We start from the raw sequence: 461,373 nt of genomic DNA, 5'->3' as shown, positions 1-461,373 counted from the left end.
CGTAAAGCCATCCATAATTGGGTAGATAAGCGCTACTGAGTAGCGCATATATACAAGTTAACCAATATTTATAGAAACATCATCTTAATAAAAAAATGAAAATAACATTACTAGACAAATATAAATCCCTACACCCTTTTGAAAGTGATGAATTAGATTCACTAACAGTTATAACTGGTAAAAACGGAAGTGGAAAATCTCAACTTTTAAATTTAATATTTAATAAATTCAAAAAAGTACCTGAAGTCGCTAGTACTAGGTTAACTATTTCACCTGAAGTACAAAATATTCAATTCGAAGGAATAATAAAAGATAATCTTAGAAATATTTCATATGATGAATGGAAATCAGTAGTCAAGAAGCTTTTCGATGAATTTAAAAAGTTAACCGAAAATAACATTAAATTACTAAAATACATTATTGATGAAAATTTGCAAGGCAAAAATATAGGTTCAATTGTTGGTCAAATTATATCAAAAGAACCTGAATATTTGGCACTTTTGAAAATAAACATTTCAGAAGTGCTGAATCAAAATATAGAAACCGTAAAAGAGTTAAGAAAGATAGACGAGACCAACGTTTTACGAAAGATATATAAAAAAGGAACTACTGATAAACTTTTCCATTTCATAACACATCTTAGTGAAAAAACTGGAAAGACTATCGAAACACTAACAGAATTAGATTTTTACAATTCTCCAATCGATGAAAATTTAATAGATGAAAACGAACTATTCAGTTCTCAAGTAGAATACATATTCTATAATTATGCAAAAAGAAGAGATATAAATCGTAAAAATTGGTTTTTTAAAAAAGAAGATGGAGAAGAAAATGACTCAGTAGCTGATGCCGATTTTGTTCAGAAATTTATACCTCCTTGGGAAATTATTAATAGTATTTTAGAATCTAATAACTTAGATTTTTGTTTCAAAGGAGTAGAAAAAAAAGAGTTTAGCACAGATATTACGATAGATTTCAAACTTTTAAAAAAAACAACTTCTGAAGAAATTCCATTTAATGATTTATCTTCAGGAGAAAAAGTAATTATTGGCTTAATACTGAAACTCTTTACTTCTGAATATTATGGAGAAAATTTAAATTTTCCAGACCTGATTTTGTTAGATGAACCTGATGCTCATTTACATCCAGAAATGTCAAATCTTTTGATTAATGTATTAGAAAATACATTTGTTTCAAATTTTGGTATAAAAGTAATCTTTACAACACATAGCCCGTCAACTATAGCCTTGTTAAATGAAAACAATATCTATCAAATTTCAAATGGTAAACATACATCATTAACAAAAATATCTAAAGATGATGCTTTAAAAATCCTTACAAGTTTCATCCCAACATTGAATATTGATTATAAAAATCACAAACAGATTTTTGTAGAAAGTCCAACCGATAGGTTTTATTATCAAATACTTTTTGACAAAAGATATCAACATAATCAATATCCTTTCAAACTGTATTTTATTTCTAACGGGTACGGAAAAGGCAGTAGTTCTCAAGTTATCGAAACTGTTGAAGCAATTAGAAAATCTGAAAATAAATCATTTTTTGGCATAATTGATTGGGACAAAACAAATAGGGATAATGATTATATAAAAGTTCATGGCGAGAATATTCGATATAGTATTGAAAACTATGTTTATGATCCAATTTATTTAGTTGTGCAATTAATGGAATTGAAAGCTCATAATATTCACAGTGAAATTGGTTTAGATGAATCTTACAATCAATATCAGTTGGGGAATGAAAAAAACTTAGCTGAAATTGCAATTGAATGGTTTTTTGAAAAGTTCTATAGCAAATTTCCAATGTCTGAAGAATTAAAAAGTACTAAAAGAACTGTAAAATTCCTCAATGGTATTGATTTTTCGATTCCAATCTGGTATCTCGAATTTCAAGGACACGATTTGGAGTCCAAATTAAAGACAGTATTTCCGGCATTAGAAAAATATAGGAATGAAGGTGAATTACAAAAGAATTTAAGTGTTATTTCGGCAAAGTGCTATCCGTTTGTACATCTCGATACTATTGAAGTTTTTGAAAAAATCATAAACATCGGCTAACAGGCGTTTGGCAAGATTGCGAATTTTGTGGTAAATTCATGTTTACGTTTCGCAAGAAATTTTATCTTTAACAGAAAATAATCGGTTCCGTAGCTCGCAACCTCGCCAAGCGCGGGAACGTTAGCCTACATATTATGAAAAAACTGCTAAAAACAACATTTTTATTATCATTTTTAATTCTTTTTACAAGTTGTGAAAAGAAATATGAAAAGAACGTAGATGAAGCTTCTTTTGAAAAAAATGTATTAACAGAAATCTTTCCCATAATAGTAGATTCAATTTGTGTTGACAGAAGAAAAATGGTTCCTCCACCGAAATTTGGAATAGAAACTTGGAGTAATGGAAACATAATAAAAGTTGACACTTTAAAAGCCACAGACAAAGAAAGAATCAATTATCATAATTGGAAAAATGAGCAAAATAGAGTTGATAAAGACACTTCAAGAATAATAATTGGCTTTGATCCATACTTATTAAATTATGGAGAAAGAAGAATTAATAGAAATATAAAATTATTAGATTCTAATTACACTTTAAGTTATGGAGAAGGAACTCTTAATAGCGATAGAAAATTATTAAATTCTAATTACACTGATTTTAAATTTGAATATTCAAATATTGATTTAAATAGAAAATTTAAAATAAAAAATATAGCTGAATTTCCAAAAGCGGAAATTCTACTATTACAAGACAGAGTTTTATTATATGACCAAAAATATAATTTTATATTTTCGGGTATTCTTGAAATTTCAAGAATAAAATTTGATAACAGTAAAAAAAGTGGTGTTGTAGAAGCCAGTTTTAGTTATTGTGGAACATGCGGAAGAGGATACCGAATTTACATTATGGAAAGCAACGAAAAGTGGATAATCGAAAAAATGGAAGATACTTGGATATCGTGAAAAATACGTAGGCTAACAGCCATTTTGAGCTAGCTGGAATTTAGTGGAATTATCGTTTCGCATCAAGTTTTCGTTAAGCCGAAAATTGAGCGGTTACGAACTTCCAGCCACCTCAAAGCTGCGAAACGTCAAACTGTCTAATAACCTCTTTCTCTTAAGTTAATTTATTTGTATTAAAACCCGCTGCGCAAAGTGTTCTTTTAAAAATAAATTTCTCGTTAACTGCGCAAATGTCTCTGACTTTGCGCAATTTTAAGAACTTGATTGAGAAACTAAAACACCATAAAGTCTCTGACTTTGTTGAAGGCAACGCTACGGAATCGTTGTCCTAAAATAAGTTTACTAAAATTAAACTAAAATGAACAATACCTTTTTTTCTAACTTATTTTTTTGGTTATCAATACTACTTTTACCAAAAATGGTCTTTTCTCAATCAAATGACTTTACTATTCAAAATGTAACGTTTGACAGTCAAGGCATAACTCTTGCAGGTTCAATTGTAAAACCTAAAAATCCAGTTGCAGCAGTTGTAATTGTTCACGGTTCTGACCCCGTAAAAAGAGAAATGGAATTCGCAAAACGTCTTGCGAAAGAAGGTATTGCTGTATTAACCTATGACAAACGTGGCGTTGGGGAATCTGGTGGTATTTATGTTGGACCTTCTGTTGGTACTAACAATATTGATACTACTAATCTTAATTTATTAGCTAGCGACACCAATGAGGCAGTACAAACATTTCGAACCTTTTTGAAAAACAAAAAAATACCAATTGGGTTAGTTGGCTTTAGTCAAGCGGGATGGATAATTCCAATTACAGCAAACAAAAACCCACTAATAGAATTTATGGTTTTATTTAGTTGTCCTACGATAACAACTTTAGAACAACTTCGATTTCAGTTTTACACAAACGGAAATACTAATTTTTGGGAAAATCATACCGATGCAGATGCCTTTGAACACACAAAAAATGACCCAGACAAGTACCAATTCGTGGCGACTGATCCAAAAATTTCTTTGAATACAATTTCCATTCCTGGACTTTGGCTTTTTGGAGAGAAGGATATTCAGATTCCAGTGAAGTTATGTATCGAGCAATTAAATACATTAAAAGGACAAGGCAAACCTTTTGAATATAGTTTATTTTCAACATTAGGACACAATACAGTATCCGACAGTGACACAACACCTTTTGACATTTCAATTCAATGGATAAAACAGAAAGCGTTGAGCATTAAGAAATCTAAAAAATCAAAATAAAGCACTGCCCGCTTCGCAACCTATTCTTCTAAAAAACAAATGCATGCTACAATTCAGATCATACAAAGTATAAAGTTGTTTTGTACTTTTAGCACAGCATCATTTACTAAAAACACAAATTACAATAATGAATTATCACTTTAGAAAAGCGGAACTATCTGAAATAGCTCCGATTTGGGAAATTTTACAACAAGCGATTCAACGCCGAAAAGAAGATGGCAGTAATCAATGGCAAGATGGTTATCCTAATCCGGAAGTTATTCAGAAAGATATTGAAAAAGGAGCAGGATTTGTTTTGGCAGACGGAGAAACTATCATCGGTTATAGTGCGGTACTTATCAATGACGAACCTGCTTATGCTACAATTGAAGGAAACTGGTTAACGAATGGTAATTTCGTAGTACTGCACCGCGTTGCTATTGCTGAAAACTATTTGGGTAAAGGCTTGGCTAAACTGATTCTCAAATATATAGAAGAATTTGCGGTAAGCAACAACATCTACAGCATAAAAGCAGATACCAATTTTGACAACTTACCTATGATGAAAATTTTTGAAACTTTAGGTTATACCTATTGTGGGGAAGTTTATTTTAGAGGAAGTCCTAGAAAAGCTTACGAGAAAGTATTAGCTAAACAAGACTGATTAAAATTACAAAAACTCTGTATTACCATTAAAAAACCGCAAATTCGCAAATAAAAACAGCCAACAATTGTTTCGATACTTTGCGAATTTGCGGTGATTTTTTTTAAACAATCTTAAACAATAGCTTCTTCTTCAGGAACCGTTTCAAATTCCATGTGGTCTACCATTTCTACTGTTGCTTCCGATTTAGAACCTTTGAGCGCATTGAACCGTTCTAATTGTTCCAGTTCACCTTCTTCCCCACTGAAATAAGGAAAAACATCCATAATAGGAGATTCTGAAATGGCAGGAATAGTATAGTCGCCCATCGTACCTTTCATTACACTAGTGGTGTTATCATAAGCTTCTTTTACATCATTAGCCTGCACTAATAAATACATATTGGTCTTGCGTTCTTTACCGCTTTCTTCATCATACGCCAATAAGGAAACTTTGGATCTAAACCAACGGTCTGCATTTTCAAAAGGATGAATCTCAGCATAATTTGCCATTTTTATATTCGTGATTTTAAATTCTTCACTAATATACGCCGACATCTCTTCGGTAATTCTGCTTTCTGCCTCAGTATACGATAACGCGTCTACCAAGTACGGTTCTGTCGTAATCTTTTGTGCGCCAGTTTCATCCGTTTTTCTATATTTTACTTTGCATTCGTACCAAATTGTGCTCATTTCTTTTTTTTTAAGGATTTCAAAGATAGATTTTCGGATTAAAAAAAAGCAGTATTCCAAAAATAGATATTCACAATTTCAGAAGAAGATTTGTGTTGTTATAAACTTTATTTTGGTTTAATTTAAAATGTTAAAATTATGTTAAACAAAAACTAAACGGTTGTTTAAATTAAACACTTGTTTAGTTTTGTTTTTGAAAAAAATTAAATTCCATTGAAGAGTAATTTTAACGACAAACAAATTCAAATTCTCGAAGTAGCAGAAACACTTTTTGCTGAGAAAGGATTTGATGGTACTTCTATTAGAAACATTGCAAAAGTAGCAAAAATAAATATTGCCATGGTTTCGTATTACTTTGGCTCCAAAGAACGTTTACTGGAATCGCTTATTGTTTACAGAACTTCGGATCTTAAAAATCAATTGGAAAATTTATTGCAAGAAGATTTAGAACCTATTGACAAAATCAATAAACTGATTGAACTCTACATCAATAGAATCAATAGCAACAGAGGAATTTATAGAATTTTACACTTCGAATTTACTTCTAAAAAAAGAGAACAAAATCTTCAGGCTTTTTCCGAATTAAAAAAAGGAAATTTAAAATCCCTTGAATCCATTATTGAGGAAGGACAGAAAAAAGGCATTTTTAGAAAAGATGTTATTATTCCGCTGATCACTCCTACGATTTTGGGAACTTTTTTTCATTTTCATATGAACAAGCCTTTCTTCGAAAATTTATTAAATCTTAAAACCGAGGATTTATATAACAATTACATCAAAACCAATTTGACAAAGCACATTCAACAAACTATAAAAGCACTTCTAATATATGAAAGTTAGTCCATTTATGCTCTTTGGAATTTTCCTTATTGGAATTTCATCCGTAACGGCACAAGAAAAAACAAGTTTAACATTGAATGAAGCCATTAATTTGGCTTGGACCAAAAGTAATGAAGTTACCTTGGCCAACACCAAAGTGAAAACTAAAAAGTACGAGCTACAATCTACAAAGAACAATCAATATCCTGATTTGAAACTTTCAGGTCAGTACCAAAGATTGGCAAATGCCTCCGTAGATTTCAAAATAAATCAAAGCAATTCTGGCACACAAGAACCACTTCCTATAGTCAATCAATTGATGATTGGACAGCTGAATGCTAGCGTTCCTGTATTCTCTGGTTTCAAAATCCAAAACAGCATCAAAGCTTACGAAAATCTTTATGAAGCTGAAATGGCAACAGCATCACAAACCAAAGAAGAAATTGCGTTACGCGTCATTGAATATTATGCGGGTTTATACAAAGCTCAAAAAACTATTGAACTGCTTAAGGAAAATCAAAAAAGTGCACAACAACGAGTAAATGATTTTATTGAGCTCGAAAAAAACGGAATTATTCCTAAAAACGACCTTTTAAAATCACAATTACAAGTCTCAAAAATTCAACTTTCATTAGACGAAACAAATAATAACTTGAAAATTATCAACTTTTATTTGGTTACGCTTTTAAAATTAAATCCAGATACCAAGTTGGAGATTCGTGAAAGTGATTTTGCTGATTTTCAAATGACAAATATCCCAACAAGTGAATTACCGGCATTAGAGAATCGTAAAGATCTACAAGCCATTAGATTCCAAGAAAAAGCAAGCGAAGCTAATATCAAAATAGCAAGAGGTTCATACTATCCAGCAATTGCAATCATTGGCGGATATACAACATTAGACTTAAGCAATGTGATTGCTGTGCAAAATGCAATGAATATTGGAGTTGGAATATCTTATGACTTAAGCGCTATTCTTAAAAATGGAACTTTAGTAAAGCTGGCTGAAAATAAATTTCAGGAAACACAAAATGCTGAAGCAATACTAACGGATTATATCAAAGTCCAGGTTCAAAAAGCAATTGAAGATTATGACTTAGCATTGAAACAAAACGTCGTTTATGGTCAAGCGGTAGAACAATCTTCGGAGAATTATCGCATTATAAAGGATAAATATGACAATGGACTTTCAGACACCAATGATCTTCTGGAAGCTGATGTTGAGCAACTCAGTTCAAAAATCAATAATGCATTGGCCAGAGCCAATACCATTCAAAAATATTACGAGTTACTATCGGTAACGGGGCAATTATCACAAACCTTCACTATTTCAAAAAACTAATCATACCTACCATGGAAAAGAAAAAAACAAATAAAAAATTTATCATTATCCTAGTAGCTTTGGTAGTTTTAGGTGGAACGTACGGAACTTATAAATACATGCATTCCTTAGCTCACGAAGAAACAGACGATGCACAAATTGAGAAAAACATGAATCCTATTATCCCAAGAGTTTCTGGATATGTGGATAAAGTGTATATCAAAGACAATGATTTTGTAAAGAAAGGCGACACGCTTTTTACCATTGACAAAAGAGATTACCAACTAAAAATTGAAGAAGCAAATGCGGCAATGATTGGCGCTGAAGGTAGTTTTGAAGTTTCTAAAGCTGATATTGGAAGTGCTTTAGCAAATATTTCCGTATCTGATGCTAATGTGCAATCAGCAGGTGGAAATATCGAATCAGCAAAAATTAGATTGGGCCGTGTAACAAGTGATTACAACAGGTATAACAATTTGTACAAAAGCCATTCGATTACAAAACAACAATATGAGCAAGCCTTGGCTGCCAAACTGGAAGCAGAAAGCCAAGTACGCGTTTTGCAACAGCAACAAAGAGCAACTGCTTTTCAAAAATCAGTTATCATAGCAAAATCTAAAGTTTCAGACAAACAAACCGAAGTTGCGGCTGCTAATATCAAAAGAGCCAAAGCATTACTTGATGCGGCAAAATTGAATTTAACCTACACTGCCATCACTGCTGCAATTGACGGTCAGGTTTCAAAAATTGACATCCAACCAGGACAACTAGTGCAACCGGGACAATCATTATTTTACATTATCAATAACAAAGAAGCTTGGGTAATTGCCAATTTCAAAGAGACACAGTTGAACAAAATGGTTATTGGTCAAAAAGTTACCGTAAAAGTAGATGCCTATCCTGGATATAATTTTGAAGGCGCTATCACTTCGTTTTCACCTGCTACTGGATCTCGTTTTTCATTACTTCCTCCTGATAATGCTACAGGAAACTTTGTGAAAACAATCCAAAGATTGCCCGTTAAAATAAGTTTGAACACCTCTAATGATCCTGAAAAAATAAAATTACTCCGCCCGGGAATGAATGTGGATGTAGATGTACATTTAAAATAAATTCACCCTTTTGGTGATTTCCAAAATGGCAAAAACGGCAATACTTTTAAGAAAATGATAGTTTACACTTTAGTATAAAATGGTACAAACAGGAGAAGATGATTTAGTAGAATATGGCTTTAGGAGAGTCATAATTACCATTACAGCCGTTCTTTGTGCTATGCTTGAAATTGTAGATACTACAATTGTAAATGTAGCTTTAAACAATATGCGAGGCAGCCTAGGTGCTTCTCTTACTGATGTGGCATGGGTAATTACGGCTTATGCTATTGCAAATGTGATTGTGATTCCTATGACGAGCTGGTTGTCACAACAATTTGGACGTCGGAATTATTTTGCGGTTTCTATTATTATTTTTACCGTCGCTTCCTTTTTGTGTGGCAATGCCAATAATATTTGGGAATTAGTTGCTTTTAGGTTTATTCAAGGATTAGGCGGTGGCGCTTTATTAGTAACTGCACAAACCATAATTACCGAAAGTTATCCAGTTGCCAAAAGGGGAATGGCGCAAGCTATTTACGGAATGGGAGTTATTGTAGGACCAACACTTGGACCGCCTTTGGGAGGTTATATTGTAGATCATTTTTCATGGCCTTATATCTTCTACATCAACATTCCTATTGGGATTATCGCTACTTTACTAACACTCTCTTTTGTAAAAAGTCCTAAATATGGAGACAAACTAAAGGCCAGCCAAGTCGATTGGTGGGGAATCTTTCTTTTAACCGCATTTATTGGATCTCTACAATATATTTTAGAACATGGTCAACAAGACGATTGGTTCAACAATAGCACAATTGTAATCTTAAGTGTCATTTCAGTTTTTGGATTACTGTTATTCATTTGGAGAGAACTTACCTATAAACATCCTATCGTAAATTTAAGAGTTTTAAAAGATACTAACTTAAGAATAGGAACCATCATGTGTTTTATACTAGGTTTCGGATTGTATGGTTCTACATTTATTATACCTATTTACACACAATCAGTGTTAGGTTGGAGTGCTTTGGATGCGGGTTTGCTGTTGATTCCAAGTTCTATTACTACCGGACTTATGATGCCCTTCATTGGTAAAATGATTCAACGTGGTGTACCGCAAGCGTATATGGTGGCTGCCGGATTTTTATTGTTTTTCTTTTTTACGTATTGGATGCAACAAGTAATTACCCCTGATTCTGGCGAAGAACATTTATACTGGCCATTGATATTAAGAGGAATTGGATTGGGATTATTATTTGTTCCTATTTCTACTCTTTCTCTATCCACTTTAAAAGGAAAAAGTATTGGCGAAGGAGCTGCTTTTACGGGAATGATGCGCCAATTAGGAGGTTCTTTTGGTATTGCTATTATTACCACTTTTATTGCACGATTCAATCAAGAACACCGTGTCAATCTTATTTCGCATCTTAACACCACTTCTTTTGAAGTACAAAAAACGGTGCAACAACTCAAAATGGGATTCATGTCCAAAGGCTATACTGAAAATGAAGCTTTGGCAAAAGCCTATAAAGCGATTGAATATAAAGTAATGGTACAAAGCTCCGTATTATCGTATATCGACATTTTTTTATACTTAGGCGCTTTGTTTTTATTTTGTATTCCTTTCATTCTTTTAATCAAAAAAGGAAAAAACAAAATAAATCCTGCAGATGCGATGCATTAAAATACAAACATAAAAAACGCCGTTGTCACAATGAAAACGGCGTTTTTTATGTTCTTTTAAAAAATTTTAACGGGTAAAAACCAAATGATTGCCCTTTGATAGAGTCGCATCAAATTGATAGCCATCGTAATTGAACCCTTTTAAATCTTCAATGGTTTCCGCATTCGTATCTATAATATAACGCACCATCATTCCTCTTGCTTTTTTGGCAAAAAAACTGATGATCTTTAATTTCCCATTTTTATAATCTTTAAATTCCGGTGTGATTACAGGAACTTTTAAAGATTTGACATCAATTGCCGAAAAATATTCAGTACTAGCCAAATTCACAAACAACTCGCCTTTTTTAAGTTCTTTATTGAGTTCTTTTGTAACGGTTGGTTTCCAAAATTCATATAAGTTTTTGCTTTCGCCAATTGGTAATTTAGTTCCCATTTCCAGTCGGTACGCTTGGATTAAATCCAATGGTTTCAATAATCCGTACAAGCCAGAAAGAATCCTTAAACGATCTTGTAAAACGGGGATTTTTTCTTCTGGAATAGAATAAGCATCTAACCCAATGTACACATCACCATCAAAAGTATAAATTGCTGGACGTGCATTTGAAATTGTAAAAGGTGTTTTCCAATCTTGGTTTCGTTTCCAGTTCAAATCAGCCAGTTTATCCGAAATACTCATTAAATCCGATAAATCAGCAGGCTTTTTTTCTTTTAAAACTTTATGAACTTGTCGGGATTCTTTCAAAAATAAAGGTTCCGTATGCAATTGAGTGGGTAACTCTTTGTCAAAATTCAACGACTTGGCTGGCGATATTACAATTTTCATAGACGATACGCTGGTTAGCGGTTTTTATTAATTCTTTCAAAAGTAGTAATTGAAATCAAGAAATCAAGAATCTTTAAATTGATTTGTTTAATAGTGCCATAGAAAATGAAAATTGTACCCCAATTTAATTATTTTTGAGTCTAGACAGTTTAAAAGAGAATAAAAAAAATTAGCACAGATTCGCAAATTAAACACATCCAAGTTTAATAAATAATTTGCGAATCTGCGGTAAAAGAATATAGTGGGTACAGTGAAATGTACTAAAAATGTATAGTTTTAAACTATATTTGATACCAATAAACAAAACAATCTAACTGTAATTATGAACCCAATTGAAATTAAAAAAGTCACGATATCCCATTTAGAAGAAATACAAAAAATTAGTATTCAAACTTTCAAAGAGACTTTTGCTTCAGTAAATACGCCCGAAAACATTGCGAATTATCTAGAAGAAAGTTTCAATACTGAACAATTAACGGGTGAATTGAACAATGCGAACTCTGAATTTTACATAGCCTATTTAGAAGCAGAAGTTGTTGGGTATTTAAAAATAAACTTTAGTGATGCTCAAACCGAGACCATAAGTGAGAATGCTTTGGAACTGCAACGGATTTATGTTTTGCAAAATTTTCATGGAAAAAATATAGGTCAATTATTACTTGATCAAGTAAAAAAAATTGCAAAGGACACAGGTGTTGATTTCATTTGGCTTGGAGTCTGGGAAGAAAATCACCGAGCGCTTCATTTTTACACTAAAAATGGATTTGTGGTTTTTGATAAACATGATTTTATAATGGGGAATGACAAACAAACCGATTTATTGATGCAACTTATCTTGTAGAAAATATCGATTCCTTTGCTCAAAATCATATCGATAGGAGATGTCTGATTAAGCAAATTAATAATCTGTAAAGTTAGAACGCTTTCTTTACCACAAATTAGCAAATTATTCTATTTATATTATTTTAAAATTTGCGAATCTGCGGTATATTTTTTTAAGTTAAAGCCAAATATACTGAAAGTGTATATTTTCAAACACTAAAGTTTTACTTCAAATTGTTCTTTATTTAAACCTCATAAAAACTCAATTTGGTTTATTTTTGTAGCAAATAGTATTAAAATCATGAAACAAGATGTAATTATTGTTGGAGCTGGTTTAGCTGGATTGTCTGCTGCCATTCACTTACAAAGTCAGGGACGAAAAGTGCTACTTTTAGAAGCAAGTGACCGCGCTGGTGGAAGAATCAAAACTGATTCCTATGAAGGGTTTCTTCTTGACAGAGGGTTTCAAGTGCTTTTGACAGCTTATCCCGAAACTCAAAAATTGTTAAATTACAGCGCTTTAAACTTAAAAAAAATGCTTCCCGGAGCAACTGTTTTGTATGACGGAGGAAGTTTTGAGATAGCAGATCCATTCCGAAGACCTTCAGCTGCCTTTGCCACGCTTTTTGCTCCCGTCGGTTCATTAAAAGATAAAATGAATACGCTTTGGTTAAAAAACAGATTACAAAAATTAACCATTGATGAAATTTTTGAACAACCCGAACAAACCACTCAAAAGCAATTAGCCGATTATGGTTTTAGTCCAAAAATGATTGCGCGATTTTACCGTCCGTTTCTGTCGGGGATATTTTTAGAAAATGGTTTGCAAACTTCTCGAAGAATGTTCGATTTTGTGATGAAAATGTTTTCGGATGGTGACGTTGCCGTTCCAGCGCTAGGAATGGAAGAAATTCCCAAACAATTAGTGGCCATGCTACCCGAAGATAGTATTCAATGCAATATAAAAGTAACTGCAATCGATGGCAATACCGTAATCACTGAAGATGGAACTCTTATGGAAGCCAACCAAATCCTGTTGGCTACGACCGCAAATGCCTTAACCCAAAAATACTTCCCAAAACAAAAAATGACTTCGCATCAAGTTACGAATATCTATTTTGAAGCCAATGAAGCGCCTACTGAAAAAGCGGTGGTCATTTTAAATGCTTCAACCCAAAAGAAATGGGTGAATAATTTGACTGTGCTGTCTAATGTTTCCAAAGCGTATGCGCCAAAAGGAAAAGTACTTATATCCGTTTCTTTCAATGGAATCTCAACTGTTGATGACACAGTTTTGGCTGAAAACATGAAGCAAGAATTGAAACAATGGTATGGCGAAAAAGTAAATTCATGGAAAATGCTGAAAGCCTATCGCATTGATTATGCGCTACCTACTCAGGAAAGTGTGCGAAATAAAATTCCTAAATCTGAAATAAAAATTTCTGAAACCCTATTTATTTGTGGAGACAACTTGTTGAATGGTTCTATCAATGCAGCACTAAAATCAGGGCGATTAGCTGCAGAGGCGATGAAAATATAGTTTACATTATAAATCAATTATTGCCACAACTTCAATCTTTTAATTTGTCAAAAAATTAAAATCGGTGAATCTGTGGCAATTTCTTTTACTTATCTTAAAATTGTAACACTAATCTATTACCACTTTATAGGTAGGATCTTCCAGAATATTTACGTCAATTACCGTATCGGCATTTTTCAATAAGGTCCTGCAATCTGGGCTTAAATGTTTCAAATGCACCGTTTTATTGAGTTTGGCATAACGCTCAGTAATCTTATTAACCGCATCAATAGCACTCATATCGGTAATTTTACTTTCTTTAAAATCAATAATAACTTCGTTGGGATCATTGGAAACATCAAATTTCTCTGCAAAAGCTGTTGTTGATCCAAAAAACAAAGGACCATATAATTCATAATGCTTCACCCCTTTTTCGTCAATATATTTTTTAGCACGAATTCTTTTGGCGCTTTCCCATGAAAAAACTAAAGCAGAAATAATCACTCCAATTAAAACGGCTAAAGCCAAATTATGCAATACAATAGTAATCAACGCAACTAATACTCCAACAAAAATATCGTGTTTAGGCATTTTATTGATGATTCTAAAACTAGCCCATTCAAAAGTCCCAATTGACACCATAATCATGACACCAACTAAAGCTGCCATTGGCAATTGTTCGATTATTGGAGCACCAAATAAAATAATCACAAGTATCGTTACTGCAGCAACAATTCCAGACAATCGCGCTCTTGAACCTGCCGAAAGATTTACTAATGTTTGTGCAATCATAGGACAACCACCCATCCCGAAGAAAAAACCATTCAAAATATTTGAACTCCCTTGTGCAATACATTCACGATTTCCATTTCCTTTTGTTTCGGTGATTTCGTCTACTAAATTCAAGGTCAATAATCCTTCTGTTAAACCAACAGAAGCCATAATTAACGCATACGGAAATATAATTTGTAAGGTTTCCAGATTTATTGGAATATTCGGAATATGAAATGAAGGAAAACCACCGCTCACAGAAGCAATATCACGCACGGTCTTAGTGTCAATTCCAAAGAAAAAAACTAGTGCAAATACGACAATTATAGCCACTAATGAAGCCGGAATTGCTTTTGTTACTTTTGGAAGCAACACTACAATTCCTATTGTCAATGCCACTAAACCCGCCATAATATACATAGGAGTTCCTGAAAGCCATTCAATTTGTCCATTGACAATCGCTTTGAATTGATCCAATTGTGACATAAAAATAATAACTGCTAAACCATTTACAAATCCAAACATTACGGGCTGTGGTACCAATCGAATGAATTTACCCCATTTAAAGACACCAATTGCAATTTGGATAATTCCCGCCAGTGCAACTGCAGCAAATACATATTCTAAACCATTAGATTTCATTAAAGCAATTAAAGTAATAACTGTAGCTCCTGCTCCACCAGAAATCATTCCAGGTCTTCCACCGAAAACTGCCGTGATCAAACCTGCGATAAACGAAGCATACAAACCCATTAATGGTGGAAAACCAGCTACGATTGCAAAAGATAAGGATTCTGGAATCATGGTCATAGCAACCGTTACTCCCGCTAAAATTTCTGTTCGATAATTGACTTTTTGTGAAAAATCAAATAAGTTAAATACTCTTTTCATAAGATAATTATAATAATAAGACCCGATACAAATTCACATACAGGATTTGCATCGAAAAAAAAATTCGATAAACTTTTTTTGAGAGAATCCCTCGATTTAAAGACTATAAATCAAGGCGGAGTAACTTGAGAGGTAAATATTGTATTTTTTTTCATAAGATTTGCAAATTTAAAACTTTTATCTCGTTTCCCAAAACAGATATTGAAATTATGTAAATTTGTAAAAAATAATCATTTTTTAAAAGAAAGTTTAGCCACAAGACATTGGATTCAATTTAAAATTGCTCTGAATCATACTTTGAAATAAAATGCTCTTTAAAGATAAATACTTCTAACAATATTATCGACGCAATCAATATACCTATGAAATTATTACAAACTTTATTCTTCGCTTTTCTTATCAATTTCAGTTATTCTCAATCAACGAATGACTATTTTGAAAAGATTAGAAATAATGAAGCTGAATTAACTGCTTTCTTTTCCCAAATGCCAAAAGGTGGGGATTTACACCATCATTTCTCCGGTTCTATTTATGCCGAACCCTTATTACAGCATGCTATAACTGAAAATTTTTATCTGAATACAGAAACCATGGATGTGTCAAAAGAGAGGCCATCCACAGGAAACTGGGAACAATTTTCAACATTAAAAAACAACGGAACTTTAGATGCTTACAAACAAAAAATCATGCAGAAATGGTCTGTAAAAGATTATAATCATGTAGATTACCCTTCGGACAAGTTGTTTTTTGAATCATTTATGAAGTTTGAACCGGCGATTAAAGGAAATTTTGGTCCAGGATTATTGGAATTGAAAAATAGAGCGATTTCAGAAAATGTCAGTTACATTGAGACACAATTGTCTACAATTCCAACGACCATGAATACGGATGATTTGACGCCATTTAACGTTAGATTGCGAAAATTAGCTTTGGCGAAAGACGAAAAAGCAATCACTAAAGCATTAGATTCCCTTTACAGCTCGTTAATTAAGAAAAATGCTGCATCTTACGCCAATGATTTCAATACTAACTTTGTTGCTAAGTTACACAATGATTTAAAAATTGACGACAAGCAATTTACAATGCGCTATCAAAATTTTGTATTGCGTTTTATGGAGCCAGTCGATTTATTTAAGAATCTGGTAATCGCATTCATTTCGGCAGATCAAAGTCCTTTAATGGCTGGTGTTAATATTGTTTCTCCCGAAGATGGCGAAACTTCAATGAAAGATTATTGGTTGCACATGCTCCTTTTTAAATACTGTCATTCGCGTTATCCAAATGTAAAATATACGATGCATGCTGGTGAACTAACTCTTGGTTTAGTGCAACCTGAAGAATTGACTTGGCATATTGGAGCCGCTGTTTATAATGCAGGAGCCAATCGTATTGGTCATGGAGTCGATATAGCTTATGAGAAAGATTCGTATGATTTATTGCGCTACATGGCGAAGAAAAGTATTCCTATCGAAATCAATTTAGTGAGTAACGAATTCATTTTAAAAGTAAAAGAAAGCCGTCATCCTTTGACATTGTATAAAAATTTTGATGTACCCATAGTAATCAGCACCGATGATGCTGGTATCTTACGCACGAACGTGACCGAACAATATGTATTATTAGCTAAAAGATACAAAGACGTTTCGTACACAGATATCAAGCAATATGTATACAACAGCATCAATTACAGCTTTATAAAAGAGGCTTCTGTAAAAAAACAATTGCTTAAAGATTTAGATAATCGATTTAAAGCTTTCGAAGCAAATTTTCCAATGAAATAAGTTATTTACAAAGATAAAAAGAGCTTCTACTCATTTTTTTACTTAAAAAAATAAAAAATAAAGTTCCTAATTGGGGCTTTTTTTGTGTTTTGGTACCTTTATTTAAATCTCACTTTTTATTTTTGAATTATTATTTTTAGTATATTTGACAATACCTACTTGATTTGTAAATAGTTACGTATAAATTATTTGCAAATAAGATTTCTTTATTTTAATTGTTTACTAACATGATAATTATTGAAAAATGAGTAGATCATTAATCTGGTATTTCCGCAGACATCCGCTATTATACAAAATACGGTTTAACTTACTGTCTAAAAAGACCTCTTTTGACAAGATTAACCGTTTTTGTTACAACAGCTTAAATAAAACTACAGATATACCCAATATTTATTTTGACCTGAATCCGCTCATTTTCACGCACAATAAAGCCACATTAACTGATCTAGATAAAGCCATGCAGATAGCTATTTGGTTAAGAAACTACATAAAAGGAGGCCCCGGATTAGGTAAAGCCTCAGATTTAGCATTAAGAAAAATGATAAATGGCGAAGGCGGTGTTTGCAGTGATTTTTCTCAAGTGTTTAATAATTTCTGTGTGATAAACGACTTAAAAGTGAAAGAATGGGGATTGAGGATATTTACAAACGACCCTTGTATCAAAGGCGGACACTCTTTCAATGAAATCTATTCCAAGGAATTACATAAATGGGTTTTAATTGATGTTACTAAATCAATACTTTTTTATTCCATAGATAAAACAGTTCCGTTATCCGTTTTTGATCTTATCCGTTTAAAAAAGGAAAATCAAGAAATTTACTTTTCTAGTTTTAATAAAAAAGCGATAATAGACTATAAAAGGATAACCGATTTGTATCTCTCATCTAATTCTTTCCCTTTTGTAATTACAAATTATCGCAATAAAACGTATGACTATTATTTAAATACACTACAATTTCTTCCAGGGCCATTCACCCATGGATTACTATTTCTAATTGGAAAAAGTTATTTTTTTGAATTTCCTGTTTATGAATCCATTTACCAGATTTCTTCGTCTAAATTATACTCATAAAAAAATCCGCTCAACAGCGGATTTTTTTATGACAAAACAATACTAAAATTTTATTGTTTTGGATTCAATATCAAATCAATTCTTTTCATTGCATCTTCATAATGGTATTTGGTTTCTGCATTTACAGCTCTAGTTTTAGCTACTGATAAAGTAGTTTTTAAAGCGTTCAACTCTCCTCTAACTAATCCTCTTAAATCAGATTGAGCCACATTATAATAATCAGAAGGGCGACCTGATTTAATTTCTTCTTTCATCAAATACGCCATTCTTTCAATGTAAGCTCTTTGTAAATTTCTTCTATAAATGGTCACATTTGATGGCAAATTAGCCTCTTTCCAAATTCCTTTGCGCATATCACTCAATAAATCCAAGGCTTTATAATTTGTCGTTCCCATGATTTCAGCATCCATCAATCTACCAATTCGCTCAAAACTCAGTACATTATTTAAATGTCTAGCTTGTAAATTACGGAAACGTTCTGTGTATCCTGCATAATTTATGTTTTTCAAAGTACTGACATTCACCAACCAAGTTGGAGAAGCAAAAGCATTGTCTTGCAACCACTGCATCGCTTCTTGTTGTTTTGCTTTTGGTACAATATCATAAATACTACCTTTTTGATTTGGTTTTTTAGTCGCTTCATAAACGCCTCCAACATTAGTAACCACATGACCTACATACCTACTCCAAACTCCCAACATTTCTTCGTACAACTCCTCTAAATCATCATAATTATTTGTTACATCACTAGTCCATTCTGATAAATGTGACGCTACATATTGTAAATTTTTAAGACCATACGAACCCGCTTTCATAGAATTATTACCAATATCTTCTGTTTGCGAAGTTGGGTCAAAACTACTACTTTGTGATCCAAATTTATATATAGGATTCCCCGCCTTTTCCATAATCCATTTGTCTAATGTGGGTACTTCTGCCTCTGGTGAAGTCATATTTGGAATGAATCTGTATCCCCAATTTGTAGCATAATGATCGTAAGGTCCCATTTGGCGAATGAAACGCACGTTTTTATCTCCAGGTTGCGCAATGTAATTAAAACGGGCATAATCCATCAAACTGGCTGCGATTCCGTTTTTCTGCGTAAAAGCACCATCTCTGTAATTTTCGGTGTCATAAGCGCAACTAGCACCCATATTGTGGGGAAAACCTAGAGCATGACCTACTTCATGTGCGATAACCATACGCATCATTTCGCCCATTTCTTCGTCACTAGTATTCAACGTTCTTGCCGAAGGATTTGCAGCACCGGTTTCTAACAAATACCGATTTCTATACGAACGCAAGTGGTTGTGGTACCAAATCACATCACTCTCAATAATTTCGCCCGTTCTTGGATCAGAAACACTTGGTCCAACTGCATTACGCGTTGTACTCGCCACATAACGAATTACGGAATACCGAATATCTTCTGGGCTAAAATCAGGATCTTGTTCCTTTGTAGGCGGATCTTTAGCTATAATTGCATTTTTAAAACCAGCTGTTTCAAAAGGTTTTTGCCAATCTTCAATTCCTTGTTTAATGTACTTGCGCAATTTTTCAGGCGTTGCAGGATCTAAATAATAAACAATAGGCTTGATGGGCTCTACCAGTTCCCCTTTTGCGTAAGCGACAGGATCTTTAGGCTCTAATTTCCAACGACGGATATACGTTTTACTGTCCGATTTCAATTCATTACTTCCATAATCAATTTGATCCATCGTAAACCAGCCCACACGAGGATCTGCTAATCGGGGTTGCATTGGTTTTTCAGGTAATAAAATCATAGACTGATTCATTTGAATACTTATCGTTTCTGAATCTGCCTGAACAGGAGGTTTGGAAGCGTTATAGGTAAAATCCTGAATCACTTCAATATTCATAGGAAAACTTTTCATCGTATTGATAAAGCTACGTGAATCATCCATTCCTTTTACTTTGTAGGTTTCTCTCATTTCAGCTGATAAACCACTGATTGCTTTGACATCAGTCCCATAAAACTTAGTCACATCAATCACCGTATTTGCTGAATCTTTGCTGAATGCAACGATATCAAATGCAAATAATGTAGGCTCATAATTATTGGATTTAACCGATATGCTGATTGGCAAACTGTCATTGGCAACCGCGCTGAATGATTTTAACTTAATCAGGATTTTATCTTGAAAACGCTGCCAAACAATCAATTGCTCGTTAGTTTCAGAACCCGCGTTTACATATCCACCACCTAAATTAGAAGGCAGTTTAGACAAACGACTCACTAGAAGCATGTCTTTATCTAAGTATTTATTTGGGATTTCAAAGAAATACTTTTTATCTACTTTGTGTACCGTAAATAATCCTTGATCAGTAACAGCTTCTTTGGTAATAACTTTGCTGTATTCCTTAATGGTCGTTTCCGGTTTTTTTTCAGGTGGTGGAACTACGGCGGCATTTTTATCTTTTTTCTTTTTGGACTGAGCAAATTGGGTTGTAGGCACAAGCATCACAGCAGCAATTGCGGTTAAAATGAAAAGTTTCTTCATTTAGTGGTTTTTTAATGGTTAATCAATATCAAAAATAAATTTTAGTGGCTGCAAATTGAATAGTATTCACTGGTTTAACTTTTAATTAACAACCGTTTTACTCTTTATTACACATTCCGTACTAAATTGAGTATTACTATTTTTGCAACTATTGTTGTTTGTGATTTCGCACATCAATGCACTCCCTTAGTAGAAGTTCTAACCTAGAATAAATATAATAATTAGGATATAAGAATTCTATTTTCGTTGTTGCTTGTTTACCCCATTTCTAATTAACCTTATTCATTTTTTAAAGCATAAAAGGTATAATTTCTAGCCAGTAGAAAAAGACCTAAGGCTACAAATTTATATTTCATTTTTGTGGCAGTAAGAAACAATCTTTTTTCTGAAACAAAAGACATCCCACATATTTTTGGGTTCTAAATAATCCAAAAATACTGTATTTTTTTTGCGCGTTTATCATAAAAATGCCTTAAAAAATGGGTTTTACAGTAATTGTATTCCGATTTTATTTGTATTTTCGATATTTTAAATCCCAAATGCATTACTCAAAATGTAATGCGGAAATAGCCCTAAAATAATTTAAATAATACAATAACAATGACTTCATTTAGTAAAGAATTATCCTTCCGTTGGTCTGATCTTGATCCTAATTTTCATGTCCGACACAGTGCTTATTATGACTTTGGCGCACAGCATCGTATTGAAATATTAGAAAGTCTTGGTTTAACGATGAAAGTAATGCAAGCGCAAGGCTTTGGCCCTATTCTGTTTAGAGAAGAATGCGTTTTTAGAAAAGAAATAAAGTTAGGAGATACCATTTTCATGCAAACCAAAACCTCAAAAATGAAACCCGATGCTTCTCGTTGGTCGATTGTGCATGAATTTTTAAATAAAGACAACCAAATTTGTGCAACGATAACGGTAGACGGAGCTTGGATGGATGTCAAATTAAGAAAACTAGCTTCCCCTACTCCCCAAATTGCCATTGATGCCCTAAGTATCTTTCCAAAAAGTGAAACTTTCGAATCACTTTAATACTTATTTTTGAAATTGTATCACAATAAATCATATGTATTATGAACGATGTAAAAAAGTATTATGCGGTCGATTCAATTATTTTTGGTTGATTTTCATTTTTAACTAAATCTTAAATTCGATTATAATTTAAAAAAGTAGTGCTTTTTTTTATACTTTTATAAACAGAATAGCAATCCATTTGTAATCAAAAAGACTAAAAATGAAATTAATCAAAATACTTTTCCTTGCCGTTATTATCCTAACCATGAGTAGCTTTAACAAAAGAACTTCTGATGGTAAAACCGAAGAGAACTATAGAACTACATCAAGAGAATTTTATCAAATTAAAACCTATGTTTTCAAAACGGAACAACAACTTGAAGCTACTGAAAAATACTTAAAAGACGCATTCCTTCCGGGCTTGAAAAAAATTGGAATTAAAAATATTGGTGTGTTCAAACCAAAACCAAATGCGACTGATACCGTAAAAAAAGTCATACTCGTAATTCCGTTTTCATCGATGACTCAATTTCTGGAATTAGACAGTAAACTCGCCAAAGACAAAAACTATTTGGCCTCAGGATCAGATTATTTAAATGCATCATACCAACAAGCGCCTTACTTGCGTATCGAATCTATTTTATTAAAAGCATTTTCAGATCATCCTATTTTGTCCACTCCAAATTTGAATAGCCCAAGAGCAAATCGCGTATATGAATTAAGAAGCTATGAATCAGCTACCGAAGCGATTTATAAAAACAAAGTCGATATGTTTAATGCCGGCGGAGAAATAAAGCTTTTTGATCGCCTTGCTTTTAATGCTGTTTTTTATGGCGAAGTTATCTCGGGGACAAAAATGCCAAACTTAATGTACATGACCACATTTGCAGATCAGGAAAGTAGAGATTCGCACTGGAAAGCCTTTGTAGATTCGCCAGAATGGAAAGGATTGATTGCTATGGAGAAATACAAAAATAATATTTCCCATATAGACATCACTTTCTTATATCCAACTGATTATTCTGATTATTAGTTATACAAATCATCATTATAATTCCAAACTACAACCCTCAATAAGTTGTAGTTTTTTTTTATTTAAAACCTTAAAAATCAGTATCTAAAAAAGTATAAATAGGCATCGAGAAAAGATTAAATCATTAATTTTAAGTATCTTTAATCCTATTTATATCTATGGAAACCCTCAATACAATATTAAAACTTTCCGCTGGTGTGGGACTGTTTCTATTTGCCATGTACCTTGTGGAGGAATCCTTAAAGAATCTTTCTGGAAGAAATTTTAAACTGTTTCTGCAACGAATCACAAAAAACAACATTGGTGCTGTGGCAGGCGGAACAATAGTAACAGGTATTCTTCAGAGCAGCTCTATGGTTTCGTTGATGGTCTTGGCATTTGTAGGTGCTGGAGTGTTTACCATGAAAAATGCTATGGCTATTATTCTGGGAGCAAATCTGGGTACAACACTCGCTAGTTGGCTGGTGGCCACACTTGGTTTTAAAACCAATATAGAAGTGATTGCTTATCCAGCTGTATGTTTAGGAGGTTTTTTCCTAATTCTTCTTGGCAGCCGAAAAAAAATCAAATACGTTTCCTATTTTCTTCTAGGATTCGGATTACTATTTATAGGCCTTTCTTTTATGAAAACGGCAATGGAATCTCAAGTACAACATTTTGATTTTTCACAATATGCATCTAAACCACTAGTAATTTTTCTGCTAATTGGTTTTTTGATTACGCTGGTTGTTCAATCGAGTTCCGTCACTATGGCGCTTACATTGAGTGCTCTAAATGCTGGAGCAATAGGTTTTCCTATGGCAGCTGCAATTGTTCTGGGAAGCGAAACGGGAACCATAATCAAAATAGTTTTGAGTGCTATTGGCGGAAATGCTTCCAAAAAAAGGGTAGCACTTGGTAATTTATTATTCAATATTTTCATAACTGCAATTGCTTTTGTGTTGCTTAAACCCATTATTGTACTGATAAGCGATATCCTAAAAATCAACGATCCACTTATTGGACTAGTCACTTTTTCGAGTTTAATAAATCTATTAGCTATTGTATTGTTTCTGCCTGTTTTAAATCTTTTTACAACATTTTTGGAACGTTTTTTCAAAAACACCGATGGTTCGACAGCAGTATTTATAAGCCATGCCTCTATCGAAGAACCTGAAACAGCTTTGGATTTATTCCGAAGAGAGACTCGATATTTCATTCATAACTCGATGATTTTTAATTTGGAATTATTCAAAATCGAAATCAAAGAACTTAACCAACACATTGAATATCAAGAAATAAATGCCAAAAGAAATTTTGAAGCAAAAAGCACTGATGAAAAATATGAATTCCTAAAACAGCTACAAGGGGAATTACAAGCCTTCTATTTGAAATTAAGAGCGAAATTAAATAGCGAAGAAAATTCAGAATTAAACCAATTGATATCTGCTGTGCGAAGTTCAATGCATGCAGTAAAAAGTATAAAAGATATTGGAAGCAATATTACGAACCTGAGCAGTTCCTCAAAAGAAATAAAATACCAATTTTTCCTGCATCATAAAAACGAAACTCAAGAACTCTACCTGAGATTAAATACTTTTTTGAACGCAGACAATACGTTAGGTTTTGAAGAACTGAAAGCGCTATTTGAAATCATTCAAAAAAACTACACCTCAGCACTCAATTCATTTTATTCTGAGGCGCAACTCGCACCCATTGAAGATATTGATATTACGACCGTAATAAACTTTAATAGGGAACTTTTCACGTCAAACAAGGCAATGTTAATGGCTGTAAAAGATATTTTGTTAGAGGAGAAACAAGCACAAAATTTTAATGAAATTCCCATCTACAAAACATAAAATTCTTAATTAGCTTGTAATGTATTGTAGTAATTTTGCAACATTCTTTTTGAATTTTATAATGTAGTTCGTTTTCAGTTTTTAATCTTTGTACCTGGTTCCATTTGCAAGCAAGATTGCAATTGATATTTAAATTGGTTAATTTTAACCAAAAAATTCACCTCATTTGAAAACATATTTAAAGAAAAGTTTAAAAATTTTCCTTTGGATAATAGGATTTATAATTCTGTTGTTCTTAATTCTATTTGTAGTTATTCAAATCCCTTCCGTGCAAAATTACGCCAAAGAAAAGGCGGTCACTTACCTAGAAGGTAAAATAAAAACCAAAGTGAGCGTTGATAGTCTGGCAATTGAGTTTCCCAAAAAAGTAATTCTCCAAGGCGTTTATTTTGAAGATCAAAAAAAAGACACTCTTTTTGCGGGTGAAAAACTAGCAGCTGACATCAGTTTGTTTCAATTAATAAACAATAAAGTGGAAATTAATTCCTTAGAATTAGTTGGGATTTCGGCAAACTTAAATAGAGATTCCAAAGCTATTTTTAATTTTGATTACATCATAAAAGCATTTGCTTCGCCAGAAAAACAAAAGAGTGATTCGGCACCCATGCAGTTTTCTGTTGAAGAGATTAAACTCGATCGCATCCAGTTTAACTACACTGATGCCGTCACAAAAAATGATATTTATGCCAATTTAAAGCATTTTGAAACGAAAATTAAAACGTTCGATTTAAACGAAATGAACTTTGAAATTCCAAAAGCAAAAATCAATGGATTAAAGTTCAAATTAAAGCAAGGTTTGGTTCAAATATCCAATGCAACTAAAGTGGCAGCAATAAAAAATGAATCGGAATCCATCTTAAAATTAAAATTAGGCGAAATTGATTTGGCAAAAATTGATTTCGATTATGAAAGTGAGGAAACCAAGTTATCTACTAATTTTTATTTAAAAAAACTACTCGTAAAAATTGATAAAATTGATCTCAACAACCAATTTGCCATTATCCAAAGTCTTGATTTAACCGGTGTAGAAGGCGCATTGGTTTTTGATAAATTAACGACAATAAGCCCCAAAAAAGAAGCTTCAAATACCGATTCAAACAACTGGGAAGTAAAAATTAAGAAAACGGAATTCAAACGAGTAAATTTCAATTACGACAATAATAATATCGCTGCAGTTGATAAAGGAATGGATTACAACCATTTAAATATTACCAATTTAAATTTACAAGTAGATATGCTGAATTACAATTCCGAAAATATTTCTGGAATTGCTAATTCATTAACCGTCAAAGACAAAAGCGGTTTGAACATTCAGTCCTTTAATGCTGAATTTTTCTATGGTAAAAAGAATGCTTTTCTTAAAAAATTATATTTAAAAACACCACAAACGGAACTCAAAGACGAAATTAGAATTGGTTATCCTTCTATTGCATCTTTAGCTAAAAATCCGGGGGAATTAGGACTTATTGCTAATTTGAAAAAAAGCAAATTGGGGATTAAAGATATTTTGCTTTTTGCTCCCACTTTGAATAGTACGAATCCGTTTATGAGTAATCCGAATGCGATATTGCTAATTAATGGAACCGTTAAAGGAAAATTAAAAAATATTGAATTTCCAAGCATCGAAATTAGTGGCATTGGAACTACAAAAGTAGCGGCAAGTGGCAGAATCATCGGTTTACCAGATGTCAACAAAGCTTATTTTGATTTGACTATTAAAGACTTACAGTCTGGATCAAAAGATTTTGTTGGCTTTTTGCCAAAAGGTACCATTCCAAATTCCATTCAGTTGCCGTCAAAATTCAGCGCCACAGGAATTTTTAAAGGAACCATAGTTAATTTCAATACCAATATGAACATCATAAGCAGTTTTGGAAATGCAAAAATCAAAGCTACGTTTGACCAAAGCAAGAAAAACTTCGAGAAATACGATGCTCAAACGGAGCTTAACAATTTTGATTTAGGGAAATTTATCAAAAACGATTCCATTGGAAAAGTAACTTTAAAAGCCAATATCAAAGGAACTGGATTTGATCCAAAAACAGCAACTGCATCTTTAAACGGAAGTATTTTAAAAGCCTATTACAATAAATATACGTATCAAAATGTATCTGTGAAAGGAACTATTCGCAACGGAAGTTTCAATGCAACTGCTGTTGCCAAAGATCCTAATCTAACATTTGATTTAGTGAGCAACGGTAGTTTTAAAGACAAATATCCTACTGGAAAAATAAAACTGAATGTCGATATCGCTGATTTAGAAAAACTGAATTTACATGCTGGCCCATTGAAAATAAGAGGTGTTGTAGATGCTGATATTCAATCAGCAAATCTTGATTACCTCAACGGAACGGTTTATGCACACAACATTACCATCGTAAATGCTAAAGAAGAATTTGTAATTGATTCTATTAGTGTAGCGGCAACCTCCACTTCTGAAAAAAACACATTGGTGTTGCAATCACCGTTTTTGGATATGGAAGCAAGTGGTAAATACAAGTTGTCAAAAATAGCGACTGCTTTGTCAAATTCTATTGCAAAGTATTATGACAGCAAACCAAATTCCAGAAAAATAGCAGTGGAGAAACAAGAATTTGTTTTTAAAATTGGCATAAAAGACAGTCCAATTCTATTAAAACTGATTCCTGAATTGAAAAGTCTAGAACCAATTAACATACAAGGAAGATACAACACTGTCAACGACTCTATTGTTTTGAATGGTTCGATTCCAAAATTAATTTATGGAGAAAACATCATTACAAATGCAGTACTAAAAGTAGATATCAAAGACAATTCACTTGTTTACAGCTTTATAGTTGATGACATTCAAAACAAACAAATTCAATTGCCCCACACTAGCATTTCTGGGAAAGTGCAAAATAATATTGTGGATTATACGGTGCAATTAAAAGATTCAAAAGACAAAGAAAGATATTTAATTGCAGGAACATTAAAAGCTACCAACGGAAACAACGATATCAATCTTGATCCAAATAATTTGTTGCTGAACTATGAATCTTGGAAAATAACACAAGACAACTTAATTCGCTTTGGCAAAAAAGGAATCTATGCTGATAATTTTGAATTGAGTAAAGACGGAAGCAAAATCGGTATACAATCACAATCTCAGCAAGCAAATGCACCAATCGCAATTGATTTCAAAGATTTTGATATAAAAACCATTACCAGTATCGTTGAAAAAGATGATTTGCAAATGAGTGGTAAAATCAATGGAAATGCATTGGTCAAAAATATAAGCAGCAAACCTCTTTTTACTTCAGACATAAATATTGAAAATTTTACTTTCAAAAAAGATACTATCGGAAACGTGAGCATCAAAGTCAATAATGCGATTGCTAATCAATATGACGCGATAATTGCAATTACGGGTCAGGGAAATCAAGTCCGTTTAGAAGGGAATTATAAGACTACAGATAGCCGTTTTGATATGAATCTTGACATTGACAAATTGAATTTGAAAAGTATTCAAGGCTTCACACTAGACAACTTAACAGAAAGCACGGGATTCTTGACTGGGAATTTTAAAATAACGGGGAATACTTCGCAACCCAATGTAATTGGAGAATTACAGTTCAATGAAATTGGTTTCAAAGTGAAGCAACTCAATGCAAAATTCAAATCTTTAAATGACAAAATTGTATTTACACCCAATGCGATTCTTTTCGATAATTTTATTATAAAGGATGAGAAAGACAATGATTTAGCCATCAATGGAAAGATTGACAGTACTAATTTTAGCAATTTTGGTTTTGACTTAGCCATCGATGCAGATAATTTCAAAGCCGTCAATTCTACAGCAAAAGACAATGATTTGTATTATGGCGAATTGTATTTGGACAATCATTTAAAACTATCTGGAAATTTAGACAATCCTATTGTTGAAGGAAACATTAAAATCAACAAAGACACAAAATTCACTGTTGTTTTACCACAATCAGACCCATCAATTGCCGATAGAGAAGGAATTGTAGAATTCATTGACCAAGACAATCCAAAATTAGTCGAGACCATTGTTATCGAAGAATTGAATAGTGAAATGGACATCAAAGGAATCAATGCGTCAGTAAATATTGAAGTGGATAAGGACGCCGAATTATCGTTGGTTATTGACAAAGCCAATGGGGATTTTCTAAAATTAAAAGGAGAAGCACAATTAAATGGCGGTATTGATCCATCTGGAAAAACAACGCTAACAGGAAGATATGAATTATCCGAAGGTAGCTACGAAATGAGCTTTAATGCCATAAAAAGAAAATTTGATATCAAGCAAGGTAGTTATATTTTGTGGACTGGAGAACCAACAACAGCTGACATCAACATCACCGCAGTTTACAAAACGGAAGCCGCACCAATTGATTTGATTAATGATCAATTAGGAGATGTGACTGCCGAAGTGAGAAACACATACAAACAAAAAATTCCTTTTGAAACCGAATTGAAAATGAATGGCGAATTGATGAAACCAACCATTTCTTTTGATATCCTTTTGCCGGATGGTAATAACAGTGTTTCAACAGAAATCATCAATGCGACACAAGCTAAATTGACGCAACTACGTCAGCAACCAGATGAATTAAACAAACAGGTGTTTGCCCTACTGTTACTGAATCGTTTTATTGGAGAAAATCCATTTGCTAGTGAAACAGGTGGTACAAGCGTTTCCTCACTAGCTAGAGAAAGTGCCAGTAAAATTCTGTCACAACAACTTAATAACCTAGCAGGAGATTTAATTGAAGGCGTAGAACTCAATTTTGACTTAAATACTTCAGATGACTATACAACAGGTCAACGCGAAAACAAAACCGATTTAAGCGTAGGAATTTCAAAAAAATTATTGAATGACCGATTGAAAGTTACTGTAGGAAGTAGTTTTGGTATCGAAGGACCGCAACAAGTGAATCAGAATGCCAATAATATTGCTGGTGACGTTTCAATAGACTATCAGCTATCAAAAGATGGAAGATATAAAATACGAGCTTACCGCGTCAATAAATACCAAGTAGCATTACAAGGTGAGGTTGTAGAGACCGGAGTAGCTTTTATTATCACTATGGATTACAACAAATTCAGTGAGTTGTTTCGTAAAAGTGAAGCGAAAAAAGCAAAACAAAAAAATAAATAAAAGTTTTTGAGCCATTAAGAAATTAAAAAAATAGAAAAATTTATTTTTCCTTAATGGTTTAATTTTTTTAATAAATACTAAAATTGATGAACAAGAGCCATTTATTATATTTTCTTTTTTTAGGATTGTTAGTTTCCTCCTGTAGCAATACTAGATTTCTTCCCGAAGGAGAACTACTTTATACTGGTGCAAAAGTCACTGTAGAAGGAAAAGATGTTTCTAAAAAAGAAAAAAAAGCATTAAAAACGGCATTAAAAGAAGTGGTTAATCCCAAACCTAATTCGTCGATTTTAGGGTTACGACCTAAACTCTACATCTATAATCTGGCTGGGACGCCAAAGAAAGAAAAGGGATGGCGCTATTGGTTGCGCACCAAGGTAGGTGAAGCGCCAGTTCTATACAGTCAAGTAGATTTGGAATACAACAAAAGTGTTTTGCAAAATTTCTCTGAAAACAGTGGTTATTTCAATACTAAAACTGCAGCCGATTCAACCCGAAATGGTAAAAAAACAACCGCAGAATACCTTGTAAAACCAGGAAAACAATATAAAATTAAAGAAGTAAAATTCCCTACGGATTCCTCTATAATTTCGACAGCGGTTCGCAACACGATGCGTAGAAGTCTATTAAAAAAAGAAGAAGGTTACAGTCTAGATGCCATCAAAGAAGAACGAATTCGTATTGATGCACGACTAAAAGAAAAAGGATTCTTTTATTTTAATCCTGATTATCTCAAAGTACAAGTCGATACAACTGTGGCTGATCATCAGGTGGATCTTATTATAAAAGTAAAAGATGAAGCTCCAAAACTAGCTGAGACACCATACAAAATCAATAAAATTATTGTTTATCCAAACTATTCCATAGGTTCTGATAGTGTAAAAACTAATATGGATTCTATCAAGAAATACAATGATTTAACCATTATTGACCGAGAGAATTTATTCAAACCCCGCATTTTTGACAGAGCATTGTATTTCAAAAAAAATGATTTATACAACCGTACCGATCATAATTTATCTTTGAATAGATTGGTAAATCTGGGAACCTTCAAATTCGTAAAAAATCAATTCCGGGTTTCTGATACAACTGGAAATTATCTGGATGCCTATTATTATCTCACACCATTACCCCGAAAATCAATTCGATTGGAGTTATTAGGTAAAACGAATTCCGCTAATTATACCGGAACAGAACTTAATTTGAATTGGAGCAACCGAAATACCTTTCGCGGTGCCGAATTACTAACTATTTCTGCGTTTGGCGGTGTTGAAGTTCAAGTTTCTGGACAGAATAACGGATTTAATGTCTACCGCATTGGAACCGAAGCTAATTTAGTTTGGCCACGATTAGTTGCTCCTTTTAAACTAAATTCTCCGAGTGGTTTTGTACCCAAAACAAAAGCAACATTAGGTTATGAATTCCAAAATAGAACTAAATTATACGCGCTACAAACTTTTAAAGGTTCGTTTGGATATTTATGGAAAGAGAATGAACGAAAAGAACATCTATTGAACGTTACTGAGATTACGTACGCCAGTCCAAAAAACGTAACGGCTTTGTATCAAGAACAAATTGCAGCCAATGAATCCTTAGGGAAAGTAATTGAGAAGCAATTGATTTTTGGACCAACCTATTCCTATACGTACACCAATACGTTACAAAAAAGAAAGAAAAACACCTTCTATTATAAAGGAACAATTGACTTAGCAGGAAATGTGGCAGGTTTAGCTTCGGGTGCAAATCTTCGAAAAGGCGATACCATTAAATTATTTGATGTTCCGTTTAGTCAATTTGTCAAAATAGAAAATGATTTTAGACACTATTATAAATTAGGCTCCGATTCTCAACTAGCAAGCAGAATTATTGCAGGTGCTGGATTTGCTTATGGAAACTCCCGTGAAATGCCCTTTATTAAACAGTTCTTCATTGGTGGAACCAATAGTTTACGAGCCTTTAGAGCACGTTCTATAGGTCCGGGAAGTTTTGATGGCGCATCAACAAATACCAATACTTTTTTGCCTGATCAATCTGGTGATTTAAAATTGGAATTTAATACTGAATACCGAGCTAAAATTTACGGATTGGTAAAAGGTGCTTTGTTCCTAGATGCTGGAAACATTTGGCTATTGAATGAGAATCCTGATAAACCAGGAGCCAAATTTTCTAAAAAATTCCTGAATGAAATAGCCGTGGGAGCTGGAGCTGGATTGCGTTTTGATTTCTCATTTCTGATTCTGAGAACAGATCTCGCCTTCCCTATTCGGAAACCCTATTTACCAGATGGCGACCGTTGGGTTATAGACCAAATCAATTTTGGAAATGGAGCCTGGCGCAAAGAAAATTTAATTTTCAATTTGGCTATTGGCTATCCATTTTAAAACAATATGATCTGGATAAAAAAAGAGCACGATGAATCCGTGCTCTTTTTGTATACTAAATATTCAACTTTTAGTCCACCAAGAACAATGCGTTGCTGAACAATAGATTTCCGTTTTCCCAGAAACCTCTAAACAATGGATTGTCAACCATGTAAATTATTTCTCCATTTTCTTTTTTGTCAACAGCAAAACTTACCGTATTATTCAATTTCTTTTTAATTTCATTACCAATAAAACCATAACTCTTATAATCTTTAGGAACGTAAACAACATTGGTTGCTTTTTTCAATAATGAGTAATGTCTGTCATCCGTTTTTAAGCTGAAATATTTATCTCCTAAACCAAACGACATTGGGTGTGTTTTATTTAAAAGATTCTCAATAATAGCGCCAGGAATCGATTTAGAAATATACCTGCGTTCTGTCTCCTGAAAATCTAAAAATCGCTCTTTTAACTCCTCTTCTTCAGCTTCTTTTTCGGAACTCAATTTATCCTCATCCGTAGCAAAAGGACTCAAAGCATATCCTTCTTTTCCTTCAAATAAACTAAGGGCACTATTCATGGCAATTACTTTTCCACCATTTTTGACCCAGTCGTCAATTTGTTTTTGTTGATCCTCAGAGAAATTATAATATCCATCAGGCAATATCAAAGTGTTGTAATTGTATAGTTTTATTCTTTTAAAATTATCTGCATCCACAACACTTACCGGATATCCCACCGTTTCTTCCAGATAATACCAAACCGAACCAAATTCTGTAGAACCAACTCCTTTGCCTGAGAGTAATACTATTTTAGGTGCTTTTAATAAATTAAAATTTTCGCCACCAACATCTTTCGCATTCGAAGAAAAACCGGTTAGAATATAATTAAAATCTGTTTTTATTTTTACCAATTCAGAAATCGTTTTTTCAAAGTCGGCTACTTTTGGATTATCTGTTTTAGTAACCAGCAAACCACCGGGTTCAACAATTGTTTCTCCAAAAACAGCTTTTTTCAATGCAGATCGAACTTTGATATTATTTTGGTGTAACAATGACAAAACTTGAGCTGAGATCCTATTATTCCAAGGAATATGAAATGCATATACATTTTGTGGAATTCCTTTTTCTTGCACTTCAATAGACGCTTTAGTTTTGATAGCCAAACTATTTTTCAACGCATAGCCTTCAACTCCATACGCCAAGGGCAAAGCCCAAGAAGTAATATCATAGGATAAACTATCATTCAACTTTTGATTTGGTTCAAAAAGTACCTGCGCAAAAACGGCTTTTTGTTGGTCTACTTTTACAATTAAATCATTAGGTTCAATCGTAAAACCTTTCTCTGTTTTGGTACTGTAATTAAATCCAGATGCTTTTTGACTGGCATCGGCATAACTGAATTCCACATTATTCTTTTTCAACAAATCCGCCATTTGAACCAACTTTGGATTGTTTTTCATCACGTACATTTTATAATTTCCCTTCACTGTTTTTCGGGAATTATTCATAAAACCTCTGAATCCTTTCAGCAAAACATCCGCTTGTGCCGCCGCTGATTCTACCACGGTCAAGACTGCCGTGGCGTGATGTGTCAATCTATCTTGTATCGTAAGCGTAATTCCGTTACTCATTGTAACAGCTCTCCCCGCGCCTATTCCTCCTTGTTCCATCGTCATTCCTACTGCACCATTGTATGTAGGATAGGTATCGCCATAACTTGGATAAAACAAATCAAAACGTTCGCCGGTATTGTACATCCAGTTTTGAGCATCAAATTTTTTGGAAATATTTTTACCTAAAGTGTAATGAAAATCTTTCTGGTATTTCTCAATGTATTCATGCAAAGGCTCCGCTGACGGTGGGAAAAAATACGGAGAATCGTATCCCATTTCGTGTACATCCGTATGAACTTGAGGCATCCATTGGTTGTACAACGCTATACGCTGCTGCGTTTCTGGCTGCGTTTGCCAAGCCCAATCTCTATTTAAATCAAAAATATAATGGTTGTATCTTCCGCCTGGCCAAACTTCCATGTGCTCTCTGTCTGATAAATCCGGATGCGTTTTTTTTCCTGAAATTTCTCGTAACCAATTCCCGTATCTGGAATATCCATCCGGATTGATGCACGGATCAAGAATTACAATCGTGTTCTCTAACCACTTTTTGGTTTCAGCATTCGACGGATTTACTAATTCATAAGCTACGGTCATCGCACTTTCGGTTCCTGCAAATTCATTTCCATGAACATTGAAACTCAACCATACAATTAACTTATCACCAATCATTTGCGATTTATTTTGAGATAAACCTATGGCTGCTAAATTGTTATTTCGTATTTGTTCCAAATTAGCTAAATTCTCCGGACTAGAAATAAAATACACATTCAAATCCCTTTGTTCCGGAGTCACTCCATATTTCTGGTGTTTGATCAAATTCGACTTTTCCGTAAGATGCTTAAAATAATTTTCGGCCTGATGATAATAGGTAATTTGTTTCCCGTAATTGGGTAAAAACTGGGATGGACTTTGCACTTGTGCCTGGACACTGAGCACCAAAGTTAGCATTAGATAAAAAGAAAAAACAGTCTTTTTCATATTGTTTTGGGTTAGTTATGCTTCAAAAATAGCCATTTACGAAGTATTGCACAAGCTTAATTTCGGATTAGTGAAATATTGATTTTACCAAACCTCAAGTTTTTATTAATTCATTTTTTATTAAAGAATACTAACAATACAGCAACTTTAGTTATTAAAAAAACAATATTATTCCGTTTTGGATTAGTATCATTGCTACATTCTATTATATTTGCAAACAACAAAATTCATACAACAAATGGAAGAATGTATCTCAGTTTTTGATATGCTAAAAATTGGTGTCGGACCTTCAAGTTCGCACACACTTGGACCTTGGAGAGCAGCAGAACGCTTTCTTAGTGAATTGAGAAATGAAAATTTACTTCCTGTTGTAAATCGGGTAAAAATAGATTTATACGGTTCCCTTTCCCTGACCGGAAAAGGTCACGCCACAGATTTAGCTGTAATGCTAGGTTTAAGCGGGCAAGATCCGGAATACATTCCCGTTGAAAATATTGATGCTATTATCAAATCTATTGAATCTAAAAACGAAATCAATTTAGGAAACGAAAAACCAATTCCTTTTTATTTCCTCCAAGACATCGTTTTCAATAAAAACTTCCTTCCTTTTCATGCCAATGGAATGACTTTTACGGCGTATATGACGGATGACAGCGAATACGTTTCTACCTTTTATTCAATTGGTGGCGGATTTGTAGTCAAAGAAGAACGCATCAACGCCAAGAAGAAAACACAAATAAAATGTGCTTTTCCTTATCCAATTGAGAAAGCAGCTGAACTATTGGATTATTGTAAAAAAGAAAACAAATCGATATCCGAAATCGTTTATGAAAACGAAAAATCGATGCGTACCGAAGAAGTTATCGATCATGAATTGATGCGCATTTGGAAAACGATGCTCGAATGCATGTACATTGGTTGCCATTCAGAAGGGATTCTTCCTGGTGGATTAAACGTTCGTCGTCGTGCTTTTGATATGCACCAAAACCTCATCGGATTAGCTAATTATGATTCCCCGCAAAGTTGGCTGGAGGAAATTAGAAAAACCGAAGTGAAATTTCGTCAAATTCTGCAATGGGTAAGTTGTTTTGCCTTGTCAGTAAATGAGGTAAACGCTGCTTTAGGACGTGTGGTTACTGCTCCTACAAACGGAAGTGCAGGTGTTATTCCAGCAGTTTTAATGTATTATTTAGTAATTGAAAACCACAATGCCGGAGAAAAAGAAATCAAACAATTCCTGATGGTTGCCGGAGAAATAGGCAGTATTTTCAAAAAAGGTTCTACAATCTCTGCAGCAATGGGCGGTTGTCAGGCAGAAATAGGTGTATCATCAGCGATGGCTGCTGCTGCTTTATGCGAATTGATGGGCGGAACTCCTGAGCAGGTTTTAATGGCTGCTGAAATAGCCATGGAGCATCACTTGGGATTGACTTGCGACCCAATTGGTGGTTTGGTCCAAATCCCTTGTATCGAAAGAAATACAATGGGCGCTATAAAAGCAATTAATGCTGCCGAACTTGCTCTTCAAACTGACCCAAAAAATGCTAAAGTACCTTTAGACAAAGTCGTAGACACAATGTGGCAAACGGCTAAAGACATGAATAATAAATACAAAGAGACCTCTGAAGGCGGGTTAGCCATTGCCGTAAATTTGGCGGATTGTTAAATTTCATAACCTAAATTTAAAACACAAACCAACTAAAATCCAACTATTTATAGTAGATTTAAACCACATTTTTAAATCAAAAATAATGGAAATCAATTGGATAATAGTTGGCATTGTAGCCATTTGTGTGGTAATTTTGATCGTATTTCTTATTAGAAAAAATCAAAAAGATAAAAAGAAGTACACTCATTTCTTGAACAATGATTATAAAAAAGCAAAAGAAGAAGAATCAGACTTGAATGACGACACGTATTAATCAGTCTTGTTAAACTCTTTTGAAAACCTGTAGAAATCATTTCACTTTTCATGATAAAAATTCATTGTTTCATGAAAATTGAAACCAAAACTACTTTCTTCGAGTATCGATAAGATGAACGATTTTCCAAATGTTATCTTTTTTGAAAAGCGTAAAAGCATTCACGCCTTTGTGACTTAATTTTCCATTTACATAAAACTCATAAGGCGTCCAAGCATGCGCCATACTTCCATCAACTTGAATAGCGTAACTCAGAATTTTTTCCTGAAACTTTAATTCGGCGGGAATAGAGGCAATCGATTTAAAGAAAGCTTTCGGGTTTTCATTGGATAATTTAGTCCCTTTTTCATTCTCCAAAATAGATTGTAAAATCATTGTTTCGTCACAAAGTGCCTTTAATTTCAATGAATCTTTAGCATGAAAAGCTTCGAAAAAATTTTCAACTACTTTTTGGATTTCTTGATTTTGAGCCTGTGAACCAATGGATGTAAATACGGCTAATAGTACTAGAATTTTACGCATAACTACTTATTTTAAAATTAATTGGTACCAAAAAAACATTACTGTTACATTTTTGAGTTAAAAATATACATTTTATTACCTTTACAACCTTAAAAAAATAAATATGTCTGTCGCTAAAAAAGATTATAAAAGGATTACTACAAAATCGTTGATTGAGATGAAAGCCAATGGAGAAAAAATTTCCATGCTTACCGCATACGATTACACGATGGCTAAAATCGTTGATACAGCTGGAATTGATGTAATCTTAGTAGGTGACTCTGCTTCGAATGTAATGGCTGGTCATGAAACGACTTTGCCTATTACTTTGGATCAAATGATTTATCATGCTTCATCTGTAGTGAGAGCCATAGAAAGAGCATTGGTTGTGGTAGATTTACCTTTTGGAAGCTACCAATCCGATCCTAAAGAAGCGTTGCGATCTGCTATTAGAATCATGAAAGAAAGCGGTGGTCATGCCGTAAAACTGGAAGGTGGTAAAGAAATTAAAGATTCTATCAAGAAAATATTAAACGCAGGAATTCCAGTTATGGGACATTTGGGTTTAACCCCGCAATCTATTTATAAATTTGGTACCTATACCGTTCGTGCCAAAGAAGAAGAAGAGGCCGATAAACTTATTGAAGACGCTAAATTATTGGAACGATTGGGTTGTTTTGCATTAGTATTAGAAAAAATCCCTGCACATTTAGCCGAAAAAGTAGCCCAAAGTATTTCGATTCCTGTAATTGGGATTGGAGCTGGTGGTGGTGTAGACGGACAAGTTTTAGTCATACACGATATGTTAGGAATGAACAATGAATTTAGTCCACGATTTTTACGCCGTTATATGAACTTGTATGAAGGAATGACAACTGCCATTGGACAATACGTTTCAGATGTGAAATCGAGTGATTTTCCTAATGCAAATGAACAATATTAAGCCCCTAATTCCCAAAGGTGGAAATCCAAATGAAAATAATATCCAATAAAAATAACCTACAAATTCTTCACGAAGACAACCATCTTATTGTGGTCAACAAACGTGTAGGTGACATTGTTCAAGGTGATAAAACTGGCGACAAACCATTATCCGATGTAGTGAAAGAATACATCAAAGACAAATACAACAAACCCGGCGAAGTATTTCTAGGTGTGGTGCATCGTTTGGATCGTCCCACAACTGGAATCGTCGTTTTTGCAAGAACGAGTAAAGCATTGACAAGAATGAATGAGTTGTTCAGCAACCGCGAGACTCAAAAAACGTATTGGTGCGTTGTCAAAAACAAACCTGGAAAGCCAGAGGACAGACTCGTTCATTACTTAAAAAGGAATGAAAAAAATAATACCTCAAAAGCGCATATCAAAGAAGTTCCTGAGAGCAAACTAGCTAGTTTAGACTATAAAATCATTAAGGAACTCAATAATTATTTTGCACTTGAAATAAATCTTCATACTGGCAGACACCATCAAATTCGTGCACAACTAGCTGCTATAGGTTCCCCAATAAAAGGCGATTTAAAATATGGCTTTGATCGTAGTAATCCGGATGGAGGAATACATTTACATGCCAGAAAGTTAGTTTTTGTACATCCTGTAACCAAAGAAAACATTGAAATCATAGCACCAACACCAGATGAAGTGATTTGGAATGCAATCTAATGAACCCAACCCGTTCGATGTCTTTTACTATTTTTCAATGAGAAAAGATTAACTAGAATGATCAACTATAATTTTCCAACCTTCTTTAAATTTTTTAATCAATAAAGTAAAAAATCCTTTTTGTTCCTCTTTTTCCATTTGCAAATTCCAAGCTCCTAAAACAAAAGCATTTTTTTTATCAATCATATTAATTTGTTTGATATCAAAAGTTAGATAGCCCATAGCGGCTTTGTCAGGATATGCTTTTTGATAAATCTCAAAGTTTTTTTGCCAGCCGTAAAATGGTCCTTTTTTTTCAACAAAAATTAAAGAATCAGACTTCCAATAACCTTGCATGTATCCATTCATATCGCCTTTATTCCAATTTAAACGTTGTTTTTCAAGTACTTCTTTAATTTCTTTTTCTTGGGCTATTGATAAATAACTACAAAATATAAGCAATATTGATACAGTGATATTTTTCATTTTTTTTTACGATTTATAATTAAATAAAACATTGTTAGAGATAGCCATTATCTCATTTTAGGAATGAAAGATATTGAAAATACTGTATTTATTGACACGTAACTTCATTAAATATTTTGTTCTCAAAATACTTAAACAGTTTTTCAACGATCGAATTTCTAGTACTACTACTTTCACAAGCTAAAAAATTGTCTAAACTAAAATATTACAAAAAAATATTGAAATCATAGCACCAACACCAAATGCTGTGATATGGAAAACCATTTAATTACGCTATACTGTTGCTATTAAAAAATATACTTTAGAGATTTATAAAAAAGTAGGGAAATCTTCCCGTTTTTTATTTATTTATTTCAGCTCTAGAGTTGGTTTAAAATAATAATTATGTAATTTTAAATTAAAATCATCTCATGAATTATAAAACCGATATAAAATACCGAAAAGAATCTCTTAAAAAATTATTGCATGTTATTTCAAAACATGAAGAGGAAATCATAAAGGCATTGTATGATGATTTTAAGAAACCAGCTTTTGAAGCCGTTTTAACCGAAACGAACTACGTGATAAGTGATTTAAAAGAAACTATAAAGAATATCGATTCTTGGACAAAGCCAAAAAAAGTTTTTGCTTCACTTTTAAATTTTCCATCCTCGGATTATATTTATAGTGAACCTTACGGAAATGTATTGATTCTTTCTCCTTGGAATTATCCGTTTCAATTGGCTTTATGTCCGCTTGTTGCCGCTGTTGCCGCAGGAAATAAAGTAACCTTAAAACCATCTGAGCTTACTCCTAATACTTCTAATATTATAGCAAAAATAATCACGGAAACTTTTGCGGTAAAAGATGTTGAAGTTATTACAGGAGATGCTACAATAGCTCAGGAATTATTACAAAAACGGTGGGATTATATCTTTTTTACAGGAAGTGTTCCTGTTGGAAAAATAGTAGCGAAAGCCGCTGCCGAAAACCTAACACCCGTAACGCTAGAATTAGGTGGGAAAAGCCCTTGTATTATTGATGAAACTGCAAATTTAGAATTAAGCGCCCGACGTATTGTATGGGGGAAAATTATCAATGCCGGCCAAACTTGTGTAGCACCAGATTACATTTTGGTGCACCATAAAATTAAAGCTCCATTTGTAAAATTAGTAATTCAAGAAATTGAAAAAGCATTGGGAACAAATCCAGAAGAATCCCCAGATTTTGCTAGAATTATCAACTTGAAAAACTGGCAGCGCCAATTGAGTTTATTGGAAAATCAAACCATACTTTTTGGAGGACAATCTAACCAAGAGACCTTGTACCTCGCTCCTACTTTACTGGATGAGCCTAAAATGGACAGTTTAGTGATGACAGAAGAAATTTTTGGGCCAGTACTTCCTATACTATCTTATGAATCAAAATCCGATATTGAAAAAATAATTTCAAGCTTTGAAAAGCCATTATCGCTGTACTTATTTTCTCAAAACAACTCTTTTATCAATGAAGTGCTTGAAAAATATTCTTTTGGTGGCGGCTGTGTAAACGACACGGTAATTCATTTGGTGAATAACAAACTTCCTTTTGGCGGTGTTGGAAATTCGGGAATGGGAGCGTATCATGGAAAATTAAGTTTTGATATTTTTTCCCATAAAAAATCGATTGTAAAAAGAGGTACTTGGCTCGATTTACCATTACGTTATGCTCCATATAAAGACAAATTAAAAACCATCCAAAAACTCTTAAAATGGTTGTAACCGATGAAAAATCAGTAAGCGAAGCCATAAAATACCGCAGATCTGTTCGGGTTTTTAAAACCGAAGCTATTGATGAAGTAAAAGTAAAAAATTGTATTCAACTTGCGACTCTCGCGCCCACAAGCAGTAATATGCAACTTTGGGAGTTTTATCATGTTGTTTCGCCAGCAATAATCAAAGAAATAGCTAAAGCTAGTTTCAATCAGAATGCTGCAAAAACAGCACAACAAATTGTAATAATTGTGGCGAGAAAAGATTTGTGGCGCAAAAGAGTGGAATCGAATATTGAGTATCTAAAAACTCAATATGGCAATAAATCAAAAGCAGATTATTCGACGAGAGAAAAATTTGCATTGAAGTATTATCAAAAAATAATTCCTGCCCTATATTTTGATTTTTTAGGAATTATCGGAATGATAAAATTTTTTACTTTTCAAGCTATTGGAATATTCAAACCTATCTACAGACAGGCTCGCCAAAGCGACATGCGCATTGTAGCTCATAAAAGTGCCGCACTTGCAGCACAGAATTTTATGATAAGCATGTCCGCCATAAATTATGATACATGTCCTATGGAAGGATTTGATTCGCTGAGAATTAAAAAAATATTACATTTACCAGCGCATTCAGAAATAAACATGATTTTGGGCTGTGGAATACGCGACGAACAAGGTGTATATGGCGAACGATTCCGAATCCCTTTTGAAGAAACTTATTTTAAAATATAATTAACCAATTGATAAACTAAATGAATAAAACTGTACAAAACCGAATTGAAGAAATTAAAAAGAATGGTTATACCTTAGATTTTGGAAACGTTTTCAACCTTGCTTTCGAAAATTATAAAAAAATTGCATTGTATGGTGGGCTACTACTATTTGTGTTTTTTTGCCTGCTTGCTATTGCAGTATTTGGTTTAATCGTCACGGTATTTGACCCCCAAGCTGCTTTAAAATTTTTAAAACCTGAAAATATAACTCCAGAAGCTTTAGGATTAAATACCTTATTAATTATCACTGGAATTTCTGTTTTAATCACCAGTTTGTTGAGTCCATTTACTGCAGGACTAATAAAAATGCCGTATTGTGCTGAAAGAGATGAAGAATTTCATGTTTCTACCATGTTTGAATTTTTTAAAGCGCCCTATTTCAAGGAACTTTTCCTAGCTACATTTCTAGTTTCTATGTTGGGTTCCGTACTTTCTACATTAATTAATTATATTCAAATACCTATTCTAGGTTTTGTTGCTACCGTAACACTATCTTTATTTACCATTTTAATGATTCCGCTTATTATTTTTGGTAATTTAAAAGCGATAGAAGCGATAGAAGCAAGTATTTTAATCGTTTCTAAACAACCATTAGTATTATTAGGACTTTTAGTTGTTGGTTCAATTGCTGCAATGGTGGGTTTTATAGGATGTTGTATTGGGATATTTTTTACTTTGCCTTTTATTTATTCATTATACTACGCCATTTATAACGAAATTATAGGATTTGATTCTGAGAATGAAAACACAATTTAAAAGTATTTTTGATAGCTAAAACCAAAATTTAATTTTTGTGAATTTTGGTTTTTATTTAAAATAAATCCTTATATTGATTTAAATATCAAGGTAGATACCCAAATCTGGTCTTTAAAATCTAATTAACATACTTCTATGGTGTCATACTGTAGCCTATTGACTATTTTCAACTCAAAATTAATTTTATTTTGGGTTACTAATTTTTTTACTACAAATACTCTTTTATGGGTTATCATTGTTAGTCTATTTATTTTTCTAACCTATAAAATTCATACTATAAAATCTACTTTAAGAAGTAAACTATTAGAAAAAGGAGTAGAAACTATTTCTAAAAATAAAGAATATCAACTTTATTTACTCTTTTTAGGAATAATACTACCTTCCATAGAAGTTATTTTTGAAATCTTTAAAATCAGACCTGTGAGCCTATTAGTACCTAATTGTACGATTGGGTTTTCTTTAATAGTATTGTATTTTATAAGTACCAGATCAATTATTGTGTTTAGATATATTAAAGAGATTTTCATTACTCTTTTCTTAATCTATTTTTGTTTCATAGTGCGCAATCTAATTTTTTCTCCAACTGATGTTATTCCTATTACCGCTTTTGTGGTTTCGTTTTTCTTTGCTTACAACGTGATACGGCCTATAAATGTATATTGGTTTTTTGTAACATCCGTATACATATTCATAGGTATTGCTTATTTTTTTGAATTAATACCGTTAAAAACAAATATTTCACTATTTATTTACTCCTCTATAATCTTGATTATAAATTACATTCATCATGTATCATTATTGAATACTGATGTTGAATTTCGTTTTAACAATCAAATTATCAACAAAGGAAATTCACTGATTCTGGCAACAAATAAAAAAGGTGAGATTGTTTTTTGCAGCGAAAATGTGGAAACTATTTTAGGATATACCGTTGATCAAGTTATGGGATTGGGGTACTGGAAAGAAACCGAAGATACTGAATTCTACGGAGAAGATTATCATACTAAGTTTAAGGTAGACAGAATATTTATTCGTAGAGTTAAGTGTAAAAATGGTGAATACAAACACATACAATGGGATGACAAAAAGTTTTCAGACGATTTAATCATCGGTATTGGTCAGGATGTGACCAATGAAATCCATTTACAGAACCAGTATAAAAATTTAATTCAAAATGCTATTGATCTTATTTTTGAGGTAGATCAATTTGGTAATTTTACATTTGTCAATGAATTTACGATAAAAACTTTAGGCTTTAAAGAAACCGAAATACTAACGAGACATTATTTAGATTTTATACGAGAGGATTACTGCAGCAGCATCATGGATTTTTACCAAAACCTGTTAGAAAATGAGCAAAACTTCCCAACGATTGAATTTCCATTATTAAAGAAAAACGGAGAAGAAATATGGGTTTCCCAAAAAGTAATCATTAATCGAAATGAAATTGGAAAAATAATAGGATACTCTGGTATTGCAAGGGATATTACCAAACTCAAAGACATTGAATTTGAAAATAAAATTCGTCAGAAAAAAGTAGAAGAATACAACAAAACAATTAAGAAGCTATCGACTACAAACTTTAGCAATTACAAAAATCTGGACATTAGCATAATGCAAATCATTGAATCTGCTGCAAAAGTCACTAAATGCAGTCGCGTTAGTTATTGGAATTATACAGAAGATGTCATTACTTGTGAAAATTTATATGAATTAGAAACTGATACCTATACCAAAGGATATATATTAGAAAAAGAAAATTACCCTATTTACTTTGAATCTATAAAAAGTAAAAAGCAAATTTGTGCTCCAGATGTTTTAAACAAACGAGAATTATGCGAATTTATAGAAAATTATTTTCTAAAATACGATATCAAATCACAACTCGATATTCCCATTTTTATCAATGGAGAATTGATGGGAACCATCAGTTTTGAAACTTCAAAAAACAAAAGAAATTGGGATAATGAAGATATCATTTTTGCTAGAACAATTTCAGATATCATATCATTGACCATAATTTCACATAGTAGGTATGAAGCTGAAAAAAAATTAGAATACAAGAGCGACCTTTTATCAGCAATGGCTCTTTGTACAGAGAAATTTTTAAACAGTAAAGATATAAATGACATTTTCTCTGACGTACTCATAATCATGGGAAAAGCAACAAAATCACATCGAGCGTATTACTATGAGAATGATCAAAATACTGGATTTATAAGTCAGAAATACCGATGGATAATACACAATATAAAACTAACCGAAAATAATGTAAAACTTCAAAATTTACCCTACGAGTACTTTGAAGAGCTAATAACACCACTTTTAAACAATAAAATATACAGAGCCATAATTCCTAAAATTGAAAACATTTCTCTGAGGAATAAATTAATAAATGTAGATGTAGTATCCTTGATTCTTTTTCCAATATTTGTCAGAAACAAATTTCATGGTTTTTTAGGTTTTGATGATACTCAAAATGAACGATTGTGGTCAGAGGATGAAGTTAATATTTTACAAACATTAGCTAGTAACATTGCTTCTTCTATTGAAAGAATTGCTAACGAAACAGCTATTAATGAAAGTGAAGAAAAATTCCGTTTATTAGCTAATAATATTCCCGGAACTGTTTATTTATCTAATTATGATGACAATAACACCAAAATTTACATTAATGATGAAATTGAAAAACTAACTGGATACCCAAAATCAAGTTTCCTTAATAATCAATTATCTTTCATTGACTTAATTCATCCAGAGGATAAAACAAGTACAATTGCAGCACAAAAAAATGCGATAGAAAACAAAAAAGCCATTCACTTAACCTACCGAATTATACATAAAGATGGCCATATTGTTTGGGTAGAAGAGTTTGGAGATACGATCTATAAAGATGGAAAAATTGTATTTATTGAAGGTATTTTTATTGATATTACAGAGAGAAAAAAGACAGAAACTGTTGTTCAACAAAAGGAATTAGCGGAAGCTGCAAATAAAGCAAAATCGGATTTTTTGGCTAATATGAGCCACGAAATAAGAACGCCTTTGAACGGAATTATTGGTTTCACCGATTTATTAATGAATACTAATCTAGGTGCGACTCAAGAGAAATATATCACTACGGTAAATCAATCAGCGCATTCATTATTAGATATCATAAATGATATTCTTGATTTCTCAAAAATTGAAGCGGGAAAATTAGATTTATTTATAGAGAAATACGATATCAAAGAAATGTTAAGCCAAATTATTGATTTAATATTGTACGAATCCAATCAAAAAAAATTAAGCTTAAAACTCAATATAGCTTCAGATATTCCAAAATATTTTTGGGTAGACAGCGTACGTTTAAAACAAATATTGATTAACCTGCTCGCCAATGCTGTAAAATTCACTGAAAAAGGTTCTATAAAATTAGATGTAAATGTTCTGGATAAAATAGATGATTCAAATGCTACAATTCGTTTTGCAGTAATTGATACAGGAATTGGAATTTTAGACCAAAATAAAAAGAAAATATTTAAAGCATTTTCTCAAGAAGACAGTTCTACTACCAGAAAATTTGGTGGTACCGGATTAGGACTCACTATTTCGAATCAATTATTAGGCTTAATGAATAGTCATTTACAATTAGAAAGTAAAATTGATGTGGGCAGTACTTTTTATTTTGACTTAGATTTGAAAATAAGTGATGAACCTGCCGAAAAACTTAGCTTATTTGAAACTGATTTCGATACTATCAAAGATATAGTCGTTAAAAAAACCATCAGCATTAAAAAAATAAAAATATTGATTGTTGAAGATAACAAAGTAAATATGTTATTGCTAAAAACAATAATTAAAAACTTAAAACTCAATCCAGTTATTTATGAAGTTATAAATGGTAAAGATGCTGTAGATCAATTTGAAGCGATAAATCCTGATATTATTTTTATGGATATCCAAATGCCCATTATGAATGGATATGAAGCGACCCAAATAATTAGAACTTTAAAATCAGGTCAAAATGTACCTATAATAGCAATAACTGCAGGAACCGAAAAAGAAGAAAAAGAAAAATGCCTTAAAGCAGGAATGAATGATTATATCCCAAAACCAATTATAAAAGGAATCATTGAAGAAACTATTTCCAAATGGACAAGTTAACATCTTCTAAAAAAAGAATGTTTATCCTTTAAAATTTTATACTTTTATGTCTATTGATTTTTTTAATAACAACTAAAAATAATACAATATGAAATGGAGTGGTAGACGTTCAAGTGAAAATTTTGAAGACCGAAGAGGAATATCTTCTGGAGGAAAAACAATTGTAGGAGGTGGAATTATTGGTATAATTATCTTGTTATTGAATGTTTTTGGTGGAGAAAACGCTCAAATGCTTACGCCAATATTAGAACAAATGAATGGAGGAAATGCAGCTCCTACTGAGCAAAGAGCCTTAACAGCCGCCGAAATTGAAGAAGGAAAATTTATAGAAGCCATATTAGTAGATACGGAGGATGTTTGGGGAAAAATATTTCAGGAAAATAACATGCAATACAAAAGACCAAATTTAGTGTTATTTACTGGCGGTGTGGAAACCGCTTGTGGTAATGCAACATCAGCTTCCGGGCCTTTTTATTGTCCTGGTGACCAAAAAGTATATATGGATTTAGCCTTTTTTGAAGAGCTAAAAACTAGATTTGGTGCGCAAGGTGGGGATTTTGCAACAGCCTATGTAATCGCCCACGAGATTGGCCATCATGTACAAACCTTGCTAGGAACTTCTGCTAAAATGAGACAAATGCAAGAAGGAAAAAGTGAAGCTGAAGCCAACAAATTATCCGTAGCTTTAGAATTACAAGCTGATTTTTATGCCGGCGTTTGGACGCATTACAATCAAAAAATGAACAATTTCTTAGAGGAAGGTGATATTGATGAAGCATTAAGTGCGGCTCACGCGGTTGGTGATGATGCCATTCAATCTAAAATTCAAGGACATATTGTTCCGGAATCTTTTACGCATGGAACTTCGGCGCAACGTAAAGCTTGGTTTATGAAAGGGTATAAATCCGGTGACATCAATCAAGGCGATACTTTTGCCGAAATAAGATAAATCAAAAAGCAATTATAATTTAAAAATCGGGATATATTCCCGATTTTTTTGTGCTTACATTTAAACAAATCGAGGCAATCAAAAGCACATCGGAAAATTAACTGTACCTTTGCGCCCAATTAAAAAAGTAACCTAAATAATAGTGTTTACTTTATAAACACCATTTATGTCATTTAACTCATTAGGTTTATCTGATGCTTTACTTAAAGCCATCAGCAAAAAAGGGTACACAACTCCCTCTCCAATACAACAAAAAGCAATTCCCCCAATATTAGAAGGCAAAGATGTTTTAGCATCTGCACAAACAGGAACAGGAAAAACAGCCGGTTTTACATTACCTATTTTACAACTATTATCACAGGGCCAGCACTTAAGACAAAGACCTATTCGTGCCTTAATATTGACGCCAACCAGAGAATTAGCCGCACAAATATTAGCCAACATCAAGGAATACAGTGTATTTTTAGACTTAAAAAGCACCGTTATTTTTGGTGGTGTAAATCAGAATCCCCAGGTAACGCAATTGCGTCAGGGTGTCGATATTTTAGTCGCCACTCCAGGTCGATTAATCGATTTGCAAAACCAAGGTTTAATATCACTTGCAAAAGTAGAAATCTTAGTTTTAGACGAGGCTGATCGAATGTTAGACATGGGTTTTTTACGAGATATAGAACGAATCTTAAAAGTATTGCCTACTAAAAGACAAAACTTACTTTTTTCGGCAACCTTTTCAAAAGACATAAAGAAATTGGCGATGGGTATTTTGCACCATCCCGTTCACGTAGAAGCAACTCCGGAAAACACTACCGTAGATGCTATTACTCAAATAATATATCCTGTTGCCAAAGAGAAAAAAACAGAACTCATCATTAAATTGATTACAGAAGGAAACTGGAAGCAAATTTTGGTTTTTACCCGTACCAAACAAGGCGCTAATAAATTGACAGAAAGCATGATTAGTGCCGGAATCAAAGCAGCAGCCATTCACGGAAATAAAGGTCAGGGCGCACGTACCAAAGCCTTAGCGGGTTTCAAAGACGGAAGCCTGACCGCTTTAGTCGCTACCGATATTGCGGCTAGAGGACTGGATATTCCATTGTTACCGCATGTGGTCAATTTTGAATTGCCTAATATTCCTGAAGATTACGTTCACCGAATTGGTCGTACAGGAAGAGCTGGTGCCAATGGGGAAGCTATTTCGTTATTCAGTCCGGACGAAACGGTCTTTTTACGTGATATCGAAAAATTAGTAGGTTTGAATTTGCCCAAAGAAAACATCAAAGGTTTCGAACCCGATCCTAACGCTTCCAAAGAACCAATCAAGCAAGGGCAAGGAAGACAACAACGCGATTCAACTCCGCGAAAACCAAAAACTGACACTACAAACCGAAGCAGCAATAACAGTTTTGGTCCAAGACGCCCAAGTCAAAATAATGACCGACGCTCAAATAGATAATTAATTTTTATTATTTTTTAGGAGCAGAACGATTTCGTTTTTTTAGAACTTATTTCCCGCTATACATTACAAACCTAGTGAGAGCTGAACACCAGCTCTCACTAGGTTTTTCATTTCAAACGTAGTTCACTGAACTCCAATTAAAATAAAAGCTAAGTGAAGTAATCGGGGCTATTGAGAGCGTTTTTACTTTCATAATACCATTTTGCAAATTCATCCCTTGAATATATTATAGCTAGATGATTTGTAAGAAAAAAAACAATATATTTGGAATAAAATAATATGACCTTATCACACATATCTTCCCTAAATTGGGTGGCTTTGCATGATTTTGTCTTACATATAAGCAAGTTAGCAGCAAATCACAAAAATCACAATAACATGGGGCAAATAATAATACCTACTGACAGAAAAATTAACGGTCCTTGGATTCTTGATTTAAAGTCATTAGAAGAACTTAATGAAGTATTACTAACTATCGAAGAAAAACTTGAACAAGCCTCTGAAGTATTGCTTACAAAAACGGCTGAATCATACCTTGAAGAATACAAGGATAGGCATGAAAATATTGATTTAGAAAGTGCCAAATTAAAAGTTAAAAATATAAATTACAAATTTAATTCTTCAGAAAAGTTTGCATTAATAATTACAAAACAAGGAAACAAAATTAAAGACGATAACTTACTATCAATATTGAAGGGAAACGAGATTAATGAATATAATCCAACTGAACTAAAAATACACATTAGAAAAGGTCCTTGTGAATTCACTTTAGAAGTAACAACAAATTATCAAGGTGAATTAGAAACTAGAATAAAATCAGTCGACGATGATATATTTAACGACATTAACTATGAAATAAATAAGTGGATTGAGAATCATAAACCAACTCTAATTATGCAAAAATGGTCAGGTTGGTTTCCATTTGCAGCCTTCCCTATAATTATGATGCTTGTTTTTGCAACTCCACTTTTTATAAAGAATGATAAAGATGCTTACAAAACTCAATTAGAACAAAAGGCTAATTTTCTTTTAAAGGATGGACTAACGCCTGTTGAAACTACAAAAGCAATTGAAATAATTTTACAACATGAAAGTGACTATGTTCCTGAAACGTTTAAACAAGACAATAAAATAAATGAAATATTAGGCACGGTTTGGATTATAACCATATTAGGGTTAATAATTTTGATGATAAAACCTAACACTGTAATTGGACTTGGTAAAAGTAGGTGGAAAATAAAGTTTTATAAAAGATGGATTTACTTTGTCTTGGTTTTTATTCCTCTTTCGATAATATTACCCATTTTAAGAAGTAAACTGATTTAATCTGCTGCTAACTTTCTGTTATCCAACGCTATCACCAGCGTCCCGCTCGTGAACACTAACAAAAGTAAATCTCTATAAATTTCTAATAGGCACGAGCGGGACGCTCGCGCTCGCAATCGCATTATCGATTTTGCAGAAGTTAAATATCTGAAATCAAAAATCGTTAATCAAAAATCTGAAATCTGTTCCTCTTTATATTGAAAACTGTTGTTTCCAATTACAACAATATTGTAAAGCATTCTTTACAAATTAGTATGCTATTCATAGGTATTCAAATCTAGCTTAAGAATAGTACCTACTCTGCTAAACTCTTCATTAATCTTTGCATTCAGGATAAGTGGTTCATTAGTTATGGGATGATTAAAAATTAACTGGTGTGCATGAAGCATCATTCCTTTCAGTTCAAAATGCTCCAACCATAATTTATTTTGTTTGTTACAACCATGTGGACGACTTCCTAAAATGGGATGAAAAATATGTTTGAAATGTTTTCGTAATTGATGCATCCGTCCCGTTTCAGGAATCGCCTCTACCAAACAATAACGTGACGTAGGTTTATTGTTAAATTCTAACTCAATTTCGGTAGTTTGCAATCGATGAAAGTAGGTTATTGCATTTTGTATAATGCCATCATCATTGATTAAATCATAATCAATCGTTAGATCTTCGGGTGACCAACCACGTAAAATTGCTAAATATTTTTTTTCGACTTCGCGTGTGGCAAAACGATCATTCATAATTTTCAAAACCACTTTATCCAACGCAAATAACAAGACACCGGATGTTTTGCGATCTAACCGATGAATAGGATAAACGTGTTGCCCTCCTATTTGATTTCTCAATTCTTGAATCGCATAAACTTTTGCATCGCGCGCGTAAAACGATTTGTGGACTAACAATCCACTTGGTTTATTAATGGCAATAATATATTCGTCTTGGTACAGAATTTCTAACATTTGGCAAAAATAAAAGAGATTCCTCTCGAAATCTCTTTTTTGACGTATTTATTTCTATACTTTTCTTTTTTCTCCTTCTAGTGCAATCCTATTCTCAATTTTGCAGCCGTGAAACATCTGAAATCAAAAATCGTTAATCTAAAATCTATTTTAGCCCAACCAACCATCACGATCCAAACTTCTATATTGAATGGCTTCGGCAATATGGCTCGAAACCACTATTGGAGCTGCATCCAAATCAGCGATCGTGCGTGCTACTTTCAAAATCCTGTCATAGGCCCGCGCCGAGAGATTCAATCGTTCCATCGCCGTTTTCAATAATTGCTTAGAAACATCATCCAAAGCGCAGTACTCCCGAATGTGTTTGGTATTCATTTGGGCATTATAATGTATATTTTCCATTTGCTCAAAGCGTTCGGTTTGAATTTCTCGCGCCGCAGTCACTCTTTTCCGAATGTCAACACTGCTTTCCGCTTTTTGATCATCCGATAATTTTTCGAAAGGAACTGGCGTTACTTCAATATGAATATCAATTCTATCCAATAAAGGTCCTGAGATTTTACTCAAATACCGTTGCATTTCGTGTGGTGAAGACGTTTGTGGTGAATCGGGATCATTGAAGAAACCACTTGGACTCGGATTCATACTCGCCACCAGCATAAAAGACGACGGATAAGTAACCGTAAATTTGGCTCTTGAAATCGTTACTTCTCTATCTTCCAGCGGTTGACGCATCACTTCCAAAACGTCTCTTTTAAATTCAGGTAACTCATCCAAAAATAAAACGCCATTATGTGCCATAGAAATTTCGCCCGGTTGCGGATAACTTCCTCCGCCCACCAAAGCGACATTCGAAATTGTATGGTGTGGACTACGAAACGGCCGTTGATTCATCAAACCGACTTCCTTTAATTTTCCGGCAACGCTATGAATTTTAGTTGTTTCTAAGGCTTCACGCAACGTCATAGGCGGCAAAATACTGGGTAATCGTTTAGCAAGCATCGTTTTTCCGGCTCCCGGTGGACCAATCAAGATAATATTATGTCCTCCGGCAGCAGCTATTTCCATACAGCGTTTTATGGACTCCTGCCCTTTGACATCACTAAAATCGAATTCGGGAAAGTCTAATGTTTTATAAAATTCAGCTCTCGTATCTATTGTTGTTGGTTCCAGCGTTCCTTTTCCCTCCAGGAAATCAATCACTTCCTGAACATTTTCTACTCCATACACATCTAATCCAGCAACGATTGCGGCTTCTTTTACATTTTGCTTCGGAAGAAAAAAACCTTTAAAACCTTCTTCTTTGGCTTTAATGGCAATTGGCAACGCACCACGTATCGGTTGAAGGCTGCCATCAAGGGAAAGTTCCCCCATAATGATGTATTTATCTACATCATCCGCTTTGATTTGACCTGATGCGACCAAAATCCCTATTGTTAAAGTCAAATCATAGGCTGAACCTTCTTTGCGCAAATCAGCGGGAGCCATATTGATGGTGATTTTTTTGCCAGGCATAGCATAACCATTATTTTTAAGCGCTGCGGCAATACGATAACTACTTTCTTTAATTGCATTGTCTGGTAAGCCAACTAAATGATACCCAATCCCTTTATCAATATTTACTTCAACTGTAATAGTTGTAGCTTCAACTCCAAAAACGGCACTTCCGAAAACTTTAACTAGCATCTTTACTTATTTTGATTCTAAAATTAGACAAACATTTTCGATTATTATAATTATTCCTACAAAATTTAAAATGATAGAAAATAGTAGAAAAATAGGCCAAAATAATTAGAATAATTTGATGGAGACATACAATCTGCTCTTTTTCAGCAAAAAACAAATGTTAAAATCAAAAAAAAATAATGCTTAACATATTCCTTTTTTTACTTTTAGAGAATAATTAGAAACTATACTATGAAAAAAATCTTACTTCTACTGTATTTCAGTATTTTATTACCAAAAGCCTATGCGCAAGAATACTTTCCTAACAATGAAAGTGTTCAAAACAAAAACACAAATTTTACTGCTTTTACCAATGCAAAAATTTATGTTACACCTACACAAATTATTGAAAAAGGAACTTTATTAATTCAAAACGGTAAAGTGATTGGTGCTGGAAATAATATCGTTATTCCTAAAAATTGTACCACCATTAATTTAGAAGGAAAATCAATTTATCCTTCGTTTATTGATATGTACACTAATTTTGGTATCGAAAAACCAAAAGGAATTAGCAGTGCTGACAGAATTGCTTTATATGATACCAAAAAATCTGGGCATTACTGGAACGAAAATATCAAATCAGAAGTAAATGGTTATGAAAGTTTTAAATACGATCAAACTAAAGCCGATGAATTATTGAAAGCAGGATTTGGTATCGTTGGAACTCACGTTCAAGACGGAATTGCTCGCGGTTCAGGAACATTAATTGCGTTGAATAATTTTGATAAAAGCAACCAATTACTATCTGATAAAGTAACCAACCACTTTGCATTTACTAAAAGTGTGACAACGAATCAAGCTTATCCAAGTTCATTGATGGGAATGATGGCATTGCTTCGCCAAATGTATTTAGATTTAGATTGGTACAAAAAAGGAAATGCCACTACCAAAGATTTATCTTTAGAGGCCTTGTCAAATAATGAAAAATTAGTTCAAATATTTGCTACTGAGGACAAATTAAATAGCTTGAGAGCTTCAAAAATAGCCAAAGAATTTGGATTAAATTATGTGTTGAAAGGAAACGGAAATGAGTTTGAGCGTATTGAAGAAATCAAAAAAACAAATTCGAAATTTATTATTCCAATCAATTTCCCTGAAGCGTATGATGTTTCTGATCCAAACCAAGCCAATCAAATGGAGTTAAAAGACTTGCGTTTTTGGAATCAAGCACCAACCAATCTGAAAGTTTTATCCGATAACGGAATTATTTTTGCCTTAACAACTGACAAGTTAAAGAAGTTAGAAGATTTTAGACCTAATCTATTAAGAGCGATTAAATACGGATTTGATAAAACAAAAGCCTTAGAAGCTTTGACAACTATTCCTGCTTCTATTTTAGGAAAAAGTAATGAAATAGGAAGCTTGAGAACAGGAAGCTTGGCTAATTTTATTATTACATCTGGTGAGATTTTCAATGAAAAAACAATACTTTATGAAAACTGGGTACAGGGTAACAAATTTGTTATAACTGATATAGCCATTAGAGATATTCGTGGGAATTATGATTTAACCATTAATACTGAAAAATACAAATGGAAGATTGATGGCGAAATTACAGCACCAAAATCTGAGATAACCACAGTTGATAATAAAAAAATCAAATCAAAACTTACTTTTACCAATAACTGGATTTCAACGGTAATTAAACCTATAGACTCTACTAAAACTAGTTTCACCAGATTAATTGGCTATATCGAAGACAATCAAGCACTTTCAGGAAAAGCCGTTTTGTTCAATGGGAACGAAGTAAAATGGTCTGCAGTAAAAACAGCTCCTTATGTAAAAGTTATTGATTCCGCAAAAATTGAAAAGAACAATGCCATCATGCCAACAACATTTCCTAATGTTGCTTATGGTAATTTGAAAAAACCAACTGCACAAACACTATTATTTAAAAATGCTACCGTTTGGACCAATGAAAAAGATGGTATTTTAGAAGAAACGGACGTATTAGTAAAAAATGGAAAGATTGCATCTATTGGAAAAAATATTTCTGATGCATCAGCAACAATCGTTGATGCTAAAGGAAAGCATTTAACAAGCGGTATCATTGATGAACATTCCCATATCGCTATTTCTAATGGAGTTAATGAAGGTGGACACAATTCAAGTGCCGAAGTAACGATACAAGATGTAGTGAATTCAGAAGACATTAATATATACAGAGATTTAGCAGGTGGGGTAACTATTTCACAATTATTACACGGATCAGCGAATCCAATTGGTGGACGTTCAGCAATTGTAAAATGGAAATGGGGAGCACCAGCAGATGAAATGCTTTACAAAGACCAACCGGGTTTTATCAAGTTTGCTTTGGGAGAAAATGTAAAACAATCTAGCTCAAGAAGCAATAATCCTACTCGTTTTCCTCAAACCAGAATGGGTGTTGAGCAAGTATTTACAGATTACTTCCAACGAGCAAAAGAATATGATATGGCTTGGAAAGCGTACAATTCAAGTGGTAAAAAAGGAAAAGGCAAGGCTCCTAGAGTAGATTTAGAGCTACAAACATTAGCTGAAATATTAAATAAAGAACGTTTCATTACCTGTCACTCCTACGTACAATCTGAAATTTTGATGTTAATGAATGTTGCCGAAAAATTTAATTTTAAAGTAAATACATATACACACATTTTAGAAGGATATAAAGTAGCTGACAAAATGAAGGAACACGGTGTAGGTGCCTCAACTTTCTCTGATTGGTGGGCGTATAAATTTGAAGTAAATGATGCAATCCCTTTCAACGGACCAATTATGCACAATGCAGGACTTGTAGTAGCTTATAATTCTGATGACGCTGAAATGTCTAGAAGATTGAATCAAGAAGCGGCAAAAGCGGTGAAATACGGCAATATTTCAGAAGAAGAAGCTTGGAAATTTGTAACCTTAAATCCTGCAAAATTGTTACATATTGATGATAAAGTAGGAAGTATAAAAGTGGGTAAAGATGCTGATATGGTATTATGGAACGCTAATCCATTATCAATTTATGCAAAAGCTGAAAAAACAATGATTGAAGGGGTCGTTTATTATGATGTTCAAAAAGATCAGGAACAAAGAGTAGCTATTGCTAAAGAACGAAATGAATTAATTGGTCAACTATTACAGGAAAAAAATAAAGGTATGATTACTCAGGAACCTAAAAAAGCGGAAAAGAAAGAGTACCACTGTGATACCATGGAAGAATAACGGAATAATTTGAATTTCAAAAAACCGAGCTTTTACAAAAAAGAAAAGCAATTTTAAAAAACGTATAAATATGATTAGTAAAAAAATATATCTTTTAGTGTTGGTCTGTAGTATATCAATACTTACAAAAGCACAACAAACACCTGCCCTAAAACAATCAAAGTCCGTTCTTATTCTTAATGCTACGGCACATTTAGGAAATGGAGAAGTAATTGAAAATAGTGCTATAGGATTTGTTGACGGAAAAATTAATTTGGTAGCAGATGCCAGGGTGATACGTCTTGCTGATGGTGCCTATGACATCACGATTAACGCTAATGGAAAACACGTATATCCAGGATTTATAGCCCCAAATTCTACATTGGGTTTAGTAGAAATTGATGCGATAAAATCATCTGATGATGAAAATGAAATTGGAGTGATGAATCCTAATGTAAGAAGTATAATTGCTTATACTGCTGACTCTAAAGTGATAGAAACTGTTAGACCAAACGGAATTTTGATGGCTCAAATTACACCACGTGGCGGTACAATTTCTGGCACATCCTCAATCGTTCAGCTTGATGCATGGAACTGGAAAGACGCGGTTATAAAAGAAAATGATGGGATGCACATGAACTTCCCTACTACTTTCAGAAGAAGTGGCTCTTGGTTTGAACCTGGAAGTATTGAACCGAACAAAGACTATGCAAAACAAATTCTTGAGTTGACTGCTTTTTTATCTAATGCTAAAGCCTATTTAGGTGATAGTTCGAAAGAAAGGAATTTAGTTTTAGAATCTACTAAAGGTTTATTTGACGGAAGTCAAACCTTATTTATTAATGCTAATGAAGAAAAACAAATAATTGATGCAGTACAATTTGCTAAAGAAAATGGAATAAAAAAAATGGTGATTGTAGGAGGATATGAAGCATACAAAACAGCCGAATTATTGCAGAAAAATGGTATTGGTGTTTTGCTAAGACGCGTTCATGAAATGCCTCTAAGTGAGGATGATGACATTGATTTGCCTTTCAAATCAGCCAAATTATTAACAGATAAAGGTGTACTAGTAGCTTTAGAAAACAGTGGAGCTATGGAACGTATGAATACCCGAAACTTACCGTTTCTTGCTGGAACATGCGCTGCTTATGGACTTGACAAAGAGCAAGCTCTTCAATTAATCACCTCAAATACTGCTAAAATATTAGGAATTGATGCGCAATGCGGTACCTTAGAACAAGGAAAAGATGCTACGTTATTTATATCTGAAGGAGATGCATTGGATATGAGAACAAACAAATTGACTAATGCTTTTATACAAGGAAGAATGATTAGCCTAGAAACACATCAAACAAAGCTAAACGACAAATATAAAACAAAGTACAATCAAAAATAAATTATAGCAATGGGACTATTTAATGCCATCCTTGGCAATGCATCTGAAGTAAATATTGAAAATGTCTCGAAAGAATTTGAGCCAATCTTAATAGATGGAGAACGAATTGAGAAAGCGTACAAACTAATACGTGACATGTTTATTTTCACAAATAAAAGACTAATTTTAGTAGAAAAGCAAATGGTTGGAACTAAAGTTGATTATATGTCAATCCCTTATTCTAGCATCAAAAAATTCTCTAAAGAAAGCGCTGGAATATTGGATATGGATGCTGAATTAAAAATTTGGTTAAATAACGATAGTACACCAATTGTCAAACAATTTGGAAAAGGAGGTAATAACATTAATGAAGTTTATAAAATTTTGAGCCAACACCTATTAAAATAAAGATATATTGAACTTTAATAATTGCACTAATTGAATTTTCAATTGGTGCATTTTTTTTTAATGATATTTGAAATCTAGTATAAAAAAAGAACCGTTCCTATAAAGACCTATTAATTTTTAAAATAATTATAATATTCAATCATAAAAAGACAATTTATCTTAACCTTCCTTTAATAAATTATAAATATTAACTTTAAATTATAATATACCCATAATAAAATAGGGTGTAGATTGTAGAAAACACAAAAATAAAGCATTCAATAACATTTTTTAGGGGGCTTATTAATGATTTTTATACTTTTATCGAAATTTAAAACTAAAAAACAATGCGAAAAATTATTTTAAGTGTGATATTAATCACGATTTTGGTATTAACCCTTTTTTCAAATTATTTCATAATTGATAGCCCTGCTCCAACAGAAGCTGTAAAATTTGATACCGGCGACACTGCTTGGATGATTGTTGCAACAGCACTTGTATTAATAATGACACCAGGTCTTGGTTTTTTCTACGGGGGAATGGTAGGAAAAAAGAACGTAATTAGTACAATGCTTCAAAGTTTTATGGCTATGATAATTGTTACTGTTTTATGGGTTGTTGTAGCCTTTGGTTTATCATTTGGTCCTACAATAGGAGGTATAATTGGTAATCCGCTACCTAATTTGTTTTTTCAAGGTGTGAATACTACTACTGCATGGAGTCTTGCTCCAACAATACCCTTTATGTTGTTTGCTTTGTTTCAAGCAAAATTTGCAATCATTACACCTGCCTTAATAACAGGAGCTTTTGCAGAAAGAATTCGTTTCTGGGCTTACCTATTATTTATGGTATTATTCATATTACTTGTTTACGCTCCATTAGCACACATGACTTGGCATCCAGAAGGTATTTTCTTTAAAATGGGAGTATTAGATTTCGCTGGAGGAACAGTAGTGCATATGAGCGCTGGATGGGCTGCATTAGCCGGAGCAATTTTCTTAGGAAAAAGAAAAATACAAAAAGTTAACCCTGCACGTATTACTTACGTATTGTTAGGTACTGGTTTATTATGGTTTGGATGGTTTGGTTTCAATGCAGGTTCAGCATTAGGATCTAATGGTTTAGCTGTACAAGCATTAGGTACAACAACTGTAGCTGCTGCTGCTGCTGGAATGGCTTGGGTATTTCTTGATAAAATTCTTGGACACAAACTTTCTGCAATGGGAGCTTGTATTGGTGCTGTTGTAGGTTTAGTAGCTATTACGCCTGCTGCAGGTTTTGTAACTATTCCTCATGCAATGTTCATCGGTATATTTGCAAGTGTTGTTAGTAATTTAGTAGTTAGCAAATTTCCTAAAGGTAAAATTGATGATGCTCTAGATGTATTTGCTTGTCACGGTGTTGGTGGAATGGTTGGAATGCTATTGACTGGTGTTTTTGCTTCGAAAGCGGTAAACTCAGTAGTAGGAGATAATCAAGGCCTAATATTTGGTGATGCTACATTATTTTTAAATCAATTAACTGCTTTAGTTATAGTTTCAGTATTCGCATTTTCAGCATCTTATTTCCTTTTCTTTATTGTAAACAAAATAACTCCACTAAGAGTAAGTGAAGAAAAAGAAGAATTAGGTTTAGATATTTCTCAACATGGTGAGTTTCTATAAATCAATTTTTAAATAAAATCAAAAAAAACACTCTGAAATCAGAGTGTTTTTTTTTGATTAAGCCCAAGAAATAATATTCATTTATTTCATCTTAAAACTTTTTTAGTATATTTCAAATACCTCGAACTAGTCTTAATCATAAACAATAAGTTGACATTTCAATTTGTAGCACTAATCATAGAAATCATTTATTTTTTTGCCTATCGAAGTAATAAATACCCCAATTTAAATAATAGAAACCATTTTATTAAATTATCATTTACTGATAACCACTATAAATATCCTTTTTAAGAAAAGTGAAACATAAAAAAAGTAGCAAAAAAACTCCATCTCAATAAAAATTGAGATGGAGTTGATTTAAACCTTACAGGTAAAATATTTTTTACTGTTTTATCAATTTCACTGCTTTTTGTTGATCTCCTTGCTTGATAATTGCTAGATATAAACCTGTAGAAAACTCTTCACCAAACTTAATTTCTTGATTGGTATTATTTTGAATATGTTTTATCATTCTACCCAGCATATCATATACAAACACTTCTGTTTTTTCAGTAGTACCCCCTTTGATGTCAATCATAAAATATTGAGCTGATGGGTTTGGATATACTGTTATTGCAAATGGCAGAACTTCTACAGTTTCCTCAACACTGATCACTTTTGAAGCTCCATTTTTCTTTACCTCATGAATTACAATAGAGCCTCCTCCTAATTTTGTAGCATCTGTAGGCGTACTATTATCCGAGAGCCCGATGTTATTATCATAAACAACTCCTGAGCTATTCCAAATCTTAATTCGGAATTTATCATAACCACCACCTCCATTAATCTGTCCATCAACAGCAGACACCATAAAGTTAAAGCTACCAGAACCGTTAATAGTTCCTATTCCTTTATAGATAGCCTGAGACCCTGCAATTACAAGTGATCCAGATACGTATGTTGAACTAGCAAATTTTAAGTTTCCTGCTTGAAACTGAAACTCTGTATTACCCTCAGGTACATTCGAACCTTTTTTATATTTGGAAACAAATCCAAAATTTGCTTTACCTGTTACTGTTGGATCAACAATATATGCGCCAACTGGAGAATTAATCCATCCACCTCCCGTAACAAATCCACCATTTGGATCATATACAGGCAAGTAAGCAATAGAGAACGAACAGCCAGAACCTGCTACAACATTCACTTTATAAACTTCTACTGGTAAACTAGTTACAGATGTACTTGCAACACCAGCACTGTTAGTAGTTGCTTGATAACTCAATAATACTCCATTCCCATTGTCAAGGCTAAAGGTAACAGAAACTCCACCAATAGGAGGATTAATAGTTGCAGACAGCGTTGCAGGCAAACCAACGGCTATAGGATTACTACTAGCAGATGCATCAATAGATATTATGCCATTAATTATAAAGTTCGCCGTATTATATGTGATTTCATAATTACTTAATACCCCAGCAGGACTTAGCAAAGCACTGATTACATAAGGACTTGCTCCAACTGCTTCTCCTGAATTTCGACTGTAAGTAGCACTAACTACGTCTGTTGCCAAAAATCCAGTAAGAGTACCACTAAAAATAGGATCAATTTGACCACAATATTTACTATTAACCATTGGAGTAACTGAAGCTATTTTTCTTATTACAGTAAGTTCTCCGTCAGGATTACTAATTGTATAATTCGTTAATCTTCCATTAGGATCAACTAACTGTCCAATGATTGGATATGTAGAACCAAATACTGTTGCAGTTGCTACACTACCTATACTTGAACGGATTACTGTAATGACATCTCCGGCTTGAACACCTGTGATACTTCCTGCATAATCTCCATTTGTCAACACTTCACCATACACTTTCTGACGATTTGTATTTACTACAGTGATAGCTGCTTTGCCAATAGTAAAGTCTTCGCTGTCCGAAGAGGCCAAGTGATTGGCACTTTCCCCATACGAATAACTCGCAGTAGCTGTTCCTGCATTGGTATTGTTAACGTAAACCGCATCGGGTGTCAAACTCAATCCGCCTGCTCCTGTTACGGTTACGGTGGCTGGTGTTTGTGCCAATCCACTATAGGTAAATGGTGCTCCCGTAATGGTTACAACTGTCGTAGATGCTGCTTTGCCAATAGTAAAGTCTTCGCTGTCCGAAGAGGCCAAGTGATTGGCACTTTCCCCATACGAATAACTCGCATTAGCTGTTCCTGCATTGGTATTGTTAGCGTAAACCGCATCGGGTGTCAAACTCAATCCGCCTGCTCCTGTTACGGTTACGGTGGCTGGTGTTTGTGCCAATCCACTATAGGTAAATGGTGCTCCCGTAATGGTTACAACTGTCGTAGATGCTGCTTTGCCAATAGTAAAGTCTTCGCTGTCCGAAGAGGCCAAGTGATTGGCACTTTCCCCATACGAATAACTCGCAGTAGCTGTTCCTGCATTGGTATTGTTAACGTAAACCGCATCGGGTGTCAAACTCAATCCGCCTGCTCCTGTTACGGTTACGGTGGCTGGTGTTTGTGCCAATCCACTATAGGTAAATGGTGCTCCCGTAATGGTTACAACTGTCGTAGATGCTGCTTTGCCAATAGTAAAGTCTTCGCTGTCCGAAGAGGCCAAGTGATTGGCACTTTCCCCATACGAATAACTCGCAGTAGCTGTTCCTGCATTGGTATTGTTAGCGTAAACCGCATCGGGTGTCAAACTCAATCCACCTACTCCTGTTACGGTTACGGTGGCTGGTGTTTGTGCCAATCCACTATAGGTAAACGGTGCTCCCGTAATGGTTACAACTGTCGTAGATGCTGCTTTGCCAATAGTAAAGTCTTCGCTGTCCGAAGAGGCCAAGTGATTGGCACTTTCCCCATACGAATAACTCGCAGTAGCTGTTCCTGCATTGGTATTGTTAGCGTAAACCGCATCGGGTGTCAAACTCAATCCGCCTGCTCCTGTTACGGTTACGGTGGCTGGTGTTTGTGCCAATCCACTATAGGTAAACGGTGCTCCCGTAATGGTTACAACTGTCGTAGATGCTGCTTTGCCAATAGTAAAGTCTTCGCTGTCCGAAGAGGCCAAGTGATTGGCACTTTCCCCATACGAATAACTCGCAGTAGCTGTTCCTGCATTGGTATTGTTAGCGTAAACCGCATCGGGTGTCAAACTCAATCCGCCTGCTCCTGTTACGGTTACGGTGGCTGGTGTTTGTGCCAATCCACTATAGGTAAATGGTGCTCCCGTAATGGTTACAACTGTCGTAGATGCTGCTTTGCCAATAGTAAAGTCTTCGCTGTCCGAAGAGGCCAAGTGATTGGCACTTTCCCCATACGAATAACTCGCATTAGCTGTTCCTGCATTGGTATTGTTAGCGTAAACCGCATCGGGTGTCAAACTCAATCCGCCTGCTCCTGTTACGGTTACGGTGGCTGGTGTTTGTGCCAATCCACTATAGGTAAATGGTGCTCCCGTAATGGTTACAACTGTCGTAGATGCTGCTTTGCCAATAGTAAAGTCTTCGCTGTCCGAAGAGGCCAAGTGATTGGCACTTTCCCCATACGAATAACTCGCAGTAGCTGTTCCTGCATTGGTATTGTTAACGTAAACCGCATCGGGTGTCAAACTCAATCCGCCTGCTCCTGTTACGGTTATGGTGGCTGGTGTTTGTGCCAATCCACTATAGGTAAATGGTGCTCCCGTAATGGTTACAACTGTCGTAGATGCTGCTTTGCCAATAGTAAAGTCTTCGCTGTCCGAAGAGGCCAAGTGATTGGCACTTTCCCCATACGAATAACTCGCATTAGCTGTTCCTGCATTGGTATTGTTAGCGTAAACCGCATCGGGTGTCAAACTCAATCCGCCTGCTCCTGTTACGGTTACGGTGGCTGGTGTTTGTGCCAATCCACTATAGGTAAATGGTGCTCCCGTAATGGTTACAACTGTCGTAGATGCTGCTTTGCCAATAGTAAAGTCTTCGCTGTCCGAAGAGGCCAAGTGATTGGCACTTTCCCCATACGAATAACTCGCATTAGCTGTTCCTGCATTGGTATTGTTAGCGTAAACCGCATCGGGTGTCAAACTCAATCCGCCTGCTCCTATTACGGTTACGGTGGCTGGTGTTTGTGCCAATCCACTATAGGTAAATGGTGCTCCCGTAATGGTTACAACTGTCGTAGATGCTGCTTTGCCAATAGTAAAGTCTTCGCTGTCCGAAGAGGCCAAGTGATTGGCACTTTCCCCATACGAATAACTCGCAGTAGCTGTTCCTGCATTGGTATTGTTAACGTAAACCGCATCGGGTGTCAAACTCAATCCGCCTGCTCCTGTTACGGTTATGGTGGCTGGTGTTTGTGCCAATCCACTATAGGTAAATGGTGCTCCCGTAATGGTTACAACTGTCGTAGATGCTGCTTTGCCAATAGTAAAGTCTTCGCTGTCCGAAGAGGCCAAGTGATTGGCACTTTCCCCATACGAATAACTCGCATTAGCTGTTCCTGCATTGGTATTGTTAACGTAAACCGCATCGGGTGTCAAACTCAATCCGCCTGCTCCTGTTACGGTTACGGTGGCTGGTGTTTGTGCCAATCCACTATAGGTAAATGGTGCTCCCGTAATGGTTACAACTGTCGTAGATGCTGCTTTGCCAATAGTAAAGTCTTCGCTGTCCGAAGAGGCCAAGTGATTGGCACTTTCCCCATACGAATAACTCGCAGTAGCTGTTCCTGCATTGGTATTGTTAGCGTAAACCGCATCGGGTGTCAAACTCAATCCGCCTGCTCCTGTTACGGTTACGGTGGCTGGTGTTTGTGCCAATCCACTATAGGTAAATGGTGCTCCCGTAATGGTTACAACTGTCGTAGATGCTGCTTTGCCAATAGTAAAGTCTTCGCTGTCCGAAGAGGCCAAGTGATTGGCACTTTCCCCATACGAATAACTCGCAGTGGCTATTCCTGCATTGGTATTGTTAGCGTAAACCGCATCGGGTGTCAAACTCAATCCACCTGCTCCTGTTACGGTTACGGTGGCTGGTGTTTGTGCCAATCCACTATAGGTAAACGGTGCTCCCGTAATGGTTACAACTGTCGTAGATGCTGCTTTGCCAATAGTAAAGTCTTCGCTGTCCGAAGAGGCCAAGTGATTGGCACTTTCCCCATACGAATAACTCGCAGTGGCTGTTCCTGCATTGGTATTGTTAACGTAAACCGCATCGGGTGTCAAACTCAATCCGCCTGCTCCTGTTACGGTTACGGTGGCTGGTGTTTGTGCCAATCCACTATAGGTAAATGGTGCTCCCGTAATGGTTACAACTGTCGTAGATGCTGCTTTGGTGATATTTCCAGATGTAACAAAATTCGCCATGCTATAATTAGCGGCCAGCCCACCATTAGTTCCATCAGCAAGGCTATAAGAAATCGTTGTTGCTTTGCCCACACCAGCATTTGCATCAGCAAAGTTAGTCGCAGAAGGTGTAATTACTAAAGTCTCTGTACCAACAAGACCTAATACAGTACCTAACGAGACTGAACCAGCAACTGGAGAATTGTCATATTCTTTTGAGGCTACTGTTGAAGTAGCAGTTAATGCTTTTTTGTTAACAGTTAAAATAGCATCCGTAACCAAATTACTATTCACAGAACCACAAGATCCAGTTACAACAACTCGATATTTCCTACCTGACAAGCTAACTCCCGGTTTGGTTAAAGTAAGGGTATTGGTAGTAGCGCCAGAGTAAATTCCACCATTTGCGATAGGAGACCAAGAACTGTTAAATTCCTGCCATACAAAACCGGTAGCACCAGAAGCGGCAACACTAAAAGTTGCATTAGCACCATAAGTAATAGATTGATTGCCGGGTTGACCACCAATAGTTGGTAGAGTACAAGTTGCATATGTAGCATTTATTGAATAACTGCCAGTAGATGGAACATTTGTCGGTGAAACGGGATTAGTACTTATCAAAGCATATGTCGTTCCTGAAACAGTAATTGTAGAGGGGTATTGAAAACTTAAACTTCCAATCAACGCAATGTTTGAACTAGCACCATTACCACCTCCTCCAGTAGAGAAGGTAACAGAAGTATCTACTATAATTGGTCCAGGTGCCGTTCCTTCATATTGCACTGTAACACTAATATTATTAGGAAGGCCTGTAGTGGTAAATTTAACATTCGCATCTGTAAATTCTGCTGTTGCAACTCTACCTGAGGTTTGCCCTGTAGCAGTTAAAACAAAAGCAACACCCAGATGATTTTCTTTTATCAAAAATCCACCATAATAGATTTGCCCACTCGCATCTGCAATGGCAAAATTATCATGTGAGTTCGAACAGGTTACGGGCTTGGGAGTCTCCTCAAAGTGGAAATCAACCCGCTCTCCTTCCTGCCAGCCAGTACCGGTAATAATTACATACTCACCAGGAGCATAATCGTCTTTATCGGTGGTGACCGTAGCTTGACCAAAAGTAACATTTGCAAAAAATAAATTTGCAATAAAAAAAACAATCGTTAAAAAATGTGATTTGAGTAGAAATGTTTTCATATTTATTGAATTTAAATAATAAAATAACGAATACTATATGCCTAACTATAAAATACAGAATGTTTAGAATATTATCTCTATTGATTAAAGTAGCTCAATAAAAAAACAATCCTCACAATTATCTAATTTTCAAAAACTTATACACTAAATTATATAATTAAGAATACATTAATCTTATTTTTAATACATTTTCGATTAAAGGAATAAAAAAAACTACCAACTACATGTTTTACATTTTTTTAGAAGAAATAAAAAAAATAATTTAAAAAAAGTGGCTCTTTATACACTCTTTTTTATTTTGATTCTTAAAATTTCTTGCAGTTTCTTTATAGTTTGAAACAAAAAAAGCTGCCTTAATAGACAGCTTTTTTGAATCTTAAGATTCTACTAACTTTTACGTTTTATTTTAAAACTGTAAACTCAACATTTGAATCATTATAGATTCTATGAGTTTGTTTTTGAAAGTCCGCTGGTTTAGCATAAAATATATTATCTACAAACGTTTGCGGATTCAAATCAATAAATGGAAACCACGTGCTTTGAACCTGAATCTGGATTTTATGTCCTTTTTTAAAGGTATGAAAAACATCCTGTAACTTAATATTTACAGGCGTTTTCTCATTGGCAACAAAAGGTTCGGGTTTTGAAAAACTGTTTCTGAAACGCCCTCTCATAATCTCACTGCGCACCATCATGTGGTAATTACTCATTTTCAAATAAGGAGCAACATCTTTTGTTTCCGGCTCATCACTTGGGAAAACATCAATCACTTTTACAATCCAGTCCGCATCTGTTCCAGTAGTAGAAACTTGCAATTTAGCCAATATATCTCCTGCTAATGTGGTATCATCACTCAATACTTCTGTTTCAAAAACAATCACATCTGGACGTCTTGCAGCAAAACGCTGGTCATCCGTCATATATTTCCTTGGTGTAAGCCCTGCTTGTTTGATATCTTCAGAATAAGGAACCGGTTTCTTAGGATCACTGATAAATTCTTCAAAAGAAATATTTCGCTTCGCCATTTTTGTCAATTGATTTCCTTGCAAAAAGAAATCTTGTTTTTCGGTATTTTGAGGAGGCCAAGTTTCATAGGTCTTCCACTCTTTTCTTCCTGTGTCAAAAACATAGGCTTCAGGTAATTTATTTTCACCTTTACCGTTATTTTTTAAGAAATGACGAAAGAAATTAGCTTCTATGTTTTTTTGATAATAACCGGAAATACTATCTCCAAAATTAATATTACCAATTACTTGTTTTGCTGAATTTCTAGCCCAATCCCCGTGACTCCATGGCCCCATAACGATTGTGTTGTAATTTTTGCTGCTTTTTTCAATTGTGCTGTAGGTATTCAAAGGACCATATAAATCTTCGGCATCAAACCAACCTCCCACCGTCATCACCGCTGGTTTAATATTTTTTAAATGTTGTAAAATACCACGTTTTTGCCAAAAATCATCATAACTGGAATGGTCTTTCAGCTGTTGCCAAAACTCATTGTCTTTACCATAATATTTATCAAGATTCGATAATGGTCCTGCATCCAAGAAAAACTGATAATCGTCATTTGATCCTGTATTCGTGAATTTATACCAAGGTTCTGTAGTACGCTTTGTTTTTTGTGGGCCAAATAATGGCGTCACTTTCCAATAACTCAATAAATATGCTCCATTATGATGAAAATCATCAAAAAAGAAATCAGCAATACACGCTTGAGGTGAAACCGCTTTCAAAGCTGGATGATTGCTTAACAAAGAATAGGTTGCGTAAAAACCAGGATATGAAATTCCCCAAGTTCCAACATTTCCGTTGTTATTAGGTACATTTTTGACCAACCAATCTATCGTATCATAGGTATCAGAAGCTTCATCGGTATCTTTTTTTCCTTTTTTATTTGGAATAAAGCCGCGCATATTATCGTATAAACCATCACTCATGAACCTGCCACGAACATCTTGATAGACTACGATATATCCTTCTTTCATCATCGTCTCGCTTGGAGAAATACTTCTTTTGAGCTGACCTTCTCCATAAGGACCTGAATTATACGGTGTTCTTTGCATTATAATTGGATATTTTTTAGAAACATCTTTAGGAGTATAAATTGAAGTAAATAATTCTGCTCCATCGCGCATTTTGATATGCACTTCTTTTTTAGTATAATTATCCGCAACATAGTTTGGTTTGTTATCTTGGGCAAACAAAATTGCTCCAATAAAAAAAAGAGAAATACTAAGTAGTTTTTTCATAAATTTTTAAGTTAAAATAGTTTTTAAAGATAAAAAATCTCATTGAATATAATATCCTTATTTTATCTTTTTTAAAATTCAAATATCGTCTTTACTGAGATGAAAAAGTAGAAATATACACTGTTTATAATTGCTAATTATTTTCAACACTTACACACCAATAATTCATTTGAGCATTCAAATTAGTATTTTTTTTTTACTAGATAATCCTTTGTCTTTGCCTTGAATTATTTACATCATTAATTCATTAAAGCAGCGTTTTTACTTATAAAAAACACATTTTACCCAATTTAAGAGCTGTTTCCAGATAATTCGCCTTATATTTGTAAAACACAAAATTATATTTTGGGGTTATTTAAGTCTTTTTTTGTGACTTTAATGACTATGTCTAAGATCCCTTATTTCAGATATTATACTGAAAAAATCATCTTTTTTTTTGCAGACTACTGCATCTTTTGCCTTTTGGAAAAATTCCACTTACAGGCTTTTAAATAACCGAAAAAAAACAATACTATTTGATTTTCTATTTAGAAAAATCATTAGCATAACTATAGCTCATATTTAACACTAAATTACTTTAAAATGGAACTCAAACAAATTAATGATATCACTCTAGAAGACCCAATCTATACCAATCAAATTATAGCACTATTCCTATTTACCCATTTAGAACAATATGGCGATACGATTGAAGACATTCAAAAATGTATTGATTACGTCATGAACCCCAACAAAGGAGGAAATATTGTAGTGGGAATCGAGGACCAAAAAATTGTAGGTGTTGTAATCTTAAACAACACTGGAATGAAAGATTATATTCCAGAAAATATATTGGTTTACATCGCTGTAGACAATAGCCAACGTGGAAAGGGCTTTGGAAAACAATTGATGCTAAAAGCCATATCCATTGCCGAAGGAAATATTGCACTGCATGTAGAACCTAATAATCCTGCCAAAAAACTATACGAAAGTTTAGGTTTTACAAATAAATACCTAGAAATGAGATTAACTAAATAACTTCATCTTCAAATAACTTGTTTTTAAATTATCATAAATGGCCTTTATAAAATTATATCGCAAAAAACTCGAAGAAAACTACACCTTTCTGAACCAAATCTTTACATCCAGAAATATCCAATGGGGAGTAGTTTCCAAACTATTGTGTGGTAATAAAATCTATCTCAAAGAAATAATCGCTTTAGGAGTTCGGGAAATTCATGATTCTAGAGTAAGCAATCTTAAAAAAATCAAAGCACTAAATCCTGAAATCCAAACCGTTTATATCAAACCACCTGCAAAACGAAGTATTGAAAATATTGTCCAATATGCCGATATCAGTTTTAATACTGAAATATACACCATTCAATTACTTTCTAACGAAGCCGTAAAGCAAAACAAGGTTCATAAAGTAATCATTATGATTGAAATGGGTGATCTTCGAGAAGGTGTTATGGGTGAGGAATTAATAGCCTTTTACGGCACTATTATAAAAATGCCTAACATCAAGATTTCAGGAATAGGAACTAATCTCAATTGTCTTAGCGGTGTGATGCCTACGCAAGACAAGCTCATTCAATTGAGTTTATATAAGCAATTAATTGAAGCTAAATTCGATATAAGCATTCCGTTCGTCTCTGGTGGAACCTCAGTGGCAATTCCGCTTATACTTAAAAATGCGCGCCCAATGGCTGTCAATCATTTTCGTATAGGAGAAGCTCTCTTTTTCGGGAAAGATTTATTCACTGGCGATACCATTGAAGGAATGCATAATGATGTTTTTAAATTATACGCTGAAATTATAGAAATTACTGTGAAGCCAAATACGCCTACTGGCGAATTAGGCGAAAACGTTGCTGGAAATTCTTTTTCCATGAATGACGTTACCGATTTAGGAATTACGTCTTTAAGAGCCATCTTAGATATTGGTTTATTAGACATGCAACCGCAGTATTTAGAATCGGATGATACTGACATTACCATTGTGGACGCTAGTTCTGATATGCTTGTTATAGATATTTCAAAGTCAAAAAAGACGTATAAAGTTGGAGATTTAGTTGCTTTTAAAATTAGATATATGGGTGCTTTATACCTATTAAATTCAGATTACATCGAAAAAACAATCGAGTAGTAAAGTACTTAAGCGTGGCGTATTACTAGATCAAAAGCAAAAAATTGCACTAATTTCCAAAGATTACTTCTTAGAAATTAGTGCAATTTACGTTTACTATTTTGTCCAGATACTAGCTGCTATTTTACCTTTACAAAGCGATCAATTCCTTCTCTCAACCAGCCTTTGTAGGCATTTATATCTGAGTTATAACTTTCTGGTTTATCAGATAACATAGTACCTTCTGTGTCTAAAATAATATAATATGGTTGTGCGTTGGCTTTAAATTTTGTAATTTGAAAATCACTCCATTTGTTCCCTACACTTATAATTTCTTTACCTGTTTCTTTAGATACATATTGCTCGTTTTTTGGCAATTCTCTTTTGTCATCGACATATAAAGAGATTAATACTACTTCCTCTTGTAATATTTTTAGAACTACAGGATCAGACCAAACATAATCTTCCATTTTTCGGCAATTCACACATGCGTATCCTGTAAAATCAAGTAAAATGGGTTTGTTTACTGATTTGGCATAAGCCAATCCTTTTTCATAATCTTCAAAAGCGATAAGATCATGTGGTCCTAAATGTGCGCCTTCCGGCAAAATTTGAGCTGATGCATTCGAACCTCCTTTTGAATTTCCTACTCCGTATGGGCTTTCACTATAAGTCATTGGGGGTGGAAAGCCAGAAATTAATTTTAACGGCGCTCCCCAAATTCCGGGAATCAAATAGATGGTAAAGGCCAAAACTACTAATCCTAAAGACAATCTTCCTACTGATATATGACTCATCGGGCTATCATGTGGAAGCGTAATTTTTCCGAATAAATAAAAAGCTAATGTTCCAAAAATAGCAATCCAAATCGCCAAGAAAATTTCTCTTTCCAAGAAATGCAATTGCAATACCAAATCCGCATTCGACAAAAATTTGAATGCCAAAGCCAATTCTAAAAATCCTAAAACTACTTTAACGGTATTCAACCAACCTCCAGACTTTGGCAATGAATTCAACCAACCCGGGAACATGGCAAACAACATAAATGGTAAAGCTAAAGCTAATGAAAATCCGAACATTCCAACAATAGGTGCAATTCCGCCTTTAGAAGCAGCCTCGACTAAAAGGGTTCCAACGATTGGTCCGGTACAGGAAAAAGATACAATTGCTAATGCCAAAGCCATGAATAAAATTCCAATTATTCCGCCTCTATCCGCTTGATTATCTACTTTATTTGCCCAAGAATTTGGTAACATAATCTCAAAAGCTCCTAAAAATGAAGCCGCAAAAGTGACTAACAAAACAAAGAAAATAATATTAAACCAAACATTTGTAGATAACGCATTCAATGCATCCGCACCAAAAATCCACGTCACTAAGAATCCTAAAACTACATAAATGAATATGATAGCAATTCCATAAATAATGGCATTTCTAATTCCTTTTGCTTTTGTTTTGCTTTGTTTGGTAAAAAAACTGACCGTCATAGGAATCATCGGGAAGACGCAAGGCGTAAGTAATGCGGCAAATCCAGATAAAAAAGCAATAAAGAAAATAGACAACAATCCTCTTTGTTTAGAAGGCTTCGTATCCAGAACAGGAACTTTTTCAGAAGTAACAACCTGTTCCTTATTTACATCTGTATTTGTAACTGCAGTGTCAACTTTAGCTGAATCTATTATCGTTAAATCTGTTGCTATAGTAGCGATTTCTGCTGTTTTTGAAGCTGCAGGAATGGTAAACGTGAAACTCTTTTCTATATTAATACAAACCTCTTTGCACACCTGATAATTAAAATCGACTTTAATTTCAGTCAGCTTCGGGTTTGTTATTGTAATTTCTTGTTGGATTTGACCTTTCTTTTCGAAGAATGTTTCGTTAACTTCAAATATATCATTAAAAGCGGTTCTCGTTTTGCTTTCTTTGGCTTTGCCCACTAAAGTAAAATTTCCTTTTTGATTTTTGAAAATGATTTCCAGTGGTAATGGCCCACCGTCTGGAGTAAATTGAGAATATAAATGCCAATCATTTTCTATGATAGCATTAAAAGTAAGGATGTAATTTGTCTCTGATTTCTTTTCTATTTTCGTAGTCCATTTTGCAGGATCAAGAATTTGGGCATTCCCATTGGCAAAAGCCAAAAAAGCAACAAGTATAAATAGTAGTTTCTTCATTATTCTAATTGTATTTTAAGTATATTCTTTGTTGTATTGTCAATTCTAAAACGTTCGTCTTGACGAACATTAATAATCCAAACGATTTCATCATTCGAACATAAAAGCCAAATGTTTTCTTTTTCTAGCAAGGATAATTTTTCATCTTTAAAAAGCTTGCTCACTTTCTTCGATTTACCGTTCATCCCAAAAGGTTGAAAACGATCGCCCTCATTCCAATGACGCAAAACCAATGGATATTGTAATTTATCAGCGTCCACAAAGATAGCTGAGTTCGTCGTTAAACTAATGTCCGCTACTTTACAAAACGTAAGATTTAAGGGAATATTAACTTCTTTTTGATTTTCATCAATTGAATATTCCTCCTTTTCATTTACGAAATGTATCGGACTTAGGATTAAAGAATCTCTGTCTTTCAATAATCGATATTCTGGCGAAAAAACATATTTACCAGATTGGCTTTCGACCAAATCATAAATATCATCCCAAGCCGAAAATCCAAATTCTTTCAGCCATTGATGCAAATACGATTTATAATTGGGCAATTTTTTTAATTTTTTTAAATCAAAATAAATAGTATCCTCCTCTTGTTTAGCCACTTGTTGATAAATCATAATCGAAGCATCTTCAACCATCACTTGTGCTTCTTGCAAATAGGTTTGCGTTTTATGAAACGAAGAAAGAAAATTTGGATTCAAATCCTTTAACATAGGAACCAGATGATGGCGAATTTTATTTCGAAGGTATTTATCGGATGCATTGCTGCTGTCTTCACGCCATTGAATGTTATTTAATTTGGCATATTCTTCCATTTCTTCTTGGCTAAATGCCAAAAGCGGACGAATTATTCTATCGTTTTGCTCTGGAATTCCAGTTAAACCTTCTAATCCTGTTCCTCGACTCAGATTAATTAAAAAAGTTTCCAGATTATCATCGGCATGATGCGCCGTGAGTATATAATCGAATTTTTCAGTTTCTAATAATTCATAAAACCAATTGTAACGCAACTCACGCGCGGCAACTTGCGTAGAAACTTTATAATCTTCTGCGAAAGCTTTGGTATCAAATTGAGTTATAAATACCGGAATATCATTTGCGGCAGCATATTCCTGGACAAAATTTTGGTCTTCAAAACTTTCCATTCCACGCAATTGAAAATTACAATGTGCAATACCTATTTCATAATCCAATTGCTGAAATAAATGCACCATTACCATACTGTCTTTCCCGCCGCTTGTGGCCAGAAGTATTTTTTTTCCGCTCAAGAACTGGAAATTATGTAGAAGATGGTTTTGGAATTTTTGTAGCATGTTCAAATTTAATTAATTCGTTTGGATTTAACTTAAAACTTCTCGCATCGCTTTTGCTTTAAGCAAACATTCCTCATATTCCTTTTCAGGAAGGGATTGCGAAGTGATGGCACTTCCAACCGAGAAAGAAATATATTTCTTCTCTTGATTGTACAATATGCTTCGGATAACAACATTGAAATCAAAATCACCATCTGGTGTAAAATAACCCACCGAGCCGCTATACAATCCGCGTTTTGTTTCTTCCAACTGTTCAATGATTTTCATCACTGAAATTTTTGGTGCTCCAGTCATACTTCCCATCGGGAAAGTAGTTTTTAAAACATCTACAACAGAATATTGCGCATCCAACTTTGATGTCACCGTAGAAATCATTTGATGCACTTGCAAAAAAGAATAAATTTTGCAGAACTCTTGTACTTCAACGGATCCTTTTTGTGCGGTTCGAGACAAATCATTCCGCACTAAATCCGTTATCATAATGTTTTCGGCTCGTTCTTTTGGATCTAAATCCAATTGCATTTTTGATTGCTCATCTTCATTTGCATCCAAAAATCGTTTCGCGGTTCCTTTAATCGGTTGCGAAATAATACGTTCTCCTTCTTTCCTTAAATAACGTTCCGGTGTCGCCGAAAGTAAAAAGTGTTTATTATTTTTAAAAAAAACGGCGAACGGAGGTTGAGAAATTTCGTTGAGTTTTATAAATTTCTCTATTGGATCAATCGTTGCGTTTTCAGCAAAAAATTCCATACAAAAATTAGCTTCATAAATATCGCCTTGATGAATGTGTTCCAAAACTTTTGAAACCTTCTCAAGATAACTCTCTTTCGGAATCCGTTGTTGGATCGTTACTAATGCTTCTATTTCTACATTTGACTTTCGAATTTTGACAATTTCTTCAAAATTTTCCTCCACTTCATCGTCACACATATTGAGATATTGAATTTCAAGCTGATTTCCTTTCAATAAAAATAACTTTTTAGGTTGAAAGAAGTACAAATCCGGAAATTCTAATCCGTCAAAATTCTGAGATTGTAACTGCTCAATATCATTTTTCAAATCATACGATAAATAGCCAAAAAGCCAGTCTTTGATACTTTGCTGGTATTGTTTTAAATCTTCAAAAGCATTGTGATAGTCTGTCTTTATAGATGTAAATGCATCAACGGCAAGAACACAATCATAACTGGAATAATTCTGTAGATAATCATTACTGTCCAAATAAATGATTTCTCGAAACTGTTGAGACCATAATAAAAGCTGTTTTTTAAACAGTTTTGGATCAGAAATAGACTTGTAAATTGAAGTTCTCAAAAAGTATTGGTATTTAAAATTCAAAATTACAACAAAAAATAAACCTTCAATAACCGATTTTACTAAAATTAGCTTATTTTTTTGTAAATTTGATAGTACGTGATCCGTTTTAGATTTTTTAAATCATTAAATCATTCCCGTTATGGCTTCAAAAATTTTCCTCAATTTGGCTGTTAAAGACCTTAAAAAATCCATTGATTTTTTTACAAAACTTGGATTTTCTTTCAACCCACAATTTACTGATGAACATGCCACTTGCATGATTATAGCAGAAAATATTTTTGCGATGCTTGTTACTGAACAGCGATTTAAAGAATTCACCAAAAAAGAAATTTGTAACGCCCATAAAAATACCGAAGTATTAATTGCAATAGATGCTGATAGTAGAGAAAAAGTAGATGAAATGGTAAAAACCGCAGTAGATGCCGGTGGTTCAATTTATATGGAGTCGCAAGATCATGGATGGATGTATGGACATAGTTTTGCCGATTTAGACGGGCATCAATGGGAAATTATGTATCTGGATGAAAATGCAATTCCTAAATAAATATTCTCAAATATATAACCTCTAAAAAACTATATACTATGAAAATTGCAATTATTATTATCCGAACCTTAATTGGGCTAATATTACTTTACGCATCAATTAGCTTTTTTTTAAAACTAGCACCAGAACCGGAAGTTACCGGTAATTTCAAAGCATTTAATATAGGTTTAGTTGCATCGACATACATCTTGCCTTTAGCGAAATCAATAGAGTTTCTTTGTGGATTATCATTTCTTACTGGACGATACGTTACATTGGCCAATATCCTAATCCTACCAATCACCTTAAACATTTTATTTATTAATTTTTTCTTATCACCAGAGGGAATACCTATTGCTGTGTTCTTATTCTTAGGCAATCTTTTTTTAATTTATAGTCATTGGGAAAACTATAAAGGTTTATTTGTAGCCAAAGGTTAATTAAACGTAACCCATAACAAATAAGAAACCCGCTCAATTGAACGGGTTTCTTTATTTTATAGAAAAATGTAATTTACTAATTACACATGTAAAGCTCTATTATCAGTTGCTGCTAAAGCTGCTTCTTTTATCGCTTCTGCAAAAGTTGGATGCGCATGAGACATTCTAGAAATATCTTCAGCAGATGCTTTAAATTCCATTGCAGTAACGGCCTCGGCAATTAAATCTGCACAACGAGCTCCAATCATGTGAACGCCTAAAACTTCATCTGTTTTTGCATCAGCTAGAATTTTTACAAATCCGTCTAAATCTCCACCTGCTCGAGCACGACCTAAAGCTTTGAAAGGAAAACTTCCTGCTTTATACTCTACTCCAGCTGCTTTCAATTGCTCTTCTGTTTGTCCTACAGCTGCCACTTCTGGCCAAGTATAAACCACACCCGGAATCAAGTTATAATCAATATGCGGTTTTTGACCTGCTAATATTTCAGCAACCATTGCTCCTTCTTCTTCTGCTTTGTGTGCTAACATTGCTCCACGAACAACATCACCAATAGCATAAATATTTGGAACTGAAGTTTGTAAATGATCGTTTACTTCAACCATTCCTCTATCCGATATTTTTACTCCAGCTTTATCCGCATTCAAACCATCAGTATACGGACGACGTCCTACAGAAACTAATGAATAATCTCCTTCCAGCGTAATTGTTTCTCCTTTTGCATTTTCAGCTTGAACTACAACTCCTTCACCATTTCTTTCTACTGATTTCACTTTGTGTGAAACGTAGAATTTCATGCCTTGCTTTTTCAATACTTTAGTCAATTCTTTAGACAATGAAGCGTCCATTCCAGGAATGATTCTGTCTAAATATTCTACAACAGAAACTTGTGCTCCCAATCGTAAATATACTTGACCTAATTCAATCCCAATTACTCCACCACCAATAATCACCAAATGTTTTGGCACTTCTTTTAGTTTCAAAGCTTCGGTAGAAGTGATGATTCTTTCTTTATCAATTTTAATAAAAGGCAAAGATGATGGTTTAGATCCTGTAGCAATAATAATATTTTTAGCTTCAATAGTTTCTGAAGTTCCGTCTGCTTTTGCAACAGCAACATGTGTAGCATCAACAAATGAACCTAATCCTTCCAGAACTGTAATTTTATTTTTATCCATTAAAAATTTCACACCACCCGAAGTTTGATCGACAACAGCTTGTTTGCGCGCAATCATTTTTTTAAGGTTTACTTTTACTTCTCCGGAAACTTCAATTCCGTGATCTGCAAAATGAGCAATTTCACTGTAATGATGAGAAGAAGCAAGCAATGCTTTTGAAGGAATACAACCTACATTCAAGCAAGTTCCTCCAAGAGTGGAATATTTTTCTATAATTGCTGTTTTGAAACCCAACTGTGCACAACGAATTGCTGATACATATCCGCCTGGTCCAGAACCTATAATGACTACGTCAAATGAACTCATAGTATATTTTTTTATGGTGTTTTTATAAAATGTTGCACAAAATTAAGGAATTAAGTTTTGTTTAAAGTTTAATTCAGAAGGTTTTTTGTTACGAATTTTTAGTAATTAACATTTACTTACCATTGAATACCGCTTTAAATCCATGTTTATTCTATATATCAACAATGGTCGTGTTTTTTACTTCACTAATCATGAATGTGCTGTGCGTACTTCCAATATGCTCCAATGTTGTGAGTTTTGTAACCAAAAATTCTCGATAGGCTTCCATGTCTTTTACTACTATTTTCAATATATAATCATAATCGCCACTTACATGATGGCATTCAATTACTTCCTTCAACTGTATCACTTCACTTTCGAATTTGGCGATAAACTCTTTCGTATGCTGAATCAGTTTGAGGTGACAAAAAACAACAAAACCTCTTTCTACTTTTGAACGATTCACTAACACAACATATTTATCGATAATTCCTTCTCTCTCTAATTTTTTAATACGCTCATAAACGGCAGTTACGGAAAGATTGAGTTTTAAGGAAAGTTCTTTGGTTGTTTTTTTGCTGTCCGTTTGTAATAACAAAAGCATTTTTTTATCGATAGCGTCTAGTGTCATTTTTATTTAAATTTAAATTGAAATAAAATCTCTACAAATCCTATTTAAGAAGCTAAATTAGAAAATTAAATTACATTATTTATTTTTTATAGTTTTAAAATCTAATATTAAACGATACTATTGTTTATCAATCTAAAACGCAGTTATTTTGAGAAGCTTTTCTTCAGACCGAAATCCCTAGCCCTGATTGCAGCGACATCCTTTTACTTTTTTCTTTAAAAAGTAAAAGATAAAGCGAATAGCAGGAATGGCTTCAAATAACAAAAAAAAAACAACTATGAAAAATTTCAATCCCGCAGACAACATTCAGGATTTACAGTACTTTGGTGAATTTGGTGGTGTAAATCCATCGATTTCAGATTCATCAACGTATACTTTCCTTTCGGCAAAAACGATGTTCGATACTTTTGAAGGTAATATGGAAGGTTGCTATTTGTATTCGCGTCATTCTTCGCCAAGTAATCTATATTTAGACAAAGCATTGGCAGCAATGGAAGGAACGGAAACAGCAAACGTTTCAGCATCAGGAATGGGAGCGATAACACCTACGCTACTGCAATTGTGTGGCTCCGGAGATCATATTGTTTCGAGCAGAACAATCTATGGTGGAACATACGCATTCTTGAAGAATTTTACACCAAGATTAGGCATCAAAACAACTTTTGTTGATATCACGAAACTAGACGTTGTAGAAGCTGCAATTACTCCCGAAACTAAAGTTTTGTATTGTGAAACCGTGAGCAATCCTTTACTAGAAGTTGCTGATATTACTGGTTTAGCTAAAATAGCTAAGAGACATAATTTAAAGTTAGTAGTCGATAATACTTTTTCACCATTATCTGTCTCTCCTGCAAAATTAGGAGCTGATATTGTGATTCACAGTTTAACAAAATACATCAACGGAAGCAGTGATACTGTAGGTGGTGTAACATGTGCTTCACAAGAATTTATCAATAGTTTAAAAAATGTAAATAGTGGCGCCAGCATGTTATTGGGTCCAACAATGGATAGTTTACGTTCGGCTAGCGTGATGAAAAACTTACGCACATTACATATTCGTATGAAACAACACAGTCATAATGCGATGTATTTGGCAGAACGCTTTGAAAAAGATGGGCTAAAAACGGTTTATCCTGGTTTGAAAAGCCACCCAAGTCATGAATTGTACAAAAACATGATTAATCCCGAATATGGTTTTGGTGGGATGATGACCTTAGATGTTGGTACTTTGGCAAAAGCTAATGCATTGATGGAATTAATGCAAGCAAAAAATCTAGGTTACCTTGCTGTAAGTTTAGGATTTTATAAAACTTTATTTAGTGCTCCGGGAACTTCAACATCAAGCGAGATTCCTATGGAAGAACAAATAGAAATGGGATTAACTGATGGATTGATTCGATTTTCTATAGGTTTAGATAATGATATTGAAAGAACGTACCATATGATGAAAAAATGTATGATGGAATTGAATGTATTAACTTCAGAATAAACACTAACAGATTAATCTACTTATTTTAAATTACAAAAGCAGCAAAGTATTTTGCTGCTTTTTTTGTTGCTTTAAGTTTTGGTAATACAGTGCTCTAAGAAGATTGATCTGAATGGAAAATAATCAACATTGATTATTATAATTAATAAAATACACTCAATTATTAATTGATATTAAAACACCAAGCAATAACAACTATTTAATATACAAAACAATACACATTCTAACAAATAGAAGATGGAATTAATTTGAGTATTAAATGAATTATCGATTACTATACTAACTAGAAACAATATAAAACAAAAAACCCTGTTCGATAGAACAGGGTTTTCAAAGAAAGGCGACGACATACTCTCCCACATAACTGCAGTACCATCTGCGCAGGCGGGCTTAACTACTCTGTTCGGGATGGGAAGAGGTGAGCCCCGCCGCAATAACCACCTTAAGAGGTTATAATTGCTTTGGGCAATTATTGTAATGTTGTTTATATTGTATAATAAACATCAACTACATAATATCTTAACATACTGAGATAAAGAATATAAAAAATTTGATACTGAAACAAGTTCAGCATAAAGAAAGTTTCTTCTCTCCCGATTTGCATCGGGAGAGAAAAGCGTACATAAGCTTACGGGTTATTAGTACTACTCGACTATGACATTACTGCCTTTACATCTATAGCCTATCAACGTGGTCATCTCCCACGACCCTTAAAAGAAATCTCATCTTGTGGTGGGTTTCGCGCTTATATGCTTTCAGCGCTTATCCCTTCCAAACGTAGCTACTCTGCGATGCCACTGGCGTGACAACAGATACACTAGAGGTTTGTCCAATTCGGTCCTCTCGTACTAGAATCAGATCCACTCAAATTTCTTGCGCCCACAGTAGATAGAGACCGAACTGTCTCACGACGTTCTGAACCCAGCTCGCGTGCCACTTTAATGGGCGAACAGCCCAACCCTTGGGACCTTCTCCAGCCCCAGGATGTGACGAGCCGACATCGAGGTGCCAAACCCCCCCGTCGATATGAGCTCTTGGGGGAGATCAGCCTGTTATCCCCGGCGTACCTTTTATCCTTTGAGCGATGGCCCTTCCATGCGGAACCACCGGATCACTATGCTCTACTTTCGTACCTGATCGACCTGTATGTCTCTCAGTCAAGCTCCCTTATGCCATTGCACTCTACGCACGGTTACCAAGCGTACTGAGGGAACCTTTAGAAGCCTCCGTTACTCTTTTGGAGGCGACCACCCCAGTCAAACTACCCACCAAGCAATGTCCCCCCGATTGGGGGTTAGGCCTCAGACAAACAAAGGGTTGTATTTCAACAATGACTCCACAACGCCTAGCGACGCCACTTCACAGTCTCCAACCTATCCTACACATCATTTGTCCAAGGTCAATACTAAGCTATAGTAAAGGTGCACAGGGTCTTTTCGTCCCACTGCGGGTAAGCGGCATCTTCACCGCTACTACAATTTCACCGAGCTCATGGCTGAGACAGTGTCCAGATCGTTACACCATTCGTGCAGGTCGGAACTTACCCGACAAGGAATTTCGCTACCTTAGGACCGTTATAGTTACGGCCGCCGTTTACTGGGGCTTCAATTCAATGCTTCTCCGAAGATAACATCTCCTCTTAACCTTCCAGCACCGGGCAGGTGTCAGGCCCTATACTTCATCTTACGATTTTGCAGAGCCCTGTGTTTTTGATAAACAGTCGCCTGGACCTCTTCACTGCGGCCAGCATTGCTGCTGGCGACCCTTCTCCCGAAGTTACGGGTCTATTTTGCCTAATTCCTTAGCCATGAATCTCTCGAGCACCTTAGGATTCTCTCCTCGACTACCTGTGTCGGTTTGCGGTACGGGTACTTATTACCTGAAGTTTAGAGGTTTTTCTTGGAAGCCCTTAGGCGCACTATCTCTTTGTCCGAAGACTCCGAGTACTATCGTATTTCCCCAAGCCGCGTGGATTTGCCTGCGCAGCTTATAGGTAGGTACTTCAACGAACTATTCCGTCAGTTCGCGGCGCTTTCATCACTCCGTCACCCCATCACAGTAATAACTAGTACGGGAATATTAACCCGTTGTCCATCGACTGTCCCTTTCGGGTTCGCCTTAGGTCCCGACTAACCCACAGCTGATTAGCATAGCTGTGGAAACCTTAGTCTTTCGGTGTGCGGGTTTCTCGCCCGCATTATCGTTACTTATGCCTACATTTTCTTTTCTAACCAGTCCAGCATGCCTTACGACACACCTTCTACCCTGTTAGAATGCTCCCCTACCACTTGTAATAAATTACAAATCCATAGCTTCGGTAATATGTTTATGCCCGATTATTATCCATGCTCGTCCGCTCGACTAGTGAGCTGTTACGCACTCTTTAAATGAATGGCTGCTTCCAAGCCAACATCCTAGCTGTCTGGGCAGACAAACCTCGTTCTTTCAACTTAACATATATTTGGGGACCTTAGCTGATGGTCTGGGTTCTTTCCCTCTCGGACTTGGACCTTAGCACCCAAGCCCTCACTGTTATGAAACATTATATAGCATTCGGAGTTTGTCAGGAATTGGTAGGCGGTGAAGCCCCCGCATCCAATCAGTAGCTCTACCTCTATATAACTTTACGCATAACGCTGCACCTAAATGCATTTCGGGGAGTACGAGCTATTTCCGAGTTTGATTGGCCTTTCACCCCTACCCACAGGTCATCCGAAGACTTTTCAACGTCAACCGGTTCGGACCTCCACACTGTGTTACCAGCGCTTCATCCTGCCCATGGGTAGATCACACGGTTTCGCGTCTAACACTACTGACTAAAGCGCCCTATTCAGACTCGCTTTCGCTACGGATCCGTGGCTTAACCACTTATCCTTGCCAGCAACGTTAACTCGTAGGCTCATTATGCAAAAGGCACGCCGTCACCCCACGAAAGGGCTCCGACCGCTTGTAAGCGTATGGTTTCAGGATCTATTTCACTCCGTTATTCACGGTTCTTTTCACCTTTCCCTCACGGTACTGGTTCACTATCGGTCTCTCAGGAGTATTTAGCCTTAGCGGATGGTCCCGCCAAATTCAGACAGGGTTTCACGTGCCCCGCCCTACTCAGGATACCACTATCCTTTACACTTATTACTTATACGAGGCTATCACTCTCTATGGCTCTACTTTCCAGTAGATTCTAATTCTTTGTGCAAGAAATATCGTGGTCCTACAACCCCAACATTGCCGTAACAACATTGGTTTGGGCTAATCCGCGTTCGCTCGCCACTACTTACGGAATCACTTTTGTTTTCTTCTCCTCCGCCTACTTAGATGTTTCAGTTCAGCGGGTTTGCCCACCTATCGGTGTACTATGTCTTCAACATAGTGGGTTGCCCCATTCAGGTATTTACGGATCGTATCGTGTGTGCCAATCCCCGTAACTTTTCGCAGCTTATCACGCCTTTCATCGCCTCTGAGAGCCAAGGCATCCCCCATACGCCCTTATTTTGCTTATTGTACCAATCATTCAATTAAGAATGACCGTTTCTTTACTTGTCTAATGATAAACAAGTAAAAAATGCTTTCTACTTTTTATTATTTCTTATCTCAATATGTCAATGAACTTTAATATGTATTAAGTTTAATGTATTAAGTATTAAGACTAATCTTGATACTTGATACTATCCGCTTGATACTATCTTGTGGAGAATAACGGAGTCGAACCGTTGACCTCCTGCGTGCAAGGCAGGCGCTCTAGCCAGCTGAGCTAATCCCCCAATTTAATTATGAATTGTGAATTATGAATTATGAATTGTTGTAATTCGTAATCTTTCAACTCTAGAATTTCCTTTTTTAAGTCTAAATAGTTGTCTCGGACAGACTCGAACTGTCGACCCCTACATTATCAGTGTAGTACTCTAACCAGCTGAGCTACGAGACACTCTTATTCTTAAATTTTATTCTTTTTTTTTAAATTAACAGCAAGAGTAATAAAATGTCCACATTTGTTTCCAACTTGAACTTTCGTCTTCTTTCCCTAGCGTGTATTGCTACTAACACTAAGGCTCTAGAAAGGAGGTGTTCCAGCCGCACCTTCCGGTACGGCTACCTTGTTACGACTTAGCCCTAGTTACCAGTTTTACCCTAGGCAGCTCCTTGCGGTCACCGACTTCAGGCACCCCCAGCTTCCATGGCTTGACGGGCGGTGTGTACAAGGCCCGGGAACGTATTCACCGGATCATGGCTGATATCCGATTACTAGCGATTCCAGCTTCACGGAGTCGAGTTGCAGACTCCGATCCGAACTGTGACCGGTTTTATAGATTCGCTCCTGGTCACCCAGTGGCTGCTCTCTGTACCGGCCATTGTAGCACGTGTGTAGCCCAAGGCGTAAGGGCCGTGATGATTTGACGTCATCCCCACCTTCCTCTCAGTTTGCACTGGCAGTCTCGTTAGAGTTCCCGACATGACTCGCTGGCAACTAACAACAGGGGTTGCGCTCGTTATAGGACTTAACCTGACACCTCACGGCACGAGCTGACGACAACCATGCAGCACCTTGTAAATTGTCTTGCGAAAAGTCTGTTTCCAAACCGGTCAATCTACATTTAAGCCTTGGTAAGGTTCCTCGCGTATCATCGAATTAAACCACATGCTCCACCGCTTGTGCGGGCCCCCGTCAATTCCTTTGAGTTTCATTCTTGCGAACGTACTCCCCAGGTGGGATACTTATCACTTTCGCTTAGCCACTGAGATTGCTCCCAACAGCTAGTATCCATCGTTTACGGCGTGGACTACCAGGGTATCTAATCCTGTTCGCTACCCACGCTTTCGTCCATCAGCGTCAATCCATTAGTAGTAACCTGCCTTCGCAATTGGTATTCCATGTAATCTCTAAGCATTTCACCGCTACACTACATATTCTAGTTACTTCCTAATAATTCAAGTTTAGCAGTATCAATGGCCGTTCCACCGTTGAGCGATGGGCTTTCACCACTGACTTACTAAACCGCCTACGGACCCTTTAAACCCAATGATTCCGGATAACGCTTGGATCCTCCGTATTACCGCGGCTGCTGGCACGGAGTTAGCCGATCCTTATTCTCACAGTACCGTCAAGACTCTACACGTAGAGTTGTTTCTTCCTGTGCAAAAGCAGTTTACAATCCATAGGACCGTCATCCTGCACGCGGCATGGCTGGATCAGGCTTGCGCCCATTGTCCAATATTCCTCACTGCTGCCTCCCGTAGGAGTCTGGTCCGTGTCTCAGTACCAGTGTGGGGGATCTCCCTCTCAGGACCCCTACCCATCGTTGCCTTGGTAAGCCGTTACCTTACCAACTAGCTAATGGGACGCATGCTCATCTTTCACCGTTGTGACTTTAATAACTCGACCATGCGGTCATGTTATACTATGAGGTATTAATCCAAATTTCTCTGGGCTATCCCTCTGTGAAAGGTAGATTGCATACGCGTTACGCACCCGTGCGCCGGTCTCTAGGTCCGAAAACCTATACCCCTCGACTTGCATGTGTTAAGCCTGCCGCTAGCGTTCATCCTGAGCCAGGATCAAACTCTTCATCGTATATTGTTTGCTTGAATCTCTTCAAGCTATTGTTATTCGACTAAATTCTAGTGGTTTTTTCAAATCTTTCGATTCTATTACTCTTATTCTTTTGTTTTAACATCTCTGTTAAAACGGCTGTCAATTCAATATGTCTAGGAACGTATTCTTCTTTTATTTTAACCTCGTTTAACTCACATTGTGTGTCGCTCGAAGCGGGTGCAAAAGTAAAAATTCTTTTTTTAACTGGCAAGAAAATTATGAAGTTTTTTTTGGAAATTTTTATCTCCGTTTAATTTCTTTTCTTATCAGTATTTCAAGGAACTTCATTTGTTTTGCTTAACCTAAATTACCACTCTCGCAGTAACATCTCTAACTCGTTTCTTCTCTCGTTAGCGGGGTGCAAATGTAACATCCGTTTTCTAATCTCACAAGCTTTTTTTAATCTTTTTTGAAAATAAATTTTCAACCCGATTCGTTGTGCTTGCCAGTATTTAAATGAACGTTTGCCGTTGTTGCGGGTGCAAAACTACAACCTTTATACCGTTATTCAAGCTTTTTTAAACCCTTTTTTTTCCTTTTTATTCGTCTTTTTTTTAACTCGCTGTAAACATGGTTTTTGAATAACAAAGTTTTTTAACTCTACCCCTTGATTTTTGACCAAAAAGCCATTTAAACTACAAAAAAACCAATAACAAGGCACAATCGCTACTCCTAAAGACATTACGATACGTTATATAATAACCTAAAATAGCAGCTGTGTTCTCCTTATTGGCTCCCTATCCTGCCTGCCTGCTTGAAAATAAACACCACAAATCCTTTTGTAACCATAATTAAAGAACGGTTTACCCTAATATACTCCAACTAGACTTCCCGATTCTTTTATTTGATACCTTATATATAGATAGCAATAGTGTTAACCTCCTTCCTTATATATAAGGTACAATAAAAACACTTTCCAATTTATCAATACATTCTAAACTTATCCTTATAAGAAAACCGCGTTAGGGATAGTAGCAAAAAGCCCACTGTCACGGCTCTCTTTGACGGGACGAGGACTTGTAGCGAATAGCCCGGCCTAGTATAGCACAAAAGCAATTATCTTTTTTGATAATTGCGGCTCTTTCAGTATGGAAACGCAAAAATGAGGATCTAAAGGACTCTTCTACATTCTTTATACTGTTTTATTTGAAAGGACAGATTTGTATTGTTGTAAAATATCCTCTTCCGTTGCATATTGATCCTTTGACTTTATCAAAAGCCATGTATTTTCCTCTTTCGTTTTTAATTTCACTAATGTAAATTCGCCTTTCAATTTCTTTCCATTAAGAATAAAACTAAGATGCCCATTTTGTAAATCGGATTTCAATACATCTTCAAAATCGTCTGTATTTTTATAGTCAGCTAAAGTATAGGTTCCATTATCCCAAACGATAACATTCCCTGCGCCATAATTTCCTTCTGGAATGGTGCCTTCAAAATCTTTGTAACTGTACGGATGATCTTCTACCATTATAGCTAATCTTTTATTAGATGGGCTCATTGATGGTCCTTTAGGTATTGCCCAACTTTTTAACAAACCGCCCATTTCTAAGCGAAAATCATAATGCAAGTGAGAGGCTGCATGCTTTTGTACCACGAAAACAAGTTCCTTTTTAGATTTTCCAATTTCTGCTTTGGGTTCGCTGGTAGAATCGAAATTGCGTTTTAAGTTGTATTTATGCAAAGACATAATAAAATTGGATTATCATTAAACTGAATTTAAAAATCAAGTAAAATCAATATTCTAAAAAATTAGCATTTAATGAATTTTAGCTTTTTTTACCATCATTTTCATCCAAATTACTATGATTGTCTCCGCCAATTCCATAATGGTTATTTTCTTCATCTTCACTTCCAGAATTTTCCAATTCATCATCTAATTCTGAACCAGGAATATCTAAGTCAGCTCCAGAAACATCCTCCTCAAAATCTTTTTCATTCAATTCCCTGACATTATTTATTTCAACTGGAGCCTTTTTTTTAGAAATATCTTCAGGATCTATATCCGATTCTTTTTTAAACTGGCTATAAATATCTTCACTTGGAGGATACAAAAGAGAATCTGGTAATTTATTTTTATCTTTCTTTCCCGGTTTTCTTTTGTCAAAGTTCAATTTATCGTTTCTATTATTCATTTTACACTTATTTAATTGATTTTCAATACACTAATTTAAACATTTTAAATAGAAATGCTGTTTATATTTACATAAAAAATCAAATTAATCAAGGATTTCAAAGTGCCAAAAAGAGATTTTCTAACCATAAAGGTTTAAATAAACCATAGTACACCTTTTTAAGTACCCCAAATTCTATTTTTGAAGAGGTCAACTGTTTGTCTTAAATGTTGATTCAGCAATAGAAAAACAACAACTATTACCATTAAATAACCAATAGCAGTAAAGATTTCCATATTGGACAATAAAACCGATTGTTTTGAAACCGAACTAATAATCTGTTTTATCGCTAATGTATTGGAATCATCCATAGTATATCCTTTAGATATAAAGCTTCTAATGAGTTGCTCCACCCGCATTTGGGTTTCTGGGCTTTCAGGAATAATAAATTGTCTGAATTTTGTAAAATGGGTACTTTGCAAAAACAACCCTGCGTTTTGAATCATTGCAAAACCCATTATACTTCCCCAAAAACGCCCTGCAACGCCAACAATTCCTGCAAATGGAGCAAAATGCGTAGGAACAGCAGATACGGTGAACAAAACTAGCGGAACAAATATTATTCCGACTGCCACACCTTGCAACATATACGGAATCGCAATATCTGTTATAGAAACATCCGGTACAAAAAGGAACGTAAACCAGAAATGAAATAGTGCCAAAAGTGAAAATCCTGTTATAAAAATATAACGGGAAGAAACTGATTTGGCCAAAAATAACCCTGTAATAATCATTCCAATTATATTTCCCGTTAAATTCAAATACTGAACATGCGCCACTCTTGAAGGCTCCCAATTCCAGACAACAGCCATTGTACTGTGACAAATATTCAAAGTCGATCTGGCAATATAAAAAACCACGGATAATAATAATCCGGTTCGTAGATTTGCATACCGAAATACGCGCATATCAAAAGTTGGTCGTTTCACCAGCATTTGTCGGGCAATAAAAAAACCTCCTGTTATTAAAGCAACAATCAGTGCTGCAATAATTTGGGGAGATTCAAACCAGTATTTTTTTTGCCCATAAACCACAAAATAACTACCGCATAAAATAGCGGTAAGCACTAGAATAAAACTGGCCCAATCAATCTGATACAGCGGAATTTTTTTATGAAAGCGATTGTTATTGAAAGTAATCATAACCAAAGCCACGCACACAATTTGGAAAAAAGCGGAACCATACACCATGTATTTCCAATCGTAATTTTCCAACAGCCAAACCGCAATATTCATTATAAAAGGAGAAGCCAGCATCAAAGCGCCATAGTTAAGCGTAAAAGCAATAATCACTGCGTTTTTAGACTTAAACCGAGCAATCAAAAACTGTCGTAAAGGTAAAACCGGCAAGGCCATCAAGATACCTTCGGCCATTCGTAACATAATAAACAAAGAAAAATTTTGAGTATAAGCCGTCAGTATAAATGTTAAAGCAGCTAAGCCATAAATAACCAGAAAATATTTTTTGGTTGGAAAAAATTTAAAAAACCGACTTTCGATAAGAATGGTAGCTAAAAAAGTTCCATAAGTAACACACATCGAAAACTGCAAATCTTCGACTTCTACGTCCAAAAAACTCGCCGCATAGGTCACATTAGAAGTATATACTCCCAATAAAACCATGGAATGCAGCATGCAGAAAAATATAATACCAATAATCGCCCAATTGGGAACCCAAGATTTAAAAATACTTACTTCAGACATCTTATTATTTGTGTTCGGCTATAACGGTTACATTCATACCGGCTCTAAGAAAATCCGTTTGTGCATTTTCCTTTAATTTTATTCTAACTGGAATTCGTTGTTCTATTTTTATAAAATTACCCGTTGCATTATCAGGAGGCAATAATGAAAAACGCGCTCCACTTGCTGGTGATAATGATTCAATAGTTCCTGTAAATTCTCCTCCGCTAATCGCATCTGCTTTCAGGGTTACTTCCTGATCAATTGATAAATACTGCAACTGCGTTTCTTTAAAATTAGCCGTAATCCACTTTTCCTTGCTAACGATAGAGACTAAGGTTTGTCCTTCCTTTATCATTTGTCCCGGCTGGATCATTTTTTTTCCCACCCAACCATCATAAGGAGCTGTAATTACAGTATAAGAAAGAAACAAAGTAGCGTTGTCAGCAACGGCTTGTTTGGACTGAATTACTGTTTGAGCCGTTGGGATTTTAGCAGAAGCTTCTGATGTATTTAATGCCGCAGATTGAATCGTGTTGGCTATTTCCTGATAATGCGCCTGAGCCAATTCGTAATCGGCTTTTACTTTTTCAAGTTGTTGCTCCGTAGCTGCTTCCTGGCTTACTAATCCTTTATAGCGATTGTATTCCAGTTTCGTTTTCCAAACTTCTGTTTTGGCAGCTTGTAACTGAGCTTCTCTAACTAAAGTTGTATTGGAAGTTGTTGCGACATTTTTTTGGGTTACTATACTACTACTTTTCGCATTTTCAACATCGGCCAATGCCATATCTAAATGTGCTTTGTATTCTCGATTATCAATTATAATCAAGGTATCTCCTTTATGAACAAACTGATTTTCATTATAATGCACTTCGGTAACATAACCCGTAATTCGGGCCATAATTGGCGTTACATACTGATCCACCTGAGCATCATTGGTTTCTTCGTGATTTTTATTAAAAATATAAAACCAAATCCCTAAAACAATTCCGCCGAGAACCAGTAAACTTGCAATCACGGTGATTAATCTATGAAAGGATCGATGTGCTCTTGACGAATTATGAACTTTTACCATATAAATTTGAAACTAAATTATATTAAACCTAAATTATTATTTGTTGAGTAATCCTGCCGTATGAAGCAATTCATATTGTTTCATTACCGCATCTATTCTTGTGGAAAATTTGTTGAATTTTGCCTGAAGCAAAGCATTATCCGCATCGACCATTTCAGTAATTAAGACCAGTTGGTTCAAGTATTTTACTTTTACAATGCGATAATTTTCATTGGCTAAATCCAACGCTTTGTCCGTAACCGGAAGCTTGTCTAATATTTCCTGATATTGAGTATGATTCCTAAATACTTTATCCGTCATTTCATTTTTTACAAGCTCAGATTCATTTTCTTGCAAATCCACTTTTAAACTGGCAACCTGAACTTTGGCTTTATTTTTATACAAACCAGACAAATTATAGGTAGCCTCCACTCCTATTTGCCCTATCGTATAGAGATATGGACGATTCAACGTAAAAAGCATATAGTCCGGATATTTGAGATTATAATTCCCAAAGAAACTGACCTTAGGATAATAATTCCCTTGCACCATCTTCAACTCCGTTTTTTTAATGGCTAATTCTCTATTTGCGATTCGCATATCTTCGTTTTGAAGGGTTTCTCTGAAATAGAAATCATAGTCTTTAAGCGGAGCAACGTCGAGTAATCCAGTTGTATCTATCTCAATTTCTGCTTCTTCGGGTAACTGTAATACTGTTTTTAACTCTTGAAGCGCAATCCTGATATTTTTTTTATTGGTTAACGAATTGAGTTCTCGATCCGACAATTGCAGTTCAGAACGCAACACTTCATTTTTAGTAACGGTTCCAAATGTTTTAAAAGCTTTCACTTCCTTTAATCGTTCCTGTTCTTCTTTAATGCTTTCGCCAATGATTTTCTGGAGTTCCATCATTTTATAAATGCCCAAAAAAGTAGCCGTAACCTGTAATTGAATATCACTCTCGGTCTTTTCTATCTTGATTTTCGCAATTTCGTTTTCCTCTTTCGACTTTTTAATCGCATTATTGATTCTATTGCCGGCATAAAGTGGCACATCAAATTTTGTAACCGCCTCATATATTACAGTTCCAGGTTCTGGAGTATAGGTATGCTTATCCGAGAAAAAACCGCCTTCGTATTCCGTCAAATCTGACAATCTGGAATACATTGCATTAAAATTAACCTCCGGCAAACGAAGATTTTTTGTCACGGCAATCTCTTTTTCGGAAATGCGCTGTTCGATATGAGATTTCTGAATGGTCTTATTATTTTCTTTAGCGATTTTTAAAGCATCGTTTAAAGAAATAGTGTTCACTTGTTGTGCCTGTACCGAAGTAATTCCTTGAAAGAAAAGGAACAGTAACGTTGCATTTTTTGAAAAATTAATATTCGATTGGCTCCAAAGAACCCATTTTTTAAGAAACATAATATAGATAAAGGAATAGGATGCAAAGTTCCCTAATTTAATCTATGCCGTAAAATCAACTAAAGCCAACTATTTATCCATTTCAGACAAATAGAAAACTATAACGATTGCAGAAAATAAGTACTGTGAAAAATTTACTTTTTTAGTATTTCAATCCCTTTTAAATAATCAGAAGGACGTTGTCCTAAAATCTTAAAAAAGGTGTTACTAAATGTTGGAACACTATTATAACCCACCGCTAACGCCACTTCATTGACAGAAAGCTTTTTTTCCAATAATAATTCAATTGCTTTTAAAATTCTTCGAATGGTGAAATATTGAATGAACGACATCCCTAAATCTTTTTGGAACAAGCGATACAAAGAGCGTTCGCTAAATCCAAATCGATTGGCTAAATCAGAAAACAAAATAGTTTCTCCCAAATTTTTATCCAAATAGCCAATTATCTTATTCAGTCGGTTATCCTTTGGCAAAGGCAATGATAAGGGCAAATTAGTCCTGCAGATTTCCGGTAAAATAGCTTTTATGGCATTGGCAATAGTAAAATTTCTGGTTCCTTTTTTCAAGTTTCCATTCCATCGATTCGTGAAAAGCATCATTTGCAACAATAAATCGTTAATGGGATAAATACCTTCCATTTTGTAAAAAGGATCTTCATTTGAATCCGTCGGAAAATATAAATTCCGCATCATAACATCCTCTGAGTTGGGATGAATACTATGTTTTACGCCGCCTGGAATCCAAATAAAATGACGCGCAGGAAGAAAATAAGTTTTAGTTTCGGTAGTTACGTGAACAATACCACCTTCAGAATAGAGCATTTGCGCTTTTTCATGCCTGTGCGTTGGAATCATTAATTCGCCCATTAAATCATGATGGCAATAAATACTTTTTTTATCGGTATCAACCTCTTTTATATAATATTTCTCTTCTAAAGTTTCAGATGGACTCATTGTGACTGAAATGAATATTTTTATGACTTATTACGATATTTATCCAATTCTTAATTTCACTAAAATTGTATACGATTTAAATAAAATTACAATAATTAATTTAAATCATTATCAAAATATCAACTTTTGGTTATTTTTTTACTAAAAACACGCAATTATGCAGTTGGACAGAATTAGATTTCAAAGTTACAAAGACAAAGTTATTTCTGCGCAAGAAGCCGCTTTATTTTTCAAAGATAAAATGACAATCGGGACCAGTGGATTTACAAAAGCGGGCGATAGTAAAGCCGTTTTACCAGCTTTTGCCGAAAGAGCAAAATTTGAAACTATTGGAATCACATTAATTACCGGCGCTTCGTTAGGTCATACTACAGATGCGGATTTGGCTAACAATAACGCTTTATACAAAAGGATGCCTTTTCAAGTAGATGCTACTTTAAGGAAAAAAATAAACGAAGGAAAAGTACTTTTTATCGACCAACATTTAAGCGAAACCGCCGAATTATTAGAAAACAAACACCTTCCAAAAATTGATATTGCCGTAATTGAAGCTACCTATATTGATGAAAATGGAAATGTAATTCCAACAACCTCAGTTGGAAATTCAGCTACTTTTGCGCATGCTGCCGATAAAATCATCATCGAAATAAATACTTCTATACCGCTTGAATTCAAAGGAATTCATGACATTTATCTCTCCAAAAATTATCCAAATAGAGAAGTTTTAAACATAACTTCTGCTGACGAAAGAATTGGAACTAATTATATCACAATTGACCCTAAAAAAGTAATCGGAATTGTTTTTACAGAAATTCCAGATAGTCCGGCACAAGTAACTGCGATCGACCCAAAAACGGCGGCGATTGCCAATCATTTATTGGCTTTTTTTGAAAATGAAATTAAAGAAGGACATTTAACAAATTCATTGATGCCGCTGCAGGCAGGAATTGGGAAAGTGGCAAATGCAGTAATGTCTGGCTTTGCCAAAGGAAATTTTGAAAATTTAGTAATGTATTCCGAAGTCTTGCAGGACAGCACTTTTGAACTCTTTGACAGCGGAAAATTAGATTTTGCATCGGCTTCTTCAATAACTGTTTCTGAAAATTGCTACAAACACATTCTTGATAATTTCGAAAAGTATAAAGATAAAATTCTGCTTCGACCGCAAACCATCAGTAATTCAGCCGAAGTGATACGAAGATTGGGAGTTATAGCTATAAATACAGCCATTGAATTTGATATTTATGGCAATGTAAATTCAACCCATATTTCTGGAACTAATATGATGAACGGTATTGGCGGTTCAGGTGATTTTGCTCGAAATGCCTATTTAAGTATTTTTGTTACGCAATCATCTTCAAAAGAATTTAATGCTATTTCCCATGTTTTACCAATGGTTTCCCACGTTGATCATACGGAACATGACGTTGATATTTTAATCACTGAACAAGGCATTGCCGATTTGAGAGGTCTTGCTCCCAGAGAACGCGCCAAAGTTATCATTGAAACCTGCACCCATCCGGATTACAAAGAAGAATTATCAGATTATTTTAATCGGGCTTGTTTGCGCGGCGGTCATACACCTCACATTTTAGAAGAAGCCTTTAAACTGCATTCCAGATATGTTGAAACTGGTAGCATGAAACAAAACTGTTTAGTCTAAATACCCTTACTTTAGTAATTATATATTTTTTTTTAACATCCCTAAGCATCCTTTTTGTTTAGGGATGTTTTGTTGTTATGCAATCTTTTTATTTACTTAAAAATTTTATTGTTTTTTCAGTTTTATAACACATAAATAACTAACTTTAAAGTACTTAAGATTTAATCAAATCACATTTATAACTTTAAAAAACAGCGTCATGAGTATACTAACAGACAACGTAATTCCAGGTAATCATGGTAAAATTTTTGGAACAAATGCCATTAAAGATTTAGATCTATTAGAAATCAAAACAAGTCTCATGGAATTAGACGGGATAAAAGAAGTGATATTGAATACTGATGTTTTTCCAAGAGAATTTACTGTTCATACGTCAAAAATGATCACTATAGATGCTATTGAAAACAAAGTTAAATCTATTGGTTTTCATGCTATTCCGAAAGATTTATTTGAGCTTTGACATTTTGAAACTCTGCTCCAACTCTTTCTCCTTTTCAATTTTATTACAATACAAACAACACTTAACCAATTAATATCAAACTATTTAAAAGACAGAAAAATGGAAACTAAAAAAACAATTTATCAATTACACGAAGAACACAAAACATGGTTAAATAAACTTTTGTTTTATAAAGATGAAATTAAGATTATGAACAATCGGATTGAGGAGATTTCCCAAAAGAACACTTCCGGAGAATTACGAGCTTTAGTTGACCATTTTCATAATCAACTCCTCATTCAAAAGGAACAAATTGACATTTTAAATCACGATATTAAAAGTCATGAGTCATTTCTTGAGACATCGGTACTAAAAAATCCCAATGCTGTTGATCACGAAAAATTTTCAGATCACAAAAAACATCGAGAAAACATCACTGTCTTTGAAAAATTATTTAAAGATTTGAGAGAAGAATTGATTGATTTTTTATCAAAATGGATGTGAATTTGAAGACCTTTTAAAAATTCACCTTTCTAAATTTGCTTTCGAGACATATATATCGTAATATTGCAATATAAATATATAACGATGGGAATTACAAAATCAGAACATTTTACAAATGAGCAAAACGAATTGGCAACTTTGGCCAAAGCCATAGGTCATCCTGCCCGTATTGCCATTATTCAACACCTTATTAAAGTAAATAGTTGCATTTGTGGAGATATCGTAAACGAGTTGCCTCTAGCCCAACCTACCGTTTCACAGCATTTGAAAGAACTAAAAAATGCCGGACTCATACGAGGCAATTTTGAAGGAAATGCCATTTGCTATTGTCTCAACGAAGCAGGTTTCAATAAAATAAAAGGCTTTTTTCAGCACATCAATACCTATTTAGAAAACAAGAAAAATCAATGTTGTTAATTTTTAAAATATACTAAAATGACATCGCCATGACTCAAAAAATAATATAATACTAGGAATGGCGATACCATATTCCATTAAAAAAAATAAATATTATCTTCATATGAAACTATCAGAAATTAAAAAACAGTTGAGCACATTAGACAATGTTGCTTTTGTATTGCCAAACGGCACTTATGTTCCAGAACATTTTCACGTAACTGAAGTGGGTTTAATCACTAAAAACTTTATTGACTGTGGCGGAAAAGTTCGAAAAGAAACCGTTGTGAATTTCCAGTTATGGGATGCAAATGATTTTGAACACCGTTTAAAACCTAAAAAACTTCTAGATATAATTGCACTTTCAGAAAAAGTATTAGGAATCGAAGATTTCGAAATTGAAGTAGAATATCAAGCAGAAACAATTGGTAAATACGATTTAGGTTTCAACGGAACTGCATTTACTTTACTAAACAAACAAACCGCCTGTTTGGCTGAAGACCAATGTGGAATTCCTACCGAAAAACAAAAAGTAAAGTTATCTAAAATTGCAAGTCAAACTAATAGCTGTACTCCAGGTGGAGGTTGTTGTTAATTTTAAAACCTTAAAATGGAACTAACCAAAATCATCCTATTTCCAGAAATCGAAAAAATAATCAATACTTTTAATTTCGAGAGCATTTCTGCTGAACGTAAAATCGTTTTGCAACCGCTTATTGATTTTATTCAAAATAAAGTTACCAATCAACAAGAAATTCGGTTGAACTTAATCTGCACCCACAATTCAAGGAGAAGCCATTTATCTCAGGTTTGGGCGCAAACAGCGGCGGCACATTTCAATATAAAAAATGTGTTTTGTTATTCTGGCGGGACCGAAGCAACGGCTTTATTTCCTGTGGTAGCAAAAACATTGGAACAATCGGGATTTAAAATCAAAATCATTGCAGCAGGAAATAATCCTGTTTATACCATAAAATATGGAGAAAACGAACATCCTATTATTGGTTTTTCAAAAACGTATGATGATGATTTTAATCCGCAAAGTGAATTTGCAGCGATATTGACTTGTTCGCAAGCAGATGGAGGTTGCCCATTTATTGTCGGTGCTGAAATGCGTATTCCAATCACTTTTGAAGATCCAAAAGCATTTGACAATACATCTCAACAAGCCGAAAAGTATCAGGAACGCAGTTTGCAAATTGCAACCGAAATATTTTATGTATTCTCCCAAATAAAATCACAATAATGACCGCTAAAAAAAGATTAAATTTTCTCGATAGTTACCTTACACTTTGGATCTTTCTGGCAATGGCGATTGGCGTTTCCATTGGCTATTTTATCCCCTCCAGCAGCGGTTTCATCAACTCTTTTTCAAGCGGAACGACCAATGTACCTCTGGCAATTGGATTGATATTAATGATGTATCCACCATTGACAAAAATTGATTTTTCAAAAATTCCTTTAATGTTTGAAAAACCAAAATTACTGACCGCTTCTTTCTTTATCACCTGGATTGTTGGTCCATTTTTAATGTTTTCATTGGCAACATTCTTTTTGAAAGATTATCCGGAATACATGACGGGTCTAATCATTATTGGAATTGCGCCTTGCATTGCAATGGTAATTGTTTGGAATGAATTAGCCGAAGGAAACCGCGAATTAACGGCTGGACTAATCGGAATTAATAGTTTGCTTCAAGTGTTCTTTTTTGGTTTATATGCTTATTTCTATCTGGAAATCATGTTGCCATTATTTGGAATTAAAGGATTGGAATTAAATATTACAGTTGTTCAAATCGCTACAACGGTTGGAATATATTTAGGAATTCCATTTGCATTGGCAGTAATTAGCCGTTATACTATAAAGAAATTTATTGGAGACAAATGGTTCAATCAAAAGTTTATTCCGTTTGTTTCTCCCATTACTTTGATTGCTTTGCTTTTTACAATCGTAGTCATGTTTAGCTTAAAAGGTGAAATGATTGTTGATTTACCATTGGATGTCATTCGGATTGCCATTCCTCTTGTCATTTTCTTTGCCATTATGTTTTTCCTAATGTTTTTTGTTTCCAAAAAAATTGGAGCCAATTATAGAGATGCCGTTGCACTTTCATTTACCGCCTCCGGAAATAATTTTGAATTAGCAATTGCCGTTTCCATTGGTGTTTTCGGAATCAATAGCGGACAAGCATTTGCAGGAGTTATTGGACCACTAGTCGAAGTTCCTGCTTTGATAATTTTGGTAAATATTGCTTTTTGGTTAAGAAAAAAATATTATTCTAAAACAACTTAAAGTAAAATTCCAATGCACAAAATTCTGGATGTTATTGTTATCGGTGGCGGACAAAGCGGATTGGCATGCGGATATTATTTACGACGCTATAAACTCAACTTTCTAATCTTGGATAAAGAAGAAAAGTGTGGCGGCGCCTGGCTTCATGCTTGGGACAGTTTGACTCTTTTTTCTCCTGCCGAACACAGTTCTTTAGCGGGTTGGTTGATGCCAAAATCTGAAAATCTGTTTCCTTTAAAACAGGAAGTAATCGATTATTTGTGCCAATATGAAAAGCGTTACGAACTGCCGATAGAACGAGCGATTACTGTAGAAAACATAACATGTGAAAATCAAGTATTCAAAGTTTACACCAATAGAGGAATCTATTTTTCAAAAGCAATAATTGCTGCGGCAGGAACTTGGAACAATCCTTTTATTCCAAAGATTAAAGGAATAGAAACTTTCAAAGGGATTCAAATCCATTCTGCTAATTACAAAAATGCAGAACAGTTTAGAAATTTAAAAGTTCTTGTTGTTGGCGAAGGAAATTCAGGTGCGCAAATTGTAGCCGAAGTTTCTAAAGTCACCACTGTGAAATGGTCTACCAGAAAACCACCTCAATACTTGCCGAATGAAGTGGATGGATTTTATCTTTTCAACGTGGCAACTGCCAAATACAAAGCTGAAAAAGAAGGAAAACCATTTAATGCCGCCAATTATGATTTAGGAAATATTGTAATGGTGCCGCCTGTGAAAGAAGCTCGCTCTAGGGGAGTTTTGATTTCAAGTGGCGGTTTTGATAGCATGTATGAAAACGGTGTGATTTGGTCTGACGGAACCAAAGAAGATTTTGATGCGATAATCTGGTGTACCGGTTTTGGTTATGCTACGTCTTTTTTGAAAAATATTGTTTCAGCAGATGAACGCGGTATTGTAAAAACCGAAGAAAGCAAAGCAACTGAAATTCCCGGATTGTGGCTGGCAGGTTACGGCAGTTGGACTGGTTACGCATAAGCAACACTCATTGGAATAAACAGAAATGCCAAACAAACCTGTAACGAAATCAAAAAATATTTAAAGCAAATCTAAATCATATTAATTTAAAAAACAGTCAAACACAAGGTTTAAGCGAATTTATTGCCTTTTATAAATTTCTACCTCATCTGTTTTGAATTTGTTTTTTAGCCATGCTGCGAGTTTTTGTTTTTCGGTAGCATTTATATCTTTTTTACTTTCATAAAGCACTACAGTAATCACTTTTTTGGTAGCTTGATTTTCATTAAAAACATGATTTGCAATGGCAATATTCTCAATATCAGGAAACAGTATTCTTGTTTCATTTAGAATAGCATTGTTATCAAATTTCAAAGAAGTTATTTGATTTTGCAACTTGGCAATAATCAAATCTTTCTCACTCATGGTTTTATTGTTGAATGTAATTTCATTCAAAATATCCTGCTTCAGGTCGGTTGTATCTTGAATAATATTTAAAACCGTATTGTTCAATTCATACGTTTTCAATTTTTCATTAAGCCCTTTTATTTCTTCATTATCAAACCTTTTTCGCAAAAAAGCAATATCTATTTTTTTAGGGTTAGATGTAAACTGCGTTTTTTTATACAGCACAGTGTACCCTTTATCTATTAGCTCAACTTTCAAAAATTGTTCTACCTTTTGTTTGTATTTTTTTTCTTGATAAAGCTGATATGCAAAAAAGATACTAGGAACAATCAAAGCTAAAGTCAAAAAAGAAATCATATACTTCACTCTCTTTTCCGTCTTTAAATCAGTTTGTTTAACAATTGGATATTTTAAGTACTTGACTATAATAAAAGTTGCAATACAAATAAAAACACAATTAATCGTGTACAAATACATGGCGCCAAAAAAGAATTTAAAATTCCCCAAAGCTAGACCGTAACCCGCCGTACACAAAGGTGGCATTAAAGCCGTTGCGATGGCAACTCCTGGTATTGGATTTCCTTTTTCTACCCTTGTAATAGCGATTACGCCTACCAATCCTCCAAAAAAAGCAATAAAAATATCGTAAATATTAGGCGAGGTTCTGGCTAAAAGTTCGGACTGTGTGTCTTTAAAAGGACTCAAATAAAAGTAAATAGAAGAAACTACTAAACCCACTACAGTAGCAATAAGCAAATTTTTAAGTGATCGTTTGAGCAAATTAAAATCATAAATTCCCAAACCAAAACCAGCACCTACAATAGGCCCCATTAAAGGTGAAATAAGCATGGCACCAATAATAACCGCAGTTGAATTTACATTCAAGCCAACTGAAGCTACCACAATTGCACAAGCTAAAATCCATAAGTTGGATCCTCGAAAAGATATGTTTGACGTCACATTCTCTAATACTTTCTTTTTATTTTCTTCTCCGCTATGTAAGTCAATAAAATTCACTACTTTATTCATGCTTCTTTGCTTTATTTCTTTTCAGGATTATTTGTTTGATCAGAATTTAATGGTGTATATGATCAGTGAGTTCAGCAAGATAAACAATTTTGAAGAAATTTAAAACTTTCTCAATCTTCTAAAACCCCAATAAAGAGCTACAAACTCAATTTATAAGTATAGAATATTACAATATAAAAGAGATTACAAATAAAGAAAAAGATCAAATTTAAACAAAATGAGCCCGATACAATATCGAGCTCATTATTATCAAAATTAATTATAAATTTGTCTAAAATTTTGGGTGCGGTCTAATTAAGATTTCGGACTTTTTTATACTTTTTAAAGTAACAAATACAATTATTCAATAGGAAGAATAAGTGTTGTTGTTATCGCTTCCAAAACCTCAAAAGCGGTTTCAGCCATTTTATTTCCTTTAGTATCTAGTAAAGGATTTACCTCCACAAATTCGATACAAACTACTTTTTTCGTTTGGATAATCTGATTGATAATCGCTATGATTTCATACTGATCAAAACCTTTTGGAACAGGTGTACCAGTACCATAAGATATCATATCACAATCCATAGAATCCACATCAAAAGAAATATACAACACATCACAATGCGCAAGTTTTGACAAAGATTCAGCCACACAGGTTTCCAATCCTCTGTAACGCACTTCGTCAACCTTATAATTTTTAATGTTTAGTTTTTCAATTTGATGATCTTCCTCTTCTTCGGTATCACGAACACCAAAATAAATCAGATTTTCGGCTAAAACTTTCGGTCCTTGATAGCCTATATTTTTCATATCTTCCCAATGCTGTTGGGTTTCTGAAGGAACTACATTGTTTTGACAACTCAGATTATCATCACCGAGAGCTGCTGACAATGGCATTCCATGAATATTTCCTGATGGCGAAGTATAAGGCGAATGCAAATCTGCATGGGCATCAATCCAAAATACTCCAATATTTTGCTCTGGATACGCCGCTTTTATACCACTTAAAGTTCCTAATGCCGAGGAATGATCTCCTGATAATACTATTGGAAAATAATTACCTTCGATACTTTTCTTTACTGCATTACAAACTCGGGTACATTGCTCCACCACATGCTCAATTCTTTTAGCAGATGAACTCCGGTTTTTATCATATATCGATTCGTTATGCGTTTTGACATCTTCAAACTCAAATTGATTAAAATAGTCACTATTCTGATTAATTGCAGCAATTTCGATAGCATCAATACCTAAGTCGGAACCCCGAGTACCAGCTCCAATATCGGATCGATTCTTTATTAACTTTATCGTTTTTCCCATTATCTGAAATCATTTAAAGCTTTTTCAATAATTGCCAAACATTCGTGTATTTGAGATTCCGTGATTACTAATGGCGGGGCAAATCGAATTTTGTTACCATGTGTTGGTTTGGCCAATAATCCATAATCTCTAAATTTCATACAAATATCCCAAGCCAAGTCAGATTCTTCATCACTATTGACAACTATAGCATTCAATAATCCTTTTCCTCTAACCAGCGTTATTAATGGATTTCTGGCAGCAATCTCATTCAGTCCCGTTCTTAAAACTTCGCCTAAGTAAGCTGCATTTTGTGCTAAATTTTCCTCTTTCACAACTTCTAGTGCAGCAATAGCAACGGCAGCAGCAATTGGGTTTCCTCCAAAAGTTGAGCCGTGTTGCCCTGGCTTAATTACATTCATAATAGCATCATTCGCTAAAACTGCCGAAACAGGATAAACACCTCCAGAAATGGCTTTACCCAAGATTAAGATATCTGGTTTTACTTCTGGTTTGTTTTCACATCCTTTTTTACAGTCACAATTTCCACAAGTTGCCAATAATCTTCCTGTGCGCGCAATTCCTGTTTGCACTTCATCCGCAATAAATAAAACATTATGTGCTTCACAAAGTGCTTTCGTTTTTGCTAAATATCCTTCGGAAGGAACATAAACTCCTGCTTCACCTTGAATAGGTTCCACTAAAAATCCAGCAATATTTTTGGTTGATTTTAAAACGTTTTCCAATGCTTCGACATCATCGTATGGAATTTTAATAAATCCAGCCGTGAATGGCCCGAAGCTTTTACGCGCAGTTTCATCGTTCGAAAATGAAATGATTGTTGTAGTTCTTCCATGAAAATTATTTTCACAAACGATAATTTGCGCTTGATTTTCAGGGATTCCTTTAACCTCATACGCCCATTTTCTGCATAACTTCAAAGCCGTTTCCACTGCTTCAGCACCAGTATTCATAGGTAATACTTTATCAAAACCAAAATACTTGGTCACATATTCCTCAAACGGTCCTAATTGATCATTGTGAAAAGCACGTGAAGTCAATGTCAACGTTTGCGCTTGTTTTATCATAGCACCAACAATTTTTGGATGGCAATGTCCTTGATTCACGGCAGAATAAGCCGATAAAAAATCATAATATTTTTTTCCGTCCACATCCCATACATGAACCCCTTCACCTCTTTCTAAAACTACAGGTAAAGGATGGTAATTGTGAGCTCCGTATTGATTCTCTTTTGCTATCAACGCTTCAGATTTTGAAGAAAGGTTTTGTTCTGTATGTGCCATGATGTTTGGATTTTAATACTTTAAAGTACAAAATTACTATTTTTTTTTAATTTACCAATAAAAATAAATATTTTGACTTTTAAAAAGATTATATTTAGAAATATTTCTTTAATTTAGATTGAAATTAAGTCATTTTTTAAATTTACAATTCGATTTACAGACGCATTTCGAAATAAATAAAAATAAGTACTTTTATACAAACACAAAAGCATCATTTATAATTAAACCAACATGGATATAGTAGACGAATTCGATATCAATATTATCAAAGAATTAGAGAAAGACGGAAGAATGGCCTATTCAGCCATTGCAGCCAATCTAAAAATATCTAACACCATGGTGCATCAACGCATCAATAGATTAATGGAACAAGGAATACTTACCGGGATAAAACCTCTAATCAATGAAAAAAAAGTAGGTTATGATTGGGGATCTTTTACCGGAATTACCTTAAATAAAGATCAAGATTCTGACAGGATTATTGAAGAACTGAAAAAAATCCCTGAAATAACAGAATGCTATTACATCACCGGATCGTTTACCCTTTACATAAAAATTATTGCCAAAGATCATGAGCACATGCGTAAAGTTCTTTATGAAAAAATAGACAATATTCCTGGTATTGCCAAAACGGATTCAATAATTGAATTGGGTTGTGCTTTCAAAAGAAATGTAAGTCTCTAACATAATATTCCATAAAATGAAGTATTTCAAAAATCATTTACCAGTTACAATCCTAGTTTTTTGTTTTAGTTTCTCGATGTTTTCACAAAAAATATCAAATCAAGAAATAGAAAGACTAAAAAAACTGTCCCAACAAGTCACCATTATCAGGGATAATTGGGGAATTCCACACATATATGGAAAAACCGATGCGGATGCCGTTTTTGGAATGTTATACGCACAATGTGAAGACGATTTCAAGCGGGTAGAAATGAATTATATTGAAAAACTCGGTCGCCTTTCGGAAATCAAAGGGCAGTCGGTTTTATACAATGATTTAGAAATTAAACTTTTGATGAATACCGAAGAAGCGAAAGCAGATTATAAAAAAGCGGCACCTTGGTTGAAAAAATTATTAAACAGTTATGCGGACGGAATCAACTTTTACCTATACAATCACCCCGAAGTAAAACCCGCTTTATTGACTCGTTTTGAACCGTGGTTCCCGTTGCTTTGGACCGATGGAAGTATTGGAGCCATAAGCACCGCTGATCTTTCAACCGGAGAATTGAAAGCTTTTTATTCTGGAAATACTGATAAAGTGGCCTACATAGAAAGAGAAAAAGACGTGCAAACAGGTTCTAATGGTTTTGCAATTGCTCCATCAAAAACGGCATCGGGAAACTCCATTTTATACATTAATCCACATACTTCTTTTTATTATAGACCAGAAATACAAATGAGCAGCGAAGAAGGATTGAACGCTTACGGAGCAGTGACTTGGGGACAATTTTTCATTTACCAAGGATTTAATGAGAATTGCGGCTGGATGCATACCTCTTCAAATGTAGATGTTGCGGATATGTATGCTGAAAAAATCGTGACCAAAAACAACAAACTTTTTTACGAATACAACAACAAATTAGTTCCGGTTATCGAGAAAAAAATAACTATAAAATATCTGGAAAACGGGAAATTGATTCCTAAATCATTCAACACCTATCATACCAATCACGGTCCCATAATGGCCATAAGAGACGGGAAATGGATTAGCTTAAAATCGAATAATCGTTCGATGAAAAGTTTAGAACAAAGTTGGATACGAACAAAATCAAAAAACTTTGCAGACTACAAAACAGCAATGGATTTGAAAGCCAATACTTCAAACAATACGGTTTATGCTGATAAAGAAGGAAATATAGCGTATTGGCATGGGAATTTTGTTCCTATTCGGGACAAGAAACTAAATTGGTCAAAAGTTATAGACGGTACAACACCGGCAACACAATGGAAAGGATTACATGAAGTTTCAGAAACGGTACATTCTTATAACCCAATAAATGGTTGGCTGCAAAACTGTAATTCTACACCGTACACCGTAGCGGGTGCCAATAGTCCAAAAGAAGAAAACTACTTGCCGTACATGGCACCAGATGGGGAAAGTTTCAGAGGATTAAATGCCGTTCGACTCTTGAGTAAAGGCGATAAATATACCTTAGACAAAGTAATTGCTGACGGTTACGACACAAAACTGACCGCTTTCGAGTTTTTAATTCCAGCATTAATTTCTAGTTTTGACAAAAATATCAGTATAGAAGACCCGCGCTACGCTGAGCTTTCAGAACCGATAGCGCTATTAAAAAATTGGGATTATTATGCTCGAGAAAATTCTGTGGCTACAACTCTCGCTGTGGAATGGGGGTATAAATTAGACCCAATTATTCAAAAAGTGTATGTAGATGAAGGCGAAATGGACCAAGTGGAAAACACCCGTAATTTTGCAAAAAACGCATTTCCAGATCAATTGATTCCGCAATTACATATGGTGGTAAACGATTTGAAGATTAAATTTGGAACTTGGCAAATTCCATGGGGAGAAATCAACCGTTTCCAAAGAGCTTCCGGTGACATAAATCTGATTTATAATGATGCTCTTGAAAGTTTGCCTATAGGTTACGGACCAGCAATTTGGGGAAGCTTACCGGCATACAAAAGCAACTATCAAAAAGATACCAAAAAACGCTATGGAACAAATGGAAACAGTTTTGTGTGCGCAGTCGAATTTGGACCAAAAATAAAAGCCAAATCATTACTCGCAGGCGGAAACAGTGGTGATCCAAAATCGAAACATTTTTACGATCAGGCAGAAATGTACAGAAATGGAGAATTCAAAGATGTCTTGTTTTACAAAGAAGACGTTCAAAAACATGCTGAGAAATCCTATCATCCCGGAGAATAATTACCAAATCGCCATTATAAGAATTTAAAATACTGTTATCAATTAAAAAAATCACGGTACTAATTTCAGAATAAATTAATTGAGATATTTGTAAAAGATAAAAACAATCAATATGAAAAATATTTTCTTAGCCTTTTTAGGATTTTTATTATTCTCCAACGGCGCTTTTGCACAGTTAAAAGCAGTACAATACACGGATGGAAATCAAAAATTAAACGGATTAGCAATTGCACCTAAAAAAGGAAGCAAAACGAAGCCCGGAATTTTAATCCTTCCCGCATGGAAAGGAATCGACAATCACTCCAAAGAATCAGCAGAAAAACTTTCAAACATGGGATATTATGCCTTTATAGCTGATATTTATGGCGAGGGAAATTATCCTACCAACACACAAGAAGCAGGAAAGCAAGCTGGTTATTACAAAACTAATGTGAGTGATTATCAAAGACGCATTCAACTTGCGTTAGATCAATTAGTAAAAGCAGGCGCTAATCCAGACAATATTGTTATGATTGGTTATTGTTTTGGTGGAACTGGTGTTCTAGAAGCTGCAAGAACTGGAATGAAAACACAAGGAATTGTTTCTTTTCATGGTGGTTTAGGTCGTGACGCTGCTAGAGTAAACAATCCAATTACTACTAGAGTTTTAGTGCTTCACGGCGCTGATGATCCTTATGTTCCTGTAACTGAAATAACCGCTTTTCAACAAGAAATGAGAGATACAAAAGCAGATTGGGAAATGATTTATTACGCTGATGCAGTTCATGCTTTTACAGAGCCTGAAGCTGGGAATGATAATTCTAAAGGAGCGGCGTACAATGAAAAAGCAGCAAAACGTTCTTGGGAACGCATGAATACTTTCTTAAAAGAAGTTTTGAAATAATTTTTTATATATAATTTTTAAAAAACAGTATAAGTTCAGTTTTTTTGTTAGTTTTATAACTTAAAACACAACAAGATTCTATAATTTATACTGTTTTTTTTATGTCCAAAAGTAAAATAAGAAACGACAAAACGTGTCTGAATTGCAGGTATGTTGTAGAAAATAGATTCTGTCCTAATTGTGGACAAGAGAATACGGATACCCGAAAGACCTTTCACCATCTCTTTATCCACTTCTTTGAAGACTTAACGCACTATGAAAATGCTTTTTGGAGAACCATAAAAAATCTTTTATTCAAGCCCTCTGCATTGACTAAAGAATATCTTTCTGGGAAACGACTCTCCTATTTGGCTCCTGTTCGGCTTTATATTTTTATCAGTTTTATTACTTTTCTATTGATTGCTATTTTTCCCAATACAATCAATTCCAATGAAAATGCACTCAAAAAAGAACCAAAAGTAACCACTAAAAATAAGTTTCTTCAGAATACTATTATTACCAAAAATGATTCGGTTATAGAGAACCAAACTAATTCAAAAGATGACATCAATATACTGTCATTTGGATACGAATCAGTAGAACAATTAGACTCCATCCAAAAACATGCGCCTGAGTCTGAAAAGTTATCCGATTTTAATTATTGGATGAATAGAAAAATTCAAATTGTTAAAAAAAACAACACACAAAGTGAAATTATTGAAAAATTCATAAGCTCCTTTACCCATAATTTACCCAAAGTCCTGTTTGTTTTCATGCCTATCTTTGCTTTTTTTCTCTGGCTTTTCCATAGCAAAAAACGCTGGTATTACTTTGACCATGGCATTTTTACCTTACATTACTTTTCGTTTTTATTACTCCTTTTTCTATTACTGTTCCTTATTAACAAAGGATTGTCTCCATTTGCAGCACTAGGGATTGTTTCTTTCATACAGATAGTCATTAACGTCATAGGAACTGCATGGATGATTTATTATTTCTTTCCCGCACACCATCGTTTTTATGGAGAAACGCGCTTAATATCTTTTATAAAAAGTAGCTTACTATTTTTTATAAACTTCATTCTTATCATAATAATTTTATCAATTTTTGCTATTTACACCTTTATCAATTTACATTAAAAAAACATGAAAAAAATCCCTTTATTAGGTCTGATGGTCGTTTTAAATATGAGCTGTACTACTCAAAAAATTAGTATTGCAAATATCGACCCTACAAAATACATGAATACAATTACGGCTGACGAATTAAAAACGCACCTTTATATCGTTGCTTCTGACGAAATGGAAGGTCGTGAAACAGGTTCAGCAGGCCAGAAAAAAGCAGGTCTATACCTCATCAATGAATACAAGAAAAACGGTATCAGCTTCCCAACTGGAGCTTCAGACTTTTACCAAAAAATCCCTGCTGCGTTCCTTAATGCAAAACGCAATGAAAACTTACCCGATTCAGAAAATGTTTGGGCATTCATAGAAGGCTCTGAAAAACCAAATGAGATACTAGTTATTTCTGCCCATTACGATCACGTAGGTGCAAAAAACGGAGAAATTTATAATGGTGCTGATGATGATGGATCAGGAACAGTGGCCTTGTTAGAAATTGCGCAAGCATTCCAAATTGCTAAAAAAGCAGGACACGGCCCAAAACGCTCAATACTTTTTCTTCATGTTACTGGTGAAGAACACGGCTTACATGGTTCCAGATATTACTCTGAAAATCCTTTGTTTCCCTTAGCAAACACCATTACTGATATTAATATTGACATGATAGGGCGTCGTGACGAAGCGCATGCTGGCAGTAATAATTATGTATATGTGATTGGCGCAAACCGATTATCGACAGATTTAGATAACATTTGCACCATTGCAAACGCTAAATACACCAATTTGGATTTAGATTATAAATACAATGACCCTAAAGATCCAAACCATTTCTATGAGCGTTCTGACCATTATAACTTTGCAAAATATGGTATTCCTTCAGTATTCCTTTTCAACGGCGTACATGCAGACTATCACAAACCAACAGACAGTCCTGACAAAATTGAATACGATGCATTAACAAAAAGAGCGCAATTTGCTTTTGTAACCGCTTGGGAACTGGCAAATCGTACCGAAAGACCTATCGTAGATAAGAAATAGAGTAACCATTGGGGCACATCCACGCTTTCACTAGCGTTACAGCGTGGTCGGGCTATACGTTACAATCTTTATCGTCTCGTTAAAAAACGAGTCAATAAAGGATTTACACTACTATCCCTTGTGCAAATCAAAAAAAGAGCTTTGAAGGAATTCAAAGCTCTTTTTTGTACCTAAATTTAATCCACAAAAAAAGCCCCTCATTTCTGAGAGGCTTTTGCTTTCTGGGTGGGAGACGGGGCTCGAACCCGCGACCCTCGGTACCACAAACCGATGCTCTAACCAACTGAGCTACAACCACCATTTGCTTAGCGGTGGCAAATATACAACATAAGTTTACTTCTGCAAATATTTTTTTTAAAAATTTACATCAAATTTACATCAAATCTCCTAAGCTATTGACTGCCAAATATCTTTCAACAGTAAAACCTTCGGCATGTTCTACTCCTGTGAGTCTTCCTAAATCTCTAGAACGATAATTCAGGCTTTCTAAGAAGTTTTTACTCGTTATTGGCGATTCTGGTTCATTAGAATTTGCATCATAAAATTGAGAACCGTATGCCAAAATGGATTCGATTTTTTTATCTGTGAAACCTGTAATATCAACTACGAAATCCGGTTCAATATTTTTCCATTGTATGTAATGGTATACCAACTTGGGTCTCCAAGCCTTTTGTCTTTCATCTTCTAATGTGGTTTCAATCTTCATCAGCCCTGATAGAAAACAAGCATCAGAAACCAGCTTACTTCCTTTTGCATGATCAATATGTCGGTCATCAATTGCATTACACAAAACAATTTCAGGCTGATATTTTCGAATCATTTTTATAATTTCTAATTGATGCTTTTCGTCATTAACAAAAAAACCATCACGCATTTCTAAATTTTCACGCGCAGAAACTCCTAAAATCTTTGCGGCAGCATTTGCTTCTTGGTCTCTAATTTCAGCTGAACCACGAGTTCCTAATTCGCCTCGGGTCAAATCAATAATCCCTACTGTTTTCCCTAACGAGATTTCTTTTAAAATAGTTCCTGCACAACCTAATTCTACATCATCAGGATGTGCACCAAAAGCAAGTATATCTAATTTCATTTTATTTATTTTTTAATATGTAAACCCTAGTATTTATTTAAACCTCATTTATTACAATACACGTTTCATAGTAGCAGATTTATTCACACTCTCCTTCCATTCATTTTCAGGAATGCTGTCCTTTGTAATACCACACCCCATGTATAGATGAGCTTTTGTCAATTCGTGATTGGAAGCATCCTTTATTTGCATGCATCGTAAATTGACATACAAATCGGATTTTAATTCTTCTTTATTAAATCCAACCTTGTTCAATTCTCCTAAAAAACCAGTGTAGTATTCTCTTTCATAACCTTCATTGTGAAGAATAAAATCCTTAGCAGCCTCTTTTGCCAATCCACAGACAGCTGGCGTAGGATGCAAAACAGAAACAACTTGTTTCAAAGTAGCATTATCTTTTATTACGCCTTCAACATCTGTTTTAATATGCGCCAAAGTTCCTGCTTGCATCGTGTAAGGGCTTGAAACTGCTACCTCCGTAGTCACGTCCTTTAGATTATTCAAAATAAAATCAGTGACAAATTGCTGCTCTTCTATTTCTTTCTGCTCCCAAGCCACTTCAGTTATTCCTTGAAGTTTTTGAGTTCCTGCCAAAGCCATTGTATAAAAGGTATTATTATTAGACTTGAGCAATTGCTCTGGTGTAGCACCCATCCATAATCCTATTTTTGGATGAAACCAACAATAGCAAAAAGCAGTTGGGTAACTCTGAATTAATTTTTCGAAAACTGAAACTAAATCAAAATTAGGTAAATCAACTATTTCTTTCCGTGACAATACCACTTTTTTCAAAGTCCCTTTTGCAATAGCATCAATTCCCTTTTCAACAAGCCTTACAAAATGTTCCTTTGCTTGAAAATCTTCTAAATTCAGAACATCAGATTCCTCATTTTCTTTAACAGAAGTAATCAAGGTCTGCCATTTTACCGATTGATTTCTAGGAATCAGTATCATCTGACTTCCTTCAAAAGGAGCGAAAACAAAACCTGTTTCTTCAAAATTTTCGGCAAAATACAAATGGTCATTATTTTGAAAATAACCTGCTAGATTGATGTTATTTGGTTTTCTGTACAAGACAAAAGGTAAGTTTTGAGCTTTATGTTGTTTTACTTTTATAAAAAAATCAATCATATCTTATGTATTAAAATATAAATTCTATTAAAACTAAAGGTGGTATCATGTGCTTGATTTTGATAAAAACCCTTTTACACTTTTACTAAAACTGTTTTTTTGACTTTAACCACACTAAAATCCAATTATTTATCTCCTGCTTTTCTTTTTGGTAAAACCATATTGGTAAGTTTACAAAGTGAAATCAAGTTATTGTTTTCATCCGTAATTCGGATTTCCCAAAGATGAATACTTCTCCCCTTGTGAACAATCTTAGCGGTTGCCGTTACAATTCCGTCCCGCTTTGCTTTCAAATGATTGGCTGAAATTTCAATTCCGCGCACCTCGCTTAGTTCAGAATTCACATAAAGCATTGAAGCGGCACTACCCACACTTTCTGCTAAAGCCACTGATGCGCCACCATGCAATAATCCCATTGGCTGATGAACAGAGGGATTCACAGGCATTGTAGCAACCAGAAAATCTTCTCCCGCATCAGTATATTCGATCTTCAATGTTTGCATTAAGGTGTTTTTAGAAACGTGATTGCAATATTGAAGTATTTTTTCTTTGTCGAATGTCATCTTTTTGTGTTTAAAAATGTAAAAATAATTAAAAGATAAGTCACATAACAGTAATTACAATTGTTATTCTTATTTCAAAATAGAATTTCCTTATTTTTACAAAAAATATAACCAAATGCGTCCTATCACATTACTTTTTTTTATTGGAATTATCCTATGTATTTGTTCCTGTCGTTCCGATTTTGAGACTGTAGCGAGTACTGGTGATTTGAAATTCTCGAAGGACACCGTTTATTTAGATACCGTTTTTAGCAATATAGGTTCTAGCACGTACCGACTCAAAGTATACAATAAAAGCAAGAATGACATTACCATTCCAACTATTAAATTAGGAAAAGGATTGAATTCAAAATACCGAATGACCGTTGATGGAATGCAGGGAACAGAAGGGAAAATTTTTAACAACGTAGACCTTTTAGCCAAAGACAGTTTGTATATTTTTATTGAAACCACTGCTGCTATTGCAGATACAAATCCGGCTGACTTTTTATACACCGATCAAATTCAGTTTGATAGTGGTGAAAATCTTCAAAATGTGGAACTAGTTACCCTTGTACAAGATGCTATTTTTCTTTATCCACAGCGATTTACCGATGGAACTAGTGAAACACTACCAATAGGAAACGAGAAAATTGATGGCTTTTACCTAGATGAAAATGACGCTATTAATGGAAATGAATTGCAGTTTACTAATAACAAACCCTATGTGATTTATGGCTACGCAGCAGTTCCTTCGAATAAAACTGCTACTTTTGAAGCAGGAACTAGAGTTCATTTTCATGCAAACTCAGGACTAATTGTAGCCAATAACGCATCGATACAGGTTAATGGAACACTTTCAACAACGGATAAACTAGAAAACGAGGTCGTTTTTGAAGGTGACCGTTTAGAACCGGATTTTTCAGATGTACCAGGACAATGGGGTACCATTTGGCTCACCGACGGTAGTACTAATAACACATTGAATCACCTAACGATTAAAAATGCAACCATTGGTTTGTTAATTCAAAACAATGATGGGACAACAGTTTCTATCAAAAATACCCAAATCTACAATAGCAGTAACTACGGAATTTTGGCGCAGACCGCAAAAATCAAAGGGAAAAATTTAGTTATCAATAATGCCGGACAAGCCAGTTTAGCGTGTTCTTATGGCGGAAATTATTCTTTTACACATTCCACCTTCAACAATAACTGGAACAGCTCACAACAAGTAGCAGTTTTGGTGAGCAATTATATTTTGGGAGCAGTTCCGGAAGTGAAAGATTTAACCGCAGCCACATTTAACAATTGTATTATTTATGGGTCGTACTCAAACGAAATGAGTTTAAACAAGAAAACAGGGGCTACTTTTGAATACCAATTCAACAATTGCCTGATTAAATTTGACAACGTATCCAATCAATTTTCAACAAATCCCGATTATCAATTCAATACTGACACAGCACACTATACTGCTATAATTTTGAACAAAGACCCGAAATTTTTCAATACATCACAGAACAAATTCAATATTGATGAAACTTCAGCAGCTTTCGCAAAAGGGAGTTCGGCGTATTTAATTCCGCTTGATATTTTAGGAAACACAAGAACTTTACCACCAGATTTGGGTGCGTATCAAAACAAAGTTTTTCCAAAATAAACACCATTGCTTTAACTCCAATTCCAATTTTCATTTCTGTTTTCTTCTAAAGTAAGAGTAAAACTACTTTCCTTAAAATGTTAATAATTATGTTAAGAAAATCTTAATTAACTTCATAATTTCTTAACATAACCCATCATAAAAGTTATAAATTTGCGCGTCATCAGTATTTTAAGATTTGAAAATCAAGTTTTTAAAAACTGAAACTAACCCCAATAACCAAAACAAATTTAAATTATGAAAAAAATCTACTCTGTCTTATTATTACTGTTTGTCACAGCTGCCATAGCCCAAATACCAAGTGGCTATTACAACACCGCCACGGGAACTGGCTACACCTTGAAAACACAATTATACAACATCATCAAAGGACATACTGATAACGGATACGCAGGTTTATATACCATATATCAAACATCAGACAGGGATTATTACTTTGAAAATGACGCCACAATTTTAGACATGTATTCTGAAAATCCCACAGGAACAGATCCTTATAATTACTCCGCAGGAACAACACAAAGATGTGGAACCTATAGCGTAGAGGGCGATTGTTACAATAGAGAGCACATTATTCCGCAATCTGTATTTAGTGAACAATCACCAATGGTTTCGGATGCGCATTTCATCACACCAACTGACGGAAAAGTAAATGGACAACGTTCTAATTATCCACACGGGCCGGTTACTTCTCCAACTTGGACTTCCTTAAACGGAAGTAAACTTGGAACAAGTACAACTTCTGGTTATTCAGGACCTATTTTCGAACCTATCAACGAATTCAAAGGCGACATTGCACGTATGTATTTTTATTTTGCAACACGTTACGAAAATACTGTTGCTGGCTATACGTATGCGATGTTCAATGGTAGCAGTAATCAAGTTTTTACAACTGCTTTTTTAAATGTATTGCTAACTTGGCACAATCAAGATCCTGTTAGCCCAAGAGAAATTGCTCGTAACAATGCTATTTATACGGCTCAGAACAATAGGAATCCATACATTGACCATCCAGAATATGTACAAGCGATTTGGAACCCAACTGCTGATGCACAAGCTCCTACTGCTCCAACGAATTTAGTAGCTAGCGGAACAACATCAAGTTCAGTTTCATTAAGCTGGACGGCTTCTACTGATAATTTTGGAGTGACTGGATATAATGTATACATGAACAGCGCATTAAAAACAACAGTAACCGGAACAACAACTACTATCTCTGGATTAACAGCTTCAACGGCCTATTCATTTTATGTTGTTGCCAAAGATGCAGCAGGAAATTCTTCGGCTTCAAGTAATGTAGTGAATGCTACAACTGCTGCCGGAACATCAATTACGTATTGTGCTTCTCAAGGAAACAGTACTGCCGATGAAAAAATAGGAAAAGTCGTTTTTGGTGCTATAAATAACACCAGTACAGGAACAGCAGGTTATGAAAATTTTACTGCATTAACTACAAATGTAACTTCAGGAACAGCAAATACCATCACCATCACACCATCATGGACAGGAACAGTTTATAGTGAAGGATACGCCGTATGGATTGATTACAACAAAAATGGATTGTTTACAGACGCAGGAGAACTGGTTTGGTCGAAAGCCACTTCAACAACAACTCCAGCAACAGGAACAATCACAATACCAGCTTCGGCTGCATTAGGAACTACCAGAATGAGAGTTTCAATGAAATACAATGCGATTCCAACTTCTTGCGAAGCGATCCCGTATGGTCAAGTAGAGGATTATACTGTAAATATAGTTGCTGGAACTGCGGACACAACAGCTCCATCAGCACCTACAGCTTTGACAGCATCAGGAACAACTCAAACTACAACCACTTTATCTTGGACTGCCGCAACGGACAATGTTGGAGTAACCGGATACAACGTATACAGAGGAACTACATTATTAGGTACCGTTTCAAGCACAACGTATAATGTTACGGGATTAACTGCTGCAACAGCCTATACTTTTTCTGTAAAAGCTAAGGATGCAGCCGGAAATATTTCAGCTTCAAGCAATGTTGTCAATGTTACTACAACTAGCGGTGGCTCCACTGCAACCGATTTATTATTTTCTGAATATATTGAAGGTTCGTCAAACAATAAAGCGTTGGAAATTTCAAATGCAACAGGCGGAGCGATTAATTTATCGATTTACAGTATCAAAAAACAAACCAACGGTGCCGGTGCTTGGAGTACAGGACTATCCTTAACCGGAACGCTGAATAACGGAAGTAAATTCACCATTGTAAATAGTTTGATGGCATCCACTTGTTATCCTATAAGTTCGGCTAATCTTTCTACATCAGCAACTGAAATGGCTTTTAATGGAAATGATGCTGTAGGTTTATTCAAAAATGGAGTCTTAATTGACATCATTGGAACTTTTAACGGCGGAACAGCAAACTTTGCAGCTGATGAAACAATCCGAAGAAAAGCAACAGTTACTTCTCCAACGACCACTTTCAATAAAACAGCACAATGGGATTCGTACACTTCAGACACCTGTAACAATTTAGGAAGTCGTGTGGTTGAAAAAACACCTAAAACAAGCGTTACTCTTGATATAAATGATATTGCAATTTATCCAAATCCATCTAATGGAAATTTCTCTATCAATAATTCGAATAAAAAGTATGCTATAGAAATTTATTCTATAATTGGTCAGAAAATTTACAGCGAAGAAAACAGTACCAAATCAGAAATTACGCTGCCAAATATTGCAAAAGGAACGTACTTAGTTCGAGTTACCATCGATTCAAATTCGGTCATCAAGAAATTAATAATCAACTAATTAGGAAAGCGGCAAATTGCCGCTTTTTTTTTACCTTAAATTTAATCTTAATTGACTAAATTTGCACCGCAATACAACAAACTAAAAAACAATGATCCATTTCTTTGAAAACCAAAGCAAAACTGTTTTTGCCGTACAAACGCAAAACGAAATTTCGGCTCAAGACATTTCAAAATTAAACTGGCTTTTTGCCGATTCAAATAAAATAGAAAAATCCGTACTGACGGATTTTTTTGTTGGTCCTCGCGCCACAATGATAACGCCGTGGAGCACTAATGCTGTGGAAATCACCCAAAACATGGGAATTTCCGGAATCATTAGAATCGAAGAATTTCACAAAGTAACAGCTGATTTTTCTGATTTTGACCCGATGTTGTCGCTAAAATACGCTGAGTTAAATCAAGATATTTTCACTATCAATGTACTTCCGGAAGCCATTTTGGACATCGATGATATTGCTGCTTACAACAAACAAGAAGGATTGTCTTTGAGTCCGGAAGAAGTGGAATATTTGGATAATCTAGCGATTAAATTAGGACGAAAACTAACAGATTCTGAGATTTTTGGATTCTCACAAGCCAATTCAGAACACTGTCGTCACAAGATTTTCAACGGAAAATTTATCATTGACGGAGAAGAAAAAGAATCTTCTTTATTCAAATTAATCAAGAAAACATCTCAGGAAAACCCGAACGATATTGTTTCGGCTTATAAAGACAACGTTGCTTTTGTAAAAGGGCCTCGTGTACAACAGTTTGCACCAAAAAGTGCTGATAAACCTGATTTTTATGAAGTAAAAGAATTTGATTCGGTTATTTCATTAAAAGCAGAAACGCACAATTTCCCAACAACCGTGGAGCCTTTCAATGGAGCTGCAACGGGTTCTGGTGGAGAAATCCGTGACCGTTTAGCAGGTGGACAAGGTTCTTTGCCAATGGCAGGAACGGCAGTATACATGACTTCCTATTCTCGTTTAGCCGAAAACAGACCGTGGGAAAACGGTATGACCGAAAGAAAATGGTTGTATCAAACGCCAATGGATATTTTGATCAAAGCGTCAAACGGAGCTTCTGATTTTGGAAATAAATTTGGACAACCCTTAATTACAGGTTCTATCCTGACTTTCGAACACGAAGAAGACGCTCGCAAACTAGGTTTCGACAAAGTGATTATGCAAGCGGGTGGAATTGGTTACGGAAAATTAGATCAAGCGATTAAGAAAAAACCACAAACAGGTGATAAAATTGTTATCCTTGGTGGGGAAAATTATAGAATTGGAATGGGTGGCGCTGCAGTTTCTTCAGCAGATACAGGCGCTTTTAGTTCAGGAATTGAATTGAATGCCATTCAACGTTCGAACCCGGAAATGCAAAAACGTGCTGCTAATGCCATTCGTGGATTAGTAGAAAGTGATAACAATCCAATTGTCTCTATTCACGATCACGGCGCTGGAGGGCATTTAAACTGTCTTTCGGAATTAGTGGAAGAAACGGGCGGATTAATTGATTTAGACAAATTACCTGTGGGAGATCCTACCCTTTCGGCAAAAGAAATAATTGGTAACGAATCCCAGGAAAGAATGGGATTGGTTATTGGTAAGGAAAACATCGATTTATTGCAAAAAATTGCTGACAGGGAACGTTCTCCAATGTATCAAGTAGGAGACGTAACCGGAGATCATCGTTTTACTTTCGAATCAAAATCAACTGGTGCTAAACCTATGGATTTTGCTTTGGAAGACTTTTTTGGAAGTTCTCCAAAAGTAGTTATGACGGACAAAACTATCAAAAGAAACTATAGCGATTTAAGTTACGACAAGAAAAACATTTCAACCTACTTAGAGCAAGTACTTCAACTGGAAGCGGTTGCTTGTAAAGACTGGTTGACCAACAAAGTGGACCGTTGCGTAGGTGGTAAAGTGGCGAAACAACAATGTGCAGGTCCATTGCAATTGCCATTAAACAATTGTGGTGTAATGGCTTTAGATTACCAAGGAATAGAAGGAATTGCCACTTCGATTGGGCACTCGCCTATTGCTTCGTTAATTGATCCGGTGGCAGGAACAAGAACTGCTATTGCCGAATCTTTATCAAACATTGTTTGGGCACCAATAAAAGATGGATTAAAAGGAATTTCACTTTCGGCAAACTGGATGTGGGCTTGTAAAAACGAAGGGGAAGACGCTCGTTTGTACGCAGCTGTACAAGGTTGTTCGGATTTTGCAATCGAATTGGGAATCAATATCCCAACCGGAAAAGATTCCCTTTCCATGAAACAAAAATATCCAAATGAAGAAGTAATCGCACCGGGAACGGTCATTATTTCGGCAGGTGGAAATTGTACCGATATTAGAAAAGTAGTAGAGCCGGTTCTACAAAGAGACGGCGGTTCTATTTATTACATCAATCTGTCACAAGATGATTTTAAATTAGGTGGTTCTTCGTTTGCACAAACATTGAACACTATTGGAAATGAAGTACCAACGATTAAAGATGCTGCCTTTTTCAAAAGAGCCTTCAATACCATTCAAGAATTAATTTCAGACAACAATATCCTTGCCGGACATGACATTGGAAGCGGTGGTTTGATCACGACTTTATTAGAAATGTGTTTTGCAGATACTAACTTGGGAGCTCAAATAGATTTCTCAGTTTTTGAAGAGAAAGACATCATCAAATATCTTTTTGCTGAAAATATAGGAATTGTTTTCCAAGCAAAATCAGATGCTGAAGTGGAATCTATATTAGAATCAAATAAAGTTACGTTCTACAAACTAGGAAAAGTGGTCGAAAACGGAACTTTAGACCTTGGCCATTTGACTTTTGATATAAAAGAATACAGAGATATTTGGTTCAAGACTTCCTTCTTATTAGACCAAAAACAATCGAAGAACGGAACGGCTCAAGCACGTTTTGACAATTACAAAAACCAAGCGTTACACTATACTTTCCCTGCACATTTTACAGGAAAAAAACCAGTTATCGACCATTCTAAGCCAAAACCTAAAGCAGCTATTATCCGTGAAAAAGGAAGTAACTCCGAGCGTGAAATGGCAAATGCGATGTACTTAGCCGGTTTTGATGTAAAAGACGTTCACATGACCGATTTGATTTCAGGTCGTGAAACCTTGGAAGACATTCAGTTTATTGGAGCTGTTGGTGGATTCTCTAATTCAGATGTATTGGGTTCTGCCAAAGGTTGGGCCGGAGCATTTTTATACAATGAAAAGGCAAAAACAGCTTTAGACAATTTCTTTAAAAGAGAAGATACGTTGTCTGTTGGAATCTGTAATGGTTGCCAATTGTTCATGGAATTGGAAGTAATTAATCCAGAGCATGAAGTACACGGAAAAATGCTGCACAACGAAAGTAACAAACACGAAAGTATTTTTACATCGGTAACGGTACAGGAAAACAATTCAGTGATGCTTTCATCATTAGCAGGAAGTACACTTGGAGTTTGGGTTTCGCATGGTGAAGGAAAATTCAACTTACCAATGGGTGAAGAAAATTACAATATTGTTTCTAAATATGCCTATGAAGGCTATCCTGCTAATCCAAACGGTTCACATTTTGACGTGGCGATGCTTTGCGACAAAACAGGACGTCACTTGGTGATGATGCCACACATTGAGCGTTCTACGTTCCAATGGAACTGGGCCTATTACCCAAAAGACCGAGACGATGAAGTTTCACCTTGGCATGAAGCTTTTGTCAATGCCAGAAAATGGATGGATAAAAAATAATTTTTTGATTTACTATATGAAAGCGTTCCTGAAAAGGAGCGCTTTTTTTATGGAATGAATTTAAAAGCTATTTTGATGATTTGTAGGATAATAATTAAAGTGTATATTTGAAAGTAATACGCTACGCAGTAGCGCCTATCCACCCAAAATGAGATGTATATACGCTATTTTGTAGCGCCTATATACAAGTTATAGGTAAGCTGGCCCGCGTAATCTTAGAAACAGAAAATTGAACGAGTTTAAAAGAAATATTCCCGAAAGAATTCTCGACAAAGACATTTTAACCGGAAATGAATTTGGTTGTAGAAAAATTGATTTTGAAGATGTAATTAACATTGCGCGAGAAAATTTGTTAGCCATTAGTGGCGGACAAATTCAATACGCTTTGCCTGATGGAACTTGTGAATTATATTGGCTTGCTTATGATACGGAAAGCAGAAAGTCTGAAGAAACGTGGAAAATGTATTGCGAAAGAACCGCAAAAGAAAGTTTAGAAAAGTTCAATTCTATATTCCAAAAATATGATGTGGAAAAGGAAGCTTTGGAAAACTTTAAATTTCTTGAAGAGAAAAAACAAAATGGAATAGACATAGATGAATTTCAAACTTTTGTGTTGTATTTTGAAGATGAAAACCTAGCATTGTAGCCAGCCTACCTATAACAGCGGTTTCTCGCAATTGCGAATTTTGCAGTGAATTCACGTTTGCGTTTCGCAAGAATTTTTATCTTTAACAGAAATTAAAAAGTTCCGAACTTCGCAACTGACGAGAAGCCGCGGAACGTTGTGTGTAATTCTCCCGAACGAACGAAAAATAAAATTGAAATATTAACAATAAAAAATAATTTTAGATATGAAATGTCCCCATTGTTTAGTAGAATTTCATGATGAATCAAAGCAAATTTCACTTGGAAATGATGCTCAAGGAAATTGGGATATACTCTCAAAAAATTGTCCGAATTGCAAAAACAATATATACTATTTAAGAAACTTCATATTAACCGAATCACAATTCGGACAAAAACGTAATTATAAATCTGAATTATTAATTCGACCTAAAATTGCAAATAGACCTCCTGTGCCACTTGAAGTACCAGTTCAGTTTGCAGATGATTATAATGAAGCTTGCCTTGTAATTGTTGATAGTCCAAAAGCTAGTGCAGCACTTAGTCGGAGATGTTTGCAACATTTAATAAGAGAAAATTTAGGAATAAAGAAAAAAGATCTTTTTCAAGAAATTCAAGAAATTATAGACAATGGATTGTTGCCAACTGATTTAATTGAAAGCATAGATTCAATAAGAAATGTTGGCAATTTTGCAGCTCATCCAATAAAAAGTCAAAGCAGTGGAGAAATTGTAGAAGTTGAACCTCATGAAGCAGAATGGAATTTAGATGTTATAGAAATGCTTTTTGAATATCTATTTGTAAGACCTCAAGCAATTAAAAAGAAGAGAGATGCTCTGAACTTAAAACTATCAGATGCCGGTAAAAATCCAATGCAATAAAGAACTACACACAACAGCCACTACAACGGATTTGGGCAATTGGCTTAATGGAAAGTTGGTTTTGTATTTGGAATATTTGGCTAATCCGAAAATAGGGCTTAATTTAATCCCAAACCCGCTGTAGTGCCAAGACGTTGTGTGCTATTCAAAAATAAAAAAATGAAATGAAAAAATACTTAATTATTCTATCAACAATATTAATGTCTTTTACGGTTATTAATGATGCCCCAATTGACAGAATTGGAGTGCCAGGTCCTTTAATATTTAATTCAAAAGATTTTAATTTTTCTTGGTCAGACAAACCAAATGAAACATATTATATTCAAGAATATTTTCCGAAAAAACAATCAGCTGAAAATTATAAAGAAATGCTAACTATACATTTGTTTGTAACCGACCTTACGCTTAATGATGCGGTCGACCAAAAAATTGAAGAACTAAATATTCGAAAACAAACAGATATTACGTGTAATTATAAAGCGAATTATAGTCCTGATAAAAAAGAAATTATTGTAGACTTTGTTTTAAGCGATATGAAAAATAATATAATTAATACTGCTGAATTCAATATATATCGCTACAAACAAATAGATTTAGATAATAATAAAAAAGGAATATTAATTTTCGCATACACTAAAAGAAATGATAAAAACAGCGTAGATTATTTTTTTAATAATTTAGGAGATATTCGAAAAAAATCATTAAAAACAATGATTTCTATTGAAATGCCCAAAGTAAAGATATTGGAAAATTGAGAAATAAAAATTAAAAAAGAACAGCACACAACAGCTGTTTTAATATAGTGTGTGATTTAGTGGAATTACCGTTTTGTATCACGTTTTCGTTAAACCAAAAATTGAAAGGTTACGAACCACACACCATCTCAAAGCAGCGAAACGTTGTGTGCAATTTGCCAAAAACAAAAACTATGAGCATATTCGAGAATCCAAATTATATTAGTTTGTTTAATATTAAAGCGCAAGAAAGTAGCTATTGGAATGGCAGAGCTTATATGTCCTCTGAAAAATATTCAATGTCTTTTGCAACTCCGAGGTCTGAATCAACTATTTATTTTGAAGCAAGAAATAATGAGGCTACAAGAGTCGGAATTGATGGCTTTACTGACCAGAATATTTTAAGTTCAGAAACCAAAATCCGTAATCCACACTATAAAACTTCATTCCGAATCGGTAGTGCAAGTTTTCTTCATAAAATTATGGGGAAAAATAAAGCATTCGATATTTCCTGCAATGATGAAAAACTTAAAACTGTTTTGGCTTCATCATCTACTTTAAAACAAATATTTGAAATAGCCAATAGCAGTTCAGATTTGTCTCCTGACATATTAGCCGAATATGATAGAAATGATAATTCGTATGTTCTTAAAATAAACTATTTAACTAAAGAAAAGAATGAGCAATTGATTTTGTTAGCTATAGACTTCTTAACAGAAACTTCAGAAAAAATATAAAACTGCACACAACAGCGGTTTCGCAAGATTTGGGTTTTAGGCTTAATTTAAAGTTGGTTTTGTATTTGGGAAATTTGTAGTTAACCGAAAAATAAATCTTAATTTAGTCCCAAACCTCGCGAAGCAGCGGGACGTCAGCAGTAATTATAAACCACATTTTCGTAAATATGAACAAAGCATATTATTTCGCAATTGCATTCTTAATTTTAAGTTGTAATAGAAAGCCACCAGAAACCAAAAACACCGACAAAGTTGCCGAATTTGAAAATATTGTTGGAGCAGGTTATTTGAAACTGACAGCAGATTATGATGAATGTGGAGAATGGGGCGGACATCACGAAGAGATAAAAATTGTGAGTGCAGAAAAAAAACTTTTTGCTGAAATAACAAAAGATAGCGTTGACTGTAAAAATTCAACAAGTCGAAAAATTATCGAGAAAAAAAGAGTCGCTTTGAATGAAAATCATAAAAAAGCTATTTATGATTATTTGCATGAACTTCTGAATAAAAGTTTAGAAGAACAAATTCCATATCATGCTGGTCAATGGTATTCCGCTGAAACAATCGATTCTACTTTAGTTATAAATTATCACGAAGCTGGAAATAATTGGAAAGGATTTATTAAATTAAAAGTAGAATTGTCTAAATAACTACCGCCAACACACGCTACAAGCAATTTGGGTATTAGGCTTAATTTGAAATTGGTTTTGTATTTGGAAGATTTGGCAAATCCGAATAAAATGGGCTTAGTTTAGTTTAAAATCAAATGTAAAACATGACGCAAAAGGTAATTTAAGAAAAAAAATCGTAATTTAATACCGTCATTAAAAAAGTAAATCATGATTAAATTTTGGCTAATTGCAATATTAATTTTTGTTGTTTCAACTTACATTCTCTCGAAATTTACTTTAAAAGAAAACAGAAAAGAAGCTGGTGAAAAGGTTTGGAAATATGGGTATGGAAGATCTACATATTGGCGACTTCTTTGTTTGTGTAGTTTTGGAATAACAGTCGCAATAATGCTTGTTATGCATTGGATAGGAATTTCTATCCTACCGCGCTGATATACTGTAATCGTCTATGTAGTTTTACAAACTCTTCCCAAAAAGTCAATATTAGGATTTCTGACTGAAACAATTAATATCACTTTATGTTGTAGGATTATTTACAAAATACATTTTCATCATTCCCCGATTTTTAACTTCAATTTCACCTCTATAATCACAATTAAAAGTATCTTTAATCAGTTCATACGTATTTTCGGATATATTTATTTTTCCTGGTTCAGAATTAGATTCCATCCGCGAAGCGATGTTTACTGTATCGCCCCAAATGTCATACGCAAATTTCTTGGTTCCAACAACTCCAGCTACCACTGGTCCAGAATTGATTCCGATACGAATTTCAAAACGGGTATCATTTAGTGGGTTATTATTTTTTGAATCCTTAACAAAAGAGGCAATTTCAAAAGCCGCCTGTACCATTTTATAAGCATGATCATCTGTTGAAAAAGGCAAACCTCCCGCGCACATGTAACAATCACCTACTGTTTTGATTTTTTCTAAATCATACTTTTCCATGATTGTATCAAATTTCGAGAAATAATAGTCCACACTTTCTACCAGTTTTTCTGGCGGTAGTTTTTCTGCATATTGGGTAAATCCCTCAAAATCGGTAAATAATACCGATACCGATTCGAATTTTTTGGCGCGTACTTTGCCATTTTGTTTTAACTCATGAGCGGTTTCTTCGGGAAGAATATTTAGCAACAAGCTGTTTGACCGATTCTTTTCTGCTTCAATAATGACATTTGTTTTCTTGATGAATTTATACCTTCTAAACATTCCAAAAGCAAGTAAAAAAACCAGTCCCGATGAAATCGAGGATGAAATGGCAATAATCTGGCGATTTTTTCTTCCCTGATTGAGCAAATCTACTTCAATTTGTTTCTGAGAAACTTCATAATTCGTTCGTATATCAGCCATTTGCTGAACTGATTTGAGATTCATAATGCTATCCCGATAAATAATATGATTTTTATAATGAGCAAAGGATTCGATAGGATTACCAGCTATTTGATAGAGTTCTGAGAGTTTCAAATTTGAATTACTGATTTGATCTTTTAAGCCATATTTTTGAGCTAGCTCCAGACTTCTCTGTGCATAATTGAGTGCAAAAGCCATATTATTTTGTTTCAAATAAATAGCTGACATGTAGGTCAGGTAGTCAGAAATAGCATAATAATCCTTCAGTTCTTCCAGAATTTTTATGGCTTTACTTATGTATTGCATGGCTAAAACATCCTTTCCTTGCTCCGCATATACCATTCCTATGTTTCCCAAATTGTAAGCGGTACCAATTAAGTAATCGGCTTTCTTGAAAATTTTGCCAGACTCTTTAAAATTTCTTAGTGCTAAATCGAATTTTTTATTTTTAAAATACTCATCTCCAGCATTTAACAACGCAGATGCTAATCCAATAGAATTGTCCGTTCTTCTTAATATTTTAATGGCTTTATCATAGTACAGATAGGCATTTTTAGAATTTCCCATGACCGAATATACATCGGCAATAGCCGAAAAAGCAGTTCCTTGACCAACACTATATTTGGCTTTGCTAGCTGCAGCTTCACTTTTAAAAAAAGCATCTAAAGACTTATTCAAATCGCCTATTAGCCTGAGTTTATTTCCTTTTTGAAAATACCCTCTGTGCAGGTATAAATAATTATTTTCTAACTTTGACAGCGCAATAAGTTCCTCGGCATATCGCAAGGACAGCTTTAGATTATTCACTTCATTAAAAGATAAATTCCTAAGTAATTCTAATTTTTCAGCATTTTTAATATTCCCTTTTTGATAAATTTTCACAAGACTGTCCGCCACTTTTTGCTCTTGAGCTGAAATAGTACTTATGGCCACAAAAAAAACAAAAAGAGCGATTGTAAAAGGATATTTAAAATTAAAGTCCATTACGGATTTATGGCTAATTTTGGATCTATGCTAAATGCTTTTGAAGAATTACCCGAATTATAAACCCTAAAATTGATGTTGTAAATATCTAACTGGTTGATTAAATTTGGGTCGTTTTTGACATTGGCCGATGCGTTTCCAGATCTTCCACCAGTACCACTAATAATAGGTGTATCAAAAAAATTAACGTCATTGGATTTGGACTCATAATCAATACTATCGATTGCTACTGAATATCCTGAGTCCCTTGAAACACCAACCCACTTTACATTATTATTGATAAATACGAATGATTTGAAATCCTCTAAAGTTCCATTTTGTGACCTTCCGGAATTATCATCGGATAATGTGCAACAACTATCAACTTGAGATTGTGATGGAGCATTCATTCCATAAAGAGCAGCGGTTTGAACAGTCAACGTGATCACTACAGGCTTTGCCATGATTACTATATTTAAAGGTTAATAAATTTTTATTTAGAAAACTATTACTGTAAAATGGCTGGGGAAACCAAGTAATCAAAATTTTATGTAACAACCTAATTATTAGACAAATATAAAGTATATTTTTAAAATAAAGTAGTATATTTAATGGATTTTAATCCAAATTAGCTCCTATGAATATTAATTACCAACCCATTGACTGGAAAGAAATATTTCATCCTAAAAATATTATTCTAAACATAGTGGGCGTAGTATTCATTACATTGGCATTAAAGGGGTTTATGATACCCAATAAATTTTTGGATGGCGGTATTATAGGGATTTCGATACTTGTCCATGAAATTACCCATCTGCCATTTGGAATTCTGGTCTTGGGTTTAAACATACCTTTCTTGTTTTTAGGAAAAAGATTATTGGGAAAAACATTTGCATTACAAAGCTTGATGACTTTTTTATTACTAGCCGCCAGTATGACTTTTATTCATATTGAAGCTGTTACCACAGACAGACTTTTAATTGCTTTGTTCGGCGGTTGCCTTATTGGTATCGGGATGGGATTGTGCATTCGGAGTGGTTCCACTGCTGACGGTGTAGAAATTTTGGCTTTATTGACCACCCGAAAAATAGGCCTCAATATATCCGAAGTTATATTTGCAATGAATACCTTATTGTTTTTAGCGGCAGCCTGGTCGTTTGGAATTGGAACGGCATTGTACTCTATAGTCACCTATTTTTCAGCCATAAAATCACTCGATTATATAACCCATGGTTTAGAACAATATACTTCTTTACATGTTATTTCAGCTAAAAGTGAAAGTATTAAAGCCCTAATTGTGAAAAAATTTGGAAAAGGAATCACAATAATAAAAGGAGAACGTGGCTATCTACCGGATACTTTCGATTTAAAATCAGATTGTGACATTATAATCACCGTAGTAACGCGACTGGAATTACTCCGAATAAAAGATGAGATAAGAAAATTAGACCCAAATGCTTTTATGTTTATCCAATATATTAAAGAAGCCAGCGGTGGAATTTTAAGAAACAAACAAAAACATTAGTAACCAAAATCTATGAAATAACATCTCGCAAAGATGCTTTCATAGCGTGTATGCGTACCTTATTTTTTAATTTAATTGTAGCTGCAAAATATGAAAAACTGGAATCTTTTGTATACCAATGTCATGGATTGTTTAAAAACACAATTGTCTCCTTTTCTCATTTATCACCATTGGAAACATACACAACATGTGCTGGAAGTATCGGAATATATTGCGATACAAGAAAATACAACGGAGAAAGATATGCTGCTTATTAAAACTGCTGCCTTACTTCATGATGCCGGATTTATCAACGGAGTTAATGAGGGACATGAAGAAGAAAGTATTCGGTTTGCTGAAAAGAAGTTACCTGAATTTGGATACACCAAAAAAGAAATTGAAATTATTGCAGGCATGATACGTGCCACTACAATACCTCAAAAACCAAAAAACAAACTAGAACGCATACTTGCGGATGCCGATCTCGAATATTTGGGTACCGAAAATTTTGAACGCATAGGAAATAAACTGTATTTAGAATTAAAACATTATAACCCCAATCTCAGCCTAGAAGAATGGAATGAAATGCAAATTAATTTTCTCCAATCACACTTTTATCATACTGATTATTGCATTCAAAACAGAGCTGCTGTAAAAGAAAAGAATCTCCAACAATTAATTAGAAGAAAAAAATAAAAAAGGGCTGAAATGGAAAAGGCTGGAGTTCCTAAATAAATACTATCCGATATTTTCAAGCTATTCGAATACAATCGTATCATACATACATGACTTTTATTAGACGAAAAATTACTACTATTTGTTTACAAAGTTTCGATTTGTTAGATTTGAAAAAACATTTACTAAATATACTAGTAGCAATAAAAAACACTTTTCGTTTAAAACCAAAACTACCGGAAATGACAAAATTAGTTGCCGTATTTATACTACCTTTAATTCTATTTTTTGCTAGTGCAAACGCACAAAATAAAGTTGAAAAAATCACAGCCAAAGACGGAATCCATTACATAACCACTACCATTGATTATCCCATAACAGGAACCTATCTTTTTGAAGGACAAAAAGAACCTGTAATACAATTGAATCTGGATGGAACCGGTATTTTTCAGTTATTGGATTTATCAAAGACAACAATTATTTGGGGAATAGAATGTTTTGAAAATGGTACTCCAAAGTACGAAAAAGGCTTTAACTATGCGGTATATACACTTTGGTATAAAAACAAAGAGACAAACTCAGAAATAGAAACTACAGAAGACTGGATAAATGCCCATTTTTCTATTCATTTTCAAAAAAAGAAAATGTTCATTTTAGGAGAAAGAAGCAAAGACTATGTTGACTAATCTATTCCTTAGAAAATTCATCTGAAAGTAACATTTAAGCTTAAAATCAGCCTCTTAAACTTCATTACAAGAAAACGATTTCGTAAAATGGAATAATTCTGGTTTAATTTTCCATTTAATTTTTGAAAATTAATAATTATTATTAATTTTTATTTAATTTGCGAATCAATTCAACATTCGAATAATGACTTCTATAACCAGACTTTTTGATTTTCCTTATTATCAACAAGAAAAATATACTTCAATTCCAGATGCTTTAACAACAAAGCAAAACGGGGTTTGGATAAAAACTTCTACACAAGAATATATTGCCAAAGCCAACGCGGTTTCTAGGGCGCTCTTGAAAATGAACGTTAAAAAAGACGATAAAATAGCCATTATTTCTACTAATAATAGAACCGAATGGAATATTATGGATATTGGTGTGTTGCAGACTGGTGCTCAAACCGTTCCCATTTACCCAACAATTTCCGAAGATGATTATGAATACATCCTGAATCATTCCGGTGCCATATATTGTTTTGTATCGGATGTCGAAGTACTGCGTAAAGTAAATTTGATTAGGGATAAAATTCCAAACGTAAAAGAAGTCTATTCGTTTAACGAAATTGAAGGCTGCAAAAACTGGAATGAATTATTGATTCTTGGTGTAGACACAGGCAATCAAAGTGAGGTTGAAGAGCGAAAAAACAACGTAACAACAGAAGATTTAGCAACTATAATTTATACTTCAGGAACCACAGGAAAGCCAAAAGGAGTTATGCTTTCGCATAAAAATATTGTCTCAAATGTGCTAGATAGTGCTTCGAGAATTCCATTTGAAGCAGGGAAAAGTCGTGCGTTGAGTTTCCTTCCTATTTGTCATATTTTTGAAAGAATGATCTTGTATTTATACCAATATTACGGTGTATCAGTATATTTTGGAGAATCAATTGACAAAATTAGTGATAATATAAAAGAAGTAAAACCAACAGTAATTACAGCTGTTCCAAGACTTTTAGAAAAAGTATACGATAAAATCTACGCTAAAGGAACAGAATTAACTGGTATCAAAAAGAAACTATTCTTTTGGGCCATTGATTTAGGATTAATCTACGAGCCTTACGGCAAAAATGGATTTTGGTATGAATTCCAACTCAAAATTGCCCGTAAACTTATATTTAGCAAATGGAAAGAAGGTTTAGGTGGAAACCTTGATTTGATGGTTTCTGGAAGTGCTGCACTACAACCTAGATTGGCTCGAATTTTTGCCGCAGCAGAAATTCCCGTAATGGAAGGATACGGTTTAACCGAAACCTCACCTGTAATCTCCGTTAATGACATGAGAAATCACGGTTTCAAAGTGGGAACTGTAGGTAAAGTGATTGATAATGTAGAAGTTCTAATTGCTGAAGACGGTGAAATCCTTTGCAAAGGACCTAACGTAATGATGGGCTATTACAAAGATGAAAAACTTACCAGTGAAGTTATCACTAACGGATATTTCCACACGGGAGACATTGGGATATTTGACGAAGAGGGATTTCTGAAAATCACCGATCGTAAAAAAGAAATGTTCAAGACATCAGGAGGAAAATACATAGCTCCACAGTTAATTGAAAATACGATGAAACAATCTCGTTTTATTGAACAAATAATGGTTATTGGTGACGGACAAAAAATGCCTGCAGCTTTTATTCAGCCTAGTTTTGATTTTGTCAAAGAATGGGGTGTTATCCACGGAATTGATGTTGGGAAAAGCAATGAAGAAATCATTTCTAATGAAAAAGTTATTGCTCGAATTCAAGAAGAAATAGATTCGTTAAATGAAAAATTTGGAAATTGGGAAAAAATAAAACGTTTTGAATTGACACCAGATGTTTGGTCTATTGAAGGCGGACAGCTCACTCCTACTCTAAAACTGAAACGAAAAATTGTAATGGAAAAATACATTGATTTATTCCATAAAATATACAACTAGCCTTTGATAAAAACTATTTTGTTATGAAACTAAAAGTCTTAATTTGCTCCGTACTAAGTGTATTCTTTTTTTCTAATTGTCAAGAAAAAACAAACGAAGATTCTATAAAAGCAAATTATTTAGATTTCTCAAAACGAGACGATCAACTTACGGGTGGTATCAAAATGATTCCGATTAAAACACCAAAAGGCACATTTAAAGTTTGGACAAAAACCGTAGGTAACAATCCAAAAATAAAAGTGTTGTTGCTTCATGGCGGTCCTGGATTGACACATGAATTGTACGAATGTTTTGATGGATATTTCCCTAACGAAAGCATCGAATACATTTATTATGACCAATTGGGCTCGTATTACAGCGACCAACCCAATGATAACAGTTTGTGGACCAACGAACGCTTTGTGGAGGAAGTGGAACAGGTTCGAAAAGCATTAGGTTGTGACAATACTAACTTTTATATTTTGGGACAATCCTGGGGCGGAATCCTAGCGATGGAATACGCGTTGAAATACCAAAAGAATCTTAAAGGTTTGATTATTTCGAATATGATGGCCAGCGCACCTGCTTACAATAAATATGCAGATGAAGTATTGGGCCCAAAACTTCCGAAAGTAGTTTTTGATCAAATAAAAACATTTGAAAAAAACAAAGATTATATCAATCCAAAATACACTGAACTGCTTTTTAAATACTATTATACGGAACACATTTTAAGAATGCCTGTTGATCAATGGCCCGAATCCATAAACAGAGCTTTCAAACACATCAACTCAAATGTGTATGTGTATATGCAAGGACCTAGTGAATTTGGAATTACAGGAAATGCTTCTTTAAAGAATTGGGATGTTACTGCCAGACTTAAAACAATTAGTGTTCCCACGCTGGTTATTGGTGCCAAATATGACACTATGGATCCCAAGCACATGGAATGGATGTCTAAAGAAGTACAAAACGGACGTTTCTTGTTATGTCCTAACGGAAGCCACCTTTCGCAATACGATGACCCAAAAAACTATTTCCCGGGCGTGATTAAGTTCTTGAAGGATGTGGATAGTGGGGAATTTAAGAAGTCTTAGAAAAATATTTATTACACAAAAAACCACGAATTAATGTTCGTGGTTTTTGTTTTTAATTAAGGACTATAATAATCCTCTAATCATTATCATAGTTCCTCCTTTGTCATACTGACGAACGAAGTATCTCATCAACAGATTCTATAATTAATTCCACTAATTAAACTACAAGTCCCATTATTTCTAATCTGCAGGTTTTGCGCGAGGGATGGAAGTGGCATCCTTTTATGAAGCCTGCGGAATAAAAGATACAACGTACAGCCCGACCCGGAGTTGCAAGGAGGAACGACGAAGGAAAATGGAGGGGCGCGCCCAAAAAATACGTTAAAAAACGATTCAATTTGCTCAAATTCAGTGGTATTTATTTATATTTAATACTTTTTATTAAAAAAATAATTAAATATATTATGCATGCATAGTATTTTTTATTATATTTGAAATCGATATAGTTACTTATGAAAGATAAAACGATAGATTATATTTTACGTGCCACTTGGCAAGCAGTTGCCCGAATGTATAATGAAGAAGCTTCAAAATACGATGCAAGTATGGCCACTGGTTTTGCTTTATTAAGCATAGACAAAGAAGGTGGTACTCCTTCTACATCTTTGGGACCAAAAATGGGAATGGAAGCGACAAGCTTGACTAGGACCTTAAAATCGATGGAAGAAAAAGGATTAATCATCAGAAAAAAAAATCCCGAAGATGGACGTGGTGTTTTGATTTACCTAACTGATTTTGGTAAAGAAAAAAGGGAATTATCTAAGAATACGGTTTTGAAGTTTAATGAAACGGTGAAACAACACATTTCTGACGAGAAGTTACAGCACTTTATTGAAGTTGCGGATACTATAAATGAATTAATCCAAGATAAAAATATATTTAATCACACAAGCGCCAGCGAAATAGCGGAGCAAACTGAAAAAATAGAAAATGACATCGCCTGATTCAAAAAAATAATCAATAATTAAGAATGGTTATACCATATCCAAATAAAAAAACAAATATTAATTACGTATGAAACGCACAATTAAAAAAGTTGCAGTAATAGGATCCGGAATCATGGGTTCAGGAATTGCTTGTCATTTTGCTAATATTGGAGTTGAAGTTCTACTGTTGGACATTGTTCCAAGAGAACTTACTGAAGCAGAAGCTAAAAAAGGCCTCACTTTAGAAAGCAAAATTGTAAGAAACCGATTGGTAAACGAGCATTTAGCCAATTCATTAAAATCGAAACCATCCCCTATTTACAATCAGAAATTTGCCAGTAGAATCACTACGGGAAATACTACTGATGACATGGCAAAAATTGCCAATGTAGATTGGATAATTGAAGTTGTGGTGGAACGTTTGGACATCAAAAAAATGGTTTTTGAGCAAATTGAAAAATTCAGAAAACCGGGAACTTTGGTAACTTCAAACACATCGGGAATTCCGATTCACTTTATGAGTGAAGGACGAAGCGAAGATTTCCAAAAGCATTTCTGCGGGACACACTTTTTTAACCCTGCGCGTTATTTAAAATTATTCGAAATCATTCCTGGCCCACAAACTTCATCAGACGTTTTGGATTTCTTGACTGATTATGGTTCTAAATTTTTAGGAAAAACTTCGGTCGTTGCCAAAGATACTCCGGCATTTATTGGGAACCGAATCGGGATTTACGGGATTCAAAGTTTATTTCATTTGGTAAAAGAAATGGGATTGACGATTGAAGAAGTGGATAAATTGACCGGTCCAGTTATTGGTCGTCCAAAATCGGCTACTTTCAGAACTGTTGATGTGGTAGGATTGGATACTTTGGTACACGTTGCCAATGGAATCTACGAAAACTGCCCGAATGACGAGCAACACGAGTTGTTCAAATTACCGGATTTCGTCAACAAAATGATGGAGAATAAATGGTTAGGAAGCAAAACAGGTCAAGGTTTTTATAAAAAAGTAGATAAGGATATTTTGTCTTTGGATTTAGATACTTTAGAATACCGTCCGGCTAAAAGAGCTTCTTTCGCCACTTTGGAACTGACAAAAACGATTGATAAACCAATTAACCGTTTTAAAGTTCTGGTAAAAGGAAAAGACAAAGCAGGAGAATTCTACAGAAAAAGCTTTGCAGGAATGTTTGCTTATGTTTCTAACAGAATTCCTGAAATCTCTGACGAATTATACAAGATTGACGATGCTATGAAAGCCGGTTTTGGATGGGAAAATGGTCCTTTCGAAATTTGGGATGCCATTGGTGTTGCAAAAGGAATCGAAATCATGAAAGCAGAAGGTCTTGAACCAGCTGCTTGGGTTACTGAAATGTTAGCTTCCGGAAGTACTAGTTTTTATTCTATTAAAGAAGGTGCTACTTTTTTCTACAATATCCCTACAAAATCACAAACTAAAGTTCCAGGTCAGGATGCCTTTATTATCCTGAACAACATTCGCGAAAGCAAAAAAGTGTGGAGCAATAGTGGAGCGATTATACAAGATTTAGGAGACGGAATCTTGAATTTAGAATTCCAATCTAAAATGAATACGATTGGCGGCGATGTTTTACAAGCTATCAATAAAGCGATTGATTTATCTGAAAAAGAATATCAAGGATTGGTTATTGGAAATCAAGCAGCGAATTTCTCTGTTGGAGCTAATATCGGAATGATTTTCATGATGGCAGTTGAGCAAGAGTACGATGAGTTGAATATGGCCATCAAAATGTTCCAAGACACGATGATGCGTGTGCGTTATTCCGGAATTCCAGTTGTGGTTGCGCCACACGGAATGACTTTCGGGGGTGGTTGCGAAATGAGTTTACATGCAGACAAAGTAGTTGCTGCAGCGGAAACGTATATGGGATTAGTAGAATTTGGTGTTGGAGTAATTCCTGGCGGTGGAGGATCTAAAGAAATGGCATTGCGTGCAGCTGATTTATTCCATAAAAATGATGTGGAGTTGAACGTATTGCAAGAATATTTCTTGACGATCGCTATGGCAAAAGTGTCTACTTCTGGTTACGAAGCTTTTGATACCGGACTTTTACAACAAGGAAAAGATATCATTGTGGTAAACAAAGACCGTCAGATTGCCGAAGCGAAGAAACACGCTTTACTAGTGGCAGAAGCAGGTTATACACAACCGATTCGCAGAAGCGATGTGAAAGTACTTGGAAAACAAGCCTTGGGAATGTTCTTAGTAGGAACGGACCAAATGGAAGCCGGAAAATACATCTCGGAACACGACAAGAAAATCGCTAACAAACTGGCTTATGTAATGGCTGGTGGTGATTTATCAGAACCAACATTAGTAACGGAACAATATTTATTGGATTTAGAACGTGAAGCTTTCTTGTCATTGTGTACAGAAAGAAAAACATTAGAAAGAATCCAATTTATGTTAACCAAAGGAAAACCTCTAAGAAATTAAAAATTATAAATTTTTAATAAAAATTTAAAATGTCCATATGAAAACAGCCTATATAGTAAAAGCATACAGAACAGCCGTGGGGAAAGCCCCAAAAGGTGTGTTTAGATTTAAACGTCCTGATGAATTGGCAGCAGAAACGATTCAGTTTATGATGAATGAGTTGCCTGATTTCGACAAAAAACGTATTGACGACGTAATGGTAGGAAATGCGATGCCGGAAGCAGAACAAGGACTAAACGTGGGACGATTGATTTCTTTGATGGGATTGAAAATCGAAGACGTTCCGGGTGTAACCGTAAACCGTTATTGCGCGTCAGGATTAGAAACAATTGGTATGGCTACAGCCAAAATCCAGTCTGGAATGGCGGATTGTATTATTGCCGGTGGTGCTGAAAGCATGAGTTTTATTCCAATGGGAGGTTACAAACCAACTCCGGATTATGCTGTTGCAAAAGCGGGTAACGAAGATTACTATTGGGGAATGGGATTAACTGCGGAAGCGGTTGCCAAACAATTCAATGTATCTCGTGCCGACCAAGATGAGTTTGCCTATAACTCGCACATTAAAGCCCTGAAAGCGCAAGCCGAAGGTAAATTTGACAAACAAATTGTTCCTATTACCGTAGAACAAACATTTATCAATGAAAATGGTAAAAAAGAAACTAAATCGTATATCGTAAATAAAGATGAAGGTCCTAGAGCAGGAACTTCTGTAGAAGCTTTGGCAGGTTTAAGACCGGTTTTTGAAGCGAACGGAAGTGTAACGGCAGGAAACTCTTCTCAAATGAGTGATGGAGCAGCTTTTGTTCTAATCATGAGCGAAGAAATGGTAAAAGAATTGAACCTTACTCCTATCGCCCGTTTGGTAAACTTCGCATCAGCGGGAGTTGAACCAAGAATCATGGGAATTGGACCGGTTAAAGCAATTCCAAAAGCATTGAAACAAGCAGGATTAACCTTAAACGATATTGATTTAATTGAGTTGAACGAAGCTTTTGCATCACAAGCATTAGCCGTAACGAGAGAATTAAACCTAAATCCTGATATCATCAATGTCAACGGTGGAGCAATTGCATTAGGTCACCCACTGGGTTGTACCGGAGCAAAATTGTCTGTTCAATTATTTGACGAAATGAAACGCAGAGGAAGCAAATACGGAATTGTGAGTATGTGTGTAGGAACTGGACAAGGAAGTGCTGGGATTTATGAACTTTTGTAGTCATAGATTTCCATCCGTTAACTTAGGATTTAGAACATTAACAACAACATCAAAAAAATAAAAAAATGGCAGATACAATTGAAAAAAACGTAACCCGTGGTGGTCAGTTTTTGGTAAAAGAAACAAAGTGCGAAGATATCTTTACTCCAGAAGATTTTTCAGAAGAGCAATTAATGATGCGTGACTCTGTGAAAGAGTTTGTAGACAAAGAATTATGGGCACATAAAGATCGTTTTGAGAAAAAAGATTACGCCTATACAGAAGAAACCATGAGAAAAGCCGGAGACTTAGGACTTTTAGGAGTTGCAGTTCCTGAGGCTTATGGTGGATTAGGAATGGGATTTGTATCTACCATGTTGGTTTGTGACTATATTTCAGGAGCAACGGGATCTTTCTCGACTGCTTTTGGAGCACACACTGGAATTGGGACAATGCCAATTACTTTGTACGGAACAGAAGAACAAAAACAAAAATACGTTCCTAAATTAGCTTCTGGCGAATGGTTTGGTGCATACTGTTTGACAGAACCAGGCGCAGGATCGGATGCTAATTCTGGAAAAACAAAAGCAGTTTTATCTGAAGATGGAAAATATTATTCAATCACAGGACAAAAAATGTGGATTTCGAATGCAGGATTTTGTTCCTTATTCATAGTTTTCGCTCGTATTGGTGATGATAAAAACATCACTGGTTTTATCCTAGAAAACACTCCAGACAATGGAATTTCAATGGGTGAAGAAGAACATAAATTAGGAATTCGTGCTTCCTCTACACGTCAAGTTTTCTTCAATGAAACGAAAGTTCCGGTTGAAAACATGCTTTCTGAAAGAGGAAACGGTTTTAAAATAGCAATGAATGCTTTGAATGTGGGTCGTATCAAATTGGCTGCTGCTTGTTTGGACGCTCAGCGCAGAGTCATTTCAGGTTCAGTAAAATATGCTAATGAAAGAATCCAGTTCAACACTGCTATTTCTCAGTTTGGTGCAATTCGTGCTAAGTTAGCGGAAATGGCTACGAGCTGTTATGCAGGAGAAAGTGCTTCTTACCGTGCTGCTAAAGATATTGAAGATAGAATCTCAGCTCGTGAAGCTGAAGGATCTTCGCATCAAGAAGCAGAACTAAAAGGTGTTGAAGAATACGCAATCGAATGTTCTATCTTAAAAGTAGCTGTTTCAGAAGATGTACAAAACTGTGCCGATGAAGGAATTCAAATCTTTGGTGGAATGGGATTCTCTGAAGATACTCCAATGGAAAGTGCATGGAGAGATGCCCGAATTGCACGTATTTACGAAGGTACAAACGAAATTAACAGAATGCTTTCAGTAGGAATGTTGATTAAGAAAGCGATGAAAGGACATGTTGATTTACTAGGACCTGCATCAAAAGTACAAGAAGAATTAATGGGGATTCCATCATTTGAAACTCCTGATTATTCTGAATTATTTGCTGAAGAAAAAGAAATGATTGGCAAATTGAAAAAAGCATTCTTAATGGTTGCCGGTGGAGCGGTTCAAAAATACGGTCCTGATTTAGATGCTCATCAACAATTATTGATGGCAGCTTCCGATATTTTAATCGAAATCTATATGGCTGAAAGTACTATTCTTAGAACGGAAAAACTAGCTAAAAAAGAAGGCGAAGCAAAAGTACAAGAGCAAATTGCTATGGCAAAATTATACTTATACAAAGCCGTAGATATCGTTACTCAAAAAGGGAAAGAAAGTGTTATTTCATTTGCTGAAGGTGATGAACAACGTATGATGTTAATGGGATTACGTCGTTTTACAAAATATACGAATATGCCTAATATTGTTGGATTAAGAGAAATAATCACTACAAAATTAGTCGCAGAAAATGAATATTGTTTTTAATAAAAATTAGTTTTTAGTTTTATTTTTAACCGTCTTGTACCTGAAAAACAAGACGGTTTTTTTATGGTTTTTATTTTTTCTGATAAAAAGTCCGACAACTTATTCCTAATTTTTACTCGGAATTACGTCTATGGTTTTCTTCTTTATCTCAGTTACTTCGACTTTAATCCCAACAGAATACTCATTTGGAATTATTTTATTACCGTGAGAATTGGCATATACTTTGGTAAATTCTGCTCCAAAATATAGTATTATAGCTGAATAATACACCCAAATTAATATAATAATTACTGAACCTGCAGCACCATAAACTGTAGCTACGGTTGAACTTCCCAAATAAAAACCGATAGCAAATTTACCAAACATAAAGAAAAACGAAGTAAAACTGGAACCTATTAAAGCATCCTTCCAACCAATATTACCATCAGGTAAAGTTTTGAAAATAGTAGCAAACAACATAGTAGTTGTGGCAAACAATACTAATAAATTGAAAATATAAAATATATAAACTGTGGTATCCGGAAAATAAACCAATAGTCGCGTATTTATAACATCCATAACTGTGTTAACCATTAAACTCACCATCAATAAAAAACCTACAGAAGCAATCATAGAAAATGACATTAACCTATTCTTGATAAATTTCATAATCCCTTTATTAGGTTTTGCTTTTAATCCCCAAATAAAGTTTATAGAACTTTGTATTTCAGCAAACACACCCGAAGCACCAATAAGCAACATTACCCCTCCAAAAACAGCCGCAAATGTATTGCTGTCTGACAGTTCTATATTCTTGATTGTCTCTTGAATTTGGATTGCTGCTTCATTGCCAACCATACCATTAATTTGCCCAAAGAATCTTCCCGTAACCGCTTCTCTACCAAAGAAAAAACTAAAAATAGACAAGATGATAATTAACAAGGGGGGTAATGAAAATATAGTATAATAGGACAGTGAGGCACTTAATTTAATGGCATTGTCTTCATCAAATTCTTGATACGTACGTTTGAGTAAACTCCAACTCGTCAAGGCTATTTCTTTGTGTTTCATTTTTATTTTTTTATATATTCATTCAAAATAAAGAATTCTGATTTTCATTAATTTAAAGCAAACAACATCTCCTTTGAGACTATTCATTTATTGTTACATTCAAAATTACAAAGATATTCGACACAAATTTGAATTGAATTTTACATAATTCCAATGTGATTTAAACGTTTTCAAATACATCCGGAATAAAAAAACAACCAAATTTTAAGTCTTTCTTAACCCATCCCTATTATTTAATGTTTAAATTTATATTCTTATTTAATAACCTTTTTAGGATAAATTTTCAACCTATGGAAAATAATAATACACGAAGAAATTTTTTAAAACAAACAGCAATACTTTCAACAGGGACAATAATTGGCTCTAGCTTATTAAATTCAGCATTTGCCTCTGAAAATCCTGTAAAATTAGAAAATCAAATCCTAGAATTAGACACTATGGATGTTCAAGGTAATTATAGTCTTCCAAAATTACCATATACCTATGATGCTTTAGAGCCACATATCGATAAAACAACGATGGAAATTCATCACAGTAAACACCATCAAGCATATGTTACAAATTTGAACAAAGCAATAGAAACATTAGATAAGAACTTAGTTGAACATTCGAAATCACTAGAAAGTATCTTCGAAAAAATGTCTAAATTTCCAGAAGCTATTCGCAATAATGGTGGTGGACATTACAATCACAGCTTATTCTGGAGTTTAATGAAACCAAATGGTGGCGGTACTCCAAAAGGGAAATTAGGAGACGCCATAACTGCTACTTTTGGTTCTTTTGATGCATTCAAAAAACAATTTAGTGATGCTTCTATGAAACGATTTGGTTCAGGTTGGGCTTGGTTAGTAGTTCAAGATGGAAAATTAGTTATTGGTTCTACAGCAAATCAAGACAATCCATTAATGAGTATACGTGGCAAAGGATTGAAGGGAAAACCAGTTTTAGCTTTAGACGTTTGGGAACATGCTTATTATCTAAAAAATCAAAACCGCAGAGCCGATTATATCGCTTCTTTTTGGAATGTAGTCAATTGGGATGCGGCTGAAACTCTATTCAATTCTTAAACATTAATAAAAGCCCTGTTTTCATTATAATTCAGGGCTTCAATATTTATAAATACATTTTAATAAGTATAAAAATCTCCTTTAACTACTTAATAACTCTATTAGAAATACTACTTGATTCTATGAATCTTTCATCAAAAATTATAACATTTTAATTAATCTTGTTTAAAACTAAAAAAACAATGCTAATTAATTGTAGTATCTGTGTTAAACTAAAAAACACAAGTTAAAACTAGCGTAAAAAAGTATAGCTTTGTACTTTCAAATTTAAGCAATGATTAACCCTTCGGCATCAGGTTGGATAGATAAATTTTTTATTGAACAAAAAGTTTCAGAGCAAACGGTTTCTACAACTACTGATTCCTTTTATCAAAAAGTTAGGGAAACAGGATTTATTTATGGCCACATCATCACATTTGATACTATAAATCCCATTGAAACCAAAGGATGGTTTAAAGAAGAGATTTCTAAAGTTGCATTATTAAATACTTTATATGGTGTTTTTTGTTTGACCAATAACGAAATCAGTTCCGAAAATTTTATCAAACAAACGGTTGCTTTTTACAATCAAATGAACCCTGAAGGTTTTAGTTTGTTTAAAAAAATTCTCCCTAAAAATTCCCTTTCATTAACACTAGAGAAAATAATTGATGAGCGTGTTCAAACTAACGATAGCATCATCAGTAAAAATTTCTCTCATTTGGTGACTAATGCTTTACTTTTTATAGATGTCTTAGCTTTTCGTCAATATTTGCTACATGGTGAAATTCCAGAAAAATACTTGAAGAAAATTGAGGAAACCATTGTAAATATTGTGACACTAGCTTTAAAAATTAAATCTAAAAAATCGCAGTATGATGATTTGTTAATAAAACTTTTTGAAGCCTCAATACGCTATAGTAAATTTTCTCGAATCTCTGTACAAAGTCTGGAAACACTTCAATTGGAATATTTTTCAAACGAATTAGAGCACTATTATTTGATAGACATTGCCGGAATGGCTTTATGGAGCGACGGTAAAATTGAGAACAATGAGTCCTATTTTTTACATTCATTGGCTGAAACGGTATCGGTTTCAGATGCCTTTGTAAAGCAAAGTATTGACAATACCGATGCTTTTATAGCAAAACATAAAAAAGAGATACCGTATTTTAATTATTCAAATCCTGTCAAACATTTTTACGATCAAACAACTCAAAGTGTCGTCACGTTGATAAGTCGCAATAAAAATAGATTGATAAAGGAAATTGTACAAAGTAAAGAGTTAATGGTACTATTAGCCTATTCAACTCGTAGAGATTTAGATGAAAAAGAGAAGAAAAAAGTAAAAAAACAACTTTTGGAAATTTGTAAAACCATTCCCTCGTTGACTATATTTTTACTTCCAGGTGGCAGTTTGTTATTACCTATTTTAATCAAATTCATTCCTACTTTATTACCATCTGCTTTTAATGAAAATCTAGATGACCAATAAAAAAGCCGCTTAAAGCGGCTTTTTTGTTAAAACTTAAGTTGATATACTTCATCTAAATCTCTTTCAGAACTAATGTTAACGTTCAAATCCGTTACAAAACCAGAATTAAGTCCGTAAGCCCATCCGTGTAAAGTCAAGTCTTGACCATTTCTCCAAGCAGCTTGAACAATTGAAGTTTTAGCTAAATCAAAAACTTGTTCTTTTACATTTAATTCAACAAAAGTATTAAAACGCTCCGTTTCGTCCTGAATAGAATCTAAATAACTACTGTGCAAACGGTATACATCTTTTATGTGGCGAATCCAGTTATCAATAATACCTATAGAATCATTCCCCATTGCAGCCTTGACACCTCCGCAACCATAATGACCACAAACAAGTACATGCTTTACTTTCAATACATTCACAGCATAATCCAATACACTCAACATATTCATATCACTATGCACTACCATATTAGCAATGTTTCTATGAACAAAAACTTCTCCAGGTTTCGCTCCTACAATTTCATTTGCGGGAACCCTGCTATCTGAACAACCTATCCACAATAATGGCGGTGTTTGCCCTTTGGCTAGATCTTGGAAATAATTTGGGTCTTTTTCTAACGAAGTTTCAACCCATTTTTTATTATTTTCTAATATTTTTTTATAAAAATCGCTCATATTTTTTTGTCTAATTATTTTATTTATACAACTGTTTATTGCTAATCAATACAATGTAAAGAAACTTCTTTTTTTACATTAAATTCCTAATTAATTTGAGTTTTATTCTTTGATGAATTCTTCATCAGGTGTAACTTTTTTAACCATAACTCTTTTTGCAGCATCATAATAATGCTCAATAGTAACATGATTTTGCGAACCTTCAGTATTTTCTAACTGATACGCCTTTTTAAACCCTTTCAACTTCACTCGTATGTTATTATCTATAGCTCGAGTAGTTTTAAATTCGTGGATTAAATCCAAAATATCATGCGCAATATAGACCGTATCTTTTGCATCAATAATAACCTTAGAATTTTCTGGAATATGATTCAATGTTTGTTTGATCGCCGCTTTGTTTAAGAAAGAAACTTCTTGAGCTAAATCAATATGAATCACATCTCCATCTGCATATTCCTCTTTTCTAAAAAAATAAGCTCTCTTCAGATTCCCTTTCAAAACGAAAATGATACTAATGATAATTCCTAATGTAACTCCTTTCAATAAATCTAAAAATACAACTGCTAATAATGTGGCAATAAAAGGTACAAATTGATATTTCCCTTTTTCCCAAAAATGTTTGAAAGTAGCTGGCTTAGCTAATTTATATCCAACTAAAATTAACACAGCCGCAAGTGTAGCTAGTGGAATTTTATTGAGAACGATAGGAATAGCAAGTACACTAACCAACAACAACATTCCGTGAATTATAGTAGACATTTTAGACTTGGCACCTGCATTACTGTTTGCAGAGGTACGAACAATAACTGAAGTCAATGGTAAACCTCCAAAAAGTGAACTCACCATATTACCAACTCCTTGCGCTTTTAATTCCTTATTTGTATCTGTATAGCGTTTTTGAACATCCATTCTGTCTGCTGCTTCGATGCTTAAAAGTGTCTCAATAGAAGCAACAATAGCAATTGTAAGAGCGACTACCCAAACTTTTGGATTTGAAACGCCAGAAAAGTTAGGTGTAACTATAATTGCTTTAAATTCTTCAAAAGAGGATGGAACTGGTAAAGAAACTAGATGTTCTTTTCCAATAGCCAAAGCACTTCCGGTACCAATGAAAATTTCATTCAAAATAACGCCAAGAGTAACCGCAATCAATGCTCCTGGAACTAATTTTAATTTTTTCAAAAAAGGAACTTTATCCCAAGAAATCAAAATTGTCATAGAAACCAATGTAATAACGATTGAACCGATTTGGATATAATCAAAAATACTAAATAGCGCAGAAAATGTATTGCTACCATCCATTTGTGAAAAAGCTTGATCACCTTCAAAATCAGCATCGTAACCAAATGCATGTGGTAGTTGTTTCAATATAATAATAATTCCAATCCCTGCTAGCATACCTTCGATAACATTTGTTGGAAAATAGTTAGAAATACTTCCTGCTTTAGCAAAACCTAATATTAATTGTACCAGACCTGCAATGAAAACTGCAGTTAAAAAAACATCAAATGCACCTAAATCTGTAATTGCAGTAAGGACAATTGCAGTTAGACCTGCGGCTGGTCCAGAGACACTTATATTAGATGTACTTAAATAACCAACAACTATTCCTCCAACAATTCCTGAAATAATCCCTGAAAATAAAGGAGCACCAGAAGCCATTGCAATACCTAAACACAATGGTAGCGCCACCAAAAAAACCACTAAACCAGACGCAAAATCGGATTTAAGGTTAGCAAAAAGACTGATTTTTTTTGTCATAATACCAAACTAAAAATTGAATACATATTTATTCACATGCTATATGTGAAAATTGATTTTAAAAAATTAAAATCGAAATTGTATTACACTTCGTTGGGCGGGGGAATAAATATAGAGGACGTAATTTTATCGTGTTTTGATAAATTCTCTGATAGAATAGCGCTAGAAGATAGTCTCGATGAAGCGATAACTTCAGTAGGCGATTCTAAATAAAAAAAAGTCTTAATTTCTTTGAGCGAGTGCTCTTCTTCGGACATGCTATAGAAAATGGAAATATCAGCACTTTTCTCAATCACAGTAACTATCGTTGGCGTGATTAGAAAAGCAATAAATAGAATTAAAAATATTTTAGATATCATTTTCATTGCCGCAAAAATAGAATTAAGTTTATTAAAAGAACTATGGTTTTTCTAAATTTAGAAAAAAATTAACATTAAATAAAAGTATTAAACTATAAAATTATTTCATTTTTTTTAAATTCATATAAAACTACAAACTTTCTTCTAATCAAGCGTGTATTATCCAAATAGTTTTTTCTTGTTCTACAATAAAATCACTAATCATAGAATTTGTTCCTTCATCATTTATTTCTCCCACTTTACTTAAAATCTCTCTTTCTATTTTTAACAATTAAATGTACTCTTTTTAATCATTTGAAATATTATTACTCACAATTAATTATTAATTATACAATCTTCAAAAGTATGAAGCGGTGTTACGCCAACTGTAAGAACTCTTTCAGCTATTAAATCAACTTTTATTTGTACATCTGTGCATAATTCTTCAAATTTTACATGTAATTCAAAAAAAACCGTTTACCTCAAATATTCCAATAAATCCCTCTTAAATTTTGATAATAAACTTGAAAATTAGATCACAAAACATTCAATTTATTAACGATCAATTCTGATTCCTTTACTGGTAATCCTAAAATTTTTGTTTTCATAATTTTTTTATACATATTTGGACAAGAAAACGCCGCTTTGCACTATAAGTCAAATTGATTGTTTTTATATTTGCATCAGATATTACTATAAAAATGACAATCACTCAACTAAAATATGTTCTTGCTGTAGCCGAACACAAAAATTTCACACTAGCTGCCGAAAAATGTTTTGTAACTCAACCTACATTGAGTATGCAAATTCAAAAAATAGAAGAAGAATTAAGCATTCAGATATTTGACAGAACCAAAAAACCAATTCAGCTTACAGATATTGGTCAGAAAATCGTAAATCAAGCAAAAAACATAGTCAATGAAGCCGATCGGATTCAAGATATAGTTGAACAGCAAAAAGGATTTATTGGAGGCGAATTCAGATTGGGAATAATTCCAACAATTATGCCTACATTATTGCCAATGTTCTTAAATAATTTCATCAAAAAATACCCTAAAGTAAAACTCATAATTGAAGAGTTGAATACAGAAGATATTATCCTAAAACTAAACAATGGTCATCTTGATGCTGCCATTGCCGCCACTCCATTAATGGAGGAAAAAATAAAAGAAATTGTTTTGTATTACGAACCTTTTGTAGCATACATTCCTGAAAGTCATCATCATTTTCAAAAAGAAGAAATTGAAGTTTCAGACTTAAACCTTGACGAAATATTATTATTACAAGATGGACATTGTTTTCGAGATGGAATTTTGAATTTATGCAAAAATGTGACTAAAAATGAAACCAGTCGTTTTCAAATTGAAAGTGGAAGTTTTGAAACCCTTATAAAATTAGCAGACGAAGGTTTAGGAACAACACTACTTCCTTATTTACATACCTTAGATTTAAAAGAAACAGATAAATTAAAACTACGCCACTTCAAAGAACCTAAACCTGCCAGAGAAGTTAGTCTAATCTTTCCTAAGAGCGAATTAAAAATACAGATAATTGATGCGCTTCGAAATACAATTGCAGGCGTTATTAAGGGTGCTATTGTGTTTCAAAATGTTCAAATTATTAGTTCACTTCCCAAAAAATAAAAAAAGGAACCGTTTTTAGCGGTTCCTTTTTTTTATGAATTTACGATTAATAAACATTGTTTTAATTCTGGTTTTCCAATGGTGAAATTTAATAACCATTCTCGCAATTGTTCCATTTCGTATGGTAATAATGTTTTGATGGCTTTTTCTAGCTCCTTACAAAAAAGCAATGGATCAAAACTCACTCTTTCTAAAATTGATTTTGTATAATCATACATGATTTTTGACATAGTAAACGTTGATTTTAGTTAGATTTGGATTCTAAATTGCTGTAAAAATACATTTTTTTTTATTACAACATAGTAATTTAACTTAGTTTTAATTTTTTTATTTTTTACTGATTAATTCAACTCTTCAAACTTATAAAGCATTAATAACAAACTACTTAAACCACAAACACTATTTCTTTGTAGCCCGAAACATTTCTCTTTTTCCCGGTGGTCCAGCAAGTTTTTCAACTGTAAAACCTACTTCGATCATACTTCTTTTTACAACTCCTCTTGCAGCATAAGTCACCAACACACCATTCGCTTTAAGCGCCTTATACATCTTTTCGAAAATAGCTGTACTCCACAATTCAGGTTGTACTCTATAGCCAAAAGCATCAAAATAAATCAGATCAAATTGATTTATATCGTCAATTTCTTCAAAAAATTGTTTTCGTTTTGTAAGCGAAAAATTATCTCTTAAATCAATTTTTTCTCCCCAATTACTTTGGTGCATTCTATCGAAAATGGCACTTTCTTGAGTTGCGTTTAATTCTGTGACATAATTCATCAAAACAACTTCATCTACTGAAATTGGATAGGCTTCTACTCCAACGTAATCAATTGATTGCTGCATTTTTTTGGACTCTAGCAAAGTGATAAAAGCATTCAAACCTGTACCAAATCCTATTTCCAAAATAGAAACATTCCTGTTTTGAAATAATGAAAGGCCATTTTTAATAAATACATGCTGTGCTTCTTGTATCGCACCATGTTTAGAATGGTAACATTCGTCCCATTCGGCTATGTGAATGGTTGTTGAACCATCAAGTGTTTGGATTATTTCTCTTTTCAAAATTGGATTTTGAGGTTAAATTGAATTAAAAGCTGTAATGTTTGTCCAAAATTAATCAATAATCTCATACGTTTGCCCCTGAAAAAACTATATTTATTGTATAATCAGTAGAAATGGCTATGATTTTTTTACTTTTCTTAAAATGTAAACAAATCGTAGATAAATGCTATAATTAATAGTTTTTTGACAAGTCTTTTATTGATTTTTATTTAATTTTGCAAAGATTAAACTTCAACTTATAGAGATTGCATTTTTAAGCTACAGTTTGTCATTTAAAAAAAATCAAAAAACAATACATTACTATGAGTACTACTCAAACTAACAAAATTGAAACAATAAAAGCTTCCTCTACAAAAATAAACGAGGTTGATTTTTCAAACTTAAGCTTTGGTTCTGTTTTTACAGATCATCTTTTTGAATGTGATTATAAAAATGGGGAATGGCAAAAACCGGTCATTAAACCTTACGCACCATTTTTGTTAGACCCATCAACAAGAGTTTTTCATTATGGTCAAGCGATTTTTGAAGGTATGAAAGCTTACAAAGATGAGAACAATGACGTTTGGCTTTTTAGACCTGATGAAAACTACAAGCGTTTTAATACTTCTGCAGTAAGAATGGCCATGCCGGAAGTTCCTGAAGAAATATTTATGAACGGTCTAAATCAATTGTTACAATTAGACGAAGCTTGGATTAAAAAAGGAAAAGGAAATGCCATGTACATCAGACCATTTATGATTGCCACTGGCACTGGAGTGATTGCTAATCCTTCTGATAACTATAAATTCATGATTATTTTATCGCCTGTGAGTTCTTATTATTCTGGTGACGTAAAAGTGCTCATTGCAGAACATTTCAGTAGAGCTGCAAATGGAGGAATAGGAGCTGCAAAAGCTGCCGGAAATTATGCTGCTCAATTTTACCCAACTAATTTAGCAAATAAAGAAGGTTTCCAACAGGTAATTTGGACTGATGATGCTACGCATACCAAACTAGAAGAAGCTGGTACTATGAATGTATTTTTTAGAATAAATGATACATTGCTAACGGCTCCTGTAAGCGAAAGAATACTCGATGGTGTAACTAGAAAAACACTTATTGATTTAGCAAAAAGTATAGGTATAAATGTAGAAATTCGTTCGGTTTTAGTATCTGAGCTTGTTGAGGCTGCTAAAAATGGAACTTTGAAAGAAATTTTTGGTGCAGGAACAGCTGCAGTAATAAGCCCAATTTCTGGATTTTCTTATCAGGATGTTTATTATGAATTGCCAAAAATTGAATTCACAATGGCTTTACAACTAAAAACTAAATTGGAAAATATCCAAAATAAATTAGAAGAAGATACTTTTGGATGGACTGTGAAAGTATAAATCTAAGATTTCATAATTTTAAAAAAGCGATTTTCCCAGTGAAAATCGCTTTTTTTATATCACAAATAATAAAACTTTAAACGCTAAGTTCTATTCAGAAATTATTTTAGAGAAATCAGGTTTGAAATAATTAGGTCCTTTCATGACTTTACCATCTTCACGGTAAATAGGCTGACCATCTTCGCCTAACTTACTCATATTACTGCGTTGAATTTCGTCAAAAACTGCTTCTATTTTATGTTGTAACCCATGTTCAATTATAGTTCCGCATAAAATATACATCATATCACCTAACGCATCCGCAATTTCAATCAAATCATTGTTTTGCACTGCTTCAAGATATTCTTCGTTTTCCTCTTTCATTAAGTTATACCGAAGCGTATGTTTACTTTCCCCTAAATTAGCTGTAGGAATTTCACTGTGGCCTATTTTAAAAGCAGTATGAAATTCTTTAACTGAGTTTATTTGTTTTTGCATCTTTTTATTTTGTTAAATGAAAAGGCAAATTAGCAACTATTTCTAAACTATTACCTAAATTTGCCCAAAATAATTCAAACTATGTTTAGTCAAGGTCAATTAGTATTTGCAGGCTTATTTTTAGTAGCTTTTATCATTGCTGCAATTTATTCCTATCGTAAAGATTTAAAAATACACAAAGAGTTTTACAAGGGGAATTACAAAATTCTAATAGGATTTGGAATTTTTATTGGAATTTTGTTTGTGATAAAAGTATTTTTCAAACGATAGTTTTTTTTTAAAAGCCAAACAAATAATGTCCTCTAAACAGTGGAATTTTTATTTATTTTAAACCATTTATTAGAAAACACTTAACCAACTAAATCATTATTCTTAATATCATTTAGTTTTCGAAAAAAGTAATTAAAAACCATAGAATCTCGTAAAATATTCTTTGAATTCAAACGTAAAACAAGCACATTAACTTCTTTTATTTAGAAAATAATCTATAATTTTTTAACACTTTCGATGACTTGTAAATAAAATCTTTAACTTTACAAAAATTAACAAACCTGTAAATTATGAGGATTTTAAAATACATATTTCTTTTACTATTGCTAAGTTTTGTGGCTTTATCCATTTTTGTGGCCACACAAAAAGGGGATTTTACTGTAGAAAGAAGTCAAATCATAAATTCTCCAAAATCAACAGTTTTCAATTTTGTTAATGATTATAAAAACTGGGAAGATTTTAGTTCATGGATTGTTGAAGATCCTGAAATGCAGCTATCATATCCTAAAAAAACAATTGGCCCAGGAGCTAGCTTTTCATGGGAAGGCAAAGAAGGAACAGGAGATTTGTTGACCATTTTTGTAAAAGAAAATGATAGTATTGCTCAAAAAATGAATTATGATGGGACTTCATCCTCTATTTTTTGGACTTTTAAAGACACTATTGGCGGTACAAAAGTGACTTGGAAAACTACCGGAAAAATGAGTTTCATGATGAAAGTCTATACTGCTTTTAACGGAGGAATAAATAAAATGATGGGAGAAACATATGAGAAAAGCCTAGCGAACTTAGACAAAACCCTTGATTTTGAAATAAATACTTATGCAGTAAAAGTAAATGGATTGGTAAAAAAACTAGGTACGTTTTATCTGAGACAAACCTTTACCAGTGAAATTTCTAAAGTTATTAAAAATGCTCAAATCGTGTTCCCTAAAATAATTACTTTTTGCGAACAAAATAATATTGAATTAAACGGAAAACCATTTATAATTTATCATACTTATGATTCCGTAACCGGATTGACTAAAGTATCTTTTTGCGTACCCATAAAAAACCAAATATTAACGAGTTCGGGAAGCGATATTTTAACTGGAACACTAGAACCATTTGACGCTATTAAAACTACTTTAACCGGTGATTATTCGCATACGAAAAAAGCTTTGGATAAAGCAAAAGTATATAGTAACATGAATCGAATTGCTATTGATCCTACATTTTCTCATTTAGAAAATTTTACTATTAGCAAAACAGAAATTAAAAATCCATCAAAATGGGTTACCGAAATTTACTACCCTATAAGACCAAAAGTAATATCTGGAACTACTTTTACTCCTGCTTTAAAAAAAGAAGAGGCCATAAAAATACCTGCTCCAGTAATAAATAAGGAAGAAGAAGAATCTGAATTTTAATGTTTCTTTTTTTGATTAAACCTTTTTAATAAATTCTATTCTAACTCCTAAATAATAGCTTTGCAAGAAGAACAGGAATTTATAAATCACTTGTTAAACCCTAAAACGCAAAATCAAGCGTTTCAGCAGTTATTACAGGATTATCAAAGACCGTTATACAATCATATTCGTAACATCGTTTTGAATCACGATGATGCTGATGATGTCTTGCAGAATACTTTTATAAAAATATTTCAAAATCTAAAAAATTTTAAGGGAGAAAGTAAACTTTTTTCTTGGATGTATCGCATAGCAACTAATGAGTCCTTGACATTTTTAAAACAAAAATCAAAGACGAGTGGCATTTCATCAGAAGCTTTACAAAACAAAACTATTGATAATCTAGAAGCAGATGTTTTTTTTGACGGAAATGATATTCAAATAAAATTACAAAAAGCAATCGCAGTATTGCCTGAAAAGCAACAATTAGTTTTTAAAATGAAATATTTTCAAGAACTAAAATACGAAGAAATCTCGGAAATTCTAGGTACCACTGTTGGCGGATTAAAAGCATCCTATCACCTTGCCGTAAAAAAAATTGAAGCTTTTGTTTCGACAAATTAAACCTTTTTACTGTAACACTGTCTAAAGAATATTATGAAAACATTTAAATTAGAGAACGAACCTAAAATTGAAACTGGATTCAAAACTCCAGACCATTATTTTGAAAATTTTTCAATCAAAATGATGGAGCAATTACCTAAAAACGAGCCAAAAGTAATTTCTATTTTCCAAAAAAGAAAAACTTTAATTATGATGGCAGCTGCAATTTTAGTACTTGCTTTGATGATTCCATTTTTGACTCCGTCATCAACAAATACAAACGAAATTGATGAAGCAGCTTTAGAAAATTACATTACATATCAATCAAATGTAAATCAATATGATTTAATCAGTGTTTTAGAAACAGAAGATATCAATAAAATAAAAACCGGTATTGTTTTAGAAGATGATGCGATTGAGGATCATTTTTCAACAAATTCAAACTTAGAAAATCTCATTTTAGAATAAACTAGATTTTAAAGTAAAATTAAAAAATAAAAAAATGAACATAAAAAAATTACTACCAATACTATTGCTATTCGTTTCTTTCAACTTTTACGCTCAAGGCGAAAGTATGAAAGAGAAAAAAGAGCAAATAAAAGCTTTAAAAGTAGCTTTTTTTACGACTGAATTAGACTTGACAACTAATGAAGCCGAAAGATTCTGGCCAATATACAATACATTTGATGACAAACAGTTTGAACTGAGACATCAAAAAATGAAAACGTATATGAGAAGAATGAATGATGGCTCAATGGATAAAATAACTGAAAAAGAAGCAAATACCTTTTTGGCCCAAATTGAAGATACTGAAGAAGAGTTATTTTTATTGCGAAAAAAATTCATGCAAAATGTGAGAACAATTTTACCAGCCGTAAAAATTGTTAAACTTAAAAAAGCTGAAGAAGACTTCAATAGAAAATTACTGCAGCAATACCGCAACAAAGGTCAAAAAAAATAATATTTTTTTTATTTTTATTAGTTCAAAAAAAACACCCTAAGATCTGATTATATTAGACTTAGGGTGTTTTTCATTATTTAAAACTGATGCGAATCATTTTGTTTTGTCCAGCAGCAATTGCCGTATGTTTATCTATAAACCTTATCGTATTTAGAGTAGAATCGGTAGAAAATTGCTTCCATGAAATACCATCATCCGAGGAATAGTATAATCCTGAAAAACCAACTGTTACCAGCCCTTTACCGTTACTTCCAGGAACATATTGTACACAAGAGGCATACCCAAAACCTTGGTTTTCTGCTATTAGCTTCCATGTTTTTCCGCCATCATTTGTGATTGCTTTATTAGAAAAATTTTGATTTCGTACTTCATAATCTCCTCCTGCAATAAATCCAGTTTGTGAATCATAAAAATCTGCAGTAAAAATTCCGGTCATTGCTCTTCCTTGCACTATTGGAGTACCATATACAGTCCATGTATTCCCCTTATCTGGAGAATAAAAAACTCTAGATTTTTTACCTCCAGAAACAATCCATGTGTCATTCTCCTTGATTATAATATTAGTGTTGCTTGCCGCAAAAGCTGCTTCTCCATCCATAACTTTTGGTAATTTACCAGACGGCACTTTAGTCCATGAATTTCCGCCATCCCGAGTGATGATTATATTCAAACAATCAGCGATTGGATCTCCCATAGCTATTCCTTCCTTGTTATTCCAAAATTGCATACTATCATAAAACACTTTCTCATGTTGTTCTTGATATACTAATTTTGCTGCTTTTCCATCTTTTGAAATTTGATATAATAACGCTGGATTTCCAACATTTAATATGAAAATATGTTTATTAGTTTTGGCATTACTTCTAAACTCAAGAGACAAAGAATCTTTGGTAATTTTGCTCTCAAATTTTTGATTATTAACCAAATTAAAAAAACCAAATCTCCCTTTATCTGCAGCAAACCAAATTTTATTTGCATCAATTACAATTGCTCTGATACTTATTTTATCCTGAAATAATGTGTCAACTATAACAGAGTTAAAACCAGTATTAGCAGTATTTTTTACAGCAAAATCAGCTGTTCTACAGGATATAAAAACAGTTAAAAACAACAGAATCAAAAAAAAATTTTTCATTTTTTATACATTTTAGGGCTAATTTACAATTAATAATAAGAATAGAAAACAAGGATTATATTAATTGGCATAGTAATTGAATATTCAAAAAAAGAATAAACTTAATTCCATTAATTATGAAAACGAAACTACTACTAATGAGTCTTTTGACTACTGTTTTCGCAACACAAATACAAGCGCAAGATAGAACATCAGTGAATGCTATGAATAGCGAAATCAGCGACAATCTTGATTTGAGAGCTGTTGCTTCAATTTTTGGTGATTCTAGAAATCTACAAGATTTTGAACGACGCCTAAATGACCCAGACCTACAAATATCAAATTTAGATTTGAATAACGACAATGAAGTAGACTACTTAAGAGTGATTGAAACTGTCGAAAACCGTACTCACGTAATTATCATTCAATCTATTATAGATAGAGATGTGTATCAAGATGTTGCTACAATTGACGTTGAAAAAGACAGAAATAACCAAATTCACGTTCAAGTAGTAGGAGATGTATTCATGTATGGCCAAAATTATATTTATGAGCCGGTCTATTACAGCACTCCTATAATCTATGCTTCATTCTGGTCTACTAACTACCGTCCTTATTATCCTACTTGGAATTGGGGTTATTATCCTTCGTATTATTATGCATGGAATCCATTCCCAATATTCAGATATAGAAATAACATCAACATTAGCTTGAACTTCAACAATAATTACAATTATGTTAATTACAGAAGAAGTGAACGTGCTGTAGTCTTATACAATTCAAGACGTTCCAATGGTTACGAAAGACAAAATCCTAACTATTCATTCTCAAGAAGAAATGTAAATGTAACTAACCGTTATGAACTAGATCAAAGAAGAGGTACTAGAAATGAAGTTGGTTACTCAAACAGAAGAACGGGGTCACAAAGAGATTATTCTCAAAACAGAACTAGTTCGTCAAGAGAAGTGATGCCACAAAGAGGAAACACTACAAGAGACTATTCTCAAAATAGAACTAACCCTTCTAGTCAAGCAACGCCACAGAGAGGAAACACTACAAGAGATTATTCTCAAAATAGAACTAACCCTTCCAGTCAAGCAACGCCACAAAGAGGAAACACTACAAGAGATTATTCTCAAAATAGAACTAATCCTTCTAGTCAAGCAACGCCACAGAGAGGAAACACTACAAGAGATTATTCTCAAAATAGAATCAATCCTTCTAGTCAAGCAACGCCACAGAGAGGAAATTCTCAAAGAGATTACTCTCAAAACAGAGGGAATTCTTCTCGACAAGCTGCGCCACAAAGGGCAGAATCTCAAAGCAGAGGAAATTCTTCAAAAGAATCAGCTCCACAAAGAAGTGAATCTCAAAGAGGGAATTCTTCCAGAAATGACAATCGAAGATCTTAATACAATTCTTTAGAAAACTTAAAAACACGGCTCTTAAAGCCGTGTTTTTTTTTATGGTGCAAAAAAGCATTAATATATTTTAAAAGTGTAAATTTGACCTGTTTTTTAAAAAAAATTTATGAGTACTGCGCACAAAGACCTTCATAGTAAATGGACATTAGGTGGATTATTGATTTCCTTAGGAATAATTTACGGTGACATAGGAACTTCACCTTTGTACGTAATGAAAGCCATACTTGGGCTTCATACTATTAATGCTGATATTGTTTTAGGAGGGATTTCCTGTGTTTTCTGGACACTTACTTTACAAACCACTATAAAATACGTAATCATTACCCTTAGTGCAGATAACCATGGAGAGGGAGGGATTTTTGCCTTGTATGCACTCGTCAAAAAGACAAAAATACAATGGCTAATTGTCCCCGCAATTATTGGAGGGAGTGCGTTACTCGCAGATGGGATTATCACTCCTCCAATCTCAGTATCTTCAGCAGTTGAAGGAATTAGAACCTATTATCCTGAAATAAATACAATACCTATTGTTATTGGAATCCTATTTGTTTTGTTTACCATACAGCAATTTGGAACCAAACTTGTTGGAAAGTTTTTTGCACCCATGATGCTAATTTGGTTTGGAATGCTTGCCGTTTTAGGAATTTCTCAGATAGCACAACACACTGAAGTTTTAAAAGCTGTTAATCCGTATTATGCCTACCACTTACTAAGCATTCATCCAGAAGGTTTTTTTGTTTTAGGATTTGTTTTCCTATGTACGACTGGTGCTGAAGCTCTATACTCAGATATGGGACATTGTGGACGGAAAAATATTAGAATCAGTTGGATTTTTGTCAAAACTGCTTTAGTTTTAAATTATTTTGGTCAAGCTGCATATTTAATTCACCATGAAGGAGAAACATTGCAAAGCTTAGGCGGTAAAAATGGAAATCCATTTTACTTAATAATGCCAGATTGGTTTCAACCAATAGGTATTGTTATTGCAACTCTTGCTGCTGTAATTGCATCACAGGCTTTGATAAGTGGTTCTTTTACATTGATCAATGAGGCAATGCGATTGAACTTTTGGCCCAAAGTAAAAATAAAATATCCTACTGAATTAAAAGGACAATTATATATTCCATCGATAAACTGGCTACTATTTTTTGGATGTGTCGGAATCGTGTTGCACTTTGAGGAATCTAGTAATATGGAGCATGCCTACGGTCTGGCCATAATATTGTGTATGATTATGACTACTATTTTACTTAATTTTTATTTAATAATGAAAAGAGTAAAATTGTATTTCATTGTGCCGTTGATTACTATTTATTTGATTATCGAATTTAGTTTTCTTGCCGCTAACATTACCAAATTTGCAGAAGGTGGTTATGTAACACTTTTTATAGCAATTGCATTGATTTCAGTAATGACCATTTGGTATTTAGCAAAAAAAATCAATAAGAGTTATACAAAAATTGTAAAGATTGAAGATTATAAAAAAGTACTTGTTGAATTAAGTGCTGATTTATCGATTCCAAAATATGCTACTCATTTAGTTTATATGACAAACGCAGGAAGAATAGATGAAATAGAAGAAAAAGTGATGTATTCTATTCTGCAAAAAAGACCAAAGAGAGCTGATATTTATTGGTTTGTCCACGTCAATATATTGACTGAACCTTATAAAACCGAATATAAAGTAACCGAAATTGTTAAAGATGACTTGTACCGAGTAGACTTTAATTTAGGATTCAGAGAACCTACAAAAATTAACTTGATGTTTAAGGAAGTCATCAAAGATATGGTACAAAAAGGAGAAATGGATATTACTAGTAGGTATGAATCTTTGAATAAAAACAACATCATTGGGGATTTTAAATTTGTTCTATCCGAAAAATTCCTTTCGAACGATAGTGATTTAAGATGGCATGAAAAAATAATTATGAACTCTTATTTCTTAATTAAAAAACTAAGTTTATCCGAAGAAAGAGCCTTTGGTTTAGACAGTAGCTCTGTTAAGATTGAGAAATTCCCAATGGTACTCCATGCTCCTGAAAAGATTGGTTTGACAAGAGTAAAATAATAATTGGATGGATAAAAGCTAAAAAAACATTGTATAAATACAATGTTTTTTTGCTTTAAAAATTTAATAACAACATTCATTATTTAAAATAATACATTCAAATCAATTAATACTACCTTTGCACCTCAATTATTTAAAATGAGATTACACAGAAATTTAGTTTACACAACAATAGATGCTTTAAACGCCATTTTTAATGAAGGCGAATATGCTGATAAAGTAGTAGCAAGATCTTTAAAAAAAGACAAACGTTGGGGAAGCTCTGACAGAAAGTTTGTTGCCGAAACCATCTACGAAATTGTACGTTGGAAAAGATTATACGCAGAAATAGCCGAAGTAAAAGAACCTTTTGATAGGGATAATCTTTGGAGAATGTTTTCTGTTTGGGCAGTATTAAGAGGCTACCCAATTCCTGATTGGCGTCAGCTAGAAGGAACTCCAGAACGAAAAATAAAAGGTCGCTTTGACGAACTTTCTAAAGTGAGAGCTTTAAAAGAATCTATTCCAGACTGGATGGATGAATTAGGTATTAAAGAATTAGGCGAGAAAGTTTGGGCTACTGAAATAGCAGCTCAAAATCAACCAGCACGTGTAATTCTGAGAGTAAACACTCTTAAAACTACTAGAGAAGCGTTGCGTGCTATTTTGATGGATTTAAACATTGAAACTGAAACGTTGAAAAATCAACCGGATGCTTTAGTGTTAAAAGAAAGAGCAAATGTTTTCTTGACTGATGCTTTCAAACAAGGTTTCTTTGAAGTTCAAGATGCTAATTCACAATTAGTAGCCGCTTTCCTTGATGTAAAACCAGGAATGCGTGTTGTAGATACATGCGCTGGTGCAGGTGGCAAAACGTTGCACATTGCTTCTTTGATGGAAAACAAAGGACAATTAATTGCTATGGATTTGTATGAAAGCAAATTGAAGCAATTAAAAATCAGAGCCAAAAGAGACGGCGCTTTCAATATTGAATATCGCATTATTGACTCAACTAAAGTGATTAAAAAACTTCATGAAAGGGCCGATAGAGTTTTGATTGATGCACCTTGTAGCGGTTTAGGGGTTTTGAAAAGAAATCCAGATGCCAAATGGAAATTAAAACCAGAATTCATCGATAACATTCGTAAAGTACAATCGGAAGTTTTAGAAAGCTATTCTAAAATTGTAAAACCGGGAGGAAAGTTAGTGTACGCCACTTGTTCAATCTTACCATCCGAAAATCAGGAACAGGTAAAACGCTTTTTGACAACTGACATTGGTAAACAATTCAATTTTATTAAAGACCAAAAAATCTTAGCTTCAGAGTCTGGTTTTGATGGATTTTATATGGCTTTATTAGAACGTAAAGAAAACTCAGAACAGAAAGAAAAAAGAGTACAAAAAGAAATAGAATAGATTTTAGAATCCTAAATTCACAAAAAAAGTCCTCGGAATTCGAGGACTTTTTTTTATATCAATATTTTTTAGCTTAATCTTTTTCCAACTTTAAACCTTAAACTAAAAAAACTTTAAACTAAATTATTAATCATTCATTGAGATTAAAAACTCTTCATTATTTTTCGTTTTCTTGAAACGATCATTAATGAAATCCATAGCTTCCACTGGGTTCATATCCGAAAGGTATTTTCGCATAATCCACATACGTTGCAATGTTTTCTGGTCTAATAACATATCATCACGCCTTGTACTTGAAGAGGTCAAATCAATAGCTGGGAAAATACGTTTGTTAGCAATTTTTCTATCCAATTGCAATTCCATATTACCTGTACCTTTAAATTCTTCAAAGATAACTTCGTCCATTTTAGAACCCGTTTCGGTCAATGCAGTAGCAATAATACTCAATGAACCTCCATTTTCTACATTACGTGCAGCTCCAAAGAAACGTTTTGGTTTTTGTAATGCATTCGCATCCACACCACCACTTAATACTTTACCAGATGCAGGTTGAACCGTGTTATAGGCTCTGGCCAAACGTGTAATAGAATCCAATAGAATGACTACATCATGACCACATTCAACCAATCGTTTTGCTTTTTCAAGAACAATATTGGCAATTTTCACGTGTTCCTGTGGTTCTCTATCAAATGTAGAAGCAATTACCTCTCCACGTACACTACGTTGCATATCTGTAACCTCTTCTGGGCGTTCGTCAATCAACAAAACAATTAAATATACTTCAGGATGATTTGCCGCAATTGCATTAGCAATTTCCTTTAGTAACATCGTTTTACCTGTTTTTGGTTGTGCTACAATCATTCCACGTTGTCCTTTTCCAATTGGTGAAAACAAATCGATAATTCGTGTTGAAATCGTACTTTGTTTTTCGGCCAATTTGAATTTTTCAGATGGAAAAACCGGTGTTAAATGTTCAAATGAAACTCTGTCACGAACCACTTGAGGATCATGTCCGTTTATTTTTAAAACTCTAACTAATGGAAAGAATTTCTCCCCTTCTTTTGGAGGTCTTACCACTCCTTTTACCGTATCTCCGGTTTTAAGACCGAACAATCTTATTTGAGAAGTCGATAAATAAATGTCATCTGGAGATGCCAAATAGTTGTAATCAGAAGAACGCAAGAAACCATAACCATCTGGCATCATTTCAAGAACACCTTCACTTTCAATAATTCCGTCAAATTCAAAATCAGAAGCTGCAAAATTACTTTTCTTATTCTTGAAATTTGGATTTTGATTCCCGTTACCATTTCCATTCCCGTTTTGATTTGGATTCTGGTTTGGATTTTGCTTGTGTAATTGGTTTGGATTTATCTTTTTTACCTGAGTAATTATAACTTCTGTTTTCTCCTCAATTGCAGTATCTGCAACTGTAGCATTTTCTATGGTTGCTTCTTTTGCCTCTTCTTTATCCTTTTTTAAAGCAATTTTCTTTTCGTAAGCTGATTTATTAAATTTAATAATTTTACCTACTTTTTTCTCATTTCTATCCGATTCTGTTTTTGGAGAGAGTTCTTCTTCTTCTTTTAAAACAGTTTCAGCAGGAATATTATTTTCAACTAGAGTAGTAGTTTCTGCTACAGCCTCTTCTTTTTCAAAAAGAGAATTTGGTACCGCTTTTTGTATTGCTACTTTTTTTACAGGAACTATTCTAACTCTTTTGGGCTTATCATCATCTAGGGTATTATCTTTTTTTGTCTCTGATGCTGGTTCAACATTCGCCACTTGATGCGCTAAAATTTGACTGATTAAAGTCTCTTTTTTTACACCGTTAAATTTTATGGTTTTAGCTGATTTAGCTATTTCTTGAAGCTCAGAAAGCTTCATTTCTTTTAATGCAGAAATATCAAACATGAATGTTCTAGGAGTTTAATTAATTTTTGGAAAATAATGTAAAAGAATAGGTAGTGAACTTTATTTTGAATCAACCGCAGTATGAAGTGCTTACGGTATTATGATGCAATAATACGAATAAAATTTAATCAGACAATAGTATTTATTAAAAAGAAAATATATTTTTGTAAAAGATATTTAACAAATGATACAAAGAATTCAGACCATATATTTACTACTTGCTTTTGTAGTTACAGGCATCTTACTGTTTTTTATTCCGTTATGGACCATGAAAGATGGAAAAGATTTTTATTTCATGCAAAGCCAAGTATATACCATACTATTAGGATTGAGTACTACATTGACTTTATTAAGTATTGTTTCCTATAAAAAAAGACAAAATCAATTTGTAATTGGCAGATTGAATATCATATTAAATTTGATTTTATTAGGATTGTTTGTATATCGTTCACTAAATCTATCTGGAGAAACACCTGTTGTTTCAGAGAAAGGTATTGGGATGTTTCTACCTGTAGTTGCTATCGTGTTATTAGTCTTGGCTAATAAGGCCATCAAAAAGGATGAAGATCTTGTAAAATCTGTGGACAGATTGAGGTAAACCTATAAACTTTAGTTTATTAGTGCGAAGAGAACCCGAATGTAACAATTCGGGTTTTTTTGTAGACAATCTTTTTATTTAAGTTAAAAAAGAGAATAAAATCCTATAAAATGATATTCTCCTATTTTTTTTTATAAATTTGAAAATAGTAATTTCGATATGTTACAAAAAATTAGAATCCACCTTGCTGATGATCATCAAATACTTATTGATGGAATTCGTACTTTGCTGCATAGCATCCCTAACTTTGAAGTAGTTGGATTCTCTCTCAATGGGGATTCTATTTTCAATGAAGTAATTGATAATAAAACAGACATTCTTATTTTAGATATAAATATGCCTAAAAAAGATGGAATCGAAGTTATAAAGGAATTTGCCGAGAAAGGATTTCCGTGTAAAATTATCATTTTATCCAGTTATGATGATCTAAGAATAATAAAAGAAGTCATGAAATTAGGTAGCAGTGGCTATTTGACAAAAAAATGTGCCGGTGAAAACATCGTCGAAGCAATTCAGGCAGTATCCCGAGGAGAGGAATATTTTTGTAAATCAGTACGGGAAAAAATATTTAATACCGTTACAAAAGACAATGTGAAATTAATAAAAAATGAGCCTGCAATACATTCAATTTTAACGGATCGCGAATTAGAGATTATCACATTAATATCGCTAGAATATAGTGGTAAAGAAATTAGTGATCAACTCTTTATTAGTATGAATACAGTTGAAACGCATCGTAAAAATATAATGAAAAAACTAGACGCAAAAAACTCTATTAGTCTAGTTAAATATGCTATCAAAAACAAATTAATTAAATCCTAATTAGTCAATCCAAAGTACTATTTACCTTTAACCCAAAACAATCCTAAACAGACAAAAAAATCAAATTATCTATGCCATACAAACAAATTGTTATAGTATTGATTGTACTGCTTAATTGCTTTGGAATTAGTGTTTTTGCACAAGTTAAATTACCTCAAAAAAAAGAAGTTGAACTACTTGCAAAAGAAGCCAATGAGCTTATGAAAGCTGGTAATTTCGAAAAATCATTAATAAAATCTAGACATGCACTAAAACATGCTATTGCTTTGAAAGATGACAATCTAATTGCTGCAACCTACAATACAATTGCTGCAAATTTTGACCAACTATCTGAATACGACAAAGCATTTTTTTACTACAATAAAGGGTTAACCTACGCCAACAAAACCAATAATGATATTTTAAAAAATTGGATTAATAATAATTTAGGGAACATTTATTGCTTTGACAAAAAGCAATATGAAAAAGGAATCTACTATTACAAAAAATCATTACAATACAGTACAAAAATTCATGATTCTGCTCAAATTGTTTTCACAAAACTAAATATTACCTGGGCCTACTTTGACATTGCACGTTATAAAGAAGGTCTTCCCTATTTAAAATACATTAACAAATACCATAAAAAACACGGTGATGAATCTACCATAGTAGCACTGAATATGCTAAACGGAATGTATTACAACTATAAAAATGATACTCAAAAAGCCTACTATTATTTCCAAAAAGCAATACAATTAGGAATTGAAGGAAACGAAAAATCAGACTTGTCGTATTCCTATCATGAGTATTCTAAATTTTTATTAAAAAATGGAGATTATGAAAATGCATATAAAAATCTAGCTCTTTATAATGAACTAACAATCAAATTAAACAATGAGGAAAAACTCAACAAAGCAAATGTTGCTGGAATAAATCTTGAAATTGATGAATATAAAAGAGAAATTGATAAAATAGGAAACGAATACAAAACCAAAGAATATTTACTAATACAAGAGCAATCCAGAAACAAAAAAATTGTAATTGTAATAATTGTTATTTTATTGTTTTTCTTTTTTCTTTTTTACATATTCTCTGAAAACGCAAAGCTTAAACAAAAAAATAAAATTAAAGACATACAAAGTCAACTGCAAGAAAACACGATAAGTGCCTCTATTTACGGACAAGAATTAGAGCGAAAAAAAATTGCTTCATTTTTACATGATAACATTAGCGCATTATTATCCTCTGCAGGATTGCACCTAAATGCATTTACCTCACAAAACCAAACAAATGCAGATGAGATTAAAAAAACAAAAGCCATATTAGAGGAAGCTCATGATCAAATACGGGATTTATCCCATGAATTGATGCCAACACTTTTATCACGATTTGGTTTATTTTATGCATTAGAGGAGTTGTGCGAAAAAAATTCAAACTCCTTAATTCATTTTAACTATTCTATTGTGGTGCCCACAAAGACAAGATATAATGAAGATTTTGAAATGAAAATGTATTTTATCATAATGGAACTCCTCAACAATATTATAAAACACAGTCAAGCCAATCAAGCTCATCTTACTATTCAAGAGAACAATAAATCACTCCAAATCAAAATTGAGGATAACGGTAAAGGATTTGACTCCAATACGTTTTATATTTTGGAAGGTTTTGGAATCAACCAGATCAAAGCACGAATAAGTAACCTTAAAGGAACTATCCTTATCACTTCAAAGCTAAATGAAGGAACAACTATTGCAATTGAAGTACCTATAACCTATCAAAAGGTAACAACTACGCCCGTTTTTCCATCTCAATAATTTCCATATCCTTGATTTTATCGCCTTCAATGACAAATCGCAACATCGTGCGTACTTGATGAAAACCACTTTTCCCAGCTGCACCAGGATTCATGTGTAATAGATTGTATTTTTTATCAAACATGACTTTCAGTATGTGCGAATGGCCACAAATAAATAATTTTGGAGGATTCAATCCCATTTCCGCTTTAATACTCGGATTGTATTTCCCAGGATAACCACCAATATGCGTAATCCAAACATCAACACCTTCACACATAAAACGGTTGTGCAAAGGAAACTCTAATCTGGCCTTAGCGTCATCAATATTCCCATACACACAACGCAACGGTTTTAGCTTTTTTATCGCATCTGTTACTGCTAAATCACCAATATCGCCCGCATGCCAAACTTCATCAGCCTGTGCAACATATTTCAAAATCGTATCATCAATGTGACTGTGCGTATCGGAAAGCAGAAGTATTTTTTTCAAAGTGATTTTTTTTAGGAGCATTTTCCTGCTATTCGTTGCAATCTTTATTGTTTTTAAGGAAAAACAATAAAGAATTTTCACTTTTATCAGGGCTAGGATTTTGTGGTAAAAATATACATTCGAATTCCAAATAAAAAATGAATTCGAAACTTAACAAAGTTTGCACCATTGCGACTTCGTGGCAAAAAAATTAATAAGTATCTTTGTGGCTTCAAAAAAAATCAGTTGAGATATTTCATCAAATTAGCATATAACGGAACCCATTATCACGGCTGGCAATACCAACCCAATGCTGCTTCTGTTCAGGCAACAATGAACAAAGCGTTTTCGGTACTATTGAATACAACTATAAATCTTATGGGAGCCGGAAGAACAGATACCGGCGTTCATGCCAAAGAGATGTATGCTCATTTTGATTTTGAAACACCATTTGATATTCCAAGTTTAGTTCATAAACTCAACTCTTATTTGCCCAAAGACATAGTTATTTATGATATTATTCCGGTTCATGACGAGGCCCACACACGTTTTGATGCCACAAAAAGAACTTACGAATACCACATTAATACATTCAAAGATGTTTTCTTGCAAGAGCAAAGTTGGTATTTCCATCAAAAACTAGATATTAATTTGATGAATAAAGCGGCGCGATTATTATTCAATCACAATGATTTTCAATGTTTTTCAAAAGTAAATACCGACGTCAATACTTTTGACTGCACGATTTTTGAAGCCTTTTGGAAAGAAGAAAAAGATAGCTTAATTTTTACCATTTCGGCCAATCGTTTTTTACGAAATATGGTTCGTTCCATTGTAGGAACATTGGTAAATATAGGGTTACACAAAATTACATTGGCAGATTTTACTGCCATTATAGAAAGTAAAAACCGAGATAAAGCAGGTTTTTCGGTTCCAGCACATGGTTTATATTTAACCAAAATAGAATACGATTACATTTAAATAATTACGAATTAAAAATTACGAATTATGCATCAAAGATTCAAATCGTAATTTCTAATTCATAATTCACAAAATATGAAAGCAAAAGCATTTGATACTAGATTATTCAGACGGATATTAAAATTTACCAAACCCTACCAATGGCGGTTTAATGGCGTGATTATTTTCGCCATTTCACTATCGATTTTTGCAGCATTACGCCCGTATTTATTGAAACAAACCGTAGATGGTTACATTGCAACCCAAGATCAACAAGGATTATTGCTGTATGTAATCTTGATGGGAATTGTGCTTTTACTGGAGGTATTTTCGCAGTTTTACTTTGTGTATTGGGCGAACTGGCTCGGTCAGGATATTGTAAAAGACATTAGGACGAAACTGTTTCAACACATTTTGAGTTTCCGAATGAAATATTTTGATCACGTTCCTGTGGGACAACTTGTGACACGTTCGGTTTCGGATATTGAGTCGATAGCTCGAATTTTCAGTCAGGGGTTGTTCATGATTATCAGTGACTTGATGAAAATGGTTGTAGTGTTGGCTTTTATGTTTTACATGAACTGGAAACTGACTTGGATCGTAATTGTGGCGATGCCAATTCTGGTTTTCTTCACCCGAATTTTCCAAAAGAAAATGCAAGTTGCTTTTGAAGAAGTACGAACCCAAATAGCAAATATGAACTCCTTTGTGCAGGAACGCGTAACAGGAATGAAGATTGTCCAACTTTTTAACCGTGAAAAAATTGAGTACGAAAAATTCAAAAGTATCAATGACAAGCACAAAAAAGCGTGGATAAAAACCATTCTTTATAACTCCATCTTCTTCCCTATTGCTGATATTATTTCGTCATTAACGCTTGGTTTTATTGTATTGTATGGCGGAATCAAGATATTAAACGGAGATAATTTCACCACTTTTGGAGATTTATTTTCGTACACTATGTTCATTGGAATGTTATTCAATCCCTTGCGTCAAATTGCGGATAAATTCAACGAGATGCAGCTGGGAATGATTGCTGCGAACCGTGTTTTTGATATTTTAGACACCGAAGATCAAATTCAAGATACTGGAACCATCGAAGCTCCAATCTTTAAGGGAGACATCAAATTTAAGAAGGTACGTTTTGGATATATTCCGGATGAAGAAGTCATAAAAGGAATCGATTTAGAGGTAAGTGCGGGTCAAACCATTGCCATTGTAGGATCTACAGGTGCCGGAAAATCTACGATTATTAACTTACTGAATCGTTTTTACGAAATCAACAGCGGTTCTATTTATATCGACAATCACAATATTGAGAATTACACTTTGGGATCGTTACGAAAACAAATTGCAGTAGTATTACAGGATGTCTTCCTTTTTGCTGATACTATTTTCAATAACATCACCTTGAATAATTCTGAAATTAGTCGCGAGCAGGTTTTGGCTGCAGCCAAAAAAATAGGTGTACACGAATTCATCATGAGTTTACCGGATAATTATGATTTTGATGTAAAAGAACGCGGTGTCATGCTTTCTTCCGGTCAACGCCAATTGATTGCTTTCTTGAGAGCGTATGTGAGTAATCCAAGCATTTTGATTTTGGATGAAGCCACTTCATCAATCGATACGTATTCCGAAGAATTGATTCAGCGCGCTACGGAAACGATTACCAAAGGCCGAACATCTATTGTGATTGCGCATCGTTTGGCAACGATTGTCAATGCAGATAAAATTGTAGTAATGGACAAAGGATTGATTGTAGAACAAGGAACACATCAAGAATTAATCAACCGTGAAAGTGGGTATTACAAGAATTTGTATGATTCCCAGTTTTCAGTAGCTAATTAGTTTTTGGTGCAAAGGAACAAAGAATAAAAAATACAAATTTAATTTTTACACTTTTACAATTTGTTTAAACAAAGGTATTTTTCTGAAAATTTGTTAGTTTGCCACTTTATTACTTTGAAACTTTCTCAAAACAGAATAAATCCTTAAATTCGCCCAATCAATTAAACAAGAGAAACACACAAAATGACACGAGCGTGAGCGACTGCATTTCATCAATAAAAAATAAATAAAAAACTTTGAAATGAAATACGATATTATAGTTTTAGGAAGTGGTCCAGGTGGTTATGTTACAGCTATTAGAGCATCACAATTAGGCTTTAAAGTAGCCGTAATAGAAAAAGAAAACTTAGGCGGTGTATGCTTGAACTGGGGTTGTATCCCAACAAAAGCATTATTAAAATCAGCTCAAGTTTTTGATTATCTAAAACACGCTTCTGATTATGGATTGACTGTTTCATCATTTGACAAAGACTTCCCTGCTGTTGTACAACGCAGTCGTAGCGTTGCTGACGGAATGAGCAAAGGGGTTCAATTCTTGATGAAAAAAAATAAAATCGACGTTATTGACGGTTTTGGAAAACTAAAACCAGGAAAGAAAGTTGATGTTACAGACAAAGAAAATAAAGTTACTGAATATAGCGCAGATCACATAATTGTAGCTACTGGAGCACGTTCTCGTGAGTTGCCAAACTTACCACAAGATGGTGTAAAAGTAATTGGATACAGACAAGCAATGACGTTGCCAACACAACCAAAATCGATGATTATTGTTGGTTCTGGAGCAATTGGGATTGAATTTGCACACTTCTACAACTCGATGGGAACTGAAGTTACTATTGTAGAATTTATGCCAAATGTAGTTCCTGTGGAAGACGAGGACATTTCGAAACAAATGGAGCGTTCTTTGAAAAAAGCAGGTATCAAAATCATGACAAACTCCTCTGTTGAGAGAATTGATACTGCTGGATCAGGTGTTAAAGCATTTGTGAAAACAGCAAAAGGAGAAGAAGTTTTGGAAGCGGAGATTTTACTTTCGGCTGTTGGAATCAAAACCAACATTGAAAACATCGGATTAGAAGAAGTAGGAATAGCTACTGATAAAGATAAAATCTTAGTAAACGCATACAACCAAACTAACATTCCTGGATATTACGCTATTGGTGATGTTACGCCAGGGCAAGCATTAGCTCACGTAGCTTCGGCTGAAGGAATCAACTGTGTGGAGAAAATTGCAGGATTACACGTAGAGCCTATCGATTACGGAAACGTACCAGGTTGTACCTACGCTACTCCAGAAATTGCATCTGTAGGTTTGACTGAAAAACAAGCTAAAGAAAAAGGATACGAATTGAAAATTGGTAAATTCCCATTCTCAGCTTCTGGAAAAGCGAAAGCTGCCGGAACTCCGGATGGTTTTGTAAAAGTAATTTTTGATGCTAAATACGGAGAATGGTTAGGATGTCACATGATTGGTGCTGGAGTTACCGATATGATTGCTGAGGCAGTTGTAGCGCGTAAACTTGAAACTACAGGTCATGAAATCCTAAAATCTATTCATCCTCACCCAACCATGAGTGAAGCAGTTATGGAAGCGGTTGCTGATGCTTATGGCGAAGTAATACACTTATAGATTTCAGAATAAAGATTTTAGATTGATATAGAAGTCCGTTTTGTGAAAGCAAAGCGGATTTTTTTTTATAGCATCATTTGCAACACAAAACAGGCATTTTGTGGGAATTTAACATATTAACATTTATTTACAAAACAGGGTTATGAACCTATTCAATTCTACTCTATATTTGTGTTTCGAGTAGTTTTACTCGTTTAATTTTGATTTTATTCCATCATAAATGAATACTGAAACCAACCGTTTTTCGAATACGCTACATGAAAACCAAAATAAAAATTGGGTAAGAGCAATCGATTCCTCAAAAATTATCAATTGGATTGATGATTTATTCAAAATATTATTCCCCGAAAAAGCTTTGGAAACCATCCAAATAGAATTGCTTTTGGATCAAAACAAAGCCAACTTTATTGCTATTCTTTCGGAAATCGTAAAAGACAAAACGGCAAATGAAATTCTGGATGATGCCGAATCATTTTACACAGCGCTTCCAGACTTATACAGTGCAATGCAAAAAGATGCACAGGCTATATTAGATACGGATCCCGCTGCCGATTGTATTCAAGAAATCATCAATTCTTATCCCGGTTTTTTTGCTATAGAAGTCTATCGCATTGCTAACGCTATTGCATCTCGTACTACTTGTCTCTTGCCGCGAATTCTTACTGAATATGCACACAGTAAAACTGGAATCGACATTCATCCGAGTGCAACAATTGACGTTCCGTTTATGATTGACCATGGTACCGGAATCGTTATTGGCGAGACTACAACCATAGGAAAACACGTGAGTATATACCAAGGTGTAACTTTGGGAGCGTTGCAAGTCGAGAAAAGCATGCATGAAAAAAAACGTCATCCAACTGTAGAAGACCATGTTATTATATATGCTAATGCCACTATTTTGGGCGGAAGTACCATTATAGGGAACCATAGTATTATAGGCGGCAATACGTTTATCACTAAGAGTGTGAATCCATATTCGTTTGTGATGCAATCCAATAAAAACACTGTTTTGAATCAGCAGGAAACAAAAGATATTAATTTCTTTTCTATATAAATTATGACAACATACAATAACATACTCGAAACAATAGGCAATACGCCACATGTGAAAATCAACCGCTTATTTGGTGCCAACCACAATGTGTGGATCAAACTCGAACGTGCCAATCCTGGCGCCAGTATTAAGGACAGAATCGCTCTTGCGATGATTGAAGATGCCGAAGCAAAAGGATTATTAAAAGAAGGAAGCACTATCATTGAAGCTACTTCCGGGAATACAGGAATTGGACTCGCCATGGTGGCTGCTGTAAAAGGCTATAAATTAATTCTGGTGATGCCAGAATCTATGTCTATAGAAAGACGCCGACTCATGAGTCTTTATGGTGCCGAATTTGTCTTGACGCCTCGTGAAAAAGGAATGAAAGGAGCGCTAGAAAAAGCACAAGAATTAGTGACCGAAATATCAAATGCTTGGTCGCCACTTCAGTTTGAAAATCCTGCCAATATCGAAATTCATAAAAAAACAACCGCACAGGAAATTATAAAAGCATTCCCAGATGGACTGGATTATTTAATTACCGGCGTAGGAACTGGTGGTCACATCACTGGTTGTGCCGAAATATTGAAACAACATTTCCCAAACTTAAAAGTGTACGCCGTAGAGCCGGAAGCATCACCAGTAATAAGCGGTGGCGCACCTGCTCCCCATCCTATTCAAGGTATTGGAGCTGGATTTATCCCCACAAACCTGCATACTGATTTATTGGACGGCACTATCCAAGTCAGCAAAGACGAAGCATTTGCATACGCCCAAAGAGCTGCCAAAGAAGAAGGAATGTTCGTGGGAATATCTTCCGGAGCATCATTGGCTGCAGTATCCAAAAAACTACCTGAAATCCCTGAAAATGCTAAAGTACTTACTTTTTGTTACGATACTGGTGAACATTACCTAAGTATTGAAGGCTTATTCATATAAAAGAGATTAGCATAATATACAAACCGATTTGTAAAAGCAAGTCGGTTTTTTTTTGCTGATTCTTGTTGCATCATTGTTTTATCAATTTCTTAAAGTAGCTTTAACTGTAAATCTAAAAAAAGACTATATGAGGCGAAATTAAATAAGCTAGGTCTATTTTTGAGATAAGTAAATCGTTTTATTAACATCGTAATACTGCAAATTCTATCAAGTCGATTTTTTATCCTAATTATTCACTAACAAAAATATTGAAAAACAGAAAAGCATTAGACACACAATTAAATATTTTTATTTGTTTAATTATTTGTTAAAAAACTTAAACAAATGATATAAATAAGATATCTTTGAATATCTTAATTTAATTTAACCTTAAAATATTGACTATGAAATTAGTAAAAACAATTAGTGCATTTGTATTGTTAGGAGTAATCACTACTTCTTGTGGAGAGAAAAAACAAGCTGAATCAACAGAAATGTCTGATTCTACAGCAGTAGCAATGGATACTACAGTTGTAGTTGAAACACCAAATATTGTAGGTGTAGCTGCTGGTAATGCAGATTTCTCCACACTTGTAGCAGCTGTAAAAGCAGCAAGTTTAGTGGAAACATTAAGTGGAGATGGACCTTTCACAGTTTTTGCGCCCAACAACGCAGCATTTGATAAACTCCCTGCAGGAACTGTAGATGGTTTGTTGAAACCTGAAAGTCTTGACAAACTAAAAGCAGTTTTGACCTATCACGTAGTAGCAGGAAAATTTGACGCTGCAACAGTAATTGATGCAATCAACAAAAATAACGGAAAATACACTGTTACAACTGTTCAAGGTGGCACTATTGTTTTAAGCTTGAAAGACGGAAAAGTGATGTTGACAGATGCAAACGGCGGAACTGCAACAGTTGTTCTTGCTGATGTAGCTGCTTCAAATGGAGTTATTCATGCAATTGACACTGTAGTTATGCCTAAATAAGGTTTAAACTTTTAATTCTATCGAAAACCGTTGTAGCAATACAACGGTTTTTTTATTCACTACTCACCTATTCTAAAACAAAATCAAACAGTAATAGTAACTCACACCAATGATTTAGACAATACTATAAATATAAGTTATAGACATTTTCAAATAGAAACGACAACAAACTTGAAAAATATGATTTCATTAAGTGATTGAAGACTTCTTGGGGCAACTTTATGACACAGAAACAATTAATGGAACATACCATAGTTCATATTTTACGTCACAGAAGACAAATTAAAAAGTTTAAAACCACAATTAAACAACTGCAAACAACTGAGCAGTAGTTTGTTTTTATGTTATAAAATAATATATTTACTGAAATTAGCTTTAAAATAAACAGGTCGATTATATCAAACTAAAAAATTCGAACAATATGAAGTGGACAGCATCCTTTTTTCTTATCCTTATTATCAACATGGTAAGTTACAGCCAGAATAGTGATGAAGCTAATGTTATAAAAAAATTACTAGAAAAAGAGTCTGCAACATGGAGAGCTGCTGATAGTAAAGGTCATTCTGATTGTTGGTACATTCAACCGTACAGCCGAATATTGATTTCCACTCCTGAGGGAGTCACACTGGATATTCCTCCAAGTGCTATGATTAACACTAATCCTAACGCTATGGGCAATGGTGGTTTTTCTGTAAATACAAACTATAAAATAAGTATTAATGGGAATAGTGCATGGGTAAGCCATGACGAAGAATCGACTGCTAAAGATGGTAAAAAAACCTTCTCCTATGAAATTCGATTATTAGAAAAAATAGAAGGACAATGGAAATTAGTGGGTCAATCCATACATATTTACAATCCAAAATAATTTTTGAATCTTCAACTTTATTATGTTTGCTAAATTATCGCACAACAATACAATCTTTATTTTGATTGATTTTAAAACCATTTAATTTTCACCCAAAAGAAGGAGTATTACTTATAGATTTTCTTTCTATCTTATGTTTTGTGGCTACCTAGTAAATAAGAGTTAATACTTTGAATCAACAAATTACTAATTATTAATCTATTATATTAAATAAACGTTTGTAAACCAATATTAAATGTTAATAATTTTAACAATTTGTTAATAGTATTCAGTAAATAAGAAAACTAATATTTATAGTTTTACAGTCCAACAAATTATTAAAACAATTATGAAGCAATTTTACTTAAAGACACAGTTCTTTCTTGCAACTGTATTTATTTTTTTAAGTTTTATTTCCAATGCTCAAGTTCCTACTTATTATAATGGAACTAATATTAGCCAAACAGGAAATACCTTAAAAACAAGCTTGTCAAATTTAATCATTTCAACCCATTCTACTTATTTGACTTATACTCCTGGAGTGTGGGATGCTCTAAAACAAACCGATTTGGACCCTAACAATCCTTCGAAAGTTTTACTGATTTATGGTTATAATGACAGTGACACTGATGTAACAAATGACAGAACCCGATCCAAAGATCAAAATGGTGGAAACCAAGGGGACTGGAATAGAGAACATGTATTTCCGAGATCATTAGGAAATCCTAATTTAGGAAGTGAAGGCCCAGGAAGTGATGCACATCATTTAAGAGCCTCAGATGTAAATTTTAATGCAACTAGAAACAATTATCCTTTTGGTGCCGGATCTGGAAATGCTAAATTAGTCAACAATATATTCTACCCTGGCGATGAATGGAAAGGTGATGTTGCCCGTATGATTATGTATATGTATTTGCATTATGGTACACAATGTCTTCCTAGTGTAGTAACTGTAAGTTCACAGAACTATAGTACTGATATGACCGATATTCTGCTAGAATGGAATGCAGAAGATCCAGTTTCCCAAGTAGAAATTAATAGAAATACAATATTAGAAGGAGTTCAAGGAAATAGAAACCCTTTCATTGATAATCCAGCTTTTGCGACAGCTATTTGGGGTGGACCACAAGCTCAAAATAGATTTGATGGCAGTATCCAATTAGATACAGAAACGCCGTCAGTTCCTGCTAGCTTGGTTGCCACAAATATAACGGCATCAGAAACTACATTAACATGGGTTCAGTCTACAGATAATGTGGGCGTTTTAGGATACCGAATTTATAACGGAACAGTACAAATTGCTTCTGCTTCAACTCCTAGTTATGTTTTATCTGGATTAACAGCTAATACAAATTATACTTTATCCATAAAAGCATTTGATGCAGCTGGAAACATTTCAAACGCTAGTAATAGTGTAGCTGTAAGAACCCTAGCTAGTATACCACCAACAACTCCAACCACTTCGGTAGTTTTCATCAACGAAATTCATTACGATAATGCAAGTACTGATATAGGTGAAGGTGTTGAAATTGCAGGAACAGCTGGAACCGATTTAACGGGTTGGAGCATTATTCCTTATAACGGAAATGGCGGTGTATCTTATACTCCAGCTGGAAGTTTATCAGGTATAATTCCGAATCAGTCTAATGGATTTGGAACTGTTTTCGTATCTATAAATGGATTACAAAATGGAGCCCCTGACGGACTTGCATTAGTAAACAACTTAGGAAATGTAATTCAGTTTTTAAGCTATGAAGGAACTTTTGCTGCTACTAATGGCCCAGCAAGCGGAATAACAAGTACGGATATTGGTGTTTCTGAAATTGGAACCGAACCAGTAGGCTTATCATTACAGTTGAAAGGATCTGGAAATCAATACAGTGATTTTACATGGCAAACATCAGTTGCAAGCACCTATGGAAATATCAATAACGGGCAATCATTCGCAATAGTTGCCGAGCCTCTTACTGCTCCTACAAATTTAGTAGCAACTAATGTTACTGCAACTACTTCAACTTTGTCTTGGACAGCAGGAACATCAAATGCTTCTTTTGAAATTTATAACGGAAGTACATTATTAGCTGCTACAACAGCTACTAATATAACTCTTAATGGTTTAACACCAAATACTACTTTTGCCATAACAGTGATTGCATTAGATGCTAACGACAACACTTCAGCAGCTAGTAATGTGGTTAGCATAACCACCTTAAATAACACTATACCTACTCCAGCTGGAGCTGTTTTTATCAATGAAATTCACTATGACAATGCAGGAACAGATCTTCAAGAAGGCATTGAAATTGCTGGGCTTGCAGGGACCGACTTAACAGGATGGAAAATCATACCTTACAATGGAAGTGGTGGCGCTTCTTATACTCCAATAGGAAACTTATCCGGAACAATTCCAAATCAATTAAACGGATATGGTACGATATCAGTACCTATTGCAGGATTACAAAATGGTTCTCCTGACGGAATTGCATTAGTTGATGCTGCTGGAAAAGTGATTCAATTTCTAAGCTACGAAGGGACTTTTACAGCGACCAATGGTCCTGCGGCAGGAATGACAAGTACTGATATTGGTATTACTGAGGCAAGTACTGCAACTGTAGGGAATTCTCTTCAGCTAGTTGGTAAAGGAACTAAATACAGTGATTTTACATGGGAAGCAGCTGCAAGTACTTTTGGAAAACCTAACAAGGGAGAAAAGTTTGGCGAGTTAGTTTTTATCAATGAAATTCACTATGACAATGCAGGGACTGATATTGGTGAAGCAGTAGAAATTGCTGGTTACGCAGGAACTGATCTAACAGGATGGAGCATAATTCCTTACAATGGAACAGGAGGAGCTAGCTATACTCCAACAGGGAATTTATCTGGTATTATTCCTGATCAATTAAATGGGTATGGTACTCTATCAGTAAACATTACGGGATTACAAAATGGTTCTCCTGACGGAATTGCATTAGTAGATGCTTCTGGAAAAGTTATTCAATTTTTAAGCTACGAAGGTACTTTTACTGCTACTAATGGTCCTGCTGCAGGAATAACAAGTACAGATATAGGTATCGCTGAAGCAAGTACAGCGGCAATAGAAACTTCATTACAATTAACTGGAGTAGGATTTACCTATGCTGATTTTACTTGGCAAGCAATCAATACTACTTTTGGAGCTATAAATAAAGGACAGTTTTTTGGTAATGCTTCTGACATACTAGTAGTTATTCCAATAGCTGAAGCTAGAGCAAAAACAGATGGAGAAATTGTAACTGTAACTGGAGTTTTAACCGTTTCTGACCAATTTGCAGGCTCAGCTTACCTGCAAGATGCTACAGGAGCGATAGCTGTTTTTGACAAATCGGTTCATGGAACTGGACTTTTTAAAATAGGAGATTCTATCACAGTTACAGGAACTAGAAGTTCTTTCAGTGAACAAGTACAAATAAGCCCTGTAAGTGCTGTTACCAATAATGGATTACCTAATCAACCTATTGTGCCCCTCACTATCACTTTGAGTGAAATGGCAAACCACCCAGCTGAATTAGTTCGCATTGAAAATACGACTTTCCCTAAGCCTGGTGCCATGATGTTTGGTAATTCAAACACTGATATTACGGATGCTAGTGGAACAGCTCAACTGAGAATCGATGCAGATGTAAATGAGCTTACAGGTTTTGCACAACCAGAAAACTGTTCAGAAATAATAGGTGTTGTGGGAAATTATTTTGTAACTCAACAACTATTACCTCGAATGAGAACAGACTTACCATGTGCCAATAAATATGAACAAACTGGTAATGATTTAGCAATTTCAAAAGAAAAAACTTTAGATATCGCTACTTGGAATATAGCTTGGTTTGGTGATGAAACCAATTCGCCTACAGCAGGAAAAACCAACTCTGATGCCCTACAAAAAGCGGCTGTTAAAAATGTTTTACAGCAATTAGATGCTGATATTTATGCTGTCGAAGAAATCTCTGACGATGTCTTATTTGCTCAAATGGTTAGCGAAATGAATGATTACAGCTATGTTTTATCGGAGGCTACCTCTTATCCTAATGACTTTAGTAGTCCAAAACAAAAAGTTGGATTTATTTATAAAAATAAAACAGTAACCCCGGTAAGTACTAAAGTACTTTTGAAAAACATTCATCCTTTTTATAATGGTGGCGATGTTTCAGCACTTGCTAATTATCCTGATACTGATAAATCTAGATTCTTTGCTAGTGGTAGATTGCCATTTATGATGACCGCAAATGTTACTATTGATGGTAATCAAAAACAAATCAATATTATTGATCTTCATGCTAGAGCAAATACAAGTGGTGATGCTCAAGGCAAATACGACATGCGTAAGTTTGATGTTGAAGTTCTAAAAGATACATTGAAGGCGCAATATCCTGATGCAAACTTAGTATTACTAGGAGATTATAACGATGATGTTGACTACACAGTATCTGATGTAACAACAACCGTTTCTACTTATGAAGCGTATGTAAATGACAGTTCTCATTTTAATGTACTTACTAAAACATTGAGTGATGCAGGATTTAGATCGTATGTTACTTATGAAAACATGATTGACCACATAACCGTTTCTAATGAACTTGCTCATTTATACATCAATGAATCTGCTAGAGTACATTATGAATTTTACACTAGTGATTATACAAAAACAGCTTCGGACCACTTCCCAGTTTCTGTAAGATTACAATTAAAAGAATTGACACTTGACGCAAGCAGTGCAACAAATATTACTTGCAACGGCGAAGCTAATGGAACTGCTACTGTTTCTGTTTCAGGCGGAATTGCACCATACACCTATACGTGGAGTACTAATGAAATCAACAATACCAACTCCATATCTAATCTTGATGCAGGAACTTATAGTGTAATTATAACTGATGCTTTAAACAATAAATTGACTACGAATTTCAGTATAACTGAGCCTACAATGATTGCTATTCCATCAACAAATGAGGAAACTGTCTATTATGGCTACACTAATGCTTCCTGCACAACACTTTCTGCTGGCACAGTAACTGGAGGCGTATTACCTTATACATACCTATGGAGCACTGGAGCAACTACAAGTAGTATTGCAGTTTGTCCTACGGCAACTAGCACCTATACACTAATTGTGAAAGACGCTAACGGTTGCATATCTGCCACAGAAAAAATTGTTAATGTAATTGATGTACGTTGCGGTAATAATTCGAAAAATCCAAAAGTAGAGATATGTCACAACGGAAAAACAATTTGTATTGATGAAAATGCTGTCGCAAGCCATTTAGCCCATGGAGATCGTTTAGGTACTTGTGAATCAACAAATAATGATTCAATATCAATAACTGATGTAAATGTATTTCCAAATCCATTCGTAAATAATGTAGATGTAAGTATTAACATCTCAGAAAATGCAAAGGTTGACTTTTTGGTTTATAACTTCTACGGACAAATTGAAAAACAAAACAGTCAAGAAGTGAAAGCTGGAAAATCAATTACAAAATTAGAATTATCAGAATTAAGTAAAGGATACTATTTCTTGAAAATTGCTATAAATGGCAAAGTCAAAGAAATCAAATACTTGATTAAGCAATAATTTCTATAAAGAGATAAAAAAATTCTCTTTATCCTATAAATCAACTAAGGCCATCAAAAGTAATTTTGATGGCTTTTTTTTGATTTGCCACGACTATAATTTCCATTTTAATTCTGCTTTAACTTTTTAAACTATAATTACTTTCATATACAAATGAAACAATTGCATCGCCGTTATTACTCATACAAAAGGCAATAAAAAAAATGGTGCAATCTCAATACAGAAACACAAACTACTGTATATTAAATACTTAAAATAAAAATATTTAAAAAAAACGTGCTTTTTTATCTCAATGAAATAATTATTTGTTTAAATTTACAGTATTGGTTTAAATAGACAGGAACACCTACTACCTAATCTTTTAAACTTGATCTGTAAATTTCAAACCTACTTCAATATTATAAAATTTACGATCCTTTAAACTAAAAAATCCGCCCCAGTAATTTTCTATTGTTTCTAATCTAACATGCCAATAAAGGTCTGTTTATACTAAAAAAACATACGAAATGGAGAAGTACAAATACATTCTGTTTTTTGACCAAATTGGTATTGATGCCATTGGCAAAGTAGGTGGAAAAAATGCCTCTCTGGGCGAAATGTTCAATCAACTCAACCCTCTAGGAATTAGTATCCCCAATGGATTTGCAGTGACTGCAGAGGGATATCGGCTGTTTAGGAAAATGAATACTTTGGAGAAACCGTTGAAAGATTTATTAGTTTCATTAGATACTCAACACTATTCCAATCTTTCTTCAATTGGAGAAAAAGCCAGAAATCTTATTTTATCAGCCTCAATTCCAGATGAAATTCGAGACGAAATTTATGCTGCCTATCAATTACTCAGTCAAAAATGCAACAGCAGTACTCTTGATGTAGCAGTACGAAGTAGTGCTACCGCTGAAGATTTGCCTACTGCAAGTTTTGCTGGTCAAATGCAATCGTTTTTAAATATCAGCGGCACAACACAATTACTAGATGCAGTTCATAGATGTTTTGTCTCCTTGTTTACAGATCGTGCCATTAAATACCGCCATGATATGGGGTTTGCCACATTAGATATCGCCATCTCTGTTGGCATTCAACAAATGGTACGAAGCGATATTGCATCGTCTGGAGTGGCTTTTACTATAGATCCAGACAGTGGTTTCGAAAATACCATCATCATCAATGGTTGCTGGGGTTTAGGTGAAAATATTGTTCAAGGAACAGTAACTCCTGATGAATGGATGGTTTTTAAACCTACATTAGAAAACCCAGACTTCAATCCCGTTCTAAAAAAACAGTGTGGCAGAAAAGAATTTACGATGATTTATTCTGAAAAATCAGAGGATTTATCCGCAGAAAACACCATTAGAAACACCAAAACTACTTTTGAAAAACAAAATCAATTTTCGTTAAATAATAAAGAAGTAGTTCTACTTGCCCAATGGTGTGCTAAAATTGAAAAACATTATAAAAAACCCATGGACATTGAATGGGCAAAAGATGGTTTGAATAACCAACTGTACATTGTTCAGGCACGACCAGAAACGATTCACGGAAAAGCGAATAAGCAAGTTCGGGAAATATACAAACTCAAAGAAAAGAGCACTCTTTTGACCCAAGGAATTGCGCTTGGCGATAAAATTGCTTCTGGAAAAGCACGTATCCTAAACAGTCCACAAGAAGGCAATTTATTGCAAAATGGAGAAATTATAGTAACTGATTTGACAAATCCGGATTGGGATCCCATCATGAAAAAAGCTTCGGCAATTATTACTAATAAAGGAGGACGAACCAGTCATGCTGCGATTGTTGCTAGAGAACTAGGAACCGTAGCCATTGTGGGTTGCGGAAACGCTACTTCCGCAATAAAAAACGGTCAGGAAATTACTGTTTCTTGTGTCGAAGGTACAGTTGGAAATGTATATGATGGTCTATTAAAATGGGAAATATCAGAACAGGATTTCAGCAAACTTGAAATGCCAAAAACGGATCCCATGCTTATTCTTGCAGATCCAGAAAGAGCCTTCGAATTAAGTCATTATCCCAATCAGGGCGTGGGTTTAATGCGAATGGAATTTGCAATTTCGAATACAATTAAGATACATCCTTTAGCCTTATGCGATCCTGAAAAAATAACAGACCAGGTAATTATTGATGAAATAGTTGCGTTGACAAAAGGTTATGAAGATCCTAAAAATTATTTCATCGATAAATTGGCTGAAGCTGTTGCCATTGTTGCCGCAGCTTTTTATCCAAAGGAGGTTATTGTTCGAATGAGCGATTTTAAAAGTAATGAATATGCCAACCTCATCGGAGGAAAATATTACGAGCCAGAGGAGGAAAACCCGATGATTGGTTTTCGTGGTGCTTCGCGTTATTACAATGATTTCTATCGAAAAGGTTTCGCTTTAGAATGCGAAGCAATGAAAAAAGTACGCAATGAAATGGGATTCCGTAATGTAAAACTGATGATCCCGTTTTGCAGAACCGTTGAAGAAGGTGAAAATGTGCTTACCGAAATGTCTAAAAATGGGTTGGTACAAGGCATCAACGGATTACAAGTATATGTCATGATTGAGATTCCAAGCAATGTATTAATGGCCGATGAATTTGCAAAACTTTTTGATGGTTTTTCTATTGGTTCCAATGATTTAACGCAACTCACCTTAGGTTTAGACCGAGATTCAGCACTGGTAAGTTATTTGTTCAGCGAAGAAAATCCTGCTGTAAAATCGCTAATTAAAGAAACGATTCGGGTTGCCAAACGTTTTGAAATAAAAGTGGGATTGTGCGGACAAGCACCGAGCGATCTGCCTCAATTTGCCAAGTTTTTAGTAAACGAAGGCATTGACAGCATCTCGTTTAATCCAGATGCTTTGATCAAAGGGATTGAAAATATTTTAGAGGCGGAAAAGGAAACAAAAAGAAAAATTCTAATGTAAAGCGATTGAATTATGGAAGCAACATTCAAAAATAAAGTAGTCATCGTGACCGGTGGTTCCTCTGGAATTGGGAAATCTACTGCCTTGGCTTTTGCCCAAAAAGGAGCTAAAGTAGTTGTCGTAGATTGGATAGAAAACAGTGAAACAATGGGTCTTATTAAGGATTTAGGTGCAGAAACTATTTTTATCAAATGTGATGTGTCTAAAAATGAAGATGTAAAAGTAATGGTTGAAAAAACAATTGCGACTTTTGGCCGATTGGATTATGCTTTTAATAATGCTGGTGTTGAGGGAAAATCAGCAGCAACACAAGATTGCACAGAGGAAAATTGGGACCGAACACTAGCAATCAATCTGAAAGGAATTTGGCTTTGTATGAAATATGAAATTCCCGAAATACTAAAGCAAAGCAAAGGAGCAATTGTAAACTGTGCATCAGTAGCTGGATTAGTTGGATTTGCTGGCTTACCTGCTTATGTAGCTTCTAAACACGGAGTTATTGGATTATCAAAAACCACAGCTTTAGAATGTTCTAAACTTGGAATCAGAATAAATGTCGTTTGTCCAGGAGTGATACAAACGCCAATGATTGATCGCCTAACCGGAAAAACAAAAGAATCAATAGAACAATTTACAGGTTTAGAGCCAATAGGACGTTTTGGCAAACCCGAAGAAATAGCAAACGCTGTGGTCTGGATGTGTTCAGACGAAGCTTCATTTGTAACCGGACATGCAATGGCAGTAGACGGAGGATTTGTCGCACAATAATTTTTGAGTATTAATACCACTAAAAAATGTATAGGATGTATACTTACGAAGTAAATCTAAAATGGTCAGACAAAAGAAAAGGGATGTTAAGTTCACCCGTTTTGATGCAAAATATTGAAGTCGCTACACCTCCTGAATTCCCAAAAGGAATGGAGAAAATTTGGTCACCAGAGCACCTATTTGTTGCCGCAATAAACAGTTGTCTATTAACTACTTTTCTATCAATTGCCGAAAATTCAAGACTGCAGTTTATAAGCTTTGAAAGTAAATCGACTTGTAATGTTGATAAAATCAACGGAAAACATACCATAACCGAAATCATTCTTCAACCAAAGCTAGTCATCCATTATTCCCAAAAACCGGAGCGAGCAAAGCATATTTTGGAGATGAGTGAAAAGGCTTGTCTGATTTCAAGTGCCATAAAAACAACCATTCGGTTAGAGCCTGAAATAATAATTGAGTATAATTTAGTTCCGCTTGGCAATTCCTTTTAAAATAGCATCCGTAAATTATTTTTACAAAAAAATAAAACAATCATTACCAATATATCACTGCAACTGTTGCGAAAACTAAAATGATGAAGCAAAAAATGATATAAAAAATAACAGAAAATATTAGATTTCATAAAAGGACCTTCAGAAACTTTATCGCAATTCAAAAAACAATTTGAATTAAAATTTGAATTATAAACATTAAAATCAGAAACACTATGAAAAACTTTACACTAAATTCTTTAAAAAAGAACAGAATAGAAGACATCCGTTTTTGTCAAAGTTGTGGTATGCCTCTTAATGCAGAAAAATTAAAAGGAACCGAAAACAATGGTATTAAAAGCAATGATTATTGCAAGTTTTGCTATGTAAATAGCAGCTTTAAAAATCCAGAAATGGATTTGGATGCCATGAGGAATGTTGTAAAAAAATACATGGAAAAAAGAAAACTGCCAGATTATATGATCCAAAAAGCTGTCAATATTTTACCTGCCTTAAAACGCTGGAAAAGCAAACAACTATAACTGATTCAACACATTACAAGCAGTAAAATGAAAGTATTACTCTATAGTATATTAGGTTTTGACAAAGCTTTTCTGAAAAAAGCAGCGCATGGTAATCACGAATTAGTTTTTACTGAGCAGCCTTTGAATGAAAGTACCGCCAACCTTGCCCAAGGATTTGATGCTATTTCACTTTTTACTTCTGATGATGCTTCAGAGGATGTATTGCAAAAATTATATACTTGCGGTGTCAAATATATTACGCTGCGTTCAGCTGATTATGACAATGTAGATTTGGCTAGAGCAAAATCATTAGGGATAAAAGTGGCTAATGTTCCTGAATATTCGCCTTATGCCATTGCTGAACTCGCTGTAGCTTTATTATTAGCTTTAAATCGAAAACTAGTTTTAGGCCAGACGTTAATGCAAATTGGCGATTATCGCTTAGATCATTTAGTAGGTTTTGACTTGTATGGAAAAAGAATAGGCATTGTAGGAACTGGAAAAATAGGCGCTGCTTTTGCAAAAATCATGGATGGTTTTGGTTGTAAAATCATAGCCTTTGACAGTACAGAAAACCAAAAACTAAAGGAAGAAATTCCAATCACTTACGTCTCACTCGAGGAGTTATGTACTACAGCTGATGTACTTTCCGTGCATCAGCTACTTGATGAAACAACAAAACACCTATTCAATAAAAATACTTTTGCACTAATGAAAAAAGGGGTGATTTTTATTAATACAGCTCATGGAGCTATAGTCAACACTGAAGATTTATTAGAAGCCATCGAAAATAAAACCATTAGCGCAGCAGGTCTAGATGTTTACGAAAAAGAGTCTTCCATATTTTTTCAAGATCATACAGATGCTCCCCTACATGACGATTTGTTTTTAAAGCTTCGATCCCTTCCTAATGTAATGATTACTGGGCATCAAGGTTTTTTGACAAACGAGGTATTAGAGGAAATTGCGCACACTACAATTGCTAATTTGAATGCTTGGACTTATACTGGTATTTCTGGAAATGAGGTGAACTAATCCCCGTTTCTAAATCATTTATAAATAACAAACTCTAGGTTTACTTGTCTATTTTTTTCTAATCTTACTGTGCTAATAGTATTTAAAAACTCAAAAAATGAAAGGATCATTTAAACTCGGAAAAGTATCAGGTATTGGAATATTCATACACTGGACCTTCAGTTTACTTATTCTATTTATCATTTTCATGAACTATAAATCCGGACAAAATACTACTCAAATAATTTGGTCAGTGGTATTTATCTTATGCATCTTTATTACTGTTTTGTTGCACGAACTCGGTCATGCTTTAGCTGCAAAAAACTACCACATAAAAACCAAAGACATCACCCTTTTACCCATTGGTGGATTGGCAAGATTGGAACGAATTCCTGAAAAACCATTAGAAGAATTAATAGTCGCTTTTGCGGGACCTTTGGTAAATATTGCGTTGGCTCTTATCACTGGAATCTTTATTACAATTCCTGATACTTCGGAGCAATTAATGACTGAATTATCTAATGGAGTACATGCCACTAATTTCTTTCTCTATTTCTTTTTAGTCAATTTCTGGTTGGCAATTTTCAACCTAATTCCTGCATTTCCTATGGATGGAGGCAGAATATTACGCGCTTTATTATCGTTTAAATTACAAAGACATGTTGCTACACGAATTTCGGCACGAATAGGACAACTCTTAGCGATGGGATTCATCATTATTGGATTTTTCAATTCTCCAGTTTTAGTCTTTATAGGTATATTTGTTATTATTGGCGCTCAAGTTGAAGCCGATTATACAGAATCTAAATTCCTCTTGAAAGGTTTTAAAGTTCATGATGTCGTAATGAAACAATACCCAATTATAGATGTCAATGATACGGTAAAAACAGCTGTTGAATTGGTATTAGACAGCCAAAACAAGAATTTTTTGATTACAGAAGAAGGTATTCCGGTTGGAACGCTAAATCGGGATCAAATCATTATGGCTCTTTCAAAAAAAGGTGATGATGAATTTATTTACAATGTTATGGATCGAAATTTAGTGTATCTCGACAGCGATACTCTTTTAGAAAAAGTTTTTGAACTTATTCAGCTCAATAAATCAAGATTAATGCTCGTTATGGAAAACAATAAGGTGGTTGGTATTTTAGATGTTGAAAATCTTATGGAATTTCTTTTAATTAACGAAGTGAAAATAAATAAAGCCCATGATAGAAAGTAAAAATAGCTTTGTTATTTCAAAAAATCTAGAGCTTGTTTATAGTGGCGAAGATTATTTTTCTCGATTAGAAGCAATTATTCGGAATTCAAAGTTTGAAATTCACATGCAAATGTATCTTTTTGAAAACGATGCAACTGGAAATAGAATTATTAAAGCATTAGAGGAAGCGGCTTTACGCAAAGTCAAAGTTTATGTTCTTTTGGATGGTTTGGGCTCATTATCATTTCCCTCCGAAACAATAAAGAGAATGAGGCAAAGCGGTATAAACATTCGTTTTTTTGCTCCTTTATTTTCTACTTATACCTTTTATCTTGGTAGAAGACTGCATCGAAAAGTTATTGTTTCCGATGCAAAAACGGTCCTAATTGGCGGTATTAATATTGCTGATAAATATTGTGGTTCACATGCAGAAGCTCCTTGGTTAGACTATGCCTTGCAAATAAAAGGAGAAATTGCCGAGCCTTTGCAAAAATTATGTAGCGATATTTATTTAAAAAAAAGACGCTTCCAAAACAAAAAAATAAAATCCTACTTTCCTATTGAAGAAGATGCGATGGTCCGCATCCTACAGAATGATTGGTTAAAACGAAAAAATGAGATTTGTGATAGCTACATAAAATCCATCCGAAATGCAAAAACAGAAATAATCATTGTGGGAAGTTATTTCCTTCCCGGAATCCGAATTATTCGAGCTTTGAAAAAAGCATCAAAAAATAAAGTAACCATCAAATTGATTTTATCCGGTAAATCAGATCTTCCAATGACAAGACGGGCGACTTGCTTCTTGTATAGAAAACTTCTCAACTACAACATTGAATTATATGAATGGAACCAATCTGTTTTACACGGAAAAGCAGCTGTAATAGATGGCAATTGGGTAACAATAGGATCTTTTAACTTGAATAATTTAAGTTCCTACGGGAGCCTCGAAATGAATGTCGAAATAAATTCTGTCTTATTTGCTGAAATGTTTCATACGCACCTCATCAAAATTATTGCTCAATGCCAAAAAATAACACCTAACTCACTAAAAATCAAAGGCAAAATCGTATCAAAATTCATTAATTTTATTTCGTATTGCATTACTCGAATCATTGAAATAATTGTTACTTATACACCTTACAAACGATTTTATAATTGATTTTATAGAACCAGTACCTTCCTTTTTTTATTACAAAACAAAAAAGTATCTTTTATTACCAAAAACAAAATTATTATTTAAAAAATAACTACTATTAGTACTATTAATACAATATTTTTAATTAACTTTATATGTACTTTAAAAGTGCATAAACAACTAACAGTAAGATAATTACAAACATCAAACAATGGAACCACACCGAATAAAAACTAAAAAAAAAGAGGATTGGATTCAGAAAGATTTGGAGAGTAAAACTCCCAAATTAAGTAGTAAAATTGTGTTTATTCCCAGTCAGGATGAATTATTTTTCTAGTTCATTTCTCAAAGAAATTTGTTAGCCTGGGTTAACATCGGAGCCGTGAGTCACTGCTCTGTAATTGAATGTTCTTTCAAGCACCAGGTTTAAAAGATTCTCCGCAGAGCTCCGAACTTTTAAACCGGTATTCTTAATCGGGGTTAGGGACAAAATAGTCCCTACTCCATTAATGATTTAAACACTATGGATTTTGCACTATACAAAGATACATTTACAGAGAAATCCCATAAAATAGGCTATTCACTACCTAATATTCAACGTTGTCTGGACTATGCCGAAGTACTATTTTCTCATAACGTTCCTGTAATTTACAATCCAACCCATTTATCCCTTTTGGTGGGGTACAAAAAAGAATACTTAAAAAAAGCGACTGTTTATCCTCACTACTTCTACCGGGATTTCCAGATTGAAAAAAAAGATGGCACAAAGCGACTTATATCTGAGCCTCTTCCGAGTTTGAAAGAAATACAAATCTGGATTTTGAGAAACATCCTTAATAAAGTTCCCACAAGCCCTTTTGCGAAAGCATATAAAACTAATGTTAGCCTTATTGAAAACTTGAAATTTCATAAAAATCAGCCTAAAGTATTTGCGTTAGACTTAGAGAATTTCTTTCCCTCTATCACTTTTGAATTAGTCGAAATAGAGTTTCACCAATTAGGCTATTCTAAGATGGTATCGAAATTGCTCTCTAAATTGTGTACTCGAGACAACACTTTGCCTCAAGGTGCGCCCACAAGCCCGTATCTTTCGAATTTAATATTTAAAAATGCCGATGCCGAGATTGCCGCTTACTGTAAACTGAATAAAATAAGATATACCCGTTATGCTGACGACATGAGTTTTTCAGGGAATTTTGATGAGAATAAACTACTTCATAAAGTAATTGAAACTGTTGAAAAAATAAACCTTCGCATCAATAAAAACAAGACTAAACTCATGACTCAAAACACTCGTCAAACCGTTACAGGTGTAGTTGTCAATGAAAAACCGCAAGTAGCCTTCCACAAACGCAATGATTTAAGGCAAGCCATGTATTATATCAAGAAATTTGGTTTTGAGGAACACCGCGAGTACAAAGAAATTGATCAAAAAAATTATCTCGAACATTTGTTGGGAAAAATAAATTTTGTGTTGCAAATAAACCCAAAAGACATCGAATTTTTAGCCTATAAATCTTTCTTGAAAGAACTAAAAAAGAAACAAGATTTAAAAGCTATGGATGATGCATTATTACCCATATGAAATTGAAACCATTTTTAGTAAAACCATTAATATGAAACTCTTTTTTAGAGTTTTTTTTTAAAATTTCTGATTTTAATATTGGTTAAAAATTTACTTCAAAAATGATTAGCGATACAATAAAAATTAAAGCAGATTTTGAGTTTCTTATACAATGAGCATCTTCGACTAAAGTAATATTACGGTCAAAAATTAAATAAAAACAAACCAAATGGCATTTATAGACTATTACAAGATTCTAGACGTGGATAAAACAGCAACCGATGCCGAGATTAAAAAGGCCTATCGAAAACTGGCCCGTAAATACCATCCCGACTTAAATCCAAACGATAAGGAAGCCGAAAGAAAATTTAAGGAAATCAATGAAGCCAATGAAGTATTGAGTCATGCTGAAAATCGTAAAAAATACGATGAATATGGTGAAAACTGGCAACATGCTGAGCACTATGAAAAAGCAAAACAACACGGGCAATACTCAAGAGGTGGGCAACAAGATAGTTTTGGTGGTGGATATAGCGGTGGCGGTGATTTCTCCGATTTTTTTGAATCAATGTTTGGTGGGCGCACATCAGGGCGACAAAGAGGACGCAGTGCCCAATTTAAAGGACAAGATTTCACTACTGAATTGCATCTTGACCTAAAAGATGTTTATACCACCCACAAACGTACCTTAACAATTAACGGTAAAAATATTCGGATTACCATCCCTGCTGGTGTAGAAAATGGGCAACAAATAAAAATTAGCGGACTTGGTGGCGAAGGAGAAAATGGCGGACCAAAAGGAGATTTGTATATAACTTTTAGTGTTGAAAATCACAGCAATTTTAAATTAGACAAACACAACCTCTACTCCACTATCTTTTTAGATTTATATACAGCGATATTAGGCGGCGATATTACCGCAGACACTTTTGATGGAAAAGTAAAACTAACCGTAAAACCTGGAACCCAAAATGGAACAAAAGTAAAACTGAAAGGAAAAGGATTTCCTGTATATAAAAAGGAAGGTGAATTTGGAGACTTGTACCTAACCTATCAAATACAAATTCCCACTATTCTCTCTGAAAAAGAAAAAGAATTATTTACTGAACTTGCTGCACTAAGAAACTCATGAACATGAAAAATCTGATACCGATACCTGTATTATGCACTCACTATGAAGTAGAACTGTCTTTTTTTATAAACCTCAGTGAAATGGGTCTATTCGAAATAAAAACAATCGAAAGTAACCAATATATAGATTCAGATGCTATTTATGCAATAGAAAAAATGATTCGCATCCATCAGGAATTAGATATCAATATTGAGGGAATTGATGTTGTATTCAATTTGCTACAAAAGATTGATGTATTGCAAAATGAATTGACCGCTCTTAAAAACAAATTGCGACGGTACGAAAGTTAAATTATAAAAACTGTCCTCACTCCTATTAAAAATTATAATAATTCATTTAAAAAAATTGATGTTTTCTTGATAAGTAATTCCACTGATATAAATAGAAACTACCAAACTCACCCAACAAAAAAACAACAGAAATAAGCCCTATTATTAGACAAGTATTAGATAAAGTGCCTACTGAATAAATTCATAACTACTGCGCAAAAGCTGTATATAAAAAAGTCAAAGACACTAAAAATATAATTACTTTTCATATGAATTTGATATATCTGGAAATTCTCGGGTTTATTTTTGCCACAGCAGTAATAATTAGAACAGGCTCTCGGCTTTCTAAGTATGGAGATATAATGGCAGATATGATGGGCTGGGGGAAAATGTTTATAGGTATTATTTTACTAGCATCAGTAACATCTATGCCAGAATTGATGACCGGAATCAGTTCTGTAGTTTTTCTAGATGCTCCAGATCTCGCTGTTGGTGATATTGTAGGTAGTTGTGCTTTCAATATCCTTATAATTTCCTTAATGGACTTATTTTATGACCATAAAAAACCATTAACATCCGTTACACAAACAGGCCATATTATTGTGGCATCATTCGGAATTATATTAATGAGCTTGGTTTCCTTTGCTATTCTAATGCCCGATATTTTTGGAACTATCATTTGGATTGGAGAATTTATCCTATTATTTCTTATTTTATATTTTATCGCAATCCGAGTTATTTTTCTCTACCAAAAAAAAGAAAATAATTTTCGGGAGGAAAGAAAAAACACTTATTCGTTAACCTTAAAACAAGTGGTACTCCGTTATATTTTGAATGCTATCGTTTTGATGACTGCAGCTATGCTATTGCCTTACTTTGGAGAACATCTTGCAGAAGCTAGTGGTTTGGGACAAAGCTTCTTTGGTACTTTATTCATTGCCGCTTCCACTTCATTACCCGAAGTAGTCGTATCGATAGCTGCTATCCGGATGGGAACAATCGATCTGGCAATTGGTAATATTTTTGGAAGTAACATTTTTAATATTGCCATTCTTGCCCTTGACGATATACTGTACACGAAAGGTCCCATTTTTCAATATACCTTTCCCAATCATATAACACCTGTCCTAGGAACTATTATTATAACCGCTATAGGGATTATAGGCATCGTATTTAAGGAAGAAAAAAATGGAAACTTGCTATTGATAACGCTTTAATAGCATTAGTCTATGCACTTATGATGGGATTACTGTTTTACAAAAAATAAAAAACAATATAATGAACTGGCATTTACTTCCGTTATCCGAAATAATACAGTTGCTAAACACAACTCCATCCGGTATTGATTCCATAACGGCATCTGAACGCTTATGTGAATATGGGAAAAACCAAATTGAAGATATAAAGAAGAAGACAATACTACAAATGGTACTCTCTCAGTTATCTGATTTTATGATCATGATTCTGATTATAGCGGCAATTATATCAGGCATATTAGGTGATCTTACAGACACAATAATTATTCTTGCAATTATTATTATTAATGCTCTGGTGGGGTTTATCCAAGAATTTAGGGCCGAAAAAGCGATGGAAGCATTGAAAAAAATGGCAGCAAATCATACCCGTATTTTACGAGAAGGAAACATGATGGATATTCCAGCTCTTGATTTGGTTCCGGGTGATGTTGTAGTACTTGAGGCCGGCAACGTTATCCCAGCTGACATTCGATTTTTTGAAACACATCAAACAAAAGTAGACGAATCAGCACTTACCGGAGAATCTAACAATGTAGAAAAAAGCATTGAAGAACTTCCAGACGGGAACTTCGCACTTGGAGACCAGACGAATATGGGCTACAAAGGAACTTCGGTTACTAATGGGCGTGCCCTTGGATATGTAGTGGCAACAGGAATGCAAACTGAATTGGGACACATTGCAAAAATGATACAAACCGATGAAATCTCTACACCATTACAAAAAAGACTAGCCACTTTTGGCAAACGATTATCAGTCATTATACTCATTATATGTGCTATTATTTTCTGGATTGGATGGTTACGAGGCGAATCGATGATGACTATGTTAATAACGTCTATTTCACTTGCTGTTGCTGCCATTCCAGAGGCTTTACCCGCATTAGTTACTATTGCTTTGGCTTTTGGTGCTAAGAAATTAGCCAAAAACAATGTACTCATTCGGAAATTACCAGCCGTAGAAACATTGGGTTCTGTTACCTACATCTGTTCTGACAAAACAGGAACCCTTACGATGAATCAAATGACTGTACAGGAAATTTTTGAAACATCAGACACAAAATACAATACTGTTTTTGAACAAAAAAACAAGCTTCTTCATGCAATGGCTTTAAATCACGATGTCTCAAAAGATGAAAACGGAAAATGGCTAGGCGACTCTACCGAGGTAGCCTTAGTACAATATGCTTTCGATAAAAATTTAAACCGTACTGATTTAGAACTAATATTTCCTAGAATTGCTGAATTGCCTTTTGATTCCAAAAGAAAATGCATGACTACTCTACATCAAAACCAAAATATTGCTACTGAAATTATAGTAATTACAAAAGGAGCCGTAGATGAATTGTTTAAAAAACTGAATTCCGATCAACAATCAAATATTCCCGAATTTGAACAAAAAGTAAATGAAATGGCGCAGAAAGGCTATCGGGTTTTAGGATATGCCATGAAAACACTCTCCTCATTACCGGAAAACTTAGATTCGGAAACAATTGAAACAGAACTCACACTTATTGGGTTTGTAGGCATGATTGACCCACCACGAGAAGAAGCGAGACAAGCCGTCAGAGAGTGCAAGGAAGCAGGTATTATTCCAGTAATGATTACGGGCGATCATAAATTCACTGCAAAAGCAATTGCCGAAAAACTGGGAATCATTTCTTCTAACGAGGATCTTGTGCTGACAGGTAACGAATTATCTGAAATAACACAAACCGAATTCATAAAAATCGTAGAGAAAGTACGGGTATATGCCCGTGTCAATCCCGAACAGAAACTTCGAATCATTAATGCCTTACAATCCAAAAATCATTTTGTAGCCATGACCGGTGATGGTGTCAATGATGCTCCAGCACTTAAAAATGCGGACATTGGAATTGCAATGGGAATCAACGGAACCGAAGTCTCCAAAGAAGCTTCTCACATGATTTTATTGGATGATAACTTTGCTACCATTATTGTTGCAGTTAAACACGGCAGAAAAATATTTGATAATATTCTGAAATTCATCAAGTACATAATGACTGGAAACTCGGGCGAAATCTGGGCCATTTTTTTAGCACCGTTCTTTGGGTTACCTATTCCATTATTAGCTATTCACATTCTTTGGATCAATTTAGTGACCGATGGTTTGCCCGGATTGGCATTAGCCTCAGAGCCAGCTGAAGCAAATATTATGAAACGAAATCCCCGAAATCCAACTAAAAATATTTTCTCAAATAGTATGGCTCTGCATATTTTATGGGTTGGTTTTTTGATGGGTTGCGTTACTATAGGAATGCAGGCTTATGCTATACATTTGGCAAACACACATTGGCAAACGATGGCTTTTACTGTACTTTGCTTTAGTCAATTAGGACATGTAATGGTCATTCGTTCTGGGCATAAATCGATATTCAAAATTGGATTTTTTTCTAACAAACCTATGGTCGGTGCACTGTTGATAACCATTGCACTTCAATTTATGATTATTTATATGCCTTTCTTTAATGAAATTTTCAAAACACAACCACTTACTTTACATGAAATGGGACTCACCTTGGCTGTATCAAGCATAGTTTTTTGGACTGTAGAAATAGAAAAATGGGTAAAAAACAGCAACAATCAACCTTAATTAGTTATTTTCTTTAATTCAATCCCTATTTCATATTGATATAGGACTTTTTGAAAATAATTTGTTCCCTTTTTATTTTTTTTCATTTCATCTAAATTTCATTTTTGAATTACACCTCAAAAAGCCAAAATAGAAATTATAATTTTAAAAAAACTTATTTCTCTAAATCTATTTTACTAAAAAAAAATAATCGAACAGCATCTTTAAATACTGATAATCAGACAAATAATTGTATATTTGAGTAGCTATTTTTCTATTAAAAAGTAATTCGTGTACTAATGAATACTATTTATAAAATAATCGAATTGTTTAAAAGTTTTTTACTTGAAGTTGGTGAGCTCTCGTACTTTGCTGGTCGTTTTTTCAAAGAAGCTTTTAAGCACCCTTCGGAATTCAAAGAGTTCCTTAGGCAATGCTTTTATATGGGAAATAGGTCTTTATTACTTGTTTCCGTAACAGGATTTATTATTGGTTTGGTTTTCACTTTACAATCCCGTCCCACATTACAGGAATTTGGAGCAGTTTCTTGGATGCCCTCAATGGTGAGTATTTCCCTCATTAGAGAAATTGGACCTATCATAACCGCTCTAATCTGTGCAGGCCGTATTGGTTCTGGAATTGGTGCTGAATTAGGGTCTATGAGAGTTACAGAACAAATTGATGCCATGGAAGTTTCTGGCACAAATCCTTTCAAGTATTTAGTAGTAACCCGCATATTAGCTACTACTTTTATGTTACCAATTCTTGTTTTTTTTGGAGATACTATTGCCATTTTTGGCTCTTTTCTGGTAGAAAATATTAAGGGAAATGTTTCCTTTTTATTGTATTACAATCAAGTTTTTGACGCTTTAGAATTTGGGGATTTAATCCCTGCAACCATTAAAACGTTCTTTTTTGGGTTTGCCATCGGCCTGGTGGGCTGTTTTAAAGGGTATTACTGTAAAAAAGGAACTGCAGGTGTAGGTTTAGCAGCTAATTCTGCAGTGGTTTTTACTTCAATGTTATTGTTTATTATTGACTTTGTTGCTGTTTTTATCACGGATATTTTTTACGATTTATAACTGATTATGAATACACTTCTACCAAATAAAAAAACCATTATAGAAATCAAAGACTTAAAGAAAAGCTATGGTAACAATCATGTTTTGGATGGTTTTAATATGGTTTTGAATGAAGGAGAAAATCTAGTTATTATGGGAAAATCAGGTTCTGGAAAATCTGTTATGATAAAATGCCTCATTGGATTAGAAGAACATGACAGCGGAACTATAGTAATAATGGGCAAAGATATCAGTAAACTTGACCGAGAGGAATTAGATGATCTACGCACAGAAGTAGGTTTTCTTTTTCAAGGTAGCGCACTCTACGACTCAATGACCGTCAGAGAAAATTTAGAATTTCCGCTACGCCGTCACAAAAAAAAATTTGGTAATATAAAAGACACCACGCCACTCGTTATGGAAGCTTTAGAAAATGTTGGGCTCGCTCATACTATAAATCTAATGCCAGAAGAACTTTCGGGTGGAATGAAACGCAGGATTGCTTTGGCAAGAACTTTAATTCTACAACCAAAAATAATACTGTATGATGAGCCAACTACGGGTTTAGATCCTATCACCGCGAAGGAAATTTTACTCTTAATGAAATCCATCCAAAAAAAATACAATACTTCGGCAATCATAATAACACACGACGTAGATTGCGCCAGAGTGATTTCGAACCGAATGATTTTACTGGTTGGTGGTATAAATTATATCGAAGGAACTTTTGAGGAATTATCCACCTCAACTGATCCTCAAGTACAAGCTTTCTTTAAATAAGATTATCTATGGAAAAAACGACTTCACAAAAACTGCGTCTCGGACTTTTTGTTATCATCGGATTAACGCTATTTGTACTGGCAGTGTACTTCATTGGCGATAAGCAAAAAATGTTTGGAAAAACCAATCATCTTAAAGCGGTTTTTAATAACGTAAGTGGCTTACAATTAGGAAATAACGTACGATACTCTGGTATCAATGTAGGTACGGTACGCGCGATAGATATGGTTAACGACTCTGTCATTCAAGTTAATATGCTCATTGACAACACCATCTTTCCTCACATTAGAAAAAATGCTATTGCCACCATAGGCTCTGATGGCTTGGTGGGTAACATGATTATAAATATTATTCCCGGCAAAGGAATAGAAGCCCCAGTACAACCTGGAGATGAAATTCAATCTCTAAGCCGCATTCGTACAGATGATATGCTGAATACTCTTGGTGTGACCAATAAAAATGCAGCACTTCTTACAGCTGATTTACTTAAAATTACACAGGAAATAAATCAAGGAAAAGGGACAGTAGGAGTATTAATTAAGGATTCTACTTTAGCTAATGATTTCAAAAAAACAATGCATTATTTAAAAATTACCGGAAAAGAAACCTCAGAGTCTGTGACAAAATTAAACCGACTTATTTCTTCATTAGAAAATAAAAACAATGTGATAGGCTTTTTGAAAGATACAGCTGTTGCCAATAATATGAAAGCAGTTGTACGCAATTTAGACCAATCTAGTAGCGAAATAAATAAGGTAGTAAGTAACCTCAACTTGACAATTGCAAATATTAAAGATGGAAAAGGAGCTATCAACTACTTATCTAATAACCCAAAATTAGTTCAAAAAATAGACTCTACGATGACTAACATTAACCAAGCGAGTTCCCGTTTAAATCAAAACATGGAAGCCTTGAAACACAATTTTCTATTTCGTGGATATTTTAAAAAACAGGAAAAAGCAAAACTGAAAGAGCAGAAAAAAGAAGAAGAGCAGAAATAGATTTTAATTTGATTTTTTTAACGATATAAAAGGCGATTGAATCATGGTTGCAATAGAAAAATTAGGAATAATTCTAAGTCCAACTGAAAACCCTTTTGAAAATGACGGCGTGTTTAATCCTGGCATTTATCAAGAAGGAAATACAATTCACGTTTTATACCGAGCAGTAGAACATGGCAATTATTCAACCATAGGCTATGCTAAGTTAGATGGACCAACTAAGCTTCTAGAACGCAACAAACAGCCATTAATTATACGTGATTTTGAATATGAAAAACACGGCGTAGAAGATTCCCGTATTGTAAAAATTGAAGATACCTATTACATAACCTATACAGCTTATGATGGTGTCAATGCAATGGGAGCCCTTGCTACTTCAAGAGATTTAATTCATTTTGAAAAACACGGAATTATTACTCCGCATGTAAATTACAATGAATATGAAAGTTATGTAAATTATTGTGATCATCATAAACTCAATCCAAAATACCATCAATACTATAATCTTTTTGCACAAATAGGATTAGTTTCAGATGAATTCAGATTACTCAGAGATAAGGATGTAGTTCTATTTCCAAGGAAAATAAATGGGAAATTTGTCATGTTACACCGTATTTGGCCAGGAATTCAAATAGTAGAATTTGAGCACTGGAAGGATTTAACCGAAGCATTTTGGAGAGCATACATTATTAATTTAGTTGATTACATTGTACTAGACCCAAAAGACATTTTTGAAGTTAATTATATAGGAGCCGGTGGTCCACCTATTGAAACAGAATATGGATGGTTGCTAATATATCATGGTGTACAAGAAACAACTAAAGGAAAAACATACCATGCTAAAGCCGCTTTATTACAATTAGATAATCCTAAAATTGAGCTTTCAAGACTACCCTTTCCCCTATTTTCTCCTACTAAAAAATGGGAAATGGAAGGTAAAGTCAGTAATGTTGTTTTCCCAACTGGACATGCGTTATTTGGGAATGATCTTTACATTTATTATGGTGTAGGAGACAAACATATTGCTGTGGCAAAATTAGACATCAATGAATTGCTTCTCGAATTGAGAAAACAACCTTAAAAATAAATTGCTATGAAATTCGAGACAGGAATAAAAATGCTAATTGTAAGCTCCTATCCGCCAAGAGAATGTGGAATAGCAACTTTTACTAATGATATTGTCAATGCATTGGATGTAGTCTTTGGAGATACGCTTCCTGTAGAAGTATGTGCATTGCAAAATAAAGATCAAGATTTTCAATATCCTGAAGAAGTAAGCTATGTCCTACCTGTTGACTCTCTAATCGATTATAGATTAGTTGCCGAAAAAATAAATGAACGTAACGATATTGGGTTAGTGTGTATCCAACATGAATTTGGCCTATTTAGAGGAGAATATGGAGATCACATCCTATCTTTTATATTAGCACTCAACAAACCCATAGTAACCGTTTTTCATACCGTTCTGCCTACTCCGAATGAGAAAAGAAAAAAAGTGGTTTACGCAATCACTGATTTATCAGACAAAATCGTGGTGTTAACAAAAAACTCAAAAGAAGTCTTAGCTGAATATTACAACTGTCAACCCTCGAAAATTATGGTTATTCCTCATGGCAATCACACCGTACTTTGGGAACAAAAAAAAATACTGAAAGATAGTTACGGATTCAAGGATAAGATTGTTTTATCAACCTTTGGGTTAATAAGTGAAAATAAAGGAATAGAAACCGTATTGCGTGCATTACCGCAAATTGTGGTGCATCATCCCGAAATCATTTATTTAATTATAGGAAAAACACACCCAGAAATTTTAAACAGAGAGGGAGAGAAATACCGCCATTCACTTCAGTGCATTGTAAAAGAACTCGATTTAGATAACAATGTAATTTTCATTAATGAGTATCTTAAATTACAACAGCTACTCGAATTTTTAACCTTATCTGAAATTTATTTATTCAGTTCCAAAGATCCAAATCAAACTGTGAGTGGGACTTTTGCCTATGCCATGAGTAGCGGTTGTGCCGTCATTTCAACTCCAATACCACATGCTATTGAGTCATTAGTAAACGGAAATGGAATGCTGCTTAAAAGTTTTGACAATCCAGAAGAATTTCAAAAATCGATATGCTATCTAATTGAAAATAAAGAACAAAGAACAATCATGGGAAGAAATGCTTTTTCGATGGCTCGTGCTACAAATTGGGAAAATATAGCCATACAGTATCGTCTTTTATTTGATCAATTAACAAGTCGAGAAGATGAATTAAGATTTAATTTCCCACCAATAAAATTAGATCATATCAAAAAAATGACAACAGATTTTGGAATTCTACAGTTTTCAAAATTTAGCCAGCCAGATCCTGAATCGGGGTATACATTAGACGATAATGCCAGAGCACTAATCAATATGGTTATGTATAACAAAGCTTTTCCTAATAAAGAAAATTTAAAACTAGCCAATATCTATTTAAGTTTTATTGAAGGCATACAACAACACGATGGCTGGTTTGATAATTATAAAGATTATAACAATCAACTTACCAAACAAAACGCTGAAGTAAATCTTGAAGATGCTAATGGTAGGGCTTTATGGAGCTTAGGAACCGTTATTTACCACAGACAAAACTTACCACTAGAAATGATTTGCCGTGCAGTAAAATGCTGGGACAAGGCGATTAAAAACATTACTAATATCAAATCTCCAAGAGCTATAGCATACACATTAAAAGGATTATACCTCTATTATGAAACATACAAAGACGAGGAAATAAAAAATCATATTGAGAAACTGGCCGATGAACTTCTGTACCATTATAACATCAATTCTGCTGAGGACTGGTGCTGGTATGAAGATTACATGACCTATGCTAATAATGTATTACCTGAAGCCATGATGTACAGTTATTTAGTCACAAAAAAATCAAAGTATAAAAAAATAGCGATTATCACTTTCGATTTTTTACTCTCTCATTATTTCATGAAGGGACAATTGAAAGTAATATCAAACCGAGGTTGGTTCAATAAACAAAATGAGAGAATATTCTATGGTGAACAACCTATTGAAGTGGCTACAACTATAATTGCTCTCGATTTGTTTTATCAAGTAACGCAAAATAAAAAATATAAGGACCAATTAAAGCTCGCTTTCATCTGGTTTTTAGGAAATAATCATCTAAAACAAATCATGTATAATCCTGAAAATGGAGCTTCTTATGATGGATTAGAAGACAAACACATCAATATCAATCAGGGAGCTGAATCAACCTTATGCTTTTTTAAAGCGCGCTTAATCATGGAAAAATATGCTGAAAAACCATCCATTCAATTAAAAATATCCAAAACAAAGTCCTTAAATACTTAAATACCACTAAAAATCTGCCTTACAGCAGATTTTTTTTTATATTGTTTTCAAGGCTTCAATCAGTAAATCAATATCGTCTTTTGTATTATAATGACTAAATGAAATGCGCAAACTTGGTTTTTTCAAATCTTCTTCAGAAAGCATTTCGGCTAAAACATGTGAAGGTTTTATACTTCCTGATTGACAAGCACTTCCGCGTGAAACTGCAATTCCCTTCATGTCTAAATGAAATAAAAGCATCGACGTTTTTGCTGGTGGAAAAGGCAATAAAACATTCAAAACAGTATAAAATCCATTTGGAGTTCCATTGATTTTAAAATCTGGAAATTCAGTTTTTAATTGGGAAATCAAATAGTTTTTCAACTCGATAATATGATTTTGTTCTGTTTCTAAATTGGTATAACACAACTCCAATGCTTTTGCCATACCAGCGATTTGATGCAACGCTTCTGTTCCTGCTCGCAATCCTTTTTCTTGTTCGCCACCAAAAAATAACGGTTGTAAGCCTGAATTTTTTCGAATAAAAGCAAAACCCACACCTTTAGGTCCGTGAAATTTGTGGGCACTTGCTACAATAAAATCAACAGGAATTGTTTGTAAGTCAATCGTTGCCTTTCCAATGGATTGTACTGTATCCGAATGAAATAAGACATTATGTTCTTGACAAATACGACCTATTCGTTCTAAATCTAAAATAGTTCCTGTTTCATTATTTACATGCATCAAGCTGACTAATGTTTTCTTTTCCTGCGACAATAACTCTACTAAATGTGTAATATCTATTTCCCCATTTGGTTTCACATTCACATAATCAATTTGAATATTGTACTCCTTTTCTAAGACTAGAGCCGTATACAAAACCGCATGATGCTCTATTTTACTGGTAATAATTCGTTTTACTTGTAAATCTTCAACCGCAGAACGAAGAATCCAATTGTTAGCTTCTGTACCACAAGATGTAAAAATAATCTCTTGTGCAGTTGCATTTAGGTTCTTTGCTATCGATTTTCTGGAAAGCTCCAAAATGTTTTTGGCGGAACGACCTAAACTATGCGTCGAAGATGGATTTCCATACTCTTCCGTCATAACTTTGGTCATTTCTTGAATAACTTCAGCACGAATAGCGGTTGTAGAAGCGTTATCGAGATATACTTTTTTCATTTTTTGGAAAATTATAAAATTATTTTAAAACCTCTATTTCTATTGGAATACTTTTCGGTTTTCTAGGAAATAGCAGCTTCTCATTAAAAACAACAATTGAAATCAGGATCAGAAAATAGGAGAATAGCTGAAGTGTACTCACTTGTTCATGGTAATAAAATAATGCCAATAGAAAACCAATAATTGGATTTATATATATCATAATCCCAACTGCAGATGAATTAATTCCTTTTAATGCGTACAAGTTTAAAAAAAGCGGAATAATCGTAAAAAAAACTACAATTACCAGTAAACAATTATAAAATAAAGATTCTGTGGGTAAATCACCACTATAACTAGGATAAAAAGGAAGCAGAATTAATGCTGTAAATACTAATTGCATGGTCAGAACAAGAAATTTATCCAACTCAATATTCTTTCTTTGGCTCACTAAATACATAGCATACGTCGCCGCTGTAATGAGGCTATAAAAAATATCTTGAAAATGGTTGAATGACAACAAAACACAGCTAAAAGCACTTATAGATACAGCAAACCATTGCCACTTACTCAGTTTCTCTTTTAATATAAAAAAAGCTAATATAGTTGTTAGAATCGGGCAGATCATGTAGGCTAATGAAGCCGCTTTTACACTAACATGATTCATAACATATATAAAAACAAACCAGTTTGAGGATAGAAATACGCCTCCACCAAGTGTCAATACAACAACACTTTTTTTTTGTTTTGCGGTCAATGCTTTGAAATGATTCCAATTTTGTAGCATTACATTGCGTCTAAAAACAAGATTAATTACTGCCATAAGCGCAACACTAAAAAAAACACGGTAAAATAAAATATCTAATGAAGGGTAATTGTGTAACGGTTTTAAGGCTAGACTAAAAAACCCCCAGATAAAAAAGGCAGAGAAAGCAGCTAAATAATATTTGTTTGGCTTCATTTTAGTGAAAAATTTGTGTAAAGATAATCATTTCTACTCGCTTTGAATTCATACAATAATAGCAAAACATTAAAGTGCTCACTATCATATTGCTCTCATTTTTTGAAATTTAAAAACCCAATATCCTGTTAAATAATCTATTTTTAAAAGGGAATGCAATTGGAACTAATTAAAAATTCTATTTTTGTTACAAATTTTATAAAAATGAAAAGAGTTGTAAGCATATTGATTTTAGCCATGTTTCTAAATGGTTGTGATGATGGAGATTTAATTCAAGAAGACATTAGTTTTGATGATGTTACTGCACAAAATTGCAGTTCAAATGACATTATTTACAAACTAAAAGATAGTGAAGCCCTTATACTTGAAGTTGCTGGATTTACTTTCCCAACAGAAACAAAATCCCAAGAATTAGACATCAACGCCTCAAATCGTGTGCTGTATCGCTTTTATAATGGCGCCGTAACCTCTGCTACGATTTGCGAAACCATTCCGCCAGCAACGCCAATTGTTATGGATCAATGGACCACTTCCGGTGGAAAAATAGTTATAAATACGACTGCTGTAAAAACCACAAATACTACTGATAACAGCACTAAAATTACAGGTTACAATCATAATATCACGTTCAAAAACATAACATTTGTAAAAAGTAATGGGACTCAAGTTTATGAAACATTCCCTTTTGGCGACTATGTAATTAGTGCTACGCCTTTGCCTTTTTCATTCAACAAAACACTTGAACAATGTAGCTCTACTAAACAATTATACGATTACAATAGTAGTGAAGCACTTATTTTAGACATTGATCCTACATTAATTGTGAACGAAGCAACTCCATTAAATACTCCTAGAACCGGGTTAATAAGCGATACAAAAAACAAACTTACCTATCGATTGTTCTCCGGATTAGTAACAGATGCTTATTTTTGCAACACTACTTTTCCAGCAACTCCTGCAGTAAGTGAGGAATGGATTGCGGTGGCTGGAGTAGCAAACCAAAGTGGAATTGTGGAGGTAACAACTACTACTTTGGGAACTGGTTTTAAACATACCGTTGTCCTTAAAAAAGTAAAAATGAAGAAAGGAAGCAGCGATTTTATTTTGGGTGATAATTATATTTACGGAGAATTATTGACCACGAATTAATCTCGAATACAGCATAAAAATAGACACAAAAAGCAACTGTTTTGAGTCCAAAAAAAGTCCGATTTTTAAGTAAAATTCTCTCGAAAAACTACTTTAAAATTGGACTTTTTTTATGCTTAAAAAAATCAAAAAGAAACCTACATGGCACTTTGTTTAATAAAAACTTCTGTTGCTCCTTGACCATATTTTTGATAATTTCCTTCTTGAAAAGCGATATTATCATAACGCCCTAATAAAAAATCCAGCTCTGCTTTTAGAACTCCTTCACCCACGCCGTGGATAAAAACAATCTTTGGAATACGATTCTTAATCGCAAATTCAATATGTCGTTTTGCTGTTTCCGTTTGCAAAGTTAGAATATCATAATTGGACATTCCACGTTTATTAGGCACCAGTTTTTCGATATGCAAATCAAACTCTGGAGCCGGAATTTCATGTTTTGATTTCTTCTCTTTTACAAAACTACGAGGTTTTGGAATCTCTTTCTCTTTTGAAATCTCACTTACATTTATTCTTCTAATAGAATCTAGTAAGTTACTGGTTTCGTTTATTTTAATCAACTCGTTGACAAAAAATGTCATCGTAAATCCATCTTCTGTTTCTACCGTAACTTGCTTCTCATTGACTGACAAAACTATCCCGTTGATTGCTTCGTCAAGCACTGAAACCTTATCTCCTTTATTAAACATTTTCGTCTTCTTTATCTTGATTTTTACTTGGCGTTTTCGCACTCAATTGCATCATTCCCATCATGAAAACCACAATTGCAATGACCATTACAAACACATTTTTTTCGGCACTCACCTGCTCGTACAAAGCAACAGTTATCGCCACAACCATTATTGGAATTATAAACTTTCTCATCTTTTTAAATATCAGTTTTCAAAAGTAATGAATTTAAAATTGCATCAATTATTATCTTAACCGTTTCTTATTTTTTCGTAAAATTGTAAAAAGAAAAACCATTGGATTTAGAAAAATTTATGCTGCCTTGCTTAAGCAAAACGCTCTTTGGAATCGAGTGTTTGGGTTGCGGTTTTCAGAGAGGATTTTTACTGTTTCTGCAAGCGGACTTTCAAGGCGCTTTTAAGATGTATCCAGCCATTTTCACCACACTACTATTTCTGGGAATTCTGGGTTTGAATTTTATCGACAAAAATAGAAATTACAAAAAACCAATCATGGTTTCAGCAATCGTCAATGGCATTTTTATGATTGCGGGTTATTATTTTAAGCACTTTTAAAACCTTATTTTTTTTTCAATTTTACAACAACTAAAATTATTTGATTCGGGTCAAAATATCATTCATCATTTCTATTTGCACTTTTTGAATTTCTATTAATTCTTGTTGTTGATGCATAATCAAATGATCTAGTTTTTCATGAAGCATTCTAATTTCAAGTTCTGATTTCAAATTAATCATATAATCTTTTTTGGCTCTTTCCCTGTCTTTTTCTTCCTGACGATTTTGACTCATCATAATCACGGGAGCTTGAAGTGCTGCAAGACACGACAAAATTAAATTTAGCAAAATAAATGGATAAGGATCAAATCCCTTATTCAAGAAAATATAAATATTAATCAAAATCCAAAAAAGGATGAATACCCCAAAAAGGATGATGAATTTCCAGCTTCCGCCAAAAGCAGCTACTTTATCAGCTACTTTCTGTCCTATGGTGCGAACTCCAATATCATCCTCAACCGTACTCACCAATGATTTATCTTCATTCAAAGAACCAATAACCTTAGCCTCTAGATTTGATAATTCCCCTATTTCGACCACTAAATAATTAGAAATATATTTCTCCCGATACATATTCAGCTCCGGAATTGCTATAAATTTATCAGTATCAAAATCTGGATAATCAGCTTGAATAAGTGCTAATATTGGATTTCGTATCGTTTTAGCAGAAATTTTATCCGCTATTGGAAATTCTTTGTTTGAAATGTCGCTTATAAAAGTAGTATTAGATTTCATGAAGAGTAATTTATTGGCTAATTTAAAAAAACACTTTCATCAAAACTAATAATCGGTTTCTATACATTGAAAATAAAACAGATACACCAGTACTTTTTGTATTTTTAAAAAGTTAAAAACAGCAAAACACCCCACAATTACAGTCAATTTATTTAACAAAAGTGTCCAAATAAAGACGATAGCTTTATATTACAAACAGAAATAATTCAAAATAGTTCAATATCTTTGCAACTTGTTTTTAAAAACTATGAAAATGCTACTGAACTTGAAAAATATTCCTTTCAGCTATTGTTGTTGCTGTCTTTAAAATACTATCATAAAAAAACATTGTTCAAAACGATTTATCAATTGTAATACATTAGAACCTGATTATTACAATTTAAGACACCAAACAGCATGAAATCATATAAAATATTAGACCTCATTGGAAACACACCTTTAGTCGAAACCACTAATTTAATAAAAAATAAAAACGTAAAACTTTTACTGAAACTCGAAGGAAACAATCCTGGAGGGAGCGTAAAAGATCGTGCAGCCTACAACATGATAGCCTCTGCATTAGAAAGAGGAGAAATCAAAAAAGGAGATAAACTCATTGAAGCAACAAGTGGCAATACCGGCATAGCCCTTGCGATGATTGCGCAATTATTCAATATCGAAATCGAATTGATACTTCCAGAAGATTCCACTAAGGAACGCACCCAAACTATGCGCGCTTATGGTGCTACCGTCATTTTGACACCTGCTGATACCGGAATTATAGGTTCTAGAGATTATGCAGACAAAAAAGTAGCCGAAGGCGGTTACATAATGCTTAATCAGTTTGCAAATGACGACAACTGGAAAGCGCATTATAAAACTACTGGCCCTGAAGTATGGAATGATACCGACGGAACTGTAACCCATTTTGTCTCCGCTATGGGAACAACGGGAACAATTATAGGCACTTCAACCTACCTGAAAGAAATGAATCCAGCGATTCAAATTGTAGGCGCCCAACCCAGCGATGGATCCCAAATCCCAGGAATCAGAAAATGGCCTAAAGAATATTTACCTAAGATCTTTGATTCCAATAAAGTAGATACAATCATCGAAGTCTCTGAAGAGGAAGCGCGGGCCATGACCAAACGTTTAGCGTTAGAAGAAGGCGTTTTTGCAGGAATGAGTAGTGGTGGTTCAGTGGCGGCAGCAATAAAAATGGCTGAGGAATTAGAATCAGGAGTCATAGTAGCCATTATTTGTGACCGTGGTGATCGCTATTTGTCTTCGGATTTGTTTGATTAAATTGCGTAGACTTATAAAAAAAACCTTCCTTTTCTGTATCTTCGGATATGAAAAAAGGAAGGTTGTTTCATTTTAATAAACTAATATTTTCTATTTTTAATCCAAAATAATTTAATGATTTCACACCTTATAATTTGATTACTAATGAAAAACACAGCACTAATTTATTGTATTCTATTTTTATCAATCGCTATGGGAGGAAAAGCACAGGCTCAGGACTGGCCAAATTTAAACAAATATCAAAATGAAAATGCCAATCTCAAACCGATTGCACTTGGACAAAAAAGAGTGGTGTTTATGGGAGATTCCATAACTGAATTTTGGAGCATCACCGATCCTGAGTATTTTGCAGGAAAACCATACATTAATCGAGGTATTAGTGGACAAACTACACCTCAAATGCTAATCCGTTTTAGAGCTGATGTTATAGCTTTAAAACCCACTGCTGTAGTTATTTTAGCAGGAATAAATGACATTGCCGGCAATACTGGTCCTGCAACATTGGATATGATTGCTAATAACATTTTTTCAATGGCCGAATTGGCGCAAGCAAACCAAATTAAAGTAATACTTTGTTCCGTATTGCCTGCTTATGACTTTTCTTGGAAACCCAATCAAAATCCGGCTGAAAAAGTAGTAGCGTTAAATGAAATGATAAAAAATTATGCTGACGCCAATGGCATTCTTTATCTTGATTACTTTACGGCTATGGCTGATAAACGAAAAGGTTTGCCAACACTATACTCCAATGATGAAGTTCACCCCAACAAAGTGGGTTACCAAGTGATGGCAACACTTGCAGAAAAAGCAATTACTAAAGTATTATTGCAAAAATAAATCATACCTTTTAATCAAAAAAAGGCTCGATTTAAGTTAAATCGAGCCTTTTTTATATCTATTGTTATTTTTATTATACTAAACTAGACGTAGAAGAAATTGCTGCATTCAACACTTTAGAAACAGGGCAATTTTTCTCTGCTTTGGTAACCAATTGCTGAAAAGCATCCTCTGTTATTTCTTTTACTTTAGCATTTACTGTTAAGTGTGACGTGATGATTGTTCCGTCAACAAAATCAATATCGCATTTGGTTTCAATACTTTCAATTTCAAAACCAGCTTCGGTGATGTAAGCCGAAAGTTGCATTGTAAAGCATCCAGAATGCGCTGCTGCTATCAATTCTTCGGGATTTGTGCCCACTCCTTCCTCAAAACGAGATTTAAAGGAATATTGCGTATCTTTTAGTGTGGTGCTTTGTGTGGTCAATTTTCCAGCTCCCTCTTTGAGTGAACCATTCCAGACTGCGGTTGCATTTCTTTTCATAATTTTGAATTTTATGTTCTCTCAAATTTAGTTGATTTATAAAAAAATACTTTCAGAAATAGAATTTTTTAACGAAAATTTAAAGTTCGATACCACATTTGACCTTTTAAAAAACAATAGAAAAAGTAGCTCCTTTATTAATCCCGTCACTTTCAGCTAAGAGTTGACCATCGTGTCTTTCTATGATTTTTTTACACAGATATAATCCAATACCTGTTGAAGGTTCATTGGACGTTCCTAGCTTACTCATTTTTGTAAATTTTCGAAACAGTTCTTGACTCTGATTTTGATCAAAACCTACACCGTTATCCGAAATCTCAAAAGCTATTTTACTACCCTGATTATAAACACGTACTTTGATTACGTTATCAGGGAAAGAGAATTTTACAGCATTGTCTATCAAGTTTACCAAAACGCGAATCAACAAAATTTTATCAATATTCAAAAGTGCTTCTTCAACTTCAATTGACAAATTTAATTTAATATTTTTATTATTTAACAACTGATCCAACTGCTTTGATACAACCGAAAAAACATATGTAAACTGTACAATTTCACTTTTGGATCTTTTTTCTATGATTTGGTCTTGCTCTTTCAGCAGTTTGATGAAGTTTTCAATATAATTATACTGTTGCTCTGTTGATTGCAGTATTAATTCTGCTAACTCTGTTATAGATTCCGATGGTTCTTCCTCTAAAATAAGTAGTGTCGCCGATTTAGAATTCCCAACAAAGTTTCTTAAATCATGGGAAAGTAAATACACTAAATCTTGTTTTTCAGTAATGAAATTTTCATTTTCTGCAATTGAATCCTGGATATTACTCATTAATAATCCTGCTTCATCAGAAAAATTAGTTGGCAATGCAGGAACTGTTCTTTTATTTCTATAGGAATGCAAAGCTTTAGACGCGACTTCGATTGGCTTAATTAGCAACTTTAACACAACCAAAGTTGTTGCTGTAGCTGCTAAAGTCATGATAAGCGCAAAAATCAAAATAGTATCAGCAGAAATGCTTTTGCTACCATAAAGTACAAAAAATAATAATCCAATCAACGGAATATGAATTCCTATAAATGCGACAAACAAAAATTTGAAAGCATAACTATTTTTAAGAAAACCTATTTTAGATAATTTTTTATATAACTGCATAGTTAATTTTATTTTCGTTTTTTAACAATAGTAAATTACAAATAACAAAATAAGTGATTATTTTCTTACTAATGCTTACGGTCTTCTAAATAAAATGTTAAATTAATCATTTTACGTCAACCTATATACGTGTGAAAAGAGTATTTAGTTCTTAAATGTGATCATAATTATTTTATAGTATATTTTTACAAAAATCAAAATACAATTGTGCTTCTCTGAAATCTTCACCGAACAACAAAACTAAGTTCTAACAGACAATTCCCTGCCCCCGATTAAAGCGAAAACCCGCAATTGCTAGAGCTTTGGAACACTTGCAGATAAAGAGCTACCAACGGAAGCTCCTTTATGGGCATAGTGTTGCTGCTCGCGAAACGAGAATTTACAGCAGAAAGCGGGAATGGGTTCAAATAAAAAACATCTAAAAGTGAAAATATTTCACAATTTGAATTTATAAAACCATTCAAACACTTATTTTTGCGCTATGGCTAAGAAAAATACAGACAAAGTTGTCTTTCATCAAATAAAAGTCCTTGATGCTGGTGCAAAAGGCGTTTCGGTAGCAAAGGCTCCCGATGGTAAAGTAGTTTTTATCCCGAATGTAGTTCCGGGTGATGTGGTTGACGTGCAGACTTTCAAGAAGCGCAAAGCCTATTACGAAGGAAAAGCAGTTCATTTTCATGAATATTCAGAACATCGTGTAGAACCTATTTGCGATCACTTTGGTGTTTGCGGCGGTTGTAAATGGCAGAATATGAAATACAGCCAACAGTTGTATTACAAGCAAAATGAAGTGAAAAATCATTTGCAACGCATCGGAAAAATAGAACTTCCGGAATTTGAACCGATTCTGGGTTCAGAAAAACAGTTTTTTTATAGAAACAAAATGGAATTTTCGTTTTCAAACAGCCGTTGGTTAACAGAAAAAGAAATTGACAGCACCGAAGATTTAGGAAACAGAAACGCACTTGGTTTCCACATTCCGAAAATGTGGGACAAAATCCTGGACATCAATAAATGTCATTTGCAGGAAGATCCATCGAATGCTATTAGAAACGAAGTGAGAGATTTTGCGAATGCAAATGGACTGACTTTCTTTAATCCAAGAGCGCATGAAGGTTTATTGAGAACTTTAATGTTGCGTACTTCTTCGACGGGTGAAATCATGGTTTTGATTCAGTTTTTCGAAAATGACAAAGCCAACAGAGAATTAATCCTAGACCATCTTTACGAGAAATTCCCGCAAATTACTTCGTTGCAATACGTAGTAAACAATAAAGCAAACGATACTTTATACGACACCGATATTAAATTATACAAAGGAAGAGATTACATCTTGGAAGAAATGGAAGGTTTGAAATTTAGCATTAATGCCAAATCTTTTTACCAAACTAATTCGGATCAAGCGTATGAATTGTATAAAATAACGCGTGATTTCGCTGGATTAACAGGAAATGAAATCGTTTATGATTTATATACTGGAACTGGAACTATTGCACAGTTTGTTTCTAAAAAAGCAAAAAAAGTAATAGGTGTAGAAAGTGTTCCTGATGCGATTAAAGATGCCAAAGCGAATGCGGTACGTAATGAAATCACGAATTGTGAGTTTTTTGTAGGAGATATGAAAGTGGTGTTCAACGATGATTTCATCGCACAACACGGCCATCCAGATGTGATTATCACAGATCCACCAAGAGACGGAATGCATAAAGACGTGATTGAACAAATCATGAAAATTGCTCCTGAAAAAGTGGTTTATGTAAGCTGTAATTCGGCAACACAAGCTAGAGATTTGGCTCTGATGGATGAGAAATACAAAGTGACTCGGGTACGTCCCGTAGATATGTTTCCGCAAACGCATCACGTAGAAAATGTAGTACTTTTAGAAAGAAAATAATTGATTTTTGATTGCAGATTAACGATTTTTGATTGTAGATTTTAATAAAACTGCAATCAAAAATTTTCACTAAAAAATATGAGAAAAATATATTTATTGGTTTTAGCTCTAGCGTTATTTTTCTCCAGTTGCGAGAAAGATGATATTTGCGATGCAAATACACCCACTACGCCTCGTTTGGTGATTACTTTTCATGACTTTTTGAATCCGTCTGTTTTAAAAAATGTAACAAATCTCAAGGTAGTTGGTGAGGGAATGATTGATGGAATTGTTTTTAATAGTGCTACCGGAGATGCTAAATACTTGACAAACGGAAACACAATTTCGATTCCGCTAAAAACTGTTGGCACCAGTACTAGCTTCAGTTTCACCTTAAATTCTGGGAGTGCTAATACAGCTTTGATAAACGTAGATAATATAAAGTTTGACTATACAACCCAAGAACTGTATGTATCCAGAGCTTGTGGTTACAAAACCAACTTTATATTAGATCCGATAAATCCATATACACATACCGATGCTGCAGTTCCAGATACAAAATGGATAGAATATATCTCGGTTGAAAAAAGTAACATAGAAAACGAAAATGAAACACACATTAAGATATTTTTTTAGTATTTGTCTCGTATCATCGTTGACTTTGGTACAGGCTCAAGAAACGAGCCCAAAAGGCGAACAAGTGAAACAAACAACAGCTGTGAAAAGTGACCCAAAAACCACCAAAACAGACCAGATTCTACCTGAAGCTCCTTTGCCATCAATAGCCACTAAACCAGCTGCAAAAAATAATGATTCAATTCCCGTAAAGACAGACCGATACGGAATTCGTGTTGGACTTGATTTATTTAAACTAACACGCGCTCTTTATGACAAAGATTATAAAGGAATTGAGTTGGTTGGCGATTACCGATTGACCAAAAAATATTTTTTGGCGGCAGAACTTGGAAATGAAAACAAAACTACAGATGATGACCGACTTAATTTCACTACAAAAGGGTCCTATATAAAAGCAGGTTTTGATTATAATGCCTATGAAAACTGGCTTGACATGGAAAACATTATTTCTATAGGTATGCGCTATGGTTTCAGTACTTTTAATCAGCAATTAAACACATATCGAATTTATAATGCAAACCCATATTTTGCAGAAACTCCAATAATTTCATCTGGTAAAAATTTTGATGGATTATCCGCGAGTTGGATTGAAGTGGTGGCTGGAATAAAAGCCAAAGTATTTGACAATGTATTTGTGGGTTTCAGTCTTCGATTGAACCGATTGGTAACCAACAAAGAACCGGAAAACTTCTCCAACTTATACATTCCTGGGTTCAATAGAACCTATGATGGTGATTTTGGAGTAGGTTTCAATTACACAGTTACTTATTTTGTTCCTATTTATAAGAAGAAGCTAAAACCTGCTACGGTTGCTAAAAAAGAAGAGAAAAAATAATTACGAATAAAAAAAATATCGCAAAGAGAACTATTGTTTTCTTTGCGATATTTTTTGTTGTTAGAATAACTAAGCCTATCCTATCTCCTTAATTCCTTTCATGAAAATCCATTTCATGAATAATTTCTCCCCGTCTTTAGTTTTTGCAGCTTGAAATTTAGGAGCTATAATTGTTCCTATAATAAAAGCGGTTAACGGAATCCAGAAACCGGTTAAATCAGTAAAATTTGCCACTACATACCGAGCAGAAATAAATAATATTGCAAAACATCCTAGTTGGTAAATAAATGCTCTTATTTGTAATTTGGTCATAATAAATTATGAATTGTGAGTTATGAATTATAAATTTTTATTGGATTACTACTGACTATTTTTCAGAAATCTGATCCTTATTTTCTGAATCCTGAACAACTTGAAATTTCGTTCTCTTACTTCCTTCATACATTTCGTATTTCACTAAACGCGCTTCTAATCCAGCATTAAAAAGCTTGATTTTTCTCGAAGGTTTTAATCCTACATATTTCAATGCTTCCAGATTGGCAGTAATCATCCAAGCATTAGTACCTGGGTAATTTTTCTTTAAGGTATCACCAATGTTTTTGTAGAATTCTTCCATGTGAATATCTAAACGCTCATCATACGGCGGATTGAAAACAACATGTAATTTCCCTTCTGAAGATTTTTCTGTATCAAAGAAATTTTGTTCTTCAATAGAAATATACTCGTCAAGATTAGCATTTTTGATGTTGTCTTTGGCTTTTTGAACCGCACTTGGTGCTTTATCATAGCCTTTAATCTTGTAATGAAATTCTCGAACTCGCTTCAATAAACTGTCCGAAATAGCATCAAACAAGTCATTGTCCCAATCGTTCCATTTTTCGAAAGCAAATTCTTTGCGGTTGATGTTTGCCGGAATATTACAGGCAATCATTGCTGCTTCGGCTAAAAATGTTCCTGAACCGCACATTGGATCCAAGAAATCCGTTTGACCGTCCCAACCAGAAAGCAATAGAATTCCTGCTGCCAAAACCTCGTTTATAGGAGCAATATTCGTAGCCGTTCTATACCCACGTTGGTTCAATGCATTTCCTGAGGTATCCAGAGCAACTGAAACCTGGTCTTTATCGATATGAATGTTGATTCTTAAATCAGGGTGTACTTTATCGATACTTGGTCGTTGTCCAGTTCTTTCTCTGAACTGATCGACAATCGCATCTTTACATTTTTGAGAAACAAATTCCGAGTGATTAAAATATTCCGAATGCACTGTGGTATCAATCACAAAGGTCTGATTAGCATTCAGTAATTTAGACCAATTCACTCCCGAAATCCCTTTGTATAAAGCCTGTTCATTATTTGCCTTGAAAAAATAAATAGGCTTTAGGATTTTCAAAGCCGTACGCAACGCTAAATTCGCTTTGTACATAAACCCTTTATCTCCCTTAAAACTAACCATTCTAACTCCTTGCTCCACATTTTGTGCGCCTAGGTTTTGCAATTCTTTTGCTAATATTTCTTCAAAACCAAAAAAGGTTTTGGCAACCATTTTATAATTATTTTCCATTGTAAAATCAAGTATTCGTTGCAAAAATACACTAAATTTGCATCAATCGAATTAATTGAAAAAGAATAAATGTCTGCAGCACAAAATCCACCAACTGAAAATCAACTAAAATCAACCGAAAACTGGTATACCTCTTGGTTTGATACTCCGTATTATCATATTCTTTACAAGGATAGAAATTATAGAGAAGCACAGATTTTCATGGACAATCTAACTCATTATCTGAATCTTCCTGAAAAAGCAAACGTATTGGATTTAGCCTGTGGCAAAGGCCGTCATTCTATTTATTTGAATCAATTGGGTTTTACAGTTCTTGGTGCTGATTTATCTGAAAACAGCATTGCGGAAGCTAATAAAAATACGAATGAAACCCTTCATTTCAAAGTTCATGACATGCGTGAACCTTTTGAAGAAAAATTCGATGCTATTTTCAATCTATTTACCAGCTTTGGTTATTTCGAAAATGACGAAGACAATCTAACTACATTAAAAGCCATCAAAGAAAGCCTTTCCGAATATGGTTTTGCCGTGATTGACTTTATGAATGTTGCTCAAGTACTCGAAACGCTGGTTCCAGAAGAAACGAAAACCGTCGAGGGAATCGATTTTCAAATCAAACGTTATTTAAAAGACGGTCATATTTACAAAGAAATTGACTTTGAAGACAAAGGGCAAAAATTTCATTTCACCGAAAAAGTAAAAGCCCTTACCCTAAAAGATTTTGAGGAATTAATGGAAGAAGCTGGGATTTATCTCTTGGATATTTTTGGCGATTACAAATTGAAAAAATTCCATAAAACCGATAGTGAACGCCTAATCATGATTTTTAAATAAGTAGTGGTCGGCCGGTTAATCGTTTATTTGATTAATCGAAAAAACGAAGAAACGAATAAACGGTTAAATAGAAAACATGAATTACCTCTTACCCTTACTTTCCGTACTCATAGGATACATCATCGCATTGGTATTAAAACCAAAAAACAAAACAAATCTAAAGTTACTCTTAGCTTTTAGTGGTTCTTTTCTACTCTCTTTAACCGTAATACATTTATTACCTGAGGTGTATGAAGCTCACGAACATGCTATTGGCGAAAGCAACAATCACAATGCGGGAATCTTTATCATGATAGGAATTTTGTTCCAGATTATCTTAGAGTTTTTCTCTAAAGGTGCTGAGCACGGACACGTACACGGACATTCAAATATGTCACATATTCCGTGGTTGCTCTTCATCAGTCTTTGTATTCATGCCTTTTTAGAAGGATTCCCAGTGGGACATAATCACGGGAAATTAGCGCTAGGAATTGCCATTCATCACTTACCTATCGCTATTATTTTAACCACTTTTTTTATTAATTCTCATTTAAATAACAAAGCGATTTTTATTTTCATGCTCACATTTGCATTGATGACGCCACTAGGAACATTTGCTTCAGCTTATTTTTCAGGATTAAACGAGTATCATAGCGAAATTACCGCTGTAGTTATCGGGATTTTATTTCATATATCTTCGACTATCATTTTTGAAAGCAGCGAAGGACACAAATTCAATATTGCCAAAGTTTCCATGATTGTCATAGGAATTGCATTGGCGTATTTTATATAATTTTATAACTTGGGCGTGACCGCTGAAAAAGCGGTCGGGCTATTTGCTACAATCTTTTTTCATTTCGCTACCGCTACATGATAAAAAGGATTTTTGCTGCTATCCCTCACGCAAAAAAATAAATGTTATGGACTTCTCGCGAGTTGTCCTTTCAAAAAAATAACTATGGAATTTACAAAAACCACCGAACAATCCTCAAAGTACGAACATTTAGAAAAAATGTCAGTTCAAGAATTGCTTTCTAATATCAATCTGGAAGATCAAACCGTACCACTTGCGGTAGAAAAAGCATTACCCCAAATAGAAAATTTAGTGACAGAAATTGTTGCCAAAATGAAACTCGGCGGACGCTTATTTTACATAGGTGCTGGAACATCAGGACGTATAGGAATCCTTGACGCATCAGAATGTCCGCCTACATTTGGTGTGCCTTTTGATTTAGTAATTGGGATCATTGCTGGTGGAGATACTGCCATTCGTAAAGCCGTAGAAAATGCCGAAGACAATGCCACACAAGCCTGGATTGACTTGAAAGCATTTGATATAAATGAACATGATGTTGTTATAGGGATAGCTGCATCAGGGACAACACCTTATGTTATTGGAGGTTTACAAACGTGTAACGAAAATAATATCACCACAGGAAGTATTTCTTGCAATGCAGGAAGCCCGATTTCGCAAACTGCAAAATTCCCTATTGAAATAATTGTAGGACCAGAATTTGTAACTGGTAGTTCTCGAATGAAAGCCGGAACAGCTCAAAAACTTGTCCTAAACATGATTAGCACAGCCACGATGATTCAACTGGGAAAAGTAAAAGGCAATAAAATGGTCGATATGCAATTGAGCAATAGCAAACTAGTGGATCGCGGTGTAAAAATGATTATGGGAGAAATTCCCGTTTCTTATAAAGAAGCCAGTGAATTATTGAATAAATATGGAAGCGTTAGGAAAGCTGTTGATTTTTACCAATCTAAATAATGGTATTTGTTTTTTATTTTGTGCTATCATTTATTCCTCTTTTATGGATATTTACAATCTATTTTTTAAGAAAATGGAAGTACATCAAGATTTTTTGCTTGGCAAATATTCTTTTAGTAGCAGTATATTTTTTTTTGATTTTTTATTCTACTTTTCACTTTTTTAAAACAGATCCGTATGGGTTAAAAAACATTTTTTTATTCCTATATTTAATAATTTTTCAAACACTATCAGATTTTATATTTTCTTTATATTATAGGTTTAAAATACTTAAAAATGGCAACTAACAAAGAACTATTATCTAAAGGAATCAAATATTTAGCAGGCGCTTTACCTTTGCTTTTCGTAGGACCAGCTGTAATTTATAATGCTTTTATGAATCAAGATAATGTGTGGCATTATTTAGTATTAGCAATCGGAATTATTGCTTGTGGTGCTGCTATGTATTTCATGTATGCAGGTTTAAAAATAATTATGAAGAGCTTATTTAACGACTAATGGAAAACCTAATTCACGTTCAAAAAACATTTGAAAAAATCGTTTACGTCGATAAAAAAGTAAACAATAGAGAATTTGAAGATTGCGTTTTTAAAAATTGTGATTTATCAAATAGTGATTTTTCCTACAGCAGCTTCATGGATTGTGAATTCATTGATTGCAATTTGGCCATGACCAAATTATCAGGAGCTAGCTTAAAAGGAGTGAATTTCAAAAACTGTAAATTACTAGGCATTCAATTTGAGGAATGCGATGATTTCTTGTTTAATGTGAATTTTCAAGACTGCGTTTTAGATTATTCCTCGTTTTCCAATAAAAAAATGCCGAAGACCAAATTCAATACTTGCTCGATGAAAGAGGTCAGTTTTGTTGGGGCCAATCTTACGAGTGCTGTTTTTGACAACAGTAATTTGAATGGTGCTATTTTTAACAATACCCAATTAGCTGGAGCCGATTTTTCAAAAGCAACCGATTTTAAAATTGATCCCGAATTTAATCCTATGAAAAAAGCAAAGTTTTCTACTCAAGGAATCATTGGACTTTTAAACAAATATGATATTAAAATACAATAGTTAAAAAATAAATACACTGAGAAATGAAAAAAATATTGCTAATCCTACCACTATTACTACTACTATCTTGCTACGACGTAGAGCGCAACTGCAAGGACTTTAAAACTGGAAAATTCAAGTTTGAATATGAAGTGAACGGAATCAAGAAAACAGCGATTTTTGAACGTAATGACAGCATAGAAGTAGAAACTTTTGAAGGAAAGACAGACACCGCTTCGATACGATGGGTAAACGATTGTGAATATGTTCTACTAAAATTGCATCCAAAAAACATGGCTGAAGAAAAGGCTATTGGTATGAAAATTTTGACAACCACAAAAAATTCCTATACCTTTGAATTTGGGATGGTTGGTGCTAATGAAAAACAAAGAGGAACCGTTACTAAGATTTCCGATTAAGTATAACAATTAAATATAAACAATAACAAACTAAACATGGAAGTATTTTTAAATCCAGATGCTTGGATAGCCTTATTAACATTGACTTTTTTGGAAATTGTACTAGGAATCGACAACATTATTTTCATATCAATTGCTACCGGAAAATTGCCCGTAGAACAACGTAAGAAAGCTACAAAAATAGGAATGTTCCTTGCCATGTTCATGAGAATTGCGCTTTTGTTTGGTATCAATTTATTGATTCAAATGAAAGAACCTTGGTTTCATATAGATTTTAGTTGGTTTTCAGCCGGAATTACTGGACAAAGTCTTATTTTATTGGGTGGAGGATTATTCTTAATTTACAAGAGTACGAATGAAATTAGAGAGAAAGTAGACGAAAAAGGGCATGAGGAAAAAGAATTAGGCAAAGCTGCCACAAAATCTTTTCAAAATGTATTGCTCCAAATCATCATGATTGATTTAGTTTTCTCTTTCGATAGCATTCTTACCGCAGTAGGGATGACAAACGGAGTGGAAGGCGCATTATATATTATGATAACTGCAGTCGTTATTTCAGTATTAATTATGATGCAATTTGCTGTTCCTGTTGGTAATTTTGTCAACAAACATCCATCTATTCAAATTCTTGGTTTATCCTTTTTGATATTAATTGGAATGATGTTGCTTACCGAAAGTGCTCACTTATCAAATGCTTTAATTTTTGGAAGTCATGTTTCACCCGTACCAAAAGGGTATTTATATTTTGCTATATCCTTCTCATTATTAGTTGAAGTGCTCAATATGAAAATGACAAAGAATAAAAAAGTCAAATAATCACTACTAGAGTTTATAAAAAAAGCTTCCGCATTCGGAAGCTTTTTTTTTAGTCTAAACTTAAAGTAATCTGTCCATCATCTTCCAATTGAATATCAGAATCATCAGCAGTTGTTTCGCCTTTTACTTCCATATTTTCAGGAATAACTTCTTCCGGCACTTCATACGGCAAAGGTTCTAATAGGTTTACTTGTTTCAATTTATCGGTTGTCAGTTGATTCCCTAAAGCTTTAAATCCTTTAACGGCAATAAACGATTCTATGTCTACTGTTATTGTCTCTTTTTGAACTCCTTTAATTTTTGTAAAAATTAATTCAGCCACAGGACGATAATCCGTTGATACAATTTCTAATTGTGAATTAGGATGTTCCGTGATAAAACTCTCTTCTTTGTTTTCGGTTTCAACCAGAAAACGCTTGATATAATAGCGCTCTTTTTCACCATCATAATATATCGCTGAAATAGGTTTCTTTGGAATCCATTTTTCTAAAACCACCATATCTTCATCAAAATGAGTTGATAACTCTGGTGTAATTACTTTTATTTTTCCCGATTGAGAGATGACCAAAATTTTATCATTAGGCCTGAACTCCCCTAATAATTCTCCTCTTGCATCAACATTTAATCGTTGTACCGTATCATCAAACCAAACCTTTCTTGGTAGTAAAGTAGAAATTCCTTTCTCCTTCAGTTCTATTTTTTTGATTGGATACTTGGTGACCAAATTTCCTTTCGAACTTCGCCCTTTGATAGCCAAATTAGCAAAATCAATATCAAATTTTAATTTTTTCACACTTCCTACCTGACGCAATAATATCGTAATTACTTCAGCTTCACCATTTGGATTACAAGAAAAATATACTACTTGAGAACCTGCAGTTTCATTTGTTAAATCATACGCTTTGTCTCTTGTAACTCCTGAAACATTGAATCGTTTAATATACGAAGGCCCAGATTTTCCATCACGATAAATCATGTTATAAATGGTACGCTTGTCGCTTTTATCAAAAATAGCAACGTGAATAATGTCTTTACCCACAAAAGTTTTCGCATCTACTTTGGTAATCATCATTTTTCCATCACGCAGAAAAACAATTACATCGTCAATATCAGAACAATCCGTAATGTATTCATCTTTCTTCAGGCTTGTTCCCACGAAACCTTCTTCTTTATTGACGTATAATTTAGTGTTTCTTAAAACTACTTTTGTTGCTTCAATATCATCAAAAATACGAAGCTCCGTTTGGCGTTCGCGTCCTTTTCCGTATTTCTCTTTCAACTTTGTGAAATAAGCAATCGCAAAATCAATCAGGTGTTCTAAATTGTGTTTTACTTGTTCAATATCACCTTCTAGCGATTCTATTTTGTCTTGTGCTTTATTGCTATCGAATTTAGAAATTCGCATAATTCGAATATCCAATAAACGGAGAATATCCTCTTCGGTAACAGCACGTTTTAAGTGTTTGATGTGTGGTTTCAAACCATCATCAACGGCTTTAATTACCGTTTCTCTAGTCGTCATTTCTTCAATGTCACGATAGATTTTATTTTCGATAAAAATACGTTCCAAAGAAAGAAAATGCCATTGTTCTTCCAGTTCACTCAATTGAATTTCCAGTTCACTTTTCAGTAATTGTACCGTTCTATTGGTTGAAATTTTCAACATATCCGAAACCCCGATAAACAACGGTTTGTTATCTTCAATCACACAACCCAATGGTGCCACTGAAGTTTCACAAGCCGTGAAAGCAAACAACGCATCAATGGTTTTATCTGGAGAAACACCTGGGAAAAGATGAATTAATATTTCGACCTCAGCAGCAGTATTGTCCTCAATTTTTTTGATTTTGATTTTCCCTTTTTCATTCGCCTTCAAAATACTGTCAATCAGCGTTGTTGTATTTGTAGAAAACGGAATTTGGGTAATTACCAAAGTATTTTTATCGAGTTGACCAATTTTGGCACGAACACGAATACGTCCACCACGCAATCCGTCATTATAATTAGACACATCAGCAATACCTTGTGTCATAAAATCAGGATAGAGCGTAAATGGTTTCCCTTTCAAAATTTTTATCGAAGCATCGATTAATTCATTGAAATTATGAGGCAACACTTTTGTCGAAAGACCTACTGCAATTCCTTCGGCTCCTTGCGCTAAAAGCAATGGAAACTTCACTGGAAGATTATTTGGTTCTGCTCGTCTTCCGTCATAAGAAACACCCCAATCAGTGATTTTTGGGCTATAAATAACCTCCAAAGCAAATTTAGACAAACGTGCTTCGATGTAACGAGAAGCCGCAGCGCCATCTCCAGTTAAGATATTCCCCCAGTTTCCCTGACAGTCAATCAACAATTCTTTCTGACCAATTTGCACCATCGCATCACCAATACTCTGATCTCCGTGAGGGTGATACTGCATGGTGTGTCCAACAACGTTAGCTACTTTATTGTACCTACCATCATCTAGCTCTTTTAGCGAGTGCATGATTCTGCGTTGTACAGGTTTAAAACCATCCTCAATTGCAGGAACGGCACGCTCCAGAATCACATACGAAGCATAATCCAGGAACCAGTCCTTATACATTCCAGTAACTTTGGTAATGGTATCGTTTCCGTCTTCTTGATTTTCGTAAAAATGGTTTCCTCCTGAAGTGATTATATCGTCAAAACCTTCTTCATTTGATTCGTTTGAATCATTTGTTTCATCTTGCGATTGGTCTTCGTTTGGGATGCTGTTCTCGTCTTCTTCGTCTTTCATTACCTATATTCTATTGAATCGTAATCCATTCTAATTTTGTTCTAAAAACTCTAAAAAGAATATTTTTCTTTACAAACATGTTCTTTCTTTGTAACCTCAATTCCATTTTTATCCAACTCTTTTTTTAGAAGCGTCTCACATTCTTTATGATCATTACTTCTAATAATAAAAAAGGTACTTGAAAAACTAACCACAAATAATAAAGCGATAAAAATTAATGTGTTTTTTGTAGGCATCTAATAACTCTTTAAACTTTCTCAATTACATCTAGTTCCACTTTCAAATTCTTGATGATAAACTCTTGTCTATCTGGCGTATTTTTCCCCATATAAAAAGACAATAATTGCTCAATCGAAGTATTCTTATCCATCATAATTGGATCCAAACGAATGGTTTCTCCAATAAAATTCTTGAACTCATCTGGAGAGATTTCCCCTAATCCTTTAAATCGGGTGATTTCCGGTTTTGGTTTTAGTTTTTCGATAGCCTCTTTTCGCTCTTCATCAGAATAACAGTAAATGGTTTCTTTTTTATTTCGAACCCTAAAAAGTGGTGTTTGCAAGATATACAGATGTCCTTCTTTGATCAATTCGGGAAAAAATTGGAGAAAAAATGTAATCAATAACAACCGAATATGCATTCCATCGACATCGGCATCGGTTGCGATTACAATGTTGTTGTATCGCAATTTTTCTAATCCATCTTCAATATCTAATGCCGCTTGTAATAAATTGAATTCTTCGTTTTCATACACAATTTTCTTGCTCATCCCATACGAATTCAATGGCTTACCACGCAAACTAAAAACAGCCTGTGTATTCACGTCACGCGATTTTGTAATAGACCCAGAAGCTGAATCTCCCTCGGTTATAAAAAGCGTACTTTCCAGATTCCTAGGATTTTTAGTATCAGGAAGATGCGCTCGGCAATCTCTTAATTTCTTATTGTGTAGATTCGCTTTTTTGGCACGATCTGTCGCTAATTTTCGAATACCTGAAAGTTCTTTGCGCTCTCTCTCGGCTTGCAAAATTTTGCGCAATAAAGCATCAGCAGTTGTAGGATTCTTGTGTAAATAATTATCTAATTTTGTTTTCACAAAATCATTTACAAAAGTTCGTACCGATGGTGTTCCCGGTTCAGAACCCATATCAGTCGAACCTAATTTGGTTTTAGTTTGCGATTCAAAAACGGGCTCCATTACTTTGATACTAATGGCCGTTACAATAGATTTTCGAACATCAGATGCTTCGAAACTTTTATTATAAAACTCTCTAATAGTTTTTACAATTGCTTCCCTGTAGGCCGCTAAGTGTGTTCCTCCTTGCGTGGTGTTTTGACCATTTACAAAGGAATGATACTCTTCACTGTATTGCGTTTTACTATGTGTTAATGCAATTTCGATATCGCCTTCTTTCAAATGTATAATTGGATATTCTAAATCCTCAACATTGATAGTTGCTTCTAATAAATCTTTTAGTCCGTTTTCAGAGTAGTATTTCTCTCCATTAAAAATAATCGTCAAACCATTGTTTAGGTAACAATAATTTTTGACCATTTTGATAATATATTCAAAACGGAATTTGTAATTTTTGAAAATGGTTTCATCGGGCGTAAAAGTAACTTTTGTTCCTTTTCGTTTGGTGGTATCGATTATCTCTTCTTCTAAAATCAAATTTCCTGCTGAAAACTCTGCGGCTTTTTGTTTCTCATCACGCACGGATTCAACACGGAAATAATCTGACAAAGCGTTTACAGCTTTAGTTCCGACGCCATTTAAACCAACCGATTTTTGGAACGCTTTAGAATCATACTTCCCTCCTGTATTCATTTTCGACACTACATCAACAACTTTTCCAAGGGGAATTCCACGGCCATAATCACGCACCGAAACTGTTTTATCTCTAATGGTTACTTCGATGGTTTTTCCAGCTCCCATAGCAAATTCATCGATACAGTTATCGAGTACTTCTTTGACCAAAATATAAATACCATCATCTGGCGACGAACCGTCTCCCAATTTCCCGATGTACATTCCGGGACGCATGCGAATATGTTCTTTCCAGTCGAGTGACCGAATATTATCTTCGGTATATTGATTTTGTTCGGACATTGTAAAATTTGTGGATTTGGTGCTAATATAAGATATCTCAATATATATTGAAAGTGGTTGTCGTCAAAGTTATCAAGAATGATATTGACAAGTGATTTAGAAATAAAAATGAAGTGCTAAATAATTTTAAAAATCGCAATTATTTTTCCATTAACAAAAATTGATACGAAAGATTTTTTTTTATCTAACAAGGAGATGTTAAAGTCTACATCATTTTTCTGATCCAAATAAGTTATCTTATTATCAAAGCTAGAAGCAAATTCAACGGTATCATATTCATCCAAACCTTTTATTGCAAAAACTAAATTTTCTGATTTAGAAGTTGGAATCAAGCCATAATCAGCATTTGTTAATTTGTAGTTATTTTGAAAATAAGTACCAAAAAACAAAGGCAATTGTGCAAAATCATTTTTATCCCTTTTTACCAAAAGCCAATTTTCATCTAACGGATAATGATTTAAAAAGAAACGTTCTGGGGGTGTAAAAAAGTAACTATCATTAAAAAAGAACTTAAAGGAATTTGTTTTAGGAGAAATAGACCCAGCAGCCAATGTTGCATCTACGAATTTCCAATCATCTCCAATCTTAACTACATTCCAAGCATGATTAGCGTCATTAGGTAAGATTCCTATTTGGGAAGGATCTGATTTTAAGTTTCCTATTATAATTTTGGCTTCTAATCCTGATTTCAAGCATAAATTTTCAATCAAAGCTGCATAAGAATGACAAATAGCTTTTCTAGAAATCATTGTATTAGTCACTAAATCTAACTTAAACTTTTTTTCTTTAATCTCCTTTTCTTTTTCCGTTTTATAAGAAAAAGCATTATTTGATTTTGACTGCATCGTTTTAGCTAAATCAACATCATAAGATATATTAGTAGCAACCCATTTGAAAATAGCTCTAGCCTTATCTTCTTCTTTGGAAAAATCTCTGTTAATTAATTCTGCTAATTGATCTGAATTTAAGGCCTCTTTTGGATAGCTATCTACAATAGAATCGACTAAAATATATTTTTGCGAATATGCACAGTCAAAAAAAGTCATACTAAAAAAAACAAACAACAAGTATTTTAATTGCATTATAGTCTTTTTTACATTAAAAATTCTTAATAATTTCTTTCAACTGATTATCCAATTCCGGATTTGAAATTTTACCGTTTGTAACATCAAAATTAGCATCGAAACTTGGCAATGAAAAAGTAGCTTTTACATTACCTCCATAAAATGGGAAGGCTTTTTTAGCGATTTCCAAAACACTTGCACCACCTCTGCCTCCTGGCGAAGTCGCCATCAACAACATGGGTTTTTCATGAAAAACTTTAGCTGTAATTCGGGAACACCAATCAAAAATATTTTTGAATGCGGCTGAATAATTTCCATTATTTTCAGCAAGAGAAACCACTAAAACATCAGCGGTAGCAATTTTAGCTAAAAATGCTTTTGCTAGCTCATGCTGACCGATTTCTTTTTCGATATCTACACTAAACAATGGCATTTGGAAATTATTCAAGTCCAAAACCTCTACCTCGGCATTTTCAAAAAGACTGGCTGCGTAAGTGGCTAATTTTTTATTGATGGAGTTTTTACTGGGGCTTGCGCCAAAAGCGATTATTTTCATGGTAGTTCGTTTTTGTTAAAAGTAGTGAAAATAAAATAATTCGCTACTGATTCACAGATTACAAAACAAATAAGAAAAAATAAATCTTCATTTTTCACTACATCACTTTTACCCCAGAATACAACGGAAAGCATTTTTAAGATCAATCTTAAAGCGTAAAGCTGGATTAGATGCATAAAAAAGTCGAAAGCTATTACTAACTTTCGACTTTATGATTTTTGATTTTATAATTTTTTTTAGACGTTGAATCTAAAATGCATCACATCACCATCTTTAACAATGTATTCTTTTCCTTCTACTTTGAATTTTCCGGCTTCTTTACATTTAGCTTCTGAACCGTACTGAACGAAATCCTCATACGCAATAACTTCGGCACGGATAAATCCTTTTTCGAAATCAGTGTGAATTACTCCTGCAGCTTGTGGCGCAGTTGCTCCAATATTGATGGTCCAGGCACGAACTTCTTTGACACCTGCGGTAAAATAAGTTTGTTGTTTCAATAATTTGTAAGCTGCACGAATCAATACAGACGCACCCGGCTCTTGTAATCCCATATCTTCTAAGAAAACCTGACGTTCTTCGTAGCTTTCCAATTCGGTGATATCAGCTTCAGCACCTACAGAAAGTACGATAACCTCAGCATCTTCATCTTTTACCAATTCACGAACTTGGTCTACATATTTGTTTCCGTTTACCGCTGAATTTTCATCTACGTTACAAACGTACAATACTGGTTTTGCAGTAATCAATTGGAACCCTTCCATCAAAACTCCTTCGTCATTGTTTTGTGGAGTAATAGTTCTCGCTGATTTTGCTTGAAGTAAAGTCTCTCTAATTCTGTTCAACAATGCTTCTTCGACAATTGCTTCTTTATTTCCAGTTTTGGCCGCACGTTTAACTTTTTCCAAACGTTTTTCAACATTTTCCAAATCTTTCAACTGCAACTCAATGTCAATAGTTTCTTTGTCACGGATTGGATTTACATTCCCGTCAACGTGAACAATATTGTCGTTATCAAAACAACGTAAAACGTGAATAATAGCATTACATTCTCTAATGTTTCCTAGAAACTGATTTCCTAAACCTTCGCCTTTACTGGCTCCTTTTACCAATCCTGCAATATCAACGATATCAACAGTAGCCATTTGCACGCGCTCTGGCTTTACTAATTCTTCTAGTTTTTCTATTCTGGAATCCGGAACATTTACAACACCTATATTAGGTTCGATAGTACAAAAAGGGAAATTCGCACTTTGCGCTTTGGCATTAGATAAACAATTGAATAATGTTGATTTTCCAACATTTGGTAATCCTACAATTCCTGCTTTCATATGTAGATAATATTTATTTTAATAGAATATTGTATCGCAATCTTATTGTTTTAAAACAAAACGATTGAGATTTTACGACCGTTTCTTTTTCAATAACCGTTGCAAGTTAAAACTTTACCGTTTACTGTAAAAGTTTGCAAATATACCATTTTAAAAATGTTTAAATAAGTAAAAAATGCAGTTTAAAATAGGCCTAATATGTTTTTTATAAAAAATTAAACGATGTACTAATATTTTGTTAAAAAAAATATATATTGCAAAGGATTTAAAACAAAACACAAACCAAACACAACTTATTATGAAAAAATTTGCATTATTATTATTTCTGCTTAACGTCTCGTTTCTCTTCGCACAAAAAGAGGTGTCAGGAGTCGTTAAAGACAACACCGGCAATCCATTGCCTGGTGTAAACATTATTGAAAAAGGAACTCAAAATGGAGTTTCCACTGACATGGATGGAGTATACAAGATAAAAGTGAAAGAAGGTGCTACTTTAGTTTTTAGTTATGTAGGGTTTTCTAAATTAGAAAAAGCAGCTACAGCTGCTGTTATTAATGTAGTCCTATCAGAAGAAGGAGGACAAAACTTAGACGAAGTTGTAGTTACAGGAACCAGAACGGCACCAAGAAGCAATACAACATCAGCTTTGCCTATTGATGTATTGTCTTCAAAAGATTTGACGTCAACTGGACAAGCATCATTTGACAAAGCATTACAGTACAAAATTCCATCTTTCAACACGGTTCAAACTCCTGTGAATGATGCGACTTCATTATTGGATCCTTATGAAATCAGAAACATGGGGCCAAGTAGAACTTTAATATTAATCAACGGAAAGCGTAAAAACTTAAGTTCATTGTTATATGTACAAACGTCTCCGGGACGTGGAGAAACAGGTTCTGATATCTCTGCAATTCCTACAGATGCTATCGAAAGAGTAGAGATTCTTCGTGATGGCGCATCTGCTCAATACGGTTCTGATGCGATTGCAGGAGTTATGAACATCATTTTGAAAAAGAATACAAACGGTGGATCTGTAACTGTAAGAAGTGGAATAACTTCTGAAGGTGATGGCGAAATGTTAGGAGTAAGCATGAATAACGGTTCTACTGTAGGAGAAAAAGGTTTTGTAAATTACACAGTTGATTTTTCTAAGGTAAACCTATCCAATAGACCTGGAACTGTAGACGCTGCTGGTGAAGCAGGAGATTTTGGAGCTTCACTTTCTGATGTTCAAGCTTTCCTAGCTAAAAAACCAGACGCAGGAAACATCAATGGATCTCCAGAAACTGCAGCTGCTAAATTCTTGGTAAACGGTGGATTTAGCTTATCTGATGAAACATTATTATACTACAATGCTGCTTATGTTTACAAAAAAGTAAACTCATATGCTAACTACAGAACTCCATATTGGAGAACTTTAGCAGATTATCCTTTCTTAAAAGACTTCTTTGGTGATGGAACTCCTGCTTCATATTTAGGCTATGTACCAACATTTACGGGAGACTTGAATGATTACAATGCTACTTTAGGATATAAATCTACTAAAAATGAATGGAATACTGACGCCGGCATAACTGTAGGCGGGAATACACAAACTTATTCAGTTGACAACTCTTTTAACAGATCTGACATTCAAGATGCTGATGGGAATAACGTTTATTTAGAAAATAGTCAAATCTCTTTTAAACCAGGAGGAACTTCTTTCAACCATGTTGTAGGGAATTTAGACATATCTAAAGTATTATCAGATAAAATCAGTATTGGTTTTGGATCTGAAATCAGAACAGAAACTTTTGAAGTAACAGAAGGAGACAAAGGTTCTTGGGATGGAATTGGAGCTGATTCATTTGCAGGCAACAGACCTGAGAATTCAGGAAAATGGAATCGTTATAACATTGGTGCATATTTTGATCTTGCATATGATATCACCGAAGATTTCTTAGTAAATGGTACTGTTCGTTATGAAGATTATAGCGATTTTGGCGGAGCTACAATTTGGAAATTAAGTTCTAGATATAAATTTTTAGATGACAAAATTACACTAAGAGGATCTATTTCTACTGGATTTAGAGCACCTACATTACACCAAATTTATACTCAAAAATCACAATACTCATTCGTTCCAGGAGAAGGAATTCAAGTTAGTGGAATTATCAATAATGTATCTCCACAAGCACGCCAGTTAGGAATTGATCCTTTAGATGCAGAGAAATCAACTAATATCACTATTGGAATTGGAGCAAAACCCTCTAAAAACTTTAATTTCACAATAGATTATTATAACATCAAAGTGGAAGACAGAATCGTTTTAGGAGATATTACACCAACTGTTTTTGGAGATGTAGCTTGGTTTGAAAACTCATTTGACACTAGAACTGCTGGACTAGATGTAGTAGCTAACTACAACAACATACTTATTGGAGAAGGAAAACTAGGTTTCAATTTATCTGGAAATATTACTTTTCAAAATGAAAGAATCTCTCCTGTTAAAAAAAATAACTTTAGCCCAACACTTGAAGCTTTAATGTTTACTTCTAGACCCGAAACAAAATGGATCTTAGGAGCTAATTACGAAATAGGAAAATTAGGTTTCTCTTTAAACAACACTTATTTTGGAAAATCTACATTTAAACAAGCTGGTTTAGATGCTAACTTAAGAACTGAATTCACTCCTAAAATTGTTACCGATTTAGGAATTACTTTCTCTGCTACTGAAAAATTAACTTTGGCATTGAATGTAAACAACTTATTAAATGTACTTCCTGAATGGAATTTCAAAGCAGAAAATGCAGCAGGAACAGCTATTTTAAATGACCCTGCTCAAGTAAAAAATCAATCTAACTTGATTACTTTCAACCAACGTTATTCTCAAATGACGTATGATGGATATCACTTTAGCCAATTAGGAACTATGTTTAATTTATCTTTAAACTATAAATTCTAATTCATTTATTGAATACTCAAAAAGGGCTATCTTTCGAAAGATAGCCCTTTTTTTATTTTGTTTATTCTCCCAGAATTTAGTCATTATCTCACTCCAACAACTTGAAAATAACTTCATCATAGAATTTTATGCTGCAATTGACCGCCCAATATCATACCTTGAAAAATGATAAAAAAAATAATTGCAGATGATTTTTCTACAGCTACGTCTTTACTTTAAACAAAATACTATTGTTTTTATATTTAGATAACTTTGAAATCATCCAAACAATCGATAGAAAAACCTATGCGTATGATACCTATGTAATTGTTGCAAAAAGAAAATAAAACACTCTCATACGCTTTGTGTAAATTATGTAATTTTTTATGATAATTACATAACAACTACTCTTTCAAACGATTGTAAATTTACTTATTATTAATTTTAAATCAAATCGTATGAAAACTATAATCCTTGGAATGATTGTTTTTCTATTTTCGATAAATAGTCAAGCTCAGAATAAAAATGTTAAATCGGAAGTAAAAACAACAGTTACTACTGTGAAAAATTCTGATGGTCAAAAAAAATCAATTAAAACTCAAGAAGTAAAAGAAATTCAAAAAATTGAATTGAAAGACGCTGAATCTAATGCTTTGAACAAAGAAACCAAAGAAACACCCGTTGAAGTTACTGCAATTACTACCATTACTGCTGATGGAGTTACTAATATTGTTGACGTAGATCGATCCGCATATTATTATTTAAACGGACAAAAATATCAAGTTAAATTGGCAGAAAGTGGCTATACTATCTACCAACCTAACGAACAAAAAGCAGCAGTTTTGAGAAAAACATCAAACAACAACTACATCTATAGTTCAAAAAACAAAACTTCCTACGGTTACTTTGATGCGAATGGCAATTTAGTTCTTGAATCCTATGATGAAAAAACAGACAAGATTACGGTAGAGACTTTTGTAATTATCAAAAAATAATCTATTACGAAATACAACAAAAAAATCCTGAGTTATAGCTCAGGATTTTTTTTAGATTAAATTTTATTTTTATTCGTTGTGCAAAAATGCTTGCCTATTTAACAATGTTTCTTCACTTTCAACGTGGTTATCATCTGGAATACAACAGTCTACAGGACAAACTGCAGCACATTGTGGTTCATCGTGAAAACCTTTACATTCCGTACATTTTCCTGGGACGATGTAATACACCTCATCAGAAATTGGAGTTTGAGCTTCATCAGAATCAACTTCGGTACCATCAGGCAAAACTACTTTCCCTGTAAGTTTTGTTCCATCTTTATATCTCCAATCATCTGCACCTTCATATATTGCTGTATTTGGGCACTCTGGTTCACAAGCACCACAGTTGATACATTCGTCTGTTATAATAATTGCCATTTTTCTATAGTTTTAAAGTCTTAATATCGAATGTCAAATGCCAAAATTCTTTTGACATTAGGACTTTTGACTTTCGACATATTTATGCTTATTTTTGTACAAAATTACAATCAAAACTATTCATAAGCAAACATTATGACATTAGAAACAAAAAAAAGTGTTTTTGTTGAATTAGGAAAATTCTTAAGTCAATTTTCCGAAGACCATACCATTAAAAATTCAGGTGTTTTGCACAACGATGTGTTTTTTGACGATTTTATCGAATTAATAAAATTATCTCAATCACATAATGGATGGTATACTCCAGAACAAGTATATTTTGCGGTACAATCTTGGGCCGAAGCATTGACTGTAGAAAACTTAAATCAATGGCTTTCGGCTTATGATTTTCAAATAAAAGAACCTAAAAACATCGCTTTAATTCTTGCTGGAAATATTCCGTTAGTGGGTTTTCATGACTTTCTTTCGGTTTTAATTACAGGTAATAATGTATTGGTAAAAACATCCTCAAATGACCAACATTTACTGCCTTTTTTAGCAAAATACATCATTGCAATTGATTCTGAATTAGCCAAAAACATCACTTTTGTAGAAGGAAAATTAGAAAACTTTGATGCCGTAATAGCAACCGGAAGTAATAATACGGCGCGTTATTTTGAATACTATTTTAAAGACAAACCCTCTATTATTCGAAAAAGCAGAAACTCAATTGCTGTTTTAACTGGCAAAGAAACCAAAGAGCAGCTAACCGCTTTAGGGGAAGATATCTTCCGATATTTTGGATTGGGCTGTCGCAATGTTTCTAAACTTTTCGTCCCAAAAGGATACGTGTTTGATGCTTTTTTTGAAGCAATATTTGAATACCAAGATGTGATACATTATGAAAAATATGCTAATAATTATGATTATAACAAGGCCGTTTTCCTGATGAGTAATTTTAAACTATTAGACAATGGTTTCTTAACAATAAAAGAAGATAAAAGTCATGCCTCACCTATCTCTAGTGTGTTTTATGAATTTTATGATGATATCAATGATTTAAAAACTAGATTGATATCAGAAAATGAGCAAATTCAGTGCATCGTAAGTAACAATCTTATAGAGGGCAGTATTGATTTTGGGCAAACTCAAAAACCTAAATTGTGGAATTACGCAGATAACATAGATACTATTTCGTTTTTGTTAACAACATAGTAGAAATATGTTTAATTATTTCGAATTATTTAGCGCCTTTTAAATTCCTATTCCCGAAATTTGCACTTTAATTTTTTGGACTTAAACTACACCATGAAAAAACACAACTACAGCGCAGGACCTTGTATTTTACCACAAGAAGTTTTTGAAAAATCAGCACAAGCAATATTAAATTTTAACGACTCTGGATTATCACTTTTAGAAATTTCGCATAGAAGCAAAGACTTCGTTGCCGTAATGGATGAAGCTAGAGCAATTGTTATTGAACTTTTAGGCCTTGAAGGCAAAGGATACCAAGCATTATTTCTTGCTGGCGGAGCTAGTTTAGAATTTTTGATGGTCCCATATAACTTAATGAAAGAAAGCGGAAAAGCAGCTTATCTTGATACAGGAACATGGGCTTCCGGCGCAATAAAAGAAGCGAAACTTTTTGGAGACACAGTTGTTGTCGCTTCATCAAAAGAACAAAATTACAATCATATTCCAAAAGGATATACCGTACCTGCAGATGCAGATTATTTTCATTGTACGAGTAACAACACCATTTTTGGTACACAAATGAAGGAATTCCCATCAGTTGATATGCCACTTGTATGTGATATGAGTTCTGATATCTTTTCAAGAGCATTGGATTTTTCTAAATTTGATTTGATTTATGCTGGAGCTCAAAAAAATATGGGACCGGCAGGAACTACTTTGGTTGTTGTAAAAGAAGAAATTCTTGCAAAAAACAATCGAATTATCCCAAGCATGCTTGATTACACTAAACATATCAAAGCAGAAAGTATGTATAATACTCCTCCTGTTTTTCCAGTTTATGCTTCGTTATTGACATTACAATGGTTGAAAAACCTTGGTGGAATTGCTGCTATTGAAAAAATAAACAATGCTAAAGCGGCATTACTTTATGCAGAAATAGACAGAAACCCATTATTCAAAGGGGCTGCAGTTGTTGAAGACCGTTCCAACATGAATGCTACTTTCTTATTAAATGATGAAGCACATGCGGCAACATTTGATACAATGTGGAAAGCAGCTGGAATATCAGGTTTACCTGGACATCGTTCAGTAGGCGGTTACAGAGCTTCAATGTACAACGCACTTCCATTGGAAAGTGTTCAAGTATTAGTTGATGTAATGAAAGCATTAGAGTCAAAAGTTTAATCGTTAGTTTGGTTATTTGTTTAATCGAAATAACCAAAAAACAAGAAAACAATATCGTGTTGATTTAATTATTTAAACCAACAATCAAATTAATTAATAATTCAGTTATTTTTTATCCAAAATACGATTAAACAAATAACAGAATAAACAAATAAATACAAATGAAAGTATTAGCCAACGATGGAATTTCAAAAAGTGGAATTCTAGCTTTAGAAAAAGGTGGATTTGAAGTTATAACTACAAAAGTAGCTCAAGAACAAGTAGCTAATTTTGTAAACGAAAATAATGTAAGTGTAGTTTTGGTGCGTAGTGCGACTAAAGTTCGTAAAGACATCATCGACGCTTGCCCAGGATTAAAAATTATAGGTCGTGGTGGTGTAGGAATGGATAACATTGATGTGGATTATGCTAAAAGCAAAGGAATTCACGTAATAAACACTCCAGCTTCTTCATCAGAATCAGTGGCTGAATTAGTTTTTGCACATTTATTTTCTGGTGTTCGTTTCTTGCATGATTCGAACAGAAATATGCCTCTTGAAGGCGACACCAACTTTGAAGGTTTGAAAAAAGCCTATGCAAACGGAGTTGAATTAAGAGGAAAAACGCTTGGTGTTGTAGGAATTGGCCGTATTGGTCAGGCTACCGCTAAAATGGCATTAGGTTTAGGAATGAAAGTAATTGCTGCTGATAGTTTTATCCCACAAGTTGATATTACAGTGGCATTTTTTGATGGACAATCAATTACTACAACTATCATTTCTCAATCTTTGGAATCTGTATTCAAAGAAGCTGATTTCATCACATTACACGTTCCTGCTCAAGATGGTTACATCATTGGAGAGAAAGAATTGGCAATCATGAAAAACGGTGTAGGTATTGTAAACTGTGCTCGTGGTGGTGTTATTGACGAAGTGGCATTAGTAAAAGCATTAGACAGCGGAAAAGTATTATTTGCAGGATTAGATGTTTTTGAAAACGAACCAACTCCTGAAATGGCTATTTTGATGAATCATAAAATCTCGTTGACTCCACATATTGGAGCAGCAACAGGAGAAGCTCAAGATAGAATTGGTACTGAATTAGCTTCACAAATTATTAGCATATTAGGCTAGTATTTTTGACTAAATAAATAAAAAGGGATTTATTAACTTTGTTTAATAAGTCCCTTTTTTCGTTAAATTTGATTTCTAATTTAAAAAATACTTTCCATGTTTGAACAATTAACACAATTAGCACAACAGTTTGGAGTAGAATCAGTTGTTAAAAACCAAGCGATTCCAAACGAGCAAAATGAAGCAGTTATGACCGAGGCAAGTAGTTCAATTTTTTCTGGGTTACAAAAAATAGTTTCAGAAGGCGGAGCAGATCAACTTGCAGGTTTATTTCAAGGAAACAATGCTCAAGACAGTTCAAATCCTGTAGTACAAAAACTCACCGAACAACTTACAGGAAGCTTAGGTGAAAAATTTGGTATAAACAGTGAAACTGCCTCTGGTGTTGCAGGAAGTTTAATTCCTCAAATTTTAGGTTCTTTAGTCAATAAAGCAAAAGACCCTAATGATAGTAGTTTTCAAATTTCGGATGTGATAGCGGCGATTTCTGGTAATAGTGCCCAGAATTCAGGCATAATGGATGCTATATCTAAATATGGAGGTCAATTTGGTTTAGACCAAAATGCAGATGGTAAAGTAGATATCAGTGATGCCATGTCAGCCGTAACAAAAAAAGGTGGTGGAATAGGAAGCATACTCGGCAAACTTTTTGGAAAATAATAAAAATAAAAATATTTTTAAAAAATCATCTACTCGTCGTGGGTGATTTTTTTATGTTAAAACCATACTAACAAATCATTTAATTTTGTAAATTTAATATTCAATTTTCTGATTATGAAAAATAGTGTTTATCTATTAGCAATTATTCTAGTTTCTATTTTTAGTTGTAACACTTCAAAGTCTAATTTTCCAAGTACTGAAAAGCCCCTTGCAACTCAAGGTGATACTGTGCGAATTGCCAATGACGAGCTCGAATATGAAGTAATTATTATTGATCCCGGTTTTAGCACGTGGCTTATTTCTAGAGCTTACCCAAGAGGCTATTATTCTCAAAGCTATTTAGAGAATAAAAATCAATTCTACATTACCGAGTGGAATAGCCGAGTGTTACAACCCATGCGCTACAGTCCAAATTTATATGAAATGACAATCAATTATGATCCAAATATTGATTATGGTTATGAAGTAAATTATTTGATTTATAATTATATGATTTATTTTCAAAATACCTACAAACAAAAACTTTTTGGTTTAGTCCCTATAAGATAATGTTGCTATATTTGTAATCATTATAAATAAAAATGAATAAACTAAAACAGCGTTGGGGAATTGAGACCAATTTCCAACTTACAATCATATTTATTGTTTTTGCAATTACCGGCTCGACTTCGGCATGGCTCTCTAAACCATTTTGTTTCTGGTTAGGAATTACAAAAGCAGACTTAGGTTATTGGTTTACTCCTATCCGGCTAATTTTAATTTTTCCAATCTACCAGGTGCTTTTAGTCCTAATAGGATTTCTTTTTGGACAGTTCAAATTCTTTTGGACATTCGAAAAAAAGATGCTGAAACGCATGGGGTTGGGATTTCTTTTTAAAGCATAAAAAACGCTTCAAATACTAGGCGTTTTGTTTTTTAATCCAATAATTATAAATCCAAGTCAGCGTAAATGTTGGTATAAAATCTGAAAAAGGTAAAATTTCTTCTAGAAAAGTAACTACTCCTCCCACCTTTCCTACTGTTCCTTTATACATCCAAGTCATTAGAAATCCCGCAAGTGGTGCCCAAATCACATCAGAGAACTCACCAACAAGCGGAATCGTAAATGATAGCAATCCTATTGCATCAAAGAGAATACCCAAAAAGAGATTTCTAGTTTTATTGCTTTCTACACTAATGGGAACTTGATCTGTCATAATTATTTTTAATTTCCCTAAAACTGAACAAATCTAATGCCAATTATTTTTTGAGTTTGTCTTGATACATTTTTTTTAGCTTCTCAATTTTTGGAGTAATTACATAGCTACAATATCCTTGGGTTTTATTTTGATTGTAATAATTTTGATGATAATCTTCAGCTTCATAAAACTTAGACGCTTGTGAAATTTTAGTAACAATTGGTCTACCAAAAGTATTTTCACTAGTCATCAAAGCGATATAATCTTGAGAAAGTTGTTTTTGTACTGGATTATGATAAAAAATTTCACTTCGATATTGGGTTCCAACATCATTTCCCTGACGATTTAAAGTAGTAGGATCATGTGTGGCAAAGAAAATTTCTAATAGCTCTCCAAAACTTATTTTATTAGGATCAAATGTAATTTCAATAGCTTCGGCATGACCAGTGTCACCATTACAAATATCTTTGTATGTTGGGTTTAGAGTCGCGCCACCAATGTATCCCGAAACAACTTTTTTTACTCCGTCCAGTTCTAAAAAAACTGCTTCTGTACACCAAAAACAACCTCCAGCAAATGTGGCCACTTCCAATCCGTTTTGTATTTCCATATTTTTTATTTCTTTACTTTTTGGCACAACAACACTCTTCTCTTTTGCACAAAATGAAAAAGGCAAAAGTGCCAAAAAAATACCAATTATTTTTTTCATCATTTTAGATTTAGAACCAAATTTATTCATTTAAACGAACTGATTATTGGATATTAACTAAAGTTTATAGTTTGTCAAAGCAAAATATATTGGGATGCATTTAATAATCATTAAAATCTTTGTTTCTTTGTAAAAATAGTTTCAAAATGATACAAGCCAAAAATCTACACAAATATTACGATCAACTACACGTGTTGAAAGGAGTTGATTTACATATTCAAAAAGGAGAAATTGTCTCTATCGTTGGTGCTTCGGGAGCTGGAAAAACAACTCTTTTGCAAATCCTTGGAACTTTAGACAAACCAACTGTTGAAAATGGAATTGAATTACGCATCAACAATGAAGATATTCTGACTATGAATGACAAAATTTTGTCTAAGTTCAGGAATTTAAATTTAGGTTTTATCTTCCAATTTCACCAATTATTACCCGAATTTACAGCACTAGAAAATGTGTGCATTCCTGCTTTTATTGCAAATAAATCAAAATCAGAAACTGAGATTGAAGCAAAAAAATTGCTAACCTATCTTGGACTTTTCCATAGAATGAATCACAAACCCAATGAACTTTCAGGAGGAGAACAGCAACGTGTGGCCGTAGCAAGAGCCTTGATCAACAAACCAGCCATCATTTTTGCAGATGAACCTTCGGGAAATCTTGATACTGCATCGGCTGAGAACTTGCACCAACTCTTTTTCAAATTACGCGATGAGTTTGGGCAAACCTTTGTCATTGTGACACACAACGAGGAATTAGCTAATATGGCTGACAGAAAGTTAATAATGGTAGATGGCTTGATTAGTAATTAAAAAAGTTTGAAGTTTCAGGTTTAAAGTTCATTTGAAACGACGAACCACTTTAAACTTTAAACTTAAAAAAAATGAATTCTTCAGAACTTAAAGATTTTCTAGACGAAAAAGTACTCCAATACAACACACTCGATTTCATTGAAAGTGATCCCGTACAAATTCCACATTTATTTTCACAAAAAGAAGACATAGAAATTGCTGGTTTTCTGAGCGCTACAATAGCTTGGGGTAATCGTAAAATGATTATTAAAAATTCCCATAAAATGATGGATTTAATGGGAAATGCGCCATATGATTTTGTTATGTCACATTCCGAAAATGATTTGGAACAATTAGAAACTTTTGTGCATCGCACTTTTAATGGACAGGATTTTACGGGTTTTATTAGAGGCTTAAAAAACATTTATGAAAACCATAATGGACTAGAAGCCGTATATACAAAAAACCAAGAGTTAGAAAACATGCAAAAAAGCATTCACGAATTTAAAAAGACATTCTTCGAAATTCCTCATCACTATAGGACCCAAAAACACATTTCTGACCCGCTGAACAATTCTGCAGCCAAGCGAATAAACATGTATTTACGTTGGATGGTGCGTCAAGATACTAAAGGTGTCGATTTAGGAATATGGAAGAGTATCTCTCCGGCTTCTTTATCTTGCCCTTTGGATGTACATTCTGGTAATGTAGCCCGGAAATTAGGATTACTTACCCGAAAACAAAATGATGGAAAAGCATTAGCCGAATTAGATTTAAAACTTCGTGAATTCGATGTAAATGATCCAGTGAAGTATGACTTCGCATTATTTGGACTAGGTGTTTTTGAAAAATTTTAAATTTAGCATATAATATCTATTTTTATACATATATTTATCGAGCTATGAAATAGATTAATTTAGCATTCAAATAACATTTAATTCACGAGACTCAAATCGCTTAACTTGAGACCTAATCGCATAAAAGTATGACCAGTTATTTATATAATTTATTCAAAAACATTACAAACAGTATCGTATTTTTATTAAAAAAAGTAGAGACTCAGATAAGCTTCGAAAATATTAAAAATGAATTATTTGCTTTTAATTATTCTTTTTCAAAAGCTGAATTTCCTTCAGATTTACTTAAATATATTGCTATTCCTTTCTTATTGATTATCATTATTTCTTTAGTAATATTATTGATTCTGAATCGATATGGTTTTGAAAAAAAATTAATTATAAAAAACGAAGTAGACATCAAAATAAATGATTTCCTAACTGAAATTATATTTTCTAATTATGACTCTAACTACATAAAAGGCCAGATAAAATTATTTAAACAACAAGTTCCTTTTAAAAAAAGATGGTGTAAGGGTATTATTCTAAATAAAATCATTACCATTAAAAGAAATATTAACGGAGTCAATCCGCATCAAATGCTGCTAATTTATAAATATTTTGGATTTCATGATTATAGCAATAAACTGATTAAAAGTAGGAGCTGGGAAAATAAATTATTAGGAATTTACCATTATCAAATATTAGAATACAAAATCAAAACAGGACACATAAGACCTAATATATATGTTAAAAATAAATTCTTAAAATCGAATGCATTGATTGCAGTAATCTCCCTTTCTGATCAAAAATTTGACTTTTTAAGTAATTATGAAAAACAAATATCTTATGCAGATGAGCTTAAAATCCTTGATATAATTCATCAAAAAAAATCTACTTTACCAAAAAAAATTAATGAATGGCTTACTAATAAAAATAGCTCTGTAGTGATACTTGCTATTAAATTAATGATTCGATATAGAGAAACTTTAACCATTGATCAAATAAGTCATCTTTTAAATAATACTAATAGTAAAGTACGAAAAGAAACATTCTTAGTTATTCGGAATTTATATATTATCGAAGCAAATGAGCTTTTAATAAACAGTTATCCAAAAGAAACCGATAAACGAAATAAAATTTCTGCTTTAAAAACAATGGGCGTGATTGGTGATAATGAAACAAAAGATTTTGCTTTGAGCATTCTTTTAGGAGAATCAGATTTAGAAATAAAATTTGAAATTGTAAAATGTATTGCTAAAATTGATCCTACTTTTTTTAACACCTACACAACTGAGGATGCCGCAGAAGATGAAATCATCAAAAGAATTATTTTACATGTTAATACCCCCCAGCTAAATTGAATACCTTAGAAACCATTATTAAAACCTACGAAACCTATATCGCTTATTATTCGATTAGTTATATTTTATTCTATTTAATACTAGCTATATTATCTTGGGTAGCAATAAAAAAGTATTATAAATCTAAGTACTTTTTACTTAAAGAAATATTAGTTAAATCTAATCATACTGTAGGTGTCTCTATAGTTGCTCCTGCATTTAACGAAGCTACTACAATTGTATACAACGTTAAATCATTACTCTTTCAAGAATATCCAAAATTTGAAGTAGTTATTGTTAATGACGGAAGTACTGATAAGACTCTTGAAATATTAATTAGTGAGTTTAATTTGGTGAAAGTTGATTTTTTCTATCAGGAAAAAATACCAACACAACCTGTAAGAGGGCATTATAAATCAACGAATCCTATATACTCTAAACTTTTAGTTGTAGACAAGGAAAACGGGAAAAGTAAAGCTGATGGATCAAATGCCGGTATCAATTCAGCCAAATACTCTTTATTCATTTGTACAGATGTAGATTGTATTTTAAGAAAAGATACCATTTCTATGCTTGCCAAACCTTTTATCGAAAATACAGAAAAAGTAATCGCTACTGGAGCTGCAATCCGAATTTCAAATTCATGTGAATTTAAAGATGGAATGCTTTTTAAATCTCATTTCCCAGATAATTTTTTTGCCCGTTTTCAGGAACTAGAATACATACGCTCTTTTTTATTTGGAAGAATGGCTTGGAGCAAAATTAATGGTTTACTATTAGTTTCAGGCGGTTTGGGAATGTTTGATAAGGAAACTGTTATTGAAGCTGGTGGATATTGGCATAAATCACTTGGTGAAGATATGGAACTTATCACTCGTATGAGAAAATTGATGCACCAGAAAAAAGAAAAATTCTTAATCATTTACATCCCTGAATCCTTATGCTGGACTGAGGTTCCTGCCAGTATGACTATATTTTTAAGGCAACGTGTACGTTGGGCCAGAGGATTGGTTCAAACATTATTTTTACATAAAGATGTTTTTTTTAATCCAAAGTACGGTAAAACGGGACTCTTAATTTTTCCTTATTATTTACTTTATGAATTTGCAGTTCCAATTTTGGAAATTTTAGGTTTAATAACCTTAACAGTAGACCTACTATTTTTTAATATTAACTTTGATTTTTTATTGATTGGCGGTGCTTTTGTATATTTATTTTACATAAGTATAACACTAATTTCGGTGTTTTTAGATCAATTAATTTATAAGCATTACACAGGTATCAAAGAGGTATTAATACTAATAATAATGATTTTTATTGAGCCTTTAGTCTTTCATCCGCTCAATGTGTATGCCTCTATAAAAGGGTATTGGCACTTTTTGAGACAAAAAGAACAAAAATGGGGCGTAATGGTGCGTCAAGGATTTACAATGGAGAAAAAAAAAATATAATGAAAAACAACAAAATTTTAAATTCAATCGTAGTATTTGTTTTAATATTGATTTTTTCTAATCAAAAAATCAACGCACAAAAAATTGACACCGATAGTCTTTTAACAGTTATCGTAAAAGACATGCAGAATGAAAAAAATTATGCGAAGAATATTCAAAGAGCATTAATGGCTAAAAAAATAGCCCCAAATTATCTTGATTATTATTTGATATTAGGGCGTAACCATGATCTATTGAAAAATAAAGATAGTGCAGCCTACTACTATAACTATTTCATCAAAAAAACTAATGCCAACGAAGATGCTTTCAATTACTTAATTAACATAGAATTAGAAAAAGAAAACTACACAGAAGCAGAGAAAACTATTGAGCAAGCCATTCAAATGCATCCTGATAATAGAGATTTTCAGAAAAAGAAAATAGTGTTGTATCAAGTACAAAAAGAAACTAAAAAAGAATATAATTATATACAATCTTTACAAGTTAAATACCCTAACGATCCTGAAATTAAGCAAAGCCTTTTTCTCATTGAGTCAAAAATTAATGCTGACAGATTGGGTATAAATTACAGTTACACCACCTTCAATAGAGAAGGTTATGGACCTTGGCACCTAGGAAGTATTCAATACATTAGAGAACGTGGTTGGGGTTCATTAATAGGTCGTGTTAATTATGCCAATAGATTATCTTCCGGTGAAAGTATTGCTGAAGGCAAACAATTTGAAGCAGAATCCTATTTTTTTACAGGGAAAAATAATTATTCTTATGTGAGTATAGCATATAGTCCAGATTTGGTTTTTCCAAGATTAAGAGTTGGATATTCTTTTTATCAAAATTTCAAAAAAGGATGGGAAGCTGATTTAGGCTTGCGATACATTGAATCTGAAACTATAGAAACTAAAATAATTGTTTTAGGAGTTGGTAAATATATTGGATCCTATTGGATCAATTTTAGGTCGTACTTACAGAATAACGACAATGAATACAATCCATCATTTGCACTTACCACCAGATATTATTTGGATACCAAATATGACTATTTTTCAGTAGTTGCTGGATACGGAACGTCACCAGATGAGAGAACAACCTTGGGTCAATTTGAGCAAAGAGTAAGCCTTAACTCCTTTAGAATTGGTGCTGGATATAATAGACTAATCAACAATCATTATTTAGCAGGAATTCAAACAACATTTAACAATCAAGAGTATGCGCCTAACTTGAAACAAAATGAATTAGAAATATCATTAATGTTCCAATATAAATTCTAAAATGTTTTATAAAAAACTGAATTTAAATAGAATACTATTTATCCTTTTCCTTTTAAGTTTTAAAATGATGGCTCAATCTGATATTAGTTTTACAAATCAAACAACTAAAGAGAACTTGATCCTCATTGATTCAGAGAAAGAAAGACCAGCGGCTATAATTTTAAAATCGTATTTGGATAAATCTTTTACTAATTCATTTTTAATTCAGAATGGTTCGAGTAAAAAAAACTCAAAAATTCATCTTAGCATATCAAATTTAAAAAAATTAAATACCAATAATAGTTTTATCATTAGAAGTAATGCAACCGATATTTTTTTAATCGCACCAAATGAAAAATTGTTACACTATGCGGTTTATACATTATTAGAAACTTGGGGATTTAGAAAATTCACGTCTAAAGAAACCTATATTCCAAAATTAGATGCAGTTGTATTCCCAAAAAATACAGAACAGTATCATAAACCTTCTTTTGGGTATCGAGTGTTATTATATCCAGATGCTTACGATGAAAACTTTAGAGATTGGCATAAATTAGATTGGCATTTAGAAGACTTTAGCATTTGGGGACATTCCTTTAGTAAACTTCTACCGCCTCAAGAATATTTCAAAAAGAATCCAACCTTTTATGCTTTGTATGATGGAAACCGCAATTCTGAATCACTTTGCATGACTAATGATACTGTGGTCGATTTAGTATTACAAAAAATGCAAAAAGTCATAACGAAAAATCCGAACGCTTCTTTTTATTCTGTAAGTCAGAATGATGATGTAGTCTACTGTGAATGCCCAGAATGCAAAACTCTAAACACTAAATATGGAGGTCCGCAAGGTTCTCTGTATCATTTTTTAAACAAAATTGCGCGACAATTTCCTAAAACTAAAATAACAACTCTAGCTTATCTTCATAGCTTAAAACCCCCGACAAGTTTAATCTTGCAACCAAATATATATACCTTATTTTGCCCAATAGAATTAAACCGTGGGAAATCTATTGTAGACGACAATTACAGTAAATCTTTTAAAAATACATTGCAAGATTGGAACAAAACCACGTCTCATCTATACCTATGGGATTATACAGTACAATTTTCTAATTATTTATCTCCTTTTCCTAATATCCATACCTTTTCAGACAACTACAAGTTCTTTAAAAAAAACAATATAAAAGGGTTATTTGTACAAGGATATGCTGACGTTCCGGGAGATTTCACAGAATTAAGACAATATCTATTAGCTAAATTATTATGGAATACTGATATCGATATAGAAGCCACTACAGATGACTTCCTTCGTGGTTTTTATGGTAAAGCAGCTCCGAATATTAGACGATATTTAAATCTTTTAGCGCAAAATCAACAAAAATTTAATTCTTATCTGGACATTTATTCAGGCCCAGTTCAATGCAGAAATACATTTTTATCAACTGAAGCAATGAATCAATATGATTATTTGATTAATGAAGCTTTAAATGCGGTTGAACAAGATACTGTTTTAGCATCAAGAGTCGAAAAATTGCGACTAGCATTAGAATATGTATTTTTTGAACAATCAAAGTTTTATGGAAAGGATCTACATGGTATGTTTATTGTCAATGAAAAAGGACAAAAAGAAGTAGTAAAAGGAATACAAGAAAGAGTACTAAAATTTACAAAAAAATGCTCTGAACTAGGAATTTATGAATTAAGTGAGGGTGGTTTATCACCAGAACAGTATTACCAAGAATGGCTCGAAATAGCCAAAGACACGACAAATCATTTAGGAGAAAAACTAAAGGTTAATTTTTTGACATTACCAGCAGAAGAATTTACAGGAAAAGGAAGTTATGGCTTAGTAGATGGAATTCGAGGTCATAAAGATTACAATATCAATTGGATTGGATGGTATGGGATTAATCCCGAAATAGAAATAATCACCAACAAATTGGATTTCAATCAAATAAAAATAAATTTCCTTGACGATCAAAGACATTGGATTTTTAAACCGTCGAAAATTTCTATTTACGGTTTTAACAATAAAGAATGGCAACTGATTACAGAGAAATTTATTGGAAATTTATCAGAAAGTTTTGTTATTAAAACGGAGCAGATAGAGATCAACAGTAAAAACTTTAGTAAGTTTGATAAAATAAAGTTACAGATTGATAATTTAGATGATTTACCAATCTGGCGAAAACGAAAACAAAAGAAACCAATGATAATGATTGATGAGATTGAACTCTACAATAAATAAAAAACAATTAAAATGAGCATGAAAAAAATATTAATAATAGAAGATGACAACTTAATCATTAAAATTTTAGATTTTATTTTAAAGAAAGAAGGTTATGAAACATTCATTTCAAGAGATGGAAATGATGGAATAGATCAAATAGGCATACTGCAACCTGATTTAATTATCACTGATATAATGATGCCCTATAAATCAGGGTTGGAAATTACTGCCTATTCTAAAAAAAATTATCCAAGCATTCCAGTGATTATAGTTTCGGCTTTAGGTAAAGAGGATTTAACGGTTATTGAAGGCTTTAAATTAGGTGTGGATGATTTCATAGCCAAGCCATTTAATCCAATCGAATTAGTTTTAAGAGTTAAACGTTTTGTCTAAAAGGAGTTCTTAGATAAATCAAAAAAATAACAATATTTTTACCTAATGTGAGTATCCTCATAAAAAACGTATCTTTGCACAAAATTTAAGCAAATGGCTACTTTCGAACAATTCAATCTCCCTAAATCTGTACAAAAAGCAATAGATGATTTAGGATTTACTGCTCCAACTCCCATCCAGGAAAAAACTTTTTCTGTGATTATGTCTGGAAGAGATATGATGGGAATTGCACAAACTGGTACTGGTAAAACATTTGCATACCTATTGCCTTTATTAAAATTATACAAATTTACTCCTGGACATACTCCTAAAATAGTAATTCTGGTTCCAACACGTGAGCTTGTAGTACAAGTAGTAGAAGAGGTAGAAAAATTGACAAAATATATGTCAGTTCGTACTGTTGGAATTTTTGGAGGGGTAAATATCAATACTCAAAAAACAACTGTTTATCAAGGTTGTGACGTTTTGGTAGGAACTCCAGGACGAATCATGGATTTAACGCTAGATAATGTAATTCGTTTTGAAGAAATGCAAAAGCTAGTAATTGATGAGTTTGACGAAATGCTAAATTTAGGGTTTCGTACCCAATTGACAGCTATTTTGGCTATGATGCCAAAAAAACGCCAAAACATCCTTTTTTCAGCAACAATGACTGATGAAGTCGATGCTATTTTGAATGACTATTTTGATTATCCTGAAGAAGTTACGCTATCAGCATCTGGGACACCATTGGAAAATATCAAACAAATTACCTACAACGTCCCTAATTTCAATACCAAAGTAAATCTATTAAAATACTTATTAGAGTCAAACGAAGACATGAGTCGTATTTTGGTTTTCGTCAATAATAAGAAGATTTCAGATATGCTTCACGAGCGCATCGAAGAAGATTTTGATGGCCAGTTTGGTGTCATTCACTCTAATAAATCACAAAATTATCGCTTAAGTACAATGGCTTCCTTCCAAGAAGGAAATCTTCGTGGTTTGATAACGACTGATATCATGGCAAGAGGTTTGGATATATCCAACATTACCCATGTTGTCAATTTTGAAATGCCAGAATTACCAGAATTGTACATGCACCGTATTGGTAGAACTGGTCGTGCAGATGCAACAGGAACTGCAATTAGTCTTATCGCTCCTCGTGAAGAAGAGTATAAAGTAGAAGTGGAAGTACTGATGAATATGGAATTAGCAATTGAGCCTTTCCCAGAAACAGTAGAAGTTTCATCAAAATTAATCGAACCTGAAAAAGACAGACAACCGATTAAGTTTATGATGAAAAAACAAAAATTGACAGGAGATGGCGCTTTTCAAGAAAAAAGTAAAAAGAACAAAAAAGTCAATTTAGGTGGCCCTGGAGTAACCAAGAAAAAAACGCACGGTTCTGTAAATAGAAATATGCTGAAAACCAGAGACAAAAAGAGAAAAGACAAGAACAAATAGTGTTCAGTTTTTAGTGTACAGCTTCTAAATCCTGTTTTTTTTCTGAACTTAACATCGGAACAAAAGAAAAAAACAAAAACTAATAGTAAAAAAGGGTTGAAAAATGGAAATCATTTTTCAACCCTTTTTAGTGAATTTTATTTAATTTTTAAGTTTAATTCTTGGTAAAAACCAAACAAACAGGAGAACATAAAGCTATTTTTTTTCCAGTATCTGTAAGTGCTCCCGTAGTTTTATTTATTTTAAAAATCACCACATCATTAGTATATTGATGTGCTACCAGAAGAAAATTCCCACTTGGGTCAATGGCAAAATTTCTAGGTCCTTTTCCTAAAGTACTGGTTTGTCCTTGCAATTGCAATTTTCCGTTCTTTAGAATTTTAAAAATTGTAATGTTATTGGCTTCCCCGCGATTAGAAGCATATAAAAACTTCCCGTCAGGTGAAATATGAATATCTGCAGAACTGAACGTTCCTTTGAAATCTTTCGCTAAAATGGTAGTTTCATCAATCTTCTTTAATATTCCCTTTGCGTAACTAAATACCGTTAATGCTCCGTCAAGTTCGTGTAATAAATAAACAAATTTGCCGTCTTTGCTGAAGGTTAAATGTCTTGGTCCACTTCCAGATTTTACAGCAATACTATCTTTTAATTCTAAAACAGTACTCCCAGCATTAGGATTATAGGCATAGGAGTATACTTTATCAGTCCCCAAATCATTGGACAAAACAAACTTTTTGTCAGGAGAAAAATGAACCATGTGAACGTGCGGACCTTCTTGTCTTTGTGCATTAATCCCTTTTCCGTAGTGTTGAATGACTTGTTTTGCTTCAGAGATACTTCCATCACTTTTCTTAGCAAAAACAGAAATATTCCCACCAGAATAATTGGCAATTATCACATTTTTATCGTCATTGATGATGTAACAGGGATCAGCACCTTTTGAACTTTGCTTGTTGATTAAGTCTAATTTTCCGCTTGACGGATTGTAACTAAAAGAACTTACCGTACTTTCAGCACCAAACTCGTTTACGGCATAAATAAAGTTATTCTCCTTTGAAACCGACAAATAACTAGGATTTATAACCTTTTCAGTAGCATTTTTAAAACTGAAATCACCTGTTTTTGAATCAAAATCATAAACATAAATTCCTTTGCTATCACAGCTTTGAGTGTAGGTACCAATCAGTAAATTGAATTTATTTTTTTGTGCTTGCACACTTGTAAAAATGAAAATGAATAGTAGAACAGCAAACGGTTTTTTCATGTTTTTAAATTTTATTGAAAAGCTAAAATACACATTATATTCATAATGAATGTCAATTGTTTATTCCTTTGAAAAATTATAACAACTTCATCTAAAACTGTCAACAAATTTGTATTTTTGACTCACGAAATTCAATGAACTCCATTGAAAATAAAATCCAGTGAAGTAAACTCAACCTCAGAATGCATTTTAAACATCCCGAAATTTTATACTTTCTGTTCTTATTGATTGTTCCAATTTTGGTTCATTTATTTCAATTACGCCGTTTCAAAAAAGAATATTTCACCAATGTTCGTTTCTTAAAAGCACTTTCTATACAAACCCGAAAAAGCTCTAAAATCAAGAAATGGTTGCTTCTAGCCTCCCGTTTATTGCTACTAACTTTTATTATTATAGCATTTGCACAACCTTTTTTTGAGTCGAAAGACAGTAAAAATGCCAGCAATGAATTGTATGTTATTCTAGACAATTCTTTTAGTATGCAAGCCAAAGGCAAAAAAGGAGAATTGCTAAAAAGAGCTGTTCAGGAACTGCTTGAAGAAACTCCTGAAAATGTAAATTTTTCTTTGCTTACCAATTCTGAAAACTATTGGAACACCGATATAAAATCAGTTCGTGGAGCTTTGCAAAACTTAAAATACAGCGCTACTCCGTTCCAATTAGATAATATAATGGCAAAAATAAAAGCACATAAATCGGCTTTTAAAAAGGATATCGTTATCATTACCGACGCTGTTGGTCTTGATGAAAAACAACTGAAAAATACTGATGCAACTGATTCGCCTTTATTTATAATCCCAAAAGCAGAACAAAAAAACAATGTTTCTATTGACAGCGTCTTTATCAATAAAACATTAGAAAATTTTTATGAAATTAGCGTGAAAATATCTGGTTATGGAGATGATTTCAAACCGATTCCTATTTCGTTATACAATGAAAACAAGCTCATTGCAAAGACGATAGTAACATTAGACACAAAGAAAAAAAACCTCAATTTTACGATTCCAAAACAAGCTTTTCATGGCTATTTCTCTATAGTTGATAATGGATTGACTTACGACAACACATTATATTTTAGTATTTCAAAAGCTAAGAAAACGAACATAATCAGCATTGGAGAACCATCGAAAAGTAATTTCCTTTCCCGAATTTACACCAGTGAAGAATTCAATTTTAGCAATTATACTTTAAGTGCATTGGATTACAATAAATTGGAGGAACAAGATGCGATTGTTTTAAATGAATTGGATGAAATCCCGCAAGCTTTGGCAACCACTTTAAAATCTTTTGTAGAAAAAGACGGTAATTTAATTGTGATTCCTTCGGCAATAAGTTCAATTCCAAATATGAATTCTTTTGTATCAAATTTTGGAAAACTTACATTCAATTCTTTAGAAAACAGAGAAAAACTGATTACTAAAATTAACTTCAATCATCCTATATTCAATAGTGTTTTTGAAAACAAAGTGACTAATTTTCAGTATCCAAAAACAAAAAGTTCGTTTGTATTATCAAGTTCAAGCCCTGCTGCTTTATCTTATGAAGATCAAAGTGATTTCTTGACTTCGATAGCAAATTCGATCTCAACGGTTTCAGTTTTTGCAGCTCCTATCAACATCGAAAATTCAAATTTCCAACAATCTCCATTAATTGTACCTACCTTTTACAAGATGGCGATGGTCAATCAAAATAACGGTGTAAATGCTTTAATAATTGGAAACAACAACCCTCATTTAGCAGCAGTATCTTTAAACAAAGACGCTATTTTAACGGTAAAAGGCTTGGACGAACAATTTATTCCTATCCAACAAATTCTGAATAATAAAGTCAAAATGACTTTCAATGATTATCCCGAACAAGCAGGAAATTTTAGTATTTACAATAAAAAGGAATGGATAGAAAACATCAGTTTTAATTACAACAGAACCGAAAGTGATTTGGCTTCAGCCAATGAAAATATCCTTTCTGACTATAAAACAATCGAATCAATCTCATCACTATTTGATACTTTACAAACTGACAGAACGGATAATCAAATTTGGAAATGGTTTGTTATCTTTGCATTGTTATTTATGATAACCGAAATGGCAATTATACGATTCGTAAAGTAAATAACTCCCATCCAATACTTAAAAAATCAATATGAACTTAATCATCAGAAGCGCCAAAATTATCGATTCGAAAAGTCCTTTTCACAATAAGATTGCAGATATTTTAATTGTTGATGGTTTTATAAAAAAAATTGGAACATCACTTCCAAATCCAGATAAAGCAGACGAGATAAAACTTGATAATTTACATGTTTCGCAAGGCTGGTTTGACAGCAGCGTTTCTATGGGAGAACCGGGATTTGAAGATAGAGAAACGATAGCAAACGGACTTACTACAGCTGCAAAAAGTGGTTTTACGGCAATCGCATTACAACCCAACTCCTTCCCTATTATTGACAATCAATCCCAAGTAAATTTTGTCTTAAACAAAGCATTAGGATTTGCAACTCAATTATATCCTATTGGTGCATTGAGCAAAGAAAGTGCAGGAAAAGATATGGCTGAATTGTATGACATGAAAAAAGCGGGAGCAGTAGCTTTTGGCGATTATAATAAAAGTTTGGATAATGCTAATTTGCTAAAAATCGCTTTGCAATACGTTCAGGATTTTGACGGATTAATTCTGGCTTTTTCCCAAGACGAAAATATAAAAGGAAATGGAGTTGCTAATGAAGGCATTGTTTCTACGCGATTAGGATTAAAAGGAATTCCTAATCTTTCCGAAGAATTGCAAATCGCAAGAAATTTATTTTTGTTAGAATATACTGGAGGAAAACTACACATCCCAACTATTTCAACTAAAAAATCCGTTCAGTTAATCAAAGAAGCTAAAGCAAATGGCCTACAGGTTACATGCAGTGTTGCTGTCCATCATTTGGTTTTAACAGATGAAAAACTAGAAAGTTTTGACACTCGTTATAAAGTTTCGCCACCACTTAGAACTGAAATTGACAGAAAAGCATTGTTGAAAGGCATAAAAGACGGAACCATTGACATGATTACATCAGACCATAATCCGATAGATATTGAACATAAAAAAATGGAATTTGACGGTGCCAAAAATGGAACCATTGGGCTAGAAAGTGCTTTTAGTGCTTTGATGACCGTATTACCATTAGAAACCGTAATAGATAAATTGACCTCTGGAAAAACAACTTTTGGTATCGAAATAGAATCAATTAATGAGGGTTCTAAAGCAAATATCACTTTATTTAATCCTGAACCTAAAAGCATTTTTACAAAATCATCTATTTTATCCAAATCAAAAAACTCCGCTTTTCTGGGAACAGAAATCAAAGGAAAAGTTATCGGAATTGTAAATCAAGGAAAATTAATTTTAGCATAAATAAAAGATCTCACCAACCTAGGGGTGAGCACCAATTAAAATGAATAATACAACCGAAACAGGAAAAACTGCTGCCATTACTAGCTATATTTTAGGAATTGGCGTGTTTATAGCGATGTCTATGAATTCCGAAGATAAAAATCCATTTGCTTCTTTTCACATTCGCCAAGGACTGGGCCTCACCTTAACTTTTATATCATTGGGATTAATCATTAGCAATTTTGACAGCTTAATGATTTCGGCTCCCATGTGGATTTTCGTTTTTGTTTTATGGTCCTACGGCATTACAAGCGCCATAAAAGGCGAAACAAAACCAGTTCCTTTATTGGGAATTTATTTTCAAAAATGGCTTTCAAACATATCATAATCCGATGAATTTATCTTTAGAATATAAAATACGTGAACCCAAAATAAAGTTAGACAAGAACCCTCTTTTACTTTTATTACATGGATACGGCAGCAATGAAGACGATTTATTTTCATTTGCAACAGAGCTTCCTGAGGAATATTATATCATCTCAGCACGTGCTCCTTACGACTTACAATACGGAAGTTACGCTTGGTATGCGATAAACTTTGATGCAGATCAAAATAAATTCTCAGACCACGAACAAGCTAAAGTTTCAAGAGATTTAATTGCTGGATTTATCGATCAATTAATTGATAACTATCCGATAGATGCTCAAAAAGTTACTCTGATTGGCTTTAGCCAAGGTGCCATTTTGAGTTACGCAGTTGCACTTTCATATCCAAAAAAAGTGCAAAAAATAGTTGCGATGAGTGGTTATTTGAATTTAGAAATTGTAGCTGACGATTATCTAAAAAATAGTTTTAATAACCTAAAAATATTTGCTTCACACGGAACTGCAGATCAAGTTATCCCAGTAGAATGGGCAAGAAAAACTCCTGTAATTGTCGAGAAGTTAGGAATAAATACGACCTACAAAGAATATCCAATTGGCCATGGAGTTACTCCACAGAACTTTTATGATTTTAAAAATTGGCTTCAGGAAAAATAGTTATCAGCTAATATTCGCAGTTTTTAGACCACAATTTCTAAAAACTGTGACTTATTTATTTCTGATACAACAAGGATTGGTTTACCTCAAACGAAATACTGTCATCAGTATTTACAAAATACTTCAATAAAACTTCGCCCCAAATTTCACCATCGCTAAAGTCGGCAATAATCCATCTGTGATTCAGTATTCTAACTTTATTGATAATAAATTTGTTTGTTCCTATTTGATCTTGACCGGTGAAAGGATTGCCTTTTGGGTTAGCATTATAATCCAATAATTTTTCCGTAACAACAGGAATTAATTTTTCATATTGAATTATTTTTTCAGAACTACCTGAATCAAAATAATTTTGAGCATTTTCGTTTTTTGCCAAAGAAAAATAATTAGCATCAGCCAACTGATTTGACACTAAATTTAGACTATCTCTTAATTTTTTTGTAGTTTTCTCATACCTTGTTTGTTCAAATTCAACTTGTTTACTCAAAAACATATAAGTAAAAATTGAAGAAAGAACTGCTAAAATAGTAAGATAAAGGAAAAGTGATTGTTTCATTGTAAATTGAATTATAGTGTGATTTCTAAATTATCATACGCTAGGAATACATTCTCAGGAAGGCTTTTTTGAACCTCTTCATGATATCCCATAATATGACTAATATGTGTTAGATATGTTTTTTTTGGTTGCACCAAAGTTATAAAATCTAACGCTTCTTTCAAATTGAAATGCGTATCGTGAGGCTCTTCTCGTAACGCATTTATTACCAAGACCTTCAAATTTTTTAATTTTTCAATTTCACTTTTTTGAATAGTTTTTACATCCGTCAAATAGGCAAAATCATCGATTCTATACCCAAAAACCTGAAGATTTCCATGTAGTACATCAATAGGAATTACCGTTTTATTTCCGAGTAAAAAAGGTTGGTTATTAACAACTTCAATAGTTGTAACAGATGGAGCACCTGGGTATTTATTAACCGTTTCAAAAACGTATTCAAATCGCCTTCTTAAATTATCGATAACCCTTTGATGTGCATAAATAGGAATTTCGCCCTGTTTAAAATTAAATGGCCGAATATCGTCTATTCCAGCAGTATGATCAGCGTGTTCGTGAGTAAACAAGATCCCATCTACTTTTTGACAATTTGAGGAAAGCATTTGCTGCCTAAAATCGGGTCCGCAGTCAATAATAAAAGAATGATTTCCCCAAGAAATCCAAACGGATACTCGTAGCCTTTTGTCTTTAAAATCAGTGCTTTTACATACTGGGTGATTACTCCCTATGACAGGAATCCCTTGTGATGTACCAGTTCCTAAAAAATATACCTTCAATTTTATTGTTTTTATTTACAAAAATAGGGTTAATTATCTTTCATTAGAAACCTATTTCATTAACTTTGCAACATATTAGCCATATTAAAAGAAAATGGATACAGAAATAAAATTAAAAGGTGACAAAGTCATCGAACAAATCCCTTCGATTAAAGATAAAGCGCTTCGTATCAACTTGAACGAAAACATTTATGGAACTTTTGCTGAAATTGGGGCTGGACAGGAAACTGTAAGACATTTTTTTAGATCTGGTGGTTCCTCTGGTACCATTGCAAAAGCGATGTCAGCCTATGACAAAGATTTTAGTGATGCAGTATACGGCATTGAAGAAGATGGCCGTTATGTAACGGAAAGCCGACTCAAAAAAATGCTTTCTCATGAAGTAAATCTGATAGAAAAAAGATTGAGTAGAGAGAAACATCCCAACAAAATGTTTTTCAGTTATGCCAATACGGTTGCCACTATTGATTTTGCAAAACAATTCAAAGGGCATGGATGGGTTGGAATTAGTTACCAAATTGAACCAGATGAGGATTATAATGAGATTATTATCCACATTCGATTTAAAGAAACTGATGTACGACTACAACAAGAAACACTTGGTATTCTTGGTGTAAACTTAATTTATGGTGCTTATTATAAATACAATGATCCGAAACGATTGTTGCGCTATTTATACGATCACTTAGACAAAGATCAATTAGAAATAGACACTATAAATTTCTCAGGACCTCGTTTTGCTGATGTTGACAATCGTTTGATGAGTTTGCAATTAGTAAAAAACGGAATGACTGATGCGGTAATGTTTAATCCAGATGGAAAAAACATTCTTCCTGCTGCCATATTATACAAGAAAAACATCCTTGCTTTTAGAGGAAGTTTTCGTCCAGTTACAAAAGTAAACATGGATATGTATGAGAAATCTTTGAAAATGTTCTTGAACGAAAACAAAGTAGAAAAGGAAAATACCTTGGTTGTATTCGAAATCACCTTGTCTAATCTTCGATCCGATGGAGAGATAGATGAAAGAGATTTTATGGATCGAGCTGAATTACTTTGTTCACTTGGACAAACAGTAATGATTTCAAACTTCCAAGAATACTATAAAGTGGTAGAATATTTTTCTAATTACACGAAAGCCAGAATGGGATTAGCGATGGGTGTAAATAATTTAGTAGATATATTTGATGAGAAATATTACCGCCATTTAAGTGGTGGGATTTTGGAAGCTTTTGGAAAATTATTCTATCGCGACATGAAAGTTTTCTTGTATCCAATGATTGGAGAAGATGGAGAAATAATCAATTCTGATAACTTAAAAGTACATCCTAGAATGAAAGAATTATATAAATTCTTTAAATTCAACGGAAAAGTAGTAGACATTGATGATTATGATCCATCTATTTTAGAAGTTTTCTCACGTGAAGTTTTAAACATGATTAACAATGGAAAACCAGGTTGGGAAACTATGCTTCCTACTGGTATTGCCGAAATAATCAAAGAACACCGCCTTTTTGGGTATGATCCAAATAAACTATTGAAGGAAATTAATTAATTTTCATTTGTTATTTAAAAACTTGATACCTATCAAAAATAGCACTGAAATTTCGTTTTAAAATATAAAAAAAGTCCAGAATTTAAGCTTTATATAGCTCAATTCTGGATTTTTTACAGTTATTATATTTTTTTTCAAAATTGCATCCATTTTTTCAGAATTACAAAAGCGAAAGAAATGCTATTTACTCCAATATTTGAGCAGCATGCGCTTTGGTTTTTACATCAGAAATCACGTCCTCGATGATTCCGTTTTCGTCTATAACAAAAGTAGTTCTATGAATACCGTCGTATTCCTTTCCCATAAATTTTTTTGGCCCCCAAACGCCAAAAGCCTGAATTACAGATTTATCTTCATCCGCAAGTAATGGGAAAGGAAAATCGTATTTTTCTTTGAATTTGGCTTGTGCTTTTTGAGCATCTGCACTTACTCCTAATAGTTCATAATTATTAGCTTGGAATCGCTCAAAATTGTCTCTCAAGTCACATGCTTCTGCGGTACATCCGGGTGTATTCGCTTTTGGATAAAAGAAAACCACTAATTTTTTACCCGAATAATCTGCTAATTGATGTGAATTTCCGTCTTGATCTAGACCCGAAAAATTAGGCGCTTTGTCTCCTTTTTTTAATGTTGTCATAGGTATTTATTATTTTTTTTAGGATATTTTACTGTTTTATTGCAATTCTATGCCCCAGATGGAAATGAAAAGCCCGGACTGCAGAAAACTATTTTTTCTTGGTTAGAAAGAGCGACCGGAAGGAAGCTCCTTTGTAAACGTAGAAAAAAAGTTTTTTAAAGGAGGACTTGTAATGTACAGCTGGATTAGGCCCCTGGTAAAATTTGTACTATTTTTACAATTATAAAAGTACAAAAATGAATAAACAAGAACGTGTAACGTTTGTTATAAATACGTTAAAAGAGTTATACCCAACGATTCCAATTCCTTTGGATCATAAAGACCCCTATACGCTATTGATTGCTGTTTTACTTTCGGCACAATGCACGGATGTTCGCGTGAATCAAATTACGCCTTTACTTTTCGCAAAAGCTGATAATCCGTACGATATGATAAAAATGTCTGTTGAAGAGATTAAAGAGATCATTCGTCCCTGCGGCTTATCGCCAATGAAGTCAAAAGGAATTCATGGTTTATCACATATTTTAATTGACAAACACGGTGGAAAAGTGCCTCAAAGTTTTGAATTTTTAGAGGAATTACCTGCTGTAGGTCATAAAACTGCGAGTGTTGTGATGTCGCAAGCTTTTGGGGTGCCTGCTTTCCCAGTTGACACGCACATTCATAGATTGATGTACCGATGGAATTTGACAAATGGTAAAAACGTAGTCCAAACAGAGAAAGATGCAAAACGTATTTTTCCTGAAGAAATTTGGAACGACTTACACCTTCAAATTATATGGTACGGAAGAGAATATTCTCCGGCTCGTGGCTGGGATTTAGACAAGGATATAATTACTAAAACGATAGGAAGAAAAGCGATTCTTGATTCATATTACAAAAACAAATCCTAGTTAATAAGAAATTAAACCTACTACATAAAACCAAATAATTGGATTGAAGTCGTTTTAATTTGATATGATTTCGAAACTATTATTGTCTATTTTTATTATGCTCAACGCTTTGGAATAGCTTAATAAGAAAGAAATTGTTTCTTTACTTGGTTTCCTGTTTTTTGAAACTGATGCTTTTTTAGAGTAAGTTTTTGCCATAGAGTAATATCTTTTTATCTTTATATTACAACGCAGCATGTTCAAACATATTGTTAATTGGTCAAAACAATTTGATGTTTATCTATCACTTTTCTCAAATTCATTAGAGCATAACGCATTCTACCCAAAGCAGTATTAATGCTTACTCCAGTAGTTTCTGAAATTTCTTTAAAACTCATATCTTGATACATTCGCATCACGAGTACCTCTTTTTGATCAGCAGGAAGTCCTTCAATTAGTTTTTTTAAGTCCATTTCGACTTGTTCAGAAATTATTTTATTCTCTATTGTCTGGCAATCATCTGACATTATAGAAAAAATAGAGAACTCTTCGGTTTCTCTAAACATGGGCATTTTTTTTGTTTTCCTGTAATGATCCACAACCAAATTATGAGATATACGCATAACCCAAGGTAAAAATTTACCTTCTTCATTGTAGGAGTTTGATTTCAAAGTCTTAATAACTTTGATAAAAGTATCTTGAAAAATATCGTTGGTAATATCTTTATCCGGAATTTTCGAATAAATAAAACCATAAATTTTTGATTCGTGCCTTTTTATTAATTTAGCTAAGGCATCCTCGTTACCTGCGACATAATCCTTTACTAATGACGCGTCAGGGAGTTGTATATTAACCATAATAATACTTTTTAGTTTTAAAAATAAAATAAGAGATGTCTCTAAAAAGTAGTTTTCTATTATAGGCTAATGTTTATTTAGGTTTGTTAAGATTTCAAATTTAACTAATTATTGTTTTAACATGCAAGTAAAATTAATAAAAATTAACAGAACAAGACTTAAATTTGTTAAAATTTTTCTTCTTTTTTCACATTATTATAGAAATAGCCTGCAAATGAATTGCAATTGTAAGCGTTTTGAAAAAAAAGAATTATATTATCGAAAAAACAAACTAAATCCTGACTGTCAAATAATTACAAAATATTGTTTTAAGTTAAATCATTATAGTTACTATCTTAAATTATTGATAGACTCTAATATAATCTACTATAAAATCCTGAGGAAGAATAGAATCATCCACTTCAGGCCCTCCAAAATTCCCACCTATTGCCATATTAACAATAAAGTAAAAAGGCTGGTTAAACGGCCAAATAGATTCTGTTTTATTTTCAGGTTGAAACGTATACACTAAAGTATTATCAACAAAAAAATCAATTTTGTCTTTGGTCCATTCCACAGCGTAAATATGGAAACCTACTTCAATATCATTAAATCTTGTTTTCTTGGTATTTATGGTGTTACCGTGGCTATCCTGCGTGTGTAAAGACGTAAAAACCATGTTAGGTTCTTTTCCTACATACTCCAAAATATCTATTTCACCAGATTTTGGCCAACCAACTTCGCTAATGTTTGAACCTAACATCCACCAAGCTGGCCAAACTCCCTGGCCAACTGGCAGCTTTGCTCTTGCTTCAAAACGACCGTATAAAAATTCTTTTTTACTTTTGGTGGTAATACGTGTAGAGGTGTATCTATCCCCTTCTTTTTTGGCCGTGATGACTAATTGACTTTCAACAAGCTTATGGTTTTCCTTGGTATACAATTGTCTTTCATTATTTCCCCATCCACAATTAGGACAACCATCACCTAGCTCGAAATTCCAACTCTTTTCGTTTAATGTCTTACCGTCAAAATTTTCTTCCCAAACTAATTTTCGTTTGTTTTGTTGCGCAAAAGAAAAGTTGACTACGAGCACTAGTATTAGTATTTTTTTCATTTTAATTTTTAATTAGAATATTGAAAATCTCCTTCCAACTTTGTTACTGAGCTTCCTCCGATGAATACTTTAAAGTCTCCAGCTTCTGCTTCCCATTTCCTGTTGGCCGTGAAATACTCAATTGTTTTTTCATCGATTGTAAATACTACTTTTTTAGTTTCGTTGGGTTGCAATTCAATCATTTCGAATCCTTTCAACTCTTTTACCGGACGCGTAATACTCCCTATCAAGTCTCTAATATACAATTGAACCACTTCTTTGCCAACAACTTTCCCCGTGTTTTTTACGCTTACAGAAACTTCAATTTTACCATTTTTAGCAAATTTATTGGATGATAATTGCAAATCGGAATACTCAAATTTAGAATAACTTAGTCCATGTCCAAAAGGGTATAAAGGTGTATTTTTTTCATCAATATAATGTGACCAAAATACACTTTCTGGCTCATTCATTACTGGTCTTCCAGTGTTTTTATAATTATAATAAATAGGAACCTGACCTACATTTCTAGGAAAAGTCATTGGTAATTTTCCACTTGGATTATAATCACCATATAAAACCTGAGCAATGGCGTTCCCACTTTGTGTTCCTAAATGCCAGCCTTCAACAATGGCTGGAATGTTTTCATCAGCCCAAGGAATAGCTAATGGACGGCCATTATTTAAAACCAAAACAACGTTCGGATTAACTTTGAAAATTGCTTCTAATAATTCTTGTTGTACGCCTGGCAAACCTATATCAGCTCTGCTTCTTCCCTCACCTGATTGTAAACCGTGTTCTCCCAAGACCATAACTACAACATCAGCTTCTTTTGCAACAGCAATGGCTTCTGAAAATCCACTTTTATCAGTTGTATTAATTTTGGTCTCCCAAATAAATTGGGTTCTTCCTTCTGCCACATCAGCTCCTTTGGCATAGGTAAGCTTATTTCCAGTAAACTTTTGCAAACCTTCTAATACAGAAACTGCCGTATTATCATCAGCAGCTATTCTCCAACTTCCCAAAGGACTTGTTTTATCATTTGCCAAAGCACCGATTAATGCAATTTTTTGCCCTGATTTTTTTAAAGGCAATATTTCATTATCATTTTTCAAAAGCACGATTGATTTTTTGGCTACATCCAAAACTCCTTCTTGAAATTCTAATTTTCCAACAGTGGCTAGTTCTCGATTCTCATCACAATATTTATAAGGATTATCAAACAAACCAAGTTCAAACTTTACTTTTAAAATACGTCTTGCTGCATCATCGATTACACTTTCTTTTACTTTGCCTTCTTTAACTAATACCACCAAATGCTCCACATAAGCACTAGATTCCATATCCATATCTGAACCAGCATTGATAGCTATTTCTGCGGCCTGTTTACTGTCTTTAGCATAACCATGCGGAATCATTTCATTGATAGAGCCCCAGTCAGAAACTACAAAACCATCAAATTTCCAATCTCGTTTTAAAACTTCTCTTTGTAAATAGGTATTTCCTGTTGCAGGAATACCATTCAGTTCATTGAACGAATTCATAAATGTTCGAACACCTGCATCAACTGCTGCTTTAAATGGTGGAAAAATAGTGTTTTGCAATACGGTTTCGCTAATATCAACGGTATTGTAATCCCTTCCTGATTCTGCAAAAGCATATCCTGCAAAATGTTTGGCACAAGCCAAAATAGTATTCGTAGCAGATAAATCTTGTCCTTGAAAACCTTGTACACGTGCTACAGCAATTTTACTTCCTAAGAAAGGATCCTCTCCAGCACCTTCCATAACACGACCCCAACGGGCATCTCTAGCAACATCAACCATAGGTGCAAAAGTCCAATTCAGCCCTACTGCAGCTGCTTCTTCTGCAGCTATTGCAGCCGACTTTTTAATGGCTTCCAAATCCCAACTTGCTGCTTCGGCCAGTGGAATTGGGCTAATAGTTTTATACCCATGAATAACATCAAAACCAAACAGCAAAGGAATTCCTAGTCGAGTTTGTTCCACTGCTATTTTTTGTAATGCTTTTACATCTTTAACACCTCTTACATTTAGCATCGAACCTACTAACCCTTTTTTCAGATCTTCGTATTTTTTGGCTGCCTGACCTTCTTTTGGAGTTGGACCTGTTATGTCCCAAAAACCATTATACTGATTGAGTTGCCCTACTTTTTCTTCCAAAGTCATCAATTGCAATACAGAATCAACCTTTTTATCGAACAAATTGTTTTTAGAGACAGAAGTTGAAGGTTGCGTGATTTTTTTACTACAAGCAACTAAAATAAATAAGCTGCCCAATATTACTAAAAATGATTGCTTCATTTGTGTGTGTTTTTGTTAAAGCAAAAGGCAGGTATAAAACCTACCTTTTACTATTAATACTATTTCAAATATGTTTATTGATAGACTCTTACATAATCAATTTCCATAGATGATTGACTAAAAGCAGGATCAATAGCTCCGCCAAAAGTGCCTCCCATCGCAACATTTAAAATTAAGAAAAAATCTTTATTAAATGGCAATGAGCTTGTATTTGCAACCGTATGATACAGCACATCGTCAACATAAATTTTTACTGAGGCTGGACTCCAGATGGTTTTATAAACATGAAATTCAGACGCAGCATTAGCAATTGTTGTAGAACTTCCATTAGCATTTCCACCTGAATTTCCAGGATAATGCAAAGTACCATATATTGTTGTAGGCTGACTTCCTTTGTATTCCATAATATCAATCTCACCACATGCAGGCCAAGTATTAGTAGCATAATTTTCTCCTAACATCCATATTGCTGGCCAAGTTCCTGCGCCCGTAGTCAACTTAGCTCTAACCTCAACTTTACCGTAAGTGAATTCAAATTTATTTTCGGATTTTAATCGTGCTGAAGTATAGCTAGAACCTACTTTTTTTGCAGTGATTTTCAAATTTCCACCAGCAACAATCACGTTATCAGCAGCGCTTGTATAGGACTGAGATTCAGCATTCCCCCAACCGCCAGCGCCAAGGTCATATCCCCATTTTGTAGGATCTGGAGCACCATCAGTATTGAACTCATCAGAGAATTTTAAAACAGTATAATCAGCTACAGGAGTTGGCGTTACGATTGATCCAGGTGCAGTTGTTGTAAAAATATGATACCAAGCCAAAAATGGATTTCCTGATTGAATCACTCTTACGACCATACGATTGTCTGTTATTGATAAAATCTCATATGAACTAGTTCCTACAAAATACCCCATAAAACCACCATCTGCAATATTAATTGTTGTTCCTCTAGTTTGCGTAGCAGCATCAGGATTCTTAGTTACAAAGGATTCCGATTTACTTAGCGTTACCGTTTTGGCACCGGTAGTGTTTAAATCATAACAAGCATCATCGCCTCCGCCTTTAAAAGCACCATTATAAAAAGTTTGGCCTTTATTATCCAGAACAAATTTCATTTGGCTACCATCTAAAGAGAAAGTCATTACGCTATTGTACAAACAAGTAGCTGATTTTTCATTTGCTACAGCACCATAGAATGAAGGATAGTAATTCTGTGTACCAAAAGTTGGATCTGACCAAGCCACATTAGGACCTACCCCTAAATGCCCTGGCTCACTTTGTGCCCAATACCATTTTCTTGAAGATCCACCTGTTAAGAATTGTACCGCTTGCTCATCTTTAAAATCACTAAAAACAGTTACTTCTAAAGTAACATTAGTAGCAACTCCTCCTGATCCAGTAGCAATTACTGTCACCGTGTATGTATTTACTCCTGGTGTTGCAAAAGTATTTTCGAATATACCACTTGGTGAGTTCTTTGAGGTTCCATCACTAAAAATGTATTTATACGAAATAGCATTATCTGCCGTACTCGTGAATTTTACTTTTCCGGACCCATCTCCATTAGGAAAAGCAGTAGACTTTCCTATTATTTCTGCTGTAACCTGAAGATTTGTTGGTGTATCTAATACTCCAAAGGCTAAATTATCTTCCTGACAATTGACCATCAAAAGAAGGACAAAAACAGATACTATATTTATAATTATTTTTTTCATTTTTTACTATTTTTTTTAAAATTCCTATCAAACAATCGTTTTATACTAACTCATTTTAAATTTAATATGAATTGAATGTATGAAACTTCTTAATTATGAAAATAAACATTGTCGATATAAACAGTGTTGTTTCCAGATGGCGCTCCAACATAGATTAACTGAGCGATATGCGCACGCGTAGTTAATCCTGTGAAATCACTTAAAGGAATATCTAAACTAACCCAAGTCCCTTTTGCAGGTGCCGTAACTGTAATTTCATGCTCTTTGTCATCACCACCACCAAAAGTTCCATTAGCTCCAAAATCGACTAATTTAACTTTGAAAACTGTAAAATCTGCAGACCAAACATCAGTATGAAAATGTGTCATAGCGGTTGCATTTATAGGAGTTGTAGTCGCTTCTATACCAACAAAATCAAGTGCACTGTATTTTTTAGTAGCATTTCCATTGATTGTTAAATCCGTTAATGTTGCACTTGACCAAGAAGTTCTCCAAGTATTAACTGGTACATTAGTGTACCCATCACTAAACATAGAAATCACTTTAGATGCTGCTACAGTTGGCGTAGGAGCAGCTGTAATTGAAGCAGCTTGATTATAGAAAAAAACATTATCAACATATACAGTTGTACTTCCAAATGGTGCGCCTACAAAAATTAATTGCGCAATATGTGAACGAGTAGTCAATCCAGTGAAGTCACTCAAAGGAATATCTAAACTCACCCATTTTTCCTTAGCTGGATTAGAGATTGTAATTTCATGTTCTTTATCATCACCTCCACCAAAAACACCATTAGCTCCAAAATCAACTAATTTAACTTTAAACTCTGTAAAATCAGATGACCAAATATCAGCATGGAAGAATGTCATTGCAGCAGCATTGATCGGCGTTGTAGTAGCTTCAATACCTACAAAACCTAATGAACTGTATTTTTTCGTTTTATTACCGCTAATTTCAATATCTTCTAAATTTGCCTGTGACCAAGAAGTTCTCCAAGTATCAACAGCAACATTTGTATAACTGTCGCTAAACATTGAAATTACATTTGCAGCAGGAATAGTTGGAATAGGTGCCGCAAATAAATTAGTTACCGTTACACTTTGTATTTTTTCAGTAGTGGCAACACCTCCACTTAAAGCAACAACTTTTACTTGATACGTTCCAGGATTTAAATACGTGTGGGTAATCACCTCGTCTTGCATGAAATCTACTGGAACTTCATTTGCCACATCTCCAAAATACACTTGAAAGAAAGTCTCTAATTCTGCTTTGGCAGTTACATTAATCGAAAGATTGCTCCCAATAGTAATTGTAGGTTCAAAATTTGTTGGTGCTAAAAAAGAAACTGTTACTTCTTGAATTGCTTCTGTTTTTTTTCCGTTAATAGTTACACCAACAATTTTAGCCTGAAATTTACCCTCAGTATATTTGTGCGTAATTGTTCCACCTGGATTAACATAGACAGGTGTTGTAGTTGCATCACCAAAATAAATTTCGAATTGAGTAACTCCTTCACCTCTTGGCAAAAAAGTAACATTCCCTGAATTATCTTGTGTAATAGTCGTCAGAGCAGAGATATTTGAAGGAGCATTTACTCCATCTAAATCTACTACACTATTTTCTTCTGTACATCCTAAAAAGAGAATAACAGAAAAAACACTTAGTATTAATTTTAACTTTTTCATATATAAGTAATATTAGTTTTTAATATCCAGGATTTTGTGCCCAATTTCCATTTGCGAATTGAATCTCCTCTATAGGAATTGGAAACAATTCATTTTTGTTAGCTGTAAATCCAGTAATTTCCTGAGCTGCTTTACCAGTTCGTACTAAATCGAAGAAACGGTGTCCTTCACCAACTAATTCCACTCTTCTTTCTGCTAAAATAAAGTCAGTCAAAGCCGCTCCAGAAGCTGAGATGTCATGATTCAAATCGCCAAAAGCACGTCTTCTAACTTGGTTCAAATATCCTCTTGCTTTAACATCATCTATTCCTCCACGATTGAAAGCCTCTGCAGCCATCAAAAGAACGTCTGCATAGCGTATCGCTCTGTAATTATTAGGATTCGTAAGATTCAAATCTCCTTGCGCTGTCGCACTCCTTTTCCTTGGAATGTATTTTCTATTGAAAAAACCAGTATGCTCATATCCTTTTCCAAAAGTGGCACCTGTTGCAGTAGCCCAAGCTTCGATATCTAATATTGCCACTGCTTCCCTTCTATCGCCAGCTTCAAAAGCATTAACCACTTTAAGAGTAGGAACATTAAAACTGAAGCCTGACGTGAATAAATCACCAGAATAATTTCTTGGTCCACTAAAACCCACAGCTACATTTCCTTCGCTACATTGGAGACATCCAAATCCTGCTCCTTCCACATCTGTGTATTGTACTTCAAAAACTGATTCTGAACCATTTTCTCCAGCATTTTCAAAAATAGTATTGTAGTCTGCTACCAATGAATATGGTGAAGTTGAAATTAAACTTTCAAAGGTTGTTGCTGCTTGCGCGTATTTATTTTGAAATAAATAGGCTTTTCCTAATAATGCCAAAGCAGCTCCTTTAGTTGCTCTTCCTTTTTGTGCTGCTGTTGCAGATAAATTTTCAGAAGCAAAAATTAAATCGGCTTCAATAGAAGCATACACTTCTGAAACAGATGAACGCGGGATTATTTTCTCGTCTCCAGAACTAAATCTTGCATCTCCTTTTAATGGGATTCCACCAAACCATTTTACTAATTCAAAATGATAATAGGCTCTAAGAAAACGAGCTTCACCTATAATTTGGTTTTTTCCTTCAAAATCTGTTTTGTCTTTGAATTCCAAAATATAATTTGCTCTTTGAACTCCCGCGAACATCCAGTCCCATAAGTTTTTTAAATTGCTATTCACAGGCGTATGAATCATATCATCTATTTGCTGAAAACCTGGAGTATCCGATTGGCTTTCTCCTCCAGCTAAAGTATTATCTGATGCTATTTCGCCTAATAATGCATTTAGATATGTAGTTTGCAATAAATCATATGCTGCAATTAAAGCATTATCGTAATCTGACTTTGAATTAAAATAATTTTCAGAGTCAATAGAATATTCTATCGGTCGATCAACAAAATCATCACTACAAGAAATAGTTAGAGTTGAAAAAATTGTTATCGTTATGAGGGTAATAAATAGATACTTTTTCATTTTAATATGAATTAAAAATTAATGTTTAAACCTAACAAATAGGTTCTTGGAATTGGATAAAAACCATAGTCAATTCCTCCGCCAATTGGAGCTCCATTAGAAGCACCTGGATCAAAACCTTTGTATTTTGTAAACGTGTACAAGTTATTTACACCCGCGTACAATCTTAATTTTGTGATTCCAGCTTTTTCAGAAAATTTAGAATCTATAGAATATCCCAATTGCATGTTCTGAATTCTTAAATAGGAAGCATCTTCAACAAAATAACTAGAGAAAGTAGAATTTCCTGTAGCACTTGTAGTCACTCTTGGTGTTGTATTAGTACTTCCTTCACCAGTCCACCTGTCTAAAACGTAATTTAGACGATTGACATCAGTAAGATTTCTTTCGTAATTTCTTACCATATCATTTCCTACAGAAGCAAAAGTATAGACAGCAAAATCAAAGTTTTTATAATTCATTTGTAAGTTGAATCCCATTGTAGCTTCAGGAATTGGATCACCAATATTAGTCCTGTCACTAGCGTTAAGAATTCCATCTCCATTCACATCTACAAATCGAAGGTCACCAGGACTAGCATCAGCACCTAAAGACAATTGTGAAGGATGTGCTTCAACTTCTGCTTGATTTTGAAAAATCCCATCCGTTTTATAGCCATAGAAATAACCTATTGGCTGCCCAACTTCCATTCTTGATGGTGCTTGTTGGCCTACGCCAAAAGAACCTCCTTCTATATATCCTATTCCGTTATTTACCTCTAGTACTTCATTTTTAAGGAAAGTAACATTGTATCCTACGCTCATCGAAAAATTATCCGAGAATTTATTTTTGTAATCTATCGCAAACTCTAAACCAGAATTCCTAACTGTTCCCGCATTTATTGTAGGTGAACCTGCTCCTGGAGCTGCAGTACCATTAATTCCTGAAACTGGAATAAATGGAATTAGCAAGTCAGCACGTGTGTCAATAAAATAATCTGCTACAATAGAAATTTTATTTTGGGCTAATTTAACGTCTAAACCAACATCAAATTTCCTAGCTTCTTCCCATTTCAAATTTGGATTTGGAATTTGTCCTGTAGCTAAACCATTCACTAAAACATCATCAAAAACATACGTTGCCTCTCCACTCAATTGGGAAACATAACCATTATTTGGAATTTGGTCATTTCCTAAAGTACCATAACTTCCTCTCAATTTCATGAAATTAATCCATTTATCTTCTCCAAAAAATCCTTCATCTGAAATTACCCAACCGGCTGTAAACGATGGAAAATAACCCACTTTATTTCCAGGTCCAAATTTTGTCGAAGCATCGCGTCGTATCATTGCAGAAAAAAGATATTTCCCTTTGTAATCATATTGCGCTCTTGCAAAATAAGAAAGCCTACGTTCGTCATAGTTATAAGAACCATTAGGAACGGTTTCAGAAATCCCTTTAGTCAATGATATGTCAGCAAATTCCCAAGAGTTATAAGGCACATCAAAACCAGTTGCAAATAATCCGTTTCCAAATTGTTTGTAAATAGTATTTCCCACTGTAGCAACTACGTTATGGTTTTCTCCAATTTTCTTAGTATAAGTTCCAAATAAATCGAATGAATAATCATTATCATTAATAGCGCTCTGAGAAACGGAACTTCTCAAAACATCAAACACTTTATCCGAAGGATTTATCCAATACAGAATTTGTTTGGCAAACGATTTAGATTCACTGTTAGAAGTATTAAAACCAATTGAACTCGAAATCGTAAAATCCTTGAAAACCTTATAATCCAATCCAAAATTACCATTTACCTTTTTGAAGTTATAGTCATTGTAGGTGTTTGCAATCTGAGCTAATGGATTTATAATTTCAATTCCTAACCCAGTATTAGTAGGTACTTTTGTAAAGTCTCCATTTACATCATAAGGCGTTAATGTTGATGGGGTATTCAAAGCATTGAACAAAACAGAGCCTAAACCACTTTCGTTTAATGACTTTCTATTAAAATATGTATAGATTACATTTGTTTTCAGTTTTAATTTATCGGTAACATCTGCGCCTACAGATACTCTTGCTGTATTTCTTAAAAACCCAGATTTATTTTCACCAATAATTCCTTGCTGATCTAGATGAGAACCACTTACAGCATAGGTAATTTTGTCAGATCCACCAGAAAAAGAGAGATCGTGATTGATGATTGGAACACTAGTACTGAAAACTTCATTTTGCCAGTTTGTACCCTTACCTAAACCAGAAACATTAGGAAAAGGAACTGCATTACCACCGTTAGCATAACTTTCGTTCAATAATAATGCATATTCAGTGGCGTTCAACATAGGCAATGTACGTGACGTTTCCTGAAAACCAGTATAAGTATTGTAACTAAGCTTGCCTTTAGAATTCTTTTTACCCGATTTCGTAGTAATAAGAATAATTCCATTAGCACCAATAGTTCCATATATAGCAGCCTGAGCATCTTTCAAAACCGTAATAGATTCTACGTCATTCGGATTCAATAAACCAAGTTCCCCTATATATCCATCGATGATAGTCGTAGGTCTATTCTCCCCATTGGTAGCAATACCTCTGATACGGATATCCAAAGCAGCTCCGGGAGCACCTGAAGTAGTGGTAACATTCACACCAGAAACTGTTCCTTGTAGTGCTTGTTCAATTTTGACTGGCTTTAAAGCCTCTAGAGTTTTGCTGTCAACCACAGAAACTGCTCCTGTAACTTCTCTTTTTTTCTGACTTCCATATCCAATCACTACAACCTCATCCAATACTTTAGAATCTTCTTGCAATGAAATAGAAAGAGCACTATTATTAGATACTACTTTATATTCTAAATTTTTAAATCCTAAATATGAAAAAACAAGTGTTGCACCCGATGAAACCCCTTTTAGAGAAAAACGACCATCCATATCTGTCGATGTCCCAACTGATGAATTTTTAACTTGAATATTTACTCCTGGTATTGGTAGACCAGAACCGGTTTCTTTAACAACTCCTCCTACATCATACCCTTGGGCAAAACCAAAAGAGGATAGAAATAGAAAAAGGATTAGTAGATAGTTTGACTTCATAATTTATATTTTTTGTGAATTATAAAATTAATCGGAACTACTAATAATAAATCAAAAAGAACCTCTACAAAAAACATACAATGCAAAAAATCACTTATTTAATTCGTAATATCTGAAAAACTACTGGAAATTAAGAAGAAATTAAGAACCCTTTGTTTTCTTTAAAAACAAAAAACCACAACAATAACGGTATTGTTGTGGTAATGTATAGTTTTATTTGAAAATTTTAGAAGTAACTATACAGCTAAAATGTATTCTACTAGTCCTTGCTCATGCGATAATTCCATTTTCTTACGCAAACGATATCTTTTTATTTCAACACTGCGTACAGAAATATTTAGTAATGGCGCCACTTCTTTTGAGGAAAGATTTAATCTCAAGTAGGCACACAATCTCAAATCATTTGGAGTTAAGGAAGGATGGGCCAATTTCATTTTTTTCAAAAAATCTTTATCAGCATTATCAAAAGCTTCTTTGAAGACGCTCCAACTATCGCCCTCAGTAATATTTTTATTAATCGTCGAGATGACTGATTTTATACTTCTATTGCCATCATCTGGAGTTTTCTTTAAATCGTCTTTGATAAAAGCCAATAATTCATTTTTACTATTTAAACTCATTGTAGAAACTGCTAATTCTCTGCTTTTGATATCTACATCTTGAGAAAGCTGTTCGTTTCTAATGCGCATTAATTCCTGCTCATTTTCAAGCTCTTTAATTTCTAATAAAAGATTATTTTCTTCTATTAATTTTTCTTTTTGTTTTTGATAGTAACTCTTATATGCCCTGTGAATAAATCGAGCCATTACAATTACAAAAATCATATAGAAAAAGAGAGCAAAATTAGTTAAATACCAGGGCTTCTCAACAATAAAAGAATATACAGCAGTATCTTCCAGCGTAGAATTTGCAAATTTAGCCCTCACCTTAAAAGTATAATTACCAGGTGGTAAATTTTTAAAACTGATTGTTGATTTTGCACTCCATTCGCTCCAATCCTCCTGAAATCCCTCTAATAAATATTGAAATTCAGCATTAATATATTTGTTAAATTCAGGAACCGTATAATTGATGGTTATATTATTTTCATCATATTTAAAACTACCTTCTTGTTTAATAGAGCGATTTTCAACAATATCATTCAGCTTATTTGTTGTAATTGAGGATATAGAAACATTATGATTCTTAAAACTCAACTCATTAAGATTCAAAATATAATACCCATCAGTAGTTCCTATTAAATAATTCGAATTAGAAATTTGAGTAATATTTTCATACCCTAGCATTGAGTTTGTTAATGACGATGGAATCGGAATCACATTTTGTTTCAGTTGATTACTCAATTTACTTAATGAAAAATAATGAATATAATTTTTTGAAAACAACCATATTTTATTGGAATTATCTACAATCAATTTTCCCGAAGTATATTCATCCTTTTCAAAAACAGAACTCAATAAATTATCTTTGCTAAATTGTTTTGTTTTCTCATTCAATTTAAAAATCCCCTCTTTGTTTGCGTAATAAATAGTATTATTGAACTTAGTCAAACTAGCATTTTTCCCTTTAATAGGCAATTTATAAGTTATAAAAGGTTTTGTTTTCAGCAGTTTACTATCTATTTCAAGTCTATAAACACCTTTATATTCATGACTCACATAGATATTCAGATTATTGGTGATTGCAAAATATTTTGAGGAATAATCAAATCCAGCGATTTTATTTCTAAAACCCCATTGATTATTTGTTTTTTCCAAAACTGATATTCCATAATAATTACCTTGAAGCAAAAGCCCTTTTTGATTAGGAACTGTTTCAAATTTCCAAGTTCCCGATGCTGAAAAGATGTTTTTTGCAAAAGTATTTTCAATTACAAATGTTCCCGAATCATGGCCACAAAAAAGCGTTCCATCATATTCAAACAAAGACCAAACCTGCCCTTTAGTTCCACTTACAAATTTGAATTCATCATTACTAAGGTAATTTTTATAAAACAAACCTTGATTGGTACCCACATATAAATTGTCTTTATAAAGCTTTGAAGTATAAACAGTTCCTAAGATTCCGGTATCATCAACAAAATTTTGTATAGGTGACTGAAGGTTTATGCAATTGATTCCATTGTCTAGACCCACCCAAAGATTTTTATCTGCATCTTCATACAAGGATAGCGCAGTATTATTGCTTAATCCCTTGTTTTGAGTGATATGGTATTTAATTTTCCCGTTATTATTTAAGATAAAAATACCATTAGAAACGGTACCCAAAGCAAAACTCCCGTCCGAAAGCAATTGACTACTATAAACGCTGCTGTTGGCTAATTCCGAATCAACTTCAGTAGTAAACTTAGTCAAAGTGCTCCCTATAAGCTTATAAAACCCATTCAGCTGTGTTTGAATTAAAAGTCCTTCTTCAACAGCGAAAATATTAACAATTCTATTGTTTTGTAAAATTGGATTATTAGAAACTAAACGCCCTTTTCCACTTTCAATTTCAAAAAGTCCTTCTTTTATACTCTGAAAATAGATAGCATTTTTAGTGCGAAACGATTTGGTTATGTCGTTTTTGGGAGCAATTATCTTAAAACTTCCCGTTTTGGTGTCATAAATATAAATTCGGCTCAACGATTGAAAAATGACCCATTGTTCGTAATTTAATATATTCCAAAATTGCTCGTCATCAAGAATTTTATTTTTTATCGTTTTACTAAGCGATGTGTATTTTAATTTACCATTCGCCTGCCGCGTCCAGAAACCAAACTCCATATAACAACCCGTAAAAATTTTATTGCCAATCACTTTTACAGAACGAACAATAGTTTCATTTGGGGATGGATATAACTCCCAATTTGAACCATTAAATTCTAATAATCCTTCATTATTAGCAAAGAAAACATAATGGTTTTGGTCTTGAGAGATCATCCAGTTTTGGTTTCCTGCACCATAAGTGGTCGAAGCGTATTTTACAATTGGGGGTAACTCTTGAGAAAAAGCACAAAAGGATATAAAAGAAAGAAAAATATATAGTTTTGTTTTCAATGGTATGATGGTATTAGTTTTTATTCAAAAATAAATCTAAAATTAGTATTTATTTATTGGATAGAAAGCATAAAAACTATACAAGAACAAAATTCCCTTTTAAACGGCACTTTTAATGATTATTTGTGACTTGTTCAATACTTTTAGTCAGTTGAAAATTGATTACTTTTGTAAAAATTATCATTTTTATGCAAGTTGACCTTTCTAAATTAGATCCAAAGAAAAATATCATTATAAAAGGCGCACAAGTACACAACCTAAAAAATGTAGATGTCGCCATTCCCCGAAATAAATTAGTGGTTATTACGGGACTTTCGGGTTCTGGAAAATCCAGTTTAGCTTTTGATACTTTATATGCTGAAGGGCAGCGCCGATATGTAGAAAGTTTATCATCCTATGCCAGACAATTTCTTGGACGATTAGACAAACCTAAAGTAGAATACATAAAAGGAATTGCTCCTGCAATTGCAATTGAACAAAAAGTAAATACAACAAATGCGCGTTCCACCGTAGGAACATCAACGGAAATCTACGATTATATAAAATTACTATTTGCCAGAATTGGACGCACTTATTCTCCAATTTCGGATCGTGAGGTCAAAAAAAATACGGTAACAGATGTAGTTAATGATGTGAAAAAGTTTGATCTAGGCAGCAAATGGCTTCTTCTTGCCCCTATTCATTTAGAGGAAGGTCGAAAATTAGAAGACAAACTTAAAGTACTTTTACAGCAAGGTTTTGCCCGAATATTAGTGAATAATGAAATGGTTCGTCTCGATGATTTACCAGATTCATTAGCTAAAAAAAACATCTTTTTAATCATAGACCGAATTGTTATCAATCCAGAAACTTCTGGCGAGGAAGAATTCTACAATCGATTGGCTGACGCGGTACAAACGGCTTTCTTTGAAGGAAAAGGAATCTGTCATTTACAAGAATTAAACTCCGACAAAAAATATTCGTATTCCAATAATTTCGAATTGGACGGGATTACATTTTTGGAACCTAATGTGCATTTATTCAGTTTTAATAATCCGTACGGAGCCTGTCCCGTTTGTGAAGGATATGGAAATATTATCGGGATTGATGCTGAATTAGTTGTACCCAATACCACTTTATCTATTTTTGAAAATGCTATTTTCCCGTGGCGTGGTGAAAGTATGAGTTGGTTTAGAGATGAATTAGTAAACAACGCCTACAAATTTGATTTCCCCATTCACAAACCGTATTACCAATTATCAGAAGATCAAAAAGAATTAATTTGGACTGGAAACAGTTATTTTCAAGGTTTGAATGATTTCTTCAAAGAACTAGAAGAAAAGAATTATAAAATCCAGAACAGAGTGATGCTTTCTCGTTACAGAGGTAAAACTAAATGTCATTCCTGCAAAGGAAAACGCTTAAGAATTGAGGCCTCTTATGTCAAAATTAATTCAAAAACAGTTTCTGATTTAGTTGATTTACCTATAAAACATTTAGTTACTTTTTTCAAAAACATTGACTTAGATGTTTATGAAAAACAAATTGCTAAACGATTATTAGTAGAAATCAACAACCGTTTGTCCTTTTTAACCGAAGTAGGACTGGATTACCTTACATTAAACAGAAATTCAGCGACACTTTCTGGAGGAGAATCACAACGCATTAATTTAGCTACCTCATTAGGAAGTAGCTTGGTTGGCTCTATGTATATTCTAGATGAACCCAGCATTGGTTTACACCCAAAAGATACAGAACGCTTGATAAAAGTATTGCTTTCCTTACGAGATTTAGGGAATACTGTTATTGTAGTAGAACACGATGAAGATATCATGAAAGCCGCTGATATGATTATTGATATTGGTCCCGAAGCAGGTACGTTTGGAGGTAATTTAGTCGCGCAAGGAACGTATGACGAAATCTTGAAATCAACTTCACTTACTGCTCAATATTTGAACGGAGATTTAGAAATTACCGTACCTAAAAAGCGTAGATTATTTAAGAATTTCATCGAAATAAAAGGAGCTCGAGAAAACAATCTTCAAAATATAGATGTGACTTTTCCTCTGGACGTGTTAACGGTGATTACAGGAGTTTCAGGAAGTGGAAAAAGTACTCTTGTTAAAAAAATACTTTTTCCAGCTATGCAAAAAAAGCTAGAAAACGTGGGTGAAAAAGCAGGCCAATTCAGTGAAATATCTGGTTCTTTTTCCCAAATAAAACATATTGAATATGTTGACCAAAACCCAATAGGAAGAAGTTCTCGTTCTAATCCTGTCACGTATATCAAAGCGTATGATGACATTCGGGAATTGTTTGCTAAGGAAAAACTATCAAAAATAAGAGGCTATCAAGCCAAACATTTCTCTTTTAATGTTGACGGCGGAAGATGTGAAACTTGCAAAGGAGAAGGTTCCATTAACGTAGAAATGGTTTTCATGGCTGATGTTCAATTGCCTTGTGAGACCTGCAATGGAAAACGATTTAAGAAAGAAGTACTGGAAGTCGCTTTTGAAGAAAAGAATATTCACGATATTCTAACGATGACTATAGATGATGCAATTGCTTTCTTTATCACTCATAAACAAGCTAAAATCACCCAAAAACTACAACCTTTACAAGATGTTGGATTGGGTTATGTTCAATTAGGACAATCCTCATCTACACTATCTGGAGGAGAAGCACAACGTATAAAACTAGCTTCATTCTTAGTAAAAGGAGCAACAAAAGACAAAGCACTGTTTGTTTTTGATGAACCTACAACCGGTTTGCATTTTCATGATATCAAGAAATTATTAGCTTCATTTGATGCCTTGATAGACAAAGGCCATTCTATATTAGTGATTGAGCACAATCTTGACCTTATCAAATGTGCGGATTGGATTATTGACTTGGGTCCAGAAGGAGGGGAAAATGGCGGTAAATTATTAGCAGTTGGAACGCCAGAAGAAATTGTGAAAATTAAAGATTCCGTTACTGGAAAATATTTAAAAGATAAACTATAAAAATGCTATTCAGAATAGCATTTTTCTTCAAATGTATTTCCGTCTTCATCGATGGCAATCACAATGTTTTTTTCTTTGGAGGAAACATAGGTTAAATAAATCCAACCGACTGACCAAACCCCTAATGTCAAACAACAAAGCACAAAATTAAACCCATGATCTACTTGTTTCCTACTTTTAGATAAAACAGCAAAAGGTAAAGTGTCATTTTTTTCTATTACAGTAAATCCATGGTGGATTTTATTAGCCAAGATATTAGTGAATTTCTGTAGGCTTTCTTCGTTAATGTATGGATTGCTTGTCATAATTGTTAGGTAAATTACTTTAGCTATTTATTTTATAAATTTTCTAAAATAGTTTGTTAAAATAACATTACGCAAAAATAAGTGTAATCTACTATTTCCACAATACCCACTTTTAGTGATTTTTTAATCAATCTAAAATAATCAGATAGCTTGTTATTTTTACTATTAAAATTCCTAACAAATGTATTTCTTTAGATATTTTAATACTTACACAATAATTTTAAAAAGTTATAACATTTACATATATGTACTAATGAAAGTGAGATTCATCACAGCGTAGAACTAATTATTCTCGTCATAAAAAACTCAAATTTGAGATAAAAGGTAGAAAGAATGAGTATTATAAAATGTAAGACTAATAATCTTTTTTAGCTAAAAAAAATTACAATTTGATGTTCAGTTTTTTCAAAACTACATCCAAGGCTTGATTAATTTCGATTGAGATTACAAATTTGTAATTGATATAAATATATAAAAATGTAACCAAAACTGATTTGAGACCAATGTTAATAACAGGACTAAAAGGGAATTCCCAAAAATAAAAGGCAACAAATAGCGCAAAAGTTATTGCAAGAGAATATAAGGTCTGCTTTGTAAAAGGATATAAATGCATCCGCTTGACCACAAAAAGTAATTTAGCCAAACTATATAATGTAATAGATAACAAAGTAGCTACTGCAGTCCCAGTAATAGCGTATCTTGGAATAAAAAACATGTTTAATCCAACCGTTAAAAAAACAAGTAACAGTCCTAAAAACAATACCATACGATAGTATTTTGAATTAAAAATTATAGCATTGTTATTACCTAAAATCAAATCAAAATATTTAGAAATTCCAATCAAAAATACCACAAGAATCCCTCCACTATATTCTTTTGGAACCATTACATACAACTGATTGATGTTTACAAAAATACACAACATCACAAAACCACCTACAACTTGAAGATTTATAGACGTCTTTTTGTACAAATCATTCAATTCATTGAGTTTATTTTCATGCATCAATTTAGCCGTAATAGGATACGTAATCTGATGCATAGCACGACTGGGAACAGCAATAACAGACGCAATGTATGTCGCTACTGAATAATAAGCGATATTCTCAATCTTAATATATTGATTCAACATAATCTTATCAATATCCAATAACATAACAGCAACGCTACCTGATAAAATAATGAAAAAGGTGTATACTAAGACATCTTTCACATTTTGCGGAATGGAGAATTGAAAAACAGGTTTTTTTATACGAAAAGCATAAAACATAGTAATTATAAAAGCTAAGAAATAAACAATAGCGGTAACATAAATAAAATCAACAACAGTAATCCATTTATAATACACACCAATTAAAGCAACCAAAGAAAATAATCTAAGTCCAACCTCCTTTACAAAATTCCCAAAAACGGAATGCATATGAACCCTTGCCCACGCATAAAAAATTTCGAAATAAGCCATGCTTAGCCCTATAAAAGGAATAAGCCATAAATAATCCTTAACTACAGGATTTTCCTTGCTTAAGTATAATGAAATAGGTTCAAAAAAGAACAAACCAATCAATACTAATGGAATACACAACAAGAAAGGGATGACTACTGTAAAGGATAAAAATTTAGAGCGTTCCTCTTCTGTTTTATATTGCGTATAAAACTTCACTAAAGTATTTTGCATTCCAAAAGCCAATAATGGCATAATAATATTCGCCCAAGAAAGAATATAATTAGTTAAAGCATAAAATACCGTTCCTAAAAAAAACGGGTACAAATAAAGGGTGTTAATAGCGCCAATACCAAAACCAAAATAGGTAATTATCGTATTCTTTAAAGATTGATTTAATACTATTCCCATTTTAGGAGTTTAAATTTTTAGATTAAAAGTGGATAGGGCTTCTTGTTTATTGGATTAATTGTGACAATTCTTTCGTGAGATTTTTTCTGGAATAACGTTGTAATCCAACTCCATTTGCTTGTAATTTCCCCTCCAAAAACTGATTATAAAAATCCAAAATTACACTTTTAAGTTTCATTTTCTCTGAATAATCAAAAAATACACCTGTATTGGTTTCCGTAATAATTTCAGCAAAGTCAGAATCTTTTGGTCCAATCGCAATAATAGGTCGGTTTGAAACCATATATTCAAATAATTTCCCCGGAATAATGCTTTTAGTATCTTCAGAATTAATTTCAATCAACAGCAAAACTTGAGATTTCCTCTGGTGTGCAATCGCTTCAGTATGCGAAACATAACCCAAATTATTCAAATACGGTTTTAACCCGAATTGAGTAATGGTTTCCAAAACTTCCTGACTAACAGCACCTATTAATTTTACTTCTAAATGGGATTTAAAATCCGGGATTTCAGTACTTAATTCCACTAAACTTTCCCATAAAATCAGGGGATTTCTCTCGGAAAGAAAAGAACCAATATGCGCTAAGCTGAACTTTGAATCCAAGGTTTGCTTTTCTACATTTTCCGTGTCATAACCATTCGTTAGTACTGCAATAGGTTTAGTTGTAATCGCTTGAAATTCCGTTTTAGTGGTTTTACTGGTTACGATAATCGTATCAGCGGTATTCAAAACCTGATGTTCTAATGCTTTGTGTTTTTTGGCAGCAAAACGAGACAATCGCAAGGATTTGTGATAGCCAATAGTGGTCCACGGATCTCTGAAATCAGCAAACCATTTTAGATCTAATTTTTGTTTTAATTCTAATCCAATAAGATGCAGACTATGAGGTGGTCCCGAGGTAACAATCGTATCAATATTATTTTCTACAATATATTTCTCTAGAAAAGCAACCGATGGTTTTACCCAAAAAACGCGTGCATCGGGAATAAAAAGATTCCCGCGAATCCATAGCAAGGTTTTATCCAGAAAATTTTGTTTTTTCTGATTGGGAATAATCCCTGAATTCATTTTTTTGGTTTTATTTTTCGAAAGAAAAGAGGCCAATTGATAGGGTTCAAAAATATTCTGTTTCAGAATAATCGCTTTATCCGAAACTTCTTGAACCAAATTCTCATCAACAATAGGATACGTAGGATTCTCTGGAATATAAACAATTGGCTGAACGCCAAAATCAGGCAAGTACTTTACAAACTTAAGCCAACGCTGAACGCCTGGTCCGCCTGCTGGTGGCCAATAATAGGTAATTATTAGGATTTTTTTTGGTTCCAAGTTTAAGGTTTAAGGTTTAAGGTTACAAAACCTCAGAATTCAACATAATTATTCAATATTCAAAAAACTTTAAACTTTAAGATTTAAACCTTTCTTCCTTTCAAAATAAATCCCACCTGCTAAAAGCAACAGCATTCCTATAGAACTTAGTAACGTTATTGTGCTTCCTGTTTTTATCACTTGAGGTTCAAATTTAAACTCGATGGTGTGTTTTCCCACTGGAATATTCAATCCTCGTAACGCATAATTCACTCTAATATGATCTACACTTTCCCCATCAATATAGGCATTCCAACCTTTTCCATAATACATTTCGGAGAAAACGGCTAAACCTTCATTTGAATTATTAGACGTATATTTCAAGTAATTAGGTTTATAATTTTCTAAAGTTATAGTCGCTGAACTGTCTTTGGCTAAAGTCGTATTTTTAATTTTAAACTCTTTTTCGTTGACTACCGCAACGTTTTTAGAATCTAAACTATCCAACGCTTTCATCTCTTCATCAGCAGAATTTACTACCTCTACTTGGGTTACAAACCACGCATTCCCATTCGCATCAGGGTTGATTACTGGAAATTCTTTTCCTTCTTTATCTTTTTGAATTACGTACTTTACATTAAGCATGCTAAGAACCTCAATATTATTTTTAGAAATTTGATAGTCAATTAGCTGTTGCATTCTTCTAGGTCTTACGGCGCTATAACCTCCAATAGATTTATGGAAATAAGAAGCTCTAGCTCCCATGATATCTCCTACTTCAAAAACACGGTAATTAGAGGTGTCTTTTAGAATTTCAGCATCCGAAGGTGATTCTTGAAAAGGCACTTCAACTTGACTTCCGCTTACAAAATCCTTTCCTGAAACATATTTTTTATCCACAAAAAACAAATCAAAAACCATCAATAAACCTACAATTACAATGGCTGTATTTTGAGCAAATCGCTCTTTTATGAACAACCATAAAACTCCCGCTGTCAGTACAATAAAGAAACCCGAGCGCAATAAATCAGCGCTATATAAACTCATTCGATCCAGTTTAAGCGCATTTACAAACTCAGGACCATAACTTTCTTGAAAATAAGCATCATTTCCACCTGAAAAGCTGAACATACTTTTGCTGAAAAATAAAATCAAGATAATTCCTAAGCCTAAAATTGTAGTTTCATACAACGCTTTCCATTGTAGTTTTTTATCTAATTGGAAAAAAGACTGCAATCCCATAATAGCCAAAACTGGAAAACACAATTCCAAAACCACTTGAATGGAAGATACCGCTCTGAATTTATCGTACATAGGAACATAATCAATAAAAAAGTCCGTCAAAATTGGAAAATTTTTCCCCCATGATAACATTAATGCGACTATTGAACCCGATAGAAAAACATATTTAATCTTTCTTTTATCAATAAATAAAGCCAAAATCGCCAAAAAGAAAACTACAATTCCAATATATGCAGGAGCTGCAACAATAGGCTGATCTCCCCAATAGGTTGGCATTCCTGAAACAAAATCAGTTGCCTGATCCTCTGGAACTCCCTGCCCGATCATGAATTCATACATATTACTGTCTTTCCCAACAGCTTCATTATTCGAGCCACCAAAAAGTCGGGGTGCAATAAGATTAAAGCTTTCCATCACTCCATAACTATACTCTGTGATATAGTCCTTAGACATTGCAGAAGTAGTCTCATTTTTTGACCCGTTTGGATTGAATGTCAGTTCGCTTTTTCCACGAATACTAAAATTTGCATATTCAGTAGTAGCTAATAAATTAGTAGCATTGGCACCAATAGCTAAAATTCCTGCCGCCCCTAATATTCCGAAAGAATACAATAGGGATTTGGTTTGTTTTTCTTTTACTAATTGATAGCCAAAATATGCAGAAAGAATCAATAAGAAAATCAGCAAGTAATACGTCATTTGGAAGTGATTCGCATTGATTTCTAATGCTGTTGCAAAAAGTGTAATCAAACCTCCCACAACATATTTTCTTTGAAAAACCAAAATAAATCCGGCAATAACCATTGGCATATAAGCAATAGCATGTGCTTTGGCATTATGACCAACACCAAGAATAATAATCAAATAGGTCGATAATCCAAAGGCTAGGGCTCCAAAAAAAGCTTTCAAAGGATCAGCTTTCAATACCAGCATCAATCCATAAAACCCAAGAAAATATAAAAAGAGATAATCCGCGGGACGCGGTAAAAATCGCAATACATCATCTATAGCACCGACATAATCGTGTGGATATTTTGCTCCTAATTGATAGGTTGGCATACCGCCAAAAGCTGAATTAGTCCAATATGGTTCTACATTATCCGTGGCTCTAAAGTCATTTTGCTCTTTGGCCATTCCTGTGTATTGTACAATATCGGATTGGAAGATTTGTTTTCCCTGCAATACAGGATAAAAATACAGGAGAGAAACTACAACAAAACCAAATATGGCTAAGGCGTGTGGATAGAACTTATTTAATATTTTCAAGATAAATTGGTTTGGATTAAAGTAAAAACGGTGCTAATTACGGCAAATTTAATCTATTTCTTCGTAATCAACATAATCTCCCACTTTTTTGGTTTCGCGTGGGTTTTTAGCATTTGCCGTATTGTAAAGTACTTCATCCTTAGTTGGTGTCTTTTTCCAAGTATTATCTTGCGAATACTTCTGTTGCTTCTGCATATTTTCGCCTGCTTTTTCAACTACTTTTTTTACTAATAGTGGCAAAAATAGTTTAGCTAAGAATTTAAAAATATAATAGAAAGCGATCATATAAAAAAGCGCTTTTATAAAACCAATGAAAGAAGCTGTTTGCATAAATGTGTAATTTTTTTCAAAATTAATAAATCAACTGTTCAAAATTAAAATATCTCTCTTAAATAAATAATAAAATATAGTACATTTGAAAAGCGTTATTACTTTTTAACCCAAAAAAAATAATATGTTCAAAATAAAAAACTTACTGATCGTCGCTATTTCAATGCTTCCGAGTATACATTATGCCCAACATACTGATCAAATAAATTCTAACAGACCAGGCGAGACCATGTCGGCTTATGCTGTTGGAAAATCAGTAATCCAAATAGAAACAGGCATTTACGGCATAAAACAAAATCACAGCTTATTGAATTATGATGCTAATGGTTTTGGGCTTGATGCTACGTTACGATGGGGATTATTTATGGAAAAGCTAGAATTGATAGCTGATATACAATACCAAAATGAAACCTACACCTCCTTGTTAAGCAAAACTGCCATTGCTGATTTCAAACAAACAGTTTTAGGAGCCAAATATTTGATCTACGATCCTTTCAAAAATTACGAAAAAAAAGTAAACATATACAGTTGGAAAGCCAATCGAGCATTCAATTGGCACCAGTTAATTCCAGCTATTTCTGGATTTGTAGGCGTTAATTATTCTGCAGAAAACAATCCCTATGCGTTTTCAAATAGAAACCCAACCGAGAGTAGATATCCTGCACAATTCTCACCAAAAGCGATGTTAATTACGCAAAACCATTTTGGTGATGGAAGATGGGTTTTAGTCTCTAATATTACCGCAGATTACATTGGTACAGATTTTCCTAGCTATGGGTATGCCCTAACACTTACACGTGGCTTTAATAACAAATGGTCTGGTTTTGTAGAAAATCAAGGTATAAAAAGTGACTTGTATGCTGATGCAATAGTTCGTGGTGGCGCCGCTTATTTATTGAATAAAGACATACAAATTGATGCATCAATAAGTACAAGTCTTAAAGACACTCCTTCGGCACTTTATGGCGGAATTGGTTTTTCATGGCGCTATGATGCCAATTACCAAGAAGTTCGAATAAATATTGACAATAAGGATTCTGATAAAAAAGCATTAAAAAGAGCAAAAAAGACAAAAAAAGGATAATGATTACAATAAAAGAAGCTAAAACAAAAAGTGAATTAACGGATTACATTAAATTCCCTTTTTCCCTATACAAAAACAATAAATATTGGGTTCCGCCAATCATTGCTGATGAATTGGAAACCTTTGACAAAACAAAAAACCCAGCTTTTGAAAATGCCGAAGCCTATTTTTATATTGCTTACAAAAACAATGAAATAGTAGGTAGAATTGCGGCAATCATCAATTGGAGTGAAGTAAACGACCAACAAAAAAAGAAAGTTCGTTTTGGTTGGTTTGATGTGATTGATGATATCGAAGTAAGTAAAGCACTTTTGGAAAAAGTGTATGAATTAGGTCGAAAAAACAATTTAGAACACGTTGAAGGTCCGATGGGATTTTCAAATTTAGATAAAGTTGGTGTATTAACGGAAGGTTTTGATGAAATTGGAACTATGATTACGTGGTACAATCATCCGTATTATGCTCATCATTTTGAGCAATTAGGGTATAGCGTAGAAAAAGAATACTTAGAAAGTAAATTTCCTTTCGAAAATGTAAAACCTGAATTTTTTGAAAAGGCAAATAATTTGGTAAAAAGAAGATACCAACTAAGTCCGCTCAATTTCAAAACTACCAAAGAAGTGATGCCTCATGTGGATAAAATGTTTGATTTATTCAATGAATCTTATGCTTCCCTATCTTCTTTTGTAGCAATTTCAGATGTTCAAAAAGAATATTTTAAGAAAAAATACATCAGTTTTATCAATCCTGAATTTATTAAATTTGTAGAAGATAAAGACCATAATATTGTTGCTTTTAGTATTGTGATGCCTTCCTTTTCGGAAGCGTTGCAAAAATCAAAAGGAAAATTATTCCCATTTGGATTCCTTCATTTACTAAAAGCAAAAAAGCAAAGCAAGGATATGATTTTCTATTTGATAGGCGTTCATCCTGATTATCAAAACAAAGCAGTAACTGCGATAATTTTCAATGAATATTACCTTACTTTCAAAGAAAAAGGAGTCATCAATTGTTTCAGAACTCCTGAACTAGCGGACAATCTTGCCATTCATAACTTATGGAAACATTTTAATCCTGTTGTTCACAAAAGAAGATGTACTTTTCTAAAGAATTTATAACAATTTAGATTTTAGCATTTAAAACACAAAATCCATTCGCCGCGGCGAATGGATTTTGTGTTTTGAATAATGTTGTTTTATAAAGAAAATTACATTTTACAATCTACTTTTGACAAAACGATATTTCCTTCAAATTTTAATTGTTTGGTATCTTTAAAAGTGACTTTTCCTTTGTTATCATCAACAACATCTCCATAACCTTCAACATACGTATTTCCTTTTTTTAAGAAAGCAACTTGACGAATTGACGAAACTCCTTCGGACATAAAAGTATAGTCTGCAAAAAGTGTGTCTCCTTTAATCTCTCCCACTAAAGTCCCTTGGTTTTTATCTTTTTCAAAGAAGTTATAAACCAGTTTACCTGAAGCTATTTCTTTTCCTTTTATATTCAAAGACATTGAAATAGTATCTTTTTTGATAATCGCACTATAGCATTCTTCCGAAACAGGTTCTTCTACAACTATTTCTTCTGATGGAACTGCTACTTCTTCTATTTCTTTTCCTTTTTTACAAGAGACAAAAACACTGATAAAAACGACACTCAGTAAAATTACTTTTTTCATAAAATTCAAATTTTAGATTATAAATAAACTAATTATTGACTAGATACATTTCAAAAAAATCCATCAACAAAAGCTGATGGATTTATATAAACTGAAAATTGCAATAATTTCAAAAACTAAGCGTCTAAATCAACTGTAGTTCTGCTAGCAATTTCTTTATACGTACCATTTTCTAGTTTTTCACGAATCGCTTCAAAAGCCGTAAGTGTTTCGTCTATGTCAGCTAATGTGTGTGACGCAGTAGGAATAACACGTAATAAAATCATTCCTTTTGGAATAACAGGATAAATTACAATAGACAAGAAAATACCGTAGTTTTCTCTTAAGTCATTTACCATAACCATCGCTTCTGGCACACTTCCTTCAAGATAGACTGGGGTAACACATGTATTTGTGTCTCCAATATTAAATCCTTTATTTCTCAAACCGCTTTGTAATACATTTACATTTTCCCACAATTTGCCTTTCAATCCTGGGTTATCACGTAACAATTGCAAACGTTTCAAAGAACCAATAGTTTGAATCATTGGTAATGCTTTTGCAAACATCTGTGAACGCAAATTGTATTTTAGGTAATCTATGATATCTTTATCTGCAGCTACAAAAGCTCCAATATTAGCCATCGATTTAGCAAACGTAGAAAAGTAAACATCAATTCCATCCTGACAATCTTGCTCCTCACCTGCTCCAGCACCTGTTTGACCTAACGTACCAAAACCATGTGCATCATCAACTAATAAACGGAAATTGTATTTCTTTTTCATTTCTACAATTTCTTTCAACTTTCCTTGTTGACCACGCATTCCAAAAACACCTTCGGTAATAAAAAGAATTCCTCCTCCAGTTTCCGTAGCTAATTTCGTAGCACGCTGTAGGTTTTTTTCCATACTTTCAATGTCATTGTGTTTGTACGTAAAACGTTTTCCGCTATGCAAGCGAACGCCGTCAATAATACAAGCATGTCCATCAACATCATAGACAATTACATCATTTCTAGTTACTAAAGCATCTATAATAGATACCATACCTTGGTAGCCAAAATTCAATAAATAAGCCGACTCTTTCATCACAAAAGCTGCCAATTCATTTTCTAATTGTTCGTGATATTTAGTGTGGCCACTCATCATACGAGCTCCCATTGGGGCAGCCGCTCCATATTCTAATGCCGCATCAGCATCTGCTTTACGAACTTCTGGATGGTTTGCCAAACCTAAATAGTCATTCAAACTCCAGTTCAAAACTTCTTTTCCTTGAAATCTCATTCTTGGCCCTAAATCACCCTCCAATTTTGGAAACACAAAATAACCTTCTGCTTGTGAAGCCCATTTTCCTAATGGCCCTTTATTGTTTTGAATTCTTTCGAATAAATCTTTTACCATAATATCTCAAGTAATAATTTTAATTTTAAGAAGTTGCAAAAATAATTATTTAAATTTTATAATGGTATTGAAAGTAAATTTATTTTTAAGGCTTTATTCTAATGAGTATCAGGTGCTATTTGGTGACACTAAATCTTCGATGTCCTGATTTACATTATATCTTTTGTACCATCAAGAAAGATTGCTTCATTCCTGCCAATGACGGTACAAAAGGATGCCTCCCGAAACTTTGTAACGACTAGGGCTAATCCTCAAACTTCGAGACGTAATCCTCAATAAACTTTGTATATTTGAATAAATATTTCAACATTAGAAATTTATGTCACAAGATACAAAAGAATTAAAACTGGCCGTTCTCATTGATGCTGACAATGTTCCTTATAGCAATGTAAAAGGCATGATGGAGGAAATTGCTAAATTTGGAACTCCAACCACCAAACGTATTTATGCCGATTGGACTAAACCCAATGCTGGCGGCTGGAAAAGTGTATTATTAGAACATGCTATCACACCAATTCAGCAATACAGCTACACCGTGGGGAAAAACTCATCGGATTCTGCTATGATCATAGACGCCATGGATTTATTATATTCAGACAAAGTAGATGGTTTTTGTATTGTTTCCAGTGATTCTGACTTTACACGTTTAGCAATTCGGCTTCGTGAATCTGGCATGAAAGTCATTGGAATTGGAGAACAAAAAACACCTAATTCATTTATTGTTGCTTGCGATAGATTTATTTACATTGAAGTTCTTGACGGAGCAATCAAAAAGAAATTACCAAAACGAACCAACACATCCGATGCTAAAAAAGCAACTCCAAAAAGCCTAAACAAAGTTGATTTACAAACTATCGAGTTAATAGAATCTACCATTGAAGACATTGGTGATGATAGCGGCTGGGCATTTCTTGGAGATGTAGGGAACCTAATTGTAAAGAAAAAACCAGAATTTGACCCAAGAAATTATGGGTTTCCTAAACTTACTCCTATGCTAAAATCACTCACTGATATTCTAGAAATCGACGAGAGAGATTCAGACAAAAAAGGAATTAAGCACGTTTATGTACGATTGCGTTTTAATTAAACTAAATTTTTTACAGCACGATATAAAGTATCATTCTTGATTGGTTTAGATAAATAATGATTCATCCCAATTTCTGCAACACGTAATTTAGTACTTTCCATTACATCAGCGGTTACTGCAATAATGGGGACAGAAGCATTAGCGACTCCTGCTTCCCCATTTCTAATCGCTATAGTTGCTTCGTAGCCATCCATCACTGGCATTTGAAGATCCATTAACACAATATCAAAATGGTTTTCCTTGAAAGCATCTAAGCATTCCTGACCATTGTTAGCATAAACTACAGTAGTGTTCATCCATTTTTTTGTAATCATTTTAACAACCATTTGGTTAATCGGATTGTCTTCAACTACTAAAATAGATTTGCCTCCTAAATCATATACTGTTGGCTTAACCAAAAAATCTGTATTTTCTTCTTGCGGCAGTACCTCAAAATCTAAAGTAATGATACAAGTTGTACCTTCATTGACTTTGCTATCCATCTCAATAGTTCCATCCTGCATATCTACGAGTGTCTTTACAATGTAAAGACCTAATCCCAGTCCTCCAAATTTCCTCTTATTATCAATGCTATTTTGAGAAAACGAATCAAAAATACTATTCATTTTATCTTTAGGAATTCCCACACCTGAATCTGAAATAGTAAATTTCAAACTAGCGCGATTATTATCGTTAATAGTACAGCCTACATCAAATTTCACAAAACCTTTGGAAGTAAACTTAATAGCATTGTTTAATACATTATTTATAACTTGAACCAATCGGGTTACATCGCCAATTAAAAAATTAGGAATTGTATCTGATTTTGAAAATTGAAACTCTAATCCTTGATCATTCGCTCTATTAACAGCATTGTTTTTTAAATTTTCTATAACTCTTGCTGGATCAAACTTTACGGATTCTAATTTTAATTCTTTTTTCTCAATTTTAGAAAAATCTAAAATATCATTAACAGAACTCAATAAACTATGAGAGGAATACTTTATGATTTGGCAATTCCTTCTGATTTTATCATCTTGAACCTCGCCAGAAATTGAATCAATCATATTCAAAATTGCGTTCAAAGGCGTTCTTAATTCATGACTGATATTTGATAAAAAATAAGTTTTCAAGTCATTCATTTCTTCAGACCGAACTAAAGCTAGTCGATTAAGTTCATTTTTTTCATTTTTAAGATTTCTAATTAAATTCGCCATTGAAAGCGAAAGAAATATTACTTCTAGACCAGTACCTAATTTGGAACTATTGTCTGTCCAAAAAACAGATGGCAAAACACTAAAATTCTTTAATATAAAAATTACAAATCCGCTAATCAAGAAAAAAACACCAATGGAAAAAAACTTGTCAATTTTTTTTGTTCTAAAGTAAACTACTGTAATAGAAACAATAATAAGCAATAATAAAAACAGTCCTAGTATATTAGCAATTGGATACAAGAATTTAAGAGATGGTGGATATGCCAACAACGCAATAATACAAAGCAAGTTTAATACGTATTGAGTATAATACATTCGATAAATAAGAAAACTATATTTTTTGATATTTAAAAATACTTGAGAATATTTCCCTAAAAAAAAGTTTGCCACTGTAGCAAATAGTATCACTGAATGAGAAGACAACCAACCGTTATTTGGAGCAAAATATTGATAAAAATAGCCATCAACAGAGAATTGTAGTAAACCAATAAAAGTAACGTATAAACTATAAAACAAAAAACTTCTTTCTTTCATTGCAAAATAAAAGAACATATATATAATTGCCGCGATAAACAAAATACCATAAAAAACGCCAAAAATAAATTGTTCAAACGAAGTGATTTCCAATTCTTTTTCTGCCGGCTTAAAATAAATCGGAGCATTAATTACCTCCCCATCACTTTTCAAATGAAGATAAAACCGAGTAACTTCATTAGGCTCTAAAACTGGCCTAAATAGGGTCTTTCTAGAGTTTAATGATCGTTCTTTAAAAGGTATTAAATCGCCACTTTTTAACAACTCAATTTCCCCATTTGGATCAATAACATACAATTCAGCAACATCTACTATTGGTCTAGACGTCTCTATAAATGGTACAAGATCACTCTTTGTGTTATTTACAACCTCAAAAACCAACCAGTAATTATCATCCGTAAATCCTAGATCTTTATTTTCAAGGAGTAATGGTTCAAATTTTAGAGAGGTATCCTTAATAATTTCGTGTATCGTATAATTGCGTTGCCCTACATTTACAATTTTAGCATACTTATGCAACGAAACTCCATCTTTAAATTGAGAATCATTTGTTATAACATACTGGGCTTGGATAACAAAACTTAAAAAAAAGAAAATTAGCAAGAAGAAGGGTCTGCTTATTTGTATTTTACAATTCTTAAAATTCATCTATAGTACTATTTTTTCTTAATTTACGTCTAATTAAAACAATTGGTTTTGCATTAATCAAAAAAATTACAATAATTAAATAATTAACAACTACTCTCAACTTCTCTCAGATTGTTTTAAAATCTAAAAATTATTAAAATCAATTCGACAAGTGATACAAAACTATTAAAAAATTAGAAAATTCTAACTAATTTAGACGTTATTAAACTATAAATAATATGAGAAAGCAATTTTTTATTTTTGGGATTATACTCTTATTTTTAAGTTCAACTATTGCTTATTTTTACAAGTATAGCATTTTTTTTCCTTTAACAATTGTAACTATAATTCTAGTTGGCATCGCAAACAGCATTCAAACCAAGCATGCCATTTTAAGAAACTTTCCAGTTTTGGGTTACTTCAGGTATTTATTTGAAATGATAGCTCCTGAAATTCAACAATATTTTATAGAACGCTCCACAGATGGAAAACCCTTCTCCAGAAATCAGCGTTCACTTGTGTATCAAAGAGCCAAAAATATCGATTCAACAATCCCTTTTGGAACACAATTAAACTTAAATCAATCCAGTTACGAAGGAATTAAACATTCCATTTTCCCTACAGCAGTCAATGAAGAATTACCACGAGTACTTATTGGAGGCTCAAACTGTAAACAACCTTATCTTGCGTCATTATTAAACATATCTGCCATGAGTTTTGGTTCATTGAGCGAAAATGCCATCATCGCATTAAACAAAGGAGCTCAAAAAGGTACCTTTTATCATAATACTGGCGAAGGTGGATTAACTGAATTTCATCTACAAGGCGGTGATGTTTGTTGGCAAATAGGAACTGGATATTTTGGTTGCCGCGATGAAAGAGGTAGTTTTGATGAAGCTAAATTTGCCAAAAAAGCGAATCTTCCAGAGGTAAAAATGATAGAAATTAAATTATCGCAAGGTGCAAAACCAGGGCATGGAGGCGTATTACCCGCTGCAAAAAACACCGAACAAATAGCTACAATAAGAGGCGTAAAACCCCATACTACAATACTTTCTCCTCCCAGCCATACTGCATTTTCAGACACTAAAAGTTTGGTGAAATTTATAGCAAAATTACGATTACTATCCAATGGGAAACCTATTGGTTTTAAATTATGTATTGGCGAAACACGAGAATTTGAAATGATTTGCGAAGAAATGATTTCTCAAAATTGTTTTCCCGATTTCATCACCGTTGATGGTGCCGAAGGTGGAACTGGTACCGCACCGCTTGAATTTTCTGATGGCGTGGGAATGCCATTTGAACCAGCACTTATTTTTGTAAACAAAACATTAGTACGATTAGAAATCAGAGATAAAATACGTGTCATTTGTAGTGGTAAAATCATTTCAGGATATTCAATCCTTAGAGCTGTAGCGCTTGGTGCTGACATGTGTAATAGCGCACGTGGATTTATGTTTTCATTAGGTTGCATTCAAGCATTACGCTGTAATACTAACCAATGTCCAACCGGAGTTGCTACACAAGATAAAATGCTAATGAAAGGATTGGTTGTAGCGGACAAATCAGAGCGTGTCTATTATTTTCATAAAAACACCTTACACGCAGCAAACGAACTTCTTGCAGCTGCAGGCAAAAAAAGTTTTGCCGATGTGGATATTAATATATTCATGCGCGGTGATGAATTTAGCCATCTATCTGATTTGTATTTTCCTGATAATTTAAAAAGTGTCCGAAAACATTAAAACAAAAAAAAGGAGGACCTTTAAAGTCCTCCAGTTGTTGATTCTGATTTACCATTATCAAACTGATACTTTTACTCGTATAGCTGACTATTGAATTATCATATCTTATTGCAAGATTGACATACTCAAGTAATTAATCAAAACCACACTCAAAGATACAATTAAAATAAAATCAAATCATTGAAAAACAGATGTTTAACTCATGATTAACGCGCTCGTTTGCAACATAAAAATTACAATTAAATAATAGTTTCATCTATTGAAAATATCTTTTGATTCTTACTTAAAAAATTAAGACCATAAAATAAACCACAAAAAAGGAGGCCTTTTTAAAGGGCCTCCGATTGTAAATTTTGATTTACCATTCATCAAACATACCGTTCAGTATGAAATGACAATTTGAATACTCTTCTCCTTGCAGATAGTTTTTATTCAAGTGATTAATCAAAACCACACCCAAAGATACAATTTACATTAGTTAAATCATTAGAAAACAGCATTTTAACTATTAATTAACGCATTGACTTTCGATTAATTACAATTACACACATTCTTTAACCTATACACGACGGGATCTACTTATCAATAGGCTTTTCAGGCTGCAATTGACATCCTGTAAAAAAAATGTATCTTTGAAGTGCAACATTAAAATCAACAAAATGCAACTTGTTTTCGCTTCCAACAATAAAAACAAAATACTCGAAATACAAAGTATGCTTCCTGAAACTATTGAAATTCTTAGTTTAGAAAGTATCGGATGTCATGAAGAGATTCCAGAAACTGCTGCTACAATTGAAGGCAATGCAGTTCTAAAAGCCAATTATGTTACTCAAAAATATGGTTACAATTGTTTTGCTGATGACACTGGACTAGAAGTAGATGCGCTGAACGGTGAACCTGGCGTTTATTCTGCTAGATATGCAGGAGAACAACGCAATTCTGATGATAATATGAATAAATTATTAGAATCCTTATCCAAGAAAAGCAATAGAAAAGCACATTTTAAAACCGTGATTGCACTAAATTTAAGCGGAGAACAATACCTTTTTACAGGAATTGCAAAGGGTGAGATTACTATAGAAAAAATTGGCAATCAAGGCTTTGGTTACGATCCAATTTTCAAACCAGAAGAATATCAAGAAACTTTTGCCCAATTGTCATTGGATATAAAAAATAAAATAAGCCACAGAGGAAAAGCAACACAGCAATTAATTGATTTTTTAATGCAGAACAAATAAAAGCTTCTAATACAACATTTTTATAACAAAAAAACAAATTCCATAGCGTAATTTCACACTAAAATCCCAAATCAAAAAGTATAATTCACAAATATAAAATATAACTTTCTGATAATCAAATTATAATAAAATATTAAATCTTAAAATAGCATTAGTTTATATCGATTATTAACAGTAATTTTGCACCCTATTTTAAAAATACATATGAATAAATTTGAACAATTAGGATTGAGTGAATCGTTACTGAAGGCGATTTTAGATCTAGGATTTGAAAATCCGACCGAAGTACAGGAGAAAGCGATTCCCCTATTATTGGAAAAAGACACAGATATGGTTGCGTTGGCTCAGACAGGGACAGGGAAAACGGCAGCATTTGGTTTTCCAGTTATTCAGAAAATTGATGCCAACAACAGAAACACACAAGCATTAATTTTATCTCCAACACGTGAACTTTGTTTGCAGATTACCAACGAAATTAAAAACTACTCTAAATACGAAAAAGGTATTAATGTGGTAGCAGTTTACGGTGGAGCTAGCATTACTGAGCAAGCGAGAGACATAAAAAGAGGCGCACAAATTATTGTAGCAACTCCAGGAAGAATGCAAGACATGATTAATAGAGGATTGGTAAACATCTCTCAAATTAGTTTTTGTATTCTAGATGAAGCTGACGAAATGTTGAACATGGGTTTCTACGAAGATATCGTAAATATCCTTTCTACTACGCCAGATGAAAAAAATACATGGTTATTCTCTGCAACAATGCCTGCTGAAGTAGCACGTATTGGAAAACAATTCATGAAAGATCCAATTGAAATTACAGTTGGAGCTAAAAATTCAGGTTCAGCTACCGTTTCTCACGAATTTTACCTTGTAAATGCGCGTGACCGTTACGAAGCTTTGAAACGTTTAGCTGATGCTAATCCAGACATTTTCTCAGTAGTTTTCTGTAGAACAAAACGCGACACACAAGCTGTTGCTGAAAAATTAATTGAAGACGGATACAGCGCTGCTGCATTGCACGGAGATTTATCTCAAGCGCAACGTGATGGTGTAATGAAATCTTTTAGAGGAAGACAAATCCAAATGCTTGTTGCTACAGATGTTGCAGCTCGTGGAATTGACGTAGACAACATTACTCACGTAGTAAACTATCAATTACCTGACGAAATTGAAACCTACAACCACCGTTCTGGACGTACTGGTCGTGCTGGAAAATTAGGTACTTCTATCGTAATCGTAACTAAAAGCGAATTGCGTAAGATTTCTTCAATTGAAAGGATCATCAAACAAAAGTTTGAGGAAAAAACAATCCCATCTGGAATTGAAATTTGCGAAATCCAATTATTACACTTAGCTACTAAAATTAAAGACACTGAAGTTGATCATGAAATTGACAACTATCTTCCTGCAATTAATAGCGTTCTTGAAGGTTTATCTAAAGAGGAATTAATCAAGAAAATGGTATCGGTTGAATTTAATCGTTTTATCAATTATTACAAGAAAACGAGAGACATTTCATCTCAATCAGGGGAAAGACGCGAAAGAAGCGACGACAGAGAACCTAGAGAAAATAACAATGGCGGTGCAACAAGATATTTTGTGAACATAGGTTCAAGAGATAACTTTGATTGGATGTCATTGAAAGATTACTTGAAAGAGACATTAGACTTAGGTCGTGATGACGTTTTCAAAGTAGATGTAAAAGAAGGTTTCTCTTTCTTTAACACTGATCCAGAACACACTGATAAAGTAATGGAAATATTGAACAACGTACAATTAGAAGGACGTAGAATCAATGTTGAAATTTCTAAAAATGACGGTGGTGGAAGACGTGATCACAACGGAAGAAGCTCTGGTGGAAGTTTTGGCGGAGGAAGAAATTCAGCTCCAAGAAGAGAAGGAAGTTTTGCCCCAAGAAGAGAAGGCTCAGGTGGTGGATTTAGAAGCGATAGAAACTCAGCTCCAAGAGAAGGTGGTTTTAGAAGCGACAGAGGATCTGCTCCAAGAAGAGAAGGTGGTTTTTCATCTGACAGACCTAGAACTGAAGGTTCATCTGACAGAGCACCTAGACGTTCTGAAAGCTTTGGTGACGCACCAAGACCAAGAAGACCAAGAAGAGACTAACTTTAGTTAATTTTCTTATAATTATACTGGAACTACAAAATATTTAATCTTGATTTATTACTTTTAAAGTCTTAAATCAATTTATGAAATATTTTGTAGTTTTTTTATTTTTAATACTGTCCATAACAGTACATGCTCAAGTTCAAGAACCTTCTCATAAAGTTGACGGTTTAATTCTCAGCAATACAACAAAAGAGCCCCTATCAAGTGTAAACATCATAAATATTAATAAAGTCCGTGGTGCTACAACTAACGCCGGAGGATACTTTGAGATAGATGTTCAAGTAAATGATACGCTGCACATTACAAGTCTTGGTTTTCAATCCTTACGGGTTCGTGTAACAAATGACTGGATAAAAAATAAAAGCACTAAAATTCAACTTACTGAAAAAGCAATTGCACTTGAAGAAGTGGTAATTAGACCTTTCAATCTGACAGGATATCTTGAAGTAGATACTAAAATTATACCCGTAAAAGAAAATTACAGGTACAGTATTTCAGGTTTAACACAAGGATACGAAGCTGGTGAATATTCTCCAAATGCATTTGGAAGAGTACTGGGTTCCATATTCAATCCAGCAGATATGCTCTACAATTTCTTTGGAAAAAATCCAAAAGAGCTCAAAAAACTGAAAGAAATGAAAAAAGATGATACGGTACGAAATCTTTTGGAATCTAAATTTGACAGAGAAACAATATCTGTTCTTTTAGGTGTTGATAAAAATGAAATAGCTGAAATTCTGCAACGTTGTAACTACTCTGAATCGTTTATAAAAACAGCTAATGACTTACAAATAATGGACGCAATAAGCGGATGTTATGAAGAATATAAAGTTCTAAAGAAAAAATAAATCCAGTATTCAATCTTACTCAAACAACTAATTATTTTGGAATAAAAAAATAATTTAATCCCCGATTCTGAAAGAAGTTGGGGATTTCTATTTTAAAGCGTATAAGATTCGATTTTTATAGCAATTAATTAATCCAAACAATAAATTCTATGGCTGCCATACCCTTCCAAACTATCAATTGGGATTTAATCGAAAAAACCGAACATATCGGGACAACTGGAATAGCACATTGGCAAACCATACAACTAGCCGGCCTTCGAATTCGTAAAGTAACCTACTCTAAAGACTACTTAGCCGATCATTGGTGTCAAAAAGGACACATTGTCCATTGCCTTGAAGGTGATTTTATTAGTGAATTAGAATCTGGAGAGCAATTTCAACTTTCTAAAGGAATGACATATGTAGTCTCAGATGATATAAGTTCACATCGTTCTATAACCGCTAATGGAGTTGAATTATTAATCATCGATGGGGATTTTTTAAAATAATATTCAAAACAAATCAAAAATATTATATACATTTACTTTTATCAAGTAATAAAAACAAAACCTAAATACCCCTAACATGGCAAAAAGTCAAGACGCTAAAAAGACCGTAAAAAAAGAACCTTTAAAAACGGCTAAAGAAAAGAAAGAAGAAAAAAGAGATAAGAAGAATGCTCCTAAAAGAGACTAAAAATTAGTGTTCAGTATTCAGATTATAGTGTTCAGTTTCGTTTGTTACTGAACACTATTTTTTTTTAATACTGAACACTGAATACTATTTCACCGGAATATTGGCTAGTATTTCAAGTAAAAATTTCCAGAATTTCTGAGAAGAAGAAATACTTGCTCTTTCATCTGGGGAATGTGCTCCATGAATTGTTGGTCCAAAAGAAATCATGTCCATATCAGGATAATTAGTTCCCAGAATCCCACATTCTAAACCAGCGTGACAAGCAACTACTTTTGGTTTTTCGCCGTTTTGTTTTTCATAAATTGGAACTAAAACATCTAAAATCTCTGATTTAGAATTTGGCGTCCAACCCGGATAAGAACCTGAAAATTCTACTTCACAACCCATTAATTCAAAAGCAGAACGCAACGCGTTAGCTAAATCAAATTTAGAGGTTTCAACTGAAGAACGTGTCAAACATTGTACAGAAAGTTGTCCTTCACCTACTATTACTTTTGCAATATTGTTGGATGTTTCTACTAAATCGTCAAAATCGGCACTCATTCTATAAACACCATTATGAGCAGTATACATTGCTCTTACAAAGTAAAACTGAGCAATTGAAGGCATTACTTTAACAGGAGTTACCTCCATTTTTTCAAAAACAACTTCTAAATTTGGTTCTGTTGTTTTTAGCTCCGTTTTAATTTCGTTTACAATTTGCTGCATGTCAAAAACAAAAGCTTCATCATACACTTCGGCAATAATTACTTTTGCTTGACTTTCACGGGGAATCGCATTACGTAAACTTCCACCTTTTATTTCGGATATTTGCAAACCAAAATTATCAAAACCATCAAATAACAATCGGTTCATGATTTTATTGGCATTACCCAGCCCTTTGTGAATATCCATTCCAGAATGTCCACCTTTCAAGCCTTTTACAGTAATCGTATATCCTACAGAACCTTCCGGAGTTTCCTCTTCATCATATTCAGCAGTAGCGGTCACATCAATTCCTCCTGCACAACCAATATCTATTTCATCATCCTCTTCAGTATCTAAGTTCAAAAGGATTTGACCTTGTAAAACACCTCCTTTTAAATTCAACGCTCCTGTCATTCCCGTTTCCTCGTCAATAGTAAACAAAGCTTCAATGGCAGGATGTGGAATATCAGTACTTTCCAAGATTGCCATGATAGCAGCAACTCCAAGACCATTATCTGCACCAAGAGTTGTTCCGCGAGCACGAACCCAATCTCCATCCACATACATATCGATTCCTTGTGTATCGAAATCAAAAACGGTATCCGAATTTTTTTGGTGTACCATATCCAAATGCCCTTGAAGTACGATTGCTTTTCGGTTTTCCATTCCTGCGGTTGAAGGTTTACGTATGATTACATTGCGAATTTCATCTTCAAAAGTCTCTAATCCAAGGCTCTCGCCAAAGTTTTTCATGAATGCAATTACCCGGTCTTCTTTTTTAGAAGGACGTGGTACAGCATTCAAATCGGCAAACTTATTCCAAAGCGCTTTTGGTTCCAGATTTCTTATTTCTTGACTCATTTATTTTTGTTTGAGGTTTAACATTTACAAAGCCCAAAGTTACAAAGTTTAAATTCTTTATCGATACTAATTGATATTGTAATTATATTTACACTACTAAAATTCATGCTGTGCGAACAAAATATTTCCTTTCTTTCTTTCTTTTTGTCCAAATATTAATTTTGCAGGTACTACCCTATTTTCCGCTACAAGTGGAACAGTTTTACAGTACTGGTTTTTATCCAATACTTTCAAAATTTTCAAGATCAGCATTGGGCAGCATTCCGTTTTCTTTGGGGGATTTAATTTATATTGTTGCCATTAGTTTTATTCTGAAATGGTTTTGGAACCAACGAAAATCTTGGAAATTAAAATGGAAAAACAATATAATATCTATACTAAGTTTTGTTTCAGTGTTCTATTTCTTATTTCATTCACTGTGGGCGTTGAATTATTACCGCCAACCACTTTTTGAAAAAATGGAGATTAAAAAAGAGTATTCAGATGCTGATTTATTGGTTTTCACCAAAAAGTTAATCGCTAAAACAAACGCCATCCAAAAACAGATTACAAAAAACGACAGCTTAAAAGTAGTATTCCCGTATTCTCAAAATCAAGTTTTCAAGATGAATTTGAATGGATACAAAAAACTAGCCGAAGAACATCCGTATTTCACGTATACCCATTTAAGCACCAAAAAATCAATCATCAGTTTGCCATTGACCTATATGGGTTTTGGTGGCTATTTGAATCCGTTTACGAATGAAGCACAAGTTAATTATCTGGGGCCAATGTACAGTTTCCCCATGACTACTAATCATGAAATGGCACATCAAATGGGTTTTGCCAGTGAAAGTGAATGCAACTTTATTGGATTCTTAGCATCCATAAAAAATGATAATGTATACATTCAATATTCGGGTTACAGTATGGCCTTGCGGTATTGCTTAGGCAATTGGCAAGCACGTGACGAGAAGATTTTCAAACAATTAATGAAGACTATACATCCCGGAATTTTAAAAAACTACAAAGAAAGTGAGCATTTTTGGAAGCAGTACGATACTATTATTGACAAGGGTTTTCATGCTTTTTACGATAGATTTCTAAAAATAAATCAGCAAAAAGATGGCTTAGAAGGCTATAGTAAATTTGTAAATTTAATGGTAAACTACTACCAAGAAAGAAAGCTATGAGTTACACGTAAAAACTAATCAAAACAAATTAGGTTTAATATTTATCTTTAAAATTATAGTTTTTCCAATAACAAACCAGTAGCAGTAAGTCCTGGACCAAATGCCATTGCTACAATTTTCTTTCCTGATTCAATGTTTGAGTCGTTTATAATTTCATTAAAAATATGTGGAATCGTGGCAGAAGACATGTTCCCCTGACGGCGCAAAATTTCATAAGACCAATTGGCTTGTTCTTTTGCCAAACCAATGGCATCTATAACATAATCAATGATTTTTGGTCCGCCTGGATGTATTGCAAAATGCATATTCCCTTTTTGGTCTTCAAGATTGACATTCCCTTTATTACAAAGTGTAGTCAAAAAAGGTTTTATATTTTTACGAATAAAAACGGGCACTCGCTTAGACAACGTCATTAAAAAATTATATTCTCCTAAATCCCAAGACATATCCTCTAACGAATCTGGTATGATGACTTCATGAGCCGCTAAAATTCGTAGTCCTTTTTTCTCTGGAAATGCATCATCATTCAAAAAAGATTCTTCATCGAACAAGGAATACCCAATAAATCCATCTGCGAAAAGGGAACAAATCATAATATTTGAATTCGAAAATTCAGTCAGGTTTAAATGTGCTGATAATAATTCTGTGTGAACCACATCTACCCTACCTTTAGTTGAACTGGCACACAGCAAACTTCTTCCTGTACGAATTGCCGGAAAAGCTCCATAACAGCCCATGTGATAGGAATGCGTAACTTGTACCGTTTCCCAATCCCTATCTATTACTGCCTCTTGAGCGACACTTGGCGAAGAATAACCCGAGCAAGTAACATGTATGAGATTTTCTGGACTTGTATTGGTTTTTAAATAAAATTGATCAAAAACATATCCCATTTTTCTTTTGAACCATTCCATACGAACCTCAATTTTAGGTCCATAAAGATTTCCAGATTTCACTTCGAAACCAGCAGGAAAATGATATCCTGAAGGAGAAGTAACTTCCATTATATGCTCAATAAAATCCTCTACTTCCTCAAAAATAATACTTTGTCTACTATTAATACTCTCAGAAGAAACAGCATACTTATCCACCTGATCGGATATAAGCTCAAAAGTAATAGGTTCATTATCAAAAGCCCCATTTCCTGTTAGACCGAATTTTGGAAGGTTCTGAAAGTGATAATATAAAAATTTTGTGTATTGATTTAGCTTTTTCTGGTCTATCAATTTACCTACTAGAATAGGGTGAAAATTGGAAAGTATAACGTTTTTCATTATCTCCTGAATTTTAATTGAACTATAAAATTAAATCAAAAATCATTCAAAAAAATCCAATTAAAATGCCAAATCATTCTTCAAAGACTAACTTATTGATTTTCAATTAATTACAATTATTATAATTTTGTTAAAAAACTGATTATCAAATAGTTATAAGAATTACTCTACACGCTTTTAAGTACTAATTTTTAACTATGTAAGAATAAAAACACAGCATGAAAAATTATTATTTTTATACACAAATTGTCTTTATCTTAAAAAATTTATTTAAACTTCATCACTTGTAAATGTCGTGAAACTTTTCTTTTTATACGGTCGTATAATTAAACGTCCTTCACGATCAAAACGAATGTAATTGTACACCCAATTTAAGAAAACTACTGCTTTATTTTTAAACCCAATAAGCGAAAACAAGTGGACAAACATCCATACAAACCAGGCGAAAATACCACTGAAATGATATTTTGGTAAATCTACAACCGCTTTATTTCTTCCTATCGTTGCCATAGAACCTTTATCATTGTATTGAAAAGCTTCCATTGGTTTGTTTTCTATTAATTTCACCAGGTTTTCACCCAATAATTCTCCTTGCTGCATCGCTGGTTGCGCCATCATGGGATGTCCTTGCGGATAGGTTTCGGACTCCATTGAGGCAATATCACCTATGGCAAAAATATTATTATAACCAATCACCTGACTGTACTCATTAACTCTGATGCGTTCTACTTTTTCAACTAAAGATTTACCATCCAATCCAGCCACAAGTGCACCTTGAACGCCGGCAGTCCAGATTACAGTGGCAGTTTCAAAAGTCAAATCAGAATTTGTGATAATGGTGCGTCCGTCGTAATTAGTAACACGTACGTTTTTCCAGATTTTAACTCCTAAACTCGTTAGAAATTTTTCGGCAGCTTGAGAGGATTCTTCACTCATAGTATTTAAGATCCTATCTCCACTTTGAATCAAATTTATTTGCATTTTGGCGATATCAAGATCAGGATAATCTTTTTGGAGAATTGCTTTTTTCATTTCGGCCAAAGCGCCTGCTAACTCTACTCCTGTTGGTCCGCCACCTACTAGTACAAAATTAATGAGACTATTTTGTTCCCCTACATCGGTGGTTAAAACGGCTTGCTCGAAATTTTCTAAAATTAGACTTCTAATATTGAGCGATTGTGGTATGGTTTTCATTGCCATACTGTTGCGCTCGATTTCTTTATTGCCAAAATAATTAGTTTTGGAGCCCGTGGCAATCACCAGATAATCGTACTTTAATTCTCCAATTTCGGTAATTATTTTTTGGTTTTTCGTATCGATTTCTTGGACGTTGGTGAGCCTAAAGTAAACGTCATCGTATTCCTGAATTACTTTTCGGATTGGGTATGCAATGGAGCCTGCTTCGAGACCGCCAGTTGCTACTTGATATAATAAAGGTTGAAAGGTATGGTAATTGTGTTTGTCTAAAAGGACAACCTGAACTTTTTTATTTTTTAGTTTTTTGGCTAATGCAATTCCTGCGAAACCTCCGCCAATGATAACTATTCTGGGTAGAGCTGAATTTGGGATGTTCATGTTTAAAAAAATTCTGAATTGTTGATACTCAAAGATACGATGTTTTCTATTGTTGAATTTCATCAAATAGTATCGAAATTTTTGTTTTATGGAAAAGGTTTTCAGGAAACTAAACGTGTAAACTAGCCCCGATGGCAATGGAAATCCTTTATTTTTCTGATTTTTCAGAAAATAAAGATTGTAATATACAGAGGGACGAATCATAATTATGAAATGAATACTGTTGTGCTACTAAAAAAAATGTGCTACTTTGTAACAAAAACCAGTATTGGTTTACTAACGTATATATGAGTGATAATCTAGAACATTCTTTTGTAAAGCAGTTGCAGGAAAATCAGAATATAATCCACAAGATTTGTAGGTTGTATACTAATGGCGATGATGCTCATAAGGATTTGTTTCAGGAAATTACGATTCAGTTATGGAAGGCTTTTCCAAAATTTAGGGGCGAAAGTAAATTTTCTACATGGGCCTATCGAGTCGCGCTGAATACGGCAATTACTTTGTACCGAAAAACAAAACGATCCATAAATACTATCGAATTTGAAGGACGACAACATTTCCTGAATGATGTTGAATATGATTATGAGGAGGAAGAACAATTAAAACTAATGTATAAAGCGGTTTATCAGCTGAATGACATTGAGAAGGCATTGATATTTATGTATCTGGAAGATAAGGATTACCAGGAAATATCAGAAACATTAGGAATTAGCGAAGTAAATGCAAGGGTGAAAATGAATAGAATTAAAGGGAAATTAAAAAAAATATTAAATCCATTAGGCGTATGAAAGAGCTGGATTTATTAAAAAAAGACTGGCAGAAGAATGATAATTCTTTTGAACAAGTAACAGAAATTGAGATTTATAAAATGATTCATAAAAAATCATCTTCGATTGTGAAGTGGATTTTGATCATTAGTATTTTGGAAGTTTTATTGTGGACGTGTCTAAGTCTCTGTTTTAACAGTGATGATTATTTAATAAAAATGAAGCATGGTGAGTTAATTCAATACTTTGAAGTATTTGCTTATTTTAATTATGGCGTGATATTGTTTTTTATCTATTTATTTTATAAAAATTACAAAACTATTTCGACCACTGCATCAACAAAACAATTAATGCAAGACATTTTAAAAACTCGAAAAACGGTTCAATATTACGTTTGGTACAATCTGGGGATGTTAGTAGTAAGTTTAATCATAGGGTTTATAATTGCTTTTGTTTATAATCCCGAGATGAGCATCCTGAAAGATAAAATTGCCTCTAATGGAAAAGTGATGGCAATAACTGTAGGGTTTCTGGCTCTGACTACTTTAGTATTCTTTGGAGCCTTTTGGTTGTTTTACAGAGTTGTATATGGTATACTACTACGAAGGTTGTATGCTAATTATAAAGAATTGAAAAAGATAGATTTATAAAAAAAAGAGTTCACCGTGGTGAACTCTTTTTTTTATTTTAATATTCCCATTTTCGTAATCGATTCAACTCTTCCTGTTCTTTAATTTCTTCAGCAGGAATCACTTTTAGGAATGAAGGATGTTGCTCAATTGCATATTCTACTTTTTCTACAATTTCCTCGATTGTATCATTATCATAATCAATATCCAGAGGTTCTTTGATAATAAACGATTGTAGAATTCCTTTTTTCTTCATACGGATTCCTTTCTTGTCGAAAGAACGACGAAAACCATCAATAACAATAGGAACCACTATAGGCCTATGTTGTTTAATAATATGTGCAGTTCCTTTACGAACTGGTTTAAACGATTTTGTAGTTCCTTGCGGAAAAGTAATTACCCAACCGTCAGCTAAAGCAATTTTGATATTCTCCGTATCGTTAGGATTAATGTCTTTTTTCTCCTGAACATCAACTCCTTTGGCACGCCAAGTGCGCTCTACAGAGATAGCTCCAGCATATGCCATTATTCTTGGCAATAATCCAGCCCTCATCGTTTCCTTCGCAGCGACGTAATAGATATTCATTTTAGGTTGCCATAAATAACAAACGTTCTTGATGGAATCTTCACGACCGCTCAAACTCGCATTAAAAACATGAAACATAGCAACTACATCTGCAAAATAGGTTTGATGATTAGATATAAAAAGCACGTTCGAATCTGGTAAATTTCTGATTATTTCTGAACCCTCAATTTGCAATTCATTAAATCCTCTATACCGTCTATGCGTCATGGCTCCGAAGATTCGGATTAGCCATTTTTTTATAAATAATAGGTGTCCGAAAGGATTTCGCTTCAACAATCCCATAAAATTGTGTATTTTTTTTGTGAATTTGGATTACAAACTTACGAAATTTATATTTGAAGTTGGTTGCTGAATTCAATAGAACTCTTAAAAAAAAACACTGTATTTACTAGACCTTACCTGCCCTCCAAATTTTCTTTTTCATCTTAAAACCTCTTTTAAAACCTCCTTTAACTCACTCAACATCATAGCTGTAGCTCCCCATACAATATGCTCTTCAATTTTAAAAGCTGGAATACTAATATCATCTGCGTAGGAAGTAGATAAATTTGTATCGACAACAAGTGCATCATCTAGGAAAACCGACAGCGGCAATTCGATAATATTTGCCACTTCAGAAGGTTGTGGTACAAACACTAGTTCTTCTTTACTTATACCCAAAAAAGGATGAACCATGAAGTTACTTGGCGGGATATATAATTCTGTAAATGGTTTCAAAATCTCAATTTTATCTGGATGAATTCCAACCTCTTCGTGCGTTTCCCGAAGTGCAGTATCTGCAAAATCTTTATCTTCTAGCTCATATTTTCCACCTGGAAATGCGATTTGTGCCGAATGAACCCCTTTATAGGAATTTCGGACAATCAATACCAAATGTGTTCTTTCATTTTTAGGATAAAAAAGCATCATTACAGCTGCTATTCTTGGATTTTTATCTTCAATATTACTATTTTTTAAGCTTTCTAATCGCTCTAAAGGCGCCATTTTTATATGTGCATCAAAAGCTGGAAGTCTTGCTTCAATTAATTTAGGAACATACCGTAAAAATTCTTGAAAATTCATAATCAAAGTCTATTTTTGCATACAAAACCGCTCATAAATATAGTTTAGAAAATACAATTGCACAAGTTTTTCTATAACCAAAAAGTAATTATCAATGTATAGCAAAGAAGAAACACAACGATTAAAGCGAGAATTCTGGATTGCATTCGCAGAAAAATATCCCCGAAAATGGGTTTTATATGACACTAAAATCAAGGATTTCTCTTTTAAATTTTATGTAGACAATAAAAAAGCTCAAGTTTTAATCGATATTGAACACCGTAACGACGAAAAAAGAATTGCCTATTTCGAAAAACTAGAAGCACTAAAAACTATTCTTGAAGAGGAATTCATAAAAGACTTAGTTTTCGAAAAAGAACATACACTTGAAAGTGGCAAAACTATTAGCAGAATTTGGGTTGAAAAACTAGGAGTCGGTGTGAGCAATCGCAACTATTGGGATGAAATATTTGACTTTTATAATGAGAAAATGAATGCTCTGGAACTATTTTATTTAGAATACGATGAATTTATAAAAGACATTGAAAAGCTTTAAATTCTAACCTTGATGTAGTAATTAATATTAGAAAACGCTTCAGTTTGAATGATTAAATCTTTCAAAAGGAAGCGTTTTTTTATGCAAATCATCACATATTAAAAATATTATACACAATAATCCGGTCTTCATAGTTGATATACAATTGCTTCCTATTATCTTGTTTTTTTCGGGTAATTATAGAAACCGTACAATCTAAACCTTCATTATTCTTGCAGGTAAACGAATAAACAATATCAGTATCATTCTCCTCAATGGTTTGATAATCAATGATTTCAAACAACTGAATGATTTGAGAATAAACTACTATTCTATTTTTATCGGTATCCAATGTGACTAAAATATTGACCAAATCTAAATCAGACCACTTGCCCCATTTTCCCTTTTCTGTTTTTTCTAAAACACTAAAACCCGAAGTTTTAAATTTATAATTTTGACCAAAGGAATATTGCAATCCCATTACTAAAAAAAGCAATACTATATATATTTTTGTCTTTATCATTCCTTAATCAATTAAAAATCAAAATGAATCATTTCTTTTCTAGCGGTTTCAAAATCAATTATCATTTCATCAATAATTGTTGCTGCTGGTTTGATATCATGAATTAACCCTGCTATTTGTCCTATCTCTAATTCTCCTTCTATTAAATCACCTTCAAACATCCCGCGTTTTGCTCTTGCTCTTCCAAGCAAATCTATTAATTCTTCTTTAGTTGGACATTTTTCATACAATCGCTGAACATCCTGATAAAATTTATTTTTAATCAATCGAACAGGAGCAAGTTCTTTTAAAGTGAGCTGAGTATCCCCTTCTTTAACATTAACGATGGTTTCCTTAAAATTTTCATGCGCAGATGACTCTACTGAGGCTGCAAATCTACTTCCTACCTGAACCCCATCAGCGCCCAATATCATAGTTGCCAGCATACTACGACCAGTAGCAATACCTCCCGCAGCAATCAACGGAATAGTAATTGCTTGTTTCACCATGGGAATCAGTGTTAATGTAGTTGTTTCCTCTCTACCATTATGCCCGCCGGCTTCAAAACCCTCGGCAACAATTGCATCAACTCCTGCATCCTGCGCTTTTAATGCAAAAACAGAACTGCTCACTACATGAACAACAGTTATACCATTCTCTTTCAAATAAGCCGTCCATGTTTTTGGGTTCCCAGCCGAAGTAAAAACGATTTTCACTCCTTCATCAACGATGATTTTCATGATTTCTTCGATATTGGGATACAACATCGGAACATTTACTCCAAAAGGTTTTGAAGTGGCCTTTTTACATTTTTGAATGTGTTCGCGCAGCACTTCAGGATACATGGAACCAGCTCCAATCAATCCTAAACCTCCTGCATTACTTACTGCACTTGCTAATTTATAACCACTATTCCAAATCATTCCTCCTTGAATAATTGGATATTTAATTTTAAAAAGTTCCGTGATTCTATTCATGTGCTTATGATGCTATAATTTTTTAATGATTTTTCCTGTTTTAGAAAAACCATCTGATTCCATTTTATACAGATATACACCTTCATTCAATGATTTCAATGAAATGATAGGCCTATCAGCCGTTATTTTTTGCTCTACTATTTTTTGTCCTAAAATGGAGTAAATAAATAAAGTTCCATCGCCAAAATTCGCTGGTAAAGAAACGGAAATAGTATCACTTGCTGGATTAGGATACACTATAAAATCATCTTTAGAAACAGATTCTAATGACAATAAGTTACTTGCAGCTAAAGCAAAATCAGGAATTCCAAATCCATATTGATTGTTGGGAGCTGAAAATCTATCTGATGATTTGAGTATCAAATCTCTAATTTCCCGATTTGTTTTTTGAGGAAATGCCTGCCACAAACAAGCAATCATTCCAGCCATTATTGGACTTGAAAAAGAAGTACCATTAGCAGTTACTATATTACCTGCAGGATCTGAGACTATTGCTTCTTGTCCTTGTGCCATTACCTCAGGTTTTATTCTTCCGTCAAAAGAAGGACCAATTGAACTAAATGAGGTCACTACTTCTGAAGAATTTACAGCACCTACTGCAATTACTGAAGCAGCATCGGCGGGAACAGCAATATTTGGATTTGAAGTACCACCAGAATTACCTGCAGAAGTTACTAAAATCATTCCTCTGCTAAAAGCAATTTCCGCAGCACGAGACATGAATGTCGTTGTACCATTCATTTGACTGTAAGTGTGACTGTAGGCATCGTTATCATAATCAAAGTACCCCAAAGAAGTATTGATAATATCCACTCCTAAACTGTCTGCTCTTTCTGCTGCCTCAACCCAAAGCGATTCTTCAACAGGGTTTTCAGAGGTATCATCTTCAGTAATAAACAAATAATAAGAGGCGTCTGGCGCTGTTCCTACTAACGAATTTTCTTTGTAACCACCCATTGAAGAAAGTACCGAAGTTCCGTGTGAAACTCCCGTATAAAAATCAGAATCTCTTAAAACAAAATTATAACCACCTAAAATCCTATTATTAGATCTTAATCTTTCAAAAGGTTGAGCTGTATTTACTCCGGGAAATCCAGCATCTAAAACAGCTATTATTTTACCGGAACCCGTATAATCTTGCTGGTGTAATAAGTGTCCGTTAAGCATCTGGATTTGATTCAATGAAGAACCGTAGGAATAGTTAATTTTTGTCTTACTCGTCTTATTGACTTTTGCTCTTTTTGAAGGCTTCGCAATTTTTGCCGATTGATTCAACGAGTTATCCGCAAAATCAACCTTACTAACAAAAGAAAGCATTGCTAAGGCATTTATGTTCGCTTGTGAACCACGAACATGAACTGCGTTCATCCATTTAGATTTTGCCATAACAGTGATTCCCGAAGCTAATTTTACTTGATCGATATAAGATTCCTCAACTGGAATATCTTTAAAATCGATAGCAATATTTTGATTTGCTCTTCTGTCTAATGCTCTTTGAGTTAGCATTTCCAAAGGAGAATCAAAATAAAATTGAGAATTTGGTTTTGCATTAAAATAGATCCAAGCATCTTGTTGAGAAAAAACAGCCGATGCAATCAATAAAAAAAGAAATGTATAGATTTTTTTCATAGTTAACTTTATTTTTTTGGTTCTAAAAATGCTAACTATTGTCAGGATTGAATCATCATCATTATTTGGTAGAATCTACTAAATCCCAGAAAAGCATTTGTTTTTTTATTCCTTATCAATTAATAAAACACTAAACTATGAAATTACTCCCGAACCAACTAATTCTTCCCCTAAATACCAAGCTACGAATTGCCCTTCTGTTATTGCAGATTGTGGTTCATCAAAGGCAACATACATTCCGTTTTCAAATTGATGTAATGTAGCACTTTGTAATGGTTGTCGGTATCGAATTCTAGCCATTACTTGCATAGTTTCCCCATTAGCCAAAGTCATGTCTTCCCGAATCCAATGCACTTCCGTTTTTTCTATAAACAAGGCTTTCTTGAATAATCCCGGGTGTTGACTGGTCAATCCAGTATAAATCGTATTGGTTTCCACATTAGTGGCAATGATAAACAAAGGATCAGTCGTTCCTCCAACATTTAATCCTTTTCGTTGTCCAATGGTAAAATAATGAGCACCTTGATGTTTTCCTACTATTTTTCCCATTTCTAGAGTATATGGAATTTTTCGAGCCTCAGATAATAAACTATTTTCAATCGTTAATTCTGCTTCTTTTTCTAAACTATATATAGGGTCGTTTTTATCAATTTGAATTATAACTCCGTCTTTTGGCTGTAATTTTTGCTGTAAAAATTCAGGCAAACGTACTTTTCCAATAAAACATAATCCTTGAGAATCTTTCTTTTCAGCAGTAATCAAATCCATTTGAGCTGCTATTTCACGAACTTCAGGCTTGGTTAATTCTCCAATAGGAAATAATGATTTTGCCAATTGCTCTTGCGATAATTGACACAGAAAATACGATTGATCTTTATTGGTATCAGCACCGGCTTTCAATTGATAAACCGTTTCGCCGTTAACTTCGATTTCGCTTTTTTGACAGTAATGTCCTGTTGCCACATAATCAGCACCAAGACTTAAAGCAATTTTCATGAAAACATCAAATTTTATTTCGCGATTACAAAGTACGTCAGGATTTGGAGTACGTCCTTTTTCATATTCGTTGAACATATAGTCCACGATTTTCTCTTTATATTCTTCACTTAAATCAACTGTTTGGAAAGGGATTCCTAACTTTTCAGCCACTAACAAAGCGTCGTTACTGTCTTCTAACCACGGGCATTCATTAGAAATGGTAACCGAATCATCATGCCAATTTTTCATAAAAAGGCCTATAACTTCATACCCTTGTTGTTGCAATAAATATGCAGCAACACTTGAATCTACACCTCCAGAAAGTCCAACAACAACACGCTTCATCTTCAAAAAATTAAAATTTTACAAGAGTGCAAAGTTACAAAAGATTTACAACAGTATTTGTTAACGATACCGTTAATTATTTTTGACCTTCGAAGCGTTTTCAGGTAAACTCATATTCGTTTCTTTGACTAATTTTCCTTTTTCGAAAAACTGCCAAATTCCTGACTTTTTTCCATTTACAAACTGTCCTTTAGAGACTACATTGCCATTTGTATCGCTAAAGATAGCTAAACCACTATACCTATTATTCTTGAAAATGGACTCCTCAAGTACAACTCCTTTTTCAGTATATTTTTTATAAAAACCATTTTTCAAATTGTTTCTATAACTTATTTCTTCAGCAATTTTACCACTAGGATAAAAAACGGTACGCAAGCCTTCCAACTTTCCATTTACGTAATTTTCTATAGTCATAATAGCCGGAGAAGCTTGATGGTAGTACTTCCATTCTCCTTCAAATAATTTATTGACCACTTTTCCTTCACTTACTTTATTTTTATTCTGATCATAAAAAATAGTATAAGCTGAATTGTCTTTTGCATTAAATTCTCTAGTGGCTATTATAGATTTAGCTTTGGTATCATCAAAAAAACTAAAAATTCCAATTTCTTTTCCGTGCTCAAAAGTTCCTTCATATCGCGGTCGTTTTGATTCTTCATAAAATCCTTTCCATACTCCATGCTTTTTCCCTTTCTCGTCTAACTTGTTGGAATCCGTTTGTGATAATATATTTTGGCTGAAAAGCACAAAACTCAAAAAGGCAAAAAAACTAATCTGATATTTATTCATTATTACTATGCATTTAGGTATTACTATAAAACTGATAAACTACTATTTTATTTCAGCAAATTTACAAATTTATTATAGTAGGACATTAGTCGAAATTTCATAAAAATAGTACGATTCTCATTTCAGACATAGCAAAATAGGGAACAACTTCAAATTTTAAATAGTAGTGATTACGGGAAAACTACTCTTGGATTTAGTTCAATAACTACTTTAAACCAATCATTATAAATTGTTTAATCATAATCTTATTTTTTTTAGAAAAAGAATAAATCGAAAACAAACAAAAATACTTATACAGCTACATAACAAATACTTACGCACCTTAGAAATCACAAAAAACAAAAATTAAACAAACCTAAAAAAAATATTAAACTTTTATTTTGTTTATTCTTTTTATTGAAAAATTAAACAAAATACAAAATCAATTTATTATTTTCGTGGAAACAAATAAACAACAAACACTATGAAAAATGTATCTAAAATTAGGAATTTGGTTCTGATTGTATTATTCGCAATCTTTTCAGTGTCGTGTGATGACGACAACACTGAAGTAACTGACAACACTATTACCGGAAAAGCAGTTGCTACTGCAAATTTAAGCATCTTAGTTCAAGCACTAACGAAAGCCGAATTAGCAACTACTTTACAAGGCGCTGGTCCATTCACAGTTTTTGCTCCTACTAATGAAGCATTTACCGCTTTTTTAGCCACAACTCCCTATGCAACAATAAATGATGTCCCAAAAGAGGCTTTGACGCAAATACTATTAAATCATGTTGTTTCGGGTTCAGTAAAATCTACTGATTTAAGCACAGGTTATATTAAAACTTTAGCCAAAGGAACTGCATCAACAACAAATAACCTTAGTATGTATGTTGATCTATCTGCTGGAGTAAAACTAAATGGAGTAGCAACAGTTACTGCTGCTGACATCATGGCTTCAAATGGAGTGATTCACATTGTAGATAAAGTCATTGATCTACCTACCATTGTAACTCACGCTGCAGCAAACGCTAATTTTAGCACTTTAGTAAGTGTCCTAAATCGTTCTGGTCAACCTAATTTTATCACCGCATTGTCTGCAACAGGTCCATTCACCGTTTTTGCCCCTACAAATAATGCTTTTACAGCTTTGAATACGGAACTTGCTCCTGGAGGAATTGCGGGTGTTTCAGCTGCAAACTTAACTAAAGTATTACAATACCATGTGGTAAGTCCTGCTAATGTGTTAGCTGCTAGTTTAACCGAAGGACAAGTTGTGACTCCAATTCTTACTCCAGCTCAAACATTTAGCATACAACTTACTGGAGGTGCAAAAATTAAAGATGCTAATAACAGGATTTCAAATATTATTATCACTGATGTCCAATGTTCCAATGGAGTGATTCATGCCATTGATAAAGTATTACTACCCATTCTTTAATTTTTTTAGAACAAAAAAAAGCTCTCATTTCTGAGAGCTTTTTTTATATCCATTATTTTTTCTTTTTGTCTAATGCTTTTTGTGCTTCGGCTTGTTCCATTACTTCTTGTAGTTTTTTCTGGAATTTACCTTGTTTCTTTGGCTCTTTCAATTTATTTTCTTGAATTTGAGCATGAATCTTATCACTGTCGATAAAGTATCTTTTGATGACAATCATAATTCCAATGGTTATTAGATTCGAGATAAAGTTATACAAACTCAATCCTGCACCATAACTATTAAAGAAGAACAACATCATGATTGGCGAAACATAAATCATTATTTTCATCATCTTCGCCATATCCGGCATTCCTTCTTGTTGCGGAGCGGCCATTTGCTGATCACCAGATGTCATTTTCATATAGAAGAAAATAGCAATTGAGGCAAGTACTGGAAACAAACTGATGTGATTCCCGTAAAAAGGAATATAGAAAGGCAAACGTATTATTTCATCAAAAGAAGATAAATCATCCGCCCAAAGGAAACTTTTTTGTCTTAACTCAAAAGCCGATGGGAAAAACTGAAAGGAAGCGTACATAAAAGGAAGCTGAATCAAGGCTGGAATACATCCCGCCATAGGATTCACACCCGCTTTGTTGTACAATTTCATCGTTTCTTGCTGTTTCTTCATTGGGTCTTTTTTAAATTTTTCTCCCAATTCTGTAATTTCAGGTCGCAATACTTTCATCTTGGCTTGTGACAAGAATGATTTGAACGTAATAGGCGACATTGCTAATTTTATTAGTATTGTAAAAACAATAATAGCAATCCCGTAAGCAATGTAAGTACTTAAAAATCCAAATAATGGAATAAAAATAAATTTATTAATCCATCCAAAAATTCCCCAACCCAATGAGATAATTTTTTCTAAATTTTTATCATAATGACTTAAAGTCTTGTAATCTGTTGGACCAAAATACCAACTCATTTTATGATCTAACTCTCCATTTTCAAAAGCTAATGGTATGTTTGCTTTAAATTGTTTCGTAAAAGTGGTATCGATTTTATCATCTTTAACCAGATTATCCGACTTCACTTTAGCCGTTTCGAAAGGAGTTTTTGTCAAAAGTATTGTAGAGAAAAAATGCTGTTTAAAAGCTACAAAAGTTGCTTTTTCAAGATCCGATTCTTCTGATTGGCCTAAACCTGCATAATCAACTTTTCCTTCTTTATGCTCAAAATATATTTCAGTATAACGGTTTTCGTAAGATACACTTTTCTCATTTCTAAACGTTTTCAAATCCCATTCTAAATCTAACGGTTTAGAAGTATTTAAAACTTTGTTCAATCCTTGAGAACGAATATCAAAACCAATCATATAATCGTTTGGCTTCAATATGTATTTATATTCCAAAAACTCGTTAGCTCCCGCTTTCAATTTCATAGACAAGACTTGGTCTGCTCCTATTTTTGTTACAGTAGGTTCAAAAAACAAGTCTTTAGAATTTAAAGTACGGTTATCACTGGTTAGCAATTGTACATTTAAATTGGCATTGTTGTCTTTTATCAATTCAACCAATTGTCCAGAACCTTTCTTGAATTTTTCGAATTTTTTTAACGTAGCTTCAACAATGTACCCACCTTTATTGGCAATTGTCAACTTTACCAATTCATTTTCGATAGTGGTAACACCCGCTTTCGCAGAAGGAAGTGTCGCAGAATACGCAAAATTCCCTAAGGTTTTTTGCAATTGTGCCAATTGTGTTGAATCTCCAGTTGTTGCAACTGCAATAGTAGCTTTTGCAACTATTTTCTCCTCTAATTCTTTGGCTTTAGCCTGCTTAATAGCTAGCTCTTTTTGAGCTTTTTCAGCAGCAACTACTTTAGGATCTGGTTGATTTTGGTACATAATCCAAACCAAAATACCAAAAATTAATGCAAAACCGATAATCGAATTGAGGTCAAATTTTTTTTGTTCCATTATAATATTTAAAAAAGTTTAATCTATTAGTATCTCGTTTGTTGAATTGTTTCAAAAAACAAAAAACTATTTTTTCTTAGCTTGAACCGCTGCTGCTACAAAATTTACAAAAATAGGATGCGGATTCGCTACCGTACTTTTATATTCTGGATGGTATTGCACTCCAATAAAAAACGGATGGTCTTCTATTTCTATAATCTCAACCAATCCTGTATCTGGATTTACTCCTGATGCGATCAATCCTGCATTTTGCAATTGCGCTACATAATTGCTATTGTATTCATAACGGTGGCGGTGACGTTCCGAAATAGTCTCTTTACCGTAAATTTTATAGGCTAATGAATCTTGTTTTATATCGCATTTCCATGCTCCAAGACGCATTGTTCCGCCCTTATCAGTAATATTTTTTTGCTCTTCCATAAGGTTTACAACCGGATGAGAAGTCTGCTCATTCATTTCAGTAGAATTAGCATCAGCATACCCAACAATATTTCTTGAATATTCGATAACTGCCATTTGCATACCCAAACAAATTCCGAAAAATGGCACTTTATTTTCACGAGCATAACGAACTGCTTCGATTTTTCCTTCAATTCCTCTTTCTCCAAAACCAGGAGCAACAAGAATTCCGTCTAAACCGGCTAATTTCTCGTTTATGTTTGTTGCGTCAATATGTTCTGAATGAATAGAAATCACATTAACTTTGGTTTCATTTGCTGCACCTGAATGAATAAATGCTTCCAAAATAGATTTGTAACAATCTTGCATTTCTACATATTTACCAATCAAACCGATGTTTACAGTATGCTTTGGATGTTTCAATCTGCGTAAAAAAGTATTCCAGTTTTTCAAATCCGGAGCCGCTTTTTTAGGTAAATCTAATTTCTTCAATGCAACTACATCCAATCCTTCTTCCAACATTAAATTTGGCACTTCATAAATCGTCGAAGCATCAATAGATTGAATAACAGCTTCTCTTTTTACATTACAGAATAATGCTAATTTATTTCTTAGTTCTTCAGAAATTTCATGCTCTGTTCTACAAACTAAAATGTCCGCTTTAATACCGCTTTCCATCAACGTTTTAACAGAATGTTGCGTTGGTTTTGTTTTCAATTCTCCTGCAGCAGCCAAATAAGGCACCAAAGTAAGATGAATCACAATTCCGTTGTGTTCCCCTAATTCCCAAACCAATTGACGAACGGATTCTATGTAAGGCAAAGATTCAATATCTCCTACTGTTCCACCAATCTCCGTAATTACAATATCATAATCACCTGATTTACCAAGCAATTGCATTCTATCTTTAATTTCATTGGTAATATGAGGTACTACTTGTACCGTTTTACCAAGAAATTCTCCTCTTCTTTCTTTTTCAATAACCGAAAGATAAATTCTTCCCGTAGTAACATTATTTGCTTGAGAGGTAGGAACATTCAAGAAACGCTCGTAATGTCCTAAATCTAAATCTGTTTCAGCTCCATCATCAGTAACATAACATTCCCCATGTTCATAAGGATTTAATGTTCCTGGATCTACATTAATATAAGGGTCAAACTTTTGGATAGTTGTACGATACCCTCTAGCTTGTAACAATTTTGCCAATGATGCTGCTATGATTCCTTTCCCCAGAGAAGAAGTCACACCGCCAGTGACAAAAATATATTTCGTTTGATTCATTCTGTTGTTATTTGTGTTGTAGTTGTGTAAAAAACTTGGCAAAAATACAATTATAAATTGAGAAAAAGCTAATTTGAAAATGAGATAATTTGGAAAATTACGAATTACTAAACGTTCCATTTTAAAATTCAAAAGATTGTCAAATTCACAAATTAAAGTGGTTTCGGGTATCTTTTTTTAATATTTCGTATCAATTCCTCTAATCCATTCAATTTTAGCTCATAAATCAGCTGAAGCTGTTGCCCTAACTCTCCTTTCGGAAATCCTTTATTGCTATACCACACCACATAATATTCCGGCAAGTCAATAAGATACTTTCCTTCATATTTACCAAACGGCATTTTAGTATGAGCCAGTTTGATGAGTTGTTTTTGGTTTTGTTCCATTTTTATAAAAAAAGAAGCAAGAGACAAAACACACGACCTTTACATAGTTCTTGTGTCTTGTCTCTTGCTTCGCAAATCTTTATTTCCAGTTAAAAATAATACGTTTTTCGATTTCAGCATTTAAACTTAGAAAAACAGGACACGTCATAGCGACTCTTTCTAGAATAGTCTTATTCTTTTCATCGGCAACTCCATGTATTTCAAAAGTAATTTCGATTGCCCCAATGCGTCTTGGATCTGCATTCATAATTTTAGTAACTTCAGCTGTCGAACCTTTTAAATCAACTTCCAAATCACGTGCTTTGATTCCCATAACCGTCATCATACAACTTGCCAAAGCATTCGCTACAGTATCCGTTGGAGAGAAAGCTTCACCTTTTCCATTGTTATCTATAGGAGCATCCGAAATAATTTCATTTCCTGATTGCAAATGAATTGAAGAGGTTCTTAAATCTCCTAAATACGTTACTTTTGATGTCATTAGTTTGCTTGTTTTATAGTTAAATCAGTGTCATAATATAAGATGTACACTCCTTTATTAATGTAGCCACCATCTTCCTTTTTGTAAAATTCGAACTTATTATCTACCTGTTCCGTAGCAGTACTCTCAATCGTTTCTTGATATTTTTTATCTTGTGACAAACGCATCATCGTATCAAAAGTAATATCAAAACCTCTTGTAGCAAATGCGTTAGGATAAATTTTATTTTTCTTTTTAAACTCTTTTTCGAAGACTAAAGCTTCAGGAGATTCGTTTTCGCGAGAAACAGATGGATACATTAATTTCAATTTTGTTAGATTCACAAAATTAATCTCATCTGTATCTAATGTTTCGTTTGGTTCTAAAATAACCAATTGCACTTTATAAGTGGCCATAGCACCTAACATAGTTGCTATTGTAGTTTTAATCATTCCTGTGTTTCCTGTTTCCATAACCACATAGTTTGTTCTATCTTTCACAAATAAACTTTTCAAATTTTCAGCAGACACACCTCCATTTGCAGTAAGCGTTGAAAATTTCACATCTGTATGATTCTCTTTTATAAACTGTATAACAGATTCTTTTTTCCTATCAACTACCGCTATAATATTCCCATTTTTAGCTCTCATGAAATCGAACATAGCATTTTTTGTAACAACAGCAGTAGGTATTGTTTGAAACATATTGCTAAACGAATCGCCCGTATCTTTTGACAAAGGTGAAATTACAGGTACTTGATTTGCACTTAATAATTCAGCTGCTTTCTCCACATTATTTTGATAGAAAGGCCCAATGATCGCATCTGCATTTTCTAGATTATTTTCTTTAATTAGCGCAGCAACTGCCGAGGTGTTTTTAGTTTCTTGAGAATCAAAAACACTAACATCTATTGACAATCCTAGTTGTTTAGCCGAATCAATCGCCACTAAAGCTCCTGCATAAAAATCTAAAGTCATGTTTAAGAATTTATCTTTCTTCAAGCGCATTGCAGTCGAATTGACTGTATCACTCTCAATTTTTGAAACATTGAAAGGCAAAAGCAACACTAGTTTCTTTCTACTAGAGCTTTCCTTTGAGATTACAGCATACTCTTTTTTAGACTCTGCTTGCTGTGGAATAGAAGCTGATTCAGGCACTTTTAAAATCATTCCTATTTCAACACCATTGGATAAAGCCGGATTCAATTTAATTAATTCCTCTTGCGCTAAACCTGAGATTTTTGATAAACTATACAGTGTTTCTTTTGGTTTTACCACATAATCTATATAATTAATTTTTGGAAAAACTTTTGGAGTAGTGGATTTTACAATTTCTTTTTTAACTTCAACGGCAGTGGTCGTTTTATCCACTTTAGGTAGCGAATTTTCAGGATTTCCTTTGATAATTAATTTATAACCAATAGGTAAATTTGAAACTATTTCAGGGTTTTTCTTCTCTAATTCTTCAATAGTAATACCGTATTTCTTAGCAATAGAATATTTGGTTTCTTTAGGAAGAACATCATGATAGACTGCTTTTATTTGTTCTGGAATACTATTCTTCTTGCCAATTCCAGAAGGAATCGTAAGGATTTGCCCTATTTGCAATCCATCTTTTTCTAAAAAAGGATTGGCTTGTTTTAATGCTTCGTCAGAAACACCATATTTTTTTTCGATACCATACAAAGTTTCCTTTGGTGCTACTTCATGGGTAATCGCTTTCGCATTTGCCTTAGCATGAACTGCTACTTTTTGTTTGCCGTTGCTCTTTGGAATCAACAAAACACTATTGGGTTTTAAACCACTTAGCGCGTCTGGATTTAATTGGTAAATATCATACGGAGTAACGTTGTATTTTATTGCAATCTGCCTGATTGTCTCTCCTTTCTCTACTTTATGTGTAGTCGATTTTTCTTGTGAAAAAACGTTGTAACTAAAAAACAAAGCCGTCATACATATCGCAAAAAAATATTTCATCCTTCTTATTTATAAAATTATATAATTATTAATAACGAACGGTATCAAATTTTATTCCAAAAATCTGATACCGTTTTATAGCGAACATTAAAAAATTGATGTTCAAAAGATTATATTAAAATCTAATTATTATTCCCACTCAATAGTTGCAGGTGGTTTAGAACTAATGTCATACACCACTCTATTTACCCCTTTTACTTTATTGATGATATCATTAGATATTTTCATCAAGAACTCATACGGCAAGTGTACCCAGTCCGCTGTCATACCATCAGTAGATTCAACTGCACGAAGGGCAATCACTTTCTCATAGGTACGCTCGTCACCCATTACACCCACACTATTCACAGGAAGTAAAATCGCTCCCGCTTGCCATACTTTATCATACAATCCCCAAGATTTCAATCCGTCAATAAAAACAGCATCTACATCTTGTAAAATTTGCACTTTCTCTGGCGTGATATCTCCTAAAATTCGAATTGACAATCCTGGCCCTGGAAAAGGATGTCTTCCCAATAATTCTGGATCAATACCTAATGAAGCTCCTACTCGACGTACTTCATCTTTAAAAAGCATACGCAAAGGTTCTACGATTTTCAACTTCATGTAATCAGGTAAACCCCCTACATTATGGTGTGATTTAATCGTTGCCGAAGGTCCTTTTACCGAAACTGATTCAATAACATCTGGATAAATTGTTCCTTGAGCCAACCATTTTACATCTTCTATAAGGTGTGATTCATCATCGAAAACTTCGATAAATACACGTCCAATAATTTTACGTTTGGTTTCTGGATCGCTTACACCTGCTAATTCAGATAAAAAACGATCTCCAGCATCTACTCCTTTTACATTTAAACCCATTCCTTTGTATTGATTCAATACGTTTTGGAATTCGTTTTTACGAAGTAAACCATTATTTACAAAAATACAATATAAGTTTTTCCCAATAGCTTGGTGCAATAAAACTGCAGCTACTGTAGAATCTACTCCTCCAGAAAGACCAAGAACCACTTTATCGTCTTGCAGTTTTTCTTTTAATTCTGCTACCATTTCTTCAACGAAAGCATTTGGAGTAAAATTTTGAGGAACTTCAGCAATTTTTACTAAAAAGTTTTCTAGCATTTTTGATCCATCTGTAGAATGGAAAACTTCTGGGTGGTATTGAATCGCGTAAGTAGTTTCGCCTTCAATTCTATACGCTGCATATTCCACGTCGTGTGTACTTGCAATTTTCACTCCATCAGTTGGCAGTGCCTTGATACTATCACTATGACTCATCCAAACTTGGCTATTCTCTGAAACACCTTCAAAGAAAACCTCATTCTCTTTTATAAATGACAAATTAGCTCTACCATATTCTCTGGTGTTCGAAGCTGCTACTTCACCTCCACTAAAGTGAGATAAATATTGTGCTCCGTAACATACGGCTAGCAAAGGTAGTTTTCCTCTAATTTGAGATAAATCAGGATGTGGCGCATCTTCTGAACGAACAGAAAAAGGGCTTCCTCCAAGAATTACTGCTTTATAAGATGATAAATCACTCGGGAAATGATTGTAAGGGAATATTTCGCAGAATATATTTAATTCGCGAACTCTACGCGCAATAAGCTGTGTATATTGCGATCCGAAATCTAAAATAAGTACGTTGTGTTGCATGCGCAAAAATACTTTTTATATTTTGAATTGAAAAATTGATTTTTGAAAAATATTCTTTTTATTTGCCCCACTTCCATTATTGGACCAAAATCAAATCAAATTGCCTTAAAAAAACCTATACACTACAATTTTCGTAAGTGACAAAATACATTCTAAAATAATCTAAAAAAACACCATTACAATGAGAACAAGAATTTATTTATCAATAGTAACAATACTGCTTTTAATTACTTCCTGTAATGTGATTGATGATTTATTGACTTTTTCAATAGACAATCAAACCACTTTTACCATTGAAAGCGGATTTCCACTAGGTACCGCTTTTGACATAGTTACTCCCGATGTTACTACAAACTCTAGTGCTACTTTTGAAAACAATAACACTAAAGCTGACTTAGTAAAAGATGTAAAATTAAGCTCGCTGAAGTTAACCATAACGAATCCAAGCACTAAGACTTTTAGTTTTTTAAAATCGATTCATTTATACATTTCAACAGATGGAAATGATGAAATAGAGCTGGCTTATTTAGATGACATCAATTCGACTTCAAACGTTCTAAATCTAACGTGTACTTCTCAGAAACTAGACAAATACGTAAAAGCGTCTTCCTATAAAATAAGAACCAAAGCGGTTCTTAAAGAAAGCTTGACGCAAGATATAACCGTTAAATCTGATATGAAATTCAGGGTTACAGCAGATCCATTTTAAGAAATTTGCGGTGCTAAATTATTCTTTTGTAACAATAATAGTTGCTTTAAAACCCGTTCCAAGATTCCATTGACTGGCCGAAATCAAACCGCCATTATCATCATAAATTTGAAACTCAGCAGTATTTGGACCTGAACTTCCTTGGTTCAAAGCTTCGAAGTCTATCTTGTTGAAACCTTTTTCTAGAACAATTTCAAAACCCTGGAAATTACCATCCAAATTTACTTGGTATTCTATTACTTTATCATTCAAGTACACGCGTATCTTATCTCCATCAACATAAGCCGCGTCTCTGTATCTTACTTTGGCGGTAAGCGAACTTGTTGTAAAATTCCCTAAATTTTGATTTTTTCGGTATACAATTCCCTCTGAATTGTCTTCTTTTTTGTTTAATTTATCTCTGTAAACATCTCCCGGATTAATAAATTCATTCTTCGGAGTCATCGAAAAATTACTGGCAGGAGTAATTGAAAGGGAAGGACTCGGGTTTGGATTTAAAAGTTCTGGATTTTTAAATACATTGGGAGTCTTAATTGGAGGAACCTCTGCTTTTGGAGGAGTTACTTTTTTAATTTTAGGGGCGTTATTTTTGAGGGGAATGGGCGTAAATTTTGAACTAAATTCATTCTGAGCATATCCACTTAAAGACATACTTATGGCAATCATTAAAAATAAAATCCTTTTCATATGTTAGTATTTTCTGTTTTTATATTAGTCATATGTAATTCGCATATCATCATTGGTGTTTGCAACCCAACTTCAATTTTGCTCATTTCATAACTTTTTCTAATTGGTTTATCAGTGCTTGTAAAATTTTAAAAATAAAAAACTAATCCTATATAATGACAACGTATTATATAATTTAACTTTCATTTATAACATTCAATTTTTAAATTTATTGCGTTTAAGAACCTATATTATTCTAACAATTCTCCAAAAAAATGGACGTTTTTAATTAAAAATTACTGTTTTTCATTTCAGTATTTTTTATAAATTGCAAATATTATGCCACACCAAAAATTGCATTTAAACAATGCAAGTAATACCTAAACACAATTAAAATGAAAAGAGAAAACATATTAACAGGTTCCCCATGGGAAGACAAAATGGGATATTGCCGTGCAGTACGCATTGGAAACATCATCGAAGTGTCAGGAACTGTCGCTATTATTGATGGTGAAAAAGTTAAAGCTGACGATGCGCACGCCCAAACACTAAACATTTTAGAACGTGTAGAAAAGGTTTTGGAAGACCTAAATGTAAGCATGAAAGATGTCATTCGTACCCGTATATTTACTACTGACGTTTCTACATTTGAAGCCGTGGCCACTGCTCATGCAAAATTTTTTAAAGACATAAAACCGACCACTGGTTTCTACGGAATCAATCAACTTGTAGCGCCTGAATATTTAGTTGAAATCGAATTTACTGCTATTGCTTCTGAAAAACCATTAATTCAAGAAGGATTATAATACTTTTGCAAAAACAGTTCTTCAATTAAGGTAATGAATTTAGAAAACACTAAAAAAATACTGCTTATTTCACTCAAATGGATTCTCATTTGTGTTTTGATAGGCATTTTTTGTGGATCGGCATCTGCTTTTTTTTTAGTAGCACTAGATTGGGTTACACAGTATAGAGAGAGCAATAAATGGCTTATTTGGCTTTTGCCAATAGGCGGTTTAACAATAGGATTAGGATACCATTATTGGGGACAATCAGTAGTTAAAGGCAATAACTTGTTATTGGAAGAATATGAAAATCCTCAAAAAACAATTCCGTTAAAAATGGCTCCATTAGTGCTTTTTGGCACCTTACTTACACATCTTTTTGGAGGTTCAGCTGGTCGCGAAGGAACTGCTGTACAAATGGGCGGTGCCATTGCCGATCAATTTACAAGAATCTTCAAACTTGATACTGTCAATAGAAAAACCATAATTATCCTAGGAATTAGCGCTGGTTTTGCCTCTGTTTTTGGAACGCCTTTGGCGGGAGCTTTGTTCGCTTTAGAAGTATTATTTTTCAGTAAAATCAATTCCAAAAGCATTCCATTATCCTTCTTGACAGCCTACATTGCTTATTTCACTGTTGAATTTTGGAACGTAAAACACAACCATTATAACATTCCCATCATCCCCGAAATGAGTTTTACTACTTTATTTTGGATACTACCAGTCAGTGTTCTTTTTGGTTTAGCCGCGATGTTATTTTCTCGAAGCACCCATTTTTGGGGTCATTTATTTTCAAAAACCATATCTTTTCCTCCGCTTCGTCCTTTCGTTGGAGGAATACTACTTGCTATAGCGATTTACTTTATCGGAACTACAAAATACATAGGTTTAGGTGTTCCAGTAATTGTTGATGCCTTTTCTAATGCAAATGCTTCCTATGATTTTATTCTAAAAATACTATTCACAGGATTTACCCTAGGAGCAGGATTCAAAGGTGGTGAAGTAACGCCACTATTTTTTGTAGGTGCAACACTTGGAAGTGCATTATCGCTTATTATTCCTTTACCAATAGCGCTTCTGGCAGGAATGGGATTTGTCGCCGTTTTTTCGGGAGCAACGCACACTCCTATTGCTTGTACAGTTATGGGAATGGAACTTTTTGGGATTGAAAGTGGGGTTTTTATTGGCATCGCCTGTTTAATTGCTTACTTTAGTTCTGGCTCTGTGGGCATATATAAAACGCAGATTGTAAAAGGACCTAAATACCATTTGTATCAAAAATTAGGAAGAGAAAATAATGGTTTTTTGTAATCCGTGAAATTCCTGTTAATGATTTCAACTTTACATTAAAAAAATGTAATTTCGCAATCTATGAAAATACAAGATATTCAAGCGATTCAGTTGTTATTAGCAACTCCAAAAAAAATTGCCATAATTCCGCACCGAGGTCCTGATGGAGATGCCATGGGCTCTACCTTAGGATTATATCATTTTTTGTTGAAAAACAAACACCATCCTGTGGTGGTTTCCCCAAATGAATTCCCTGATTTTCTAGCTTGGATGCCGGGATCAGAAACCGTAAAAATTTACGAAAAAGACAAAGAAAACTGCACTAAAATTCTGGAGGAAGCGGAACTTATATTCACGTTAGATTTTAATGCTTTTCACCGCACAGGCGAGATGGAACAAGTGTTAGTCAAGCTAAAAGCACCATTTATAATGATTGATCATCATCAAAAACCAGATGATTATGCCGCTTTTACTTATTCTGATACTTCCTTTGGTTCTACTTGCGAAATGATTTATAACTTCATTTTATTTCTTGGAAAAAAAGAAGATATTGATAAAACTATAGGAACGTGTATTTACACCGGAATACTTACTGATTCAGGCTCTTTTCGTTTTCCAAAAACAACAGGTACAACCCATCGAATTGTTGCTGAATTAATTGATTTAGGTGTCGAAAACACGGAAATTCCAACCTTGTTATTTGACAATAGTTCCTTCGGAAGATTACAATTATTAGGAAGAGCACTTCAAAACATGAAAGTCTTTACGGAACATCAAACGGCCTACACGACACTTACTCAAGATGAGTTAAACAGTTTTGACTATATAAAAGGTGATACGGAAGGAATTGTAAACTACGGATTAAGTATAAAAGGAATCGTTTTTACTGCTATATTTATCGAAAATACAGCAGAAAAAATCATCAAGATTTCATTTCGTTCCCAAGGTGATTTTGATGTCAATCAATTTGCAAGAGATCATTTCAATGGGGGCGGACATCGCAATGCTGCTGGTGGAAAATCAGAAGTATCAATGGAAGAAACCATACGAAAATTTGAGGATTTAGTAACAAAGCTAAAAATATAACAGATGTCAAAATTTAGTTCGCTAATCGTATTAGGATTCTTTTTGTCCATAATCGCTTCAAGTTGCAAACAGCATCAGGATGCTAGAAAGCCTATTTCTCAGGCTTCGGGAAGCTTTATGAAAAAATCAATCGCACGCAATAAAAAACTAGTTGCTAGCGAAGAAACTGAAATTGAAGCTTTAATCAAAAGCAATCCAAATGTAAAATACATCGCTTCAAAAAAAGGGTATTGGTACACGTATGAGACCAAAAACCAAATTGATTCTCTAACTCCTAGAAAAGGAGATATTGCTTTTTTTGATTACGAAATAAAGGATTTAAAAGGTACGGTTATCTACTCTGAATTAGAATTAAGACCACAAACCTATTATGTAGATAAACAAAATATCATGATGGGATTGCGTGACGGTATCAAATTAATGCGCAAAAACGAAAAAGTGAGTTTTCTATTCCCATCTAATATGGCATATGGATATCATGGTGACGACAAAAAAATAGGTACGAATCAACCTTTGATTTGCACAGTCACTTTACGCGATTTCAAGCCCGAAGCCGTCTATAAAAAAGAAAGTGAATTAAACTTAAAAACACCTACTACAACGCCAGCAATTAAGAAAATTATTCCTGCCGCCCTAGTCCTTAAAGACACCATAACTAAATAAAAATTAAAGTAAGAAATGAAAAAAAAGATCCTATTCGCATTCCTAGTTATTGCTTCTTTTTATTCTTGTAAAGAAGAACACAACAATCTTCCTGATGGTTTATATGCAAAAATAGAAACCAATAAAGGAGACATAATTGTACAATTAGATTTTGAAAAAGCACCAATCACCGTTGCTAACTATGTGGCATTAGCCGAAGGAAAAAATGAATTTGTTACCAACGAAAACCTTAAAGGCAAACCCTTTTTTGACGGACTAAAATTTCATAGAGTAATTCCAGAATTCATGATTCAAACGGGAGATCCTTTAGGAACGGGTTCTGGAGATACTGGTTATAAATTTAAAGACGAATTCTCTGATTTAAGATTTGACAAAGGTGGTGTTTTGGCTATGGCTAATAACGGACCGACAACCAACAGCAGCCAATTTTTCATTACACACGTTGCAACGCCTTGGTTAGAAGGAAAACACACTATTTTTGGTCATGTAGTAGAAAAAGGAATGGATGTTGTGAACACCATTGTACAAAACGACTACATCAATAAAGTGACAATTATCCGAAATGGTGAAGCTGCCAAAAAGTTTAATGCGGTAAAAACATTCAATGATTATTTTTCGGTTGAATCTGAAAATCAAAAGAAAAAAGCAGCCATTGATGCTGAAAACAAAAAAATTTACGACGCTAAATACAAAGAAGTACGCGAAAATAAAATCGCTTATTTTGCGACTTTAAAAGCCAAAGCGACTAAAACACCTACTGGATTGCAATACGCAATCACCAAAAAAGGCGGTGGTAAAAAACCTGCCAATGGCGCTAATGTTTTCATACATTACGCTGGCTTTCTAGAAGACGGAGAATTATTTGATGCTAGTGTAGAAAGTGTTGCCAAAACATTTGGAAAATACGATGAAAACAGAGCCGCTCAAAACGGATACCAACCTATCCCATTTCAAGCGGGAAGAAAAGATGGCATGATTCCTGGTTTCATTGAAGGATTAGAACAATTATCTTTTGGTGACAAAGCAGTAATCTTCATTCCATCTCGTTTAGGATATGGACCAGCTGGTGCTGGTGGAGTTATTCCGCCAAACGCAAATATCATTTTCGAAATTGAATTATTAGAAACAATACCGCAACAATAGTAGCTTAAAAAAGTTAGACCTTAAAGACAAAAAAAATGAAATTTAAAATTCTGTTTTTAGTATTTCTGGGGATGTTAACCGTACATTCTCAAACTACAAAGAAAACTGTTCCAGTAAAAAAACCGGTAACAACAGTAAAAAGTCCGGTGAAAAGTACCGCAAAAACACCCGTAAAATCAGTCGTGAAAGCACCCACAGTAATTGAAGGGATTTTTGCCACAATTTCTACCAATAAAGGAGATATTGTACTAGAACTAGAATACAAAAAAACTCCGGTTACCGTAGCAAACTTCATCGCACTTGCTGAAGGTAAAAATACTTTTGTTACCAATGAAAAACTAAAAGGTGTACCATTCTTTGATGGTTTAAAATTTCACCGTGTCATTAAAGACTTCATGATTCAAGGAGGAGATCCTTCTGGAAATGGCTCCGGTGGTCCGGGTTATGCATTCAAAGACGAAATTACAGACTTAAAACATAACAAACCTGGAATACTCTCTATGGCTAATTCTGGACCAACAACGAATGGAAGCCAGTTTTTTATTACCCATAAAGAAACGCCTTGGTTAGACGGCAAACATACTGTTTTTGGTCACGTTACCGAAGGGATGAATGTGGTAAACACTATTGCTGCTAATGATGTAATTACTAAGGTTACAATTGTTAGAAAAGGTGCTTTAGCCAAAAAATTTGATGCCCCAAAAGTGTTCTCGGATTATTTCAACAATAAATCTGAAGATCAAAAGAAACAAGATGCAATCAATGCGGAGAACAAAGCTAAACAAGCAGCAATTGAAGCCGAAGCAAAAAAGGCCTACATCGAAAAATACGGTCCGGTAGTAGCTGCAAAAAAAGCCTATTTGGCCGCTACAAAAGCAACAGCAATCACTACTCCATCAGGATTAGCATACAAAATAACACAAAAAGGAACAGATGTAAAACCCGCTGATGGAACGACTTTTTATTTTCATTATGCTGGTTATTTTGAGGACGGAACGCTATTTGACAGCAGTTATGAAGACGTAAGCAAAGCCTACGGAAAATTTGATGCAAACCGTGCCGCACAAAACGGCTACCAAGCATTCCCTTTTGAAGCAGGAAAAAAAGACGGTATGATTCCAGGATTTATTGAAGCATTAGAAAACATGTCCTTTGGAGACAAAGCAGTGGTTTTTATCCCGTCAAATCTGGCGTATGGAGAACGAGGTGCTGGTAATGTTATCCCTCCCAATACAACCCTTGTTTTCGAATTGGAAATGCTGGAAAAACAAGTAGCTCCAAAACAATAAATTAAAAAGATCACAAATAAAAAACCCGACAGACTTCAAAATCTGTCGGGTTTATTTTTATAATTCATTCTCTATGATTAAAGGAATAGAAATCGGAGTTTATCCGTTTAGTCCGCATCATCAGTGTTTCATTGCAATTATTTCTTTCCAAATTTCCAGTCAAATTCATCTTTTTGATTGATAATGGCACCAATCTCAAATTTCACCACCTCATCAAATTCGGTTTGAAAAATGATCCAGTTTTCCTCATTAAAATAGTTTTCGAACGTATCGAATTCTTCTTGAGTAAATTTAGTAATTCCCTTAGCAGCCAAATCTTTTTTGACATCACTTATTTTCCTATTGATAATTTTATTCCCAAACAACTCCATTTCAGGACTCGAAGCTACGATATAACCCAATTTGAATTCTTCCTCTACATAGAAAGTCAAACGCATTTTTAGTTTATTGTAAGCAAAAATCACATTGTCATCCTCGTCCTTATAATTACGGTCTGGTTTACCGTAAATAGCGGTTACATCATTTTGTTTCATTCCGAAAATGAGCTTGTCAATTCCGTTTTTTGGATTTATTTTCATATTCATTTATTTGACCGCAAAGTTCGTAAAGTTTTTAGCAAAGTCCACTACCTTTTTATTTAAAAATTAGTACCAAACAAATACTGCTACTGATTCTAAAATTCACAATTTGGGCGTGACCCGCTAAAAAAAAGCGGGTCGGGCTATCCGCTTTAATCTCCCGAAGAAAAATCGGGAGGATTTCCGCTTTTATCCCTCACGCAAAAGCCTCGGGACTATAAGAACTTTTGGTTTAACAAAAGAATATTTGTAAAAAAATTAGTATCTTTCAATCACAAAATCAACACAATATGACTTGGGCAGCAAAACTGATAACACACAATAACGAAAACAGAATCGCTGTTTATTTTGAAAGAGATGTTGATTTAATTGCACGAATCAAACAAGTGGAAGGCGCTCGATGGAGCCAAAAAAAAATCGTTTGGCACATTCCGGATACAATCGAAAATAGAGAACGTTTCAAGATAGAACCCCTGAAAAATGCTCTCCCTTCACTCGAGGGAATGGAACACATTACAAAATTCATACAATGGCTATCGTCAAAAAGATATAGTCCCAGCACCATAAAAACCTATAGCGAAGCGCTCAAATCATTTTTAATATTTTACCGTGAAAAGCAAATTGCGGAAATTACAAATGAGGATGTGATTATTTACAATAACGAATTTATTCTAAAAAACAATTTATCAGCATCGTATCAAAACCAAATCGTTAATGCCCTAAAACTATTTTTCAAAACAATACAAGATAAGCAAATAATTATTGATACCATACACCGCCCTAAACGTGGGAAAGTATTACCTAATATACTGAGCAAAGAAGAAATAAAATTGATTCTAACCGTTTTAACAAATACAAAACATAAAACAATGTTGAGTTTGATTTATGCTTGCGGATTAAGGCGAAGCGAACTTTTACAACTCACTTTTAAGGATATTCAAGCAGACAGAAAACTTCTTGTCATCAAACAATCAAAAGGAAAAAAAGACAGAATAGTGCCTATAAGCGATAAAATAATTGAAATGCTTAGAGACTATTACAAGGAATATCGTCCAAAGAAATGGCTGTTTGAAGGACAACGAGAAAACACAAAATATTCTGACAGAAGTTTAGAAGAAGTATTAAAAAAAAGCATTAGATTAGCTCAAATAAATAAGCCCGTAAGTTTGCATTGGTTGCGTCATAGTTATGCCACACATTTATTGGAAAGCGGAACCGATTTGAGATACATTCAGGAACTTTTGGGACATAGCAGTAGTAAAACTACAGAAATATATACCCATGTAAGTACCAAAAACATACAAAATATCAAATCTCCATTTGATGATTTATAAAAAATAATACGCAACCCAAGTTGAGTATATACAATCAAAAAAGAGAGATATACTCATCTTTTCGCACAAAACCTGAGTATATAAATAAGTTGTACCTCATTGTAGGAAAGGCGTTGTAAAAAACAGAAGACATAATGACAGAAAAAGGAAAACAAGTCTTTGAAGAGTTATCAAAAACACTATGGCTTCAAATAGCTACTCATCCTGAAATGCTAGAAGTTGTTACCGAAGTTGAAAGAGTTCAATTTTTTGAAATGGCTTTGATTCAAGAAAAACTTATGGCTGAATATCGTGGAAAGTCTCCTCAAAATATGCCATATAAAATTCCTCAAATTCGTTATGAATGGTTGGAATTACAGATACAAGATTAAAAAATATATAAGTATCAACTGTATATTGAACAAAAACACCGTTAAAATATTCGTCAGTTTTTGGATACCTATTATTTATAAAATCAGTAACTAAGTTTTTTGAGTGAAGGTATTCTCTATAGGAGGTGTCTTTTTTATACTTTTCAGGTAAATTTTTTAAAGTTTCTTTTAAAGAAGCTAAAGTCTCTGTTTTAAAAGTATTTAAATCTTGGATAGCTTCTTCTAGTAATTTTTCAAACTCTTCTTTGGTATATTCTCTCATAGTTTAGTTATTTAAAACCAAACGTACAAAAAAATAAACTAAATTTGACAAACATATCCGACAAAAAACAACGAAGGTACAACACACGCTACAAGCAATCTGGGCAATTGGCTTAATTTGAAAATAGTTTGTGTTTGATACATTTGTTTTTAACCGAAAGATTACGCCTCTTTAACCCCAACCTGCGTGTAGCGCGGGAACGTTAGCAGCAAGCTAAATGATAAAAGAAAAAATAATATTGAAATGAAACTAAAAATTATCCTGATGCTATTACCAATATTTTTATTTGGTCAAAAAAAAATTGATAATCTAATTGAAATCAATTTTATTAAATCTCATGTAAAATATGTTGATAGTATTTCTAGTTTTACTCCTGAAGAAATTCAAAGTATTTATGAAATTCCTGGACACGCAAAAATTAATGGTGAACCTACAACATCAAGTAAAATTAATACTAGAATTTTAAAATACTCGAACGAAATTGTGAGAATTAATTATAACCAAACTGACTCAAAAGAATTTTGGATATATTATTACTATAATACAAAACCCATATACGTTGAGCTGTTTATATTGCGTGGGAAAAAAAACTTATTTAATAAAAAGAGATTTTATTTTCAAAATCAAAATATAACTCCTCTAACAAATTTAAAAAGTTATGACGATATAAGAGAAGAGGTGAAAGTCTTTATAAAAGCCAACGAATTACTAAAGTCCATAAATGGATAAGCCAGCTGCTAACACACGCTACAAGCAAGCTGGGCATTTGGCTTAATTTGAAAATGGTTTTGTATTTGAAAAATTAGTTTTTAACCTAAAGTTTAGGCTTTCTTAATCCCAGCCTGTGTGTAGCGCGGGAACGTTAGCAGTTATTCAAAAGAATATTGTGGAGTAATTCGACAAACCGAAAAACCTTTTAATTTATTTTGTTTTATAAATTTTTCTGCTAATTCTGAATTAATGAATATTTTAGAATCCATAATTAATGGTGCTGTAAAAATATGCGTTTTAGTTATTGAACTAAAAAAATCTCTATTTTCGATATTGAATAATGCAAAGAAAATTTGTCTATGCGTAGGTGAACAACTGCTAACAGCTGCTTGTACGCATTGCGGCATTGGGTTTGTACTTTCAATCATAAGGTTTAATTTAAAAATTAGTTTGTGTTTTTGAGCATGGTTTTTAATTCATCCGCAACGACGATACAAGCATCGGACCGTTGGCAGAAAGCTTAAAAAAAGAAGAAGAATTCAATAACCTAACGAAACGAATGAAAAACAAAATTTTAATATTAACAATGGGAATTTTCAGTATATTTTGGAATTGCAAGGATGTAAAAAAAGAAGAATTTAAAGTTTCTTATCCCGTAGAAAAATTAGGAGTAATTAAAGCTCAATATTCTGATGGCAGTATTGCTATAGGAGCTTTTAATAGAGGATATAAGAATTATAATGAAAAGTTTAATTATCCGTGGAGTTTGAAAATAGATATTGAATTGAATCCAAAGAATTGTAGTGCAAACGGGTTGCCTTTAGAAGATGAAAGCAAACTAACTAATCAATTTGAAGATGAATTAGTAAAAAATATGTCTAAAATATCACCTGTTCACAATGTTGGACATTTGTTTAATAGTAATCATTTAAACATTTATCTATATGTTCGAGATAAGGCTAAAATAAATGAATGGTTACAAACGGAAATTAAAAAAGAAAATTTAATCCGTTCTTTTACCTATGAAATAGTTGAAGACAAAAAATGGGAAACAACTGAAAGTTTTATGAATGGAAAATAAAAGCCATCTGCCAACACTTGCTACAAGAGATTTGGGCAATTGGCTTAATTTAAAAATAGTCTTATATCAGGGATGTTTAGGCAAATCCGAAAATAAGGCTTAATTTAACCCCAAACCTCTTGTAGCAAGGGAACGTTATAGGCAATAGTACCGAAGAACAACGCATAAATTTAATAACCAATTATCCAAAATAAATTATGAGTAAAATTTACAATTATTGTGCATTTTATGTAAGTGAACCATTTAATGAATCATCTCTTGGCGCTCACGCAACTAAAGATTTTTGTTATTACAATATGCTCAAAGCGTGGAAAGGATTAGATAATTCTTTTCCATTTAACAATGCACACGATACTACTTATAACGTCCGAGATAATAGTGATTGGGAGACGACACTTAAACCCCGACTTAGAGAGAGACTTAGAAACTCTAAAAACATTGTCTTATTTCTAAGTAGCAACACTCTGAATTCAAGAGCAGTAAGAGAAGAAATTGAGTATGGAGTAAATAGTCTTGGTCTACCTCTTATTGTCATATATCCTGAATTAAAAACAAAGGATGATTTACTTACTTCTGATAAAAATAATTTAAATAATGTCGTAAAAAATTTATGGAATAAATTACCAGTATTCAGAGATTCTAAATCCAAAGTACCTGTATTACATGTTCCTATTAATAAAGACACTATAAAAATGGCTTTAAATAATTCAGATTTTAGAATAGATTCTGGAAAAAATCCGAATGATTATTTTTATAAATAACTAATTATGAAAGTTAACTTTTTTGACAAAGGTGTTAGAAACAAATTCTGGATATATTTTTCTGCAATATCTGGTATTTTATCATTCATACTACTTTTTAATATTGTACCCGAAGAGAATAAAGAATGTTTAAAATATTTTGGTTATTTATCTTTTTTTATTTTAATAATTATATATTTAATTATTTGGTATAGAGCTAATAAGCTTACTAATATAAATATTGATATTGATGGTAGTAATGTAAATATAAAATGTGGTGATTTATTTTCTGAAGACGGTCTTAAAACTATAGCATTTAACGAGTATTTTGACACTATAGTTGATGATAAAATAATATCTAATAAATCACTTAATGGTATTTTTATTAATAAATATTTTAGCGGAAAAATAAAGGAACTTGATGATTTTATAGTAGAAAAATCAGATGAATTAGACGTGATTAATAATCAAGTTAATAGAAGATTGGGCGGTAAAACTGTACAATTTAAATTAAGTACAATTTTTGTTTATGACGAATTTATACTAACTGCATTTTCTAAATTTGATGAGCATAATAAAGCAACTCTGACAATGTCCGAATACATAGAATTTTTGATTAATTTTTGGGATAGAGTCAACCGTGTTTACGCTCAAAAAACTGTTTCCGTTCCTGTTTTCGGTTCTGGAATCACACGAATAAAAGAACACAAAAACATAAGCGATGAAGATTTATTAAAGATAATGTTATGGACATTTAAATTAAGTGAAATGAAATTTAAACATCCTGCTAAATTAACAATTGTTATACATAAAGATAAAATAAGTCAAATTAACTTGTTCAATATTAAATCAATAGAATTAGGAATATAAAACTACTGCCTATAACAGGCGTTTGGCAAGATTGCGAATTTTTTAGTAAATTCACGTTCACGTTTCGCAAGAAATTTTATCTTTAACAGAAAATAATAAGTTCCGAAGTTCGCAACCTCGCCAAGCGCCGGAACGTTATGCCTCAGTTTAACAGAACCTTAAACAAACATAAAAATGAAAGAATATAAAATACTAGCCGAAAAAGAAATTGAATCTGTAAAAAGAAATTTTACAGACAATACTAATTCATTAAAAGGATTAGCCGAGCAATTAGAATCGTTCAAAGAAATACTTGTAGATTTAGATGTTAAGTTAAAGGACTTAGGAAATGATTTTGTCTCTAAAAATTCTTTATCTGAAACACAAATAGAAGAAGTAAAAGAAATAAATTACAAACTTGTTACTGAATTTATTAATGGAACAGGATTACCATTTATCGGAACTAAATAGATTTTTAAATCGTGTTCAAGTAATTTTTTTTCTAATTCAATAGACTCTTGTAAAAGTTTAAACAAAGAATCAATTTTTGCATAAAATTCCGAAGGAATAACTAAGTTGATTTTTTCTGACATAATAATTTAATTTTATATTGTTTCCGACTTAAAAACGGTGCAGAAGCGTAACCGAATATTGAAATAAATAAAAAACCGTAGGCATAACAGCTGTCTGTGGCTATTGTGGGGTTTAGTGGAATTAGCATTTCGCAATCATATTTTCGTTAAGCCGAAAATACTCTGCTTACGAAATCCCACAACAGACCACAGGCAGCGGGACGTTAACGGTAATTGTAAACACGATTTTGCTTATGAAGAACATTTTTAAATTCTTAGTTTTAATTATTTTTACTCAGACAAGCTTTGCTCAAAATTTCGATAAAAATCTAATTTCAAAAAAAACAGAATTGAATCTTTCTTTCGAGCCAAAAATGCGCGGAATAAAAAGTAATAATACTGTCTATTACATTGAAAAAGATATTCAAACTTTGTCAGCTTACGAAAAAGGAAAATTAAAATGGCAAACAAATATAATTTCAGTTTGCGGTAAACCGAGTGTTGGAAAATCAGAAATAAGAGTTATCAAACCAGAAACAGATAAATTATTAATTGTTTTTGGAAAACATAGTTTTGCTGAAGTTGATATTAAAAACGGTAAAACTAAATATTTAGGTTCCGATTAAACATTAAAATCAAAACTAAAATAGAATTTAAAAAAACTAAAATGCTAAAAAAGTTTATCATCATTAATGCTCTAATTTCTTTATTGGCATTTGTTTTCATTTTTTATAAATATATTGGTGTTTCCGGCGGAGATATGGCTATTGTAATATTTAATGTTATGTTCGGAATGTTACAGCTTGTATTAAATTTAATTTTGTTACTAATCAAAAAATATTCCTTCATTCTTCAAGTTGAATTGTCAATATTAACAATGCAAATAATAGAAATGCTAATTTTTTCTCAGTTCGGTTATTATGTAAACGAATGGGTTAAACACAACTACCGCTAACAGCTACTACAACGGATTTGGGCAATTGGCTTAATGGGAAAATGGTTTTGTACTTGGATGTTTAGTGATAACCGAAAAATAAATCTTAATTTAGTCCCAAACCCGCTGTAGTACCAGAACGTTAGCAGTTATCTTAACAAAAAATACGAAATGACAGGAATATTAGCTCAAACAATTGCAACTGTGTCTTATGGAAATGAATATTTAAAAAACGATGACACAAATGAGTTTTATCCGAAAAACTCAACTTTTCAACATTGCAATGTTGTTGACTTTAGAGAAATGAAGAAAAACTTATTTACTAAAGACAAAGAAATTATAGTTGCAAATAACCCAATTGAATGGTTTGGCTTTTTAAAAAAAAATGGTTGTCAAAAACTATCACTTTATTATCAATCAGAAAACGACGATGATTACAGAACTTCAGCTTTTGTTGGTGGTGGTGGAAATTGGTACATTGAATGTATTTATAAAAATCATTCTGATTTTTGGATTAGTAATTGGAACCATAATAAAGAAATTAAAGATAAACCTTGGAATGTAATTTATGGCAAATCGATTTCAAAAAGAGCAATAATAAATCGTCAATATAATACTTTAGAAATTAGGGATAATTTAAAAAATGTCCTCGAAAAAATCACAGAATTTGCATACCAAGAAACTACAGAAAATTGGGGTAAAACATTTGAGAATAGTAAAATCACTCTAGATAGTGAAAATCCAGAAATAGATTTTTACCATACAGATTTAGTCTGTTGGAAAAATTATGAAATCAATAACAAGCAATTATTAATGTCAGCAAGCAAAGCGCTAGTTTTTGGTGGGATGGGTTCTTGGAACGATATGTGGTTCGAAAAAGAAGAAAAAGAAAAACTATATACTGAATTATCGAAAGAATTATATGAAATGATAATGAAAGGAATTGAAAGCTCAATAAATAGTGAAATAATATAAAAAGACAACTGCTAACACACGCTACAAGCAAGCTGGGCAATTGGTTTAATTTGAAAATAGTTTGTATTTGATACATTTGTTTTTAACCGAAAGATTACGCATCTTTAATCCCAGCCTGCGTGTAGCGCGGGAACGTTAGCGGTAATGGCACCGCAGAGTGGGAGAATTCATCAATCACCATTAGATAATAAAAATAAAAAAAATGATTTTAAGAAAAGTTATCATAAGTAATTACAGAGGAATTAATGGTACTACTACCGTTAATTTTGACTTATTTAATTGTATTATCGGACAGAATGATGCTGGAAAATCAACTGTTCTCAAAGCTATTGATGCTTCTCTAAATGAAAATAATCCTGCAAGATCTGATTACAACGTTCAATCGGAAGAAAATATAATTTCCGTTGAGCTTTTCTTTGATTGTGAAAATATACAATATTTACTTGGTGAAGAAATACTAACTACTATTGAAGCCGAAGAATTAGTAAACGAAGATGGATTATTAGTATGGAAAAAAATTTGGAATATAACAGAAACAAATGTTGCAAAACCAAAAACTTACACTGTTAGAAAAAAATATGATGGAACAAACGATTTTATATTCAAAACAGAGCAACAACTAATTGCTCAATGTAATGTAAATGGCATTCCCACAGCAAAAGGGAATGGAGATGCTTATAATAATGTTGAAAAGAGAGAAAAGCTGAGGAATTTTAATCTACAAAATAATATTGCTTTTACATACGAATACGAAGAAATACCAAGTTCGGGAACGACTAAGCTAAAAGCAATTGGAGATGCAATCAAAAAAGCCTTGCCTTCATTCCAATATTTTAAAGCTGATACTTCTCTTTCTGATACAGATACAGCTATTCAAAAGTATTTTAAAGATATGGCATTTAAATTAATCCAAAATGAAGTTGATACTGACGAAATAGAAGAAACCATTAAAGTTAAGCTGGGTGCTGTTCTACAGAAAGTAACTGACAAAATTAATGATGTCTTAAAATCAACCGACAAGGTTGAACCAAAAGTTGAATTTGACTGGAGCAAATTGATTTCTACATCATTTATAAGTACCGCAAACGGCAACAACATTCCACTAAGTTCAAGAGGCGATGGATTTAGAAGAATTACAATGATGTCATACTTTGAGTATTTAGCCGAAACTCAAAGAACATACGAAACCCAACAAATTATTTTCGGATTTGAAGAGCCTGAAACATTCTTGCATCCATCAGCACAAAATAGTTTATTTGATAAATTGAATTTGTTAACAGAAAATGGTTATCAAGTAATAACTTCTACACATTCGCCAACTATTGTAGGTAATACAAAAAAAGACAACATCATTCATATTTCTAAACCTGAAAATGTTTATACAGTAAATCAAACAAATATTGATTATAAGGAGCTTGCAAAAGATTTGGGAATTAAACCCGATAATACTTTTACACCATTATTTTCAACATCAAGACTTTTGTTTCTTGTTGAGGGAATTGACGATGCAAATGCAATGCACCACAAAGCCAATCTATATAAGCAAAATGGTTTAATTCCGCAGACGTTTGAAGAATTGAACATAAACATTATTCCGATTGGCGGTTGTGGTGGTGTAAAACACTGGATAAATCTTGACCTTTTTACAAAACTGGAAAAACCGTTTTTCATTTTTCTTGACAGCGACAAAGAAAATGTAGCAGATGTTTCTCCAAATGAAACAAATCTTATTGATTATGGCTTAACCAATGGAACTGACTTTGCTATTTCTCAAAAACGGCTTTTGGAAAACTATATCCATCCAACAGCATTACAAAGACTTGTTCCTGGTTGTGCAATTACATATACAGATTTTGACCACGCAAAAAATCTTTGTAAAAATTACCCTGATAGCGGAATTAGAGGTCATTTAGGTGGAAGTAAAGTTGCCGAACATCACTATAATAATCTGACATTTGAAGAATTACGATTGACTTGGTATGACGGTACAAACGATGAATTTATAAATATATACAATACCATAATTGCTAAATTGAATTAACGATGAAAATATAGCCACTACCGCTAACACACGCTACAACGGATTTGGGCAATAGGCTTAATGGAAAGTTATTTTTGTATTTGGGAATATTTGGCAAATCCGAAAATAGGGCTTAATTTAGTCCCAAACCCGCTGTAGCGCGAGAACGTTGGCGGTAATTTGCGACCGAACGAAGAACTAAGTACAATAAAGTAAAAAATGAAAAAAAGTTTAGTTTTTATAATTATGTTTTCTTACTTTTTGATTTCTTGTAAAGACAATCAATTAGAAAAAAAAGAACAAGTCTTAAAGACTACAAACGAGGAAATAATTTTTATTGAACCTAAAAAAATACAATCGTATAAAAAACTAGAAGAATTTCTCAAAACTTCGATTTATAAAGTCGAGGAAATTGACTTTACTGGAGACAAAATTCCTGACTTCATTTGTAAAGGAAAGCCTAATTCCAATAGACAAGGCATAGAATATTGGATAAATTCAGACTTTAAAATAATTAGACAAGATTCATATTATTTAGATGGATTTACTCATAGAAGATTTGCAAATTTGGATAAAGACATAGAACCCGAAATTTTCGAAACTGAAGGTGATGAAGATTGGATTGGATACACATTTTATGATTTGAATTTAGAAACTGGTAAAAAGAAAGTACTACTTTATTTCAATCCGATTATTAACGATAACAATAATAATTATTGGGTAAACCCTGAAAATAAAGTAAATATTCGTACTCGAAATAATAATAGCGAAATAGAATTGTTTTGTTCTTTAAAAACGCCAATATTAAATGAAGAAGACGAAGATTTACCAAAAAATCAACAGTACATTCCTGTGATTTATTTTCAAGGTCAACATAACTCAAATATCATTAAACAAAACATAGATAATAATGAATGGTTATCATTAAATAAGATTATCAATTTAACCAAAAAATAAAAACTACCGCCAACACACGCTACAAGCAATTTGGGTATTAGGTTTAATTTGAAGTTGGTTTTGTATTTGGAATAAAAGTGATTAACCGAAAGAAAAATCTGAATTTAATCTCCAAACCCAGCAAAGCCGCAGGGACGTTAGTGGCTATTTTAGAGCGACAAAAAAACTAAGAAAATCTTTCAATATGAAAACAAAATTATTAAAAACTTGCATTGCATTGTTAATTTTAAATTATACATATTCACAAAAAAAAGCTGATTGCTTTTCCTTGGAATGCAAAATGTTGAATGATTATTCTGGTTGGATTTACTTAGAATATGAAAATAAAAGAGATAGTTGTTTTATTGAAAACAATCATTTTTCATTTAAAGGCAAATTGGAAAATGAAGTTTCAGGTGCAGTATTAACTTTAAAAAACAAACGGTCAACTGTTCCAGATTTATATTTAGAAAATTCTAAAATTGAAATTGAATTAGAAGTTAAAGAAGAAAAAAGAAAAGATTATATTTTATCAATTTTAACCATAAAATCAGCAAAAGGAACCAAAACATCAAGAATACAAGAAGACTTTACGAAATTTCAAAAAGAAAATAATTCAGACAAAGAATATATGCAAAAATGGTGTAATAAAGTTGACGAAATTGTAACTAAATATCCTAAAAACCCTTTTGGCGCGAGCTTACTATGCGGTTTAAGTTGGAATAAAACTTTAGACCAAAATAAACTTAAAAATATTTATTCAAAAGTTGATAAAAATTCAATCAATAAAATAACAAAAAAAGTTATTGAAAAAAATTTATTTCTTGAAAAACATATTACCGTAAATGATTCAATATTTGATTTCAACTTATTAGATAGGAATAATAATGAATTTGATACAAAATCAATAAAAGGTAAATGGATTTTAATAGATTTTTGGGCAAGTTGGTGTGGACCTTGTAGAAAACAATTACCAGAATTAAAAAAAATATATGAAGAAAATCCAAAAAATAATTTTGAAATTGTTGGAGTCTCAATCGATGAAGAAAAAACTAAATGGACAAAAGCACTTGATAAAGAACAACTTAATTGGATAAACGTAAATGAAAACAAAGGTTTTTACGGAAAAATTGCCCTCAAGTATAATGTAGATTCAGTACCAAGAAATTATTTAATAAATCCTGAAGGAAAAATTATAGCAGAAAATATTGAATTGAATGAATTAGAAAAAATTATAAAAGGATTATAAAAACAGCCACTAACAGCTGTTTCGCAAGATTTGGGTTTTAGGCTTAATTTAAAGTTGGTTTTGTATTTGGAAGATTTGGCAAATCCGAAAATAGGGCTTAATTTAGTCCCAACCCCGTTGTAGCGCGAGAACGTTGTGTGTAATGCTAAAACAACCTTAAGAAATTGAAGACTATAAATTTTAACAAAACAGAATGTGGTGTTGACTTTTTACTGAATGTGTTGAATGGATCAGAAATAGCAGAAAAATATATGCTATCTGAAATTCATAACACAGATTCATTTGAAATTTTGTTTTTTAAAAAAGGGAATGGACAACTATTTTTAGGAAATAAAAAAGTTGAGATCCGAGACAATACCATAGTGTTTATATCTCCTTTTCAACTCAAAAAATGGAGTGTTTATCTATCTGAATTAAACTTTACCGTTTTAATTTTTAAGGAAGAATTTTTAAACGAGTTTTTTGCAGACAAATTATTCACCTATAAACTTTTGTATTTCTATCAGTACGAACATCCCATTGTACTCACTTCAAATAATGAAAAAATTCAAGGTTTATGCAATATTTTGCAAGAAATGAAATCAGAGCTAATATCACCCAACTTAGATAGCGCTCATATTATTCGTTCTTTAATATATTATTCTTTGCAAAGAATCAATAGAGACTATGCAATACAGAATAATTTACCTTTTCAAATTGACATCTCTAACCACGCATACACATATAAAAAACTTTTAGAACAACACATTAAAGAAAAACAGCGAATTGAAGATTACAGCGATTTATTAGGAATTAGCCGCATTGCCTTAAATAGTGCCGTAAAAAAACAATTTAACCAAACTGCTACTCAAATATTAAAGAATAGACTACTCACCGAAATCAAAAATGAGTTGATATACGCTAATAAATCTATTAGTGAAATAGCAATAGAACTCGGATACTCGGAACCAAACCATTTAATGCGATTTTTTAAAAAGCAAACAGGTTTAACTATTTCAGAATTTCAAGCAACTTATCAAAATGGTAGTTTATCATAACCTTTAGGTAGCAACCAAGAATTGCAGATGGCATAATTTTGTAACTTAATTAAAAGTTATAATTATGAAAATACAATTGATAAGAAATGCTACAATAGTAGTTGAATATGCTGGAAAAAAAATATTGGTTGACCCTATGTTTTCAAAAAAAGGAGAATTAGCTACTGCTCCAATGCCAGCAAAAGACTGGAATATGAAAAAAAATCCACTTCATGAACTTCCCATTTCTATAGATGAAATCATAAAAGATATTGATTTTGTTTTTTTATCTCATTTACATTTTGACCATTGGGACAAGGCTGCTGAAAACGCATTACCCAAAAACATCAAAATTTTTGTTCAGGATAAAAATGACAAAAAAAGATAGAAAAATCAGGATTTACTGATGTTGAAATACTTAGCGAAAACTCAACATTTGAAGATATTAAATTAAGTAGAACAAAAGCACAACACGGAAAAGGCTTCATTTTGCGTCTTGCAGGTCAGGTTTGTGGAATAGTTTTATGTCATCCATCCGAAAAAACACTTTACATTGCTGCCGATACCGTTTGGTACGAAGAAGTTGAAAAAACTTTAAATAAATTCAAACCAGAAGTTATTGTGGTAAATGGTGGTGATAACCGATTTTTTATTGGAAATCAACTTGTTATGAATAAGCAAGATATTTTTAGTGTACATAAAGCTACACCAAACGCAAAAATAATTGTTGTACATATGGAAGGTGTAAACCATAATACATTATCAAGAAGAGAATTGAGTGAATTTATTCATGAAAAAACAATTAGCGACAAAGTAATAATTCCTATAGACGGAGAAAAAATTAATATGTAATGAAAAATACTATAGAAGAAAACAAGCAACTGGTACGCAATTTTTACGAATCCATAGAAAAAGAAGATTATAATACCACTGCAAAATATTGTCATGAGGATTTTACTTTCTATCTTCAGGTTGACGAACCCATAAAAGGAGCAGAAGGTTTTGTGAAATCTGAAAAGAAAAATTTTGATGCTTTCAAAGGATTCACCTTTAAAATTCATGAGTTAATATGTGAAGGAGATAAAGTTGCCGCCTATTTAATTTTTGATGGCAAACACACAAGTGCCACCATTTTTAATATTGAGCCAACTGGGAATCAGGTTCGTTTTTCACTTTTTATGTTACTAACCATTAAAGATGGTAAAATAATTGAAAAACGTGCTCATTTTGACCACTGTGATGTGCAAGCCCAAGTTAAACGAAAAGCCAATTAATAAAGAACAAACATATCCATAAAGCACTACACACAACAGGCGTTTGGCAAGATTGCGAATTTTGTGGCAAATTCAGCTTTGCATTCCGCAAGAAATTATAAACGGTTACGAAGTTCGCAACCTCGCCAAGCGCCAGAACGAACGTTAGCTAAAACGCTACCAAACATACCGCAAAACCATTAATCAAAACCTACTTCACCAGATTTCTATATTCACTTGGACTTACACCCAAGACTTTTTTCACATACCTTGTAAAAAACGAATGACTGGAAAAGCCCATTTCATCTGATATTTCTGAAATATTTAGGTTTTTGTTTTCCAGCAGCAAAACAATTCGATCTTTAGCGTATCGTTGTATCCATTGCGATGCAGTGATTCCTGTATTGGCTTTGCAAATTTGATTGAGATATTTTGCTGTGATGTGTAGTTGATCGCTGTAAAATTGCACTTCTCGATTTTTCATACAATGGAGTTCCAACAGATGAACAAAGCGTTCGTACAAGGAACCACTTTGCAAAGTTCGATTGCGTCTTTCCAATTGATCCATAAAAATATCCCACATTTCTAAAATAAAAAGTTGCATTTGCAATTTCAAAATTTCATTATAAAAACGATTATTTGTTTCCAATGATTTTGAGTAAAGCGATTGAAAATTCTTTAAAATACGTTCCTTATTAATTTTATCAGGATGCAAAATCGGATTTACTCTGTGATGAAGAATGGCATCTGTAGCCGTATTCAGGTTAGGATAATTATCCGAAAGCAATTGTTTATCGACAAATAAAATGGTTGCCTTAAAATTTTTGGAAAATGATAATTTAGAAATCGTATTGTCAGCTAGCCAAAAAATAAATTCGCCTTGTTTGCAATCAAATGGGCGGTTGTTGAAAATAAATCGGATGCTTCCTCGCTGACAAAAAATATGTGTATGGTATTTTTTCTGAAAATCTTTTGGAAATTCTTCACTTCCCGAAGCTTTTAATAATATGATTTTTGGCTTTTCCATCGCTTCCATTTTAGTCCAAATTAATTCATCGGCTAAAATAGGTACTATTTGACATTATTGCTGTACTATTTGTAACAAAAGTAAGGTAGCTTATTTTTAATTTTGTATCGTAAAAAATGCAAAAAATGGAAACACAAGATATTTTTGAAAGATTACGAAACGGAGAAACCATAATTTCAGACGATGCTCAAGCATACAAAATGCGTGAAGCTTCTTTTGCTACAAAAGCATTGTTGCTAAAGATGAACAATACAGCAAACCCAAGCGAAATCAGAGCATTATTGAGCGAAATTACCGCAACTGAAATTCACGAAAGTGTAACGGTGTTTACTCCTTTGCACATCAATTATGGAAAGAATACCAAAATAGGTAAAAATGTATTTATCAATTTTGATTGTGTGTTTTTGGATTTAGGCGGAATTACCCTCGAAGACAACGTGCTGCTTGCTCCAAAAGTAAGTTTGCTCACCGAAAGTCATCCTATTAATCCTAGAGAAAGACAATCGTTAATTCCGAAACCTATTCACATCAAAAAAAATGCGTGGATTGGTGCCAATGCAACTATTCTACAAGGTGTTACCATTGGCGAAAACGCTGTTGTAGCGGCTGGCTCAGTGGTTTCTAAAGATGTTCCAGACAATGTCGTTGTTGGTGGAATTCCTGCAAAAATTATTAAAGAAATTAAAATATAAAATGAAAATAGTTCAAATCACACTTGCAATCATCCTATCAACAATGATACTGTCTTGCAATCAAAACAAAGAAAAAATGGAAAATACAAAACAAGAATTGACCACCATTTTTCCAAAAGGCGAAAAGGGTTCAAACGATTTATTCACTGGAAACGCTTATCCAACGGCTTTGGTAGATGCAGATAGTATTTATAACACTTTAGTTGGCAACGTTTATTTCGAACCTGGAGCAAGAAGCAATTGGCACAGTCATCCTGCTGGTCAAATTTTAATTATTACCGATGGAATTGGCTATCACCAAATTGAAGGAAAAGCAATTGAAATTATTAAAAAAGGCGATGTCGTAAAATGTCCGCCAAATGTAAAACATTGGCACGGAGCAAGTGCTGATGTGGGTTTACAACAATTGTATGTAATTCCAAATACCGATAAAGGCATTGTGGAATGGAACGAAGCGGTAACGGACGAACAATATTCAATCAATAATTCAAATCAATACTAAGATGAAAAATATAGCAATCATTGCAATAGCATTTCTGATGACTTTCGGACAAGCATTTGCACAAAACAAAAAAGAAAATTCAAAAAAAATGGAAACAACAGAGCAGTATACATTTCAGTTGAGCGAAAAGGTTACAAGACAAAAAGTATCTTTCAAAAACCGTTATGGCATCACGCTTTCAGGCGATTTATATCTTCCAAAAAATGCAGGAAACGAAAAATTATCGGCTTTGGCAATCAGCGGACCTTTTGGTGCTGTAAAAGAACAATCGTCTGGTTTGTATGCCAATCAAATGGCAGAAAGAGGTTTTGCTGTTGTGGCATTTGACCCTTCATACACCGGAGAAAGTGGTGGCAAACCGAGAAATTTGGCTTCACCAGAAATTAATACAGAAGATTTTAGTGCGGCAGTAGATTTTTTAGGAATTCAAAAAAATGTGGATAGAGAAAAAATTGGGATTATCGGGATCTGTGGTTTTGGAGGTTTTGCCCTAAACGCTACCGCTATCGACAAACGTATAAAAGCTGTTGCTACTTCAACAATGTACGATATGACAAGAGTGATGTCAAAAGGATATAATGATGCCGTAACTTTAGAACAACGCACAAAAATGCTGGAACAATTAGGACAACAACGTTGGAAAGATGCAGAAAATGGCACATTTGCTTATGGACCAGAAGGCAATAAAGCGCTAAAAGGAGATGAACCACAATTTTTAAAAGAATATTACGATTATTACCGAACTAAAAGAGGATTTCATAAGCGCTCGATAAATTCGGGAAATTCTTGGACTGCAACTACGCCTTTATCGTTTATGAATATGCCCATCTTAACGTACATCAAAGAAATATCGCCAAGACCCGTTTTAATTATTGCAGGCGAAAAAGCACATTCAAGATATTTCAGTGAAGACGCTTTTAAAGCAGCTGCCGAACCGAAGGAATTAGTAATCATTCCAAACGCGGTTCACGTGGATTTGTATGACAAAGTGGATATTATTCCGTTTGATAAATTGGAAACCTTTTTTATAAGGAATTTAAAACAATAGAAAGAAAAAAAGGCTATACGCAAATGTCGTTTTGATAATAAAAGAGCTGAAGTGCAAACTTCAGCTTTTGTGCTTCTATTAAACTTTTATACATTAGCTGAACGGTAGCGCTTCGATTACCCTGCCTTCGCCAATACCCGAAACGTCAAACTGTATAATAACCTCGTTTGTTCCCGTTAAATAATTTGTACTAAAACCCGACCACACCGATATCAAACAATCGCTAGCGCAGTTTTGCAAATTGTGCACACAACAGTGAGCAAATTATACAAATACTAAAAAATGTCGCAACGTAAAAAGCCATACTAACCGTGGATTAGTATTGTATTAACTTTAGCAATGATACTACACTACGTAACCGTTATTATTTAGCATTCTCTTTCATAAAAGCAATAATTTCATCAAATCTGTCACTCCAAGGATAAAAATATTGCAATACCATAGGAACATGTTTTTTGTTCAAATGAATAGGCGTTACGTCTGGCTGAAAGGGTTTTAAAGCCGCTACAAAACGTTGGTTAGCAATTTTGATAGAGCTATAAGTTTTATCACCCAAATAAATCAAAAATGGTGGCGTATTTTTATCTATAAAATAAATAGGTGAAGCTGTCTTCCATTCGTTTGGGCTTGAAGTCCAAGTTGAGAGATAATCATCTTGGGTCGTGGGAGGATTTGCTTCTAAATAATGTTTCATATCCAATCCCGCAGCATCATTCAAGATAATTCCAGAAACACTTTTAGGATTGATACCATATTTGGGATTCATGACTGCCAAAGCACCTAGATGTCCGCCAGCTGAATGTCCTGCAACAAAAATTTGATTTAGATTTCCGTTGTATTGGCTAATGTTATTTTTAGTCCAGTTTATTACTTCCGCAATTTGTTTTGCCATCGCGTCATAATTTACTTCTGGACTCAAAGTATAATCCGGAATTACGGTAATTACTCCTTTTCTGGCAAAATTACGACCCAGTAAATCATACGTTCCTTTTCGGCCACTGTTCCAGTTTCCTCCATGTACAAAAATTAAAACTAGAGAGGGTGTCGTTGTCACTTTTCGAGGAACAAAAACATTTAATTTGGGCATGACACTGCTGCTTTCAACTGCAGTGGGCTGGTAGGAAATATTCGTATTCTTTTTTGAGGCGCAATTCACTAAAAGAAACGCATTCAATAAAACGATCGTGACAAAGGACAAACGCATATCTTTTTTTACGAATATACTAAAAAACAACCTAATCTGCTCCTGCACAACTTTCAGTGCGCTGTTAGAAACTCTACTCACAACTGATGTAAATACTATAGAAAGTGCAAAACCACAAGCCGTAGTAGATTATTCTAGTCCTTGTGTCAATTATATTGCATTACAAAATAAATTCTGAGTAGCTTCATTCGATTTATTTTAGTTCCCAATTGGATTCGGCACCAGATACAAATTTGCACTACTAGTTGTCATAAATACGGAAAATGTATCGGGTTTTGTTTCACTTTTTGTATTTTTCCGGTGTATTACAGCAACAGCTTTCAAAATGACATTATCCTTTTTTGCCACACCAGAAGAATTTAGAACCTGGTTAGAAAAACACCACAAAACAGCGACCGAATTACTAGTAGGTTTCTATAAAGTGAGTAGTAACCAATCTTCGATGACTTGGTCCCAATCAGTAGACCAAGCGCTGTGTTTTGGCTGGATAGATGGTGTTCGAAAATCGATTGATGCTGAAAGTTACAGCATTCGTTTTACGCCACGAAGAAGTAGCAGTATCTGGAGCGCAATCAACATCAAAAAAATTGAAGAACTCACTCAATCTGGGCTACTGACACCGGAAGGGCAAAAAGCATTTGATTTACGAACAGAAAACAAATCCCGAATTTATTCTCACGAAAAAGAACCTGTAATTCTTGCTTCAGACTATGAAAGCCAATTTAAAAGAAATCCATCAGCATGGGTCTTTTTTGACGCCCAAGCACCTTCTTACAAAAAAGTAATGATTCATTGGATAATGTCGGCAAAACAAGAAAAAACGCAACTAATAAGACTTGAGAAAACCATTGCAATAAGTGAGCTACAAAAACGAATGCAATAAAGTAAAACACCAAATAACAAATATGTTTCAATTCAACCGTAATTATTTTATTCTAACGATCCTATTTTTCCTCACAGAAGTCGCTATTGCTTTGTTTGTTCATGACAATTTTATACGTCCTTATTTTGGAGATTTTTTAGTGGTTATACTACTCTATTGTTTTTTAAAAGCCTTTGTAAAAATATCGGTTTTGGTAGCCGCAAGTCTTGTGTTGCTTTTTTCATTTGCAATCGAAACGGCACAATATTTTAATACGGTTGAAAAAATAGGAATGCAAGACTCTAAAATTGCCACAGTCGTTCTTGGAAATTCATTTGCGGGGATGGATTTACTAGCTTACACTTTAGGAATTGTAAGTATCATTGTGGTTGAAAAAATGTACTTTAAAACGAAAGAATAAATACCTGAAGCGCTTTGAGTTATCATTAAAACAAGCTATTTCATACGACAAATTCTTATAAAAATAGCGTATGTTTGTAGGAACACAACAGTAAAAATTAAAAACTATGGTTAAAAAATTATTTTCCTCAGCCACTTGGTCTGCTACTGCAACGAGTTGGGCTTCGCTTATTTTACGTGTAACATTTGGATTATTGATGTTGAGTCATGGTGTTCCAAAACTAATGAAGTTACTAAATGGTACAATGGAATTTGGTGACCCAATAGGTATTGGCGTTCCTGCATCATTGACCTTAACCGTTTTTGCCGAGGTGGTGTGTTCGTTATTGCTTGTCATCGGGTTATGGACTAGATTAGCGTTGATTCCGCTAATTATTACGATGTTTGTTGCTGTATTTATTGTTCATATTCAGGACGACCTAGCCACAATGGAATCTGCATTATTGTATTTACTATCCTATTGCGCTCTTTTTTTATTGGGAAGCGGCACCTATTCCATGGATGCGGTTTTAGGAAAAAAGTAGTTTAAAAACATAAAACGTCCTAAAATAAGTTAGTACAAAATAGACCTTATTCTAGGACGTTACTTGTTTAAATACGCTTGTAATTAGTCTAATAATTTTTCACTAAAATAAGCAGTTTCAGAAATTATTTTGCCTTTATCATCAAAATTATCAATGAAAAGTATTGGTAAAACTATCTTCTTATTATCTGATTTTCTTGTTAATCTAAAATTCCACCACGATTGTACCACTCTTGCATCTCCCATTTCATAGTGCAAATAGTCAGGATACCCAACCATGTCAATGCCTGTTAAATCATATTTTTCAAATAACTTCTGATCATTTGCTTTTTGCTCCGCTAGCGTTATACTTTTGCCAATAGGCATATTTATATCTGAGAATGTAGCCTTTTCATCATAAAAACTGTACGCTTTGTCAAAATCTTTATTTTCAAAAGCATAAATCATCTTTCTGACACTATTAATATTTTCGTGATGATTATAAATTTCACCATTTTCCCTATCAGTGAAACTATCGCCTATTTCATCAAAAACACTGCTATTTCTGTATCTAATAATGGTTTTGATTTTATTGTTTTTATCTACCACAAATAAACGGTGCAAAGGCGTATCAATTTTAACTCCTGTTTTTTTATGCACTCCTTTTAAATCGTCCCAAGATTGAACCCATACTACAGCTGCATTATCGGCTTCTTTGTATTCTAAAGCATCTGGATAAGCGCCCTCTGATTTTTTAATGCTTAAATAATCAATATTCTCTTTCCAAAACTTGACCTCGTTTAAAAAAGCGGCTTTGTCTATTCCTTTATCATCTCTATTCGTACTCACTCCATTATATGATTTAAAATCGTCCGTTAAAAAACTAGCCACTTTATCAGCATCTCCCTTTACATAAGCTTGCGTCATGGCATCAACAACATTAATTGCAGGATGCTCTACATAAATAGTCCCGTTGGTTTTCTTTTGAGCGTAAGTGATGCAAACTGCAATCAACAATACAATTGAGAAAAATTTTTTCATATTTATTTGTTTTTTGTGTTAATAACACCTTAAATTTAATCATAAATACTGAATATCAGGTATTTACGATTAATAAATTTAATTCAATTTGAGAAAAATTATGAAGTATTAATAGATTTAAATACAGGCAATACTTATTTTTTACAAACAAATAAAAACATAAAAATAAAGACTAAACCTACTTGAATAGCTCCCTTCAAAACAGAAAAAGAAAAATACAATTACAGAAAAAGAACTTCAAAATGCATTCTTGCTCATTACTGTTATTTTTTATAAAAATAATTTTATATCAGTTTAATCGTATATATTTACTTGAAAATTGGCAAATGATCTTCTTTCAATGTTCTAACAAGATTTTACAAAAAACTTAAAACAATACAAATCAAATAATTATGGTAAAGAAAATTTTAATTTCAATGCTTTTGAGTTTATCCTTTGTAATTGGATACTCCCAAAAAATGAATGTTGCTAAATTGGACAGTTTATTCCACATACTTGAAGCAAAAGATAAGTTTATGGGAAGTATAGCCGTTGCACAAAATGGCGCGCTAATTTACTCTAAATCAATAGGAAAAGACGATGTTGAAACAAATAAAAAGGCGACTAATTTATCTAAATACCGCATTGGTTCTATTTCAAAAACATTTACTTCCACATTAGTATTCAAAGCCGCTGAAGAGAAAAAACTATCATTAAACCAAACGATTGAAATCTATTTTCCAACCATAGAAAATGCATCAAAAATAACGATTGGTAATCTATTAAATCACAGAAGCGGAATTCATAATTTCACCAATGATCCAGAATATTTAAAATATAATACCGAACCAAAATCCGAACAGCAAATGATTGAAATCATAGCAAAAGGAAAAAGTGATTTTGAACCAAATAGCAAAGCCGATTATAGCAATTCGAATTATGTTTTGTTAAGTTATATTCTTCAAAAAGCATATAAAAAACCATTTGCAACTATTTTACAAGATAAAATTACAAAGCCATTGGGTTTAAAAAACACGTATGTGGGAAGCAAAATAAGCCTTCAAAATAATGAAGCAAATTCTTATCGTTTTTCAGACAAATGGATTAAAGAGACGGAAACAGATATGTCAATTCCAATGGGTGCAGGCGCTATTGTTTCTAACCCAACTGATTTAACACTTTTCATTGATCATTTATTTGCCTATAAAATTATCAACGAAAGTAGTTTAGCACAAATGACCACTTTACAAGACAACTATGGAATGGGGATTTTCCAAATTCCGTTTTATGATAAAAAGGGATTGGGTCATACTGGAGGAATTGATGAATTTAGATCCGTATTGTATTATTTTGAAGCTGACAAAATAGCTGTTGCCTTAACATCCAACGGGAAAACGTATGACAACAATGAAATTATTAAAGCCGCATTAAGCAGTTACTTTGATAAGCCATTCACAATTCCTACATTTAAAAATATCGAACTCAAAACTGAAGAATTAGATCCTTATTTAGGTGAATATTCAGATGCGGGGTTTCCTATGACAATTACAGTTACTAAAGATAATTTAAAACTTTTTGCACAAGCAACTGGACAGTCGGCATTTCCGCTTGAAGCAACTGAAAAAGATAATTTTGAATTTGTAGCAGCGGGAATAAAACTAGAGTTTAGACCAAATGAAAAACTTATGGTTCTAAAACAAGGCGGTAGAGAATTCAAATTGACAAAAAAATAACCTCTCAAAAAATGGAAAATTTAAGACCCAACGGACAAAGAGCAAAAATTGCCATAATGCTAATATGGATGGTACTAACCATAGAAATAATTTCAATACTTTCTGATTATTTGCAATATGACTTATTACAAACCGTTGCAAATGGAGGGCAAATTACAACTGAAACGGCGACAGATAATGACCTCAGACAAAAAATAATAGGCTTCATTTATTTAGGAGTCTATGTAATTTCAGGAATTACTTTTATACAATGGTTTAGGAGAGCTTATTACAATCTTCATATAAAAGCAGCAACTCTATCATTCACCGAAGGATGGGCGGCTGGTAGCTGGTTTGTACCCATTATATCCCTGTATAGACCCAACCAAATTATGAAAGAGTTGTATCAAGAAACCCAACGATTATTATCTACAAAAAATGAAAATTATGCTCAAAATCTAACGACTCATTTCATTGGATGGTGGTGGGCATTATGGTTAATTTCTTCATTTTTAGGGCAATTTGTTTTTAGATATTCCTTGAAAGCTGAGACAATTGAGGAATTGATAACTAGTACTGTTGCCAGTCTTATTGCTTCAATCATTGGAATTCCTCTTGCCTTAATTACTGTAAAAGTCATTAAAGATTATTCTGAAATTGAACCGTTACTTTATGAATTGAACAATGGTGAAGAAGACCAAAAAATCATATCAGATACCGACTTACAACCCATAGAAAATTAGTATTTCATATAAAAAGCATCAACAATAATATTCATAATGATTCCTGAAAACCTAGTCGAGACTAAAAAGCTTGTATTTGATACGTGTGGTTTTGATCTCCTAAATCTTGAAATAGAAAAAGAAAGCACCGAATATTGTGCTTGTAAATTTGACCTTGATAAAGTCAAAATACTCTTTCGTGTGGCGAAAATTACTCCTACTAAGATTGGGCAATTTGTAACTTTTTGGAAGAGAAGCAAAAAAGGACTAATAGCGCCCTACGCTGATTCAGATGATATTGATTTTTTTATTATAAATACAAAAAATGAACACCAATCTGGTCAATTTATATTTCCAAAAAAAGTACTTTGTCAACAAGGGATTATTAGCACCAGTTTAAAAGAAGGAAAACGAGGAATACGTGTGTATCCGCCTTGGGATTTAACTACAAGCAAACAAGCCCAGAAAACCCAAAAATGGCAATTGAACTATTTTTTAGAAATTCCATTGAATAAATCCATAAATTTAGAAAGAGCAAAACAGCTTTATAGCCAAATAGAGTATTAATTTTTAAAAGAACAAAGAATGGAAGTAGCAAAAATAATTAAAGAAAAACTAGGAACAATAGTCGATGTTCGCTCTTATGAGGAATTCATGGGCGGACATGTTGTAGGTTCTTTTAATATCCCATTAAATGAGATACCCCATAGAATGCAAGAAATACAGGAACTTAAGGCTCCGTTGATTCTTTGTTGCGCATCAGGAAATAGAAGTGGACAAGCACAACACTTTTTGACACAACACGGAATTGAATGTTACAACGGTGGTTCTTGGCTAGATGTAAATTATCATCAATCTCAAACCTATTAGAACAGAAAATTCAAAAAAAAAGTAGTTTAAATTTCATATAAAATCATACATTTCGTATTTATAATTAGTTAATTAACAATTAGTTAAATTATAATATGTTTAATTTTATGATACTTAAAAAATTAAGTAATGTGTTTGTCTGAGAGAATATCAATTTAATATTCCCGATAAAAAATTAATCTTAAAAAACTAGTATTATGAGAACTGAAATGGGTAAAAACGAAAATAGCAAAGGAGCTGTACAAGCAAATGCAGCACATGGACTCAGAGATTTATTTGAAGTTGGATTGAAAGATATTTATTGGGCCGAGAAAGTGTTAACTAAAACATTACCAAAAATGATGAAAAATGCATCATCGCCAGAATTAGTTAACTCTTTAAAAAACCAATTGAATGAGACGCAAGAACATGTTTCTCGTTTGGAAAAAATATTTGAAGCTACTGGTGTCGAAGCTACTGCCAAAAAATGCGAAGCAATGGGCGGCATATTGAAAGAAACAAATAGCCTAATTAGACAAACTGATGCTGGTGTAGTTCGAGATGCAGGAATAATTGCAGCGGATCAAAAGGTAAAACATTATGAAATTGCGACTTACGGAACCCTTCACGCTTTTGCTAAGACTTTAGGAGAGGACAAAGCAGCAAACCTATTGGCCATGAGCCTTGACGAGGAGAAAAGAACAGATGCCGCATTAACTGGAATTGCCTTAAAAGCAATCAACAATCAAGCACATAGAGCTGATGCAATTACAAACACTTAAATAGACTTACAATTAGAGCATTTATTGGCATTATTTATTTGTCTAGCCACAAAAAAGTCCGTTAAATGCGGGCTTTTTTGTGGCTAATATTTTCTTATGCTTGTGATTTTATTCTATTGAAATTCAAACGGAATCATCAATTAAATATTCCTAAAAACTTTTGCGGTAACCCTAAATAAAAATTACATTTGCAACAGTTTAACTTTTACACACAAAATGAAGCCTAACACACAACAATTAAACGATTTAACAATCCAAGTCAGAAGAGATATTCTTCGAATGGTACACGCAGTCAACTCAGGTCACCCAGGTGGTTCTTTAGGTTGTGCTGAATTTCTTGTCGTATTATATCAAAATATAATGGACCGCAAAGAAGGTTTTGAAATGGACGGCATTGGAGAAGACCTTTTCTTCCTTTCGAACGGACATATTTCTCCTGTTTTCTATAGTGTTTTAGCGAGAAGCGGTTATTTCCCAGTATCGGAATTAGCAACTTTCCGTTTGATCAATTCCAGATTACAAGGACACCCAACTACGCACGATGGTTTACCTGGAGTAAGAATTGCATCCGGTTCTCTTGGACAAGGATTATCAGTAGGAATTGGTGCTGCTCAAGCAAAAAAATTAAATGGTGACAACCATATTATTTACACACTTCACGGTGATGGTGAATTACAAGAAGGTCAAAACTGGGAAGCTATCATGTATGCTTCTGCAAAAAAAGTGGACAATCTTATCGCTACAATCGATTTAAACGGAAAACAAATTGACGGTACTACTGACGAAGTGTTATGTATGGGAAGTGTTCGTGCTAAATTTGAAGCTTTTGATTGGGATGTTTTAGAAATTGAAAAAGGAAACGACATTGAAGCTATTATTGCCGGAATGAATGATGCTAAATCAAGAACTGGAAAAGGAAAACCAGTTTGTGTATTGTTGCATACTGAAATGGGTAACGGAGTAGACTATATGATGTACAGTCATGCTTGGCATGGTAAAGCACCAAATGATGCACAACTTGAAAATGCTTTAGGACAAAATTATAATACTGGAGGTAATTCAGACTACTAGGAAGTATTCGATAATTAGTGTTCTGTTGAATACTGCCAAAAATCTAAATTAGAAAATGAAAAAATATACAAATACAGGAAGTAAAGATACACGCTCGGGTTTTGGAGCGGGAATGACTGAATTAGGTCAAAAGAATGAAAATGTGGTTGCACTTTGTGCAGATTTAATTGGTTCTTTAAAATTTGACGACTTCAAGAAAAATCACCCGGAACGTTTTTTTCAAATTGGAATTGCAGAAGCCAATATGATTGGAATTGCAGCAGGTTTAACAGTAGGAGGAAAAATTCCTTTTACAGGAACTTTTGCTAACTTCTCTACAGGAAGAGTTTATGATCAAATTCGTCAATCAGTGGCGTATTCTGAGAAAAACGTGAAAATTTGTGCTTCACATGCTGGATTAACATTAGGTGAAGACGGAGCAACACACCAAATTCTGGAAGACATCGGGTTAATGAAAATGCTACCTGGAATGACTGTAATCAATACTTGCGATTACAATCAAACCAAAGCGGCAACTCTAGCATTAGCAGATCACCATGGTCCTGCTTACTTGCGTTTTGGTCGTCCAGTTGTTCCTAATTTCATGCCTGCTGACGAGCCTTTCGTAATAGGAAAAGCGATTCTTTTGAATGAAGGAAATGATGTAACAATTGTTGCTACAGGACACTTAGTTTGGGAAGCACTTATTGCTGCTGAAGCATTAGAAGCTAAAGGAATTTCTGCTGAAGTAATCAATATCCACACGATTAAACCATTGGACGAAGAAGCTATTTTGAAATCATTAGCAAAAACAAAATGTATTGTTACTGCTGAAGAACACAATATTCTTGGTGGCCTTGGCGAAAGTGTTTCCAGAGTATTAGCATTAAACAGTCCAGCTCCACAAGAGTTTGTTGCTGTGAATGATAGTTTTGGAGAATCTGGAACACCAGAACAATTAATGGAAAAATACAAATTGAACAATCAAGCGATTATTGAAGCTGTAGAAAGAGTAATGAAAAGAAAATAATTTTTTCATTTTGCACCAAAAAAAATCCAGTTCAATTGAACTGGATTTTTTTTTGAATTGTATTTTTTAATTACATTTCACTAAATGCCTTTTTATTCTGGCTGGATTAGTTGTATTTCCATCACAGCTTGGTATGTCCGCAAACGGAATTAAAACACCATTAGCACCAGTAATTTCTGTTTTTGTACTAACACCGTCTGCATCATCATCCGTATCTAAAAAGTTAGGTATACCATCTTTGTCAGTATCATCTGCATAACGTATAGCATCTGCAGGAGGCGTTGGGTAATTTATCGTGTTACTGTAATTGTATAAATAGCCATCTCCATTTAAATCTTCTTGAAAATTCATAATTCCATCTCCATCTGAATCAATTCTACTAATTGCAAATAGTTTAAAACTAAAAACTAAAGGAGCATAGGCTGGAATACTAGCATTCCCAGAATCATAGTATCCTAGTCCTGATGGAAGAAACATAATTCCTGCTCCAAAATCATTATAGGAAACCGTACCGTCAGCATTAGAAGAATACGTTCCTGTTTTAAACTCTGGAAAAGTTTCACCCCATCCAGTTATTGTACTAGTTAGATTAAAAAATTGTTGTGGATTCTTTGATTCTTCGAAAAAAGTAGCGGTTAATGTTTCAACTTCGGCTACTTTTTGACGAGACAAATAATCTCCTCTATAAGCAGACAGTACACCATCTACATTAGAAGGTTTCTCTCCTACTCCCTCTCTTAATACTAGATAATACATGGTGTAAGTTATATCATGAAGCTTCACTTCTTTACTCAACAATTTAGGAAAAGTAGTGCTATTCAAATACGAATAAATAGACGGCTGTGTTCCTCCTGTTGGAATTTTTGTAAAAGTAACATCTTGATCATCTGCAAAACCAGGATGACTGGTAACAGTTATGGAATAATTTTTTAAATATTCTTCAATATCAGTTAAATCAGTAGCTAATTGTTCCGCATAATCTCTAGGCGGCTGAATTTCAGCGGCATCATCCTTTGAACATGAAAATAAAGAGACCGTTGTAATTAATAGAATAAAATAATACTTAAATTTGTTCATTATAGCTAAATTTTTAAGTGCGCAAGATACAATATTGATTGATTTTTGTAAACTATTTAACTCCGATTTTAGAAAATTTATGAGAATAGATAAATATTTATGGTGCATGCGGTATTACAAAACCAGAAATATGGTTACTGAAGCTTGTAAAAAGAATCATGTTACTGTAAATGGCCTTGTTGCCAAACCATCAAAAGAGGTTTTTCCTACAGACAAAATTACGTTCCGAAAAGACCAAATCACCCAAATCATCACCGTTCTGGATGTACCAGAAAACCGTGTTGGAGCTAAATTAGTCGATATTTACAGGCGAAATGATACTCCAGCAGAAGCCTATCAACATTTAGAATTACTGAAATTATCAAAAGAACATTACCGGAAAAATGGTACTGGAAGACCTACCAAAAAAGACCGAAGAGACATTGATGAATTTGGGAATGAAATAATCACCGATGAAGATGATGAGTAAAACTTTCGCTTTACTTTTTTAAGTTACCTTAAAAATTCTTCCAATTTTAAAATGTAAACCGCTAATACCAAACTAAAACAATGAGCAAAAATATCATCTTAACGAATCAAGAAATCGAGCATAAAATAAAAAGAATTGCTTATCAAATCTATGAAACATTTGTAGATGAAGAAGAAATTGTAATTGCAGGAATTGCTACTAACGGTTTTACATTTGCAAAAAAAATAGCTTCAATTTTAGAAACCATTTCTCCTCTTAAAGTTTCACTTTGCGAAGTACAAATTAATAAGCAAAATCCCGAATTACCCATTCACACCTCCTTAGCCAAGGAACAGTATGCCAATAAAGGCTTAGTTCTTGTTGATGATGTATTAAACTCTGGAACTACATTGATCTATGCGGTAAGGCATTTTATAGACGTCCCATTGAAAAAATTTAAAACAGCAGTCCTTGTTGATCGAAACCATAAAAAATACCCAGTAAAAGCAGATTTTAAAGGAATATCGCTTTCAACCTCATTATTAGAACACGTACAAGTTGTTTTTGACGAAAACGGAGATAACTATGCTTATTTAAGCTAAAATTGCCACAATATCAAGTACCGTCTGGTCGATTGACTTATCATCAACATTCACCTTATATTGTGCCTGATTGTAATAAAAACTCCGATCGAAGAGATGTTTTGCAATAAACTCTTTCATCTCTTCGTCGCTTTTATCAGCAATAAGAGGTCGTTTACTTTTATTATGACTCAATCTATTAAATAAAGTATCTATTGAAGCTTTAAGATAAACAGATACAACAGTATCACCTTTCAACAACTCATGATTATTGGCATAACATGGAGTTCCTCCACCTAAACCTATAATTAATTGCTCCGGCGACTGCAATAATTCGATAAAAACTTCGTGTTCTAACTTTCTGAAATAAATTTCTCCATGCTTTTCAAAAATGGCATTTATGGACAAATTAACTTTCTCTTCAATCTTTTTGTCTAAATCCACAAAAGGAATTCCGATAGTTTTTGACAATTTATTTGCAATTGTGGACTTACCACAACCCATATAACCTAATAATACAATTTTTTTCATCTGAATAAAACCTTACAAATTAAGGTGTTGAGTGATTTTGTTAAAAAAAGACAAATTTATAATAAAATTGCTTGGAAAACTCCAAAATAAGTCCTTATATTTGCACCCGCATTCAAGGAAAGAATATGACTCGATAGCTCAGTTGGTAGAGCACATCACTTTTAATGATGGGGTCCTGGGTTCGAGCCCCAGTCGGGTCACAATTTTAGTGATCAACACATAATTTTCTTGAAAGCATTGACTCGATAGCTCAGTTGGTAGAGCACATCACTTTTAATGATGGGGTCCTGGGTTCGAGCCCCAGTCGGGTCACAAAAGGTCGAGTAATTTATTACTTGACCTTTTCTTTTTTTAGGCCACGTGGAGAAACGGTAGACTTGCCAGCTTGAGGGGCTGGTGCTCGCAAGGGCGTGCGGGTTCAAATCCCGCCGTGGTCACGGATAAATAAAAATGCTTCAAAATAATCAAGTTTACTTGAAATTATTTTGAAGCATTTTTGTTTTTAAAGCGGAGCTTTGTTGGGAAAGACAAAGTAAATTCCAATGCGATATTTTAAAGTTTTAATTTTGGTATGATTTTAAAATTCCATTCTCAAAATAACAATAAAAACCATCTTCATAAACCCATTGTTCATGAGTACCCCATGAGCCAACACTACTATTTACATCATTAGGCTTGCCTAAGGAAATCAATGCCATTTTTTCGGTCATTCCAATCCAATAATAACCTTTTTTTAATTTTTCATAAATTGACTTACCGTATTTTTTTAAATCTCTATTTTCTTGTTCTTGATTATATTTCTTTACTTGACTTATTCTTTTTTGTTCCTTAAAATTTAATAATTTCTCTTTTTCAATAATTTTAAAGTCTTTTAATCTATTTACTTCATAGTTTTCTTTAATCCACATTTCATTAATATATCCACAAACAGAATTAATACAAACCTTAAAATAAGCGTTAACATAGTCAGTTACTAAAACCTCAGAGTCTTTATCTAAAATCAAAATTATATCACTACCCACTAAAGGCTCTTTTTTTAAACTCCCATCTTTAAAAGCAATTGAAACAATTGATGAATCTTTAATAGTTTTTAGAACTTCTTTGGATTTTAATTTCTCAATATCAAATTCAATATTTTTAATCGAATCCTTTAAAGAAAGAATATTTATATTGAATTTATTTATTTTATTTACAAGTAGATTTATCTGCTCATTTGTATTTTGAGCATTTGTAAAGCTCGAAATAAATAGAATTAACAATAATATTCTTTTCATTTTTTTTTAAATATAGATTACTAAAACTCAAATATAAACTATTAAAACTCATTTCATTTGAGGTTTTCCGTAATGAAAAACATTATTTTCCAAACTTTACTCAATTAATAAGCCAACTCCATCTTTAAAAAGTATTACATTTAACTCGGCAGCTTTTCAATCAGTCGCAGTATTAGTAACTAAAAATTAAATTTATTTTAATAAAAAAAGCGCCTTGACATATTATCAAGGCGCTTCTTATTGTTTTAAAATACGTTTATTTCATTAACTGCTGCAAAGGCTTCAATTGCTCTAAATCGATATTAGATTGCTGTAGAACGCTCATCATAGTCATAACACTAGTAGGATTCATATCCTTGCCTAAAATTCTCACTACGGCAAAACCTGTTTCTTTTTTATTCGCAAAAAAAACAAACTCTTCAATATGCTCATCAGTTCCTACAAAGCTAACGGAAGCACCTTCTTTACCTGAACCAAACTTCATGAGTTGCTGGTATTTTTTGTCTTTTAGGATTAAATTAACCTTAGCACGCTCAATTTCAAATTGCGCTTTATTTTTATCATTTAATTTGAAAGCCAAAACATTCATCTTGTCAAAGGACTCCAAAGCATCACTCTGTGCAATTGACAATTTTGTTTTATCAACGTTCAGAATATTAGGCGACACATCAAGCGCGATAAAGTTTTTATTTTCAGTATTTTCAACAAAATACTTTTGCAAAGTCGGTTCTGAGTTACAGCTCACGAGAAACAAACTCAATAGCAATGCTAATCCATAAACTGTTTTCATCTTATTTTTTTCCTTTAGTTGCTTTCTTCAAATCTTCTCCGCCAGGAATTTTCATCTTATTAGTAAGCACTGCAATTTCATTCAAATCGAAGTTTCCTTTCAAAGACATTAAAACGGTATCGTCATTTTTAGCCCCTTCAATAAACATGAACAACTCTCTTATTTGAGAATCAGTTACTCCTGATTTTACTAAAATTTTAATGCTACGGCCATCTTCATTCACGCGCATCAGCTCTTCTAATCCTGCTGTCTTTATGTACTTATCAGCTACAACCTTCATTTCGCTTTCTAGTTTAGCGCTTTTAGTAGTAAAAACTTTCAAATCATCTAATTTCTTTATCAAGCTCAAGTATTGTTGCGTTTCTTTATCAGAAGCATCCATTTTTACTTTACTCATCAAGTCAAACATTTTTTTATTGACAATGATAGAGGTTACACCTTCTTGCCCATCGAATTTATCAAAAATGGCTTGTGCAAAAAAGGTAGTGGAAACGAAGCTGAATACTAGCGTTAGTATCAACTTTTTTGTAGTGTTAAAATTACTGTTCATTTTGTTATTATTGATTGTTGATTTCATTTTTTTAATTGTTATGGTTTAAAATTATTTTTTGTTTTTTACGGTTTACTCAAGGCAATTAAGAACCACCAGACTGTTTCTTTGTATCAATAAATATTTTATCCTTTGTGGTTTGATATTCTTGAATATACTTTACACTTTCTATGCCAACATTTACATTATCTGATAATAATGACAATGCTTTTTGAGTTGCTCTGAAAGCCTCTTCAGGATCATCATACGTTCCTAAATCTTGGCTTTTATTTACAACATCAGCACTGTAATAAGCATAGGTTCCTATTCCCAGCAAAACAACAACCGAAGCCGCAAGTGATAGCCACGTAGCATTACGCTTTATATTTCCCGCTTTTGGGAGTTGTGGTACTTGAGAGGTAAACTGCTGCTCTTTTGCAAAAGCATAAAATCCAAAGAGAGGTTTATATTGTTCTAAATGCTGCGCAACATTCGATGAAGAAAAATAAGTACGTAATTCATTTTCTTCTGCAATACTCGTTTCTCCTTGAAAGTATTTTTCTATTAAATCTTCTATTTTAACTAATTCCATAATTGTGTGTTTCTGTCATATAATCCCGTATCGTTTTCCTTGCTCTGGATAGCGCCACCCGAATCGCACTCTCATTCATTTCGAGTATTTTTGCGATTTCTTCAAATTCGTATTGTTCAATATCCCGCATTTGAATAATCAATCGTTGTTGAACGGGTAATTGATCCATTATTTTTTCAACCCAGTTCAAACTGTCCTGATCTTCTATTCTTTTATCCAAACTGGGTTCTCTATCTACATAATTAGTATGAACTATTTTTAGATTCCCTGTTCGTTTTGATTTTAGCTGATCCAAACAATAATTTTTTGTCATTGTCATTGCAAATGCTTCAATGCTACTGTATGCTTCTAAATTTTCATTTTTATTCCATAATTTGACCAAAACTTCCTGAGTTGCATCTTCGGCTTCTTCAGTACTCACCAGCAATCGCTTAGCAAGCCTAAACACTTTGTCTTTAAAAGGAGTGACGAGTAGTACAAACTCATTTTGATTCATAAAAAATTAGGTTTTTTAAACTGGTTATATAATCTAGACGACTCATTTATATTTTTGCAACAAAAAAACATGAAATAAAACTAAAGTTAGTATTTTTACGTTACTTATATTAAAACCTACTTATGAGAACACCTTTCAAATTTACGCTTTTATTATTTATAGCAGTTTTCGCTTTCCAAAGCTGCCAAGACAATGATGATGTTGCACCACCGGCAAGTTTAGATATTCAAGATTTTATTTGGAAAGGAATGAATCAATATTACTTATGGCAGGCAGATGTCCCAAATTTAGGAGATGATCGATTTGCAGACCAAGCTGAATTAAATACGTTCCTAAAAGGATACCCAGTTCCTGAAGAGTTATTTGACGCACTTAGAGTAGATAAAACCATCGATCGATTCAGTTGGATTGTAGACGATTATTTAGAACTAGAAGGAACACTTCAAGGCACTACGAAAAATAATGGTGTCGATTTTGGTTTAAGCAGAAAACCTGGAAGTACTACTGAAGTATTTGGTTACGTACGTTATATCATTGCCAATTCTGATGCATCTACGAAAGACATAAAGCGTGGTGATTTTTTTACTGCCGTAAATGGAACCCAACTTACTTTGAGTAATTACGAGGCTCTTTTATTTGGTTCCAACGAAAATTACACCTTAAACCTAGCTGATTTTAATGGTACAACTATTGTTGCCAATGGAAAATCAGTAGCATTAACGAAAACCGTTTTGTCTGAAAATCCAATTTTAATCAACAAAGTAATTACTTCTGGCTCTCATAAAATAGGCTATTTAATGTACAATGGTTTTTATGCTAATTATGATACTCAATTAAATGAAGCATTTGCTTCGTTAAAATCTCAAGGAGTTACGGATTTAGTTTTAGATTTACGTTATAACGGAGGTGGTTCTGTACAAACTGCTACCCGATTAGCGAGTATGATTACAGGGCAATTCACAGGACAGGTATTTGCTAAGCAACAATGGAACGCCAAAATCAATGCTTATTTCGAAGCTGAAAATCCAGCAGCACTAATCAACAGTTTTACAGACAAAATTGGAACCACTTCAATAAATAGTTTGAACTTAACTAAAGTTTATATATTGACTACTCAAAGTACTGCATCAGCAAGTGAATTAGTTATTAATGGATTAAAACCACACATTACTGTAGTACAAATTGGTGACGTAACGGTAGGAAAAAATGTAGGATCAGTTACATTATATGATTCCCCTACTTTTGGATCAGAAAACAGAAATCCAACTCACAGATATGCTATGCAGCCTATTGTTTTAAAAATTGTGAACTCAACTGGTTTTGGAGATTATTTTAATGGATTGCAACCTGATTATTTATTAAAAGAAACAATTAGCACCTATAGCGTTCTTGGCGATCCTTCTGAACCTTTATTGAGTACCGCAATTGGAAAAATAACAGGAACAACCAGAATGTTGAAACAAAATACCAGTAAGGAATTTGAGTTTGTTAACGATACAAAATCAATCAAAGGAATACAAAACCAAATGTATCTGGAGAAAGCACCAGAAGGCCTTTTAAAAGCATTGGAATAAAAAAAAAAATTTCTAATCTTGTAAGTAATCCAACTGCCAGAAAATTAAAAAAATCTATTACAATTTTGCCACAAATTTAAAGAGTAAACTCTATGAATTTGTGGCATTTTTTTTTAAATATTGGATCCATTTTGGGAACTACTTATTTACTGTTCCTTGTTCAAAATTAATTTCAACCCAGACAATAAATTATTTTTTTGTAAGTTTATATTGCATAACCCCTTAAATCAAAACCAGATGAGAAAATCAATTCCATTATTTCTAGCTTGTGCTACCTTAGTTTCTTTCGCATTTGTAAAACCAATTCCTAAAAAGACCCCGCAAATCAATATTGTTATTGATGCAGGACATGGCGGTACTGACTTTGGGGCAACTTCAAGTTCTGGTACTGAAAAACTAATTGTTGAACAAATTACCAACAAAATAAAATTCTTGAATAAAAATGAAAATGTAGTGATTCATCTAACGAGAAATGAAGATAAATACCTCTCCTTATCAGATCGTGCTGCTATTATTAATACCATCAAACCAGACTTGGTTTTGTCTTTGCACGTGAACCAAAGTGCGAATGTAGCTAAATCTGGAATGGAGTTTTACGTTGCCAATGAATCTGTGGTTAGCGAAAAATCCGTTTTAATTGCTAATGCCCTTCGTACTAAATTTATGCAGAACAACACCGTACCATCATCTGAAGTAAAGAAAGCTCCTTTTTTTATTTTAAAAAAATCAACTGCACCGGCTATCGTTGTTGAATTAGGCTATCTTTCTAATTTATCTGACAGAGCCTACTTAATGAATGATAAAGAACAAGATAAAATTGCAGCTACGATTATCTCGTTTGTTTCAGAATTAAAATAAAACTATTGCATATAAAAAAGAGAGACTTTCACCGCTGATTGTCTCTCTTTTCGTTTCCAAATTACAAATAACCTTCTTATTTAAAATTTTAGAGTATGAAATTTAAACCTAATTTGAAATTTCTGCCCAAAGTATTATAACCCACATTCTCTACAAAATCAGCGTTCAAAATATTACTCACTGCTCCAAAAATAGACAATCTATTTTTCACCAATTCATAACGAACCGAAGTGTTAACTAACTGATAGGAGCCTAAAACAATCTTTTTTGTAGCAAAAGTATTTCCATCATAAAAAGCATCATTTCTGTTAGCCACATACTGGTAATCAACTCCCCAGAACAAGCGGCTATTTATTTGAAAACCCAAAGCAGAATTAACTTTATGTTTCGGAATCAAGCGGTCTAAGGCACTGTCTACTTGCGTGAAAGTATAATTAGAATTCCAATTGATATTAGCGCTCAGGGCAAAAGAGATTTCTGTCTCAACACCTTTAGCTTTACTTAATCCATCGATATTAATGTAGTTGGAATCAAATGTTACTGGATCAAAATAGAAACCAATAAAATTAGTTTGTTCGCGATGGAAAGCAACTGTATTTAGCTTGAGTTTTTTGTCTAAAAATTGTGTTTCAAAACCCACTTCTATAGTTCTGTTTTTCTCTGGTGTCAAATCTGCATTTCCATATTCAGAGTACAATTGGTACAAACTTGGCGTCACAAAGGCAGTGCTGTAAGAAGCTAAGATCTTCAAAGGAATAGTCTGAAAGTCGAATGATGGATTTAGATTGTAAACCAACTGATTTCCATATTGACTATGAATATTCAATCGTGCGCCAGCATTCAAATTCAATCCTAAATCCGATGTAAAAACGCCTGTAATATAAGGGTCAATCATATTAAATTTAGTAGCTTCTTTCAAAATCCCACCATACGGTGTCACACTATTCATATCATGAAACTGATAGTGTGTTCCTGCCACAAAAAAGAAACGCTCCGTAACTTCATACTTGTTAAACCCGTCAAGATTGACGCTTCGTGATTCATACTGTGAAAATCCTGGTTTGTTTGAGTAAAAATCAAAATCATTATACGTTCGTACAATTTTATTAAAACTAGAATTCAAGTTGAATTCTCCTTTTGCATATTTGTATTTTGGAAGAAAACCAAAACGAAATTGTTCTGACATTGTGGTATTCAAATCCGTATCATTAAAACCCGTATTATCAAAAGAAGCATCATAATCAGTACTAACTTTATCATAATTACCAAAAAAATCCAATTTTAATTTATCTGAAACAAGGTATCCTACTTTCGCTAAATAATTGATTCGAGAGAAGTCATCTTCTTCATATTTATCTGTTGGAGTTAGCGGAGCAATTTGTGACATTCCCATAATTTCAGTACTACTCAAAGAGGCAAAATAATTGACTTTATTCCCCTTTCCATTTACTGAAAAACCTTGATTATAACTTTGTGCACTTGTTTTATCTGAAGTTGCTGTATTATTTGTTCCTACATTTACATACGCATTTCCTTGAATGGCTTTTTTGCCTGATTTTTTTAATGTGATGCTGATCACACCTGTTGCAGCACCAGATCCATAAAGGGTACTTGCTGCTCCTTTCATGATTTCGATACTCTCTACCTGATCAATAGGAAGCAAACGCAAATCATACTCAAAACTTATTCCTGAGGCATCATTTACAGGAATCCCATCAATAAGAATCAATACTTGGTTGTTTTTTCCACCGCGAATGTAGTATCCTAAATTTTTACCTGCGGCACTTTGGTTACCGTTAATTTCTAAACCAGCTACAGCACTTAAGATGTTCGCAAGGTTTTGTCCCGCTTTATTTTTTAAATCCTGAGCGGTAATTTTAGTGATTACTTTTCCTGATTTTTCCTTTGCCAGAGCAAATTTAGAGTCAGAGACTACTACTTCTTTCAATTCATCTTGTGAAGAAATAGCTTCACTTTGTTGCGCAAATGCACAGCTTGTTATTAGCACGCACAACGCACTAATACGAACGATTTTTTTGTTCATTTAATTAAACATTTTGCAGCAGTTCTTTTTTTTGATACTGCTCCATTACTAAAATTGGGAGAAAAGCACAGAATGACCCATACCCAAACCTTTTTTCCCGAAAGTTTGATACTCGATGTAATAGGCAGGTCTCCTGGCTTGCGTCTTGTTGTTTACCTTCCCATTCAAACTTTAGATTTAGGATTTAAGACTTTAGATATATAATCTAAAACCTACATTCTAAAATCTACAATTACAAACAGTGGTTTTGTAGATAACAACAAGCTGGATAGCTTACAGTTGCGGGTACAGCCCAGGACTCTTAATTTAAGATTTAGGATTCTTGATTTAGGATTTAAACCTAAAATCTGAAACCTAAAATCTGAAATCTTTCACCTGATTCCCTTTTAATGCGATCTAAAAAAAATTAAACCACAACCTCAATACGGCAGCAAAGATAAAATTTTAATAAGTTTATAACCTAAACAATTCTTAATTTTATCATTAAGGAATTTGAGAACCTTAAAAATCTGCAGTTTTCTGAACCGTATTTTAGAATTAAAAAAAATTAAACAATAAACAAAGCTTCACTATGTTCCTTATCACAACATAATAAAATTGAAATTATACAAACGGCTAGTAAATAAAAAGAAGTTCAACATTCGCAGTATTAGTACCCAATAGCAAACTTGTTCAATTTTTTACTGCCAAAAATAAACAAGAAATTGTATAATTTTGATATACCTTTGTTGCTATAATAAAATTAAATCATGAAATTCTTCTTTAAATTAATCCTTTTTGTTTTCTCGCTTGCCACTATCGTTGGATGTAAAAAAAGTGAAAACCTAGACCTAAAAGGAAGTACTAATTCAGAAAACACAATCAAATATGCTTCGGGACTTTCTATCAATACTTTCGAAGGCTATTCCGTTGTAAAGGTTTCAAATCCTTGGCCTGAAGCCAATAAAAACTTCACTTACATCTTAAAAGAAAAAAACGGCAGCATTCCTGACAGCTTACAAAAATATCCCACAATTCAAGTTCCTTTGCAATCGATTGTGGTTACCTCGACAACTAATATTCCTTTTTTGGAAATGCTGAGAGTTGAAAAATCACTTGTGGGCTTTCCGCACACCGATTATGTTTCTTCCGAAAAAACCAGAAAACGAATTGATGCCGGTCGTGTTAAAAACATCGGACAAAATGAGAAATTAAACATGGAACAACTCATTGAATTGGCCCCTGATTTAATTGTAACTTTTGGAATTGACAACAACAATCCGATGATTGATAATTTACAAAAAAGCGGCCTTAAAGTGCTTATTCAAGCAGACTGGATGGAACAAACACCACTAGGAAAAGCCGAATGGATTAAGCTTTACGGTGCTTTATTTGGAAAACAAAAGGAAGCCAAAACACTTTTTGATGAAATCGTAAAAAATTACAATGATGGTATACAATTAGTGGCAGCTCAAAAACCAACTGCAACTGTTTTATACGGATCCATGTATGGAGATCAGTGGTATGTGGCAAGAGGAAATAGCTGGGTAGCCCAATTTATGAAGGATGCCAAAGCAAATTATTTATGGGCAAACGTCGAAGGTACAGGAAGCCTTAGCTTACCATTTGAAAAAATATTAGAGAAAGCAAAAACAGCGAAATATTGGATTGCAACGGGATCTTTTAAAAGTATAACCGAGTTAAAAAACAGCAATCCGCATTACAATCAATTTGATGCTTTAAAATCTAATAATGTGTATACTTTTGAAAGTAAATTAGGTGCTACTGGAGGAACCATCTATTATGAATTAGCACCAAGCAGACCGGATTTAGTCTTGAAAGATTGCATTAAAATCTTCCATCCGGAACTGCTTCCAAATTATACTTTTACTTTTGCACAAAAACTAAATTAAATATAATAGTACAAATAGACGACAATTGAACAATCAAAAACGAAATACGATTCTATTTATATTGCTTACTTTAGGGCTTATTCTTTTGTTTTTTGTAAACATTAGTTTTGGCTCTATTTCCATTCCTTTTAAAGAAATCTATACTAGTTTAACTGGTGGTCAAGCGAGTAAATCTACTTGGGAATACATCATCATCAATTATCGTTTACCCAAAGCCATTACTGCAATTCTTGTTGGAATGGGATTATCTATAAGTGGCTTGCTGATGCAAACTTTGTTTCGTAATCCATTGGCAGGACCTTATGTTTTAGGATTGAGTTCTGGTGCTAGTTTAGGTGTCGCTTTTGTAATTTTAGGAGCAAGTTTACTTCCTCCTTTTTTGAGTACTATTTTGTTGTCATCGTATGGAGTTGTTTTAGCATCAACTATTGGGAGTTCAGTCGTATTACTTGCAGTTTTGGTTGTTTCACAACGGTTGCGCGATACCATGGCCATCTTAATTGTGGGATTAATGTTTGGTAGTTTCACGAGTGCAATAGTTGGCGTTCTTACGTACTTTAGTTCGGCGGAACAATTGCAAAAATTCACATTTTGGTCCATGGGAAACTTAGGCAATTTGTCGTGGTCTTCTGTATCAATTCTAACGATTTGTGTAGGCATCGGTTTATTATTAAGTTTATTTAGCATCAAGCCCCTAAATGCATTACTGTTGGGTGAGAATTACGCTCGCAGTTTAGGTTTAAATTTCAAAAAAACACGGTTAATTATCATTTTTGCAACGAGTATTTTAGCGGGAAGTATAACGGCTTATGCTGGTCCTATCGCCTTTATAGGATTGGCCGTGCCACATATTGCTAAATTGATCTTTCAAACCAGCAACCATTCTATTTTGTATTGGAGTACGTTACTTTTAGGAGCCTCGATACTGCTTTTTTGTGATGTGATTTCAGAATTACCCGCGTTAGAAATTATGTTACCAATCAATGCCGTAACTTCAATAATTGGCGCTCCAGTTGTCATTTGGTTATTGGTTAGAAAACAAAAAATGATTGCCTAATGGAAAACAAAATCATCTTACAAGCGTCTCAAATCAGCATCGGTTATTCTCATAAAAAAGAGAAAATCGTAGTGGCTTCGGATATTTCTATTGCTTTAAAAAAAGGAAAACTGATTGCTTTAATTGGAGCCAATGGCATTGGAAAATCAACACTTTTAAAGACGATAACTGGAATCCAGAAACCGCTTTTGGGTGCAGTTTTCTTGAATGAAAAGAAAATCACTGATTATGAACCTTTGGACTTGGCCCAAAACCTAAGTATCGTTTTAACCGAAAAATTACCCCCGAGTAATTTAACCGTTTTTGAACTCATTGCTTTAGGAAGACAGCCCTACACCAATTGGATGGGAACTTTATCTGATATTGACATTGTAAAAATCAGTGAAGCTATGGAACTGACACAAATCAGTCATTTAGCCACCAAAAAACATTATGAGATTAGTGACGGGCAATTGCAAAAAGTATTGATTGCACGAGCTTTGGCACAGGATACTCCATTAATAATTTTGGACGAACCCACTACCCATTTGGATTTATTACATAAGGTAGCTTTATTCAAACTTTTGAAAAAACTCGCTCATGAAACCGGTAAATGCATTTTATTTTCTACCCATGATATCGATATGGCGATACAATTGACTGACGAAATGATTATCATGACGCCTGAAACCGTCTTGCAAGATGAGCCTTGTAATTTCATTGCAAAAGGTAGTTTCAACACCTTGTTCAAAGACGAACATATTGTTTTTGATGCTGAAAAAGGAAAGTTTGTAATAACTTAACCACAAAGACTCTAAGAAGGCAAGAAGTTCACTGAGTTTAAAAACTTATATCTTGTTCCCGCAAAATCTGAAATCAAGAATCGTTAATCAAAAAATCTTCAATCCAATCTGCCTTCTCGCCTCGCCCACAACAAAAGCAACAGAATTAGCAATATTAAAACTGCGAATTAAGGCTGACATGGGGATTTTAAGTTGATTTTCATTGGCGAATAAATTTAGTACCTCTTGGCTCAAGCCTTTGCTTTCTTTGCCAAAAACTAACCAATCACCATCTTGGAAATCAGTTTCTAAATAGGATTTTGAAGCATGAGAACTCATCAGGAAAACTCGAGATAAATCTGGAATCTGCGCTTTCCATTCGGCTACATTTTGATATTCGGTCACGTCAAGATGCACCCAATAATCCAAACCAGAACGTTTTAGATTTTTATCATTGATCACAAAACCAAAAGGATGAATTAAATGCAAACGGCTTTCAGTGCCTACGCACAATCGGCCAATATTTCCGGTGTTATTTGGTATTTCGGGTTCTACTAAAACGATGTTTAACATTGTAATTATTGTTATTTTTTATTGTTATTTTTCATTCGAATCGACTGCAAAATCAGATACTTCCAAAACTTCTCCAGCCTGCAAATCATTAAGATGTACGTTTCCTATTCGAACGCGAACCAATCGTAACGTAGGAAAACCAACAGCGGCAGTCATTTTTCGGACTTGGCGAAACTTCCCTTCATTTACCGTTATCGAAGCCCAAGACGTAGGACCATGACGTTCATCCCGTATTTTTTTTCCTCTTGCGCCAAAAGCGGGAATTTCATTTATCAAAAACGCTCTACACGGTTTAGTGATGTATTTCGTGCCATTGAAACCTATTTCAACTCCTTTTTGCAATTGCTCAATGGCTTCTTGATCAATGATTCCGTCAACTTGTACATAATATTCCTTATCTACTTTTTTACTACGGATGATTTCGCTCATCATTCCATCCGTAGTTAATAGCAATAACCCTTCTGAATCTTCGTCAAGACGACCAATTGCCATAGTTCCTTTTGGGAAACCGTGCAATTCACCCAGCAGTTTCTTTTTTCTTTTTAATTCGTAAATAAACTGACTCAGATACCCGTAAGGCTTATGAATGATGAAATGAGAATGAGACATTTTAGTGTATTAATTGTGTGTGCAAAGATAGTTTTGTTTTCGCTGGATTTAAAATAGTGTCGCCATACATTTATTGGTGTAAACCAAAAGCTATGTTAAATGATTGAATTCCTTTGTTTAAAAGACGTAATCTTATAGAAGCTAACAGTATTAGCGTTAAAATTAAAGAGCATGGAAAGCAACGATTTAGGTTCAAAAAAAACAAATAATAAGCAAAATATAAACGAAGGATTAAGCGGTCAGAATCTAGCCCAAAATACGAATCCTGAAGTATCCCATTTAAAATCAGAAGTAGAAACTGATAGTCATGGAAATCAAAAAATTGTCCAAAGAGCAAGGAATATAGACGGAACTCTTGAACAGAATGAGGATAGTACTCCTATAAATTTAAGCTCTGATATTGCAAATGTTTCTGAAGAACAAGCTAAAAAAATGGTCGAAAATAAAGATCATAACTCGGACATTACTGCTAACCGTTATCCAAATTCCCATCCAGATAATAAGGAAGACCGAGGGAATATAAAACTGGATGAATAATAATTGATTTAGTGCAAAAAGGCCAATACGAATCTAATTCCTATTGGTCTTTTTAATTTTCTATTCTAAAGTATTACTTCTTAATTTCCCAATTCCAATGAATAACGTTCCAAAAAAAAGAAAAGCCAATAGCATAAAAAAACTGTTAATCAATACTTTTTCATAACCCAAAAGTATCACATCTATAAATGGATAGGGATAAAAACTAAAAAAAGCGCCCCGAACTAACGTGTAAACCAAATACACTGCAGGGAAGATCAACCACGGAAAGATGTTTTTGAATTCCAATGTTTTCTTAGGGACAAATAGAATCCAATATAGTAAAACCAATATTGGAATGACCGAATGCAATAACTCATCTGCTACTTTTTGCAGACCCGTTGGAGCCCATAAAAAACGAAGAATTGCATTGTAAACAATTCCAACAATGGTGATGTATAACGTAATTGCTGTTGTGTTTTTAGGTTTCGAAAAAAACAATCCCCATTTGGATTTTGGCTTCAGCCAAAGAAAAGTAAAACAAACTGCCACTAAAATATTAGATTGAATCGTGAAAAAACTAAAAAACCGAACAATCGTTTCCGAAAGTGACACCACCCGATTGATAATGATAAGGTACAATTGTAATACAACCGCAAACCAACCGACAATAGCAATAATTGCAAAAAAACGAGAATTCAATTTTAAAGATTTATCCTGCATATTTTTTAAAGTATAAAAATTAATTGCCAACTACATTTACAAATCCATGAATGCTAAAACTTGAGATACTATTTTGATTTCCGAAAGGAAGGAAGGAAACTTTTGTTTATTTTTACAAACTTACAAAAAGAAATTTTATGTCAAATATGCTTCCGTTTTTATTGATTTTCATCGTTGCTCTCGCTATTGGTATTTTTATTGGCAAACTCATTTTCTCCGCCCGATTCCAATCGGAAAAAATCAGTTTAGAAGAAAAACTAATTGCTTTTACTTCCCAATTCAACCAACTAAAAGAGCAAATTACTAGTGACAAAGTAGCTTTTGAAAAACAATTAGAAACCACCAATACTGAAAAAGAAAGCATTAGGAACGAAAAAGACAGTTTAGCCATTCAGCTTTCAAAAAAAGAAGTAGATTTTGAGAATCTTTGGGAACGCAACAAAGAACAAAAAGAAGAAGTCGAGAAACTGCAAGAAAAATTCACCAAAGAATTTGAGAATCTCGCCAACAAAATATTAGACGAAAAGTCCAATAAATTCACAGAACAGAACAAAGAAAATATGAAAAACATCTTGTCGCCTTTACAGGATAAAATTCAATTGTTCGAAAAGAAAGTCGAGGACACTCATAAAGAAAGTATTGATTATCATGCGGCTTTGCGCCAACAAATTCTAGGCTTACGAGAAATGAATATTCAAATGAGCAAGGAAACCATCAACCTAACCAAAGCTTTAAAAGGCGACAGCAAGATGCAGGGAAATTGGGGCGAATTAGTTTTAGAACGTGTTCTTGAAAAATCAGGTTTGGAAAAAGGGCGTGAATATGAAGTGCAACAAGCCTTTACTACCGAAGACGGAAATCGCGTTTTCCCTGACGTTGTCATCAATTTACCGGATGGTAAAAAGATGATTGTCGATTCTAAAGTTTCTTTGACCGCTTATGAAAAGTACATCAATGAAGAAGATGACGATGTAAAAGTTGGATTTTTAAAAGAACACGTCAATTCCATAAAGCGCCACGTAGAGCAGTTAGGCAATAAAAATTACCAAGATTTATATCAAATAGAAAGCCCTGATTTTGTGCTGCTATTCATCCCTATCGAACCGGCTTTTGCCATGGCGCTTAATGAGGATACCACATTATACAATAAGGCCTTCGAAAAAAACATTGTCATTGTTACGCCTGCCACTTTATTAGCTACGTTGCGAACTATTGACAGTATGTGGACCAACCAAAAACAACAGGAAAATGCACTCGAAATTGCAAGACAAGCGGGAGCTTTATACGATAAATTTGAGGGTTTTGTAGCTGATCTAATCAAAATCGGAAAGAAGATAGACGAAAGCAAAACAGAATACAGTGGCGCCATGAACAAACTAGTAGAAGGAAAAGGAAATCTGATCGTGAGTGTGGAGAAATTGAAAAAGATGGGAGCTAAAGCCAAAAAAGCGCTTCCAGAAAGCATCATAAACAGAGCAGAAAAAGATGAAAATCAACTTTTAAACTAAATTCAAAATGAGAAAATTTTTAATGATAATGGCGTTAGTACTAGTAGTATCAGTTGCTGGTTATTTTACTTTTTTATACACAGCGACGTATAGCGAAGGGGTACGCTCAGGCGAATTGATAAAAGTAAGTCGCAAAGGAGTTGCATTCAAAACTTGGGAAGGCGAAATAAGCCAAGGAATTTCAGGAGCACAAATTTTTACTTTTTCTGTGATGGATAGTGAGGAAAAAGTAATTGCCGACTTACAAGAGCTAGAAGGGCAATATGTTCAGGTAAATTATGTAGAACGGTACAGAACATTTCCATGGTGGGGTGATACTCGCTATTTTATTACAGAAGTCAAAAAAGTGAATTCTCCTTTTAAAATAAAATAAATGAATCGTACTTTTAAAACCGTAGCTTCCTCTGACATCAAAATATCGGAATTGATGTTGCCGTCACACACTAATTTTAGCGGTAAGATACATGGTGGATATATTTTGTCCTTATTAGATCAGATTGCTTTTGCCTGTGCCTCTAAATTTTCAGGAAATTATTGTGTAACTGCATCTGTCGATACGGTAAATTTCCTCAAACCAATTGAAGTAGGCGAACTAGTAACTATGAAAGCCTGTGTGAATTATGTGGGCAATAGCTCCATGATTATTGGGATTCGAGTAGAAGCCGAAAATATTCAAACTGGAAAAATAAAACATTGTAATTCTTCCTATTTTACGATGGTTGCCAAGGACAAAGATGGCAATAGTATGCTGGTTCCAGGATTAATTTTGTCTGATATGAATGAAGTTCGTCGCTTTTGCAACTGCATCAAACAAATAGCTTTAAAAAAGGAAAAAGATCTACATGAAGAAAAATTTGATTACACTTCAAAAGAATCCTTAGAAAACTTAAAAAAATACAACATTAAGTTAGAGCTGTAACTACAACTAAGCAATAAGCATAAAACAATGTCGTATTTTTTTTAGCTTATAAATCACATAAGTTTAAGTTTCATTTGTCTTAGGCTTATATAACTTAAGTAAGAATAAGGTCATTTAAGATTTAATGCTTATATGACGCCTATGTTAAATATTATTTTACTCATTTTATTGTACGACATTTAATAGTTCCAAATACTTATATCCTTAGTAAAGCTGTTTTTTACTAATACTGTACTTTAATTTCTGATTAAAAAACCTAGAAAAATTAACGAATTTGGAGATTTTTCAACGGCTCAATACTTTTATGTTATCAGTTAATTTCGTAACTTTAAGTAATTTAATTCATAAACCACTATGAAAAAAATTACGCTACTACTATTCTTCATTATTACAATGCAGGCTATTGCTCAAGATAAAATGGTGACTTATGAAGGAATCACACATTTTGAAGCATCAGTTCCGTTATTTGAAGAAGTAAAAGCAACTAATGAAAAGACTACTTGTATTTTACTAACTAAGACTGGCCAAATTACTTGCTGGATGAATATTAAAGATTTCAAATTTGAAAGAAGCTTGATGAAAGAACACTTCAATGACAACTATATGGAAAGCAAACGGTTTCCAAGAGCTGTTTTCAAAGGTGAAATTGAAAAATTTGATTTAAAAAATATCAATTCAGCCGATAAAGAATATCAAATAACTGGAAAAATCACGATTCATGGTAGAACTAAAAAAATCCGCATTAGTAGTTCCCTAAAAAAAGTAGGGAAGCGAATTGAACTTATCGCTAGTTTCCCTTTAAATACGGACGATTTTAATATTGAAATCCCATTTATTGTTCGTAGCAAAATAGCTAAAAAAGTAAACACTCAAATTATTTATGTCTTACAATAAATTTATTTCATTAAACAATTTCGTAGCGCTTCTTCCAGATTTTTAAATTGAAATTGAAAACCCGTCTGTTCAATTTTATCTGAGGACACTCTTCTTCCGGTCAAGACAATTACGGCCATTTCGCCCATGACCAATTTTAGTACAAAAGCCGGAACATTAGGCAACCAAATAGAATAACCAAAAATACGTGCTAGGGTTTTAGAAAAAATAGAATTAGTGGTATTATCAAGAACGGCTGCATTATAAGCACCTTCAATATTTGGATTCATAACTGCCTGCAAATAGATGGCACACAAGTCATCCACATGAATCCAAGGCATGTATTGCTCTCCAGATCCCAATGCAGATCCCAATCTAAATTGAAACAAAGGAATCAGTTTTTTTAGAAAACCATCATTTTTACCTAATACTAATCCAGTACGGATTTTTACCGTGCGAATGTTTAGGTTTTCAATAAAATCTATAGCGCCTTCCCATTTCTGACAGGTGTACCCCAGAAAATCATTTGCATAAGTTGAATCCTCTGAACAAATTTCCTCCCCATTTATAGCACCATAAATACCTACTGCCGAAGCAGAAATAAAAGCATCCAACTTTTTATTATTCTTTTTTAAAACAGCATACAACAACTGAGTTGACTTTTCTCTACTATCAATAATTTCAGCTTTTCGTTTGGCAGTCCATCTTTTCTCTGCAATATTTTCACCTGCTAAGTGGATAATAAAATCTGCATTCAAAACTGCTTTTTCATCTATTGTCTGATTGGCAACATCCCATTTGTAATAGAATATGTCTCCTTTATTTTGTTTTTCATTTCTACTTAGGATAGAAACTGAATACCCATTCGCAATCAATAAACCTGTTAAATGACTACCAATAAATCCAGAACCTCCGCTTATTAAAACATTTTTTTTCATAATAATGTAAAGCTAATGATTTATAATGATATAAAATTATATTAAATTTTGTTTAACTTTATTAATATATCGTTAAACATTTACTACCTTTATACTTTAATTTGAAATTTACTAAAAATGGCTACTAAAAAGACAATACTAACAAAGGACAAAATAGTTTCAATGTATATGAACTACGTTCTCGATCATAGTGAAAAACCAAAATCAGTGCATCATTTTGCAAAGATGAATGATTTTACAGAAACTGAATTCTACTCCTTTTTTGGAACTATAGAAAGTATCGAGAAAGAGATTTTTAAAATGTTTCTCGAAAAGACGGTAGAATTGTTGAACAAAAACAAAGAATATGAAACGTATGATATGAAAAGTAAAATGCTAAGTTTCTATTTTACTTTTTTTGAGATTCTAACGGCAAACAGAAGTTATGTAGTACTCGTTTTAAAAGAACACAACAATCAATTAAAAAAACTGATGCAGCTCGCTGAACTAAGAACTAGTTTCAAGGAATACCTATCAGGAATTATGTCTGACGATTTTAGAATTCAACAAGAAAAAATTCAAAAATTCCAAGAGAAAGCATTTCAAGAAACGTCATGGATTCAACTTTTATTGACATTAAAATTTTGGCTAGATGACTCTTCTGCCTCTTTTGAAAAAACAGACATCTATATTGAGAAGTCAGTAAAAGCTTCTTTTGAATTGATGAATATTGCTCCTCTGGAGAGCTTAATCGACTTTGGAAAATTTATTTTCAAAGAAAAAATATACAACAAGTAATGAAAACGATAGATTATATTCCTACTTCAAAAATTGAAAGGGCGACAAAACTAGTACAAACCGGAGCAAAAGTTGGTGTAAACTACTTGAAATATTACGGCGAAAAAATAGTCAATTCTGACTTGACTCGTGATAAACTCAACGAAGACAATGCCGAAGATATTTATGACGGATTAAAAAGTCTGAAAGGAAGTGCGCTGAAAGTTGCGCAAATGCTTAGTATGGATAAAAGTTTTTTGCCACAGGCCTACGTAGAAAAATTTTCGCTTTCTCAATTTTCGGTACCACCACTTTCTGCGCCATTAGTACTAAAAACATTCAAAACAAATTTTGGTAAAACACCATACGAAATTTTTGATGAATTCAATGCAAACTCCGTTAACGCAGCAAGTATTGGGCAAGTGCATGTTGCCATGAAAGATGGTAAAAAACTAGCCGTAAAAATTCAGTATCCTGGCGTAGCCAATAGTATTTCCTCTGATTTAGCTTTGGTAAAACCAATTGCGATTAGAATGTTCAACCTTCAAGGAAAAGATTCTGATAAATATTTCAAGGAAGTTGAAGACAAATTGGTTGAGGAAACTAACTATTTATTGGAACTAAAACAAAGCCAAGAAGTAGTTGAAGCCTGTAAAAAGATTGAAAATCTGGTTTTCCCAAATTACTATTCTCAATTTTCATCAGAGAAAATTATCACGATGGATTGGATGACGGGAATACATCTTTCGGAATTCACAAATAAAAATGACAATCAGGAAGTCGCAGATAAAATTGGGCAAGCCTTATGGGATTTTTATATGTACCAAATTCATATTCTGAAAAAAGTACATGCTGATCCACATCCGGGAAATTTCTTGGTCAACGATAAAAACGAGTTGGTTGCGTTAGATTTTGGATGTATGAAACAAATTCCAAATGACTTTTACATTCCTTATTTTGAATTGATAAACAAGGAAGTTATTGACAACAAAAAACTTTTTAGCCAAAAATTATACGAATTAGAAATTCTTAGAGCGGATGATTCCAAAGAAGAAGTGGCCTATTTCACGCAAATGTTTTACGATTTATTATCGCTATTCACCAAGCCATTTCAAACTAAAATTTTTGATTTTTCTGATGCAGCCTTCTTTGAAAGCATTGCACAATTAGGAGAACGATTTTCAAAAGACACGAATTTGCGTAAAATGAACGGCAATAGAGGATCTAAACATTTCATTTACATGAATAGAACGTTTTTTGGATTGTACAATTTGATGTTTGATTTGAAAGCGACAATTGTCGTTAATGAATTTGAAAAATACAACTAGTGAAGAAAGAAAATCTGCCTTCTAAAATGTGTTTGGTTTGCAACCGACCATTTAATTGGCGGAAAAAATGGGAAAAAGTTTGGGACGAAGTCAAATACTGTAGTGAAAAATGCAAAAGAAACAAAAAGGGTTAGTTTGGTTTAGAAATGATTTGAGAGTTCATGATAACGAATCGTTGACAAATGCTATTAATGAAAATGAAACCGTAATTGCGGTGTACTTTTTTGACCCAAGACATTATGAGCAAACACGATTTGGTTTTAAGAAAACAGAGAAATATCGGGCTCAATTCTTAATTGAATCGGTAACTGCATTGCGACAAAATCTGGAAAAATTAAATATTTCGCTTTTGGTTTATCACCAAAAACCCGAAGATTCGATTCCAGAAATTATTGCTCTAAATGAAATCACTTCTGTTTACTTCCAAGAAGAATGGACCAGTGAGGAAATGGAAGTTTTAGAAAATATAAAATTAAAAGTTTCGGAATCAGTAGTTTTCACAGCTACTTACAATCAGTTCTTATTTCATCCTGAAGATATTCCGTTTGAAATCCAATCGATTCCAAATGTTTTTACACAATTCAGAAATAAGTGTGAAAAATCAACGAAAATCCGACCTCAATTTTCAGTTCAACCCATGCCTAAAGAAAATTGGAGCACAAATGAAACTGTGATTCCAAGCATGGCAACACTAGAGTTTACTGCTTTTGAAATAGACTCCAGAACGGCGTTCCCTTTTCTTGGTGGCGAAGATGAAGCACTGAAAAGGCTGCACAGTTATTTTTGGGAAACCAAAAAATTAAGTGTTTACAAGCTCACTCGTAACGGATTAATTGGAACTGATTTTAGTTCGAAATTTTCTCCTTGGTTGGCAAACGGTTCTATTTCGGCGAAGAGTATTTATTGGGAAATTGTTAAATACGAGCAACAAATCGAGAAAAATGATTCGACTTATTGGTTAATTTTCGAACTGATTTGGAGGGATTATTTTAAATATATATCATTGAAAAACGGGAATTCCATTTTTAAAATTGGAGGAATTTTAGATAAAAAATACGATTGGAAAAGCAATCAATCAGCTATAAACAACTGGATCAAAGGCAACACACAGGAACCTTTTGTAAATGCCAACATGATCGAATTGCAGCAAACAGGATGGATGAGCAATCGCGGCAGGCAAAATGTGGCGTCTTATTTTGCAAAGAATCTTCTGTTAGACTGGCGCATAGGAGCTACGTATTTTGAAGCTATGTTACTAGATTATGACGTACATAGCAATTACGGCAATTGGATGTATGTTTCCGGTGTAGGCAACGATCCCAGAGATAGAAAATTCAATATTAAGTTACAAGCCGAGAATTATGACGGACAATCAAAATTCCAAAAATTATGGCTGCAACAACAATTATTTTAAAAATTAAATGAATACTAACAAGGAACATATCAATGTGGTTTGGTTTAAAAGAGACCTTCGTTTACAGGATAACGAGGCGATTTTTAATGCAACGCAATCAGGCATACCCACTTTGTTGCTTTATGTATTTGAAAAATCTTTAGAAAATGACTCGCATTACAGCTCAAGACATTGGAATTTTATCAAGCAATCCCTATTAGACCTCAATAAACAGTTGGAACAATCGAACACGAGAGTACTCGCTGTAACTTCTGAGGTGCTGCAGGTATTTAACATCCTAGAGGAAACGTACAAGATTGATACCGTATACTCCCACCAGGAAACCGGTTTAAAAATCACTTATGAAAGAGATAAAACCTTCAAACGATTTTGCAAAAACAATCTAATTAATTGGATTGAAAACACTAATAACGGAATTTTCAGAGCGTTGAAAAACAGAAATAATTGGGTTTCAAAGTGGGAAAAATACATGAATGAACCTCTATTTATTTTTGATTCGAAAGCAGAAAATTTTCTTCATATCGAAGCTATTATCGAACTGGAAAAAACATTGGAAAAGGTCAATTTAGAAACAATCCCGAATACTGTTTTTCAAAAAGGAGGAAGCACAATGGCTGGGAAATATTTACAAAATTTCTTTGAAGAGCGCTATCATAATTATAGTTCGCACATCTCTAAACCATTATTAGCGCGAAAAAGTTGCAGCAGATTATCTCCCTACATTGCGTGGGGAAATCTTTCGTCCAGACAAGTATTGCAGAAAGCGGCCACGTTCCGATTGACATGTAGCCATAAAAAACAAATTGACTCTTTTATATCTAGGCTGACTTGGCAGGCACATTTCATACAAAAATTTGAGATGGAAGAAATCATGGAGTTTGAAAGTGTGAATAAAGGATTTCATTCTTTAAAAAAGAAAGTCAATGAAAATTATATTGAAGCCTGGAAAACGGGACAAACAGGATTCCCTTTAATCGATGCTTCCATGCGTTGCTTGAATCAAACTGGTTATTTGAACTTTAGAATGCGTGCGATGTTAGTGTCTTTTTTCACTCATAATTTATGGCAACCTTGGCAAGAAGCCACACAACATTTATCACAAATGTTCTTGGATTTTGAACCTGGAATTCATTTTCCGCAGTTGCAAATGCAGGCTGGTGAAACGGGAATCAATATGTTACGTATATATAATCCAATAAAGAATAGTTACGAACACGATCCAGATGGTGAATTTATTAAGAAATGGGTTCCTGAATTGCGCAACTTGCCACGGGCTTTTGTGCATGAACCCTATAAAATGACTTATTTAGACCAAAAATTTAATGATTTTGAAGTAGGAATTAGTTATCCAAAACCCATTGTAAATATGGAACGAACGAGAAAATTTGCTAGTGATTTTTTATGGAAAATGAAGAAAAATCCATTGGTAAAAGAAGAAAGTTCAAGGATATTAAAGTTACACACCATGGCCGATATTGGAGACAGCGAATAATATTTTAATGGAAATAAAAATATAATTTATGAATACAAAAAAAGAACTAACTGATTTAGAAAAAGATAGAATCATTGAGATGGCTTGGGAAGACCGAACCACTTTTGATGCCATTTTAATGCAATTTGGATTAAAAGAACAAGAAGTAATTGACTTGATGCGTACCGAAATGAAACCTTCGAGTTTTAGAATGTGGCGTGAAAGAGTACAAGGCCGCAAAACCAAACACGAAAAATTAAGAGATTTTCGTGAAGGTCGTTTCAAGTGTACGATGCAGAGACAAATTAACAATAATAAAATTTCTAAAAGATAATAATAGAAAAAATTGATAAATCTAAAATATATTTTAAATAACTGATTGAATAATATATGAAAAACATAGTAATTATAGGTGGTAGTAAAGGAATTGGTAGTGCTATTCTGTTGCAACAACTAGAAAAAAATATGGTGTACAACATTAGCCGAAATGCGCCAGACATCACACATCCCAACCTTAAACATTTTTCAGTAGATGTACTGCAGGATTCACTTCCTGACATTGAAACAGTAGATACCCTAATATATTGTCCGGGTTCTATCAATTTGAAACCAATAGGGAGTTTAAGCATCGATGATTTCAGAAATGATTTTGAAATTAATGTCATTGGCGCAGTAAAGGCCATACAAAAATATTTACCTGTTTTAAAAAAAGGAACTAATCCATCGATTGTTTTGTTTAGCACGGTAGCCGCAAAATTAGGAATGCCGTTTCATGCTAGTATCGCTACTGCAAAAGCTGGAATCGAAGGATTAGTAAAATCGCTGGGAGCAGAACTGGCTTCGGTAGTACGCATCAATGCCATTGCTCCCACGATTACCGAAACGTCACTTTCAGCAGGTATTTTGAGAAATGACCGCATGAAAGAAAACATGGTAGAGCGTCACCCGATGAAAGGGTATTTAAAACCCGAAGAAGTGGCGAATATGGCCAACTTCTTGATTTCGGAAAATGCAAAATCTATTTCAGGTCAAATATTTGAAATGGATTACGGAATCGTGACTTTTAAAATTTAAAAATAAAATTAGCAAACTTAAAATAGTAATACAGCATACCATGATAAAAGAAATGAAAAGTTACGAAAAAATTGAACAATACGATACCGAAATTACAGAAGCATTAGCGGATAATTATAGAGTAATAATTGATAATTTAGGCGAAGATGTAACTCGTGAAGGTTTAGAAAAAACACCAGAGCGTGTGGCCAAAGCGATGCAATACTTAACACATGGTTACGGATTAGATCCTCTGGAAATCCTAAAATCAGCCATGTTTACCGAAGACCATCAGCAAATGATTGTGGTAAAAGACATCGAAGTGTACTCGATGTGCGAACACCACATGTTACCGTTTTTTGGAAAAGCACACGTGGCTTATATTCCAAATGGTAAAATTGTAGGTTTAAGTAAAATCCCAAGAGTTGTGGATGCTTTTGCACGAAGAATGCAAGTACAAGAACGATTGACAGACCAGATTAAAAATTGTATTCAGGATGCGTTGAATCCACTTGGAGTTGCTGTTGTGATTGAAGCCCAACACATGTGCATGCAAATGCGAGGCATTCAAAAACAGAATTCAGTTACCACGACTTCTTCTTTTACAGGAGCTTTCGAGAAAGACAAAACAAGAAAAGAATTTATCAGCTTAGTTTCCAATAAATTAAGTTAATTCTATCTTCAGATAAAAATTACAAATCAACCCTAAATTCACAGAAGGAAATTACAAAATTTAACTATTGCGTAATTTCCTTTCTTTGTTAACCTAATTCACACAGCCATGAAAATTCTCTTAACAGGTGCAACGGGTTATATTGGAAAGCGATTATTACCCTTATTGGTAGCCCAAGGTCACGATGTAATTTGCTGTGTGAGGGATAAGAATAGGTTCTATTGCCCCGTTGAGTTTCAACAAAAAGTAACTGTAATCGAAGTTGATTTTTTAGACGAAGAATCCTTATCTGCAATTCCCGAAACCATTGATGCAGCCTATTACTTAATTCATTCTATGTCGGGCTCAGCGAATAATTATGATGAATTAGAAAGCATCTCAGCACTAAATTTTGTGCAACTAATGAATGAAACTAAAGTTAAACAAGTCATTTACTTGAGTGGGATTGTCAATGACACATCACTCTCCAAACATTTATCCTCACGAAAAAAAGTAGAAGATATATTAAATATTGGAACCTTCGCTACAACTACATTAAGAGCTGGCATTATAGTAGGTTCTGGTAGCGCCTCGTTCGAAATTATTCGAGATTTAGTCAATAAACTTCCTATAATGATTACCCCAAAATGGCTCAATACCAAGTGCCAACCGATTGCCATTCCTGATGTACTTGAGTTTTTATCAAAATCATTACTAAATCCAGTAACCTTCAATCAGAGTTTTGATATTGGAGGACCTGATATTTTAACGTATAAAGAAATGCTTTTGGGTTTTGCCAAGGCCAAAAATCTAAAACGATGGATTTTTACCATACCAGTAATGACACCTAAACTATCTTCCTATTGGCTGTATTTTGTAACCTCAACATCCTATAGACTCGCGTCAGCACTTGTGAGCAGTATGAAAGTAGAAGTGGTTTGTAGTGACAACCGCATCAATGCATTATTAAATGTTACGCCTATGACCTACAAACAAGCGCTTTCCCGTGCTTTGATAAAAGTAGACGAAGACAAAGTAGCTTCGAGTTGGAAAGATTCCTTAATCAGCGGGCGTTTTAGCAGCAATTTGTCGGAGTATTTAAAAGTTCCAAAAAAGGATTGCTTTATTGACAGAAGAAAAATGGAAATTATTGACCGTGACTATACTATAAATAAGATCTGGTCGATTGGCGGTGATTCGGGTTGGTATTATGGTGATTGGCTGTGGAGTTTACGTGGGTTTATAGACAAATTATACGGTGGTGTAGGTTCTAGAAGAGGACGAACCAATAGACACGACATTCATTCTGGAGATGCACTCGACTTTTGGCGCGTTTTGTATGCCAATAAAGAGGAAGGAAAATTAATCTTGTTTGCCGAAATGAAATTGCCGGGTGAAGCCTGGCTCGAATTCAAAATAATCAACAATACCTTGTATCAATCAGCTACGTTTAGACCCAGAGGAATTTGGGGGAAATTATATTGGTATTCTGTTTTGCCGTTTCACGGCTTTATTTTTAATGGAATGCTGAACAAATTGATTAAATAATATTTTTAAACATATAAGTCATATAAGTTCAAAAAAATCAAAGTAGATACTTCTTTTTAAAACATATAAGTAATATCAATTCCAAAAAATTACAAGTATCTTATTATAAAAACTCACATGACTTATATGTTAAACAAATTACTTCAGGATTCCAGCTTTGTACGTAGCAATCGCTCTATCTCTAGCCATTGCATGCTCTACCATAGGTTTTCCATATCCTAAATCGAATTCCTTAATCCATTTGCGGATGTAGACTCCTTTTTCGTCAAACTTTTTCTGTTGAATCTCCGGATTGAATACACGAAAATACGGTGCCGCATCACAACCGGTTCCTGCGGCCCATTGCCAATTCCCAACATTAGCTGACATTTCATAATCCAACAATTTCTCAGCAAAATAGGCTTCGCCCCACTGCCACTCGATTAATAAATGCTTGCATAAAAAACTAGCGACCACCATGCGCACTCTGTTGTGCATGTAGCCTGTTTCATTAAGTTGGCGCATTCCAGCATCAACCATAGGATAACCAGTGGTTCCGGTACACCAACGCTTGAAATCCTCCTCATTATTGCGCCACTGAATCCCATCATAAGCCGATTTGAAGTTTCGGTTAACAACTTTTGGAAAACTGAAAAGGATTTGCATGAAGAATTCTCTCCAAATCAATTCGCTCAAAAAGACATCATTTTTATGAAACGCCCAATTTACTAATTTCCGCACGCTTACAGTTCCAAAACGCAAATGTGGTGACAAATAGGAGGTTTTGTCCATTGCTGGAAAATCGCGTATATCGTGATAATTTGAAATAAATTTTAAGTTGTGTGGCTTTACTTTTATAGGACTTTCTTCGAATCCTATTTGCTCTAATGTAGGAAAATCAAAATTGCTCTTATAAAAGTTAGCAAAAAGATCCGTGGCATCATATTCAAGAACAGGAGCCATTGACTTGTATTTTTCCAACCACTTATTTTTAAAAGATGTATACACCGTGTACGGTAAACCATCGGCTTTTGTAATTTCCTTTTCTTCGAAAATGACTTGGTCTTTAAAAGAATAAGCAATGGTTTTATTGGTTTCTAAAAGTTCACAAATAGTTGTATCACGCGCAATTGCATACGGTTCATAATCTTTATTGAAGAACACTTCTTTGACCTCAAACTCTTGAATAAGTTCTTGCCAAACACCAAGAGTCTTTCCTTTTTTTACTAAAAGTGAACTCCCAATTTCTTGTAATTGTGTAGTTATTTTAGCAAGCGATTCATGAATAAAACCTACCCTAGCATCGTTTTTTGGCAACTTATCCAAAATGGAATCGTCAAAAATAAACAACGGAATGACTGGATATTTAGATTGTAAGGCATGGAATAATCCAATATTATCTTCTAAACGTAAATCGCGTCTAAACCAGAAAAGTGTTATTTCTTGCTTGCTCATTATTTTCTATTAAACATTTCGTCCACTTTAGTCACGCGGTACTCAAAAATGGATTTCAACTTATTCTTTACTACTAATGCATTCATGATTCGTCCTAAAAAACCAAGCGGTAAACCGTAGTGTACCACATCTGTCATTTTAGTTCCAGCAGGTGTTGCTTCAAAGAAATGCTTGTGGTGCCAAAAACTATAAGGACCAAATTTTTGTTCATCTATGAAATAACTATTTTCCTTCACACAAGTAATCAGGGTCATCCACGATAAGCTAATCCCAAAGAGTGGCGTTACTTTGTATTGAATAATTTGGCCCGGATACATTAATTTTTGGTCAAAATCAGTGATTTGAAAACCCATTCCTTCCGGTGTGATTTTTTGAAGATTTCTTGGATTGGAGAAAAAAGCCCAACATTCTTCGACAGTTGCATTTACATGTTGAACGGTTTCTTGTTTGTATATTTTCATGATTGGTATTTTAAGATAATAGTGTCGTTTGAACGGGCTCGCGTGAGGGACAGCAGTGGAGCTCTTTTTTTGACTATCCTGACACGGTGGTCAAAAAAAAGCGGGAACGGATTGCCCGACCCCGCTGTAACGCTAGTGAAAGCGGGGACACGCCCCAATTAAACTTATATTTTATAGTATTTGAAGGGCACAAATAACATTCCGAAACACTCACCGTGCTCTTTACCCAAATGTTTGTGATGTACTTTGTGTGCTTTACGCAAGCCTACTAAATACTTGTTGTTTGTGTTTTTGAACCACTTGAAACGCTGATGAATTAAAACGTCATGAATTAAAAAATAACACAAGCCATAGAACATAATACCCAAGCCAATGAAAAACTTGTAATTCAAACCACCTTCGACTCCGTAATAAAACAGCGCAATACTAGGCGCAGCAAAAATCACAAAAAAGATGTCGTTGCGTTCGAAAATATTGGCATATTTAGGCTGGTGATGATCCGCATGAAAGTACCACATGGAACCGTGCATCACATATTTATGGGTACACCAAGTGACACATTCCATCATTAAAAAAGTACCTAGAAAAATCAAAAAAAATATCATTTTATTCTGTATTTAAGTATAACAATTTTTAAAAAAGTAAGCGATAATTTAAACCAACTTCAATTTATACGTCACAAAAGACTGTGCTAAAAGACCTGCTTTAGTATAATTAGAAACTCGAATTCTTGCATTTCCAATTTCATCACAAGGAGTATTTTCTAATTTTTTAAGCAGTTTTTTGTAGTACACAAAGGCAGTGTAGACACCAAATTTAGCTTCGATAGGCAGTTTCACAATTCCTTCATAAGCTACTCTAAAGTCTTCTTCGATTTCATTAATGATGGCAGTTTTAGCTTTTTCATCGAAGGAATTCAAGTCGACACCTGGGAAATAATTACGGTTCAGGACTAGATTATCATCCTTTAAATCTCTTAAAAAATTGACTTTCTGAAAAGCGGAACCCAATCGCATAGCTTCGTCTTTGAGTTGATTGTATTTTTCAATATCACCCGCCACAAAAACCTTAAGACACATCAATCCTACTACATCAGCAGAGCCATAGATGTAATCATCATATTCAGCCTTGCTGTGGTAATCTGATTTGATAAGATCCAATTTCATACTTCGTAAGAAAGCTTGAATTAAATCATCGGAAATGTTGTATTGCTTTACCGTTTGTTGAAAAGAATTCAAAATGGGGTTTAGACTGATTCCGCGGTCTATTGCTTTGTAATACTCGTCTTCAAACTCCGTGATTAAACTTTCCTTGTCAAAACCATGAAATGAATCTACAATTTCATCGGCAAAACGAACAAATCCATATATACTATAAATACCATCTCTAATACTTGGCGACAACATGTAAACCGCCAATGAGAAAGAAGTGCTATAGTTTTTTGTAACTAACCTGCTACATTTAAAAGATACATCATCAAATAATTGCTTCATACTATTGCTCTGAAAATTGCTTATTAATTAATTCTGACACTAATTTCCCAGAAATTAATGCCGGTGGAACGCCTGGTCCCGGAACGGTCAATTGACCTGTGAAATATAAATTCTTTACTTTTTTACTTTTCAATTTAGGTCTCAAAAACGCGGTTTGCAATAGTGTATTTGCCATTCCGTATGCATTTCCTTTGTAGGAGTTGTACTCTGACACAAAATCATTCTTGCAAAAAGATTTTTTAAATATAATATTATTTTTGACACTTTGCTGTGTTAAAGCTTCAAAGCGATCGATAATTTTATCAAAATATTCTTCTCGTAAAGCCTCTGTATCATTGATTCCTGGTGCCAAAGGCACTAAGAAAAATCCAGATTCCATTCCTTCTGGAGCAGCAGTTTTGTCTGTAACAGAAGGAAAATTAGCATAAAACAATGGTTCTTGTGGCCATTGTGGTTCGTCATAAATATCCTTGGCATGCTGATAAAAATCAACATCAAAAAACAAGGCATGATGCGAGATATTCTCTATTTTTTTGTTGAAACCAACATAAAACAATAAGGACGACGGTGCAAAAACACGGCTATCCCAATATTTCTCTGAGTACGCACGATACTCTTGATCCAACAGCGTTTCGGTATGGTGGTAATCTGCGCCGCTCAAAATCAAATCAGAAGCAATCGTCTCACCATTGACTAATAACCCTTTGGCTGTTTTATTGTTAACAATTATTTTCTCAATAGTGGCATTCGTTTCAAATTTCACACCCAATTCTCTGGCTAGACTTTCCATTGCACGAACCACGTCGAACATTCCTGTTTTAGGATGCCAAGTTCCAAGACCAAAATCGGCGTAATTCATAAAACTATAAAACGAGGGAGTGTCTGAAGGTTTCGCTCCTAAGAACAAAACTGGAAATTCGAGAATTTGGATTAATCGTTCGTTTTTGAATTTCTTGCGTACATCTTTACTAATGTTACTAAAAAACTGGCCTACTTTTTTGGCTGTTTCAACGGTTATCAACTCTAAAGGAGAAACTCCTGGACGGTACACTAAATCTTTGATGGCGATGTCATAATTGCTTTTGGCTTCAGCCATGAAATCATTTAGTATTTTGCCACTTCCTTTTTCGATTTCCTCAAAAGCAAAGATAATATCCGTCAGATTGTCTGCGATAGTAATAAAATCATCGATGCCATAATACACACGGTATGCTGGTGATAGCTTTATTAGCTCATAGTAATCGGTTGTTTTTTTTCCAAAATCAGCAAAAAAACGATCAAACACATCGGGCATCCAATACCAACTTGGTCCCATATCAAACGTAAAACCTTCTATCTTTAATTGTCGTGCTCTTCCGCCAATTGTTGCGTTTTTTTCATAAACAGTAACATCATGACCACTTTGCGCTAAATAACAAGAAGCCGCAAGCGAAGAGAACCCAGAACCTATAATTGTAATTTTTTTTATTTCTTTCATTTGTTTAGCAAATATACAAAAAGTTTAAACAAAAAATCAAATTCTATCTACTAATTCCGATATGGAATTAAAAATTGATATTTTGTCCGAGAGCCCTTCTCTGTTAATAAACTCAACCAAACGTCCCGTATACCATAACTCTGTAGTATCATCTAATAATTCTTCGGCCATTTTCTGAACGTAGTCATTTAGTATATCTTTTTCAGGCTGTACCGTTAAATACGAAACAAAAACAATCGAGTCAAAATGCTTTTTTAAATCCTTCAAATTACTAATAGGCATACTTTCACCTAAATAGATGGTTTTATAGCCCATTAATAAGATTTCGTAATTTAAATACATCAAACCTAATTCATGAATTTCATTCATTGGCAATGAAAGCACAAAAATTTTATCTTTTTTAGTTTGCTTTAAAACTTGAAGTTTCTCCGTATTGATGAGCAGTTTTTGTTTGATTAAATAGGTGATAAAATGTTCGTGAGCAGGCGTAATGGTATCGGATTGCCACAACAAACCAAGCTCATTCATCAAAGGAATGAATACTTGATGAAATATTTCCTTGAATGATTTTTCAGCTATCAACCAATTGTAGGTATTGAAAAATAACTCTTGGTCAAAATTCATCATAGCCATCTTAAATTCACTGATTGCATGACTTTTAGCCGTTTTGTTCGAAATTATTTCTCGTACAAGAGACGGAATTTTATCTTGAGGATACGTCGCTATTTTCGAAATTTTATAGCCGTAGTCATGTAGCAAAGTAATGTTTAATAGTTTTTGCAAACTAGCTAAATCGTACAATCGGATATTAGTATCTGTACGCATCGGTTGAAGGATATCGTATCGTTTTTCCCAGATTCGTATTGTATGCGCTTTGATGCCTGAAAGATTTTCAAGATCCTTTATACTAAACACACTTTTTACATTGTTCATCGTTTCTCTAAATTTAATAAACAAATGTAAAATAAATTTTATTATAAATTTGAAATAATTTGAAAACTATTGTATTATTCTAAAGTAACACGATTAAAAGCATTTAATTTATCTAAATCAAGGATTGTTTTCGAATTATCAGCGTTTCTAGTGTACATAGGTTCAAATTTTGCACCGTAAACAACCTCATCAAAAGTATAGGAGCTCCGAATGGCTACGGTATTACTAAACATATCATCAAAGGTTTTGATATAAACTATAATTTCTCCATGAATAGTATCAAAGTCCTCTTTGGTTAAATTATACAGCGGACTATTTTCAGTTATGGGATGTACCAAAGTCCAACTTAGGGTTAATGCATTTATTCGTTCCAATTCTAAATCTAAAACATAAAATTTATTGGTTTTCCTTCCATCTTCTTCTACACTCATACCCAGCGTCATATTGGCTTCAGCATCGGTAAAATTTGTATTTTTAAAAGGGCTAATTCTAATCATTAAACCCTTTATATCTCCATAAGGAGCAATCAGTGCATTGTGTGAAAATTTCAAAAAAGCGGTTGGCTTACTAAAGCGACCAAAGAACAAACCTGTAGCAATTGCAAAGCTCAACAATCCTATCAAAGCCTCAGCTGCAGCTAATAAACTAGTTAAAAAACCAGATGGACTTATGTGGCCATATCCTACCGTTGTAAATGTTTGTGCACTAAAAAAATAGGCTTGACCAAATTGAACCCAATTTGAACCAGAAGAATCAATTCCATTGAGATTTTCGATTCCAATGGCATAGTACAGTAGCGCAAACAAAAAATTCATACCCACATAAAACAATAGCAGAATCGACATGAATTTCCATCTTGGCAAATCAATCATGGTATGGTACCAACTAATGCGATGTAGCAAGTGCATGCCTCGTTTCTCTACATTCGCTTTTCCGTTTTTATTCACAAAACGTCCACCGTAGTTATTGGCATTTACCCCAAAACCAGTATTTGAATCTGACTTTGCTTTTGAATTTATTTTCTTCATTATTGTTATTCAGTTGTTCCGAAGTAAAAATAGCAAAAAAATCCTTTATCCCTCAGATGTGATGTTGCACATCCTATGAATTCTTGCTAAAGTACCGCTTGATTTCCCAGCGCTCTGTGCACTTTAATAATACCCCGCTTTTATTTTGCTATCAGCGTTCCTTCACCAGCACTTTATGATTGTCTAATTGATAATTTTGACACTAAAACAACAAAAAAACAATATTAATAGACTGAAAATCAGTACATTTATATGTAATTTCATTTTTTTTAATCAAACCTTTAAAAGATGTATAACGAGCTATTAAAAGATAGAATTGAGGCGGGATTATTGCTTTCGGAAAAACTTAAAAAATACCAGGATAGCAATTCTATAGTACTTGCGGTTCCTCGAGGTGGAGTACCAGTAGGATATGTAATTGCTAAAAGTTTACATCTTCCTTTAGACATTGTTCTTTCCAAAAAAATAGGACATCCTAACAATTCAGAATTTGCAATTGGTGCCGTCTCATCTGATGCTGTGATTCTTGATGCGCATCCAAATATCCCTAAAAAGTACATCGACGATGAAATTATGCGGTTGCAAAAATTAATGCAACACCAATATCAACGGTACATGGGCGAAAGAAAACCGCTAGATGTAAAAGGAAAAAATATAATTTTAGTAGACGATGGCATTGCTACAGGAAACACGTTGCTTGCCAGTATCCAAATGCTCCGAAAAAAAAATCCTGCAAAAATAATTGTGGCCACACCAGTAATCCCTTTTGATAACATGGCTGTATTTGAAAGAAACACCGATGAATTTATCTATCTCATAGCGCCTAAATACTTTAGAGGTGTCGGCGCGTTTTATGAAGAATTCAATCAAGTGGAAGATGAGGAAGTACAACAATTGTTGCGCCTTCCCGTGCGTAATGAATAATGCAATTTAAGATACCGTTTCCTATTTAAAATTTGAAATAATGGAAAAATTAGATCTAACTATCCCACTATCAACTGTCACCTTACAAGGTGAATTGATACTCCCTAAAAATCCTCGAGGAATCGTTATTTTCTCTCACGGAAGTGGCAGTAGCAGATTCAGTCCCCGAAACAGAATGGTGGCCGAGTTGATTCAAAAACAAAACATTGGCACATTACTTTTTGACTTACTCACTAGCGAAGAAGATGATCTGTATGAAAACCGATTTAATATTGATTTATTAAGTGATCGACTGATTGAAACTACCCAATGGGTGCTTGATCATAAAAGCACTACTGGTTTAGCAATAGGGTATTTTGGAGCCAGTACAGGAGCCGCATCGGCGTTGCGGGCTGCCGCTTATTTCAAAACAAAAATTAAAGCCGTAGTTTCCCGCGGAGGTCGCCCAGACTTAGCCATTAGCGTATTACCACAAGTAACTGCTCCAACGCTGTTACTAGTTGGAGGACTTGATGTTCCCGTAATTGGAATGAATAAAATGGCCTTTGATGCATTAGCATCAGTAAAGGAGATTAAAATAATTCCAGGAGCCACCCATCTTTTTGAAGAACCCGGAACATTACTTGAAGTAGCTGAAGCAGCAATAGCCTGGTACAAAAGGTATTTAACAACAAAAGACGCGGAATAATTGACTCACCACTTATAAAAAAAGCAAACCATCCTAACACACGACTATCATGTTAACCGTAAATTCATATATCACTTTTAATGGAAATTGCGAATAAGCATTTCTATTTTATAAATCCGTTTTTGGTGGTTCATTTTCTTATTTTGGAAGATTCAAGGAAATGCCAATGCCTGATGGTAAATCCCGTCCTCCAGCAGATGTAGAAAAAATAATGCATGTTTCCCTGCCCATCAGTAATGAAACAGCTCTAATGGGAAGTGATAGTTTTGAATCCTTTGGGGCAAAAACCATTTACGGAAATAATTTTTCACTTTCCATCAATGCCGAAAGTAGAGCCGAAGCTGATGCAATATACCTTGCTCTTTCAGCTGGCGGAAAAGTTATAATGCCTATGGAAGATGCTTTTTGGGGTGGCTATTTTGGAACATTTATTGATAAATTTGGTATAAACTGGATGGTTAATTTTGAAAAAAATGAGGAAGAATAACTAATTAAAACCCTAAAACGACATTGTTTTTAAGTGACTGACAGAACATTTACTTGGGCAGTAAATCTAACATTTAGATGCCTAATTTTATATATTTGGCCTAGGAAACACAATATTCAAAACACCCTATAAAAAATGATTTCAGTCCAGTTAATCCATACAACAAATCCATATTACCAACTAGAAAGGCAATTAAGAAACCAAATTTTACTGAGACCCATTGGTATTGCTGACCATGCTTGGGAAATGCACGATGAAAAAGCATGGCATTTTGTAGCTATCGAAAATGATACCGTTATTGGATGCGTAGTTTTGGTTCCATTAGACGAGGAACAAACCAAAACGCAATTAATGCAAATGGCCGTAGAAACCAATCAGCAGGGAAAAGGAATCGGTAAACTATTAGTGATTCAATTGCTGTCGTTTTGTAAATCCCATAAGATAAATGAAGTAGTTTGCCACGCCAGAGCTACTGCCGTACCTTTTTATTTGAACTTAGGCTTTAAAATTTATGACACGCCTTTTATGGAAGTAGGCATGCAACACTACCACATGAGAATCATATTAAAAAATTAGATTGTTTTTAAATCCAACCAATAAAAATGCGTCCTTCATGAACTTTTTTCACGGATACTAATTCAAGTTTATATACTATACAATACATCTTAGGTCTGGCGTAGCATTAGTTCTTTTCAAATAAGCAAGATACTTTCAGCTGTTGATTTCATTTATGTTCCTAGTTTTATTTCCAATATGCACTTTGCTAAAAGAGAAAAGCGTTGCTTTTTTTCTTAAATTAGTAGCATCAAAAAAAATATTATGAAAAAAATAACCAAAGAAGACATCAGCCAAGAAGTATTTGACTTATACGATGATTACGCCCACAATAAAATTGACCGCCGCGCCTTTGTAGAAAAACTATCTTTATTTGCTGTAGGAACGCTTACTTTGCCTTCCCTGTTGAGTTTTATGACGCCTAATTATATCGATTCTATTTTGATTCAGCCCGATGATCCAAGGTTAAAATCAGAATTCATCACTTATGATTCTCCCAAAGGTGGCGGAACAATCAAAGGACTCTTATCCCAACCCATTGGAAGCAAAAAGAAATTACCTGGAATCATAGTGGTACATGAAAACCGCGGACTGAATCCGTATATCGAAGATGTAGGCCGAAGAGCTGCTGTGGAAGGATTCATCACTTTGGCACCCGATGCATTATCGCCACTGGGCGGTTATCCCGGAAATGATGATGCAGGGCGCGAATTGCAAAAAAAACGAACCCGAGAGGAAATGCTCGAAGACTTTATTGCAGCCTACAACTACCTTAAAGCACACAAAGATTGCAACGGACACATAGGCGTAGTAGGATTTTGCTTTGGAGGTTGGATTGCGAATATGATGGCGGTAAAAATCCCAACTTTGGGCGCTGCCGTTCCGTATTATGGAGGCCAACCCACAGCTGCCGAAGCCGAACTTATAAAAACCCCTATCCTAGCCCAATATGCCAGCCTAGATACTCGTGTAAACGAAGGTTGGCCTGCTTATGAAGCCATCCTTAAAAAGAACAAGGTACAACATATCGCTTATTTTTATGAAGGAGTAAATCATGGTTTTCATAACAACACCACGCCGCGTTATGATGAAAAAGCAGCTACTTTATCCTGGACAAGAACCATAGATTTTTTTAAAAAGGAACTCAAAAAGAAGTAAAATCATACGGTTTGATGAAAAAGTGGAAATGTAGCGTTTCCACTTTTTTTATATTAAATTTCCTAATTTATGGTTTTTCGTATTTTAATGAGGGTTGGATTTTGTAATATTGGAACTTAATAAAAAGTGAAATATGCTAGACGAAGAACCTATTAAAGTAACCTGCGCCATCATTTTTTTTGACCAAAAAATTCTAGTTACACAAAGAAGTGAAAAAATGAAACTACCATTGAAATGGGAATTTCCCGGAGGTAAATTAGAAAAAAAAGAAAGTGAAATTGATTCTATAAAAAGAGAAATAGTTGAAGAAATAAATATTGAAATTGAAATTATTAAAAAACTTTCAGATAGTATTTATGACTACGGAATTTTTCAAATCAAGTTGATTCCTTTTTTAGCAAATTTTGTTTCAGGTGAGATAAAACTTGCTGAACATAAAAAATTTAAGTTATTAAATGTATGGGAACTTAAAGATTTAGATTGGGCCGAAGCAGATAAACCAATTGTTGAAGAATTATTAAAATTAGAATTATGAATCAAGGTTTGTATGAAGAATTAGTAACTAAACTTATAAGTATTAAGTTAAGTGAATTAGATAAAAACACTTTTCAAGTAAAAACTACTTCAATTGATAAAGCAGAAGCTGCACAATTATTATCCGCACATATTGGAAAAACAATTCAACATGCTTTTACCTTGATTAAAGGCGAAAATATTTTGGAAAACCAAATTGAAATTGCCAATAAAATCATTTTATTTTTAAAAGATGAATTAAGAAAGGAAGAGTTTAAAGATGACTTAATTGAAACTGAGGGTAAAATATTAAAAGCAGTTTTTACCAAAGTTGATGCTCATTTCACAAATTTAGATTTACATCTTAAAGAAATAACGCCTTACACTAGATTGATTCATAGTGAACTTTTTACAGGAGGAAATTCAGGAACAACTCTCGAAAGTGAGCTGAGAAAGGAAATTTTGTCATCTGATAAAATCGATTTATTAGTTTCGTTCATAAAATGGAAGGGAATTAGAATATTAGAAAAAGAACTTAGAGAGTTTACTAACAGAGGCGGAAAGCTCAGAGTTATAACAACAACTTATATTGGTGCGACAGATGCAAAAGCTGTTGAACTTTTATCTTCATTAGAAAACACAGAAGTTAAAATTTCGTATAATACCGGAAATGAAAGATTGCATGCAAAAGCTTATTTATTTGAGAGAAACACAGGTTTTCATACTGGTTATATTGGTTCGTCTAATTTTTCTCGTTCCGCTTTAACAGATGGTTTAGAATGGAATTTAAAAATCACTACAAAGGAAGTTAGTCACATAATTGATAAATTCAGAAAAACATTTGAAGCATATTGGCAAAATTCAGAATTTGAATTATTTGACAAAAATAAAGATGCGGAAAAATTAGTTAAAGCATTAAAAGATGGTAGATTCTCCAAAGAATACGCTCCAAATATTAATTTCTTTGATATAAAACCATTTCATTATCAACAAGAAATACTTGAAAAATTAGAAGTTGAAAGAACAATTCATAATAGATTTAAGAATTTGTTAGTTGCTGCAACTGGAACTGGAAAAACAGTCATTTCTGCATTTGATTATAAAAGTTTCAAGACAAATAACAAATCGAAAAGACTACTATTTGTAGCACATCGAAAAGAAATATTACAACAAGCTAAAGCTACTTTTCAGGGCGTACTAAAAGATAATAATTTTGGCGAATTATGGGTAGATGGATTGGAACCAACAAGCAATGAATATGTTTTTGCATCAGTTCAAACCTTAAATAATAGACTAAAAAACATAAATCTTTCAGCAGAATATTATGATTTTATAATCGTTGATGAAGTTCATCATATCTCTGCATCTACTTATAGACCAATATTAAATTATTTTAAACCAAAGGTATTGTTGGGATTAACAGCTACTCCTGAGAGAATGGATGGAGAAAATATATTAGATGATTTTTGTGGTCGAATAGCAGCCGAAATAAGACTTCCGGAAGCTTTAAATAAAAAATTATTATCACCGTTTCAATATTTTGGAATTACTGATAGTATTGATTTAACGAATGTAAAATGGGAAAAAGGAAAGTATGTCGCTAGCGAATTGACAAGTTTGTATACCAAAAATAATATTCGAGTTGGAGAAATTATTAAAGGACTTGAGAAATATTTGAATGACATAAACGATGTTCGTACAATAGGATTTTGCGCTACAGTAGAACATGCAATTTTCATGACTGAAAAATTTAATCTAGCAGGCCTAAAAGCTGAAGTATTAACCAGTAAAAATTCAAGTGAAAGAGAAAAAATAAGAGAACAATTTAAAAAGAAAGAATTCAATTATTTATTTGTCGTAGATATTTTTAATGAAGGTGTTGACATTCCTGAAATAGATACCGTTTTGTTTCTTCGTCCAACTGAAAGTTTAACTGTTTTTCTACAACAATTAGGTCGTGGATTGCGTCTAGCAGAAGGTAAAGATTGTTTGACTGTTTTAGATTTTGTTGGTAATTCAAGACCTGAATATGATTTTGAAAATAAATTTAGAGCATTAATAGGAAAAACAACAACTTCAGTATTAAAAGAAATTGAAGATGATTTTCCGCACTTACCTTTAGGTTGTTCAATAGTATTAGAGAAAAAAACTAAAGAAACAGTTTTAGAAAATATAAAAAGAGCAACAACTCTGAATATAAATCAGTTGATTACTAAAATTACTAATTATCAACATCAAACCAATCTACCATTAACAATTCAGAATTTTATTGAATTATACAATATTAAATTAGAGGCTATTTATAAAAAAGATAGTTGGTCAAGGCTTTGTGAAAGAGCAGGAGTTATTGATAATTTCGATAATTTGAATGAAAAGCAAATTCTTTCTGCGATAAGTAAAAAATGGCTGTCATCAAGTTCAACTACTTATTTTAATTTTATTCTTAAACTCGCAAAAAAAGAATTTAAAATTGAAGTAAATGATTATGGCGAAAGTGAAAAAATTATGCTGTTGATGTTGCATTATGATGTATGGCAAAATGCGGGAGGTTATACATCTTTAGAGGAAAGTATAAATCAAATTGGAAAAAATAAAGTTTTAGTAAAAGAAATTATAGAAGTTTTAGAGATTTTAATTGACAGAATTGACTTCAAAGAAATAGATATTGATTTACCATATAAACAACCATTAAAAGTTCATGCTCGATATACCAGAGATCAAATAGCAGTAGCATTTGGCAAAACTACTTTTGATAAAAAATATATGAGTCTTGAAGGTATTTTAGATGTTAAAGAATTAAATACGGAACTTCTTTTCATTAATTTAATTAAATCGGAAGAAAATTTTTCTCCTACCACAATGTATGATGATTATGCAATAAGTGAAACTTTATTTCATTGGCAGAGTCAGAATTCATCAAGACCAGATTCAGGTAAAGGCTTATCATATGTCAAACATTTAGAAAATGAGAAAAAGATTTTACTTTTTATAAGAGAAAAAGCAAATGATGAAAATGGTAACACAATGGGTTATGTATTTATCGGCGAAGGAAATTTCAAAGAAACTGAGGGTTCAAAACCAATGAATATTAAATGGGAATTAAATGAACCAATGCCCAATTATCTATGGAAAGAATCAGCTAAAATGTCTGTGGGTTAAAAGCATCTCTACAACAAAACACTACAAAACTAAAAAAGCCCCAAACGGGGCTTTTTCATTATCACTACTTCAAGTAATTACTTACTCAAATACATTTTTCTTCTGGAGTACAATTCGTAGAACTGATCGTCTTTTAGGTCATCAATAAACAAGATGCTTTCTCCAGTTGATTTCATTTCTGGTCCTAATGCTTTGTTCACATTGTGAAACTTACTAAAAGAGAATACCGGTTGCTTGATGGCAAATCCTTTTAGCTGTGGGTTAAAGGTAAAATCAGTTACTTTATTGTGTCCTAACATCACTTTTGTAGCATAGTTCACATACGGTTCTCCGTAGGCTTTTGCAATAAACGGTACGGTACGAGACGCTCTAGGATTGGCCTCGATGATGTACACGATATCATCTTTTATCGCAAACTGTATGTTGATTAAACCAACCGTTTTAAGTGCCAAAGCAATTTTATGAGTGTGGTCTTTTATTTGTTGCATGACAAACTCGCCTAAGTTAAACGGTGGCAAAGTGGCATTACTATCACCAGAATGCACGCCACAAGGCTCTATGTGCTCCATAATTCCTATGATGTACACATTTTCACCATCGCAAATCGCATCGGCTTCGGCTTCAATGGCACCATCTAAATAATGATCTAAAAGCAATTTGTTCCCTGGAATGGTTTTCAATAAATTGATCACGTGCTCCTCTAGTTCTTGCTTGTTGATTACAATTTTCATTCCCTGACCACCCAACACATACGAAGGACGAATCAATAACGGGAAGTCTAACGTATCAGCTAGTGCTGAAGCTTCGTCAGCCGTTTCAGCAATTCCAAATTGTGGAAAAGGAATATTCAATTCCGTTAATAAATCAGAGAAACGCCCTCTGTCTTCGGCTAAATCCAAAGCATCAAAGCTAGTTCCTATAATCTTCACACCGTATTTAGAAAGCTTCTCTGCCAATTTCAAGGCCGTTTGTCCTCCTAATTGTACGATTACGCCTTCTGGTTTTTCGTGTTGGATAATATCGTAAATATGCTCCCAGAAAACTGGTTCAAAATACAATTTATCGGCTGTATCAAAATCAGTTGAAACCGTTTCTGGATTACAGTTAATCATGATGGTTTCGTAGCCACACTCTTTGGCGGCAAGCACACCATGCACGCAGGAATAATCAAATTCGATTCCTTGTCCAATTCTATTTGGGCCTGACCCAAGAACAATTATTTTCTTTTTATCGGTAACTACGCTTTCGTTATCTACATAACGCGTCCCGTCTGCTTTCTCGATTTCAGCTTCAAAAGTCGAATAGTAATACGGCGTTTTGGCTTTGAATTCGGCTGCACACGTATCTACTAATTTGAATACACGATTGATATTCATTTCTGTGCGCAATGAATGTACTTGACTTTCCAAGCAACCCATCATGTGCGCGATTTGTCTGTCGGCAAAACCTTTTTGTTTGGCTTCCAGCAACAATTCTCTTGGTAAAGATTCTACTTTATAGGTAGCAATTTGTTTTTCTAAGGTATACAGTTCCTCGTATTGTTTTAAGAACCACATGTCAATTTTAGTAATTTCATGAATGCGGCTCAACGGAATTCCCATCGCAATAGCATCATAAATCACAAAAACACGATCCCAACTCGCAAAAGTCAGTTTCTCTATAATTTGCTCGTAGTTTGTATATCCTTTTCCGTCAGCTCCTAGCCCATTCCTTTTAATTTCTAGAGATTGAGTGGCTTTGTGTAAGGCTTCTTGAAACGAACGACCAATTCCCATTACTTCCCCTACGGATTTCATTTGAAGTCCTAATGTTCTGTCAGCACCTTCGAATTTATCAAAGTTCCAACGCGGAATTTTTACAATCACATAATCCAAAGTCGGTTCAAAAAGTGCCGAAGTCGATTTGGTGATTTGATTTTGCAATTCATCTAAATTGTATCCCAAAGCTAGTTTAGAAGCAATTTTTGCAATAGGATAACCCGTTGCTTTTGATGCTAATGCCGAAGAGCGCGACACACGAGGATTGATTTCAATAGCAACAATATCTTCTTTATCATCTGGCGATACGGCAAACTGCACGTTACAACCTCCCGCAAAATTACCAATACTGCGCATCATCAAAATAGCGTAATCACGCATTTTTTGGAATGTAGTATCTGATAAGGTCATGGCTGGTGCCACGGTAATCGAATCTCCAGTATGAATTCCCATAGGATCCATATTTTCGATTGAACAGATAATAACAACATTGTCGTTCTTATCTCGCAACAATTCCAATTCGTATTCTTTCCAACCCATCAAGGCTTTGTCAATCAACACCTCATGAATCGGTGATGCTTCTAAACCTCTGGTTAAAAGTTCATCAAAATCTTCTTTTTTATAGACAATTGCCGCTCCAGTTCCACCTAAAGTAAACGAAGGACGAATCACTAATGGAAACCCAAATTCTTGTGCAATTTCTTTCCCGCGAAGGTAAGATGTACATATTTCAGCAGGTGCCGAGGGTACATTTATTTTTTTAAGCAATTGTTTGAACTGCTCTCTGTCTTCGGTAATGTTAATGGCATTTACATCAACACCAATCATTTTCACTCCAAAATCAGCCCAAATTCCTTTTTCATCGGCTTCCAGACACAAGTTCAAAGCTGTTTGTCCTCCCATTGTAGGCAAAACAGCATCGATTTGAGGATGTGCTTTAAGAATTTCAATAATTGATTTGGTTGTTAACGGTTTCAAATAGATATGATCGGCCATGGATGGGTCGGTCATAATTGTTGCCGGATTGGAATTGATCAAAATAACTTCAATTCCTTCTTCACGAATAGAGCGAGCTGATTGCGATCCCGCATAATCAAATTCGCACGCTTGACCAATAACAATAGGACCTGAGCCTATTATTAAAACTGATTTTATAGATGTATCTTTTGGCATTGTATGATGTATTGTGTTGTGTAGTTGTTGTTTTGAAACGATTAAAGGTATTGAACTCAAACCTTTTACATGTAAATCTTAACCTTTTTTTACCGACTAGGTATAAAAAAAGGCGATACTAAAAAAAGTAACGCCTTATTTATGTTTATACAAACATTATTTTTTGTGTCTTGGTTCGCTAGAAACAGTCAATTTATGTCTTCCTTTAGCTCTTCTACGCGCAAGAACTTTTCTTCCATTTGCAGAAGCCATTCTGTCCATAAATCCGTGCTTATTTCTTCTTTTTCTTTTCGATGGTTGAAACGTTCTTTTGCTCATTGCTTTGTATCTTTAAAATCTTAATTTATATGTCTTCCTATTTTTGAATAACTGTTATTCTAAAACCGAGTGCAAATATACAAAGACTTTTTTTTCTCACAAGCAGTTTTGTAAAAATATTTTCAATTCATTTTACTATATTTGTGATCTTAAAATAATCACACTATGTTTCACAGAAATATTAAACTTATTATCGCCGGACTAATTATCATTACTGGCATTTGGCAATTCACAGAAAGCAATATTGGCAATGGAATTTTCCTTATAATATTGAGTGCAATTCCTATTTTCCTTTACTTTAAAAATGAATTCATCTTATTAGCTTTCTTAAAACTAAGAAAACAAGATTTTGAAGGAGCCAAAAAATGGTTGGCTCATATCAAAAACCCAGAAACGGCTTTGGTACAGAAACAACAAGGATACTTTAATTACCTACACGGAATCATGCTTTCGCAAACGAATATCAATCAAGCAGAGAAATATTTCAAAAAAGCAATTGAACTTGGATTGTCTATGGACATGGATTTGGCTGTAGCCAAATTAAACCTAGCGGGGGTTGCCATGACACGCCGTCGTAAACTAGAAGCGACTACCCTATTGAACGAGGCTAAAAAATTAGACAAACAAAATATGCTGAAAGATCAAATTGTTATGATGAAAGAGCAAATGAAAAAAATATAATTTTTTTAATTATCAAAAGAGTCAAGTGTGTAACGCATTTGACTCTTTTTTTTGCTCATGACTTTTCTTAAATGCATTATATGATTCAAAAAAAATATTAATATCCTTTCAAGGGAATTTCAATTTGGTACTTTTTACCGGTATCATTCAACAATTGTGTTTCTCTAAGCCAAGGGTTATGAATCTTTAAAATCTTATAATTGATTCCTTGATCTTTTGCAAAACTGGCTAAATCCGTAATGGAGCTGTCAATTTCAATTTTTCGTGTTGGTAAAGCTCTGTATAAATCCTCAGGTGCAATGTTAAAACCATATTTCACGGGATTCTTCATGATTTCTTTCAACGCCAAAATTCTAAAAACATACCGAGAGGTTTCTTCGGTAAGCAATAAATCATAATAGTTAGTCACTTTTTGAATATCAATTTGTCTGTTAACACCCGTCATTCCTCCGTTGTACGAGGCTGCAGCTAAGGTCCAACTTCCAAATTTTCCTTTGGCACTCAAAAAATAACTACAAGCTGCCCGAGTTGATTTTTCTAAATCATAACGCTGATCCACATTTTCATTGACTTCCATGCCACGTTCTTTAGCTGTTTCCGGCATAAATTGCCAAATTCCTCTTGCTCCTGCTGGTGACACAACATTCACCAAACCACTTTCTATAACGGCCAAATATTTAAAATCATCTGGGATTCCGTTTTGTTTTAAAATAGGCTCAATTATAGGAAAAGCTCGATTGGCTCTCTTGATAGCCAAAATTGTAGATGCATGCAGATTTACATTTACCAGTAATTCTCTGTCCAAACGTTCTTTGACATCTGCTATTTTCAAAGGCGTTTCTTCCCCTGCAAAATCTAATTGTACTGGAAATTGGCTTGCGCTATCCTTGCTTGCTTCTTTTTCAGTTTGTGGATTTTTTACAGCGAAAATAAACACACTACTCGCAAAAATCACGGTAATAATTATGGCTACTTTATTTATCAATTTCATCTTTTCTTTTTTATGCCTTTCATATTGTTATAAAAGTGCGTTTACTTCTTTTCTGTTCCCAAAATAATGGACGGCAAATTTTCATTCAACCACTTGTATTTATTCAAAATCATAATGTGTGTCCCTCCTTTTACAACGACACAGTTCTTGATATATTTTATAGGAAATACATCGTCCATGTCGCCATGAATGTGAATTACACTTTCGTCAATAACTGTTCTTTCCCATAAAATTACTTGTTCCACAGCCCAATTTAAATACCGAATATCACGAACGGAAAGAAACTTTTCATACAATTTCAGTCTTTGATTTACTTTTTCTCCAAAGGAGAATTTAGCCAAACTTTCAATATTGGCAAATAATCGCATTGGAATCAGTTTATACGCCTTCGTAGTTTCAGCAATCTTCAATCTTCGAGGAAATTCTGCATTAGAACGCACACTGGAGATAATAATTACTTTTCGAACCGCTATGTGTTTTGCCATTTCCTGAACCAAAATACCTCCAAATGAAACCCCTATCAAAACGGGGTTTTCGTGTGTAATTTTTTCAGTAATTCGCTTGGCGTAATTCGATAAAGACTCGTTATCCTGCGGAATTTCCCATTCTAATGGATGCATTTCAAAAATTGCTTTTGGAAGTGCAATTCGCTCAAAAATCAAAGCACTAGCTGCCAATCCCGGCATTAAATAAACTGGTATTTTACTCATAATTGTTTTAACGATTTTATAACAACATTCCGCTTTTTTATGGCGAATTTTGTATAAAATTAATTTTTTTATTTAAACCCTATCCACTTTTCACTTTATATTATCAATAATTTATGACGACACAATTATTTCAATCAAACACAAGAGGCAAGGCCGATTTTGGTTGGCTTAAAGCCAATTTTTCTTTTTCATTTGGGAATTATTTCAATCCAGAACGAGTACAGTTTGGTATGCTACGAGTTTTAAATGACGACACTATTGCCGGCGGAACAGGTTTTGGTACGCACGGTCATGCCAATATGGAAATCATCACGATTCCACTCGAAGGTGGATTGATGCATAAAGACAGCATGGGAAATGAAGGCGTTATTGGTTTTGGAGAAGTACAAGTGATGAGCGCTGGCTCTGGTGTAGAACATTCTGAAATGAATGCCAGCCAAAAAGACGAGGCAAAAACACTACAGTTATGGGTTTTTCCCGATACGGAAGAAGTAACTCCAAGATACGACCAGAAATCATTTGATATTGAAAATCAAATCAATACCTTTGTAAATATCGTTTCACCAAAAGATCAAAATGATGGAAATGCACTTTGGGTTTACCAGAAAACCTTTTTTCATTTAGGCATTTTCGACAGCAATACTAGCACTCAATATGCCGTAAAAATTCCTAAAAATGGTGTTTATTTATTTTTGATAGAAGGCGAAATAGAAGTGAACAATCAAACTTTGAAGGCAAGAGATGCCATGGGAATAACTGATTTTGATCAATTCGAAATTAAAATCAACACCCAATCAAAAATATTATTGGTAGAAGTGCCAATGCATTAGAGACAATTAGTATGAATATGGAAATCAAAGACAATACTTTTTCAAGACAATTTGAAACCGAAACGAAACAAGGTTTGGTTACCGTTGAATATTCGTTTCAGGAGAAAAAAATATTTTTAACAAAAATCAATACCCCAGAATCGTTCGCAGACGAAGACTTTATTGCTGATTTTCTAAAAAACATCATGGAAATTGCGATTGAACGAAAATTAAAAGTAGTTCCTATTCTTCCTAAAATTGTAGTTTTTTTCAAAAAAAATCCTATTTATAAAGAATTACTTCCCCCAGGAATCCGATTGTAAATAAAGGCAGTGTACATTTATGACACTGCCTTTTATTAAACAAAATCCAAAACCTGAATTAATTTCTATCCCTACCACGAGAAGGGTTATTGGTCCTTGCAGGCGCCGTTTTTTCTATAGGATTTCTTGATGGTACAGAACGAGCGTTTTCGTTTTGTTGCCTGTTCGTAGGCGTATTAGATCTAGCCGGACGGGCTTCTTGTTGATTTCTTTGTATTGGCTGGCGCTTTATTGGTGCTTTAGGTGCAACAGGTCGTGCTGACGAGGGAGCTCGTTGTCTAATTTCTTCTGCATTTTGACGTCTTGTTGGCCTCATAGGCTGAACTGAACGAGAAGTTTGAGAATTTCCTGAACGGCTTTCCCTTATTTGTTCTCGGCTTCTAGGAAGAACCGTTCCTTGAGGTTTAGCAAAACTTCTTCCTTGATAGGTATTGCTATACACATTATCGGCTCTGTTTCTTCTTACTAACGGAGAACTGCTCCTTCTCGAATAATAATAGGAATGCGTACGCGGATATCTTATATATCCCACTCTTCTATAAAAATCATTTCTATAATAATGACGATGATTATCCCAATAATTATAATAATAAATAGGAGTCCAAGCACGCCAATAAGACGGATAATACCCCCAACGCCAAGGAGATATATAAACTACAAATGACGGAGAAAACAAATTGATTATTATTGGCCAATTATTTACATATAAAACACCGTTCCAATACTCATTGTTGTACACTTTATCATAACCAAAATAGCCAGGATTTGGAGTATCTCCATCACTTGACGACGGCTCTAGAATATAATCTTCACCGTACAACTCTTCATCCCCTATAATTTGAATAACAACCTTTCCAAATCTATTTTTATTAACTTCTATAACAGCTACATCCTGATCTTCAATTCTGTTTATTGCCACTTTAAGCACAATTGAATATGAATCTCCTTCCCTATAACTTGCTATCCTAATGTAATCAATGTAGCCATCATTATTCAAATCAAGATTATTAACATTGGTATCTTTATCATTAATTGCTCTTTCAAATTCTTCTAAAGTTTTTGATTTTTGAAAAATATCCAATATTGCATAAAGATTAAGGTTATCACCAGGCATACCCAAAGCTACAAGTCTATTTTCTGTTTGAGAATAAAGAGACTCAATAAACAGTGTTGCAGCAAAAAACATAAAGAATAAAATTAGTTTTTTCATGACTAAAAATTTTATACATTAAAATTTAATTACCATACAAGTTACAAAAAAACTAAACTAAACAACTAATAATGAGTATTTTAAATTTTAAAAAAACACAAGGTCACTTAAAAAAAACTATCCAATATCACTTCAAAATACGCATCAAGAATCAACATAAATAAAAAAGGTATGCGTTATCCGCATACCTTTTAAGTAACTATAAGTAATTTAAAAAAAAGACTATTTTTCTATCTCACGCATGCTGTCCATTTTCTTATTCGCTAAGAAACCAGTAATATCTTCAAAATGCTCGACTACTCTTTTGTTTCCAAATTCAAAAACTTTAGTTGCTAATCCGTCTAAGAAATCCCTATCGTGCGAAACTAATATTAATGTTCCGTCAAAGTCACGCAAGGCATCTTTGATAATGTCTTTGGTTTTCATGTCTAAGTGATTTGAAGGCTCATCCAGAATCAATAAATTAACTGGTTCCAACAATAATTTAATCATAGCCAAACGCGTTTTTTCACCACCGGAAAGCACTTTTACTTTCTTAGTCACATCATCCCCTTGGAACATAAAAGCACCCAAGATATCTTTGATTTTAGTTCGAACATCACCCACGGCAATATCGTCAATGGTTTCAAATATAGTAGCATTTTCGTCTAATAATGCCGCTTGATTTTGGGCAAAATAACCAATTTGAGCATTATGCCCAATTTCTAAACTTCCACCATCAATACCAATTTCTTTCATAATGGCCTTGATCATCGTCGATTTTCCTTCTCCATTTTTTCCTACGAAAGCTACTTTTTGGCCTCTTTCAATAACGATATTAGCGTCTTTAAAAACAACATGATCTCCGTATGATTTCGATAAATCCTTTACAATCACAGGATATTGTCCAGAGCGCGCAGCTGGCGGAAACTTTAATTTCAAAGCCGAAGTATCTACCTCATCTACTTGAACAATAACAAGCTTCTCAAGCATCTTAACACGGGATTGCACGGCATCGGTTTTAGAAAATGTTCCTTTAAAACGATCGATAAAAGTTCTATTATCAGCAATCATGCGCTGTTGCTCGTCATACGCTTTTTGCTGATGCACGCGTCTGTCTTTTCTAAGTTCCAAATAATGAGAATATTTGGCTTTGTAATCATAAATACGTCCCATTGTAACTTCAATAGTACGATTCGTAATATTATCTACAAAAGCTCTATCGTGTGATATAACCACAACAGCTTTTGCTTGATTGATTAAGAAATCCTCTAACCACTGAATACTTTCTATATCCATATGATTGGTTGGCTCATCCAGTAAAATTAAGTCTGGTTTTTGCAAAAGGATTTTAGCTAATTCAATTCGCATTCTCCATCCTCCTGAAAACTCAGATGTTTGACGATTAAAATCTTCTCGTTCAAAACCCAAACCAACTAATATTTTTTCTACTTCAGCTTCATAGTTGATTTCTTCAATCGCATAAAATTTCTCACTCAAGTCCGAAACCCGTTCGATTAATTTCATGTATGCATCACTTTCATAATCCGTACGAATTGTCAATTGCTCATTGATTGCATCGATTTCCGCTTTCATAGCAAACACTTCTCCAAATGCTTTAGAAGTTTCTTCCATCACTGTTGCACCATCTGTGGTTAATAAATGCTGAGGCAAATAAGCCACGACAGCATCTTTTGGTGCCGAAATATTACCAGTTGAAGGTTTACTTTGACCTGCAATAATTTTAAGCAGCGTCGATTTTCCTGCTCCATTTTTACCCATTAGGGCAATTTTATCATTTTCATTTATTGCAAAAGAAACATCACTAAAAAGTGTTGTGCCACCAAACTGCACAGAAATATCGTTAACTGTAATCATTTAGATTATAAGATTTTTAGACAATTAAATTATCAGATTTTAAAAGTGCAAAGATAGATTAATTCAGGAATTGGACAATTGAAATATAAAAAACAAATCGCACACAATAATACTATTTTTTTATAGTTTTGCATTTGATAACTAGACGTTTAACAATTTATATAAATACGAATCAGAAACATTAAAAAACTTAAAAACAACAACTACCTAAATCATTATCAAAATAGTAATCCTTGTTTAAATAATGTAAAAAAGGGAAATGATATAGAAAATAAAATCAATGCAGCAACCGAAAACCTAGTCTTAATAGGTTAAATGAAAATTTAAAAACTAGATCATGAAAAAAATTATAACGCTTTTACTCTTATGTTCTTTCCATTTTATCACAGCCCAAAGCAATGATGAAATTGTACAAAAAGCTTGTGAAGTACAAACAAAATGGGGCTTTAAAGCCAAAAATAAAAATATTATTACGCTAATCGATTTTTCAAAACCAATCAATGAAGCAAGACTTTATGTTATTGATTTAAAAAACAATACAATACTTTTAACTAGTAATGTTGATCATGGTTCAGGCTCAGGAACTGGATTAACTCCCAGCTCATTTAGCAATATTGAAGGAAGCAAAGCTACTTCATTAGGATGCTATCTAACCTTACAGACGTATCAAGGCATGTGGGGATATTCTTTACGATTAGATGGGTTAGAAAACGACAAAAACTCGAATGCTTTAAAAAGAAACATTGTGGTGCATTCATCAAAGAAAATGTTTAGCAAATTCAGTTGGGGCTGTTTTTCTGTTCCAGATAACAATGCCAATACCTTGATTAACTTGATAAAAAATGGTTCGCTTATTTATGCCTATCAATAAAGGTTAACTTAAAACAAAAAAGCCTCTTGATAGAGGCTTTTTTGTTTTATCTGAAATAAGAAACTACTCTTTTCTCCACTTTTTTGATTCTTCAAAAACATGTTCTAGAATTGCGGCTTCTCTTTCATCAAATTCCACATTTCTGCGACTCATTACTAATCGAGCCGTTTCAAAAGCTTTTTTTGTTATATACGTGGTAAAACCCGAAGCACCACCCCAAGAAAAACTAGGTACAAAATTGCGAGGAAATCCACTGCCAAAAATATTAGCACTCACTCCCACGACCGTCCCTGTATTGAACATCGTGTTAATCCCGCACTTGCTGTGGTCTCCCATCATCAATCCACAAAACTGAAGTCCAGTTTTAGCAAAACCTTCCGTTTCATAACTCCATAATTTTACTTCTTCGTAATTATTCTTTAGATTAGAATTATTACTGTCGGCTCCTATATTACACCATTCGCCAAGAACAGAATCTCCTAAAAATCCATCATGTCCTTTATTTGAATATGCAAAAAGCACTACGTTTTTTACTTCACCACCAATTCTGGAATAAGGACCAACTGTTGTAGCACCATATACTTTTGAAGCCATTTTTACTTGTGCATTTTCGCACAAGACAAAAGGCCCTCTAATTACGGATCCTTCCATGATTTCTGAATCTTTACCAATATATATAGGACCTGCAGAAGCATTTAAAGTAACAAATTCTAACTTTGCCCCTTCTTCTATAAATATGTTTTCAGGTGCAATGACATTGACACTTTTGGGGATTGGCTGTGATTTTCTATCCTCGGTTAGGTATTCAAAATCCTCTCGTATCGCAGCATCATTTTTAGAAAAAATATCCCAAGTATTTTTTACCGTAATACACTCTTCTTCGTATTCTATAATTTCATAGGAATCAAAATCTACTTCTTCCTGTTCTTCATTGGTATAAAAAGCAATCACTTCCTCTCCTTTAAAAATAGCTTGATTGGGTTCCAGATTACTAACCATTTCGGCTAATACATCATTCGGAAGAAAGGAAGCATTTATCATTACATTTTCTTCTAATTCAACCATTGGAAATTTTTCTGATAGATATTCCTCTGTCAATGTGGTTGTCGTAGAACCCAAACGCATTTCCCATTTTTGACGAATCGTCATGATTCCAATAAGGATATCCGCAACTGGACGAGTGAATGTAAAAGGTAATAAGGCGTTTCTGGATGGCCCGTCAAAAAGTATATAATTCATAAAATTGTTTATTTGTTAATTTGGTTATTTGTTGATTAAAAATTAATTCTAACAAGCATCCTTTTTAAATATTGATTTCAAAGTTACAAAGTTTTCAAATAAAAAAAGCCTTCCAAAAAGAAAGGCTTTGATATAAATATAAGCAAGTTAAAATTATTTAACGTGTTTAGCGTATTTAGTTTTGAATTTATCGATACGTCCTGCAGTGTCAATAAGTTTAGATTTACCTGTGTAAAAAGGGTGAGAAGTTCTAGAGATCTCCATTTTTACAACTGGGTATTCAACACCGTCAACTGTTAATGTTTCTCTTGTATCTGCAGTAGATTTAGTGATAAAAACTTCGTCATTTGACATGTCTTTAAATGCAACTAATCTGTAATTTTCTGGGTGAATTCCTTTTTTCATCTTGTTAATCTTTTTTTATTTGTTGATTATAATTAGTCTTGAAGCTTTTCTTCTAACAGAAAAGGTATAAACTCCTTATAACTTTTTGTTTTACACTATTATTTTGAGTCTGCAAATTTACACTAATTTTTCAATAAACAAATCTTTGCAACACTTTTTTTATATAATCGTAAAAACCAATTTTTAGCTCCGAATATATTGGGAATTGTTATATTTGTGGATTAATTCTAAAACAACCACAAATGATCAACGAAATTATTAAAAAGAATGGAATAACCTTTGGAGTAACAATAGGAATTGTTTCTGCATTAATTACATCAACAATATACGCTATTGATTTAAATTTGTTTACTTCCTGGTGGATTGGAGTTTTAAGCATTTTGACATACCTTATATTAGGGATTGTTTTGCTTTCAAAAACGAAAAAAGAGCTGAACGGTGTTTTTTCTTTCAAAGATGCTTTTACAACGTACTTCATAGCAACACTAATAGGCATTTTAATTTCTACTCTTTTTAATGTTCTTTTGTTCAATTTTATTGATCCTTCTGCCAAAGATACTTTAAATGAATTAATGATTAAGTACACTGTAAATATGATGCAAAAATTTGGCACACCTGCATCAGCTATTAACGAGGCTATAGACAAATTAAAAGAAAACAACCCTTACTCAACGTTAGAACTATTAAAAGGATCTATTTTTAGTATTGTTTTCAGCTCTATTTTCGGATTAATTTTGGCAGCATTCTTTAAAAGCAAATCTACACAAGAATAAAAATTAATGAATTTATCTATACTAATACCGCTTCTTAATGAAGAGGAATCGCTTAATGAACTCTACAATTGGATCATCAAAGTGATGCAATCTCATAATTATACCTACGAAATCATTTTTCTAGATGATGGAAGTACAGATAATTCATGGACAATTATCGAAGGATTTGCAAATTCAAACCTACATGTAAAAGGGATTCGCTTTATGAAAAATTTTGGAAAATCACAGGCACTGCATGCTGGTTTTGCAAAAGCGCAAGGTGATGTCATTATTACTATGGATGCTGACTTGCAAGATAGTCCCGAGGAAATCCCTGGGTTATACGATATGATTATCAATGGTAAATACGATTTAGTTTCTGGATGGAAAAAGAAACGCTACGACTCCGTAGTGGCAAAAAACCTGCCTTCGAAATTATTCAATTGGGCAGCAAGAAAAACATCAGGCGTAGAATTGAATGATTTCAACTGTGGATTAAAAGCCTACAAAAATGTTGTGGTGAAAAACATTGAGGTTTCAGGTGAAATGCACCGCTACATTCCCGTTTTGGCAAAAAATGCCGGTTTTGGAAAAATTGGTGAAAAAGTAGTACAACATCAAGCCAGAAAATATGGCGAAACTAAATTTGGGATGGAACGTTTTATTAATGGATTCTTGGATTTAATTACCATTTGGTTTCTTTCTCGTTTTGGAAAAAGACCAATGCACCTTTTTGGTGCCATGGGATCGTTCATGTTTATCATTGGTTTTATGCTTGCCGGATATATTGGCGTTTCAAAACTGTACCACATGTATAATGACATGCGTTACAGTCTGGTTACAAATAATCCTTGGTTTTATATTGCATTAACCACAATGGTTTTAGGAACACAATTATTTTTGGCCGGATTTCTAGGTGAGATTATTTTACGAACAAAAAATAATGAAGAGCGTTATAAAGTGTCTAGAGAAGTTAATTTTTTATAATTTAGAGTAAAATTAATTTTCCGGGATACGCAACTAGCCCTGATAGTAGTGAAAATCCTTTTATCTCGTTTTTTTAACGAGATAAAAGATTGCAACGCATAGCAGGATTAAGCTCCTAAAAAAACAATTGAATTTAAATCTCGAATTTAGAAACTAAAAAACATATAGCATGGATATCAAACAAAATATTTTAGACGCAGTAAATGAGTGGTTGACACCAACATTTGATACCGCTACCCAGGAAGCGATTACCGAAATGATGACCACATCTCCAAAAGAACTAGAAGAGAGTTTTTATAAAAATCTTGAATTTGGAACAGGCGGAATGCGTGGTATTATGGGCGTGGGAAACAATCGCATTAATAAATATACGCTGGGAAAAAGTACGCAAGGTCTTTCGGATTATATGCATACTGCATTTCCTAATCAACCATTGAAAGCCGTTATTGCATACGATTGCCGTCATAATAGTGATACTTTAGCTAAATTAGTTGCAGATGTTTTCTCGGCAAACGGAATTGAGGTATACTTATTTTCGGATATGAGACCTACTCCAGAATTGTCATTTGCGGTGAAACATTTAGGTTGTCAATGCGGAATTGTGCTTACAGCTTCACACAACCCGCCAGAATATAACGGATACAAAGTGTACTGGCAAGATGGTGGACAAATTGTACCGCCGGAAGATGAAGGTATCATCAATGTTATTGAAAATTTAAATTACAATCAAATCAAGTTTACAGCCAATGAAGACTTGATCCATTATATTGATTCAGAAGTTGATGAAGCTTTTATCAAATCAACTATTGAGAATGCGAGTTTTGGCACTTCGGCTGAAGCCAAAAAAGAGCTGAATATTGTTTTCACCTCTTTGCACGGAACTTCTATAAAATTAGTTCCTGATACTTTATCGCAAGCAGGCTACCCTAATGTAAATATTGTGGAAGAACAAAGAGTTCCAAATGGTGATTTCCCAACTGTTAAATCTCCAAATCCTGAAGAACCCGAAGCATTGACTATGGCATTGGCATTAGCAGATAAAACCAATTCGGATATTGTAATTGGGACAGACCCAGATTGTGACCGTTTAGGAATTGCCGTGAGAAATAATGAAGGCAAAATGACTTTGCTTAACGGAAATCAAACGATGATTTTAATGACTGCCTTTTTATTGGAACAATGGAAAAAAGCAGGGAAAATTAATGGAAAACAATTTGTGGGATCTACGATTGTTTCGACTCCTATGATGATGGAATTAGCCACAAACTACGGTGTAGAATGCAAAGTGGGCTTGACAGGTTTTAAATGGATTGCCAAGATGATTAAGGATTTTCCAGAGCTGGAATTCATAGGTGGTGGCGAAGAAAGTTTTGGATATATGGTGGGCGATGCCGTACGAGATAAAGACGCTGTAGCAGCTACTTTATTGATTTGCGAAGTTGCAACTCAAGCCAAAGCCAAAGGAAGTACTGTGTACAAAGAATTACTACAACTGTATGTTGACAATGGTTTTTACAAAGAATATTTAGTTTCATTGACCAAAAAAGGAATGGATGGTTTACAGGAAATTAATCAGATGATGATTGATTTACGTGAAAATCCATTGAAAGAAATCAACGGACAAAGAGTTGTTATGGTCGAAGATTATCAATCATCGATAGCTAAAAACCTATTGGATGGAACCGAATCTACAATGGAAATTCCAAAATCGAATGTATTAATTTATTACACTGAAGATGGATCGAAAATTTGTGCTAGACCAAGTGGAACAGAGCCCAAAATAAAATTTTATATCAGTGTAAATACGGAACTAGATGCTGTAGAAGATTTCAACGACGTAGAAAGCATCTTAGACAAGAAAATAAAAAATATTATTACTTCAATGCAATTGAATTAATTAAATACAAAATTGATTTTTCAAACAGACCCGATAAGTCCAGCACTAATCGGGTCTTGATGATAAAAAAACAACTTAAATGGACGCAAATTTCAAAAAAATTATTCCTTTCACAAATCCATATCGCTCTCATGTGATTTGGAATGTACTCTTTAATATTCTTTACGCATTGTTTAGCACTTTGTCTTTTATTGCATTAATCCCAATGATGGATGTCCTTTTTAGTACTAGTGAAAAAATAATGGAGAAACCGGTTTTAGAATCTATTTTTGACATCATCAAATTTTCAAAAGAATATCTCTATTATCACATCACATTACTCACTGAAGAGCATGGTCCTGAATTTGCGTTATTGTTAGTAATAGCGATAGTAAGCGTGACGTTCTTATTAAAAAACTTATTCAATTACTTAGCTTCCAATCACTTGATGCATTTAAAAAATGGCGTGTTAAAGGATTTAAGAAATTCAATGTACCATAAAATCATCAACTTGCCTGTTTCTTACTATTCAGAAAAAAGAAAAGGGGATATTATGGCTCGAATGTTAGGTGATATAAACGAGGTTCAAAATTCTTTTTTTTCTATCTTAGAATTAATTGTTAAGGAGCCTATGACCATCGTATTTACTCTTGTTGGTATGATTGCAATAAGTTTTAAGTTAACCTTATTTGTCTTTATTTTCATCCCGCTTTCAGGTTTACTAATATCAAAAATTGGTAAAACACTTCGCAGTAAATCCCAAAAAGTTCAATATGAAAATGGCTATTTAATATCGATTGTAGAAGAATCTTTATCGGGACTAAAAGTTGTTAAAAGTTACAATGCCGAATCAAATTTTAAACAAAAATTTAATGATTCCGTTACTCGAATTTTAAAATTATCAAACAGCATCGGTAAAAAAAATAACCTAGCTACACCATTAAGTGAGTTCTTAGGAATCATTACCATTTGTGTATTGTTATGGTTTGGCGGAAAAATGGTACTCGTTGATACTTTACCAAATGGGAAAGCATTACTAGATGGCGCTAAATTCCTAGCGTACATGGGGCTTGCATACAATATTTTGACTCCTGCAAAAGCAATCTCAAAAGCCTCGTATTCTGTAAAAAATGGACTAGCGGCAGCTCAACGTGTTTTTGAAGTTTTAGAAGTAAAAAATGAGATTACCGATAGTGAAAATGCAATTAAAAAATTAACTTTTGAAGACAGTATCCTTATTCAGAATGTTAATTTTAGATACGAAGACGAGAACGTTTTAAAAGACTTTTCGCTTCAAGTTAAAAAAGGGCAAACAGTTGCACTTGTTGGACAATCCGGAAGCGGGAAAAGTACAATTGCCAATTTACTGACTCGTTTTTATGATGTCAATGAAGGGACAATAGCCATTGACGGAATTGATATCAAAGACATGAACCTACACTCGCTTCGTGATTTAATGGGATTAGTAACGCAAGACAGTATTTTATTCAATGACACTATTAAAGCTAATATTTCTCTTGGAAAAATAGACGCAACGGATGATGAAATTATTGAAGCATTGAAGATTGCGAATGCCTATGAATTTGTAAAGGATTTACCATTAGGAATCCATACCAATATTGGGGATAGCGGTAACAAACTTTCCGGCGGACAAAAACAACGACTATCAATTGCCAGAGCCGTCCTAAAAAATCCTCCAATTATGATTCTGGACGAAGCTACATCAGCATTGGATACCGAAAGCGAAAAATTCGTTCAAGTAGCGCTGGAAAACATGATGCAAAACAGAACTTCTATTGTAATTGCGCATCGTCTTTCGACCATTCAAAAAGCAGATTTGATTGTGGTGATGCAAAAAGGGAAAATAGTCGAGCAAGGAAAACACGAAGAGCTTATTGCGTTGAATGGAACTTATAATAAATTAGTTAATCTACAATCTTTTGAATAAAGATTGTAGATTAAGAATTTTGATTTTTTTTTAGTGAAAATCTTTGAATACTTTTATTTTTAATTTTTTAAACCTAAAAAATGTACATCAATAATCCTACTATAAAACTACCTGAAGACCCAAACACTATTGTTTGGAAATATCTGGATTTATCTAAATTCTTAGATTTATTGATGTCCGAAAAATTATTCATGTCACGATCCGATAAATTCGAAGATCAATACGAAGGGACTTTTAGCGAACCTACATTTGAGGAAATAAAAAAACTTTCTATTGACAATCCTGACTTTTTAAAGTATTACAAAACACATCGAGAAAAAGTAGCGATTAGCAGTTGGCACATCAATGAATACGAATCGTTTGCCATGTGGCAGATTTTCACGCAAAACAGCGAAGGCCTAGCGATTCAATCCACAATTGGTCGATTACAACAATCGCTTGTTACAGAAACTAATTTTGAGCAGTATATCGGGGAAGTCAATTACATCGATTATAAAAAAGAACACATTCCTTTTGATGATTTGTTTTTTCCTTTTTTATTCAAACGAAAAAGCTTTCAATATGAAGGCGAAGTGCGCATTATCACTGACATTGGCGAAAGCGATATAAAAATCAATGAGGGACTGAAAATTAATGTGAATATCAATCAGTTAATTGAAAAAATATACATTCATCCCAAGTCAGAAAACTGGTATAAGAACCTTGTGATTCAATTAGTAAAACAATTGGGATTTAATTTCACTATTGAAAAATCAGACTTAGAAAGTGATATCTTGATTTAGAATTAGCACTACTAAACTGGCTCGTAACCAATTATTTTCCATTCCTTTTTTGACAAATCGATATAGTAATAATTCACTACATCCTTCTTATCAAACTCACCGTTTTTATTAGTATCCTCAACCGTTCTATAGTACAAACGATTATTAGACCCAATCAATTTCCAATCAATTAATTCCTGAAAATCAGAAGATATCTTGGTAAATTTTTCGCCACTAATTTCGCTTAAATAAAGCGCTTTGATATCGCTTGTATCTAGTTTTCCATCTTTATTGGTATCCATATCCACCATCGTGTACACCATGATCTGGTTGTTAGTTTTATCTGCAACCGACTTTAAATAGGTAGCTGTTTGAATCAAAACTGGTTTGTCAGTTAATTTTCTAATCGAATCCGAATCTACCTTTTGAAATTTCAAATTCTGCAAAAAACCGGTAATTTCAAATTCGCCATAGTTTGATATTGTAAAACTCAAATCATTCACGCTGGAAGAACCATATCGCGATTTTATTCCTTTCTCACGAATGCTTAAATCGGCAACAGGATGAATTAAATAATCCGTACCTTCCATTTGAAGTGGCAAATCAGCAATTTGTATTTGAGTAGAATCTGCTTTGCTTAGTTCTTTTGCTTTACTCGTTCCATCATAAGTAACTTTTGGTTTTTCAACCTCCTCTTTACAACTGGTTAAAAGCAAAATTGCTATTCCTATTAGTGTGATATGTATTTTTTTCATGTTGATGTACTATTAAAACTCAAATGTAATCATTTTTAAAAATGGTAACGCCATTCGATACTTGATTTAACGAATTAAAATTGAATTAAACTTTACTGATTCTTAACAGTTATAACTTCGCGGTCAATTTCACATTAAAAACTCTGGTGGTCATATAATTAGGAATTGCATATTGATTTTTAGAATATACATCCCGAACCCAAGTATTTGTAATGGCATTTTGATTGTCAAAAAGATTGAAAATTTCTAATCCTATCGCTAACTCTTTCAGATTTTTAAACCAACCCGTATTGTTTTCTTTATTTGCAGTATTGTCTATAAAAACCTTAGAAAAACCTACATCCACACGGCGGTAATCATTCAATCGGTTTTGGTATAAATAAGGATCTGCATACGATGGCGAACCTCCTGGTAATCCCGTATTGTAAACTAGATTTAGGTACAATTTTATACTTGGAATATTAGGCATATAATCTTGGAACAAAATCCCAAATTTCAATCTTTGATCCGTAGGTCTAGCAATATATCCTTTATCATTTGTATTTTCTTCTGTTTTCAAATAACCAAAACTAAACCAAGATTCTGTTCCTGGTACAAATTCCCCATTTAAGCGAACATCCAATCCTTGCGCGTAAGCAGTTGCATTATTATTGGCTGCATATCGAATGCGAACATTATCAATCGTGTACGTATTTACATCAGTCAGTGATTTATAATACAACTCCGAGACTAATTTGAAAGGACGATCCCACATCTTAAAACTATAATCATTCCCAAAAACAATATGCACCGATTGTTGCGCCTTAGTATTGGGTTGCACCATTCCATCTGCACCTCTCAATTCCCTGTAAAATGGCGGCTGATGGTACAATCCTCCTGAAAGTCTAAAAACCATATCTTTCTCCCAATCTGGTTTTATGGCAAACTGTGCTCTGGGACTAACCGAAATTTGGGATTTACCAGCCACAGTAGCACTCATAACTTCCCAACTATGCATGCGAACACCTGCATTATACCACACTTTACTCCTGCCAATAGTACTTTTCAAACTCCATTGACCATAACCCGAAAACCTATTGATGGAGTTAAAATTAGTCGCTCGGATATTTTGATACGGAACAAGCGGTCCGGTGTAAGGTGAATACGGTTGGTCGTTTTTAGACAAGTCAATAATAGGTGGATTTAAAGAAAAACCCGCCGAATCAATAACCTCCCACTCTATTATACGGTCGCGAATCGATTCTCGCGTATATTTTATTCCCCACTCAAATTGATTTTCTTTCCAATCATGAAATCCTTTGATCTCAGTGTTTACAATCAGCGCATCCAAATCGTTTCTGGCATGACTCAGCTGAGACCCAATTCCTCTTGTGAATGCTACATCTCCAAAAGTTTCAGATCCAATATTAGAATCGACTTCGCCTAATCGGTATTGGGCGAAAATATCAAAATATTCTTGCTCTAAAGTATGAAAAATAGAACCGATAAATTTCAGCGTAAAATTATCCGAAACATTAAACGTTGTTTTTATAGCGCCAAAATACGTATCGTACTCATCCTTTTCCTGACCTTCATAAAAAACAGTCAGTGCCATAGGATTGTCTATGGTTCCAAAATTTGTTTGCCTTGTTAAGGGTTGGTACTGGTATTTATTTTGAGAAATATTACCTAAAAAACTCCATTGCCATTTCGCCGAAGCCTGATAGTTTACATTCGTTTGAATATCCGCAAATGAGGGTGTAAAATTCGTTTGAGTTTCTTGACTATTTACCAAAAGACTATTGTTACGATACCGAACTCCCGTAACTGCAGACCATTTTTTATCTTTAGAAACAGCATCCACAGAAAGACTACCTCCAAGGAAACTCGCTTCAAGGCTTGCGCCAAATTTAACCGGTTTCCGGTACGTAATATCTAAAACAGACGATAGTTTATCTCCAAATTTCGCTTGGAAACCTCCTGCTGAAAAATCAACATTTTGTACCAAATCAGTATTAGTGAAACTCAACCCTTCTTGTTGTCCTGAACGAATCAGAAACGGACGATAGACTTCAATTTCATTGACATAAACCAAATTCTCATCATAATTCCCACCACGCACGGCGTATTGCGTACTCAATTCGTTATTAGAATTTACACCCGGCAAGGATTTCAAAATATTTTCAATTCCGGCATTTGCTCCAGGAATTTTTCGGATGATTTCAGGTTCAATTGTCGATATACCTTGAATCACTTTTCTGTTATTTGCGGTAACAATCACCTCACCCATTTGTTCTTCCTGATCATTCATTACAGGATTAAACTCTTTTTGTTCATTAGAATCCAAAGAAAAAGTAATCGTTATTTTTTTCAAAGAGACATGTGTAAAAACGACAGTTACCTTTTGGTTTGCAGGCACTTTTAGTTCGTAAAAACCATTTTTATTAGATTGCGTACCAATACTGGAATAAGAAACATTCACGTTTCCTACAGGCTGATTATTTTTGTCTAAAATAACTCCTTTAATCCTTGCTGTTTGGGCCAATAGTGATAAGCTTGCGAAGAAAAAAAAGAAAACAACAATTAATTTACTAGTACTCAAATGATTTGGTTTTTATTTTTTTTGACTTCTAAAAAAACGAGTTTCAAAGGTAGTTGAATTCCCTACATTATCTATTACAACAACTTTTAAATCATTGGCACCATCAACAGCAATTCCATCACTAAAATAATGAGTCAATTTTCTAGTCTTATTATCGTATTCAAATAAAACCCATTTTCCGTTTAAATAGCCGTTGTATGATTTTATGCCAGACACGTCATCGTAAATCGAAAGCTGAATTGTTTTTTGCTCGCTGATCCATTTTCCCTCTACAGGTATAGGCATACTTATTTTGGGCGCAACAGTATCTGAAACCAAAGTATATTTACCTAAAATTTTAACCTTTGTATTGAATATGCTGTCTTTTCTATAGGTTGGATTGTAATTTATTTTTTTTCCTTCGATTCTGCCAATGAACATTTTCTCTCTCTGCGCTTCAGTCGATTTTGTATCTTCAATTGAAACCGTAAAATTAGTATGGGCAGGAACAGTATCGTCGTGTAAAAACAAAGTATCATTTTTTACATCAAAATTCAAATCAAAATCTTCGTAAAAAGTTCCCGCAGGAAAGAAAACCGACATATTTGCTAAAGCAAAATTGCTGTCTTTATTCGCTTTGACAAAATAGTTCGATTGCACTGGCTCAGGACTGATAGTTGTAGACAATAAATCATATTGAATAGGAATGGCTATTGTTTTTTTATTGCCAAAAAAATCCGAAACTTCAATACGATATAAGGATGCTAAATTTGGAGTTACCTGTAAAACTCCTTTATTTTCATCGGCTTGGATAATGCTCAGATTATACGGGTTTTTCATGAATAATTTCTGAACCCGTTGCTGCATTTTCTTATATCTAGAATAATCAATCAACGCATTGATATAGCGCATTTCGTCAAATGAATAGGTATTGAATTCATATCCGAAATTTGGTTTCCCATTATAAAAGGACTGCACTTTATATACTCCGTTATTATTAAACGAAACATCGTCAGTGTCATAAGCCGATATACCAAAACCTATTGTCCCGTTTGCAACTACTTTATCAGAAAGGTACGTTCCATCTTTTTGTAACGAAACATTAAGCAACAAAGGACGTTTAGAATGATTAACCGTAGTTTTTGAATCCAAAGGATATACATAAACTCCAGAAACGACAGGTTTCTTTGTATCTTTTAAAAATTTATCGTACCCAAAAAGCATCGGATTGATTATAAACTCTGTTTTGGTATCCCGAAATTCAAAATGCAAATGTGGTCCTTCTGAAGCTCCTGTATTACCGGAAAAAGCAATGATATCACCTTTTTTTACCACCATTTCATCAGGTTTAAAGAACATTTCAATTTCAAATGATGCCTCTTTATAATGCGTTTTCTTGATGTAATTTTCTATTTCACCGTTGGCCATTTTTAAATGTCCATAAACTGATGTATACCCATTAGGATGGTTGATGTAAATTGTTTTTCCGTTTCCAAAAGTAGATATCTTTATTCTTGACACATACCCATCGCCCACTGCGTATACTTTCAATCCTTCTTTTTGTTGCGTTCTTAAATCAAAACCGGCATGGAAATGGTTGGGTCTCAATTCTCCAAAATTTCCTGATAATTGCATCGGAATATCTAAAGGAGATCTAAAATAATCTTTTGGATAGTCAACTTGTGCAAAAACAGAAGTGTAAAAAAATAAAAAAAATATAGAAAATCTCATCGGTTACATTTTTGCTAAGATAAAAAAAGTATTCAAAACAGCGATAAAAAAAATGGTTCGTAACCATTTGTACAACTGATATTTAATTAATTTAATGCAAAAAAAATAATAAAATATTGCAAAATTAAAAAGGAATACTAACTTTGTATGATTATGTAATGAATAAGATATATAATGAGTGCAATTGCAGAAATTATTGATACTCTTGAAAGTAAGATTGAAAAACTTTTTACAAAAATGAAAGGTTTGGAAAAAAATAATCAAGATTTGAAAAACGAATTAACAAAAACTGCATCCATAATACAAACTCAGTCACAAGAGATTGAAGCGCTAAAAACGCAGTATGAAACACTCAAAGTAGCAAATACATTACTAGGCAGTGACGATAATAAAAGAGATACGAAGCTTAAAATAAATTCATTAATTCGCGAAATTGATTACTGTATAGCACAGCTATCAGATTAATAAAAGATATGGACGAAAAGCTTAAAATTAAAATATCAATTGCAGACAGAGTATACCCGTTAACGGTTGATTTCTCTCAGGAAGAAGGCCTTAGAAGCGCTTCTAAAAAAATTGATACGATGATCAAGCAATTTGAAGAAAATTATGCTGTTCGTGACAAGCAAGATGTATTAGCCATGTGTGCTTTACAATTTGCCTCACAAACGGAACAAAAACAAATTGATAATGCGATAGATGGAGAAGCAACCATCGAAAGAATTAAAAAAATCAATGCGATTTTAGATCAATATCTCGACAAATAAACGTTCTTTACAAAAACTAAGATACTGCCTACATTAGTTCATATTTGGTAAACTCAACACTAACAATTTAGAATGAGCAAATCATCGTTACTATAGCAAGCCAATTCAGTTTGGAAGCTTGAACAACGAGTTAGCTCAAAACTTGTCTTTTCGAGTTTATACAAGCAATCTAATGTAGGCTTTTTTATATATAAATTTTAACAAACATGGACAACATATTAACGATTATTATTTCAGGAATTATAGGTATTGCGGGAGGTTTTGGGATCGCCAAATTGATTGAAAAAAGCAATATTTCAAACTTAATTAAAAACGCAAAAAAAGAAGCAGCATCCATATTAAAAGATGCAAATCTGGAAGCTGAAAACATAAAAAAAGATAAAATTCTTCAAGCAAAAGAGAAATTTATTGAATTAAAATCAGAGCACGAACAAGTTATTTTATCCCGTGATAAAAAAGTTGCAGAAATAGAAAAAAGAGTTCGTGACAAAGAATCTCAAGTTTCTAATGAATTATCAAAAGCTAAAAAAGTAAATGATGATTTCGAATCTAAAACTTTAGAATACACCACTAAAATTGAAAACCTAGATAAGAAACAATCCGAAGTTGACAAATTGCATAAAAGTCAATTGCAACAATTGGAAGTTATCTCTGGTTTATCTGCTGAAGAAGCTAAAGATCAATTAGTAGAAGGATTGAAAGCGGAAGCAAAAAGCAAAGCAATGTCTCATATTCAAGATACTATTGAAGAGGCAAAATTGACTGCACAACAAGAAGCTAAAAAAATCATCATCAATACCATTCAAAGAGTTGGTACAGAAGAAGCAGTAGAAAACTGTGTTTCGGTATTTAACATTGAATCTGACGACGTAAAAGGTAGAATCATTGGACGTGAAGGTAGAAATATCCGTGCACTGGAAGCCGCAACTGGAGTAGAAATCATTGTAGATGACACACCAGAAGCGATTATCCTTTCTTGTTTTGATCCTGTACGTAGAGAAATTGCACGTTTGGCTTTACATAAATTAGTAACTGACGGAAGAATTCACCCAGCTCGTATTGAAGAAGTAGTTGCAAAAACTGCTAAACAAATTGACGATGAAATTATAGAAGTTGGTAAACGTACCGTTATCGATTTAGGAATTCATGGTTTACATCCTGAATTGATTAAAGTGGTAGGACGTATGAAATACCGTTCTTCTTACGGACAGAATTTATTACAACACTCCCGTGAAGTTTCTAAACTTTGTGGAATCATGGCAGCTGAACTTGGTCTAAACGTAAAACTGGCTAAAAGAGCTGGTTTATTACACGATATTGGTAAAGTTCCAGATGCTGAAAGTGATTTACCTCACGCATTATTAGGAATGCAATGGGCGGAGAAATATGGTGAAAAAGAAGAGGTTTGCAACGCTATTGGTGCTCACCACGATGAGATTGAAATGAAATCATTATTATCGCCAATTATTCAGGTTTGTGATGCAATCTCAGGTGCAAGACCAGGAGCGAGAAGACAAGTATTGGATTCTTACATTCAACGTCTAAAAGATCTTGAAGAAGTAGCGTACGGATTCAGTGGTGTGAAAAATGCTTACGCAATTCAAGCCGGTAGAGAACTTCGTGTAATTGTAGAAAGCGAAAAAGTATCTGATGAAAATGCAGCTAACCTATCTTTTGATATCTCACAAAAAATCCAAACAGAAATGACTTATCCTGGACAAGTTAAAGTAACTGTAATTCGTGAAACAAGAGCCGTGAATATCGCTAAATAATTTATTTCAATTACACATATAAAAAAACTTCTCATCGCTGAGAAGTTTTTTTTTTGCACTATATAAGTGAATCACTATAAAAGAAACTTTGCTTGTGTATCGAAGTTAATTAATCACTCAAACAATCATTAAAAACAATTTTAAAAGTAGTACCAACTCCAACTTCACTTTCTACTGAAACAGTTCCTTTCATCGATTCTATTTGATTCTTTGTCAAGTGTAATCCTAATCCCCTGGCCTCTTCATGCTTGTGAAATGTTTTGTACATTCCAAAAAGAGAATCTCCATATTTTTTCAAATCGATTCCTAATCCATTATCTGAAATCGACAACATTTTTTTTCCATTTTCTAATGCGAAAGAATATTTTATTTCTATAGGTTTATCAGGATTCGAATATTTGATAGCATTCGTTGTAAAATTCAACAAAACACTTTCTAAGAATGCCGGATTAAAATCAACTGAAGCTCCTTCAGGAATCTTGTTTAAAATGATAACTTGATGCTGATTTTTTAAATTCTTAATTAAATCTAAAGTCTTATTTAGATAAGAATTCAAATCTAATGATTGAATCGGAATGTTCGAATTACTTTGTATAAGTACTAATTGGGTCAAATTAGCTATTGTTTCATTTAAGTCATTCGAAACAGTACGCAAATGAGACAACATTTCTTTATTACTCTCTAAATCGTCATCGGTATCTATAATGTCTAAAAGTGATTTAATATTACCCGCCTGTGTGTTTAGATTATGGGATACAATGTGTGAAAAATTCAATAGTCGGCTATTTTGCTGACTAAACAATTCCATTGTTTTTATTAACTCTAATTCTTTTTCTTTTTGCGAAGAGATATCCGTATGCGTTCCTATAACTCGCAAAGGTCTCCCTTCTTGATCACGCTCAATTACTTTTCCTCTATCTAAAATCCATTTGTATTTTCCGCTTGAAGTTAAAACACGGTGGTAATTTTCATAAAAAGGTGTTTTATTATCAAAATGATTATGAATCTCAATGTAATATTTTTCTAAATCATCAGGGTGCACAATTTCATCCCAACGTTCTGGATTATCAAAAATATCCAATGCCCCTTGCTCAAGAATTTTCATTGATTGCGAAGAGTAAAAGACTTTATTATTCGTTAAATCCCAATCCCAAACTCCTGCTGTGGAAGCTTCAAGAGCAAATTTAAAGCGTTCTTCAGAAATTTTAAGTTTGATTTCCTGTTCTTTTAAGTCTGTTACATCTGAAATTCTTCCATAAAAAGCAATATTCCCGTCAGGATATAATTCTGGTTTTGAGGCCACTTTTAGCCAACGCAATCCCTTTTCTGGTAATAAAACCCGAAACTCAAAATCCCATCTTGCAATATTTCTTTTAGCATAGACCAATGACTGAAAAAAGGGCAATCGATCAGCTTCAAATATTCTTTCATAGATAAGAAACTTGTCGCTATCTATAAAACGAGGTGAAGACAACTCAAAAAAATCGTTTACCGATTTACTCACTAATGGAAATAAATAGGTGTTGTCAGGAGCAATTACAAATTCAAAAATTAAATCTGGAATCTCATTAAATAATTTATTGTAAAAATTATTTACCTCATGGCAATTTTCGTTTTGGGAAAAATCAAAAACCATAGCGCTTTTTATATCAATTGAATAAACTACAATTTAGAGTTAATTTTTTATATCACAATAAAATTAACAATAAAATTGTAGCGCTTTAAGACGATATTAAGTTCTATCGTTTAAAATGGTATTCTAAGGCAAAACCTGCAGCTTTTTTCTTTCTTGAAAATAGTAAGATGTACGAAGGGCAAGATAAAAATTTATTTTCTGGGGTGAAATGAATGCAACACTTGCGTAAGAAACGTTCTGTCAAGATGCACATAAATTTCAGTTGTTGTTATCGATTCGTGTCCAAGCATCAATTGTATAGAACGTAAATCAGCTCCATTTTCTAAAAGATGAGTGGCAAAAGAATGTCGCAAAGTATGTGGGCTTATTGTTTTATTCAAATTTATCTTGACTGCTAAATCTTTGATAATTGTAAAAATCATGGCCCGAGTTAACTGTTTTCCCCTTCGGTTTAAAAAGAGTGTGTCTTCAAAACCTTTTTGAATAGTGAGATGATTTCTTACTGTTTCACGATAAATTTGAATGTATTTTTGGGTCAAATTGCTTATTGGGACAAAACGTTGCTTATTTCCTTTACCTGTTATTTTAATAAAACCTTCCTGGAAAAATAAATCCGAAATTTTCAAAGTAACTAATTCTGAAACCCGCAATCCACATCCATAAAGTGTTTCAAGAATAGCTTTATTACGCTCTCCTTCATTAGTAGTTAAATCAATAGCCGCAATGAGATTGTCTATTTCCTCAACAGATAATGTATCAGGCAGTTTTCTACCCGTTTTAGGGGCTTCAATCAATTCTAATGGGTTGTCCGTTCGATAATCTTCAAAAATTAAATAATTAAAAAAACTTTTAAGACCCGAAATAATTCTGGCTTGTGATCGTGGATTGACTTCCTTTGATACGCTATAAATAAATTGTTGCAGTGATTCTTCGGTAATTTTTATTGGCGAAACCAGCATATCATTTTGATCTAAAAAAACACACAAACGCTCAATATCAAAAGAATAGTTTACTATTGTATTCTTAGACAAACCGCGTTCTATTTTTAAATAGGATTGATAATTTTTTATGTAGCTTTCCCAGTTCATGAACACAAAGAAACACTTTTTTAGGCATAAAAAAACCTCCTAATTACTGGGAGGTTTAGAAAACTATATTTTTTTTAAAATATTAAAACTTATAACCTAATGAAATCGACAACACACTATTATTAATTTTTGAATCATCTCCAGATTCTGTTTTTGCGATATTAGACAAACCTAAATTGTATCTTAAGCCAGCTGAAATATTATTTGTAAAGTCGTATCCTGCTCCGAAATTAAGTCCAAAATCTACAGATTCAAAACTATCTTTAACATCTTCCTCTGCTTCATTGCCATTTACTTTTGCTACTGTTTTTGCAGCTACTAAAAATCCAACCTGTGGTCCAATTTCTAGATTAAATTTTTCAGCAGCGTAATATTTTAACATCAGAGGCACATTAATATAGGACAAATTAATATTTGCTTCAGCTAAATAAACAGCATTGTCAAATTCAAATTCAAATTCATCAATTTTAGTTCCTTGCATCGAATATAAAGCTTCTGGTTGAAATGTAAGTTTATCTGACAATTTAACAGCCACAAAAGCTCCCAAATTAAATCCAGGTTTTGATTTTAAATCTAAACCATCGGTATCACCAGTAAATGTAGAAAGATTCAATCCTCCTTTAAGTCCAAATTTTGCTTCTTGCGCATTTGCGAATCCAAATGCAAATACTGCTACTGCAGTTAAAATAATTTTTTTCATTTGTTTGTTTTTTTTTAAACAAACATAAGAAAAATCTCAATGTATTTTTTTATTCTTTAATAAAAAAATTAAAAAACATTACCTATTTTTTAATGTTTTAATCTAAATCGATTAAACATTTACATATCAACAACTTATACCCAACTCTTCTAACAGAATTTAGTGAGGCGTTTTTTATATCATATAAATATTTAACAAATATATTTTACAAAAAAAGGAATTTAAAAAAAAGATATAGATTCAATATATAAATTTAAACCTCCCGAATTGGGAGGTTTTGAAAATCATATGCTTTTAAAATATTAAAATTTATAACCTATAGAAATTTGAAAAACAGAATTTTTAGATTCATCTTCCCCAGGTAACAATTCGTCCTGCAAACGTGTAAGACCTAAATTATAACGTGCCCCAATCATAAAATTTTCTGTAATATCATAACCCAAACCAAAATTCAAACTTACATCTGTTGATTTAAGTTCGTCCTTAACATCCTCCGATTCTCCACCAGATTTTGCTTTGGCTGATACTAGAAAACCTATTTGAGGACCTAATTCTAGACTAAAAGAATCGGCCACATAATATTTAGCCATAACTGGAATAGCAATATAATCCAATTTCAAATCTCCTTTTATTCCTTCAAACTCAATTTTAGTTCCTTGTGTAGAGTACAAAACCTCTGGTTGTATAGAGAATTTATCACTTAGCACAAATTCTCCAAAAAAACCAACATGAAATCCTACCAAAGATTTAGAATTCACGCCATCTACATCAGCATTAGTAATTGTGGAGATATTCAAACCTCCTTTTATTCCAAATGCCATATCTTCTTTTCCTTGAGCATTCACAAAACCAACAGTGAATACCATAACTACCATTAAAATAATTTTTTTCATGATGTATCATTTTAAAATTAATACTACCAAAGTTAAAAAAATCAAATAGGAGTTGACTTATTTATCAAAAAAACTCGTTGACTATCAAATAAATCAGATTAAGAACAATAAAAAAACAAATTACAACTATTTGATTGTCATTGATTTACAATACTAATAAATTTAAAAAACTAAAAAAACATAAAAAGAAGTCGCTTGCTATTGCTTTTATAATTTATTGGACTAATTTTTGCATAAAGTGTTTTTAAGAAAATTAGACAATAATATTTTAACAAAATAGTTTTTAAGTAAAAGTCCCCAATTCAATTATTAATATAAAAAAAAAATTATGAAGAGAATAATTCTAGTAGCAGTAGTACTTCTAGCCGCATCTGTAGACGTGCAAGCACAATTAGTAAAATTTGGTATTAAAGGTGGTTTAAATTATGCCAATCAAACCGGTAGTAATATAACTATCACTAATGATAATTACGATACTGATGCCATTACAAGTTACCACGTAGGATTAATAGCCGAACTTAAGCTAACTGACGGTTTTTCTATTCAGCCTGAATTGCTGTATTCTACTCAGGGAGCAACCTATAAAAATGCTTTTGAAGAGTTCAAAAATGAATTAGGTTACCTGTCTATTCCCGTTTTAGCCAAAATACATTTGAATAAAACAGTCAGTTTAGATCTTGGACCACAAGCTTCCTTTTTGTTAAGCGAAAGAAATGATTTTGATGTAGAGAATGCTGAAACATTTGAATTTGGTGCTGCAGCAGGATTAGGAATTAATATCACTAAAAACTTTTTTCTGCAAGGTCGTTACGTGTTAGGATTAACTGAAGCTTCAAAAGAGGCTGAAGTTAAGAACTCAGTAGTTCAAGTATCAGCTGGATTTACGTTTTAATTCTTATAAAAAATTAAATTTATCAAAACCGTTCTTTAAATTAGAACGGTTTTTTTATTTTTACAAAAACTGGAATTATGAAAATTAGTATCATCAACGGACCAAATCTGAATCTTTTAGGAAAACGTGAACCAGAAGTATATGGTAGCTTAACCTTTGAAGAATATTTTACCGCTTTACAAATAAAATTTCCAACAATAGAATTTACCTATTTTCAAAGTAATATTGAAGGTGAATTAATTGATAAAATTCAGGAATTTGGTTTCACTTACGATGGTATTATTCTAAACGCTGGTGCTTACACCCACACTTCCATTGGCATTGGAGATGCTATTAAATCCATTACTACTCCAGTTGTTGAAGTCCATATTTCGAATACATTTTCACGTGAAAGTTTCAGACATCAATCCTATATATCTGGAAATGCTAAAGGTGTCATTTTAGGTTTTGGTTTAAAGAGTTATGAATTAGCAGTACAATCATTTTTATAAATCCCAAATAAAAATATTCATAGAAATGTTTAACAAATAATTAATAGCCTCTTTTTAAAGTTCTTATATTTTTGTGAAAGAAAAAACTTTCATGAGAAAATACTACCTACTTCTAATTTCTTTGGTTTCATATACCAACTATGCACAAATAAAAGGAACCGTTTCTGACGAAAAAGGAAATCCCTTGCCTTTTGTAACCATTTTTCAAGAAGACACCTATAATGGAACGACCTCAAATGAAGTAGGAAAATATGAACTCAACTTGAAGAAAGCCGAAAAGCAAACAGTTGTGTTTCAATTTTTAGGTTTTAAAACGCAAAAAATAACCATTCAGAAGGATAAGTTACTGTATTCATTTGATGTTAAAATGATTGAAGAAAGTTATTCTTTGAACGAAGTTGTAATCAACACTAAAATCAATCCTGCAATTGTTATCATAAAAAATGCGATTGCCAGTAAAAAAGAAAATACTGAAAAAACAGCTCGGTTCCATGCCGACTTTTATTCCAGAGGAATTTTCAAACTTAAAAATGCTCCTAAAAAAATATTAGGTCAAAAAATTGGCGACATGAATGGTTCTTTGGATTCTACAGGAACAGGTATTATTTCATTATCTGAAACTTTTTCTAAAATTACATTTGAAAAACCCAATAATTTAAAAGAAGTCGTAACTGCCTCTAAAGTAAGCGGAAGAGATAACGGCTACAGTTACAATACGGCCAGATCTTCTTTTTATGATTTCTATGATAATACGATTGACTTTGGGGTTAATATGATTTCTCCAATCTCAAATAATGCATTCAATTATTATAAATACAAACTAGAAAATACTTTTTATGATGCCAATAATCAAATGATTAATAAAATAAAAGTTACTGCAAAACGTGACAGTGAGCCTGTTTTTGAAGGTTATATCTATATTGTTGAAGATTCTTGGGCCATTTATGCTGTTGATTTAGACATCAAAGGCTACCGAATGAAAGAAGAATTTGTGGATGTAATGACCTTAAAACAGAACTTCAGTTACAATAAAAGCAACCAAATTTGGGCAAAAAACACTCAAAGTCTTGATATTACAGCTGGAGCCTTTGGAATAAAATTCAATGGAAGATATACATACGTCTACAGTAATTATGAATTTGTGAACGCCTTTGCAAAAAAAACGTTTACAAATGAAATTACAAGTATCGAAATAAATTCAAATAAAAAAGATTCAGTTTTCTGGAACAGTAACAGACCCATTCCTTTAACAATCGAAGAAACTAACGATTACATACGGAAAGATAGTATTTACAAGACTCGAAATTCTAAAAAATACTTGGATTCAATTGATTCAAAAGGAAATAAATTCAAACTAATGAAAATACTAACGGGCTATACTTATAGAAATAGTTCAGAGAAAAATTCCTTTAGTTATGAAGGATTACTCAATCTAGGTTCATTGAGTTTTAATACCGTGCAAGGATATAATTTTGATTCGGGATTTAGGTATACCAGCTGGAAAAACCAAGAAAACAAAGGAATTTACACTTCGATAAGTACAAAACTCAATTACGGTTTTGCTGAAGAACGTTTGCGTGTAACAGGACAATTCATACATAGGTTTAACAATCAGAATTATGCAACTCTGTATTTGACTGGAGGTAGTTCTGTCCAGCAATTCAACTCAACTGAACCCATCAGTAAAGTTATAAACACAATTAGTTCCTTGGCATTCAAAAACAATTTTATGAAGTTGTACAATTTAGAATCAGTAGCGATTGGCTATGGCCAAGATATTGCAAATGGCATAAACTTGAATGGAAAGATAGAATACCAACAACGCAAACCATTATTCAACAACACTGATTTTTCTTTGCTTAATAAGGACGATTTATACTCTTCGAATAATCCGCTGGCACCGGATGATTTCACAACTCCAGCTTTTGAAAAGCATAATTTGATGAAAGCGACTCTAAATGCAAGAATAAATTTTGGGAATAAATATTCTTCCCGTCCGGACGGAAAATACAACATTAGAAATGAAAAATATCCTACGCTACTTTTAGGATATGAAAAAGGATTTGCAGCGAATGATAAAAAATATGAATTTGATCACATAAATACTCGCTTAACGTATGATTTAAAATTAGAAAACAAAGGAATTATAGGAATGAATATAAAAGCCGGGAAATTTTTAAATGCAGCAAACATCTCTTTTATAGATTACAAACATTTCAATGGAAACCAAACTCACATAGGGCAAACGGAACGCTATTTGAATGTTTTTAATTTGCTTCCTTATTATTCTAACAGTACGAATAATAGCTATTTTGAAGCGCATGCAGAGTATAATGACGAAGGTTATATTATGAATAAAATTCCGCTATTGAATCAATTAAAATCAACTTTAATCTTGGGTGCACATACGCTTTCTACATCAAATAGTAAGCCCTATAGAGAATTTACGGTTGGTTTAGATAATTTAGGCTTTGGAAAATTTAAGATGCTACGTCTAGATTATATACGTTCTTATCAAAATGGATTTCAAGGCGACGGAGTAGTTTTTGGACTTAAATTTTTAAATATTTTAGAGTAAAACTTCAACAAGAAACAGTTTAACAACAAGAAAAAAGGCATAAGAAATAATCTTCTTGTGCCTTTTTTAGTTTTCATAAATTTCAAAATGATTTAAATTGTGAAATTAATTTGGTTCCACATGAATCAAGACGTGACCTAATTCCGGGATTTCCTCTCTCAAGGTATCTTTCAGTTTGTGTGCTAAGTCATGCCCATCTTTTACTGTAATATTCGAATCCACAATGGCATGTAAATCTACATGATATTGCATTCCTGCTTTTCGAATAAAACACTTTTCGGTATCTATGATTCCGTCTACTTGAAGAGAAACTATTCTAATTTGTTCTATCAAATCATCATATAAATGTTCATCCATTATTTCGCCCAAAGCAGGTCTAAAAATAAGATAACTGTTATAAAGTATAAATCCCGAAGCAAAGAGTGCTGCCCAATCATCAGCAGACTCATAACCATTTCCTAAAATTAAAGCAATTGAAATCCCAATAAATGCTGCTACAGAAGTTATGGCATCACTGCGATGGTGCCACGCATCTGCTCTTAGCGACGAACTATTAGTTTCAATACTTCTTTTCATCACTAATCGAAAGGAATATTCTTTCCAAATAATTATTGCCCCAAGAACGATTAATGTCCATGGTTTTGGCAGGTGATGTGGTGTTTGAATGTTGATGATACTTTCATAAGCAATAATAGTAGCAGAAGTAATTAAGAAACCTACAACCAAAAAGGTAATTAGAGGTTCTGCCCTTCCATGTCCATACGGATGATTTTTATCTGCCGGCTTATTAGAATATTTGATTCCAAATAACACTAAAAATGAAGCAAAAATATCAGTGGTAGATTCTATTGCATCAGCTATTAAAGCATATGAATTTCCAAAAAAACCTGCCAGCCCTTTAATAATGGCCAAAGATGAATTTCCGATAATACTAAAATAAGTGGCCTTTATCGCTGTTTGTTCCGTTGACATGATCTTTTTCTAAAAATGAATTAAAATTAAAAAACGTTTAAGTAAACCGTATTGAATGGTACATTCAAATCCTAATTGGTTTACTTAAACGATATTTTATGCTTATTTATTTGATTTATGCGCGTACAATATTGGCTCCAATAGCTCTCAATCGTTCGTCTATGCGCTCGTATCCTCTATCAATTTGTTCAATATTCTGAATAGTACTAGTCCCTTTTGCCGAAAGCGCAGCAATCAATAATGAGATTCCCGCACGAATATCTGGTGAAGACATTGTTGTTGCTTTCAATTGTGATTTAAAATCGTGCCCCATCACAACGGCACGGTGTGGATCACACAACATAATTTTTGCTCCCATGTCAATTAATTTATCCACAAAGAACAATCTGCTTTCAAACATTTTTTGATGAATCAATACATCGCCTCTTGCTTGAGTGGCAACTACAAGAACAATACTCAATAAATCCGGAGTAAATCCTGGCCAAGGAGCATCAGCAATTGTCAAAATAGAACCGTCAATATCCGTTTTTACTTCATATCCATCTACGTGAGCAGGAATGTAGATATCGTCACCTTTGCGTTCCAGTGTAATACCAAGTTTTCTGAATGTATTAGGTATAACGCCAAGGTTATCCCAACTTACATCCTTAATTGTAATTTCAGATTTTGTCATTGCAGCAAGACCAATCCAACTCCCAATTTCAATCATATCAGGAAGAATTCTATGCTCACAACCTCCAAGACTTTCAACACCTTCAATAGTCAATAAATTCGACCCAACACCTGTAATATTAGCCCCCATGGAGTTTAACATCTTACACAATTGTTGCAAGTAAGGTTCGCAAGCAGCATTATAAACTGTTGTTCTTCCTTTGGCCAAAACTGCGGCCATAACTATATTAGCAGTTCCAGTTACTGATGCTTCGTCAAGTAACATATCAGCTCCTTTCAATCCTTTTGGCGCTTCTACACCATAAAAATGATCTTCTCTATTGTAACGGAATTTTGCACCTAAATTAATGAAACCTTCAAAATGCGTATCCAATCTTCTACGTCCTATTTTATCACCACCTGGTTTTGGAATATATCCTTTTCCAAATCGTGCCAAAAGTGGTCCAACAATCATAATAGATCCACGAAGAGAACCACCTTCTTTCTTGAATGCTTCGGTTTCTAGATACTGAACATTTACTTCATCAGCTTGAAAAGTATACGATCCAGGTGCCGTTTTTTGGATTTTAACACCTAAGTTTCCTAAAAGCGTAATTAGTTTATTGATGTCAATAATATCAGGAATATTATTAATGATAACTTTTTCTGGAGTTAAAAGAACAGCACATAAAATCTGCAGTGCTTCATTTTTGGCCCCTTGTGGCGTGATTTCTCCTTTAAGACTGATGCCGCCTTCTATTTTAAAAATTCCCATTTTTTTATAGTTATGAGTTATAAATTATTGATTACGAGTTAAAAGCTACGAGTTAAAAGTTATATTCAAAAAGTCATAACTTAAAACTCCTAATTTATAACTAACCTAAAGTGGTTTTCTATTTTGATTTTTGTGAATCGGATTTGGTTTCCCAGTCTTTGTGTTCTTATTACTTTGAATTTTTGGTGAACCTGTAGGGGCAATTTTATTAGAAACACGTTTATTTGTTCGCAATAAATCTGTGGTATTAAGAAGTTCTTCGGTACTTTGAAGTAAATTCAATTTACCACCTGACAACTCATACAAATGTTCGAAAATAACATCATCTTTCACGGTGTCTTTGTTCCAACTCAAATAGGATTTCTTCATGTGATTAGCAATCACTTTCACTAAAGCACTTTTCATTTCACCCTCTTCCCATTTATTGGCTACATCAATCATGTATTTTATGTTGTTGCCATAATACCTGTATTTTGGAAAATTCTGAGGATAACTTAACACATCCGGTTTCAATTGTAATACCTCACGGGATGGAATTGGATAGGGAGAATCAGCTACTAATTTAAAATCAGACATGATAAAAATCTGATCCCACAACTTGTGCTGAAAATCAGGAACATCACGCAAATGTGGATTCAAACTTCCCATAACCTGAATAATATATTTTGCCGCTTTGTTGCGTTCTATATCATCTTCAATTTTAGTTGCTTGATCAATTAATTTTTGCAAATGACGTCCATATTCTGGAATAATCAAATGGGATCGCTCCGCATTATATTCCAAATGATGTACCACATCGTTTGAGTTTTCTTTAATATATTTTGAATTCATATTCGAATGTATATTTTTTGATCTTACTGTGCCTCTTTTTCGAAGATTTGTAATCATTCGATTGTGTATGCATCAAAAATTTAATATTTATAGCTATAGAGAAATAATTCCCTTAATTGTAGAAACTTCTAGGTATTTATCTACTATTTCTTGTGAATCTTTCATGGTCACATCAACAGATATACTGGTAAACTTACCCGTCTTAGATTTTGTTGTTTTTATAACCGCTCCCATACAATCAAAAGCCAATTGAACGCGTTCGATATTATCATCCTCTGTAGGCACAATAAATTTAAATAAGTATTCTGCTGGCCAAGAATTACTCAGGTCCAACTCTACTTTTAATCTATCATAAAATTCTTGAGTGTTCTTATCCATTTTTTATTTAAAAATAAAGGCAAATATACAGTTTCAAACGTAAATTATGAATTTTGAATTATGATTTTTTATCTAATCTTATTTTAACCGCAATGATTTTTTCAAATCCCAATAAGTTTAAGTAAATTTGCCCCTTATTTTTTAAAAGTGCAGAAAGAAATTATAGTTATCATTGGCGGTCCAGGAACAGGTAAAACAACTATCATTGATGGATTGATAGCCAAAGGACATTGTTGTTATCCCGAAATTTCACGGGAAGTAACTTTAGAAGCAAAAAAACAAGGAATCGAACAACTATTCCTAGAAAAACCATTGTTATTCAGTGAATTACTCCTTGAAGGAAGAAAAAAACAGTTTCATAATGCTTCCAATGAGCCACATGAAGTCGTTTTTATTGACCGCGGAATTCCAGATGTTTTGGCTTACATGCATTACATTGGCGATAGCTATCCAGCCTCTTTTGACCTTGCTTGTCGCGAACATACCTACTCAAAAATCTTCATTCTTCCGCCTTGGGAAGAAATTTATATTAGCGATCACGAACGTTATGAAAACTTTGAACAAGCCAAACTGATCTACAATCACCTTACAGAAACGTATCAAAGTTACGGTTATGAACTCATAGAAGTCCCTAAAGACACTCTTGATAACAGAATTCTTTTTATCTTAGAGGAAATTTCTAAATAATTTTCAAGTTTAGAAGTTTCAATTTGCGGTGTTTTCTATGAATTGAAATCTGAAATCTATGCCAGAAGCGTTAGCTATTCTTCAAAAATATTGGAAACACGACAAATTTAGGTCGCTACAAAAAGAAATTATCGATTCCGTTTTAAGCGGTCAAGATACTTTTGCTTTGATGCCTACTGGCGGAGGAAAATCAATATGTTTCCAAATTCCGGCCATGATGAACGAGGGAATTTGTCTGGTAATTTCGCCATTGGTAGCATTAATGAAAGATCAAGTGGCTAATTTGCAAAAGCGAAACATCAAAGCCATTGCATTAACTGGCGGTATCCGATCCGAGGAAATGATTGATTTGCTGGACAATTGCCAATTCGGTAATTATAAATTCCTCTATTTATCCCCGGAACGCTTACAATCTGATTGGATTTTGGACCGAATAAAAAGCCTTCCCATAAACTTAATTACCATTGATGAAGCGCATTGCGTATCACAATGGGGACACGATTTCCGACCTGCTTATTTGAAGATTTCGGCATTAAAAAAACATTTTCCAAAAATACCTTTCCTTGCATTAACGGCTACTGCAACTCCAAAAGTCAAAGAAGATATCATCACTGAACTGGGATTGCAAAATGTACACGTTTTTGAGAAATCATTTGCAAGAGAAAATATAGCCTACATGGTTTTTGAAGTAGAAGACAAACTTTTCAGAATAGAACAAATCCTGAAGAAAAATCCAGAATCATCTATCATTTATGTTCGCAACAGAAAATCCTGTCTGGACATTTCGGCACAACTGAATGCATTAGGATTTAAAGCAACCTACTATCATGGCGGACTTTCGTCCAAAGAAAAAGATAAAAACATGCAGTTGTGGATGACTGACGAGGCACAAGTTATTGTGGCCACCAACGCTTTCGGGATGGGTATTGACAAGGCGAATGTAAAAACTGTTATTCACATTCAACTACCAGAAAATTTAGAAAATTATTACCAAGAAGCAGGACGTGCCGGACGAAATGGTGAAAAAGCATTTGCTGTTTTATTATCAAGCCCTTCAGATAGTATCCAGGCTGAAAGTCAATTTATAAATATTCTTCCTGACAAAAAATTTCTGAATCTCATGTATGTTAAGCTCTGTAACTATTTCCAAATTGCTTACGGAGAGGGAATCAACGAGCAGTTTACCTTCAATTTGCATCATTTTTGTTTGAAATATGGCTTCCCAACATTAAAGACCTACAACGCCATGCAATTCCTGGATCGACAAGGCATTCTCAATTTGTCCCAAGAGTTTTCAGAAAAAATCTCGCTGCAATTTCTTATTTCGTCCAAAGAAGTGATTCGATACATGAGTTTGAATCCAAATGATGAGGAAATTATTTTAGCAATATTGCGCACGTATCCGGGAATTTATGAAATGCAAACTGCGTTCAATTTGCAATTAATTGCCAAAAAATCAAATCATAAGGAAACTGAAATTCAAGCAGTCTTGCACAAATTAAAAGAAAAAGAGATCATAGAATACCATTCGAAAAATAATGATTCTACGCTGATTTTCAATGAAGTTCGGGAAGATGAAAGAACCATCAGTCGCGTTTCAAAATACTTAGAAAATCAAAATCAATTAAAAAAAGAACAACTCCAGTCCGTTCTGAATTATATTGCCGAAAAAAAGGTTTGCAAGAACAAGCTAATCTTGAATTATTTTGGAGAAAAAACGGATGTTGATTGTGGAATTTGTTCCTTTTGCATTACCAAGAAAAACAAGAAAAAAGACAGTACGTCACTTTCTGAAGCAATCATTAGTTTATTACAATCCGAAGATTTAAATTCGAGAGACATACAAACCAAAACTAAAAAAAATCCAGACGAAGTCATCTTCGCACTTCAGAATTTATTAGAAAATAACACAATTTTGGTTAAACCAAATAATAAATATACTTTAAAATCATAATGGAAAAATTACGAATAGTTTTTATGGGAACGCCCGAATTTGCAGTGGGAATATTAGATACCATACTCAAAAATAACTACAAAGTTGTGGGTGTCATTACTGCCGCAGACAAACCTGCCGGTCGTGGACAAAAATTAAAATATTCAGCAGTAAAAGAATATGCGCTGGCTAATAATCTTACTTTATTACAGCCAGTAAATCTTAAAGATGAAACTTTTTTATCGGAATTGAAATCGTTGAATGCTAATTTACAAATCGTAGTTGCCTTTAGAATGTTACCAAAAGTAGTTTGGGAAATGCCTGCGTTAGGCACATTCAATCTTCACGCCTCTCTCCTGCCGAATTATCGCGGAGCAGCGCCTATCAATTGGGCAATCATAAATGGAGAGACAAAAACGGGTGTGACTACTTTTTTTATTGATGACAAAATTGATACTGGTGCAATGATTTTAAGTGCTGAAACACCTATCGATGAAACTGAAAATGCAGGTCAACTTCATGATCGATTGATGGATCTGGGAAGCAAGACCGTTGTTGATACTTTACAAATAATTGAAAAAGGGAATCTATCCACAATTATTCAAAAAGACACTGCCGATATTAAAACAGCATACAAACTTAATAAAGAGAATTGTAAAATAGATTGGACAAAATCAGCTTTAGAAATCAACAATCTAATTCGAGGTTTGAGTCCATATCCAGCAGCTTGGTGCTTCATTCAAGACAAAAATGAAGAATGGAATGTAAAAATATACGAAGCTAAAATTGTTTTAGAAGCGCATGATTATAGCATTGGAAGTCTAATTTGTACCAAAAAAGAAATAAAGATTGCAGTAGAAAATGGATTTATTCAAATACTAAGTTTGCAGTTTCCAGGCAAAAAGAAGATGAATACACACGAATTACTTAATGGAATTACATTTTCGGCTGAAGCGAAAGCTCACTAACATCAATAAAAACGGGGATTTTATCTTATTTAACAAGAAATAACCTTACTATTATTAACAAAAAAAATAAGTTATTAACAAAACAAACTAAAATCAAGCAAAACACTTGCAAGGAACGTATTTCCTACTAAATTTGTGTATTAACAATTTTTTTAACCAACAATTAATAACTAATTATTATGAACAAATCAGAATTAATCGATGCTATCGCTGCTGATGCAGGAATTACTAAAGCTGCTGCAAAATTGGCTTTAGAGTCGTTTTTAGGTAATGTAGGCGGAACTTTGAAAAAAGGTGGAAGAGTATCTTTAGTAGGTTTCGGATCATGGTCAGTTTCTGCTAGAGCTGCTAGAGACGGTAGAAATCCTCAAACAGGAAAAACCATTCAAATCGCTGCTAAAAATGTAGTAAAATTTAAAGCAGGTGCAGAATTAGAAGGTGCGGTAAACTAATTTTAGTTCCCCCTATATAATCAAAACCTTCCATCTGGAAGGTTTTTTTATGCGTTTCAACGATTTTATTTTGTACTATTATAATAAAAAACTTAAATTTAATAAAAAATATATTCCGATGATTACAGATAAACTAAAGAAAGGATATTTGCTTATAGCAGAGCCTACGATAATTGGGGATCTATCATTCAACAGATCGGTAATTTTATTAGCTGATTACAATGCCGAAGGATCAGTTGGTTTTATCATTAACAAACCCTTGAAGTACACTATTCATGACCTAATCCCGGATATAGATGCGCGATTTAAGATTTACAATGGCGGTCCGGTAGAGCAAGACAACCTCTATTTTATTCATAACATTCCAGAATTGATTCCCAATAGTATCGAAATTTCCAATGGAATCTACTGGGGAGGTGATTTTGAGTCGACAAAAGAACTCATCAACAAAGGAGCAATCAATAACGACAACATCCGATTCTTTCTAGGCTATACCGGTTGGGATGAAAACCAATTAGAAAATGAAATGGAAAGCCACTCTTGGATAATTACCGCTAATAGCTACGAAAATAAAATAATCGGAAAATCAGCAACTCACTTCTGGAAAGAACAAATTATGGAATTAGGTGGAGAATATATGATTTGGTCCAACGCCCCAGAAAACCCATATTTAAATTAAGTAATACTGATCATATCATTTAGCTTTGCTAACAGATCAACAGATAAATTCGTGCTGAATGCTTTTTTTCGGTATTGTGTTATGGGTTGAATTCCTTTTATGACATTTGTAATAAATAATTCATCTGCTTTTTGAAGATCAAATGGCGAAATTACTTCTTCTATAACTTCCAAATTTTCTATTTTTTTTGCCAAACTTAAAATTTGTTTTCGCATTACACCATTCAAACATCCTTCAGAAACAGGCGGTGTAATTAATTTATTTCCTGACAGCATGAAGATATTCCCTTGCAATGCTTCAACAACATTTTTACTATCATTCAACAACAAACAATTGTCCAAACCATTTTCATGGGCAAAAATACTTCCTGTAATGTTTATGATTTTATTAGTTGTTTTAATAGACGAAAGGAGTTGTTTAGTAATATAAAAGTCTTTGTACAAATCAACTTCATAATGCTTTTTTTCTATTGAGTACAGCGCATTCTCAAGCGCAACAGCATGAATTAGAAAAGACACAGTATTGGTTTGTGGCAAATAATAGCCTCCATCATTTCTATAAACAGTAATTCGGGCACGGGAAGAAGTAGCCATTTGATTTTTAGCTACTAATAAAAGTATTTGTTCTTCTAAATATTCCATGGTAAAATTCATAGGAATTTCCATTCGCACCACTCGCATTGAAGACATTAATCTAAAATAATGATCCTCAAGAAAAAGGATTTTATTGTTTATTATTTTAACCGTTTCAAAAACAGCATCACCATATAGAAAAGCTCGGTTTTGCGTCAAAATGTTAGCATCCTCAGATACAATAGTCCCATTAAAATTAATCATAAAAAAAGCCCTAAATTTTATTCAGGGCAAATATAAGTTATAAAATATGATTTTACTATACAGAACCAATTAGATGTTTAAGGTCTGAGATTTGATTTTCCCACAATAATGTAGCCTCATCAACTTCGTCTTTCTCAGCAAAATCAACTACCATTAAAGATACATCCTTAGTAAGCTCATCTACTAAAATGTGTAATTCAAAAAAGTACTCTGTGTCTTTACTATTCTCATCGACCCATTTAAATTTTACTTTCTCTCCAGTTTTTTTTGAAGCAAGTCTAGCTTTTTCTTGTGAATCATTCCAAATGAAAGTAAAAAACTCACCACGAGAATTTACATTATCCGCAAACCATTCAGACAAACCTGAAGGAGTCGATATGTATTGATACAATAATTGAGGCGAAGAATTTATAGGAAACTCGATTTCGTAACGTACTTTTTGATTCATGAGCTACATTTAATTTTTTCGAAATATATAGAATATAACTCCGAAAAAAAAGCGTTTTCAAAAATATTTTTTTTTATTAAAAATATGCTTGCAGACATTAATTTTATTTTTATATTTGCACCCGCATTCAGGGCTTGTTAATCACCCGAAATTGGCGAGATAGCTCAGTTGGTTAGAGCGCAGGATTCATAACCCTGAGGTCCCGAGTTCAAATCTCGGTCTCGCTACCAAAGCAAAAACCCTAACATCAACATGTTAGGGTTTTTTTTATGCTTAACATCTAACCAATTCGGCATAGCTCAACTTTAGGAGTGAGGAAAAGGAGTGAGGAATTTTATAAATTGAGATTCAAACGTTAATAAGTAGTAAACAAAAAAAGCATAAATGAAAAACTACATTTCATTTATACCTTTTCTGTTTACATCATTTTTTTTAATTTCCAAAGCCCCTTTTTCAATAGCCTTAGACTGTCGGATCTAAATAATATTCTGTTAGAACGCCATATATTGAATAAGACGATAGGATTTTTGTATCCTTATACTTAACTAGACTTACCAACGCTGGATAAGCCTTTCTCAGATTCTTCAAACTAATCTCTTTCTTGATCCCTGATCTTTTACGATAATGCGTAAATGCTTTTAAAAGTTAATCCATTATTGTAATCGATTTCACAACACTAAAATCAACAAAATTATTTTTACTAGAAATAACTTATTTAAGGAATACCGTAAGGTAATAGAAAAGCATTACGTTATATTTGGCAAAACTACTTTCTTCAGACGTAAAAACATAGTATACGTTGGTTGAATTAATGCACAATTATGAAACAATTTTACAAGATTATATTTTTATTCGTTTTATTAATTTTTAATGCTAGTCCTGCTTATTCTTCAAATAAAACAGAGGAAATCATAAAACTAAAAACAGTTGCAGATCCAACTGGGCAAATAATAGGAAATGCAACAGTATGTTTGAATGCAGCACAGCCTGTAATAACATTTGAGGTTGACGATAATGCAAAAGCCCCTTATACTTTTACTTATACCATAAATGGAGGAACTCAAATAAATGTTTCAACAACAGGAAATGACAAAAGTGTAACCGTTTCTCAACCAACGAATGCACCTGGAACTTTCTCCTATATTTTAACTACTGTTAAGGACAGTGAAGGTAAAGATGTTGCTCTTTCTAGTAATAAAACAGTAACAATTATAGTAAATCCATTACCAGTTGTAAATTTTACTTTTTCAGATAATCAGTGCTCAGGAACTGCAATACAATTTACATCAACAGTTTCTGGAAACCCTAATTTTAGTTATTTATGGGATTTTGGAGGAAATGGCAGTGCAAATACTTCTACAAATCCAAATCCCACTCATGTTTTTAGTAATACGAACGGAAATTCGACACAATCGTTTAATGTATCTTTGACTGTTACTGATAATAATGGATGTGCAAAAAAAATAACCAAAGTTGTCACAATTCAAAATCCAGATACAACTTTAAATTCAGATGCAGTTTCTGATATTTATAATGGCTTTAAGACTTTTAGGGTATGTACAAATACGAACTCAGATATTCAATTTATCAATGCCTCTACTACATCAGCAACAAACAATAATTATTCGATAAATTGGGGTGATTCAACTCCTGATTTTACTTCAACTACATTTTCAACAACTACACATACCTATGCTGTTGGACTATGGACATTGACATACACTGTAAAAAGTCAAAATGGATGTTCGATTTCGAGAATATACAAAGTTTTTGTAGGTAATAATCCAGCAGTAGGAATAGGAAATCCCGGTAATACGAATATTTGTATATCAACACCACTAACGTTTCCTATCACAGGAACAGAAAACAATCCTCCGGGAACTATTTATACTGTTACTTTTAATGATGGTTCGGCACCTTTGACTTTTAGTCATCCTCCCCCAGCTTCTGTTACTCATACCTTTTTAAAATCTTCGTGCGGGATTACTAGTAATAACGGTTCAACAATTTATCAAAATTCCTTTTCAGCAAATATTGAAGCTTCAAACCCTTGTGATACATCAGGGGGGAGCGTTGTCCCAATACGTGTTTCCATTGCTCCAATTGTTAATTTTACAATTCCACAACCAATAATTTGTACTAATAATGCAATATGCTTAACCAACACAACAATTGGAGGGGAAATCCCGACAAATACTTCCTGTGGAGCTCCAAAATTAGTTTGGATAATTTCTCCTTCAACAGGCTTCACACTAAATAGTGGGTCATTAGGTAGCGATAACAATGGATCTACAAACATAAACACATGGATATCTGGCACAAATGCAATTTGTCCAATTTTCAATACACCAGGAACTTATACAATTACATTAAAAGCAGGTGGTAACTCATGCTCCTTTGATCAAATAACAAAAACTATATGTGTTGAGGCTCCACTTGTTCCTAACTTTACACTAACAGAAAGTTCAGGTTGTTCACCGCAAACAATCACTGCTACAAACACAACGGTTGAAACTAATTCTTGCAGTCCCCCAACTTATGTGTGGAGTACAACTTTTGTTCCATCAAGTTGTGGAACAACTATTGCACCAATTTCAAATCAAACTGGTGCTAACGCTTCCTTTAATTTCACTGAGCCTGGAACTTATAGCATTAAGCTAACCGCAACTAATTCTTGCACGCCTTCCCAATCTGTAATTAAAACGTTCACCGTTAAACAACCTCCAAAGGTTACAATTGCGCCAATTGCACCTCTTTGCCAAACGGGAGTTTCAACAGTAATTAATCCAACAGCGACTGTAATTAACTGTGGGACCCAATCTCCCCTGACGTACGAGTGGAGTTTCCCAAATGGAATACCAGCAACTGCGACAACTGCGAACCCCGGTCCTATTAGTTATACTAATTCAGGAATCTTTTCCTATTCTTTGAAAGTAACCAATGAATGTGGAACAACAACCGTAAACAGCTCCGTCACTATCAAACCCACACCAGCTGTCGATGATATTACAAGCCAACAAAAGTGCAAAGGACAGCAATCCGACGCTATCTTGTTTAGCGGGGGACTTGCTGGTGCAGTTTACAGTTGGACAAACAACAATACAGCAATAGGCTTATTGGCTGCAGGTACTGGAAATATAAATCCTTTTACTCTTACTAATGCCGGAACAACAGTCTTGACTGCTACAATAACAGTAACACCTTCACTAAATGGATGTTCAGGACCTGCAAAAACATTTACTATCACCGTCAATCCAGAGGCTACAGTAAACTCTGTCAGTAACTCGGTGCTTTGCAATACTGCTCTTCAAAATACAATTACTTTTGGCAGTAATGCAGTTGGAACTACCTTCTCATGGACCAATAATACCCCTTCCATTGGGTTAGCGGCAAGCGGAGCTGGTAATATTCCAGCTTTTACTGTTACAAATGTAGGAATATCCCCTGTTGTGGCAACTATTACCGTTACTTCATCAAATGCATTGGGTTGCAATGGAATTCCAAAAACATTTACTATCACTGTTAATCCCACTCCCACTCCATTGGTCTTGACCAATCAAGAGTATTGTAATGGAGTTGCAACTAGTCCAATAATTTTTAGCAATAACGTTTCAGGAACTACTTATACATGGACTAATTCTAATGCTGCTATCGGTTTAGCTGCAAACGGAACGGGAAATATAACTTCATTTATACCAAAAAATACGAGTGGAAACCCTATTACAGCAACAATAAGTGTTACCCTAACAGCTAATGGATGTACAGGAACATCGCAAAACTTTATCATTACTGTAAACCCGTCTCCAGTAGTTACCTTTTCAATACCAAACCAGACCATTTGCTCAGGTGATACTTCGGCTTTGGTAACATTAAGCAGTGTTGCTGGAGCAACTTTAAATTGGACGGCAATCCAACCATCAGGAATATCAGGAATCGCAATAAGCGGAACCAATACAATTTCTGCGCAAACTTTAGTCAATAATACAAATGCCAATATTGTTGTAACGTATAATGCCACGTCAACATTATCAAGTGGAGCAACTTGTGCTGGAGCTACATTTCTTTATACCATAACTGTAAAACCAAAACCAATTATTACTGCGAATATGACTGCGATTAGTTGTAGTGGTTTGTCTTTCACTGTTAGCCCAACTAACGGTGCTGGAAATAATATTCCCTCAGGAACAACTTATTCTTGGAGTAATCCAATTTTAACGGGTGGAATTACTGGTGGGATTTCAGGAACAAATCAAACTAATATAACTGGAACATTAAACAATACAACTACTGTTGTTCAAACAGCAACTTATACCATAATACCATCATTCAATGGTTGTATAGGTTTACCGTTTGATGTTGTGGTTTCTGTAAATCCAAAACCAGATGTAAATGCGACCACAGATATTATTCTTTGTGCTGGAGAAACAAGTACACTGATTAATTTTTCAGGAAATGTTTCAGGCGCAACCTATAATTGGTCATCCAATCTTACAAGCATTGGAATAGCAGCTTCTGGTAGCAATTCCATTCCATCATTTACAGCAATTAATACAGGTTTAACTTCAGTAATTGCAACAGTTACCGTAACACCTTCAGCTAACAGTTGTAAGGGTTTATCCAAAACATTTAAAATAACTGTTAATCCGCGACCGAACGTTAATTCGATAACCAATCTGGTAAAATGTAATGGCATCGCCAGTGGCTCTATCCTTTTTACTGGAAGTGTAATTGGAACTACTTTTGATTGGACGAATGATACACCTTCAATAGGTTTAGCCGCTACAGGAAGTGGCAGTATTCCAAGTTTTACAACAATAAATACTGGAATAACACCAGTAATTGCAACTATAATTGTAACGCCGAAAGCAAATGGCTGTTTTGGAACTCAAACCACTTTTATCATCACTGTTAACCCAACACCTACAGTTGATTTACCTTCGAATCAAACGGTTTGTAACGGCCAATCAACCACCGCTACTTTATTTTCGGGAACAATTCCAAATACGAGTTACAATTGGACCAATAGCAATTCAAATATAGGATTAGGAGCAAACGGCGTGGGAGAAATAACTGCTTTTACTGCAATAAATAACGGAACTACACCTATTATTGCTACTATTACCGTTACTCCAAATGTAAATGGTTGTTCTGGAGCATCCAAAACATTTACCATCACTATAAATCCATCTCCGACAGTTTCATTTACACCTTCAAATCAAGTGGTGTGCTCTGGATCTTCAAGCACCGTTGTCAATTTAACCAGTTCATCTGGTACAAGTTTTACTTGGACCGCCTTGCAACCCTCTGGAATACTTGGGGTTTTGACTAATGGGACCAATACAATTCCGGTTCAGACATTAATTAATACCACTAATCTTCCTATTGTGGTTACTTATTTAGCGAAAGCTGAATCAAACAGTGGTGTAAGCTGTCAAGGTGTTACCTTTCCTTATACTATTACTGTGAATCCAGTCCCTTCTATCACGAACGCACAAGCGCAAACCATCTGTTCTAATACTTCTTTTTCAATAGTTCCTGCAGACGGTGCGGGAAATACTGTCCCGGTTGGAACCACGTATTCGTGGTCGGCACCTGTAGTTACGGGAGGAATGACGGGAGGTGTAGCATTGGCAAATCAAACAACGATTAAAGGTACATTAACTAATCCTACAAATGATGTTCAAACGGCTACATACACCGTAACTCCAAAATCTGGAACCTGCGCAGGCCCTTCATTTATGGCAGTAGTAACAGTTAACCCTTCTCCAAAAGTTCAATTTTCGGGACCAAATCAAATACTTTGCTCTGGAAGTGCTAGTTCTTTGATAAGTATATCAAGTCTTACTACTGGAAATGTAACTTTTAATTGGACAGCAACTATTCCTACTGGAATTACTGGAGCAACAGGTTCGGGAACAGAAACTATCCAAACTCAGACTTTGGTAAATGTAACAGCAACGGCACTAACTGTAATTTACACTGCAACAGCAACTTTCGAAAACAACGGGGTTTCTTGTTCGGGACCACCTTTGGAGTATAAAATAACGGTAAATCCTGCTATAAATACATCCAGTATATTGTCTAACTTTAATGGTTTTAATGTGAGCACTGTTGATGCCGATGATGGAGCGATCAATGTTACTGTTACAGGAGGTTCAGGTACTTATACATACCTTTGGTCAGGACCGAGCGGTTTTCCACTTACGACAAGCCAGGACATTTCAAATGTTCCAGCGGGTGCATATTCATTAACTATAAACGATGGACTTTGTAACCCTGTGGTATTAAATTTTAACTTAACGTCACCGTTACCTTTACTTATTCAAGAAGATACTGCAGCACAAATCGATGTATTGTGTTTTAGCTATTTGACTGGAGCCATTAAAGTTGATATTACACAACAATCTGTTGGACCTTATGATTATTTATTGACTTTGCAAGGTGGAGGAACAATCAGTAGTATTGTTAATTCAGCGGCTACGAATTATACTTTTAGTAATTTGGCCGCAGGCATTTATGACATTAAAGTTACCGATGCAAATGGAAGTAGTAAAACAATTGCGGGAATAGAAATCACACAACCCAGCGGTATTTCAGCTTCCATATCATATCCTTCAAATATCAGTTGTGCTGGAAGTGCAGCAGGTTCAGCAACGGTAAATGCTACTGGAGGAATAGGGACTCTCACCTATTCTTGGAATACAAATCCAATTCAAACCACAGCAACAGCAATAGGTTTGATAGCAGGAAATTATACGGTTACTATTACAGATGCTAATAATTGTTCGATCCAAAAACTGGCTACAATAACGGAACCAAATGGGATTACAGCATCCATATCATCACAAACCAATGTGCTCTGTTTTGGCAATAATACCGGTTCTGCAACGGTATCTGCAACTGGAGGAACAGGAGCTTTAACTTATTCATGGGATACTATTCCAATGCAAACAACTGAAACAGCAACGGGATTAATAGCAGGTACTTATAATGTAACTGTAACAGATGCTAATAGTTGTTCCAAAATTTTAACTGTGCTCATTACTCAGCCTTCAGCGGATTTGACTACCACAATTTCTAATTCAACTAACGTGAGTTGTTTTGGAGGAAGTAATGGAAATACAACAGTTTCGGTTAATGGAGGAACCTCACCTTACACGTATTATTGGAATACTAACCCAATTCAAACCTCGGCAACGGCTACCGGATTAACAGCAGGAACTTATAATGTAACGGTTACAGATGCAAATGGATGTGTAGATTCAAGCCCTGTAACAATAACAGAACCAGTAGGAATGTACGCAACTATATCCGCTCAAACAGATGTTTTCTGTTCAGGAAACAGCAGCGGTACAGCAACTGTATCTATTAACGGAGGTACAGCACCTTATGGCTATTCTTGGAATACAATACCAGTTCAAACAGCAGCTACAGCAACAAATCTTGCAATGGGTACTTATACGGCCACCATTACAGATGCTAATGGTTGTACTACAACCACTCAAGCCACTATCACTGAGCCAAACGGTATTGTAATTTCAATAGCCTCACAAACCAATGTAGATTGTTATGGAAATAATACAGGCGCAGTTTCTGTTTTAGCTAGCGGAGGAACGGGAATCTTATCATATTCTTGGGATACAACTCCGGTACAAACTTCTTTAAATGCAACAGGATTAATTGCAGGAACTTATCATTTGACCGTTACCGATGCTAATAATTGTACGAAGGTTCAAACAGTAAATATTACGCAACCTGACGATATTAATATAACTACTGATCTAGAAAAAGACATTACTTGCTTTAATGATGCCAATGGTGAAATTAAAATCACAATCACTGGAGGTACATTAAATTATAATTATACTTGGACGAAAGATGGAATTCCCTATGCAACTACCGAAGATTTGACCCATTTAAGTCCAGGAATTTACATGATTACCGTTTCTGACGCTAATAATTGCGGTCCAAAAACAGTAACATTTACCATTACCGAACCACCAATATTAGCGGTAAGCCTAATAAGCCAAACCAATATATTGTGCTTTGGAGAAGCTACAGGAGCAATAGAGATTGCTGCCGTTGGAGGAACACCTGCACTTTCGGGCTATAACTTTGCTTGGACTGGACCTAACGGATTTACAAGTTCCAATAAAAATCTCACTGCCATTACTGCTGGAACTTATAATGTACTGGTTAGCGATAATTCGGGTTGTTCTAAAGCATTAAGTGTTACACTTACTCAACCAACTGCCATTGTTTTGGCAGCCACTACGACACCAATAATCTGCTATAGTTCTGATGATGCTACTATAACTCTTGCTATAAATGGTGGTGTTACGCCTTATACTATTGCATGGAGTAATCTGGGAGGTGGAACGTTTCAGGATAATCTATCGGCTGGGGATTATCTGATCACCGTTACAGATTCCAATAATTGTGTAAAAACACTGAATGTAAATATCCCTGAAGCACCCATTTTCACAATCAATCCGGTGGTTAAAAATATTTCTTGTTTTGGTTCCCATGATGGTAGTATCAATCTAAATATTATTGGAGGGATTGCTCCTGTGAGATTGGTTTGGGATGATAATGCAGTAGCTGGAAATGTCAGGAACAATCTGGGACCAGGCTCTTACACGGTAACGATTGTTGACAGCAAGCCCTGTACAATTAAAAAGACTTTTATTATATTAGAACCTCAACCTTTAATTCTATCTGCCAATGTAGACAATGCCTTTGATTGTGACAATGCCAATAGTGGTGCAATAAATCTTCTGGTTGCTGGAGGTACACCACCTTTCACTTATGCTTGGTCAAACGGATCTACAACAGAAGATTTAGTGAATATTCCTGCAGGAAATTATTTGGTTACTGTTATAGATAGCAGAGGCTGTTCAAAACAGGCGCAATACAGTATCAACAGACCACCGCCTATCGAAATTGGCGTAGCTACAAAAACAGAATTTGACTGTGAAACGAAGTTCGTAAAACAAACATTTGTAGCCCAAGTTTCGGGTGGCGCTCCACCCTACCAATTGACATGGTCCAGCGGAACGGTCAGCGGTTCAAATAATGAAATGATGAATACCAGTCAAAACGGAACAGCAATATTATATGTTACGGATGCTTTGGGTTGTAAAGCAAATTATTCCTTCAATGTTAAATTGCAGTCCCTTGGAACACCTTCATTTATTTCAACCTCCTATTCTTTAGTAACGTATGGGACTTATTCAATAATCGATCCCATACAGTTTACCAATACCACTACTGGTGATTTTATAAGTATGGTTTGGGATTTTGGTGACGGTAGCTTTTCAACAGATCTTAACCCAGTACATACCTTTAAAAATCCAAAAGAGTATACGGTTACACAAACTGTTACGTATCCATTTGGATGCATCTATGTACAAAAAATTATTTTTAATGTTGAAAAAGGATATTTATTTGTTGTTCCTAATGCCTTCACACCCAACAATGATACTATGAATGATACATTCAGACCCGTAACTAAGGCCTTAAAAAATGTTCGATTAGATATTTATGATACTTGGGGTTCACTAATCTATTCAGAAACCGGAGACACTTTAAAGGGATGGGATGGTAAAATAAAAGGACAGAATGCGGAAAACGGTAATTATTATTGTAAAATTAGCGCCGAAACTTTTTATGGAACTATTATTACTGAAAATCAACCTTTTGTATTAATAAAATAATCACTCACAGAGAATGAAATTTAATTTTTTTTTATATGTCCTGTTAACTTCCATATTTGTAATAGAAGTTCATGCACAAGATCCTGTTTTTTCACATTATTATTTTGTCCCTGAAACGCAGAACGGTGCGTTTACAGGAACCGTAAACACGTTAAACACTGGAATTTTGCACCGTACTCAGTGGCCCGATGGAGCTAGAAGAGTGGATACCGATTACGCCTTTATCAACGGTTCCGTTGGGAATTTAGCAGAGGATTCACGTCCAAGTGATTCAAATCTTCAAAATATTGGAGTAGGCATCACTATATTAAATCAACGTGAGGTTTTTACAAATTATAATTACACTCAAATTAACGGGGTCTTTTCGCTAAATCTTGACTTAGATAATTTTTATTCCGGATTAAGAATGATTTTAGGTTTAGAAGGTGGCTATGGAACTAAAAACTTTAACTTTAAAAGTCTTTTGTTTGAGGATCAAATTAATACAAACAATGGCAGTATTGGTGGTGGTAGTTCAGATCCAAGTCTTCTAGGCCTGCAAAATAAAATAGATTTCATGGACATTTCATCAGGTCTATTACTTTACTCCGATGACTTTTGGTTTGGAGCTTCAGTAAAGCATCTTAACACTCCCAATATTGCCTTCGACTCTCAGGGTAAGCTCCCTTTAGATATGAACTTTAGTTTTCAGAGCGGATATGCCTTCAATCTGGATAGTAGTCCCGCTTTAACATTCTTACCAAATGATTCCAAATTAGTCCTCACGTCAAATTTTATGAAACAAGGACAATATAATCGATTGGATTTTGGTAGTATTGTTCATTTTAATCCATTTATTATCGGAGTAATTGCTGCAACAAATCCTATGATGAAAAGTGATGAGAGTCATATCCTTACGTCAGTGAATCTGATTGGTTCTATTAAAATATCTAACTTCACTTTTGGTTATTCCTACGATGTAAGTACTTCAAAAATTTCGAATACACAAGGAGTTCATGAATTCTCGCTTACATGGCAAATAGGCAGAGAATGTCATAGTTGTAATAATTATTTAGCAAGAAGGCCCTGGGGCAGGAACTATGATGATTAAAATTTTAAAAAAATTAAGTCTTCAATATCAAAAAAAATAAAACGAATTAATTACTAACTACAAATTTTTCTAAACAATCTGTTACAACAGCTTGGGTTTGGGAAAAACTTTACTTAGTAAATATTTCAGAATTTCTAAAACCGCTCTTAGCGGTTTTTTTTATGCAAAAAATATTGAATCACAATTAAAGCTCATAATTAATCCAACTCATCGCTGCATCTGATATAAAACAAGGAAGTTTTTGATAACATTTCGAGACGATTTGGTTGGTAATCTAGTTTTCGGGTGGATTCGGGTGGATTTGCCACTTTTACATTCTTTTCTCTTACAAATCTTACTGAAAGTTACTTTAAACTACTTTAACCAACAAATCCTCCCGAATCCAACTGTACCGACAGGATCCTTCTAGACATAAAAATTAAGGCTAAATATTTGCTATATGTATTTCAGATCTAATCGACATAGGCTAGTGCGTTTGCTAAATAATAATATTAATCGTGAACAACAAAAATGCAATCAAATACAAACGAATCAATACTAATGCAAAAAAATGTGAACAAATCTATACAAATGTGAACAAATATGAACAAATGAAGACCAATACATACAAATACAAACAGGCAAATAATTCAAAATCACACATTTGCAATTAAAACAAACTCAATGTTTGTTGCTTCCCAAAAACTAATTAATAACTGCTAATATGGTATATGACATTTTTCTTGCTTTTCCAGAAATGGAAAGGCAACGTCATATAGCTTTAGTAAATGAGTATAAAAGGAAAGAAGACACCAAATACTCTATCATAACCAAAAAAAAGAAAAAAGAGTTCTCCTATACCCAACAAGATGCAATAGATTATCTGCTGAAAAATGTATTTTCTTCAAAAAAAAAGTTTAAAACTTACCCCACTACTCCCCTCTTTTCAGTTTTTAATGTTTAACCAGATTTATTTTAAAGATCCAATCAATAGAAATTCTAAAGTATTATTTGATTTAAAATAGCATTTAGCAATCTTATTTATTGGGCAAAAAAATCAAATTTATAACGGAATTTAACTTCAAAAATAAATAAAAAACCGTTGCTGTTTTTTTGAAAAAAGAAGTAATTTAGACTTGAAAATAATTTCAAAAACAGTACACCAAACCGTACACTTTTTTAAAAAATATACCTTTTAAAGGTAAAAAAGGGATTAAATTTCGCAAGAAAATTAATTCATAACCCTGAGGTCCCGAGTTCAAATCTCGGTCTCGATACCAATGCAAACCCTTAAACAACATTTTTTTAAGGTTTTTTTTATGCTTTCAATCAAGAAAAAAAGTATTTTAAAATATTAGGAGTGAGGAATTAGAGTGAAGAATTTTCTCCAAATATCTTTATTTCGACGGCCGCCCTTTCAACTACCGATAAAATTTGAGGATCTATATAATATGATTCCAATACTTTTGTAGTCGAATGTGAAGTTAGTAATGCTGTTTCTTTTTGCATTACTTGATGCACCCATGTAATATATGTCTTCCTTAAACTTTTCAAACTAATATCTTTTTCAATGCCCGCTCCATTTTTGTAATGTGTAAAAGATTTTGAAAGTGAATCCATAATTGTTTTTGATTGAACTTTTCTTTCAGGCAACAAAATATAATCGTCAGTTTGTTTTTTTTCATAATATCCCATCTCCACCAATAAGTCAAACAAATCAGAATTTATTGGAATATACTTGTATATTTCATCTCTACTGAGATTTCTCTGAACTTTTAAATTTTGGATTCTAAAAAATTTCACTCCACTAACAGATACATAAATATGACTCCACCGTAAATCAACAATTTCTTCTCGCCTTCCACCAGTTAACAAAAACAATCTAAAACCATCTTTCAAATACGGCTTAAACATGTTTTTCCGTTCTCCTCTACCCCCAAGAACAAGAAAAGGACTATATGTGTCAACTGTTTTAAGAATTTTAGTAAACTCTTCTTTAGTGACAGAATCAATATTTGTTCTTCGTATCTGTTTTCGAGAATATTTGCCAAAAGGATTCTTCATTTCAATTTCTTCAATATCTATGAGAAAATCAAAAAAACCTCTGACTCCATTCAAACATTTATTAAAAGTTTTCGGGCTATAATGGTTATCTGCCCAAGAATAAAAATTCGATACATCTTGCCTACTAACATCTTTAATTCTAGTCAACTCAATGTTTTTATTTTTCTTTAATGTCTTGGCAAAATATTTACAAAATCGTATTAATTCTTTACGGTGTTCATTAGTAACACTCTTTTTAAATTGAGCATATTCACTTTCACCATTTAGATAATGATTATACTTTATTATGGAATCAATAACAGAATAATCATTTCCTTCTGCCGAGTCAACTACTATTGTTTGATAATTATTGGATTTTAAATATTTTTCGAAATTTATAGCTTCGGTTATAGCATCCCGATAAACCGTAGCATTTAATATTTTAGATTTTACACTTTTTTTTGTTCCTGGAACATGAACTCTTACTCTATATGTAAAGCTTTCAAAATGATCACATTTTGGAATATCAGCTTTACATTTTTTGCAATAAATCTTCATTCCTTTGTAAGGATTTTTAGGCAACGTTAGCTTTCTCATTCCATTAAATCATTATATAATTTCTCATCGCTTTTGTTCCTCTTAATTTTTGTTGTTGGTACGTAATCAAACTCTCCTTCAAGTTGAAACATTATTAGCTCGTATACTGCGTAATCTTTAACCAGGCGTCTGTATATGTTTTTCCATAATAATGGATACTTCATTTTTAACGCTTTTACAAAAGGTTTCTCAATTTCACATATAACTTCAATTTCATAAACCAAATTTTGTTTCGAAAATTTATGAATTCTAATCCCTCTTTTTTCTATCCATTTTTTAGCTGCTTCGCTATTAATTAACTTTAATTTGATAGCAACCTCTGGAATTGTTAAAATTGACAAATTGGTTGACCTGCTTTGATTATTTTTAATATTTGTTTCTTCATCGTAAAACGTGTTTTTACTTAGTTCAAGAGTTAAATCCAGTCCTTCTGTGTTTAACATTTCCAAAGTTTTCTCCGGAGTAATTTTTGTTTTTTCAATTTCCTCTTCATTTCTCATTTTTAAGATCCTTTCCATTAAAAAATAGACCATTACTGGTCTTTTGTGTTCAACAATCATCTATCGCCATAAAGATAAGATCTTGATTTGTAATGATCATAAGTAAAATATATCGATGATGGCTATGGATTATTATTCTTTGATAATATTTTCATCTTCATTTCTAGAATCTGCAGGAAACAATATTCTTATTTCATTTAGCAGCTCAAATTCATCACTTGGCAATAATTGCAAAGCAATCCCCAGTATTAAACCTACATCAATTGACTGATTTTTTAACGTAATGGGAACTTCAGCTCCATCTTGATCCAGAGCCACGATGCATAATTTCAGTAGATTTCTAATAATCGAAGCGAGTTCAAAATAATCGTACACTCTTATTTTTAAGTTATAAATCCCGCTTTTATCTTCAACTGGCTTCAAAGTGTTGAGACAATTGGAAGTTAATCTTTTAATAGCCTTTAGCTTTTCAATTTCATCTTTTTCCATGATCTTAATTTTTTAAATCGGTTAATTTTATTGAATAACAATGTATCAGTCTTGCTCAAAGGGCAATAGTAATCTGCCTTCAATAACCAAATTGTGAAGTTCAGACATCAATTTCTCAACAATAACGTTCATCTGATCAACCTCATCTTTGCTAAGCTTTAACAACTTATGATGAAGCATCATATGCCTATCCAGATAAGGAAAGAAATCAGTCCAGAACTGTTCTATTAAATAATTGTATTTTCTGATATCGGGATCTGCATAGATGCATAATTGCCATAATGTTTGATTTGACAAATAATTAGGCAGGTAGTAAGTCTTAATAAAAATATAGGTCCTACAAAAGGACATAAAAAACAATGTGAAAAGGGAATCTAAACCTTGGTAGTTTTCTTTTGTATCATTAACTATTGTGAAAAATTGCAAGGCAATGTCCTTCGTCGGCTTATAATAAAAATTTAAATCAGCATGATAAGGATTGTGAGGTACCTCCCAATGAAATTCCGGAAGGTATTCGTTGGAAGAATATGTCAAGTATTTGCCTTGTATAATTTTGGAAAAGAAACTTTGATGCTGATACAAATTAGTTTGTATCCAGTAACGGCTGTGGCTTAACAAAACGAAATCATATTTTTTTCCTATTTTGCTTTTTAGAGATTGAGTGATTAATTTTAATTTTTCATTGCTAGCACCCATAGCTATAAGCATCAGATAATAAGTCGTTTTTTCATGGTCAGTAATTTGATGATATAAGTAGATCTGTTCGACTTCAACCGAGTTCAATATGGTTTCTATTGCAACGCTGAGAATTACATCTTCAGGTTTGTCATCAATTTGACATATAATATCGTGTCTTTCAAATAATCCTTTTTTTATCAATTTCTTTAATTCCTCAAACCGTTTTTCGATAAGATGATAGAGACTTTGTTCAGTAATTCCAACTGCTTCGAACATTTCATTTTTATATATTACCTCATCATCATTGATGGAAGCTTCTTTTGCTTTAACAAACAGATCAATAAGATAATATTTGCTGTGGGTGTTTCTTACGAAGTATTTTTGAATATCAGGAATGTACTCTATAAGGTTAGTGATCCTTTCATCTAGATTTAACGAAGCAGACCTATTTCCTGAATACAGTTCTTCCAAATATTCAAGATCATATTCAATCAATCTTGCATAAGATGTAAAAACACTGTTTGAAGAACCTTCTGAAATCAGATTTTGGACTTGAGACAAATGAAGATCGTGATCGTGATGAAAATGGTCTTCAAACATATTAAATCGCTTCTTGTACTTCTTCCAATCACTTTTAATGATAAGCGGATTTTCCAACTCTTTATTTTGGTAGATAATAGCTGAAGGCTGGCAGTAAAATTCAATAAACGGATGTCCTAAAGAAAATCTATGATGAAGTCTTTCAGAGTAAATGAAATAGACATCGATCTGATAGCGTTTTCTAACTTTTTTTACCCATTTGTTCTTTTGGAGCTCTTGTGCATCTATATTTTTTTCGATGTGAATAATAAGATACGAAAACACGAAAGAGACCTGTCTAGTAAAAAACATTTGAATGATAGTATGTTGATTAACTAATTGTCTTAGGATATTTTCTAAATACTCGTTTTCGAGTTTTGGAAATGAAAGTTTTTTTGAAGTTTTCATAATTTTACTTTTTTAATTAATACTTATTCGAAAAATTGTATTTTTGTTTAAAACACATTGCAAGTAAACAATAGATTGTACCGTACCGAACTAGTCGAAATTGTATCGTACTAATTCAAGCTTGTATTTTACCGATCTGAAAAAAATAGAGAATTTTAATTATCTTTGTACTATGAACACAGCAACAAAACCGAAACATATAGGCAGAAATATAAGCCGAATCAGAGAGCTTCGAGGAATGAAACAAGAAGCATTGGCTATTGCAATTGGTGTAAGCCAGCAGTCAGTTTCTAATATAGAAGCAAGCGAAACAATAGACGACGAAAAACTTGTAGAAGTTGCAAAGGCTCTTGGTGTTAGTGTAGAAGCAATTAAAACTTTTTCAGAAGAAAATGTGATTAATTATTTCAATAATTTTTACGATAATAGCGCGAGTAATGGTCAAGGTGCCTTCGCTCCTGTTTTCAATTTTAATCCACTAGAAAAGTTGATTGAATCTTATGATGAAAATCGAAAGCTGTATGAGCGTTTAGTCCAAGCAGAAAAAGATAAGGTTGAGCATTTGGAAAAATTATTGAAGGCTAAATAAACCTTTTATAAAAGATATAATTAATTCCAAAAAGAGACCGTCATAAGTCTCTTTTTTGTTTGTATAATAGATAGTAAATCAAAAAAATCACGCAACATATTAGTATTGCGTATCAATAAAAAATCATCGGATGGATAAAACTATTAAGCTAAGAGTTAAAAAAGAAATTGATAATAGCAGTGAGCTTAAAGTTTTGAAATTAAAAGGTACTCTAATTTCGAAAGGCTACACTGAAATTATTCATATTGCTGATGAAAATACAGAGTATTACCTCAACTCATTTTCCACTTCACCTAAGAATAAAAAAGAGGTTGAACATTTTGTTTTAGACTATATCACAAATCATGATCTTTCTGACACCATTACGTTACTTCAAGAAAACAATTAAATAATTTTTGACTGCGAGAATTTTTTTAAATCATGTGCAAAAACCTTCCTGAAAACAGTCAGAATTTTGAACATTAATAAAAATATATTCTTTTGAAAAAGTACGCCCCCTTATTCAAGATCTCATAATTATTTAGGAACATTTTCTTCTGTATTGGAATAAGGGAGCGTACACTTTCAAAAACCTCTGAAATAAATATTCTTACAGCTTTACAATCTCCTAAAGACCTTAAAAATATCCCGTTAAAAAATCACAAAAAGTACAACTAAGGTATTGAACATTCATCAACTGCGTGCCCATAATGTCACCGCTCATTCTTCGCAGTGCCACCCTTCGGGACTTATAGCACTCCGTTTGATGCATATCCAATTATGTATTGCTTTCTTTTTTTTCTTTTTCTTTTGAAAAAAATTTTGGCAGTCCGACTGAATAAAAAACGAATATTTCCTCCTATTTATCGTAGACTTTTCATAGGCAATATTTACCCATGATTGTTTATGTCAAACACTAGCTTTAAATTAGCCTTTATCCTTTAAAAAGCTGAAAGATTGCAACGTTCCTGCAATCTGCAAGATGAACGGTTGTTAAACAACCGAATCTTGCTACCCCACACTCGGAACTCGTGGGTAGTGACATTGAAAGGACAAAAAAAGTTTGAAACCAATGAAAATGATAGATGATGAAAGCAGAAAATTCAAACAGGACACGCATAATTGGGCTGCGCCTGACATCCGAAGAATATGCGCAAATTGAGCGCAAATGGAAAACCAGTACGTGCCGAAAATTAAGCGACTATGTTCGTAAACATCTTTTCGATAAGTCAATTGTGACTACCTATCGAAACCAATCACTGGACGATTTTATGGAAGAAACTATAGTACTTCGTAATCAGTTGAACGCTATCGGAAACAATGTTAATCAAGCTGTAAAAAAACTACACACTTTGCAACATATTCCTGAATTCAGGAACTGGATAATTAGCTATGACCTGGATAAAAAAATCCTATTCAATAAAGTAGAAGAAATCAAAAAACACATTCAAAAAATTACGGACAAATGGTTACAATCATAAAAACAAGCCATTCGATCCGTAGTATTTTTAATTACAATGAAAACAAAGTTAAAGCTGGAGTAGCGGAGTGTATCTCAGTAGGAAACTATCCTGTCGATGTCGATAAAGTGAGTGATACCATAAAGCTAAACCGTTTTGTAAAACGGATGGAATTAAACGAAAACGCAAAGCGGAATAGCGTACATATTTCCCTGAATTTTGATCCCTCGGAAAATCATTCTAAAGAAAAACTAATAGCTATTGCCGATACTTATATGGAGAAAATCGGTTTCGGAAAACAACCTTATTTAGTATACCAACATCACGATGCAGGACACCCTCATTTACATGTGGTAACTATCAATATTGAAAGGGACGGTAAACGGATTGACCTGCATCATTTAGGGATAAGGAAATCTGAGCCAGCTCGTAAAGAAATTGAAGAACTGTTTGGACTCGTTAAAGCGGAAGGAAGAAAAAAGAAAGAGGAATTTACATTGCAGCCTATTTCTATTGGCAAGGTGCAATACGGTCGAATTGAATCAAAGAAAGCCATATCCAACGTTTTGAATGCAGTCCTGAATCAATACAAGTATGCGAGCCTTCCCGAACTTAATGCAGTACTAAAGCAGTATAATGTAATGGCTGACCGTGGTAGCGAAAATTCAAAAATATTTTTGGCTAAAGGATTAGTGTATCGAATTCTGGACGAACAAGGAAAGCCAATTGGTGTTCCAATTAAAGCAAGTGATTTTTATAGTAAACCGACTTTAAAATTTCTAGAGGAAAAATTTAAACGCAATGAAGTAAGAAGAATACCCGACAAAGCACGGGTAAAAAATGTCATTGATATTGTACTACTAAAAGAGCGAGCACTGTCCATAAACGAACTGGCAAGGCTATTGGAAAAAGAAGGCATTAATACTGTTTTTAGAAAAAGTGCAGAAGGTCTGCTTTATGGTATTACCTATGTTGACCACAAGACCAAAAGTGTTTTTAATGGTAGTAATTTAGGAAAAGAATACAGTGCAAAAGCGATTCAAGAACGTTGCGGATTAAAGGTTGCTGGTCAAGAAAAAGGAAATCAGATTCATGAAAAACTTCCTTCTAAAAAATCATTAATTGATGATCTTCAACAGCAAAAAAATTCACTTACTATTGCAGATTTGGTCAAATTATTAGACATGTTGATACAGGTAGAAAATTCTTCG

395 protein-coding genes, 7 tRNA genes, 3 rRNA genes, 2 pseudogenes and 1 riboswitch (1 of these 408 running past the window's edge) are annotated in these 461,373 nt (G+C 33.7%); of the genes and pseudogenes, 251 read left to right on the top strand and 156 right to left on the bottom strand.

Going from position 1 to position 461,373, the window contains the following annotated elements:
• The first annotated feature begins 95 nt into the window (after positions 1-95).
• The 4 genes from V5J73_RS05880 to V5J73_RS05865 all read left to right on the top strand — a co-directional run bounded on the left by V5J73_RS05880 (position 96) and on the right by V5J73_RS05865 (position 4,881).
• Positions 96-2,078: an ATP-dependent nuclease gene (locus V5J73_RS05880; RefSeq protein ID WP_338648259.1), complete on the top strand. Its 1,983-nt coding sequence runs from the start codon at positions 96-98 to the stop codon at positions 2,076-2,078.
• A gap of 134 nt (positions 2,079-2,212) precedes the next feature.
• Positions 2,213-2,980, top strand: a complete 768-nt coding sequence (locus V5J73_RS05875; protein ID WP_338648258.1) for a hypothetical protein — start codon at positions 2,213-2,215, stop codon at positions 2,978-2,980.
• A 358-nt stretch (positions 2,981-3,338) separates the two neighbouring features.
• Positions 3,339-4,238 carry an alpha/beta hydrolase family protein gene (locus tag V5J73_RS05870; protein ID WP_338648257.1) on the top strand — a complete coding sequence of 300 codons (900 nt, stop codon included), beginning with the start codon at positions 3,339-3,341 and terminating at the stop codon, positions 4,236-4,238.
• Positions 4,239-4,365: 127 nt separating this feature from the next.
• The gene (locus V5J73_RS05865) at positions 4,366-4,881 is read left to right on the top strand and encodes a GNAT family N-acetyltransferase (RefSeq protein ID WP_338648256.1); all 516 of its coding nucleotides are present in this window, start codon (positions 4,366-4,368) and stop codon (positions 4,879-4,881) included.
• 113 nt (positions 4,882-4,994) lie between these two features.
• Here the strand turns inward: V5J73_RS05865 and V5J73_RS05860 are convergent, their stop codons facing one another.
• Positions 4,995-5,552 (bottom strand): DUF4494 domain-containing protein, encoded by a 558-nt coding sequence (locus tag V5J73_RS05860; RefSeq protein ID WP_338648255.1) that lies wholly within the window; start codon positions 5,550-5,552, stop codon positions 4,995-4,997.
• Between the two features lie 213 nt (positions 5,553-5,765).
• Here V5J73_RS05860 and V5J73_RS05855 point away from each other — a divergent pair, with 213 nt between their 5' ends.
• The 4 genes from V5J73_RS05855 to V5J73_RS05840 all read left to right on the top strand — a co-directional run bounded on the left by V5J73_RS05855 (position 5,766) and on the right by V5J73_RS05840 (position 10,467).
• Complete coding sequence (locus tag V5J73_RS05855; RefSeq protein ID WP_445236414.1) at positions 5,766-6,392, top strand: TetR/AcrR family transcriptional regulator; 627 nt, start codon at positions 5,766-5,768, stop codon at positions 6,390-6,392.
• Positions 6,382-7,713 carry a TolC family protein gene (locus V5J73_RS05850; RefSeq protein WP_338648254.1) on the top strand — a complete coding sequence of 444 codons (1,332 nt, stop codon included), beginning with the start codon at positions 6,382-6,384 and terminating at the stop codon, positions 7,711-7,713. Before V5J73_RS05855 ends, V5J73_RS05850 begins: the two co-directional genes overlap by 11 nt.
• Before the next feature lie 11 nt (positions 7,714-7,724).
• Positions 7,725-8,804 (top strand): HlyD family secretion protein, encoded by a 1,080-nt coding sequence (locus V5J73_RS05845; RefSeq protein ID WP_338648252.1) that lies wholly within the window; start codon positions 7,725-7,727, stop codon positions 8,802-8,804.
• Between the two features lie 79 nt (positions 8,805-8,883).
• On the top strand, positions 8,884-10,467 hold the full coding sequence (locus V5J73_RS05840; RefSeq protein WP_338648251.1) for a DHA2 family efflux MFS transporter permease subunit: 1,584 nt from the start codon (positions 8,884-8,886) through the stop codon (positions 10,465-10,467).
• A 66-nt stretch (positions 10,468-10,533) separates the two neighbouring features.
• Here V5J73_RS05840 and yaaA read toward each other — a convergent pair whose 3' ends face one another.
• Entirely contained in the window at positions 10,534-11,292 is a 759-nt protein-coding gene (gene yaaA, locus V5J73_RS05835; protein ID WP_338648250.1) for a peroxide stress protein YaaA, read from the bottom strand.
• A gap of 322 nt (positions 11,293-11,614) precedes the next feature.
• Here yaaA and V5J73_RS05830 point away from each other — a divergent pair, with 322 nt between their 5' ends.
• Together V5J73_RS05830 and V5J73_RS05825 are read left to right on the top strand one after the other, a co-directional pair.
• On the top strand, positions 11,615-12,133 hold the full coding sequence (locus V5J73_RS05830) for a GNAT family N-acetyltransferase (protein ID WP_338648249.1): 519 nt from the start codon (positions 11,615-11,617) through the stop codon (positions 12,131-12,133).
• A gap of 246 nt (positions 12,134-12,379) precedes the next feature.
• Positions 12,380-13,654, top strand: coding sequence for an NAD(P)/FAD-dependent oxidoreductase (locus V5J73_RS05825; RefSeq protein ID WP_338648596.1), 1,275 nt, complete (start codon positions 12,380-12,382; stop codon positions 13,652-13,654).
• Between the two features lie 108 nt (positions 13,655-13,762).
• Here the strand turns inward: V5J73_RS05825 and V5J73_RS05820 are convergent, their stop codons facing one another.
• Positions 13,763-15,295 (bottom strand): SulP family inorganic anion transporter, encoded by a 1,533-nt coding sequence (locus V5J73_RS05820; RefSeq protein WP_338648248.1) that lies wholly within the window; start codon positions 15,293-15,295, stop codon positions 13,763-13,765.
• 362 nt (positions 15,296-15,657) lie between these two features.
• Here V5J73_RS05820 and V5J73_RS05815 point away from each other — a divergent pair, with 362 nt between their 5' ends.
• Both V5J73_RS05815 and V5J73_RS05810 read left to right on the top strand, forming a co-directional pair.
• A complete protein-coding gene (locus V5J73_RS05815; RefSeq protein WP_338648247.1) occupies positions 15,658-17,076 on the top strand; it encodes an adenosine deaminase in 1,419 nt (472 codons plus the stop codon).
• A gap of 244 nt (positions 17,077-17,320) precedes the next feature.
• Complete coding sequence (locus V5J73_RS05810; RefSeq protein WP_338648246.1) at positions 17,321-18,148, top strand: hypothetical protein; 828 nt, start codon at positions 17,321-17,323, stop codon at positions 18,146-18,148.
• A 50-nt stretch (positions 18,149-18,198) separates the two neighbouring features.
• On the opposite strand, the gene V5J73_RS05805 is transcribed toward V5J73_RS05810, so the two are convergent.
• Positions 18,199-20,670, bottom strand: coding sequence for a zinc-dependent metalloprotease (locus V5J73_RS05805; protein ID WP_338648245.1), 2,472 nt, complete (start codon positions 20,668-20,670; stop codon positions 18,199-18,201).
• Positions 20,671-21,270: 600 nt separating this feature from the next.
• Here V5J73_RS05805 and V5J73_RS05800 point away from each other — a divergent pair.
• Positions 21,271-21,708: an acyl-CoA thioesterase gene (locus tag V5J73_RS05800; RefSeq protein WP_338648244.1), complete on the top strand. Its 438-nt coding sequence runs from the start codon at positions 21,271-21,273 to the stop codon at positions 21,706-21,708.
• Between the two features lie 202 nt (positions 21,709-21,910).
• Complete coding sequence (locus tag V5J73_RS05795) at positions 21,911-22,723, top strand: NIPSNAP family protein (RefSeq protein ID WP_338648243.1); 813 nt, start codon at positions 21,911-21,913, stop codon at positions 22,721-22,723.
• 15 nt (positions 22,724-22,738) lie between these two features.
• Here V5J73_RS05795 and V5J73_RS14655 read toward each other — a convergent pair whose 3' ends face one another.
• A complete protein-coding gene (locus V5J73_RS14655) occupies positions 22,739-22,801 on the bottom strand; it encodes a bacteriocin (protein WP_445236418.1) in 63 nt (20 codons plus the stop codon).
• A gap of 80 nt (positions 22,802-22,881) precedes the next feature.
• Here V5J73_RS14655 and V5J73_RS05790 point away from each other — a divergent pair, with 80 nt between their 5' ends.
• The 3 genes from V5J73_RS05790 (at position 22,882) to tamL (ending at position 32,088) form a co-directional block, all read left to right on the top strand.
• Entirely contained in the window at positions 22,882-24,564 is a 1,683-nt protein-coding gene (locus V5J73_RS05790; protein ID WP_338648242.1) for a Na/Pi cotransporter family protein, read from the top strand.
• Between the two features lie 166 nt (positions 24,565-24,730).
• Positions 24,731-29,707, top strand: a complete 4,977-nt coding sequence (locus tag V5J73_RS05785; protein ID WP_338648241.1) for a translocation/assembly module TamB domain-containing protein — start codon at positions 24,731-24,733, stop codon at positions 29,705-29,707.
• Positions 29,708-29,793: 86 nt separating this feature from the next.
• Positions 29,794-32,088, top strand: coding sequence for a translocation and assembly module lipoprotein TamL (tamL, locus tag V5J73_RS05780; RefSeq protein ID WP_338648240.1), 2,295 nt, complete (start codon positions 29,794-29,796; stop codon positions 32,086-32,088).
• Between the two features lie 70 nt (positions 32,089-32,158).
• On the opposite strand, the gene V5J73_RS05775 is transcribed toward tamL, so the two are convergent.
• Positions 32,159-34,666: a M14 family metallopeptidase gene (locus V5J73_RS05775; protein WP_338648238.1), complete on the bottom strand. Its 2,508-nt coding sequence runs from the start codon at positions 34,664-34,666 to the stop codon at positions 32,159-32,161.
• Between the two features lie 238 nt (positions 34,667-34,904).
• Here V5J73_RS05775 and V5J73_RS05770 point away from each other — a divergent pair, with 238 nt between their 5' ends.
• On the top strand, positions 34,905-36,332 hold the full coding sequence (locus V5J73_RS05770; RefSeq protein ID WP_338648236.1) for an L-serine ammonia-lyase: 1,428 nt from the start codon (positions 34,905-34,907) through the stop codon (positions 36,330-36,332).
• A gap of 85 nt (positions 36,333-36,417) precedes the next feature.
• Positions 36,418-36,588, top strand: a complete 171-nt coding sequence (locus V5J73_RS05765; RefSeq protein WP_338648235.1) for a FeoB-associated Cys-rich membrane protein — start codon at positions 36,418-36,420, stop codon at positions 36,586-36,588.
• 90 nt (positions 36,589-36,678) lie between these two features.
• Here the strand turns inward: V5J73_RS05765 and V5J73_RS05760 are convergent, their stop codons facing one another.
• On the bottom strand, positions 36,679-37,110 hold the full coding sequence (locus V5J73_RS05760; RefSeq protein ID WP_338648234.1) for a nuclear transport factor 2 family protein: 432 nt from the start codon (positions 37,108-37,110) through the stop codon (positions 36,679-36,681).
• 103 nt (positions 37,111-37,213) lie between these two features.
• Here V5J73_RS05760 and panB point away from each other — a divergent pair, with 103 nt between their 5' ends.
• The gene (gene panB, locus V5J73_RS05755; RefSeq protein ID WP_338648233.1) at positions 37,214-38,032 is read left to right on the top strand and encodes a 3-methyl-2-oxobutanoate hydroxymethyltransferase; all 819 of its coding nucleotides are present in this window, start codon (positions 37,214-37,216) and stop codon (positions 38,030-38,032) included.
• 29 nt (positions 38,033-38,061) lie between these two features.
• Positions 38,062-38,751: an RluA family pseudouridine synthase gene (locus V5J73_RS05750; protein ID WP_338648232.1), complete on the top strand. Its 690-nt coding sequence runs from the start codon at positions 38,062-38,064 to the stop codon at positions 38,749-38,751.
• 48 nt (positions 38,752-38,799) lie between these two features.
• Here V5J73_RS05750 and V5J73_RS05745 read toward each other — a convergent pair whose 3' ends face one another.
• Positions 38,800-39,216 carry a YybH family protein gene (locus tag V5J73_RS05745; RefSeq protein WP_338648230.1) on the bottom strand — a complete coding sequence of 139 codons (417 nt, stop codon included), beginning with the start codon at positions 39,214-39,216 and terminating at the stop codon, positions 38,800-38,802.
• 410 nt (positions 39,217-39,626) lie between these two features.
• Between V5J73_RS05745 and V5J73_RS05740 the strand changes: the two genes are divergently transcribed.
• The 7 genes from V5J73_RS05740 (at position 39,627) to V5J73_RS05710 (ending at position 50,360) form a co-directional block, all read left to right on the top strand.
• Positions 39,627-40,955, top strand: coding sequence for an aldehyde dehydrogenase (locus V5J73_RS05740; RefSeq protein ID WP_338648228.1), 1,329 nt, complete (start codon positions 39,627-39,629; stop codon positions 40,953-40,955).
• Positions 40,946-41,683, top strand: a complete 738-nt coding sequence (locus V5J73_RS05735) for a nitroreductase family protein (RefSeq protein WP_338648227.1) — start codon at positions 40,946-40,948, stop codon at positions 41,681-41,683. Before V5J73_RS05740 ends, V5J73_RS05735 begins: the two co-directional genes overlap by 10 nt.
• Before the next feature lie 20 nt (positions 41,684-41,703).
• Complete coding sequence (locus tag V5J73_RS05730; RefSeq protein WP_338648225.1) at positions 41,704-42,480, top strand: hypothetical protein; 777 nt, start codon at positions 41,704-41,706, stop codon at positions 42,478-42,480.
• A gap of 558 nt (positions 42,481-43,038) precedes the next feature.
• Positions 43,039-46,626 (top strand): PAS domain S-box protein, encoded by a 3,588-nt coding sequence (locus tag V5J73_RS05725; protein WP_338648223.1) that lies wholly within the window; start codon positions 43,039-43,041, stop codon positions 46,624-46,626.
• Positions 46,627-46,714: 88 nt separating this feature from the next.
• On the top strand, positions 46,715-47,575 hold the full coding sequence (gene ypfJ, locus V5J73_RS05720) for a KPN_02809 family neutral zinc metallopeptidase (RefSeq protein WP_338648222.1): 861 nt from the start codon (positions 46,715-46,717) through the stop codon (positions 47,573-47,575).
• Positions 47,576-47,741: 166 nt separating this feature from the next.
• Positions 47,742-49,031, top strand: coding sequence for a DEAD/DEAH box helicase (locus tag V5J73_RS05715; protein ID WP_338648221.1), 1,290 nt, complete (start codon positions 47,742-47,744; stop codon positions 49,029-49,031).
• A gap of 282 nt (positions 49,032-49,313) precedes the next feature.
• Positions 49,314-50,360 (top strand): hypothetical protein, encoded by a 1,047-nt coding sequence (locus V5J73_RS05710; protein WP_338648220.1) that lies wholly within the window; start codon positions 49,314-49,316, stop codon positions 50,358-50,360.
• 257 nt (positions 50,361-50,617) lie between these two features.
• Here V5J73_RS05710 and V5J73_RS05705 read toward each other — a convergent pair whose 3' ends face one another.
• Both V5J73_RS05705 and V5J73_RS05700 read right to left on the bottom strand, forming a co-directional pair.
• Entirely contained in the window at positions 50,618-51,316 is a 699-nt protein-coding gene (locus V5J73_RS05705) for a pseudouridine synthase (RefSeq protein WP_338648219.1), read from the bottom strand.
• A 150-nt stretch (positions 51,317-51,466) separates the two neighbouring features.
• On the bottom strand, positions 51,467-53,002 hold the full coding sequence (locus tag V5J73_RS05700) for a YifB family Mg chelatase-like AAA ATPase (protein WP_338648217.1): 1,536 nt from the start codon (positions 53,000-53,002) through the stop codon (positions 51,467-51,469).
• Between the two features lie 231 nt (positions 53,003-53,233).
• Between V5J73_RS05700 and V5J73_RS05695 the strand changes: the two genes are divergently transcribed.
• The 4 genes from V5J73_RS05695 to V5J73_RS05680 all read left to right on the top strand — a co-directional run bounded on the left by V5J73_RS05695 (position 53,234) and on the right by V5J73_RS05680 (position 59,638).
• On the top strand, positions 53,234-56,230 hold the full coding sequence (locus V5J73_RS05695; RefSeq protein WP_338648215.1) for an amidohydrolase family protein: 2,997 nt from the start codon (positions 53,234-53,236) through the stop codon (positions 56,228-56,230).
• A gap of 70 nt (positions 56,231-56,300) precedes the next feature.
• A complete protein-coding gene (locus V5J73_RS05690) occupies positions 56,301-57,608 on the top strand; it encodes an amidohydrolase family protein (protein ID WP_338648213.1) in 1,308 nt (435 codons plus the stop codon).
• Between the two features lie 9 nt (positions 57,609-57,617).
• The gene (locus V5J73_RS05685) at positions 57,618-57,995 is read left to right on the top strand and encodes a PH domain-containing protein (protein WP_338648210.1); all 378 of its coding nucleotides are present in this window, start codon (positions 57,618-57,620) and stop codon (positions 57,993-57,995) included.
• 326 nt (positions 57,996-58,321) lie between these two features.
• Positions 58,322-59,638 carry an ammonium transporter gene (locus V5J73_RS05680; protein ID WP_338648209.1) on the top strand — a complete coding sequence of 439 codons (1,317 nt, stop codon included), beginning with the start codon at positions 58,322-58,324 and terminating at the stop codon, positions 59,636-59,638.
• 382 nt (positions 59,639-60,020) lie between these two features.
• Here V5J73_RS05680 and V5J73_RS05675 read toward each other — a convergent pair whose 3' ends face one another.
• Together V5J73_RS05675 and V5J73_RS05670 are read right to left on the bottom strand one after the other, a co-directional pair.
• The gene (locus V5J73_RS05675) at positions 60,021-66,164 is read right to left on the bottom strand and encodes a T9SS type A sorting domain-containing protein (protein WP_338648207.1); all 6,144 of its coding nucleotides are present in this window, start codon (positions 66,162-66,164) and stop codon (positions 60,021-60,023) included.
• Positions 66,165-66,565: 401 nt separating this feature from the next.
• A complete protein-coding gene (locus V5J73_RS05670) occupies positions 66,566-68,413 on the bottom strand; it encodes a CocE/NonD family hydrolase (protein WP_338648205.1) in 1,848 nt (615 codons plus the stop codon).
• A gap of 582 nt (positions 68,414-68,995) precedes the next feature.
• Between V5J73_RS05670 and V5J73_RS05665 the strand changes: the two genes are divergently transcribed.
• Both V5J73_RS05665 and V5J73_RS05660 read left to right on the top strand, forming a co-directional pair.
• Positions 68,996-69,430, top strand: a complete 435-nt coding sequence (locus tag V5J73_RS05665) for a GNAT family N-acetyltransferase (protein WP_338648203.1) — start codon at positions 68,996-68,998, stop codon at positions 69,428-69,430.
• Positions 69,431-69,467: 37 nt separating this feature from the next.
• Complete coding sequence (locus tag V5J73_RS05660) at positions 69,468-70,541, top strand: alanine/ornithine racemase family PLP-dependent enzyme (protein ID WP_338648201.1); 1,074 nt, start codon at positions 69,468-69,470, stop codon at positions 70,539-70,541.
• Positions 70,542-70,660: 119 nt separating this feature from the next.
• Here V5J73_RS05660 and V5J73_RS05655 read toward each other — a convergent pair whose 3' ends face one another.
• From V5J73_RS05655 to V5J73_RS05645, 3 genes are read right to left on the bottom strand one after another with little or no spacing between them, the layout of a single operon-like run.
• On the bottom strand, positions 70,661-72,694 hold the full coding sequence (locus V5J73_RS05655) for a protein-disulfide reductase DsbD family protein (RefSeq protein ID WP_338648199.1): 2,034 nt from the start codon (positions 72,692-72,694) through the stop codon (positions 70,661-70,663).
• Positions 72,694-74,004 (bottom strand): tRNA lysidine(34) synthetase TilS, encoded by a 1,311-nt coding sequence (tilS, locus tag V5J73_RS05650; RefSeq protein ID WP_338648198.1) that lies wholly within the window; start codon positions 74,002-74,004, stop codon positions 72,694-72,696. The genes V5J73_RS05655 and tilS overlap by 1 nt, the downstream gene beginning before the upstream one ends.
• A 27-nt stretch (positions 74,005-74,031) precedes the next feature.
• A complete protein-coding gene (locus V5J73_RS05645; protein ID WP_338648197.1) occupies positions 74,032-75,318 on the bottom strand; it encodes an anthranilate synthase component I family protein in 1,287 nt (428 codons plus the stop codon).
• A gap of 142 nt (positions 75,319-75,460) precedes the next feature.
• Between V5J73_RS05645 and V5J73_RS05640 the strand changes: the two genes are divergently transcribed.
• Positions 75,461-75,865 carry a VOC family protein gene (locus V5J73_RS05640; protein ID WP_338648196.1) on the top strand — a complete coding sequence of 135 codons (405 nt, stop codon included), beginning with the start codon at positions 75,461-75,463 and terminating at the stop codon, positions 75,863-75,865.
• Positions 75,866-75,953: 88 nt separating this feature from the next.
• On the opposite strand, the gene V5J73_RS05635 is transcribed toward V5J73_RS05640, so the two are convergent.
• The 3 genes from V5J73_RS05635 to V5J73_RS05625 form a co-directional block, all read right to left on the bottom strand.
• Entirely contained in the window at positions 75,954-76,223 is a 270-nt protein-coding gene (locus V5J73_RS05635) for a hypothetical protein (protein ID WP_338648195.1), read from the bottom strand.
• Positions 76,224-76,364: 141 nt separating this feature from the next.
• On the bottom strand, positions 76,365-77,768 hold the full coding sequence (gene lpdA, locus V5J73_RS05630) for a dihydrolipoyl dehydrogenase (protein ID WP_338648194.1): 1,404 nt from the start codon (positions 77,766-77,768) through the stop codon (positions 76,365-76,367).
• Positions 77,769-77,919: 151 nt separating this feature from the next.
• Positions 77,920-78,378 carry an Lrp/AsnC family transcriptional regulator gene (locus V5J73_RS05625; protein ID WP_338648193.1) on the bottom strand — a complete coding sequence of 153 codons (459 nt, stop codon included), beginning with the start codon at positions 78,376-78,378 and terminating at the stop codon, positions 77,920-77,922.
• Positions 78,379-78,655: 277 nt separating this feature from the next.
• On the opposite strand from V5J73_RS05625, the gene V5J73_RS05620 reads away from it, so the two are divergent.
• Complete coding sequence (locus V5J73_RS05620; protein ID WP_338648192.1) at positions 78,656-79,867, top strand: aminotransferase class I/II-fold pyridoxal phosphate-dependent enzyme; 1,212 nt, start codon at positions 78,656-78,658, stop codon at positions 79,865-79,867.
• 335 nt (positions 79,868-80,202) lie between these two features.
• On the opposite strand, the gene rrf is transcribed toward V5J73_RS05620, so the two are convergent.
• The 12 genes from rrf to V5J73_RS05560 form a co-directional block, all read right to left on the bottom strand.
• Positions 80,203-80,312, bottom strand: a 5S ribosomal RNA gene (gene rrf / locus V5J73_RS05615).
• A gap of 173 nt (positions 80,313-80,485) precedes the next feature.
• Positions 80,486-83,368 (bottom strand): 23S ribosomal RNA (locus tag V5J73_RS05610).
• A gap of 186 nt (positions 83,369-83,554) precedes the next feature.
• Positions 83,555-83,628: transfer RNA gene (locus tag V5J73_RS05605), tRNA-Ala, on the bottom strand.
• Positions 83,629-83,718: 90 nt separating this feature from the next.
• Positions 83,719-83,792: transfer RNA gene (locus tag V5J73_RS05600), tRNA-Ile, on the bottom strand.
• A gap of 130 nt (positions 83,793-83,922) precedes the next feature.
• Positions 83,923-85,436 (bottom strand): 16S ribosomal RNA (locus tag V5J73_RS05595).
• The 16S, 23S and 5S rRNA genes sit together here with 2 tRNA genes alongside, the layout of an rRNA operon.
• Positions 85,437-85,965: 529 nt before the next feature.
• Positions 85,966-86,139: a hypothetical protein gene (locus tag V5J73_RS05590; protein ID WP_338648191.1), complete on the bottom strand. Its 174-nt coding sequence runs from the start codon at positions 86,137-86,139 to the stop codon at positions 85,966-85,968.
• Between the two features lie 450 nt (positions 86,140-86,589).
• The gene (locus tag V5J73_RS05585) at positions 86,590-87,147 is read right to left on the bottom strand and encodes a DNA polymerase ligase N-terminal domain-containing protein (protein WP_338648189.1); all 558 of its coding nucleotides are present in this window, start codon (positions 87,145-87,147) and stop codon (positions 86,590-86,592) included.
• A gap of 79 nt (positions 87,148-87,226) precedes the next feature.
• On the bottom strand, positions 87,227-87,592 hold the full coding sequence (locus V5J73_RS05580) for a hypothetical protein (RefSeq protein ID WP_338648188.1): 366 nt from the start codon (positions 87,590-87,592) through the stop codon (positions 87,227-87,229).
• A 158-nt stretch (positions 87,593-87,750) separates the two neighbouring features.
• On the bottom strand, positions 87,751-89,334 hold the full coding sequence (locus tag V5J73_RS05575) for an MFS transporter (RefSeq protein WP_338648187.1): 1,584 nt from the start codon (positions 89,332-89,334) through the stop codon (positions 87,751-87,753).
• 4 nt (positions 89,335-89,338) lie between these two features.
• A complete protein-coding gene (locus V5J73_RS05570) occupies positions 89,339-90,388 on the bottom strand; it encodes an HlyD family secretion protein (RefSeq protein ID WP_338648186.1) in 1,050 nt (349 codons plus the stop codon).
• Positions 90,389-90,424: 36 nt separating this feature from the next.
• Positions 90,425-91,792, bottom strand: a complete 1,368-nt coding sequence (locus V5J73_RS05565) for a TolC family protein (protein ID WP_338648185.1) — start codon at positions 91,790-91,792, stop codon at positions 90,425-90,427.
• Positions 91,793-91,926: 134 nt separating this feature from the next.
• Positions 91,927-92,745, bottom strand: coding sequence for an AraC family transcriptional regulator (locus V5J73_RS05560; protein WP_338648184.1), 819 nt, complete (start codon positions 92,743-92,745; stop codon positions 91,927-91,929).
• 157 nt (positions 92,746-92,902) lie between these two features.
• Here V5J73_RS05560 and V5J73_RS05555 point away from each other — a divergent pair, with 157 nt between their 5' ends.
• The 8 genes from V5J73_RS05555 (at position 92,903) to V5J73_RS05520 (ending at position 99,035) form a co-directional block, all read left to right on the top strand.
• Complete coding sequence (locus tag V5J73_RS05555) at positions 92,903-94,408, top strand: succinate CoA transferase (protein WP_338648183.1); 1,506 nt, start codon at positions 92,903-92,905, stop codon at positions 94,406-94,408.
• A gap of 199 nt (positions 94,409-94,607) precedes the next feature.
• On the top strand, positions 94,608-94,868 hold the full coding sequence (locus tag V5J73_RS05550; protein WP_338648182.1) for a heavy-metal-associated domain-containing protein: 261 nt from the start codon (positions 94,608-94,610) through the stop codon (positions 94,866-94,868).
• A gap of 99 nt (positions 94,869-94,967) precedes the next feature.
• Positions 94,968-95,351 carry a hypothetical protein gene (locus V5J73_RS05545; RefSeq protein ID WP_338648181.1) on the top strand — a complete coding sequence of 128 codons (384 nt, stop codon included), beginning with the start codon at positions 94,968-94,970 and terminating at the stop codon, positions 95,349-95,351.
• An 84-nt stretch (positions 95,352-95,435) separates the two neighbouring features.
• The gene (locus V5J73_RS05540) at positions 95,436-95,768 is read left to right on the top strand and encodes an ArsR/SmtB family transcription factor (protein ID WP_338648180.1); all 333 of its coding nucleotides are present in this window, start codon (positions 95,436-95,438) and stop codon (positions 95,766-95,768) included.
• A gap of 103 nt (positions 95,769-95,871) precedes the next feature.
• Positions 95,872-96,342: a DUF6428 family protein gene (locus tag V5J73_RS05535; RefSeq protein WP_338648179.1), complete on the top strand. Its 471-nt coding sequence runs from the start codon at positions 95,872-95,874 to the stop codon at positions 96,340-96,342.
• Positions 96,343-96,357: 15 nt separating this feature from the next.
• Positions 96,358-96,993 carry an arsenate-mycothiol transferase ArsC gene (locus V5J73_RS05530; protein ID WP_338648178.1) on the top strand — a complete coding sequence of 212 codons (636 nt, stop codon included), beginning with the start codon at positions 96,358-96,360 and terminating at the stop codon, positions 96,991-96,993.
• On the top strand, positions 96,993-98,039 hold the full coding sequence (gene arsB, locus V5J73_RS05525) for an ACR3 family arsenite efflux transporter (protein WP_338648177.1): 1,047 nt from the start codon (positions 96,993-96,995) through the stop codon (positions 98,037-98,039). Before V5J73_RS05530 ends, arsB begins: the two co-directional genes overlap by 1 nt.
• Positions 98,040-98,051: 12 nt before the next feature.
• Positions 98,052-99,035: an ArsO family NAD(P)H-dependent flavin-containing monooxygenase gene (locus V5J73_RS05520; RefSeq protein ID WP_338648175.1), complete on the top strand. Its 984-nt coding sequence runs from the start codon at positions 98,052-98,054 to the stop codon at positions 99,033-99,035.
• A gap of 120 nt (positions 99,036-99,155) precedes the next feature.
• Here V5J73_RS05520 and V5J73_RS05515 read toward each other — a convergent pair whose 3' ends face one another.
• From V5J73_RS05515 to rocD, 3 genes are all read right to left on the bottom strand, one after another.
• On the bottom strand, positions 99,156-100,451 hold the full coding sequence (locus V5J73_RS05515) for a TIGR00341 family protein (RefSeq protein ID WP_338648174.1): 1,296 nt from the start codon (positions 100,449-100,451) through the stop codon (positions 99,156-99,158).
• Between the two features lie 339 nt (positions 100,452-100,790).
• Positions 100,791-101,753 (bottom strand): arginase, encoded by a 963-nt coding sequence (locus V5J73_RS05510; RefSeq protein WP_338648173.1) that lies wholly within the window; start codon positions 101,751-101,753, stop codon positions 100,791-100,793.
• The gene (rocD, locus tag V5J73_RS05505) at positions 101,753-103,036 is read right to left on the bottom strand and encodes an ornithine--oxo-acid transaminase (protein ID WP_338648172.1); all 1,284 of its coding nucleotides are present in this window, start codon (positions 103,034-103,036) and stop codon (positions 101,753-101,755) included. The genes V5J73_RS05510 and rocD overlap by 1 nt, the downstream gene beginning before the upstream one ends.
• 231 nt (positions 103,037-103,267) lie before the next feature.
• On the opposite strand from rocD, the gene V5J73_RS05500 reads away from it, so the two are divergent.
• The 5 genes from V5J73_RS05500 (at position 103,268) to V5J73_RS05480 (ending at position 108,959) form a co-directional block, all read left to right on the top strand.
• Entirely contained in the window at positions 103,268-103,720 is a 453-nt protein-coding gene (locus tag V5J73_RS05500) for an Lrp/AsnC family transcriptional regulator (protein ID WP_338648171.1), read from the top strand.
• A gap of 16 nt (positions 103,721-103,736) precedes the next feature.
• Positions 103,737-105,938 (top strand): penicillin acylase family protein, encoded by a 2,202-nt coding sequence (locus tag V5J73_RS05495; RefSeq protein ID WP_338648170.1) that lies wholly within the window; start codon positions 103,737-103,739, stop codon positions 105,936-105,938.
• A gap of 112 nt (positions 105,939-106,050) precedes the next feature.
• A complete protein-coding gene (locus tag V5J73_RS05490) occupies positions 106,051-106,821 on the top strand; it encodes a dienelactone hydrolase family protein (protein WP_338648168.1) in 771 nt (256 codons plus the stop codon).
• Between the two features lie 101 nt (positions 106,822-106,922).
• Positions 106,923-107,939, top strand: a complete 1,017-nt coding sequence (locus V5J73_RS05485; RefSeq protein WP_338648165.1) for a DUF3667 domain-containing protein — start codon at positions 106,923-106,925, stop codon at positions 107,937-107,939.
• Positions 107,940-107,945: 6 nt separating this feature from the next.
• Positions 107,946-108,959, top strand: a complete 1,014-nt coding sequence (locus V5J73_RS05480) for a M28 family peptidase (RefSeq protein ID WP_338648164.1) — start codon at positions 107,946-107,948, stop codon at positions 108,957-108,959.
• 223 nt (positions 108,960-109,182) lie between these two features.
• Here V5J73_RS05480 and V5J73_RS05475 read toward each other — a convergent pair.
• The 4 genes from V5J73_RS05475 to V5J73_RS05460 all read right to left on the bottom strand — a co-directional run bounded on the left by V5J73_RS05475 (position 109,183) and on the right by V5J73_RS05460 (position 111,743).
• Positions 109,183-109,258 (bottom strand) — tRNA-His (locus V5J73_RS05475).
• Positions 109,259-109,332: 74 nt separating this feature from the next.
• The gene (gene bshB1, locus V5J73_RS05470; protein WP_338648161.1) at positions 109,333-110,049 is read right to left on the bottom strand and encodes a bacillithiol biosynthesis deacetylase BshB1; all 717 of its coding nucleotides are present in this window, start codon (positions 110,047-110,049) and stop codon (positions 109,333-109,335) included.
• Positions 110,050-110,100: 51 nt separating this feature from the next.
• Positions 110,101-111,180 carry an isochorismate synthase gene (locus V5J73_RS05465; protein WP_338648160.1) on the bottom strand — a complete coding sequence of 360 codons (1,080 nt, stop codon included), beginning with the start codon at positions 111,178-111,180 and terminating at the stop codon, positions 110,101-110,103.
• A gap of 125 nt (positions 111,181-111,305) precedes the next feature.
• Complete coding sequence (locus V5J73_RS05460) at positions 111,306-111,743, bottom strand: PaaI family thioesterase (RefSeq protein WP_338648159.1); 438 nt, start codon at positions 111,741-111,743, stop codon at positions 111,306-111,308.
• Positions 111,744-111,858: 115 nt separating this feature from the next.
• Here V5J73_RS05460 and V5J73_RS05455 point away from each other — a divergent pair, with 115 nt between their 5' ends.
• The 9 genes and pseudogenes from V5J73_RS05455 (at position 111,859) to V5J73_RS05415 (ending at position 123,549) form a co-directional block, all read left to right on the top strand.
• A complete protein-coding gene (locus V5J73_RS05455; RefSeq protein WP_338648158.1) occupies positions 111,859-113,385 on the top strand; it encodes a hypothetical protein in 1,527 nt (508 codons plus the stop codon).
• 237 nt (positions 113,386-113,622) lie between these two features.
• Positions 113,623-114,699, top strand: a pseudogene (locus tag V5J73_RS05450) (endonuclease); the annotation flags it as partial.
• Complete coding sequence (locus V5J73_RS05445; RefSeq protein ID WP_338648594.1) at positions 114,685-116,178, top strand: GEVED domain-containing protein; 1,494 nt, start codon at positions 114,685-114,687, stop codon at positions 116,176-116,178. The pseudogene V5J73_RS05450 and the gene V5J73_RS05445, both read left to right, overlap by 15 nt.
• Positions 116,179-116,269: 91 nt before the next feature.
• Positions 116,270-119,923 (top strand): phosphoribosylformylglycinamidine synthase, encoded by a 3,654-nt coding sequence (gene purL / locus V5J73_RS05440; protein ID WP_338648156.1) that lies wholly within the window; start codon positions 116,270-116,272, stop codon positions 119,921-119,923.
• A gap of 229 nt (positions 119,924-120,152) precedes the next feature.
• Positions 120,153-120,569 (top strand): hypothetical protein, encoded by a 417-nt coding sequence (locus V5J73_RS05435; protein WP_338648154.1) that lies wholly within the window; start codon positions 120,153-120,155, stop codon positions 120,567-120,569.
• A gap of 205 nt (positions 120,570-120,774) precedes the next feature.
• On the top strand, positions 120,775-121,428 hold the full coding sequence (locus V5J73_RS05430; protein ID WP_338648152.1) for a DUF4145 domain-containing protein: 654 nt from the start codon (positions 120,775-120,777) through the stop codon (positions 121,426-121,428).
• Between the two features lie 164 nt (positions 121,429-121,592).
• Positions 121,593-122,183 (top strand): hypothetical protein, encoded by a 591-nt coding sequence (locus V5J73_RS05425; protein ID WP_338648150.1) that lies wholly within the window; start codon positions 121,593-121,595, stop codon positions 122,181-122,183.
• A 173-nt stretch (positions 122,184-122,356) separates the two neighbouring features.
• The gene (locus V5J73_RS05420; protein WP_338648148.1) at positions 122,357-122,899 is read left to right on the top strand and encodes a hypothetical protein; all 543 of its coding nucleotides are present in this window, start codon (positions 122,357-122,359) and stop codon (positions 122,897-122,899) included.
• Between the two features lie 167 nt (positions 122,900-123,066).
• Positions 123,067-123,549 (top strand): hypothetical protein, encoded by a 483-nt coding sequence (locus V5J73_RS05415; protein WP_338648146.1) that lies wholly within the window; start codon positions 123,067-123,069, stop codon positions 123,547-123,549.
• Positions 123,550-124,047: 498 nt separating this feature from the next.
• Here the strand turns inward: V5J73_RS05415 and V5J73_RS05410 are convergent, their stop codons facing one another.
• Together V5J73_RS05410 and V5J73_RS05405 are read right to left on the bottom strand one after the other, a co-directional pair.
• Positions 124,048-125,868 carry an adenylate/guanylate cyclase domain-containing protein gene (locus V5J73_RS05410; protein WP_338648144.1) on the bottom strand — a complete coding sequence of 607 codons (1,821 nt, stop codon included), beginning with the start codon at positions 125,866-125,868 and terminating at the stop codon, positions 124,048-124,050.
• Positions 125,868-126,311, bottom strand: a complete 444-nt coding sequence (locus V5J73_RS05405) for a hypothetical protein (RefSeq protein WP_338648143.1) — start codon at positions 126,309-126,311, stop codon at positions 125,868-125,870. The genes V5J73_RS05410 and V5J73_RS05405 overlap by 1 nt, the downstream gene beginning before the upstream one ends.
• 173 nt (positions 126,312-126,484) lie before the next feature.
• Between V5J73_RS05405 and V5J73_RS05400 the strand changes: the two genes are divergently transcribed.
• The 9 genes from V5J73_RS05400 to V5J73_RS05360 all read left to right on the top strand — a co-directional run bounded on the left by V5J73_RS05400 (position 126,485) and on the right by V5J73_RS05360 (position 138,243).
• Complete coding sequence (locus tag V5J73_RS05400; RefSeq protein WP_338648142.1) at positions 126,485-127,372, top strand: YitT family protein; 888 nt, start codon at positions 126,485-126,487, stop codon at positions 127,370-127,372.
• 90 nt (positions 127,373-127,462) lie between these two features.
• Positions 127,463-128,047, top strand: a complete 585-nt coding sequence (locus tag V5J73_RS05395; protein WP_338648141.1) for an HD domain-containing protein — start codon at positions 127,463-127,465, stop codon at positions 128,045-128,047.
• A gap of 221 nt (positions 128,048-128,268) precedes the next feature.
• Positions 128,269-128,712, top strand: a complete 444-nt coding sequence (locus V5J73_RS05390) for a hypothetical protein (protein ID WP_338648140.1) — start codon at positions 128,269-128,271, stop codon at positions 128,710-128,712.
• A 184-nt stretch (positions 128,713-128,896) separates the two neighbouring features.
• Positions 128,897-130,672 (top strand): AMP-dependent synthetase/ligase, encoded by a 1,776-nt coding sequence (locus tag V5J73_RS05385; protein ID WP_338648139.1) that lies wholly within the window; start codon positions 128,897-128,899, stop codon positions 130,670-130,672.
• A gap of 23 nt (positions 130,673-130,695) precedes the next feature.
• On the top strand, positions 130,696-131,748 hold the full coding sequence (locus V5J73_RS05380) for a proline iminopeptidase-family hydrolase (RefSeq protein WP_338648138.1): 1,053 nt from the start codon (positions 130,696-130,698) through the stop codon (positions 131,746-131,748).
• Between the two features lie 452 nt (positions 131,749-132,200).
• On the top strand, positions 132,201-132,692 hold the full coding sequence (locus tag V5J73_RS05375) for a MarR family winged helix-turn-helix transcriptional regulator (protein WP_338648137.1): 492 nt from the start codon (positions 132,201-132,203) through the stop codon (positions 132,690-132,692).
• Positions 132,693-132,762: 70 nt separating this feature from the next.
• Positions 132,763-135,153 carry a 3-hydroxyacyl-CoA dehydrogenase/enoyl-CoA hydratase family protein gene (locus V5J73_RS05370; protein WP_338648136.1) on the top strand — a complete coding sequence of 797 codons (2,391 nt, stop codon included), beginning with the start codon at positions 132,763-132,765 and terminating at the stop codon, positions 135,151-135,153.
• 37 nt (positions 135,154-135,190) lie between these two features.
• The gene (locus tag V5J73_RS05365) at positions 135,191-136,372 is read left to right on the top strand and encodes an acetyl-CoA C-acyltransferase (RefSeq protein ID WP_338648135.1); all 1,182 of its coding nucleotides are present in this window, start codon (positions 135,191-135,193) and stop codon (positions 136,370-136,372) included.
• Between the two features lie 65 nt (positions 136,373-136,437).
• Positions 136,438-138,243: an acyl-CoA dehydrogenase family protein gene (locus V5J73_RS05360; protein WP_338648134.1), complete on the top strand. Its 1,806-nt coding sequence runs from the start codon at positions 136,438-136,440 to the stop codon at positions 138,241-138,243.
• Positions 138,244-138,348: 105 nt separating this feature from the next.
• On the opposite strand, the gene V5J73_RS05355 is transcribed toward V5J73_RS05360, so the two are convergent.
• Positions 138,349-139,293 (bottom strand): YihY/virulence factor BrkB family protein, encoded by a 945-nt coding sequence (locus tag V5J73_RS05355; RefSeq protein WP_338648133.1) that lies wholly within the window; start codon positions 139,291-139,293, stop codon positions 138,349-138,351.
• A 437-nt stretch (positions 139,294-139,730) separates the two neighbouring features.
• Between V5J73_RS05355 and V5J73_RS05350 the strand changes: the two genes are divergently transcribed.
• Positions 139,731-140,360 (top strand): superoxide dismutase, encoded by a 630-nt coding sequence (locus V5J73_RS05350; protein ID WP_338648592.1) that lies wholly within the window; start codon positions 139,731-139,733, stop codon positions 140,358-140,360.
• A gap of 274 nt (positions 140,361-140,634) precedes the next feature.
• Complete coding sequence (locus V5J73_RS05345) at positions 140,635-141,834, top strand: LETM1-related biofilm-associated protein (protein ID WP_338648132.1); 1,200 nt, start codon at positions 140,635-140,637, stop codon at positions 141,832-141,834.
• Positions 141,835-141,860: 26 nt separating this feature from the next.
• On the opposite strand, the gene can is transcribed toward V5J73_RS05345, so the two are convergent.
• From can to V5J73_RS05325, 4 genes and pseudogenes are all read right to left on the bottom strand, one after another.
• On the bottom strand, positions 141,861-142,496 hold the full coding sequence (can, locus tag V5J73_RS05340; RefSeq protein ID WP_338648131.1) for a carbonate dehydratase: 636 nt from the start codon (positions 142,494-142,496) through the stop codon (positions 141,861-141,863).
• A 102-nt stretch (positions 142,497-142,598) separates the two neighbouring features.
• Positions 142,599-144,257 carry a SulP family inorganic anion transporter gene (locus V5J73_RS05335; RefSeq protein ID WP_338648130.1) on the bottom strand — a complete coding sequence of 553 codons (1,659 nt, stop codon included), beginning with the start codon at positions 144,255-144,257 and terminating at the stop codon, positions 142,599-142,601.
• Positions 144,258-144,340: 83 nt separating this feature from the next.
• Complete coding sequence (locus V5J73_RS05330) at positions 144,341-144,616, bottom strand: hypothetical protein (RefSeq protein WP_338648129.1); 276 nt, start codon at positions 144,614-144,616, stop codon at positions 144,341-144,343.
• A gap of 148 nt (positions 144,617-144,764) precedes the next feature.
• A pseudogene (locus V5J73_RS05325) lies at positions 144,765-145,203 on the bottom strand (Dps family protein).
• A 93-nt stretch (positions 145,204-145,296) separates the two neighbouring features.
• On the opposite strand from V5J73_RS05325, the gene V5J73_RS05320 reads away from it, so the two are divergent.
• The gene (locus tag V5J73_RS05320; RefSeq protein ID WP_338648128.1) at positions 145,297-146,238 is read left to right on the top strand and encodes a LysR substrate-binding domain-containing protein; all 942 of its coding nucleotides are present in this window, start codon (positions 145,297-145,299) and stop codon (positions 146,236-146,238) included.
• Between the two features lie 32 nt (positions 146,239-146,270).
• Here V5J73_RS05320 and V5J73_RS05315 read toward each other — a convergent pair whose 3' ends face one another.
• Together V5J73_RS05315 and mnmD are read right to left on the bottom strand one after the other, a co-directional pair.
• The gene (locus tag V5J73_RS05315; RefSeq protein ID WP_099716298.1) at positions 146,271-146,468 is read right to left on the bottom strand and encodes a hypothetical protein; all 198 of its coding nucleotides are present in this window, start codon (positions 146,466-146,468) and stop codon (positions 146,271-146,273) included.
• A gap of 169 nt (positions 146,469-146,637) precedes the next feature.
• On the bottom strand, positions 146,638-147,300 hold the full coding sequence (gene mnmD / locus V5J73_RS05310) for a tRNA (5-methylaminomethyl-2-thiouridine)(34)-methyltransferase MnmD (protein ID WP_338648126.1): 663 nt from the start codon (positions 147,298-147,300) through the stop codon (positions 146,638-146,640).
• 302 nt (positions 147,301-147,602) lie between these two features.
• Here mnmD and V5J73_RS05305 point away from each other — a divergent pair, with 302 nt between their 5' ends.
• Positions 147,603-148,670, top strand: coding sequence for a branched-chain amino acid aminotransferase (locus V5J73_RS05305; protein ID WP_338648124.1), 1,068 nt, complete (start codon positions 147,603-147,605; stop codon positions 148,668-148,670).
• Positions 148,671-148,760: 90 nt separating this feature from the next.
• Here V5J73_RS05305 and V5J73_RS05300 read toward each other — a convergent pair whose 3' ends face one another.
• Positions 148,761-149,147 (bottom strand): nucleoside triphosphate pyrophosphohydrolase family protein, encoded by a 387-nt coding sequence (locus V5J73_RS05300; protein WP_338648122.1) that lies wholly within the window; start codon positions 149,145-149,147, stop codon positions 148,761-148,763.
• 81 nt (positions 149,148-149,228) lie between these two features.
• Between V5J73_RS05300 and V5J73_RS05295 the strand changes: the two genes are divergently transcribed.
• From V5J73_RS05295 to V5J73_RS05275, 5 genes are all read left to right on the top strand, one after another.
• On the top strand, positions 149,229-149,417 hold the full coding sequence (locus V5J73_RS05295) for a hypothetical protein (RefSeq protein ID WP_338648120.1): 189 nt from the start codon (positions 149,229-149,231) through the stop codon (positions 149,415-149,417).
• Positions 149,418-149,707: 290 nt separating this feature from the next.
• Positions 149,708-150,826: an SRPBCC family protein gene (locus V5J73_RS05290; RefSeq protein WP_338648117.1), complete on the top strand. Its 1,119-nt coding sequence runs from the start codon at positions 149,708-149,710 to the stop codon at positions 150,824-150,826.
• A 60-nt stretch (positions 150,827-150,886) separates the two neighbouring features.
• A complete protein-coding gene (locus tag V5J73_RS05285; protein ID WP_338648115.1) occupies positions 150,887-151,429 on the top strand; it encodes an RNA polymerase sigma factor in 543 nt (180 codons plus the stop codon).
• A gap of 33 nt (positions 151,430-151,462) precedes the next feature.
• Positions 151,463-151,876, top strand: coding sequence for a hypothetical protein (locus V5J73_RS05280; RefSeq protein ID WP_338648113.1), 414 nt, complete (start codon positions 151,463-151,465; stop codon positions 151,874-151,876).
• Positions 151,877-151,910: 34 nt separating this feature from the next.
• Entirely contained in the window at positions 151,911-152,369 is a 459-nt protein-coding gene (locus V5J73_RS05275; protein ID WP_338648112.1) for a sensor of ECF-type sigma factor, read from the top strand.
• 73 nt (positions 152,370-152,442) lie between these two features.
• On the opposite strand, the gene V5J73_RS05270 is transcribed toward V5J73_RS05275, so the two are convergent.
• Positions 152,443-153,504, bottom strand: coding sequence for a sialidase family protein (locus V5J73_RS05270; protein ID WP_338648111.1), 1,062 nt, complete (start codon positions 153,502-153,504; stop codon positions 152,443-152,445).
• Positions 153,505-153,620: 116 nt separating this feature from the next.
• Here V5J73_RS05270 and V5J73_RS05265 point away from each other — a divergent pair, with 116 nt between their 5' ends.
• The 3 genes from V5J73_RS05265 (at position 153,621) to V5J73_RS05255 (ending at position 158,370) form a co-directional block, all read left to right on the top strand.
• The gene (locus V5J73_RS05265) at positions 153,621-154,895 is read left to right on the top strand and encodes a hypothetical protein (protein WP_338648110.1); all 1,275 of its coding nucleotides are present in this window, start codon (positions 153,621-153,623) and stop codon (positions 154,893-154,895) included.
• Between the two features lie 118 nt (positions 154,896-155,013).
• Entirely contained in the window at positions 155,014-156,975 is a 1,962-nt protein-coding gene (locus V5J73_RS05260) for a KUP/HAK/KT family potassium transporter (RefSeq protein WP_338648108.1), read from the top strand.
• Between the two features lie 138 nt (positions 156,976-157,113).
• Entirely contained in the window at positions 157,114-158,370 is a 1,257-nt protein-coding gene (locus V5J73_RS05255) for an RsmB/NOP family class I SAM-dependent RNA methyltransferase (RefSeq protein ID WP_338648107.1), read from the top strand.
• Positions 158,371-158,496: 126 nt separating this feature from the next.
• Here the strand turns inward: V5J73_RS05255 and rho are convergent, their stop codons facing one another.
• Positions 158,497-160,284 carry a transcription termination factor Rho gene (gene rho / locus V5J73_RS05250; RefSeq protein WP_338648105.1) on the bottom strand — a complete coding sequence of 596 codons (1,788 nt, stop codon included), beginning with the start codon at positions 160,282-160,284 and terminating at the stop codon, positions 158,497-158,499.
• Positions 160,285-160,468: 184 nt separating this feature from the next.
• On the opposite strand from rho, the gene V5J73_RS05245 reads away from it, so the two are divergent.
• From V5J73_RS05245 to V5J73_RS05235, 3 genes are all read left to right on the top strand, one after another.
• Positions 160,469-160,882, top strand: coding sequence for a DUF4293 family protein (locus V5J73_RS05245; RefSeq protein WP_338648104.1), 414 nt, complete (start codon positions 160,469-160,471; stop codon positions 160,880-160,882).
• 159 nt (positions 160,883-161,041) lie between these two features.
• A complete protein-coding gene (locus tag V5J73_RS05240) occupies positions 161,042-161,704 on the top strand; it encodes a response regulator transcription factor (protein WP_338648103.1) in 663 nt (220 codons plus the stop codon).
• 71 nt (positions 161,705-161,775) lie between these two features.
• Positions 161,776-163,503, top strand: coding sequence for a tetratricopeptide repeat-containing sensor histidine kinase (locus V5J73_RS05235; protein ID WP_338648101.1), 1,728 nt, complete (start codon positions 161,776-161,778; stop codon positions 163,501-163,503).
• On the opposite strand, the gene V5J73_RS05230 is transcribed toward V5J73_RS05235, so the two are convergent.
• A complete protein-coding gene (locus V5J73_RS05230; RefSeq protein WP_338648100.1) occupies positions 163,478-163,975 on the bottom strand; it encodes a metallophosphoesterase family protein in 498 nt (165 codons plus the stop codon). The two genes, V5J73_RS05235 and V5J73_RS05230, sit on opposite strands and share 26 nt — an antisense overlap.
• Positions 163,976-164,200: 225 nt before the next feature.
• On the opposite strand from V5J73_RS05230, the gene truA reads away from it, so the two are divergent.
• The 25 genes from truA (at position 164,201) to V5J73_RS05105 (ending at position 198,852) form a co-directional block, all read left to right on the top strand.
• Positions 164,201-164,935, top strand: coding sequence for a tRNA pseudouridine(38-40) synthase TruA (truA, locus tag V5J73_RS05225; protein ID WP_338648099.1), 735 nt, complete (start codon positions 164,201-164,203; stop codon positions 164,933-164,935).
• Between the two features lie 75 nt (positions 164,936-165,010).
• On the top strand, positions 165,011-166,765 hold the full coding sequence (locus V5J73_RS05220; RefSeq protein ID WP_338648097.1) for an ABC transporter ATP-binding protein: 1,755 nt from the start codon (positions 165,011-165,013) through the stop codon (positions 166,763-166,765).
• 241 nt (positions 166,766-167,006) lie between these two features.
• Positions 167,007-168,395 (top strand): dihydrolipoyl dehydrogenase, encoded by a 1,389-nt coding sequence (gene lpdA / locus V5J73_RS05215; protein WP_338648095.1) that lies wholly within the window; start codon positions 167,007-167,009, stop codon positions 168,393-168,395.
• Between the two features lie 220 nt (positions 168,396-168,615).
• Positions 168,616-169,452, top strand: coding sequence for a serine O-acetyltransferase (locus tag V5J73_RS05210; protein WP_338648093.1), 837 nt, complete (start codon positions 168,616-168,618; stop codon positions 169,450-169,452).
• A gap of 3 nt (positions 169,453-169,455) precedes the next feature.
• The gene (gene cysK / locus V5J73_RS05205; RefSeq protein ID WP_338648091.1) at positions 169,456-170,373 is read left to right on the top strand and encodes a cysteine synthase A; all 918 of its coding nucleotides are present in this window, start codon (positions 169,456-169,458) and stop codon (positions 170,371-170,373) included.
• 383 nt (positions 170,374-170,756) lie between these two features.
• Positions 170,757-171,341: a fasciclin domain-containing protein gene (locus V5J73_RS05200; RefSeq protein WP_338648090.1), complete on the top strand. Its 585-nt coding sequence runs from the start codon at positions 170,757-170,759 to the stop codon at positions 171,339-171,341.
• 421 nt (positions 171,342-171,762) lie between these two features.
• Positions 171,763-172,209, top strand: coding sequence for an endo-arabinase (locus V5J73_RS05195; protein ID WP_338648089.1), 447 nt, complete (start codon positions 171,763-171,765; stop codon positions 172,207-172,209).
• Between the two features lie 328 nt (positions 172,210-172,537).
• Positions 172,538-177,793 (top strand): endonuclease, encoded by a 5,256-nt coding sequence (locus tag V5J73_RS05190; RefSeq protein ID WP_338648088.1) that lies wholly within the window; start codon positions 172,538-172,540, stop codon positions 177,791-177,793.
• A gap of 506 nt (positions 177,794-178,299) precedes the next feature.
• Entirely contained in the window at positions 178,300-180,720 is a 2,421-nt protein-coding gene (gene ppsA / locus V5J73_RS05185; RefSeq protein ID WP_338648087.1) for a phosphoenolpyruvate synthase, read from the top strand.
• A gap of 12 nt (positions 180,721-180,732) precedes the next feature.
• Entirely contained in the window at positions 180,733-181,488 is a 756-nt protein-coding gene (locus V5J73_RS05180; protein WP_338648086.1) for an SDR family oxidoreductase, read from the top strand.
• A 35-nt stretch (positions 181,489-181,523) separates the two neighbouring features.
• Positions 181,524-181,982, top strand: coding sequence for an OsmC family protein (locus tag V5J73_RS05175; protein ID WP_338648085.1), 459 nt, complete (start codon positions 181,524-181,526; stop codon positions 181,980-181,982).
• A gap of 215 nt (positions 181,983-182,197) precedes the next feature.
• On the top strand, positions 182,198-182,503 hold the full coding sequence (locus tag V5J73_RS05170; protein ID WP_338648084.1) for a zinc ribbon domain-containing protein: 306 nt from the start codon (positions 182,198-182,200) through the stop codon (positions 182,501-182,503).
• A gap of 27 nt (positions 182,504-182,530) precedes the next feature.
• Positions 182,531-183,520: an NAD(P)-dependent oxidoreductase gene (locus tag V5J73_RS05165; protein ID WP_338648082.1), complete on the top strand. Its 990-nt coding sequence runs from the start codon at positions 182,531-182,533 to the stop codon at positions 183,518-183,520.
• 97 nt (positions 183,521-183,617) lie between these two features.
• A complete protein-coding gene (locus tag V5J73_RS05160; RefSeq protein ID WP_338648081.1) occupies positions 183,618-184,721 on the top strand; it encodes a site-2 protease family protein in 1,104 nt (367 codons plus the stop codon).
• Positions 184,708-185,862, top strand: a complete 1,155-nt coding sequence (locus V5J73_RS05155; protein ID WP_338648080.1) for a phospholipase D-like domain-containing protein — start codon at positions 184,708-184,710, stop codon at positions 185,860-185,862. The genes V5J73_RS05160 and V5J73_RS05155 overlap by 14 nt, the downstream gene beginning before the upstream one ends.
• A 499-nt stretch (positions 185,863-186,361) precedes the next feature.
• Entirely contained in the window at positions 186,362-187,423 is a 1,062-nt protein-coding gene (locus V5J73_RS05150) for a reverse transcriptase domain-containing protein (RefSeq protein WP_338648079.1), read from the top strand.
• Positions 187,424-187,631: 208 nt separating this feature from the next.
• Positions 187,632-188,534, top strand: coding sequence for a J domain-containing protein (locus V5J73_RS05145; RefSeq protein WP_338648078.1), 903 nt, complete (start codon positions 187,632-187,634; stop codon positions 188,532-188,534).
• A 2-nt stretch (positions 188,535-188,536) separates the two neighbouring features.
• Positions 188,537-188,824, top strand: a complete 288-nt coding sequence (locus V5J73_RS05140; protein ID WP_338648077.1) for a chaperone modulator CbpM — start codon at positions 188,537-188,539, stop codon at positions 188,822-188,824.
• 248 nt (positions 188,825-189,072) lie between these two features.
• Positions 189,073-190,020, top strand: coding sequence for a sodium:calcium antiporter (locus V5J73_RS05135; protein WP_338648075.1), 948 nt, complete (start codon positions 189,073-189,075; stop codon positions 190,018-190,020).
• Between the two features lie 61 nt (positions 190,021-190,081).
• Positions 190,082-192,670, top strand: a complete 2,589-nt coding sequence (locus V5J73_RS05130) for a cation-translocating P-type ATPase (RefSeq protein ID WP_338648073.1) — start codon at positions 190,082-190,084, stop codon at positions 192,668-192,670.
• Between the two features lie 278 nt (positions 192,671-192,948).
• Entirely contained in the window at positions 192,949-193,731 is a 783-nt protein-coding gene (locus V5J73_RS05125) for an MlaE family ABC transporter permease (protein WP_338648071.1), read from the top strand.
• A gap of 6 nt (positions 193,732-193,737) precedes the next feature.
• Entirely contained in the window at positions 193,738-194,490 is a 753-nt protein-coding gene (locus V5J73_RS05120) for an ABC transporter ATP-binding protein (protein WP_338648070.1), read from the top strand.
• A gap of 8 nt (positions 194,491-194,498) precedes the next feature.
• Positions 194,499-195,491 carry an MlaD family protein gene (locus tag V5J73_RS05115; protein WP_338648069.1) on the top strand — a complete coding sequence of 331 codons (993 nt, stop codon included), beginning with the start codon at positions 194,499-194,501 and terminating at the stop codon, positions 195,489-195,491.
• Between the two features lie 43 nt (positions 195,492-195,534).
• Positions 195,535-196,572: a glycoside hydrolase family 130 protein gene (locus V5J73_RS05110; RefSeq protein ID WP_338648068.1), complete on the top strand. Its 1,038-nt coding sequence runs from the start codon at positions 195,535-195,537 to the stop codon at positions 196,570-196,572.
• Between the two features lie 12 nt (positions 196,573-196,584).
• The gene (locus V5J73_RS05105) at positions 196,585-198,852 is read left to right on the top strand and encodes a glycosyltransferase (protein ID WP_338648066.1); all 2,268 of its coding nucleotides are present in this window, start codon (positions 196,585-196,587) and stop codon (positions 198,850-198,852) included.
• A gap of 36 nt (positions 198,853-198,888) precedes the next feature.
• Here the strand turns inward: V5J73_RS05105 and V5J73_RS05100 are convergent, their stop codons facing one another.
• Both V5J73_RS05100 and V5J73_RS05095 read right to left on the bottom strand, forming a co-directional pair.
• Positions 198,889-200,013 (bottom strand): cysteine desulfurase family protein, encoded by a 1,125-nt coding sequence (locus V5J73_RS05100; RefSeq protein WP_338648065.1) that lies wholly within the window; start codon positions 200,011-200,013, stop codon positions 198,889-198,891.
• A 19-nt stretch (positions 200,014-200,032) separates the two neighbouring features.
• A complete protein-coding gene (locus V5J73_RS05095) occupies positions 200,033-200,953 on the bottom strand; it encodes an EamA family transporter (RefSeq protein WP_338648064.1) in 921 nt (306 codons plus the stop codon).
• 204 nt (positions 200,954-201,157) lie between these two features.
• Here V5J73_RS05095 and V5J73_RS05090 point away from each other — a divergent pair, with 204 nt between their 5' ends.
• Positions 201,158-202,102: a hypothetical protein gene (locus V5J73_RS05090; protein WP_338648063.1), complete on the top strand. Its 945-nt coding sequence runs from the start codon at positions 201,158-201,160 to the stop codon at positions 202,100-202,102.
• A gap of 137 nt (positions 202,103-202,239) precedes the next feature.
• Here V5J73_RS05090 and V5J73_RS05085 read toward each other — a convergent pair whose 3' ends face one another.
• A complete protein-coding gene (locus V5J73_RS05085; protein WP_338648062.1) occupies positions 202,240-202,791 on the bottom strand; it encodes a Smr/MutS family protein in 552 nt (183 codons plus the stop codon).
• Positions 202,784-202,966, bottom strand: coding sequence for a hypothetical protein (locus V5J73_RS05080; RefSeq protein ID WP_338648061.1), 183 nt, complete (start codon positions 202,964-202,966; stop codon positions 202,784-202,786). The genes V5J73_RS05085 and V5J73_RS05080 overlap by 8 nt, the downstream gene beginning before the upstream one ends.
• Before the next feature lie 101 nt (positions 202,967-203,067).
• On the opposite strand from V5J73_RS05080, the gene V5J73_RS05075 reads away from it, so the two are divergent.
• Positions 203,068-203,346 carry a DUF2752 domain-containing protein gene (locus V5J73_RS05075; RefSeq protein WP_338648060.1) on the top strand — a complete coding sequence of 93 codons (279 nt, stop codon included), beginning with the start codon at positions 203,068-203,070 and terminating at the stop codon, positions 203,344-203,346.
• Between the two features lie 36 nt (positions 203,347-203,382).
• Here V5J73_RS05075 and V5J73_RS05070 read toward each other — a convergent pair whose 3' ends face one another.
• Complete coding sequence (locus V5J73_RS05070; protein ID WP_338648059.1) at positions 203,383-204,081, bottom strand: DUF1003 domain-containing protein; 699 nt, start codon at positions 204,079-204,081, stop codon at positions 203,383-203,385.
• Positions 204,082-204,477: 396 nt separating this feature from the next.
• Between V5J73_RS05070 and cysM the strand changes: the two genes are divergently transcribed.
• Together cysM and V5J73_RS05060 are read left to right on the top strand one after the other, a co-directional pair.
• On the top strand, positions 204,478-205,365 hold the full coding sequence (gene cysM, locus V5J73_RS05065; protein WP_338648058.1) for a cysteine synthase CysM: 888 nt from the start codon (positions 204,478-204,480) through the stop codon (positions 205,363-205,365).
• Positions 205,366-205,509: 144 nt separating this feature from the next.
• Positions 205,510-206,202, top strand: a complete 693-nt coding sequence (locus tag V5J73_RS05060) for an SGNH/GDSL hydrolase family protein (protein ID WP_338648056.1) — start codon at positions 205,510-205,512, stop codon at positions 206,200-206,202.
• A gap of 73 nt (positions 206,203-206,275) precedes the next feature.
• On the opposite strand, the gene V5J73_RS05055 is transcribed toward V5J73_RS05060, so the two are convergent.
• On the bottom strand, positions 206,276-206,686 hold the full coding sequence (locus V5J73_RS05055) for an OsmC family protein (protein WP_338648054.1): 411 nt from the start codon (positions 206,684-206,686) through the stop codon (positions 206,276-206,278).
• A gap of 106 nt (positions 206,687-206,792) precedes the next feature.
• Positions 206,793-207,836, bottom strand: coding sequence for a sensor histidine kinase (locus tag V5J73_RS05050; protein ID WP_338648052.1), 1,044 nt, complete (start codon positions 207,834-207,836; stop codon positions 206,793-206,795).
• Between the two features lie 481 nt (positions 207,837-208,317).
• On the opposite strand from V5J73_RS05050, the gene rlmD reads away from it, so the two are divergent.
• The 3 genes from rlmD to V5J73_RS05035 all read left to right on the top strand — a co-directional run bounded on the left by rlmD (position 208,318) and on the right by V5J73_RS05035 (position 211,180).
• A complete protein-coding gene (rlmD, locus tag V5J73_RS05045) occupies positions 208,318-209,730 on the top strand; it encodes a 23S rRNA (uracil(1939)-C(5))-methyltransferase RlmD (protein ID WP_338648049.1) in 1,413 nt (470 codons plus the stop codon).
• 78 nt (positions 209,731-209,808) lie between these two features.
• Positions 209,809-210,345, top strand: a complete 537-nt coding sequence (locus tag V5J73_RS05040; RefSeq protein ID WP_338648047.1) for a DUF6452 family protein — start codon at positions 209,809-209,811, stop codon at positions 210,343-210,345.
• Entirely contained in the window at positions 210,317-211,180 is an 864-nt protein-coding gene (locus tag V5J73_RS05035) for a DUF6048 family protein (RefSeq protein ID WP_338648044.1), read from the top strand. Before V5J73_RS05040 ends, V5J73_RS05035 begins: the two co-directional genes overlap by 29 nt.
• Positions 211,181-211,255: 75 nt before the next feature.
• On the opposite strand, the gene V5J73_RS05030 is transcribed toward V5J73_RS05035, so the two are convergent.
• Positions 211,256-211,492 (bottom strand): hypothetical protein, encoded by a 237-nt coding sequence (locus V5J73_RS05030; protein ID WP_338648041.1) that lies wholly within the window; start codon positions 211,490-211,492, stop codon positions 211,256-211,258.
• 55 nt (positions 211,493-211,547) lie between these two features.
• On the bottom strand, positions 211,548-212,744 hold the full coding sequence (locus tag V5J73_RS05025) for a THUMP domain-containing class I SAM-dependent RNA methyltransferase (RefSeq protein ID WP_338648039.1): 1,197 nt from the start codon (positions 212,742-212,744) through the stop codon (positions 211,548-211,550).
• 69 nt (positions 212,745-212,813) lie between these two features.
• Between V5J73_RS05025 and V5J73_RS05020 the strand changes: the two genes are divergently transcribed.
• From V5J73_RS05020 to V5J73_RS04990, 7 genes are all read left to right on the top strand, one after another.
• Positions 212,814-213,578 carry a class I SAM-dependent methyltransferase gene (locus V5J73_RS05020; RefSeq protein WP_338648036.1) on the top strand — a complete coding sequence of 255 codons (765 nt, stop codon included), beginning with the start codon at positions 212,814-212,816 and terminating at the stop codon, positions 213,576-213,578.
• A gap of 76 nt (positions 213,579-213,654) precedes the next feature.
• On the top strand, positions 213,655-214,350 hold the full coding sequence (locus tag V5J73_RS05015) for a ZIP family metal transporter (RefSeq protein WP_338648034.1): 696 nt from the start codon (positions 213,655-213,657) through the stop codon (positions 214,348-214,350).
• A 165-nt stretch (positions 214,351-214,515) separates the two neighbouring features.
• Positions 214,516-215,331 carry an N-acetylmuramic acid 6-phosphate etherase gene (gene murQ, locus V5J73_RS05010; protein ID WP_338648033.1) on the top strand — a complete coding sequence of 272 codons (816 nt, stop codon included), beginning with the start codon at positions 214,516-214,518 and terminating at the stop codon, positions 215,329-215,331.
• 276 nt (positions 215,332-215,607) lie between these two features.
• Positions 215,608-215,829: a DUF6095 family protein gene (locus V5J73_RS05005; RefSeq protein WP_338648032.1), complete on the top strand. Its 222-nt coding sequence runs from the start codon at positions 215,608-215,610 to the stop codon at positions 215,827-215,829.
• Positions 215,829-216,401 carry a pentapeptide repeat-containing protein gene (locus V5J73_RS05000; RefSeq protein WP_338648031.1) on the top strand — a complete coding sequence of 191 codons (573 nt, stop codon included), beginning with the start codon at positions 215,829-215,831 and terminating at the stop codon, positions 216,399-216,401. Before V5J73_RS05005 ends, V5J73_RS05000 begins: the two co-directional genes overlap by 1 nt.
• A 23-nt stretch (positions 216,402-216,424) precedes the next feature.
• Positions 216,425-216,799, top strand: coding sequence for a DNA topoisomerase IV (locus V5J73_RS04995; protein WP_338648028.1), 375 nt, complete (start codon positions 216,425-216,427; stop codon positions 216,797-216,799).
• A gap of 36 nt (positions 216,800-216,835) precedes the next feature.
• Entirely contained in the window at positions 216,836-217,615 is a 780-nt protein-coding gene (locus V5J73_RS04990; protein ID WP_338648026.1) for a TerC family protein, read from the top strand.
• A 49-nt stretch (positions 217,616-217,664) separates the two neighbouring features.
• Here V5J73_RS04990 and V5J73_RS04985 read toward each other — a convergent pair whose 3' ends face one another.
• From V5J73_RS04985 to ychF, 6 genes are all read right to left on the bottom strand, one after another.
• Entirely contained in the window at positions 217,665-220,376 is a 2,712-nt protein-coding gene (locus tag V5J73_RS04985; RefSeq protein ID WP_338648023.1) for a DNA gyrase/topoisomerase IV subunit A, read from the bottom strand.
• A 50-nt stretch (positions 220,377-220,426) separates the two neighbouring features.
• Complete coding sequence (locus tag V5J73_RS04980) at positions 220,427-220,612, bottom strand: hypothetical protein (protein ID WP_338648021.1); 186 nt, start codon at positions 220,610-220,612, stop codon at positions 220,427-220,429.
• 11 nt (positions 220,613-220,623) lie between these two features.
• Positions 220,624-222,486, bottom strand: coding sequence for a DNA topoisomerase IV subunit B (locus V5J73_RS04975; RefSeq protein WP_338648020.1), 1,863 nt, complete (start codon positions 222,484-222,486; stop codon positions 220,624-220,626).
• Between the two features lie 116 nt (positions 222,487-222,602).
• On the bottom strand, positions 222,603-223,568 hold the full coding sequence (locus V5J73_RS04970; protein WP_338648019.1) for a transglutaminase domain-containing protein: 966 nt from the start codon (positions 223,566-223,568) through the stop codon (positions 222,603-222,605).
• A gap of 16 nt (positions 223,569-223,584) precedes the next feature.
• Positions 223,585-224,106 carry an NADPH-dependent FMN reductase gene (locus tag V5J73_RS04965; protein WP_338648018.1) on the bottom strand — a complete coding sequence of 174 codons (522 nt, stop codon included), beginning with the start codon at positions 224,104-224,106 and terminating at the stop codon, positions 223,585-223,587.
• A gap of 236 nt (positions 224,107-224,342) precedes the next feature.
• Positions 224,343-225,437, bottom strand: coding sequence for a redox-regulated ATPase YchF (ychF, locus tag V5J73_RS04960; protein ID WP_338648017.1), 1,095 nt, complete (start codon positions 225,435-225,437; stop codon positions 224,343-224,345).
• Between the two features lie 298 nt (positions 225,438-225,735).
• On the opposite strand from ychF, the gene V5J73_RS04955 reads away from it, so the two are divergent.
• The gene (locus V5J73_RS04955; protein WP_338648016.1) at positions 225,736-228,384 is read left to right on the top strand and encodes a TonB-dependent receptor; all 2,649 of its coding nucleotides are present in this window, start codon (positions 225,736-225,738) and stop codon (positions 228,382-228,384) included.
• A gap of 437 nt (positions 228,385-228,821) precedes the next feature.
• Entirely contained in the window at positions 228,822-229,358 is a 537-nt protein-coding gene (locus V5J73_RS04950; RefSeq protein ID WP_338648014.1) for a hypothetical protein, read from the top strand.
• Positions 229,359-229,427: 69 nt separating this feature from the next.
• Here the strand turns inward: V5J73_RS04950 and V5J73_RS04945 are convergent, their stop codons facing one another.
• Positions 229,428-229,778, bottom strand: coding sequence for a 4Fe-4S dicluster domain-containing protein (locus tag V5J73_RS04945; protein ID WP_338648013.1), 351 nt, complete (start codon positions 229,776-229,778; stop codon positions 229,428-229,430).
• A 135-nt stretch (positions 229,779-229,913) separates the two neighbouring features.
• Here V5J73_RS04945 and V5J73_RS04940 point away from each other — a divergent pair, with 135 nt between their 5' ends.
• The 6 genes from V5J73_RS04940 (at position 229,914) to V5J73_RS04915 (ending at position 234,792) form a co-directional block, all read left to right on the top strand.
• The gene (locus V5J73_RS04940; protein WP_338648012.1) at positions 229,914-230,972 is read left to right on the top strand and encodes an acyl-CoA reductase; all 1,059 of its coding nucleotides are present in this window, start codon (positions 229,914-229,916) and stop codon (positions 230,970-230,972) included.
• Positions 230,973-231,065: 93 nt separating this feature from the next.
• Complete coding sequence (gene serC, locus V5J73_RS04935) at positions 231,066-232,136, top strand: 3-phosphoserine/phosphohydroxythreonine transaminase (protein WP_338648011.1); 1,071 nt, start codon at positions 231,066-231,068, stop codon at positions 232,134-232,136.
• A gap of 161 nt (positions 232,137-232,297) precedes the next feature.
• Positions 232,298-233,248 (top strand): D-2-hydroxyacid dehydrogenase, encoded by a 951-nt coding sequence (locus V5J73_RS04930; RefSeq protein ID WP_338648009.1) that lies wholly within the window; start codon positions 232,298-232,300, stop codon positions 233,246-233,248.
• 96 nt (positions 233,249-233,344) lie between these two features.
• Positions 233,345-233,908, top strand: a complete 564-nt coding sequence (locus tag V5J73_RS04925; protein WP_338648007.1) for a DUF937 domain-containing protein — start codon at positions 233,345-233,347, stop codon at positions 233,906-233,908.
• A gap of 114 nt (positions 233,909-234,022) precedes the next feature.
• A complete protein-coding gene (locus V5J73_RS04920; RefSeq protein ID WP_338648006.1) occupies positions 234,023-234,457 on the top strand; it encodes a DUF6146 family protein in 435 nt (144 codons plus the stop codon).
• 32 nt (positions 234,458-234,489) lie between these two features.
• Positions 234,490-234,792, top strand: a complete 303-nt coding sequence (locus V5J73_RS04915) for a DUF6787 family protein (protein WP_338648005.1) — start codon at positions 234,490-234,492, stop codon at positions 234,790-234,792.
• A gap of 15 nt (positions 234,793-234,807) precedes the next feature.
• Here the strand turns inward: V5J73_RS04915 and V5J73_RS04910 are convergent, their stop codons facing one another.
• Together V5J73_RS04910 and msrA are read right to left on the bottom strand one after the other, a co-directional pair.
• Entirely contained in the window at positions 234,808-235,104 is a 297-nt protein-coding gene (locus tag V5J73_RS04910) for a hypothetical protein (protein WP_338648004.1), read from the bottom strand.
• A gap of 43 nt (positions 235,105-235,147) precedes the next feature.
• On the bottom strand, positions 235,148-235,696 hold the full coding sequence (msrA, locus tag V5J73_RS04905; RefSeq protein ID WP_338648591.1) for a peptide-methionine (S)-S-oxide reductase MsrA: 549 nt from the start codon (positions 235,694-235,696) through the stop codon (positions 235,148-235,150).
• Between the two features lie 245 nt (positions 235,697-235,941).
• Here msrA and V5J73_RS04900 point away from each other — a divergent pair, with 245 nt between their 5' ends.
• From V5J73_RS04900 to V5J73_RS04865, 8 genes are all read left to right on the top strand, one after another.
• Positions 235,942-236,604 (top strand): ABC transporter ATP-binding protein, encoded by a 663-nt coding sequence (locus V5J73_RS04900; RefSeq protein WP_338648003.1) that lies wholly within the window; start codon positions 235,942-235,944, stop codon positions 236,602-236,604.
• 71 nt (positions 236,605-236,675) lie between these two features.
• Positions 236,676-237,440 (top strand): TIGR02757 family protein, encoded by a 765-nt coding sequence (locus V5J73_RS04895; protein ID WP_338648002.1) that lies wholly within the window; start codon positions 236,676-236,678, stop codon positions 237,438-237,440.
• Positions 237,441-237,568: 128 nt separating this feature from the next.
• Complete coding sequence (locus tag V5J73_RS04890) at positions 237,569-238,783, top strand: HEAT repeat domain-containing protein (protein ID WP_338648001.1); 1,215 nt, start codon at positions 237,569-237,571, stop codon at positions 238,781-238,783.
• Positions 238,780-240,213, top strand: coding sequence for a glycosyltransferase family 2 protein (locus V5J73_RS04885; RefSeq protein ID WP_338648000.1), 1,434 nt, complete (start codon positions 238,780-238,782; stop codon positions 240,211-240,213). The genes V5J73_RS04890 and V5J73_RS04885 overlap by 4 nt, the downstream gene beginning before the upstream one ends.
• On the top strand, positions 240,213-241,481 hold the full coding sequence (locus tag V5J73_RS04880) for a YaiO family outer membrane beta-barrel protein (protein ID WP_338647999.1): 1,269 nt from the start codon (positions 240,213-240,215) through the stop codon (positions 241,479-241,481). Before V5J73_RS04885 ends, V5J73_RS04880 begins: the two co-directional genes overlap by 1 nt.
• A 1-nt stretch (position 241,482) precedes the next feature.
• Positions 241,483-243,711, top strand: a complete 2,229-nt coding sequence (locus V5J73_RS04875) for a DUF4838 domain-containing protein (RefSeq protein WP_338647998.1) — start codon at positions 241,483-241,485, stop codon at positions 243,709-243,711.
• Between the two features lie 18 nt (positions 243,712-243,729).
• A complete protein-coding gene (locus V5J73_RS04870; protein ID WP_338647997.1) occupies positions 243,730-244,086 on the top strand; it encodes a response regulator transcription factor in 357 nt (118 codons plus the stop codon).
• A gap of 93 nt (positions 244,087-244,179) precedes the next feature.
• On the top strand, positions 244,180-245,532 hold the full coding sequence (locus V5J73_RS04865) for a DEAD/DEAH box helicase (RefSeq protein ID WP_338647996.1): 1,353 nt from the start codon (positions 244,180-244,182) through the stop codon (positions 245,530-245,532).
• 154 nt (positions 245,533-245,686) lie between these two features.
• Here the strand turns inward: V5J73_RS04865 and V5J73_RS04860 are convergent, their stop codons facing one another.
• A complete protein-coding gene (locus V5J73_RS04860) occupies positions 245,687-246,799 on the bottom strand; it encodes a lactonase family protein (protein WP_338647995.1) in 1,113 nt (370 codons plus the stop codon).
• A gap of 182 nt (positions 246,800-246,981) precedes the next feature.
• Between V5J73_RS04860 and V5J73_RS04855 the strand changes: the two genes are divergently transcribed.
• From V5J73_RS04855 to V5J73_RS04840, 4 genes are read left to right on the top strand one after another with little or no spacing between them, the layout of a single operon-like run.
• Positions 246,982-248,910 (top strand): BatA domain-containing protein, encoded by a 1,929-nt coding sequence (locus V5J73_RS04855; RefSeq protein WP_338647993.1) that lies wholly within the window; start codon positions 246,982-246,984, stop codon positions 248,908-248,910.
• A gap of 31 nt (positions 248,911-248,941) precedes the next feature.
• The gene (locus V5J73_RS04850; RefSeq protein WP_338647991.1) at positions 248,942-250,195 is read left to right on the top strand and encodes a dihydroorotase; all 1,254 of its coding nucleotides are present in this window, start codon (positions 248,942-248,944) and stop codon (positions 250,193-250,195) included.
• Positions 250,196-250,235: 40 nt separating this feature from the next.
• On the top strand, positions 250,236-250,562 hold the full coding sequence (locus V5J73_RS04845) for a hypothetical protein (RefSeq protein WP_338647989.1): 327 nt from the start codon (positions 250,236-250,238) through the stop codon (positions 250,560-250,562).
• Positions 250,563-250,566: 4 nt separating this feature from the next.
• Positions 250,567-251,214 (top strand): alpha/beta hydrolase, encoded by a 648-nt coding sequence (locus V5J73_RS04840; protein ID WP_338647988.1) that lies wholly within the window; start codon positions 250,567-250,569, stop codon positions 251,212-251,214.
• A gap of 55 nt (positions 251,215-251,269) precedes the next feature.
• On the opposite strand, the gene V5J73_RS04835 is transcribed toward V5J73_RS04840, so the two are convergent.
• Both V5J73_RS04835 and V5J73_RS04830 read right to left on the bottom strand, forming a co-directional pair.
• Entirely contained in the window at positions 251,270-251,770 is a 501-nt protein-coding gene (locus V5J73_RS04835; RefSeq protein ID WP_338647987.1) for a hypothetical protein, read from the bottom strand.
• Positions 251,771-251,781: 11 nt separating this feature from the next.
• Entirely contained in the window at positions 251,782-252,546 is a 765-nt protein-coding gene (locus tag V5J73_RS04830) for an MBL fold metallo-hydrolase (protein WP_338647985.1), read from the bottom strand.
• A gap of 94 nt (positions 252,547-252,640) precedes the next feature.
• On the opposite strand from V5J73_RS04830, the gene V5J73_RS04825 reads away from it, so the two are divergent.
• Positions 252,641-254,101, top strand: a complete 1,461-nt coding sequence (locus V5J73_RS04825) for a TonB-dependent receptor (protein WP_338647983.1) — start codon at positions 252,641-252,643, stop codon at positions 254,099-254,101.
• Between the two features lie 184 nt (positions 254,102-254,285).
• Here the strand turns inward: V5J73_RS04825 and bcp are convergent, their stop codons facing one another.
• Positions 254,286-254,738, bottom strand: coding sequence for a thioredoxin-dependent thiol peroxidase (gene bcp / locus V5J73_RS04820; RefSeq protein WP_338647982.1), 453 nt, complete (start codon positions 254,736-254,738; stop codon positions 254,286-254,288).
• A gap of 236 nt (positions 254,739-254,974) precedes the next feature.
• On the opposite strand from bcp, the gene V5J73_RS04815 reads away from it, so the two are divergent.
• Positions 254,975-255,631 carry an endonuclease III domain-containing protein gene (locus V5J73_RS04815; protein WP_338647981.1) on the top strand — a complete coding sequence of 219 codons (657 nt, stop codon included), beginning with the start codon at positions 254,975-254,977 and terminating at the stop codon, positions 255,629-255,631.
• A gap of 54 nt (positions 255,632-255,685) precedes the next feature.
• On the opposite strand, the gene V5J73_RS04810 is transcribed toward V5J73_RS04815, so the two are convergent.
• The 9 genes from V5J73_RS04810 to V5J73_RS04770 form a co-directional block, all read right to left on the bottom strand.
• Complete coding sequence (locus tag V5J73_RS04810; protein ID WP_338647980.1) at positions 255,686-255,829, bottom strand: hypothetical protein; 144 nt, start codon at positions 255,827-255,829, stop codon at positions 255,686-255,688.
• Between the two features lie 53 nt (positions 255,830-255,882).
• Positions 255,883-256,467 carry an RNA polymerase sigma factor gene (locus tag V5J73_RS04805; protein ID WP_338647979.1) on the bottom strand — a complete coding sequence of 195 codons (585 nt, stop codon included), beginning with the start codon at positions 256,465-256,467 and terminating at the stop codon, positions 255,883-255,885.
• 340 nt (positions 256,468-256,807) lie between these two features.
• Positions 256,808-257,563, bottom strand: coding sequence for a glycoside hydrolase family 16 protein (locus V5J73_RS04800; RefSeq protein WP_338647978.1), 756 nt, complete (start codon positions 257,561-257,563; stop codon positions 256,808-256,810).
• An 8-nt stretch (positions 257,564-257,571) separates the two neighbouring features.
• Entirely contained in the window at positions 257,572-259,866 is a 2,295-nt protein-coding gene (bglX, locus tag V5J73_RS04795; protein WP_338647977.1) for a beta-glucosidase BglX, read from the bottom strand.
• 74 nt (positions 259,867-259,940) lie between these two features.
• Positions 259,941-261,584, bottom strand: a complete 1,644-nt coding sequence (locus tag V5J73_RS04790; protein ID WP_338647976.1) for a family 16 glycosylhydrolase — start codon at positions 261,582-261,584, stop codon at positions 259,941-259,943.
• An 89-nt stretch (positions 261,585-261,673) separates the two neighbouring features.
• The gene (locus V5J73_RS04785) at positions 261,674-263,269 is read right to left on the bottom strand and encodes a hypothetical protein (protein WP_338647975.1); all 1,596 of its coding nucleotides are present in this window, start codon (positions 263,267-263,269) and stop codon (positions 261,674-261,676) included.
• Between the two features lie 19 nt (positions 263,270-263,288).
• Positions 263,289-264,767: a RagB/SusD family nutrient uptake outer membrane protein gene (locus V5J73_RS04780; RefSeq protein ID WP_338647974.1), complete on the bottom strand. Its 1,479-nt coding sequence runs from the start codon at positions 264,765-264,767 to the stop codon at positions 263,289-263,291.
• Positions 264,768-264,778: 11 nt separating this feature from the next.
• Positions 264,779-267,838, bottom strand: a complete 3,060-nt coding sequence (locus tag V5J73_RS04775) for a SusC/RagA family TonB-linked outer membrane protein (protein WP_338647972.1) — start codon at positions 267,836-267,838, stop codon at positions 264,779-264,781.
• A 236-nt stretch (positions 267,839-268,074) separates the two neighbouring features.
• Entirely contained in the window at positions 268,075-270,876 is a 2,802-nt protein-coding gene (locus tag V5J73_RS04770; protein ID WP_338647971.1) for a helix-turn-helix and ligand-binding sensor domain-containing protein, read from the bottom strand.
• 188 nt (positions 270,877-271,064) lie between these two features.
• Here V5J73_RS04770 and uvrA point away from each other — a divergent pair, with 188 nt between their 5' ends.
• Positions 271,065-273,860 (top strand): excinuclease ABC subunit UvrA, encoded by a 2,796-nt coding sequence (uvrA, locus tag V5J73_RS04765; RefSeq protein ID WP_338647969.1) that lies wholly within the window; start codon positions 271,065-271,067, stop codon positions 273,858-273,860.
• Between the two features lie 5 nt (positions 273,861-273,865).
• On the opposite strand, the gene V5J73_RS04760 is transcribed toward uvrA, so the two are convergent.
• From V5J73_RS04760 to V5J73_RS04740, 5 genes are all read right to left on the bottom strand, one after another.
• Positions 273,866-274,165 (bottom strand): hypothetical protein, encoded by a 300-nt coding sequence (locus V5J73_RS04760; protein ID WP_338647967.1) that lies wholly within the window; start codon positions 274,163-274,165, stop codon positions 273,866-273,868.
• Positions 274,166-274,547: 382 nt separating this feature from the next.
• Positions 274,548-276,017 carry a lipopolysaccharide biosynthesis protein gene (locus tag V5J73_RS04755; RefSeq protein ID WP_338647965.1) on the bottom strand — a complete coding sequence of 490 codons (1,470 nt, stop codon included), beginning with the start codon at positions 276,015-276,017 and terminating at the stop codon, positions 274,548-274,550.
• A 46-nt stretch (positions 276,018-276,063) separates the two neighbouring features.
• The gene (locus tag V5J73_RS04750) at positions 276,064-277,347 is read right to left on the bottom strand and encodes a glycosyltransferase family 4 protein (RefSeq protein ID WP_338647964.1); all 1,284 of its coding nucleotides are present in this window, start codon (positions 277,345-277,347) and stop codon (positions 276,064-276,066) included.
• 69 nt (positions 277,348-277,416) lie between these two features.
• Complete coding sequence (locus tag V5J73_RS04745) at positions 277,417-279,834, bottom strand: YfhO family protein (protein WP_338647963.1); 2,418 nt, start codon at positions 279,832-279,834, stop codon at positions 277,417-277,419.
• A gap of 48 nt (positions 279,835-279,882) precedes the next feature.
• Positions 279,883-280,164, bottom strand: coding sequence for a DUF4834 family protein (locus V5J73_RS04740; protein ID WP_338647962.1), 282 nt, complete (start codon positions 280,162-280,164; stop codon positions 279,883-279,885).
• Positions 280,165-280,288: 124 nt separating this feature from the next.
• On the opposite strand from V5J73_RS04740, the gene V5J73_RS04735 reads away from it, so the two are divergent.
• Together V5J73_RS04735 and V5J73_RS04730 are read left to right on the top strand one after the other, a co-directional pair.
• The gene (locus tag V5J73_RS04735) at positions 280,289-281,248 is read left to right on the top strand and encodes a transporter (protein WP_338647961.1); all 960 of its coding nucleotides are present in this window, start codon (positions 280,289-280,291) and stop codon (positions 281,246-281,248) included.
• Positions 281,248-282,366: a GTP cyclohydrolase gene (locus V5J73_RS04730; RefSeq protein ID WP_338647960.1), complete on the top strand. Its 1,119-nt coding sequence runs from the start codon at positions 281,248-281,250 to the stop codon at positions 282,364-282,366. Before V5J73_RS04735 ends, V5J73_RS04730 begins: the two co-directional genes overlap by 1 nt.
• A gap of 89 nt (positions 282,367-282,455) precedes the next feature.
• Here V5J73_RS04730 and V5J73_RS04725 read toward each other — a convergent pair whose 3' ends face one another.
• Positions 282,456-282,929 (bottom strand): hypothetical protein, encoded by a 474-nt coding sequence (locus V5J73_RS04725; RefSeq protein ID WP_338647957.1) that lies wholly within the window; start codon positions 282,927-282,929, stop codon positions 282,456-282,458.
• Positions 282,930-283,045: 116 nt separating this feature from the next.
• Complete coding sequence (locus V5J73_RS04720; protein WP_338647956.1) at positions 283,046-284,308, bottom strand: aminotransferase class I/II-fold pyridoxal phosphate-dependent enzyme; 1,263 nt, start codon at positions 284,306-284,308, stop codon at positions 283,046-283,048.
• A gap of 319 nt (positions 284,309-284,627) precedes the next feature.
• Between V5J73_RS04720 and V5J73_RS04715 the strand changes: the two genes are divergently transcribed.
• Positions 284,628-285,395 (top strand): NYN domain-containing protein, encoded by a 768-nt coding sequence (locus V5J73_RS04715; protein WP_338647954.1) that lies wholly within the window; start codon positions 284,628-284,630, stop codon positions 285,393-285,395.
• Here V5J73_RS04715 and V5J73_RS04710 read toward each other — a convergent pair.
• The gene (locus V5J73_RS04710; protein WP_338647952.1) at positions 285,392-287,773 is read right to left on the bottom strand and encodes a hybrid sensor histidine kinase/response regulator; all 2,382 of its coding nucleotides are present in this window, start codon (positions 287,771-287,773) and stop codon (positions 285,392-285,394) included. The genes V5J73_RS04715 and V5J73_RS04710 overlap by 4 nt on opposite strands.
• A 218-nt stretch (positions 287,774-287,991) precedes the next feature.
• On the opposite strand from V5J73_RS04710, the gene V5J73_RS04705 reads away from it, so the two are divergent.
• The 5 genes from V5J73_RS04705 to V5J73_RS04685 all read left to right on the top strand — a co-directional run bounded on the left by V5J73_RS04705 (position 287,992) and on the right by V5J73_RS04685 (position 294,204).
• Positions 287,992-289,500 (top strand): FMN-binding glutamate synthase family protein, encoded by a 1,509-nt coding sequence (locus tag V5J73_RS04705; protein WP_338647951.1) that lies wholly within the window; start codon positions 287,992-287,994, stop codon positions 289,498-289,500.
• Between the two features lie 659 nt (positions 289,501-290,159).
• A complete protein-coding gene (locus V5J73_RS04700; RefSeq protein WP_338647949.1) occupies positions 290,160-290,738 on the top strand; it encodes a non-canonical purine NTP diphosphatase in 579 nt (192 codons plus the stop codon).
• 204 nt (positions 290,739-290,942) lie between these two features.
• A complete protein-coding gene (locus V5J73_RS04695) occupies positions 290,943-292,865 on the top strand; it encodes a DEAD/DEAH box helicase (protein ID WP_338647948.1) in 1,923 nt (640 codons plus the stop codon).
• A gap of 83 nt (positions 292,866-292,948) precedes the next feature.
• Positions 292,949-293,716 (top strand): carboxypeptidase-like regulatory domain-containing protein, encoded by a 768-nt coding sequence (locus V5J73_RS04690; protein ID WP_338647947.1) that lies wholly within the window; start codon positions 292,949-292,951, stop codon positions 293,714-293,716.
• Positions 293,717-293,865: 149 nt separating this feature from the next.
• Positions 293,866-294,204: a DHCW motif cupin fold protein gene (locus tag V5J73_RS04685; RefSeq protein ID WP_338647945.1), complete on the top strand. Its 339-nt coding sequence runs from the start codon at positions 293,866-293,868 to the stop codon at positions 294,202-294,204.
• 271 nt (positions 294,205-294,475) lie between these two features.
• On the opposite strand, the gene V5J73_RS04680 is transcribed toward V5J73_RS04685, so the two are convergent.
• Positions 294,476-295,939 (bottom strand): aminoacyl-histidine dipeptidase, encoded by a 1,464-nt coding sequence (locus V5J73_RS04680; RefSeq protein ID WP_338647944.1) that lies wholly within the window; start codon positions 295,937-295,939, stop codon positions 294,476-294,478.
• 161 nt (positions 295,940-296,100) lie between these two features.
• Here V5J73_RS04680 and V5J73_RS04675 point away from each other — a divergent pair, with 161 nt between their 5' ends.
• On the top strand, positions 296,101-297,111 hold the full coding sequence (locus tag V5J73_RS04675; protein WP_445236413.1) for a DUF3810 domain-containing protein: 1,011 nt from the start codon (positions 296,101-296,103) through the stop codon (positions 297,109-297,111).
• Positions 297,112-297,164: 53 nt separating this feature from the next.
• Here V5J73_RS04675 and V5J73_RS04670 read toward each other — a convergent pair whose 3' ends face one another.
• The gene (locus tag V5J73_RS04670; RefSeq protein ID WP_338647942.1) at positions 297,165-298,385 is read right to left on the bottom strand and encodes a 3-oxoacyl-[acyl-carrier-protein] synthase III C-terminal domain-containing protein; all 1,221 of its coding nucleotides are present in this window, start codon (positions 298,383-298,385) and stop codon (positions 297,165-297,167) included.
• A 270-nt stretch (positions 298,386-298,655) separates the two neighbouring features.
• Positions 298,656-299,960, bottom strand: coding sequence for an NAD(P)/FAD-dependent oxidoreductase (locus V5J73_RS04665; RefSeq protein WP_338647940.1), 1,305 nt, complete (start codon positions 299,958-299,960; stop codon positions 298,656-298,658).
• A 287-nt stretch (positions 299,961-300,247) separates the two neighbouring features.
• Here V5J73_RS04665 and V5J73_RS04660 point away from each other — a divergent pair, with 287 nt between their 5' ends.
• Both V5J73_RS04660 and V5J73_RS04655 read left to right on the top strand, forming a co-directional pair.
• A complete protein-coding gene (locus tag V5J73_RS04660; protein ID WP_338647939.1) occupies positions 300,248-300,751 on the top strand; it encodes an RNA polymerase sigma factor in 504 nt (167 codons plus the stop codon).
• Positions 300,748-301,380: a hypothetical protein gene (locus V5J73_RS04655; protein WP_338647937.1), complete on the top strand. Its 633-nt coding sequence runs from the start codon at positions 300,748-300,750 to the stop codon at positions 301,378-301,380. Before V5J73_RS04660 ends, V5J73_RS04655 begins: the two co-directional genes overlap by 4 nt.
• Before the next feature lie 37 nt (positions 301,381-301,417).
• Here V5J73_RS04655 and V5J73_RS04650 read toward each other — a convergent pair whose 3' ends face one another.
• Positions 301,418-302,227 (bottom strand): lysophospholipid acyltransferase family protein, encoded by an 810-nt coding sequence (locus V5J73_RS04650; protein WP_338647936.1) that lies wholly within the window; start codon positions 302,225-302,227, stop codon positions 301,418-301,420.
• A gap of 138 nt (positions 302,228-302,365) precedes the next feature.
• Complete coding sequence (locus tag V5J73_RS04645) at positions 302,366-303,007, bottom strand: NUDIX hydrolase (RefSeq protein ID WP_338647934.1); 642 nt, start codon at positions 303,005-303,007, stop codon at positions 302,366-302,368.
• A 94-nt stretch (positions 303,008-303,101) separates the two neighbouring features.
• On the opposite strand from V5J73_RS04645, the gene V5J73_RS04640 reads away from it, so the two are divergent.
• Positions 303,102-303,542, top strand: a complete 441-nt coding sequence (locus tag V5J73_RS04640; protein WP_338647932.1) for a DUF4268 domain-containing protein — start codon at positions 303,102-303,104, stop codon at positions 303,540-303,542.
• A gap of 91 nt (positions 303,543-303,633) precedes the next feature.
• Here V5J73_RS04640 and V5J73_RS04635 read toward each other — a convergent pair whose 3' ends face one another.
• From V5J73_RS04635 to V5J73_RS04615, 5 genes are all read right to left on the bottom strand, one after another.
• The gene (locus V5J73_RS04635; RefSeq protein ID WP_338647931.1) at positions 303,634-304,044 is read right to left on the bottom strand and encodes a hypothetical protein; all 411 of its coding nucleotides are present in this window, start codon (positions 304,042-304,044) and stop codon (positions 303,634-303,636) included.
• A gap of 11 nt (positions 304,045-304,055) precedes the next feature.
• Positions 304,056-305,000, bottom strand: coding sequence for an NAD(P)H-dependent flavin oxidoreductase (locus V5J73_RS04630; RefSeq protein ID WP_338647930.1), 945 nt, complete (start codon positions 304,998-305,000; stop codon positions 304,056-304,058).
• A gap of 12 nt (positions 305,001-305,012) precedes the next feature.
• Positions 305,013-306,629 carry a S8 family peptidase gene (locus tag V5J73_RS04625; RefSeq protein ID WP_338647929.1) on the bottom strand — a complete coding sequence of 539 codons (1,617 nt, stop codon included), beginning with the start codon at positions 306,627-306,629 and terminating at the stop codon, positions 305,013-305,015.
• A 135-nt stretch (positions 306,630-306,764) separates the two neighbouring features.
• On the bottom strand, positions 306,765-307,952 hold the full coding sequence (gene mnmA, locus V5J73_RS04620) for a tRNA 2-thiouridine(34) synthase MnmA (protein WP_338647928.1): 1,188 nt from the start codon (positions 307,950-307,952) through the stop codon (positions 306,765-306,767).
• Positions 307,953-308,024: 72 nt separating this feature from the next.
• Positions 308,025-308,741 carry a toxin-antitoxin system YwqK family antitoxin gene (locus tag V5J73_RS04615; protein WP_338647927.1) on the bottom strand — a complete coding sequence of 239 codons (717 nt, stop codon included), beginning with the start codon at positions 308,739-308,741 and terminating at the stop codon, positions 308,025-308,027.
• Between the two features lie 463 nt (positions 308,742-309,204).
• Between V5J73_RS04615 and V5J73_RS04610 the strand changes: the two genes are divergently transcribed.
• Positions 309,205-310,164 carry a fasciclin domain-containing protein gene (locus V5J73_RS04610; protein ID WP_338647925.1) on the top strand — a complete coding sequence of 320 codons (960 nt, stop codon included), beginning with the start codon at positions 309,205-309,207 and terminating at the stop codon, positions 310,162-310,164.
• A gap of 52 nt (positions 310,165-310,216) precedes the next feature.
• Here V5J73_RS04610 and yidC read toward each other — a convergent pair whose 3' ends face one another.
• The 6 genes from yidC to guaA all read right to left on the bottom strand — a co-directional run bounded on the left by yidC (position 310,217) and on the right by guaA (position 318,285).
• On the bottom strand, positions 310,217-312,124 hold the full coding sequence (gene yidC, locus V5J73_RS04605; RefSeq protein ID WP_338647924.1) for a membrane protein insertase YidC: 1,908 nt from the start codon (positions 312,122-312,124) through the stop codon (positions 310,217-310,219).
• A gap of 66 nt (positions 312,125-312,190) precedes the next feature.
• The gene (locus V5J73_RS04600; RefSeq protein WP_338647923.1) at positions 312,191-313,804 is read right to left on the bottom strand and encodes a CTP synthase; all 1,614 of its coding nucleotides are present in this window, start codon (positions 313,802-313,804) and stop codon (positions 312,191-312,193) included.
• 152 nt (positions 313,805-313,956) lie between these two features.
• Positions 313,957-314,190 (bottom strand): DUF3820 family protein, encoded by a 234-nt coding sequence (locus tag V5J73_RS04595; protein WP_143386364.1) that lies wholly within the window; start codon positions 314,188-314,190, stop codon positions 313,957-313,959.
• Positions 314,191-314,269: 79 nt separating this feature from the next.
• Positions 314,270-314,671 (bottom strand): OsmC family protein, encoded by a 402-nt coding sequence (locus V5J73_RS04590; protein WP_338647921.1) that lies wholly within the window; start codon positions 314,669-314,671, stop codon positions 314,270-314,272.
• Positions 314,671-316,626 carry an amino acid ABC transporter substrate-binding protein gene (locus tag V5J73_RS04585; RefSeq protein ID WP_338647920.1) on the bottom strand — a complete coding sequence of 652 codons (1,956 nt, stop codon included), beginning with the start codon at positions 316,624-316,626 and terminating at the stop codon, positions 314,671-314,673. The genes V5J73_RS04590 and V5J73_RS04585 overlap by 1 nt, the downstream gene beginning before the upstream one ends.
• Positions 316,627-316,755: 129 nt before the next feature.
• Positions 316,756-318,285 (bottom strand): glutamine-hydrolyzing GMP synthase, encoded by a 1,530-nt coding sequence (gene guaA, locus V5J73_RS04580; protein ID WP_338647919.1) that lies wholly within the window; start codon positions 318,283-318,285, stop codon positions 316,756-316,758.
• 181 nt (positions 318,286-318,466) lie between these two features.
• On the opposite strand from guaA, the gene V5J73_RS04575 reads away from it, so the two are divergent.
• Positions 318,467-318,994, top strand: a complete 528-nt coding sequence (locus V5J73_RS04575) for a hypothetical protein (protein ID WP_338647918.1) — start codon at positions 318,467-318,469, stop codon at positions 318,992-318,994.
• An 18-nt stretch (positions 318,995-319,012) separates the two neighbouring features.
• Here the strand turns inward: V5J73_RS04575 and V5J73_RS04570 are convergent, their stop codons facing one another.
• Positions 319,013-319,681, bottom strand: a complete 669-nt coding sequence (locus V5J73_RS04570) for a hypothetical protein (protein ID WP_338647917.1) — start codon at positions 319,679-319,681, stop codon at positions 319,013-319,015.
• A gap of 374 nt (positions 319,682-320,055) precedes the next feature.
• Between V5J73_RS04570 and V5J73_RS04565 the strand changes: the two genes are divergently transcribed.
• From V5J73_RS04565 to V5J73_RS04540, 6 genes are read left to right on the top strand one after another with little or no spacing between them, the layout of a single operon-like run.
• Positions 320,056-320,466, top strand: a complete 411-nt coding sequence (locus V5J73_RS04565; protein ID WP_338647916.1) for a RidA family protein — start codon at positions 320,056-320,058, stop codon at positions 320,464-320,466.
• A 33-nt stretch (positions 320,467-320,499) separates the two neighbouring features.
• Positions 320,500-321,756, top strand: a complete 1,257-nt coding sequence (locus V5J73_RS04560; protein WP_338647915.1) for a voltage-gated chloride channel family protein — start codon at positions 320,500-320,502, stop codon at positions 321,754-321,756.
• 60 nt (positions 321,757-321,816) lie between these two features.
• Complete coding sequence (locus V5J73_RS04555; protein WP_338647913.1) at positions 321,817-322,821, top strand: DHH family phosphoesterase; 1,005 nt, start codon at positions 321,817-321,819, stop codon at positions 322,819-322,821.
• Between the two features lie 3 nt (positions 322,822-322,824).
• Positions 322,825-323,484, top strand: coding sequence for a gliding motility-associated peptidyl-prolyl isomerase GldI (gldI, locus tag V5J73_RS04550; protein WP_338647911.1), 660 nt, complete (start codon positions 322,825-322,827; stop codon positions 323,482-323,484).
• A gap of 15 nt (positions 323,485-323,499) precedes the next feature.
• Positions 323,500-324,627 carry a peptidylprolyl isomerase gene (locus tag V5J73_RS04545; protein ID WP_338647910.1) on the top strand — a complete coding sequence of 376 codons (1,128 nt, stop codon included), beginning with the start codon at positions 323,500-323,502 and terminating at the stop codon, positions 324,625-324,627.
• A 35-nt stretch (positions 324,628-324,662) separates the two neighbouring features.
• Positions 324,663-325,916 carry a peptidylprolyl isomerase gene (locus V5J73_RS04540; RefSeq protein ID WP_338647909.1) on the top strand — a complete coding sequence of 418 codons (1,254 nt, stop codon included), beginning with the start codon at positions 324,663-324,665 and terminating at the stop codon, positions 325,914-325,916.
• Positions 325,917-326,053: 137 nt separating this feature from the next.
• Here the strand turns inward: V5J73_RS04540 and V5J73_RS04535 are convergent, their stop codons facing one another.
• Entirely contained in the window at positions 326,054-326,494 is a 441-nt protein-coding gene (locus V5J73_RS04535) for a hypothetical protein (protein ID WP_338647908.1), read from the bottom strand.
• 290 nt (positions 326,495-326,784) lie between these two features.
• Here V5J73_RS04535 and xerA point away from each other — a divergent pair, with 290 nt between their 5' ends.
• On the top strand, positions 326,785-327,828 hold the full coding sequence (xerA, locus tag V5J73_RS04530; RefSeq protein ID WP_338647907.1) for a site-specific tyrosine recombinase/integron integrase: 1,044 nt from the start codon (positions 326,785-326,787) through the stop codon (positions 327,826-327,828).
• A 276-nt stretch (positions 327,829-328,104) separates the two neighbouring features.
• Here xerA and V5J73_RS04525 read toward each other — a convergent pair whose 3' ends face one another.
• Positions 328,105-328,461 (bottom strand): hypothetical protein, encoded by a 357-nt coding sequence (locus tag V5J73_RS04525; RefSeq protein ID WP_338647906.1) that lies wholly within the window; start codon positions 328,459-328,461, stop codon positions 328,105-328,107.
• A gap of 243 nt (positions 328,462-328,704) precedes the next feature.
• Here V5J73_RS04525 and V5J73_RS04520 point away from each other — a divergent pair, with 243 nt between their 5' ends.
• The gene (locus V5J73_RS04520) at positions 328,705-329,190 is read left to right on the top strand and encodes a hypothetical protein (protein ID WP_338647905.1); all 486 of its coding nucleotides are present in this window, start codon (positions 328,705-328,707) and stop codon (positions 329,188-329,190) included.
• A gap of 140 nt (positions 329,191-329,330) precedes the next feature.
• Here V5J73_RS04520 and V5J73_RS04515 read toward each other — a convergent pair whose 3' ends face one another.
• Positions 329,331-329,600: a hypothetical protein gene (locus V5J73_RS04515; protein WP_338647904.1), complete on the bottom strand. Its 270-nt coding sequence runs from the start codon at positions 329,598-329,600 to the stop codon at positions 329,331-329,333.
• 80 nt (positions 329,601-329,680) lie between these two features.
• Here V5J73_RS04515 and V5J73_RS04510 point away from each other — a divergent pair, with 80 nt between their 5' ends.
• The 13 genes from V5J73_RS04510 (at position 329,681) to V5J73_RS04450 (ending at position 340,818) form a co-directional block, all read left to right on the top strand.
• Positions 329,681-330,253 (top strand): DUF695 domain-containing protein, encoded by a 573-nt coding sequence (locus V5J73_RS04510; protein WP_338647903.1) that lies wholly within the window; start codon positions 329,681-329,683, stop codon positions 330,251-330,253.
• 197 nt (positions 330,254-330,450) lie between these two features.
• Positions 330,451-331,014 (top strand): TIR domain-containing protein, encoded by a 564-nt coding sequence (locus tag V5J73_RS04505; RefSeq protein WP_338647902.1) that lies wholly within the window; start codon positions 330,451-330,453, stop codon positions 331,012-331,014.
• Between the two features lie 6 nt (positions 331,015-331,020).
• Positions 331,021-331,863, top strand: a complete 843-nt coding sequence (locus tag V5J73_RS04500; RefSeq protein WP_338647901.1) for a macro domain-containing protein — start codon at positions 331,021-331,023, stop codon at positions 331,861-331,863.
• Between the two features lie 174 nt (positions 331,864-332,037).
• Positions 332,038-332,313, top strand: a complete 276-nt coding sequence (locus V5J73_RS04495) for a hypothetical protein (protein ID WP_338647900.1) — start codon at positions 332,038-332,040, stop codon at positions 332,311-332,313.
• A gap of 475 nt (positions 332,314-332,788) precedes the next feature.
• Positions 332,789-333,040 (top strand): hypothetical protein, encoded by a 252-nt coding sequence (locus V5J73_RS04490; RefSeq protein ID WP_338647899.1) that lies wholly within the window; start codon positions 332,789-332,791, stop codon positions 333,038-333,040.
• 479 nt (positions 333,041-333,519) lie between these two features.
• Entirely contained in the window at positions 333,520-334,323 is an 804-nt protein-coding gene (locus tag V5J73_RS04485) for a hypothetical protein (protein WP_338647898.1), read from the top strand.
• Between the two features lie 202 nt (positions 334,324-334,525).
• A complete protein-coding gene (locus V5J73_RS04480; protein ID WP_338647897.1) occupies positions 334,526-336,364 on the top strand; it encodes an ATP-dependent nuclease in 1,839 nt (612 codons plus the stop codon).
• A gap of 198 nt (positions 336,365-336,562) precedes the next feature.
• The gene (locus V5J73_RS04475) at positions 336,563-337,300 is read left to right on the top strand and encodes a hypothetical protein (RefSeq protein WP_338647896.1); all 738 of its coding nucleotides are present in this window, start codon (positions 336,563-336,565) and stop codon (positions 337,298-337,300) included.
• A gap of 184 nt (positions 337,301-337,484) precedes the next feature.
• A complete protein-coding gene (locus V5J73_RS04470; protein WP_338647894.1) occupies positions 337,485-338,528 on the top strand; it encodes a TlpA disulfide reductase family protein in 1,044 nt (347 codons plus the stop codon).
• Positions 338,529-338,746: 218 nt separating this feature from the next.
• Positions 338,747-339,565 (top strand): helix-turn-helix domain-containing protein, encoded by an 819-nt coding sequence (locus V5J73_RS04465; protein WP_338648589.1) that lies wholly within the window; start codon positions 338,747-338,749, stop codon positions 339,563-339,565.
• A 64-nt stretch (positions 339,566-339,629) separates the two neighbouring features.
• Positions 339,630-339,932 (top strand): MBL fold metallo-hydrolase, encoded by a 303-nt coding sequence (locus V5J73_RS04460; RefSeq protein ID WP_338647892.1) that lies wholly within the window; start codon positions 339,630-339,632, stop codon positions 339,930-339,932.
• A 101-nt stretch (positions 339,933-340,033) separates the two neighbouring features.
• The gene (locus V5J73_RS04455) at positions 340,034-340,396 is read left to right on the top strand and encodes a hypothetical protein (RefSeq protein WP_338647890.1); all 363 of its coding nucleotides are present in this window, start codon (positions 340,034-340,036) and stop codon (positions 340,394-340,396) included.
• On the top strand, positions 340,396-340,818 hold the full coding sequence (locus V5J73_RS04450; protein ID WP_338647888.1) for an ester cyclase: 423 nt from the start codon (positions 340,396-340,398) through the stop codon (positions 340,816-340,818). Before V5J73_RS04455 ends, V5J73_RS04450 begins: the two co-directional genes overlap by 1 nt.
• A 190-nt stretch (positions 340,819-341,008) precedes the next feature.
• Here the strand turns inward: V5J73_RS04450 and V5J73_RS04445 are convergent, their stop codons facing one another.
• A complete protein-coding gene (locus V5J73_RS04445) occupies positions 341,009-341,824 on the bottom strand; it encodes an AraC family transcriptional regulator (protein WP_338647887.1) in 816 nt (271 codons plus the stop codon).
• 125 nt (positions 341,825-341,949) lie between these two features.
• Here V5J73_RS04445 and V5J73_RS04440 point away from each other — a divergent pair, with 125 nt between their 5' ends.
• The 3 genes from V5J73_RS04440 to V5J73_RS04430 are packed head-to-tail and all read left to right on the top strand — an operon-like array spanning position 341,950 to position 344,066.
• Complete coding sequence (locus V5J73_RS04440) at positions 341,950-342,516, top strand: sugar O-acetyltransferase (RefSeq protein WP_338647886.1); 567 nt, start codon at positions 341,950-341,952, stop codon at positions 342,514-342,516.
• A gap of 1 nt (position 342,517) precedes the next feature.
• Complete coding sequence (locus V5J73_RS04435; RefSeq protein WP_338647885.1) at positions 342,518-343,018, top strand: cupin domain-containing protein; 501 nt, start codon at positions 342,518-342,520, stop codon at positions 343,016-343,018.
• 1 nt (position 343,019) lies between these two features.
• A complete protein-coding gene (locus V5J73_RS04430) occupies positions 343,020-344,066 on the top strand; it encodes an alpha/beta hydrolase (protein WP_338647884.1) in 1,047 nt (348 codons plus the stop codon).
• A 364-nt stretch (positions 344,067-344,430) separates the two neighbouring features.
• Here the strand turns inward: V5J73_RS04430 and V5J73_RS04425 are convergent, their stop codons facing one another.
• Positions 344,431-345,270 (bottom strand): alpha/beta hydrolase, encoded by an 840-nt coding sequence (locus V5J73_RS04425; protein WP_338647883.1) that lies wholly within the window; start codon positions 345,268-345,270, stop codon positions 344,431-344,433.
• Between the two features lie 325 nt (positions 345,271-345,595).
• Between V5J73_RS04425 and V5J73_RS04420 the strand changes: the two genes are divergently transcribed.
• From V5J73_RS04420 to V5J73_RS04410, 3 genes are all read left to right on the top strand, one after another.
• Positions 345,596-346,153, top strand: coding sequence for a YdeI/OmpD-associated family protein (locus tag V5J73_RS04420; RefSeq protein ID WP_338647882.1), 558 nt, complete (start codon positions 345,596-345,598; stop codon positions 346,151-346,153).
• 22 nt (positions 346,154-346,175) lie between these two features.
• Complete coding sequence (locus tag V5J73_RS04415) at positions 346,176-346,553, top strand: ribosomal maturation YjgA family protein (RefSeq protein WP_338647881.1); 378 nt, start codon at positions 346,176-346,178, stop codon at positions 346,551-346,553.
• Positions 346,554-346,659: 106 nt separating this feature from the next.
• Positions 346,660-347,076 carry a DoxX family protein gene (locus V5J73_RS04410; protein ID WP_338647880.1) on the top strand — a complete coding sequence of 139 codons (417 nt, stop codon included), beginning with the start codon at positions 346,660-346,662 and terminating at the stop codon, positions 347,074-347,076.
• Positions 347,077-347,159: 83 nt separating this feature from the next.
• On the opposite strand, the gene V5J73_RS04405 is transcribed toward V5J73_RS04410, so the two are convergent.
• Positions 347,160-348,095 carry a nuclear transport factor 2 family protein gene (locus V5J73_RS04405; RefSeq protein WP_338647879.1) on the bottom strand — a complete coding sequence of 312 codons (936 nt, stop codon included), beginning with the start codon at positions 348,093-348,095 and terminating at the stop codon, positions 347,160-347,162.
• 392 nt (positions 348,096-348,487) lie between these two features.
• On the opposite strand from V5J73_RS04405, the gene V5J73_RS04400 reads away from it, so the two are divergent.
• The 7 genes from V5J73_RS04400 (at position 348,488) to V5J73_RS04370 (ending at position 354,219) form a co-directional block, all read left to right on the top strand.
• Entirely contained in the window at positions 348,488-349,807 is a 1,320-nt protein-coding gene (locus V5J73_RS04400; protein ID WP_338647878.1) for a serine hydrolase domain-containing protein, read from the top strand.
• Between the two features lie 11 nt (positions 349,808-349,818).
• On the top strand, positions 349,819-350,529 hold the full coding sequence (locus V5J73_RS04395) for a DUF4328 domain-containing protein (protein ID WP_338647877.1): 711 nt from the start codon (positions 349,819-349,821) through the stop codon (positions 350,527-350,529).
• Between the two features lie 36 nt (positions 350,530-350,565).
• Positions 350,566-351,075 (top strand): MepB family protein, encoded by a 510-nt coding sequence (locus tag V5J73_RS04390; RefSeq protein ID WP_338647876.1) that lies wholly within the window; start codon positions 350,566-350,568, stop codon positions 351,073-351,075.
• An 18-nt stretch (positions 351,076-351,093) separates the two neighbouring features.
• A complete protein-coding gene (locus V5J73_RS04385; protein WP_338647875.1) occupies positions 351,094-351,378 on the top strand; it encodes a rhodanese-like domain-containing protein in 285 nt (94 codons plus the stop codon).
• Positions 351,379-351,575: 197 nt separating this feature from the next.
• Entirely contained in the window at positions 351,576-352,139 is a 564-nt protein-coding gene (locus tag V5J73_RS04380; protein ID WP_338647874.1) for a YciE/YciF ferroxidase family protein, read from the top strand.
• Positions 352,140-352,355: 216 nt separating this feature from the next.
• Entirely contained in the window at positions 352,356-353,210 is an 855-nt protein-coding gene (locus V5J73_RS04375) for a transketolase (RefSeq protein ID WP_338647873.1), read from the top strand.
• 55 nt (positions 353,211-353,265) lie between these two features.
• Positions 353,266-354,219, top strand: coding sequence for a transketolase family protein (locus V5J73_RS04370; protein ID WP_338647872.1), 954 nt, complete (start codon positions 353,266-353,268; stop codon positions 354,217-354,219).
• Between the two features lie 66 nt (positions 354,220-354,285).
• On the opposite strand, the gene V5J73_RS04365 is transcribed toward V5J73_RS04370, so the two are convergent.
• On the bottom strand, positions 354,286-355,296 hold the full coding sequence (locus V5J73_RS04365) for an FKBP-type peptidyl-prolyl cis-trans isomerase (RefSeq protein WP_338647871.1): 1,011 nt from the start codon (positions 355,294-355,296) through the stop codon (positions 354,286-354,288).
• A 79-nt stretch (positions 355,297-355,375) separates the two neighbouring features.
• Here V5J73_RS04365 and V5J73_RS04360 point away from each other — a divergent pair, with 79 nt between their 5' ends.
• Positions 355,376-355,765, top strand: coding sequence for an RNA-binding S4 domain-containing protein (locus V5J73_RS04360; protein ID WP_315211663.1), 390 nt, complete (start codon positions 355,376-355,378; stop codon positions 355,763-355,765).
• A gap of 80 nt (positions 355,766-355,845) precedes the next feature.
• The gene (locus tag V5J73_RS04355; protein WP_338647870.1) at positions 355,846-356,346 is read left to right on the top strand and encodes a phosphoribosyltransferase family protein; all 501 of its coding nucleotides are present in this window, start codon (positions 355,846-355,848) and stop codon (positions 356,344-356,346) included.
• Here V5J73_RS04355 and V5J73_RS04350 read toward each other — a convergent pair.
• Positions 356,338-356,856, bottom strand: a complete 519-nt coding sequence (locus tag V5J73_RS04350; RefSeq protein WP_338647869.1) for a shikimate kinase — start codon at positions 356,854-356,856, stop codon at positions 356,338-356,340. The two genes, V5J73_RS04355 and V5J73_RS04350, sit on opposite strands and share 9 nt — an antisense overlap.
• 127 nt (positions 356,857-356,983) lie before the next feature.
• Between V5J73_RS04350 and V5J73_RS04345 the strand changes: the two genes are divergently transcribed.
• From V5J73_RS04345 to V5J73_RS04335, 3 genes are all read left to right on the top strand, one after another.
• Positions 356,984-357,056 (top strand) — tRNA-Lys (locus V5J73_RS04345).
• Between the two features lie 39 nt (positions 357,057-357,095).
• Positions 357,096-357,168: transfer RNA gene (locus V5J73_RS04340), tRNA-Lys, on the top strand.
• Between the two features lie 42 nt (positions 357,169-357,210).
• Positions 357,211-357,293: transfer RNA gene (locus V5J73_RS04335), tRNA-Leu, on the top strand.
• Between the two features lie 123 nt (positions 357,294-357,416).
• Here V5J73_RS04335 and V5J73_RS04330 read toward each other — a convergent pair.
• The 5 genes from V5J73_RS04330 to V5J73_RS04310 form a co-directional block, all read right to left on the bottom strand.
• Entirely contained in the window at positions 357,417-358,130 is a 714-nt protein-coding gene (locus V5J73_RS04330; protein ID WP_338647868.1) for a hypothetical protein, read from the bottom strand.
• Between the two features lie 256 nt (positions 358,131-358,386).
• Positions 358,387-358,920: a DUF4252 domain-containing protein gene (locus tag V5J73_RS04325; protein ID WP_338647867.1), complete on the bottom strand. Its 534-nt coding sequence runs from the start codon at positions 358,918-358,920 to the stop codon at positions 358,387-358,389.
• Between the two features lies 1 nt (position 358,921).
• Positions 358,922-359,497 (bottom strand): DUF4252 domain-containing protein, encoded by a 576-nt coding sequence (locus tag V5J73_RS04320; protein ID WP_338647866.1) that lies wholly within the window; start codon positions 359,495-359,497, stop codon positions 358,922-358,924.
• Positions 359,498-359,555: 58 nt separating this feature from the next.
• A complete protein-coding gene (locus tag V5J73_RS04315; RefSeq protein ID WP_338647865.1) occupies positions 359,556-360,041 on the bottom strand; it encodes a hypothetical protein in 486 nt (161 codons plus the stop codon).
• Positions 360,028-360,537: an RNA polymerase sigma factor gene (locus V5J73_RS04310; RefSeq protein ID WP_338647863.1), complete on the bottom strand. Its 510-nt coding sequence runs from the start codon at positions 360,535-360,537 to the stop codon at positions 360,028-360,030. Before V5J73_RS04310 ends, V5J73_RS04315 begins: the two co-directional genes overlap by 14 nt.
• Positions 360,538-360,659: 122 nt before the next feature.
• On the opposite strand from V5J73_RS04310, the gene V5J73_RS04305 reads away from it, so the two are divergent.
• Positions 360,660-362,111 carry a S41 family peptidase gene (locus V5J73_RS04305; RefSeq protein WP_338647861.1) on the top strand — a complete coding sequence of 484 codons (1,452 nt, stop codon included), beginning with the start codon at positions 360,660-360,662 and terminating at the stop codon, positions 362,109-362,111.
• A 237-nt stretch (positions 362,112-362,348) separates the two neighbouring features.
• Entirely contained in the window at positions 362,349-362,969 is a 621-nt protein-coding gene (locus tag V5J73_RS04300) for an N-acetylmuramoyl-L-alanine amidase family protein (protein WP_338647859.1), read from the top strand.
• A gap of 88 nt (positions 362,970-363,057) precedes the next feature.
• Here V5J73_RS04300 and V5J73_RS04295 read toward each other — a convergent pair whose 3' ends face one another.
• Complete coding sequence (locus tag V5J73_RS04295; RefSeq protein ID WP_338647858.1) at positions 363,058-365,013, bottom strand: TonB-dependent receptor plug domain-containing protein; 1,956 nt, start codon at positions 365,011-365,013, stop codon at positions 363,058-363,060.
• A gap of 107 nt (positions 365,014-365,120) precedes the next feature.
• A riboswitch (cobalamin riboswitch) is annotated at positions 365,121-365,450 on the bottom strand.
• 312 nt (positions 365,451-365,762) lie between these two features.
• On the opposite strand from V5J73_RS04295, the gene V5J73_RS04290 reads away from it, so the two are divergent.
• The 3 genes from V5J73_RS04290 to V5J73_RS04280 are packed head-to-tail and all read left to right on the top strand — an operon-like array spanning position 365,763 to position 368,744.
• On the top strand, positions 365,763-366,905 hold the full coding sequence (locus V5J73_RS04290) for an ABC transporter substrate-binding protein (protein ID WP_338647857.1): 1,143 nt from the start codon (positions 365,763-365,765) through the stop codon (positions 366,903-366,905).
• A gap of 25 nt (positions 366,906-366,930) precedes the next feature.
• On the top strand, positions 366,931-367,962 hold the full coding sequence (locus V5J73_RS04285) for an iron ABC transporter permease (RefSeq protein WP_338647856.1): 1,032 nt from the start codon (positions 366,931-366,933) through the stop codon (positions 367,960-367,962).
• The gene (locus tag V5J73_RS04280) at positions 367,962-368,744 is read left to right on the top strand and encodes an ABC transporter ATP-binding protein (protein ID WP_338647855.1); all 783 of its coding nucleotides are present in this window, start codon (positions 367,962-367,964) and stop codon (positions 368,742-368,744) included. Before V5J73_RS04285 ends, V5J73_RS04280 begins: the two co-directional genes overlap by 1 nt.
• A gap of 87 nt (positions 368,745-368,831) precedes the next feature.
• Here the strand turns inward: V5J73_RS04280 and V5J73_RS04275 are convergent, their stop codons facing one another.
• A complete protein-coding gene (locus tag V5J73_RS04275) occupies positions 368,832-369,296 on the bottom strand; it encodes a tRNA (cytidine(34)-2'-O)-methyltransferase (protein WP_338647854.1) in 465 nt (154 codons plus the stop codon).
• Positions 369,297-369,320: 24 nt separating this feature from the next.
• Positions 369,321-369,905 (bottom strand): pseudouridine synthase, encoded by a 585-nt coding sequence (locus tag V5J73_RS04270; RefSeq protein ID WP_338647853.1) that lies wholly within the window; start codon positions 369,903-369,905, stop codon positions 369,321-369,323.
• Positions 369,906-370,076: 171 nt separating this feature from the next.
• Between V5J73_RS04270 and V5J73_RS04265 the strand changes: the two genes are divergently transcribed.
• The gene (locus tag V5J73_RS04265) at positions 370,077-370,442 is read left to right on the top strand and encodes a hypothetical protein (RefSeq protein ID WP_338647852.1); all 366 of its coding nucleotides are present in this window, start codon (positions 370,077-370,079) and stop codon (positions 370,440-370,442) included.
• 60 nt (positions 370,443-370,502) lie between these two features.
• Here the strand turns inward: V5J73_RS04265 and V5J73_RS04260 are convergent, their stop codons facing one another.
• On the bottom strand, positions 370,503-371,144 hold the full coding sequence (locus V5J73_RS04260) for a Pr6Pr family membrane protein (protein WP_338647851.1): 642 nt from the start codon (positions 371,142-371,144) through the stop codon (positions 370,503-370,505).
• Positions 371,145-371,281: 137 nt separating this feature from the next.
• Here V5J73_RS04260 and rmuC point away from each other — a divergent pair, with 137 nt between their 5' ends.
• The 4 genes from rmuC (at position 371,282) to V5J73_RS04240 (ending at position 374,465) form a co-directional block, all read left to right on the top strand.
• The gene (rmuC, locus tag V5J73_RS04255) at positions 371,282-372,652 is read left to right on the top strand and encodes a DNA recombination protein RmuC (protein ID WP_338647850.1); all 1,371 of its coding nucleotides are present in this window, start codon (positions 371,282-371,284) and stop codon (positions 372,650-372,652) included.
• A gap of 7 nt (positions 372,653-372,659) precedes the next feature.
• Positions 372,660-373,025, top strand: coding sequence for a 6-phosphogluconate dehydrogenase (locus V5J73_RS04250; protein WP_338647849.1), 366 nt, complete (start codon positions 372,660-372,662; stop codon positions 373,023-373,025).
• Positions 373,026-373,571, top strand: coding sequence for an acyl-CoA thioesterase (locus tag V5J73_RS04245; RefSeq protein ID WP_338647847.1), 546 nt, complete (start codon positions 373,026-373,028; stop codon positions 373,569-373,571).
• Between the two features lie 354 nt (positions 373,572-373,925).
• The gene (locus V5J73_RS04240) at positions 373,926-374,465 is read left to right on the top strand and encodes a YceI family protein (RefSeq protein WP_338647846.1); all 540 of its coding nucleotides are present in this window, start codon (positions 373,926-373,928) and stop codon (positions 374,463-374,465) included.
• A gap of 2 nt (positions 374,466-374,467) precedes the next feature.
• Here the strand turns inward: V5J73_RS04240 and V5J73_RS04235 are convergent, their stop codons facing one another.
• Positions 374,468-375,382: a TIGR01777 family oxidoreductase gene (locus tag V5J73_RS04235; RefSeq protein ID WP_338647844.1), complete on the bottom strand. Its 915-nt coding sequence runs from the start codon at positions 375,380-375,382 to the stop codon at positions 374,468-374,470.
• Positions 375,383-375,499: 117 nt separating this feature from the next.
• Between V5J73_RS04235 and V5J73_RS04230 the strand changes: the two genes are divergently transcribed.
• The 9 genes from V5J73_RS04230 (at position 375,500) to V5J73_RS04190 (ending at position 383,604) form a co-directional block, all read left to right on the top strand.
• Positions 375,500-376,159: a TetR family transcriptional regulator C-terminal domain-containing protein gene (locus V5J73_RS04230; protein WP_338647843.1), complete on the top strand. Its 660-nt coding sequence runs from the start codon at positions 375,500-375,502 to the stop codon at positions 376,157-376,159.
• A complete protein-coding gene (locus V5J73_RS04225; RefSeq protein WP_338647842.1) occupies positions 376,159-377,466 on the top strand; it encodes an ABC1 kinase family protein in 1,308 nt (435 codons plus the stop codon). Before V5J73_RS04230 ends, V5J73_RS04225 begins: the two co-directional genes overlap by 1 nt.
• Entirely contained in the window at positions 377,466-377,600 is a 135-nt protein-coding gene (locus tag V5J73_RS04220; RefSeq protein WP_338647841.1) for a DUF2256 domain-containing protein, read from the top strand. Before V5J73_RS04225 ends, V5J73_RS04220 begins: the two co-directional genes overlap by 1 nt.
• Entirely contained in the window at positions 377,576-378,880 is a 1,305-nt protein-coding gene (locus tag V5J73_RS04215) for a DASH family cryptochrome (protein ID WP_338647840.1), read from the top strand. The genes V5J73_RS04220 and V5J73_RS04215 overlap by 25 nt, the downstream gene beginning before the upstream one ends.
• A gap of 7 nt (positions 378,881-378,887) precedes the next feature.
• Positions 378,888-380,372, top strand: a complete 1,485-nt coding sequence (locus V5J73_RS04210; protein ID WP_338647839.1) for a cryptochrome/deoxyribodipyrimidine photo-lyase family protein — start codon at positions 378,888-378,890, stop codon at positions 380,370-380,372.
• Positions 380,373-380,400: 28 nt separating this feature from the next.
• The gene (locus V5J73_RS04205; protein WP_196851858.1) at positions 380,401-380,685 is read left to right on the top strand and encodes a TIGR03643 family protein; all 285 of its coding nucleotides are present in this window, start codon (positions 380,401-380,403) and stop codon (positions 380,683-380,685) included.
• A 56-nt stretch (positions 380,686-380,741) separates the two neighbouring features.
• Positions 380,742-381,425 carry an SDR family NAD(P)-dependent oxidoreductase gene (locus V5J73_RS04200; RefSeq protein ID WP_338647837.1) on the top strand — a complete coding sequence of 228 codons (684 nt, stop codon included), beginning with the start codon at positions 380,742-380,744 and terminating at the stop codon, positions 381,423-381,425.
• Positions 381,426-381,477: 52 nt separating this feature from the next.
• Positions 381,478-382,077 (top strand): GTP cyclohydrolase I FolE, encoded by a 600-nt coding sequence (gene folE, locus V5J73_RS04195; protein ID WP_338647836.1) that lies wholly within the window; start codon positions 381,478-381,480, stop codon positions 382,075-382,077.
• Between the two features lie 108 nt (positions 382,078-382,185).
• On the top strand, positions 382,186-383,604 hold the full coding sequence (locus V5J73_RS04190; RefSeq protein WP_338647835.1) for an SDR family oxidoreductase: 1,419 nt from the start codon (positions 382,186-382,188) through the stop codon (positions 383,602-383,604).
• A 138-nt stretch (positions 383,605-383,742) separates the two neighbouring features.
• Here the strand turns inward: V5J73_RS04190 and V5J73_RS04185 are convergent, their stop codons facing one another.
• The 7 genes from V5J73_RS04185 to V5J73_RS04155 all read right to left on the bottom strand — a co-directional run bounded on the left by V5J73_RS04185 (position 383,743) and on the right by V5J73_RS04155 (position 390,430).
• Entirely contained in the window at positions 383,743-385,038 is a 1,296-nt protein-coding gene (locus tag V5J73_RS04185; protein WP_338647833.1) for a cryptochrome/photolyase family protein, read from the bottom strand.
• Positions 385,038-385,499, bottom strand: a complete 462-nt coding sequence (locus V5J73_RS04180; RefSeq protein WP_338647831.1) for an SRPBCC family protein — start codon at positions 385,497-385,499, stop codon at positions 385,038-385,040. Before V5J73_RS04180 ends, V5J73_RS04185 begins: the two co-directional genes overlap by 1 nt.
• Before the next feature lie 164 nt (positions 385,500-385,663).
• Positions 385,664-386,104, bottom strand: a complete 441-nt coding sequence (locus V5J73_RS04175; protein ID WP_338647829.1) for a carotene hydroxylase — start codon at positions 386,102-386,104, stop codon at positions 385,664-385,666.
• Positions 386,105-386,152: 48 nt separating this feature from the next.
• On the bottom strand, positions 386,153-386,992 hold the full coding sequence (locus V5J73_RS04170; RefSeq protein WP_338647827.1) for a phytoene/squalene synthase family protein: 840 nt from the start codon (positions 386,990-386,992) through the stop codon (positions 386,153-386,155).
• Position 386,993: 1 nt separating this feature from the next.
• On the bottom strand, positions 386,994-388,469 hold the full coding sequence (locus V5J73_RS04165) for a phytoene desaturase family protein (protein ID WP_338647826.1): 1,476 nt from the start codon (positions 388,467-388,469) through the stop codon (positions 386,994-386,996).
• Positions 388,470-388,505: 36 nt separating this feature from the next.
• A complete protein-coding gene (locus V5J73_RS04160) occupies positions 388,506-389,402 on the bottom strand; it encodes a MerR family transcriptional regulator (RefSeq protein WP_338647824.1) in 897 nt (298 codons plus the stop codon).
• 74 nt (positions 389,403-389,476) lie between these two features.
• Positions 389,477-390,430 carry an ion channel gene (locus V5J73_RS04155; RefSeq protein ID WP_445236412.1) on the bottom strand — a complete coding sequence of 318 codons (954 nt, stop codon included), beginning with the start codon at positions 390,428-390,430 and terminating at the stop codon, positions 389,477-389,479.
• Positions 390,431-390,718: 288 nt separating this feature from the next.
• On the opposite strand from V5J73_RS04155, the gene V5J73_RS04150 reads away from it, so the two are divergent.
• The 7 genes from V5J73_RS04150 (at position 390,719) to V5J73_RS04120 (ending at position 397,914) form a co-directional block, all read left to right on the top strand.
• The gene (locus tag V5J73_RS04150; protein WP_338647822.1) at positions 390,719-391,354 is read left to right on the top strand and encodes a phosphoribosyltransferase; all 636 of its coding nucleotides are present in this window, start codon (positions 390,719-390,721) and stop codon (positions 391,352-391,354) included.
• A gap of 40 nt (positions 391,355-391,394) precedes the next feature.
• Positions 391,395-392,042: a dienelactone hydrolase family protein gene (locus V5J73_RS04145; RefSeq protein ID WP_338647821.1), complete on the top strand. Its 648-nt coding sequence runs from the start codon at positions 391,395-391,397 to the stop codon at positions 392,040-392,042.
• A gap of 166 nt (positions 392,043-392,208) precedes the next feature.
• The gene (locus tag V5J73_RS04140) at positions 392,209-392,529 is read left to right on the top strand and encodes a VOC family protein (protein ID WP_338647820.1); all 321 of its coding nucleotides are present in this window, start codon (positions 392,209-392,211) and stop codon (positions 392,527-392,529) included.
• A 135-nt stretch (positions 392,530-392,664) separates the two neighbouring features.
• Positions 392,665-393,105: a GNAT family N-acetyltransferase gene (locus V5J73_RS04135; RefSeq protein ID WP_338647819.1), complete on the top strand. Its 441-nt coding sequence runs from the start codon at positions 392,665-392,667 to the stop codon at positions 393,103-393,105.
• 243 nt (positions 393,106-393,348) lie between these two features.
• Positions 393,349-394,242: a dienelactone hydrolase family protein gene (locus V5J73_RS04130; RefSeq protein ID WP_338647817.1), complete on the top strand. Its 894-nt coding sequence runs from the start codon at positions 393,349-393,351 to the stop codon at positions 394,240-394,242.
• A 133-nt stretch (positions 394,243-394,375) separates the two neighbouring features.
• Entirely contained in the window at positions 394,376-394,777 is a 402-nt protein-coding gene (locus tag V5J73_RS04125; RefSeq protein ID WP_338647815.1) for a (deoxy)nucleoside triphosphate pyrophosphohydrolase, read from the top strand.
• Positions 394,774-397,914, top strand: coding sequence for a DEAD/DEAH box helicase (locus tag V5J73_RS04120; RefSeq protein ID WP_338647813.1), 3,141 nt, complete (start codon positions 394,774-394,776; stop codon positions 397,912-397,914). The genes V5J73_RS04125 and V5J73_RS04120 overlap by 4 nt, the downstream gene beginning before the upstream one ends.
• A 77-nt stretch (positions 397,915-397,991) precedes the next feature.
• Here V5J73_RS04120 and carB read toward each other — a convergent pair whose 3' ends face one another.
• Both carB and rpmH read right to left on the bottom strand, forming a co-directional pair.
• Positions 397,992-400,844 carry a carbamoyl-phosphate synthase large subunit gene (gene carB, locus V5J73_RS04115; protein WP_338647812.1) on the bottom strand — a complete coding sequence of 951 codons (2,853 nt, stop codon included), beginning with the start codon at positions 400,842-400,844 and terminating at the stop codon, positions 397,992-397,994.
• Positions 400,845-401,000: 156 nt separating this feature from the next.
• Positions 401,001-401,162 carry a 50S ribosomal protein L34 gene (rpmH, locus tag V5J73_RS04110; protein ID WP_008464848.1) on the bottom strand — a complete coding sequence of 54 codons (162 nt, stop codon included), beginning with the start codon at positions 401,160-401,162 and terminating at the stop codon, positions 401,001-401,003.
• Positions 401,163-401,327: 165 nt separating this feature from the next.
• On the opposite strand from rpmH, the gene V5J73_RS04105 reads away from it, so the two are divergent.
• On the top strand, positions 401,328-401,843 hold the full coding sequence (locus V5J73_RS04105; RefSeq protein ID WP_338647810.1) for a DUF2892 domain-containing protein: 516 nt from the start codon (positions 401,328-401,330) through the stop codon (positions 401,841-401,843).
• 97 nt (positions 401,844-401,940) lie between these two features.
• Here the strand turns inward: V5J73_RS04105 and V5J73_RS04100 are convergent, their stop codons facing one another.
• Both V5J73_RS04100 and V5J73_RS04095 read right to left on the bottom strand, forming a co-directional pair.
• Complete coding sequence (locus V5J73_RS04100) at positions 401,941-402,834, bottom strand: lytic transglycosylase domain-containing protein (RefSeq protein WP_338647808.1); 894 nt, start codon at positions 402,832-402,834, stop codon at positions 401,941-401,943.
• Positions 402,835-402,875: 41 nt separating this feature from the next.
• A complete protein-coding gene (locus tag V5J73_RS04095; protein WP_338647807.1) occupies positions 402,876-403,544 on the bottom strand; it encodes an alpha/beta hydrolase in 669 nt (222 codons plus the stop codon).
• Between the two features lie 113 nt (positions 403,545-403,657).
• On the opposite strand from V5J73_RS04095, the gene V5J73_RS04090 reads away from it, so the two are divergent.
• Positions 403,658-404,374, top strand: a complete 717-nt coding sequence (locus V5J73_RS04090) for a pirin family protein (RefSeq protein WP_338647806.1) — start codon at positions 403,658-403,660, stop codon at positions 404,372-404,374.
• A gap of 17 nt (positions 404,375-404,391) precedes the next feature.
• Positions 404,392-404,676, top strand: a complete 285-nt coding sequence (locus tag V5J73_RS04085; RefSeq protein ID WP_338647805.1) for a GNAT family N-acetyltransferase — start codon at positions 404,392-404,394, stop codon at positions 404,674-404,676.
• 58 nt (positions 404,677-404,734) lie between these two features.
• On the opposite strand, the gene V5J73_RS04080 is transcribed toward V5J73_RS04085, so the two are convergent.
• Together V5J73_RS04080 and V5J73_RS04075 are read right to left on the bottom strand one after the other, a co-directional pair.
• A complete protein-coding gene (locus V5J73_RS04080) occupies positions 404,735-405,886 on the bottom strand; it encodes a hypothetical protein (protein ID WP_338647804.1) in 1,152 nt (383 codons plus the stop codon).
• A gap of 222 nt (positions 405,887-406,108) precedes the next feature.
• Positions 406,109-407,743 (bottom strand): ABC-F family ATP-binding cassette domain-containing protein, encoded by a 1,635-nt coding sequence (locus V5J73_RS04075; RefSeq protein ID WP_338647803.1) that lies wholly within the window; start codon positions 407,741-407,743, stop codon positions 406,109-406,111.
• A gap of 337 nt (positions 407,744-408,080) precedes the next feature.
• Here V5J73_RS04075 and V5J73_RS04070 point away from each other — a divergent pair, with 337 nt between their 5' ends.
• Positions 408,081-408,614, top strand: a complete 534-nt coding sequence (locus V5J73_RS04070) for a murein L,D-transpeptidase catalytic domain family protein (protein WP_338647802.1) — start codon at positions 408,081-408,083, stop codon at positions 408,612-408,614.
• Between the two features lie 63 nt (positions 408,615-408,677).
• Here V5J73_RS04070 and V5J73_RS04065 read toward each other — a convergent pair whose 3' ends face one another.
• Together V5J73_RS04065 and V5J73_RS04060 are read right to left on the bottom strand one after the other, a co-directional pair.
• Positions 408,678-409,853, bottom strand: coding sequence for a GlmU family protein (locus V5J73_RS04065; protein WP_338647801.1), 1,176 nt, complete (start codon positions 409,851-409,853; stop codon positions 408,678-408,680).
• Between the two features lie 153 nt (positions 409,854-410,006).
• Positions 410,007-410,258: a type B 50S ribosomal protein L31 gene (locus V5J73_RS04060; RefSeq protein ID WP_039109118.1), complete on the bottom strand. Its 252-nt coding sequence runs from the start codon at positions 410,256-410,258 to the stop codon at positions 410,007-410,009.
• Positions 410,259-410,500: 242 nt separating this feature from the next.
• Between V5J73_RS04060 and V5J73_RS04055 the strand changes: the two genes are divergently transcribed.
• The 5 genes from V5J73_RS04055 to V5J73_RS04035 all read left to right on the top strand — a co-directional run bounded on the left by V5J73_RS04055 (position 410,501) and on the right by V5J73_RS04035 (position 416,603).
• Positions 410,501-411,031, top strand: coding sequence for a DUF4199 domain-containing protein (locus tag V5J73_RS04055; RefSeq protein WP_338647800.1), 531 nt, complete (start codon positions 410,501-410,503; stop codon positions 411,029-411,031).
• 6 nt (positions 411,032-411,037) lie between these two features.
• Positions 411,038-411,997: a glycosyltransferase family 2 protein gene (locus V5J73_RS04050; RefSeq protein WP_338647799.1), complete on the top strand. Its 960-nt coding sequence runs from the start codon at positions 411,038-411,040 to the stop codon at positions 411,995-411,997.
• A gap of 169 nt (positions 411,998-412,166) precedes the next feature.
• Positions 412,167-413,894: a phospho-sugar mutase gene (locus V5J73_RS04045; protein WP_338647797.1), complete on the top strand. Its 1,728-nt coding sequence runs from the start codon at positions 412,167-412,169 to the stop codon at positions 413,892-413,894.
• 79 nt (positions 413,895-413,973) lie between these two features.
• Positions 413,974-415,821 carry an ABC transporter ATP-binding protein gene (locus V5J73_RS04040; RefSeq protein ID WP_338647796.1) on the top strand — a complete coding sequence of 616 codons (1,848 nt, stop codon included), beginning with the start codon at positions 413,974-413,976 and terminating at the stop codon, positions 415,819-415,821.
• Between the two features lie 80 nt (positions 415,822-415,901).
• The gene (locus tag V5J73_RS04035; protein ID WP_338647794.1) at positions 415,902-416,603 is read left to right on the top strand and encodes a hypothetical protein; all 702 of its coding nucleotides are present in this window, start codon (positions 415,902-415,904) and stop codon (positions 416,601-416,603) included.
• Positions 416,604-416,614: 11 nt separating this feature from the next.
• Here the strand turns inward: V5J73_RS04035 and V5J73_RS04030 are convergent, their stop codons facing one another.
• From V5J73_RS04030 to V5J73_RS04020, 3 genes are all read right to left on the bottom strand, one after another.
• The gene (locus V5J73_RS04030) at positions 416,615-417,337 is read right to left on the bottom strand and encodes a hypothetical protein (RefSeq protein ID WP_338647793.1); all 723 of its coding nucleotides are present in this window, start codon (positions 417,335-417,337) and stop codon (positions 416,615-416,617) included.
• A 109-nt stretch (positions 417,338-417,446) separates the two neighbouring features.
• Positions 417,447-419,918, bottom strand: a complete 2,472-nt coding sequence (locus V5J73_RS04025; protein ID WP_338647791.1) for a TonB-dependent receptor — start codon at positions 419,916-419,918, stop codon at positions 417,447-417,449.
• A gap of 12 nt (positions 419,919-419,930) precedes the next feature.
• Positions 419,931-421,628, bottom strand: a complete 1,698-nt coding sequence (locus V5J73_RS04020) for a M23 family metallopeptidase (RefSeq protein WP_338647789.1) — start codon at positions 421,626-421,628, stop codon at positions 419,931-419,933.
• A 174-nt stretch (positions 421,629-421,802) separates the two neighbouring features.
• Between V5J73_RS04020 and V5J73_RS04015 the strand changes: the two genes are divergently transcribed.
• The 3 genes from V5J73_RS04015 to rny all read left to right on the top strand — a co-directional run bounded on the left by V5J73_RS04015 (position 421,803) and on the right by rny (position 424,167).
• Positions 421,803-422,093: a hypothetical protein gene (locus V5J73_RS04015; protein WP_099716104.1), complete on the top strand. Its 291-nt coding sequence runs from the start codon at positions 421,803-421,805 to the stop codon at positions 422,091-422,093.
• An 8-nt stretch (positions 422,094-422,101) separates the two neighbouring features.
• Positions 422,102-422,395, top strand: a complete 294-nt coding sequence (locus V5J73_RS04010) for a cell division protein ZapA (RefSeq protein WP_099716105.1) — start codon at positions 422,102-422,104, stop codon at positions 422,393-422,395.
• Between the two features lie 206 nt (positions 422,396-422,601).
• Entirely contained in the window at positions 422,602-424,167 is a 1,566-nt protein-coding gene (rny, locus tag V5J73_RS04000) for a ribonuclease Y (RefSeq protein WP_099716106.1), read from the top strand.
• Positions 424,168-424,276: 109 nt separating this feature from the next.
• Here rny and V5J73_RS03995 read toward each other — a convergent pair whose 3' ends face one another.
• The 4 genes from V5J73_RS03995 to V5J73_RS03980 all read right to left on the bottom strand — a co-directional run bounded on the left by V5J73_RS03995 (position 424,277) and on the right by V5J73_RS03980 (position 428,484).
• On the bottom strand, positions 424,277-425,803 hold the full coding sequence (locus V5J73_RS03995) for a sensor histidine kinase (RefSeq protein ID WP_338647787.1): 1,527 nt from the start codon (positions 425,801-425,803) through the stop codon (positions 424,277-424,279).
• A 191-nt stretch (positions 425,804-425,994) separates the two neighbouring features.
• The gene (gene xerD, locus V5J73_RS03990; protein ID WP_338648655.1) at positions 425,995-426,891 is read right to left on the bottom strand and encodes a site-specific tyrosine recombinase XerD; all 897 of its coding nucleotides are present in this window, start codon (positions 426,889-426,891) and stop codon (positions 425,995-425,997) included.
• 82 nt (positions 426,892-426,973) lie between these two features.
• Positions 426,974-427,591, bottom strand: a complete 618-nt coding sequence (locus tag V5J73_RS03985; RefSeq protein WP_338647785.1) for a porin family protein — start codon at positions 427,589-427,591, stop codon at positions 426,974-426,976.
• 302 nt (positions 427,592-427,893) lie between these two features.
• Complete coding sequence (locus V5J73_RS03980; RefSeq protein ID WP_338647784.1) at positions 427,894-428,484, bottom strand: porin family protein; 591 nt, start codon at positions 428,482-428,484, stop codon at positions 427,894-427,896.
• A gap of 328 nt (positions 428,485-428,812) precedes the next feature.
• Here V5J73_RS03980 and V5J73_RS03975 point away from each other — a divergent pair, with 328 nt between their 5' ends.
• The 3 genes from V5J73_RS03975 (at position 428,813) to V5J73_RS03965 (ending at position 432,445) form a co-directional block, all read left to right on the top strand.
• Positions 428,813-429,376 (top strand): porin family protein, encoded by a 564-nt coding sequence (locus V5J73_RS03975; RefSeq protein ID WP_338647783.1) that lies wholly within the window; start codon positions 428,813-428,815, stop codon positions 429,374-429,376.
• 77 nt (positions 429,377-429,453) lie between these two features.
• Entirely contained in the window at positions 429,454-429,867 is a 414-nt protein-coding gene (gene aroQ, locus V5J73_RS03970) for a type II 3-dehydroquinate dehydratase (RefSeq protein ID WP_338647782.1), read from the top strand.
• Between the two features lie 91 nt (positions 429,868-429,958).
• Complete coding sequence (locus V5J73_RS03965; protein WP_338647781.1) at positions 429,959-432,445, top strand: DUF5686 and carboxypeptidase regulatory-like domain-containing protein; 2,487 nt, start codon at positions 429,959-429,961, stop codon at positions 432,443-432,445.
• A 105-nt stretch (positions 432,446-432,550) separates the two neighbouring features.
• Here the strand turns inward: V5J73_RS03965 and V5J73_RS03960 are convergent, their stop codons facing one another.
• The 4 genes from V5J73_RS03960 to V5J73_RS03945 form a co-directional block, all read right to left on the bottom strand.
• Positions 432,551-433,417, bottom strand: coding sequence for a cation diffusion facilitator family transporter (locus V5J73_RS03960; RefSeq protein WP_338647780.1), 867 nt, complete (start codon positions 433,415-433,417; stop codon positions 432,551-432,553).
• A 115-nt stretch (positions 433,418-433,532) separates the two neighbouring features.
• A complete protein-coding gene (murA, locus tag V5J73_RS03955; protein ID WP_338647779.1) occupies positions 433,533-434,843 on the bottom strand; it encodes a UDP-N-acetylglucosamine 1-carboxyvinyltransferase in 1,311 nt (436 codons plus the stop codon).
• Between the two features lie 105 nt (positions 434,844-434,948).
• Entirely contained in the window at positions 434,949-435,674 is a 726-nt protein-coding gene (locus V5J73_RS03950) for a DUF4290 domain-containing protein (RefSeq protein WP_338647778.1), read from the bottom strand.
• A 93-nt stretch (positions 435,675-435,767) separates the two neighbouring features.
• Positions 435,768-436,052: a DUF493 family protein gene (locus tag V5J73_RS03945; protein ID WP_338647776.1), complete on the bottom strand. Its 285-nt coding sequence runs from the start codon at positions 436,050-436,052 to the stop codon at positions 435,768-435,770.
• 147 nt (positions 436,053-436,199) lie between these two features.
• Between V5J73_RS03945 and V5J73_RS03940 the strand changes: the two genes are divergently transcribed.
• The 5 genes from V5J73_RS03940 to V5J73_RS03920 all read left to right on the top strand — a co-directional run bounded on the left by V5J73_RS03940 (position 436,200) and on the right by V5J73_RS03920 (position 440,771).
• The gene (locus V5J73_RS03940; RefSeq protein ID WP_338647775.1) at positions 436,200-436,739 is read left to right on the top strand and encodes an ATP-binding protein; all 540 of its coding nucleotides are present in this window, start codon (positions 436,200-436,202) and stop codon (positions 436,737-436,739) included.
• Between the two features lie 58 nt (positions 436,740-436,797).
• Entirely contained in the window at positions 436,798-438,693 is a 1,896-nt protein-coding gene (locus V5J73_RS03935; protein WP_338647774.1) for a RecQ family ATP-dependent DNA helicase, read from the top strand.
• Entirely contained in the window at positions 438,693-439,640 is a 948-nt protein-coding gene (gene fmt, locus V5J73_RS03930; protein WP_338647773.1) for a methionyl-tRNA formyltransferase, read from the top strand. Before V5J73_RS03935 ends, fmt begins: the two co-directional genes overlap by 1 nt.
• A 179-nt stretch (positions 439,641-439,819) precedes the next feature.
• Positions 439,820-440,092 carry an HU family DNA-binding protein gene (locus V5J73_RS03925; protein WP_073017033.1) on the top strand — a complete coding sequence of 91 codons (273 nt, stop codon included), beginning with the start codon at positions 439,820-439,822 and terminating at the stop codon, positions 440,090-440,092.
• 118 nt (positions 440,093-440,210) lie between these two features.
• Positions 440,211-440,771 (top strand): YqgE/AlgH family protein, encoded by a 561-nt coding sequence (locus tag V5J73_RS03920; RefSeq protein WP_338647772.1) that lies wholly within the window; start codon positions 440,211-440,213, stop codon positions 440,769-440,771.
• Here the strand turns inward: V5J73_RS03920 and V5J73_RS03915 are convergent.
• Together V5J73_RS03915 and V5J73_RS03910 are read right to left on the bottom strand one after the other, a co-directional pair.
• Complete coding sequence (locus V5J73_RS03915) at positions 440,768-441,607, bottom strand: aminotransferase class IV (protein WP_338647771.1); 840 nt, start codon at positions 441,605-441,607, stop codon at positions 440,768-440,770. The two genes, V5J73_RS03920 and V5J73_RS03915, sit on opposite strands and share 4 nt — an antisense overlap.
• Positions 441,608-441,662: 55 nt before the next feature.
• Positions 441,663-442,055: an START-like domain-containing protein gene (locus tag V5J73_RS03910; RefSeq protein WP_338647770.1), complete on the bottom strand. Its 393-nt coding sequence runs from the start codon at positions 442,053-442,055 to the stop codon at positions 441,663-441,665.
• 153 nt (positions 442,056-442,208) lie between these two features.
• Here V5J73_RS03910 and V5J73_RS03905 point away from each other — a divergent pair.
• The 4 genes from V5J73_RS03905 to V5J73_RS03890 all read left to right on the top strand — a co-directional run bounded on the left by V5J73_RS03905 (position 442,209) and on the right by V5J73_RS03890 (position 453,804).
• Positions 442,209-442,285: transfer RNA gene (locus V5J73_RS03905), tRNA-Met, on the top strand.
• 591 nt (positions 442,286-442,876) lie between these two features.
• A complete protein-coding gene (locus V5J73_RS03900; protein WP_338647768.1) occupies positions 442,877-451,771 on the top strand; it encodes a PKD-like domain-containing protein in 8,895 nt (2,964 codons plus the stop codon).
• A 13-nt stretch (positions 451,772-451,784) separates the two neighbouring features.
• A complete protein-coding gene (locus tag V5J73_RS03895) occupies positions 451,785-452,861 on the top strand; it encodes a PorP/SprF family type IX secretion system membrane protein (protein WP_338647767.1) in 1,077 nt (358 codons plus the stop codon).
• Positions 452,862-453,564: 703 nt separating this feature from the next.
• Positions 453,565-453,804, top strand: coding sequence for a hypothetical protein (locus V5J73_RS03890; RefSeq protein WP_338647765.1), 240 nt, complete (start codon positions 453,565-453,567; stop codon positions 453,802-453,804).
• A 404-nt stretch (positions 453,805-454,208) separates the two neighbouring features.
• On the opposite strand, the gene V5J73_RS03885 is transcribed toward V5J73_RS03890, so the two are convergent.
• The 4 genes from V5J73_RS03885 to V5J73_RS03870 form a co-directional block, all read right to left on the bottom strand.
• Complete coding sequence (locus V5J73_RS03885; protein WP_338647763.1) at positions 454,209-455,480, bottom strand: tyrosine-type recombinase/integrase; 1,272 nt, start codon at positions 455,478-455,480, stop codon at positions 454,209-454,211.
• Positions 455,477-455,980, bottom strand: a complete 504-nt coding sequence (locus V5J73_RS03880) for a hypothetical protein (RefSeq protein WP_338647762.1) — start codon at positions 455,978-455,980, stop codon at positions 455,477-455,479. Before V5J73_RS03880 ends, V5J73_RS03885 begins: the two co-directional genes overlap by 4 nt.
• A 132-nt stretch (positions 455,981-456,112) precedes the next feature.
• Positions 456,113-456,469, bottom strand: a complete 357-nt coding sequence (locus V5J73_RS03875; RefSeq protein ID WP_338647760.1) for a hypothetical protein — start codon at positions 456,467-456,469, stop codon at positions 456,113-456,115.
• A 45-nt stretch (positions 456,470-456,514) separates the two neighbouring features.
• Positions 456,515-458,134 carry a hypothetical protein gene (locus V5J73_RS03870; RefSeq protein ID WP_338647758.1) on the bottom strand — a complete coding sequence of 540 codons (1,620 nt, stop codon included), beginning with the start codon at positions 458,132-458,134 and terminating at the stop codon, positions 456,515-456,517.
• A gap of 172 nt (positions 458,135-458,306) precedes the next feature.
• Between V5J73_RS03870 and V5J73_RS03865 the strand changes: the two genes are divergently transcribed.
• The 4 genes from V5J73_RS03865 to V5J73_RS03850 all read left to right on the top strand — a co-directional run.
• Positions 458,307-458,723 (top strand): helix-turn-helix domain-containing protein, encoded by a 417-nt coding sequence (locus V5J73_RS03865; RefSeq protein WP_338647757.1) that lies wholly within the window; start codon positions 458,307-458,309, stop codon positions 458,721-458,723.
• A gap of 130 nt (positions 458,724-458,853) precedes the next feature.
• Entirely contained in the window at positions 458,854-459,111 is a 258-nt protein-coding gene (locus V5J73_RS03860) for a hypothetical protein (RefSeq protein ID WP_338647755.1), read from the top strand.
• A gap of 679 nt (positions 459,112-459,790) precedes the next feature.
• Positions 459,791-460,183, top strand: coding sequence for a plasmid mobilization protein (locus tag V5J73_RS03855; RefSeq protein WP_338647753.1), 393 nt, complete (start codon positions 459,791-459,793; stop codon positions 460,181-460,183).
• Positions 460,168-461,373 carry the 5' portion of a relaxase/mobilization nuclease domain-containing protein gene (locus V5J73_RS03850; protein WP_338647751.1) on the top strand. The gene runs 69 nt beyond the window's last position, so only the first 1,206 of its 1,275 coding nucleotides appear in the window; it begins with the start codon at positions 460,168-460,170; its stop codon lies beyond the right edge, outside the window. The genes V5J73_RS03855 and V5J73_RS03850 overlap by 16 nt, the downstream gene beginning before the upstream one ends.

The sequence above is a fragment of the Flavobacterium sp. KS-LB2 genome, assembly GCF_036895565.1.
In the GTDB taxonomy this organism is placed as follows: Bacteria; Bacteroidota; Bacteroidia; order Flavobacteriales; family Flavobacteriaceae; genus Flavobacterium.
Note: the sequence above shows the minus strand (reverse complement) of the source record. Positions and strands in the feature narration are given on the sequence as shown.

Excerpts from the sequence above, each read along its gene's own strand:
- V5J73_RS05880 (WP_338648259.1), top strand. The coding sequence starts at position 96 with ATGAAAATAACATTACTAGACAAATATAAATCCCTACACCCTTTTGAA.
- V5J73_RS05875 (WP_338648258.1), top strand. The coding sequence starts at position 2,213 with ATGAAAAAACTGCTAAAAACAACATTTTTATTATCATTTTTAATTCTT.
- V5J73_RS05870 (WP_338648257.1), top strand. The coding sequence starts at position 3,339 with ATGAACAATACCTTTTTTTCTAACTTATTTTTTTGGTTATCAATACTA.
- V5J73_RS05865 (WP_338648256.1), top strand. The coding sequence starts at position 4,366 with ATGAATTATCACTTTAGAAAAGCGGAACTATCTGAAATAGCTCCGATT.
- V5J73_RS05860 (WP_338648255.1), bottom strand. The coding sequence starts at position 5,552 with ATGAGCACAATTTGGTACGAATGCAAAGTAAAATATAGAAAAACGGAT.
- V5J73_RS05850 (WP_338648254.1), top strand. The coding sequence starts at position 6,382 with ATGAAAGTTAGTCCATTTATGCTCTTTGGAATTTTCCTTATTGGAATT.
- V5J73_RS05845 (WP_338648252.1), top strand. The coding sequence starts at position 7,725 with ATGGAAAAGAAAAAAACAAATAAAAAATTTATCATTATCCTAGTAGCT.
- V5J73_RS05840 (WP_338648251.1), top strand. The coding sequence starts at position 8,884 with ATGGTACAAACAGGAGAAGATGATTTAGTAGAATATGGCTTTAGGAGA.
- yaaA (WP_338648250.1), bottom strand. The coding sequence starts at position 11,292 with ATGAAAATTGTAATATCGCCAGCCAAGTCGTTGAATTTTGACAAAGAG.
- V5J73_RS05830 (WP_338648249.1), top strand. The coding sequence starts at position 11,615 with ATGAACCCAATTGAAATTAAAAAAGTCACGATATCCCATTTAGAAGAA.
- V5J73_RS05820 (WP_338648248.1), bottom strand. The coding sequence starts at position 15,295 with ATGAAAAGAGTATTTAACTTATTTGATTTTTCACAAAAAGTCAATTAT.
- V5J73_RS05815 (WP_338648247.1), top strand. The coding sequence starts at position 15,658 with ATGAAATTATTACAAACTTTATTCTTCGCTTTTCTTATCAATTTCAGT.
- V5J73_RS05810 (WP_338648246.1), top strand. The coding sequence starts at position 17,321 with ATGAGTAGATCATTAATCTGGTATTTCCGCAGACATCCGCTATTATAC.
- V5J73_RS05805 (WP_338648245.1), bottom strand. The coding sequence starts at position 20,670 with ATGAAGAAACTTTTCATTTTAACCGCAATTGCTGCTGTGATGCTTGTG.
- V5J73_RS05800 (WP_338648244.1), top strand. The coding sequence starts at position 21,271 with ATGACTTCATTTAGTAAAGAATTATCCTTCCGTTGGTCTGATCTTGAT.
- V5J73_RS05795 (WP_338648243.1), top strand. The coding sequence starts at position 21,911 with ATGAAATTAATCAAAATACTTTTCCTTGCCGTTATTATCCTAACCATG.
- V5J73_RS05790 (WP_338648242.1), top strand. The coding sequence starts at position 22,882 with ATGGAAACCCTCAATACAATATTAAAACTTTCCGCTGGTGTGGGACTG.
- tamL (WP_338648240.1), top strand. The coding sequence starts at position 29,794 with ATGAACAAGAGCCATTTATTATATTTTCTTTTTTTAGGATTGTTAGTT.
- V5J73_RS05775 (WP_338648238.1), bottom strand. The coding sequence starts at position 34,666 with ATGAAAAAGACTGTTTTTTCTTTTTATCTAATGCTAACTTTGGTGCTC.
- V5J73_RS05770 (WP_338648236.1), top strand. The coding sequence starts at position 34,905 with ATGGAAGAATGTATCTCAGTTTTTGATATGCTAAAAATTGGTGTCGGA.
- V5J73_RS05765 (WP_338648235.1), top strand. The coding sequence starts at position 36,418 with ATGGAAATCAATTGGATAATAGTTGGCATTGTAGCCATTTGTGTGGTA.
- V5J73_RS05760 (WP_338648234.1), bottom strand. The coding sequence starts at position 37,110 with ATGCGTAAAATTCTAGTACTATTAGCCGTATTTACATCCATTGGTTCA.
- panB (WP_338648233.1), top strand. The coding sequence starts at position 37,214 with ATGTCTGTCGCTAAAAAAGATTATAAAAGGATTACTACAAAATCGTTG.
- V5J73_RS05750 (WP_338648232.1), top strand. The coding sequence starts at position 38,062 with ATGAAAATAATATCCAATAAAAATAACCTACAAATTCTTCACGAAGAC.
- V5J73_RS05745 (WP_338648230.1), bottom strand. The coding sequence starts at position 39,216 with ATGAAAAATATCACTGTATCAATATTGCTTATATTTTGTAGTTATTTA.
- V5J73_RS05740 (WP_338648228.1), top strand. The coding sequence starts at position 39,627 with ATGAATTATAAAACCGATATAAAATACCGAAAAGAATCTCTTAAAAAA.
- V5J73_RS05735 (WP_338648227.1), top strand. The coding sequence starts at position 40,946 with ATGGTTGTAACCGATGAAAAATCAGTAAGCGAAGCCATAAAATACCGC.
- V5J73_RS05730 (WP_338648225.1), top strand. The coding sequence starts at position 41,704 with ATGAATAAAACTGTACAAAACCGAATTGAAGAAATTAAAAAGAATGGT.
- ypfJ (WP_338648222.1), top strand. The coding sequence starts at position 46,715 with ATGAAATGGAGTGGTAGACGTTCAAGTGAAAATTTTGAAGACCGAAGA.
- V5J73_RS05715 (WP_338648221.1), top strand. The coding sequence starts at position 47,742 with ATGTCATTTAACTCATTAGGTTTATCTGATGCTTTACTTAAAGCCATC.
- V5J73_RS05710 (WP_338648220.1), top strand. The coding sequence starts at position 49,314 with ATGACCTTATCACACATATCTTCCCTAAATTGGGTGGCTTTGCATGAT.
- V5J73_RS05705 (WP_338648219.1), bottom strand. The coding sequence starts at position 51,316 with ATGTTAGAAATTCTGTACCAAGACGAATATATTATTGCCATTAATAAA.
- V5J73_RS05700 (WP_338648217.1), bottom strand. The coding sequence starts at position 53,002 with ATGCTAGTTAAAGTTTTCGGAAGTGCCGTTTTTGGAGTTGAAGCTACA.
- V5J73_RS05695 (WP_338648215.1), top strand. The coding sequence starts at position 53,234 with ATGAAAAAAATCTTACTTCTACTGTATTTCAGTATTTTATTACCAAAA.
- V5J73_RS05690 (WP_338648213.1), top strand. The coding sequence starts at position 56,301 with ATGATTAGTAAAAAAATATATCTTTTAGTGTTGGTCTGTAGTATATCA.
- V5J73_RS05685 (WP_338648210.1), top strand. The coding sequence starts at position 57,618 with ATGGGACTATTTAATGCCATCCTTGGCAATGCATCTGAAGTAAATATT.
- V5J73_RS05680 (WP_338648209.1), top strand. The coding sequence starts at position 58,322 with ATGCGAAAAATTATTTTAAGTGTGATATTAATCACGATTTTGGTATTA.
- V5J73_RS05675 (WP_338648207.1), bottom strand. The coding sequence starts at position 66,164 with ATGAAAACATTTCTACTCAAATCACATTTTTTAACGATTGTTTTTTTT.
- V5J73_RS05670 (WP_338648205.1), bottom strand. The coding sequence starts at position 68,413 with ATGAAAAAACTACTTAGTATTTCTCTTTTTTTTATTGGAGCAATTTTG.
- V5J73_RS05665 (WP_338648203.1), top strand. The coding sequence starts at position 68,996 with ATGGAACTCAAACAAATTAATGATATCACTCTAGAAGACCCAATCTAT.
- V5J73_RS05660 (WP_338648201.1), top strand. The coding sequence starts at position 69,468 with ATGGCCTTTATAAAATTATATCGCAAAAAACTCGAAGAAAACTACACC.
- V5J73_RS05655 (WP_338648199.1), bottom strand. The coding sequence starts at position 72,694 with ATGAAGAAACTACTATTTATACTTGTTGCTTTTTTGGCTTTTGCCAAT.
- tilS (WP_338648198.1), bottom strand. The coding sequence starts at position 74,004 with ATGCTACAAAAATTCCAAAACCATCTTCTACATAATTTCCAGTTCTTG.
- V5J73_RS05640 (WP_338648196.1), top strand. The coding sequence starts at position 75,461 with ATGGCTTCAAAAATTTTCCTCAATTTGGCTGTTAAAGACCTTAAAAAA.
- lpdA (WP_338648194.1), bottom strand. The coding sequence starts at position 77,768 with ATGAGTTCATTTGACGTAGTCATTATAGGTTCTGGACCAGGCGGATAT.
- V5J73_RS05625 (WP_338648193.1), bottom strand. The coding sequence starts at position 78,378 with ATGACACTAGACGCTATCGATAAAAAAATGCTTTTGTTATTACAAACG.
- V5J73_RS05620 (WP_338648192.1), top strand. The coding sequence starts at position 78,656 with ATGAAAAATTTCAATCCCGCAGACAACATTCAGGATTTACAGTACTTT.
- V5J73_RS05590 (WP_338648191.1), bottom strand. The coding sequence starts at position 86,139 with ATGTCTTTAGGAGTAGCGATTGTGCCTTGTTATTGGTTTTTTTGTAGT.
- V5J73_RS05585 (WP_338648189.1), bottom strand. The coding sequence starts at position 87,147 with ATGTCTTTGCATAAATACAACTTAAAACGCAATTTCGATTCTACCAGC.
- V5J73_RS05580 (WP_338648188.1), bottom strand. The coding sequence starts at position 87,592 with ATGAATAATAGAAACGATAAATTGAACTTTGACAAAAGAAAACCGGGA.
- V5J73_RS05575 (WP_338648187.1), bottom strand. The coding sequence starts at position 89,334 with ATGTCTGAAGTAAGTATTTTTAAATCTTGGGTTCCCAATTGGGCGATT.
- V5J73_RS05570 (WP_338648186.1), bottom strand. The coding sequence starts at position 90,388 with ATGGTAAAAGTTCATAATTCGTCAAGAGCACATCGATCCTTTCATAGA.
- V5J73_RS05565 (WP_338648185.1), bottom strand. The coding sequence starts at position 91,792 with ATGTTTCTTAAAAAATGGGTTCTTTGGAGCCAATCGAATATTAATTTT.
- V5J73_RS05560 (WP_338648184.1), bottom strand. The coding sequence starts at position 92,745 with ATGAGTCCATCTGAAACTTTAGAAGAGAAATATTATATAAAAGAGGTT.
- V5J73_RS05555 (WP_338648183.1), top strand. The coding sequence starts at position 92,903 with ATGCAGTTGGACAGAATTAGATTTCAAAGTTACAAAGACAAAGTTATT.
- V5J73_RS05550 (WP_338648182.1), top strand. The coding sequence starts at position 94,608 with ATGAGTATACTAACAGACAACGTAATTCCAGGTAATCATGGTAAAATT.
- V5J73_RS05545 (WP_338648181.1), top strand. The coding sequence starts at position 94,968 with ATGGAAACTAAAAAAACAATTTATCAATTACACGAAGAACACAAAACA.
- V5J73_RS05540 (WP_338648180.1), top strand. The coding sequence starts at position 95,436 with ATGGGAATTACAAAATCAGAACATTTTACAAATGAGCAAAACGAATTG.
- V5J73_RS05535 (WP_338648179.1), top strand. The coding sequence starts at position 95,872 with ATGAAACTATCAGAAATTAAAAAACAGTTGAGCACATTAGACAATGTT.
- V5J73_RS05530 (WP_338648178.1), top strand. The coding sequence starts at position 96,358 with ATGGAACTAACCAAAATCATCCTATTTCCAGAAATCGAAAAAATAATC.
- arsB (WP_338648177.1), top strand. The coding sequence starts at position 96,993 with ATGACCGCTAAAAAAAGATTAAATTTTCTCGATAGTTACCTTACACTT.
- V5J73_RS05520 (WP_338648175.1), top strand. The coding sequence starts at position 98,052 with ATGCACAAAATTCTGGATGTTATTGTTATCGGTGGCGGACAAAGCGGA.
- V5J73_RS05515 (WP_338648174.1), bottom strand. The coding sequence starts at position 100,451 with ATGAATAAAGTAGTGAATTTTATTGACTTACATAGCGGAGAAGAAAAT.
- V5J73_RS05510 (WP_338648173.1), bottom strand. The coding sequence starts at position 101,753 with ATGGGAAAAACGATAAAGTTAATAAAGAATCGATCCGATATTGGAGCT.
- rocD (WP_338648172.1), bottom strand. The coding sequence starts at position 103,036 with ATGGCACATACAGAACAAAACCTTTCTTCAAAATCTGAAGCGTTGATA.
- V5J73_RS05500 (WP_338648171.1), top strand. The coding sequence starts at position 103,268 with ATGGATATAGTAGACGAATTCGATATCAATATTATCAAAGAATTAGAG.
- V5J73_RS05495 (WP_338648170.1), top strand. The coding sequence starts at position 103,737 with ATGAAGTATTTCAAAAATCATTTACCAGTTACAATCCTAGTTTTTTGT.
- V5J73_RS05490 (WP_338648168.1), top strand. The coding sequence starts at position 106,051 with ATGAAAAATATTTTCTTAGCCTTTTTAGGATTTTTATTATTCTCCAAC.
- V5J73_RS05485 (WP_338648165.1), top strand. The coding sequence starts at position 106,923 with ATGTCCAAAAGTAAAATAAGAAACGACAAAACGTGTCTGAATTGCAGG.
- V5J73_RS05480 (WP_338648164.1), top strand. The coding sequence starts at position 107,946 with ATGAAAAAAATCCCTTTATTAGGTCTGATGGTCGTTTTAAATATGAGC.
- bshB1 (WP_338648161.1), bottom strand. The coding sequence starts at position 110,049 with ATGAAATTAGATATACTTGCTTTTGGTGCACATCCTGATGATGTAGAA.
- V5J73_RS05465 (WP_338648160.1), bottom strand. The coding sequence starts at position 111,180 with ATGATTGATTTTTTTATAAAAGTAAAACAACATAAAGCTCAAAACTTA.
- V5J73_RS05460 (WP_338648159.1), bottom strand. The coding sequence starts at position 111,743 with ATGACATTCGACAAAGAAAAAATACTTCAATATTGCAATCACGTTTCT.
- V5J73_RS05455 (WP_338648158.1), top strand. The coding sequence starts at position 111,859 with ATGCGTCCTATCACATTACTTTTTTTTATTGGAATTATCCTATGTATT.
- purL (WP_338648156.1), top strand. The coding sequence starts at position 116,270 with ATGATCCATTTCTTTGAAAACCAAAGCAAAACTGTTTTTGCCGTACAA.
- V5J73_RS05430 (WP_338648152.1), top strand. The coding sequence starts at position 120,775 with ATGAAATGTCCCCATTGTTTAGTAGAATTTCATGATGAATCAAAGCAA.
- V5J73_RS05425 (WP_338648150.1), top strand. The coding sequence starts at position 121,593 with ATGAAAAAATACTTAATTATTCTATCAACAATATTAATGTCTTTTACG.
- V5J73_RS05420 (WP_338648148.1), top strand. The coding sequence starts at position 122,357 with ATGAGCATATTCGAGAATCCAAATTATATTAGTTTGTTTAATATTAAA.
- V5J73_RS05415 (WP_338648146.1), top strand. The coding sequence starts at position 123,067 with ATGAACAAAGCATATTATTTCGCAATTGCATTCTTAATTTTAAGTTGT.
- V5J73_RS05410 (WP_338648144.1), bottom strand. The coding sequence starts at position 125,868 with ATGGACTTTAATTTTAAATATCCTTTTACAATCGCTCTTTTTGTTTTT.
- V5J73_RS05405 (WP_338648143.1), bottom strand. The coding sequence starts at position 126,311 with ATGGCAAAGCCTGTAGTGATCACGTTGACTGTTCAAACCGCTGCTCTT.
- V5J73_RS05400 (WP_338648142.1), top strand. The coding sequence starts at position 126,485 with ATGAATATTAATTACCAACCCATTGACTGGAAAGAAATATTTCATCCT.
- V5J73_RS05395 (WP_338648141.1), top strand. The coding sequence starts at position 127,463 with ATGAAAAACTGGAATCTTTTGTATACCAATGTCATGGATTGTTTAAAA.
- V5J73_RS05390 (WP_338648140.1), top strand. The coding sequence starts at position 128,269 with ATGACAAAATTAGTTGCCGTATTTATACTACCTTTAATTCTATTTTTT.
- V5J73_RS05385 (WP_338648139.1), top strand. The coding sequence starts at position 128,897 with ATGACTTCTATAACCAGACTTTTTGATTTTCCTTATTATCAACAAGAA.
- V5J73_RS05380 (WP_338648138.1), top strand. The coding sequence starts at position 130,696 with ATGAAACTAAAAGTCTTAATTTGCTCCGTACTAAGTGTATTCTTTTTT.
- V5J73_RS05375 (WP_338648137.1), top strand. The coding sequence starts at position 132,201 with ATGAAAGATAAAACGATAGATTATATTTTACGTGCCACTTGGCAAGCA.
- V5J73_RS05370 (WP_338648136.1), top strand. The coding sequence starts at position 132,763 with ATGAAACGCACAATTAAAAAAGTTGCAGTAATAGGATCCGGAATCATG.
- V5J73_RS05365 (WP_338648135.1), top strand. The coding sequence starts at position 135,191 with ATGAAAACAGCCTATATAGTAAAAGCATACAGAACAGCCGTGGGGAAA.
- V5J73_RS05360 (WP_338648134.1), top strand. The coding sequence starts at position 136,438 with ATGGCAGATACAATTGAAAAAAACGTAACCCGTGGTGGTCAGTTTTTG.
- V5J73_RS05355 (WP_338648133.1), bottom strand. The coding sequence starts at position 139,293 with ATGAAACACAAAGAAATAGCCTTGACGAGTTGGAGTTTACTCAAACGT.
- V5J73_RS05350 (WP_338648592.1), top strand. The coding sequence starts at position 139,731 with ATGGATGTTCAAGGTAATTATAGTCTTCCAAAATTACCATATACCTAT.
- V5J73_RS05345 (WP_338648132.1), top strand. The coding sequence starts at position 140,635 with ATGATTAACCCTTCGGCATCAGGTTGGATAGATAAATTTTTTATTGAA.
- can (WP_338648131.1), bottom strand. The coding sequence starts at position 142,496 with ATGAGCGATTTTTATAAAAAAATATTAGAAAATAATAAAAAATGGGTT.
- V5J73_RS05335 (WP_338648130.1), bottom strand. The coding sequence starts at position 144,257 with ATGACAAAAAAAATCAGTCTTTTTGCTAACCTTAAATCCGATTTTGCG.
- V5J73_RS05330 (WP_338648129.1), bottom strand. The coding sequence starts at position 144,616 with ATGATATCTAAAATATTTTTAATTCTATTTATTGCTTTTCTAATCACG.
- V5J73_RS05320 (WP_338648128.1), top strand. The coding sequence starts at position 145,297 with ATGACAATCACTCAACTAAAATATGTTCTTGCTGTAGCCGAACACAAA.
- V5J73_RS05315 (WP_099716298.1), bottom strand. The coding sequence starts at position 146,468 with ATGTCAAAAATCATGTATGATTATACAAAATCAATTTTAGAAAGAGTG.
- V5J73_RS05305 (WP_338648124.1), top strand. The coding sequence starts at position 147,603 with ATGAGTACTACTCAAACTAACAAAATTGAAACAATAAAAGCTTCCTCT.
- V5J73_RS05300 (WP_338648122.1), bottom strand. The coding sequence starts at position 149,147 with ATGCAAAAACAAATAAACTCAGTTAAAGAATTTCATACTGCTTTTAAA.
- V5J73_RS05295 (WP_338648120.1), top strand. The coding sequence starts at position 149,229 with ATGTTTAGTCAAGGTCAATTAGTATTTGCAGGCTTATTTTTAGTAGCT.
- V5J73_RS05290 (WP_338648117.1), top strand. The coding sequence starts at position 149,708 with ATGAGGATTTTAAAATACATATTTCTTTTACTATTGCTAAGTTTTGTG.
- V5J73_RS05280 (WP_338648113.1), top strand. The coding sequence starts at position 151,463 with ATGAAAACATTTAAATTAGAGAACGAACCTAAAATTGAAACTGGATTC.
- V5J73_RS05275 (WP_338648112.1), top strand. The coding sequence starts at position 151,911 with ATGAACATAAAAAAATTACTACCAATACTATTGCTATTCGTTTCTTTC.
- V5J73_RS05270 (WP_338648111.1), bottom strand. The coding sequence starts at position 153,504 with ATGAAAAATTTTTTTTTGATTCTGTTGTTTTTAACTGTTTTTATATCC.
- V5J73_RS05265 (WP_338648110.1), top strand. The coding sequence starts at position 153,621 with ATGAAAACGAAACTACTACTAATGAGTCTTTTGACTACTGTTTTCGCA.
- V5J73_RS05260 (WP_338648108.1), top strand. The coding sequence starts at position 155,014 with ATGAGTACTGCGCACAAAGACCTTCATAGTAAATGGACATTAGGTGGA.
- V5J73_RS05255 (WP_338648107.1), top strand. The coding sequence starts at position 157,114 with ATGAGATTACACAGAAATTTAGTTTACACAACAATAGATGCTTTAAAC.
- rho (WP_338648105.1), bottom strand. The coding sequence starts at position 160,284 with ATGTTTGATATTTCTGCATTAAAAGAAATGAAGCTTTCTGAGCTTCAA.
- V5J73_RS05245 (WP_338648104.1), top strand. The coding sequence starts at position 160,469 with ATGATACAAAGAATTCAGACCATATATTTACTACTTGCTTTTGTAGTT.
- V5J73_RS05240 (WP_338648103.1), top strand. The coding sequence starts at position 161,042 with ATGTTACAAAAAATTAGAATCCACCTTGCTGATGATCATCAAATACTT.
- V5J73_RS05235 (WP_338648101.1), top strand. The coding sequence starts at position 161,776 with ATGCCATACAAACAAATTGTTATAGTATTGATTGTACTGCTTAATTGC.
- V5J73_RS05220 (WP_338648097.1), top strand. The coding sequence starts at position 165,011 with ATGAAAGCAAAAGCATTTGATACTAGATTATTCAGACGGATATTAAAA.
- lpdA (WP_338648095.1), top strand. The coding sequence starts at position 167,007 with ATGAAATACGATATTATAGTTTTAGGAAGTGGTCCAGGTGGTTATGTT.
- V5J73_RS05210 (WP_338648093.1), top strand. The coding sequence starts at position 168,616 with ATGAATACTGAAACCAACCGTTTTTCGAATACGCTACATGAAAACCAA.
- cysK (WP_338648091.1), top strand. The coding sequence starts at position 169,456 with ATGACAACATACAATAACATACTCGAAACAATAGGCAATACGCCACAT.
- V5J73_RS05200 (WP_338648090.1), top strand. The coding sequence starts at position 170,757 with ATGAAATTAGTAAAAACAATTAGTGCATTTGTATTGTTAGGAGTAATC.
- V5J73_RS05195 (WP_338648089.1), top strand. The coding sequence starts at position 171,763 with ATGAAGTGGACAGCATCCTTTTTTCTTATCCTTATTATCAACATGGTA.
- V5J73_RS05190 (WP_338648088.1), top strand. The coding sequence starts at position 172,538 with ATGAAGCAATTTTACTTAAAGACACAGTTCTTTCTTGCAACTGTATTT.
- ppsA (WP_338648087.1), top strand. The coding sequence starts at position 178,300 with ATGGAGAAGTACAAATACATTCTGTTTTTTGACCAAATTGGTATTGAT.
- V5J73_RS05180 (WP_338648086.1), top strand. The coding sequence starts at position 180,733 with ATGGAAGCAACATTCAAAAATAAAGTAGTCATCGTGACCGGTGGTTCC.
- V5J73_RS05175 (WP_338648085.1), top strand. The coding sequence starts at position 181,524 with ATGTATACTTACGAAGTAAATCTAAAATGGTCAGACAAAAGAAAAGGG.
- V5J73_RS05170 (WP_338648084.1), top strand. The coding sequence starts at position 182,198 with ATGAAAAACTTTACACTAAATTCTTTAAAAAAGAACAGAATAGAAGAC.
- V5J73_RS05165 (WP_338648082.1), top strand. The coding sequence starts at position 182,531 with ATGAAAGTATTACTCTATAGTATATTAGGTTTTGACAAAGCTTTTCTG.
- V5J73_RS05160 (WP_338648081.1), top strand. The coding sequence starts at position 183,618 with ATGAAAGGATCATTTAAACTCGGAAAAGTATCAGGTATTGGAATATTC.
- V5J73_RS05155 (WP_338648080.1), top strand. The coding sequence starts at position 184,708 with ATGATAGAAAGTAAAAATAGCTTTGTTATTTCAAAAAATCTAGAGCTT.
- V5J73_RS05150 (WP_338648079.1), top strand. The coding sequence starts at position 186,362 with ATGGATTTTGCACTATACAAAGATACATTTACAGAGAAATCCCATAAA.
- V5J73_RS05145 (WP_338648078.1), top strand. The coding sequence starts at position 187,632 with ATGGCATTTATAGACTATTACAAGATTCTAGACGTGGATAAAACAGCA.
- V5J73_RS05140 (WP_338648077.1), top strand. The coding sequence starts at position 188,537 with ATGAAAAATCTGATACCGATACCTGTATTATGCACTCACTATGAAGTA.
- V5J73_RS05135 (WP_338648075.1), top strand. The coding sequence starts at position 189,073 with ATGAATTTGATATATCTGGAAATTCTCGGGTTTATTTTTGCCACAGCA.
- V5J73_RS05130 (WP_338648073.1), top strand. The coding sequence starts at position 190,082 with ATGAACTGGCATTTACTTCCGTTATCCGAAATAATACAGTTGCTAAAC.
- V5J73_RS05125 (WP_338648071.1), top strand. The coding sequence starts at position 192,949 with ATGAATACTATTTATAAAATAATCGAATTGTTTAAAAGTTTTTTACTT.
- V5J73_RS05120 (WP_338648070.1), top strand. The coding sequence starts at position 193,738 with ATGAATACACTTCTACCAAATAAAAAAACCATTATAGAAATCAAAGAC.
- V5J73_RS05115 (WP_338648069.1), top strand. The coding sequence starts at position 194,499 with ATGGAAAAAACGACTTCACAAAAACTGCGTCTCGGACTTTTTGTTATC.
- V5J73_RS05110 (WP_338648068.1), top strand. The coding sequence starts at position 195,535 with ATGGTTGCAATAGAAAAATTAGGAATAATTCTAAGTCCAACTGAAAAC.
- V5J73_RS05105 (WP_338648066.1), top strand. The coding sequence starts at position 196,585 with ATGAAATTCGAGACAGGAATAAAAATGCTAATTGTAAGCTCCTATCCG.
- V5J73_RS05100 (WP_338648065.1), bottom strand. The coding sequence starts at position 200,013 with ATGAAAAAAGTATATCTCGATAACGCTTCTACAACCGCTATTCGTGCT.
- V5J73_RS05095 (WP_338648064.1), bottom strand. The coding sequence starts at position 200,953 with ATGAAGCCAAACAAATATTATTTAGCTGCTTTCTCTGCCTTTTTTATC.
- V5J73_RS05090 (WP_338648063.1), top strand. The coding sequence starts at position 201,158 with ATGAAAAGAGTTGTAAGCATATTGATTTTAGCCATGTTTCTAAATGGT.
- V5J73_RS05085 (WP_338648062.1), bottom strand. The coding sequence starts at position 202,791 with ATGTTTAATAAAGGAGATAAGGTTTCAGTGCTTGACGAAGCAATCAAC.
- V5J73_RS05080 (WP_338648061.1), bottom strand. The coding sequence starts at position 202,966 with ATGAGAAAGTTTATAATTCCAATAATGGTTGTGGCGATAACTGTTGCT.
- V5J73_RS05070 (WP_338648059.1), bottom strand. The coding sequence starts at position 204,081 with ATGAAATCTAATACTACTTTTATAAGCGACATTTCAAACAAAGAATTT.
- cysM (WP_338648058.1), top strand. The coding sequence starts at position 204,478 with ATGAAATCATATAAAATATTAGACCTCATTGGAAACACACCTTTAGTC.
- V5J73_RS05060 (WP_338648056.1), top strand. The coding sequence starts at position 205,510 with ATGAAAAACACAGCACTAATTTATTGTATTCTATTTTTATCAATCGCT.
- V5J73_RS05055 (WP_338648054.1), bottom strand. The coding sequence starts at position 206,686 with ATGAAAAGAAATGCAACCGCAGTCTGGAATGGTTCACTCAAAGAGGGA.
- V5J73_RS05050 (WP_338648052.1), bottom strand. The coding sequence starts at position 207,836 with ATGCAGTTATATAAAAAATTATCTAAAATAGGTTTTCTTAAAAATAGT.
- rlmD (WP_338648049.1), top strand. The coding sequence starts at position 208,318 with ATGGCTAAGAAAAATACAGACAAAGTTGTCTTTCATCAAATAAAAGTC.
- V5J73_RS05040 (WP_338648047.1), top strand. The coding sequence starts at position 209,809 with ATGAGAAAAATATATTTATTGGTTTTAGCTCTAGCGTTATTTTTCTCC.
- V5J73_RS05035 (WP_338648044.1), top strand. The coding sequence starts at position 210,317 with ATGAAACACACATTAAGATATTTTTTTAGTATTTGTCTCGTATCATCG.
- V5J73_RS05030 (WP_338648041.1), bottom strand. The coding sequence starts at position 211,492 with ATGACCAAATTACAAATAAGAGCATTTATTTACCAACTAGGATGTTTT.
- V5J73_RS05025 (WP_338648039.1), bottom strand. The coding sequence starts at position 212,744 with ATGGAAAATAATTATAAAATGGTTGCCAAAACCTTTTTTGGTTTTGAA.
- V5J73_RS05020 (WP_338648036.1), top strand. The coding sequence starts at position 212,814 with ATGTCTGCAGCACAAAATCCACCAACTGAAAATCAACTAAAATCAACC.
- V5J73_RS05015 (WP_338648034.1), top strand. The coding sequence starts at position 213,655 with ATGAATTACCTCTTACCCTTACTTTCCGTACTCATAGGATACATCATC.
- murQ (WP_338648033.1), top strand. The coding sequence starts at position 214,516 with ATGGAATTTACAAAAACCACCGAACAATCCTCAAAGTACGAACATTTA.
- V5J73_RS05005 (WP_338648032.1), top strand. The coding sequence starts at position 215,608 with ATGGCAACTAACAAAGAACTATTATCTAAAGGAATCAAATATTTAGCA.
- V5J73_RS05000 (WP_338648031.1), top strand. The coding sequence starts at position 215,829 with ATGGAAAACCTAATTCACGTTCAAAAAACATTTGAAAAAATCGTTTAC.
- V5J73_RS04995 (WP_338648028.1), top strand. The coding sequence starts at position 216,425 with ATGAAAAAAATATTGCTAATCCTACCACTATTACTACTACTATCTTGC.
- V5J73_RS04990 (WP_338648026.1), top strand. The coding sequence starts at position 216,836 with ATGGAAGTATTTTTAAATCCAGATGCTTGGATAGCCTTATTAACATTG.
- V5J73_RS04985 (WP_338648023.1), bottom strand. The coding sequence starts at position 220,376 with ATGAAAGACGAAGAAGACGAGAACAGCATCCCAAACGAAGACCAATCG.
- V5J73_RS04980 (WP_338648021.1), bottom strand. The coding sequence starts at position 220,612 with ATGCCTACAAAAAACACATTAATTTTTATCGCTTTATTATTTGTGGTT.
- V5J73_RS04975 (WP_338648020.1), bottom strand. The coding sequence starts at position 222,486 with ATGTCCGAACAAAATCAATATACCGAAGATAATATTCGGTCACTCGAC.
- V5J73_RS04970 (WP_338648019.1), bottom strand. The coding sequence starts at position 223,568 with ATGCAATTAAAATACTTGTTGTTTGTTTTTTTTAGTATGACTTTTTTT.
- V5J73_RS04965 (WP_338648018.1), bottom strand. The coding sequence starts at position 224,106 with ATGAAAATAATCGCTTTTGGCGCAAGCCCCAGTAAAAACTCCATCAAT.
- ychF (WP_338648017.1), bottom strand. The coding sequence starts at position 225,437 with ATGAAAGCAGGAATTGTAGGATTACCAAATGTTGGAAAATCAACATTA.
- V5J73_RS04955 (WP_338648016.1), top strand. The coding sequence starts at position 225,736 with ATGAAAAAATTTGCATTATTATTATTTCTGCTTAACGTCTCGTTTCTC.
- V5J73_RS04950 (WP_338648014.1), top strand. The coding sequence starts at position 228,822 with ATGAAAACTATAATCCTTGGAATGATTGTTTTTCTATTTTCGATAAAT.
- V5J73_RS04945 (WP_338648013.1), bottom strand. The coding sequence starts at position 229,778 with ATGGCAATTATTATAACAGACGAATGTATCAACTGTGGTGCTTGTGAA.
- V5J73_RS04940 (WP_338648012.1), top strand. The coding sequence starts at position 229,914 with ATGACATTAGAAACAAAAAAAAGTGTTTTTGTTGAATTAGGAAAATTC.
- serC (WP_338648011.1), top strand. The coding sequence starts at position 231,066 with ATGAAAAAACACAACTACAGCGCAGGACCTTGTATTTTACCACAAGAA.
- V5J73_RS04930 (WP_338648009.1), top strand. The coding sequence starts at position 232,298 with ATGAAAGTATTAGCCAACGATGGAATTTCAAAAAGTGGAATTCTAGCT.
- V5J73_RS04925 (WP_338648007.1), top strand. The coding sequence starts at position 233,345 with ATGTTTGAACAATTAACACAATTAGCACAACAGTTTGGAGTAGAATCA.
- V5J73_RS04920 (WP_338648006.1), top strand. The coding sequence starts at position 234,023 with ATGAAAAATAGTGTTTATCTATTAGCAATTATTCTAGTTTCTATTTTT.
- V5J73_RS04915 (WP_338648005.1), top strand. The coding sequence starts at position 234,490 with ATGAATAAACTAAAACAGCGTTGGGGAATTGAGACCAATTTCCAACTT.
- V5J73_RS04910 (WP_338648004.1), bottom strand. The coding sequence starts at position 235,104 with ATGACAGATCAAGTTCCCATTAGTGTAGAAAGCAATAAAACTAGAAAT.
- msrA (WP_338648591.1), bottom strand. The coding sequence starts at position 235,696 with ATGGAAATACAAAACGGATTGGAAGTGGCCACATTTGCTGGAGGTTGT.
- V5J73_RS04900 (WP_338648003.1), top strand. The coding sequence starts at position 235,942 with ATGATACAAGCCAAAAATCTACACAAATATTACGATCAACTACACGTG.
- V5J73_RS04895 (WP_338648002.1), top strand. The coding sequence starts at position 236,676 with ATGAATTCTTCAGAACTTAAAGATTTTCTAGACGAAAAAGTACTCCAA.
- V5J73_RS04890 (WP_338648001.1), top strand. The coding sequence starts at position 237,569 with ATGACCAGTTATTTATATAATTTATTCAAAAACATTACAAACAGTATC.
- V5J73_RS04880 (WP_338647999.1), top strand. The coding sequence starts at position 240,213 with ATGAAAAACAACAAAATTTTAAATTCAATCGTAGTATTTGTTTTAATA.
- V5J73_RS04875 (WP_338647998.1), top strand. The coding sequence starts at position 241,483 with ATGTTTTATAAAAAACTGAATTTAAATAGAATACTATTTATCCTTTTC.
- V5J73_RS04870 (WP_338647997.1), top strand. The coding sequence starts at position 243,730 with ATGAAAAAAATATTAATAATAGAAGATGACAACTTAATCATTAAAATT.
- V5J73_RS04865 (WP_338647996.1), top strand. The coding sequence starts at position 244,180 with ATGGCTACTTTCGAACAATTCAATCTCCCTAAATCTGTACAAAAAGCA.
- V5J73_RS04860 (WP_338647995.1), bottom strand. The coding sequence starts at position 246,799 with ATGAAAAAACCGTTTGCTGTTCTACTATTCATTTTCATTTTTACAAGT.
- V5J73_RS04855 (WP_338647993.1), top strand. The coding sequence starts at position 246,982 with ATGCATTTTAAACATCCCGAAATTTTATACTTTCTGTTCTTATTGATT.
- V5J73_RS04850 (WP_338647991.1), top strand. The coding sequence starts at position 248,942 with ATGAACTTAATCATCAGAAGCGCCAAAATTATCGATTCGAAAAGTCCT.
- V5J73_RS04845 (WP_338647989.1), top strand. The coding sequence starts at position 250,236 with ATGAATAATACAACCGAAACAGGAAAAACTGCTGCCATTACTAGCTAT.
- V5J73_RS04840 (WP_338647988.1), top strand. The coding sequence starts at position 250,567 with ATGAATTTATCTTTAGAATATAAAATACGTGAACCCAAAATAAAGTTA.
- V5J73_RS04835 (WP_338647987.1), bottom strand. The coding sequence starts at position 251,770 with ATGAAACAATCACTTTTCCTTTATCTTACTATTTTAGCAGTTCTTTCT.
- V5J73_RS04825 (WP_338647983.1), top strand. The coding sequence starts at position 252,641 with ATGGATACAGAAATAAAATTAAAAGGTGACAAAGTCATCGAACAAATC.
- bcp (WP_338647982.1), bottom strand. The coding sequence starts at position 254,738 with ATGACAACATTAAAAAAAGGAGACAAAGCGCCTAATTTTTCGGGTCTA.
- V5J73_RS04815 (WP_338647981.1), top strand. The coding sequence starts at position 254,975 with ATGAATAAACAAGAACGTGTAACGTTTGTTATAAATACGTTAAAAGAG.
- V5J73_RS04810 (WP_338647980.1), bottom strand. The coding sequence starts at position 255,829 with ATGGCAAAAACTTACTCTAAAAAAGCATCAGTTTCAAAAAACAGGAAA.
- V5J73_RS04805 (WP_338647979.1), bottom strand. The coding sequence starts at position 256,467 with ATGGTTAATATACAACTCCCTGACGCGTCATTAGTAAAGGATTATGTC.
- V5J73_RS04800 (WP_338647978.1), bottom strand. The coding sequence starts at position 257,563 with ATGAAAAAAATACTAATACTAGTGCTCGTAGTCAACTTTTCTTTTGCG.
- bglX (WP_338647977.1), bottom strand. The coding sequence starts at position 259,866 with ATGAAGCAATCATTTTTAGTAATATTGGGCAGCTTATTTATTTTAGTT.
- V5J73_RS04790 (WP_338647976.1), bottom strand. The coding sequence starts at position 261,584 with ATGAAAAAAATAATTATAAATATAGTATCTGTTTTTGTCCTTCTTTTG.
- V5J73_RS04785 (WP_338647975.1), bottom strand. The coding sequence starts at position 263,269 with ATGAAAAAGTTAAAATTAATACTAAGTGTTTTTTCTGTTATTCTCTTT.
- V5J73_RS04780 (WP_338647974.1), bottom strand. The coding sequence starts at position 264,767 with ATGAAAAAGTATCTATTTATTACCCTCATAACGATAACAATTTTTTCA.
- V5J73_RS04775 (WP_338647972.1), bottom strand. The coding sequence starts at position 267,838 with ATGAAGTCAAACTATCTACTAATCCTTTTTCTATTTCTATCCTCTTTT.
- uvrA (WP_338647969.1), top strand. The coding sequence starts at position 271,065 with ATGCAAGTTGACCTTTCTAAATTAGATCCAAAGAAAAATATCATTATA.
- V5J73_RS04760 (WP_338647967.1), bottom strand. The coding sequence starts at position 274,165 with ATGACAAGCAATCCATACATTAACGAAGAAAGCCTACAGAAATTCACT.
- V5J73_RS04755 (WP_338647965.1), bottom strand. The coding sequence starts at position 276,017 with ATGGGAATAGTATTAAATCAATCTTTAAAGAATACGATAATTACCTAT.
- V5J73_RS04740 (WP_338647962.1), bottom strand. The coding sequence starts at position 280,164 with ATGCAAACAGCTTCTTTCATTGGTTTTATAAAAGCGCTTTTTTATATG.
- V5J73_RS04735 (WP_338647961.1), top strand. The coding sequence starts at position 280,289 with ATGTTCAAAATAAAAAACTTACTGATCGTCGCTATTTCAATGCTTCCG.
- V5J73_RS04730 (WP_338647960.1), top strand. The coding sequence starts at position 281,248 with ATGATTACAATAAAAGAAGCTAAAACAAAAAGTGAATTAACGGATTAC.
- V5J73_RS04725 (WP_338647957.1), bottom strand. The coding sequence starts at position 282,929 with ATGAAAAAAGTAATTTTACTGAGTGTCGTTTTTATCAGTGTTTTTGTC.
- V5J73_RS04720 (WP_338647956.1), bottom strand. The coding sequence starts at position 284,308 with ATGGTAAAAGATTTATTCGAAAGAATTCAAAACAATAAAGGGCCATTA.
- V5J73_RS04715 (WP_338647954.1), top strand. The coding sequence starts at position 284,628 with ATGTCACAAGATACAAAAGAATTAAAACTGGCCGTTCTCATTGATGCT.
- V5J73_RS04710 (WP_338647952.1), bottom strand. The coding sequence starts at position 287,773 with ATGAATTTTAAGAATTGTAAAATACAAATAAGCAGACCCTTCTTCTTG.
- V5J73_RS04705 (WP_338647951.1), top strand. The coding sequence starts at position 287,992 with ATGAGAAAGCAATTTTTTATTTTTGGGATTATACTCTTATTTTTAAGT.
- V5J73_RS04700 (WP_338647949.1), top strand. The coding sequence starts at position 290,160 with ATGCAACTTGTTTTCGCTTCCAACAATAAAAACAAAATACTCGAAATA.
- V5J73_RS04695 (WP_338647948.1), top strand. The coding sequence starts at position 290,943 with ATGAATAAATTTGAACAATTAGGATTGAGTGAATCGTTACTGAAGGCG.
- V5J73_RS04690 (WP_338647947.1), top strand. The coding sequence starts at position 292,949 with ATGAAATATTTTGTAGTTTTTTTATTTTTAATACTGTCCATAACAGTA.
- V5J73_RS04685 (WP_338647945.1), top strand. The coding sequence starts at position 293,866 with ATGGCTGCCATACCCTTCCAAACTATCAATTGGGATTTAATCGAAAAA.
- V5J73_RS04680 (WP_338647944.1), bottom strand. The coding sequence starts at position 295,939 with ATGAGTCAAGAAATAAGAAATCTGGAACCAAAAGCGCTTTGGAATAAG.
- V5J73_RS04670 (WP_338647942.1), bottom strand. The coding sequence starts at position 298,385 with ATGAAAAACGTTATACTTTCCAATTTTCACCCTATTCTAGTAGGTAAA.
- V5J73_RS04665 (WP_338647940.1), bottom strand. The coding sequence starts at position 299,960 with ATGAACATCCCAAATTCAGCTCTACCCAGAATAGTTATCATTGGCGGA.
- V5J73_RS04660 (WP_338647939.1), top strand. The coding sequence starts at position 300,248 with ATGAGTGATAATCTAGAACATTCTTTTGTAAAGCAGTTGCAGGAAAAT.
- V5J73_RS04655 (WP_338647937.1), top strand. The coding sequence starts at position 300,748 with ATGAAAGAGCTGGATTTATTAAAAAAAGACTGGCAGAAGAATGATAAT.
- V5J73_RS04650 (WP_338647936.1), bottom strand. The coding sequence starts at position 302,227 with ATGGGATTGTTGAAGCGAAATCCTTTCGGACACCTATTATTTATAAAA.
- V5J73_RS04645 (WP_338647934.1), bottom strand. The coding sequence starts at position 303,007 with ATGAATTTTCAAGAATTTTTACGGTATGTTCCTAAATTAATTGAAGCA.
- V5J73_RS04640 (WP_338647932.1), top strand. The coding sequence starts at position 303,102 with ATGTATAGCAAAGAAGAAACACAACGATTAAAGCGAGAATTCTGGATT.
- V5J73_RS04635 (WP_338647931.1), bottom strand. The coding sequence starts at position 304,044 with ATGATAAAGACAAAAATATATATAGTATTGCTTTTTTTAGTAATGGGA.
- V5J73_RS04630 (WP_338647930.1), bottom strand. The coding sequence starts at position 305,000 with ATGAATAGAATCACGGAACTTTTTAAAATTAAATATCCAATTATTCAA.
- V5J73_RS04625 (WP_338647929.1), bottom strand. The coding sequence starts at position 306,629 with ATGAAAAAAATCTATACATTTCTTTTTTTATTGATTGCATCGGCTGTT.
- mnmA (WP_338647928.1), bottom strand. The coding sequence starts at position 307,952 with ATGAAGCGTGTTGTTGTTGGACTTTCTGGAGGTGTAGATTCAAGTGTT.
- V5J73_RS04615 (WP_338647927.1), bottom strand. The coding sequence starts at position 308,741 with ATGAATAAATATCAGATTAGTTTTTTTGCCTTTTTGAGTTTTGTGCTT.
- V5J73_RS04610 (WP_338647925.1), top strand. The coding sequence starts at position 309,205 with ATGAAAAATGTATCTAAAATTAGGAATTTGGTTCTGATTGTATTATTC.
- yidC (WP_338647924.1), bottom strand. The coding sequence starts at position 312,124 with ATGGAACAAAAAAAATTTGACCTCAATTCGATTATCGGTTTTGCATTA.
- V5J73_RS04600 (WP_338647923.1), bottom strand. The coding sequence starts at position 313,804 with ATGAATCAAACGAAATATATTTTTGTCACTGGCGGTGTGACTTCTTCT.
- V5J73_RS04595 (WP_143386364.1), bottom strand. The coding sequence starts at position 314,190 with ATGGAACAAAACCAAAAACAACTCATCAAACTGGCTCATACTAAAATG.
- V5J73_RS04590 (WP_338647921.1), bottom strand. The coding sequence starts at position 314,671 with ATGACATCAAAAGTAACGTATTTAGGAGATTTAAGAACCTCTTCAATT.
- V5J73_RS04585 (WP_338647920.1), bottom strand. The coding sequence starts at position 316,626 with ATGAAATATTTTTTTGCGATATGTATGACGGCTTTGTTTTTTAGTTAC.
- guaA (WP_338647919.1), bottom strand. The coding sequence starts at position 318,285 with ATGCAACACAACGTACTTATTTTAGATTTCGGATCGCAATATACACAG.
- V5J73_RS04575 (WP_338647918.1), top strand. The coding sequence starts at position 318,467 with ATGAGAACAAGAATTTATTTATCAATAGTAACAATACTGCTTTTAATT.
- V5J73_RS04570 (WP_338647917.1), bottom strand. The coding sequence starts at position 319,681 with ATGAAAAGGATTTTATTTTTAATGATTGCCATAAGTATGTCTTTAAGT.
- V5J73_RS04565 (WP_338647916.1), top strand. The coding sequence starts at position 320,056 with ATGAAAAGAGAAAACATATTAACAGGTTCCCCATGGGAAGACAAAATG.
- V5J73_RS04560 (WP_338647915.1), top strand. The coding sequence starts at position 320,500 with ATGAATTTAGAAAACACTAAAAAAATACTGCTTATTTCACTCAAATGG.
- V5J73_RS04555 (WP_338647913.1), top strand. The coding sequence starts at position 321,817 with ATGAAAATACAAGATATTCAAGCGATTCAGTTGTTATTAGCAACTCCA.
- gldI (WP_338647911.1), top strand. The coding sequence starts at position 322,825 with ATGTCAAAATTTAGTTCGCTAATCGTATTAGGATTCTTTTTGTCCATA.
- V5J73_RS04545 (WP_338647910.1), top strand. The coding sequence starts at position 323,500 with ATGAAAAAAAAGATCCTATTCGCATTCCTAGTTATTGCTTCTTTTTAT.
- V5J73_RS04540 (WP_338647909.1), top strand. The coding sequence starts at position 324,663 with ATGAAATTTAAAATTCTGTTTTTAGTATTTCTGGGGATGTTAACCGTA.
- V5J73_RS04535 (WP_338647908.1), bottom strand. The coding sequence starts at position 326,494 with ATGAAAATAAATCCAAAAAACGGAATTGACAAGCTCATTTTCGGAATG.
- xerA (WP_338647907.1), top strand. The coding sequence starts at position 326,785 with ATGACTTGGGCAGCAAAACTGATAACACACAATAACGAAAACAGAATC.
- V5J73_RS04525 (WP_338647906.1), bottom strand. The coding sequence starts at position 328,461 with ATGAGAGAATATACCAAAGAAGAGTTTGAAAAATTACTAGAAGAAGCT.
- V5J73_RS04520 (WP_338647905.1), top strand. The coding sequence starts at position 328,705 with ATGAAACTAAAAATTATCCTGATGCTATTACCAATATTTTTATTTGGT.
- V5J73_RS04515 (WP_338647904.1), bottom strand. The coding sequence starts at position 329,600 with ATGATTGAAAGTACAAACCCAATGCCGCAATGCGTACAAGCAGCTGTT.
- V5J73_RS04505 (WP_338647902.1), top strand. The coding sequence starts at position 330,451 with ATGAGTAAAATTTACAATTATTGTGCATTTTATGTAAGTGAACCATTT.
- V5J73_RS04500 (WP_338647901.1), top strand. The coding sequence starts at position 331,021 with ATGAAAGTTAACTTTTTTGACAAAGGTGTTAGAAACAAATTCTGGATA.
- V5J73_RS04495 (WP_338647900.1), top strand. The coding sequence starts at position 332,038 with ATGAAAGAATATAAAATACTAGCCGAAAAAGAAATTGAATCTGTAAAA.
- V5J73_RS04490 (WP_338647899.1), top strand. The coding sequence starts at position 332,789 with ATGCGCGGAATAAAAAGTAATAATACTGTCTATTACATTGAAAAAGAT.
- V5J73_RS04485 (WP_338647898.1), top strand. The coding sequence starts at position 333,520 with ATGACAGGAATATTAGCTCAAACAATTGCAACTGTGTCTTATGGAAAT.
- V5J73_RS04480 (WP_338647897.1), top strand. The coding sequence starts at position 334,526 with ATGATTTTAAGAAAAGTTATCATAAGTAATTACAGAGGAATTAATGGT.
- V5J73_RS04475 (WP_338647896.1), top strand. The coding sequence starts at position 336,563 with ATGAAAAAAAGTTTAGTTTTTATAATTATGTTTTCTTACTTTTTGATT.
- V5J73_RS04470 (WP_338647894.1), top strand. The coding sequence starts at position 337,485 with ATGAAAACAAAATTATTAAAAACTTGCATTGCATTGTTAATTTTAAAT.
- V5J73_RS04460 (WP_338647892.1), top strand. The coding sequence starts at position 339,630 with ATGAAAATACAATTGATAAGAAATGCTACAATAGTAGTTGAATATGCT.
- V5J73_RS04450 (WP_338647888.1), top strand. The coding sequence starts at position 340,396 with ATGAAAAATACTATAGAAGAAAACAAGCAACTGGTACGCAATTTTTAC.
- V5J73_RS04445 (WP_338647887.1), bottom strand. The coding sequence starts at position 341,824 with ATGGAAAAGCCAAAAATCATATTATTAAAAGCTTCGGGAAGTGAAGAA.
- V5J73_RS04440 (WP_338647886.1), top strand. The coding sequence starts at position 341,950 with ATGGAAACACAAGATATTTTTGAAAGATTACGAAACGGAGAAACCATA.
- V5J73_RS04435 (WP_338647885.1), top strand. The coding sequence starts at position 342,518 with ATGAAAATAGTTCAAATCACACTTGCAATCATCCTATCAACAATGATA.
- V5J73_RS04430 (WP_338647884.1), top strand. The coding sequence starts at position 343,020 with ATGAAAAATATAGCAATCATTGCAATAGCATTTCTGATGACTTTCGGA.
- V5J73_RS04425 (WP_338647883.1), bottom strand. The coding sequence starts at position 345,270 with ATGCGTTTGTCCTTTGTCACGATCGTTTTATTGAATGCGTTTCTTTTA.
- V5J73_RS04420 (WP_338647882.1), top strand. The coding sequence starts at position 345,596 with ATGACATTATCCTTTTTTGCCACACCAGAAGAATTTAGAACCTGGTTA.
- V5J73_RS04415 (WP_338647881.1), top strand. The coding sequence starts at position 346,176 with ATGTTTCAATTCAACCGTAATTATTTTATTCTAACGATCCTATTTTTC.
- V5J73_RS04410 (WP_338647880.1), top strand. The coding sequence starts at position 346,660 with ATGGTTAAAAAATTATTTTCCTCAGCCACTTGGTCTGCTACTGCAACG.
- V5J73_RS04405 (WP_338647879.1), bottom strand. The coding sequence starts at position 348,095 with ATGAAAAAATTTTTCTCAATTGTATTGTTGATTGCAGTTTGCATCACT.
- V5J73_RS04400 (WP_338647878.1), top strand. The coding sequence starts at position 348,488 with ATGGTAAAGAAAATTTTAATTTCAATGCTTTTGAGTTTATCCTTTGTA.
- V5J73_RS04395 (WP_338647877.1), top strand. The coding sequence starts at position 349,819 with ATGGAAAATTTAAGACCCAACGGACAAAGAGCAAAAATTGCCATAATG.
- V5J73_RS04390 (WP_338647876.1), top strand. The coding sequence starts at position 350,566 with ATGATTCCTGAAAACCTAGTCGAGACTAAAAAGCTTGTATTTGATACG.
- V5J73_RS04385 (WP_338647875.1), top strand. The coding sequence starts at position 351,094 with ATGGAAGTAGCAAAAATAATTAAAGAAAAACTAGGAACAATAGTCGAT.
- V5J73_RS04380 (WP_338647874.1), top strand. The coding sequence starts at position 351,576 with ATGAGAACTGAAATGGGTAAAAACGAAAATAGCAAAGGAGCTGTACAA.
- V5J73_RS04375 (WP_338647873.1), top strand. The coding sequence starts at position 352,356 with ATGAAGCCTAACACACAACAATTAAACGATTTAACAATCCAAGTCAGA.
- V5J73_RS04370 (WP_338647872.1), top strand. The coding sequence starts at position 353,266 with ATGAAAAAATATACAAATACAGGAAGTAAAGATACACGCTCGGGTTTT.
- V5J73_RS04365 (WP_338647871.1), bottom strand. The coding sequence starts at position 355,296 with ATGAACAAATTTAAGTATTATTTTATTCTATTAATTACAACGGTCTCT.
- V5J73_RS04360 (WP_315211663.1), top strand. The coding sequence starts at position 355,376 with ATGAGAATAGATAAATATTTATGGTGCATGCGGTATTACAAAACCAGA.
- V5J73_RS04355 (WP_338647870.1), top strand. The coding sequence starts at position 355,846 with ATGAGCAAAAATATCATCTTAACGAATCAAGAAATCGAGCATAAAATA.
- V5J73_RS04350 (WP_338647869.1), bottom strand. The coding sequence starts at position 356,856 with ATGAAAAAAATTGTATTATTAGGTTATATGGGTTGTGGTAAGTCCACA.
- V5J73_RS04330 (WP_338647868.1), bottom strand. The coding sequence starts at position 358,130 with ATGAAAAGAATATTATTGTTAATTCTATTTATTTCGAGCTTTACAAAT.
- V5J73_RS04325 (WP_338647867.1), bottom strand. The coding sequence starts at position 358,920 with ATGAAAACAGTTTATGGATTAGCATTGCTATTGAGTTTGTTTCTCGTG.
- V5J73_RS04320 (WP_338647866.1), bottom strand. The coding sequence starts at position 359,497 with ATGAAATCAACAATCAATAATAACAAAATGAACAGTAATTTTAACACT.
- V5J73_RS04315 (WP_338647865.1), bottom strand. The coding sequence starts at position 360,041 with ATGGAATTAGTTAAAATAGAAGATTTAATAGAAAAATACTTTCAAGGA.
- V5J73_RS04310 (WP_338647863.1), bottom strand. The coding sequence starts at position 360,537 with ATGAATCAAAATGAGTTTGTACTACTCGTCACTCCTTTTAAAGACAAA.
- V5J73_RS04305 (WP_338647861.1), top strand. The coding sequence starts at position 360,660 with ATGAGAACACCTTTCAAATTTACGCTTTTATTATTTATAGCAGTTTTC.
- V5J73_RS04300 (WP_338647859.1), top strand. The coding sequence starts at position 362,349 with ATGAGAAAATCAATTCCATTATTTCTAGCTTGTGCTACCTTAGTTTCT.
- V5J73_RS04295 (WP_338647858.1), bottom strand. The coding sequence starts at position 365,013 with ATGAACAAAAAAATCGTTCGTATTAGTGCGTTGTGCGTGCTAATAACA.
- V5J73_RS04290 (WP_338647857.1), top strand. The coding sequence starts at position 365,763 with ATGAAATTCTTCTTTAAATTAATCCTTTTTGTTTTCTCGCTTGCCACT.
- V5J73_RS04280 (WP_338647855.1), top strand. The coding sequence starts at position 367,962 with ATGGAAAACAAAATCATCTTACAAGCGTCTCAAATCAGCATCGGTTAT.
- V5J73_RS04275 (WP_338647854.1), bottom strand. The coding sequence starts at position 369,296 with ATGTTAAACATCGTTTTAGTAGAACCCGAAATACCAAATAACACCGGA.
- V5J73_RS04270 (WP_338647853.1), bottom strand. The coding sequence starts at position 369,905 with ATGTCTCATTCTCATTTCATCATTCATAAGCCTTACGGGTATCTGAGT.
- V5J73_RS04265 (WP_338647852.1), top strand. The coding sequence starts at position 370,077 with ATGGAAAGCAACGATTTAGGTTCAAAAAAAACAAATAATAAGCAAAAT.
- V5J73_RS04260 (WP_338647851.1), bottom strand. The coding sequence starts at position 371,144 with ATGCAGGATAAATCTTTAAAATTGAATTCTCGTTTTTTTGCAATTATT.
- rmuC (WP_338647850.1), top strand. The coding sequence starts at position 371,282 with ATGTCAAATATGCTTCCGTTTTTATTGATTTTCATCGTTGCTCTCGCT.
- V5J73_RS04250 (WP_338647849.1), top strand. The coding sequence starts at position 372,660 with ATGAGAAAATTTTTAATGATAATGGCGTTAGTACTAGTAGTATCAGTT.
- V5J73_RS04245 (WP_338647847.1), top strand. The coding sequence starts at position 373,026 with ATGAATCGTACTTTTAAAACCGTAGCTTCCTCTGACATCAAAATATCG.
- V5J73_RS04240 (WP_338647846.1), top strand. The coding sequence starts at position 373,926 with ATGAAAAAAATTACGCTACTACTATTCTTCATTATTACAATGCAGGCT.
- V5J73_RS04235 (WP_338647844.1), bottom strand. The coding sequence starts at position 375,382 with ATGAAAAAAAATGTTTTAATAAGCGGAGGTTCTGGATTTATTGGTAGT.
- V5J73_RS04230 (WP_338647843.1), top strand. The coding sequence starts at position 375,500 with ATGGCTACTAAAAAGACAATACTAACAAAGGACAAAATAGTTTCAATG.
- V5J73_RS04225 (WP_338647842.1), top strand. The coding sequence starts at position 376,159 with ATGAAAACGATAGATTATATTCCTACTTCAAAAATTGAAAGGGCGACA.
- V5J73_RS04215 (WP_338647840.1), top strand. The coding sequence starts at position 377,576 with ATGCAAAAGAAACAAAAAGGGTTAGTTTGGTTTAGAAATGATTTGAGA.
- V5J73_RS04210 (WP_338647839.1), top strand. The coding sequence starts at position 378,888 with ATGAATACTAACAAGGAACATATCAATGTGGTTTGGTTTAAAAGAGAC.
- V5J73_RS04205 (WP_196851858.1), top strand. The coding sequence starts at position 380,401 with ATGAATACAAAAAAAGAACTAACTGATTTAGAAAAAGATAGAATCATT.
- V5J73_RS04200 (WP_338647837.1), top strand. The coding sequence starts at position 380,742 with ATGAAAAACATAGTAATTATAGGTGGTAGTAAAGGAATTGGTAGTGCT.
- folE (WP_338647836.1), top strand. The coding sequence starts at position 381,478 with ATGAAAAGTTACGAAAAAATTGAACAATACGATACCGAAATTACAGAA.
- V5J73_RS04190 (WP_338647835.1), top strand. The coding sequence starts at position 382,186 with ATGAAAATTCTCTTAACAGGTGCAACGGGTTATATTGGAAAGCGATTA.
- V5J73_RS04185 (WP_338647833.1), bottom strand. The coding sequence starts at position 385,038 with ATGAGCAAGCAAGAAATAACACTTTTCTGGTTTAGACGCGATTTACGT.
- V5J73_RS04180 (WP_338647831.1), bottom strand. The coding sequence starts at position 385,499 with ATGAAAATATACAAACAAGAAACCGTTCAACATGTAAATGCAACTGTC.
- V5J73_RS04175 (WP_338647829.1), bottom strand. The coding sequence starts at position 386,104 with ATGATATTTTTTTTGATTTTTCTAGGTACTTTTTTAATGATGGAATGT.
- V5J73_RS04170 (WP_338647827.1), bottom strand. The coding sequence starts at position 386,992 with ATGAAGCAATTATTTGATGATGTATCTTTTAAATGTAGCAGGTTAGTT.
- V5J73_RS04165 (WP_338647826.1), bottom strand. The coding sequence starts at position 388,469 with ATGAAAGAAATAAAAAAAATTACAATTATAGGTTCTGGGTTCTCTTCG.
- V5J73_RS04160 (WP_338647824.1), bottom strand. The coding sequence starts at position 389,402 with ATGAACAATGTAAAAAGTGTGTTTAGTATAAAGGATCTTGAAAATCTT.
- V5J73_RS04155 (WP_445236412.1), bottom strand. The coding sequence starts at position 390,430 with ATGAAGAAAATAAATTCAAAAGCAAAGTCAGATTCAAATACTGGTTTT.
- V5J73_RS04150 (WP_338647822.1), top strand. The coding sequence starts at position 390,719 with ATGTATAACGAGCTATTAAAAGATAGAATTGAGGCGGGATTATTGCTT.
- V5J73_RS04145 (WP_338647821.1), top strand. The coding sequence starts at position 391,395 with ATGGAAAAATTAGATCTAACTATCCCACTATCAACTGTCACCTTACAA.
- V5J73_RS04140 (WP_338647820.1), top strand. The coding sequence starts at position 392,209 with ATGCCTGATGGTAAATCCCGTCCTCCAGCAGATGTAGAAAAAATAATG.
- V5J73_RS04135 (WP_338647819.1), top strand. The coding sequence starts at position 392,665 with ATGATTTCAGTCCAGTTAATCCATACAACAAATCCATATTACCAACTA.
- V5J73_RS04130 (WP_338647817.1), top strand. The coding sequence starts at position 393,349 with ATGAAAAAAATAACCAAAGAAGACATCAGCCAAGAAGTATTTGACTTA.
- V5J73_RS04125 (WP_338647815.1), top strand. The coding sequence starts at position 394,376 with ATGCTAGACGAAGAACCTATTAAAGTAACCTGCGCCATCATTTTTTTT.
- V5J73_RS04120 (WP_338647813.1), top strand. The coding sequence starts at position 394,774 with ATGAATCAAGGTTTGTATGAAGAATTAGTAACTAAACTTATAAGTATT.
- carB (WP_338647812.1), bottom strand. The coding sequence starts at position 400,844 with ATGCCAAAAGATACATCTATAAAATCAGTTTTAATAATAGGCTCAGGT.
- rpmH (WP_008464848.1), bottom strand. The coding sequence starts at position 401,162 with ATGAGCAAAAGAACGTTTCAACCATCGAAAAGAAAAAGAAGAAATAAG.
- V5J73_RS04105 (WP_338647810.1), top strand. The coding sequence starts at position 401,328 with ATGTTTCACAGAAATATTAAACTTATTATCGCCGGACTAATTATCATT.
- V5J73_RS04100 (WP_338647808.1), bottom strand. The coding sequence starts at position 402,834 with ATGAAATTGATAAATAAAGTAGCCATAATTATTACCGTGATTTTTGCG.
- V5J73_RS04095 (WP_338647807.1), bottom strand. The coding sequence starts at position 403,544 with ATGAGTAAAATACCAGTTTATTTAATGCCGGGATTGGCAGCTAGTGCT.
- V5J73_RS04090 (WP_338647806.1), top strand. The coding sequence starts at position 403,658 with ATGACGACACAATTATTTCAATCAAACACAAGAGGCAAGGCCGATTTT.
- V5J73_RS04085 (WP_338647805.1), top strand. The coding sequence starts at position 404,392 with ATGGAAATCAAAGACAATACTTTTTCAAGACAATTTGAAACCGAAACG.
- V5J73_RS04080 (WP_338647804.1), bottom strand. The coding sequence starts at position 405,886 with ATGAAAAAACTAATTTTATTCTTTATGTTTTTTGCTGCAACACTGTTT.
- V5J73_RS04075 (WP_338647803.1), bottom strand. The coding sequence starts at position 407,743 with ATGATTACAGTTAACGATATTTCTGTGCAGTTTGGTGGCACAACACTT.
- V5J73_RS04070 (WP_338647802.1), top strand. The coding sequence starts at position 408,081 with ATGAAAAAAATTATAACGCTTTTACTCTTATGTTCTTTCCATTTTATC.
- V5J73_RS04065 (WP_338647801.1), bottom strand. The coding sequence starts at position 409,853 with ATGAATTATATACTTTTTGACGGGCCATCCAGAAACGCCTTATTACCT.
- V5J73_RS04060 (WP_039109118.1), bottom strand. The coding sequence starts at position 410,258 with ATGAAAAAAGGAATTCACCCAGAAAATTACAGATTAGTTGCATTTAAA.
- V5J73_RS04055 (WP_338647800.1), top strand. The coding sequence starts at position 410,501 with ATGATCAACGAAATTATTAAAAAGAATGGAATAACCTTTGGAGTAACA.
- V5J73_RS04050 (WP_338647799.1), top strand. The coding sequence starts at position 411,038 with ATGAATTTATCTATACTAATACCGCTTCTTAATGAAGAGGAATCGCTT.
- V5J73_RS04045 (WP_338647797.1), top strand. The coding sequence starts at position 412,167 with ATGGATATCAAACAAAATATTTTAGACGCAGTAAATGAGTGGTTGACA.
- V5J73_RS04040 (WP_338647796.1), top strand. The coding sequence starts at position 413,974 with ATGGACGCAAATTTCAAAAAAATTATTCCTTTCACAAATCCATATCGC.
- V5J73_RS04035 (WP_338647794.1), top strand. The coding sequence starts at position 415,902 with ATGTACATCAATAATCCTACTATAAAACTACCTGAAGACCCAAACACT.
- V5J73_RS04030 (WP_338647793.1), bottom strand. The coding sequence starts at position 417,337 with ATGAAAAAAATACATATCACACTAATAGGAATAGCAATTTTGCTTTTA.
- V5J73_RS04020 (WP_338647789.1), bottom strand. The coding sequence starts at position 421,628 with ATGAGATTTTCTATATTTTTTTTATTTTTTTACACTTCTGTTTTTGCA.
- V5J73_RS04015 (WP_099716104.1), top strand. The coding sequence starts at position 421,803 with ATGAGTGCAATTGCAGAAATTATTGATACTCTTGAAAGTAAGATTGAA.
- V5J73_RS04010 (WP_099716105.1), top strand. The coding sequence starts at position 422,102 with ATGGACGAAAAGCTTAAAATTAAAATATCAATTGCAGACAGAGTATAC.
- rny (WP_099716106.1), top strand. The coding sequence starts at position 422,602 with ATGGACAACATATTAACGATTATTATTTCAGGAATTATAGGTATTGCG.
- V5J73_RS03995 (WP_338647787.1), bottom strand. The coding sequence starts at position 425,803 with ATGGTTTTTGATTTTTCCCAAAACGAAAATTGCCATGAGGTAAATAAT.
- xerD (WP_338648655.1), bottom strand. The coding sequence starts at position 426,891 with ATGAACTGGGAAAGCTACATAAAAAATTATCAATCCTATTTAAAAATA.
- V5J73_RS03985 (WP_338647785.1), bottom strand. The coding sequence starts at position 427,591 with ATGAAAAAAATTATTTTAACTGCAGTAGCAGTATTTGCATTTGGATTC.
- V5J73_RS03980 (WP_338647784.1), bottom strand. The coding sequence starts at position 428,484 with ATGAAAAAAATTATTTTAATGGTAGTTATGGTATTCACTGTTGGTTTT.
- V5J73_RS03975 (WP_338647783.1), top strand. The coding sequence starts at position 428,813 with ATGAAGAGAATAATTCTAGTAGCAGTAGTACTTCTAGCCGCATCTGTA.
- aroQ (WP_338647782.1), top strand. The coding sequence starts at position 429,454 with ATGAAAATTAGTATCATCAACGGACCAAATCTGAATCTTTTAGGAAAA.
- V5J73_RS03965 (WP_338647781.1), top strand. The coding sequence starts at position 429,959 with ATGAGAAAATACTACCTACTTCTAATTTCTTTGGTTTCATATACCAAC.
- V5J73_RS03960 (WP_338647780.1), bottom strand. The coding sequence starts at position 433,417 with ATGTCAACGGAACAAACAGCGATAAAGGCCACTTATTTTAGTATTATC.
- murA (WP_338647779.1), bottom strand. The coding sequence starts at position 434,843 with ATGGGAATTTTTAAAATAGAAGGCGGCATCAGTCTTAAAGGAGAAATC.
- V5J73_RS03950 (WP_338647778.1), bottom strand. The coding sequence starts at position 435,674 with ATGAATTCAAAATATATTAAAGAAAACTCAAACGATGTGGTACATCAT.
- V5J73_RS03945 (WP_338647776.1), bottom strand. The coding sequence starts at position 436,052 with ATGGATAAGAACACTCAAGAATTTTATGATAGATTAAAAGTAGAGTTG.
- V5J73_RS03935 (WP_338647774.1), top strand. The coding sequence starts at position 436,798 with ATGCCAGAAGCGTTAGCTATTCTTCAAAAATATTGGAAACACGACAAA.
- fmt (WP_338647773.1), top strand. The coding sequence starts at position 438,693 with ATGGAAAAATTACGAATAGTTTTTATGGGAACGCCCGAATTTGCAGTG.
- V5J73_RS03925 (WP_073017033.1), top strand. The coding sequence starts at position 439,820 with ATGAACAAATCAGAATTAATCGATGCTATCGCTGCTGATGCAGGAATT.
- V5J73_RS03920 (WP_338647772.1), top strand. The coding sequence starts at position 440,211 with ATGATTACAGATAAACTAAAGAAAGGATATTTGCTTATAGCAGAGCCT.
- V5J73_RS03915 (WP_338647771.1), bottom strand. The coding sequence starts at position 441,607 with ATGATTAATTTTAATGGGACTATTGTATCTGAGGATGCTAACATTTTG.
- V5J73_RS03910 (WP_338647770.1), bottom strand. The coding sequence starts at position 442,055 with ATGAATCAAAAAGTACGTTACGAAATCGAGTTTCCTATAAATTCTTCG.
- V5J73_RS03900 (WP_338647768.1), top strand. The coding sequence starts at position 442,877 with ATGAAACAATTTTACAAGATTATATTTTTATTCGTTTTATTAATTTTT.
- V5J73_RS03895 (WP_338647767.1), top strand. The coding sequence starts at position 451,785 with ATGAAATTTAATTTTTTTTTATATGTCCTGTTAACTTCCATATTTGTA.
- V5J73_RS03890 (WP_338647765.1), top strand. The coding sequence starts at position 453,565 with ATGGTATATGACATTTTTCTTGCTTTTCCAGAAATGGAAAGGCAACGT.
- V5J73_RS03885 (WP_338647763.1), bottom strand. The coding sequence starts at position 455,480 with ATGAGAAAGCTAACGTTGCCTAAAAATCCTTACAAAGGAATGAAGATT.
- V5J73_RS03880 (WP_338647762.1), bottom strand. The coding sequence starts at position 455,980 with ATGAGAAATGAAGAGGAAATTGAAAAAACAAAAATTACTCCGGAGAAA.
- V5J73_RS03875 (WP_338647760.1), bottom strand. The coding sequence starts at position 456,469 with ATGGAAAAAGATGAAATTGAAAAGCTAAAGGCTATTAAAAGATTAACT.
- V5J73_RS03870 (WP_338647758.1), bottom strand. The coding sequence starts at position 458,134 with ATGAAAACTTCAAAAAAACTTTCATTTCCAAAACTCGAAAACGAGTAT.
- V5J73_RS03865 (WP_338647757.1), top strand. The coding sequence starts at position 458,307 with ATGAACACAGCAACAAAACCGAAACATATAGGCAGAAATATAAGCCGA.
- V5J73_RS03860 (WP_338647755.1), top strand. The coding sequence starts at position 458,854 with ATGGATAAAACTATTAAGCTAAGAGTTAAAAAAGAAATTGATAATAGC.
- V5J73_RS03855 (WP_338647753.1), top strand. The coding sequence starts at position 459,791 with ATGAAAGCAGAAAATTCAAACAGGACACGCATAATTGGGCTGCGCCTG.